Origin of the sequence: Chloroflexus islandicus, assembly GCF_001650695.1 — a bacterium.
Classification (GTDB): Bacteria; Chloroflexota; Chloroflexia; order Chloroflexales; family Chloroflexaceae; genus Chloroflexus; species Chloroflexus islandicus.
This window is the reverse complement of sequence record NZ_LWQS01000038.1, coordinates 1-331,829: the sequence shown is the minus strand read 5'-3', so window position 1 is coordinate 331,829 and position 331,829 is coordinate 1. Positions and strand designations below refer to the sequence as shown.

General features: G+C 60.5%; 259 protein-coding genes, 7 tRNA genes, 1 pseudogene and 1 riboswitch. Of the genes and pseudogenes, 118 read left to right on the top strand and 149 right to left on the bottom strand.

Features of this window, described 5'->3' with window-relative positions:
- The 4 genes and pseudogenes from A6A03_RS05655 to A6A03_RS05640 form a co-directional block, all read right to left on the bottom strand.
- A pseudogene (locus A6A03_RS05655) lies at positions 1 to 406 on the bottom strand (flagellar hook assembly protein FlgD); the annotation flags it as partial.
- A gap of 37 nt (positions 407 to 443) precedes the next feature.
- Positions 444 to 1,880 carry an MFS transporter gene (locus A6A03_RS05650; RefSeq protein ID WP_066784643.1) on the bottom strand — a complete coding sequence of 479 codons (1,437 nt, stop codon included), beginning with the start codon at positions 1,878 to 1,880 and terminating at the stop codon, positions 444 to 446.
- Between the two features lie 147 nt (positions 1,881 to 2,027).
- Positions 2,028 to 2,192 carry a Flp family type IVb pilin gene (locus A6A03_RS05645; RefSeq protein ID WP_066784637.1) on the bottom strand — a complete coding sequence of 55 codons (165 nt, stop codon included), beginning with the start codon at positions 2,190 to 2,192 and terminating at the stop codon, positions 2,028 to 2,030.
- A 360-nt stretch (positions 2,193 to 2,552) separates the two neighbouring features.
- Entirely contained in the window at positions 2,553 to 3,704 is a 1,152-nt protein-coding gene (locus tag A6A03_RS05640) for a sensor histidine kinase (RefSeq protein WP_245668854.1), read from the bottom strand.
- Positions 3,705 to 3,764: 60 nt separating this feature from the next.
- Between A6A03_RS05640 and A6A03_RS05635 the strand changes: the two genes are divergently transcribed.
- The gene (locus A6A03_RS05635) at positions 3,765 to 4,670 is read left to right on the top strand and encodes a LysR family transcriptional regulator (protein ID WP_066784629.1); all 906 of its coding nucleotides are present in this window, start codon (positions 3,765 to 3,767) and stop codon (positions 4,668 to 4,670) included.
- Here the strand turns inward: A6A03_RS05635 and A6A03_RS05630 are convergent.
- The 5 genes from A6A03_RS05630 to A6A03_RS05610 all read right to left on the bottom strand — a co-directional run bounded on the left by A6A03_RS05630 (position 4,648) and on the right by A6A03_RS05610 (position 11,646).
- A complete protein-coding gene (locus A6A03_RS05630) occupies positions 4,648 to 6,891 on the bottom strand; it encodes an ATP-dependent helicase (RefSeq protein ID WP_066784627.1) in 2,244 nt (747 codons plus the stop codon). The genes A6A03_RS05635 and A6A03_RS05630 overlap by 23 nt on opposite strands.
- A 95-nt stretch (positions 6,892 to 6,986) precedes the next feature.
- Positions 6,987 to 7,892, bottom strand: a complete 906-nt coding sequence (locus tag A6A03_RS05625; protein WP_066784625.1) for an MBL fold metallo-hydrolase — start codon at positions 7,890 to 7,892, stop codon at positions 6,987 to 6,989.
- A gap of 103 nt (positions 7,893 to 7,995) precedes the next feature.
- Positions 7,996 to 9,312, bottom strand: a complete 1,317-nt coding sequence (locus A6A03_RS05620) for a PSP1 domain-containing protein (protein ID WP_082908923.1) — start codon at positions 9,310 to 9,312, stop codon at positions 7,996 to 7,998.
- Between the two features lie 32 nt (positions 9,313 to 9,344).
- Positions 9,345 to 10,901: an adenylate/guanylate cyclase domain-containing protein gene (locus tag A6A03_RS05615; protein WP_066784622.1), complete on the bottom strand. Its 1,557-nt coding sequence runs from the start codon at positions 10,899 to 10,901 to the stop codon at positions 9,345 to 9,347.
- 25 nt (positions 10,902 to 10,926) lie between these two features.
- Positions 10,927 to 11,646, bottom strand: a complete 720-nt coding sequence (locus A6A03_RS05610) for a metal-dependent transcriptional regulator (RefSeq protein ID WP_066784618.1) — start codon at positions 11,644 to 11,646, stop codon at positions 10,927 to 10,929.
- Positions 11,647 to 12,174: 528 nt separating this feature from the next.
- On the opposite strand from A6A03_RS05610, the gene rnhA reads away from it, so the two are divergent.
- A complete protein-coding gene (rnhA, locus tag A6A03_RS05605) occupies positions 12,175 to 12,888 on the top strand; it encodes a ribonuclease HI (protein ID WP_066784616.1) in 714 nt (237 codons plus the stop codon).
- Between the two features lie 339 nt (positions 12,889 to 13,227).
- Here rnhA and fabZ read toward each other — a convergent pair whose 3' ends face one another.
- The 5 genes from fabZ to A6A03_RS05580 all read right to left on the bottom strand — a co-directional run bounded on the left by fabZ (position 13,228) and on the right by A6A03_RS05580 (position 17,421).
- Positions 13,228 to 13,650 carry a 3-hydroxyacyl-ACP dehydratase FabZ gene (gene fabZ / locus A6A03_RS05600; protein ID WP_066784610.1) on the bottom strand — a complete coding sequence of 141 codons (423 nt, stop codon included), beginning with the start codon at positions 13,648 to 13,650 and terminating at the stop codon, positions 13,228 to 13,230.
- Between the two features lie 30 nt (positions 13,651 to 13,680).
- A complete protein-coding gene (locus A6A03_RS05595; RefSeq protein ID WP_066784607.1) occupies positions 13,681 to 14,442 on the bottom strand; it encodes a class I SAM-dependent methyltransferase in 762 nt (253 codons plus the stop codon).
- Between the two features lie 24 nt (positions 14,443 to 14,466).
- Positions 14,467 to 14,961, bottom strand: coding sequence for a hypothetical protein (locus tag A6A03_RS05590; protein ID WP_066784604.1), 495 nt, complete (start codon positions 14,959 to 14,961; stop codon positions 14,467 to 14,469).
- A 13-nt stretch (positions 14,962 to 14,974) separates the two neighbouring features.
- Positions 14,975 to 16,033, bottom strand: a complete 1,059-nt coding sequence (locus A6A03_RS05585; RefSeq protein ID WP_066784601.1) for a sortase — start codon at positions 16,031 to 16,033, stop codon at positions 14,975 to 14,977.
- Positions 16,034 to 16,254: 221 nt separating this feature from the next.
- Positions 16,255 to 17,421 carry a M20/M25/M40 family metallo-hydrolase gene (locus A6A03_RS05580; RefSeq protein ID WP_066784598.1) on the bottom strand — a complete coding sequence of 389 codons (1,167 nt, stop codon included), beginning with the start codon at positions 17,419 to 17,421 and terminating at the stop codon, positions 16,255 to 16,257.
- 288 nt (positions 17,422 to 17,709) lie between these two features.
- Between A6A03_RS05580 and asnS the strand changes: the two genes are divergently transcribed.
- Positions 17,710 to 19,032, top strand: a complete 1,323-nt coding sequence (gene asnS, locus A6A03_RS05575) for an asparagine--tRNA ligase (RefSeq protein ID WP_066784596.1) — start codon at positions 17,710 to 17,712, stop codon at positions 19,030 to 19,032.
- Between the two features lie 57 nt (positions 19,033 to 19,089).
- Here asnS and A6A03_RS05570 read toward each other — a convergent pair whose 3' ends face one another.
- The 7 genes from A6A03_RS05570 to A6A03_RS05540 all read right to left on the bottom strand — a co-directional run bounded on the left by A6A03_RS05570 (position 19,090) and on the right by A6A03_RS05540 (position 25,086).
- On the bottom strand, positions 19,090 to 19,527 hold the full coding sequence (locus tag A6A03_RS05570; RefSeq protein WP_066784592.1) for a hypothetical protein: 438 nt from the start codon (positions 19,525 to 19,527) through the stop codon (positions 19,090 to 19,092).
- 112 nt (positions 19,528 to 19,639) lie between these two features.
- On the bottom strand, positions 19,640 to 19,930 hold the full coding sequence (gene gatC / locus A6A03_RS05565) for an Asp-tRNA(Asn)/Glu-tRNA(Gln) amidotransferase subunit GatC (protein ID WP_066784589.1): 291 nt from the start codon (positions 19,928 to 19,930) through the stop codon (positions 19,640 to 19,642).
- 21 nt (positions 19,931 to 19,951) lie between these two features.
- Positions 19,952 to 20,590 carry a CDP-alcohol phosphatidyltransferase family protein gene (locus tag A6A03_RS05560; protein ID WP_066784587.1) on the bottom strand — a complete coding sequence of 213 codons (639 nt, stop codon included), beginning with the start codon at positions 20,588 to 20,590 and terminating at the stop codon, positions 19,952 to 19,954.
- Positions 20,591 to 20,652: 62 nt separating this feature from the next.
- A complete protein-coding gene (locus tag A6A03_RS05555; RefSeq protein WP_066784672.1) occupies positions 20,653 to 21,558 on the bottom strand; it encodes a PfkB family carbohydrate kinase in 906 nt (301 codons plus the stop codon).
- A gap of 7 nt (positions 21,559 to 21,565) precedes the next feature.
- Positions 21,566 to 22,672, bottom strand: a complete 1,107-nt coding sequence (locus tag A6A03_RS05550; protein ID WP_066784585.1) for a ParB/RepB/Spo0J family partition protein — start codon at positions 22,670 to 22,672, stop codon at positions 21,566 to 21,568.
- Positions 22,669 to 23,466 carry a ParA family protein gene (locus A6A03_RS05545; RefSeq protein ID WP_066784581.1) on the bottom strand — a complete coding sequence of 266 codons (798 nt, stop codon included), beginning with the start codon at positions 23,464 to 23,466 and terminating at the stop codon, positions 22,669 to 22,671. Before A6A03_RS05545 ends, A6A03_RS05550 begins: the two co-directional genes overlap by 4 nt.
- Before the next feature lie 225 nt (positions 23,467 to 23,691).
- Entirely contained in the window at positions 23,692 to 25,086 is a 1,395-nt protein-coding gene (locus tag A6A03_RS05540) for a peptidoglycan DD-metalloendopeptidase family protein (RefSeq protein ID WP_066784578.1), read from the bottom strand.
- 167 nt (positions 25,087 to 25,253) lie between these two features.
- Here A6A03_RS05540 and A6A03_RS05535 point away from each other — a divergent pair, with 167 nt between their 5' ends.
- A complete protein-coding gene (locus A6A03_RS05535; RefSeq protein ID WP_066784576.1) occupies positions 25,254 to 25,829 on the top strand; it encodes a bifunctional nuclease family protein in 576 nt (191 codons plus the stop codon).
- A 352-nt stretch (positions 25,830 to 26,181) separates the two neighbouring features.
- Positions 26,182 to 26,793, top strand: coding sequence for a phosphoribosyltransferase family protein (locus tag A6A03_RS05530; RefSeq protein WP_066784574.1), 612 nt, complete (start codon positions 26,182 to 26,184; stop codon positions 26,791 to 26,793).
- On the opposite strand, the gene ruvA is transcribed toward A6A03_RS05530, so the two are convergent.
- Entirely contained in the window at positions 26,790 to 27,377 is a 588-nt protein-coding gene (gene ruvA / locus A6A03_RS05525) for a Holliday junction branch migration protein RuvA (RefSeq protein ID WP_066784570.1), read from the bottom strand. The two genes, A6A03_RS05530 and ruvA, sit on opposite strands and share 4 nt — an antisense overlap.
- A 40-nt stretch (positions 27,378 to 27,417) precedes the next feature.
- On the opposite strand from ruvA, the gene A6A03_RS05520 reads away from it, so the two are divergent.
- A complete protein-coding gene (locus tag A6A03_RS05520) occupies positions 27,418 to 27,864 on the top strand; it encodes a methyltransferase (RefSeq protein WP_156525268.1) in 447 nt (148 codons plus the stop codon).
- Between the two features lie 16 nt (positions 27,865 to 27,880).
- Here the strand turns inward: A6A03_RS05520 and A6A03_RS05515 are convergent, their stop codons facing one another.
- From A6A03_RS05515 to A6A03_RS05505, 3 genes are all read right to left on the bottom strand, one after another.
- Positions 27,881 to 29,152: an MgtC/SapB family protein gene (locus A6A03_RS05515; RefSeq protein WP_066784567.1), complete on the bottom strand. Its 1,272-nt coding sequence runs from the start codon at positions 29,150 to 29,152 to the stop codon at positions 27,881 to 27,883.
- Between the two features lie 15 nt (positions 29,153 to 29,167).
- Positions 29,168 to 29,989, bottom strand: a complete 822-nt coding sequence (locus tag A6A03_RS05510; RefSeq protein WP_066784566.1) for a CPBP family intramembrane glutamic endopeptidase — start codon at positions 29,987 to 29,989, stop codon at positions 29,168 to 29,170.
- Positions 29,990 to 30,180: 191 nt separating this feature from the next.
- Positions 30,181 to 30,963 carry a DUF429 domain-containing protein gene (locus A6A03_RS05505; RefSeq protein WP_066784565.1) on the bottom strand — a complete coding sequence of 261 codons (783 nt, stop codon included), beginning with the start codon at positions 30,961 to 30,963 and terminating at the stop codon, positions 30,181 to 30,183.
- 261 nt (positions 30,964 to 31,224) lie between these two features.
- Here A6A03_RS05505 and A6A03_RS05500 point away from each other — a divergent pair, with 261 nt between their 5' ends.
- Complete coding sequence (locus A6A03_RS05500) at positions 31,225 to 31,677, top strand: chemotaxis protein CheW (RefSeq protein ID WP_066784562.1); 453 nt, start codon at positions 31,225 to 31,227, stop codon at positions 31,675 to 31,677.
- Positions 31,678 to 31,721: 44 nt separating this feature from the next.
- Here the strand turns inward: A6A03_RS05500 and A6A03_RS05495 are convergent, their stop codons facing one another.
- Both A6A03_RS05495 and A6A03_RS05490 read right to left on the bottom strand, forming a co-directional pair.
- On the bottom strand, positions 31,722 to 33,236 hold the full coding sequence (locus A6A03_RS05495) for a phytoene desaturase family protein (RefSeq protein WP_066784559.1): 1,515 nt from the start codon (positions 33,234 to 33,236) through the stop codon (positions 31,722 to 31,724).
- Positions 33,237 to 34,352: 1,116 nt separating this feature from the next.
- Positions 34,353 to 34,781: a YbjN domain-containing protein gene (locus A6A03_RS05490; protein WP_066784556.1), complete on the bottom strand. Its 429-nt coding sequence runs from the start codon at positions 34,779 to 34,781 to the stop codon at positions 34,353 to 34,355.
- A gap of 473 nt (positions 34,782 to 35,254) precedes the next feature.
- Between A6A03_RS05490 and A6A03_RS05485 the strand changes: the two genes are divergently transcribed.
- Positions 35,255 to 36,616 (top strand): TrpB-like pyridoxal phosphate-dependent enzyme, encoded by a 1,362-nt coding sequence (locus tag A6A03_RS05485; RefSeq protein ID WP_066784553.1) that lies wholly within the window; start codon positions 35,255 to 35,257, stop codon positions 36,614 to 36,616.
- A gap of 76 nt (positions 36,617 to 36,692) precedes the next feature.
- On the opposite strand, the gene A6A03_RS05480 is transcribed toward A6A03_RS05485, so the two are convergent.
- Positions 36,693 to 38,639 carry a glucosidase family protein gene (locus A6A03_RS05480; protein ID WP_066784551.1) on the bottom strand — a complete coding sequence of 649 codons (1,947 nt, stop codon included), beginning with the start codon at positions 38,637 to 38,639 and terminating at the stop codon, positions 36,693 to 36,695.
- A gap of 193 nt (positions 38,640 to 38,832) precedes the next feature.
- Between A6A03_RS05480 and trpS the strand changes: the two genes are divergently transcribed.
- The 3 genes from trpS to A6A03_RS05465 all read left to right on the top strand — a co-directional run bounded on the left by trpS (position 38,833) and on the right by A6A03_RS05465 (position 41,982).
- Positions 38,833 to 39,843 carry a tryptophan--tRNA ligase gene (gene trpS, locus A6A03_RS05475; protein ID WP_066784548.1) on the top strand — a complete coding sequence of 337 codons (1,011 nt, stop codon included), beginning with the start codon at positions 38,833 to 38,835 and terminating at the stop codon, positions 39,841 to 39,843.
- Positions 39,844 to 39,908: 65 nt separating this feature from the next.
- Positions 39,909 to 41,429, top strand: coding sequence for an anthranilate synthase component I (trpE, locus tag A6A03_RS05470; RefSeq protein ID WP_066784545.1), 1,521 nt, complete (start codon positions 39,909 to 39,911; stop codon positions 41,427 to 41,429).
- 10 nt (positions 41,430 to 41,439) lie between these two features.
- Positions 41,440 to 41,982 (top strand): methylated-DNA--[protein]-cysteine S-methyltransferase, encoded by a 543-nt coding sequence (locus A6A03_RS05465; RefSeq protein WP_066784543.1) that lies wholly within the window; start codon positions 41,440 to 41,442, stop codon positions 41,980 to 41,982.
- 604 nt (positions 41,983 to 42,586) lie between these two features.
- On the opposite strand, the gene A6A03_RS05460 is transcribed toward A6A03_RS05465, so the two are convergent.
- From A6A03_RS05460 to A6A03_RS05440, 5 genes are all read right to left on the bottom strand, one after another.
- A tRNA-Arg gene (locus A6A03_RS05460) sits at positions 42,587 to 42,663 on the bottom strand.
- 299 nt (positions 42,664 to 42,962) lie between these two features.
- The gene (locus A6A03_RS05455) at positions 42,963 to 43,946 is read right to left on the bottom strand and encodes a class II fructose-bisphosphatase family protein (protein ID WP_245668852.1); all 984 of its coding nucleotides are present in this window, start codon (positions 43,944 to 43,946) and stop codon (positions 42,963 to 42,965) included.
- A gap of 41 nt (positions 43,947 to 43,987) precedes the next feature.
- The gene (locus tag A6A03_RS05450; RefSeq protein WP_066784538.1) at positions 43,988 to 46,099 is read right to left on the bottom strand and encodes a SulP family inorganic anion transporter; all 2,112 of its coding nucleotides are present in this window, start codon (positions 46,097 to 46,099) and stop codon (positions 43,988 to 43,990) included.
- A gap of 76 nt (positions 46,100 to 46,175) precedes the next feature.
- A complete protein-coding gene (locus A6A03_RS05445) occupies positions 46,176 to 46,424 on the bottom strand; it encodes a hypothetical protein (protein WP_066784536.1) in 249 nt (82 codons plus the stop codon).
- Positions 46,425 to 46,609: 185 nt separating this feature from the next.
- Complete coding sequence (locus tag A6A03_RS05440; RefSeq protein ID WP_066784534.1) at positions 46,610 to 48,715, bottom strand: SulP family inorganic anion transporter; 2,106 nt, start codon at positions 48,713 to 48,715, stop codon at positions 46,610 to 46,612.
- A 685-nt stretch (positions 48,716 to 49,400) separates the two neighbouring features.
- Between A6A03_RS05440 and A6A03_RS05435 the strand changes: the two genes are divergently transcribed.
- Both A6A03_RS05435 and A6A03_RS05430 read left to right on the top strand, forming a co-directional pair.
- Positions 49,401 to 50,870 carry a hypothetical protein gene (locus A6A03_RS05435; RefSeq protein ID WP_066784532.1) on the top strand — a complete coding sequence of 490 codons (1,470 nt, stop codon included), beginning with the start codon at positions 49,401 to 49,403 and terminating at the stop codon, positions 50,868 to 50,870.
- A gap of 43 nt (positions 50,871 to 50,913) precedes the next feature.
- On the top strand, positions 50,914 to 52,875 hold the full coding sequence (locus A6A03_RS05430; protein ID WP_066784529.1) for a glycoside hydrolase 5 family protein: 1,962 nt from the start codon (positions 50,914 to 50,916) through the stop codon (positions 52,873 to 52,875).
- Between the two features lie 45 nt (positions 52,876 to 52,920).
- Here A6A03_RS05430 and A6A03_RS05425 read toward each other — a convergent pair whose 3' ends face one another.
- From A6A03_RS05425 to A6A03_RS05375, 11 genes are all read right to left on the bottom strand, one after another.
- A complete protein-coding gene (locus tag A6A03_RS05425) occupies positions 52,921 to 53,187 on the bottom strand; it encodes a GlsB/YeaQ/YmgE family stress response membrane protein (protein WP_066784526.1) in 267 nt (88 codons plus the stop codon).
- Between the two features lie 107 nt (positions 53,188 to 53,294).
- Positions 53,295 to 54,050 carry a phosphoribosylaminoimidazolesuccinocarboxamide synthase gene (locus A6A03_RS05420; RefSeq protein WP_066784523.1) on the bottom strand — a complete coding sequence of 252 codons (756 nt, stop codon included), beginning with the start codon at positions 54,048 to 54,050 and terminating at the stop codon, positions 53,295 to 53,297.
- Between the two features lie 574 nt (positions 54,051 to 54,624).
- Complete coding sequence (gene purM, locus A6A03_RS05415; protein ID WP_066784521.1) at positions 54,625 to 55,659, bottom strand: phosphoribosylformylglycinamidine cyclo-ligase; 1,035 nt, start codon at positions 55,657 to 55,659, stop codon at positions 54,625 to 54,627.
- Positions 55,656 to 56,669, bottom strand: coding sequence for an ATP phosphoribosyltransferase (hisG, locus tag A6A03_RS05410; protein WP_066784518.1), 1,014 nt, complete (start codon positions 56,667 to 56,669; stop codon positions 55,656 to 55,658). Before hisG ends, purM begins: the two co-directional genes overlap by 4 nt.
- The gene (locus A6A03_RS05405; protein WP_066784515.1) at positions 56,666 to 57,352 is read right to left on the bottom strand and encodes a creatininase family protein; all 687 of its coding nucleotides are present in this window, start codon (positions 57,350 to 57,352) and stop codon (positions 56,666 to 56,668) included. Before A6A03_RS05405 ends, hisG begins: the two co-directional genes overlap by 4 nt.
- Positions 57,349 to 58,788 (bottom strand): ATP phosphoribosyltransferase regulatory subunit, encoded by a 1,440-nt coding sequence (gene hisZ, locus A6A03_RS05400; RefSeq protein WP_245668850.1) that lies wholly within the window; start codon positions 58,786 to 58,788, stop codon positions 57,349 to 57,351. The genes A6A03_RS05405 and hisZ overlap by 4 nt, the downstream gene beginning before the upstream one ends.
- A 1,478-nt stretch (positions 58,789 to 60,266) precedes the next feature.
- A complete protein-coding gene (locus tag A6A03_RS05395; RefSeq protein WP_066784511.1) occupies positions 60,267 to 60,626 on the bottom strand; it encodes a response regulator in 360 nt (119 codons plus the stop codon).
- A 96-nt stretch (positions 60,627 to 60,722) separates the two neighbouring features.
- Positions 60,723 to 62,162 carry a sensor histidine kinase gene (locus A6A03_RS05390; protein WP_066784507.1) on the bottom strand — a complete coding sequence of 480 codons (1,440 nt, stop codon included), beginning with the start codon at positions 62,160 to 62,162 and terminating at the stop codon, positions 60,723 to 60,725.
- A gap of 136 nt (positions 62,163 to 62,298) precedes the next feature.
- Positions 62,299 to 63,024: a hypothetical protein gene (locus tag A6A03_RS05385; protein WP_066784505.1), complete on the bottom strand. Its 726-nt coding sequence runs from the start codon at positions 63,022 to 63,024 to the stop codon at positions 62,299 to 62,301.
- A gap of 120 nt (positions 63,025 to 63,144) precedes the next feature.
- Positions 63,145 to 64,785, bottom strand: a complete 1,641-nt coding sequence (locus tag A6A03_RS05380; RefSeq protein WP_066784504.1) for a VWA domain-containing protein — start codon at positions 64,783 to 64,785, stop codon at positions 63,145 to 63,147.
- 42 nt (positions 64,786 to 64,827) lie between these two features.
- Positions 64,828 to 65,937, bottom strand: coding sequence for a substrate-binding domain-containing protein (locus A6A03_RS05375; RefSeq protein WP_066784502.1), 1,110 nt, complete (start codon positions 65,935 to 65,937; stop codon positions 64,828 to 64,830).
- 1,197 nt (positions 65,938 to 67,134) lie between these two features.
- On the opposite strand from A6A03_RS05375, the gene A6A03_RS05370 reads away from it, so the two are divergent.
- The 9 genes from A6A03_RS05370 to A6A03_RS05330 all read left to right on the top strand — a co-directional run bounded on the left by A6A03_RS05370 (position 67,135) and on the right by A6A03_RS05330 (position 77,986).
- Positions 67,135 to 68,055, top strand: a complete 921-nt coding sequence (locus tag A6A03_RS05370) for a carbohydrate ABC transporter permease (RefSeq protein WP_066784495.1) — start codon at positions 67,135 to 67,137, stop codon at positions 68,053 to 68,055.
- A 55-nt stretch (positions 68,056 to 68,110) separates the two neighbouring features.
- Positions 68,111 to 69,001, top strand: coding sequence for a carbohydrate ABC transporter permease (locus A6A03_RS05365; protein ID WP_066784488.1), 891 nt, complete (start codon positions 68,111 to 68,113; stop codon positions 68,999 to 69,001).
- Between the two features lie 161 nt (positions 69,002 to 69,162).
- Positions 69,163 to 70,518 carry an ABC transporter substrate-binding protein gene (locus A6A03_RS05360; protein ID WP_066784485.1) on the top strand — a complete coding sequence of 452 codons (1,356 nt, stop codon included), beginning with the start codon at positions 69,163 to 69,165 and terminating at the stop codon, positions 70,516 to 70,518.
- Positions 70,519 to 70,752: 234 nt separating this feature from the next.
- On the top strand, positions 70,753 to 71,517 hold the full coding sequence (locus tag A6A03_RS05355; protein WP_066784483.1) for a hypothetical protein: 765 nt from the start codon (positions 70,753 to 70,755) through the stop codon (positions 71,515 to 71,517).
- A 97-nt stretch (positions 71,518 to 71,614) separates the two neighbouring features.
- Positions 71,615 to 71,848 (top strand): hypothetical protein, encoded by a 234-nt coding sequence (locus A6A03_RS05350; protein WP_066784480.1) that lies wholly within the window; start codon positions 71,615 to 71,617, stop codon positions 71,846 to 71,848.
- A 117-nt stretch (positions 71,849 to 71,965) separates the two neighbouring features.
- Positions 71,966 to 72,715 carry an E3 ubiquitin ligase family protein gene (locus tag A6A03_RS05345; protein ID WP_066784477.1) on the top strand — a complete coding sequence of 250 codons (750 nt, stop codon included), beginning with the start codon at positions 71,966 to 71,968 and terminating at the stop codon, positions 72,713 to 72,715.
- 274 nt (positions 72,716 to 72,989) lie between these two features.
- Complete coding sequence (locus tag A6A03_RS05340) at positions 72,990 to 75,386, top strand: NHL repeat-containing protein (protein ID WP_066784474.1); 2,397 nt, start codon at positions 72,990 to 72,992, stop codon at positions 75,384 to 75,386.
- A gap of 1,410 nt (positions 75,387 to 76,796) precedes the next feature.
- Positions 76,797 to 77,582 (top strand): hypothetical protein, encoded by a 786-nt coding sequence (locus A6A03_RS05335; RefSeq protein WP_216636339.1) that lies wholly within the window; start codon positions 76,797 to 76,799, stop codon positions 77,580 to 77,582.
- A gap of 128 nt (positions 77,583 to 77,710) precedes the next feature.
- Entirely contained in the window at positions 77,711 to 77,986 is a 276-nt protein-coding gene (locus tag A6A03_RS05330) for a hypothetical protein (RefSeq protein ID WP_066784469.1), read from the top strand.
- A 47-nt stretch (positions 77,987 to 78,033) separates the two neighbouring features.
- Here the strand turns inward: A6A03_RS05330 and A6A03_RS05325 are convergent, their stop codons facing one another.
- A complete protein-coding gene (locus A6A03_RS05325) occupies positions 78,034 to 79,710 on the bottom strand; it encodes a M14 family metallopeptidase (RefSeq protein ID WP_066784467.1) in 1,677 nt (558 codons plus the stop codon).
- A 484-nt stretch (positions 79,711 to 80,194) separates the two neighbouring features.
- Between A6A03_RS05325 and A6A03_RS05320 the strand changes: the two genes are divergently transcribed.
- On the top strand, positions 80,195 to 81,169 hold the full coding sequence (locus A6A03_RS05320) for a PP2C family protein-serine/threonine phosphatase (protein ID WP_245668848.1): 975 nt from the start codon (positions 80,195 to 80,197) through the stop codon (positions 81,167 to 81,169).
- A 13-nt stretch (positions 81,170 to 81,182) separates the two neighbouring features.
- Positions 81,183 to 83,045: a DNA mismatch repair endonuclease MutL gene (gene mutL / locus A6A03_RS05315; RefSeq protein WP_066784461.1), complete on the top strand. Its 1,863-nt coding sequence runs from the start codon at positions 81,183 to 81,185 to the stop codon at positions 83,043 to 83,045.
- Between the two features lie 346 nt (positions 83,046 to 83,391).
- Here mutL and A6A03_RS05310 read toward each other — a convergent pair whose 3' ends face one another.
- The 3 genes from A6A03_RS05310 to csx15 all read right to left on the bottom strand — a co-directional run bounded on the left by A6A03_RS05310 (position 83,392) and on the right by csx15 (position 86,262).
- Entirely contained in the window at positions 83,392 to 84,555 is a 1,164-nt protein-coding gene (locus A6A03_RS05310; RefSeq protein ID WP_066784459.1) for a C45 family autoproteolytic acyltransferase/hydrolase, read from the bottom strand.
- Positions 84,556 to 84,700: 145 nt separating this feature from the next.
- The gene (locus A6A03_RS05305) at positions 84,701 to 85,867 is read right to left on the bottom strand and encodes a cysteine desulfurase family protein (protein WP_066784457.1); all 1,167 of its coding nucleotides are present in this window, start codon (positions 85,865 to 85,867) and stop codon (positions 84,701 to 84,703) included.
- Between the two features lie 8 nt (positions 85,868 to 85,875).
- Entirely contained in the window at positions 85,876 to 86,262 is a 387-nt protein-coding gene (csx15, locus tag A6A03_RS05300; RefSeq protein ID WP_066784453.1) for a CRISPR-associated protein Csx15, read from the bottom strand.
- A gap of 159 nt (positions 86,263 to 86,421) precedes the next feature.
- Between csx15 and A6A03_RS05295 the strand changes: the two genes are divergently transcribed.
- On the top strand, positions 86,422 to 86,835 hold the full coding sequence (locus tag A6A03_RS05295; RefSeq protein WP_066784450.1) for an META domain-containing protein: 414 nt from the start codon (positions 86,422 to 86,424) through the stop codon (positions 86,833 to 86,835).
- 10 nt (positions 86,836 to 86,845) lie between these two features.
- On the opposite strand, the gene A6A03_RS05290 is transcribed toward A6A03_RS05295, so the two are convergent.
- Genes A6A03_RS05290 through A6A03_RS05280 form a run of 3 tightly spaced genes read right to left on the bottom strand, consistent with a single transcriptional unit; the run spans position 86,846 to position 88,487 of the window.
- Positions 86,846 to 87,793 (bottom strand): ABC transporter substrate-binding protein, encoded by a 948-nt coding sequence (locus A6A03_RS05290; protein WP_066784447.1) that lies wholly within the window; start codon positions 87,791 to 87,793, stop codon positions 86,846 to 86,848.
- Between the two features lie 14 nt (positions 87,794 to 87,807).
- Positions 87,808 to 88,194, bottom strand: coding sequence for a hypothetical protein (locus A6A03_RS05285; RefSeq protein ID WP_066784442.1), 387 nt, complete (start codon positions 88,192 to 88,194; stop codon positions 87,808 to 87,810).
- Positions 88,191 to 88,487: a YggT family protein gene (locus A6A03_RS05280; protein WP_066784437.1), complete on the bottom strand. Its 297-nt coding sequence runs from the start codon at positions 88,485 to 88,487 to the stop codon at positions 88,191 to 88,193. The genes A6A03_RS05285 and A6A03_RS05280 overlap by 4 nt, the downstream gene beginning before the upstream one ends.
- 337 nt (positions 88,488 to 88,824) lie before the next feature.
- Between A6A03_RS05280 and A6A03_RS05275 the strand changes: the two genes are divergently transcribed.
- Positions 88,825 to 89,268, top strand: a complete 444-nt coding sequence (locus A6A03_RS05275) for a hypothetical protein (RefSeq protein WP_066784434.1) — start codon at positions 88,825 to 88,827, stop codon at positions 89,266 to 89,268.
- 3 nt (positions 89,269 to 89,271) lie between these two features.
- Here A6A03_RS05275 and A6A03_RS05270 read toward each other — a convergent pair whose 3' ends face one another.
- The 6 genes from A6A03_RS05270 to A6A03_RS05245 all read right to left on the bottom strand — a co-directional run bounded on the left by A6A03_RS05270 (position 89,272) and on the right by A6A03_RS05245 (position 94,386).
- On the bottom strand, positions 89,272 to 89,535 hold the full coding sequence (locus A6A03_RS05270) for a hypothetical protein (protein ID WP_066784420.1): 264 nt from the start codon (positions 89,533 to 89,535) through the stop codon (positions 89,272 to 89,274).
- Positions 89,536 to 89,765: 230 nt separating this feature from the next.
- Positions 89,766 to 90,542: a type I methionyl aminopeptidase gene (map, locus tag A6A03_RS05265; protein WP_066784417.1), complete on the bottom strand. Its 777-nt coding sequence runs from the start codon at positions 90,540 to 90,542 to the stop codon at positions 89,766 to 89,768.
- A gap of 76 nt (positions 90,543 to 90,618) precedes the next feature.
- Positions 90,619 to 91,551: a methylenetetrahydrofolate reductase gene (locus A6A03_RS05260; protein ID WP_066784415.1), complete on the bottom strand. Its 933-nt coding sequence runs from the start codon at positions 91,549 to 91,551 to the stop codon at positions 90,619 to 90,621.
- 3 nt (positions 91,552 to 91,554) lie between these two features.
- The gene (locus A6A03_RS05255) at positions 91,555 to 92,751 is read right to left on the bottom strand and encodes a trans-sulfuration enzyme family protein (RefSeq protein WP_066784413.1); all 1,197 of its coding nucleotides are present in this window, start codon (positions 92,749 to 92,751) and stop codon (positions 91,555 to 91,557) included.
- 74 nt (positions 92,752 to 92,825) lie between these two features.
- A riboswitch (SAM riboswitch) is annotated at positions 92,826 to 92,932 on the bottom strand.
- Between the two features lie 79 nt (positions 92,933 to 93,011).
- On the bottom strand, positions 93,012 to 93,776 hold the full coding sequence (locus tag A6A03_RS05250) for a class I SAM-dependent methyltransferase (protein WP_066784409.1): 765 nt from the start codon (positions 93,774 to 93,776) through the stop codon (positions 93,012 to 93,014).
- 61 nt (positions 93,777 to 93,837) lie between these two features.
- Positions 93,838 to 94,386: a GNAT family N-acetyltransferase gene (locus A6A03_RS05245; protein WP_066784406.1), complete on the bottom strand. Its 549-nt coding sequence runs from the start codon at positions 94,384 to 94,386 to the stop codon at positions 93,838 to 93,840.
- Between the two features lie 217 nt (positions 94,387 to 94,603).
- Between A6A03_RS05245 and A6A03_RS05240 the strand changes: the two genes are divergently transcribed.
- Together A6A03_RS05240 and fabG are read left to right on the top strand one after the other, a co-directional pair.
- Complete coding sequence (locus A6A03_RS05240) at positions 94,604 to 95,791, top strand: acetyl-CoA C-acyltransferase family protein (protein ID WP_066784404.1); 1,188 nt, start codon at positions 94,604 to 94,606, stop codon at positions 95,789 to 95,791.
- Positions 95,792 to 95,885: 94 nt separating this feature from the next.
- Positions 95,886 to 96,629, top strand: a complete 744-nt coding sequence (fabG, locus tag A6A03_RS05235) for a 3-oxoacyl-[acyl-carrier-protein] reductase (protein ID WP_066784403.1) — start codon at positions 95,886 to 95,888, stop codon at positions 96,627 to 96,629.
- An 18-nt stretch (positions 96,630 to 96,647) separates the two neighbouring features.
- Here the strand turns inward: fabG and A6A03_RS05230 are convergent, their stop codons facing one another.
- Positions 96,648 to 96,947 carry a hypothetical protein gene (locus A6A03_RS05230; RefSeq protein WP_066784397.1) on the bottom strand — a complete coding sequence of 100 codons (300 nt, stop codon included), beginning with the start codon at positions 96,945 to 96,947 and terminating at the stop codon, positions 96,648 to 96,650.
- A gap of 108 nt (positions 96,948 to 97,055) precedes the next feature.
- Between A6A03_RS05230 and A6A03_RS05225 the strand changes: the two genes are divergently transcribed.
- On the top strand, positions 97,056 to 100,277 hold the full coding sequence (locus A6A03_RS05225) for an ATP-binding protein (protein ID WP_245668846.1): 3,222 nt from the start codon (positions 97,056 to 97,058) through the stop codon (positions 100,275 to 100,277).
- 130 nt (positions 100,278 to 100,407) lie between these two features.
- Positions 100,408 to 100,806 (top strand): hypothetical protein, encoded by a 399-nt coding sequence (locus A6A03_RS05220; RefSeq protein ID WP_066784390.1) that lies wholly within the window; start codon positions 100,408 to 100,410, stop codon positions 100,804 to 100,806.
- A gap of 4 nt (positions 100,807 to 100,810) precedes the next feature.
- Here the strand turns inward: A6A03_RS05220 and A6A03_RS05215 are convergent, their stop codons facing one another.
- The 21 genes from A6A03_RS05215 to mntA all read right to left on the bottom strand — a co-directional run bounded on the left by A6A03_RS05215 (position 100,811) and on the right by mntA (position 124,023).
- Entirely contained in the window at positions 100,811 to 101,797 is a 987-nt protein-coding gene (locus tag A6A03_RS05215) for a 5-oxoprolinase subunit C family protein (protein WP_066784387.1), read from the bottom strand.
- Between the two features lie 344 nt (positions 101,798 to 102,141).
- Positions 102,142 to 102,888, bottom strand: a complete 747-nt coding sequence (gene pxpB, locus A6A03_RS05210) for a 5-oxoprolinase subunit PxpB (protein ID WP_082908922.1) — start codon at positions 102,886 to 102,888, stop codon at positions 102,142 to 102,144.
- Complete coding sequence (locus tag A6A03_RS05205) at positions 102,885 to 103,646, bottom strand: LamB/YcsF family protein (RefSeq protein ID WP_066784666.1); 762 nt, start codon at positions 103,644 to 103,646, stop codon at positions 102,885 to 102,887. The genes pxpB and A6A03_RS05205 overlap by 4 nt, the downstream gene beginning before the upstream one ends.
- A gap of 25 nt (positions 103,647 to 103,671) precedes the next feature.
- Positions 103,672 to 104,829, bottom strand: coding sequence for an MFS transporter (locus A6A03_RS05200; protein ID WP_245668845.1), 1,158 nt, complete (start codon positions 104,827 to 104,829; stop codon positions 103,672 to 103,674).
- On the bottom strand, positions 104,826 to 106,106 hold the full coding sequence (locus tag A6A03_RS05195) for a glycosyltransferase (protein WP_066784383.1): 1,281 nt from the start codon (positions 106,104 to 106,106) through the stop codon (positions 104,826 to 104,828). Before A6A03_RS05195 ends, A6A03_RS05200 begins: the two co-directional genes overlap by 4 nt.
- Before the next feature lie 292 nt (positions 106,107 to 106,398).
- Positions 106,399 to 107,091 carry a glycosyltransferase family 2 protein gene (locus A6A03_RS05190; protein ID WP_066784381.1) on the bottom strand — a complete coding sequence of 231 codons (693 nt, stop codon included), beginning with the start codon at positions 107,089 to 107,091 and terminating at the stop codon, positions 106,399 to 106,401.
- Between the two features lie 46 nt (positions 107,092 to 107,137).
- A complete protein-coding gene (locus tag A6A03_RS05185; protein ID WP_066784379.1) occupies positions 107,138 to 108,451 on the bottom strand; it encodes a Wzz/FepE/Etk N-terminal domain-containing protein in 1,314 nt (437 codons plus the stop codon).
- 63 nt (positions 108,452 to 108,514) lie between these two features.
- On the bottom strand, positions 108,515 to 109,921 hold the full coding sequence (locus A6A03_RS05180; protein WP_245668843.1) for a glycosyltransferase family 39 protein: 1,407 nt from the start codon (positions 109,919 to 109,921) through the stop codon (positions 108,515 to 108,517).
- 4 nt (positions 109,922 to 109,925) lie between these two features.
- A complete protein-coding gene (locus tag A6A03_RS05175; protein ID WP_066784375.1) occupies positions 109,926 to 111,302 on the bottom strand; it encodes a sugar transferase in 1,377 nt (458 codons plus the stop codon).
- Positions 111,303 to 111,481: 179 nt separating this feature from the next.
- A complete protein-coding gene (locus A6A03_RS05170; RefSeq protein WP_245668840.1) occupies positions 111,482 to 112,093 on the bottom strand; it encodes a WecB/TagA/CpsF family glycosyltransferase in 612 nt (203 codons plus the stop codon).
- A 155-nt stretch (positions 112,094 to 112,248) separates the two neighbouring features.
- Positions 112,249 to 113,346, bottom strand: coding sequence for a glycosyltransferase family 4 protein (locus A6A03_RS05165; RefSeq protein WP_066784370.1), 1,098 nt, complete (start codon positions 113,344 to 113,346; stop codon positions 112,249 to 112,251).
- Positions 113,347 to 113,351: 5 nt separating this feature from the next.
- Complete coding sequence (locus tag A6A03_RS05160) at positions 113,352 to 114,521, bottom strand: glycosyltransferase (protein ID WP_066784368.1); 1,170 nt, start codon at positions 114,519 to 114,521, stop codon at positions 113,352 to 113,354.
- Positions 114,514 to 115,770 carry an O-antigen ligase family protein gene (locus tag A6A03_RS05155; protein ID WP_066784366.1) on the bottom strand — a complete coding sequence of 419 codons (1,257 nt, stop codon included), beginning with the start codon at positions 115,768 to 115,770 and terminating at the stop codon, positions 114,514 to 114,516. The genes A6A03_RS05160 and A6A03_RS05155 overlap by 8 nt, the downstream gene beginning before the upstream one ends.
- A gap of 3 nt (positions 115,771 to 115,773) precedes the next feature.
- Complete coding sequence (locus tag A6A03_RS05150) at positions 115,774 to 116,610, bottom strand: class I SAM-dependent methyltransferase (protein WP_066784363.1); 837 nt, start codon at positions 116,608 to 116,610, stop codon at positions 115,774 to 115,776.
- Positions 116,611 to 116,636: 26 nt separating this feature from the next.
- Positions 116,637 to 118,079 carry a lipopolysaccharide biosynthesis protein gene (locus A6A03_RS05145; RefSeq protein WP_066784357.1) on the bottom strand — a complete coding sequence of 481 codons (1,443 nt, stop codon included), beginning with the start codon at positions 118,077 to 118,079 and terminating at the stop codon, positions 116,637 to 116,639.
- Positions 118,076 to 118,888: a class I SAM-dependent methyltransferase gene (locus A6A03_RS19940; protein ID WP_076798216.1), complete on the bottom strand. Its 813-nt coding sequence runs from the start codon at positions 118,886 to 118,888 to the stop codon at positions 118,076 to 118,078. The genes A6A03_RS05145 and A6A03_RS19940 overlap by 4 nt, the downstream gene beginning before the upstream one ends.
- Positions 118,885 to 120,468 (bottom strand): tetratricopeptide repeat protein, encoded by a 1,584-nt coding sequence (locus A6A03_RS05140; RefSeq protein ID WP_082908920.1) that lies wholly within the window; start codon positions 120,466 to 120,468, stop codon positions 118,885 to 118,887. Before A6A03_RS05140 ends, A6A03_RS19940 begins: the two co-directional genes overlap by 4 nt.
- A 3-nt stretch (positions 120,469 to 120,471) precedes the next feature.
- Positions 120,472 to 121,734 carry a phospholipid carrier-dependent glycosyltransferase gene (locus A6A03_RS05135; protein ID WP_066784354.1) on the bottom strand — a complete coding sequence of 421 codons (1,263 nt, stop codon included), beginning with the start codon at positions 121,732 to 121,734 and terminating at the stop codon, positions 120,472 to 120,474.
- A gap of 2 nt (positions 121,735 to 121,736) precedes the next feature.
- Positions 121,737 to 123,089, bottom strand: a complete 1,353-nt coding sequence (locus A6A03_RS05130; protein WP_066784351.1) for a cytochrome P450 — start codon at positions 123,087 to 123,089, stop codon at positions 121,737 to 121,739.
- Positions 123,090 to 123,209: 120 nt separating this feature from the next.
- Positions 123,210 to 123,623 (bottom strand): type VII toxin-antitoxin system HepT family RNase toxin, encoded by a 414-nt coding sequence (gene hepT / locus A6A03_RS05125; protein WP_066784340.1) that lies wholly within the window; start codon positions 123,621 to 123,623, stop codon positions 123,210 to 123,212.
- Positions 123,598 to 124,023 carry a type VII toxin-antitoxin system MntA family adenylyltransferase antitoxin gene (gene mntA / locus A6A03_RS05120; protein ID WP_066784336.1) on the bottom strand — a complete coding sequence of 142 codons (426 nt, stop codon included), beginning with the start codon at positions 124,021 to 124,023 and terminating at the stop codon, positions 123,598 to 123,600. Before mntA ends, hepT begins: the two co-directional genes overlap by 26 nt.
- A 251-nt stretch (positions 124,024 to 124,274) precedes the next feature.
- Here mntA and A6A03_RS05115 point away from each other — a divergent pair, with 251 nt between their 5' ends.
- The 3 genes from A6A03_RS05115 (at position 124,275) to A6A03_RS05105 (ending at position 128,026) form a co-directional block, all read left to right on the top strand.
- Positions 124,275 to 125,654, top strand: a complete 1,380-nt coding sequence (locus A6A03_RS05115) for a phosphomannomutase/phosphoglucomutase (RefSeq protein ID WP_066784333.1) — start codon at positions 124,275 to 124,277, stop codon at positions 125,652 to 125,654.
- Complete coding sequence (locus A6A03_RS05110; protein WP_066784320.1) at positions 125,651 to 126,763, top strand: phosphohexomutase domain-containing protein; 1,113 nt, start codon at positions 125,651 to 125,653, stop codon at positions 126,761 to 126,763. Before A6A03_RS05115 ends, A6A03_RS05110 begins: the two co-directional genes overlap by 4 nt.
- Before the next feature lie 87 nt (positions 126,764 to 126,850).
- Positions 126,851 to 128,026, top strand: a complete 1,176-nt coding sequence (locus A6A03_RS05105) for a gluconeogenesis factor YvcK family protein (protein WP_066784311.1) — start codon at positions 126,851 to 126,853, stop codon at positions 128,024 to 128,026.
- Between the two features lie 361 nt (positions 128,027 to 128,387).
- Here A6A03_RS05105 and A6A03_RS05100 read toward each other — a convergent pair whose 3' ends face one another.
- From A6A03_RS05100 to A6A03_RS05080, 5 genes are all read right to left on the bottom strand, one after another.
- Positions 128,388 to 130,805, bottom strand: coding sequence for an SGNH/GDSL hydrolase family protein (locus A6A03_RS05100; protein ID WP_066784308.1), 2,418 nt, complete (start codon positions 130,803 to 130,805; stop codon positions 128,388 to 128,390).
- A gap of 55 nt (positions 130,806 to 130,860) precedes the next feature.
- On the bottom strand, positions 130,861 to 132,813 hold the full coding sequence (locus A6A03_RS05095) for a polysaccharide biosynthesis protein (RefSeq protein ID WP_066784305.1): 1,953 nt from the start codon (positions 132,811 to 132,813) through the stop codon (positions 130,861 to 130,863).
- Between the two features lie 183 nt (positions 132,814 to 132,996).
- Positions 132,997 to 134,166: a DegT/DnrJ/EryC1/StrS family aminotransferase gene (locus tag A6A03_RS05090; RefSeq protein WP_066784299.1), complete on the bottom strand. Its 1,170-nt coding sequence runs from the start codon at positions 134,164 to 134,166 to the stop codon at positions 132,997 to 132,999.
- A 43-nt stretch (positions 134,167 to 134,209) separates the two neighbouring features.
- A complete protein-coding gene (locus A6A03_RS05085) occupies positions 134,210 to 134,842 on the bottom strand; it encodes an acetyltransferase (protein ID WP_066784657.1) in 633 nt (210 codons plus the stop codon).
- A gap of 659 nt (positions 134,843 to 135,501) precedes the next feature.
- Positions 135,502 to 136,146 carry a sugar transferase gene (locus A6A03_RS05080; protein WP_066784296.1) on the bottom strand — a complete coding sequence of 215 codons (645 nt, stop codon included), beginning with the start codon at positions 136,144 to 136,146 and terminating at the stop codon, positions 135,502 to 135,504.
- A gap of 220 nt (positions 136,147 to 136,366) precedes the next feature.
- On the opposite strand from A6A03_RS05080, the gene A6A03_RS05075 reads away from it, so the two are divergent.
- The 10 genes from A6A03_RS05075 (at position 136,367) to ptsP (ending at position 143,861) form a co-directional block, all read left to right on the top strand.
- Positions 136,367 to 138,145: a BACON domain-containing protein gene (locus tag A6A03_RS05075; protein WP_066784292.1), complete on the top strand. Its 1,779-nt coding sequence runs from the start codon at positions 136,367 to 136,369 to the stop codon at positions 138,143 to 138,145.
- Positions 138,146 to 138,228: 83 nt separating this feature from the next.
- Positions 138,229 to 138,675 carry a 50S ribosomal protein L9 gene (rplI, locus tag A6A03_RS05070; protein WP_066784287.1) on the top strand — a complete coding sequence of 149 codons (447 nt, stop codon included), beginning with the start codon at positions 138,229 to 138,231 and terminating at the stop codon, positions 138,673 to 138,675.
- 109 nt (positions 138,676 to 138,784) lie between these two features.
- A complete protein-coding gene (dnaB, locus tag A6A03_RS05065) occupies positions 138,785 to 140,137 on the top strand; it encodes a replicative DNA helicase (RefSeq protein WP_066784284.1) in 1,353 nt (450 codons plus the stop codon).
- A 184-nt stretch (positions 140,138 to 140,321) separates the two neighbouring features.
- Positions 140,322 to 140,397: transfer RNA gene (locus A6A03_RS05060), tRNA-Trp, on the top strand.
- 23 nt (positions 140,398 to 140,420) lie between these two features.
- Positions 140,421 to 140,514 (top strand) — tRNA-Ser (locus A6A03_RS05055).
- A gap of 10 nt (positions 140,515 to 140,524) precedes the next feature.
- Positions 140,525 to 140,614: transfer RNA gene (locus A6A03_RS05050), tRNA-Ser, on the top strand.
- 256 nt (positions 140,615 to 140,870) lie between these two features.
- The gene (gene dhaL, locus A6A03_RS05045; protein WP_066784654.1) at positions 140,871 to 141,518 is read left to right on the top strand and encodes a dihydroxyacetone kinase subunit DhaL; all 648 of its coding nucleotides are present in this window, start codon (positions 140,871 to 140,873) and stop codon (positions 141,516 to 141,518) included.
- Positions 141,515 to 141,907 (top strand): dihydroxyacetone kinase phosphoryl donor subunit DhaM, encoded by a 393-nt coding sequence (dhaM, locus tag A6A03_RS05040; RefSeq protein WP_066784279.1) that lies wholly within the window; start codon positions 141,515 to 141,517, stop codon positions 141,905 to 141,907. Before dhaL ends, dhaM begins: the two co-directional genes overlap by 4 nt.
- 4 nt (positions 141,908 to 141,911) lie before the next feature.
- A complete protein-coding gene (locus A6A03_RS05035) occupies positions 141,912 to 142,184 on the top strand; it encodes an HPr family phosphocarrier protein (protein ID WP_066784277.1) in 273 nt (90 codons plus the stop codon).
- A 12-nt stretch (positions 142,185 to 142,196) separates the two neighbouring features.
- Complete coding sequence (ptsP, locus tag A6A03_RS05030; protein WP_066784275.1) at positions 142,197 to 143,861, top strand: phosphoenolpyruvate--protein phosphotransferase; 1,665 nt, start codon at positions 142,197 to 142,199, stop codon at positions 143,859 to 143,861.
- Between the two features lie 28 nt (positions 143,862 to 143,889).
- Here the strand turns inward: ptsP and A6A03_RS05025 are convergent, their stop codons facing one another.
- Together A6A03_RS05025 and A6A03_RS05020 are read right to left on the bottom strand one after the other, a co-directional pair.
- Positions 143,890 to 152,631 carry a Calx-beta domain-containing protein gene (locus A6A03_RS05025; protein ID WP_066784267.1) on the bottom strand — a complete coding sequence of 2,914 codons (8,742 nt, stop codon included), beginning with the start codon at positions 152,629 to 152,631 and terminating at the stop codon, positions 143,890 to 143,892.
- Positions 152,579 to 154,834, bottom strand: a complete 2,256-nt coding sequence (locus A6A03_RS05020) for a sensor histidine kinase (protein WP_066784264.1) — start codon at positions 154,832 to 154,834, stop codon at positions 152,579 to 152,581. The genes A6A03_RS05025 and A6A03_RS05020 overlap by 53 nt, the downstream gene beginning before the upstream one ends.
- Positions 154,835 to 155,211: 377 nt before the next feature.
- On the opposite strand from A6A03_RS05020, the gene A6A03_RS05015 reads away from it, so the two are divergent.
- Together A6A03_RS05015 and A6A03_RS05010 are read left to right on the top strand one after the other, a co-directional pair.
- Positions 155,212 to 155,964, top strand: coding sequence for an MBL fold metallo-hydrolase (locus A6A03_RS05015; protein ID WP_066784262.1), 753 nt, complete (start codon positions 155,212 to 155,214; stop codon positions 155,962 to 155,964).
- A 24-nt stretch (positions 155,965 to 155,988) separates the two neighbouring features.
- A complete protein-coding gene (locus A6A03_RS05010) occupies positions 155,989 to 157,104 on the top strand; it encodes a glycosyltransferase family 4 protein (protein WP_066784259.1) in 1,116 nt (371 codons plus the stop codon).
- Here A6A03_RS05010 and A6A03_RS05005 read toward each other — a convergent pair.
- Positions 157,101 to 158,030 carry an eIF2B alpha/beta/delta subunit family protein gene (locus A6A03_RS05005; protein ID WP_066784257.1) on the bottom strand — a complete coding sequence of 310 codons (930 nt, stop codon included), beginning with the start codon at positions 158,028 to 158,030 and terminating at the stop codon, positions 157,101 to 157,103. The genes A6A03_RS05010 and A6A03_RS05005 overlap by 4 nt on opposite strands.
- A gap of 106 nt (positions 158,031 to 158,136) precedes the next feature.
- Positions 158,137 to 160,542 carry a hybrid sensor histidine kinase/response regulator gene (locus A6A03_RS05000; protein WP_066784253.1) on the bottom strand — a complete coding sequence of 802 codons (2,406 nt, stop codon included), beginning with the start codon at positions 160,540 to 160,542 and terminating at the stop codon, positions 158,137 to 158,139.
- A gap of 127 nt (positions 160,543 to 160,669) precedes the next feature.
- Between A6A03_RS05000 and A6A03_RS04995 the strand changes: the two genes are divergently transcribed.
- From A6A03_RS04995 to A6A03_RS04985, 3 genes are all read left to right on the top strand, one after another.
- Entirely contained in the window at positions 160,670 to 161,650 is a 981-nt protein-coding gene (locus A6A03_RS04995; RefSeq protein ID WP_066784250.1) for a carbohydrate kinase family protein, read from the top strand.
- A gap of 551 nt (positions 161,651 to 162,201) precedes the next feature.
- Positions 162,202 to 163,056, top strand: coding sequence for a BtpA/SgcQ family protein (locus A6A03_RS04990; protein WP_066784247.1), 855 nt, complete (start codon positions 162,202 to 162,204; stop codon positions 163,054 to 163,056).
- Positions 163,057 to 163,482: 426 nt separating this feature from the next.
- Entirely contained in the window at positions 163,483 to 164,262 is a 780-nt protein-coding gene (locus A6A03_RS04985) for a hypothetical protein (RefSeq protein WP_066784244.1), read from the top strand.
- Positions 164,263 to 164,299: 37 nt separating this feature from the next.
- On the opposite strand, the gene A6A03_RS04980 is transcribed toward A6A03_RS04985, so the two are convergent.
- From A6A03_RS04980 to A6A03_RS04970, 3 genes are all read right to left on the bottom strand, one after another.
- Positions 164,300 to 165,913, bottom strand: a complete 1,614-nt coding sequence (locus tag A6A03_RS04980) for a C40 family peptidase (protein ID WP_066784242.1) — start codon at positions 165,911 to 165,913, stop codon at positions 164,300 to 164,302.
- A 452-nt stretch (positions 165,914 to 166,365) separates the two neighbouring features.
- Positions 166,366 to 166,884 (bottom strand): hypothetical protein, encoded by a 519-nt coding sequence (locus A6A03_RS04975; RefSeq protein ID WP_066784239.1) that lies wholly within the window; start codon positions 166,882 to 166,884, stop codon positions 166,366 to 166,368.
- A 62-nt stretch (positions 166,885 to 166,946) separates the two neighbouring features.
- The gene (locus A6A03_RS04970) at positions 166,947 to 169,964 is read right to left on the bottom strand and encodes a hybrid sensor histidine kinase/response regulator (RefSeq protein ID WP_245668839.1); all 3,018 of its coding nucleotides are present in this window, start codon (positions 169,962 to 169,964) and stop codon (positions 166,947 to 166,949) included.
- Positions 169,965 to 170,358: 394 nt separating this feature from the next.
- On the opposite strand from A6A03_RS04970, the gene A6A03_RS04965 reads away from it, so the two are divergent.
- A complete protein-coding gene (locus A6A03_RS04965; protein ID WP_066784234.1) occupies positions 170,359 to 170,739 on the top strand; it encodes a single-stranded DNA-binding protein in 381 nt (126 codons plus the stop codon).
- A gap of 846 nt (positions 170,740 to 171,585) precedes the next feature.
- Here A6A03_RS04965 and cysK read toward each other — a convergent pair.
- Positions 171,586 to 172,515: a cysteine synthase A gene (gene cysK / locus A6A03_RS04960; RefSeq protein ID WP_066784228.1), complete on the bottom strand. Its 930-nt coding sequence runs from the start codon at positions 172,513 to 172,515 to the stop codon at positions 171,586 to 171,588.
- A 169-nt stretch (positions 172,516 to 172,684) separates the two neighbouring features.
- On the opposite strand from cysK, the gene A6A03_RS04955 reads away from it, so the two are divergent.
- Together A6A03_RS04955 and A6A03_RS04950 are read left to right on the top strand one after the other, a co-directional pair.
- Positions 172,685 to 173,248, top strand: a complete 564-nt coding sequence (locus tag A6A03_RS04955) for a hypothetical protein (protein WP_066784226.1) — start codon at positions 172,685 to 172,687, stop codon at positions 173,246 to 173,248.
- A gap of 49 nt (positions 173,249 to 173,297) precedes the next feature.
- A tRNA-Glu gene (locus tag A6A03_RS04950) sits at positions 173,298 to 173,374 on the top strand.
- Positions 173,375 to 173,419: 45 nt separating this feature from the next.
- On the opposite strand, the gene A6A03_RS04945 is transcribed toward A6A03_RS04950, so the two are convergent.
- Positions 173,420 to 174,235 carry an enoyl-CoA hydratase gene (locus tag A6A03_RS04945; RefSeq protein ID WP_066784223.1) on the bottom strand — a complete coding sequence of 272 codons (816 nt, stop codon included), beginning with the start codon at positions 174,233 to 174,235 and terminating at the stop codon, positions 173,420 to 173,422.
- A gap of 333 nt (positions 174,236 to 174,568) precedes the next feature.
- On the opposite strand from A6A03_RS04945, the gene A6A03_RS04940 reads away from it, so the two are divergent.
- The 13 genes from A6A03_RS04940 to A6A03_RS04875 all read left to right on the top strand — a co-directional run bounded on the left by A6A03_RS04940 (position 174,569) and on the right by A6A03_RS04875 (position 187,023).
- Positions 174,569 to 176,164, top strand: coding sequence for a 4-hydroxyphenylacetate 3-hydroxylase N-terminal domain-containing protein (locus tag A6A03_RS04940; protein ID WP_066784221.1), 1,596 nt, complete (start codon positions 174,569 to 174,571; stop codon positions 176,162 to 176,164).
- A 24-nt stretch (positions 176,165 to 176,188) separates the two neighbouring features.
- On the top strand, positions 176,189 to 177,169 hold the full coding sequence (locus A6A03_RS04935; protein ID WP_066784217.1) for a catechol 2,3-dioxygenase: 981 nt from the start codon (positions 176,189 to 176,191) through the stop codon (positions 177,167 to 177,169).
- 534 nt (positions 177,170 to 177,703) lie between these two features.
- Positions 177,704 to 178,510 carry an IclR family transcriptional regulator gene (locus A6A03_RS04930; protein ID WP_066784214.1) on the top strand — a complete coding sequence of 269 codons (807 nt, stop codon included), beginning with the start codon at positions 177,704 to 177,706 and terminating at the stop codon, positions 178,508 to 178,510.
- A complete protein-coding gene (locus A6A03_RS04925; protein WP_066784211.1) occupies positions 178,462 to 179,379 on the top strand; it encodes an acetaldehyde dehydrogenase (acetylating) in 918 nt (305 codons plus the stop codon). The genes A6A03_RS04930 and A6A03_RS04925 overlap by 49 nt, the downstream gene beginning before the upstream one ends.
- Complete coding sequence (gene dmpG, locus A6A03_RS04920; RefSeq protein ID WP_066784208.1) at positions 179,376 to 180,407, top strand: 4-hydroxy-2-oxovalerate aldolase; 1,032 nt, start codon at positions 179,376 to 179,378, stop codon at positions 180,405 to 180,407. Before A6A03_RS04925 ends, dmpG begins: the two co-directional genes overlap by 4 nt.
- Positions 180,404 to 180,907, top strand: coding sequence for a flavin reductase family protein (locus A6A03_RS04915; RefSeq protein WP_066784205.1), 504 nt, complete (start codon positions 180,404 to 180,406; stop codon positions 180,905 to 180,907). The genes dmpG and A6A03_RS04915 overlap by 4 nt, the downstream gene beginning before the upstream one ends.
- A 72-nt stretch (positions 180,908 to 180,979) precedes the next feature.
- Positions 180,980 to 181,816 carry an alpha/beta fold hydrolase gene (locus A6A03_RS04910; protein ID WP_066784202.1) on the top strand — a complete coding sequence of 279 codons (837 nt, stop codon included), beginning with the start codon at positions 180,980 to 180,982 and terminating at the stop codon, positions 181,814 to 181,816.
- Positions 181,809 to 182,054 carry a 2-hydroxymuconate tautomerase family protein gene (locus A6A03_RS04905; RefSeq protein WP_281181259.1) on the top strand — a complete coding sequence of 82 codons (246 nt, stop codon included), beginning with the start codon at positions 181,809 to 181,811 and terminating at the stop codon, positions 182,052 to 182,054. Before A6A03_RS04910 ends, A6A03_RS04905 begins: the two co-directional genes overlap by 8 nt.
- Before the next feature lie 31 nt (positions 182,055 to 182,085).
- A complete protein-coding gene (locus A6A03_RS04900; RefSeq protein ID WP_066784197.1) occupies positions 182,086 to 182,820 on the top strand; it encodes a 2-keto-4-pentenoate hydratase in 735 nt (244 codons plus the stop codon).
- Positions 182,820 to 184,274 carry an aldehyde dehydrogenase gene (locus tag A6A03_RS04895; protein ID WP_066784195.1) on the top strand — a complete coding sequence of 485 codons (1,455 nt, stop codon included), beginning with the start codon at positions 182,820 to 182,822 and terminating at the stop codon, positions 184,272 to 184,274. The genes A6A03_RS04900 and A6A03_RS04895 overlap by 1 nt, the downstream gene beginning before the upstream one ends.
- The gene (locus A6A03_RS04890) at positions 184,256 to 185,062 is read left to right on the top strand and encodes a 2-keto-4-pentenoate hydratase (protein ID WP_066784193.1); all 807 of its coding nucleotides are present in this window, start codon (positions 184,256 to 184,258) and stop codon (positions 185,060 to 185,062) included. The genes A6A03_RS04895 and A6A03_RS04890 overlap by 19 nt, the downstream gene beginning before the upstream one ends.
- Before the next feature lie 334 nt (positions 185,063 to 185,396).
- Positions 185,397 to 185,603 (top strand): tautomerase family protein, encoded by a 207-nt coding sequence (locus A6A03_RS04885; protein ID WP_066784191.1) that lies wholly within the window; start codon positions 185,397 to 185,399, stop codon positions 185,601 to 185,603.
- 484 nt (positions 185,604 to 186,087) lie between these two features.
- On the top strand, positions 186,088 to 187,023 hold the full coding sequence (locus A6A03_RS04875; RefSeq protein WP_066784189.1) for an intradiol ring-cleavage dioxygenase: 936 nt from the start codon (positions 186,088 to 186,090) through the stop codon (positions 187,021 to 187,023).
- A 389-nt stretch (positions 187,024 to 187,412) separates the two neighbouring features.
- Here the strand turns inward: A6A03_RS04875 and A6A03_RS04870 are convergent, their stop codons facing one another.
- From A6A03_RS04870 to A6A03_RS04825, 10 genes are all read right to left on the bottom strand, one after another.
- Positions 187,413 to 188,564 carry a Card1-like endonuclease domain-containing protein gene (locus A6A03_RS04870; protein WP_066784187.1) on the bottom strand — a complete coding sequence of 384 codons (1,152 nt, stop codon included), beginning with the start codon at positions 188,562 to 188,564 and terminating at the stop codon, positions 187,413 to 187,415.
- A 214-nt stretch (positions 188,565 to 188,778) separates the two neighbouring features.
- Positions 188,779 to 189,420 carry a hypothetical protein gene (locus A6A03_RS04865; RefSeq protein WP_066784184.1) on the bottom strand — a complete coding sequence of 214 codons (642 nt, stop codon included), beginning with the start codon at positions 189,418 to 189,420 and terminating at the stop codon, positions 188,779 to 188,781.
- A gap of 168 nt (positions 189,421 to 189,588) precedes the next feature.
- A complete protein-coding gene (locus tag A6A03_RS04860) occupies positions 189,589 to 190,557 on the bottom strand; it encodes an RAMP superfamily CRISPR-associated protein (protein WP_066784182.1) in 969 nt (322 codons plus the stop codon).
- Positions 190,554 to 190,979, bottom strand: coding sequence for a hypothetical protein (locus A6A03_RS04855; RefSeq protein WP_066784181.1), 426 nt, complete (start codon positions 190,977 to 190,979; stop codon positions 190,554 to 190,556). The genes A6A03_RS04860 and A6A03_RS04855 overlap by 4 nt, the downstream gene beginning before the upstream one ends.
- Positions 190,976 to 192,010: an RAMP superfamily CRISPR-associated protein gene (locus tag A6A03_RS04850; protein ID WP_066784179.1), complete on the bottom strand. Its 1,035-nt coding sequence runs from the start codon at positions 192,008 to 192,010 to the stop codon at positions 190,976 to 190,978. The genes A6A03_RS04855 and A6A03_RS04850 overlap by 4 nt, the downstream gene beginning before the upstream one ends.
- The gene (csx7, locus tag A6A03_RS04845; RefSeq protein ID WP_066784178.1) at positions 192,003 to 192,839 is read right to left on the bottom strand and encodes a type III CRISPR-associated RAMP protein Csx7; all 837 of its coding nucleotides are present in this window, start codon (positions 192,837 to 192,839) and stop codon (positions 192,003 to 192,005) included. Before csx7 ends, A6A03_RS04850 begins: the two co-directional genes overlap by 8 nt.
- Entirely contained in the window at positions 192,832 to 193,323 is a 492-nt protein-coding gene (locus tag A6A03_RS04840; protein WP_066784177.1) for a hypothetical protein, read from the bottom strand. The genes csx7 and A6A03_RS04840 overlap by 8 nt, the downstream gene beginning before the upstream one ends.
- 17 nt (positions 193,324 to 193,340) lie before the next feature.
- On the bottom strand, positions 193,341 to 194,525 hold the full coding sequence (csx10, locus tag A6A03_RS04835; RefSeq protein ID WP_066784176.1) for a type III-D CRISPR-associated RAMP protein Csx10: 1,185 nt from the start codon (positions 194,523 to 194,525) through the stop codon (positions 193,341 to 193,343).
- Positions 194,522 to 195,202, bottom strand: coding sequence for an RAMP superfamily CRISPR-associated protein (locus A6A03_RS04830; RefSeq protein ID WP_066784173.1), 681 nt, complete (start codon positions 195,200 to 195,202; stop codon positions 194,522 to 194,524). The genes csx10 and A6A03_RS04830 overlap by 4 nt, the downstream gene beginning before the upstream one ends.
- A 10-nt stretch (positions 195,203 to 195,212) precedes the next feature.
- Positions 195,213 to 197,558, bottom strand: coding sequence for a Cas10/Cmr2 second palm domain-containing protein (locus tag A6A03_RS04825; RefSeq protein WP_172812282.1), 2,346 nt, complete (start codon positions 197,556 to 197,558; stop codon positions 195,213 to 195,215).
- 291 nt (positions 197,559 to 197,849) lie between these two features.
- Between A6A03_RS04825 and A6A03_RS04820 the strand changes: the two genes are divergently transcribed.
- From A6A03_RS04820 to A6A03_RS04810, 3 genes are all read left to right on the top strand, one after another.
- Positions 197,850 to 198,815 carry an AAA family ATPase gene (locus A6A03_RS04820; RefSeq protein WP_066784169.1) on the top strand — a complete coding sequence of 322 codons (966 nt, stop codon included), beginning with the start codon at positions 197,850 to 197,852 and terminating at the stop codon, positions 198,813 to 198,815.
- A 297-nt stretch (positions 198,816 to 199,112) separates the two neighbouring features.
- A complete protein-coding gene (locus A6A03_RS04815; protein ID WP_066784167.1) occupies positions 199,113 to 199,892 on the top strand; it encodes an enoyl-CoA hydratase-related protein in 780 nt (259 codons plus the stop codon).
- Positions 199,893 to 200,189: 297 nt separating this feature from the next.
- Positions 200,190 to 200,819: a GNAT family N-acetyltransferase gene (locus tag A6A03_RS04810; RefSeq protein ID WP_066784164.1), complete on the top strand. Its 630-nt coding sequence runs from the start codon at positions 200,190 to 200,192 to the stop codon at positions 200,817 to 200,819.
- Positions 200,820 to 200,859: 40 nt separating this feature from the next.
- Here the strand turns inward: A6A03_RS04810 and A6A03_RS04805 are convergent, their stop codons facing one another.
- A complete protein-coding gene (locus A6A03_RS04805) occupies positions 200,860 to 201,093 on the bottom strand; it encodes an ATP-binding protein (protein WP_066784161.1) in 234 nt (77 codons plus the stop codon).
- 89 nt (positions 201,094 to 201,182) lie between these two features.
- Between A6A03_RS04805 and A6A03_RS04800 the strand changes: the two genes are divergently transcribed.
- Entirely contained in the window at positions 201,183 to 201,857 is a 675-nt protein-coding gene (locus A6A03_RS04800; RefSeq protein WP_066784159.1) for a Crp/Fnr family transcriptional regulator, read from the top strand.
- A 31-nt stretch (positions 201,858 to 201,888) separates the two neighbouring features.
- Here the strand turns inward: A6A03_RS04800 and A6A03_RS04795 are convergent, their stop codons facing one another.
- Positions 201,889 to 202,644, bottom strand: coding sequence for an HpcH/HpaI aldolase family protein (locus A6A03_RS04795; RefSeq protein ID WP_066784156.1), 756 nt, complete (start codon positions 202,642 to 202,644; stop codon positions 201,889 to 201,891).
- Positions 202,645 to 202,798: 154 nt separating this feature from the next.
- Between A6A03_RS04795 and nirK the strand changes: the two genes are divergently transcribed.
- A complete protein-coding gene (gene nirK, locus A6A03_RS04790; RefSeq protein WP_066784153.1) occupies positions 202,799 to 203,851 on the top strand; it encodes a copper-containing nitrite reductase in 1,053 nt (350 codons plus the stop codon).
- Positions 203,852 to 203,865: 14 nt separating this feature from the next.
- Here the strand turns inward: nirK and A6A03_RS04785 are convergent, their stop codons facing one another.
- Together A6A03_RS04785 and A6A03_RS04780 are read right to left on the bottom strand one after the other, a co-directional pair.
- A complete protein-coding gene (locus A6A03_RS04785; protein ID WP_066784152.1) occupies positions 203,866 to 204,939 on the bottom strand; it encodes a glycosyltransferase family 2 protein in 1,074 nt (357 codons plus the stop codon).
- Positions 204,940 to 205,061: 122 nt separating this feature from the next.
- The gene (locus A6A03_RS04780; protein ID WP_066784151.1) at positions 205,062 to 206,147 is read right to left on the bottom strand and encodes an inositol-3-phosphate synthase; all 1,086 of its coding nucleotides are present in this window, start codon (positions 206,145 to 206,147) and stop codon (positions 205,062 to 205,064) included.
- Positions 206,148 to 206,738: 591 nt separating this feature from the next.
- On the opposite strand from A6A03_RS04780, the gene glnA reads away from it, so the two are divergent.
- Positions 206,739 to 208,160: a type I glutamate--ammonia ligase gene (gene glnA / locus A6A03_RS04775; RefSeq protein WP_066784148.1), complete on the top strand. Its 1,422-nt coding sequence runs from the start codon at positions 206,739 to 206,741 to the stop codon at positions 208,158 to 208,160.
- Between the two features lie 53 nt (positions 208,161 to 208,213).
- Here glnA and A6A03_RS04770 read toward each other — a convergent pair whose 3' ends face one another.
- Together A6A03_RS04770 and A6A03_RS04765 are read right to left on the bottom strand one after the other, a co-directional pair.
- A complete protein-coding gene (locus tag A6A03_RS04770; RefSeq protein ID WP_066784145.1) occupies positions 208,214 to 208,477 on the bottom strand; it encodes a hypothetical protein in 264 nt (87 codons plus the stop codon).
- Positions 208,478 to 208,635: 158 nt separating this feature from the next.
- On the bottom strand, positions 208,636 to 208,923 hold the full coding sequence (locus A6A03_RS04765) for a hypothetical protein (RefSeq protein WP_066784142.1): 288 nt from the start codon (positions 208,921 to 208,923) through the stop codon (positions 208,636 to 208,638).
- 170 nt (positions 208,924 to 209,093) lie between these two features.
- Between A6A03_RS04765 and A6A03_RS04760 the strand changes: the two genes are divergently transcribed.
- A complete protein-coding gene (locus A6A03_RS04760) occupies positions 209,094 to 210,041 on the top strand; it encodes an ABC transporter ATP-binding protein (protein WP_066784140.1) in 948 nt (315 codons plus the stop codon).
- Between the two features lie 5 nt (positions 210,042 to 210,046).
- Positions 210,047 to 212,311, top strand: a complete 2,265-nt coding sequence (locus A6A03_RS04755) for a stage II sporulation protein M (RefSeq protein WP_066784137.1) — start codon at positions 210,047 to 210,049, stop codon at positions 212,309 to 212,311.
- Here A6A03_RS04755 and A6A03_RS04750 read toward each other — a convergent pair.
- Complete coding sequence (locus A6A03_RS04750) at positions 212,295 to 212,780, bottom strand: nitroreductase/quinone reductase family protein (protein WP_066784135.1); 486 nt, start codon at positions 212,778 to 212,780, stop codon at positions 212,295 to 212,297. The two genes, A6A03_RS04755 and A6A03_RS04750, sit on opposite strands and share 17 nt — an antisense overlap.
- 299 nt (positions 212,781 to 213,079) lie before the next feature.
- Between A6A03_RS04750 and A6A03_RS04745 the strand changes: the two genes are divergently transcribed.
- The 3 genes from A6A03_RS04745 (at position 213,080) to A6A03_RS04735 (ending at position 216,593) form a co-directional block, all read left to right on the top strand.
- The gene (locus A6A03_RS04745; RefSeq protein ID WP_066784133.1) at positions 213,080 to 214,339 is read left to right on the top strand and encodes an MFS transporter; all 1,260 of its coding nucleotides are present in this window, start codon (positions 213,080 to 213,082) and stop codon (positions 214,337 to 214,339) included.
- Positions 214,340 to 214,342: 3 nt separating this feature from the next.
- Positions 214,343 to 215,227 carry an alpha/beta fold hydrolase gene (locus tag A6A03_RS04740; RefSeq protein WP_066784130.1) on the top strand — a complete coding sequence of 295 codons (885 nt, stop codon included), beginning with the start codon at positions 214,343 to 214,345 and terminating at the stop codon, positions 215,225 to 215,227.
- Positions 215,228 to 215,609: 382 nt separating this feature from the next.
- The gene (locus tag A6A03_RS04735; RefSeq protein ID WP_066784127.1) at positions 215,610 to 216,593 is read left to right on the top strand and encodes an STAS domain-containing protein; all 984 of its coding nucleotides are present in this window, start codon (positions 215,610 to 215,612) and stop codon (positions 216,591 to 216,593) included.
- A gap of 577 nt (positions 216,594 to 217,170) precedes the next feature.
- Here A6A03_RS04735 and A6A03_RS04730 read toward each other — a convergent pair.
- Complete coding sequence (locus A6A03_RS04730; RefSeq protein ID WP_066784125.1) at positions 217,171 to 218,322, bottom strand: glycosyltransferase; 1,152 nt, start codon at positions 218,320 to 218,322, stop codon at positions 217,171 to 217,173.
- 804 nt (positions 218,323 to 219,126) lie between these two features.
- On the opposite strand from A6A03_RS04730, the gene A6A03_RS04725 reads away from it, so the two are divergent.
- Positions 219,127 to 219,321, top strand: coding sequence for a YgaP family membrane protein (locus tag A6A03_RS04725; RefSeq protein ID WP_066784123.1), 195 nt, complete (start codon positions 219,127 to 219,129; stop codon positions 219,319 to 219,321).
- A gap of 130 nt (positions 219,322 to 219,451) precedes the next feature.
- Here the strand turns inward: A6A03_RS04725 and A6A03_RS20295 are convergent, their stop codons facing one another.
- Positions 219,452 to 219,625, bottom strand: coding sequence for a hypothetical protein (locus A6A03_RS20295; RefSeq protein ID WP_156525265.1), 174 nt, complete (start codon positions 219,623 to 219,625; stop codon positions 219,452 to 219,454).
- A gap of 150 nt (positions 219,626 to 219,775) precedes the next feature.
- Between A6A03_RS20295 and A6A03_RS04720 the strand changes: the two genes are divergently transcribed.
- Together A6A03_RS04720 and A6A03_RS04715 are read left to right on the top strand one after the other, a co-directional pair.
- Positions 219,776 to 220,285 carry a DUF4405 domain-containing protein gene (locus tag A6A03_RS04720; RefSeq protein WP_066784120.1) on the top strand — a complete coding sequence of 170 codons (510 nt, stop codon included), beginning with the start codon at positions 219,776 to 219,778 and terminating at the stop codon, positions 220,283 to 220,285.
- On the top strand, positions 220,282 to 220,632 hold the full coding sequence (locus A6A03_RS04715) for a hypothetical protein (protein ID WP_066784117.1): 351 nt from the start codon (positions 220,282 to 220,284) through the stop codon (positions 220,630 to 220,632). Before A6A03_RS04720 ends, A6A03_RS04715 begins: the two co-directional genes overlap by 4 nt.
- A gap of 25 nt (positions 220,633 to 220,657) precedes the next feature.
- On the opposite strand, the gene A6A03_RS04710 is transcribed toward A6A03_RS04715, so the two are convergent.
- The 3 genes from A6A03_RS04710 to A6A03_RS04700 form a co-directional block, all read right to left on the bottom strand.
- Positions 220,658 to 222,928: a TRAP transporter permease gene (locus tag A6A03_RS04710; RefSeq protein WP_066784114.1), complete on the bottom strand. Its 2,271-nt coding sequence runs from the start codon at positions 222,926 to 222,928 to the stop codon at positions 220,658 to 220,660.
- A gap of 249 nt (positions 222,929 to 223,177) precedes the next feature.
- A complete protein-coding gene (locus A6A03_RS04705) occupies positions 223,178 to 224,191 on the bottom strand; it encodes a TAXI family TRAP transporter solute-binding subunit (RefSeq protein ID WP_066784112.1) in 1,014 nt (337 codons plus the stop codon).
- A gap of 598 nt (positions 224,192 to 224,789) precedes the next feature.
- Entirely contained in the window at positions 224,790 to 225,767 is a 978-nt protein-coding gene (locus tag A6A03_RS04700) for a glycosyltransferase (protein WP_066784110.1), read from the bottom strand.
- 66 nt (positions 225,768 to 225,833) lie between these two features.
- On the opposite strand from A6A03_RS04700, the gene A6A03_RS04695 reads away from it, so the two are divergent.
- Both A6A03_RS04695 and A6A03_RS04690 read left to right on the top strand, forming a co-directional pair.
- Positions 225,834 to 228,740: an insulinase family protein gene (locus A6A03_RS04695; protein WP_066784108.1), complete on the top strand. Its 2,907-nt coding sequence runs from the start codon at positions 225,834 to 225,836 to the stop codon at positions 228,738 to 228,740.
- A gap of 30 nt (positions 228,741 to 228,770) precedes the next feature.
- Complete coding sequence (locus A6A03_RS04690; protein WP_281181258.1) at positions 228,771 to 230,357, top strand: amidase; 1,587 nt, start codon at positions 228,771 to 228,773, stop codon at positions 230,355 to 230,357.
- Between the two features lie 51 nt (positions 230,358 to 230,408).
- Here the strand turns inward: A6A03_RS04690 and purF are convergent, their stop codons facing one another.
- Positions 230,409 to 231,881, bottom strand: coding sequence for an amidophosphoribosyltransferase (purF, locus tag A6A03_RS04685; RefSeq protein ID WP_066784103.1), 1,473 nt, complete (start codon positions 231,879 to 231,881; stop codon positions 230,409 to 230,411).
- A gap of 78 nt (positions 231,882 to 231,959) precedes the next feature.
- Here purF and A6A03_RS04680 point away from each other — a divergent pair, with 78 nt between their 5' ends.
- From A6A03_RS04680 to A6A03_RS04670, 3 genes are read left to right on the top strand one after another with little or no spacing between them, the layout of a single operon-like run.
- Positions 231,960 to 234,284 carry a S8 family serine peptidase gene (locus A6A03_RS04680; RefSeq protein WP_066784101.1) on the top strand — a complete coding sequence of 775 codons (2,325 nt, stop codon included), beginning with the start codon at positions 231,960 to 231,962 and terminating at the stop codon, positions 234,282 to 234,284.
- Between the two features lie 34 nt (positions 234,285 to 234,318).
- Positions 234,319 to 236,355, top strand: coding sequence for a histidine kinase (locus tag A6A03_RS04675; protein WP_066784098.1), 2,037 nt, complete (start codon positions 234,319 to 234,321; stop codon positions 236,353 to 236,355).
- 2 nt (positions 236,356 to 236,357) lie between these two features.
- The gene (locus A6A03_RS04670) at positions 236,358 to 237,026 is read left to right on the top strand and encodes a response regulator (protein WP_066784095.1); all 669 of its coding nucleotides are present in this window, start codon (positions 236,358 to 236,360) and stop codon (positions 237,024 to 237,026) included.
- 777 nt (positions 237,027 to 237,803) lie between these two features.
- On the opposite strand, the gene A6A03_RS04665 is transcribed toward A6A03_RS04670, so the two are convergent.
- Together A6A03_RS04665 and A6A03_RS04660 are read right to left on the bottom strand one after the other, a co-directional pair.
- Positions 237,804 to 241,217 carry a peptidase gene (locus A6A03_RS04665; RefSeq protein WP_245668837.1) on the bottom strand — a complete coding sequence of 1,138 codons (3,414 nt, stop codon included), beginning with the start codon at positions 241,215 to 241,217 and terminating at the stop codon, positions 237,804 to 237,806.
- Positions 241,218 to 241,251: 34 nt separating this feature from the next.
- The gene (locus A6A03_RS04660; RefSeq protein ID WP_066784091.1) at positions 241,252 to 245,463 is read right to left on the bottom strand and encodes an adenylate/guanylate cyclase domain-containing protein; all 4,212 of its coding nucleotides are present in this window, start codon (positions 245,461 to 245,463) and stop codon (positions 241,252 to 241,254) included.
- Between the two features lie 440 nt (positions 245,464 to 245,903).
- On the opposite strand from A6A03_RS04660, the gene nadA reads away from it, so the two are divergent.
- From nadA to nadC, 3 genes are read left to right on the top strand one after another with little or no spacing between them, the layout of a single operon-like run.
- Complete coding sequence (gene nadA, locus A6A03_RS04655) at positions 245,904 to 246,875, top strand: quinolinate synthase NadA (RefSeq protein WP_066784089.1); 972 nt, start codon at positions 245,904 to 245,906, stop codon at positions 246,873 to 246,875.
- A gap of 38 nt (positions 246,876 to 246,913) precedes the next feature.
- A complete protein-coding gene (gene nadB / locus A6A03_RS04650) occupies positions 246,914 to 248,539 on the top strand; it encodes an L-aspartate oxidase (protein ID WP_066784087.1) in 1,626 nt (541 codons plus the stop codon).
- A 39-nt stretch (positions 248,540 to 248,578) separates the two neighbouring features.
- Complete coding sequence (nadC, locus tag A6A03_RS04645) at positions 248,579 to 249,430, top strand: carboxylating nicotinate-nucleotide diphosphorylase (RefSeq protein WP_066784084.1); 852 nt, start codon at positions 248,579 to 248,581, stop codon at positions 249,428 to 249,430.
- 7 nt (positions 249,431 to 249,437) lie between these two features.
- Here nadC and A6A03_RS04640 read toward each other — a convergent pair whose 3' ends face one another.
- The 3 genes from A6A03_RS04640 to A6A03_RS04630 all read right to left on the bottom strand — a co-directional run bounded on the left by A6A03_RS04640 (position 249,438) and on the right by A6A03_RS04630 (position 253,572).
- Positions 249,438 to 250,514, bottom strand: a complete 1,077-nt coding sequence (locus A6A03_RS04640; RefSeq protein WP_066784079.1) for a radical SAM protein — start codon at positions 250,512 to 250,514, stop codon at positions 249,438 to 249,440.
- A 209-nt stretch (positions 250,515 to 250,723) separates the two neighbouring features.
- Positions 250,724 to 252,895 carry an ATP-binding protein gene (locus tag A6A03_RS04635; protein ID WP_245668835.1) on the bottom strand — a complete coding sequence of 724 codons (2,172 nt, stop codon included), beginning with the start codon at positions 252,893 to 252,895 and terminating at the stop codon, positions 250,724 to 250,726.
- Positions 252,892 to 253,572: a response regulator transcription factor gene (locus tag A6A03_RS04630; protein WP_066784076.1), complete on the bottom strand. Its 681-nt coding sequence runs from the start codon at positions 253,570 to 253,572 to the stop codon at positions 252,892 to 252,894. Before A6A03_RS04630 ends, A6A03_RS04635 begins: the two co-directional genes overlap by 4 nt.
- A 597-nt stretch (positions 253,573 to 254,169) precedes the next feature.
- Here A6A03_RS04630 and A6A03_RS04625 point away from each other — a divergent pair.
- From A6A03_RS04625 to A6A03_RS20290, 3 genes are all read left to right on the top strand, one after another.
- Complete coding sequence (locus A6A03_RS04625) at positions 254,170 to 256,626, top strand: CSLREA domain-containing protein (RefSeq protein WP_066784073.1); 2,457 nt, start codon at positions 254,170 to 254,172, stop codon at positions 256,624 to 256,626.
- 141 nt (positions 256,627 to 256,767) lie between these two features.
- Positions 256,768 to 258,105 (top strand): choice-of-anchor Q domain-containing protein, encoded by a 1,338-nt coding sequence (locus A6A03_RS04620; RefSeq protein ID WP_066784071.1) that lies wholly within the window; start codon positions 256,768 to 256,770, stop codon positions 258,103 to 258,105.
- A gap of 299 nt (positions 258,106 to 258,404) precedes the next feature.
- Complete coding sequence (locus tag A6A03_RS20290; protein WP_156525263.1) at positions 258,405 to 258,542, top strand: hypothetical protein; 138 nt, start codon at positions 258,405 to 258,407, stop codon at positions 258,540 to 258,542.
- Positions 258,543 to 258,591: 49 nt separating this feature from the next.
- Here the strand turns inward: A6A03_RS20290 and A6A03_RS04615 are convergent, their stop codons facing one another.
- Entirely contained in the window at positions 258,592 to 260,100 is a 1,509-nt protein-coding gene (locus A6A03_RS04615) for a type III PLP-dependent enzyme domain-containing protein (RefSeq protein ID WP_066784068.1), read from the bottom strand.
- A gap of 1,303 nt (positions 260,101 to 261,403) precedes the next feature.
- Here A6A03_RS04615 and A6A03_RS04610 point away from each other — a divergent pair.
- On the top strand, positions 261,404 to 263,203 hold the full coding sequence (locus A6A03_RS04610) for a peptidoglycan DD-metalloendopeptidase family protein (protein WP_066784065.1): 1,800 nt from the start codon (positions 261,404 to 261,406) through the stop codon (positions 263,201 to 263,203).
- On the opposite strand, the gene A6A03_RS04605 is transcribed toward A6A03_RS04610, so the two are convergent.
- From A6A03_RS04605 to A6A03_RS04575, 7 genes are all read right to left on the bottom strand, one after another.
- Complete coding sequence (locus A6A03_RS04605) at positions 263,190 to 263,969, bottom strand: hypothetical protein (protein WP_066784062.1); 780 nt, start codon at positions 263,967 to 263,969, stop codon at positions 263,190 to 263,192. The two genes, A6A03_RS04610 and A6A03_RS04605, sit on opposite strands and share 14 nt — an antisense overlap.
- On the bottom strand, positions 263,966 to 265,024 hold the full coding sequence (locus A6A03_RS04600; RefSeq protein WP_066784059.1) for an ABC transporter ATP-binding protein: 1,059 nt from the start codon (positions 265,022 to 265,024) through the stop codon (positions 263,966 to 263,968). The genes A6A03_RS04605 and A6A03_RS04600 overlap by 4 nt, the downstream gene beginning before the upstream one ends.
- A 216-nt stretch (positions 265,025 to 265,240) precedes the next feature.
- Positions 265,241 to 266,056 (bottom strand): hypothetical protein, encoded by an 816-nt coding sequence (locus A6A03_RS04595; protein ID WP_066784055.1) that lies wholly within the window; start codon positions 266,054 to 266,056, stop codon positions 265,241 to 265,243.
- A 29-nt stretch (positions 266,057 to 266,085) separates the two neighbouring features.
- A complete protein-coding gene (locus A6A03_RS04590) occupies positions 266,086 to 267,537 on the bottom strand; it encodes a proton-conducting transporter transmembrane domain-containing protein (protein ID WP_066784052.1) in 1,452 nt (483 codons plus the stop codon).
- A gap of 2 nt (positions 267,538 to 267,539) precedes the next feature.
- Complete coding sequence (locus A6A03_RS04585) at positions 267,540 to 268,262, bottom strand: hypothetical protein (protein ID WP_066784050.1); 723 nt, start codon at positions 268,260 to 268,262, stop codon at positions 267,540 to 267,542.
- A gap of 28 nt (positions 268,263 to 268,290) precedes the next feature.
- Positions 268,291 to 269,991 carry a hypothetical protein gene (locus tag A6A03_RS04580; RefSeq protein WP_066784042.1) on the bottom strand — a complete coding sequence of 567 codons (1,701 nt, stop codon included), beginning with the start codon at positions 269,989 to 269,991 and terminating at the stop codon, positions 268,291 to 268,293.
- Between the two features lie 45 nt (positions 269,992 to 270,036).
- Positions 270,037 to 271,122 (bottom strand): NADH-quinone oxidoreductase subunit D-related protein, encoded by a 1,086-nt coding sequence (locus A6A03_RS04575; RefSeq protein ID WP_066784040.1) that lies wholly within the window; start codon positions 271,120 to 271,122, stop codon positions 270,037 to 270,039.
- 239 nt (positions 271,123 to 271,361) lie between these two features.
- On the opposite strand from A6A03_RS04575, the gene A6A03_RS04570 reads away from it, so the two are divergent.
- The gene (locus tag A6A03_RS04570) at positions 271,362 to 271,661 is read left to right on the top strand and encodes a hypothetical protein (protein ID WP_066784038.1); all 300 of its coding nucleotides are present in this window, start codon (positions 271,362 to 271,364) and stop codon (positions 271,659 to 271,661) included.
- A gap of 98 nt (positions 271,662 to 271,759) precedes the next feature.
- Here A6A03_RS04570 and A6A03_RS04565 read toward each other — a convergent pair whose 3' ends face one another.
- From A6A03_RS04565 to A6A03_RS04545, 5 genes are all read right to left on the bottom strand, one after another.
- Entirely contained in the window at positions 271,760 to 272,725 is a 966-nt protein-coding gene (locus A6A03_RS04565; RefSeq protein WP_245668833.1) for an ABC transporter permease, read from the bottom strand.
- Between the two features lie 500 nt (positions 272,726 to 273,225).
- A complete protein-coding gene (locus A6A03_RS04560) occupies positions 273,226 to 275,016 on the bottom strand; it encodes a DUF4097 family beta strand repeat-containing protein (protein ID WP_066784035.1) in 1,791 nt (596 codons plus the stop codon).
- 30 nt (positions 275,017 to 275,046) lie between these two features.
- Positions 275,047 to 275,412: an SHOCT-like domain-containing protein gene (locus A6A03_RS04555; RefSeq protein ID WP_066784033.1), complete on the bottom strand. Its 366-nt coding sequence runs from the start codon at positions 275,410 to 275,412 to the stop codon at positions 275,047 to 275,049.
- On the bottom strand, positions 275,396 to 275,776 hold the full coding sequence (locus A6A03_RS04550; RefSeq protein WP_066784031.1) for a DUF2089 domain-containing protein: 381 nt from the start codon (positions 275,774 to 275,776) through the stop codon (positions 275,396 to 275,398). The genes A6A03_RS04555 and A6A03_RS04550 overlap by 17 nt, the downstream gene beginning before the upstream one ends.
- Positions 275,777 to 276,166: 390 nt before the next feature.
- Positions 276,167 to 276,388, bottom strand: coding sequence for a hypothetical protein (locus A6A03_RS04545; RefSeq protein WP_066784028.1), 222 nt, complete (start codon positions 276,386 to 276,388; stop codon positions 276,167 to 276,169).
- Positions 276,389 to 276,543: 155 nt separating this feature from the next.
- Here A6A03_RS04545 and A6A03_RS04540 point away from each other — a divergent pair, with 155 nt between their 5' ends.
- On the top strand, positions 276,544 to 277,365 hold the full coding sequence (locus A6A03_RS04540) for an ECF transporter S component (RefSeq protein ID WP_066784025.1): 822 nt from the start codon (positions 276,544 to 276,546) through the stop codon (positions 277,363 to 277,365).
- A gap of 580 nt (positions 277,366 to 277,945) precedes the next feature.
- Here the strand turns inward: A6A03_RS04540 and A6A03_RS04530 are convergent.
- A complete protein-coding gene (locus A6A03_RS04530; protein ID WP_066784020.1) occupies positions 277,946 to 279,361 on the bottom strand; it encodes an ammonium transporter in 1,416 nt (471 codons plus the stop codon).
- Between the two features lie 606 nt (positions 279,362 to 279,967).
- On the opposite strand from A6A03_RS04530, the gene A6A03_RS04525 reads away from it, so the two are divergent.
- The 5 genes from A6A03_RS04525 (at position 279,968) to A6A03_RS04505 (ending at position 285,529) form a co-directional block, all read left to right on the top strand.
- Positions 279,968 to 280,306, top strand: coding sequence for a zinc-ribbon domain containing protein (locus tag A6A03_RS04525; RefSeq protein WP_066784013.1), 339 nt, complete (start codon positions 279,968 to 279,970; stop codon positions 280,304 to 280,306).
- 602 nt (positions 280,307 to 280,908) lie between these two features.
- The gene (locus A6A03_RS04520; protein ID WP_066784011.1) at positions 280,909 to 281,553 is read left to right on the top strand and encodes a TetR/AcrR family transcriptional regulator; all 645 of its coding nucleotides are present in this window, start codon (positions 280,909 to 280,911) and stop codon (positions 281,551 to 281,553) included.
- 3 nt (positions 281,554 to 281,556) lie between these two features.
- Positions 281,557 to 283,317: an efflux RND transporter periplasmic adaptor subunit gene (locus tag A6A03_RS04515; RefSeq protein ID WP_066784008.1), complete on the top strand. Its 1,761-nt coding sequence runs from the start codon at positions 281,557 to 281,559 to the stop codon at positions 283,315 to 283,317.
- A 111-nt stretch (positions 283,318 to 283,428) separates the two neighbouring features.
- Positions 283,429 to 284,238 carry an ABC transporter ATP-binding protein gene (locus A6A03_RS04510; RefSeq protein ID WP_066784005.1) on the top strand — a complete coding sequence of 270 codons (810 nt, stop codon included), beginning with the start codon at positions 283,429 to 283,431 and terminating at the stop codon, positions 284,236 to 284,238.
- A gap of 40 nt (positions 284,239 to 284,278) precedes the next feature.
- Positions 284,279 to 285,529 carry an ABC transporter permease gene (locus A6A03_RS04505; RefSeq protein WP_066784002.1) on the top strand — a complete coding sequence of 417 codons (1,251 nt, stop codon included), beginning with the start codon at positions 284,279 to 284,281 and terminating at the stop codon, positions 285,527 to 285,529.
- A gap of 124 nt (positions 285,530 to 285,653) precedes the next feature.
- On the opposite strand, the gene A6A03_RS04500 is transcribed toward A6A03_RS04505, so the two are convergent.
- Both A6A03_RS04500 and A6A03_RS04495 read right to left on the bottom strand, forming a co-directional pair.
- Entirely contained in the window at positions 285,654 to 286,301 is a 648-nt protein-coding gene (locus A6A03_RS04500; protein WP_066784000.1) for an SH3 domain-containing protein, read from the bottom strand.
- 76 nt (positions 286,302 to 286,377) lie between these two features.
- Positions 286,378 to 287,661: an NAD(P)/FAD-dependent oxidoreductase gene (locus A6A03_RS04495; protein WP_066783998.1), complete on the bottom strand. Its 1,284-nt coding sequence runs from the start codon at positions 287,659 to 287,661 to the stop codon at positions 286,378 to 286,380.
- A gap of 644 nt (positions 287,662 to 288,305) precedes the next feature.
- Here A6A03_RS04495 and serC point away from each other — a divergent pair.
- The 4 genes from serC (at position 288,306) to dcd (ending at position 291,566) form a co-directional block, all read left to right on the top strand.
- Positions 288,306 to 289,388, top strand: a complete 1,083-nt coding sequence (gene serC, locus A6A03_RS04490) for a 3-phosphoserine/phosphohydroxythreonine transaminase (RefSeq protein ID WP_066783996.1) — start codon at positions 288,306 to 288,308, stop codon at positions 289,386 to 289,388.
- Positions 289,381 to 289,761, top strand: coding sequence for a VOC family protein (locus A6A03_RS04485; protein WP_066783994.1), 381 nt, complete (start codon positions 289,381 to 289,383; stop codon positions 289,759 to 289,761). The genes serC and A6A03_RS04485 overlap by 8 nt, the downstream gene beginning before the upstream one ends.
- An 18-nt stretch (positions 289,762 to 289,779) precedes the next feature.
- Positions 289,780 to 290,883, top strand: coding sequence for a glycosyltransferase family 4 protein (locus A6A03_RS04480; RefSeq protein WP_066783992.1), 1,104 nt, complete (start codon positions 289,780 to 289,782; stop codon positions 290,881 to 290,883).
- Between the two features lie 122 nt (positions 290,884 to 291,005).
- On the top strand, positions 291,006 to 291,566 hold the full coding sequence (gene dcd, locus A6A03_RS04475) for a dCTP deaminase (protein ID WP_066783983.1): 561 nt from the start codon (positions 291,006 to 291,008) through the stop codon (positions 291,564 to 291,566).
- A 60-nt stretch (positions 291,567 to 291,626) separates the two neighbouring features.
- Here dcd and A6A03_RS04470 read toward each other — a convergent pair whose 3' ends face one another.
- From A6A03_RS04470 to A6A03_RS04460, 3 genes are all read right to left on the bottom strand, one after another.
- Entirely contained in the window at positions 291,627 to 293,297 is a 1,671-nt protein-coding gene (locus A6A03_RS04470; protein ID WP_066783981.1) for a ribonuclease J, read from the bottom strand.
- A gap of 158 nt (positions 293,298 to 293,455) precedes the next feature.
- Positions 293,456 to 294,046 (bottom strand): hypothetical protein, encoded by a 591-nt coding sequence (locus A6A03_RS04465; protein WP_066783977.1) that lies wholly within the window; start codon positions 294,044 to 294,046, stop codon positions 293,456 to 293,458.
- A gap of 37 nt (positions 294,047 to 294,083) precedes the next feature.
- Entirely contained in the window at positions 294,084 to 294,716 is a 633-nt protein-coding gene (locus A6A03_RS04460; RefSeq protein ID WP_066783974.1) for a uracil-DNA glycosylase, read from the bottom strand.
- A 123-nt stretch (positions 294,717 to 294,839) separates the two neighbouring features.
- Between A6A03_RS04460 and A6A03_RS04455 the strand changes: the two genes are divergently transcribed.
- The 7 genes from A6A03_RS04455 (at position 294,840) to A6A03_RS04425 (ending at position 302,789) form a co-directional block, all read left to right on the top strand.
- Positions 294,840 to 295,946 carry a TRM11 family SAM-dependent methyltransferase gene (locus A6A03_RS04455; RefSeq protein WP_066783971.1) on the top strand — a complete coding sequence of 369 codons (1,107 nt, stop codon included), beginning with the start codon at positions 294,840 to 294,842 and terminating at the stop codon, positions 295,944 to 295,946.
- Positions 295,947 to 296,508: 562 nt separating this feature from the next.
- Entirely contained in the window at positions 296,509 to 297,177 is a 669-nt protein-coding gene (locus A6A03_RS04450) for a TIGR04283 family arsenosugar biosynthesis glycosyltransferase (RefSeq protein ID WP_066783968.1), read from the top strand.
- Between the two features lie 331 nt (positions 297,178 to 297,508).
- Positions 297,509 to 298,417 carry an AAA family ATPase gene (locus tag A6A03_RS04445; protein ID WP_066783965.1) on the top strand — a complete coding sequence of 303 codons (909 nt, stop codon included), beginning with the start codon at positions 297,509 to 297,511 and terminating at the stop codon, positions 298,415 to 298,417.
- The gene (locus A6A03_RS04440; RefSeq protein ID WP_066783962.1) at positions 298,414 to 298,794 is read left to right on the top strand and encodes a 5-formyltetrahydrofolate cyclo-ligase; all 381 of its coding nucleotides are present in this window, start codon (positions 298,414 to 298,416) and stop codon (positions 298,792 to 298,794) included. The genes A6A03_RS04445 and A6A03_RS04440 overlap by 4 nt, the downstream gene beginning before the upstream one ends.
- The gene (locus A6A03_RS04435; protein ID WP_066783959.1) at positions 298,791 to 299,831 is read left to right on the top strand and encodes a glycosyltransferase family 4 protein; all 1,041 of its coding nucleotides are present in this window, start codon (positions 298,791 to 298,793) and stop codon (positions 299,829 to 299,831) included. Before A6A03_RS04440 ends, A6A03_RS04435 begins: the two co-directional genes overlap by 4 nt.
- A 1,098-nt stretch (positions 299,832 to 300,929) precedes the next feature.
- The gene (locus A6A03_RS04430; RefSeq protein WP_172812281.1) at positions 300,930 to 302,624 is read left to right on the top strand and encodes an ArnT family glycosyltransferase; all 1,695 of its coding nucleotides are present in this window, start codon (positions 300,930 to 300,932) and stop codon (positions 302,622 to 302,624) included.
- A 74-nt stretch (positions 302,625 to 302,698) separates the two neighbouring features.
- Positions 302,699 to 302,789, top strand: a tRNA-Ser gene (locus tag A6A03_RS04425).
- A 6-nt stretch (positions 302,790 to 302,795) separates the two neighbouring features.
- On the opposite strand, the gene A6A03_RS04420 is transcribed toward A6A03_RS04425, so the two are convergent.
- Positions 302,796 to 303,494: a DUF1294 domain-containing protein gene (locus A6A03_RS04420; RefSeq protein ID WP_156525262.1), complete on the bottom strand. Its 699-nt coding sequence runs from the start codon at positions 303,492 to 303,494 to the stop codon at positions 302,796 to 302,798.
- Positions 303,495 to 304,232: 738 nt separating this feature from the next.
- On the opposite strand from A6A03_RS04420, the gene carB reads away from it, so the two are divergent.
- Positions 304,233 to 307,523 carry a carbamoyl-phosphate synthase large subunit gene (gene carB / locus A6A03_RS04415; RefSeq protein ID WP_066783945.1) on the top strand — a complete coding sequence of 1,097 codons (3,291 nt, stop codon included), beginning with the start codon at positions 304,233 to 304,235 and terminating at the stop codon, positions 307,521 to 307,523.
- Between the two features lie 500 nt (positions 307,524 to 308,023).
- Here carB and A6A03_RS04410 read toward each other — a convergent pair whose 3' ends face one another.
- Both A6A03_RS04410 and A6A03_RS04405 read right to left on the bottom strand, forming a co-directional pair.
- Positions 308,024 to 309,832 carry an ABC transporter ATP-binding protein gene (locus A6A03_RS04410; protein WP_066783942.1) on the bottom strand — a complete coding sequence of 603 codons (1,809 nt, stop codon included), beginning with the start codon at positions 309,830 to 309,832 and terminating at the stop codon, positions 308,024 to 308,026.
- A 38-nt stretch (positions 309,833 to 309,870) separates the two neighbouring features.
- Positions 309,871 to 311,679, bottom strand: a complete 1,809-nt coding sequence (locus A6A03_RS04405) for an ABC transporter ATP-binding protein (RefSeq protein ID WP_066783939.1) — start codon at positions 311,677 to 311,679, stop codon at positions 309,871 to 309,873.
- Positions 311,680 to 311,914: 235 nt separating this feature from the next.
- Between A6A03_RS04405 and A6A03_RS04400 the strand changes: the two genes are divergently transcribed.
- Both A6A03_RS04400 and A6A03_RS04395 read left to right on the top strand, forming a co-directional pair.
- Entirely contained in the window at positions 311,915 to 315,091 is a 3,177-nt protein-coding gene (locus A6A03_RS04400; RefSeq protein ID WP_066783936.1) for a clostripain-related cysteine peptidase, read from the top strand.
- Positions 315,092 to 315,122: 31 nt separating this feature from the next.
- Positions 315,123 to 316,379 (top strand): sensor histidine kinase, encoded by a 1,257-nt coding sequence (locus tag A6A03_RS04395; protein WP_066783928.1) that lies wholly within the window; start codon positions 315,123 to 315,125, stop codon positions 316,377 to 316,379.
- A gap of 778 nt (positions 316,380 to 317,157) precedes the next feature.
- Here A6A03_RS04395 and mvk read toward each other — a convergent pair.
- Entirely contained in the window at positions 317,158 to 318,093 is a 936-nt protein-coding gene (mvk, locus tag A6A03_RS04390; protein WP_066783924.1) for a mevalonate kinase, read from the bottom strand.
- 3 nt (positions 318,094 to 318,096) lie between these two features.
- On the bottom strand, positions 318,097 to 320,679 hold the full coding sequence (gene pheT / locus A6A03_RS04385) for a phenylalanine--tRNA ligase subunit beta (RefSeq protein WP_066783921.1): 2,583 nt from the start codon (positions 320,677 to 320,679) through the stop codon (positions 318,097 to 318,099).
- 168 nt (positions 320,680 to 320,847) lie between these two features.
- Between pheT and A6A03_RS04380 the strand changes: the two genes are divergently transcribed.
- A complete protein-coding gene (locus A6A03_RS04380) occupies positions 320,848 to 321,555 on the top strand; it encodes a hypothetical protein (RefSeq protein WP_066783918.1) in 708 nt (235 codons plus the stop codon).
- A gap of 34 nt (positions 321,556 to 321,589) precedes the next feature.
- Here A6A03_RS04380 and A6A03_RS04375 read toward each other — a convergent pair whose 3' ends face one another.
- Both A6A03_RS04375 and A6A03_RS04370 read right to left on the bottom strand, forming a co-directional pair.
- Entirely contained in the window at positions 321,590 to 322,084 is a 495-nt protein-coding gene (locus tag A6A03_RS04375) for a hypothetical protein (protein WP_066783914.1), read from the bottom strand.
- Positions 321,972 to 322,463, bottom strand: coding sequence for a hypothetical protein (locus tag A6A03_RS04370; RefSeq protein WP_066783912.1), 492 nt, complete (start codon positions 322,461 to 322,463; stop codon positions 321,972 to 321,974). The genes A6A03_RS04375 and A6A03_RS04370 overlap by 113 nt, the downstream gene beginning before the upstream one ends.
- 383 nt (positions 322,464 to 322,846) lie before the next feature.
- Between A6A03_RS04370 and mraZ the strand changes: the two genes are divergently transcribed.
- The 6 genes from mraZ to A6A03_RS04340 all read left to right on the top strand — a co-directional run bounded on the left by mraZ (position 322,847) and on the right by A6A03_RS04340 (position 328,897).
- Positions 322,847 to 323,302 carry a division/cell wall cluster transcriptional repressor MraZ gene (mraZ, locus tag A6A03_RS04365; protein WP_066783910.1) on the top strand — a complete coding sequence of 152 codons (456 nt, stop codon included), beginning with the start codon at positions 322,847 to 322,849 and terminating at the stop codon, positions 323,300 to 323,302.
- A gap of 46 nt (positions 323,303 to 323,348) precedes the next feature.
- Positions 323,349 to 323,540, top strand: coding sequence for a hypothetical protein (locus A6A03_RS04360; RefSeq protein ID WP_066783909.1), 192 nt, complete (start codon positions 323,349 to 323,351; stop codon positions 323,538 to 323,540).
- A gap of 61 nt (positions 323,541 to 323,601) precedes the next feature.
- Entirely contained in the window at positions 323,602 to 324,936 is a 1,335-nt protein-coding gene (locus A6A03_RS04355) for a CHAT domain-containing protein (protein ID WP_066784646.1), read from the top strand.
- A 64-nt stretch (positions 324,937 to 325,000) separates the two neighbouring features.
- The gene (locus tag A6A03_RS04350; RefSeq protein ID WP_066783906.1) at positions 325,001 to 326,920 is read left to right on the top strand and encodes an N-acetylmuramoyl-L-alanine amidase; all 1,920 of its coding nucleotides are present in this window, start codon (positions 325,001 to 325,003) and stop codon (positions 326,918 to 326,920) included.
- A 34-nt stretch (positions 326,921 to 326,954) separates the two neighbouring features.
- Positions 326,955 to 328,055 carry a cell division protein FtsZ gene (locus tag A6A03_RS04345; protein ID WP_066783902.1) on the top strand — a complete coding sequence of 367 codons (1,101 nt, stop codon included), beginning with the start codon at positions 326,955 to 326,957 and terminating at the stop codon, positions 328,053 to 328,055.
- Complete coding sequence (locus A6A03_RS04340; RefSeq protein WP_066783899.1) at positions 328,052 to 328,897, top strand: gasdermin; 846 nt, start codon at positions 328,052 to 328,054, stop codon at positions 328,895 to 328,897. Before A6A03_RS04345 ends, A6A03_RS04340 begins: the two co-directional genes overlap by 4 nt.
- Before the next feature lie 231 nt (positions 328,898 to 329,128).
- Here the strand turns inward: A6A03_RS04340 and A6A03_RS04335 are convergent, their stop codons facing one another.
- Together A6A03_RS04335 and A6A03_RS04330 are read right to left on the bottom strand one after the other, a co-directional pair.
- Positions 329,129 to 330,361 (bottom strand): cysteine desulfurase-like protein, encoded by a 1,233-nt coding sequence (locus A6A03_RS04335; RefSeq protein WP_066783897.1) that lies wholly within the window; start codon positions 330,359 to 330,361, stop codon positions 329,129 to 329,131.
- Between the two features lie 1,267 nt (positions 330,362 to 331,628).
- Positions 331,629 to 331,703, bottom strand: a tRNA-Met gene (locus tag A6A03_RS04330).
- Positions 331,704 to 331,829 lie beyond the last annotated feature (126 nt).

The following is a 331,829-nucleotide window of genomic DNA, read 5'->3' as shown; positions in this document are numbered from 1 at the left end:
GTTCGGCGGTGGCATTGCCGTCGGCGGCGCGCGCCGCCACTACCAGCGTATATTGGCCGGGAGGCAGCAACCGGCGCAGCACCTGTGGATCATCGGTCGGCACACTGCCATCAAACCGCAACACATACGGATCGCTGGCCGCAGCCCGCGGCTGCGCCCGTCGCAGATCGTAGCGCTGGCCGGCAGCATCGAGCACATAAATATCCACCAGCGCCGACCGGCCAATCTCATAGCTGATGGCCAGCGGCGCCCCCGCCCCCGGCTCATATCGCTCGGCGCTCGCCGTCACCTCGCCCAGCAATGGCGCAGCGGCGCATCCGCTCAGGCTAATCAACCCTAGCCAAAGCAACCCCAGACCCACGAATAGCATCAGCGGGCGCGCGAATCGCCACGCAAGAACCTTCATGTGCAACCCTCCACACCTATCAAACATCAGCGCACGTTCAATCAGCCACCGGCCTACCGGCAGCGGCAAACTGGCGTTGCAACGCCCGTCCGCCGGCCAACGAAGGCACGATTGCAATCACCGCCAACAGCGCCGCCACTCGCATCGCCACATCGTAGCCGCCGGCCAAAATCGGCGGCGGTGCGGCGGTAATCGGCGTAATCGGGCCGCCATTCAAGGCAAAAATCTGCGACGCCCAGATCGCGCCGGCCAGCGCGATCCCACCGGTTTGACCCACCGTGCGCACGACCGCTAGCAACCCGCTCGCCACCCCCAACGCCTCCGGCGGGGCATTGCCCAGCACAGTGCTGTTATTCGGGCTTTGAAACAAGCCCACCCCAATCCCCAACAGCACCAAAAACCCCAACATCTGCGGCGGCGGCGTCACTGGCGTACTGGCACTCAACCCCAACAGGGCCACGGCCGTAATCACCAAGCCAACGATTGTCAACAACCGTGGGCCAACCCGATCCGACAACCGTCCGCTGATTGGCGACATCAACGACAAGGCGACCGGCAACGCCACTAACATAAATCCGGTACGTTGCAGATCGAATTGGTAGACCAACTGGAAGAAGAGCGGGGTCAGCAACAGATTAAAGGAGAGACCGAGAAAGAGTACCAGCGACGCCAGCAGATTCAGCGAAAAGGCCAAGCGCCGGAAGATGCGCAGATTGAGCATCGGCTGCGGCGTGCGCCATTCCCAAACGAGGAAGAGGACACCCCCGATAAGGGCCGCAGCAAAGAGACCGATCACCCGCCCATCACTCCACCCCCACAGTGGCCCCTCGGTCAGCCCCAACAACAAGCAAAATAGCGCCAACGCCAACAACCCGGCGCCAACCAGATCGAACCGCTGGCCGGGCCGCGCCGGCTGGTCAGGTGCAATCGAACGTATCGTCAACCACCACCCCAGCGCGCCGATCGGCAGATTCACCAGAAAGATCGCCTCCCAGCCGACATAACGCAGCAGAATGCCGCCCAACGCTGGGCCGATCAAGATGCCGGCGGCGACAAACGACCCAATTGCGCCCAACGCCATCCCGCGCTGGCTCGGCGGAAACGCCGTCACCAACAGCGCCGGCCCCACCGCCTGTACCATTGCCGCGCCAATCCCTTGCAACACCCGGAACCCGATCAGCGCCCAAATCGACGGCGCCGTCGCGCAGAGCAACGAGGCGAAGGTGAAGAGGGTAAACCCGATCAGGTAGATCCGGCGCTTGCCGTACATATCGCCCAAGCGCCCCATAATCAAGAGGGTACAAGCGAGCGTCAGCAGATAACCGAGCACCACCCATTCCACTACATTCAGATTACTCTGAAACGCTTGTACTAGCGTATTAAGGGCAATATTGACAATCGAGCCATCGATGGTCGAAATCAACACCCCACTACCGACCGCCGCCAGCGCCCACCATTTCCGCCGTTCTTCCACCTTGCACCTCGCAGCCGCTACATTGCTACCGCGAGCATTCTACCGCACTATGGCTGCAAAGGTGAAGAGCTTTTAGACCACAACACAAATACGAAACCCAGCCAAGTATGGCTGGGTTTCGTATTTGCTAAACGAACCGAACTGGAATTACGGGCGGGTCTGCAGCGTGTCGTTGATGTCGCGGAAGATGCCGTCGATGCTGCCACCAAGCAGGGTCAGAGCACCGATAACGACGACGGCGATCAGAACGAGGATGAGCGCGTACTCGACCAGACCCTGGCCCTCTTCCTTGGCGAAGAAGCTGCGAAGCATTGTGTTCCTCCTGAAGACTAGTGCGGTTGAACTATATTGTGGAGCAACTCTCCACGGTTGTCAGTATACCCCCTCAGCAATGAAAATCCAATAGCCAGAGAGTACCATTTTATGCCAGTACTACAAGACCTTGGTACCGCATTGGAATGGGACTGGTGTACCATTCAAAAATGAACGTTTTGTTAGATTCAAAATAACAGAGTATTACTATTCTACAGTATGTAGTACTACTTTTACAACTAACGACCACAAGAGTTTAAAAAAAGTTGTAGCCAAAGGGGACGTTTCTACGCCAACCGCTATCCACTCCCCATGTGCGGATAGGGTTAGAAGCGGACGGCGTTCCAGCTCACGGCGCTATTACGGTAATGGGATCGTTGCCGCCACCCGAGTGCCGCGCCCGATCGCGCTCTCGATGCCGAACTCGCCTTGCAGCAAGACCTCGATCTGCTGGCGCATATTGGCTAGACCCATATTCTTGCGCGTGCCGGCGCTGGCAATCGCATCTTGCACGGCAAAGCCGCTGCCGTTGTCTTCAATCAGAATTTGGAGCGTATTATCACTATTGTCGAGCATCACGCGCGCTTGGGTGGCGCCGGAATGGCGCACGACGTTATTGATCGCTTCTTGGATGAAGCGGAAGATCGTTACTTCGTAGTGGCCGGGTAAGCGTTGATCGAGGTTTTGCACCATTAAACTGACATCGATTTTGTGTTTTTCGGAAACTTGGGCCACATACCGGCGTAAAGTCGGCACCAACCCTAGATCATCAAGCGTCATTGGCCGCAAGTCGAAGATGAACTTGCGCGTTTCTTGCAGGGTGTTGTTGACCGCATTCTTCAGCGCCACCAATTCGGCGCGAGCTTGATCGAGATCGCGGTCGAGCAGACGCTGGCAGATTTCGGCCCGCAAGACGAGGTTGCTCATCGCCTGTGCCGGGCCGTCGTGCATTTGCAGCGAAATACGCAACCGCTCACTCTCTTGCGATTGGATGATGTTGGCGATCATCGTCTGCGGGTCAAAGGGCAGATCAGCCACTTTGGCGCTGCGCTCCAACTGCGCGGCTGCCTGTTCGAGCAATTCAACAAATTCGCTCAAGATGCTTTGGCGGTTACGCAACGTTTCACGCCGGGCCTGCAACTGCTCGACCTGCGCGCGCATGGTTTGCAAGCGCATTTGGACTTCGATCAGCGAGGTATAGAAGGTCTTGATATCAGTCTTTTCGTAGCGTTCGAGATTGACATCAAGATCGCGCACGCGATTAGCGATCGAGGTTTCGCGCAACGAGAGCTTGTCAACTTCGGCCATCCCTTGCCGCAGCAACGACTCAACCTCATTGATCTCGCGGCGGGTACGATCGATCTCTTCGCGGTATGTTTGGATAGCTGCGGTGATCTGCTGTTGCACTTCTTCGCCTGCCACGGCTGATTCTCCTGCGATGCCGGCGCCGCCGGCGCGAATCTGCTGTTCAGCATTATAGACGTTGCCGCGCAGTGACGCAACGTGTGCCATTGATACTGGTATTTGGTATCATACCATACAGAGTTCAGCGCCGAACAGAAGGGCACAAGCATGGAACTTCGCCATTTACGGTATTTTGAGGCGGTTGCTCGCCACTCACACGTCACTCGCGCTGCAGCCGAATTGCACATCGCGCAGCCGGCGCTCAGCAAGCAGATTAGCCAGCTTGAACGCGAGCTTGGCATTACGTTGTTCGATCGAGTAGGGCGCAGCCTGCGCCTGACTGAAGCCGGTGAGGCGCTGTTGCCATACGCGCGCGCAATCTTGGCCCAAGTTGAGGAAGCGCGTGCGGCTATGGCCGAACGGGTCGGGCTGAAGGCTGGCCGGGTGTCGATCGGCGCGCCGCCGACCGTTGGCGCGCATCTGCTCCCACCATTATTGGCTGCATTCCACCAACGCTACCCCGGCATTACCCTCCGCTTGCACGAGGCCGGCATTCAATCGCTGCTCGACCTGCTTGAGGCTGGCTTGACCGATTTGGCCGTCGTCGCCTTGCCGGTCAGCGATGAGTTGTTGACGGTGACACCCTTGTTGAATGAGCCGTTGGTGTTGATTGTCAGCCCTACCCACCCGCTGGCCGGACGGAGTGAAGTGACGATGGCTGAGCTCCGCAACGAACGCTGGATCTTGTCGCCAGCAAGTTATGAGTTGCGTGAGGCGACGCTCAAGGCGTGCCGCGAAGCCGGCTTTACACCGCAGACAGTGATGGAGGGGGGTGAAACCGAGACGTTGGTGCGGTTTGTGGCTGCCGGGTTAGGAATTGCGTTAGTACCAGCGCTCGCCGTAGCCGGTTTTCATAACGTGGTGAGTCTCACGATTCGCGATCAGAATCTGACCCGCTCGCTGGGCTTGGTCTGGCGCAGTGATCGCACTGCCTCACCGGCTGCCCGCGCCTTACGCGAATTTCTGGTCAGTGAATTGCAGCAGCGCCCGGTCAGCGATCTGATCCGTCCGTGATTGGTTCGAGACGAGCAAAGCTGGCTAACAAGCGCCGCTCGCGATCGGGAAAGCGCACTGTCACTTCTTCGTCACCCTCGATCAGGCGGCTGCTGACCACAATCCCTTCGCCAAAGGTTGCGTGGCGCACCCGCTGGCCGGGGAAAAAGACGGCCTTGAGCGGGGTTGGTAACGGTGCGCTGCGCCCGCTCTCGCGACGTGCAGGCGGCTGATTGAACGAGCGATCATTGAACATTACCGGCTGTGGCGCAGGAAGCGCCCGGTAGCCGCGCCGCCGCAGCGGTTTGAAGAGCGCCGGCGGAATATCGGCCAGAAACCGCGAGCGCGCGCTCGCCGTCACCCGGCCAAACAAAGCCCGCTGCCCAGCATGGCAGAGGTACAACCGCCGTTGGGCCCGCGTCATGCCAACGTATAGCAACCGCCGCTCTTCTTCGAGCGAGTCGCGGTCGGTCTGCGAGCGGCTGTGCGGCAACAAACCCTCTTCGATGCCGAGCACAAAGACGTAGGGGAATTCCAACCCCTTCGCCTGATGCAAGGTGATGCACGTGACTACATCAGTGTGGCGGTCGAGCGAATCGACATCGGCGATGAGGGCGACGTCTTCCAAAAACGCTGCCAACTGATTCTCGACCGGCAGATTGGCGTAGGCGAGCGCTGCGTTGCGCAACTCTTGCACGTTGCGCCAGCGATCGTCGGCTTCGTCGGCGTCGTACTCGCGTTTCAGCGCTGCCTGCACCTCAACTCGCGCCAGCAGGTAGTCAATCAGATCACCCAGCGCCATCATCTCGCGCAGCCGGTTGAGGTCGGCAATGAGGGTATAGAACTCTAACAAGGCGCTGCGGGCGCGCGCGGCAAAGGGATGGTCGGCGGCGTCGCCGGCCAATTCGCTGAGCGCCTGATAGAGCGGCACCCCCAACTGCCGCGCCCAGACGATCAACTCGCTGACGGTGCGCTCGCCGATGCCGCGGCCCGGCCAGTTGATCACCCGCTGCAAGCTGACGCTATCGTAGGGATTGGCAGCCAAGCGCAAGTAGGCCAGCACATCTTTGACCTCTTTGCGCTCGTAGAAGCGCACCCCGCCTACCACGTGATACGGCAGATGGGCCTGCACCAGCGCCTCTTCCACCAAACGCGACTGGGCATTAGTGCGGTACATAATCGCACAATCGCCGGGCCGCGCCGCGCCTTCGGCGATTAGGCGCAGGATTTCGCCCACCACAAACGACGCCTCATCTTCATCATTGGCCGCTTCGTAGAGAATGACCTGCTCGCCTTTACCGTTGGTCGTCCACAGCCGTTTGGCATATTTGCGCTGCGGACTAGCGTTGATCAGCGCCTGCGCCGCATCGAGGATTGCCTGCGTACTGCGATAGTTTTGTTCGAGCATAATCACCGTGGCATCGGGATAATCGCGCTCGAACTGTAAAATATTGCGAATATCCGCCCCGCGCCACGCATAGATGCTCTGCGCTTCATCGCCGACCACGAACAGATTGCGCTCGCGTTCGGCCAACGCGCGCACCAGCAGATATTGGGCGCGGTTGGTGTCTTGATACTCATCGACCATCAAAAAGCGGTAACGCTGTTGATAATGGGCGAGCACCGCCGGATGCTCGCGGAACAGCCGCACCGTCTCGCCAAGCAGATCGTCAAAGTCGAGCGCATTGCTCTCGCGCAAGAGAGCTTGATAGCGGGCGTAGCAACGGGCAACAACCTCATCGAAATAGCTGCGGGTATGGCGGGCAAACTCTTCCGGGCCAACCAGTTCGTTTTTCGCTTGCGAAATCGCGCCGAGGATAGCGCGCGGCGGGTTCTGCTTTTCGTTGAGGTTGAGTTCGCGCAACACCCGCTTCATCAAGCGTTCTTGATCATCGCTGTCGTAGATGACGAAATCGCGTTCGCGGCCAAGATGGATAATATCGCGCCGCAGCCAGCGGGCGCAGATCGCGTGGAAGGTACCGACGGTCAGGTCAGTGGCAACAGCTTCGCCCAACAAGCCCACCAGCCGCTCACGCATCTCGCGCGCGGCCTTGTTGGTGAAGGTGACAGCCAAAATGTGCAGCGGATCAATGCCGGCTTCCGTGATCAGATAGGCAATGCGGTGGGTTAACACGCGCGTCTTGCCGCTGCCCGGCCCGGCCAACACCAACACCGGCCCCGTGACGGTAGTCACGGCGCGTTGTTGTTGCGGGTTGAGGTTGGCAAGCAGGTCGGTGGCCATAGTTGATTCCGGTGCGCAGCTTGGTTGCAGTATACCATACGAAAGCGGCGCACCGCGGTGCGCCGCCTGACCAGCATAGCAGCCACACAACCGTGCTACGCGGTGGGTGATTGGCGGCGTTTGAGTTCGTAGCGGATCATACCGGCCACGCTCATACGCGACCAACTACGCGCCACCACCCCTGCCGGGCCATCGTCGGGGTAGGGCACCCAGCGCGCCGCCAGTGCATCAACGTCAGGATCGCCATCGGCCAACGCCCGGTCAACCAGATCAAAGAGTTCGGCCAACCGTTCGGCAGCGTAGTTAAGTTGATGATCAACATCGTCGTGCGGGCCGTAGTGCGTCACGTAGATCCGCGGCAGGTTCAGCGCGCGCAACTTGGCGATGGTCGCCTGATGGGTTTCGAGGTTATACGCCGGCACCGGCGTGACCGGGAACACAAGCCCCCAGCGTTCCATCACCAACCCAGCCGCATCGCCGATAAACAGACCGCCGCTCTTCAGATCGCGGTACGAGAGATGGTCGGGCGAGTGGCCGGGAGTAGCGATGGCTTCGAGTACCACATCGCGGCCCAGATCGAGGCGCAAGGTTTCAGCCGGGTGGATCCGCTCGGCAGGGATCGGCAGCAACTCGCCGTGCAGCGGCCATGCCTCTTCACCGACGGCCCGGCGCACGCTCGCCATCAGTTTGGTTGGATTCGCCAGATGCTCAGCCACGCTGCTATTAATGTAGACCGTGGCATTGGGCAGCGCAGCAGCGAGATGGCCAGAGCCGCCGCAGTGATCCATGTGGATATGGGTGCAGAGAATGTGGCGCACCGCTTCACGCGGAATCCCTAGCGCATCAAGGCCGGCCAACGTCTTCGGCGCAGTCAACGCCGTCCCGGTCTCGACCAGCGCAATCTCTTCGCCTCGCACGACGTATGTCACACCCACGCCGGGCAAGCCGAGCAGCTCGTGATCGATCGCCCAAATGTGCTCATCAACCTGAAAGATCTCCATCCCTTCCCTCATTATCTGCAATTGGACACGCAACAAACCGCCTGCCCATTGCAAGGCGGTGAGGAACAGTCAGTGACACGAGCAGCACCGTGGGGCATGCGGGCTATTTGCCGGTATTGCGCCGTCGCCGTCGCCGTTTGCCGGTATCGCCTCCCGGAGTGCCTGCCGGCTCTTGCGGCGCGGGTTTAGCGGCGGCAGGTGGAGTTTTCCCCGACGACTTAGCAGCGGCGGCGGGTGGGGTTTTTCCCGGCGACTTGGCAGCGGCGGCGGGTGGGGTTTTCCCCGGCGACTTAGCAGCGGCGACAGGTGGAGTTTTCCCCGCTGGCTTGGCTGGGGCAGCCGGCGCCTCGTTGGCGGCATTCCCGCCTCGCCGGCGCGCCCGCGACTTTGGCGCTGGTTGCTGCTCTGCGTCACGATTTGATTCTACTGTAGGCGGTAACACCGGCGCAGGCGGCGAGAACGACGGCTCATCGTCTTCCAACAGACTCAGATCATCGTTCCACTCGAACGCATCAACCTCATCGCGCAGCATCCGGCGTTCGCCGCGATCGGGCTTAGCCGGACGCGCCGGCGTAATCCCCTCAGCCGCGCGCGCGCGCGCCAGCGCCGCCACCTGTTCGGTAGCCAGCGTAATCTGCGGCATATCGTAGGTTTCGATCATGCCGCTGCTGGCCAATTGCACCAACACTTGCTGCTTGAGCACGTGCTGGCCAACTACTTCACCCGGCCCATCAGGGGTCATCACCCACGTGCCGCGTTTGGGCAACTGGCTGCGCATCTCCAGATACTGCTCGTGTTCGTATGAGAGACAACAAAGTAGCCGCCCGCAAACCCCGCTAATCTTGCTCGGATTCAGCGGCAGGTCTTGGTCTTTAGCCATCTTAATCGAGACCCGGGCGTAATCGGGCAGGAAAGAGGCGCAGCAGAGAATCCGGCCACAGGGGCCAATGCCGCCAAGCATCTTCGCCTCATCGCGCGGCCCAATCTGGCGCAGCTCGATGCGCGTTTTGAAGGTGCGGGCCAGATCGCGCACCAACTGGCGAAAATCGACCCGCTGATCGGCGGTAAAGTAAAAGGTCAGACGGGAGCCATCGAAGGAGTATTCGGCCTTCACCAACTTCATCGGCAAGCCATGCTCTTGCACCTTTTCGGCGCAACGGGCTAGCGCATCGGCATGATACTGTTGCAACTCGGCCATGCGGGCCAAATCGGCATCTTCGGCGCGCCGCACCACCGGCTTCAATTCGCCGACGATCGCGTCATCGCTCACTTCACGCCGTTCAAACGCCACCCTTGCCAACTCAAGGCCGCGCACCGTCTCAACAATCACCGGATCACCGGTATGGAGTTCGAGATCGCGCGGGTCGAAGTAGTAGATTTTGCCGCTGTCTTTGAACCGAATACCAACAACAATTGGCATATAACGTCTTTCTAAGCCAATCCACCTAGTCCTTACGGCCCAATATAGGCAATCGTCGCCTGCCCGCCGGGCTTAGCGCGCGGGCCGAGCACCTTATACGCACGCACCCGCTGCTGCTTACCCTTCAATTGCAACTCACCCATCTCTTGCAGTTCAAACTGATCGCTCACCAAACGGGCCGTATCTTCGCCGATAAACACGGTGCCCGGCTCGGCAGCCGATTCGAGGCGGGAAGCAGTATTCACGGTATCGCCGATGGCAGTGTATTCAAGACGGTGGCGCGTACCGAAGAAACCGGTATAGGCCGGGCCGGTATTTACCCCGATGCGGATGGTAAACGCCTTATCGGGATCAAGCCGGCTGACCAGCCGCTGTTGGGCTTGCTGCATCTCCACCGCGGCTGACACTGCGCGCAGGGCATGTTGCTCGTCGAACGGCTCGTCAGGCAGGCGCGGCGCGCCGAAGATAGCCATAATGCCATCGCCGATGTATTTATCGACCGTGCCATTGTAACGGAAGATGACCTCGGTCATTTCGTGCAAATACTCGTTGAGCAAATCTTGCACCTCACGCGGCGACAGCCGTTCGGAGAGGGCGGTAAAACCCTTCACATCGGCGAAGAGCACCGTCACCAATTGTTCCTGCGCTTCCCAGAGCTTCCCATGCTGGGCGACATAGCGCGAGAGGGCTTGCGCCACATTGGGCGAGAGGAAGCGTTCGAGATTGTGCCGCACCTGACCCTGCACCCGCAGCTCTTCGGTGAGGCGGGCCCGTTCGATCGCCACCGCCGCCAAATTGGCAATCGCCACCACCATATCGCGGTCACGGGGAGTAAATTGCTCGCGACCGGGCGAGTCGAGCAAAATCACCCCGATAGCGCCACCCTGCGTCAACAACGGCGCGCAGATCGCTGAACGGATATTCGCGGCGATAATACTCTTGGAACCGGCAAACTCCATGCGGGCATCGTGAGTGAGCACCGCTTCGCCGCGATCGATCGCTTTGCGCACAATGCTGCCGGCAATCGCCACATCGCCGGTGCCGGGAGGCAAAATCACACGCGGCACCAGCTCGTCGCCCTTGCGCAGCAGCAAGAAGCCGCGCTGTGCCGGCACCAGCCGGATAATCTCCTCCATCACCAAATCGAGCAGCTCGCGGTAATCGAGCGCCTGATTGACCCGCATGCTCAGTTGGTAAAACGCTTGCAGATCGGCGGGTTGCAACTGCAATTCGTGCGCAGCAACCGCTTGCGACTCTGAGGCGACCGGAAAATAGCGGTTATCATCGAGCACCACGCTCTGGGCAGCGCGATCTTCGTAGAGCAGCTCGAAGGGGCCGACCCCGATCACATCACCGTCGTTCAGTTGCTCTTCCTTCACCCGCAGGCGATTGACCGTCACCCCATTGCGGCTGTTGAGGTCGATCACCCACGCCCGCCGTCCGCGCAACTCAACCCGTGCATGCTTGCGCGACACGATCGCATGGTTCAGCACAATCTCGTTATCGAGCTGGCGGCCAATCGTCAGGCCACGCTCGGTAATCGGGAAGGTGCGCTGCTCACCTTGAATGGTGACTGTGATCCGCGCCATAGATGTGCTCCAGACCTACCGGCGCCTACTCCTCACTAGCAAGATCGCCCCAAATCAACTCGGCGATGTGCGTGGGCACAGTAATCGACAACCCCGGCCGCTGGAGGGTGACGCCGATTGCGGGAACCTTATCGGTGATGGCAAAGGCAGCACCCGGCACTAAGCCATTCGCTTCGAGAAAGGCGACGATCGGCGTCTCTTCTTCGGCTTCTTCCGCAATGCGGCGGATGGTGAACGACTGCCCCGGCTGAGCCGTATCGAGCCGGGTATTGCCGGCGTAGACCTCATTTTGGCCGGGGATCGGATTACCGTGCGGGCAGGTGGTCGCTTGACCAACCAGCGCCATAATCCGCTCTTCCATCACCGGCGAGAGCGCATGTTCGAGCCGGACGGCCTCTTCGTGAATCAGATGCCATGGCAATCCCATAACATCAACGAGGAATCGCTCAAGGATTCGGTGGCGGCGCACCATTGCCTCGGCTAATTGCAACCCGCTGGGAGTGAGCGAAATCTCGCCGTGGGCATTGCGCTCGATAAAGCCTTTTTCGAGCAGGCGCGACACAATATGGGTGACGGTTGGCGGCTGCACCTTCATCCAACGGGCCAGCCGGGCCGCAATCACCGGCTCGTTGCGCGCCGCGAGGTAGTAAATCACCTCAAGGTATTCACGTTCTTTCGCGGTTGGCTCGCCGCCTGAGCTGGTTTGCCGGCGGCGTAACGATGCGACAGACTGGGAATTGCTCATACCTGTTTCCTCGCTGCCCGTAGCGCAGCCGATCGGCGCTTGCGGGTCGTTCCGCCGGCGACCGGGAATCATGTACCGGCTGCTGGATTTGATGCTATCTTTCATTATAGCAGACGCACTTGGCTTACGGCATCCGAAAAGGGAAGTGATCGCCAGACCGGATGCCGCTCAAAATAGTATTCCCCGCCGTAATGGCGGGGAATACGTTTCGGAGAAGGGGGTCACCGGTTCGGTAAAGCCTAGCGGGCCTCACCAGCGGTGACACCCATACGCTTACTACTCATGGGCATCACCTCCTTCATGCCTGATCGGCTGTATGATGTGCGAGTACCGACACTGGTACTATACCCAAGGTTGCGAACAAAGTCAAGGGTTGCGCGCAAGATCTTTGCCCGTCTCCCAGTTCTAGAATCATGCGCTGCCCTACCAAGCGCAGCCATCGCTGTAATATGTTGCAACTCCCGCACCACGATCGTGAAGAGCTGGTATAGTAAGCGGCAACCGGCAAGTGTCACGGTGAGACGCGCTATGAGCCAGAAGCAGCAATACTACCTCGTCGTGCGTGGCCGCCAACCGGGCCTCTACCAGCAATGGCAAGGCGCAGACGGCGCCCAAGCGCAGGTGGACGGGTTTCCCAATGCGTTATACAAGCGTTTTGCCACGCTAGCAGCCGCGCGCGAGTGGGTCGCTACGCTACCGCCGGCAGAACGCGCCCAAGCGCAAGCGTTGCTCCCCGCGGAAGCGGAGACGCCGGTCTCAGCAACCGATACGCCAGCCGGGATAGTTGTGATGTATACCGACGGCAGCGCGATTGGCAATCCGGGGCCGGGCGGGTATGGGGTGGTGTTGCGCTACAACAGCCACTATAAAGAGCTGTCCGGCGGGTTTCGCCACACGACCAACAACCGGATGGAGCTCATGGCGTGCATCGCCGGCCTGCGCGCACTCAAACGACCCATGGCGGTCACTATCCACAGCGACTCGGAGTATGTCGTGCAAGCGATGCAGCAGGGATGGGCGCGGCGCTGGCAGGCAAACAATTGGCTGCGCAACAAGAGCGAGCCGGTCAAGAATGCCGATCTGTGGGCCGAGCTGTTGGCCTTGTGCGATCGCCATCAGGTGACGTTTGTGCGTGTGCCGGGCCATAGTGGCGTGCCGGATAACGAACGCTGCCACGAGCTGGCGCTTGCAGCCGCGCAACAACCTGACCTACCACCCGATGAGGGGTTTGTGGCGGCGTAGGGGCTGGCGGTGAGAGCCAACATGAAGCCGCCAAGCGGGCCAAGACGCAGAGGACGTCAACGCAAAGAACGCAGAGGACGCAAAGAGATTTGAAATGAGTCTGACTCTCGGCGTCCTCGGCGGTAGCAACTGTCGCAAGCGAGAGCCAGCAGCGCCCCCTCTCCCGCCGTCAGGTGGGAGAGGGAGTTGGGGGGTGAGGGTAACCCCAAGCCGCAAAGCAAGCAAAGGCGCAGAGAGTTTTAACGCAAAAGGCGCAAAGTGGTGGTTGGAACTGTTTCGCTATCTCGGCGTCCGCTGCGCTTTCGCTCTTTACTTATCGAGTCACGGCGCGCCGTGACCCTACTGGAGCGCAAAAAGCAATTCGGCTTCGCACGCCAGTTGATCGGCAACAGTGGCGCGGGCCTGACCCTTGCCGATCCCGCGTCGCATCCGTTCGAGCTGCACTTCCAGCCGCAGGGTATCGCCGGGACGCACCACCCGCTTGAAGCGCGCGCCGTCAATCCCAGCAAAGAGCACCAGCTTGCCGGCGTTTTCGGGCAGGCTCAGCGCCGCTACTGCACCGGTTTGGGCCAGCGCCTCTAGGATCAGCACGCCGGGCATAATCGGGTTGCCGGGGAAATGGCCCTGAAAGTAGGGTTCATTCGCTGAGACCAGCTTCTCTCCCACCGCGCGCACCCCCGGTTCCAGATCGACAATCCGATCAACCAGCAGAAACGGATAGCGGTGCGGAATCAGGGCCATAATCTCTTGGATCGACAGCATACGAGCGTGCTCCTTCAGCAACAATGCCGCCTAACGGCGCGGCGAGGCCACCGCAATCAAACGCGGGCTCGCCGCAGTGTACGGTTCCAAATCGTAATTGCCATAGATAGCGCGGAGGGTAAAGCCGGCCCGCGCCAGCAAATGTTCCAGCTCAAAGCGGTAGAGCCAGCGCATTGTGAACTGCATCGTGCGCCGGGTCAATGCGCCGTCAGCCGCCGTTTCGTCGTAGATGAAGGTGACGTGGCTGATCTGTTCGGCGGCATCGCTCTCGATCACAACAAATTTTTGCACATAGCGGCCATCGAGTTCATAGCTGCGTTCGAGCTGCATCCGGCCATCTTCACGGGTTATGGCCAGCGGATCGGGATTAAACAGATCGATGATCAGCGTCCCTTTACGGGTAAGCGCCCGGCGCACCGCCGCTAGTGCTGCAAGCTGATCTTCGATCGTGGTTAAGTGCATGAACGAATTAACCGCTACAAACGCTAATGGAAAATGGTTTTCCGGCAAGACCATGCCGCGCACATCGGCTTCGATCAGCGTCACCCGGTCGGCCAAGCCTTCGGCGGCCAGCCGTTCGCTGGCCAGCGCCAGCATCGCCGGCGAAAGATCAACGCCGGTGAGACGATAACCGGCGCTGGCTAACGGCACCAGCACCCGCCCCGTCCCGCACATCAATTCGAGGATCGGATCGCCGGTGCGGCGCGCCCACTCGCGGTAAAAGGGCACATCATCGTGAAAATGACGAAAATCGGCATCATAATACCGCGCAAAAGGATCGTACAGGTTCATGCGTTTTCTTCAGGCAAAGGCCGGTTACGGATTGGTCAGCAAAAACAGCACCCCAAACACCAAGCCAATGAATACCACCCCAATGATCCCTATCGTCAAAATCCGCGGATCGATAATGGGCTCGAAGCGGGGTGCGCCGGGCAGATTGGTTGACGAAGCCGGCATGCGCGGCGGTTCGGGTGGCGGCGGCGGCGTCCGAAACACGTCGTCAGGGTTTGAGGAAGGTAAGCGAACAACTTCGCCCTGTGCCGATGGGAAGTTGAAAGGGTCATTCGCTTCCGGTATTGACGGCCCGCCACTACCCTCGCTCGACCGGCGCAGTGCGCCAAATATACTGCTGCCAACCGAGATGACCACCATCAACACAATCAGGGCAATAAACAGTTCGGTGGTGCCGATTGGCATGCCGGTCTGTTGGGTCAGCCAACGCGCCAACGGCGGCAGAATAGAAGGCCCCAGAATAAACAGCAGGAACACGAGCCAGCCGATCCAGCCCGATCCACGACGGCGTTGTTCCATAGCTCCCCCTTTCTCACGAGCCGGCGACTGGCGCAGCGCGCACAATCAGGCGATGCGAGTAGACGCCAATCGGCACGCAGGTGATGAGGGTCAAGGTTTCGCTACTGGTAGGCGCCAGCACCCACGTATCTTCCGGCAGGACGGTAACAACCTCGCGCACGACATAGCGGCGGTCGCTACCATTCACCGTAACCAACACCTCGTCGCCAACCGCAATCGCCGGCAGTTGATTAAAGATGATGCCGCGATAGCCCACATGCCCGGCAATAACGATATTGCCGCTCGTGCCGGGATAACCGCTGATTGGCCAGTAGTGGACTGCTGTGTAGCGCGGTACATCCCACACGCCGAACGAAAAGCCGGCGCTGACCACCGCAGTATCAACCCCGATCCGGGGCACGCGCACACGGGTAGGGCGCACGGCGGCCCACGCGGCATCGGCGGTCTTCACCGGCGCAAGAGCCCATTCCGGCGCCGGATGGGCAGCCAACCATGCCCGCCCCAAATGGCCGAGCAACACCTGATAGCGCGGCGGATTTTGAGGGTGCCACTCGAAACGGGCCCGCTCAAAATATTGCACCAGCCGGGGTTGGCCATTCTCATCACTAATCTCAAACGGCTCCGACAGCGGGTAGCCGAAGGTAGGCAAGCCGCCGTTCCGCCACCAAAAGGTGCGGAATGCGCCGCTCAGGCTATGGCCGGTTTCAGGGAAGAAATCGGCATTGGCCGGCGCCGCCGGCAGCGGGGTGAAGGCAGGATGATCAGCATACGCCGCCGCCGCCCACCGCCCCAGATGCCCCACCTGCACCAGCGCCAAATCGGCATGCCACTCGAAGCGGGCCCGCTCGAAATATTGCACCGGACGGCCATCTTCGATGAACACTTCGGTCAACGGGTAGCCAAAGATCGGCAACCCTCCCTGCCGGTCATAAAACTCGCGGAACGCATAAGCCAAGGTATGCCCTGTCTCGCGGAAGAGCACCGGCGTGCCGGCGGCGGTATTGGCAGCCACTGGCAGCGGCCCCAATCCGATCAGCAGTGCGATCAAACAGAGGATGAGTAATCGACGCATAGCTGCATTGTACCGTATTTCTCGCGGAACTTCAGGCTGTGCTAGCAAGCCAGCCGAGTCTGGGAACCCTTTGGCGCATCGCCAGAGCCGGACGGTTGATCTATTCGGCGACATCACCCATCGCCTTCACATCTTGACGAATTTAACCTCGCCTCCCCCTCCTTCAGGCGAAGAAAGGTGAGATGAGCCATTCGCATGTTGCGCTGCCCACGACGAGCGCCTCATCCCTCAATCGTACCAGCAGCCAACGTCAGCAAGAGCAACGCCTGCATCCCCCGGCTCAGGTTAGCCGGCAAGATATACTCGTCGGTGCGGTGGGCATTGCCGCCGTCAGTTAGGCCAACGCACACCGCCGGCATCCCAAGGCTGAGCGGAATGTTGGCGTCGGTGCTGCTCTGCTGGAACGAAATCTGCGCGCCAACCATCTGATACGCGGCCACCGCCGCTTGCACCAGCGGATGCTCACGCGGGATCGCGCCAGACGGGCGATCGCCGACTTTGGTCAATTGCAAATGCACTTCGGGTTGTTCGAGGGCCACTTCTTCCACCAAGCGGTAGACCTCGTTGACCAGATCGGCCAGCGCCGCCGACGACACCGAGCGCAGGTCTATCAGCATACTGGCGTGCTGGGCAATCGTATTGACCGAGGTGCCGCCGCTGATCGTGCCGATATTAAACGTCGTGCGGGGCGACAGGGGCACATTCAGTTCGGTCAAGCGGGCGGCCAGCCGCACCAGCACATGGATTGCGCTCGGCGTGCCGAAATTGCCCCACGAATGGCCCCCCGGCCCCGAGGCTTCGATCCGAAAGCGACGCACCCCGATCGCCTGATGGTGGAGCGAGCCAAAATCGCAACCCTCGATCACCACGACGGCGCCGAGCCGGGTGCGCAGCCGGTCGATCACGGCCCGCATGCCGAGCAAATCACCCAACCCTTCTTCGGCGACGTTCGCAACAAACCAGATATCACTGGCGGTAGGCAGATGAAACCGCTGATAGACTTCCGCCAAGCGCAGCAGACCGGCCAAACCGGCGCTGTTATCACCAATGCCGGGGCCGTACACCCGATCGCCTTCGTAGCGGATCGAGAGATCGGTATCGGCGGGGAAGACGGTATCGAGATGGGCCGAAACCAACAGTGCCGGGCGATCGCGCTGGCCGGGCCGGCGGCCATAGACATTGCCGAGCTCGTCGATTTCGACATCGTGCAAGCCGAGCGCCTGCATCCGTTGGCTTACCAGCGACGAACGCGGACGTTCAGCAAAGGTCGGGGCCGGCACCTGTTGGATCTCGATCGCTGTTGCCAACGTCGAACGATAGTCAGCCAGATCGGCCAACGCGGCGCGCACCGCCGGATGGGTATACCAATGCTGAATCACAGCTTTCATCGCCGCTTCCTTATCATACAGGAACAATGCGCAGATCAGGCGCTGTGCGGCATTCGCCGCGATGAAGCGCCTTTGGCAAGCATTATCCGGTAACGAGCGATTGCTGTCAATTTGCCAGCCGTTCTGAGTCGTGGCATACTGACGCGGTAGACAAGGGAATAGTGAGTTGGGAGTAGGGAGTCAAGGCGACGTAACCATTCACGATCACAAAAGGGCGCACAGGGCGCTCAGACGATCTGTGATTGACAGAGTAACGCCTTGGCAGTAGCGCATCATTAAGGAGCGTCTATGTCGCTGTTGCCGACTGCAACTGTCGCGACCATTGCCCGCCACGCCGGCCAACGGGTGACGCTGGCCGGCTGGGTCTACCACAAGACCGAGAAAGGCAAATTGATTTTTATCTTGCTGCGCGATGGCAGCGGGACGATTCAGTGCGTGACCTTTAAAAAGAATGTGAGTGAAGCGACGTTTGCCACTGCGCAAGCATTAACCCAAGAGAGTTCGTGCCGGATTACCGGCAGCGTGCGCGCCGACGAGCGGGCGCCGGGAGGGTACGAACTTGATGTCGAAGAGATTGAACTCATCGGCCCAAGCCACGACTACCCGATCACCCCCAAAGAGCATGGGGTCGAATTCTTGATGGAACACCGCCATCTCTGGGTGCGCTCTTCCAAGCAGCACGCCATCTTGCGCATCCGGGCCGAAGTCATCGCCGCTGCGCAAGAATGGCTCAACGAGCAAGGCTTCGTCCGCTTCGACACCCCGATCCTCACCGCCACCGCTGCCGAAGGCACGACCAACCTCTTTGCGACCGATTACTTCGACCTTGGCAAAGCCTATCTCGCCCAAACCGGCCAGCTCTACGTTGAAGCCGGCATGATGGCATTTGGCCGGGTGTACTGCTTTGGCCCCACCTTCCGCGCCGAAAAGAGCAAGACCCGCCGGCACTTGACCGAGTTCTGGATGATCGAGCCGGAAGTTGCGTTTGCCGATCACGAAGACAATATGCGGCTGCAAGAGCAATTTGTCAGCGCGATTGTGGCCCGCGTGCTCGATCGCCGGCGCGAAGACCTGAAGGTGCTGGAGCGCGACACCACCGTGCTTGAGCAGGTCGTGCCGCCCTTCCCGCGCATTACCTACGATCAGGCGATTGAATTGATTGCAAGCCATCAGGGAGAAGTTGAGGGCGCTGATCCGCTGCCGTGGGGCGAAGACTTCGGCGCGCCGCACGAGACGCTGATCGCCTCGAAGTTCGACCGGCCAGTCTTCGTCGAGCGTTTCCCATCGGCGGTGAAGGCGTTCTACATGCAACCCGACCCCAACCGGCCTGAAGTGGCGCTCTGCGCCGACTTGCTGGCGCCAGAGGGGTACGGCGAGATCATCGGCGGTTCGCAGCGTATCCACGACCCGGTGCTGCTCGAACAGCGCATCCGCGAGCACGGTTTACGGATCGAAGACTACGAGTGGTACCTTGACCTGCGCCGCTATGGGACAGTACCGCACAGCGGGTTTGGCATGGGGATCGAGCGCGTCGTGGCGTGGATCACCGGCACCCGCCATATCCGCGAGACGATCCCGTTCCCCCGCCAGTTGTACCGGATCTATCCGTAGGAGTGGTAAGGGCGGGTTTGAAACCCGCCCTTACCACTCACTCTATCCATATTCCCCTCACCGCACCAAAGTGCGGCGCACTCGCTCGACAGCTTGCTGGGCAGTGGTCAGATAGGCCGCATAGACACCCGACCGGTTGAGCACCAGCGGCGTTGCGACGCCAACCGCCAGTAACGCCGGCAACCAGAAGAAGACGAAGAATTGGGCCAGCCACGCACAGATGAGGCCACCGCCAACCAGTGTATTGAGCAAAGCAGTACTGCCGCGCTGGGTATAGCCCGTGCCTAACAGTTCGCGCAGATTGGCGATCAGCAACAGCACCCCGGCAAAGGCGCTAAAGTGCATCGTGAGACCGATGTTAAAGAAGCGCAGCAACAAGTAGACCACTAACCCAAAGACGATCAACCCGAAGATGATCACATAGATCGACTTGATCGGGTAGCCGCCAATGATCACATACGATTGGCGCGAGCCATTGCCATTGTTCCCGTACATCGCCGTATCCTTTCACTGCATCAGCACTATGCATCGCTGCCGGTACGACGTTGCCGAATCGCGAAAGGTTGCAGTTCAGCGACGGCTGATGACGCTTACAACCCGCGCTGCGCTACTCTTCAAACACGGCGCGCACGCGGAACATGCCATCTTGCTGATCGGGCGCATTGGCCAACGCCTGCGCTTGAGTCAACATCTCGCCCACCACATCAGGCCGCCAAACCGTCGTCAAACCGGTGACCTGCGCCGTCGGCGGGACATTACTCACATCGACTTCCTGCAACATCGCGATATAGTCAAGGATCGCCGAGAGCTGGGCCCGCATCACCGCAATCTCTTCATCGGACAGGGCAATGCGGGCGAGGCGAGCGACGTGGCGAACTTCGGCTTCTGACAGTGACATAGCAACCTCGTAAGCGGTGAATTAGGCAACTCCTGATTCCTTGCGCAATTTTCGATCACGGGCCGAGCCCACCAGCATCTGGCGTGTATAGAGCAGCCGCTGCACGGCGGTAATATGCGAGGCGACCCCGACAGCGATCACGGCCCATTCAAGGATCGGCAGGTCGGGAAAGAACGGCATGACTACCAAGCCGAACAAGAGCAGACCGAGCTTTTCTTGCCGGCCAGCAAAGCCGACATTGCACGAAGCCAATTTACCGGTCGCTTCTGCGCGGGCACGCACGTAGCTTGCCATCACCATGCCAAAGATCGCAAACAACGCCCACACTGGCGCCACCACGCCAGAGAGCATCAAACCGCCCATCACAAACGCCTCGGCATAGCGATCGGTCACGTGATCAAGCACCGTCCCGTACTCGCTCGCCTTGCCACTGGCGCGCGCCGTCGCACCATCGAGGACATCAGCCAGACCCATCAGCAAGATAGCAACCACTCCCCAGAGGAAGGCGCGTTGCGAGAGGAGATACCCAGCCAAAATACTGAACACGAGGCTCAGATAGGTCAGCATATTGGGATGGATTCCCAGACGGGTACAGAAATGGCCAAGCGGCAAGGAGGCCTGTTCGTAGAACTGGCGAAAGCGGGCAAGCAACGGCATCATTGACGTTCATCCTTTAGCTAGGGCAATGACTGAAGCGTTCATTCCATCAGACCTTGCCATTATCAATGCTGTGATAGCAGAGCGGACGTCCGCCGCTCCACTTCGGCCAGCGTGATCGGCGCATCAGGGCCGGTATGCTCAATCCAGATCGAGGCCGTCGCCGCGCCGGTGCAGCCGGCCCGGAAGAGATCACGCGGATCGGTGAGGTAGGCGTGCAAGAAGCCGGCCATATACGTATCGCCGGCGCCGGTCGGGTCGCGGGCATCGGTTGCGTAAGCCGGGATTGCGATCGAGCGTTCACCATCATCAATCTGCGAACCGGCTTCGGCGATGGTGACAATCGCAATCGCGCAGCCGGTTTCGCGCAACCGCCGCGCCGCCAGCACCGGATCGATCCGCGGATCAATCCCGGTAATGACTTTGGTTTCCACTTCATTGGCCTTGATCACGTGGCACAGCGGCGCGATCGCAGCGAATTCATCCGGTAAAAAGTGCTCGATCCGGCCATCGGCGCCAAACCGGCGCAGCAAACCTTGTGGATCAAGCACGATTGGCGCATCGGTCTGGGAGCGGATGGCTTGGATCAACGCGAGCGGCGTCTCTTGCAAAATCGGGCCTACAATGACTGCTCTAGCAGTGGCGACGGCTGCCGGCACAGCAGTAATCGGTTCAGCCACGCCAAGCACATCGAGCGTGCGATCACCGCGATGATCGTACACCAGCTTAAAGCCGCCGGTCTGGGAAGCTAATTCCACAAACGGCGCAATCCCGTAGCGCACTAGATCAGACTGAAACCGGTCAAGGTAATCAGGCCCCACCCGTCCCACCAGTGCGGTGGCGCGGCCAAGCCGGCTGAGGGCCAGACAGGCGTTGGTCGAACACCCCGACAGCACGCGCCCTTCGGTGCGCACTACTGGCGTGATAATCTCGTCGTACACCGGATTGCCAAAAGCAATAACATCTACCATAGCGTGCTTAGCCATTTCCTAATAATCGATCGTACAATCCTTGCAATTGTTCGTCATCGTACAGGGTAATCGTCACTCTGATAGTGCGCCCGCTGCGTGAAATCTGCACCGGCGTTTGTAACAGCTCTTCAAACATCTGCTGGGCCATCTGATCTTCTGGCGAGCGAGTATCGCTCGCACGTTGGCGCTCCAGCGCAGGCCGCGCTGCCGTGGTCACCGGTGACACGGTGCTCGTAGGCCCTTTCACTGCGGCGATGGCGGCAGCGAGATCGGCTCCGGCAGCCAGCGCCGCGCAAAGCCGTTCACTCTCGGCAGCGCCAAACCGATGAGTGATCACCGCCTCACAAGCAGCCGCTTGGGTGTGGGGATCGGCCAGTTGGAGCAATGCCAGCGCCTGCGCCGGTTCGATCTGTCCGGTACACAACGCGCGCCGGGCCGGCGCCGCTAGACCGGGTTGGCTGGCCAGTTCAGCGAGGCGTTCGACATCACGCACATTCAGATCGCGTTGTTGGATCAATTCAAGTGCGGCTTGTTGGTCGGCGGGATCGTCAAGCCGCAGCAGCGCCCGCCCGTGACCGGCGCTGATTGCGCCATCGAGCAGGGCTTGCCGGGCAGCGGGGGCAAGGCGGAGCAGACGGCGGCTATTGACGATCGCCACCCGGCTTTTGCCGACCCGGCGAGCAATCTCATCATCGCTCAAGCCAAACTCGCGCCGCAAGGTTTCGTAAGCTTGGGCCTCTTCCAGCGGGTTGAGGTCGGCGCGCTGCACATTCTCAACCAACGCCAATTCAAGGAATTGCTGAGGAGTCGCATTCTTGACAATTGCCGGCACGGTGGCCAAGCCGGCCATTCGCGCCGCGCGCAGCCGGCGTTCGCCGGCGATCAGCTCATAGCCGCCAGCCGGGTCTTCGCTAACAATCAGCGGCTGCAACACGCCGTGCTCTTGAATGGAAGCGACGAGTTCAGCGAGGGCAGCTTCATCAAACGATGTGCGCGGCTGGGCGCGATTGGCCCGAATCGCCGCCACCGGCAATTCACGCACGGCAGCCTGCTCCGCCGTAGATGACGGAATGAGCGCATCTAACCCGCTGCCCAAACCACGCTTCCGGCTCATACCAATCGCTCCTCCCGTCCAATCAATTCTTCGGTCAGCAGCGCGTAGGCTTGCGCACCACGACCGTGCGGATCATATTCGTAGGCGATCCGCCCGTGACTCGGCGCTTCGCTCAGGCGCACGCTGCGCGGGATCAAGGTGCGGCAGATGAGGCGAGGAAAGTAGCGCTGCACTTCATCAACCACCTGTTGGGCCAGATTGGTGCGGCCATCGTACATCGTCATCACCACCCCGAGAATGCGCAGGGTCGGATTGAGACTTTCGCGCACCCGTTCCAGCGTGGTCTTAAGCTGCGCCAATCCTTCCAGCGCCAGATATTCACATTGCAGCGGAATGAGCACCGCGTTGGCCGCACAGAGGGCATTAAGGGTAAGCAAACCCAGTGAGGGCGGGCAATCAATCACGATCCAATCATAGCGCGGCAAGAGGGGAACCAAGCCATCGCGGAGCCGCCATTCGCGCCGGTCGAGATCGACCAATTCAATCGCTGCGCCGGCCAATTCTTGATCAGCCGGAATAATCTCAAGCCGATCGCGCCCGCTCGCTATCGGGATCGTCTCTGGCGGCGCGCCCCCTAGCAGCAGATCGTAGGTCGTCACCGTCAATGAAGCTTTGGCAATGCCAAGGCTCGTGGTGGCGTTACCCTGCGGATCAATGTCAACCAGCAGCACGCGCCGCCCGCGCCGGGCCAGTTCACCGGCCAGATTTACGGCAGTGGTGGTCTTGCCAACGCCGCCCTTCTGGTTGGCGATAGCGAGTATCCGCGGTTGTGGGCCTGTTGGTTGCTGTTTCACGTGAAACACCCGCGCTAAGCAGCCAATCCAACCGCTATTGTACCATAGGCAAAGGATAGGATTCGTTATGGCGATATATGGAGGAAGATAGCCGCGAAAAAAAACGCAAAACGCGCAAAAATACCGCTAGCAGGTGAATAACCACCGTGTATCAAGCGGCCGCCCAATAGGACGTTTCTTCAGCCTATTAGCATTATCGTGCGTCTCTTTGGACTATCCCACCCCTCACGGCAAATAACGCAACGGATTCACCGCGCGCCCGTTGACAAGGAGGGTGAAGTGGAGATGGACACCGGTTGAATAACCGCCACCGGCGCGATCGTAGGTGCTGCCCATATAGCCGATCAATTGGCCAGTGCTGACTTCTTGGCCAGCGCGCACCACCGGACGAGCAATCAAGTGGCCATAGATCGTCTCAATCCCGCCGGGATGCCGGATCTTCACGCAATAGCCGTAGCCGCTACACCAGCCCGATTCGTACACCCAACCGCGACTCGCCGCGACAATCGGCGTCCACGCGGCGTTGGCGATGTCAATCCCATTATGGAAACCGCCCCAGCGCGGGCCAAACCCCGATGTCAACACCCCGCGCGCCGGCCACACCCACCGTGGCGGCGGCGGCGGGAAATCGCGCACTTCCGGCAAGGCAGCGACCACTGCCGGATCCAACTCGAGCAAATCACTCCGGATCCAGCCAGTGACATCACCGATCGCGATCTTGACCCAATCGTTGTACCGGCCACGCAGCGCGACTTGCCTTCCGGCGGCTAACTGCACCTGCCGGGGGTGATCCGTGGTCGGCCCAGATCGAACATTTGTTTCATCTGCTAATACGATCCCAACCGGTTCAGCCGTGCGCTGGCCAAATGCCGCCTCCTGCTCCGCCGTCCACGGTAATCGCCCGCCCGGAATGAAGATCTCGCGCCCAACGATCAACTGGCCATCACGCAGCCGATTCGGCGCAAAGGTAATAATCGCCTCCGGCGCGACGCTATACCGTTCCGCCAGCACCGTGAGCGTCTCACCCTCCGCCACTGTATGCGCCGCGCCGGCCAAGCGCGCAATCCGTAACGGCTGGCCCACCCGCAGCGCATCGCCTCGATCAAGCTGATTCGTCCAGACAAGCGTACTGAGCGGGATCTGGTAGCGCGCCGCCACCTCTGCCAGCGTCTCACCCTCGGTAAGAAGGTGGGTCGCCTGATAGGCAGTCGCCACGGGTATGGGTGCGCGCACCGCCGGCGCAATCGGTTCAGGCTCACTCGGCGCTGCCGCGGCATGCCGTACCGCCGGCGCAACAACAACCGCTTGCTCCGCTGGCAGCAACGATGGAACGACTGGCGCCGGCCCAGAATGGCTGATAGGGGTCAACGTCTGGAGGGGGAGCGAACGATCAATAGCCAGTATCAAGATGACAGCCGCCAGCAGTAACAGATGCCCTAGACGGCGTGATGGGCGGAATTGCCAACGCACGACCTGTCGATTGGCGCTGCCCGGTACCGCATCACCCGCATGATCCCGACCTTCACGCAGACGGCGAGCAGTCCTACGCGCCGCAGCCAACCGTCGCTGGCTGCGCACCCACCGCTCATACCATGGAGGTTGCTCGAAGATAACCTGCATTGCGTGTTCTCGCTCACTTCACCGAGAGAGCATACACCGAGCGGAATAGTTTGTCAATCTTGACGGCATCTTTCATCGCATGATAAGATATAACTGCTGATTCTTCCGCTGCCCGATCCGGCCTCCCCCTGTGAACCGGTGAAGGGCGTTTCATGAAAGGCCGGCCGATGATACGAGTCGTCGTCGATAGTATCCGTGTCAGCCTGTTAACGCAGAGCCGGGTCGTCGTCCTCCGCGAAACCGAAGGAAATCGCTATCTGCCTATCTGGATCGGCCAATTTGAGGCCGATGCCATCGCGATGGCTATTCAGGGTCAAGAACCGCAACGGCCGATGACCCACGACCTGCTCAAGGCTGCCATCGGCGAATTGGATGGGGTAGTTCGCCATATTTACATCAATGACATTCGCGATAACACCTTCTTCGCGCGGATTGTGATCGATCAGGCTGGGCGCACGGTCGAGCTTGATGCCCGCCCCAGTGATGCGATTGCGCTCGCCGAACGGGTGCAAGCCCCGATTTTTGTGGCAGACCATGTGCTGGATCAGGCAGGTGTTCTCTTCGATGAGGAAGAACAGGCCGATGAGTCTGCACCCCCAACTGCCAGCCGCAGCGAAGAAACTAAGCCTGAGTCTGCTTCGGAACCTGAGCCAGAACTGAACGAAGATTCGTTGTCGATCTTCCGTAACTTTATCAATACGTTAGACCTCGGCGATCGCGATCGTCCCAGTGATAAATCGTAAGTTCCACAGATAGTCTGCGCAGTGGGGTGGTAAAACCACCCCACTCTTTTTTCCCCAGCTTGTGGATAACTGGCGATATTATGTGGAAAACTCGCCATCCCTGTGGATAACGTGCGGAATACGTCGTTGATAGTGCGTGGACGTTCTGCGGAACAACTGCTTCCTCTCTTCGATTCTTTTCCCCATGTGGATACTCATTCCCATGCTTTCCACATCTCAGTTAGCGCGTTGGGAAGCGGTTAGTCCGATCATTTCCACATCTTCCACAAGACTACGATCATGACGGTTTTCTCTCGAACTGTTTTATCATGTTGATCTCATGGAGTACCGTATTTAGGATTGTGGATGATGTATGACTAGAACCCGCGCAGCACCTTGTGATCCCTTCCCGATCCTCGTCGAGCGGATCGGGCAAGAGGCCGTGATTGTTGATGACCGGATTATCAAGATCGACCATTTTCTGAATCACCGCATCGATACTGATCTTATGCAAGCTATTGGCGCCGAGTTGGCCAACCGGTTAGCGCCATTCCAGCCTGACCTGATCTTGACTGCAGAAGCGAGCGGGATTCCGCCGGCGCTTGCCACCGCCTTTGCCTGCCGTGTCCCGATGGTTTATGCGAAAAAGTATGATCCCGCTGTGCCTGCCCCGGCCTTGACTCGCCGGGTGCCTTCGCCAACCAAAGGTCGCGAGACCCTGTTGGCAATTACGGCTCGCTTTCTGCCCGCCGGTTCACGGGTGGCGATTGTGGACGATTTTTTGGCAAATGGTCGCACGGCGCTGGCGTTGGCGGAAATGGCGCACGAGGCCGGCGCTAACGTTGTGGCGGCGGCGTTTGTGGTTGAGAAGTTGTTCCAACGGGGGCGAGATCCCTTGGTCGCGTTGGGGATCCCGGTGATCACGTTGGCCCAGATCGAGCGGTTTGCCGGCGGCAGACCGGTGATCGCCGGCTGGCCGGGTTAGGCGCTCCCGAAATAACGCAACGCTAACCGTAACCGTTCTTCCAACGCCGGCGGCGCATCGGCCGGCAAAGAGGCGATTGCGGCAGCGGCCTCGGCGGCGCTGTAGCCTAAACTCACCAAAATATCGCTCAGTTCACGGTCGATGGCACTGGTGCTTGGACTACCGGCGCTCGCCAGTTGGCGAAGATCGATCTTGCCGCGTAGTTCAAGCACGATCCGCTCCGCCGTCTTTTTGCCAATGCCCGGCACTCGCGCCAGCCGGGTCAGGTCGCCGCCGGCGATCATACTGCGCACTTCATCCGGGGTGCCGCTTGAGAGCAGGCTCAGCGCCATCTTTGGCCCCACTCCGCTCACCCCGATCAGTTGCTCGAACAGGCTGCGCTGGGCATGGTCGCTGAAGCCGTACAGCGTGAGTGCGTCTTCCCGCACGATCAGGATCGTATACAACAAGATGTCGCTGCCAATCGCGCCGGCGGCTGCCAGCGTGGGGCGTGGCGCATAGATGAGGAAGCCAACGCCGCCAGTTTCGACGATCAGGTGATCGGTGCCAATACTCTGGATTACGCCGCGAATTGATGCAATCATGAGAATAGGCCTTATCTGGTGATACCTCAGGAGGTTGTTGATGATGATTCGGTCGCCGTTACGTTCGTTTGGTTTGGTGTTTGGCCAGTTTGCTAGTTTAGGGGCGATTGCCTTCACTGGCCCGTTGGTTCCTTCGTCCCCGCTCTTGCTAGGGTTGTTAGCCGCTGGATTGGCGCTTGGGTTGTGGGCTTTACTCACCATGCGCCTGCACCGCCTCTCAGTACTGCCCGATCCACTGCCGCGGGTTGAATTGGTGCGCGCCGGCCCGTACCGCGTGATCCGCCACCCAATGTACGCCAGTCTGCTGCTAGCGGCGCTGGCATGGGTATTAGCGTCGCCAGCGTTGTGGCGCTGGGGGTTGTGGTTGCTCTTGCTGGCGGTATTGGTGGCCAAGTTGAGCTATGAAGAACGGATGCTGTCGGCTTCTATCCCCAGTTACCGTGAATACCAGCAGCGATCGTGGCGGTTAGTGCCGCTCGTCTGGTAGCGGGCGTGATGTGATCTTACCACGGCCAAACGAGTGTGACCAGTATCGCCCCACTGATCAAGAGCAACGCTGGCGCAATGGCGCGCCGCAAGTGGGTGCTGCCGCCAACCAGCGCAATCCCGCCTTTGACCACCGTGTTGGTGAGCACCGCGACCCCAATTGCTCTCGCGGCTAGCTCGCTGGCCAATCCGCCGGTAGCGATCGCTAGCTCGCTGAGCGATAACGTGATTGCATCAACATCGACGAGGCCGCCGAAGATGCTGGTGATGAAGAGGCCAGCATCGCCAAATTGAGCCCGCGCGAAATTGGCGCCAGCGAGGATGGCCGCGTAGAGCAGGCTAAACCCAATCGCTGAACGCAATTCCAACGGATTGCCAAAGCTCAGCGGCGCTCCTTCGTGCTGGCGCGCTTGGCGGGCCAGCCACCCTCCCCAGAGCAGGCAGCCGCTGCCGCCAGCCAGCAAGATCGGCCACAAGGCTTGGAGCACCGGCGGCGCGACGGCGCCGGTAAGCAACCCGACCCGCATAAACATCACACCCCACGCGAGCAAAATGGCCAGCGCGTATTCCTGACTCAACTCCGGCGCGATCCGGCTGCGTTGGGTGTTGCTGAGCGTCACAGCGGTAGAAGAGACGATCCCGCCGATCAGGCCGGTAAGCGCGATGCCGCGGGTGGCGCCGATGATTTGGTGGAGCACATACCCGCTAAAGCTCAGCGTTGAGATTAAGACGACGAGGAGCCAGATCTTCTGCGGGTTGATCACGTCGAACGGGGCCGGCCCAATAGGGGTGTTCGGCAACACCGGCAAGACGATCAGGCTGATGGCGGCTAGGGTGAGAGCCGCTTGCATATCTTGCGGGCTGAGCTGGCGCGCCAAGCCGTGCAGGCGCGCTTTGAGCGCCAGCAAGACGGCGATAGCCACGCCGACTGCTGTGGCGACCGTGCCATACCCCCACGCGACCATGCCGCCACAGAGTAGCGTGATGAGCACGGCCATCTCACTGGTCAGGCCGGGCCCGTCGCGGCCATGGCTTAACACATAGGCCGCGATCAATAACCCGCCTACTGCCAATACCAGTGCCGCGAAGATCTCAGGCGCTTGCAGGGTCAACGCGGCCAACCCAGCCGCACATCCGACCACGCCGACGATGGCATACGTGCGCACGCCGGCGAAGAGATCACCGCTCGCGCCGTGGGCATGCTCGCGCTGCAAGCCAATCAGTGCGCCAATCAGCAGGGCAAGGCCGAATTGGGAAAAGAGTTCGGTGCTGGCGGTGTTGTCGAGCATAGTGGTTGCAATGATTTATTGGTGAGCGGCGAAACGGGTTGTTTGGGCCGTGATGACCCCGACGACGATCGCAAGCGCAATGATCATACCCCCAATCGTGATGAGATCAATCTGCATTGATGGCATCACCACCCAGATTGACCAGTTCATGGCGGTGTGCAACAACAGGCAGGCCAGTATGCTGCCGTTGGTGTGCTGGTAGACCCATGTGAAGATGAACGAGGTGAGGATGATCACGATCGCTAGTGCGCTAAAGGTGAGCAAGGTATTGGCCATGAACCGGCCCGGAATGAAGACTGCCGGCGCATGCCACAACCACCACGCTACGCCAACGATCAGGCTCGCAATCGTAGCGCCATAGCGCGCTTGCAAGTGTGGCAAGGCATAGCCGCGCCAGCCAAATTCTTCTTGCAATGGCCCGCTGGTGAAGAGGATGACGAAGAACGCGATCAGCGCAAAGAGCGGGTCGCTGATGACCGAGCGATCGATGGTGCGTCCGCTGATGATAGTCGCGACGATGATCGATCCGCCAAAGATGATCAGCGGCCCCATCAAAATGATGGCCAACCAGCGCCAGCCGAAGCGGAAGTCAAGTCCCCGCCGCAATAACCCTAGCGCGCCGCGCCATCCCTCGTGTTGCCACGTGAGCGCCAGCGCCGCCAACGAGGGGCCAAAGGCGGCTGGATTGAGCGGCCCATTGAGGAAATCAGTGAGTGAAGATGGGAAGGTGACGCCACGGGCAATGAGCGCGGCGGGAATCCAAAAGAGCCACGAGAACCCGTAAGTGACAGCAAAGAACATCCATACCTGCTGCGGCGGATGGTGGTAGGTTGCCATCACGTGCTTCCTTCCCCGGTTTCAGCTTCGTTGCCGGCGACCCAGCTCTTTGTGGGCTGTTGGGTTCTAGCATACTATGCGGGAAGTAGCGCTGCAATCGCTCCGGCGTGCAGAATCCTGCACCCGTATCGATGTTTTTGGAAAATATGGAATGCGGCAGTTATACTGCCGCATTCCATAGTGCGCTGAGGTTAGGCTTGCTCTGCCCAATACGGCGTAAAAATCGCCCCACCCTCCGCCGTGCCGAAGCTGCGGCAGCGCGCCGTGCCCCAACGCTGGCCGTAGAGGGCAATGTACGCGCAGAGCAACGCATCGGCTTCGTCTTCAATCGCCTTCAGCGCGCTCGGGCCAAGTTGGTCGAGGTCTCTGCCCTTCCAGAGGTCATCACTGCCAAGCAGAGGCGGATCACCGCTGGATAATCCACGCAACAAACGCAGGTAGCGGCCCAGTTCGCGCCGGCGCTCGGCTAGCTCGCGGCCGGGCCGTGCTTTGTAGCGCAAGATATGTGGCAAGCGAAATAAGACCACCGTTGCTGGGTGGGGAAAGACTTCGATGATGAACCTCCCGTTCATACTGGCTTCGATGGCCGGCACGTAGCCAAACCCATCCGCAGCTAACATGGCCAATAGCGCCTCGCCGCGCACCCCGCCGTAGCGGCGCAACAAGCGCCGGTTGGCCGGGTGCGGGCCGGCATCGTACCGCCGGAATGCAGCGGCTAGTTCCGCTTCAGCTTCCCGGCGTCCGGTCTCGTTAGGGACGATCAATGGCGCGTCGATCGCAACGATAGCCGGCGCATCGCCGATGGCGGTGCGAATGGCTTGCACGATGGCTTCGTTCGTCACCAGACGGCTGGGCGGTTGCACGAGCCGCGCTCCGGCTGGCGTACCGGTACACACGGCTAACCCGCTTGGATTGCGTTCCGACCACGCTAAATCCAACCCGATATAGACCGTCTGGAAAGGTTTAACGTTCATCGCGCGTTGCCCGATTGTAACTCTGCGCTGCTGTTCTCCACGGTACAGTATGAATAAATCGAGCGAGCTTGAGTCGCGTTTGCCCTAGCCGCGATCGATGTTGGCAATGATCGTATCGTTTCTTCGTCCGCTTGCCGGGCGCAGAGTGAGGCATACAGTTCTGTCCGCAGAGCGCAACCGCAGATGCCCCAACCTATTGGCGCTCTTTTGGGTGTTTGTAGCGATCCTCAACCAGTACCGCTACCCGATGAGGAGGTCTCTATGAGCCTGTTGAAACCGCCCCCCACCGCGATGGTGGTTGTCTGTCGCATTGGCAGCCGGTTTGTGGCTTTGCCGATGCAGACCGTGGTGCATACGTCGCGTCTGAGCGAGTTAGCGCCTCCCGGTGATGCTCCGCTGGTGGTCTGCGGCATTGTGACGCTCCACGGTGCGACGGTGCCGGTGATCGATGGCCGTTCGCTGCTCGGCGAGCCGCCCGGCTATGCGCTCGATAGCCATATTCTGCTCGCTGCGCCGGATATCGACCAACCGCCGGAGATTGGTTTGCTGGTTGATGAGGTGATCAGTTTGCACCGGGTTGGCCCCGATGGTCTCGCGCCGCTCGATCACATCGATGGTATCTCATGCGGTGTGGTGCGCGATTTGCCGCAGCCGGCCCTGTTGTTGGATGTCGATGAGCTGTTTGCGTTGGCTCACGGCAGTGCGCGTGATTGATGCGACTGGGCGGGCCGCACCGCCGTGCGGCCCGCCGATTGACCTTACCGTCCGACTGGCGCTGGTTGCGCCAAAGGCACGTCTTCGCTAATGAAATGCACCGCACTCTTGGCCGCCTCTAAAATCGTCATCAACCCGCTGCCCGGATGCACGGCGCCGCCGATCCAGTAGAGGTTGCGCGCGCCGTCGTGCCGGATGTGGGGCCGGAACGGGCCGAGCTGGCTCCAACTGTGGATCAGGTTGAAGACTGCGCCAAGGTAGGTGTGGTGCTCGTCGCGCCACGTCTCGGCGGTGTAACGCCGCTCAACCACGATGTGGCGTTCGACATCTTCAAAACCGAGTTTGGCCATCTGGCGAATGATCAGGTCGCGGTAGCGCTGCTCGACCGCCGGCCAATCAACCGGGTAGCGCAAATTAGGCACCGGCACCAACACAAACAGCGTGCTGTGGCCGGGAGGTGCGTTGGCTGGATCGACGATCGTTGGGTTGCAGACGTAGAATGATGGGTCGTCTTCATCAAGCACCGCGCTCTTAGCCCAGAGCGGGTCGTTGCGGCGAATGCTTGATGACAGGTAGAGCTGATGGTGCGGCAGATCGTCCCAGCGCCGGTTGACCCCCAAATAGAGCATAAAGGTCGAGCACGAGAACTCCATTGAGTTCAGTTTTTGATCGGTGTACTTGCCTCGCGCATGCGGCGGGATGATATGCGTCAGCGCGTGGCCAAAGTCAGCGTTGACCACCACCGCGTCCGCGCGCACCCGCTCTCCATCGGCCAGCTCGATGCCGGTCGCGGCGCCGCCTTCGACCATCACTTGCTTGACAGGGCGGTTGTAATGAATCGTCACGCCAAGATCGGTCGCCGCTTTGGCCAACCCCGCCGCCAGCGCCCGGAAGCCGCCGATCGGGTGCCAGATGCCTTCGGCGAATTCGAGGAAGGTGACAAGGCTAAAGACGCTCGAACAGGCCGTGGGGTGCATGCCAAGGTATTTCGCTTGGTACGACAGTGCGTACACCACCCGCTCGTCGCGGAAGAAGCGCTTGAAGTGGTCGTAGAGGCTTTCCCAAGGCCGGAAGGCCAGCGCCGCCGCCACTTCGCGCGGCTTAAGGTAGCCGAGCGGCGTCCGCACCGGCGTGCCGAGGTATGGTTCGTAGCCAACCACGTTCTTGCGGATATGCTCGATGTACCACCGCTCGAATTCGGCGGGCAAGGCAGGATCAAAGCGGGCTAGTTGCGCTTTGAAGGCGGCGGTGTTTGAGGTGAGATCAAGGTATTCGCCATCCCAAAACCGGATCCGCGTGTTTGGATCGAGCCGCACGAGCGTCACATAATCGCTAAAGCGCAACCCAGCGCTGCTGAACAGTTCGTCGTAGACCCGCGGCACTTGCAAGATGGTCGGCCCGGTGTCAAAATGATAATCGCCGAGCGAGAAGCCACGCATCCGTCCGCCCGGACGATCAACCGCTTCAAAGATTTCTACCTGATACCCGCGCCCGGCCAGCCGGATAGCGGTCGCTAATCCGCCCGGCCCGGCGCCGACAATCACAATCCGTTGTGACACGCTCTACTCCTCTATCTACGTTCCTGTGCAGAGACCTCCTGTTTGAGTATACACCGCTTTTCTAAGCTGGTCACGCTGAGATTGCAGCGGGGTTCGCTAGGCAACCTGTCTCTCTACTCTCTCCTCCCCATCCGCAACGGCTTAGCGTACAAATTGTGGATAACTGGTGGAATTGTGGATAACATGTGTGGTTCACCGTGCTTGGCGAGACGTTAACACGCATCTAATATTCGATTAATCTGCGGCTAATCTAAGATTGCTATAGTGCATACCGTCAAGCGAAGCGATTTGCGGTGGTCGCCGCAAGACAAAAAAACTCCCAATCTACACACCGCCCTCACTCCCCCTCTCTCCGGCCGCCTACGACAGGTGGCCGTTGTTGATTCATGCGAATATGATCCAACCCATGACTAACCTGAATTTCAAATTCAATCGGCACGCTGTGGATTCGGTGTACATTCCATAGACGCAACATTCAGCGGTCACGGCAGGGGTTGTCAGCTCGCTCTTGATCCCGCCGTCAGGTAGGAGAGTGGGCTAAGGGTGAGGGCCAGCAACCCGCGCAGCGGACTTCGTAAGGATAGCCCGGCCCATTAGGGCCGGGTTCCGGATCAGAGGTTCTCTCCGCCCGTGAACCTTGCTGGGGGAAGGCTGGGGAGCGGGTTGTCCCCTCGCTCGCCCATTGTCATTGCGAGCCAAGCGCAGGGGCAGCGCACCGCTCTGCCCGCGCGCGGCGAAGCAATCCCCCACGAGCACGGAGTGAACCCGTTGCGGCAAAGCGGGAGATTGCTTCGGTCGGGCGGCCCCAGCGTGGTTGCGGGCCGCCCCTCCCTCGCAATGACAGAAGGAATGCGGGTGCTGGGGTACCCTCACTCCAGCCCCGCTCCCACTGGCGCGGGAGAGGGGAGCGAAGTGCCCAGTGTTGAGGCATCACACAGCTATCAACGTTGTGCTCGATTAAATGTTCTGTCTGCCCTTGACCCCGCTGTCAGGTGGGAGAGTGGGGCTTGTGGGCCAGCAACCCGCGCAGCGGGCTGCGTATGAATAGCCCGGCCCATCAGGGCCGGGTGCCGGATGAGAGGTTCTGTCTGCCCCTTAAGGGGAGAACATGGGAGCTTACGCAATCACATCCGTCTCGTCTTTCGCCAATGCGGCCCGCACGTGATCAATGAAGGTGCGGGTGGCAAAGATGATGTTGCGCCGGGTGACTCCACCCGATACAACCAGATAGCCGTCAAAACCGATGTCGCCGTCGCGATCGACATAGGCGCGCACGATGTGCAGCTCGTCGTTGACACGGTTAACGTATAGCAGCCGGTCGGCCAGATCATGCGCCGGACTAGCCCGAAACTGGCTCATAAACCGGATCTGTTCGCCTTCGCGGATTGGGAAGGCCCAGATGCGAAAGCCTTGCCGGATGCACACGTCGCCGTCGCTATCGCGTTCAACCTCAAAATAAGCGTTGTTGTAGAGGTCGAATAACCACTCTTTGCTGATCTGGTTGGGATAGACCAGCTCATCGGGCGCGCTGCCGGCTGTTGACATTGATGTTCCCTTTCTGCGAATGGCTGATGACGCTTTCATTATAGCAGTCGCGCGGCTGATGAACATGGCCAAACCGTTAAGCCTCTGCACCCGCTGCGGTGCAACCATCCTGCATTGACACTCGCCGCCGGGAATGGTATACTGCCGTCACATTCAAATAGCTGACGTTGATCAGGAAGAGTAGCAAGCGTGGCGACAGTCCAGCGAGCCGGTGGTGGTGCGAGATCGGCGAGTTCGGCGCTTGTGAATGGGCCTGTGAGTCGCGCGGCGAACCGGGTTGGCCCCGCAGTAGCCGTTGCCGGAGACGCCACCGTTATCAGGGCGCTAGGTGTGGAACGGCTGAGCCGGCAGCACCTGTAGAGTGCGCCGTTTGCGCGAGCAGCGGCGAACGAGAGTGGCACCGCGGTTTCCCCGTCTCTCGACCAATTTGGTCGAGAGTTTTTTTGTTGGTTTCTTGCTGCGAGGAGGGTTCTGTGGAAACGGTTAAGTATCTGCTCAGCGAAGACCGCCTGCCGGAGTCGTGGTACAACATCGCCGCCGATCTGCCTTCTCTGCCGCCGCCGCCGTTGCATCCGGCGACTGGCCAGCCGATCGGCCCTGCCGATCTCGCGCCGCTCTTCCCGATGGAGCTGATCAAGCAAGAGGTCAGCACCGAGCGCACGATCCCGATTCCCGATGAGGTACGCGCGATTTACCGGCAGTGGCGGCCAACGCCCCTCTTCCGCGCCCGCCGGCTTGAGCGCGCGCTCGATACGCCGGCCCGCATTTACTACAAGTACGAGGGTGTCAGCCCAGCCGGCAGCCATAAGCCGAATACGGCAGTCGCGCAGGCCTACTACAACAAGATCGAAGGTGTGCGCCGGCTCGTGACCGAAACCGGCGCTGGCCAGTGGGGATCGTCGCTCGCCTTCGCCGGCGCGCTCTTCGGCCTTGAGGTCGAGGTGTTTATGGTCAAAGTCAGCTACAACCAGAAGCCCTATCGCCGGGCGCTGATGGAGACTTACGGCGCGCGGGTGATTGCAAGCCCCAGTACCGAGACGGCGTCGGGCCGCGCGATTTTGGCCGAACATCCCGATAGCACCGGCAGCCTTGGCATCGCGATCTCTGAGGCGGTGGAAGTGGCGGCCCAGCGCGATGATACCCGCTACGCGCTCGGCAGCGTGCTCAATCACGTCCTCCTCCACCAGACGGTAATCGGCCAAGAGGCGATGATCCAGATGGAGATGGCCGGCGATTATCCTGATGTGGTGGTGGGATGCACCGGCGGCGGCTCGAACTTCGCCGGCATTGCCTTCCCGTTCATCGGCGCGAAGCTGCGCGGCGAGCGTCCGCTGCGGGTGGTGGCGGTCGAGCCGGCGGCTTGCCCGTCGCTGACCAAGGGCAAGTATGCCTACGATTACGGTGATACGGCCCACCTGACCCCGCTGGTCAAGATGCACACCCTTGGCAGCACCTTCGTGCCTCCCGGCATTCACGCCGGCGGTCTGCGCTACCACGGCATGGCCCCGCTCGTCAGCCATCTGCTAGAGTTGGGTGTGATTGAGGCGATTGCCATCCAGCAGCTCGAAACCTTTGCCGCCGGCGTGCAATTTGCCCGCCTTGAAGGCATCTTGCCCGCGCCTGAAGCCAATCACGCCATCGCCGGCGTGATCCGCGAGGCGCTCCGCTGCAAGGAGGAGGGTAAGAGCGAGGTGATTCTGTTCAATCTGTGCGGTCACGGCCATTTCGACTTGCAGGCCTATATGGATTATCAGGCTGGCAAGTTGCGCGATTACGAGTATTCCGACGCCGAGGTGGCGATGGCGTTGGCCGGCTTGCCGTCGGTGGGTGCGTGAGGGGAGGCACAGGAGGGCCACGTAGGGCCACAGCGCCGCTGTGGCCCTACTGTAGACACAGCGGCATTTGTCGCTACTACCGGCTTAACGTGACGCTCACAGTGGTGACCGGCCCGGCGGCGGCGATGACAGCGTACCGGCTAACACCGATCTGCTCGATCTGCACGGGAACCGGCGCGCCGTTGAGGGTCACGGTTTGCGGCGTCGCTCCTGCCGGCACGAGCAGGCGCAAGCGGAAGCTGTCGCCGCTGCCGGTGGCGGTGAGATCGATCCGGCCCGGCTGGTTGGCTGTTGCCGGCGTGTATTGCCAGCGATAGGCGACATAGCCGTCGCCGGCGGCGTAGCGGGCCACCGCGTAAACATCGCGGATCGCGTAAACTGGATCGGCTGGCCAGCGCGGCGAGATGGTGACGGTGTTGAAGGCGATGTGCCGGTCTTCGATCCCGGCAGCGCCTTCAACCAGCGCGCCGAGCATGGCGCTCGCGCCCCAGCCGTCGGTGGGCAAAAATTCGTTTACCGGGGCGATCCCGCCGGTCGGGTAATACCAGAGGTAGGTCGCGCCGGTGCGTTCGATCAGGTCAATGTAGCGTTGCACGATGTTAAAGCCGTAGGCTTCATAACCGTACCGGAATGCGCCGCGGGCCAGTTCGCCGCCGACCAGCGGCATCACGCCGCCGTTAACGTACTCTCCCGGACGTTCGCCCAACCGGCCATTCATGCCGAATGCGCCTGCCGGGAAGGGCGGGTCGATGCTGTACCATTCGGCGAAGGCGATCCGGTTCGGATCGTTCAAGCGGCGCAGGTATTCGGCGACAATCGCGCGCCCTTGCGTTTCGGTCAAGACGCCGCGATTGAGTGCAATCGCGTTCGAGAGGCTCAGTTGCTCGGCTTCGTTGACGCCGGGTACGTCGTAGGGAATGAGTTTGACATGGTGGGTGTAGAAGCGACCATTCCAACTCAGCGCATTGAGGCGCACCATCAGGTCAGCGGCGATGGTGCGGCGCACGGCGGCCAGATCGGCCTGCCCCGCCGCCTCTTCCATCAGCGCCAGCATATTGAGCGCCGCCGCCAAGCCGGTGTTGTCGCCGTGGAAGATGCCCCACTTGGTCTGGTCGTCGATCCAATGGCGCGGCCCCAGTTCGCCGGTGTTTGGGTTGATCATCGGCGGGCCGTATTCGTAATCCCACGTGTCGATGGTGAATGGGCGCTTGACCAAACCCAGCGCCGGTTCCCAGCGCAGCGGATCGCGTATCGTGTAGTCGATGGCGCGTTGCGCCGCCGGCAGCATGCGCAGCATCCACGCCGTGTCGCCGGTGACTTGCCACGTTTCGTAGATCAACTGCACGAAGAGGTATTCTACGTCGGCCTCGACCGGGGTGCGAAATGCGGCGATGTTCCATTCCGGGCGGGCCAGAAAGTCGGGCAGGCTGCCGTCAGGCGCTTGCACGCGGGCGAACGCTTCCGGCAACGAGCGCAGATCGGTCTCGAAGTAGCGAAACGCACGGTTTTGGTAATAATGGTCGCGCAGCCAGAGCAATGGGCTGTCAGGCGAGCGGTAGCCGGCCACCAGTTGCCCGTCGAGCCGGTAGCTCAGCCGGTCGGCGGCCATAAACTGGCGCACCGTCGGGTACAGCCGGTCGTAACCGGCCACGCCGGTGCGCAGGGTGGTTTCGGCCTCCAGCCGGTAGATGGTGCCGTTAGCCACCATCCGCCCGTCAGCCGTGAAGAGCGCGGCCCAATGGTCGCCCAACCCGCCGCGCGGCGTCACTTCGACCCATCCGTCGCCGTTGGCGATGGTCAGTCCAAACGCGCCGGCGAAGCGACCGCGGCTGTCGAAGATGAGCAAGGTGGCTGGGCCATCATACCCGCTGATGCGCACTGCCACCGGCGCGGACGCTAGTGGCTGCACCACGGGGTTGAGGCTGGTGAAGGTTGCGGACGGCTCGGCCAGCGCCGGCGTGATCGGCGCGCTCAGGCTGGCGAGCAGCCCGATCAGAGCAAACAAGAGGATCAAACGCTTCATTGTGTACCTAAAACGCTGATGAAGGGCAACGATATTCCTAGTATAGCATTGTTGCGGGAACGCTCTGACGAGGCGCAGGCTGCTGGAGAGGAGATGGGGTTGCTCCTCGGCATCCTCTGCGAACTCGGCGGTCAATAGAGCTGGCTTCTTCGTACCACACCTTTGGCGATAGACATTGACAAGAGGGTAGCTTATGGAACGCAAACCACGGGTCTTTTCCGGCATTCAGCCTTCGGGCAATCTGCATATCGGCAACTATTTGGGCGCCATCCAGCAATGGGTGGCCGGGCAGGGCCAAAAGACCAACTTTATCTGTATCGTTGACCTGCACGCGATTACGGTGCCGCAAGAGCCGGCAGCGCTGCGCCAGCAAACCCGCGAACTCGCCGCGCTGTTGCTTGCCTGCGGGATCGATCCGCAGCAGACGACGCTCTTCGTGCAGAGCCACGTGCGCGCCCATGCCGAATGTTCGTGGGTGTTTAGCTGCGTCACGCCGTTGGGTTGGCTCGAACGTATGACCCAATACAAGACCAAAGCCCAAAAGCAAGAGAGCGTGATGACCGGTTTGCTCACCTATCCGGTGCTGATGGCCGCCGACATTCTGCTCTACGACGCCGATGAGGTGCCGGTGGGCGAGGATCAGAAGCAGCATATTGAGCTGACCCGCGATCTGGCCCAGCGCTTCAACCATCTCTACGGCGAGACGTTCGTCATTCCCAAGCCGGTGATCCGCGAGAGCGGCGCCCGGATTATGGGGTTGAACGATCCATCGGCCAAGATGAGCAAATCGGACAACACCCGCGGCCATGCCATCCGCATTGTCGATGACCCCGACGAGATTCGCTGGGCGATTAAGCGGGCCGTCACCGATTCCTACAACGAAATCCGCTTTAGCGATGATCCAGAGCGGGCCGGCGTGAACAATCTCTTGCAAATCTACGAGCTGCTCACCGGGAAGAGCCGGCCTGAGATTGAGGCTCATTTCGCCGGCAAAGGCTATGGCGCGCTGAAAAAGGAGGTTGCCGAAGTCGTGGTCGAGTCGCTCCGCCCCATCCGCGAGCGGTACTACCAGTTGATGAACGATCCGGCTGAGCTGGATCGCATTCTGGCGATTGGTGCCGAACAGGCGCGGGCCGTCGCCGAACCAAAGATGACCCTGATCCTTGAGCGGGTGGGGTTTGTGTTGCCGAATGATCGGAAATAATCCCGCCGGTGGCGGCGCGCAGTGGTGCGCCGTTACGGAAGCGTTAGGATATTAAGGATATCGACATGTATTACCCAACCCTTGACCAGATGTACGACTTGCGCCGGCAGGGCAACCTCTGCCCGATCTACCGCGAGATTATGGCCGATCTGGAAACGCCGGTATCGGCCTATCTCAAGATTGCGCAGAACGGTCTCGGCTTTCTGTTGGAAAGCGTGACCGGCGGGCAGAATGTGGGGCGCTATTCGTTCATCGGCAGCGATCCCTATATGGTGCTGCGCATGCACGACGGCGTGGCGCAGGCGACCCATGGCGGCTACAAGCAGACTCTCTCGTACACCGATCCGCTGATCGTGCTTGAGAGCTACCTCAACGCCTACCGCCCGATCCGCCTGCCCAACCTGCCGATCTTCGTCGGCGGCGCGGTCGGCTATCTCAACTACGAATCGGCCCGCTACTTCGAGCGGCTGCCGGTGCCGCCAGTGCGCCCCTACGACATGCCCGATAGCTGGTGGATGTTTGTCGATACGCTGCTCGCCTTCGACCACGTCCGCCACAAAATCATCGTCATCTCGCACGTCCATCTCGATGTCGAAGATCTGGCCGCCGAGTATCAGCGCGCCGTCCACCGGATCGAGACGTTGATTGCCCGGCTGCAAAAGCCGCTGCCGCCGACCATCGGCTTCAGCCTGCGCAACTACGAGCCGCACAATACGCCGGCGCGCGTCGTGCCGAATCCGGCGGTCTCGAACCGTACCGAAGCCGAGTTTAAGGCGGCAGTGTTGCGGGCCAAAGAGTACATCATGGCCGGCGACATCTTTCAAGTGCAGATTTCCCAACGCTTCAGCAAGGCCACCAGCGCCGACAGCTTCACCATCTATCGCGCCCTGCGCACAATCAACCCGTCGCCGTATATGTTTTACATTCGCACCGGCGAAGGCGATCTAGTCGGCGCGTCCCCCGAAATGCTGGTGCAGGTGCGCGATGGCAAGGTCACGACCCGCCCGATTGCCGGCACGCGCTGGCGCGGGCGTGATGCCGCCGAAGACGAGCGGCTGGCCGCCGAGCTGCTGGCTGACGAAAAAGAGCGCGCCGAGCATCTGATGCTGGTGGATTTGGGCCGGAACGATCTGGGCCGGATCAGCGAACCCGGCACGGTGCAGGTGCCGGTCTTTATGACCATTGAGAAGTATAGCCACGTGCAACATATTGTGTCAGAGGTCACCGGCAGATTACGCGCCGATCTGAAGCCGATCGACGCCTTGCGCGCCTGCTTCCCCGCCGGCACCGTCACCGGCGCGCCCAAGATTCGCTCGATGGAGATCATCGCCGAACTCGAAGGCGAGCAGCGCGGCGTCTATGCCGGCGCGGTCGGCCACCTCGGCTTCAACGGCGACCTTGACACCTGCATCGCCTTGCGCACGTTGATCGTCAAAGATGGCGTTGCCTATGCCCAAGCCGCCGCCGGCGTGGTCGCCGATAGCACGCCCGAATACGAATTCAACGAGAGTTGCAACAAAGCGGCGGCGTCGTTGCGCGCGATCGATCTGGCGGAAGAATTGCAAGCTGGTAGCCCATCATCCTAGCAGGCGAGGCATGCCTCGCCTTGAGCGCGCCGTGATCACGAATAACCCTATCACCGTCGCCTTCGCCGCTAGCCCGCTAGGCCGGGTGCTGGTCGCCGCCACCGCCGCCGGCCTCTGCGCCGTCTACCTCGGCGACGACGACGCCACCCTGCTCGCCGCGCTCCGCGCCGAATATCCGGCAGCGCCAATCAGTGCTGGCGCTGCGCCCGGTGCGGCAGCCGCGGCGATCGCGGCCTATCTGCGCAACGAAGCCGATCTGCCGCCGTTGCCGCTCGATCTGCACGGCACGCCCTTCCAACAGCGGGTATGGCAGGCGCTGCAAGCCATCCCGCGCGGCAGCACCCGCACCTATGGCCAACTGGCCCGCGACCTCGGCCTGCCGGTGACGGCGGCGCGGGCCGTGGGCCGGGCCTGCGCAACTAATCCGCTGGCGATCGTAGTGCCCTGTCACCGCGCCCTCGGCGCTGACGGCAAGCTGCACGGCTTTCGCTGGGGCATCGAGCGTAAACGGGCCTTGTTGGCGCTTGAGGGGGTGTTGTTGCCGGAGGGATAGCATCGTCCTTTGCGGGAAAAATGCCCCCACCCTTTGCCCCTCCCCCGCTGAGGAAGAAAGGAACCCAGTGCCCCTCCCCCAGCGGGGGAGGGGTTGGGGTGGGGGCAATCATAATCCGCTTCCCGGCCCTCCCCCGGCGGGGAAGGAAGGAACCCAGCGCCCCTCCCCCAGCGGGGTTCAAGGGCAGACAGAACCTATAAGCGTGAAGGCGGTTGATAGCTTTGAGATAGGCTATTTCACCCTCACCCCCAGCCCCTCTCCCACTGGCGCGGGAGAGGGGAGTGTAGAGCCGGGCTTCGAGGCACTGCATAGCGATCAACGGCTTTGACCGACCACATGTTCTGTCCGCGCCCCTCAATGTGTGCTGATGTCATAATGCGGACGCGGCGGTGTGTTCGGTTGTCATTGCGAGGGAGTGGCGGCCCCCAGCGTAGCGGGGCCGCCCGACCGAAGCAATCCCCCGCTTCAGCGAGAGCTAATGCCTGATCGCACCGTTGCCGTTGAAGGGGGAGATTGCTTCGGGGGCTGCGCCCCCGCGCAATGACAGGCGGGGAGTGAGGGTTGAATGCGGCCAACATAAAACCCGCCATCTCGGCGGGCTGGCTGGCGACCCCGGCGCGACTCGAACGCGCGACCTTTTCCTCCGCAGGGAAACGCTCTAATCCACTGAGCTACGGGGTCGTATTCATTTCACCCCCGGATTATAGCACAATCTCGGCAATTATGCAAATCGGTCTCGCGCCGGAAGGGGCCGGCAGCATTGAATCATACCGGCTTGGAATGCTCTTCGCGCCCAATGGCCTGTCTCACGAGTAGCGTTGCTCAGCGAACCTCTCGGTTGGATCGTTCGGGTTGGTCATCAGGACACATAAGTCTCCCTTCTCCCGCAGATAGGATAAGCGTACATCTATCGCGCTGTAGTCGGCGAAGGGTGCGCATTGTGTCTCGCCATCGCTGGGCCGGCAACTGCTGTGCTCTCTTTACCCCGTCAACAAATGCTCGGCGAAGATCAAGCGGCGGGTGCGGGTTTCGCAGCGCAGAATCAGCGAGTTAGTCTCGGCTCGATCGCCGGCCAAGCGCACCCCGCGCAACAAGATGCTGTCGGTGATGCCGGTGGCGACAAAAAAGATCTGGTTGCTGCTGACAATATCGTCGCAGGTCAAGATGCGTTTGGTGTCAAGACCGGCGCGGGTAATCGCCTCGCGCTCAGCTTCGCTCTGTGGGGCGAGGCGAGCCAGCATCGCTCCACCGAGCGATTTAATCGCACACGCCGCCAGCACCCCCTCTGGCGCGCCGCCAATCCCCATCAGGAGATCGACATTGGTGCCGGGCATAGTTGCGAGCAGGGCGCCGTAGATGTCGCCATCATCGGCCAGCATGACCCGTGCGCCAGCCGACCGGATCTCTTCGATCAGGTGGGCATGGCGAGGCCGATCAAGCACAAAGACGACCAGATCGCGCACCGTGCGCCGGGTAGCGCGCGCCACGAGCGCCAGCGTCCAACCTGCCGGCGCATCGAGGCATTCCGGCACCAGATAGGGCGCAATCTCAGGCCCGACAATGATCTTTTCCATATATGCGGCTGGATGCGGCGCCCACAATGCGCCGCGGTTCGTTACTGCGGCAAATGAGACCGCTCCGGCGCGTCCTTGCGCTAACTGGCGCCGGCCATCAACTGGATCCACGATCAAATCCGCCGGCGGCCCATTGCCGGTGCCAACCTGTGTGCCGCCGGGCAGCGGCGTGCTGGCCATCGCTCGCACCTCTTCACCCATCGCCAGCCGGCCATCAAGTTCGAGGTTGGCCAGCGCCGCGGCCATTGCGGTGGCCGCCGCCCGATCCGCCTCTTCGATTTCGCCGCGCCCCATCAGCCGGGCCGCGGCAATCGCCGCTGCTTCGGTGGCGCGCACCAGATCAAGGCCAGTGTTGGGGCCGAGCCGTTGTGATAAGGGGATGTCCATCATCGTGTCCTCTGCCATTTCCGGTAGCGACTGTCTAATGTCGATCAAAATTGCTCGACGGCCTCAAGCAAATTGGCCGCTTCCCACGCTAACATGCCACCTTTCAGCACCTGCGGCGGCGGAGTGCGTCCGGCTAGCAATGCTGCCGCTCGCATACTCCGCCTCCCGCTGCGGCAGACTAGCACGATCGGCCCTGCCGGTACGGCGTCGCGCTCGCTGATCAGCCGCGAGAGCGGGATGTTGCGCGCGCCGGGAATGTGGCCGCGCTGGAATTCGCGCGGTTCGCGCACATCGATGATCACGGGCGGCTGTGGGCTATGCAACGCTTCCCACAAAGCGCGGGGGGCAATCTGGGCCGGCGGCTTGCCGTCGAGCAGCGGGATGGTCAAGTGACCCGGCAGCGTCTGTTTGGGTAGCTCTTGGCACTCACGGAAGACGCGGCGGTCGCATTCGTAGATGCAGACGGCGGGGTCAAGCACACGGTGGAAGAGAAATTCGATCGCCTTGTCTTCATCGAGGAAGCGTTCGGGGCCGAGCTGCTCGTAGAAGCCGCTGATCTGCATCCGGTACATCACGCTGGCCCGCACGCGCACGAAGTAGAGGTCGCCGCCGCGCACGCGCAAGACGCGGCGGATAGTTTCGAGCGCGCGCAGACCGCTGACATCACACTGATTGACGCTGTGCATGCGCAAGAGCATAAATCGTGCGCTGCGGTGGCGGTCGAGCAAGCGCAGAAGGTGTTCTTCGACGTGGTTGACCGCGCCGAAGTAGAGGTCGCCTTGCAGATCGACCACGAGCAACTGGGGGCACATCGGGCGGCCTTGGGCGCTTTCCCAATGGCGAAAGCCTTCATCGGGTGTTACGGCTTCCACCCGTGGCATTGCCGTGCGCAGCAGGTAATAGCCAAGCGACATCAACACGCCGATCAAGATGGCGAATTGCAGCGGCAAGGTGAGGGTCAGCGCCAGCGTGACCACCATAATCACCGCTTCGCCGCGCGAGCCGCGCCAAATCCGTACCATGCCGCGGTGATCGATCATCCCCAAGGAGGCGACCATGAGCGTGCCAGCAATCGCCGGACGGGGGATCATCTCGAGCACATCGCTCAGAACCGCCGTTCCCAGCAACACCGTTACCCCTGAAATAACAGCGGTGAGAGCCGTCTTGCCGCCGGCCTGATACGCCAGCGCCGAGCGGTTGAACGAGCCAGAGCAGGGCATGCCGGAGAAGGTTCCGGAGATGATGTTCGCTAACCCCTGCCCGACAAACTCTTGGTTGCTGTCAATGCGCTGGCCGGTGTAGCCGGCAATCGCGCGCCCGATGGCTATCGCTTCGACCAGACCGATAATGGCCAAGGCCAGCGCGCCGTTAGCGAGCTGGCCGATCAAGTTGAGATCGAAGATGGGGAGGTTGGCAAGGGGCGGAAAACCCGGCGGGATGTCACCCATCAGCCGGATACCGTATTGTTCTGCACCCAAGAGCGCCGTCGCAAGAGTGACAATCGCCATGCTCAAGAGTGCAGCCGGTAGTTTGCGGGTGATCCGCGGGATCAGGTAGATCAGCGCAATCGTCGTTGCGCCGGCCGCCAATGACGGCCAATGAATGGCGGTCAGTTGGGCGAAGGTCTCAGCAATAATCGCCGGAATGCCCGCACCGGGCGGGATGGTGATCCGCACGATCGGTCCCACCTGATTGAATAAAATCAGCAGACCGGATCCCGCAGTAAAACCGATAGCCACCGCATCAGAGATAAACGTGACCAGCATGCCCAGCCGGGCAATGCCCATCAGTAACCGGATGATCCCGGCCATAATGGCGATCATGCTTGCCGCCAGCACAAACTCATCGCTACCGATCTGGGCAACCGGCAACAAGACCGAGAGGGTCAAAATCGCGCCGGTGGTGGATGGGCCGCTGTTGAGGTGCGATGACGATCCCCATAACGCGCCGACAATGGTGGCCGTCATCGCGCTATACAGGCCGACGATCGGCGGTAATCCGGCCAGAATGGCGAAGGCTAACCCTTGCGGCAACAACACCAACCCGACGGTCAGGCCGGCGAACAGATCGGCGCGCAGCGCTTCGAGTGGGTAGGTGCGCACCAACCGGATTGGCTGCATGAAGAGGGTGGCAACCGAACGTATGTAGTCAAGCATAGCGTCGTTGTCCGGGCGCGGGCCGCTGGCCCGCTGATCCCATCGTGATTGGGCGCCAATGATGCATCCGGCAATCCTACGCCTCAGGGGCGCGGGCCGCTGGCCCGCAGATTTCATCACGGATATCGTCAAGCATAGCGTCGTTGTCCGGGGCGCGGGCCGCTGGTCCGCAGATTTCATCACAGATATCGTCAAGCATAGCGTCGTTGTCCGGGGCGCGGGTCGCTGGCCCGCAGATTTCATCACGGATATCGTCAAGCATAGCGTCGTTGTCCGGGGCGCGGGCCGCTGGCCCGCAGATTTCATCACAGATATTGTCAAGCATAGCGTCGTTGTCCGGGGCGCGGGCCGCTGGCCCGCTGATCCCATCGTGATCAGGAACTGCTTGTGAATATGGTTATTATCATACCGCGATTTTCGTCACGATGTTGCACCGCTCTGGCATTGCGAAGACCGGGTTTTAGTCCGTCCGCGCCAATCCCCCCTCTCACGTTATCAATGGTCTCTTCGTTACTCCACCGCTTCAAGCAGATTGGCCGCTTCCCACGCCAGCATACCACCCTCCAGCACCTGCGGCGGCGGGGTGCGTCCGGCCAGCAACGCCGCTGCTCTCATACTGCGCCTCCCGCTGCGGCAGACTAGCACGATCGGCCCCGCCGGCACGGCGTCGCGCTCGCTGATCAGCCGTGAGAGCGGGATGTTGCGCGCACCCGGAATGTGGCCGCGCTGGAATTCGCGCGGTTCGCGCACATCGATGACGGTGGGTGGTTGTGGTTCGTGTAACGCTTCCCACAAGGCGCGAGCATTGATCTGGGCCGGTAGCTTGCCGTCGAGCAGCGGGATAGTCAAGTGGTCTGGCAGCGCCTGTTTGGGCAGCTCTTGGCATTCGCGGAAGACGCGGCGGTCGCATTCGTAGATGCAGACGGCGGGGTCGAGCACACGGTGAAAGAGAAATTCGATCGCCTTGTCTTCATCGAGGAAGCGTTCGGGGCCGAGTTGCTCATAGAAGCCGCTGATCTGCATCCGGTACATCACGCTGGCCCGCACGCGCACGAAGTAGAGGTCGCCACCGCGCACGCGCAAAGCGCGGCGGATGGTTTCGAGGGCGCGAATGCCGCTGACATCGCACTGGTTGACGCTGTGCATGCGCAAGAGCATAAACCGCACACCCGGCTGGCGGTCAAGCAGGCGCAGGAGGTGTTCTTCGACGTGGTTGACGGCGCCGAAGTAGAGGTCGCCTTGCAGATCGATGACCAGCAACTGGGGGCACATTGGCTGGCCTTGGGCGCTCTCCCAGTGGCGGAAGCCGGCATCGGGCACGACCGCCTCGACGCGGGGGGTCGCGGTGCGCAGCAGGTAATAGCCGAGCGACATCAACACGCCGATCAAGATGGCGAATTGCAGCGGCAAGGTGAGGGTGAGCACCAGCGTGATCACCATAATCACCCCCTCACTACGCGAGCCGCGCCAGATCCGCGCCATATTGCGCCGGTCAACCATGCTCCACGCGGTTACAGCCAATGCGCCGGCCAGCGCGGCCCGCGGCACTTCGGCCAACAATGGCCCCAGCACCGTGGTGGCGAGAAACACCGTGATGCCTGAAACTACTGCCGTGAGCGCCGTTTTGCCGCCAGACTGAAACGCCAGCGCCGAGCGGTTGAACGAGCTCGAGCAGGGCATGCCGGAAAACATGCCTGACACGATATTCGCCAAGCCTTGGCCGACGAACTCTTGGTTGCTATCAATGCGCTGGCCGGTGTAGCCGGCAATTGCGCGCGCAATTGCTACTGCTTCAACCAACCCAATGATGGCTAAGGCGAGCGCACCGTTGAGTAAGTGCGCGATCAGGTCGAGATCGAAGATCGGCAGTTGGGCGAGCGGCGGGAAACCCGGCGGCACTGGCCCCATGACCCGCACCCCTTGCGATTTCAGATCGAGAAACCAGACCACTGGCGACACCACCACAATGCTGATCAACACTGCCGGAATCTTGCGTGTCAGCCGCGGCACAAGTACGATCAGCGCAATCGTCGCCATGCCAACCGCCAGCGATGGCCAATGGATGGCGTCAAGATGGCCGGAGATCTCGCTGATGGTGGTAAACAGATCGGCGCCGGGAGGGAGATCGATCCGCAAGATGGGACTGATCTGGTTTGAGAGAATGAGAATGCCGGCGCCAGCGGTAAAGCCAACCGAGACCGCATCAGAGACAAAGTTGACCAGTATGCCCAAGCGTGCCACCCCCATGATCAACCGGATGATTCCGGCCATGACTGCAATCAGACTAGCCGCCGTGACGAAGTCGGCGCTGCCGACCGTGACCACAGGCGCCAGTACCGAGAGGGTGATGATGGCGGCGGTGTTGGTTGGGCCGCTGTTGAGATGGCTCGACGACCCCCACAGCGCGCCGGCGATTGTCGCCGTCAACGCACTGTATAGACCGACAATGGGTGGCAATCCGCCTAAAATCGCGAAGGCGAGCGATTGGGGTAACAACACGAGTCCAACGGTCAACCCGGCGAGGAAGTCGGCGCGCAATGTGTCGGGCGTGAAGGAACGCACCAGCCGGATGGGTTGGGTGAACAACGTGGTAGCTGAACGGAAGTAGTCGAGCATGACTTCGGTTGGTGTGACAATATGCAGAACAAACGCGAATCGACAAGAAGGTGCAATACAGCTATACTCGGATAACGTTGCAATTCACGCGATGAGCAATTGGTCTGTACCGCTGCAATGATGCTAAGTTACTTGGCACGGATAGCTGTATCATACCGCGCTTTGCGCGTTGATGTGTCATAGTTTTGTAAGGATCGTGCGCTTTTAGGTGGGATGCTGGCCGGTGTTTTATCCTTTGGAGTGCGGCAGTTTAACTGCCGCACTCCATTTCACACAATGGGCAAGGAGTCTGTACCGTTGCAACGATGCTAGATTACTTGCTACAGATAGCTGTATCATACCGCGCTTTGCGCGTTGATGTGTCATAGTTTTGTAAGGATCGTGCGCTTTTAGGTGGGATGCTAGCCGGCATTTTATCCTTTGGAGTGCGGCAGTTTAACTGCCGCACTCCATGATAAACTGTTACCGTCAGCAAGGAACCGTTGGTATGATTCATATTGGAAACAAACGGTGGCGAGAAACGATCTCAGCCTCCTCCCTGACTCCTCCACTGGTGAACGTACTTGAACGATTTGGGTGGCTCTTGGCCATTACCTATCGAGTGCGACAGTTTGACTGCCGCACTCCATGATAAACTGTTACCGCAGCAAGTAACCGTCGGTGTGATTCATATTGGAAACAAACGGTGGCGAGAAACGAACTCATCCAATCCTCCCCGACTCCTCCGCTGGTGAACGTACTTGAACGATTTGGGTGGCTCTTGGCCATCATCACCGGCTTGGTGTTATTCGCTTTTCTCTACCAGCGCGGCTACGATGACCCATACATCACGTACCGCTACGCGCTCAATCTCGCAACCGGTCACGGCTTTGTCTACAATCCCGGTACAGCTACACTCAGCACCACGGCGCCGCTCTTTGGTCTGATCCTTGCGCCGGTGGCGTTGGTGGGTTGGCCATTACCGCTCGTCGCCAATCTGATCGGCTGCCTCAGCCATGCCGCCGGCGCGCTGGCATTGTGGCACTTGGGCCGGCTGTGGCGCGATGAGTTGGTCGGCGCGGCGGCAGCTTTGCTCTATTTGCTCATGCCGCTCCCACTGACGACCCTCGGGAGCGAGACGTTGCCGGCGATGGCGCTCACGTTGTGGGCGTTTGTAAGTGCGGCCCAAGGCCGGCAATGGCTGACCGGCGCGCTGCTGGGGGCGCTGGTCTGGCTGCGGCCTGATGGCATACTGGCCGGGCCGTTGGCGCTATTGCTGCTGATGATTGATCACGGCAACTGGCGAGATTGGCGGCGGTGGCCATGGGTTGCGGCGCTGGTGTGGGTCGCGATTGTCGCTGCCGGTCTTGGGCTGGCATGGGTGGTCTATGGCGCGCCATTGCCGGTGACGCTCTATGCCAAGCAACAGCAGGCGCTCATCCCCGGCTTTTACGATTTTGTTGATCGGTTGCAGGTCACCCTCAACGGCTATGTGCGCCAACCGTTTTACCAGATCGTGTTTGCGCTGGCCGGGATTGGTCTCTTTGCGACGCTGCGCTCGCCGCGCTGGTTGATCTTGATCGGTTGGGCTGCGCTGTATGGTTTAGCCTATACTGTTTTGCACGTCGCCGGCTATTTCTGGTATGTTGCGCCATTGGTGATCGGTCTGGCCCCGGCGTTTGGGGTTGGGGTGCGAGTGTTGGTTCGCTTGCTTCAGCGCATTGGCGGCAATTGGTTGGCGATCGCCGGAACTGTGCTGGTGTTGGGGGGTATGGTCTTTTGGCTTAGCGGATCGGTCTACCGCATCGGCCAGCAGATCGATCAACGGCTGACGGTGTACCGCGCCGCCGGCGAATGGCTGGCCGCCAATACAGCGCCTGCGGCGAGCGTCGCCACGCTCGAAATCGGCATTATCGGCTATTATGCGCAACGTCCGCTGATCGACTTTGCCGGCCTCTTGCAGCCCGATATTGCGGCTCAATTAGGATCAGGCGGGTTCCCCGCCGCGGCGCAGTACGCGATCGATCGCTATCAACCGCAGTACCTCGTCTTGCAAGAGCAGGTATTGTCACTGTTAGCGGGCCGGCCTGATCTGGTGGAACGTTGTCCGGTCATTGCCGAGATTCCTGATCCGCGTTATGCCGTGCCATTGACGATCCATCAGTGCCAGTGGTAAATCTATGAATCATCCGGCTCATCACATCAATGAAGGCAAATCAATGAAGAAGTGGATCTTGCTCTTGTTGGCGCTGGCGTTGCTCGCCGGGCCGGCGCCGGCGATTGCCCAGCCAACCGAACCGCTCTGTTTTCCTGATGTGCCGTTGATCGATACCTGCTTGCATCCGTCGTTTGTCGCGTATTGGCGCGACAATGGCGGCCTGCCGGTCTTTGGCTATCCGATCAGTCCGCTGGAACAGTTCGTTGGTGATGAAGGCCGCACCTTAACCGTCCAATGGACGGAACGGAATCGGTTAGAGTTGCATCCGGGCAATCCGCCTGCCTATCGCATCCAGATCGGGCGCATGGGGGCTGAAGCATTAGCGCGGGCCGGACGCGATCCGTTTGCCGATCCGCCCGATGCCGGGCCGCAACCCGGTTGTCTCTGGTTCCCCGAAACTGGCCATAATGTCTGTGATCAAGAACCGGGCAATGGTTTTCGCACCTATTGGCAGAATAACGGGCTGCGGATTCCCGGCCTCAGCCGCTATGCCCAATCGCTGGCCCTGTTCGGCTACCCATTAACCGCGCCGCAGATGGAGCGCAACGCCAACGGCGATCTGGTGTTGACGCAGTGGTTTGAGCGGGCGCGTTTCGAGTGGCACCCGCAGAACCCGGCTCGTTCGCGAGTATTGCTCGGTTTGCTGGGGCGTGAACTGTACACTGTGTCCCAACCCTTCCCTGATCTGCGCGGCGGGCGTTCAGTGTTTGGGGTTGAGATCAATCGTGGCTTTGGGCGTGTAACAGCCACGCAACTAGCCGAACTCGGCGCTGATTGGGTGCGCTATAACGGCATTCGCTGGGATGAAGTCGAGCCAACCCCCGGCACGCGCAATTGGGATGCGTTGCGGCAGGTCGAGGCTGACATCCTCGCGATCAATGCTGCTGGTGCGGTGCCGATGGTGGTTGTGCGCAATGCGCCAGTGTGGGCGCAGGCGCAACCCAATAAACCTTGCGGCCCGATCCGCACTGATGCCTTGCCCGCCTTCGCCGCCTTTCTGACCGATGTAGTGGCGCGCTATCGCCAACCCCCCTACAATGTGACTTTTTGGGAGTTGGGCAATGAACCGGATGCGCCGTTTCAACTCGTTGGCGGTGATGAGCCGTTTGGCTGTTGGGCCGATGAGAACGATAACGATGGCTACGGCGGGGCGGCGTATGCAGCGATGCTCAAAGCTGCCTATCCCGCTATCAAGGCTGCCGATCCGCGGGCGCAGGTGATTCTGGGCGGCTTGCTGCTCGACTGCGCGCCTGATCGACCATTGGCCAATGGCCAGCCTTGCCGGGCCGGTCGCTTCTTCGAGGCAATCTTGCGCGCCGGTGGTGGCGCGTATTTCGATATTGTCGCCTACCACGCCTACGGTTATTTTAGCCCCAACCGTGATCCCGACCGCGAGCGTCCGAATTGGAGCGATCGCGGCGGCGCGACACTCGGCAAAGCTGAGTATCTGCGCGCTACATTGGCCCGGTACGGCTATGCCAAGCCATTGATGATGAATGAGGGATCGTTATTATGCTACCGCAGCTCTCCTACTTGCCGGCCCAACGGCTTCGAGGAGGCGAAAGCCGATGCGGTGCTACGGTTGTATGCTCGCACCATCGCCGCTGACCTGTTGATGTCGCACTGGTATACGCTCAACGGCCCCGGCTGGCAAGAGGGTGGCCTGCTCGATAGCCGGCAACAACCAGTGCCGGCCTTTCGCGCCTTCCAATTTGCCCGCCAACAGCTCGGCGCAGCGCGCTATCTGCGTCCGGTGACGATGGCTGGATTAGAGGGGTACCATTTCCGCGCGGCTGAGAGCGAGGTGATTGTGGTCTGGAGCGTTGATGGCGTCGAGCGAACCTATTCCGTGCCGGCTAATGCTCGTGCGATCTATGATGCTACCGGCGTTGTGCTGCCGTTATCGGAAACATTAACGCTAACCACCGCGCCACGGCTGATTGTGATTCCTAGGTCGCAGTAACGGGGCGCGGCGGTACGGCTCACCGCCGCACCGCCGCGTTCACCGTTACCCTACCCGTTTACCAGACAGGATTCGCCCAATAGCCACCAAAATAATTGCGCCGATGGTGGCCACGACGATACTCCCTAGAAAACCGGCGCTGCCGTGGATGCCAAGCAAGCCAAAGACGAAACCTCCTACAAACGCGCCGATCAGGCCTAGGATCAGATTACCGGCCAACCCTTGCGAGCTGCCGGTTACTTTGCCGGCCAGCCAGCCGGCAATCAAGCCGACCACAATCCACGCAATAATGCCGCCGGGATCGAGTATCATCGGTTGCCTCCTTTCCATACGTCCATACGCTGGATTGGCTACAGCGACACTGGCACTATAGCACGTCCCGGCTAGCATGCGCAATTATTTGTTACACGAAATATTCGTTAGCGTCCTTCCTTCGTAACCCACCGTCCGGTCAGTTCGGCCACCAGCGCGTACCGCTCGCGCACATCAGCCAACAACGTTTCATCAACCACCTGCGCATTACGATAGACCTGCTTGTCGAGCATGCGGTTGGGATCGCCCCCCGGCCAGATCCGCCACGAGTCGTTGTCGATCACGTCGGCAACCAGCAGGCTGCCATCACTGGCCCGGCCAAACTCGATTTTGAGATCAACCAGTGTGACATCGAGCGCGGCCCACGCCGTTTCAAGGGTCTGAAAGACCTGCCGGCCTATGTTCGTCATCTGCTCAACTTCGGCGGCAGTAGCGATCCCCTGTGCGACGATCTCTTCCGGCATGATCTGCGGGTCGTGGCGCGCGTCGTCTTTAAGAAAGAATTCAACCAACGGCGGCTCAAATCGCTGTCCCGCCGCTTCGGGATGGCGGCGCAGGTATGATCCCGCCGGTAAGCGGCGCATCACTACTTCCAGCGGGATCATCGCGCAGCGCCGCACGACGGTGAGGGTTGGTTCCGGCGCGGCGATGAAGTGGGTCGCAATCCCAGCCCGGTTCAGCAAGTGAAAGACGTTGGCCGTTGTTTGCCCGGCCAGCGCCCCTTTACCCTCGATCACACTGCGGCGCGCGCCGTCGCCGGCGGTGATGCCGTCTTTGTGGCGCAGAATCGCCAGATCGGGATCGGTGGGGTGGGCGTACACGATCTTCGTTTTGCCTTCGGCCAATACATGTCCGAGTTCCATAGTCTGCTCCTTCCCGTGGGGTGCGGGCCGCTGGCCCGCCGATGAATACTACCCGTAGGGGCGCGGGCCGCTGGCCCGCCGATGAATGCTACCCGTAGAAGTTGAGGGGCTTATAGAACATGTGGTTGAACACAGCCGTCGATCACTGTGCGATGCCTCAAAGCCCGGTGCTACACTCCCCTCTCCCACGCCAGTGGGAGAGGGGCTGGGGGTGAGGGCCAGCAGCCCGCGCAGCGGGCTTCGTAAGCCTAGCCCGGCCCTTCAGGGCCGGGTGCCGGACAGATGTTCTGTCCGCCCTTGAACCCGCGCCAGTGGGAGAGGGGCTGGGGGTGAGGGCGAAACAGTGCATCGTACAGCCATCAACCATGTCTACGCTCATACGTTCTGTTCACCCTTGAACCCGTAGGGACGCGGGCCGCCGGCTCGCTGATGCACGCTGCCCATAGGGGCGCGGGCCGCGGCCCTCACAGCAATCTTCCGCTGATGCGGGAGCAATGGCTGTAGCGGAGCGATATACCGGCAACTAGCGCAAACGCTCCTCTACCAACGCGCTCGTGCCTTTTCCCTGTTTCGGCTATTCCCCTTCATCCACCAGCCGCACCGCTGGCGTGGCCGTCACGTGACCAACCAACCGCGCTTCCGGGGCGGTTGCCAGCGCGGTTGCCACCGCTTCAACCGGCACTATCACCAGCATGCCGAGCCCCATATTGAGCGCGTGGTAGGCTTCTTGTTCGCTGAGGCCGCCAACCTCGACGAGCAATTGGCAAATCGGCGGGATGTCCCACCTGCCGCGCACGATGGCGGCTCCCATGCCTGCCGGCAGCACCCGGGGTAGGTTGTCATAAATGCCGCCGCCGGTGATATGGCAGAGCGCCTTGACCGGCGCCGCTGCGCGCAATGCGGTCACTTCGGGCAGGTAGCAGCGGTGGATCGCCAGCAGCGCCTCGCCGATGGTTTGCCCGCCGAGGATGGCTGGGCGCGCGTGATAACCCTCAGCGGCAAAATGGTGGGCGACGATCCGGCGAGCTAGCGAGTAGCCATTGGTGTGCAGGCCGGTGCTTGGCAGCGCCAGTATCGCATCGCCGGGGGCGACATCGGCCCGTGGCAGCATGGCATCCCGCTCGACGACGCCGACGATGGTGCCGGCCAGATCGAACGCGCCGGGAGCATAGACATCGGGCATCTCGGCGGTTTCGCCGCCAATCAGCGCGCAACCGGCGGCGCGGCATCCGGCGGCGACGCCGCCGACAATCGCTGCCACCTGCACCGGATCGAGCTTCGCCACCGCAATGTAATCGAGGAAGAAGAGCGGGCGCGCGCCCTGCACCAAAATATCGTTAATCGCGTGATTGACTAAATCCTGCCCAACGGTGTCATAGCGGCCAAGCGCAGCGGCCACCAGTGTCTTGGTGCCCACGCCATCGGTGCTGCTGACCAGCACCGGCGCTTGCATCCCGGCCAGCGCCAGCGCCGCATCAAAACACCCGCCAAACGCTCCCATCCCGGCCAGCACTGCCGGCCCGTGGGTGCTGCGCACCGCCGCCGTCATCAGCTCTTTCGCCCGCGTCGCCGCGGCAATATCTACTCCGGCAGCACGATACTGGGTCATAGTCGCTCCTCGCCAAGACGCGCGCTGAGCCGCGCAAACGCCTCACTCTCAGCCCGAAAGACATGTTGCACTTGAACAGTCGTGACGCTGCTGGCGCCGATGCTGCGCAGGTAATCGATCGCCGGCAATAGTTCTTCTTGCGGTACGACCACATTCACCGCGTACCACCCGCTCTCACTGGCAAACTTGCTCCACACCGGCGCGATCGTCGGCCCCTGCAAGCCGGCCAGCTCGTGGCGGGCAGTTACCTTCCGCCCCACCTCTTCCACCGAGGCGCCGGGCAGATTGGCGGTCAGCGAATAGAAGAGGCGGCCACGCCGGCGGGCTTCGATCAATTCGCAAAGCTGGCGCACTAGCTCGAGCCGGGCCGGGTTGCCGCGCAACGAACGGCGCGAGCCGATTAAGACCGCCTGCGAGCGGATGATCGGCCCGCCGACGATCTTCAACTGGTTCTCGCGAATGGCAGTGCCGGTCTCGGTGATGTCGGCGATAATGTCGGCGTAGCCAAGGCTCGGCGCCGCCTCAGTCGCGCCTTGCGACTCGACCAGCTCGAAGATGTTGATGCCATTGGCATAACAAAACCGGCGCACCGTGTTGGGGTACTTGGTGGCGATCCGCAATCGCCGGCCCCGCGCTTGGAATTCGACCGCCAGATCGGCCAAATCGGCCCACGAGGTGACATCGATCCAGCTTTGGGGCACGGCAAAGACCAGCTCAACCCGCCAGAAGCCGAGGTCGTCGATCACGACCAGCACATCATCATCGTCATCGCCGCGCTGTTCGTGCAGCAGATCGTAGCCGGTCACCCCCAAATCAATCGCGCCCTCGGCCACTTTCGTCACAATATCGGCGGGCCGATGCAGCAACACCTCGGTGCCGGGCAAGCCGCGCAACACCGCCGTGTACTGGCGCGGGTTGGCGCGGGTCACGCGCAGACCGCAACTTTCCAGCAACGCAATGGTCGCATCGTAGCCGGAACCTTTAGAAGGGATAGCAAAACGCAGTGTCATAGCGCAGACCTATCATAACGCGCGCGGCGCTGTTGGTAGAGAGCAGTAATCGCGGCTACGTTCCGCCGGGCATAGACATCTTGCACGGCCTTTGCTAGCCGTTCGATCGCCAACGTGAGCGCATGGTTGCCCAGCGAGGGGCTGGCGACATCGCGCACATTGCGCCCGTCATCGGATGCGAGTTGGCTGAGATCGACCAATTCCGGGTGCATCGCCAGCAACAGCGAGGTCTCCCAGAGCGCACCGTGATCCTGCATCGTTTCATCGACTAGCTCGAGCGGCGAGATGGCAAGGGTCAGCAGGTGATGGTGCGACCACGCTTCCTCGGCAGTCTCGATCAGCGCCAGATCGATCATCGTGGTTGCGGGCAAACCGATCACAATCGCGGCTTGAAATCCTTGAGCGGCGACAACAGCCAGCCGTGCGGCCACGACTTGGCGGAATAGCTCAACATTGTCATTGCTATCCCACCACAGCAACGGGTAGAGGACACCACCCACCCGGCGCGCTGCGCCTTCGGCCACCGCTTCAGCAATATAACCGGCGACTCCGTGGGGCAAGTGCGATCCGCGCGATTCTAATGTCGCCCACGGCAACCAGCAGATTGGCTGTTTCGCGATGAGCTGTTGCTGCTGGGCCGGCAATACGTCAACGTAGCGCCCCCACGCTTGCGTAGCGCTCATAACGCCTCCCCCAATGCCGCCAGCGCAATCCGCCGTTCGGTGCGTGCGGCGAGATCGCGCCACACAACGTACTCGCCCTCACGTTCGGCTGCACCTACGATCACGGCGGCGGCAAAACCGCGCCGGGTCGCATCGCGCAGATTGTCTTTCACGCTCCTCCCGCGCACATCGAGCACCACCGCTCTCCCGCCGGCGCGGATGCGCTCGGCGACGGCTAACGCATACGGGTAATCGTCATCGCTCACTGCGGCCACTAACACGGTCGCTGGCAGCATCAATTCCGGCATTGTCGCCGCGGCCAGCACCCGTTCCAACCCATAGGCAAAACCGACTGCCGGGGTTGGTTGTCGCCCGCCGAGGGTACTGACCAGATCGTCGTAGCGCCCGCCGCCGCAGAGCTGGTTCCCGTCACGGTCGTAAATCTCGAAGATGAGGCCGGTGTAGTAGTGCAATCCGCGGCCCAACGCGCCATCGATCACCAGCCGATCGCCCGGCACGCCATGCGCTGCTAGCAGGTCGAGAATGGCTTGCAACTCGCGGAAGGCCGCTGATTCGCTGCCAAGTAAGCTGGCCAGTGCCGGCAGCGCCTGCGCCGGCGAGCCGCTGATCGCAGCGAGTTGGGCCAACTGCGCTAGCGCCGCTTCGACTAATGGCTGCTCATCGGCCCGGCGCAGGGTGCGCAACAGGCGTTGGATCACTTCTGCCGGACTGCGGGTGCCGGTGCGCAGATCAATCCGCATCGCAGACAGCACCCGTTCCAGCCAAATGGCCGCCTGTGCGTCATCGAGGCCGGGAGGCAATTCGAGACCTTCCGGCGGCGTGCCGAGGTTCGCCAATACCCGCTCGCGCACCGGTTCGATCCCCTCGGCCCGCAGCCGCTCAAGGCTCCACACTAACAACCCGCGGGTGCGTTCAGGCAACGCAAACCGCAGCAGCAGCTCGCGCACCAGCCCGATATGGCCAATGCGCACGGTATACCCGCTCACGCCGGCGGCGTCCAAACCGGCGCAGGCCAGTGCAATCACTTCTGCATCGGCGCGCGGTGGCAAGCCGCCGATAATCTCGCCGCCAATCTGCGTAAACTGGCGATAGGTATGGCGTTGGGGCCGCTCGTAGCGAAAGACCGGCCCGGCATAACTGAGGCGCAGCGGCAACGGTTGATCTTGCATCCCGGCCACATACGCCCGCAACACCGATGCAGTCCATTCCGGGCGCAGCGCCAGATCGCGCCCGCCAAAGCTAAACTCATACACCTTGCCGACCAGCTCTTCGCCAAGTTTGCGCAAATAGAGGTCACGGTGCTCGATAATCGGTGCATCGAGCATCTGATAGCCGTAACTGGCTATGGTTCGTTCCAAAATGGCTTGCACATACCGGCTGGCGATGTGCTCAGCCGGGGCGACATCACGCATGCCGCGTACCAGATCGACGGTCACAATACCTCCTGTCGGTTGGTATGCTACCATGCCGTATTGTAACCGATCGGTTACGCGATGGTGTTGTACTGCCGCGTGTGATTGGGAAAACCGCGGCAACTGGCGATGCCTTATCAGGTAAAACCTACTATCGCCGAGCCGGGCACACGCCCCAAGCCGTGCTTACCACCCCGATCCAGCCCGCTCCGCGGGCTTCGTCAAGACAGCCCGGCTCCTGTGACTTGCGGGATGGACAAAACACCGGGTCGATCACCCCCGTTGATCGCGGTGCGATGCCTCAACGCCCGGCTCTCCGCTCCCCATCACCCCTCCCCCAGCGGGGGAGGGGCACAGGGTGAGGGCATCAGCCCACGCAGCGAGTTTCGTACCTCTAGCCCGGCCCTTGAGGGCCGGGTCCCGGATAGAACATCGGGTTAATCACCCCCGTTGATCGCGGTGCGATGCCTCAACGCCCGGCTCTCCGCTACCCTCTCCCGCCGTTAGGTGGGAGAGGGGCTGGGGGTGAGGGCTAGCAGCCCACGCAGCGAGCTTCGTACCTCTAGCCCGGCCCTCAAGGGCCGGGTCCCGGACAGAACATCGGGTTGATCACCCCCGTTGATCGCGGTGCGATGCCTCAACGCCCGGCTCTCCGCTCCCCTCTCCCGCCGTTAGGTGGGAGAGGGGCTGGGGGTGAAGGCTAGCAGCCCGCTATGGGTTTACTCTCGCTGAAGCGGGAGATTGCTTCGCCGCCTCCGGCGGCTCGCAATGACAGGCCCGTCTGTCATTGCGAGGGCGCGGAGCGCCCGAAGCAATCCCCCGCGAGCACGGAAGAAACCCCTTTCCGCTGCGCTGTGCCTCCCTCCCCCGGCGGGTTACGGGGCGGGCAAAACGTTGGTCGAGTACAACCGTGGATTGCTGTGAAACGCCTCAACGCCCGGCTCTCCGCTCCCCTCTCCCACCTAACGGTGGGAGAGGGGCTGGGGGTGAGGGCTAACCAACGTATCGCAACGCCATCAATGACATCTGCGCTCTTATGTTCTGTTCGCCCTTGAACTCGCTGGGGGAGGGGAGGTGATAGCTACCAAGCGCCACAACATGCACAAAACGTTTTTGTGTATTTTGCGTCTTTTTGTGGCTATTCCTTTCCCATCCAGCGGCTCCCCTCTCCCGCGCCAGTGGGAGTGGGGCTGGGTTCTAGACAGATGTTCTGTCCGCCCTTGAACTCGCTGGGGGAGGGGATATGATAGCTACCAAGCGCCACAAGAGGCACAAAACATATTTGTGCCTTTTGCGTCTTTTTGTGGCTATTCCTTTCCCTAGGAGCGGGGCTGGGGGTGAGGGCTAGCAGCCCGCGCAGCGGGCTTCGTAACGCCAGCCCGGCCCTGAAGGGCCGGGCGCAGGAAACGGAATAGACTTACCTAACCCGCAGCGTGGGCTTTGCAACGCTTACTAGGCCTGAAAGGCCGGGCACACGATCGGGCGATCTGGACTGGGCCGATTTACCGCCCAACCAAATCGCGCACCGTACTGAGCAGATTGGTCAAATTACCCGTCTTAGGCACATAGGCGTCAAACCCCTGCGCCACAAATTCGCCCGGCGTCTTTTCGGTGCGCGCGGTGTGCGCAATGATCGGGCACCGCACGCCCTGCGCCCGCAGATCGCGCAATACCATCAAGCCATCGCGATCGGCCATACTAATATCGAGTACGATCACATCAGGCCCAAACTCATGCACCTTCGCCAGCGCCTCAGCGCCGCTGCCGACCGAGAGCACCTCGTGGCGCCCAACATGGCGGAGCACACGCTCGAACATCGAACGGGCCGTATAGACATCATCGACGAGCAGTATTCTGGCCATCGTTCCTTGCTCCTTTGCTCACTTGCACCATTGCCAGCGTGCGATGTTGATCGCGATGAAACGTGGCATTGCCACGTTTCATCGTTGCCGTCATTGTTATCCTCTTTCCGTGCCGGCCCGTGTGCGCGGCAACGAGAAGAAGAAGATGCTGCCCTTGCCCAGTTCGCTTTCCAGCCACATCCGCCCGCCGTGCAGCTCGACCAGCCAGCGGCAGATCGAGAGGCCCAAACCGGTGCCGGCGTGTTGGCGCGTGTCAGCATTTTCAATTTGCTCGAATTGTTGGAAGATTCGCTCTTGATCGCTCGGCGCGATCCCGATGCCGGTGTCACGCACCCAGAGCACGACCTGATCGGTATCGGCCCGCGCTCCGACCGCAATTTCGCCCGAATGGGTAAACTTGCAGGCGTTTGAGACCAGATTCAGCAATATCTGCCGCACCCGCACTTCATCGGCCAGCACCGTCGGCAACGGATCGCGGTACTCGCGGCGCAACTGAATGGGCCGCTCGCCGATCAACGCCTGCGCGGTGCGCATCGTCTCATCGAGCAGCGGCGTCAACGCGAGATTGGTTTTGTTCAGCTCAAGCTTGCCGGCCTCAACTTTCGCCAGATCGAGAATGTCGTTGATCAGGCCGAGCAAATGCTGGCCGCTGCGCCGGATCTCGGCAATATCTTGCAGCACCTGTTCGTCAATGCGCACATCGCCGTACATTTCGGGATGTTCGAGCATCGCGGTGCTAAAGCCGATGATGATATTGAGCGGGGTGCGCAGCTCGTGCGACATTGTGGCCATAAAGTTGGCCTTCGAGCGGTAGGCCGCCTCGGCAGCGGCCCGCGCCTCTTCCAGTTCGAGGGTGGTGCGGTACAGTTGCTCGTTGAGCAAATCGCGTTCGAGCAAGGCCCGTTCGAGATCGGCTTGGGTTGCGCGCAACAACTGTTCGCGCCGTTCGGATTTTTGCGCCGTATCGATCGCCCAACTGATCGTGCCGCGCACCACATACGCCGCCGCCCAACTGAGCGTTGCTGCACCGAGCAATAAGGCAATCAGGAATATGATCTGGCCGATCGCTTCAAACCACGTTGGCCGCGGCTGGCCGGCCAGATCGGCGCCGAGCAGCAAGCCGAGGTAGAGCAAGATCGCCGCTTGCGTCGCTTGAAATGGCGCGCGTGACGAGACCATGATCCCGGCGGCAAAGACCCCTAACACCGAAAGATAGACGAAACTGTTGTTAGTGAAGCCAAACGCCGCGCAACTCAGCACCGGCAATAGCGTCACCGCGCCGACCATCACCACGCTGGCCAGATAGAGGTTGCCGCGCCGTCGCAACCGGTCGCTCACGGCAACGCTGGCGAGCAGCAACAGAATCACAACATACGGCCAGACATTGCCTTGCCAACGATTGAGCAACAAGATACCGGTTGCACCGCCGGCAAGCGTTGCTAAGAGTACCAGCATCGGTGGCAACATATCAGCGACGAGACCTTCATCGGGTGTTGCGACCGGAGTGCGAGCGGGGATGAGGGTGCGCGCAACCATAGGATGGTGTTCCTCTCGCGTGGATTAGATTAGATATTGCTTGCGAATATCATAACATGCCTTGCCGGTTGGGTACATTGAAAGATGATGAAAGGCTGTATGGCATGGCTGGATAGCGGCAGCGCATACGTTGCCGTTACAAGCCGGTCATCGCGGTATCCAACACTTTGCGGAACACCTCCATATCGCTGCGCAGATCGGTGAGGCGTTGCTGGACGGCGCCGCTGGCCGAGGCCATCGCGACCGCATCGGCGGTCTTAAGCCGGACAATCTCGGCTAGGGTGGTGTCAAGGCTGGCGTCAATGTTCGCGAGCTGAGCCTTAATCCGGTTGAGGTAGGTGCTCAAATCTTGAATATGCTGCTGTTGGGCGCGCAACGCTTGCCGCTGCTCTTCGAGTTGCTGACGGGTGAACGGGTCGATCGTGGCGCTGATCTGCCAATCGAGTTGGGTTAGTTGTTGTGACAAACGCTGCCAGTCGTTCGTGGCTAAGAAGCGTTCAATGATCTGCCCCTTGTCAGCCAGCACATACGCTTCGGCCACTAAATCGCGGGTCTGGTTGACAATATTGCCGAGCAGTCCGGCCAGCGGGCCTTGCGCTGCGCCGGCGGCTCGTTCGACCTCGCGCTGCGATCGCTCGATCTCGCCAAGCGCGGCTCGGAGCGCCGGACTGGTGATGCGCGGGCGTGGTGCGGGCGGTGGTGCGGTCAGCAAGGGGTCGCGCGCCGCCAACCACGTGGCAGCAAGGTAGAGGGCGATTCCAAGCGGCAACCACCAGATCGTGAGCGACAAGCCACCGAAGATCGCGGCGACCAGCACGAGCAGATTGAGCGGTTGCAAGGCGGCAGTGCGGAGTGTGTCCATACCATCCTGCCTTTGGCGAGATAGTTTCTTGTGTAATTATATCACGCTGCGACTACCTGCGATGTTCTTTTTATGGAGTGCGGCAGTTTAACTGCCGCACTCCAAACTGTCAACCCGGTCCTAGAAATACCGGCTCAGGTTTTCAAAGATCTGGGCAATATCGCCGGTATCGCCGACCACCACAATCGTGCGGGCAAACTCGGCGATCGAGTCAAGCACCTGCCGGTCGGCATCGCTGCCGTAAGCCACCGGGAAGATGCTGATCCCGCTCTCATCGAAGAGGCGCCGGATCTCATCGAGCGATGCCCGGCTTGAGTTGTCGGCTCCATCCGAGAGCAACACAATCGCGCGAATCCGATCGTCCTCGGCGGGCGGCAGGTTGTCAAGCACCTGCTTCCCCAAAGCCAACGCATCGAACAACGCCGTCCGGCCAGCAGCGCGCATCTCTTGAACAGCGATTTGCAAGTCGATCCGGTTGTCGTTGAGCGGCGCCATCGGTACTACTACGCGGGCCGTCGAGTCGAACGTTACCAACCCAACCCGATCTTCAGGCAGAATCCGCGCGAGGAAGGTCTCGATCCCCGCCTTGACCATTGTCATCTTATCGCCTTCCATCGAGCCAGAGGTGTCAACCACCAGCAAGATGTCGGCCCGCTTGCGGTTGAGCGCCCACGAGTTCTTGACCGCAACGATCACTTCCGCCGGAGGCACGGCCAAGACGGTCTGCACCCCTTGCGGGTCGGCGCCGAAGGCCGGACTGATCGGGTCGGTCAGCGGCACGTTGGGGTTGGCCGGGCGGAAGCCGAACGACATCGCGGCGCGCTGGCTCTCTTCGGTGAGCAGAAATTCGTAGAATCGCTCAGCAGCATCCCGTTCATCGGCAGTGGCGCTGGCCATAATGATGAACGGGTTGTCGTGCCAGAAGGTGCCCTCGGCTGGGTAGATCGCGACCAGCGGTGTCGGCGGCGGGTTGAATTTGTTGAAGTCGATGAGCGTAATCTCTTCCATTGGGAAGGCCGAGATGTAGCTCATGCCAAATTTCTTCATATTTTCGCTGAAGATCAGCGTGTTGTAGCCGTAGTGCTTAATGCTGCGCCCTAATTCGCGGATGAAGCGGGTCGCCGCTTCGCTCTGCACATCGGCCACGGTCAGGCCTTCACGCTTGCCGGTGGCGGCGTAAAACTCGGCGATCAGCGTGCTGAGCGCCGTCGTGCTGATTTCCGGATCGGTATGGCCCCACGAGAAGCGGCCCCATTCCGGGTGGCCGAAGCGGCCCCAACCCTGCGGGTCGTTGGTCAGATCGAGGATATCCTTCCAGCCGATTGGCTTATTCGGCCAACCCATCGCCTCGGCCATCGGCTTCCACATCGCGATCACCACCGGCGTCAGCACCAGCGGCTTGTTGGAAACGGCCACATTCTGGTTGCCGGTCTCTTGCTTGAGCACTTCCAGCCACGTGCTAGCCGATGGGCTCCAGACCGTTACCTTCAGCGTGCCGTTCTTGATCTCGGTGCGGGCCGCGCCCGACGATTTGTTGATCCCCTCGACCTTGACCCGGCGGTCGTTGACCGTGATCCGCTGTTCGTTGAAGCGGGCAATCTGCTCGGTCAGCCATTTATCCTTTTCAGGACTGTAGGCAATGTTAATGGTGATTGCATTCGTATCACCGCTGTCAAACACGGTACTAATGTCACCGCAACCGCTCAGGAGCGTTGTCAGCGCCACGAGCAGCGATAGTAGCTTGAATAGCCTGATTTGCATAGCGTGCTCCTCTCAGATATCCCAATCGTAAGCGCGTTGCTCTCACCTTCCCGTTGCGCTTTGCCATGTCGTTACCAGCGCCGAAACTACCTCTGGCGACGGCGTGGCCAGTTGCGCGGCCAGATCAAGCTGGAAGCCGTAACTGCTGTAGCGGCCAAAGAGCGATGTAGGATCGTTCAGATCAATCGTCACTTGCGGATTGGCCGGGCGAAAGCCGTACTCGCGCATGGCGACGGTCTGTTCGGCGGGGCTAAGCAGGAAATCGCGCAGCAAGCGGGCAGCTTCGCGTTCGGCGTTGTCGACCCAAGGTGCAGTAAGAATAGCGCAGGGATGGTCGCTGACGATCGTCGCGGCGGGGTAGTAGACCCGCACCCGTAACCCGCGGCCTTCGCTCTGCCGGAATGCTTGCAGGGCAAGGTTTTCATACGTAGTGATGATGTCGTAGACGCCGGGCCGGATGACGAAATCGGTGGTGAGGGCGCCAGTGCTGTCGGGCCAGCCGGCCTGCATCCGCCTGTTCAGTTGGCTGAGCCACTCACGAAACCCGGCGTCGCTGGCTTGTTCGATCGTCAGACTGCTGGTTTGGTGATACTGCGCCGCCAGCACGATCAAACTCTGGATTCCGCCGTTGCTCTTGGCCGGCGATGAGATGCCAATTCGCACATTGTTAATCTGATCGGGCAATTGGCGTTGCCAGAGTTGCCATGGGTTGGCGATGCTGGCCGTGCTCGGCGCTTCGCGCATCAAGGCCACCAGCGGGGTAAAAGCTAGCGGTTGGGCCGCCTCGCGCAGCAGATCGGCCCGCCATTGCTGCAATTCGGCGAGTTGTAATTCACTGGCCGGGCTAATGACGGTTGGTTGGTAGCCATCGCGCTCGATGGCTGTGATCAAATCACGGGAACCGGCGACGCGCATGCGCACCTCAACTACCCGCCCGTTGATCGTCGGGTTAGTGCGGGCAAACCGTTCGAGCGCACTGCGTAGCCATGCCTCTTTTTCCGAACTGACGGCAAATTCGACCCGGATCGGCGGCGCGGCGGTGGGTAGCGGCAGCGGCGCCCAGCCGACGGGGCCAAACGCGACGGTAACAATCGCCAGCAAGAGCGTTGCCAGTAGGTAGATGCCTGCTATCGCGCGTGAGATTCTCAACATACCTATCTCGCTTCGTGTGGTAGAGGCTGCTTATATCGTAGCATCTTATCCATACTGGCGTGATTCCAAACCGTGCTGTCTGCACCAAAAGATACGCGCCATTGTGACCGAACGTTGCAAATGAAATGAATGGAGCAGCCTAGGGGTGAGTGTACACTGCCAAGGCGCAAAGCGAGCAAAGGCGCAGAGGATGAAAACGCAAAGGCGCAGTAGAGCCGGACGGCTGTCCGGCTCCGCAGAGAGCGCCAAGGGGTGAGGAATGGGTAGAGACGCCGCGCGTGCGGCGATGCTGTGGGAGCGCCCAGTTGCCCCCCATCCCCGCTGGGTTCAGGGGCGGGCAGAACATTTGATTGATGACAACGGTTGATCGCTGTGCAATGGCGTAAAGCTCCATGCTGCGCTCCCCATCACCCCTCCCCCAGCGGGGGAGGGGCAAGGGGTGGGGGCATCAGCCCGCTGGAGGAGGGAGCAAGTTGCGCCCCCGCTCCCAGCGGGAGAGGGGCAGGGGGTGAGGGTCAACAGCCCGCGCAGCGGGCTTCGTAAGCCTAGCCCGGCCCTGAGATGTTCTGTCCGCCCTTGAACTCCGCTGGGGGCGGGAGCAAGTTGCGCCCCCTCTCCCAGCGGGAGAGGGGGACGGGGGGTGAGGGCCAGCAGCCCGCGCTCTCTGGTTGTCATTGCGAGCCGCCGGAGGCGGCGAAGCAATCTCCCGCTCTTACGGGAGGGGTACGCTTTCCGGTTGGTCTAGCGCGCCGGGAGGCGAAGCGATCGCTTATGCGCACAAGCGGGGATCCGCTCAGCGACCCATGGCGCTGAAGTGGGGGATTGCTTCGGCGCGCGGGCAGAGCCTTGCCCTGCCCGCGCACCTCGCAATGACAACTGAGGAGCGGGAGGGGTGCGCTGCTGCGTTCCGTTCCCATAGCGCCGTGTTTGCCCTCCCGCGGCTCCCCCTCTCCCACCGTACGGCCGGGGGGTGAGGGTCAACAGCCCGCGCTCCTCGGTTGTCATTGCTTCGCCGCCGCAGGCGGCGAAGCAATCTCCCGCTCTTACGGGAGGGGTACGCTTTACCCGTTGGGCTACCTCTGCTTAATAGCATCATGGCAGAAGTTTAACGTTAACTTAATACTTCAATGATGACTGATTAACCTGAACCCTCTACCATAGCGTAGCTATTGGAACGACAGCCGATTGCGAGACGCTATGGCCACGTACACGCCGCATCAAGAGCGCCATCCGAATACGCTACGGCGCGAGCATCGTGAATGGTTGCTCTTCGCCCTCTTTATTGGCCCGAATCTGTTGCTGTTTAGCGTATTCACCTATTGGCCGCTGCTCTACAACGTCTATCTCAGCATGGTGCGCTGGGATTTTCTGCGCCCGACAATGCCGTTTGTCGGTCTGCAAAACTATATCTCTGCCTTCAGCGACCCCCGTTTCTGGAACATCATTTGGCAAACGGCCACCTTTACCGTCTGGTCGGTGGGTCTAACGCTGGTATTGGGGCTGTTGTTGGCGCTGTTGCTCAACCAGTCGCTGCGCTACCGCAACACGGCGCGCGCGATTGTGTTTGCGCCAGTGGTGATGTCGGGCGCTGTGGTGGCAGTGGTCTGGAGCTATATCTTTGACCCGCGCTACGGTTTGATCGACCAACTGCTCGGCTTTATCGGTCTCGACTCGCCGAACTGGCTGGTCGATCCGTTCTGGGCCATGCCGGCGGTGATTATGGTCTATGTGTGGAAGAACATGGGTTACGCGGTGGTGATCTACCTCGCTGGCCTGCAAACCATTCCCCGCGAGTTGTACGACGCGGCGCGGGTTGATGGCGCTGGCGCATGGGAACGCTTCTGGAACGTGACCCTGCCCGGTTTGTCGCCGGTGGCTTTCTTCTTGTCAGTAACCAGCATTTTGACCTGTTTTCAATCCTTCGACCTCATCCGCGTGCTGACCAATGGCGGCCCGGCTGATGTGACGACGACGCTGATCTTCCACCTCTACGAGCTAGGGTTTGTCTCGTATGACGCCGGCAAGGCGGGGGTGGTGGCGATCGTGTTGTTCCTCATCATGCTGGCGCTGACCATCGTACAGATCCGCTATGTCGAGCGGCAAGTGACGTATGGATGATGGTGGGCGGGGATACGGATTCACACGGTTGTGATGATATAGACACGGATTAGGTATGGCGGTGACGAACGACATTGAGCGCACAATCACGCCGGTGGCTGTTCGCCGGCGATCGACGCCGCTCTCGCTGGTGGCGTGGCGGATCGCTGGTTATGTGGCGATGCTGGTGGTGGTGGTCGTGATTGGATTGCCGGTGTATTGGACAGTGATGGCCGCGTTTAAAGAGACGCGCGAAATCTATTCGCTGCCGGTGACTTGGTGGCCGGCGAACCCGACACTGGCCAATTTTCCGGCGGCGTGGCAGGCGGCGCCGTTTGGCCGCTATTACGTGAATAGCTTAATCACCACCTTCTTTGGCGCGGCGGCGGAAGTGATTTTGGCCTTGTTCTCGGCCTACGCATTGGCCTACTTGCGCTTCCCGCGCAAAGATTTGGTCTTTCTGCTGCTGTTGGCGGCGCTGATGGTGCCGGTTGAGATCACGATTGTGCCGAATTATCTGACGGTGGCCCGGCTCGGCTGGATCAATACCTACCAAGGCATTATTGTGCCGGGAGCGGCCATTGCCTACGGCACCTTCTTGCTCCGCCAAGCCTTTCTGGCCGTGCCGCGCGAGATTCTCGAAGCGGCGCGGGTCGATGGTGCGGGTCATTTCCGCATTCTGTTCAGCGTCGTGGCGCCGATTGCCCAGCCGGCGATCGTGACGATGGCGCTGTTGTCGGTGGTGAGCAAGTGGAACGACTTCCTCTGGCCGCTGATTGTTACCAACACCACCGATATGCGCACGCTGCCGATTGGCGTCTTCTGGCTGCGCAATAGCGAGGGCTTGTCCAATTGGGGCGTGGTCATGGCCGGGTCGCTCTTCCTGATTGTGCCGGTGTTGATTGGGTTCTTGCTGGCCCAGCGGGCGATCGTGGAAGGAATGACCGCCGGTGCGGTGAAGGGGTAGGAGGGGCATGACGCTGTAATGCCGGCATGACGGTGTAATGCCGGCATTGCGCGCAATGCCCTCATAGGTCGTGCATCACGGCAGTGGGCCGTATGCAATAGAGTGAACGCTCGACGTTCACGCGGGTTCGTAGGTTCGCAGATGTCACACGAGGAGCGAGCATGAAGCGGACGTTTACCCGGCGCGAGTTGTTGCGCCTGATGATGGCAGGTGGCGGTGCGGCGGTGTTGGCGGCTTGTGGCAACCAGAGCGGGCAGGGCGGGCAGACGGGAACGCAGGCCACCCAAGCTCCGGCAGTGGTTAGCCAACCCGGCTCGAAGGTCAAGATTACCTACTGGGGCTCGTTCAGCGGCAATCTGGGTGAAGCCGAGCAGGCGATGGTCAAGTCGTTTAACGAGTCGCAGAACGAGGTCGAGGTCGAGTATCAGTTCCAAGGCAGCTACGAAGAGACGGCGCAGAAGTTTACGGCAGCATTGCAGGCCAACACCACGCCCGATGTGATCCTGCTCTCGGATGTGTGGTGGTTCGGCTTCTATCTGGCTGGCGCGATCACCGCGCTCGACGATCTGGCCAAGCAGGTCAACCTCGACTTCAACGACTTCGAGCCGGTGTTGCTCAACGAAGGCGTGCGCAAGGGTGTTCACTACTGGATCCCGTTCGCGCGCAGCACGCCGCTCTTCTACTACAACAAGGCGATCTGGGCCGAGGCGGGCCTGCCCGATCGCGCGCCTGAGACGTGGGCCGAGTTTAGCGAGTGGGCGCCGAAGCTGGTCAAGAGCGATGGCAGCCGGGCCGCGTTTGGCCACCCCAACGGCGCCAGCTACATCGCGTGGCTGTTCCAAGGCGTGGTCTGGCAGTTTGGCGGCCAGTACTCGCAGCCCGACTTCACCATGACCATGACCGACCCCAACACGCTGCGGGCGGCCCAGTTCTACCAAGACACCGTGGTCAAGAACAAGTGGGCAGTGCTCAACACCAACCTCAACCAAGACTTCCTCGGCGGTGCGATTGCCTCGATGATGGCCTCGACCGGCGCGCTGGCCGGTATTCAGTCTACTGCCACCTTCCCGGTCGGTGTCGGCTTCCTGCCCAAAGAGACCAACTTCGGCTGCCCGACCGGCGGCGCCGGGTTGGCGATCGTCAGCCGCGCCCCAGCCGAAAAGCAACTGGCGGCGATGAAGTATATCGCGTTTGCCACCAGCACTGCCAACGCCGGCATTTGGGCGCGCAGCACGGGCTACATGCCGGTGCGGATCAGCACCAAGCAGACGCCGGAGATGGTCGAGTTCTTTAAGCAGAACCCCAACTTCAAGACGGCGGTTGATCAGTTGCCCAAGACGCGGGCCCAAGATGCGGCGCGCGTCTTCGTGCGCAACGGCGACCAGATCATCGGCAAGGGCCTTGAGCGGATCATCGTCAACGGCGAAGCGCCGAGCGCGGTCTTCGCCGCGGTGAATGATGAACTGGCGCAGGGCGCTAAGCCGATCCTCGAGGATCTGAAGGCGCGCGAGGGTTAATCGTTTGGCAAGGGCGGGTTGCGAGAGCGTAGCGCTCTATCGCTGCCCGCCCTTGCCTGCGCAATCTTCTGCCGTCACCGCCGCCATCTGTTCGTTCGTAGGCAACCCTTGTGAACACTTTTCTCCGCGAAGAGGAAGTCATGCCAATCGTAAAGGCGTAACAATTCAAAGCAGGTGGGTAAACCCTTGTTGCGCCTTTGCGTCTTCAGCTCATAACAGAATGTTTTGGTCACTATGTTGACCATCGCCAACCCCAAAATCGCCGGGTTCACGCCACGCTGGGCCACCTATCGCGGCTTAACCATCCTCTTCGACAACATCGGGCTGCGCCGTGACGGGCCGTGGTTGCGGCTCGACTGCGCGCTCGACGCCATCCCGGAATATACTCTCTACCGCGGTTTGCGCGCGGCGATGTGTGTTCTCGATCCGGATGCGCTCTTGCGCCGGTACCTGTTTTGCGCGCTGCCGCCGGCGACCTATCACGTGACGCTGTGGGATGGGCCAAACGATGGGAATGTTGATCAAGCACTGCCACAGGCGCGCCAGCGCATGGATGACCTCTTGCTCGATATTCCCGGCGCGCTCAGCCATGGCAATCTGATCAGCGGCACGATCGCCGGCTCGCCGCTCATCCGCCGGCGGGGATGGCAAGTGGGCTTTACCGTCAACCGGCTGGTCATCGTGCAGCAGTCGGCCTTAGTAGCGTTGCTGGCCCCGACGCCGGCTACTCGCGAAGCCTTCGCCATGCTGGTCGAGCTGCGCAGCGCGTGGAATGCCAGCTTTCGCCATCGCTTCGGCATTGCTGCGTATGAGCCGTATCTGCCGCACGTCACGCTTGGCTATTTCGCCGATCCGGCGCTGGCTGCTCAAGCTGAAGCCGAATTGCCGGCGTGGGAGGAGCTGGTCTTGCGCCATACCGGCGGCACGAGCATTACCTTCACCAGCGCCAGCTTGTACGGTATGCTCGACATGGTGACCTTCTTTCGCACCGCGCGGTAGGGGCGGAGCACTGCTCCGCCCCTACCGCTGCCACGCTTGACGCGAGATGCTATACTACAATTGTTGGGGAGGGCTTTCTACCAAAGGAGCTACTACGATGAGTTCGGGCAAGACGCTGGTCGACCTGATTCGGGAAAAGACGGGGGTCAGCGCCGAGCAGGCGCAGCAGGCGGTTGATGTTGTGGTCGGCTTCTTGAAAGACAAGCTGCCCGATCCGATCGCCGCTCAGATTGATCAGGTGCTGAAGGGCGATGTTGGCGCGCTCGCTGAGCAAATCGATGCGGCGAAGACATTGCTCGGCGGGTTGTTGGGCGGCAAGAAGGATAACTAAGTCTGTCCGGGCAGAGCAGCACTCTGCCCAAATCTATGGGCAGAGCAACGCTCTGCCCGCACCTTTTTTCCTTGGGATCATCATCAATCGCAGCGCGCATTCCCCTAAGGAGGAACCATGGTTATCGGCGGCGTCTTATTGCTGGTGCTGGCCGTTATTTTTTTCTTCGTCGCCCGCGCCAATGCCAATAAACTTCACACCCTCAACGCAGTAGAGACCTATGATACTGCGACGCTGGCGGCCATTCACCAGCGCATTACCGCCGCACTGGGTGCAAGCGGCTTTACCCAACCCTGCGAAGTCGAAGGCGTGATCGAGTGCGCGACGCCGCTGGCCGGCCCGATCTCAGGGAAGCCACTGGTCGCCTATACCTACACCGTTAACCGCGAGTACGAAGAACGGGTGACAACGACGACCAATGGCAAGCCAGAGACCCGCGTTGAGCGGCGCAGCGAGCAGATCGAGCAGAATGAACGGCGCGCGCCGTTTCTAGTGCGCGACGAGCGTGGTCACGTGCAGGTGTTGCCCGATGGGGCGACGCTAGAGGTGATCGAAACCGGCAACCGGTTTGTCGAGACGCCCCAGCCGTGGACAGGCGCAACCCGCACGTTAGGCCGGCGCGAATTCGAGCGCGGGTTGGAAGTGGGTGCGCGTGTGTTTGTGCTCGGCACGGCGATCGATCAGGGTGGCCGGCTCGCGATCGCTCGCCATCCCGCGAATAGCAAACAAACCTTTATGATTAGCCGTAAAAGCGAGCAAGAACTGGCCGCGTCGGCGGCAACGTGGGCGCGCAATATGAATTATGCCGCGATCGCCAGCGGGGTCATTGGGGTCGCCCTCGTCGTGTGGGGCATGCTGGCGGGGTAGGGTATCCGCTACATCGTTGCATGGAGGGCAGTTGCGCCAGCGCTGCCCTTCTGAATCCCAGTCGATCTGTACCCGCTCCCTCTCCAGCGATACTGAAGTGATGTAGATTGATCGTGCCAAGATCTGCTAGTGGCAACGATACCATCCTCGCTCGCTTCCGTCACCGGCTAACATCCTGTCTTCCCGCTTGAACCAGCCCCACTAGCCAGAACGGCTCGATAATGGCTTTGGGACGATATGAATGCCAACCGGCAATCGTTGCGAGGGGGAAGGTATGGATAACCGATTCCGGATCATGCTTGTGGTAGCGGGTATGATCGTCATTGCGGCAGCGGGTATTGTCATCGCGTTGCGTGTCAGTCATTTGCCGGCACAACCACCCCTTCCATTAAATACTTCATCGAGTCCGGTTACGCCGGCGGCGCCGGACAGCGCCAACTGGCGCCACCTTGGCAGTGATGCAGGAGTGCCATTTAATGATCTTGTGGCTGCGATCGCCTTTGATGCCGATGATGCCGATGGCAATCTGTACGTTGGCGGCGCGTTCACTGATGTGGCAGGCGTTCCCGAAGCTGATTATCTGGCGGTCTGGAGCCCTGTCACCCAGCAATGGTCGGCGCTCGGCGGCGCGAATGGCTTTGGTGCGCTGAATGCCTTGGTGTCTACCATTGTTGTCACTGGCGATCTGGTCTATGTGGGTGGTTCCTTTACCGACGCTGCCGGTATTGCCGAGGCTGATGGGGTGGCAGTTTGGAATACAACGACCCGGCGCTGGGCTGCGCTTGGTGATAATGGCAAAGGCGATGGTGCGATCCAAGGGACGGTAGCGAGCATCGCGATCGCGGGCCAACGGGTGTATGTAGGCGGCAACTTTCTCGATGCCAGCGGTATTCCTGCTGCCGACTATGTGGCGGTGTGGGATGGCCGGCGCTGGGCTGCGCTCGGTGACAATGGGCAAGGCGATGGCGCATTGGCTAACGCAGTGAGCAGATTGGCGGTTGCTGGCGATATTTTGTATGCTGGCGGTCTCTTCCAAGATGCCGCGAGCATTGCAGCGGCTGACTTTATTGCCGCATGGGATGGCCGGCGCTGGTCAGCGTTAGGCAGCAATGGTCAAGGTGATGGCGCGCTGAACCATCTCGTTGCGGCCATTGTCGTGGCTGGCGATAAGGTCTATGTGGGCGGCTTGTTTACCGATATAGCGGGCATTGCCCATGCGGACTATCTGGCAGTGTGGGACGGCGCACAATGGGCGGCATTGAGCGACCGGAGCGATTTTACCCCGCTAACAGGCGAGGTGTATGCCTTAGCGTTTGATCATCGCGGCAATCTCTATGTCGGCGGCGCATTTACCGATCTCGCTGGCATTGCGGCTGCCGACTATGTAGCAGTGTGGGATGGCGCGGCATGGGCCGCATTGGGCAGCAATGGCCACGGCGATGGCGCCCTGCGCAATATTGTGGTTACTCTCGCGGTGGATCAGAGCAATCAGATATATGTTGGCGGAAATGTTAGCAACGTCGCAGCGATTGATGCTGCCGATTACGTTGCGCTGTGGGATGGTGCGCGCTGGCAAGCGCTTCCTCACGTCGCTGGCGGCGTGTTAACCGCGCCGGTGCGTACCATCACGTTTGCCGACGATAAGGTCTACGTGGCCAGCGGCGGGATCAATTTCGCCGAAGCGGGCGCTGCTCCTTTTGCAGCAATGTGGGATTCAACTCGTCAAGCGTGGTCAGACCTTGATCCGCAAGGCGCTTTTCAACACGGTCTCCAGATCAATGTTCTGCGCCACGACGGCACACGCCTCTACGCCGGCGGCTGGTTTACCGATGCGGCTGGCCCTGCTGCCGACTATATCGCGGTGTGGGACGGTGCGCAATGGTCGGCGTTGGGCGACAATGGCCGCGGCGATGGCGCGCTTACGAATATGGTGACTGTTCTTTTCATTGCTGAAGATGGCAATCTTTACGTTGCTGGATTCTTCCAAGATGCGGCAGGCATTCCTGAAGCTGATAATGTGGCGGTCTGGAATGGCGCTGATTGGCAAGCGTTAGGCAGCGGTGACAGCGCAGTGCGGGGCGCCGTGTGGGCAATGACGGTGATAGATGGCGCCTTATATATCGGCGGTTCATTCACCAGTGCCAGCGACCCAACCATCTCGTTCATCGCAATGTGGGACGGTACCCGTTGGGCGCCGCTGGATGATGGTCGCGGCAGCACGCTCAACGGCGAAGTCACCGCGATGGTGGTTTCTAGCGATAAGCTGTACGTTGGCGGCGCGTTCACCGACGTGGCCGGCATTGCCGAAGCCGACTACGTGGCTGTTTGGAATGTGACCACACGACAATGGTCGGCGCTGGGCAGCAATGGCCGCGGTGACGGTGCGATGGCTGATCGTGTCAACGCGCTGGCGGTAGACAGCAAGGGCAACCTGTATGTGGGCGGCTTTTTCACCGACGTCGCCGGGATGCCAGCCGCTGACAACATTGCAGTGTGGAATGGCGCGCAATGGTCGGCGTTGGGCGACAATGGCCGCGGCGAGAGCGCGTTGAATGGTGAGGTTTTTGCGCTGGCCGTGATGGGCAATGATCTGTACATCGGCGGCAACTTCACCAATGCCGGCCAGAACCCAAGGGCTGACTATATTGTCGTGTATTCTCTGACTGAATGACCCTAAGCGGATGGTTTAGCGCAAATGAAATGTTTTATTTGCGCATGAGGCGACCAACTCTGATCAGGTGCAGCACTAGTGTAGAGAGCGGCAACCAACCTGCCATACTCGCTATCATCGTAGCTATCCTGCACATATCGCATCACCAACGCCCTCAATTCCTCACATCTGTAGCCTGTTCCTCTCGGGGCCGGCGCTCAACCGGTGAAGCGCCTATGGAGGCAGTACCACTGCCGCATTCTAAGGTAGCCATCAGGCGCGCATGATGGTCGATGCCGCGTTATGGAGTGCGGCCGTACCACTGCCGCATGCCAAGATGGCCAGAGTGATCGGGGGTTGGGTCAGAACCAGTGCAACGCTTGTGGAGTGCAGCAGTACCACGGCCGCATTCCAAAGTAACGCGGGCTACCGGCGCTTCGTGCCAGCATGTCATTGCGAGGGCGTGTGGTAGGCGCACAGCGCTGCTGTGCGACCCCGCGCCCGCAGCAATCTCCTCCGTCAGCGAGAGCGATCCCTGCCCGCATTCTTCCCACCCCCCATGCCATTGCGAGGGCGTGTGGTAGGCGCACAGCGCTGCTGTGCGACCCCGCGCCCGCAGCAATCTCCCTCTTCAGCGGGAGCCATGCCTGCCAGCACACCCCTCTCGCTAGAGCAGGGGATTGCTTCGCCTCGCTGCGCTCGGCTCGCAATGACAGTAGGTGAGCGCACCTCCCGCCCCCCAATGTCATTGCGAGGTGCGTGGGCAGCGCAAGGCGCTGCCCGCGCGCCGAAGCAATCTCCTTCTTCAGAGGGAGCCATGCCTGTCCGCATTCTTCCCACCCCCCATGCCATTGCGAGGGGCGTGGTAGGCGCACAGCGCTGCTGTGCGACCCCGCGCCCGCAGCAATCTCCCTCTTCAGCGGGAGCCATGCCTGCCAGCACACCCCTCTCGCTAGAGCAGGGGATTGCTTCGCCTCGCTGCGCTCGGCTCGCAATGACAGTAGGTGAGCGCACCTCCCGCCCCCCAATGTCATTGCGAGGTGCGTGGGCAGCGCAAGGCGCTGCCCGCGCGCCGAAGCAATCTCCTTCTTCAGAGGGAGCGATCCTTGCCCGCATTCTTCCCGCCCCCCCATGTCATTGCGAGGGCGCGAAGCGCCCGAAGCAATCCCCCGCGTCAGCGGAGTCCCTGCCTCATCGCCCCAACTTTCTCGCCAACCATACGCGGGCCAGCGGCCCGCGCCCCGTGTTATCTTGCGTATTATCGACTAAGTGAATCTCATCATGTATTCACTACATAGCTATATTGGTAATGCTGTGGTAATGGGGGGGGTAAAATGACATCCATCGGTGTTTGTTTCAGGGCAAGCAATAACGTTGGCGCAAGCTGCGTTCACGGCGGTCTACTTGTTGAAATGAACTTGTGGAGGTGGAATGATGGATCCGGTACTCTTGGCTTTTTTGACAACATTAGCTATGGTAATGGTTAACCGAGCTGCTGAAATCCCGGTTGAAAAAGCATACGAGGCGCTACCAAGTTTCTTTAGTTTACTTTTCAATGCAATCCGTAAGAAACCTGAACTCCGCAAAGCTGTTGAACAGGTAAGCAAAAATCCAAGTGACCCAATGGCGCAACGCGAGGTTCAGAAACAGTTACAGCGCTTGGTAATTGAAGAACCGGCAATAGCACTCCAGTTGCAGAAATTGGTAAATCTGAATGGGTACCTTGCGCCAATGAACAGTATTACACCTGATCAAATCATAAATGCGCTTGCACCATTGCAAGATCGTAAAACGAAAACTCCTCTACAGATGGATGTGGGTTATAGCCTGTTTGTGTTAGCGATAGATGTTCATTATATGGATCATACACTATTCCCTTATCATAGTGGAATCAACTCTATTCAAGCCCACTCTATCAAATACAAGGCTGTGGTTGCAATGGTAGCGTATGCTGCGTTCGTGTTGATGCGTGATGAAGGTATTGAGGCGGCGCTTGCTGAACTGCCGGATGATCATATTCTCAGGCCGTTCCGTGATTTCTTCCATTCAAGCGATGCACAGCACTTGCGTAACGCCATTAGCACTGGTTCTTACTGGATTCTTCCTCCGTATCTTTCCTTTTTCGATGGCGATTGGGGCGCATTCGTGGAAAGCTCACAATTCTTCGATGTGTGCAATCGTATCCGCCGATTCTACGAACGGTTGCCGCAGTCATAGCGATATTTCCCCCGGCGCGGCTGTCCTCGCACAGCCGCGTCGCGGTGCGCCAGTGGTTGCCGGCGACGGCCCTTGATCTCAGGAGTCATCACCATGCCAACCTTCTTTCGTTATGTCACCCTGAGCACATGGGCGGCTGGTTTACCGATGCTGGCGGTATTGCTGAAGCTGATAGGGTGGCGGTGTGGGATCCGGCGACGCAGAGGTGGGGCGCGTTGGGGAGCAATGGCAGCGGCAATGGCGCGCTGGATAGTACTGTCTCCGCACTAGCGGTTCTTCCTGATGGCAACCTATATGTAGGTGGCAGCTTTATCAACGCCGGTAACAATCCGCTGGCCAATTATGTGGCCTCGTATCAGACTGTGAATGCGTTCCGGGTGTTTGTGCCGGCAATTACCCGCTAACGCATAACGAGCGGCGCGGCAGGAAGCCGCGCCGCTCTCCCGTTCCCCTACTCCCCCATCACTACCGTTGCCCGCGCGACCCCGGCGCGCTGCCCGCGGGCCGTGATGGTGACGTTGCTCCCCGCGGGGGCGCGGATCGTCCACGTTAGGCGGCGGAGGTTGTCGGTGGGGAAGCTGCCGCCCCACAAGGCCCGTTTGTTGGCCCGCCCTTCGAGCTGGCCGATCTCTTGCCGCTGTTCGCCGCTGATGATCGCGCCTCCCTCCGGCAGGCTCACTTCCACCTCGATCGGTTGCACCGCCTTGACCTCTTGGGCTTTGCGGCTGCCATAAGTTGGCAGGTAGCCGCTGTTGGCGACCACCGCTTGCAGGCGGTAAAGACCGTCACCGAGCGGTTCGGCCTGCACGTGGCGCAGTTCGAGCCGCGGGCCGGTCTGGGCAAGCGCGAGCACGAAGCGGGTGTTGGGTTCGAGGGTGCGCAGCAAGAATGGCTCTGGCGGGTTGCCGAAGGTGCGCCGCTCGATCCAGCCGCCAATCTCGACCCGGCCAAGCTGCGGGTGGTCGAATGGTCGCCAGTTGACGAAGCCGGCGCCGCCGAGCTGTTCGTCGTTCCAGCGCAGCAGCTTGAGGTCGTCTTCTTCGGGGTGGTCGCGGAACCACTCGATGAAGTCGCGATCTTTGATCCCCGCTTCGCCGATCATGTCCCACAATTCCACCGTAAAGGCGTAGATGCCGAGCTGCTCGTAGGCCCAGTCGTCGAATGCGCCGCGCATGACCTCGCGCGGGTGGTAGCGGAAGCCGTGGTAGACCGAGACGTGCTTGTAGCCGGTGATCTCTTCGCCGCGCCGCCCCAGCTCTTTGTACGTCCATAGGTCGTCGATCGGCATCTGATCGTCGGGTTTGTCGGAGTAGGGCCGCAAGATTGCGCCCGAATAGGTGTGGTACGAGATGGCGCTGCTGACGTTGAGGTGCGAGGTGAGGAACTCGACCACGGCCCGAATCTCTGGTTCGGAAGCGGGGTAGGGGCCGGCGCCGCGCTGCACCCCTTCCGGCGCCCAAATGTAGGGGAAGTTGCGGTTGAAGTCGAGACCTTGGGCTGGCGGGGCGATCTTGACTTCGTAGCCGTTGTAGTTGCGGATGTAGCCTTCGGTGTAGACCCGGTAGTAGGTGCCGCCGCGCTCGTCGGGGGCGCGCGGACGCATCAGGCGCGGATCGCGCTCGCTCACCTTCCAGCCGCCGTCAGGATCAACCACGCGCATCTGCAAGATCAGGCCGTCGCCGTCGATGTCGGCGGGGTACAACCCGTCGCGATCGTCGGTGAAGGGGTAGCGGCGGGTGCCCGACCGCACATAGACCGGCGAGGTCAGCGCCTGTTCCATGCCGTCGGGGTTGAGGCAGGGCACAATATAGAGCGCGCGCTCATCGAGCAGCGCGGTGATGTTGGGATCGCTGCCGTATTGCGTCAGCGCGGTCTGAATGACGTGCAGCGCACCCATACAGCCGGTGACTTCGGTCGCGTGGATGTTGGCGTCGAGCCAGAACGCCGGCTTTTCGTCGTCGGGGCCAGTGGCTTGATTGGTGAGCGTCATCAGCCAGATCGGGCGGCCTTCGTAGCTGGTGCCGATGCTGCGCAACGAGCAGAGCTGCGGGTATTCGGCGGCCCATGCCTGCAAGGCGGCTTCGACTTCGTGCGGACGGTAGTAGCGGGTGAAATCGATCGTTGGCATCGCGCAAATCCTTGCTCAATCAAAGATTTTACCTCTCTATAGTACCATAGAAACGGTGGCGAGAGATGGGAGGGCGACAGCGCGCTGTCGCCCTCTCTGCGCTTCTGCTAAGAGGTAGATAGAACCTGTGGTCGATGGCAACCGTAAAGCCCGGCACTACGCTCCTCATCACCCCTCCCCCCAGCAGGAGAGGGGCTGGGGGTGGGGGCCGTCAGCCCGCGCAGCGGGTTTCGCACCCCTAGCCCCGGCACTGAAGGGCCGGGCGCCGGATCTGAAACGCTCCTGCCGGTTGCTGGTGTTTTCCCGCAGGGGTGCAGCGGTATTGGGATGGGTAAGCGTATATCGTAGGTATCTCCCTCTGCGTCCTCAGCGCCCTCTGCGGTAAATCTTCACCTCAGCGCCCCCTGCGGTAAACCCAACCCTCCGCAGTAAACTTCACTGCCCGCGCCGTATGGTATACTGCTGGCAAGTCAGCAAGGAGGCAATGGGGTCGCCTATGCGCGTGCGGTACAGTGCCCGGACAGATACCGGCAAACGGCGCGAGATCAACCAAGATGCGTATGGCAGCGCCGAAGTAGGGCAGGGAACGCTGCTCGTCGTTTGTGATGGCATGGGGGGGCACTTGGCCGGCGAGGTCGCCAGCAAGCTGGCGGTCGAGACGATCATCGCCACCTTCCAACCCGGCGACGATCCGGCGGCAGGGTTGCGCCACGCCTTTGTCACTGCGAACCAGCGCGTGTACGATGAAGGCCGCGGCAGTATGGGCACCACCGCTGTTGCCGCCTTCTTCTGGCACAACACGCTCTACGTGGCCAACGTCGGCGACAGCCGGGCCTATCTGGTGCGGGAAGGCCAGATCCGCCAGATTTCCCACGACCATTCGCTGATCGGCGATCAAGTGGCGGCAGGTCTGCTGACCGCCGAAGAGGCCCGCGCTTCCACTATCCGCAACATTATCACCCGCGCCATCGGCCATTTGGGGCACGTCGAGGTCGATCTGTTCCGTGAGCCGCTCTTGCCCGGCGATACGATTGTGCTTTCGACCGACGGCATGCACGGCCTGCTCGCCGACGATGAAATCGCCGCGATCGCCAGTATGCATCCGCTCGATGTGGCGACGCGCCGGTTGGTGGATGAAGCGAATGCGCGTGGCGGGCCGGATAATATTACCGTCGTGATCGCGCAGGTTGACGGCCTCGACCCAACGGTCAGCGAGAGCGATTCTGCCGCAGTCGCGGCCCCGCCGGCGCCAACCGTGGCTGCGCCGCCGGCAGCCAAGCCGCTGTCGCGGGTTGGCCTGACGCTGTCAATCTTTGTGCTCGTGATGTTGCTTGGCTTGAGCCTGTTTGTGACGCTGACCGATCAGCGCACCCCGCCGCCGTTGCTGAGTTCGCCAACGGTTGTGATGACCGCGACGGCGGCGAGTACGGCGACGCCATTGCCGGCGAGTACGCCATAACGGGGCGAGGCCTATGCCCATTCGTCTGCTCGATGAAACCATTGCCGCCCAAATCGCCGCTGGCGAAGTGGTTGAGCGCCCGGCTTCGGTGGTGAAGGAGCTGGTCGAGAATGCGCTCGATGCCGGCGCGCGCCGGATTGTGGTCGAGGCGCGCGGTGGCGGGTTGCGCGAGATCCGCGTCCAAGATGATGGCTGCGGCATTCCAGCGGATGAAGTGGAGCTAGCGTTTGCCCGCCACGCCACCAGCAAGCTCCAATCCGCCGAAGATTTGTGGGCCATCCGCACGCTGGGTTTTCGCGGTGAAGCCTTGCCCAGCATCGCGAGCGTGGCGCAGGTGATCTGTGTCACCCGTGTGGCCGAAGCCGAGTTGGGGGTTGAGCTGCGCATCGCCGGCGGCGAGGTGCAATCGCGCTTGCCCTGCGGCTGTCCGGTTGGCACGACGATCACGGTGCGCAACCTCTTTTACAACACTCCCGTGCGCCGCGAGTATCTCCGTTCCGAAGCGACCGAAACCGGCGCGATCAGCGCGATTGTCCAGCAGTACGCCCTTGCCTACCCCGAAGTGAGCTTCAGCCTCGTGGTTGATGGCCGGGTGATGTTCCAAACCGCCGGCGATGGCGATCTGCGCGCGGTGGCGGTTGAGTTGTACGGTCTGGAGGTGGGGCGCGCTTTGTTGCCGGTGCAGGCCGAAGCCGGCGCCGATGAGTTGTGGGTAGCGGTGCGCGGCCTGATTTCGCCACCCGATCTGACCCGCAGCTCGCGCAGCTATCTGTCGCTGTTCGCCAACCGGCGCGCGTTGCAGCCGCGCGGCGCGCTGGCTGCCGTGGTCGAGAATGCCTACCATACGATGTTGATGAAGGGCCGCTTCCCGATCGCGATTCTCGATCTGCGCGTGCATCCGGCAGCGATTGACGTGAACGTTCACCCGACCAAGAGCGAAGTCAAGTTCCGCTATGCCGCGCACGTCCATAGCGTGTTGGGCCGGGCCATCCGCGATGCGCTGATCAGTGGGGCCGATATTCCAGTCTGGGATGCGCCCGATCCGGCGACGGCCCAGCGCCGGTTCGAGTTGCGCCGGCTCGGCCAAGAGCCGCCGTCGCCGTCACCATCGGCATGGGGAGTTGGCGCCGCGGCGTGGGATCGCGACCGCTCGCGCTGGGATGCCGGTGCGCCAGCGGCCCATCTGGCAACGCCGTTGCCGTTGCCGCCGGCAGCCGAGCCAGTCGCGCCGGAGCCGTCTGCACCGGTTGCGCCGGCAGTGGCTATGCCTAACGCAGCGCCGGCCTCCACGCCCTCGGCGTTGCCGCCGCTGCGAGTGGTGGGGCAGGTTGGCTTAACCTACATCGTCGCCGAGGCGCCGGAGGGGATGTATCTGATTGACCAGCACGCCGCCCACGAACGGATTACCTACGAGAAGTTGATGAACCAATACGCTCAGCGGGCGGTGGAGACGCAGCAGTTGTTGTTGCCGCAAGCGGTTGAGCTGAGTCCGGAAGCGAGTGCGCTGCTGTTGGGCAATGCCGAGAAGCTAGCTGAGTGGGGATTTGCGCTGGAACCGTGGGGTACCGGGGTGCTGGTGCGGGCCATGCCGGCCACCCTCCCGCTCGACGAATTGGCGCAGGCGTTGCATGAGATGGCCGAACGGCTGGCCGGACGCGGCGGCAGCAGTCCGCTCGAATGGCGCGAGGCGATGCTGATCACGCTTGCCTGCCACACCTCGGTGCGCGCCGGCCAGCCGCTCTCGCACGAAGAGATGCGCCAACTGATCCGCCAGCTCGAACAGTGTGCCAGTCCGCGCACCTGCCCCCACGGTCGCCCGACCATGATCCTGATGACACCGGCCCAGCTTGAGCGGCAATTTGGCCGCCGCGTATAATTGTAGAGACGGACGGCCGTCCGTCTCCATAGCCGCAAAGGGCGCAGGGGACGGGTAACGCAAAGACGCCAAGATCGCAAAGGGCGCAGAGGTTTTTTGTTTGGGGGATGATAAGACGCTTGGGGTCGTTTCTAAATGGCCACCGCGTTCTTTTTGTGTTAAACACGAGTTTTTCCCTAAAACCTCAAAGAACGCCGAAAACTAGGCCACAACACCCAACGCACTTATACCCCACCACCCAAAACATCTTTGCGACCTTCGCGCCCTCTGCGTCTTTGCGTTAAAAATCTCCGCGCCCTTTGCGCCTTTGCGTTAAAACCTCTGCGTCTCTGCCTCCTCTGCGTCTTTAGATTGATACCGGCACGAACGGCGCTAAACACGGTACATTCGCCGCCACATGCATCGTCTGCGCCGCCAGATCGATAATCACGCCGCACACGCTCTCGTTGCGGTCAACCGCGGCAATCCGCGGATCAGGGTGACGGCAGATACAGCGCGGCGCACCCTCGTGGTCGCGCAAGATGCGCTGCAACACCGCCAGATCGATCTGGCCGGCAGCGGCCTGCAGCAGCTCCCATGCCCGGCCGTAGCGTTCACGCGAGGTTGAAGTCGGCTCAAGCGCACACTCGCCGGCAGCAGCGCCGGCATCGAGGCAGTGGTTCGCGTGGGCCAGTAACCCCTCGTGCGCCGGTAACTCGGCCACCCCTCCCGGCGTAATTTCCAACGCCATCAACTCGCCGCCGGCGCCGGCCAGCGTAATGCACGACGAACCGCTAGCCGGGATACGCTCGGCCAGTTGGCGCGCCGCCGCCACACTGGTTGTTTGCAGCATCTGGCGCAACAAGATATGCACCGGCATCCCCTGCCGCTGGCCGTCGGCCTGCGAACGCAACAGATTAAGCCCAACCGCGACGCCTGCCCCATTCAACCCAATCTTGGCCACCATCCCCGCCTCGGTCAAGGTCAAGATCGGCGGCTGATCGGGGCTGATAATCCGCAACAGCACGCACGCCTCCCGCTGATCACCCTGCCAATCCCACGTCTGCGCCAGCCAAACCCCGCCGTTAGCGGTGGCCGGCGGCGCGGCAGCGGCAGTGGTGCATTCGCCATCATCGCCAGCGCCGTTGGCGGTGGCCGGTTGCTCAACGTGCTGCGGTACCCCGGCGGCCCGGTTACGGGCCAGCGCCGCTGTTGCCTCCGGGTGATGCACCCCGACCCCTACCCCGGCTAGCAACTCGGTGCGGACATTGAGGGCAATGATTTCAGCGAGGGTGCGTCCGGCGCCGGCAGCGATGCCGCGCATCTCATCGAGCAGGTCGGGGGCAATTTCTTCTAACAGCGGCGCATACGCCAGCGCTTCGTGTTGGGCCGCCGACCAGTCTAAACCGCGCCGGTAGGCAAACAAACGGGCATAGCTGGCAATGCTGTGCCGCACCTGCGCCGCCGTCGCGACCCCGTACTGGCGGCCCCGTTCAAACGGCTCGCCGGTGATGGTGATCTGGGGAAACATGGACAATTCTTCCTCTCGTCATCAATCTACTGCGTCGTCGCACGATCGCTGCCTTCTCAGAGGGGGCAAAGAGCGTATCTGTCGCTGCCCGCTCGCATCCAACCAGCCTATCGTTTTGCATCTGCGCACTGGGGCTGTATATCGTTCACGCACACGGCGCCACGGCGCGCAATTGGGCCACCAGATCGGGCAGGATGTCGAGCAGAGTCTCGATCTGGGATTCGGTGGTCTGCCGGCCCAACGAAAAGCGGATCGAACCGTTCGCTTCATCGGGCGAGAGGCCCATTGCCAAGAGTACGTGCGACGGTTCGAGCGAGCCAGAGGTGCAGGCGCTGCCTGAACTGGCGCAGATGCCGCGCTGGTCGAGCAAGAGCAGCAGGCTTTCGGTTTCGATGCAGGCAAAACCAAGGTTGGCGATCCCCGGCAAGCGGTGGGCACGATCGCCGTTCAGCCACGAGTGCGGGATGCGGGCCAGCACGCCATCGATCAGGCAGTCGCTGAGCGCGCGCAGCCGGGCCGTGTGGCTAGGCCGCTCGCTCTCGGCAATTGTCAGCGCCTTTGCCAACCCCACAATTCCAGCGATATTCTCGGTGCCGGCCCGCCGCCGCCGCTCTTGCGCGCCGCCGTTGATCTGTGGCGCCAACGGCGTACCGCGGCGCAGGTAGAGCAACCCCACTCCCTGCGGCCCGTAAAACTTGTGCGCCGTCAAGCTGAGCAAATCGACGCCGAGCGCATGCACATCGAGCGGCAACTGGCCGGGAGCTTGCACCGCATCGGTATGAAAGAGCACCCCTCGCTCGTGGCAGATGGCAGCCAGCTCGGTGATCGGCTGGATCACACCGGTCTCGTTGTTGGCGTACATTACCGAAACGAGCGCCGTCTCGGGGCGGATGGCTGCGGCCAGATCGACTGGGTTCACCCTCCCGCTGCGATCGACCGGCAGCAGCGTGACGCTGAACCCTTCGTATTCCACCAGATAATCGAGCGCGTGCAGCACGGCGTGGTGCTCGATTGCGCTGCTGATCAGATGGGTCTTGCCCTGCGCGCGCAAGGCCATCGCCACACCCTTTATCGCCAGATTGATGCTCTCGCTGCCGCCGCCGGTAAAGACAATCTCCTTCGGCTGGCAATTCAACACCAGCGCGGTTTGCTCACGCGCATCGTCAAGCGCCTGTAGCGCCGCGCGCCCCACCTGATGAATGCTCGACGCATTCCCGCTCATGCCGGTGAGGAACGGCATCATCGCCTCCAGCACCCGCGGATCGAGCGGCGTGGTGGCGGCGTGATCGAGATAAATCAGGCGATCGTTCATACGTTGCTCTACTGGGCGCGACGCATGCGTGCTTCGTCGCGCAAGACTTGCAGATTAAGGATTTCTGCCACCTCGAATCGCGGCGGCAGCGCGCCCGCTATTGGGCGCAAGCGCAAAATCGGTGGAAAATAGCCCATTCTTCCATGGAGTTCGGCTAATAGGGCTGCGGCAATGAAATTGAGTGATGGTAAATTAATCAGAATCTCTTCTGTTTGCCACTGTGCTGCCGAGAGACCGGCGGCGTCAGCAAGGGCGATAATTTGGGGAATGAATGGCTCTTGTTGGTTGATTTGGCTTGTTATATCAATAATTCTCTCAATATGTCTTTCTGTTAATTTCATGATCTGCTCTTGTTGCGGCGCTGTGATTGGGTGAGCGTAATTTAGTATTATCATCTCAGGCAACCTTTACGAAACAATCTTGCGCTGTCCTATTCTATTGTAACCCAAAGCGCGCCGGTGTGGCGCTGGCCGGTAGCCGGAACTTTTGCCGGCGTGATCCCGTCTGCATACCGGTGTCAATGTTCGTGCGTGATGTTGAAAGGATACTGCGCGATGCCTCTTCTCCGCCCTGCTCTGCTGCTCTTAGTGACGTTGCTGATCGCTGCCTGCGGCAATGCCGCGCCGGCAGCCAACCTCACCAACCGCCAGTGGCAACTGATCGAGATCAACGGCCAGCCGCCGGTCGCTGCCGGCCAGCCACTAACGATCACGTTTGGCCCCGACAACCGCGCCAGCGGGTTTGCCGGCTGCAACGGCTTTAGCGGCAGCTACCGGCTTGACGGCGGAACTATTGCTTTTAGCCAGATAGCCAGCACGTTGATCGCCTGCGCCGATGATGCGATCACCGCGCAAGAGCTGGCTTTCCATCAGGCCTTGGCCGCCGCTGCTCGCTACGAACTCAAGAACAGTGTGCTCTCGTTGCTTGATCGTGATGGCAACGTACTCTTGCGATTTCAGACTCGATAAACTAGTATCATCACTCTATCAGAGCATTGGTAAACAGTTCGCGGTACGTTTCCGGCGCTAACGGGATTGGCTGGCCATTGCGGTCAACAATCAAACCTTGCTGTTCGATCCACGTGACAAATGCCCGCCAGCGCTCACCGTCCATCATTCCCCACCGGCCATCGGCGGTGAGCAAGGCGGGTGCTAATTCGGCCAAACTCTCGGCAACGAACGCTCGCTCGGCCAAGGTTGAATGGTTGGCGGTGGCGATTAGCAGATCAACCGCTTCATCGGGGTGCTCGACGGCAAAGCGATAACCCGCAGCGGTGGCGGCAAGGAAGGCGCGCAGGGCATCACTGTGTTGGCGCACGGCCTCTGGATGGGCAAGGAGGATCGGTGTATATCCATAAGGAATGCCGTAATCGTCGAGCCGGAAAGCGTTGAGCGCGATACCGGCGCGTCTGGCTTGCACCCCTTCCCACGGTAAAAAAACCCATGTGGAATCAGCCACGCCATTCAGCAGAGTCTCCCAAATCCCGAGTTTCGGCGGGAAGATTTCTTCGAATTCACCCTTACCGCCATCGTTGCGAATCATCTGCGCGACGATGGCCCGCTCGAAACGGGCATTGTACGACGCATAGCGATGTCCATCTAGCTTCGCTGGCCGATCGATCCCGCTGCTTGCTAAGGCAACAATCGCGCTCGTATCGCGCTGCGCGATGGCCGCAATCGCGATGAGCGACGGCTTGGCGGGGTGTAGATAGTAGCTCAATGCGCTTTCGGATGGGGCAATGGCTAGCATCGCGTCACCTTGCGCGACTTTTGCCGCCGGCGTAGTCTGATAGTTGTCTTCTTCGGGTGAGCGTAACACTACCTCAAGACCGGCATCCTGATACCACCCCTTGCTGTTCGCCACATAGAAGCCAATGTGGTTCGTATTGGGCGTCCAGTCAAGGGCCAGAGTGATCTGCTGTGCCATACGCCTCCCTCGCCCTACTGTTGCTCTTCAAGGATGATCGTCTTGCCCACTCCCGTCAAGCGGGCAATCAGCCAGCCGATCGTAAAGACTGGAATCGGCTGGGTGAATGGGATTAGCGCCTCGATGGCAGCTTTGTTGCGCAACCCGCGCAAGCCGAGCCGGTCGAGGATGACCCAACTGATCGGCGCTGCCAGCACATCTAACCCTAAATCGAGCAGATCGAGCGCGATCGGCAGCGCGATCGGCAAGTAGTGCATGGTCTCGAAAAAGCCGGCGGTGGGCGGGACATTGAGGCTGCGGAGGCGTTGCCAGATTAACCAGAGTACAATTGCGGCCAGCGTGACGCCAATCAGCATCAAGATGCCCAACCAATACACGATGCTCAAGAGATAATCGGTCACGATGGCCGCATCCTTCCCAGCCACAACCAGCCTAACGCGGTGATGATGATCACGACGAGTAAGGTGGTCAATGTGCTCAACTCCAGTATAGCGCCAAAGCGCGGCTGGCCGCGGTCGAGCACCGCAAACGGCGCCACGAGCGGCCCGGTCAACGCATAGAGCCACGTAATGGCCGGACTATCGGGCCGCGCGGCGAGCAGCTTGAGCACGAGCCGCGCGATCAGCAACCCGCTCAGCGCGCCGCCGAGGAATGCCATCGCATCTTGCCCTCTCAGTTTCTGTCCTAACGGCATAGCAACTCCTTGGAACAAATGGTTGCCGCTCTTCGTCTCTTTCATTGTAAAAGCAAATGTACTGCTGTGTCAGGCATTGCGAGCCGGTGGCGAAGCAATCCCCGGCGCAAGCGTGATTGGCTATGGCAAGAGAACGGCGATCCCTGTATATCTAGTCGTGTCTCGTTAGTCTCATCGCAACGAATCATATCAGAATCGTGGATATTTCTCAGCGAAATATGACTAGAGACCTATGGCGTCGGTAAGAGCAATTTGTTAAACTACAAATTACTCTCAACCTACATTTCGTCGCAGCCGCAGGCAATGGTAGCTCAGCAATCGGCACGGAGAAATCGGGATGATCAAGCCAATGGTGTCAGCCGGCGCAGAGCAGCGTATTGCGATCAAAGGGCTATTCCGCTGGCGACGGTTTAGCCTCTTTACGGTGATGATTGGGATTGAACTTTGTTTGCTGCTGGGTGTGCTCGCTTGGTTGCTGAGCGCAATGCCAGCGCGCACGCCATTGGCTGCCACACCCGATTTGACGCCCCTTACGCGCGAGATTCAGGGCCGGCTGAGCGGCGCGATCGTCGATCCGTTGATTGAGGTCAAGCCGGGGGTGGCGATCCGGGCCAGCAATCTGCGCGGCTTCCGCTACGAAGGCCATATCTATTACTACTACGTCGAAGGGGCGGCCAATTACGATCCGCTCTCGCGCGGCATTGTGCAACCGGATCGGGTCGAAATTATGCTGCGCGATACCAGCGGCGCGCAAACCATCGTCCTCTACCGCGTGCATTGACCGTTACCGGCGGCGGCCCTCTTCCCAGTCGCCCCAGTCGCGTTCTTCCGCTGCCCGAATCGCGCGCCGCTTCAAGGCTCGCCGCGAAATCGGGATGACTTCGTTGAGGGTGGCCCAGAGTTGCTCTTCAAGGTGCGGTTGGGCGGCCAAGGCCGCTTCAATCGCGGCGGCATCGAGGCCGCGGGCGTGCAGCTCGCGTGCAACGGTTTTCGCCCGCTCCTTGTCACCACTCGCTAAGGCCGCGATCAGTTCTTCTTCCAGCGTCATAGCTTTCTCCTCTGGCGAGGGTGTAATGTGCGCAGAGGCCTCAAGGTTGTGTAACGCAAAGACGCCAAGGTTGTTTAGGACATTATCCCAAGCGTTCTCTCGCCTCGTCTACCTAAAGATTCTTTGCGTGCTCTGCGTCCTTCGCGCCTTAGCGTTTATCATCCCTCTGCGTTCTTTGCGCCTTTGCGTTTATCATCCCTCTGCGTCTTTGCTTGCTTTGCGCCTTTATGTTACGCAGTCAAGATAATCGGCCCCTCTTCGGTGATTGCCAGCGTATGCTCAAACTGGGCCGATCGCTTGCCATCGGCGGTGCGCACCGTCCAACCGTCGCGATCGACTTTGGTCGTCGCTTTGCCGGCGTTGATCATCGGCTCGATCGTAAAGACCATACCGGCCACGATTTTGCGGGTCTGGTTGGGATCATCGTAGTGCAAAATGGTCGGCTCTTCGTGCAGATTGCGGCCCAACCCGTGGCCGGTATACTCGCGCACCACCGAAAAGCCGTTGGCTTCGGCATAGCGCTGGATAGCCGCGCCGATCGCGCGCAGCGGGTTGCCCACCCGCGCCTGCTCAATGCCCAATTCGAGGCAGCGGCGAGTGACATCGAGCAACCGCTGCGTCTCGTCATCCACCTCGCCGACGGCAAAGGTCTCGCAAGCATCGCCGATCCAGCCGTTCAAGCGCAAGCCGATGTCAATGCCGACAATATCGCCTTGGCGCAGCCGGTCGCGTTTGCTGGGGATGCCGTGGCAGATCACATCGTTGATCGAGGCGCAGATCGTGCCGGGGAAGGGCGGAATGTAGTTGCGCCGGCCAGCGGGCACATACCCCTTGTACACCGGCTCGGCCCCGTGCGAGCGGATAAACTCCTCGGCAATCGCATCGAGTTCGGCAGTCGTCACGCCGGGACGGATATGTTCGCGCAGCACGTTGAACGTCTGCCGCACCAATTGGCCAGCGGCGCGCAACAGTTCAATTTGAGCGGGAGATTTAAGGATGATCGCCATCGGTTTACTCTCTATCGTTTCAGCAGATGCTACCTATGTTATAGCACAGATCAGACGAGTCCCTTCAGCGACCTCCCTACTCCCTGCTCCCCACTCCCTCCTCAATTGCCGGCGCTGGCGGGCGCGGCAGCAAGCCGGCCTGTTCCACCACCCGCGGAATGGCCCGCGTCCAGTCAACCGACATAATATGCACGCCGGCCACTCCTTCAATGCTCAACAGTTCGTTGACCAACTCGGCGGCTAGCGCAATCCCCTCGGCTTCGCTGTCGGCGGCGCGCTGCATGCGCTCGATCACTGGATCGGGCATCAGCGTGCCGGGCAGGTGATCGCGCAAATAGATCGCCGATTGGGGCCGGCGCAAGATCATCACGCCAGCCAGAATGTAGGCCTGTTGGTGCAAGCCGGCGGCGCGCACGTCGGCCATCCAGTGGCGGAAGCGGTTCACATCGAAGATCAACTGGGTCTGGACAAACTCGGCCCCGGCTTCGATCTTCTTTTCCAGCCGCGCCGCCCGTTCGACGTTCGGGTTGGCCACGCTGCCAATAAAGAAGCGCGGCGCTTCTTTCAACGGCGTACCCGCCTGAAAGGTGGCCTGATCGCGCAAAGTGCGCAGCATGCGGATCAGTTGGAACGAATTGAGATCGAGCACATTCTTGGCGTCGGGATGGTCGCCGATGCGGGGATGATCGCCGGTCATCGCCAGCAAATTGCGCACGCCGAGCGCCGAGGCGCTCAATGCATCGGCTTGCAACGCGATCCGGTTGCGGTGCTGGCAGGTCATCTGCATAATCGGCTCGATGCCGAGTTGCTGCAAGATCACGCTGCCCCCCAACGATGACATACGGGCAATGCCGCGCTGATTATCGGTCAGATTGACCGCATCGACATAATCGCGAATGTTCGTGGCGAGGGTCTCAAGGTGCGCGCGGGCCGCCCCCTTTGGCGGCGCGATCTCGCCGGTAACCACAGTCTGGCCGGCGGCTAGCCGGCGTTGCAGGGTGGAGTGCATAAGCTATTCGTCGGCAAGAGCCTGTTGCAGATCGGCGATCAGGTCGTTCGCATCTTCGATCCCGCACGAGAGCCGGATCAGATTGTCGCGGATGCCCACCGCCAGCCGTTCTTCACTACTCAGTTCATAGTAACTCATGAGCGCCGGTTGTTCAACCAGACTTTCGACCCCGCCAAAGCTGGGGGCGATGTAGGGCAGGTGCAGCCGGTCAACCACGGCCATCGCGCTATGCAGGTCACCGGCCACCTCAAACGAGACCACGCCGCCGAAGCCGCGCATTTGGGCGCGGGCAATGGTGTGATCGGGGTGATCGGGCAAGCCGGGATAATGCACCTTGGTCACACGCGGGTGGCGGGCGAGAAATTCGGCCACTGCCTGCCCATTCTGGTTGTGCCGTTCCATGCGCAAGGCCAAGGTCTTGAGACCGCGGCCCAGCAGGTAGGCCGCGTGCGGATCGCAGATCCCGCCGAGGATGCCTTGCGTCTCGCGCAGTGCGCTAATGATCGGCGGGCGGCCAATAATCACCCCGGCCAGCAGATCGTTGTGACCGGCCAGATACTTGCTGCAACTATGCACCACCAGATCGATCCCGTAGTCGAGCGGGCGCAAGTTGTAGGGGGTGGCGAAGGTGGCGTCGATCACGGTCTTGATCCGGTGTTCGCGGGCAATCGCCGCCACCGCGGCCAGATCGATCACCCGCAAATAGGGGTTAGTCGGCGCTTCGGTGATGATCAAGCGGGTGCGGCCCGGCTCGATCGCGGCAGCGATGGCTGCCGGGCTAGCCGCTGCTACGACGCTGTGGGTCACGCCGAGGCGGGCTAGCATCGTGCGGACAAACTGGCGGGTGCGGCGGTAGCCGTCATCGGTCAAAATCACATGGCTGCCGGCGGGCAGCATCGCTAGCATGACGGTAGTCAGCGCATTCATCCCGGAAGCGCAGAGCAGTGCTGCCGCCGGCGCATCCGGCGACTCGAGGGCGGCGAGGCGGGCCTCGACGGCGCGCACGGTGGGATTGCCGTACCGGCCATACTCTTCACGCTCAAGCTCGCCCGACTGAAAGGCGATCAACTCGGCGCTATCGCGGAAGGTGTAGGTAGCGCTCTGGACAATCGGCGGTGTGATCGAATCGAACGCGCGCCGGCGCGCTTCGCCAGCGTGGACGGCGGCCGTACTGAGGCCGGGAGACTGGTTGGTGGGCATAAAAAAACCTCTCATCGGGGCGACGAGAGATCAGATGACGCGCTTCTGCCGGGGGGCGAGAAGACGCCGCTCTCCTCTCATCTGCCAGCTTCGTGCTGCCGGAGTTGCCACCCGTCAGGCGTTGATCCGCCGGGTTGGCGCGGTTTCATCGGGCCGGTCCCTCCACCGCTCTGGATGAGTGCAGCGTTCTGCAATTGGGAAAAGTATAGCAGGAACGAATGAGGGTTGTCAATCTGTCGGGGCGAGATAGTCTCTCGCCCTCAGCGCGTGCAATAGTAAATCTCGCCGCTCTCGGCGGTCAACCCCATCCGCAGTGCCGCCTCGGGATCGGGAACCATATCAGTTACTGTTGTGACCGATACGGTAAACCCGGCTTCGCGCAACCGATCGATATAATCGCGACCATACTTGCGCACATGATCTTCTTGCCCAAACGCAATCAGTCGTTCCTTGGGGTCAACGATCGTGGGATCTTCAAAGGTTGTTTCAGCCATAATCGGCACCAACAATATCGCCCAGCCGGTTGGCTTGAGTGTCCGCCAAAATTCGCGCATCGCTTTGCGGTCATCAGGCACGTGTTCGAGCACATGGCTGCATAAAATAACATCGAAATATTCATCAGGATATTGAATTTTGGTAATATCCATTTTGACCATGACATGGGGATCGAGTAAATCTGCGGTGAGGTAGCCTTTGCCCAAACGGCGCCGGAATATCGGCTCAAAGCATGGTTCAGGAGCGACATGCAGAACGTTTTTGGGTTGTGCATCAAAAAGATTGGTCTGCTTGGTGAGGTACAACCACAATAAGCGATGACGTTCCAACGAACCGCAATAAATGCACATCGCGCCTTGGCGCTTTGATCTTCCGTAAGGGGCAAATGCGCGCGACTCGCGTTGGTAAACTGGGCAGAAACGACCTTTGCCACGATATTGAACGAGGTTTCTGAACTGCTGGAATCTATTGCGCACACTGCGCAGCGGTCGTTTGATTTCTTCAGGGAGGTTGCGTAGCGGGTTCGGCATAGCGTATTTCAAGAATATAGTGGGGCGGGACGCTATCATGTCTCGCCCCATTATATCACTATCACACCCGCAGGAAGGCTGACATAATCACCACATCATGCAACTCGCCGTTGCGATCGATGGCGTGGCGGGCCAACTGCCCTTCGACAGCGAACCCCAAGCGCGAGAAGATGGCTTGGCCGGCCTTCAGCGCGGCCAGCATCGCGACCGTTACCTTTTGCGCACCCAATTCACGCGCTGCCTCGACGATCGCCTGCGCCATCTGCATCCCCAACCCGCTGCGCCGCCAACCCGGCTTGACGATCAGGCGCAGTTCGGCCACATGGTTCGACCAGCCGGGCACCCGCCGCGCTGAGGTGTAGGCCACAATCGAGCCATCGTCAGCGATGGCCACAATCTGCCGCCAATTCTCGGCGTGCGAGGCATTGGCCAAGCGGGCAATAATTTCGGGATTGGTGAAATCTTCTTCCAGATAAAGCAGATCATCTTTCGGCAGGCTGAGACCGAAATCGGTCAGCGCCGCCCGATCACTTTCGGCCAGCGGGCGAATCGTCACCTGCCGGCCATCTTTGAGTGCTGCATTGCTTATCGCTTCACTGCGTAGGGCCATGCCCAGCCTCCTGCTGTGTGCTGATGAGGGAACAGTTTCGTATGAAGTGTGTGAAATATACCACATGAAGTTACAGGCGGGTTACGCCGTGCAACCTCTTTGGAAAGTGGCAATTCTTCCCACAGCTTGTGTTATCGAAACTGGTATAATTGTAACCGTTCCTTGGATCAGTAGCAACCGGCGGAGTCGCCCGGCGATCCGTCGCAAGGAGGTCGTCATGAGCGAAAAGCGCGAAGTCGTCGTGCTGAGCGGCGTGCGCACGGCTATTGGCACATTCGGCGGCAGTCTCAAAGACACCCCTCCCACCGAACTAGCGGCATTGGTGACGCGCGAAGCGGTTGCGCGCGCCGGTGTGCAACCTGATGAGATCGGGCACGTCGTCTTCGGCCACGTGATCAATACCGAACCGCACGATATGTATATGGCGCGCTATGCCGCGGTGCGCGGCGGCTTGCCGGTCGAAACCCCAGCCTTCACGCTCAACCGGCTCTGCGGGAGCGGGTTGCAGGCGATTGTCTCGGCGGCGCAGTATATTTTGCAGGGTGATGTTGATGCGGCGGTGGCCGGCGGTTCTGAATGTATGAGCCGTGGCCCCTACAGCTTGCCGGCCATGCGCTTTGGCGCGCGGATGAACGACTCGAAAGTGGTTGATATGATGGTCGGTGCGCTGACCGATCCGTTCGACGATTGCCACATGGGCGTGACCGCCGAGAATGTGGCGGCGAAGTGGGGGATTAGCCGCGAAGATCAAGATCAACTAGCTTACGAGAGTCACATGCGCGCTGCCCGCGCGATCGAAGAGGGCCGCTTCGCCGATCAGATTGTGCCAGTCGAGATCAAGGTCAAAGGCGGTACGGCCCAATTCACCGTTGATGAGGGGGTGCGCCGCGATACCACCATTGACAAATTAGCTAAGCTGCGCCCAGTGTTTCAGAAAGATGGCACCGTCACCGCCGGCAACGCTTCCAGCATTAACGATGCCGCCGCAGCAGTGGTGCTGATGGATCGCGCTACAGCGGAACGGCGCGGCTATAAGCCGCTAGCTCGCTTGGTCGGTTACAGCAACGCTGCCGTCGAACCGAAGTATATGGGGATCGGCCCGGTGCCGGCGGTTCGCCGGTTGCTCGAACGCACCGGCCTGCGGATCGACGATATCGACCTCTTCGAGGTCAACGAGGCCTTTGCTGCCCAAGCCTTGGCCGTGATCCGCGATCTGGGCCTGCCGATGGATCGCACCAATCCGAATGGCAGCGGCATTTCGCTTGGCCACCCGATCGGCGCCACCGGCTGCATTCTCACGGTCAAGGCTATCCACGAATTGCACCGCACCGGCGGGCGCTATGCGTTGGTGACGATGTGCATCGGTGGCGGACAGGGTATTGCTGCGATCTTTGAGCGCATGTAGGTGTGCTACAATTGTTGGGTTGTGAGCGAGCACTCTGCAGGGTGGGTGCTCGCTCAAGGAATATAATGTGAAGTGAAGGTGGTAGGAGGCTGGGATGGGCAAATTAGCCGGCCGGGTCGCGATTGTGACCGGCGCTTCGCGCGGGATCGGGCGGGCCATTGCTCTCGCATTGGCCGCTGAGGGCGCTAAGGTGGCGGTAAATTACAACAGTAGTGTGGCTGCTGCGCAGGAGGTGGTTGACACGATCCAAGCGGGTGGCGGCGAGGCGATGCTTGTCCGCGCCAATGTGAGCCAAGCCGACGAGGCGCGCATGATGGTGCAGCAGGTGCTTGATCGCTGGGGGCATGTCGATATTCTGGTCAATAACGCCGGCATTACCCGCGACCGCACTCTGCGCAAGCTCACCGATGATGATTGGAGCGCGGTGATCCAGAATAATCTCAATAGTGTCTATTACTGCACCACGGCCGTCATGCCGCACATGATCGAGCGCAAATACGGGCGGATCATTAATATCAGTTCGTTCGTCGGGCAGGCCGGCAATTTCGGCCAAGCCAACTACGCGGCGTCAAAGGGCGGAATTATCGCGTTTACCAAGACCGCAGCGCTCGAGCTGGCCAAGCACAATATCACCGTCAACGCCCTCGCTCCCGGCTTTACCATCACTGATATGCTGGCCAAAGTGCCCGAACAGGTGCAAGAACAGATCAAGGCCCGCATCCCGATGGGCCGGTTTGGCTTGCCGGAAGAGGTTGCGAAGGCCGTTGTGTTCTTGGCTGCCGATGGCGATTACATCACCGGCCAGCAGATCAACGTGAATGGCGGTGTCTATATGTAGGTGTCGTTGGTACTGTCGCTACGATTTGCGCATGCGTTCGATAATCGACTGAATATCACCGACGTAGCCTTGCCACGCCTGCATCATCTCTTGGCTCAGGCGTTGTTGGGTGCGAATCGCGTCGGCGACGGCTTGTTCGGTTGAATGGCGCAAACTGCGACTGTAGTCCCAGTTTTTTAGCACCATGTCGAAGGCCATATCCGTGCTCGCGGCGAGGAGTTCGTTCCACGCCCGCAACGACTGGAACATCGGATCAGTCAGATCCGGCATTACCGGCCGGTTGGAAGTTGAGTGCTCGCGTTCTTCGTTGTTCGGCATTGTATCTGACCCTGTGTACAATAGGCAATGTTGGTAAGATTAGATGATGGACAGAGCCATGCATCGCGCAACCCAATTTTGGAATGGCGATGAGCCACATTGCCCCTTATGATCCCTGCCGCTCTCATGGTATCACAAGCGGTTACAGGCGAGTATAACGAATATCTCTTACGGCCCCGTCTCTTGCCGCCGCCTGCGCCCTTGCACCGCGTGCGCCGGGTGCGGGTCGAGCAGCGTTTGGCGGTGGCGCTCGATGCGCCGCTCACCATTGTGGTCGCACCTCCCGGTAGCGGCAAGACGGTGGCGTTGGCGACGCTGGCGATGCACGGCGGCTGGCCGGCGGCGTGGTGCCGTGCCGATGCGAGCGATGACCCGCCGCGTCTCTTGCGCCATCTGGCCGCTGCGCTGAGCCGGGTGGCCTCGTTCGATCCGCAGCGACCGCCAGCAACGATCGATGCGTTGATTAATGCCCTGACCGGCGATCTCGATGATGAAACCCTGCTGATTATCGATGATGCCCATCTGATTGATGAGCAGCCTGAGCTGCGTGCGCTGATCGAGCGGTTGATCGCCGCTCAGCCGCCGCGCTTGCATTTGGTGCTGGCTGGCCGGCGCGAACCCGAGTCGCCGCTGATCGCGACCGCCCGGCTGCGCGGTGAGGCGCTGCTGGTTGATGCCGAGGATCTGGCGTTTACCTCTGATGAAGCAGCGACGCTCTGGCAACAGGCTGGGCGAGCGTTGCCGGCTGATTTCGACGAGTTGCTGGCTTTTAGTGCGGGGTGGGCGCTAGCGCTGCGTATTGCGCTCGATGCCGCCGATTGGCGCAGCGCCTTGGGGTTGCGCGAACACGTGACGCCGGCGCTTGACGAATATCTGGAACGTGAGGTGTTGGCGCCGTTGCCCGCACCGTTGCGCCAATGCCTTCAACGTAGCGCTGGTTTGCGTTGGCTTGAACCCGGCATCTGTGCGGCGCTCGATCCGGCCCTGAACGCTCCGGGGTTGTTGGCCGAGCTGCGCCGGCGGCGTCTCTTCGTTGAACCGTTTGGCGAGCATGGCTTGCGCTTCCAACCGATTATCGCTGCTTGGCTGGCGCGTCGCGCCGCGGCTGATCCGGAGTGGTTCGCCCTACACCGGCAGGCGGCCGCCTATTTTCAGCACACTGGCGATCGAGAAAGCGCGCTATACCATCAGATTGCCGCCGGTGATCCGGCTGCTGTTTCCACGTTCCTTCCCCTTGCGCGGACATTGCTCGCCGAGCGGCGGGCAGAGGCGGTGCTGGATTGGATGCGCCGGCTGGCGCTATCGGGCGATGAAGCGCCGGAATTGATCGAGATACAGGCTGCTGCGCTCCATCAACTCAACCGGCTTGAGGCGGCGCTTGCTGCTTATCGGCGGGCTGAACGTGCCTTTGCCGATCAGAACGATCGTCTCGGCCAATCACGCTGTCTGCGTGGCCAAGCGTCGATCTATCTCGATACAGTGCAACCTGCCCCGGCGACCGATCTGCTGCGTCGCGCGCTCAAGCTGCTCCCGCGCCATTGCGGTGAAGAGCGGATCGAGCTGTTGTTGATGCAGGCTGAAAATTGGGCTAATCGGGGCCGGGCTGATATTGGTCTGCGCCTTGAACAAACGGCGCGTAAGCTGGCGGCAGCCCATCACGTCGAGCAGTTGTACGCCGCTCACGCTGAAACCCTGCGGCCACGGCTGTTGCTGCGCGCTGGCCGGTTGCGGGAAGCGCGCCAATTGCTCGAAGAACGGCTCTGGACGGAACAGCCGTTTGCTCGCGCTACCGCTCATCGCGAACCGCTCTTATTGCTGGCGTTGATCAATGCGATGCTCGGCGGCGGTCCGCAAGCATTGGCCTTCGCCCACCGCATGTTGCTCGAGGCTAAACAGAGTGGCAATCTTGTGACCGAAGCACTGGCCGAATTGCGCCTCGGCCATGCCTATCAGTTGATCGCGCGCGGTGACGATAACGCTGCGCGCCAACACTACAGTCGCGGCTTGCGCCTGCTGCAACAAGCAACAGTGCCTCGCACCCGCGCTGAGGGCTACCTTGGCTTGACCTTGCTCCACGGCCATGCCGGTGATTTGGCGCGGGCCGAAGCCGATGCCCGCGAAGGATTATTGCTGGCCGCTTCATCGGGCGATGAATGGGTGGCGGCCTTGATGTTGCTAGCGTTGGGCAGTGTGACGCTGGTTGCCGATGATCCGCGTGGCTATGAATGGCTCGATCAGGCCGAGCAACGCTTCCAAGCCGGCCACGATACCTTCGGTCTGTTCCTCGTCCATCTGTGGCGTGCGTTGGCTGCGTTGCGCGCTGGCCGGGGCGCGACCGTTGATCCGCTGGTCGATCAGGTGATGCGTGAAGCGGTTGAATATGGTTACGAGAATGTCTTAATCGGCCCCAGCCTGTTTGGCCCGCGTGATATTGCCGCACTTGTGCCGCTGTTGCTCCGCGCGCGCGCTATGCCGGCCCACCGCGATACCGCCATCCGCCTGCTCCGGCAGGGTTTTCCCTCGATCGCCGCCGATGATACGGTTGATGATTATCATCCCGGCTTTACCCTGCGCGTGCAGATGCTGGGTGCGTTTCGGGTATGGCGCGGCAATCAAGAGATTCAGGCTCGCGAGTGGCAACGCGAAAAAGCCCGCCAGCTCTTTCAGTTGTTGTTAACAATGCGCGGGAATTGGGTGCAACGCGAGCAAATTTGCGCATGGCTGTGGCCTGACGCCGATCTCGAAGCCGCTGAGCGCCAGTTTAAGGTGACGCTGAATACCCTGAACGCGGCCCTCGAACCCCATCGCCCGCCGCGGGTGCCGCCGTTTTTCATTCGCCGGCAAGGGTTGGCCTATAGCTTTGCCCCTTCGTTCGGCGCATGGATCGATGTTGATGAGTTTGAATTGCGCGCCAGCGGCGCCCAAACTACGACCGATCCCGATTTTGCCCGTCGCAGCGCACAGGCTGCCCTCCAACTCTACCGCGGTGATTACCTCGCCGAGTCGCTCTACGATTCGTGGACGATCGAGGAACGTGAGCGGCTGTTAGCTCGCTATCTTGCGACCGCCGTCTCGTATGCTGAACAACTCAGCGCCGAAGGTCGCCATAACGAGGCGATCCAGATTGCCGAGCAGGTGCTGCGCCGTGACCGTTGCTACGAAGAGGCCTACCAGTTGCTGATGCGCGCCCATGCCCGCGCCGGCAGCCGCTCGCAGGCGATGCGGTCGTATACCCGCTGTGTGCAGGCGTTGCGCGAAGAGTTGGGGATCGAACCGCTGCCCGAAACTGAGGCCCTCTACCGCCGCATTCGCCAAAACGAACCGATTTGACAGCTCTTGTGAAAATTTGTACGATGAACGTGGTGAACCAAGGTTGTTCGGCCCGCTGAGCAGCGGCGTGCGCCGCTGCGCTGGCCGGTTCGTCGTGGCTATCGCTGTTTCATGACAATGGAGCTCCATCATGGATCCGATCTTTCTCGCTGTTCGCCAAACGCACGCCATTTTCGGGCGTGAAGTCTTGTCGGTCTTGATCGTTGCTGCCGCCATCTATCTGGCCGTTACCTACCGGCCTAATGCGCCGCGCAGTCCAGTGGCGCGGATTCTTCCCGTCTTGATCGATATTCAAGCCACGCTTGGGTTGATTTATTGGCTGGTTGGCGTCTTTACCGGGATTGCGTATTTCCTCAGCTTTCCCTTTATTCTCCATCCGTTGCTTGGGTTAGCAACCGCTGTCGTTGGGCATATCCTGTTCGGAGCGCGCACGCCCTTTGCTCGCCTTGGCCGCTGGTCGGCGCCTGCGGCGCTCGGCATTATTCTGGTGATGGTGCTGAGTAATGTGATGATTGCGATGATGGTGTGACGGTTTATCCGATTGCGCCGGCTTGGGCCAATAGCTCGCCGCTCTCGTCATCTTCCGGGCCAGCGGCGAGCCATGCCGCTTGCTCGGCTAACGCCGCATGCGCTGTAACCAGATCGGTCGCCGTAAACGCTAGCCGGTCGCCGGGCAAGAGTTGGGCCGCTAACGGCAGATCGGCCCCGATTACGGTCGCAATCACCGGGTAGCCGCCGGTGGTTTGGGAGTCGGCCAGCAACAGAATTGGCCGGCCATCGGGCGGCAACTGGATCGCTCCCGGCGCCACGCCAAATGAGGGGAGCGAGTGGTGGTGGCTTGGCAATGAAGCGCCGGCTAGCCGGTAGCCTTGCCGGCTGGCTGCCTGATCGACCTGAAACGTTGTCTGCAACAACAGTTCCCACGCCTCTGGCAGCATGTCGTACTGCGGGCCGGGCAAGACGCGCAGGCGCGGTTGGGCGCAGTAGGCTGGCCGGCGCCCAACCGGCCACCAGCGCATGCCATCGGCAGCAGTGAATGAGCGTGGATGCACGGCAATCCGGTCGCCGGCTCGCAAGGCGCGCCCCTGATAACCGCCGAAACCGCTGGCCAGACAGGTGCCCGCGCTGCCAATCGCCCATTCCGCTGCTAATGCACCGCCGATCGCCAGATAGACCCGCCCGCCCCAATCGCCTCGCCTCCCCCGTAACCGCAACACGCCGCCTGCCGGCACGATCGCGCTCCGCCACGGTGCGAGCGGTGCATCATCAAGGTCGGCTTGCAAATCCGCGCCGGCCAGCCCGATCAGCACCGGTGCGCCAAACCGGATCTGCACGCCGCCGGCTGTCAGTTCCAGCGCCGGCGCGTCTGGTTGATTCCCCGCCAGCCGGTTAGCCGCCGCCAGCGCAAACCGATCCATCGCTCCACCCGGCGGTACCCCGTAGCGCCGCGCCGCTGGTCGCCCCCCGTCTTGGATTGTCAATAGCGGCCCGGCCGCGATGATGTCGAGAAACGTAGCCACGTGCGTGTTCGATTCGGATCAATAGGACACGGATTCACACGGGTGGGGACGGATATGCACGGATCAGAAAAAACCGTGTGTATCCGTTCTCCTGCCCCCGATCATAACACCTCTGCGCCCTTCGCGTCTTCATCATAGCCCCCCTCCCAGCCTCCCCTCCCCCAGCGGGGGAGGGGCAAGGGGTGGGGTGCGTTCCCCTCCCCCAGCGGGGGAGGGGCAAGGGGTGGGGTGCATTCCCCTCCCCCAGCGGGGGAGGGGTAAGGGGTGGGGGTGCGTTCCCCTCCCCCAGCGGGGGAGGGGCCACATCCACCCTTTGCGCCTTCTGCACCCTTCGCCCTTTGCGTTCAAACCTCTTTGCGTCCTCTGCGCCCTTTGCGCCTTTGCGTTTCCCCCTCTGCGCCTTGGCCCGCTTTGCGCCTCTGCGTTAATCGTCTTGGCCCGCTTTGCGCCTCTGCGTTGACAAACCGCACCCGATCACCCGGTTGCAACAAGGCCGGCGGATCGGCTGCCGGATCAAATAGTGTAATGTCAGTGCGCCCGATCAGATGCCAGCCGCCGGGCAAGGCAGCCGGGTAGATGCCGGTCATACCGGCGGCAATTGCGACCGAACCTGCCGGCACTGCGACCCGTGGCGTTGCCCGGCGCGGCAGGTGGAGTTCAGGCGGCAGCCAGCCGAGGTAGGGATAGCCCGGCGCAAAACCGATCATCAGCACCCGCTGCTCAGTGGTGGTGTGAAGAGTAATAACATCATGCGGGGTCAGCCCCAATTGCGCGGCTACCTCATCGAGGTCTGGCCCATCGCTGCCGCCGTAGCGCACCGGAATGGTCACATCGCGCCCGGCTGGCAATCCGGTTAATGGTGGGTGTGCAGCGAGCATCTGGAGCCGGACAGTGAGTTGCTCGCGATCCACTGCCAGCGGGTCGAAACAGACCAATAGCGAATCGATCGCGGGCACGAGATCGATCACGCCGGGGAGTGGTTCGCGTTGCAGCGCCGCCATTGCCGCCAGCGGCGCACCCGCCGCGGCCAGCTCTGCCGGCCAGCGCACCAACAGCGCCGCATCGCCCATCAGATCAATCCGCCCGCTCATTGCCCCGGCGCTCGCACGCTGATCCCTGCTGCCGTTAACCCTTGCCGCAGCGCCGCTGCCCGCGCCGCTGCCCCCGGTGTGTCGCCGTGCAAGCAGATCGTATCGGCCCGTAACGGCAATGGTGTGCCGTCTATGGCTATAACCACCCCATCGCGCGCAATGCTGATCGTCTGGGCCACACACGCTGCCGGATCGATGATCAGCGCATCGGGATGCCGCCGGTCGCGCAGCCGGCCATCGGCCTCGTAGGCCCGATCGGCGAAGGCTTCGGCCAGCACCGGCAGCCCTGCCTCAATGCCAGCAGCGATCAGCGCCGATCCGGCCAAGCCGACCAGCGCCACCTCGCGACTAAACGCAACGACGGCGCGAGCAATCGCGGCGGCGACAGCGTGGTCGCGCGCGGCAACATTGTAGAGCGCACCGTGGGGCTTGACGTGGCGCAGTTCTACCTGTTCGGCGCGGGCAATCGCGGCCAGCGCGCCGATTTGGGCCAGCACCCAATCCTCGATCTCGTCCGGCGATAGCGGCAATACGCGCCGGCCAAACCCGTGCAGGTCGGGATAGCTTGGGTGCGCGCCCACCGCTACCCCTAGCTCGCGACAGCGCCGCACTGTGCGCCGCATCACTAGCGGGTCGCCAGCATGCCCGCCGCAGGCGACGTTGGCCGAGCTGACGAAGGGGAGCACCCCCTCGTCATCACCGACCTGAAACGCGCCGTAACTCTCGCCGCAATCGCAATTCAGATCAATTGCAATCATGGTTTTGATACCGTTAGCCATGCCATCATGCCGGCGATTTGGCCATCGCTGGCGGACGGGCCATCCCGTGCCGGGCCACCGCCACCATCACCACCATCAACGTCGCGTCAATCACCACCAGTAGCGCCCCGACCGGCGGGCCAAACCAGCCGATCAATAACCCAAACAGCGCCGGTAGAAACAAACCGCCGCCGGTGCCGATCGTTAATGCCACACTCAACGCCGCGCCGCTTCGCCCGGCAGCGTGGGTGATCATCAGCATCGTGGTCGGGAAGATCGGGCCACAGGCCAGCCCCATGATCGCTACTGCCGTCAGCGCCAACGTTGCCTGTGCCGTGCCCATCACCAAGAGCGCGCCACCGAGACCCAACCCGATCACGCACAACAAGAGCATGCGCAGTGGCCCAAGCCGGTCGCCCCAGAACGCTGCCGCTAAGCGCCCTCCGGTCAACATCCCCCAAAAGAGACTAGTGCTCAACGCTGCCAACGACGCCTCTAAGCCAGCGCCGCGCTCAAGGATCAACGCAATCCACCCACCGATCCCGATTTCGGTGCCGATGTAAGTGAACATCAGCAATCCAAACATCACCGCCGCCAGCCAGCGCGGCGCACCGGCCATCTGCGCTGCCGGCGCTTGGGTGGGTTCTTGCAGCCGGGTAGCCGGCCAAACCAACCCGATCATCAATAGCGCGCCCAGCCAGATCGCTGCCTGTGGCCGGTCGAACATGGCAATCATGAGCGCGACCAACATCGGGCCGCCGATCGAGCCGACGCTGAAAAAGAGATTGAGCGCATTAAGCGCGCCGGCGGCGCCGTGGTACAAGCGGGCAATCAACAGATTACCGCCGGCCAGCATCCCGCCATAGCCAAACCCAGCCAACAAGGTGCCGGCCAACAGGCCAATCAGCAGCGGGCTCAACCCAGCCAGCAACATCCCGCTCCCCATGAGTGCTGCGCCGGTGGCAATCACCGTTCGCATCCCCCACCGCCCGATCGCCGCGCCGACGCCAATCGAGGCGAGTACGCCGCCCAGCGAAAAAGCGGTAAACACCGCGCCTAGATCGGTGACATCTTTGCCAACTTGGGCCGCCAGACCGGGCAAGCTCGGCCCGATCGCCGACAGAATCCAGCCCACGCCCAAATAGAGCATGCCGGCAATGATCAATGCCCACGTTCGTTTCACGATACCCGCACCAATCGCCGCGCCGACCAGATTGCCGCGTTCGCTGCCGTCAGCTCATCGTAGAGCGCGGCAATACGCCGGGCAATCGCCGGCCAGCCATACTCAGCCGCGCGCTGTACTGCCGCCGCCCGCAGCCGCGCGGCCAGCGCTGCGTCGGTCAGAATGCGCTCGATCTGGGCAGCGAGCGCTGCATCATCATCGGGCGGAACCAGCAACCCGCTGCGCCGATCTTCGATCGTCAGCGCCAACCCGCCCACATTTGACGCCACCACCGCCGCCCCGCACGCCAACGCTTCGAGCGCCGCCAAGCCGAACGATTCGTAATGTGAGGGGGCGGCCACCACATCAGCGGCGGTGTAGTAGAGCGGCAACCGCTCTTGCGGTTGTGCGCCGGCAAACTGCACCTGCGCCGCAATCCCTAGCTCGCGCCGCAGCCCATCCAGCCGGCGCTGTTCGCTATTCCACCGCGCTGGCTGCGTTTCATCCTCGCCGCCGACTAGTACCACTTGCAACCGCTCGCGCCAAGCAGGGTGTTGCCTGATCAGCCGCGCCGCGGCCCGGATCAACGCATCCATCCCCTTCAGCGGCTCCATCCGGCCTACACACACCAGCATCATCGCATCGTGCGGCACGCCTAACGCCGCCCGCGCCGCAGCCCGATCACCCGGTTGAAACCGGCGCAGATCCACACCGCACGGGATAACCCTAATCCGGCTGGCATCAGCGCCATAATGCCACACCATCTGCGCCCGGTCGAGCGGCGTGGCCGCAACCACCGCATCCGCCTCGCGCATCAGCCGGCGTTCGATCGCAATCCGCCGGTTGGTTTCGACCTCTTCCTCCGAACGGGCCACGCTATTCTTCATCGCGCCCAAGGTGTGAAACATGTGAACCACCGGTGCTCGCCAGACCCGGCGCAAGCGCAGTGCCGCTTCGCCCGACAACCAATAGTGGCTGTGGATCACATCGTAACTCACATCTTCGCCGTCGGCAAAACAGCGCACCCGGCTCACAAATTCGGGCAAATAGGTCAAGAGCAGATTTTTATCGTACGGCGCCGCCGGCCCCGCATGCAGGCTGATCAAGCGCACCCCGCGCCCCAGTGCCGTGACGGTTGGCGTCTCGCGCTCTTGGCTGCGGGTAAAGATATCGACCAAAACCCCGCGCTGGCCAAGCTCACGGGCCAATTCGCGCACATAGACATTCATCCCGCCGGCCTCTTTGCCTCCCAGCCGCGCCAGCGGGCTACTATGGACACTCAGCATCGCGATTCGCATGCGTTCCTCATGACGAACGAAAAGCGAGCGTGCCGGGATCTTCCCGCGCCGCCCGCCCCTCCGCGGAATGGCGGCAGGCCCACCGCCTGCCTTCCCTGAGTGTTGTATCACAACTTATCTGATTGCACAAGTTTTGCTAGTGAGATGTTCAAAATAGGGAGCAAACCGGTGCTCGTTCCGTGACAAGCTGGTGTATCCGTGTCGTATTAACCGGAAGCAGATACCAGCTTCCACCGTTTGCTGCCCGAACTGCGCCAATCCGTCGAACCCGTGTCAATCTGTGTCCGCGTGATTACACCCACAACCGGTACTTCAACAGGGCAAAGATGGCGTAAAACCCTTGAATCGGCTTCATCTTCTTGCCCTCTTCGTAGGTGCGGCCTAGATAGCTCACCGGCACTTCATAGATCCGGTAGCCGCGGCGCAACACCTTGGCGGCAATTTCCGGCTCGATGCGAAAATCGTTGCTCTCAAGCCGCAAATCACGCAAAATGTCGGTGCGCACCACTTTATAGCAGGTCTCCATGTCAGAGATCCAGCAGTTAAAGAGAAAATTCGTCAAAAAGGTGAGGAACTTGTTGCCGATCGCATTCCAAAAATACATTCCGGTATGGCGGCCAAGAAATCGGCTGCCGAAGACCACATCAACGCGCCGGTTCGCGATCGGTTTTACCAATTCATAGTAATCTTGCGGATCATATTCCAGATCGGCATCTTGGATGATCGTGATCTCGCCGCGGGCATGGGCCAATCCGCTGCGTACCGCCGCCCCCTTGCCACGGTTTTGCGGATGGCGAATGATGGTGAGGTGCGGTCGTGTACGCGCCAGTTCGGCGAGAATCGCCGGCGTTTCATCGGTGGAATGGTCATCCACAATGATGATCTCTTTGTCGAGATCAACAGCTTCAACTTGAGCCAGAATCGTCGGTAGAGTTGCGGCTTCGTTATAGCAGGGAATGATTACAGAAATCAGCGGACGCTTCATCGTTATGTGCTACTCTATGATGCCAAGGCGTGCCGGCGGGCGGTTGTCAATCACCAGCTGGCTTTGGCTGCGGCGGTGTGCTGCGACGAGCACTAGCCATTGCCTCCATCGCTACAATCACCGCAGCGGACAGCACCATCCCGGCTAATGCGGCGATAGCAACTTGCGTGAGGGCTCGCCGGTCAATCACTGGAGTTAGGTTGGTTACGGTGCCTAAATAGCGCACCGATACTTGCGGCGCGGCATCAGCGATCCGCAACTCATCAATTCGCCGTAACAAGACTTCAACCAGATTGAACGCAATATCGCGGTTACGAATCAATTCGCGTTGGCGAGCTAACAATTGCTCATAGCGAGTTTGCGCCGCGATGAGTCGTTCGATCAGCAGCCGGGTGGCGGCGGGATTGAGTTCCTCCAGCTCCACTGCGCTTAATCGTTCCGCTTCGCTGCGTACGGCGCGGGATTCAGTTTCGAGGATGGAAATTAACTTATCGATATCGGTCACTGTCACAGTCGCGTTAGTAGCGAGCGAACTGTCAATTTGGAGAATTGGGCGATCACTGCCCTGATCGCTCAAATTGCGAATGCGGAGCAACAAGGCGGCAATTGCGTCAGCCGTGGCAGGGCCATCGCTGGTTTGGCTGGCCAACCGTTCCCGCAGCAAGCGTGTATCGCGCAGAATCTGTTCAAGGATATTGCTGCGTTGTAAATAAGCGTTAAAACGGGTCGTGCCCGCCGTGCGGGTATTGTTAACCAGATCGGTTAACCGGCGCACCTCTTGCTCGACGACGGTGATCTTTCCCTGCGCAATAAACGCCTCTAACGCGGCTTGCGCCTCTTGGTAGCGTTGCTGCGCTTCAGCCAGTTGTTGCTCAACGAGGGGAAGTGATGCCGTATCGCGAGTGTATGTCTCAGCTACGAAGCGGGCATATGCTTGCGCCCATGCCGTTGCCAATCGCTGCGCTTCCTCACTCGTTTCGGCGCGGGCTGTGATCCGTACCAGATCGCCGTCAGATTCGATTGCGATCTGGCTTATTAACTTGCCGGGTTGGTATGTGATCGCTAGTGCCTGCGCCACCTTTGCTTCCAGCGTCGCATCGCGCGCCAGCCCTAGCAACGCTTCGCGCTGGTTGACCGTTGTGGTAAACAGCATTGAGTCGCGACTGGTAAAACGAGTGTCAAGCGTCACTTGGGCGCTGGCCGGCACAATCAACAGCGAGGCGCTGGCCGTATGGGGCGGTGTGCGGATCACAGCCACCACTCCTGCGATCACTGCTAACACCGCTGCCACGCCGATGATGATCCACCAGCGCCGTAGCAGCGCCCGCAGGTACGGTTTCAGGTCAATCTCGTCTTCCATGCGCCTATCCATCAGGTATCCCTGCCATAGCTGCCCGATTGTAGCAGACAGGTGCTTGCTTCGTCAATTGAGATAGTAAAAGGATACTAACGCCATCAGCGCCGCCACATCAAAGATAGCCAAGACGGCTAGCAAGACGTAAGGCGTGTATGGCCGCCACCGTTCTGACCAGAGGTGTTGCCATCCTAAGGCCACCAACCAGATGGTGGGAACTAGCGCCCAATAGAGATAGCGACCACGCGGGATGTAGGGCTGGCCTTCGAGCAGGAGCGGGTGCAGCCGGCCAAACAGGGCGAACCAAGCTACTGCTACTGCCAGCAGGCAGAGCCAGAGCCATCGCTGTTGCCACAATGGTAGGGTGGCGAATGATGTGAATGCGCCGCGGCACAAGCCGATGATAGCGGCCAGACTCAACCCGGCAAAGAGCCAATCACCCACTGGTGGCCAGACCGGGATATGCCCCCAAGCCAGCCGTACCCAAAAGTGGCTATGCGCTACTTCGAGCGTGCGCTGGTACCACGGCCACGCTCGCCCCCAGTCAGCCCATGATATCAGCCATGGCACCAGCGGTATCCGTAGATAATCACGCTCGATCGCCGCTAGCCATGGCTGTGTCTGCAAACCTTCAGCAGTCAGGGTAAAACTGCTCACTGCTACGATGCCGGCGCCGGCGCTTGCCGCTAGCACATACACCCACCAGCGCAGCGGGCGCCGGTAGGCGACCCAGAACAGTGCCAACCCCAACGGTGCAACAATCGGCAACGCCGTGCGTTTGGTCAGAATGGCGACGGTTGCACCCAAGAGTGCCAGCGCCAAGCCGGCTGGACGCCAGCCGTCACGGAGCATGATGGCCATACCTAAAAACGCCGCCGCTGCCGCGAAATTCATCAGGACATCGCTATTGAACGCACTCATGAGATCAACAAACGCCGGCGTCAATGCCGCCATCGCCGCCAGCACGAGCGCCATCCGCGGTTCATCGGGTACTATAGTCTGTACGGTGCGCCAGATGGCCAATACTGTCAGGGTCATGAGCAATGCGCTCACGATTCGACCGGCGTAGAGCTGCATCTCGACCGGCAAATAGCGAAGCGGGTTGATGATACTGGCCATCACTATGTAGTAGAGCGGCGGATGGTGGCGTTGGTCGGTGGGGATGGCCGGCGGGCGCGGGCTAAGCAGATCGGGCCGGACATTAGGCGGCCAGAACTGGTGGCGGTACATTGAATCAGCCACTTCGCGGGCAATCGCTACGTTATCCGGCGCGCTGATTCCGCCGCGAACAATATAGGCTGCGTACAAGAAATGCCCCGGCTCGTCGTAGTGTTGCCATGGCGGAGCTAGAAAGACATAGATCAGGGAATGCAGCAATACCAACGGCGCCAGCCAGCGGATGATCCGCCATTCAGCAACATAGTGGGAGACCAGATGCCGCCACTGCAGGGCGATGGCTGAAAATACCGGCTTCATTGCCTCAGTACGCGCCATGTCCTTGCCAGACCACGATTAGCGTTTTGGCCAGAATGCGCAAATCCAGCCAGAACGAGTAATTCTGAATATAGTAGAGATCATCTTCGGTGTGCAGATGCAAGGGCTTATCGCTCCGCCCGTTCACCTGCCACCAGCCGGTCATGCCGGGAGGCACCCGGAAACGCTGCCACTGCCACGGCTCGTATTCAGCCACGATATACGGCATCTCTGGGCGCGGCCCGACCAGACTCATCTCGCCGCGCAGGACGTTAAACAATTGCGGTAACTCATCGAGTGACGTGCGGCGCAGCTTCCGGCCCACGCGCGTTACACGCGGATCGTCTTTCTGCTTATGAATCAATTTGTTGGTCGTTTCATCACGCTTGGCGACCTCGTGCCAGCGCCGGTCGGCATCGATGTACATACTGCGAAATTTAAACATCTGAAAGCGACGGCCATGCTCGCCGATCCGCTCTTGCTTGAAAATCGCCGGGCCGGGTGATTCGAGCTTGATCAAGAGCGCGATCAAGAGCATTATCGGCGAGAGCAGCACAATCAGCGTTAGAATGACCGTGATATCAAACAGCCGTTTGACCACACGCTGCGTTGGGGTCAACGCCGACTCACGCAACGAGACGAGCGGTATCCCGCCTACGCTATCGACCGGCGTGCGGGCGAAGGCCAAATCGAGCGCCGTGGGTACCGTATGCAGCATCACCGGTTCGCCAAGCAGTTGCAGCGACAATTCAACGACGCGGTCGTGCTGGGCCGGCGGCAACGCAAAAATCACTTCATCGATGTGATACTGCCGCACCAGTGCCAACAGTTCCGACAGATTACCGAGCCGGGGCACGGTTACCGGCGCGTCGCGTTCATCTGATGCATACCCAACGATTGCCACTCCCGTCCATGGCCGGCGACCGAACTCATCGGACAGCCGGGCAGCCGCGTTTGCGTCGCCGGCTACCAACACTCGCCGCATGCCGCCGCGGGTTTGCCGCCAGCGGGTAAAGGTGCGGAAGCCAAGATGAATGATGCCCAAAACGACCAGATCAATCGCGACAAAGCGGAGGAAATGATCGCGATCGATCACATTGCCATTGATCAAATAGAGCATCCCGGCAAACGACGTTGCCGCTAGCAGTACAGCAAGAAACAGGCGGGTAAAGGCTTCGAGCAGCGTGCGTGTGAAGATAGCGCGTTGCGGGGCTAGGATGATAAAGACCAGCGTCCAGATAATAGCCACACCTGCATAGAGCGGCCACTGGTGTATCGAGATCCCAGAATCAGCCCCAACAACTAACACGAGACAAAGCAGCGTCGCGATCAGATCCCATGCAAGCACGCTTCCGATCAATCGCGCGCGCAGGCGTTCCAGCATGCCGGCTCCTTACGTGAAGGCACGAGCTAGCGTCATGGCGTGGCCGCGCCTTCACTCCATTCCAACCGGTGTAACACCCGTACTGTGGGGTATGCCGATGGATAGTATAGCACGGAGGTGGGGAATGGGGCAAGTAAATGCTAGAACAAGTATTATCTTAGCCCTCACAAAGAGTACTCTTATTTGCCGGCGCCTCTGCCACGCTGGGCCATCTGCCACAGATCGCGCACCATCAGGGGGACTAGCGCCCACGGTTCCAGCAGATAGCGCCGCGCTAACCGGCGCGGCTCGCTGTAGAGCCGGTAGAGCCATTCGAGACCGGTGCGTCCCATCCAGCGCGGTGGAGTTGGGATTGCGCCGGCGACGTAATCGAAGCATGCCCCGGCTGTTAGGATGGCATTCGCGGTCAAGTGTTCAAGGTTCTCGAGAATCCAGTGTTCTTGGCGTGGCATACCCATGCCTACCATCAAGACATGGGGTTGAAAGTTTGCTATTTCGGTTAATACCGCAGTGTTGTCAGCCGGTTGGAAGTACCCGTCACGGGTGGCGATCTGCAAGGCCGGGTAGTGTTGGCGTAACCGTTCAGCGGCCCGCGCCGCTATCCCCGGTTTGCCACCCAAATAAAAGACCCGCCAGCCTCCTGCCGCCGCTGCTGCCATCAACGGATGCACCCAATCGACGTAGGTGACGCGCTGGTCGCGGCGCAATGGATAGCCAAGCACCCGCCCCCAGTAGACCAGCGGCATCCCATCGATGTGAATGATCTGGGCTCGTTCGTAAAATGCGCGCATTTTGGGGTCGCGCTGATATAAGTAAACGCTGTGAAGGTTGTGATGAGCAATGATCCAACGCGCGTGCTGGGCGATCGCAGTGGCGATGGACTGGTTGAGTAAAGGGATCGGCAAAGGATCAACTAAAACATTAAGGAGCGCAAGGCGATCAGTCTTCATCGTTCGGTAAATAAATGGTGTAAATATCCTGCAACCATCTGATCAAGGTCGTACAATGTCGCGCGGTTCCGGGCTCGTTCACCCAATTCAAGCCGTAGGTGTTCATGTTCGGCTAGCGATCGTAGCGTATCGCGCCATTGATCTACATCATCAGTAGGCAAGAATCTACCAGCATCGCCAATGATTTCGCGATTGACATCGAGATCGCTCACGACCACCGGTAAACCCATCATCATCGCTTCGACTGTGGCAAAGCCAAAGGCTTCGTAGCGTGAAGGCAAGGCGAAGATGTCGCTGGCCGCCAGCAGATCGCCAATTCGGTGGGGGGGCAGTTCACCCAATAGGGTAACCCGATCTGTGCAATGTCTGTCGCGGATCTGCTGTTCTAGATCAGCGCGCAGTTCCCCGTCGCCGGCGATGACGAGGTGGCAGCATGCAGGCGATACTTGGCTGAGCGCCTCGATCAATAATGCGTGGTTCTTTTGGTGCGCCAGCCGGCCAACGCTGGTAATGATCGTGCGATCAACTGGCAAGCCGAACGCTTGCCGCGCTGTTGCTTTATCGCACGTCGCGATCGGTTGCCGCAACCCATTGAATACCACCACGCTGCGCTGTAAGTATCGCGATGGGTATGAGCGAAACGATCGCTCAACACTATGTGACACAAAAACATTTCTGGTATATCCGCCCAGCGAACCGATGAGACGATCAAACCAGCGCGCAACTGCCGGGTAGCTCCAGCTCGGATTACGCTGGGTCGCTAACCGGTGCCTGATGCCAGCCAGCCATGCCGTAGCTTGGCCAATGATATTCGCATAGTGGGTGTAGGTGATCACGCCATCCGGTTTGGCTAAGCGTAACCAATGGTACAGTTTTACGACGAGAGCAAGAAAGGCTGGGGCGCTGGCTGGCTTCTCGTCCCACAACCAACGTACAAATGGTCGATCGGTATAGGTTGGCCGTTTTTTGTATAAAAACCAAACTTCGGCCCGAAATCCTTGCTCGATAAGGCGCTCACAGACCTGTATCGCCGCTTTTTGCGCCCCACCTGCCTCCATTTGGGTAATGATATTGACAATAAACTGTTGCGGCATAGTGATTAATGTGCTTGAAGCTGGTGATGTTCCGCGAGTACTTCGTCATACAACGCTTCGAGTTTGGCATTCTGCGTCGTTAAGTTAAATTCCTGCTCAACCCACCGCCGGCCCTGTTCACCCATTCGTTCACGTAAGGCTGGATTGGCTAACAACAGGCCAAGGTAGTGCGCTAACTCTGTCGGGTTGCGTTCGGTGGCAAGAAAGCCGGTCTCACCGTGCCGGATCACTTCAGGGATGCCACCACTGGCAAAACTGACCGGCGGCACCCGCATCGCCATTGCTTCAAGAAAAACGACCCCAAGCGTCTCCGCTTCACCCGATGGCATCGTGATACTGGGCATGCAAAAGGCGTAGGCTCGCTGCAAATAACTGCGCACCGTTGCGCTTGGCTGTGCGCCTAGAAATGTGACCCGATCCCCTAAGTATTGGCGAGCTAGCGCTTCATACCTTGCCCGCATTGGCCCATCGCCGATGACCGTGAGGTGCAGATCAGGAAAGCGCGGCTGTAGTTGTGCTAATGCTTCCAGCAAAAAGGGCAACCCTTTGCGTTCGACCAACCGGCCGACATAGAGAATGTGCCCGGCTTCAGGTGGATGCTGATGCGCCTGAAATTGGCTCAGATCGATACCGTAGCGAATGCATGCCACCTGTTCGGGTTTGAAGCCGTGTTGATTGATCGCGATCTGGCGTAGAAAATGTGATTGTACAATCAATCGGCTCGTGTGCCGGACGAGCTGTTTCCGGCGCAACAGGTAGAGCCGGTGGGCCAGATACGATGAGCGCCAGATAGCAAAATCGCGCAGCGTGACATCAGTGCCATGGGCGCTGACGAGCAAGGGCCGTTGGAACTGCTGGGCAATTGGTAGCGCAATCGCGCCATACGGGACAAAGTGGGCATGGATCAGGGCGGGTCGCTGCGATGCAATCCAACGTTGGATGTCTGGTGGCACTCTGCCCAAAAGTTTCAGTTCAAGTTCGCGCAACCTTCCTCGGAGGCCGCCTTGGTTTAGCAACGAAACTTCAAGGTTGTTGAGGTGAATCCGTGGTTCAGGCGGCAGCTTTGTGCCAAGGATCGCTGGACGATACCGAGTCAGGCCAGCGATTTGATTATACACAAAGGTTTCTGAGATGCTGATTGGCTGATTGCAAAAGACTACGATCGTCTTATCCAAGGCTGGGCCTCGTCGGTTCGCTTAACCGCTTTGCAAAGTATATCCATGAAAAGATAATCCAAAATAGGGCTTTGGCGAGATTTGCTTCGATTAAGACTGCTTCGGAAAGATTATAGATCGCTAAAAAACTGGTGAACAAAAAGATGAAGAGAAATTTTGGTTGAAAAGCCTCTTGTGATACCTTGTAGAACGCATCGCGCCACACCGACGCCACGAGGAAGACGATGGGAATTAAGCCGATGATGCCAATTTCCAGCCATACATCAAGGTAGCCATTATGGGCATGTTCTGCCCACCAAAATCGCATCCGCATGAGCGCAACGTCGAGTGCCATCATGCGGCTTGGATCCACCCAGAAAGCGCCATAGCCATAGCCAAGCAGCGGTTGGCTCCAACCAATCCCAAGAAGCGAGGACCATAATGGCAGGCGACCAGTCAATTCTGGGTCGCGCCCCAATAGATCGGCAATTTCTGGCCAGTAGAAGACAAAGAGCATTCCTGCCGGGATCACAATACTGCTGGTAAGCGCAATTCCCTGTAATTGTTCATCCTTTGAGAGGAAGCGCGCTCCATACGCTGCCATCCCAATAGTGATCAGGGTAACCGTGACCACCAGTGCGGTTACCGAACGCGCCCCCACAATCAGCGCCAGTGCATTTATCGCTAGAACCCCCCAGCCTATCTGCCAAGGCCAGCGCGTTTGCTGCGCCAATACACCAAACACGATCAGCGCCAGTACGGCAATCCGTCCTAACGCATTCTTATGGAACATCACCCCTTGCCACGCACCCGGATGCGGGTGGCCCATCACTGCCCAATCCGCGCCAAGGGCAATACTAAGTACACTTGTGCCAACGATAATGGCCATCGTAACGCCAAGCAGGCGCAGAACTGCGGCAAATGGGTAGCGTACTGCCAACAACAGGCCGTAAAGAGTAGCCAGAAGGAGCGCGAAGCTTCGCCGCAGCGTGAGCGCGGGATCTTGCGACCAGATAACTGAGATCACCGCGATCCCGATGACCAGCCAAAGCAGCCACCCTTGCATGAAGGACTTCCGTATCTGCGGCCAGTGCCATGGCAACAAGATGAGACCGCTATACGAAAGGAGGAGCACAACCTGTTGCACCGAGTCACCCTGACTAGCGCTACCAGTGGTTTGCAGGCGCCACAGCGGCACAAAGGCACCTGAGAGGAGGGTGAGTGCAATCACATGCCAACCCATTTCCAGTTGGCGCAGATATCGTTGCATGGACTATCCGTTGATTGGCTTACGCGCTATGATCAAATAGCCGCAGGCCATCCATTGATTGATCTCTTCCAGCGCATTATTCCGGCGTAGTAAACGGCTCAATTGTTTGCCGGCGCCATAGTGTGAGCCTAGCTGCAACAGGAGGGTACGGAACCTGCGCGAGAGTTTCAGGTACCACCACTGTGGCTGGCAGATCAGCCAGCGCACGGCTGGACGATGGTAGAGGGGCGGGTCAAGTCGCAAGAGTTTACTCACCACATTCATTGCCCGCACAGCAATGTTATGCGTGAGTGCCAGCAGGGTGACAACCACGCCGCCTTTCGGTGTTATTTGCACTAGTTCCAAACCAGCATCGTGGCACAGCGCCGCCAAGCCATGCGAAGTAAACCGCCAATGATCATGCGGCGCTTCATGGATTGGGTAGATGAAGGGTACTGACAAGATCAGGTGGCCGTTAGGTTTGAGTAAACGCGCAATCTCGTGCATGGCTTGAAATGGCTGGCGGGTATGTTCAAGCACTTCCGTGCAAAGAATCGTATCAAATTGCTGATCGGGAAACGGCAATTCTTCGGCAAAACAGATGAGATCGGCAGCATGAGTGCCGTGAGGTGAAAATGCTACTTCTGTGCCAATACTCGCATCGACCAAGCGATCATAGATCAAAGCGTATGGCCGTTTGCCGCAACCGACATCAAGCAGTCGCCCCTTTACATAGCCTCTTGCTGCGAGCAGCGCTTCGAGCAACAATTCATTCACCAGAATCGATAGCGTTTGGTGGTAGTCTATCTCGTATTGATCGCGCGTCGAGTCGTATATTAAGAAGCCTTGTCGTACTCGCATAGGTTACGCCTTCAACCAAACAGCGGTTAGTCACCAGTGACCGGTAGATCGATGAATGAGGGTTGGCGGTGTTGAATATGTTGCCATAACCAGAATCCATAGCCGCTCATCACGAGAATAACCCATCCTAACCGCAGAGCTGCCACCACCGGTTCAGTTGCCGGCCACCATTGCGCACTCAGCCATAACCCGCCATACCCGATCCCGCTCACCCCAATCATACCGCCAATCAGCAGCCACGGATACCTAAGCGGGTACAGCCGGAGCGAATCGAGGGTAATGAGACCTGTCCATACCACGTATGACACCACCGTTGCCCATGCTGCACCGGCGATGCCAAACGCCGGAATCCACCAAAAGCATAGCGCTAAACTGCAACATGCGGCGATCCAGCCAATCACCGGCAGATCGCGCGTGCGATCCTTCAACATAATGCCAACGTTTAACGGGTAGCTTAAGCCGTAGATGATATACGCTAACAAAATAACCGGCACCAGATCCATCGCCGGCCAATAAGCCGGCGGCGCAATTAAGGCATAGAGTAACGGCGTGAGTGCGATCACCGCCAGCGCAAAACTTAACGCCACCCATAAATAGATCAGCAGCGCTTGCGCATATTTTTGCTCTGGGTGGGGCTGGGTGGCGATCTTGAACCGGCGTGGCGCCCAATCGAGTGCAAAGGGTCGCGTAACTAACACATCAAGCACGGTGGCGATTTTGTAGGCAAAGGTATAAATGGCAACGCTTTCGAGTGACAAAACGCCTTGCATGATGTAGCGATCAGCGGCCAGCAAGACATACGCAGCGAAATTAGCCGGTAGGATCGGCAAGCCGTAGCTTACAATCCGGCGAATGAGTGCGCGATCAAGTTGCCATGCAATCCATCGCCACCCTACGATCAAACCCGCCGTTATGAAGCTCACCGTGGCAATCAGCCGTGCTCCAAGCGCGCCGGTGAGGCCAAACCCGCTTTCGACCAACCCAATAGCGAGCAGGGCGAAGAGCGCCATTCGCCCAATCGAGAGGGTAATAAATGTGATCGGTTGTTCACGAATGCGAAACAAGGTCAGGAAAACAGTAAAAATTGCCTCGCTCCAACCGATCGCTAGCACGAGTAAGAGGGTGTGCGGCGCGCCGGGCAAGTCAAAGTCAATCCCACCGGCCACAACACCAGCGCCGCCAGCCACGATCACTATTCCGATCGCGCTGGTCATCATCAGCGTATTTCCTACTAAACGCTTCCGCTGCTGCTCGTTGTCTTGAAACCAGTATTCGCGCATGAGCCCGACTTCAAGCCCGGTCAAGATGAGTAGATTTAATAAAGCGATGGCAATCTCAAAGAGCGACCAAGCGCCATATTCAGCCGGGGTTAGCGTATTGATCAGATATGGAATGACAAGTAACAGCGCTGCGCTGTTGGCGGCGTTGCCGATGGCGTAGATGAGACTGTAGCTAAAAACCTGTTTCATGTTTTACGTGCAAAGAGCCATTTACTATTTGGTACTGACATTCCATATCGAGGGCAGAAGATTTTGCGATCTAGCCATTCCAAAATGTGGGGTAATGTTTTGTCGATGATTGGGTTTTTAATGGCGGATCGTTGAATTTTCCAAATATATGTATAAATATCCCACCAGAAAGAATTGTTTTTAATCGGCGGAGGATGTAATACGGTAAAAATTGGCTCGATATGCAAGATTTGTAATTGGTGTTTTTGTAATATCTGATGGTAGGTGTCGAAGGAGCGCAAATGCACGTGGGTTGCACTGCGGACAGTGCGTTGTGGAAAGATATCGGAGATAATACAACATCCACCTGTTTTGAGGCAAGAAGCCATGGTATGAAGCGCGGCATCAAATCGCTCATCTTCTGTAATATGGAATAAAACGTCGGCTGCAAACACAATGTCAAAACGTTCTTTTATATGGAAATAAGCAAAATTGGCAATATCAGCACAAACAAAATAAAATAGAGGGTAGCGTTGTTTTAATGTTTTAGTGCTGATTGAAGTGATATCTAAACCGAGATATTCTAATACATGTTGTTTTGCAAAATAATTTGTATAAAATCCTGTTCCACATCCAACCTCAAAGACACGAGCGCCAGTTAGTGGTTGCTTGATCTGGGCAAGGCCCTTAGATAATGTTTCCAACCTTCGTTTATAAAGGCTGGCATTATATGCTGGCCCCAAGGCGATGTGTCCAACCCCAGTTAAATCAAACCTTTGGCTTAATCGCGTTTCCCAATAGTTGCGTGGCAGATACGATTGTTTAATCATGGGCAGGCCTTCGTACTGTCTTGTGGTATGCCTTGTTGTTGCGCTTGTATGCATAAAGCGAGTAATGGTTCAGATGCTTGCCGCCAGCGCCAGAATTCGATCAAATTACGCCAAATTTCTGGTCGCGGATCAAGGGCTAACGCGGTCGCAAATGATTGCTCTACCTGATCAACTTGGGTTGGATCAACGAGATAAAGTACTTTGCCGTAGTGAATATGCGCCCATGCGCTGTACGGATTCAAGTTTACCGCTTCAGCAAGGTATGGGAGCGCCTCAGCTAATCGGTTCTGATCCCACAGCGTCAGGCCAAGTTGCTGGTATGCCCCTGACAAACGCCATGTTGACCCCGGATCAGTGATCGGTATGGTAATTGCGCGGCGAAAGGCGTGTTCCGCTTCCTCAGAACGCTGTTCTTGGCGTAGCAAGATGCCCCACGCCAGCCATGCTCGCAACGATAATTCCTCATTCACCCAACCGTGATCAAGCGTGATGCTTTGCTTCAAAGCATTGCGACTATTCGTAGCTAAATGGCGTAGGTACCACATCGCGCTGGCGGTGTCGGCGCCGAGCCATGTGGCCCGCTGATACCAAACGAGGGCATCGGAAAATTGCTGTTGGCGGAAGGCGACGGTACCGGCCTGTAAAAATTGATCAACCGTATAACCGCCACTCCGCCATGCTGCTTGCGCACGCTGCCGGCAATCAACCAATGCACAACGTACCTCATCTGCCGGGATGAGTTGTACGTCGCCCCAGCCAGCCTGAGTATCGTCGCTTGCCAGATCAAGCTCGATCGTCTGCCCGGCCCACCGGCTGAGGTCGAGCGTAGCCGGTTGCCAGCCCGGCGCCATGGCTGGTAATTCGTATGCGCCGATGATCTGAGCGCCTAGCCGGATGCGATAGGTTGTCGCCTGCCCTGTCTGGCTCCCCATCCAAAAGATCAGTGTGGTTGGCGTGATGGGCAACGAGGCGCGCAGGGTGAGACGATCGCCAACGATCACTGAGCGCGTGACCGGCTCATCAGGGTGCCACCAACCGGCAGGCAATAGTGGTGCGGCCAGCGTCCATTGCTGCGCTCGTGGCGCTCGTAGCTCCCAGAAACGTTCCTCAGGCTCGATTGCGGTCAAGGGTGGGGCTAAGCGTTCATACGCTAAGCCTAGTTCAAACCAGCGTAACGGGCTGTCAGGTTGCTGCGCTGCCGCAGCCGAAAACGCAGGAATGGCTAGCTCTGGTTGGTTAGCCAACAATGCGGTGCGTCCAAGCTGGGATTGGATCGTGATATTGTCAGGATCAGCAACTGCCGCCCGTTGCGCCTCTGCCAGCGCCTGTTGGGCAAGGGTGAGCGCCTTTTGGTCAGTTACAGGTGCAATATCGCGCCATGGGTCATGTGCTTCTGATCGCCCTTCGAGCCGTAGCGCTTGCGCGGTAAGCTGTTCAATGCGCTGATACTGCTGGTACTGGAGCGTGATACTGCTGAGCAACCAGAGTGATGCGCCGGTGATCATCAGGAGGGTAGTGATGATGAACACTTTTCCAACATGATAGACATGGGTAATCGTTTGAAAATATACTGATTTCATGTCTTAAGATTTTGTTGCAGTGTTTAAATTTGAATCGAAATCGTTGTGTTTGTTTACGACATGAACGGTTTGATTATTGTATGAAATTATTATTTTTGCAATTAGAAATCCCAGTGCTAATGCATAAAAGGGGACGGCTGGTAGATAGTATCTGTTCCAATTTAATGGCGTCCATAGTATGACGCCCAAAGAAGAAACTAATCCATAGATTAGTAAAGGCCAAGTTGTTTTTATGTCTTTGATCATTAACACTAAACCGAGTATAAATAGCGACAAATTAAACATATTTTGTGGTATACGTTGGTAATAAGCGATTACTTGATCTGAAATAGTCCATAATGCGTCCCGAGTAAAAATGGTTCTTCTATCAGCAAGGGATTGGTTGAACGCCCACATCGCTTTAAGGCCGTTGAGGACATGCGGCCAAAGCTGGGGATTGAGCGCCAAGAAAATAAGTGGCGGAATTATTACGTTTATTGCTAGAAAAAGATATGCTTTGCTGTTTCGATGAATCAAAGTATTGATGATGCCGATAATGATAATCGCTATCAAGACTAAACCTGCATTCAGTTTAGTGGAAACAGCTAGTCCACTGCAGAGTGCCGTGATGAAAAACCAAATAATCGTATATTTGCCGGTATCGCTGATCAAACTTTTGTAAGCGATACTGATCGCCAGCAAGCTAAATAAAATAGCAGGCATATCAAGCATAGCTTGCCTGCCCAATGTAACAACGAGCGGGTGTGAGAGAAAAGCGATACACGCAAAGATGCCGGCAAGTAGGCTCCAACGCGTAGTGATAACCGTCGTTGTGAACAGAATGATCGCAGAGAGAGCGGTTGTGAGGACAATGGCGCTGCGAGCGATTGCTAATTCGTCGCTAGGAGCGGCATTGCCCTCTTTAATGTTCCAAGCGTTTGGTTGCGAAAAATCCCATTTTGGTAGTCCAGAGAAATGACAATGCTGATTGATACAAAGTGACCCGCCAATAATAAGTTTGCCTAAGTTAGGATTGACAGCGCCAAAGCTTCGTAACTCTTTTGTCCACCATTGTTCTCTCGAAAAATCTCTCTCAATAAAAAATTTTTGAACCGTCCATTTGCCTGTCTCGATCCAAAAACCTTCATCCCCATGGTAAGAAGAATAGGATGAGAGATCGCGGGAGAAGATCACAAATGAAATAACCCCAATAACAATTGCTATCAACAACGTGGCTAGTCTTGGGGAAATGTAGTTTTGCAGGCTCATCATAACGGTGCGCAACATCCTTACCCTCCCCCCCTCACCTCAACCCATACCTGCGGCCCCGGTCGCAGCGTTGCTTTCGGCATCGGGCGCACCGGGTAGCCGGGCACGGCGCTGACGTGGAAGCGTTGCAGGATCATCGGCAGCACAATCTGCATCTCCATCAGGGCGAAGTTGTTGCCAATGCATTGGCGCGGGCCGGCGAGGAAGGGGACATAGGCGAACTTGTGGCGCCCTTCCGCCTCTTCGGGCCGGAACCGTTCGGGATCGAAGCTCTCAGGGTTGGGCCAGAAGGCTGGGTGGCGATGGGTGACATACGGGCTAATCGCGACGGTTGCGCCGGCGGGCAGTTCGTATTCCCCGAGCGTGTCGGGCCCGACCAGCACCCGTGTTAGGATCCACGTTGGCGGGTAGAGGCGCAGGGTTTCGTCAATCACCATGCGGCTGTAGGGCAGCTTGGGCAGGTCGGCCGGGGTGGGGTTGCGCCCGCCCAGCACGCTGGCGTATTCGGCCCGCAGTTTGCGTTCGGCGTCGCCGTGGTGAGCCAGCAGGTGCAAGATCCACGACAGGGTGCCGGCGGTCGTTTCGTGCCCGGCGAGGAAGATGGTCATCACCTCGTCGCGAATCTGCTGCGGTGACATCTGTTCGCCGCTCTCGGCGTCGCGCGCTGTCACCAGCATCTCGAGCAGGTCGTCGTGTTCGCCTTGCCGCTGCCGCCGTTCGTCGATCAAGCGGTAAACAGTGCGTTCGAGCAGGTCGAGGTTGCGCCGGTAGGCGAGGTTGCCCGGCGTTGGCCAATTGCGCGGCGGTTGCAAGAGGCGGAATTGCTGGCCAGCCGCCCAGTTGAGCGTGTCGTTGAAGGCTTTGCCGACAGCATGCGCTTCGGTATCGCTTAGCGATGAGCTGAACATGGTGCGCACGATGATCTGCTGGGTCAGCAGCATCATCTCTTCTTGCACCTCGAAGGGTCGCCCGCTGCGCGCATACCCTGCCCAGCGCGCCAGCATGCGCTCGGCCTCTTCCACCATGACATCGGCCATGCGGGCAATGCGCTGGTGATGGAAGGCGGGTTGCATGAGCCGGCGCTGGCGCAGCCAATGCTCGCCATTGCTCGTCACTAAGCCCTGCCCAAGGATTTCATCCATTGTCGGGTAACGCTTGATGTAGTTTTTCCAGTTCTCTTGGGTGATCCGCTTGAGCATGTCGGGGTGGGTGGCCAAGTACATGGTGTGCTTGCCCAACGAGAGCTTGACCAGATCGCCGTAGTGGCGCTGCAAGCGCACCATGAATTCGAGCGGATCGCTCAGCAACCGGTTGCCGACACCGACGACCGGCAGGCCGCGTGGGCCGGGGATGGCGCTAACAGGAGCTGTCATAGGCTTTCGAGATTTGGAAGTTCGGCCACGATCACCGATAGCATACCATAGGACGGGCCGCGCGACAAGCGCCGGTGGAAGTACAGTGATGTATGACGGTGTGGATCGGGTGCGGCAATGTCACAAAAATTGTCCAAATACCTGCTTGAGGCGCGCGATGTCGTCGAGGTGATCGTGTAAGACGCGGTACACAATATCACGGTCGATGCCGAGGTATTCATGCACAAGGATGTTGCGAAAGCCGATCATTTTGATCCATAATTGCTCAGCCGCTTCATCGATATAGCCGGCTTCGCGCAACCGGCGCGGTACGTCGCTGGGCCAATCGACCGTGCCTAACTGGAGACCCGCGATCACGTGATTCCCCATATCAGTCAGCGTTTCAATCGCGAGGTGCAGGAAACGTTCAGCACTGCCGTAACGCTCAGGATTAGCCACAAATTCGTCGCGTGAATACCGTTGCATGCTGTACAGAATGCTCAAATATTCATCGAGCTTCTCAAGTCGTTTATGCAGTACTTCGGGTCTGATCATGCTGCATCCTCGCTTTATACGCTTGGCGTTGCACGTCAAGGTAGGGGCGGAAATCAAGAAATTGGCGGGTGACGAGCGAAAAGAAGGAGCCGTGATCAAAGTCGGATGTCTGATAGATGAGTTTGTTGTGCCGGATCACCTCGTGTCTGAGCACAATGCCGGCGGTATTGAGTACGACCACGTCAACGTTGCAAAAACCAGCTTGGGCTAACGCGGCGAGGAGATCGAGCTTGGAAAAGGTGGGTTCATCTCGCCGGAGCACGAGCGCTAGATCGAGATCGCTTTCGGCATGCGTGCTCCCCGTAGCCGCTGACCCAAAGAGGTAGACGGCTTGGATGGCGGGGAAGCGGGCGAATATGCCAGCCAGATGGTCAAGTGTAGGATGGAGCGGTGCGGTCATAGTGAGCGGCGGAGGTGGTGCTGGTATCAGCGCAAGGGATTCGTTCTGCATCACAGTATAGCACAGGGGCCGTCGCCAACCAGATCTGATCGCAGGCAAGCGAGTGCTTCAACTGCCCGTCCTTGCTCTGACAACGCTGCTAGCCGCGCTATGCATTCTTGACGGATAGGGTGCTTTCGGCTAGGATCGAACTAACCCAATAATTGACTGCGACGTTCGCAGGGAACGTCACCCACCGATTTGAGGCAGGCATGGGCGTATCGCTCAATCACACGATTTTTCGCGCGTATGACATTCGCGGCATCGTCGAGGTTGATCTCGACGAAGGGATTTATGAGGTGCTGGGGCGGGCGGCGGGCACCCTGTTTCGCAACGAAGGTCGCCGGCGGATTGTGGTGGCCCGCGATGCACGGCTGAGTTCGCCCCGCTTTCAGGCGGCGTTGATGGAAGGGTTGCGCGCCACCGGGATGGACGTGCTCGATATTGGCATGGTGGCGACGCCGGTGATGTATTTTGCGGTTGAGGCGTTGGGCGCTGATGCCGGCGCGATTGTGTCGGCCAGCCATAACCCGCCGGAATTCAACGGTCTGAAGCTGCGCCGCGCCGAGCCGCGCTTCGGTTCCGAGCCGCTGCCTTCGGAGGCGATTCAAGCGGTGGGAACAATTGCCGCCAGCGGTCATTTTGCGCAAGGCACTGGCCACTACGAGCAGGTTGACATTGGCCCGGCCTATATCGAGTCGGCCCGGCGCTGGATCGATTTCGGCCACCGGCGGCCCCGCGTAGTGCTCGATGGCGGCAATGGCGTGGCCGGCCCGCTGGCGATGGCGATGTACGAGGCGCTTGGCATCGAAGTGATCCCGCTCTTTATCGAGCCGGATGGCACCTTCCCCAACCACCATCCCGATCCGTTGAAGGTTGAGAACTTGCGTGATTTGCAAGCGGCGGTGCGCGAGCATCGCGCTGATCTCGGCATTGGCCTTGATGGCGATGGCGACCGGCTGGGGGTGGTGGATGAGGCCGGTGAGGTGGTGTTCGCCGATCGCTACCTGATCGCGCTGGCCAAGGCCATGCTGGCTAAGCGCAAAGGCCCGGTGGTCTTTGACGTGAAATGCAGCGCCGTCTTGCCGCAGGCGATCCGCGAGTTGGGTGGCGAGCCGGTGATGTGGAAGACCGGCTATACCAGCTTGTCGGCCAAGATGCGTGAAGTGGATGCGGTGTTGGGCGGCGAGCTGAGCGGCCATACCATCTTTCCCTTCCCCGGACGGTATTTTGATGACGGCGCCTTTGCGGGGGCGATGCTGCTGCACGCCCTCGGCGAGTTGGGGCAAACCCTGCGCGAAGCGCTCGCCCCTTACCCGTTGTTGCCGTCGATTGATGAAGGGCGTATCCCCTTCCCCGAAGAGCGCAAGTTTGCCGTGATCGACTTCCTACGCGAGCGGTTTGCTGGCAAGTACCCGTTGATTGACATTGACGGCGTGCGAGTTGATTTTGGCGATGGCTGGGGGTTGGTGCGGGCTTCCAATACCGAACCGGCCATTACGACGCGCTTCGAGGCGCAGACGTGGGAGCGTGCCTGCGCGATCCGTGATGAGATGCTGAGTGTCGTTGAGGAGTTTCGCACACAGGCATGAGCGTGTATCGACGCCCCTTGCTACAGGCGTGGGAGGCTGCTTACACTGCTGAGCTGACTCTCGATCAATTACGCCGCCGGGCGGCGACCGTTGGCGCAGCGCTGGCCGGCCAGCGCGCGCGCTGTCTGATTGCCTTCGATACCCGCTTTCTCGCCAACCTCTTGGCCCAAACCTTGGCCCACGATCTGGCGGCGCAAGGGGTGACGGTTGTGCTGGCCGATGCGCCGGCGCCGTTGCCGGCGATTCACCATGCGCTTGACCGTAAGCAGGCCGATTGCGCGCTCTATGTGTCGGCGCGCAACCGGCCTTACTATATGGGTGGCTTGATCTTGATTGCCGATGAGAAGAGCGGTCTGAGAATTCATCCTACCTCCGATCCGCTGCCGCCGGTAGCGTTTCCACCCCTCACGCCGCCGCAAACGACAGTTGATCTGCGCGCACCCTACCTCGATGCGCTACGCAACATGATCGATCTCGATGCGATCCGTCGTTTGCCGATGACCTTCTTCATCGATGCGATGGCCGGCACCACCGCCGGCATGGTGACAGCGTTGCTCGGTGAAGGCGGCCAGACCCGGGCAATTGAGATTAACCGCGATCCTGATCCGCTCTTTGCCCGTGGCGCGCCGCAGCCGTTTGAAGCGACCCTCACCCGGTTGCGCAAATTGGTGCGCGAGAGCGATTCGCACCTTGGGTTGGCCCTATCTGGCGATGGCACCTCCCTCGCCGTGGTTGATCCCGCCGGTGAGGTGCTCGATCCGTTTGAGGTGAGCCTGTTGCTGGCCGGCCATCTGGCGGCCCACCATCGCCAGCGCGGCGTGGTGCTCGCGCCACCGCCGGCGCCGCAGAACCCGTTGCGCCTCCAGCCGAAACACCTCGCGGCATGGGAAGATGCGACCGGTCTGAAACTGGAAGTGGTGAGTGATGGCTTGCATCTCGAACGCCAACCGCTGGTGGCGATGACGGCTACCGGTGAAGTGGCGCTCAGTCGCTGGAGCGGCTGTCCAGATGGGTTGCTAGCTGGCCTTTTGTTATGTGAAGCAGTGTCGCGTAGTAATGGTGGCCTGCGCGCGCTCTGCGCGGCGCTGCGCGCGCAGTTTAGCGCCTAGGGTGCGTGGGATGTTGGGCGGCTGGAACAGCCTGCCGCGCCGGCCAATCTCTATGCACAATGCTGACGACAAGCAAGCAAAGACAGCATGAAACAGATCATCAATCGTCTGAGCGCACTGCGCCAGTTGCTCCCCTCGCTCTCGCTCACCTTTGCCGGGATCGTGTTGCTGTCGCTTGGGGTGGCGTATCTCTTCATTCACGCCTATCGTACCGTTGAAGGGCTGCCCGAAGTGGTGTGGTGGCTCACCCTGCAATTTCTGCCGCGCCCATTGCGCGGCATATTGTTGCTTGGCGTGGGCCTGTTTGTGCTGGCCGGCGGCATCTGGCAGTTGAGCGGAGTTGTCGTGATCCCCCGTCCGAGCCAATTACCCGCCGATGGCGAACTGGTGTTAGGCTACGACCGCGCCAAACGACCGCGCCGGATTGCGGTGGTTTCGGGTGGCGCCGGCATGCTGGTGTTATCGAGCTTGAGCGAACAGGTTGATCGCATGACCTGCATCGTGCCGGTCACCGATCCGGTCGAATATTATTACCGGGCATCGGGGTTGCTCAATCAACCAAATGTCTATTACGTGGTGCCAACCCCGGTGCCGCTCGAAGTCATCGCCGAACTTGATGACGGTACGCTAATCGATGTGCGGCATATCTATTTGCATCCCGAATTGGCCGAGCGGCGAGTGCAACACCTGCGTCTGACCCAAGCCGATCCGCCGCCGCTGACGCGAGTGGCGATCGAATCGTTGCACGAGGCGGATGCGATCGTGTTGGGGCCGGGCAGCCTGTTCGAGAGCATTCTGCCCAACTTTCTGTTAGCTGAATTTGCTGAGGCAGTGCGAGCCAGCCCTGCGAAAAAGATTTTCGTCTGCAATCTGATGACCGAGCCGGGCCGCACGACCGGCTTTCGGGTTGCCGACCATATTCGCGCCATCAAAGAATACGCTGGCATTACTCCGGATTACGTGCTGGTCAATGCCCAGCGGATCGATCCTGAAACGACGCGCATCTATGCCGCTGCGAATCAGACGCCGGTCTACCTCGATCCGGGAGATTACGAAGAGCTAGCGGCGCTACCCGGCGATACGCACGGCCAGCGCGGCGTGATCATCGAGGGCAGCATGGTGATTGAAACCGATCTCGCAGCGGCGGTGATCCAATACACCACCTCGCTCGATAATCCCCAGCAGAGCCGGGCCGTGCGGGTGTTGCGCCACGATGGCCAAAAGCTGGCCGCGGCGCTGCTCGAATTGCTGCGCCGGGTGTAACGAGGGCGAAATGAGGTCGAAATTGGTTGCCTCGTGCCCATTTGACCACATCTGTGGCAGGGGTTTGGCGATGGGCAGAATACATGAGCGCAGACACCATTGATGGCGTTGGGATGCGCCGTTTCACCCTCACCCCCCGCCTCTCTCCCACTGGCGCGGGAGAGAGGAGCACAATGCCGAGCTTTAAGGTATCACACAGCGGTCAATGATTGTGATCGGTCAGGTGTTCTATCCCCCTCTTGAATGTGGTAGGGAGCGGTGGACGCAGATGGGGATAGATCGATACCTCGCGCAGGCTGTGGTCAAATAGCGATCGGCAATCACCGTCCTATCCGTGATGATCTGTGTCCTTGCCTCATCATCACCGGTTAACCAGCGGAATGTAGATCGGTACTGGCGTGCTTTGACTCGGAGGCGCGCTTCCCGGTGTCGGGCTGGCGGTTAAGGTAGCCGTTGGGCTGGCAGTCAAGGTAGCCGTTGGGCTGGCAGTCAAGGTAGCCGTTGGGCTGGCGGTTAAGGTAGCCGTTGGGCTGGCGGTTAAGGTAGCCGTTGGGCTGGCGGTTAAGGTAGCCGTTGGGCTGGCGGTCAAGGTGGGTGAAGCAGTGTTTGTCACCGTGGGAATATAGACGGTATTGGTCGGTGTGGGCGAAGGATCAGGCTCGCGGGGCAGATCGGCGCAGAGCACGTTAGCCCACAACTCGGCCATCGCACTGAAACCGGCGGCATTGGGATGGATATTGTCGGCGCTGCCGTTACTGGGGTTCACCGTAATGATTTGGCTCTGATTGGTGGCGAAATAGCTATAAAAATCGGGGCCAAGCCGGATTGGGGCGCTGTCATCAAGTTCATCAACCAGCTCGCCAATGCTCTGATTAAAGGTCTGCGTGGTGGCGCGGCGGGTAGCGGCTTGGGATGCCGTGCCGTCATTCCGCCATGGCAAGCGCGCAACCCAGAGCGCGAGGCTGGGCCGGTCTTGGCGCAAGGCGGTGACAACGGCCCGCAGATCCTCTTTGTACACGCTAGCCGGCATGAGGTTGTTGTAGAGATTGGTGGTTGACACGGCGGTGGCATCGTTCGTACCCACTTGCAACAACACCTGCTCGGCGCCGAGATCGGCGATGTGTTGGCGGTAAATAGCCGCTTTGCCTAACACATTCATATAGCCGTTCACGCCGATCCGGTCTGAACCGGTGGTATTGCCGTAGAGATCGCGCGCTGCGCGGATGCCGCTAAAGCCATCGTTGAGAATGAAGACCGGGCTGTTAAGACATGTGGCCAGCCGATTGTTAAGCTCGATCTGGTAGCCGGCATAGTAGATATTTTGGTAGCTGGCGCTATCGGTCTGGGTATTATCGGATTGCGGATAGTTGCGGCCATCGGTGCTGCGCGGGTAGCCGCTGTCAGGGGCTGGCGGGTTGGTGAAGGGGTAGCCGTCGCTTGATCCGGTGAGGCTTGATCCCGGCGGTAGGCGATAAAAGCCCCACTTGCCGGCAGTGATCGAGTCGCCGATGCTGACGAACACACGACCATACCCCACCGGATTGATGGTGCGGCTGAGCGTTCCCGGCGCGCCGTTCACAAGGATAGTGGCCGTGACGCTATATTCGGCCCGCCGGGGCAGGGTCACTGTTGCCGTGAACCCATCGCCGGCAACGGTGTCATCGCTGGTGTAGGTAAAGCTGGGGCCGCTGACCGTAAAGCGAATCCCATCGAAACCAGCAGGCGGGTCGGTAACGGTTGCCTGTAAGCGTAAGACGGGATCGGTCTGAATGTAAGGAATCTGGAAGACATCTTTGGTTGTCAACGGGCCGGGTGCAGGGGTGGTTCCTGCCGGCAGGTCAGCATCAATGATGAGCATCCCCGTCACCGGATCGAGCGGGCGCGGCGCGCCGTTGGAAGTGAGCATCGCCAGCGCCAGTACCGGTTCAGTTTGTGCTGGGCGAATGGTAAAGGTGCGATTGGCAGCGGAACCGGGCGGGAGCAGGTGGAGATACTGCACGATCAGATCGCCGCTCTCATCGTCATACTCAGCCAGATAATCAACTCCCGGCGCCAGTGTCACCCCGGCGCGCTGCACAAGGGGATCGCCGCCCGTCCAATTGTTCACCCGGAACCGCGGATAGCGCACGACGCCATCCGGCGGCGTAATCGTGAGGGGGCCGGTAGCCGCCAGTCCGGCGTTGCTGCTAGTGGTCACGCCAGCCAATGCCGGTTCAGCCGCCAGTTTGGGCAATTCGTCAACCGCCCATGCGTCGAGGTAGAGTAGCCAGTGTTGGGCAGCCGGCGTGAGCTTCACCGGTTGCAACGCGGCGCCGGCGCTGGCATCAGGAATAAGATGCGGGCCGGTGAGCGTCGCCTTCCCGCCGGTAACATTGATGGCTATTTGTCCGCCGGCCCACACCTCATACGTCATCGCCAAACTACCATACTCATAGCGCACCAAGGCGCGCAGCGGCGACGCGCGCACCAATGCCGGCGGCGCAGATAGCGGCGTACCGGTCGCGGCTTGAACGGTGATCAGCGAGCTGGCTGGAGCAATCAGGTTGCGGTTGCCAGTCGGATCACGGCGCAGATCGCGCCATTCGCTGATGCCCGCTGGCACAAAGACCAGCGCAAACCGTCCGGGCATAGTAATGAGCACGCGGCCATCGGCGGCGATCTGGGCGCTCAACCCGGCAGCCAGCGGCTGGGCTGTCGCCTGCGGCTGGTGATGGCGCGGGAAGATGGCCACACCGATGCAGATGAGCAGCGTGATAATGATGAGACGGCGGACATTCATAGGGTATCACCGGCTGGCAGGGTGTCAGAGTCTCGTCTGCCTACGAACCATCTACCTAATCACTCGCAAGTTGCCGTTTCCACAGCGGCTCTCCCACCGCCTGTTCGCGCGGTTTGGGTTCGGTCATTGGCGCCGGCACCGGTTGCTTGAATGTGGGCACCAGCCGGTGCAACGTGCGCAACACTACTGCGGTATCATCGCGAAATGCAGCGAGTTCGAGAATCCGGATTTGGTCGGCCAACGCCTTTGGCACCAGTTTGGCAGCGTTGTGGGCGATAAAGATCTTCGCATGGCTGGTGCGCTCGTATTCTTCGCCCTCGACAAACAACTCCTCGTAGAGCTTCTCACCGGGGCGCAGACCGGTAAAGACGATATCAATATCACGCCCGACCTGCAATCCCGACAGCTCAATCATATCGCGGGCCAGATCAACGATCCGGATCGGCTCGCCCATATCGAGCACAAACACCTCGCCGCCTTTGCCCAACACTGACGCCTGCAAGGTCAACTGCACCGCTTCGGGAATGGTCATAAAGAAGCGGCGCATGTCGGGATGGGTCACGGTCACTGGCCCGCCGCTCGCGATCTGCTGCTTAAAGGTGAGCACTACCGAGCCGCGTGAACCGAGCACATTGCCGAAGCGCACCGCCACATACGAGCGCCCGCTCTGGCGAGCGGCTTCATGCACCAGCAACTCAGCCACGCGCTTGGTCGCCCCCATGACATTGGTCGGGTTCACCGCCTTATCGCTCGAAATCATCACAAAATGGCTGACATCCACCTGCATTGCCGCGCTGAGCAAGTTGCGGGTGCCGAGCACATTGTTGGTGACCGCTTCAGCGGGATGGAGTTCCATCAGCGGCACATGTTTATGGGCGGCGGCGTGGAACACGATCTCTGGGCGGTACTGCTCAAAGATATACATGATTCGCTCGGCGAAGCGAATATCGGCAATGACGGTCGTCAATTTAGTTGTTGGCGGCGCGATCCGGCGCAGCTCCTGCTCGATGGTGAAGACCGAGTTCTCGCCGTGACCGAGGATGATCAGCTCTTCCGGCTGAGCGCGTAGGATTTGGCGGCAGAGTTCCGAGCCGATTGAACCGCCGCCGCCGGTGACCATCACCCGCTTGCCTTGCAACAGGTTATGCACGGCGGCAATATCGGTTTGCACCGGCGACCGGCGCAAGAGGTCTTCGATTTGCACATTGCGCAATTGGTTGACGCTCACCTTGCCATCGAGCATTTCATAAAGACCGGGCATAATCTTGGTCTTGACGTTGGTGCGTTCGCAGAGTTCGACGATGCTGCGAATATCTTTGCCAGCCGCCGATGGCATCGCAATAATGACGTAATGGGCATTATGCTCGCGAACCAGCCGTGGAATATCGAAGCGATTGCCCAAGACTGGTGCGCCGTAGATGTGCATACCGTGCTTGAGCGGATCGTCGTCAAGGAAACCGACGACTACCATGCCCAATTGGGGATTATCGCGCAGCTCGCGCGCAATCATCGTGCCCGCCGAACCAGCGCCCATAATGAGCACCCGCTGCATCTTGCCGTTTAATTCTCCTTTGCGCTTGCGCTTAAGCGCATCGCGGTGCCAGAGCAAGCGGGCGAGCAAGCGCGGCCCGATGGTTGCCGCTAGCCCGAAGAAGAAGAAAATGATAGGCACCGAACGGGGGACAAGGGCTACGGGCGTAATGCTAGCCACCACAAATGCAACCGGAGTGGTGACGATCATCGCCAGCGATACGGCTGAAATCAGCAGCAACAATTCGTCGATCGAGGCGTAGCGCCAGTAGCGGGAATAGATACCCAACCGTCGGAAGACCAGCAAATGTACTGGCGTCGTAATCACAGTTAGTACGAGCCAGCCAGCTAACGCGGGGCCTGCCGGCACATGATCAAGCCGCACCCAAAAGCTCAAGTATGCTGCCAATGGTAATAGAACGAGATCGAGAAAGAAAAAATAACGATTGCGGATAGGTGATGAGGGAATGAGCTTCAAGCCGGGCTCCTTTCCGGTTGCTGCTACAGGAAAATGCAGCGTTGGTGTGAGGAGGCTGGAAAGGTGAACGCTGCTCATTCGTTGCCGGGCGCTGTTTGCATGCTACGGGTTGTAGGTGAACAAGGGATGTGAACTGCTGCCCCAATGATGAAAATATTGTTAGAATGGGATATATTGTTCCAATTACGCCTGGAGCGCCATCCGTAGGCAGTCTACCACCTCGGCAACCTGCTCTTCGCGCATCACGCTAGAAAACGGCAACGCCAGCGATCGGTCGCCGAGTTGTTCAGTGACCGGAAAATCGCCGCGCTCATAGCCAAACAAATCGCGGTAGAAGGGTTGCAGATGGATTGGCGTAAAATAGGGCCGGCTCGGAATACCGGCGGCGGCTAACCGTTGCATCACGGTATTGCGATCGGCTGGCGGCAGAATCCGCACCACGTAGACAAACCAGCTCATCCGGGTAGTATGCGGGCTGAGCTGAGGCCGTTCGACTAACTCCAGATCGGCCAGTTGTTCGTGATACCATGCGGCCACTTGCGCCCGCCGCGCAATCAACTCTTCGATCCGGTGCAGTTGCACGACGCCGAGCGCTGCGCTCAGTTCGTCGAGCCGGTAGTTGTAGCCGAGGCGGGTGTGGTTGAGCCAAGCATCAAAGACATCGCGTCCCTGATTGCGCAACGAGCGGAAGAGGGCAGCCCAATCATCGTGCCGGGTAACGATCATACCGCCTTCGCCGGTCGTCATCTGTTTGTTGGGATAGAACGCGAAGACCGCCGCATCGCCAAGCGTGCCGGCCATCTGTCCCTTGTAGGTTGAACCGATCGCCTCGCAAGCGTCTTCGATCACGCGCAAGCCGTATTCGGCAGCCACCGTGTTGATGGGATCCATATCGGCAGGCTGGCCGAAAGCGTGGACGGGCATAATTGCTTTGAGTGCGCCGATCGGGCCATGCCGGCGGGGAAGCCAGCGCGCTGCTGCGGCGCCGCCGCGCTTCAGATCGGCGGCGGCTTCAGCAACGAGGGTTGGATCGATGTTGCCAGTGGCCAGATCAACATCGACAAAAACCGGGATCGCCCGTTCGTAGAGGATGCTGTTAGCTGAGGCGATAAATGAGAAGGGGGTGGTGATCACCAGATCGCCATCGCGCGCGCCGGCAGCGATGCAACAGAGGTGTAACCCGCTAGTGCCGGAATTGACCCCGACGGCGTGCGGGAGGCCAACGTACTGGGCCATGGCTTGCTCGAAGGCGACGATCTGGGGCCCGATGCTAAGGTAGTTGGTTTGTAAAACCTGATTGACGGCGGCGATTTCGGCTGCGGTGATGTCGGGTGAAGACATAGGAATGGGCACGGGTGACCTCCTAAATCATTTATGGGACGCACGCCGTGCGTCCTTATAGTGGGCGGGCGGGTACGCCGGCCACCACCGTTTCATCGGCCACATCGCGTTGCACCAACGCGCCAGCACCAGCGACACTCCACGCCCCGACCCGGCGCCGGGGCATCACGATTGCGCCGATCCCGATCAACGCGCCAGCGCCGATGACGACTTCGCCGCCAGTATGGACGCCGGGGGCGAGATGGGCATGATCGCCGATCTGGTTGTGGTGATCAACGGTGCATCCGGTGTTGAGAATCACATTGGCGCCAATGACGCTGCCGGGATTGATGATTGCGCCGGCGCAGATCATCGTGCCGGGACCAATAGTGACACCGGCAGCGATGATTGCCGAGGGATGGATGGCGCTGACTAACTGTTCACCACGCGCTGTCAATTCGATAAAAAGGCGAGCGCGCGTGCGGTTGTCGCCAATGGCGATCACAATCCCGTCGTGCGGTATATCCGCTAGCGCCGTTACCGGCCCTAAGACTGGCAGTCCCAACACTTGTTGGCCGTGCCGGCGCGGGTCGTCGTCGAGATAGCCGATCGGATGGTATTCACCGCCATTGGCTGCTGCCTGCGAGAGGATATCAGCTACTACCTGAGCGTGTCCGCCGGCGCCGATGATGAGAATGCGTTGAGCCATAAGCAAGATAATAGTGATCAGTGCTTGTGTAGTATGGTAACACGCTGGCGGGCCGGTGCGCATGGAGGGCGGGCGGCTCGCCCGCAGCGGCTGGCGGCGGCTTGCGCCCCGTTGCCCTGATGGCGGGCCGGCGGCCCGCGCCCCGTGCTCATGACGACACGCCTGCGTGGAGGGCGGGCGGCTCGCCCGCAGCGGCTGGCGGCGGCTTGCGCCCCGTTGCCCTGATGGCGGGCCGGCGGCTTGCGCCCCGTGCTCATGACGACACGCCCGCGTGGATTGCGGGCGGCTCGCCCGCAGCGACTGGTGGCGGGCCGGCGGCCCGCGCCCCGTGCTCATGACGACACGCCTGCGTGGAGGGCGGGCGGCTCGCCCGCAGCGGCTGGTGGCGGGCCGGCGGCTTGCGCCCCGTGCTCATGACGACACGCCTGCGTGGAGGGCGGGCGGCTCGCCCGCAGCGGCTGGCGGCGGCTTGCACCCCGTTGCCCTGATGGCGGGCCGGCGGCCCGCGCCCCGTGCTCATGACGATACGCCTGCGTGGAGGGCGGGCGGCTCGCCCGCAGCGGCTGGCGGCGGGCCGGCGGCTTGCGCCCCGTGCTCATGACGACACGCCTGCGTGGAGCGCGGGCGGCTCGCCCGCAGCGGCTTGCCCGCGCCCCATCCTAATCACTACTCGCCAGTTGTGGCTGCGCGGGCGGCAATGGCGGCGTTCCCATAAACTCTTCGGCAGTGGCGTGGCCCGGTTGGCTGATCCCTTCGCGTTTGAACACCTTCCAAAGCGTAAGCGCAAGAATCTTCAAATCAAGCCATAGTGACAACTGATCGACGTACTGTGTATCGTAGGCAAACTTTTCCTCCCACGAGAGGGCATTGCGCCCGTTGATCTGCGCTAAACCAGTGATACCCGGCAAGACCTCGTGCCGGCGCCGCTGTTCCGGGGTGTAGCGTTCGAGATACTGCATCAGCAGTGGGCGCGGCCCGACCAGACTCATTTCGCCACGCAGCACGCAGAACAGTTCGGGCAGTTCATCGAGGCTGGTGCTGCGCAAAAACCGGCCAAATGGCGTCAACCGTTGTTCGTCGGGCAACAGCCGGCCCTGCGCATCGCGCGCATCGGTCATGGTACGGAACTTGAGCATCACAAATGGGCGGCCATGCAAGCCGGGCCGGCGCTGGCGGAAGAACACGCCGCGACCGAGCTTGATCCGCACGAACAATGCAATGATCGCCATCACGGGTGCGAGCATGATCAGCGCTGGAATCACAATGATCAGATCGAGCAGACGTTTCCCGTATCGGCGATACATAAGCGGCTCCTTCAACGAGGTTTTTACGGGACGTTGCTATCGTAGCGGGCGAAGATGTCAGTTGGATGACAGGGAGTGGTGTAACTGGTGACGTTCTGTTATATTGAGCGAGTTTTTGGGGAGATGCGCTAAGTTTCTCACTGGTTACAGTTTTCTATTACACTGCTGTTTGGAAGGTTGCACACGTCATTGATCTCCTTGCTATTGATGGGTTCCGGTTATGCGTCACCTCTTATTTTGGCGACCGGTTTTGCTCATTGTCGCCTTGCTCCTTGCAGTTTGGCCAATTGCCGGTTTGGCCGCCCCCGGCCAACCGCCCCGCCTGACCACGTTCGGGATGAATACCTACTTCAGCGGCTTGGAACGGTTGCCGCAGAACCGCAACGATGATCTGGCAGCATTGATCAACGCCACGCGCGAACTTGGCGCCGAGTGGGTGCGCGAAGAGATCAGTTGGGCTAATCTTGAGCCGCGCAAAGGAACCTTTACGTGGGGATTGATGGATGCCGCGCTGGCGCAGGCGGCGAATGGTGGGTTCGGCATTGTCGGGATGCTGCTGACGACGCCGGGGTGGGCGCGGGTCGCTGATTGCGGCAGCCGGATCACGCGCAACGGCGGCTCGCTCGACTACTGGTGCCCGCCAGCTAACCCGCAAGATTTCGCCGATTTTGTCCGCGCGGCGGTCGAACGTTACGATGGCGATGGTTTTAACGACGCTCCCGGTTCGCCAAGGGTGGCGGTGTGGCAGATTTGGAATGAACCGAATCATTGGGAGACTTGGCCGGGTGAAGCAAACGAATACGGCGCGTTGCTGGCGGCGGGGTATGCTGCGGCCAAAGAGGCTGATCCAACAGCGATTGTCGCGACCGGCGGCGTCTACGTGTTTGATGGCTATTGGCGCACGGAAGGCAATCGTGACGGGCTTGAATTTCTCGGTGCGGCGTTTGCGGCGGTTCCTGCTGCCCAAACCAGCTTTGATGCGCTGGCGATTCATCCCTTTATGCCTGATACCGCTCCGGATCGGGTTGGCTTGTACGGCTTGGTCTCACTGTGGGGGCGGATCAGCAATGCCCGTGGCTGGCTCGATTCCCAGCGCGGGCCACATGTGCCGCTCTGGATCAGTGAACTGGGGTGGTCGACCTGCACGTCTACTGAAGCCGTTTGTCGCAGCGAGCAAGAGCAAGCTGATTGGCTGGTGCGCAGCCACGGGATCGCGCTCGCGTTAGGCGTACAACATATTAACTGGTTCCAGCTTGAAGATAAGTTTGATAGCCCAGCCAGTGATTTGTGGGGGAACGCTGCACTGTTGCGCAATCGGAGCCAAGGCTATGCCCGCAAGCCTGCCGCCGACGCATACGCTATGCTCACGGCGCAGCTTGGCAGGGCGCTGTTTATTGGCTTTGGGCCATTACATAGCTATGTCCATCAGAACAACGCCCTTATCCCCGCCGCCCACTACCACCTCCGCTTCCAGACCGCGACCGGCGCGCTGGTTGATCTGTTGTGGACGACCGGCAACGCCGAGACGCGCACCATACCGCTGGAGGCCGGTCGCAGCGCGCAACTGCTCAGCCGTGACGGCGTGGTGCTGCCGCAAACGATCAGTGGCGGGCAGGCCCAAATCCCGCTCAGTGGCACGCCGGTCTATCTGCGCCAAGATACGCCGGCGCAATTGGCAGTTGCGCCGGCAAGTGTGAACATTCCAATGCTAGCGACCGATCCGGCGACGAGCTACGCGCTGGTGGTGCAGAATCTGGGTTCGGCCAGCATCAATTGGACGGCGAGCGGCAGCGCGAGCTGGTTCACGCTCGAAACGACCAGCGGTAGCGGCCATACGAGCATATTGCGCTACCGGGTTAATCCAGCCGGCCTGACGCCGGGCAACTACACCGTCACGCTCACGGTCAACGCCGGCAGCGCCGGCACGCAAAGCATCCCCATCACTTTGCGCGTGGTGACAACGCTCTATCGCACCTATACGCCGGTGATCTATCGTTGACGATCCACGCCGGGTCATGGTAAGATAAAGGCCGTTGCTTATAACCGGTGTAGGTAAAGGAGAGCGCCGTGAGCGCAAAGAAAATGAAAGTATTGCTCGTGCAAGATGTTGATCATCTGGGCAAAGCGGGCGAAATCAAAGATGTGAGCGGCGGTTTTGGCCGTAACTATCTGCTGCCGAAGGGGTTTGCCGTGCTGGCGACCAAGAGCCAGATCAAGCAAGCCGAAGAGCGGTTGGCCGCGCAGCGGCGTAAGGCCGAGGCGGCGCGCAAAGATGCCGAGGCGTTGGCCGCCAAGCTGGCTGAGCTGACGCTGACCTTTGTGGTCAAGGTCGGCGAGCAAGAGCGGCTGTACGGTTCGGTGACCAATGCCGATATTGCCGCCAAGCTGCACGAAGTGGCCGGCATCGAAATCGACCGGCGCAAGATCGCGCTCGAAGATCCGATCAAGCGCACCGGCGAGTATGAGGTTCCGGTCGAACTTGCCAGCGGGGTTTCGGCCACGCTCAAGGTTGTCGTGGTTGGCGAATAACCGTCCGCGCAACGTTCAACAGTACCTCTTGCCAATGTGCCGCACATTGCGGCACATTGGCGTTTTATCCAGATGATGTGGATAACCGGTGGGCAACGGGGGGAAAACGGTGGACAAGCGGGAAGATCGCCTCGAACGCAGCGTACCGTTTGATTTGCAGGCCGAGCGGGCCACGCTCGGCTCGATCTTGCTCGAACGTGACGCCATTATCGCGGTCGCCGGCTGGCTCCCTTCCGAATATTTCTACCTCGAAAAGCATGCGCTGATCTACGAAGCGATGCTGGCGTGCTACAACCGGCGCGAACCCGCCGATCTAGCGACCGTCGCCGCCGAATTGCGCCGGCGCGGCCAGCTTGAGCTGATCGGCGGCATTACTATGTTGAGCGAGCTGGTCACCGAGGTGCCGACCGCCGTTCATATCGAATACTATGCCCGCATCGTCGAGCGCACGGCCCTGCTGCGCCGCTTGATCGAAGCCGGCGGGCGGATTGCGGCCATGGGGTACGACGAAGCGAGCGATCTGGAAGAGACGCTCGACCGGGCCGAAGCCGAGCTGTTCGCTGTCTCGCAACGGCGCAACAATCAGGATTTCGTCCACATTGGCCGCGTGGTCAATACCCTCTTTGCCCAGATCGAGTCGATGCAAGAGCGGCGCGGCGAGGTGATCGGCGTACCAACTGGCTACCACGATCTCGATGAGCTGACCGGCGGCTTGCAACCGAGCGACCTGATCATTCTTGCGGCCCGGCCCAGTGTCGGCAAGACCTCGCTTGCCCTCTCGCTGGCGTATAACGTCGCCTTCCAAGCCAACGGTACGGTAGCCATCTTTAGCCTTGAGATGAGCCGCGAGCAGTTGGTGCAGCGCATGCTGGCTATGCATACCGGCATTGACATGCAGCGGCTGCGCACCGGCAATCTGCGCGGCGAAGAGCTAAGCTTGGCGATCGAGGGGTTAGGCGTGCTGTCTGAGCTGCCGATCTATATCGAAGACACTCCCGGCCTCAGCATTACCGACGTGCGCGCGCGCGCGCGCCGCCTGCACAGCGAAGTAGGCATCACGCTGGTAATGATCGACTATCTGCAACTGATGTCAGGCCGCCGCACCGACAACCGCGTCCAAGAGGTGAGCGATATCAGCCGCGGCCTCAAGGCGCTGGCTCGCGAACTCAACGTGCCGGTGATCGCGCTCTCGCAGCTCTCGCGCGCAGTCGAAGGCCGCCAGAGCCACGTGCCGATGCTCAGCGACCTGCGCGAGTCAGGCTCGATCGAGCAAGATGCCGACATCGTGATGTTCATCTATCGCGAAGAGTTGTACGACAAAGAGACCGACAAGAAGGGGATTGCCGAGATACACATTGCCAAGCACCGTAACGGCCCGCTCGGCATCATCCCGCTCCGCTTTGAGTCGCGCACCACCCGCTTCCAGAACCTCGAACGCTATCATGCGCCAGAGGGGTATTGATGTGGTTGAGCGAACGACATTCCTCACTGCCGCCGCTCGCGGCGGCAAGGCAGCGTGAGCGTGCGGACACTATGGAGTGCGGCAGTCCCACTGCCGTATGTCACGTCGGCAATCTAACGGTGGCGCTTTCCGCCCTTCCCGCTCTTGCCAAAATTGGCCGGATATGGTAGGATATAAGGCGCGAAGGCGGGTAGCTCAATTGGCAGAGCAGTGGCCTCCAAATCCACCGGTTGCAGGTTCAAGTCCTGTCCCGCCTGCCATTTTTTATGCCGGCCAGCCAAGCGGGGGCGTGGCAGAGTCCGGTTTATTGCGTCGGTCTTGAAAACCGAAGGACGTAGCAATGCGTCCCGTGGGTTCGAATCCCACCGCCCCCTCCAGTCGTGTAATGGGGAGGTCGCATAGTGGCCTAGTGCGGCGGTTTGCTAAACCGCTAGGGGGGCAACCCCCTCGAGGGTTCGAATCCCTCCCTCCCCGCCAAGATCGCCCGCAGATCATCTGCGGGCGATTACTATTCATGCCTAGGCGGGATGTTTCAGGATTGCAACAAAAAAGGCGAACTGGCCCGGCCATTCTCCCTTGATCCAACACGCGGCATGGTCTAGCATACAACAGAAGCAGCTCGTTTGCCGACCTACAGCCGCGCTAGCCAACCAGTTTTGGCCGACCAGAGTCGGTTTTGGTTGTACGCACAACCTGTCAATCACTGCATCACGATGATATGAGCGAGGCAACGATGCCAATCACGGTAGAACACGTCACGCATTTTCTCACGGCGGCGGCGGAGCTGATACACGCCCACCGCGATGAGCTGACTTCGCTTGATGCTGCGATCGGCGATGCCGATCACGGCGCGAACCTCGATCGTGGTTTCGCCGCAGTGATTGCCCGCCTGCCGACGGTGGCCGATAAAGATATCGGTACCGTGCTAAAGACCACCGGTATGACCATCGTTTCGACCGTTGGCGGCGCATCGGGGCCGTTGTACGGCACGGCCTTTGTCCGGGCCGGGATGGCGCTGGCCGATCGCCACGAGATGAGCGCCGAAGATGTGGTGTTGGCGCTCGAAGCGGCGTTAGACGGGATTGTGGCGCGGGGTAAGGCCCAACCCGGCGAAAAGACGATGGTTGACGCGCTGGTTCCGGCTCTTGAAGCCTTGCGCGCCGCATTGGCCGCAGGCCGTTCGCTGGGGCGGGCGGTGCAGGCGGCGGCAGCGGCGGCGGAAGCCGGCGCGCAGGCAACGATCCCAATGCTGGCAATGAAGGGGCGCGCTTCATACCTCGGCGAGCGCAGTATTGGCCATCAAGATCCGGGGGCTACCTCAACGGCATATTTGTTGCGGGCGCTAGCGATGACGTGTAGCCGCAATGAGGAGGAGGCATGATTGGACTTCTGATCGTCTCGCATAGCGCGCGACTCGCCGAAGGCGTGCAAGAGTTTGTCGGGCAGATTGGTGGCGACCAGATTCCGATTGTCGCCGCCGGCGGCGCCAGTGATGGTTCGCTGGGTACAAGTGTGGAACGGATCTTGGCCGGCCTCGAACAGTTGCGGGCCGCTGATGGCATTCTAGCGTTGGTTGATCTAGGCAGCGCGGTGATGAGTGTCGAAACGGCGCTCGAACACTTTTCCGGTCCGCCCGTTCAGATTAGCAATGCGCCATTAGTCGAGGGCGCTTATTTGGCGGCGGTTGAGGCCTCGAATGCGGAAGCGACGTTGGCACAAGTGGCGGCGGCGGCATTACAAGCGCGTGAGTTGATGAAAGTCTATGAGTAGCGGTATGACTGAAGTCGTTTTGACGGTCAATAACCCGGTTGGTTTGCATGCCCGTCCGGCGAAGGTGTTTGTTGAGACCGTCCGGGCTTACAAAAGCACGGTGACCATTCAAAATCTGAGCCGGCCCCAAACGAAAGAGGTTCCGGTGACGGCCTTTAATCTCTTGCAGATTGGGGTTCGTCAAGGTCATCAGATTCGCCTGCGCGCCAGTGGCGAGGATGAGGCGGAAGTGATTGCGGCGCTGACCAAGCTGGTTGAAGAGAATTTTGGCGAGTAGCGGCGAGGCGGTATGGGTGTGGTGCTGCAAGGAGCAGGCGGTGCGGCTGGATTGGCGTTCGGGCCGGCCTATCGGTGGCAACGGGCAGCGGTGGCGGTTGACCCGCCGCACGAGCCACCTGATGCAGCGCTCGCCCGGTTCCATGCTGCGCAGCGGGCCGCTGCTAGCCGGTTGCGCGCGCTGGCGGAACGCCAACGGGCTTCTGGTCTCCGTGAGGCCGATCTGTTCGATGCGCAGGCGCTATTGGTGGAAGATGAAACGTTGACTGATGGCGTCACCGCGCTGGTGCTCGAGGGCGAACCGCTGACGCAGGCGATTCAAACCGTTGTCGCCCAAATGCAGGCCGTGCTGGCCGAACTAGATGACCCGTATTTGCGCGAGCGGGCGGCTGATATGGCGGCGGTCGGTCTTGAATTGCTACGCGCGCTGGCCGGCGATCAAGCGTCGCCAACTATTCCGCCCGGTGCAATTATTGTCGCCGATGATTTGACCCCGGCTGAAACGGTTGATTTGCCCCATCACGTAGCGGGGTTTGCCACCGCCGGTGGTGGCCCGACCGGCCATACCATCATTCTGGCCCGCGCGCGTGGGGTGCCGGCGGTCGTTGGGGTAGGCGAGGCGATCTTGCATGTGCCAGATGGAACGAGTCTGTTGGTTGATGGCGATGCGGCGACGGTGTTGATCGATCCTGATGAGGCAGCGTTACAGGCGGCGCAAGAACGCATAGCGGCATTGCAGGCCGCCCGGCAGCGGCGCGCGGCGTTGCGCGATCGGTCCGGCCAGTTGCGCGATGGCCGCCCGGTGGCGTTGTGGGCCAATATTGGCCGTCCGGCTGAGGCCCGGCTGGCGCGGGAGCACGGCGCAGAAGGGGTTGGGTTGTTTCGCACCGAGTTTCTCTTCCTCGATCGAGCAACGCCGCCTGATGAAGATGAGCAATACGCTGCCTATCGGGCGGTGTTGGCTGAATTGCCGGATTGTCCGATTGTGATCCGGACGCTTGATATTGGCGGTGATAAGCCGTTGCCGTACCTGCCGTTACCGCCCGAAGCGAATCCGTTCCTCGGCGTGCGCGGGTTACGGCTCTCGATGCAACGGCCTGATCTCTTCCAAACCCAATTGCGCGCTTTGCTGCGCGTGGCTGTCCATGGTGATATCTGGATTATGCTGCCGATGGTGGCGACACCGGCTGATCTGGCGTGGGCGCGCGCGCAATTGGGGGAAGCAGCAGCGGCGCTCGCCGCCGCAGGGGTTGATCATCGCCCCGATCCGCCGTTGGGGGTGATGATTGAGACGCCGGCAGCGGTAGTGTTGGCCGATCAATTGGCTCGTCAGGCGGCTTTTTTCAGTATTGGCAGTAACGATCTGGCCCAGTATACGCTCGCCGTCGATCGTGGCCATGCCACGCTGGCAGCGCGTTATCGCGCCGATGATCCGGCGGTATGGCGGATGATCGAATTGGCTGCGCGCGCTGCGCGGCAAGCTGGTATTCCGATAGGGATCTGCGGCGAACTGGGGGGCGATCCGAACGCAGCGCCAGCGTTGGCCGGCTTGGGTCTCGACGAGTTAAGTATGGCGCCGGCTAGCATTCCAGCCGTCAAAGAACGATTGGCGCAGATCACGTGGGCCGAGGCGCAAGCTGCTGCTGCGCGGGCGCTAGGCGCAGAGGAGCAGGGGTAGGGGGATTGCGAATCTCTCCCTACCCTCTCTACGGTACTACCCGTACCATAGCAGTGGTTTGCCATAGGTACGGATTGCCGATCTGATCGCTGGCGGCGGCTTGCACCGCGATCGGCGCTGCGCCGACCGGAATCGGGCCAGCGGTAAGCGGAATGCTAAACGTATGGCCTGCTCCGGCGCCAATGTTCCCTACCGTGATGGTCATCGTATTTCCGCTGATGTTGCATACTCCCGGCGCGCTGGCGCATGCTCCGGTGCCAAAGCTAACCCCTACTGGTAATGTAATGACCAGTTGGAGATTACGCGCTGCTCCGGCGGTTGGCCCGCTCGCCTGATTCGTGTAGCTTAGATTCAAGGTAACGTTGCTTCCCGTAGGAACGCTGCTCGCCGCAGGCGTTGCGCTCAGTGCGAGATCAGGCGCTGGCGGTGGCGTTAGATACAACGGCACGCCGGTTTGGCCCTCTTGAATGAAGTGGTTTTCGCCAACAGGGCTATTGGTACAGGTCACAATCCGCCACCAACCCGGTTGCGGATTGGCAATCACATCACCGCCACGGGTCGTAGCCGTGCCATTGTTCCATTGCCCGTCAGCCGAAGCTGTGCCGGCAATGCCGCCGGTTTGACCAGTCGGATCATAGAGCGATCCCGGCGGGTAGTAACGTACCCACGATCGGCCCGGTATGTTGCCTTCCAGATCAAAGTTGTGGAAGATGACGCTGCTCAAACCCGGCGCGACGTATTGGTAGAACGTGGTGCAGACCGGTGTTCCCCCCGGTGGGTGGCGCAGGGTCTGGCGCAAGATGCCCTGCGTAATCTCATCGCCGCTGCCGGGAATGCCATCAAGGTCAACGGTTGGCGGGCCACTGCCGGCCCAACCGCTGCGCACGGCCCAGCCGTTGGTGTCGTTGTCGGGTACGCTGGCGACCAGCAGGTAGATACCGCACGGCGTGGCGCTCGGAATGCCCGGCAGGCCGACCCATGTAGTGGCATCACCGGTGTTGGGCGCGTAATTGGCGCTTGTGACCAATGTTCCAGTGGTAGGCGGATACCCATTGCTGGTTTGCCAGCCCGCCGGCATACGGTAGAGGGCAAACGTGGCGGTTTCGGCAAAGCCACGAATAACGTCGTGCGTATTAGTCGCCGGATTGATCGAGGGACTAAGCAGTTGAATCGCCAGATCGCCGCTTGCCCCGCAAGGCACATCGATCCGCACGATTGAAGCGCCTTCATTAACGCCATAGAAATTCCAATTATAGGCAGTGTAGTTCGGCCCGGCGGTTTGCAGCGCGGCGGGGTTTTGGGTAAGCAACGCCGGCGCGCTGTCGATGATCGTCACCGTGGCTGTCGCTGGATCGCCAAGCACTGCACCAATTGGCCCGCTGAGCGCCACGATAATCGTCTCAAATGGTTCGTCAGCGAAACTGTTATTCCAGAGCGGGATAGTGAAGCTCTGGCTAGTCACTCCCGGTGCAAAGCTGAGCGTACCGCTGATTGGCGCGTAATCGTGACCGGCGTTTGAGCCATCGCCGGGTTGGGCCGTGCCACCCGCCACTGTCGCGTAGGCAACTGTGACAGGCGTGGCCTCAGCGCGGCTAAGCGTCACCGTGACCGTAGCGACGCCATTGCTCTCGTTGACCAAGAAGTCGCTCCTAGCGAATCGCACCGCCGGCGGATCATCGTCGCGGATACTCCCGACTCCCACGCCATCTTCAATCACGACCGTCTCGTCGCTGGCTATGATACTTGGCTGGCCGGGCATAGTTGCCCGCGGGTTGCTTAGGTTGACGGTAAAGAATTCGTCGTCTTCCGGCAAAGTGTCGCCGATAATCCCAACCGGCAGCGTGACTTGCAACTGGCCGGCGGGGATGGTCAGCGTACCGGCAATGGCGTTGTAATCAACTCCAGCGGTAGCAGTACCGTCAATGGTCACATAGTCAACCCGCACATCGCGATCGGAGACGCGGTTGAGGCGGACAACGAAGTTGCCGTTGGCGACGCCGCTGTTGCCTTCGAGCCGGATGACATCGTTGATGCTGATCCGTACCGGTTGGTTGTCGCGATTGATGAAGTTTAGGCTGGTGGTGGGGGTTAGGCCGTTGTAGAACGGATCGGCGCTGATGGCCGGTGCAAATTGTACGGTAAATGGTTGGTGCCCATCGTCGAGCGCGTCATTGACTCCGCTGACGATCAAGATCGCATCGGTATTCCAGTTAGTATCATCAAAGATGATGCTGTTTGGCGTCACGCTGCCCTCAGCCGGATTACTTACTGAGACGTCCAGTTGCACCGGCGCGGTGGGCTGGCTGGCGAGCCGGATTGGGATGGTGACGCTATCGCCATTCTCTGATACAACGAGCGGCGCAAAAGGCGTGGTGACGATGAAGCCGGGCGGATCGTTGTCGAGAATGGTTAACTCAACCTCCGGCCCGATTAGACCGTTGTAGAACGAGTCAGCGCTGGTTGCCGTGTGCGGCAGCAAGATGGTCTGGGTCGCTTCGGCAATGTTGTCGTCAGGCACAAAGACTGTGACAATCTGCGGCGTGTTCCAGTTACCCGGCGTAAAGGTCAGCGTTGCTATTGCCACACCGTTGATCAACGCTGCTCCCTGCCCGTCAATTGTTACCGTCACATTGGCGGTCGGCTGCGTGGCCAACTCGACTGTATAGCTAGTGCTGCCGCCTTCAGTAACAGTCAGTCCAGCGGCGCTGGGAATGATCCCCGGAATATCGTCATCAACCACCGTGACTGGCAGTCCAACGCTGAGGCTATTGTACGTCGAGTCGAGACTGGTTGTAGTATGCAAGACCGTGCGATTGCGCGTTGGTTGCGCAATCTGATCCACATCAGGTTCGAGTACGCTGACTGTCTGCGGCGTGTTCCAGTTGGCCGGGGTGAAGGTGAGAGTTGTGGTTGGGTTGCCGTTGATCAACAGGAAGCCTTGCCCGTCGATAGTTACGGTGACATTCGCAGACGGTTCGCTGGTGAGCGTAATAGTGTAGCTGCCGGGTGAACCTTCGACGATGGTCAAGGTGGCTGGTGTGAAGATAAGACCAGCGTTGTCATTCTCGATAATCGTGACGGTCAGCGGTACTGGCGGTAATGCAGCGTAGATCGGGTCGCCGCCGCCAGCAACGTGAAGCAGCGTGATGTTGTAGCTCGTTCCAATTGGCGCTTCGTCGATCAGATCGTCAATTGCTTGCACGCTGACGGTCTGCGGCGTGTTCCAGTTAGCCGGGGTGAAGGTGAGGGTAAGGGTGGGTTGGCCATTGAGCGTGACTTGCCCTTGCCCGTCAATCGTCACCGTCACATTGGCGGTTGGTTCGCTGGTGAGCGCAACGGTGTAGGTCGCAGCCGGCCCGCCCTCGGCCACCGTGAGCGCAGTGGGGGCGAGAACGATCCCGGCGTTGTCGTTCTCTAGAATGGTGACGGTGAGCGGTGCTGGCGTAAGACCAGCGTAGATCGGATCGCCGCTGCCGGTAACGTGGAGCAAGGTGATGTCGTAGCTCGCTCCCACCGGCGCTTCGTCGATCAGATCGTCAATTGCCTGCACGCTGACCGTTTGCGGCGTGTTCCAGTTGGCCGGTGTGAAGGTGAGGGCGAGGGTAGGTTGGCCGTTGAGCGTGACTTGGCCTTGCCCGTCAATCGTCACCGTGACGTTGGCGGTTGGTTCGCTGGTCAGCACGACGGTGTAGGTTTCAGCCGGCCCGCCCTCGGCCACCGTGAGCGCGGTGGGAGTAAGGGCGATCCCGGCGTCGTCATTGTCGATGATGGTCACGGTGAACGGAGCCGACGGCTGTGCGGCGTAGACCGGATCGCCGCCGCCAAAGGTGTGCAGCAAGATGGCATTATAGCTGGCGCCAGTTGGCGTTTCGTCAATCAGATCATCAATCGCTTGCACGCTGACAGTCTGCGGCGTATCCCAATCAGCCGGGGTGAAGGTGAGCGTGAGGGTGGGCTGGCCGTTGAGCGTGACTTGCCCTTGCCCGTTGATCGTCACTGTCACATTCGCAGTGGGTGCGCTGGTCAGCGCGACGGTGTAGGTTTCAGCCGGCCCGCCCTCGGCCACGGTGAGCGCAGCCGGCGCAAAGACGATCCCGGCGCTCTCGGTTTCGTTGATCGTCAAGGTCAACGGCGCTGGACTGAGCGCGTTGTATATCGGATCAGCCGAACTGGCTGTATGTGGAATCACCACGGCATAGCTATTCCCCACCGGTGACTCGTCGTTGGGATCGTCGATCACGAAGAGCGTCACCGTCTGATCGACGTTCCAATCGGCGGCGGTGAAGGTCAGGGTAAGGGTAGGCTGGCCATTGAGCAACACTTGCCCTAGCCCGTCAATCGTTACCGTCACATCGGCGGCCGGTTCGCTGCCCAAGCGCACGTCGTAGGTGACGGTATCGCCTTCGTTGACCGTCAGGCTGGCCGGGGTGAGCACCACCGCTGCCACGTCGTTTTCGATCACCGTCACCGGCAGATCAACCGGCGGCAGCGCAGCGTAGATCGGGTCAGCGCTTGTCACTACGTGGGCGAGCGTCACCACATAGGTCGTACCACTGAGCGTTTCATCGATCTGATCGTCAATAACAGTCAAGGTGATGAGTTGATCAACGTTCCAATCAGCGGCGGTGAAGGTCAGGGTGAGGGTGGGCTGGCCATTGAGCAACACTTGCCCTAGCCCGTCAATCGTCACCGTCACATAGGCGGCCGGTTCGCTGCCCAAGCGCACGTCGTAGGTGACGGTATCGCCTTCGTTGACCGTCAGGCTGGCCGGGGTGAGCACCACCGCTGCCACGTCGTTTTCGATCACCGTCACCGGCAGATCAACCGGCGGCAGCGCAGCGTAAACGGGATCATCCACGCTGGCCGCAGTATGGGTGAGCGTGACAATATAGGTTGGGCCGGTTGGCGTCTCGTCAATATTGTCATCAATCGCCTGTACATTGACGGTCTGCGGCGTGTTCCAGTTGGCCGTGGTGAAGGTCAGGGTGAGCGCCGGCAAGCCGTTAAGCTCGACTTGGCCCAACCCATCAATAGTTACAGTGACATCGGCCAAGGGTTGCGATGACAGCGCGATGGTGTAACTCTCGGCTGGGCCGCCCTCGGCTACGGTTAGGCTGGCGGGGGTCAGGATCAAGCTGGCGACATCGTTCTCTTGGACGGTGACGCGGAGCAGGCGGTCAGCCAGCCCGTTGTAAACCGGGTCGCCGGCGCTGGCGAGGTCGTGGCGCAGGTCAAGCGCATACGTGCCGGTGAGGGTTTCGACGGTGCTATCGTCAATCGCCTGTACGCTGACGGTCTGCGGCGTGTTCCAGTTGGCCGGCGTAAAGGTCAAGGTGAGAGTGGGTTGGCCGTTGAGCAGCAGTTGGCCGTTGCTGGTGACGAGCGGCGACGCCGCGCTGACGATTTCAGGTGTGATGGTGACGGTGACGTTCGCCAGCGGCTGGGTGGCGAGGCGGGCCGTGTAGTTCACCGCTGGGCCGCCTTCGGCCACGGTCAGGCTGGCGGGGGTGAGGATGAGATCCGCGACATCGTTCTCTTGGACGGTGACGCGGAGCAGGCGGTCAGCCAGTCCGTTGTAGACTGGGTCGCCGGCGCTGGCGAGGTCGTGGCGCAGGTCAAGTTCATACGTGCCAGTGAGAGTCTCGACGATGGGATCGTCAATCGCCTGTACGCTAACGGTCTGCGGCGTGTTCCAGTTACCCGGCGTGAAGGTCAAGGTGAGGGTAGGCTGGCCGTTGAGCAGCAGTTGGCCGGTGCTGGGAACCAGCGGTGACACCGCGCTGACGATTTCAGGCGTGATAGTGACCGAGACGTTGGCCAGCGGCTGAGTGGCGAGGCGGGCCGTATAATTCACCGCTGGGCCGCCTTCGGCCACGGTCAGGCTGGCGGGGGTGAGGATGAGATCTGCGACATCGTTCTCTTGGACGGTGACGCGGAGCAGGCGGTCAGCCAGCCCGTTGTAAACCGGGTCGCCGGCGCTGGCGAGGTCGTGGCGCAGGTCAAGCGCATACGTGCCGGTGAGGGTCTCGACGATGGGATCGTCAATCGCCTGCACGCTAACGGTCTGCGGCGTGTTCCAGTTACCCGGCGTGAAGGTCAAGGTGAGGGTAGGCTGGCCGTTGAGCAGCAGTTGGCCGCTGCTGGTGACAAGCGGCGAGACGGCACTGACGATTTCAGGCGTGATAGTGACCGAGACGTTGGCCAGCGGTTGGGTGGCGAGGCGGGCCGTGTAGTTCACCGCCGGGCCGCCCTCGGCCACGGTCAGGCTGGCGGGGGTCAAGATCAGCGTGGCAACATCATTCTCGATAATCGTCACCGGCAACAACACCGGCGGTAGCGCATTGTAGATTGCGTCGCCGGCGCTACTGGCAGTATGGCGCACATGCACAAGGTATGTCGTGGCCGGATCGAGCGTTTCATCGATCTGGTCGTCAATCACTTGAACGCTAACCGTCTGCGGCGTATTCCAATTCGCCGGGGTAAAGGTGAGAGTCAGGGTTGGCTGGCCATTGAGCAGCACCTGCCCGTTGCTTGTCACCAACGGCGAGATCGGCGCGACAATTTCCGGCGTTAGTTGCACCGTCACTGCCGCTACCGGTTGGCTATTGAGCCGCACCGTATACGTGCCGGTTGCGCCTTCGTTCAGCGTGAGGTTGCTGGGAGACAACACGATCCCGGCCAAATCGTTATCAATCACCGTCACCGCAACAGTTGCGGTCAGACCGTTGTAGAAGAGGTCAGTGCTGCTGGCAGCATGCGCGATCTGGACAACTTCACTTATGCCTTCATCAATTTGATCGTCCACAGCCACAACACTAACCGTTTGCGGCACATTCCAATTGGCCGGGGTGAAGGTCAGCGTGATCGGCGCTGGGATCGGCTGTCCATTCAGCAACACCTGATTAGAGGGAGTAATCGCAAGCACCACATTCGCCGTCGGCTGGGTCGCCAACCGCACTTGATAATTCACTGCCGGGCCGCCTTCAGCGACCGTCAAGCTAAAGGGCAACGTGATAATTCCCGCCGTATCGTTATCAGCAATGCGGACAGCCAAGGTGGGCAAGCTCAAGCCTTGATAAAACGGATCAGCGCTGGTTGACGCATGGGACACCGAACCGGGATGAGGCGTTGGTTCGGCGACCTGATCATCAATCGCTTGCACAATCACGGTCTGCGGTGTCGACCAATTAGCCGGCGTAAACGTCAAGCTCGCCGGATTGGTCGTCACCTGTACGCCGCTCAGCGTGATAGTGACAGGCGCAGTTGGCCGGCTGTTCAGGCGGATCGTATAGGTGCTGTTTGGCCCACCTTCGGCTACATCAACAAGGGACGGCTGCAGGACAATACCGGCTTGATCGTTATCTTGAATGGTCAGCGTATGGGTGCGCGGGGAGCCAAGCGTTGCGTCAACCGGCGCGCTTAAGGTAATAACGACCGTTTCATCATTCTCGGCTTCCGGATCATCAACAATCGGGATCAACAACCGGGCCGCGCGAGCCCCGGCTGGAATCACAATCGTCCCGTCACGGAGGCCGTGATCGGCAAAGGAAGCCGTGCCCGTGACGGTATACGACACACGGGCATCGACAGCCGAAATGCGATTCAGCCGCACCGTCACCGCGACCAATCCAGCCGATTCATTTACAGTGCTGACGGCGCTATCAAAGCTGATCTCGGGTGGCGGGCTGGTATCAATAATCGTCACCGTTGCTGTGTTGGGAATACCGATAAAACCGTTCTCTGGGTTGAACAGGCGCAGCGTAAACGTTTCAGCCGGCTCGTAGAGATCATCGGCAATAATCGCAACAGTAAAGGTTTTTTGCTGTTCACCGACGGCAAAGGTGAGCTGCCCGCTGGCGGCAGTGTAATCAACGCCGGGCAACGCGCTGCCGGCCACTGTTTCGTACCGCACGCGCACCGTCTGTTCAGCCGGCGTGCGGAGTCGCACGGTCACCGTCAAGGCACCGGCATTTTCATTGACGCTGAGGTTCGCATTGGCGAAGAAAAAGATCGACTCACCGGGCCGTGGCGTCGGCGTATTTGTCGGTGTTGGCGTGGCCGTCCGGGTAGGCGTGGCCGTGCGGGTGGGAGTCGCCGTGAGAACAGGGGGATTGGTGGGCGACGGCGTGACCGTGCGGGTAGGAGTCACCGTTGGGGTGGACGTTGCCGTTGGGGTGGACGCCGGCGGCGGTGGCGGTGGTGGCGGCGGCGGCGACGGTATTGTCGTTGTGGTTGGCGTTATGATGGGGGTAGCCGTCTGAACCGGGGTAGCCGTCCGGGTTGGAGTAGCCGTGCGCGTCGGGATACTGGTCGGGGTCGCGGTCGGCGTGCTAGTCGGGGTCGTGGTCGGCGTGCTGGTCGGGGTCGCAGTCGGCGTGCTGGTCGGGGTCGCGGTCGGCGTGTTGGTCGGGGTCGCAGTCGGCACCTCAATCACCACCACCGGGACTTCCGGTTCTGGTTCGGCGCCGGGGGTGGTGATGGGGGTAGGCTCTTCGTTGGGCGAAGCAATCGCTTCGGGATTAAGCGGCGGCAATTGGGGGCCGCCGCTCCACAAACTATAATCCACCCGCCCGCTATTGCTCACGTCGCCGCTAAACCACTCCATGCGCGGAGCTACCTGATTGATCATCAGGCTAATGACGCAGGAGATCAAAAGGAGCAACAGCAACAACGAAGCAAGGATCAGCCATGGCAGCGGACGCCGGAACCGGCGTCCGTCAAGCAGCCGATTCCACGCGGGTTGCTGGTTTTTCAGGGCTGGCGGTATCATTGGCGTAACGTAACGTAAAGAAGAACGTACTGCCTTGCCCCGGTGCGCTCTCGACACCGATCGTTCCGCCCAAGCGCTCGACTAATTGCTTGCAAATCGCTAATCCTAGCCCAATGCCGCGTTCGCTGGAATTAATGCCTTCGCTGGTGCCATCACCTCGAATGAAACGTTCGAAGATCTGCTCGTGCATATGGGGTGGAATGCCACGACCGGTATCGCGTACTTCAATCCGCATCACATTAGGTTGCGGAATGACGCGAATTGTGATGGAGCCTGCATTGGTATAGCGACGGGCATTGTCAAGCAATTGGGTCATGATGGTGCGCACATGATCGAAATCGGCGAGCACGGCGGGCAGCTTCTTAGGAATCTCGATCTCGAGTTGCAACCCTTTGGCTTTAATCTGCGCCTGCACCTGCCAGATCGCATCTTCGATCGGGCGTTGCACCTCGATCGGTTCGAGGGTTGATTTGAGCGAACCAGAATCGAGGTTGGCAATCGTAATCACATTGCTGATCAGGGTTGTCATGTTGTTCGCATGCAGCCGGATCGCTTCGACGAAGGTCTTCTGCTCGTCGTCGAGCGGGCCGGCCAACCCGCGCATCAAGAGATCAGCGTTGCCGCGAATCACGGTCAAAGGCGTGCGCAACTCGTGTGAAATCGTCCCGATAAAATTGGTCTTCGCCCGGTCGACCATCACCTCCTCTGTGAGATCTTGGAGCACGGCGACATAGCCGAGCAATTCGCCATTCTCTTCGCGCACTTCAGCGATCGAAAGACGAACGAAATAGCTGCCGAGCGCATAGAGATCTTGGGCGCGTTGGTCGCCAAAACCGGGAATGCCCTCTTGCAGGGGTTCGAGCGGCAGATCGCTCAGGCGTTTTGGCATTGGCGCTTCTTCACTAATGCCTAGCAACCGGCGGGTGGCGCGGTTGATCGAGCGAATCTCGCCGTGAACATCGGTAAAAATGATGCCATCGGTAATGCTTTCGACAATGGCTGCGCGCTGGCTGGCTTCGGCACGCACTTGTGCCAGCAGCTCGATCAGGTACTCGGTCATGCGGTTGAAATTCTGCGCCAGCACCCCGATCTCATTCTGCGTACTGACCTGCGCCCGTCGTTGCAGGTCGCCACTGACGACTGCATTCGCCGTTTCGGCCAACTCTTCGAGTGGGCGGGTAATGCGCCGCGCCACCCATAAGCCCAGCACCGCGATCCCAAAACCCAAGCCAAAGGTAATCAAGGCGAGGAGCGGGCTTACATTGTTCCACGTTGCCAACACTTCTTCGCGTGCGCGCACCGTCGCCAGAATGCCCGCCCGTCCGCCGCGAATGGTGAAGGGCACATACGCAAACTGGTACTCTCGACCATTGATTTGCTGTACGGTAAAGAGTGATTGCCCGAATGGATCGGGGTTGGCTTTAATCTTCGCCAGCAGATCGGCGCTCAGGGTAGGAGTTTGGCCAAGATTGCCGAAAGAACTTGCGATTACCTTGCCGTCAGGATCGTATAGCACCAGACCATCGAGCCGGGCCTGTTGGACGATAGTGTTGAGGAGGTTATCAAGCCGGATGGCAACTATCAAGCCGCCAACAACGTCATTACCCAGCCGTACCGGCGCAACGGTTGCGAGGTAGAGGGTTTGGGTATTGCTAAACTGGATCAAGCCGGCGTATTTATCGCCACGCGAGTCGGCTTCGCCGTTGAGGATTTTGGCGGTAAACCATGCGCTGCTCAGATCGAATGAGGCATGGGTGATATACGAGCTATCGGTAGCAAGCGGCGGGCGCTCGAAGTCGGCAATGGTGCGCCCATCGCGGCCAAACGCGATCAATCGGTCGAGGCGCACGTCACTGCGCCGGGTGCCTTGGAGGAAGAACGGTTCGAGCGCAATCCGCAACCCTTCGCTATTGTTGTCGTGAAAAGCGTCAGCGACGGCAGGTGCGCCGATGCTGTCATTGCGTTGGGCAAAGGCGACTTCGCGCAAAAAGTCAAGGTTGGCTTGCTCTTGGGCGAGAAAGGCGTCGCTTACCGTGCGGGTGGCGGCGGCGAGCTCGTTGTCAAAGCGATCTTGTTGCTGACGGGCGAGGAAAAACGCGACGATCGACAAGCCAACCACTGCGACAACAATCGCAAGGATGAGGAAGGGGCCGATAATTTGGTACTTGAGCTGCGTCTGCAACTCGCCAATCAGCCGGCGCATGGCATTTAACCTGCGGTGATGGGTGCGGCCGGTCAGCGAACAGCATGGTGATCACGGCATTGCTTCTCTACAGGTTTCGCTGAAAAAGCCGCTACTCATAGATCCTCGCGGCATGAAAGGTTGGCACGATCCACGTCGCTTAACGATAGTATAAAGCAGGTTACGGTTGTTGCGAATGCATTTTTGATGGCAAATGGGTAACATTTTTTTTATATGCGATGCAATTGCATACCAATATGAATGATACGACAGAGGAGCGAGGGCTTTATGATGGACGCTAAAGCGATAGCGTTCGGTGCAGGGCGCTCGCCGAGCAGCCATGTTATAATGCGGTAGTAAGAGCGTATTCATCATGTATTCATCTTGGTACGGGCGATATGCAGTTGCGCTTTCTTGGCACCGGTACATCGATGGGGGTTCCCGTCATTGGCTGCGATTGCCCGATTTGTACCTCGCCTGATCCACGCCACCACCGGCTCCGTACCTCAGCCCTTGTGCGCAGCCATGGCATGGCCCTGTTGATTGATGCTGGGCCTGATTTTCGCACCCAAGCCATCGCTGCCGGTTTGCGCCGGATCGATGCCGTGTTGTTGACCCATGCCCATTTCGATCATGTGGCTGGCCTCGATGATTTGCGCCCGTTTTGTTTGCGGCAGGGGGCGTTGCCCATCTATGGCAGCCCGCAAACCTTAGCCGATGTGCGCCAACGCTTTGCCTACGCCTTTGATGAGACTTCAACCGGTTCGTCACGCCCAGCGATTACGTTGTGCGCTGTCGAGGCCCCGTTTCAGGTTGGCCCACTGCCGATTGTGCCGATTGCCGTGCCCCATGGCACGTGGACGATTACCGCCTATCGGATTGGCCCCCTTGGCTACGTGACTGATGCGAGCGCCGTGCCGCCGGCGGCGATCGAGCGGTTGCGCGGGGTGCAGGTGCTGGTGCTCAATGCGTTGCGCGCTGAACCGCATCCGACCCATCTCTCAATTGCTGAGGCAGGTGAAGTCGCGCGCTTGATAGGCGCGCCGCGCACCTTCTTGGTGCATATGACCCATACGGTCGATTATCGCGCCGATTATGGCTTGCCGCCCGGCGTGACCTTTGCGTATGATGGCTTGGAAGTCGAGATCTGATAGTTGCGCGCCGGTGAAGGCTCCATGATCCGTTTTGCCATCGACGCTCGCCTGAATGCGTATCGGCAAGGAGGGATCGCCCACTACACCCGTAGTCTGGCTGCGGCGATGGCGCCCTTGCTGGCCGCCGGTGAAGAACTGCTCGTGCTCGAACATGTGCGCGCCCGCTCGCCGCTGGTTCCCGGCTTACGGCGCAGCCGGCTGCTGACCCCGCCCCATCATCGTCTTGAGCAAGCCAGTCTGCCGCTTGAAGTGTGGCTGCGCCGGCCTACGGTGCTGCACAGCCCTGATTTTATTCCGCCATTGGTGCGCCCGTGCCCGGCGGTGATCACGATTCACGATCTTGCCTTTCTCTATTTTCCCGATATTCTCGACCAAGCGGCCCGCCGGTATTACGGCCAGATCTATCAGGCGGCAGCCAGCGCCGAAGCGATTATTGCGGTCTCACAGGCGACTCGTGACGATATTGTGGAACGGCTAGGGGTGCCGCCGGAACGGATTACGGTGATCTACGAGGCCGCCGATGCCCATTTTCGCCCGCTGCCCCTTGCTCACGGCGCGACGCGCGTGATCGACGGCCAGACGTTGGCCGCCGATAGCTTTTTGCTCTTTGTGAGTACGATCGAACCACGCAAGAATATCCCGACGTTGTTGCGCGCCTTGCGGATCTGTTGCGACCGCCGGCCGGCGGCTGGTTATCACTTGGTGTTGGCCGGCGGGCGCGGCTGGCTCGACGAGCCGATACTGGCGCTGATTGGCGAGCTTGGGCTTGGTGATCGGGTCACGCGCATCGGCTTTGTCGGCGGCGACGATCTGCGCTGGCTCTACGCCGCCTGCCGCATCTATCTCAATCCATCGCGGTATGAAGGTTTTGGCTTGCCGGCGCTGGAAGCGTTGGCGTGTGGCGCGCCGGCCATTGTGGCCGATACGAGCAGTCTTCCGGAAGTGGTTGGCGATGCTGCATGGCTGGCGCCGCCGCTTGATCCGGTGGCATGGGCCGATCTGATCGAACAGCTTTGGCACGACGAACCAGCCCGCACCGAGCTACGCCGGCGCGGGCCGCTCCAGGCTGCGCGGTTTTCGTGGCAGGCCGCCGCAATGCAGACGCTGGCCCTCTATCGCCAGCTTGCGCAGCGTTAACCGGCCTCATCCATATCGGCGCGCAGCAACGGGTGGAGATGGGTGGCGGCCAGCCACGCTTCGATCCCAACCGGCGGCGAAATGCCTCGCTCGGAAATAATCCCGGTCAGCAGATCGAGTGGTGTGCGATCAGAGTACGCGGTTTGCACCGTGATTCCCGGCGGCGCTTCCGGCCAAAGCTGGTTGGGCGGCAGCGGTTGTTGCGGCGGTAAGCGGTATCCCGGCGGCAACAGCTTTTCACTCGAACAGAGCGTATACATCGGGACGCCACTGGCATGGGCGGCCAACGCTAGCGGGTAGGTGCCGACCCGGTTGATCAGCCCGTCGCCACTGATCAGGTCGGCGCCAACCAGCACGAGATGGCAGTGCGCTACGTGCGCTGCTGCCGACGCATCGGTAATGAGCGTGGTATGGATACCACTGGCCGCCAATTCACCGGCCAGCATCCGGCCTTCACCGGCTGGCCGGCTCTCGGTGCAAATCACACGCGGCCGCCGTCCCGCGCGCTGCGCGTGACGTAGGGCTGCTCGTACCGTCGTGCTCCGCCCAATGGTCAAAATCCGTGCTTCTTCGCTGATTAAGCGCAGCGTCGTCTCTGCAATGGCTGCTTCATGCACATGCAGCCGGCGGCGAAAATCGTTGGTGGTTTCATCGACCAAGCGCTGCGCAGTTTCACTATCGTGAGTCTCTTCGAGTCGCCAAAGGAGACCGTTCACCAAATTCACTAACGGCGCCATGGTCGGATGGCTGCGCATCAATGCTCTGCCAACGGTGAGGATCTCGCGTTGCACGTCAGCTCGGTCTGCCATAGGCCGGCTGCGCACCGCACGCGCCAACACTTCTGCGCATTTTTTGGCGATTTCCACCGCGCCTGAGACCGTATCGGCCGCGATCGCGGCAACGGACTGGGCGATAAATGGATCCATGGTCGTTCCTGTACCGGTATTCAACCCATGGCTCGTTCCATGGCTCGTTGCCGGCCCCGTTGCCGGCTTCCAATGCTACCGGGTATTGATCTTACCATAGCATACGTTACCGGTGTTCAGGCGAATTGATCGTTCGCTGCTGGGGAAGATTGCGCAACAGTTCGGTCAATTGGGGGATGGAAAAGGGTTTGGTCAGCAACCGTCCGTGGAGTTGTTCTTTCTGTTGGGGTTTGAGCGAACTGAGGGTGTCGCCGCTAATGAAGATGATCCGGTCAGCTAATTGGGGATAGGTGCGGCTGATGGCATCATGCAAATCAAACCCGCTCTTCTGGGGCATGCGGAGATCAGTAATGACCAAGTCGTAGTGGTGGGTAGCTAGCTCTTGCAACGCAGTATCGACATCGCCGACGGTGGTCGTCTGATGGCCGAGTTCACCAAGCAGGCGCTGTAGCATCCGGCGCACCGGCTCTTCGTCATCAACTACCAAGACTCGTTGGCAAGGGCCGCTCTCGGCCGGTGTTGCTGGCGACAGCGGTTCGTCAGTCTCGTCGCGTGGTTCAACCAGTGGCAGCCGGATGAAGATGGTCGTGCCAACCCCTTCCCGGCTTTCGGCCCAAATCTGGCCCTGATGCTCTTGAATGATGCCGTAGCAGATCGAGAGACCTAAACCGGTGCCTTGCCCCACCGGCTTGGTCGTAAAGAAGGGATTAAAGATCTTGTCGAGGTGCTGGGCAGGGATGCCTACACCGGTATCGGCGACGCTAATCTCGATCTGCGGCTCAGCACCCGTATTGCACAGCGCGGTGCGAATGGTCAGCGTGCCGGCGCCGCGGTCAGCCATCGCTTGGCGCGCATTGGTGATCAGGTTGAGCAAGACCTGTTGCAATTGGTGTGGATCAGCGATGGTCAGGGGTAAGGATGGGTCGAGTTCGAGTTGGACATTGATGTTATCAACCCGTAATTGATAAACCTGTAGCGCCAGCGCGCTCTGGATCACATCGTTGATCTGCACCACTGAGCGTTCGGGTTTGTGTTCGCGAGCGAACATGAGCAAATTGCGCACAATCCGCCCCGCTCGATCGGCCTGTTGCCGCACCTGTTCCAGATCCACGCGGGTGTCTTCATCGAGCGAGCGATTGCGCAGCAGCAATTGGGCATATCCGGAAATACTGGTGAGCGGGTTATTTAATTCGTGGGCAACACCGGCCACCAATTGGCCTAACGCCGAGAGTTTATCTGACTGGATCAGTTGCTGTTCGAGGCGACGGCGTTCGGTCAGATCGCGCCCGATACAGACGATCATCACCTCGGCATCGACGGCGAGGCGTTGCGCACTCATTTCGACCACGGCCAGATCGTGGGGATGACGCTGCAACGACACGGTAAAGGGCTGCGCTGGTTCGCCCTTGGCGATCCGCTGAAGGGTTTGGGCAATAGCGGGCCATTCTTGGGGCACGCACCAACGTTGCAGCGGTTGGCCGATCAGATCATCTGGGGTTAGACCCAGAATGCGGGCGCCGCTTTGATTGCTGCTGACGATCCGCCACTCGGCATCGAGCATCAGCACCATATCAGAGGCATTGGCGAAGATCGCGCGGTAGCGCGCTTCACTGCTGCGGGCCGCTTGATAGAGCCGGGCATTCTCGATAGCAATCGCGGCGTAATCGGCCAGCGCGGCCAACAGGTATTGATCGCTCTCGCTAAAGGCGCGATTCGTGCGCCGGTTATTGACGACCAATACGCCAATCACCCGATCACCGAGCTGCAATGGCACTTGCAAGGTGGCTTGCACCGTGAACGCCGGCATAATCGCGATCGGTTCGCCAGTGGTGGCGCTACTCAGGCGGATCGGTTTCCCGCTCCGCACCACGTGTTCGACCAACGAGCCGGCCAAGCCGAGCGGTTTGGTCGCTTCACCGGGAGGAGTGCGCCATGCGCGCACTACTAGTTCGTCATTCTGTGTATCGCGCTCGCAGAGCAACCCCTCATCGGCTTGGGTGATATACATCGCCGCTTCGACGATCCGATCGAGCAACTGGCGGTGATCCATCAATGCCGTCACCGATTTGCCAACGCGGGTCAAGACGGTCAGCTCTTGCACCCGTTGCTGCAAGAGCGCCACCAACCGGTCGCGTTCGCGTTGCAAGCGGCGTTCGCGGAGCGCTTGATCGATAGCTTCTCGCGCCTCGGCATCTGAGAACGGCTTGATCAGATAATTGCGCGCGCCGAGCCGAAACGCCTCGACGGCAATCATCTCGGAGCCGTGCGCAGTCATGAGAATAACTGGTATATCAATCCGTTCTTGTGTTAAGATGCGCAGGAAGTCAAGCCCGTTCATGTCGGGCAACTGCAGATCGAGCAAAATGAGATCGGGCTGGCGGGCGCGCAGTCGTTCAAGGCCGGTCTGACCGGTGAGCGCTGTGATAGCGCGGTAGCCCAATTCAGGGAGCACGCTGGTGGCCAACATGCGGCCTATATGCTCATTATCATCAACGATGAGAATCTCTTCCATAGTGGAGAGCCCGATCTGTCTTTAGGAAGAGGAGCCGGCGGGAATTGGGTTGACAGCAGCATTATTCCGGCTCTAGAGTAGAATTGTACACGGAAGCGAAGCTGGCTGCAACATGTAAAGGATGACAATGGAGGCGGAAACGCGGCGAGTAGTGACGGCGCTGGGCGACATCAATGTCGATCTTGGCTTTATGTTGCCGCATTTCCCCCGCGAGAACGATGATAACCCGGTAACAGCGGTGCATTGGGGCGGGGGAGGATCCGGACTCAATATGGCGGTTGCGGTTGGCCGGCTAGGGGCGATCCCGTATGTGATCGGGCGCGTCGGTAACGATCTCGCTGGCTCGTTTGCCTTACAAACAGCCCGCGCGCACGGTGTGCAGGTCAGCGCCGTGCAGATTGATCCGAGCGCGGCAACCGGTCTCTGCGGCATTGTCGTTACTCCGAACGGCCAGCGCAGTTTTCTCAGCTTTCGCGGGGCCAATGTCTACTGTGACGCTTCAACCTTGACCCCTTCGCTCATCCGGTCAAGCCAACTGTTGTTGGTTGGCGCGCATGCGCTGCTCGATGATCCACAGCGTTCGGCAGCTTTGCAAGCAATGGAGATAGCGATCGAGCAGCGATGCATGATCGCGCTCGATCTCTGTTTGCCGGCGGTGCGGGTGGCGCGGCGGCTGATTGTGCGGTTGTTGCCCCAGTTGTGGTTGCTAACGATGAATGAAGATGAACTGCGCGCCTTATTGCCGGGGCAAAGCGTGGCGCAGGCGCTCGATAGCCTGATCGGATCGGGCGTGCGCCATGTCGCCATCAAGCGCGGGGCGCAAGGGTGTAGCGTGGCGAGCGCCGATGGCCGCCGGCTCGATGTCTTGCCGCCGGCGGTGACGGCAGTCGATACTACGGCCTGCGGCGATGCCTTTAGCGCCGCCTATGCGTGGGGGCTCGCGCATGGGCTTGATGTATCGCAAAGCGCCACGCTGGCAAATGTGGTGGGGGCGCTCACGGCGACGCGCCATGGTGCAGTGGAAGCGATTCCATCCGCTGCCGAGATCCGCAGCCGGTTGAGTGCGACAATTGCCGAGCGCCTGTGGCCGGATCGTACCTCAGGCTAAATTGCTGGCGTTGCTGGCTTGAAGGGTAGACAGAACGTATGCGCGCAGAAACGATGGATGGCGTTGCGATGCGCTAGTGTAACCTTATCCCCAGCCCTTTCCCATTGGCGCGGGTTTGCGGGTGGGCAGACCATCTGATCCGGTACCCGGCCCTGAAGGGCCGGGCTAGGCTTACGAAGCCCGCTGCGCGGGCTAATGGCCCTCACCTAGTTCCTTTCTCACTGGCGCGAGAGCGGGGAATGCAGCACTGGGCATTGCGGCATCGTACCGCGATCAACGGTTATGATCGACCACCGGTTCTGTCCGCTTTGCAGCCACGGAGTGCGGGCGGCACGCCCGCAGCGCGACCCACACCCGGACAGATCAACTCGTGGCGGGCCAGCGGCCCGCGCCCCCAATCCCGCTCCTACTGGCGCGAGAGCGGGTAACCCGGCATCGGGCATTGTGGCATTGCTCAGCGATCAACCGTTGTGATCGATTACAATGGTTTGTCCGCCCCTCATATCACGTTGCAAGGGGGTAACTTTCTCGATAGCGCAAAGGAGATAACCATGCCACCACTCTGGAAAGAGCAGCTCGACCGGCTGCGTCTGCGGGATCTACGCGAAATCTTTCGCACCGCTAAACCGGTGATCGGGATGGTGCATTGTTGGCCGTTGCCCGGCGCTCCCGGTTATACCGGCTATGGAATGCAGACGATCATCGATCACGCGATTCGCGACGCTGAGGCGTTGGCTGAAGGCGGGTGCGATGGCTTGATCGTAGAAAATATGTGGGATATTCCCTTTCGGGCTGGCCCGCATGTGCAGCCTGAAAGCATCGCTGCGCAGGCGGTCGTCGCGCATGCGGTGCGGCAGGCGGTGCCGGAGTTGCCGTTGGGGATCAACCTAGTGCATAATGGTGGTGTCGCTTTGCTCGGTATTGCGATTGCCGCTGGCGCCAGCTTCATTCGCGTCTGTATGTTCACTGGCGCCGGCGTCTGGGATGCCGGCAGTTGGGACGAAGGCTGCGCCGCTGATTTGATGCGCCGGCGCAAAGAGCTGCATGCCGAGTCGATCAAGATTTTTGCCGATGTCGATAAAAAGCATTCAGTGCGCTTTCCCGGCATTGATCTCGCCACCCATATCGAGTGGACGCGCTTTTTCGGCGCTGATGCGCTGATCATTTCCGGGCGCATGACCGGCGATGCCCCCGATTTGGCGAAAGTCGAGCAGGCGCGAGCGTTGGCCGGTGATACGCCGATCTTGCTCGGCAGCGGCACCACCGAGCAGAATATCGCCGCGTTTATGCAGGTGGCCGATGGCGTGATTGTAGGCAGCAGCATCAAACAAGACGGTGACATCGCCAATCCGGTCGATCCCAATCGGGTACGGCGGTTTGTGGCCGCGGCACGCAGCGCCGGTTAGCGCACGCAGGCCGGTGCTGCCGGTTCCTGCGGGTTGGTGAAAGGCTGGTTGGTACTTTTGGGTGATATGGCGCTAGTACCAATGCGGTAAAGTGATAGGACTATCACGCTATTGTGGCGATTGCGGGCATGCGGGTATAGTATGAGTGGACGGAAAAAAGCTTGGCATTCTACCTCCCGTCCGGTGACGATCAGACTGTTAGTACGGCGATACGAGGTTACAACTGTCATTCGCCCAGCGTCGCAGCTAACGTCGCAGTTTCATCGCAGCAGACATCGTAGCAGCAATCTTGCCCGCAGTTTACTGGTTCGCCGCGAAGGTTTCACTTTCACAGTACGTTGTTACGCAACTTCACTAACAGTCTGATCACGATCGCACCCCGCTGACAAGCGGGGTGCTCGTTTTATGCCAATGAAAGGATCGCTGATGACAATTGTGCTAGCAGCGACCCATCACGATCCTGATGGGCGCTTATACCAACAGATGGTACGGCTCTTCCCTGCGTTGCAGCGTCAATTTACCGGTATTGCCGTCTTGGTCACGCCAACCAGCGTACCGGTAACGCAGGCGTGGTTAGCACAGGCGGCGATCGCGTTGCGGATCGGGGCGGCAGACGAACCGATCGGCCATCTCCATCTAGGCCGTTGGCGGCGTGGCGCGGTACAACTTGCCTTGAACGCCTTTCCTAACGCTGAATGGCTCCTCTTCTGCGATCTCGACCGGGTCTTGCATTGGATCGAGTACTGGCCAGATGAGCTCGCGGCCACGCTGGCCGAGCTGCCCGCATTCGATCTGACCGTCTTGGGGCGCACGCCACGGGCATTGGCCAGCCATCCGCGCGCACAGGTCGTCACCGAAGCGATGGTGAATGAAGTATTTGCGCGCAAGACTGGCTTAGGGTGGGATATGATGGCGGCAGCGCGCGGTTTGTCGCGGCAGGCAGCGGAACTGATCGTCTCAGCGAGTCGCGATGACAGCATCGGGGCCGATTGCACGTGGTTGTTGCTGGTGCAACGGGCCGGACTCACGATAGGCTATCGCGCTACCGAAGGGTTGGAGTTTGAGACGCTCGACCGTTACCGTGACGAAGTAGCGGCGTTGGGAGGGGCACAGGCGTGGCTCGATCGCTTTGACGCCGATCCGCGAAACTGGTTGATGCGGATTGATCTCGCGCGGACGGTGATTGCGGCGTTAGGAGCGAACTAAAAAGCGGGGCGATGCATTGCATCACCCCGCCGAAGTGTCACCGATACGGGCGGATAGCGCCGGCGAAGCGGCTCGTCCAATACGAACTCCAGATGCTAGAGATCTGAACGCCGTAGGCAGGCGTCATAGCGTGAACCATCTGCCCATTACCGATATAGATAGCAACGTGGGTAATACCGCGACCACCGCCGGTATTGGCGAAGAACATCAGATCGCCGGGGGCTAGATTATTGAGGCTGCTAATCAGCGCCCCATAGCGGGTATTGAACTGGCTCGCCGCCGTGCGAGGCAGACTCACGCCAAACTGGCGATAGACATACCATGTCAACCCGCTACAATCGAAGCCGGTGAGAGGGCTAGCACCGCCCCACACGTAGCGATAGCCGACAAACTGCACTGCATAGCTCGCGACATCGCCGCTGGCAGGGATATTGACTGGGCCGCTGTTGGTAAGACGGGTACGGTTGGGCAGGGCCGGAATATCGTTGGTATAGGGCACGCGCCGGGCGGCCATCGGCGTCACCTGAAGCAGCTCGGCGTAGATCCATGCCTTGGTGCCATTGGCCAGCTCAACCCGATACCAATCTTTGTGCCGGGCCAACAGCTTCACCTCAGTGCCGGCATTCACGGCGCCGATGCGATCGTAGGCTGAACCGGGGCCTTTGCGCAGATTAACCGAATTCTCGAGCACTGCACCGACTAATGGCGGGTTCGGATCAGGAATGGTGGCGGCAACTGGCACGCGCTCGATCACACCGGGCGCAATGTTCAGGAATTCAGCCGTAACCCAGCCGTACAAACCGCCAGCCTCAACGAGGAACCAGCCATTGAATTGCTCGACAAGCGTCAACTCTTGACCGGCAATGAGGCGTTTCATGCTGACATAATTGGTGCCGGGGCCGTCACGCAAGTTGAGACCATCCTCACGCACACTCGCCACCTTGGGCGGCGGTGGTGGCGGGATTGTAGCGTCTGCCACCGGCTTGAGGTTATAGAAGACCGCTTCCGGCACATTCACCAATTCAGCGGCGATCCAGCGCAGGCTTGGATCATCGGCGGTACGGAACTGGAGCCACTCGCCATAGCGACCAACGACTTCGATCGTGGCGCCACTGGTCAGGCGGGCGATGTCATCGTAGGCCAAGCCGGGGCCGTTACGTACCTTAGCCACATCGGCAATAATGGTTGCCGGCACGATCAAGGGTGCGGTCTGTTCGCTGCGCGAGAGCACCGTGAGCGGCACCGGCAGAGCCTCATCGGCCTCAAGGGGCGGATCGCCTACCACTTCGCCGGTGCGAGCAGGATCGAACTTAAGCGGGCCCAGAATGATCAGGGGCACATCACCTTCAGCCACCATCGGCGCAGCGGTGGGTGGCGTAGGAGTTTGCGGGAGAACCGGACGCAGCGGCAATTGGCCGAGGAGCAGAGCGACCGGGAAGAGCAGGGCAACCACAGAGTGGAGCAGATATCGGGAGGGAAGTTGGCGTAGCCAGCGTTGCAGATCTGGCGTCGTACGAGTAAGCGCAGCAATGGTAGCAAATGGTCGCGAGCGTTGCCGGTGCCTACTCCGATGGTGAACAGCGCGTTCACGCAGACGTTGCAGTTCGAGCGGTAGCAGATCACCAGCGCGATCGTGATTCAGCTCAATCATGGAGCGTCTTTCCTCTTTCTGTCTGCCAACCGGCCAGCGAAGTCAATGACTTGAGCCACGCGCGTGGTGGCGCTGGAGGTCGGCAGGTTAGGAAGCGAAGCTGGCTGGTTGGGGGATCGTGTCAGCAATGTATCAGCCTCACTTCAGCTTCTTGCCGGCGTTCACACTGTGATTAAACTAATACATCATCAACAGCGTAGCGTCGCAAAAGTAGAGAAATAGTAATATACTTTTCGCGATTTGTCAATAGGCTACGTACACAGCGGCACCCTGCCTCTCTCTGATGCTGTATTTAATGGTTGCAATATACCGGTTGAAGGTTAAAGTGTTAAACGTTTTTTGTGGATAACCAACGCACTGCGTTATGACGCAAGCGGAATATATCTCATTCTGGTGCGTTTGGAAGGGTGACGGCATTGATCAGTTTTTGTGAGTGAATCTGATAATCGTTATCAGTTTGCTTGCCCGGAGACGACCATTTGCCAGTAGATCAGGGTTGCAGCCAAGCGCTCGCTCAGAGAAGGCGGCCCACCCTCAAGCACTGCCACGGCAAACCCGATCGTTTGGGCCTGTCGAACAAAGGCGAGGCGGTGGGCAGGTGAAGCGGTGATAATCACGCGCCGGTGACCGGCAGCCTGCGCAGTCGGGAGTAACGCCGCCGGTTCGGGCAGGATCTGCAACCGGTCACGAGGCACCCCGCGTTGCGCCAGATCGGCGGTAAGGAGTTCGGCCTGCGGGCCAGCCAGATAGGCGATTGGCGCTGCGCCAGCCTGAAGCAGATTGGCTGCTTGGCTCGTTGTCTCAACATCGAGGGGGGTGATAGCTGCAATAATGAGCGCATCGCCGCTGAGGGGCATGGGTTCGGCCAGCGGTTGGCCAGCGGCCCACATCGTGATGGCAACCAATCCTACCGCACCGATCAGCAGCCAGCGGAGCGCTGCCCCAATTGATTGCAACCAAAAGCGAACCATGCGAGCACCTTCCCTCCCTACCGTTCGACAATGCGGCCCGGATCAAACCCCGCTGCCATGTGCTATCCTGACGCCAACACGCTGGCGATCACGGCTTGTACCTGTTGGATGGTAAACGGTTTGGCCAAAATAGCGTCAATTTGGCGGGAACGCACCTCTGCAGGATCGATCTGCTCGCTCCAGCCAGTGACGAGCACAATCCGCACATTCGGGTCAATCTGCCGGATATGGGCCGCTAGTTCCCAACCCGACATACTGGGCATACCTAGATCGGTGCAAACGATGTGGTAGCGCCCCACCGCGAATTGCGCCAATGCCGCTTCGCCAGAAGCGGCTTCATCAACGTGATGACCAAAGCGTTTGAGGATGCGGACTAAGACCTTCCGCACAGCATCTTCGTCATCAACGACCAAGATACAACAAGTGGGGGGCGTCACCGATGGTTGCGCCGGCTGCTCGACCGGCGGCGGATGCCTTACCGGCAGCCAGATGCGGAAGGTTGCCCCTTTGCCGAGGTCGCTTTCAAGCGTTATGCGACCGCTGTGCTGTTGGACAATGCCGCGCGCCAGTGCCAGCCCCATCCCGGTGCCGCGGGAGCCCTTGGTAGAGAAAAAGGGTGCGAAGATCTGTTCGTGGAGCGCCGGATCGATGCCAATGCCGGTGTCTTGGATTTCGAGCATAACAGCCGCTTCACCCAAGATGTCGCTGGGCGCTGGCGCCGTGCGCACAGTGATGGCGCCACCATTAGGCATAGCGTCGATCGCATTCAAGACCAAATTGATTACCAATTCACGCAGTGCTGCTGCATCACCCGCGATAATCGGCAGCGGCGACGTCTCGGTGCGCACATCGATCGCGATGCCGCGGCTTTGGGCCTCGTCGCGCCAGCGCGGACGGGTCAGGGCCAAACTTTCTGTAACGACTTGATTGAGATCGACCGGGCTATTCGGTGTCGAGCGGCTCGTTTGGGCAAAGCCTTGCAAGCGGCTCACCGTCGTCGCGCCATCGAGAGCCGCGATTTCAATCGCGCGCAACCCTTCACGCAGGCGGGGATCATCAACTTCGGCTAATAAGAGCTGCACATGACCCAGAATGCTGGCTAGCAAATTGTTAAAGTCGTGAGCGACGCCGCTAGAGAGTTCGCCGAGGGCGCGCAACCGGTCACGCTCGATCAACTGCTCGCGTGCGCGTTGCAGTTCGGCATCATGGTTGAGGTTGGCAATCGTGACCCCGATCAGGTGCGCCATTGCTGTCACCAAGTCAAGGTCGCTCTGACCGAAGATGCCTTTGACGGCGCTTTCAATAATAATGATGCCAAACACCTGCTCATCGACCACTATCGGCACAATCATCTCAGCCGCGGTGGCTGGCAGGCTGGGGTGATGGACATACCGTTCATCACGCATCACATCATTGACAATCGCCGGGCGGGCATGGCTGATCACCCAGCCGCTGATGCCGGTTGTGATTGACAGGGGCGGAAAGAGATGCGGTTGCGATTGGCCTTGCATCAGATGGCCATGCGCAGCGTGAACGATGATCTGTTCACCTTCAATAACCCCGATCAAGACCTGATAATAACCAAACGAGCGGTGCAGTAATTGCGACGCTTCGTCGAGCAATTGGTCAACGTTGCGCAGGGTACCGATGCGGGCGCTAAACCGTTGCAAGACTTGAAACTGGCGGGCGCGCTCTTGCGCCTCGCGCAGCAATCGCACATTATTGATGACGGCGGCCACCTGCTCGCCGAACATTTGCGCCGCGCCAACATCTTCGGCAGTAAAGCCGTTGGGTGTCCATTTGTCAATGGTAAGCACGCCGATTGTCGTCTGATCAACCCGCAAGGGCACCCCGATCCACGAGCGGATAATATCGCTGTCGGGCACTTTTTGCCAACCGGGAACGCGCTGCACATCAGGATGGTAGATGGCGGTTCCTAACCGGCGCAGGTCGTTAATGAGCGACCCCGGCCCAGCGTATAGCGTGATCTGATCGGCCTTGCTGCGCAAGCCGCGCTGGGCGATTAGGCGAACATATTCTTCGTCATGGACAACAAAAACGCAGGCCGAGTCGAAATTGACAAAGCGTTGCAGCTCAATAAGGATCTGGTCGAGCACGCTGGCCTGGTCGATCCGCGCGTTGGTAAGGGCAACTAAGTTGCTCAGCGCCTCGGCGCGGGCATGGGCGCGCCGCTCGAACGCGCGCTGGCGGGCGCGCATCATTTGGGAGGCGGCAAAGGCGAGCAGATCGGCATCTTCCTTGCGCCAATACCGTCCGGGGGCATGCACAACCAACCATGCCGGCAGGCCATCGAAGCGGAGATCGACCATGAGCGCACCTTCGTTGCGTAACAGGTCAAGCTCATGCACAGTGACCGCTTGGTCAGCCTGATCAAGCAAGTGCTCGTCTGGGGTAGTCGTGATCAGCCGCGGTTCAGCCCCTAACACATCGGCCAATTCGCGCATAATCAACGATTCAGCCTGATAGATTTCGGCGCTATAGGCCAAAATGCGCTCGCGCGCCGTTGCCCGGCGCAGCATTTGGGCGGCGGTGGCGTTGTCGATCGCGATTGCGGCCAGATCGGCAAAGATGGCGATCGTATCGAGCACCCCGTTGCTGAACGGTTCGCTAATGGTGAAGCGTGACAGACTCAGCGCACCGAAACAGCGGTCACGCACAATCAACGGGATGGCCAAAATCACGTCCGGATGGCGATCGAGTTTCGGCAAATAGCGCGGATCATGAACCGGATTGACCAGATGTAACATCTGCCGGTTGGCGACTGCCCAACCGGCCACCCCTTCACCTACGCGCAAACGAAAAATGCGCTCGTGTTCAGGTCGATCTTCTAATCCCAGAATGGCGGCGCTCGTGAGCCATTCGCCCTGCTCATCAAGCAGCCAGATCGTTACCACATCAGCCCCGCTTAAGGCGCGGGTGGCGATGAGCACTTGCTGTAAAACATCGGGAAGATCGAGCGACGAGAGCACAGCCTTGCTGAGCGCAAGGATCGTTGCAGTAGGTGATAAGGTTTCGGCCTTGCCAGTAGGCGGATCCGGTGGGTGATTCGTAATTGTCATAACCAACATTATACCCGCTGTCCCTTACCTACGGCGGCTGAAATGCACCGCTTCAGCGCAAGATGAGTGATCCGGCGTTGGGGTGGCGGTCATCATCACCGATTGGCGTTTGGCATCCCGGTCGCAATCGTCGGCTGGCGTGCATACGAGTACTGCGGGATGTTGACCTGCTGACCGCAATTGGCGGCAAGACAGCGCGGTTTCGTACTGATCCGTCCGTTTGAACGGGGTGGGTGGCAAGAAGGGATAACCCTCCGCGCGTCGTTGGCGCTGAAGCGTCTCTTGAAACACCAATTTTGACGAATTTTGGCCCAACCGCGCAACTTTTGGCCAGTTGCTGCGGTTTCTTTCATGCAGGGACAATTTTTGGGGGCCAACGAGAAAGGAGCAGGCGATGCGCAGTTTTCGCGGCACGATGAATCGGGTGGAGTTGATCGGGCGGCTGGGGGCGGATCCGGAGGTGCGGCAGGTTGGGAATGGCGTTTCGTTTTGCCGGTTTAATTTGGCGACCAACCGGCCGGGCGCCAATGACGAGCAAGGGAAGCGCACGAGCGAGACCGAATGGACGACGGTCGAGGCGTGGGAGCGGCTGGCCGATGTGTGCGGCAATTACCTGCAAAAGGGGCGGCGGGTGATGGTGATGGGCAGCTTGCGTACCGACAAGTGGCAAGACAGCGAGAGCGGGCAAACCCGGTGGCGCACCTATGTACGGGCCGACGAGGTCATCTTCCTTGACGGCGGGGCGGGCCGGCAAGACGAAGAGGATGAGGAGTAACGAAGGGGCGCAAAGGAGGCAACAACGCAGAGCGTGTTAACGCCAAGGCGCAGAGGACGCAACGGGCGCAAAGGGTAGCGTGAGGGACTACGAGCGGGTGAGGCGCACGGTAGACGCAGCATCGGCAGACGGGCCAAAGGGGGCCAAGGCGCATAGGATGTGGTGAGAGGCGATTCTGCTGAGCCTCGCCATTCCCAACCCTATGTGCCTTGGTTCAAGGTCGGGCAGAACACATAAGGGCAGCTATGGTGGATGGCGTTGGGATGGGCTGGTGGATCCTCGCCCCCAGTTCAAGGGTGGACAGCACATCGGTGCGGTATCCGGCCCTGAAGGGCCGGGCGAGGTTTACGACGCCCGCGGCGCGGGCTGCTGGCCCTCACCCCCAGCCCCGCTCCTAGGGAAAGGAATAGCCGCAAAAAGACGCAAAAGGCACAAAAATGTTTTATGCCTCTTGTGGCGCTTGGTAGCTATCACCTCCCTCAGCGGGTTCAAGGGAGGACAGAACACATGAGCGCAGATATGATTGATGACTTTGCGATGCGCTGGTGGATCCTCACCCCCAGCCCCGCTCCCACTGGCGCGGGAGAGGGGCGCGGCGAGCCGGGCGTTGAGGCATTGCACAGCACATCTGTCCAGAACCCGGCCCTGAAGGGCCGGGCTGGGGTTACGAAGCCCGCTGCGCGGGCTGCTGCCCTCACCCCCAGCCCCGCTCCCACTGGCGCGGGAGAGGGGCGCGGCGAGCCGGGCGTTGAGGCATCGCACAGCGATCAACGGTTATGTTTGACTACACGTTCGGTTCGACCCACAAGTGCTTGGGGCGGTGTATCCCCCTGTGCGACTGAGCGATTACTCCTCGGCGAAGAGCGGGGTCGAGAGATAGCGTTCGCCGTTGGACGGCACGATAAAGACGATCAGCTTCCCAGCGTTTTCCGGGCGGCGGGCAACGCGGAGGGCAGCGGTGGCGGCGGCGCCGCTCGAAATGCCGACCATCAACCCTTCTTCGCGGGCCAGCCGGCGCGCCATTGCAAAGGCATCTTCGTTGCTGACCTGCTGAATCTCATCGAGAATGGAGGTGTTCAACACATCAGGAATAAAACCGGCGCCAATGCCCTGAATCTTGTGCGGGCCGGGCTTGCCGCCCGACAACACCGGCGAGGCTTCCGGTTCGACGGCGACGATCCGCAGGCTGGGCCGGCGCGGCTTGAGCACCTCGCCGATGCCGGTGAGGGTGCCGCCGGTGCCGACGCCGCCGACGATAATGTCAACTTGCCCATCGGTGTCGCGCCAAATCTCTTCGGCAGTGGTAGCACGGTGAATCGCCGGGTTGGCGGGGTTCTTAAACTGCTGGGGCATAAAGCTATTGGGAATCTCGGCTAGCAGCTCCTCGGCGCGGGCGATGGCGCCGCGCATGCCCTCACTGCCCGGCGTCAGCACCAATTCCGCGCCGAAGCCACGCAGCAGCTTGCGCCGTTCGATGCTCATCGTTTCGGGCATAGTGAGGATGAGGCGATAGCCGCGGGCAGCGGCCACCAGCGCCAAGCCGATGCCGGTATTGCCGCTGGTCGGCTCAATCAGCACCGTCTCGCCGGGGCGGATCAGCCCCTCGCGCTCGGCGGCATCGATCATCGCCAACCCAATCCGATCCTTCACCGAGCTGGCCGGATTAAAGAATTCGAGTTTGGCGACCACGGTGGCGCGGGTGTCATTCACGCGGTTGAGGCGCACCAGCGGCGTATTGCCGATCAATTCGGTGATCGAGTTGTAAATGCGGGCCACGGTAGGCTCCTTTGTGTGGTTCAGGCGAATCTCTGCTCATATTGTAATCAAGCTGGCACCAAATGTCAATTTGTTATGCAAGAAAGTCAAGTTTTTCAAGATAGCACTGCTCGGATCAGATCGTGTTATACTAAGCGACGCAAGCAAGCCAACACGGGAGGGAGCAGCTATGCGCGGTCGCTCAGTGCGTCCGGTCGATCGAGCGGGTGGCGGGGAAGAGGCAATCCGGTTAACGCGATGTGCCGGCACATGGCTGGCCGATCCACCCGACGCTGCCGAACAAGCGCGAATTGCAGAGGCGGTGCGGGCCTTAAACGGCCAGCGCGCGGTAGCATTGGCGTTGCACCGGGATCAAGCCGCGCTCGATGCCTACTGCGTCGAGTTATTCCGCGACCCGATGTTTGATCCGCTGCACATCGGGCCAGAGATCATTCAGCGCATCATTGCCAAGCTCGGTGAACCACCAGTGGACGATGAGGCGAACACGGCTGCTTTTTCAGAGTATTTGCAGCGCGCGGTGCTGTTGTTTGCGCTGCCCAACCCGCGCCGCTTGCTAGCGACGCAATTGCGGCGCTACCTGCCGCGCTTTACCGAGGCTGGCGATTGGAAGGCGGCGGTAGCGATTGACTACAGCGCGTTCCGCACCTCGCTCGGCAATGAGGTGACGCCGTTTTTGGCCCAGATGACGCTGGCCGGGTTGGCCGACTACTACGATGAGCTGCCAGAGGCATAAGCGGCGGGTTGCAACAATCACAAAATATGGTATAATGCACGGGCGTTAGGCCCCCATCGTCTAGTGGCCTAGGACATCACCCTTTCAAGGTGGAGATCGCGGGTTCGAATCCCGCTGGGGGCACCAACGAAAGCGCGCCGCACTCACTGCGGCGCGCTTCATGTTTTGACATTAGCTTGACCGATTCTCTGAGTTTGCCCACGCCGGCGCGCGTTTTTCGACGAACGCGGCGACCCCCTCTTGGGCGCAGGGTTCCATCATATTGCAAGCCATCGTCTGGCCGGCGAGTTGGTAGGCTTCTTCCATCGGCAGCTCGATCTGGCGGTAGAAGAGCGACTTGCCGATGGCAATCGACTCTGCCGGCTTGGACAGGATCGCATCAACTAGCCGCTGCACCTCGGCGTCGAGTTCGGCGGGTGGCGCGACCCGATTGACCAATCCCAGCCGTTGGGCGGTCGGGGCATCGATAAACTCGCCGGTGACGAGCATCTCAAAGGCGGCTTTGCGCCCAATGTTGCGCGACAGCGCGACCGATGGCGTCGAACAGAAGAGACCGACGTTAATCCCTGACACCGCAAATTTGGCTTCGGTCGAGGCGACGGCGAGATCGCACATCGCGACTAACTGGCAGCCGGCGGCGGTAGCGATGCCATGCACACGGGCGATAACCGGCTGCGGCATGCGCTGAATGGTCAGCATCATCTGTGAACAGCGGGCGAAGAGGTCTTCGTAGTACTGCTGGTCGGGATGGGCCTGCATCTGCTTGAGATCGTGGCCGGCGCAGAACGCTTTGCCGGCGGCGGCCAGCACCACCACCCGCGCCTGCGGATTGGCGGCGATCGCGTCAAGCTCGGCTTGCAACGCGGCCAGCATCTCGTCGGAAAGAGCGTTGAACTGGCGAGGGCGGTTAAGGGTGAGGCGGGCAATGCCGCGCCCGTCAATGTCGCTCAGGACGTAAGGCTCGACGGCGGTCTCGCTTGGTTGCATGGTCATCTCCTTTGATGTGTTACCGCGGAGGACGCAGAGGATGATGCACCTTTCAGCATCTGCTGCGGTAAGCCGGTATGGGCATGGTTCGGCGCGATGGGATACTCGTATGTTATTGTACACGAAGACGGACTTTGGTGTGCGGCGGGGAATTAGTTCCCGGCGCCGCCAGTCATTTTCCACCATTTCAACCCCCGTTCGGGTATTCCGAATTTGGTTATCGACAACGCTGCTCGCCCCCCCTATAATCACAATCACCGCGGAGACAAAACTAAATCCCAATACCGTGACGCGGCAAGGGCGCTGAGGATTCGTTCACAGGGAGGTGATGGCATGACGGTGTCCGAGACGATGGCGGAGACCACCGTAGCTGGCGCGCGCCCAATGAATGGGCGGGAGTATCTTGAGAGCCTGCGCGACGATCGAGTGGTCTACTTTCAAGGCGAGCGGGTAAAGGATATTACCACGCATCCGGCCTTCCGCAATTCGGCGCGGATGGTGGCGCGGTGGTACGATCGCCTGCACGAGCTGCACCAAGAGGACGTGGCGCGCGGCGGGCCGGAGAACTGGAAGTGGACGATGCCGACCGATACCGGCAGCGGCGGCTGGACCCACCCCTTCTTTGTTGGCTCGCGCACGGTTGCTGATCTGGTGCGGGCGCGCGATACAATTGCCGAGTTGCAGCGGGCGGTCTATGGTTGGATGGGCCGCGCCCCTGATTACAAAGCGGCTTTCACCGGCACGTTGGGCGCGAATGCCGAGTTTTACGCACCCTATCAAGAGAATGCGCGGCGCTGGTACCGCCGGACGCAGGAAGAGCTGATCTACTGGAACCACGCGATTGTCAATCCGCCGATCGACCGCAACCGCCCGCCGGATGAAGTTGGCGACGTGTTTATGCATGTCGAGCGCGAGACCGACGCCGGCCTGATTGTATCGGGGGCGAAGGTGGTGGCAACCGGCAGCGCGCTGACTCACGTTAACTTTATTGCTCACTATGGCCCGCTGCCGATTAAAGAGAAGCGGTTTGCGCTGATCTTCGCAGTGCCGATGAATGCTCCCGGCGTGAAGCTGATTGCGCGCACCTCCTACGAATATAATGCCGCGGTCACGGGCAGCCCCTTCGACTATCCGCTATCGAGCCGGCTGGATGAGAACGACTCGATCCTGATCTTCGACAAGGTGCTGATCCCGTGGGAAAATGTCTTTGTCTACGGCGATATTGAGAAGGTCAATACCTTCTTCCCGCTCTCGGGCTTTGGCCATCGCTTCCCCTTGCATGGCGGCGTGCGCTTTGCCGTCAAGCTCGATTTCATCACCGGCCTGATGCTCAAGGCGGTGGAAGCGACCGGGGTGGGCGAGTTCCGCGGCGTGCAGGCGCGGTTGGGCGAAATTGTCACCTATCGCAACCTCTTCTGGCAGTTGACCGAGGCGATGGTGCGCAACCCGATGCCGTGGGTTGATGGCTACCTCTTGCCCAACCTTGAGGCGGCATTCTCGTATCGGGTGATGGCGCCGGACGCCTACGTCAAGATTAAAGACCTGATCGAGAAGGACGTGGCCAGTGCGCTGATCTATCTGCCATCGCACGCCGCCGATCTCAAGAACCCGGAAGTGCGCGCCTACCTCGATCGGTTTGTGCGCGGCTCAAACGGCTACAGCGCGCTCGATCGCATCAAGCTGATGAAGCTGCTCTGGGATGCGATGGGTACCGAGTTTGGCGGGAGGCACGAGCTGTACGAGCGCAATTACGCCGGCAATCACGAGAACATCCGCATCGAGACGCTGGGTGCGGCGATGGCGATGGGGGTGACGGCGCAGATGAAGGCATTTGCCGAGCGCTGCATGGCCGAATACGACCTCGATGGCTGGACGGCGGCTGATTTGGTGAATCCGGATGATGTCAATGTGGTGATGAACCAGCGCTAACACACGCAAGGAAGGAGGACAACAATGAGCGAGCCGATCTTCGACACCCATCAACTGGCCCATGTTGAGATTTTGACCCCGAAGCCAAATGAGACGCTCTGGTTCTTCCGCGATCTGCTCGGTATGGAGGTGACGACGCAGCAGGGGCAGTCGGTCTACCTGCGGGCCTACGAAGACTGGTACCATCACACGCTCAAGATCACTGAGGCGAAGGAGCCGGGTTTGGGCCATGTGTCGTGGCGGGCCAGCTCGCCGCAGGCACTCGAGCGGCGGGTGAAGGCGATCGAGGCGTCGGGCTTGGGCAAAGGTTGGATGGATGGCGATCTCGGCCATGGCGCGGCTTACCAATTCACCACCCCTGACGGCCACCCGATGGAGATTTTGTGGGAGGTGGAGTACTTCCAGCCGGCGGAAGATCAGAAGTCGCCGCTGCTCAACCGGCCGCAGAAGCGCCCGTTGCGCGGCGTGCCGGTGCGCCGGCTCGATCACGTCAATTTGCTCACCTCGGATGTGACGGTTAACAAGAACTTTATGATGGAGCAGTTGGGCTTCCGGCTGCGCGAGCATATTGTGCTGAACAATGGCATCGAGGCCGGCTGCTGGCTGAGCGTGTCGCCGTTGGTGCATGAGGTGGCGCTGATGCGTGACGGCAAAGGGGCGCGCGGCCGGTTGCACCACGTCTGCTACTGGTACGGCTACCCGCAGAACCTCAACGATCTGGCCGATGTCTTCCGCGAGCAGGGCATCTACATCGAGGCCGGCCCCGGCAAGCACGGTATCAGCCAAGCGATGTTTATGTATGTCTATGAACCGGGCGGCAACCGGGTCGAGCTGTTTGGCGATCCGGGCTATCTGATCTTCGACCCGGCGTGGAAGCCGATCACGTGGACGGAAGAGACGCTGGCGGCGGGGATTGTCTGGTTCGGCGGCAACTTGCCGGGTGAGTTCTTCCTCTACGGCACGCCGGTGGTGCATGAGCACGAGCCGGCGATGGCGGCGGGGTAGGTTGGTAGTCGCGGCCCTTCAGGGCGGGCAGATGCGCCCGGCCCTGAAGGGTTCAAGGGCGGATAGATCACACGAGTGCAGATGTGGTTGATGGCGTTGGGATGTACTGGTGCATCCTCACCCCCAGCCCCTCTCCCGCAACGCGGGTTTAAGGGCGGACAGAACATCTGTCCGGTACCCGGCCCTGAAGGGCCGGGCTAGGGTTACGAAGCCCGCTGCGCGGGCTGCTGGCCCTCACCCCCAGCCCCGCTCCCGCAGCGTGGGAGAGGAGAGCGCAGCGCCGAGCGTGGCGGCATCGCACAGTGATCAACGGATGGTCTGGCCGCTCCTCAACCTCAAGGGCTGGGCGATGGTTACGAAGTCGGTGGCGCGGGTTGGAGAGATGGGAAGGTCGCTGTGTCTGGCCCATGTGCCTAGCCCTACAAGGCGGGGTGAAGGCTACGAAGCCCGCTGCGCGGGCTGGGGTGTGCGGATGAAACGGGCCTGTAGTTGCGCTTGCGATCTGCACTCTAAACCATAGCTAAGGAGGAAGCGATGTTGCAGACTCTGCAAAAGGCGGCGCGCGCGCTCACGCTCTTTACCCCGGCCAACCCGGAATGGAGTGTGGGCGAGATGGCGAAGGCGCTCGAGCTGCCCAAATCGAGCGTCTCGGAGCTGCTCAGCAGTCTGGCCGAGCAGGGTCTGTTGCGCCGGGTTGGCACTGGTCGCTACCGGTTGGGTTGGCGTCTGCTTGAGTTGGGGCAGACGCTGCTCAAGACCACCGAGTTCCGTGACGAAGCGCGGGCGGTGATGCAAGAGATGGTGGCGGCGTGGGGTGAGACAATGCATCTGGCTGTGCTGGAAGCGGGGACGGTGGTTTATCTTGAGAAGTTGCGCGGCCAGCAGGGATTGCAGGTCGAGTTGTCGGGGATTGGGGTGCGGTTGCCGGCTCACTGTTCAGGGGTGGGCAAAGTCTTGCTGGCCCACCAACCATGGAGTGAAGTGCTGCGGGTGGTTGGTGATGAGCAACTGTACCCGTTTACGCCCAATACCATCACCTCGCTTGATGCGTTGGCAGCCGAATTGACGCGGGTGCGGCAGCAGGGGTACGCCTACGATCTCGAAGAGGTATCGATTGGGTTGTGCTGTGTAGCAGCGCCGATTCGCAACTACGAAGGGCAGGTTATCGCCGCGGTGAGCTTTTCGGCGCCGACCCATCGCTTTCGCACCCACCGCGACCAATACACGCGAGCGATTGTTGAGGGCGCGCAGCGCATTTCTGAGCGGCTGGGCTATTATGGAGGAACGTCTGCATGCAAGCCGATAAAGTCAAAGTCGCCATCCTCGGTTCCGGCAATATAGGCGCCGACCTGATGTATAAGCTGCTAAGGCAGCCGGGGCCGATGGAATTGGCGTTGGTGGCCGGGATCGATCCGGCATCGGAAGGATTGGCGCGGGCACGGCAGTTAGGGATTGCAACCAGTGCCAATGGCATTGAGGCCATTCTCGCCGATCCTGAGATTCGGATAGTGTTTGATGCCACCAGCGCCAAAGCGCATGTGCGCCATGCCAAATTATTGCGCGAGAGCGGGCGCATCGCGATTGACCTTACTCCGGCGGCGCGCGGGCCGTATGTGGTGCCGCCGGTCAATCTCGGCGAGCATCTGCGCGCGGCGAATGTCAACTTGATCACCTGCGGCGGGCAGGCCACCATCCCGCTGGTGTATGCGGTGAGCCGGGTGACGCCGGTGCGTTACGCCGAGATGGTGAGCACGGTTGCGAGCCGTTCGGCGGGGCCGGGCACACGCCAGAATATTGATGAGTTTACCTTTACGACGGCGCGCGGGCTTGAGGCGATCGGCGGCGCGCAGGAAGCCAAGGCGATTATTATTCTCAATCCGGCCAATCCGCCAATTTTGATGCGCAACACCATCTATGTGATGCCGGAAGGCGATTTTGATGAAGCCGCCGTCCAAGACTCGGTCGCGCAAATGGTGGCCGATGTCCAACATTACGTCCCCGGCTACCGGCTCAAGAATCTACCGGTTGTCGAGCGGCGGGCGACACCGTGGGGCGAACGGCCAGTGATCATTATGCTGCTCGAAGTGGAGGGCGCTGGCGACTTTCTGCCGCCCTACGCCGGCAATCTCGACATCATGACGGCGGCGGCCCGGCGAGTCGGTGAACTCTTCGCCGCCCATCTCTTGAAAACCATGGAGGTGACGGCATGAAAGCGCCGCGCCTAACCGATACCACCTTGCGCGACGGTTCGCACCCGATGCGCCACCAATTCACCCGCGAGCAAGTAGCGAGCATTGTGCAGGCGCTCGATCGGGCTGGCGTGCCGGTGATCGAGGTCAGCCACGGCGATGGGTTGGCCGGATCGTCGTTGCAATACGGCTTTTCGCACACATCGGAATTTGATCTGATCGAGACGGCGCGCAGCCACGCCGAACGCGCCAAGATCGCTGCGCTCATGCTGCCGGGCATTGGCACGCGCCAAGAGTTGAAAGAGGCGGTCGCGCGCGGGATTCAAGTCGTGCGGATTGCGACCCAATGCACTGAGGCGGATGTTTCCGAACAGCATTTTGGGTTGGCGAAAGAATTGGGCTTAGAGACGGTCGGCTTTCTGATGATGGCCCACATGCGCCCGCCAGAAGCCTTGGCCGAGCAGGCAAAGTTGATGGAGTCGTATGGCGCCGATTGCGTCTATATCGTTGATTCGGCGGGCGCAATGTTGCCGTCTGACGCGGCGGCACGGGTGCGGGCGTTGAAGGAAGCGCTCTCGGTGCAGGTCGGCTTTCACGCTCACAACAACCTTGGCCTAGGGATTGGCAACACACTGGCCGCGCTCGAAGCCGGCGCCGACCAGATCGACGGCTGTCTGCGCGGGTTGGGGGCGGGGGCCGGCAATGCCGCTACCGAGCTGTTGGCAGCCGTGCTCGACCGGTTGGGCTTGAATCCCGGCCTCGATGTCTTTGGCCTGATGGACGCCGCCGAATACATCGTTGCGCCGATCATGCCCTTCCAACCCTTCCCCGATCGCGATGCGATCACGATTGGCTATGCCGGCGTCTACTCAACCTTCTTGTTGCACGCCAAACGGGCCGGCGCGCAGTACGGCGTTGATCCGCGCGAGATACTGGTTGAGCTAGGACGGCGGCAGGCGGTGGCCGGGCAAGAAGACTGGATCATCGACGTGGCGCTTGATTTGAGCCGGCGGCACACTGCCGGCACCCGCAAGGAGTCCCGCCTATGAGCAACCAATCCGCGGCTATGCTGGCCGATCCGGCGCTCGATCCGCGCTTGTTTCGCGCCACAATGGGCTGTTTTGCGACTGGGGTGACCGTTATCACCACTGCCCATAATGAAGTGGTGCATGGCATGACCGCCAACGCCTTTTTGTCGGTCTCGCTTGAGCCGCCGCTAGTGCTAGTGTCGATTGGACGCACGGCGAAAATGCATAGCTTGCTGGCCCCCGGCCGGCGCTACGGCGTGAGCAAGCTGAGCGAAGAGCAAGAGCATCTCAGCCGCCATTTCAGCGGCAAACCAGTGGCCGGCTTGCAGCCGCATTTCGTCTGGCACGCTGGCACACCGCTGATCGCCGAGGCGCTGGCCCATGTGGTGGCGCGGATTGTTGATGCCCATCCCGCCGGCGACCATACGCTCTTTATCGGCTTGGTTGAGTACCTTGCCTACCGCGAAGGTCGTCCGCTACTGTTCTACCGTGGCCAGTACGGCAAGCTGGCAGCGGTGTGAGGCAAATGAGACGCGGATGCACACGGATGGGGGGCGTCGTTGCTAGCTACCGGCTGAAGACAAGGAACGGCGATGGCTGAACAGATCATAACCGGTGCGTATACCACCAACCTCAACCGGCAAGGGCCGGCGGGAGGGCCGGCAATCCTCTTCATTCACGGGTCGGGGCCGGGCGCTAACGGCTGGTCGAATTGGCAACTGGCCTTGCCCGCGCTCGGCGAGCGGTGGGATTGTCTAGCACCCGATTTAGTGGGGTTTGGCGATAGCCAGCATCCCGATCCGCCGCCGAACGACATCCGGCGCTGGATGCGGGTGTGGGTCGATCAGATGCTGGCGCTGCTCGATACGCTGGGCGTAGGGCAGGTTGACCTTGTCGGCAACTCGATGGGCGGCGCGGTCGCGCTGCATCTGCTGCTCGAAGCGCCGCAGCGGTTCCGGCGGGTGGTGTTGATGGGGGCGATTGGCGCACCGTGCCGGCTCACGCCGGAACTCGACCGGTTGTGGGGATTCTACGATGATCCTTCGCCGGCACTGTTGGCCCAAGCGATTCGCTGGTTTGTTTATGACGATGCCTTTGTGCGCGACCGGCTCGACGAGATTGTGCGCATTCGCTATGCGGCTGCAATGCGGGCCGACGTGCGACGGTCGTACACAGCGATGTTTCCGGCGCCGCGCCAAACCCATCTCGACGCGCTGATCGTGCCTGATGCCGCGCTGCGCCGGATCGAGCAGCCGGTATTGTTGATCCATGGCCGTGACGATGCGATCGTGCCGGTTGATACCAGTTACTATCTGCTCAACCGCCTGCCCAACGCCGAATTGCATGTGATCGGGCGGTGCAGCCATTGGACGCAGATTGAGCATAGCCAGCGCTTTCACCAATTGGTGCGCGCATTTTTGGGTGAATAACTGTCAAAGGATTGGTCTCATGCTGCTGTTGCGCATCACGATGCTGGAAGGGCGCAGCGCCGAACAGAAAGCCGAATTGGCGCGCGCGGTATCGGCGGCGGCCGCCGAAGCGTTTGGCGTGCCGCTGGCCGAGGTGAGATTAATCATTCAGGAGATTCCGCCAACCCACTGGACGGTTGGCGGGACGTCGATGGCTGAATTGCGCCGGAACGAACCGGCGAGCGACGGGCAGCGGTAAATGCACAGGCGCCATGTGGTGAGGAATGATTATGGAGCTTACTCGGGCTGAAGATAGTTTGGCGACCACGATCCAGCATGCGCGGCGGTCGCTCCAGCCGGTCGCGAGCCGGGCCGGCGAGTGGGGCGTCGATTTGGCCGGCGCGTACCGTATTCAGCGAATGCGCGTGCCTGATGCACACTGCATTGGCTACAAACTCGGCCTGATCAGTCCGGCCAAGCAGCGCCAGATGGGTCTTGACCAACCGATATATGGCCGGATCAGCCGGGCAATGATCCGCGAGCGGGTGATCAACCTGAATGACTTCGTGCAGCCTCGGCTCGAACCAGAGCTAGCCGTGGTGTTGCGCAGTCCGTTGCCGGCCCACGCCGAACCGGGCATGGCGGCGCGCGCGGTAGGAGGCATCTTTCTTGGGCTTGACATTCTCGATAGCGTATGGGCCGATTACCGCTTTAGCGCCGTTGAAGTGATCGCCGACAACGCCTCGGGCGGCGGTTTTCTGCTCGGTGAGCGGCTGCACGAACCGATGCCGGACGGTGAGCTACGGCTGTACCTCAACGGCGAGCTGCGCGCGGCCGGGCCGGTGGCGGCATTGGGCAACCTTGCCCAGCAGCTCTGCTGGTTGGCGCAGGCGGCTGGCGGCCTTGCCGCCGGGCAGATCATCTTCCTTGGCTCACCGGCGCCGGCGATTCCGGCTGCGGCCGGCGTGCTCGAAGTCGTGCTCGGCGACGACATAGTGCAGGCGCAACTGGAAGGAGCAGGATGATGGACTATCCCTTTTTTCATGTGAGCCACTACATTGACGGCCAATTCGTTGATCGAGGGCCGCGGTTCGATATTCTCTACCCAGCGACCAACCATGTGATCGGGTCGGCGCCGGAGGCAGGAGCGGCTGAAGTTGATGCGGCGGTGCAGGCGGCGGCGCGGGCTTTTCGCCAATGGAGCCGGACGCCGGTGGCAGAGCGGCGATTGATTCTGAAGCGGTTTGCCCAACTGATCCGCGATCATGAAGCGGAGCTGGCTGCGATTGAGACGTGGGATGTTGGGCGACCGATCAGCGAAAATCGGGCCGGCTACATCCCGCGCATTGCCGCCAACATCGAGTTTTTTGCCGATTTTGCCGCCACCCACGGGAGCGAAGCCTACCCGATGGATAACGGCTATATCAATTATGTGCTGCGGCAGCCGGTGGGAGTCGCGGCCTTAATCGCGCCGTGGAATATCCCGCTCTTGCAGGCGACGTGGAAGATGGGGCCGGCGCTAGCGTTTGGCAATACGGTAGTGATGAAGCCGGCTGAGCTGACGCCGATTGGCACATGGCGGCTAGCGCAATTGGCCCATGAGGCCGGCGTACCGCCGGGAGTGATCAACGTCATTCATGGTTTCGGCCCCAATTCAGCCGGTGAATTTCTTACCAAACATCCTGACGTCAAGCTGATCTCATTCACTGGCGAAACCACCACCGGCAAGATCATCATGGCCGCTGCCTCATCCACCCTCAAGCGCGTCTCGTTTGAATTGGGCGGCAAAGGCGCGAATCTCATCTTCGCCGACGCCGATCTCGACCGGGCAGTTGCCATCAGCCTGCGCTCATCCTTCTTCAACCAAGGCGAGTTCTGTCTGGCCGGGCCGCGGCTGCTGGTGCAGCGCCCGATCTACGACGCCTTCCTTGAGCGTTTCCGAGCGGCAGCCGCCAACCTCACCGTTGGCGATCCGTTCGCTGCCAGCACTAAAGTCGGCGCACTGATCTCGCGCGAACATCACGAACGGGTGAGCAGCTACATCGCTATCGCCCGCGATAGCGGCGCGCGCATCATTCAGGGAGGAACGCAGCCCAATTTGCCATCGCCCTTCGATCAGGGCAACTTCTTACAGCCAACGATTATTGTCGATGTCCAGCCCCGCGATCGGGTGTGCCAAGAAGAGATCTTTGGGCCGGTAGTGACGGTTGCGCCGTTCGATGATGAGGAAGAAGCGATTGCAATTGCCAACGGAGTTGGTTACGGCCTCTCAGCAGTTGTGCAGACGCGCGACGTCGGGCGCGCAGTGCGGTTAGGCGCGGCGCTCGAAGCGGGCACGATCTGGATCAACGACTTCTTTGTGCGCGACCTGCGGGTGCCGTTTGGCGGTATGAAAAACAGCGGCATCGGGCGCGAAGGCGGCCACTACAGCCTAGAGTTCTACACGGAGGCGAAGACGATATGCCTGAGCAACCAGTAACTGAAGCCGTCATCGCCGAACTCGCGCAGCGTCTCGACCGGGCGTGGGAAGAGCGCTTCACCATCGCGCCGCTGACCGAAAGCGCCGGGATTAGCGATGCGGCTACCGCCTACCGCATCCAAACCCACTGGACGGAACTGCGCCTTGGGCGGGGCGAGCGGATCATCGGGCGCAAAATTGGCCTCACCAGCAAAGCGGTGCAAGAACAAATGGGAGTCAACGAGCCGGACTACGGTACACTCTGGGCTTCGCGCTATTTTCCGGCCGTTGGCGGGCGGGCCGAAGCGCCCTTCGAGGTCTTCTTGCAGCCGCGGGTCGAGGGTGAAATCGCCTTTCTGATCGGTGAAACGCTCGATTGGCCAGATATTACGCCGCAACAGGTGCTGGCTGCCACCGAAGCGTTGGCGGCTGCGATTGAAATTGTCGATAGCCGGATCGAACGCTGGCGGATCAAACTCGCCGACACCATCGCCGACAACGCCTCGTATGGCGGGCTGACGATCGGCGCGTGGAGCAAAGCGTTGCGCAGCAGTGACCTCCGCACCATTGGCATGGTCATGAGTCACAACGGGCGGCCCGCCGTATTCGGTACCGGTGCGGCGGCGCTCGGCCATCCGGCGCTGGCGGTGGCGTGGCTGGCCAACACATTGCGCAGCTTCGGCATCCCGCTGCGCGCCGGTGATATTGTTATCTCCGGCGCGTTGGCAGCCACTATTCCAGCCCAACGCGGCGATCTCTTTGTGCTCGAAATGCACGGCCAACCGCCGATCAGTTTACGGTTTGTGTGAGTGGATGCCCGGCAAGGGTGTGGCGGAAGACGTGAGGCGCTGGCGGGAACGCAACCGCTTGGTATGGAGTGTGGCAGTGCAACTGCCGCATACCTGCGCGCCGAGCGCGCGGCGGAAGACGTGAGGCGCCGGTGGGAACGCAGCCGCTTTATTATGGAGTGCGGCAGTGCAACTGCCGCATACCTGCGCGCCGAGCGCGCGGTAGAAGATGTGATGGCGCCGGCGGGAACGCAGCCGCTTGGTATGGTATGCGGCAGTGCAACTGCCGCATGTCATATTCGATCTGCGCGCCATAGAGAGCCGCTTAGTGATGGTATATTCACAGGAGTAACCAATGCCGATGCTTGAAGTCTTTTACAGTGGCGACCAACCGCCGAGCCGCGAACAAAAGCGGGCCTTCGCCGCCGCTGCTAGTGATATCTTCCAGCGGGTCATTGGCACCCCGCCGGGACGGCTGCAATTAGTCGTGCGCGTCCTTGACCGTGAAGACACGCTCGCAGTGTTGGCAGATGACGAGGAGACGAGACCGGATCAAGAATAGTTCCTCCTAAAAGCGAATGATAGCGAGGGTGTTGCCTTACGCATGTGCGTCATTGCAATGCCTGCTTCACAAGCGGGCGGCCCGCACTCCGGTGCTGCTGCGGGCGAGCGGCCCGCGCTCCGGTGCTGTTGCGGGCGAGCGGCCCGCGCTCCGGTGCTGTTGCGGGCGAGCGGCCCGCGCTCCGGTGCTGTTGCGGGCGAGCGGCCCGCGCTCCGGTGCTGTTGCGGGCGAGCGGCCCGCACTCCGGTGCTGTTGCGGGCGAGCGGCCCGCGCTCCGGTGCTGTTGCGGGCCAGCGGCCCGCACTCCGGTGCTGTTGCGGGCCAGCGGCCCGCGCTCCGGTGCTGTTGCGGGCCAGCGGCCCGCGCTCCCCGTGCGCTTCATCCCTTCACCACCTCTTCACAACTTCTCATTAATTCCGGCACGGGCATGTGTTATGACTCAGATAGGCGATACTCTAGTATAAAGCACTTTCAGGAGTAGACCATGCCCGCTGATCAGCGCGACCTCTTTGATCTCGGCTTGCAAGCCGATCTGGCCATGATGCAGCAACCGCTGCTCACTCGCCGGCGGCTTCTACGGCTCGGCTTGGTGGGAATCACCACCTTTCTGGCCGGCTGCACACCGATGTCCAATCCGGCAGCAACCCCCACCGCCGCGCCAAGCCCCACCGCTGTCCCCACCACCGCGCCGGCTGCGGCGGCGGCTACTGCGGCGCCAACCACGGCCCCTCCTACTACCATCGCACCCACAGCAGCTCCGACCAGCGTCGCGGTAGCCGAATGCGTCGATGCCATTCCGCGCGAAACCGCCGGCCCCTTCCCCGGCAACGGTGCGCAAGGCGCCAACCTCAACGTGCTCAGCCGGTCGGGAGTGGTGCGGCCCGACATCCGCACCAGTCTCGGCACTGGCAACACCGCTGCCGGCGTGCCATTGCGGCTCGAATTGAAGCTGGTGCGGGCAGGCGGCGACTGCGCGCCACTGGACGGCTACGCGATCTACGTTTGGCACTGTGACGCGCCGGGACGCTACTCGATGTACAGTCCCGGCGTCGAGGGCGAAGACTACTTGCGCGGGGTGCAGGCCGCCGGCGCGGATGGGATCGCTGTGTTTCAGACCATCTTCCCCGGCTGTTACGCCGGGCGCTGGCCACACATCCACTTCGAGATTTACCCCTCGCTTGAGCAAGCCACCAGCGCGCGTAACGTAGTGCATACGTCGCAACTGGCCTTTCCCGCCGATATTAGCCGGCAAGTGTACGCCGATGCCCAATACGGCAACAGCCTGCGCAATCTCGGCCAACTCTCACTCGAACGAGATGGCGTCTTCCGCGACGGCTGGGAGCAGCAGATGGCGACTGTCACCGGCTCGATCAACGACGGGCTGGTGGCGCGGTTGACGATCGGCGTGCCGGGGGTGTGAGGAAGACACTTTGTGGCGGGTGCGGGGGAGCTGCGCAGAGGAATAGCCACAAAAAGACGCAAAAGGCGCAAAAGTTTTTGGTTGGAACGCTGCGTAGTATTTAGAGGGTGATACCCCGTTTTCCCCTGCACCTTTGGCGGGAAAACATTGCACGGAATAGCCGCAAAAAGACGCAAAAGGCACAAAAATCGTTGGTTAGAACGCTGTGTGGTATACAGCAGATGTTTCCCGCAACCCTTGGCGATCTTCGCGTTCTTTGCGTCTTTGCGTTGACCGTCTCTGCGCCTTTGCGGAGCCGGACGTCCGTCCGGCTCTACTGCGTCTTTGCATTGACGCTCTTACTCCCTTATGGTGGGTGAGCGGTTCAAGCGTGAAAAACGGCTTAGCGCCTATGTCCGTGAGTAGGTTGGCCTCTTCGCTTCCTTTGCCAAAATGTCTTTCAAATTCGGCAACTGCTCACCGGTAACGACGACGATCTGGCGGGCTTTGGCTTGGTCGGAAAATGATCGCCAAGCGTCAGGATTAGCGTTTTGGCTGCTGCGGGCCGCAATAAATAGCTTGACGACGAATGAACCGCCGATCAGATCAGTGATCGATTGGAGTTTGTCGAGGTAAATCGTTCTGAAAGGGCTCTGATCGGTTTTGCATTCGGCAATCAACAGCGAAGCCGCAGAAGTGGCGGCAAGATCGAGCTGATTCATCGCAGCTTGTCCGGCGATTGGCATCTCAAGCCCGTACTGGCAATCATCGAAACAGCCAGCTTGGCGCGCCGCATCCCACGCAACAATTTCAAGCCATAGACCATCGACGAATTTCCACAAATCCTGATGTACCTGATGCAGGTTGTATGCACCATGTTGGCGCTGGTATTGATCGATGAAACCGGCATCGCTAAGCAGTGGCAGCCAGTTCTGCATAGCCCGTGTTAGCGATATGCCTTTCAACCAGCGCGGCCCGCTATAGCTAGCATTTGCCTCCACTTTGCGCAACTGCTCACGAAACTCAATCGCCTCATCCGGCGCTTGCGCCATCTGGCGAGAGAGTTCGAGCCACGATTGCGGCGGTGGCGGTGCAGGGTTTGCCTTGCGTTGGTAGATGCGGAGATAGTCGGTGACGGATAGCCGGTATGGATCACCCTGTGGCGGCTGGCCGGCCAGCACAATCACCCGCCGGCTATTGGTATCGAAGTACCACACATCCGCCCCCTTATCACGCCCCACCTCATACGCCCCAATGCTCATAATGGTTGTGGCGCAGGTGACGTTACACACCCAACGCATTTCAGGATGCGAGGCGATGACGTTAGCACAGGCTTGTTTGATTTGATCGAGATCAAAGGCATCAACTGCGGCTGGCGGCAAGATTGTGCTCCCAATATTTTTGAGCGCGGGATACACCATCTCCCACGCTTGGCCGGGTCTGAGCGCCTCGTGCGATGCAATCGGCGCAATAACTTGTGGACGGAGGTGCTGCGCGCTTAAGATATTCGGCGTCTGCCGGCCACCGATCAGGATGAGGAGGGCGGTTGGCTGCTGAGTCATACGCGGTTGCTCCGGGCCGGTTGCAAGGTGGCGATAGGTGGTTGGGCCAGCCGGGTTGGGCTGGATGGTTGGGATGTTTGTGCTAGCGTGGCGTTCGGTTAGGGTTGGAATGCGAGCTACATTGACTATTTGAGACGTGTGAAATCTGCTGACACGCTTGCCGGTAAGTGTTCAATAATTCGCTGATGCCGGCTTTTCACTCAATACTCCCCCTTCACTTTTTTCGTTTTAGGTGAAGGATCATCTTACCGGCTTTCTGCTCGACACTAACTACCTCAACGCGGGCAGAGTCTTTTTGCAGGCGATAGTTTGGCACGCCGGGTTCACGTTTCAAAATAGCTATGACATTAGGATGGCCGAGTACCTCAATCAGGAATATCTCGTCATCGCCATCGATAACTTTACCAGTGAAGATATCTCCTACCTGCTTCGGTGACTTTAGCGCTGCCGATGGCTGGTCATTCTGCGATGATGCCGGTTCAAGGTGATCTACCGGTACCGGTTTGGGCGGCGCAATCGGCGGAACTTCCGCTTCGATCGCTTTGCGCACCGCTTCCGGGACGTTGCGATAGTAGCGCAGCAGCCGCAATGCCCACCCCAGCGTTTGCACCATCTCGTCATAGTCCATCCCCGTGAGGTGGCGTTGGCAGGCGGCGAGGATTTCGCGGTAATAGTCGAGGGTCTGGTTAGAGCGAATAACCACACGTCCATCTTTGACGATGGCATGGAGATAGGTAAAGAAGGCTTTGGGGTCGCGTTTGCTGCGTAGATACGCCAGCGCTTTCTGCGCCTCGTTGGGATCGACGCTGCTGCCGGCAAGATCGGCGGCGAGTTGTTCGGCGGTGGTGAAGATCATGACGAAAATCCTGTTCTTTTAAATGTTCATTTGATGTGTTATTTGGTTTAAGAAGCAGCCTGTTATTTCCACACCATCATCCTCTTCGGTCGCTTCGGTGTTGAGCTGAACCTATGGTCACGCTAACCTAGGCGCTACGTGATCCCGTGCGGAATATTCCGCACGGGATCAATAACTTCTGCTTGGGCAATCCCGATCCTCGCGCGGCCAGCGCAAGACATCGGCGAGCTTGGCGAGTTGCGGTTGCAAGACGAGCTTGGTTCCAGCGGCGATCAGTTCGCCAATCGTTGGCGTGGCGGCGGCAGCATCGTCGCCGCTGTAACGCGCTTTGGGATTGTCGCACTGCAAGACCGGCTGGCTGATTTCGATGGTGCCGAGGCAGGCCGGTTTACCGCCGCCGAGTTTGGGGCAGAAGCTTGGTTGGCCGAGCCCCAGCGCGATCAAGATCACTCCCAATTCTTCTTTGGTGAGGTTGTTAAAGGTCATTCGCAGGCGGAAGGTGCTGCCGGCAGCGCACGCTTCAAGCGGGAGGTTGCCTTTGGCGAGGTTGCCATGCATGTAGAACTTGCGTCCGCGCGCGCGGCGATTCTCATCGAAATAGGTATTGAATGACTCGGCGCGGGGGCGGAAGAGTTGCGGCGACGGGATAATCTCAACCTGCCCTGTCTGGAGGGTTGCGTCGGCAAAGTTCACCGAGCCTAAATACCCCAGCGCGCCAAAGATGCGTCCGGACAGATCAAGTCCACGCTTATCGATAGACCGGGGTGGTAGATATTTGCTCGCCAGTTCGCGAGAGCGGGTGATGGTGACAGCCGAGGGAGTAATCGCTTCCACAATGCTACGGATGCAGCCTTTGAGCGAGGTACCGGGTATTGCCAGCGTGCCGCCGGTGCGGAAGTGAGCTTTGACCAGCGGGTATTGCTTGTTGTTTGGCTGCTGCTCAAGCAAGCCGGAGGCGACATGCACCGGCGATCGAGCCGTGATCACGGCTTCGAGCACGCCGCTCAACGCTTCGGCGCGGTAGCGATGATGACCAGCCGGTGGCTGTAACGGCGGCTGTTGATCAGGCAGAGGGACAAAATCGTACGGTTTGGGTGCAGATGGTTGAAAAGGGCCGCTGCCGAATGATTTCGTCATTTGATTTCTCCCGCTATGTACCGCGTGAACTGTGCTGCGCCGTTGGGGGCATGGTAGGTGTAGTAGACTAGTTGCTGCCGCTTGCCGCTCTGGATCAGTGGCCGTTGCGGATGTTCGCGCACTTCCCAAGCGCTGGCCAGTGTTCGCGCTCCAGGTATCGTAAGCGCTCGTTCGCTCAAAATCAATACATCGAAGGCGTCGCTATCGAGCTGTTTCCAGCGCACTTCAGCTTGCTGGCTGAAGGCATGACCGAAGTCACGGTTCACATCAATCTGCGCCGAACGTTCCAACGCTGTTAAGGCAGGGGCTTGCCACAGATGGGTGCCGCTGAAGTACCAGCAGGGCAAGCCAACCTGCTGCGTGATCAGATCGCGCAGTTGGGCAGCAGTGATCGGCGCGCAACGGTAGATATACCCCTTCATAGCCCTATCTCCCGCCGCCACGCTGGCATGCACGCCTTCCATACCGCCAACACTTGCTCGTTGCCGTTAGCGACCAGCGTTACGCCGAAGAAGTCGTCGGCGCGGTAGGCCAAGCCGGGTGGCAGATCAATCAAATCATCCTCGCGCGGCGGGAGATCGTACGCTTTGAAGCGTTCGTCGCAGAGTGCGCCTAACCCGGCGAGTTTCGTGGCCGGTGCGACGGCTTGACCGCTAAGCAAGCGCAGCGTGCCATCAACCAGTTCGCAGGTCGGGTAGTATAGGCGCAACTCGTCGAAGTTCACCTTAACCCGGCCCAAACCGCGCGATTTGCCAAAACCAATCCCAATCCGGCCTTCGGCCAGATCGCGCAGGGCTAACCCCAGCAGGGCAAGGTGGGCTAAGGTCAGATTCTTGAAGGTGATCTGGGTTTGAAACTTGCCGGCAACCACCGTTTCGTAGTTGAAGGGGCCGTGAGCTACCGACCCATAAATGCGATCGATGGCTACCCCATTCCGCTCTTCAATGGTCACCTCACCCACCGGATAGGCATCAGCGAAGCGCACCCGGCTGGCGAGGCTGGTGTGGCCAAAGATCTGGCTCACAAATGATGAGCGGCGGAAGATGACGGCGGTTTTGTTGGCTAGTTTATCGAGCTTTTCGCGCATTTGTTCAAAGTAGATACCTGATGAGAACGTAATGTCATCTCCACCTTTAACATACTCTTTGTATTTGCCGCGTTCCACCAATGGGTTATCGGCCAACGGCGGAATAAAGTCTTGGTCACTGCGGCGCTGCCGTGCGTGATCATAGCGTTCCGGGCCGTCGAGTGAGCGGCAGATGCGTTCGCATTGGGCGCGCACGACGCCTTTGAGCGATGAGCCGGGCAAGTAGACGTGCCCTTGGCTGCGGACAAACTCCATATCGGGCAGGGTCGGATCGGCGCCGCCGCTCTCGCCGGCTTTGATTAAGATCGGGCCGTCGGGTTCGATGGTCAAGCGGAGGCTGCCTTCAAGGAAGATCGCTTTATGCATGGTTGGTCACCTCCGGTTTGGCGTTGGCCCGGCGTTGCAATTCATCACGAAACGCGCGCTTCCAAGCATCGATAGTAGCGCTATCCGGTGTGTGGGTACGGGTGTCATCGAGAAATGCCAACAAGCTCTCAGCATCGCCGCGGCGTAGTTCGACAAAATCGTAAGACACGTTGTCGAGCCGCACATAACCCAACCCGCGGCTGCGGAAACCTCCCACCTGCATCTCGCCGCGGATCCACGGTTGCAAGCCGAGCACGACCATCCCCAACTGCCAATCGGTGGCGTTCTCCATCACCAACTCGAAATCAAAGCGCATCCCTGCCGGCACCACTTCGTAATCGTACAGCAGTCCTTGCTCGACGGTCTCGGTATCGCGGTTGAGCGCCACCCCATTGCGCACTTCAAACTGACCAAACCAGAGATCGGGATCGATCAGGGCATCCTTGAACAAGATCCGTCCGGCCAGCCATGGCGCGCCAAAAGTGAGTTCGATCATGGTTGATTTGGGCCAGACCTCTTTATCGAGATCAATCTTGTTCTCGCTTGCCAATCGCGCCCATTCGCGCATCTGCTGTTCGATACTATCGAAATCACGCACCTCGTGTTCAGCCACCGTGCGGATCAAGCCCTCAAGGCGGGCGCGAAATGCCCCCTTCAGCGATGCGCCGGGGATAAACGGACGGCCCAAGGCGTCACGCAAGACCGGCAGATCGTTGCCGATCACATCACTCTCGCGTCCGGCGCCGATGCGCAGCGCGGTCAAGGCGGTCAAGACGCCGCGCACTGAGAGCCGGTTGCGCAATGCTTCAAATGAATAGATGTTAGGCATTGGCTAGCTCCTGCAACTGGTTGAACCCGTCCTTTACCTCTTTGCCGTAGTAAAAGGCACGGTTCAGGTAGCCGATGAATAATCGGATAAGCTGAATATATGCTGCGCTGTGCAAGGCATCGGACGGTTCGTTAGGCATGTGAGCGTTCACCTCTTTGGCAACGGTCGCTGCCCACTCTTTAACCTCTTTACGGAGGCGCTTAATCAGGGTATGGCCAAAGCTGTTTTGGCCTTTGCCCCATTTTTCATCTTCGCGCGCGATCTGGTAGCGGATGAAGTTGATCACCACTTCGGGAGAGGAAGTTGTGGTAGCCACATTCAACAGATTGCGCAGTTGGCTTATTTCCATTCCTCTAGAGTCTTTCAGCATGGCTGCGGTTCGAGTGGCAAGATGAACTAATTCATCAAGGCGACGCTCAATCGCCTGCTGCAACAACAGCTCATGGCGGAGGCGCTGGGGATCGAGGGCATTGGCGCTGCTCATCACTTCTCCTTCTTCGCTTACACAAGGTTCAGCAAGTGAAACTCGTCGCAGATCCGCACCTGACCGTACCCTTCTTGACAGCGTTCACCAATGCCGTCGTGTTGGAGGGCAGCGAGTTTCTCAATTTCCTCAGCTTTCAAGGTTTTCGCGGTCGCAAAGACGTATACGCTGCCCATCGACACGGCAATATTGGTTGGTTTGGGCCGATGCCACTGGGTATGATAACCACCCACCGTTTTGGTGGTCGTAAACGAGCGGATCAAGGTGGCATCAATGCCAGTGATCGCCTTCAGTTGAGCGGTGCTAAACTCTTGGGTCGGGATCCAGCCGTCTTCAAGCAAGATAGCGTCTGACAGCAGGTTGACAGTGAAGATATGGCCGTCGATTGTACAAGGTTTGCCACCAAGTTCTTGATACAGTTGAACTTGCTGCTTGAAGCGCTCGGTCATTGCAACTATGCGTTCACGCAGATTCTCACTCGTCTCTGCCGCCGATTGCGCGTGGATCGCCACTGCGCCAAGACCGGTGGTTTGGCGTCCACCGAGATGAGTGATCTGGCGGAGGGCGGCAAGCACCGTATCACGCGCGTCGTCAGGGATCACCAAGCTGCCAAGGAAGCGGGTAGGAACAAGGTTATCCTTGGTGGGGCCGTAGTTATGATCTGAAGGCTGTGACGCAGATTCCCGAAGCATCGTTTCCCGGATGGCCAGCACCGTGTACAGTCGCTCGTCTTGGGCGGTGCCGCGCCGGCGGTTAATGCCGACGCGGGTTTGCATGCGCTGCTGCACCTTGCGAAACGCGATCGCATTATCGCGCAGGGTGTAAAACTTGGCGCCAGCCGCCTCCCATGGCCGCCCGTCAGACGAGGTGGGGGCGTAGATCAGGGCTGCCGGTTGCTGCTGTTCCCAGCAGACGCGCTGGTAAAGCGAGTCGTATACACGCTTGTCCTCGCCTTTCGGTTGGATGGCCGTCGCTGGCAGCGGGCGCACCCATGGATCGCCTTGGTACGCCGGATAGGCATTGTGGCAGCGGATAGCGCGCAGCAAGGGCAGGTTGGCCGGATTCTTGCCGAGAATCTGGCCGAGCGCGCCAAAGATAGCAGCACCGGGAATGTAGTCTAAGCTCCGGTTGAACTGGGCGCCGGGTTTGCGTTCCGGGAAGGCCAGCGGCGCTAGCGCTTCGATCTCAAGCCGCACGATCATGAGTGACCTCCGAGCTGCTGCACCAACGCCTGCAAATCTGCGCGCAATTGCGCTGCTGGACGCTCTTGTTCATCGAGAAAGACTTTTGCCTCAACTGTTGCCCAACCCAAACCGCGCGATTTCGCGCCACCCCAACGAGTGCTGAGATGCGCCGCCATCCAGAGGAGCGCCGCGTGAGACACGTCCGCAATTTGGCCGGTAATGGCGCGCGGCGAATGGAACCGAGTCGTCTCTAGGGCGGTCTCTTGAAACATCAGCAGGTTGTCGGCAGCCGTGCGGCGGGTGCGGTTGATCATCACCGAAGGGCGAATCAGGCTCTGATGTTGGATGTGTTCAGTGCGCAGCGCATCCATCTGCGCCAGATCGCCGATAACGCCGGGTAGATCGGCGAAAAAGAGCGGTGAGCGGGATTCAGGCGTGCCAAAGATGCGTTTAACCAAGGTATCTTTTTCGACGCGGGGATACGCATCAAACGGGCTAGGAATATCTTGCCCCAACCCACGCAGCACTTGCTCGACGGCCCAGCGCAAACGACCTTTCAATTGCGAGCCGGGAATGATCGGACGGCCCCAACCATCGCGGATAATACTCTTATCAGCAATAGTCATTACGCTACCGCCGGCGCCAATGCTAAAGGCTGTGCGGCTGGTAATGGTCAATTCAATGCGTAACTGCATAGCATCTCCATCACTGCTTGGCGGGCACAAACTCATAGGCTTCCAGCAGGTCTGGCCAAATCGTCTCGTAGCGCTGTCCTTTGCTCGTTATACCAATCTGTCGTGACCAAGGCGGGATCATAGGCGATGGAATACACCAAGCCTGATCAATATGCTTCGAGAGTACTTGGCTTAGATCGCCTAGGCGCGAACGGGTGTAGAGATACTCCATTGCACTATCAAAGATGCCAGCGGTGCGGTTGCGCAACAACACCCGCTGGATGCGGTAGAGTTGCGAGCGTGGCGCATTGGCCTGTTTCAGCGCCCGAATCGACGCCAGCAGACCGGCGAATTCGGCCCACGTGTAGGGGCGAGCGGTGAGACGGCGCTGGTTCTTTTCGGTGTCTTGCAACGCCTCAGCGCGGAAGGCATCGACACTATCGCTCACCATCCCGATCGACTTCAGCACCATAAAGTCAATCGCGCCGCCGAAGAAATGACAGGTCGCGTTCCGTTTGGCCAGCTTCTTCGCATTTTTTAGCAAATTTTCTACCAGATCGCGCAGGAAGAAGAAGGGGGTGTTTTCTTGGGCAATCAGCACCCCAGCCGAGAGGCCAACGGCGGGAGAAAAGGTGCGGATTGCTTGTGCAACAGGGTCGTCACCGTGGTACCGGATAAGTTCCTTTTGACTATTGTTCGTTATTTTGCGCGGGATCAGCGATCCAAGCCTTATCGTTAACTCTCGCTCGAAATACTGCGCAATCGTCAGCGCAATATCAAACGCTTTGTCTCCCGGTACAATGATGAAGAGATCATCGCCGCCGATGGCAAGAATCTCAAACGGATGCACATTCTTCACCGGCGTGAGATGCTCAGCCAAAGCAGTAAAAACAGCTTCTCTCGCTACCTCGCTCAACACTTGCGACACTTCGTAGTAGCGCTGAGGGGTGGTCAGCGTGGCCATGAGGCGACCGATATTGTTGCCGTCGGCGTAGATCAGGCCGATGTAGCGCGATGGCGAGGAAGCCGCAGCTATGTCGCCAAGATCAGAGGCTGGCTCAGCATCGGCGTAGTTAGGGTGACGAGCGTAGTTGCTTTGTTGATTCTTGCTCAGGAACTCGCGCCAGCGCGTTTCCCAAGAATTGCTCTTTAAGTCTGTCGGTACTTGCCACGGTTTCAGTGCTTTCGCAAGATCGCCAATATCTGCGCCTTTGACCGTGCGACCAACCGCTAGTTTGCGGGCCGATGCTTCGCTAAGCTGCCGGTCATCATTGCCGATTCGTGCTTTGATCACTGCCGGACGAACATCGCTGCTGTGGCATTTCTCGGCCCACGGTATCAACTCATAATGCGGCAGATAGCGCGGCTTGCCATGCCTAGTCCGTTCATCGCGCCGGCGGTGAAACATTGTTGCCAGCACCGTCACCAGCTCGCCAAAGGTCTTGCGATTGAAAAAGCGCCGCTTGAGGGCAGCTTCACTCTTGTCATTCGCAGCGAAGCCTGAATCGTCAGGGAGATAATAATACTGTTCCAGTTCCGCCCATTTGTTTGCATCTTGGCAGTCGCGAATAAAATCCTCAACCCAATAGAATGAATCTGTCAATTGCTCTGTCGCTTTGTCGAGAGAGGGTCTCTCCTCTGCATCCGTCGCTTCATCAGAGCAAAGTCTCCCCTCTGCCTCCGTCGCTTCGTCCGTGCGCAGTCGCTTATTTGGAGGCGTCGCTTGGTCGCGGAACAGTCTCCCATAGCGCAGTTCGAGCAGGTCGAAGCAAGCGGCGACGGCGACGCTGTTTGCGGTAAGGGTGTGTTCGGCGTAGGCGCATTCTACTTGAGTGGCCAGTTTTTGGCCTAAGTCACAGGGCGCGAAGGCCAAGAACGAGCCGCCGCTGGCATAGATGACATACGGATGCGGTTTGGAGGGATCTCCTTTCGGGAAGGCTTTGTGCCAAATCTGATGCACCTGCTGCTCGCCAACCCAATCGAGCAGCGCGCTAGCGCCGCGAATTTCAGGCAGTTTGGAGGCCTCAAAGACATAGCCCTTGATCTTGGTCGCGCCGCCGTAGACGAGCGCCAAGCGGCGGTGATTGGAATGCGCGTTAAGCTGTCGATTCAGTGCTTGCAGTTGCTCACGCGAGGGTTCGTCTTCAGCCGTGAGCACGCGCTTGACGAGGGCAATCAGATCATCGGAAGGGGGTTGCGGATGCGCAAGGCACTCGGCGATGACACGGTTGTAGTCAGGCGTATCTGACATAAAACCCTCAAGTCTATGTTCAGGAAAATAGTGCTCTTTATCATACCATCTCCGCATGAGTGGCGCAACCTCAATCGTTGGCTTTATTAGCGTTTTCAGAACATCCGTTCCAAAAACTCCTAACACCCATGTGGGTTTCGTGTGGGATAATGTGGGATAGTGTGGGATAACGTGGGATTGCGAGTGTCAAGCGATTTGGCGGGCGGGTGAGATCGGGCCGTTCTCGGATATAATGATCAGCAGGAATGGGACACGGATTCACACAGGTTGTGGGACGGATCGGGCGCATAGGACACGAACGCACCCGGATATGACGGATCGCTAAGGACAATGTTCGATTACATCCGTCAGTTTCTGTGTGACCTTATCGAACCAAGCGCATTCAGATCGAGCAGGTCTGCGGTAAAGAGATAGAACGTGACGTTACCATCAACCTCAACTGACGTGCGCGCGCTGGCCGAGTTTGCCGGGCGGGTGCGCGCGAATGTGGCGCGGGTGATCGTCGGCAAGGACGAGGCGATTGACCTGTTGTTGATCGCGTTGTTGTGCGGCGGGCATGGGTTGATCGAGGATGTTCCCGGGGTGGGGAAGACGATGCTGGCCCGCGCGCTGGCGCTGTCGTTGGGGTTGAGTTTCCGGCGGGTGCAGTGTACGCCGGATCTGTTGCCGAACGATTTGACCGGGGTGAGTGTCTATCGTCCCCAGACCGGCCAGTTTGTCTTTCAACCCGGCCCGCTCTTTAGCCATGTGTTGCTGGTTGATGAGATTAACCGGGCGACGCCGCGTACCCAAAGCGCTTTGCTCGAGGCGATGGGTGAGGGGCAGGTGAGCGTCGATGGCGCGACCCATCTGCTGCCGCAGCCGTTTTTGGTCTTGGCGACCCAGAATCCGATTGAGTTTGAAGGCACCTTTCCCTTGCCGGAGGCGCAGCTTGACCGGTTTTTGGTGCAGGTGCGGCTGGGCTATCCGTCGCCGGCTGAAGAGGTGCAGATGTTAGCGGCGCTGGCCGGTGAACATCCGATTACCCAGCTTGCGGCGGTGGTGGATGGGGCGCAAGTGCCGGCGTTGCAGCGGGCGTTGTATGGGGTGCGGGTGGCGCCGTCGTTGCGCGAGTATTTGGTGCGCGTGGCACAGGCGTTGCGCGCGCATCCCGATTTGGCGCTGGCGATGAGTCCGCGGGCGACGCTGGCTTTGTTTCGGGCCGGGCAGGCGCGGGCGGCGCTGGCCGGGCGCGATTATGTGTTGCCCGATGATTATAAGGCGCTAGCCGGGCCGGTCATTAGCCATCGCTTGCTGGTGCGGCCTGCGGCGGCGTTGCGTGGGCGCACGGCAGCGGATATTTTGGCTGAAGTGTTAGCAAGTGTCGAATTACCGCTAGAGTGAGGCGCAAAGGCGGTAAAACACAAAGGCGCAAAGAATGAAAAACGCAAAGGCGCAAAGGGCGCAGAGGACGCTAAGGTTTTTTGGTGTTTACTCCCAACCGTACTTGCGGCCCATCCTTACAATCATCTTTGCGACCTTTGCGTTTTTTGCGTCTTTGCGTTACATTCTTGCCGTCTTTGCCTCCTTTGCGCCTTTGCGTTACACTCTTGGCGTCTTTGCCTCCTCTGCGTCTTTGCGTTACACTCATTGCGACCTTCGCGTTAAGCCAACCTTTTGCATTCACACAGGAGTATCACTATGGCAGTGCTGACCCTGACCCGCAATGGGCCGGTGGCGACGCTGACCCTGCAACGTCCGGCGGTGCATAATGCGTTTAACCCGGAAGTGATCGCCGGCATCACCGAGGTCTGTCACGAGGTGCGGCATGATCCGGTGGTGCGGGTGCTGGTGGTGCAAGGCGACGGCCCTTCGTTTTGCGCAGGGGCCGATCTGAATTGGATGCGGAATAGTTTGGCGTATTCGCATGAAGAGAATGTCGCCGATGCGACCCGGCTTGATGCGATGTTTACCGCGCTCGATACGCTGCCGCAGGCGGTGGTGGCGCGGGTGCATGGGGCAGCCTTGGGGGGTGGGGTGGGGTTGGTCTGTTGCGCCGATTATGCAGTGGCTGCCGATGAGGCGGTGTTTGGCTTGACCGAAGTGCGGTTGGGGTTGTTGCCGGCAGTGATTGCCCGCTTTGTGGCGGCCCGGATCGGGTTTGGCCATGCCCGTGCCTTGTTCGTGACCGGGAGGCGGATCAAGGCGGCGCAGGCGCTGGCGATTGGGTTGGTGCATGAAGTGGTTTTGCCAGACCAGCTTGATACCGCGGTCGATAACGTCGTGGCTGATCTGCTGCGCTGCGGCCCGCAGGCGATTGCGGCCAGCAAGGAGTTGCTGCGCGCCGTGCGCACTGAGCCGCTGGCCGAGGTGCGCCGGTTGGCGATCGAGGCGATCGCGGCGGCGCGCACCGGCCCGGAGGGGCAGGCCGGCCTGCGGGCCTTTCTCGAACGGCAATCGCCGCCATGGTCGATGGGGTAGGCAAAGGCGCAAAGGGAGCAGAGACGCAAAGAGGGATAAACGCAAAGGCGCAGCGAACGCAGAGGTCGCTAAGGTTTTTTGGTGTTTACCCCAAACCGTACTTGTGGTCTATCCTTATCATCCACTTTGCGCCCTTTGCGCTCTTCGCGTCTTTGTGTTAAGCCCTTTGTGACCTTCGCGTGCTTCGCGTCTTTGCGTTAAGCCCTTTGTGACCTTCGCGTGCTTCGCGTCTTTGCGTTAAACAACCTTTGCGCCTTTGCATTCTCTGCGCCTTTGCCTAGGTTAGAGGTTGATCGTATGCCGGCATTTACTATTCGTCCCGCCACCACGAACGACGTACTGGATATAGCCCGTTTGATTGTCGAGTTGTACCACGCCGAATTGCCCGGCGCGCTGAGTGGCGCGCGCGAGGGGCAAGAGCGGCTGCTGGCGTATACGTTGGAGGCCAATGGTGCGGCTGCTTTTGATCACCGGTATGTGGTGTGCGATGAGCAACAGCGTGTGATCGGCACCGGTATGCTGCAATTCCCCGGCGCGCCGGTGTTCGAGCGCGCGCCGCGCGGCACGCTCGCGGCGGCGCTGCGCGAGATCGGCCTGCTACCGACGCTGCAATTAGCGGCCACCGTCTCTCGCACCCTGTTCGGCGTCTACCGGCACGATGATGCGCAGAGCGCCTTGATCCACAGCGTGGTGGTAGCAGCGGCGGCGCGCGGTCGTGGCGCAGGGCAGCTATTGATAGCCGCGCTGGAAGACCGCATCCGCACTCGTGGCTTGGCTCGCGCCCGGTTGCAGGTGCTAGTGAGCAATACCGGCGCGCAGCGATTCTATCGCCGGTTGGGCTATCGCGAAGTGTGGCGGTTAGACGGCTGGCGCGCCCGGTTGGGTTGGCCCAGCCTTGTGATGGAAAAGGATATTGTTTCCCTGTAGTGGACGCACGGCGCGCGGCCCCCGGCATGCAACCGCAACCCTATGCGGTGCAGAAGGTGATGGTGAACGGTCGCCCAATCGCGCCTTGCGGGCAATAGGTTTCGCAGAGCGGGCAAAAGTTGCAGGCATCAGCATCAACAATTACCGCGCAACCATCGCGCACCGCGACGGCGTGCGTCGGGCAGAGCGCGACGCAGATGCCGCAGCCGTTGCAGCGGTTGCGATCAATTTCGGGCAGCACGGTGACGGCGGATGGATGTGGTTGTACGTTCATACGCTCACCCCTTTTCAGTGCTTCTGCCCGCTACTATAATGGTGTTATCATCGATACGCAGTGACAATCGTCACATGAGCAGGTAGAGATTGAGCAACGAACGAATAGCCCAATTGCGCCGCGTGAGCTTCTGCACTCACCTGCCCGATCATGCCGTGCAGGCGTTAGCGATGATTGCCCAACCGCGCTCGTATCCGGCTGGCGCGGTGATCGTGCTGGCCGGCGAGCCGCCGCAGGCAATGTATACGATCGTCGCTGGGCGAGTGAAATTGACCCGGATTGCGCCCAATGGCCGCGAGCAGATTGTCAATGTGATGGGGGCCGGCCAGCATTGTAATGCGGTGCCGATTTTCGATGAAGGAGCCTGCCCGGTCAATGTCGAAGCGATTACCGATGTTGATCTGCTGGTGTTACCCATTGACCAGATGCGCCGGTTGGTGGCTGAGCATCCGCCGTTAGCGTTGGCATTGTTGCGCGAATTTGCCGGACGGCTGCGCCACATGGTCAATCTGATCGACAATATTGCCCTGCACAGCGTGCAAGGCCGTTTGGCGCAGTTATTGCTCAATCGCGCAACTGCTTCAGAACAGGGTGTATTAATGGCGCCGCTGACCCAAGCCGAAATGGCGGCGATGATCGGCACCGTGCGCGAGATGGTCAGCCGCACCTTGCATCAATTTGAAGGGCAAGGGTTGATCCGGATCGAGCGCGGCGCAATTGCAATTTGTGATCGCGAAGGGTTGGCGGCATGCGCTGAGGCGTGAGGCATCGTAGGGGATTAGCGCCGCTAAGCCCCTACGATGCCCCTACCCCGCGTAACGCGGCGATGGCCCCTTTCATGATTAAATCCCCGTCGTTGACAATGGTAATAAAGTTGAAGCCAAGCGCAGCCAGATCGGCGGCAATATCGGGGTTGGCGTAGATGCCGGTTGCCAACCCGCGTTGCCGGCACACGGCCACGATTTGGCTCAGCGCGGCCCGGAAGGGTGGCGCGTGGAAATCGACCGGCACCGGCAAGCCGAGGCTGAGGCTCAGATCAGCCGGCCCGACGTAGAGGCCATCGATGCCGGGTACGTCAGCAATCGCCTCAAGTTGTTCTAGTGCTTTTGCCGTCTCGATCATCGGCATCAGCACCGGCAGCCGCGCCACCGCAGCCGGTTCGGCGACGCCATGCGCGACCCCTACCCGCACCGGGCCATAACTGCGGATGCCTTCCGGCGGGAAGCGGCAGGCCGCCACTAGTGCCCGCACATCGTCGGGGCCATTGATCAGCGGCGCAATAATCCCGGCTGCGCCGCGATCGAGCGCGCGCATAATCGCAGCCGGTTCGTTCCATGCCAACCGGACAAAGACCGGACAGCGGCGCTGATCGATCGTATGCAGGATGTGCAATGCGGTGGGATCGTCAATCAGCCCATGTTGCAGATCGATGGTGAGCGAGGGAAAGCCGGCGGTCGCAAGCAATTCGGCGCTCCACGGGCTAGGGATGGTCAGCCACGCATTGTAGACGACGGCGCCGCTGGCCCAGTGCTGGCGAAGCGTGTCAATCATATCTCTCTCCGTGCTATTGCCAGAATGCGCTTATGGTAGCACATTCTGGCGATGGGCAGACAACCTGTGACTTCTGTCACATTCTGATGGGCCGGCGCTTGCTACGATAGAGCCAGCCAAAGGAACTGCCTGTTAGCTGCAAAGGAGAGTATGTATGGTACGCCTCTTGACACTCATTGCGCTGGTTGCCTTGTTAGCGGGTTGCGCCGCCGTTTCTGCCCCATCGGGCGCTGGGGTGCAGATGCCGGTCTTGCCGACAGTGGCCCCAGCGATGGAAGTGACCCATGATGTGATGTTGCCGGCCAATGCAGTGCCGGCGCCGGTCGGCGCGCGCCCGGCGCAGACGGTGACGGTTGAATTGACGACGCGCGAGGTGGTGGGGTATCTCGGTGATGGCAGCACATACACCTTTTGGACGTTTGATGGCACGGTTCCCGGCCCAATGATCCGGGTGCGGGCCGGTGATACGGTCGAGCTGGCGTTGACCAATGCGCCTGATAGCATGTTGCCGCATTCGATCGACTTGCACGCGGTCACTGGTCCCGGCGGCGGCGCGGTGGCGACGCAGGTCGCTCCCGGCCAGACCAAGCGGTTCCGCTTCAAGGCGCTCAACCCCGGTGTGTACGTCTATCACTGTGCGACGCCGCACATTCCGTCGCATATCGCCAATGGCATGTATGGCTTGATTGTGGTAGAGCCGGAAGGCGGTTTGCCGCCGGTCGATCGCGAGTTCTACGTGATGCAGGGTGATTTCTACACCCAACAGAACCACGGGACGCAGGGCCATCTGACCTTTAATCCGCTGGCAGTGAAAGATGAAAACCCGACCTACATCGTCTTTAATGGGCGGGCGGCTGGCCTGACTGGCGACAACGCGATGAAGGCGCGGGTTGGCGAGACGGTGCGGTTGTTCGTTGGCGTGGGTGGCCCGAACGTGAGCAGCAACTTCCACGTGATCGGCGAAATCTTCGATACGGTGTACGTCGAAGGTGGCAGTTTGCAGAACCACAACGTACAAACCACCACCATCCCGGCAGGTGGAGCGGTGATCATCGAATTCAAACTAGAAGTGCCGGGTACCTACATCTTGGTCGATCACGCGCTCAGCCGCGCAATCGATAAGGGAGCGATTGCGAAGATTGTGGTTGAAGGCGATCCGAACCCATCCGTTTTCGAGGCGGAAGAGATCAATACCGCCGGGCATTAGCAACTGGCAGCTCGTCAAGGTCGCACTGGCGGTTGAGAGTCTTTGACCACAGTCTCATCAGGCTCGTCGTTGACGGTCACTCCCAGCGCCCGCTCGATCCGGTCGAGGCGGGCGCTGATCGTGCGCCGCCATGCCTCTTGTTCAACCAGATTGACGCGCGTACGGTAGAGAATCTCTTCTTGCAGCCGGCGCACACCGCCGACGCGGTCGGCCAGCAATCCGATCAGAAAGATGATGAGCGCCATCAGGACCAATACGCTGCCTACCAGCAACGACTGGTCATTGGTGGCTGATAAGATGCCCAAACGGCGCCCAATGAACACAAACGCTGCCCACGCCAACAGAATGAAGCCCGGCGTGGCAAAGAAGAGGGCAATGTAGCTAAAGACTTTGAGCGGTTCGTAGGTGGTGTAGGTGCGGGCGATGATCGCCGCCTGCCGCTTGATGAAATTCCAATTGCCGCGGTGCAGGCGCGAGGGGCGCTTGACCGGGTTGGTGGTAATCGGCACCGCGACGATGGTGAGCCGCCGCTTGCCAGCTTGGATCAAGTTTTCTACGGTGTAGGAAAAATCTGACGTGACGAAGGTGCGCAAGGCGGCTTCGCGCGAGAGGGCGCGAAAGCCAGAGACAGTATCGGGGACGTTGGTTTCCGAGGCCCAACGCACCACCGCGCTGCCGACGTGTTGCAACGCCTTTTTCAGCGGCGAAAAGTGCTCGATCTGATGCACCTGCCGGTCGCCGATCACGATATCAGCCTTGCCGGCCAAAATAGGCTCGATCAGACGCGGAATCTCGCTGCCGGGGTATTGGTTGTCAGCGTCAGTATTAACAATAATGTCAGCGCCGAGGCGCAGCGCCGTGTCAACGCCGGTTTGGTAAGCGGTGGCCAACCCCTTGTTGGCGGTGTGGCGCACCACGTGGTCAGCGCCAGCGGCGAGCGCCACCGCCACCGTGTCGTCGGTGCAGCCATCGTCAATAATCAACACCTCAACCTGATCCACGCCGGGGATATGGCGGGGCACGGCGCGAATGACCTCGGCGATCGTATCGCGTTCGTTGAGGGCCGGAATCTGCACAATCAGTTTCATGCCCGTCCTGTTTGGCTAGTGTTGACGCAAAGGCGCAGCGACACGAAGACGCGCAGGATAGAGTTACACGCTCACTTGGCTCACACCCGCAATCCCTTAGCGTCTCTGCGCCTTTGCGTGCCTTACTTCGCGCCAGCCTCGCCGCTGATGAAGCGCTCGGTCAGTTCGCGCGCCTCGTAGTCGGTAAACTGGCGCGGCGGCGTCTTCATAAAGTAGCTGCTCGGCCCGTAGAGCGCGCCGCCGATGCCGCGGTCGAGCGCCAGCTTCGCGCAGCGGATCGCGTCGATCACCACGCCCGCCGAATTGGGCGAATCCCACACTTCCAGCTTCAGTTCGAGGTTCAGCGGCACATCGCCGAAGGTGGTGCCTTCCATGCGAATATAGCACCACTTGCGATCACCCAGCCACGGCACATAGTCGCTCGGCCCGACGTGAACATTCTCTGCCGGCAGCTCGTAGCCCAACTGCGACGTGACCGCATTGGTCTTGCTAATCTTCTTGCTCTCGAGCCGCTCACGTTCGAGCATATTGAGGAAGTCAGTGTTGCCGCCGAAATTCAACTGATAGGTGCGGTCAAGGCGCACGCCACGCTCTTTGAAGAGGGTGGTCAGCACGCGGTGGGTAATGGTCGCGCCGACTTGGCTCTTGATATCATCGCCGATGATCGGCAAGCCCTTCTCTTCAAACCGCCGCCGCCAATACTCTTGGCTGGCGATGAAGACCGGAATGCAGTTGATAAAGGCGCAGCCGGCATCGAGCACCTGCTCGACGTACCACTTCGTCGCCATCTCGCTGCCGACGGGCAAGAAATTGACGACCACATCGGTCTTGGTTTCGCGCAGAATGCGGACAATGTCATCGGTATCACGCTTGGCTTTGCGGATAACCGTGCTGAGATATTTGCCGATGCCGTCGTGGGTCATCCCGCGCGAGACGGGTACCCCCAGCTTGGGCACGTCGGCAAAGCGATAGGTATTATTTGGTTCGGCGAAAATCGCCTCGGCCAGATCGCGATCGACCTTGGTATCGGCAATGTCGAACGCCGCCGAAAACTCAATGTCGCCGATGTGGTAGCCGCCGAGATTGACGTGCATCAAGCCGGGGATGTCATCGCCATCGCGGGCATTGCGGTAGTAATGAACCCCTTGCACCAATGAAGAGGCGCAATTGCCAACGCCAATAATCGCAACGCGGATCTTCTTGCTCACAGCGCTTCTGTCCTTTCACCACTGTATCTTGAGGCAACAGCCGCAGCGTGGCGGCGTGGATCGGCTTGCCATTGTACCCCTCTCGCGCCGCTTTGTAAAATGGGTGCGAGGTATGTGGGTTGTGTGGGAGCGGATCTCGCCGCAATGCGGCGGGACTGCCGCCCAAAGCAAGTTTCTTATCTGGTGAATTGATAACGATGGTCAGAGCTAACCATTAGACAAACTATCCAATCCGATGAGCGCAAGGATTGTACCGTCTCACCGTAGCGCGCGTGGCGGCAACTGATTAGACTACTGATAGGTGCAGATGTTGCACGCTGCCTGTGTAGGCGCAACGGCCAACACCGACGTGGCCCGGTTTGACGATGATCGTTTCGATGCTGCGATGTCGCGTTGCATTGAAGTGAATGCCTCGCCGGGTTTGCCGCCTGCCTCGCGCGCTGCGCTCTGTCTGCCCCCCATGTGACGGAAGCCGACAGGAAGAATACGACGCCGCCGGTCGCCAATGTGCCGCGGCGTCGTTTCCTGTTTCAGGACCATGTTCGTTCTGGCGGACCGCGTTCGTTCTTGTACTGTAAGGAGTAGGTTCTCATGGCAATGGATGCGAAGGGCGTTATCGAGCTGATCAAAGCCAAAGGAATTCAAATTGTTGACACGCGCTTTACCGACCTCTTCGGCGGGTGGCAGCACTACTCGTTGCCGGCCTCGCGGTTGACCGAAGATATGATCCGGGAAGGGTTAGGCTTCGATGGCTCGTCGATCAAGGGCTTTCAGGCGATCAACGAGAGCGATATGTTGATGGTGCCGGATCCCTCAACCGCTTTCATTGATCCGACCCTGAGCGTGCCGACGCTGGTGCTGATCTGTGACATTATCGACCCGATCACGCGCCAGTCCTACAGCCGCGACCCGCGCACCGTGGCGAAGAAGGCTGAGGCGTATCTGAAGTCAACCGGTATTGCCGACACCGCCTACTTTGGGCCGGAAGCGGAATTCTTCCTCTTTAGCGACGTGCGGTTCGGCCAGAGCGCCAATCAGGGGTTCTATTACATTGACAGCCCCGAAGCGGTGTGGAACACGGGGGCTGAAGTGCCGGGGGGCAACAAGGGCTACCGCATCCGCCACAAAGAGGGGTACTTCCCGGTGCCGCCGACCGATACCTTGCAGGACATCCGCTCGGAGATGATCCTGAAGATGATGGAGATCGGGATCGAGATCGAGCTGCACCACCACGAGGTGGCGACCGCTGGCCAGTGCGAGATCGATATGCGCTTCGACTCGCTGGTCAACATGGCCGACAAGGTGCAGAAGTACAAGTACATTGTGCGCAACGTCGCTCGCGCTCACGGCTACAGCGCGACGTTTATGCCCAAGCCGATCTTCGGCGATAACGGTTCGGGTATGCACACCCACCAGAGCTTGTGGAAGGACGGCGAGCCGCTCTTCTTTGACGAGACGCAGTACGCGCTGCTGTCGAAGACGGCGCAATACTACATTGGCGGCATTCTGAAGCACGCACCGGCCTTGCTGGCGATCTGCGCGCCGACCACCAACAGCTACCGGCGGCTAGTGCCCGGCTTCGAGGCCCCGATCAACCTCGTCTACTCAATGCGCAACCGCTCGGCGGCGATCCGCATCCCGACCTACAGCTCATCGCCGAAGGCCCGCCGGATCGAATTCCGCGCGCCGGATGCCATGTGCAACCCCTATCTGGCCTTTGCGGCGATGATGATGGCCGGCCTCGACGGTATCCAGAACAAGATCGAGCCGCCGCCGCCGCTGGATGTGGACATCTACGAGCTGTCGCCGGAAGAGAAGGCCGGCATTCGCGGCACCCCCGGCTCGCTCAACGAGGCGCTCGATGCACTCGAGCAGGATCACGAATTCTTGTTGAAGGGTGGTGTGTTTACCACCGACCTGCTCGAAGCCTACATCGACACCAAGCGCAAAGAGGCGGTCGGATTGGCGTTGCGCCCGCACCCGTATGAGTTCATGATGTATTACGATGCGTGATGTAGGGGCAGAGCGCTGCTCTGCCCCCTAGAGGGCAGAGCAGCGCTCAACCTTTACCGCACCCGCTTGCGTCCGCGCGCGCCGATCAGCAGCAGCGCGGCCAACAGCACCGTCGAGACCCCAATATAGAGAGCGGCGGCGTCGATCGTGATGGCGCCGCTGCGCACAAACGCCCCAAAACCGGGGATCATCCACACCAGCCAGCTACAGACGATAACGGCCCGCTGTTCAATCGCTGACAGCCGCGGCGTTCCCAGCGCCAGCACTGCCGTCGCTGCCCACCCGATCAAGCCAATTAATATTCCTTGCACTTCCATCGCTTCCTCCGCGCTGCTGCATTGCAACCACCGGCCAGCTCCCCACTGAGACTGGCGGCAGCCATCACGTGCGATGGCTTACTGCTTGCATCATAGCAGAGGAATTGGATGATTTCAACAACTGAAACGCTGCATGATTTGTGCAAAACGTCTAAATTTCACAACCGAACGTACCGCATGACGAGCGCAATCACCGTAAGGACTAGCACGAGCGGCAATGAGAACCGGCGCAGCGCAAGCAGGATTGGATCGGCGCGAATCAGGGCTTCGGCATCAGGAAAGAATTGCGCCAAATGAAGCAGCCCCAGCACGATAATAATCAGCGTCAGCACGAGACTGCCGGTCAGCAGCCATGCAAAACAGAGGAGCGCCGTGATGCCGACAATACTCCAATACGTGAGCTGGTTGCCCATATCTGGGCCATTACTGCGCTGTGGTTCGTCCATGCGATGCTCCAAGGTGGTGATGGGGTTTCTATGCAGTATACCTAAGTTACGCCATCCACGGTAGGGACGAACAACCGTATCTGCCTACCGGTTGGTAATGAACCCGGTATACAATACCTACGAGCGTAACCCGCGCCGGAGATTTGTTCACCGTACCAAGTAGGCAGAGCATGATCGAAGCCATCCATCTGAACAAACAATTTGGTGATTTTGTCGCCGTGCGTGATCTCAATCTGGTGGTGGAACCGGGTGAGTTAGTCGCGCTGTTAGGCCCCAATGGCGCCGGTAAGACGACCACCGTGCGCATGCTGGCAGCGATTTTGCCGCCGAGCAGTGGGCAAGCGCGCATCTGCGGCTATGATGTGGTGCGCGATGCGCAACGGGTGCGCGGGATGGTGGGGTTGTTGACCGAGTACCCCGGCCTGTACGGGCGCATGGCAGCGCTGGAGTATCTTGCCTTCTTCGGCGCGCTGCTTGGTCTTGATGCAACCCAGTGTCGCCAGCGCAGCGAAGCCCTCTTGCGCCAATTTGGCCTCTGGGAGGTGCGCGACCGCAACTTAGAGAGTTTTTCCAAGGGCATGCGGCAAAAGATGGCGCTCATCCGTGCGATGATCCACGATCCGCCGGTGCTGTTTCTCGATGAGCCGACGACGGCGATGGATCCGCAGAGCGCGCGCACCGTGCGCGATGCGATCGGCGAGTTGCGCAGCGCCAAGCGCAGTATTTTGCTCACCACCCACAATCTCAGTGAAGCGGAGGAGTTAGCCGATCGGATCGCCATCATCCGCGGCGGTCAGATAATTGCCGCCGGCCCCTTCGCCGAACTCAGCCGCCAGTTGCTCGGCGATCCGGCTTTTGAGTTGACCTTGGCCCGGCCAGTCGATCAAGACCGCGCGCTGGCGATTGTGCGCAATCTGGTGGCGGCAGAGGCGGTTGGCAATGACCGGCTCGTTTGGCAGACCGCTGAGCCGCATGTGCTGAATCCTGCGATTCTGAACCGGCTGATTGAGGCTGGGATTGGGGTGTATAGCCTTTCTGAACAACCGCGCCGGCTCGAAGACCTCTACCTGCGGATTGTGGCTGAGGATGAGGCGGCGCCGGCACTACGCACCCGGTGATAGTGATGAAACGCTTTTCTCTTTCACAGACTGCTACCGTCGATGCACACACGCCCATGTCGCCGGCGTGGTGGGTCATTACCCGCCGCGAGTTGCGCGATAACCTAACTGATTGGCGCCAGCTCATCCCCCTCGCGCTCCTCTCGATGGCGCTGCCGGCGCTGGTGGCAGCGGCGGCGTTGACGCTCATTCGCTTTACTGAACAGGTTAATCTGGCCATTCAGATCATCCCGTTTGCCATTCTGTTGGTGGGCTTTTTGCCGGCTGGTTTCTCGCTGGTGCTTGCGCTTGAGTCGTTTGCCGGCGAACGTGAACGCAATACGCTGGAAACGCTGCTCGCGCTGCCGCTCGGCGATCGCGAATTGTACCTCGCGAAACTGGCAGCGGCGCTGGCATTACCGCTCATTGGCGCGTTGCTGAGCCAACTGGTGTTTGGCGCGATCTTATACGTCTTTGCGTCTGATGTGGCGTTGGTCTCGTTTCAACCGTTGCGGCTGTTGCTGTTGCTGGCGTTGGTCGTTACGATGGCGTTGGTGATGGTGAGCGGTGCAGTGATTATCTCGTCACACGTCACCACGGTGCGCGCGGCAAGTTTGCTCTCGAGCCTGATTTTGGTGCCGCTGGCCTTGATCGTGCAATTAATTGCATTTCTGATCGTGAACGATCGCTGGGATCTGGTCATCGCTATGTGGGTGGGGTTGAGCGCGTTGGTAGTATTGCTGGTGCAAATTGGGATGCGGTCGTTTAGCCGGGAAGAACTGTTGGCCCGTGAACAGATCCGGCGTCCGTGGTTTGGCCAACGAGTGCGCCCGCGCCGGCAAATCGGGTGGTTTAGCGGCGGCCCGATCTGGATCATCGCCCGGCGCGAGTTGATCGAGATCACTCGCGATTGGCGTTCAGTGGGATTGCTGAGTTTTCTAACGATCTTAATGCCTACCGGCTTGATTGCAGCCATCTATGCAATCTATCCCCAGATCGACAACCCGCTGGCGCTGGCGCCGCTTGTGCCGTTTGGCGGCGTGTTGGCCGGCTTTGTGCCGATTAGCTTTGCGCTGGTGGCAGCTCTTGAGTCGTTTGTGGGTGAGCGTGAACGGAATACGTTTGAGTCACTCTGTGCGCTGCCAGTTACTGATCACCAGCTCTTTTGGGGTAAGCTGGTTGGTGCGCTGCTGATCCCGCTTGTGACCGCGCTGGTGACGCAATACCTCTTCTATGGCCTTGTGGCGATCAGCTTCCCTGCGCTGTATGCAGCGGGAATGTCGCCGGCCTTGTTGGGCCAGATGGGGTTGCTCACTATCACGGTGGCGGTGGCATTAGTGACCGGCGCCGTCAGCCTTTCGATTCACGCGGGGAGTGTACGGGAAGCTTCGCTGCTGGCATCGGGGATTTTGCTGCCAACAACCGCCATCTTGCAGGTGCAGGCGCCTTACTTCATTGCCCGCCGGTTCGATGTGATTTGGTTGGCGATGATCGCAATCATCGCCGTGGCAATGGCTTTTCTGCGTAGCGGGTTGCAAACCTTCCAGCGGGCGGCGATCTTCTCGCGTAGCCGGGAAGAGATGAGTTTGCGCCGGGTTTGGGCGGTGTTTCGCCGTTTCTTTAACGAGTACCATCCGGCTGGAACGCCACTCTACGCTTATGCCGGCTTGCCCTTCTCGCCACGGCGATTTTACCGCACTGAGTTGCCGGCGCTGTTGCGTGAGCTGCGCTTGCCGCTGGCGGTCAGCCTGTTGGCGGCGGTGGCCGGCAGCGCCTTTGGCTTTATGCAGGCGCGTTCACTCGTGTTACCGCCAGTTGAACAGATGCTGGATCAGATTGCAGTCAGCGTAGCGCCGTCGCTGTGGTTGGCGCTGCTCATTTTTCTCAATAATCTGCGGGTATCGATCCTCTCTAATCTACTCGCGCCATTTAGTCTCGGCGTGTTTCCCTTCCTCGTGCCGGCAGCAGTCTTCACCCAGATTGGCTATGTCTGCGGGCGGCTGATCGAACGCGGCGGGGTTGGGCCTGATAATCCGTTAACCTTTCTGGTTGCGTATCTGTTGCCGCATGGCATCATCGAGTTGCCCACGTTTTTGCTCAGCGCCGCGTTAGGCTTGCGCATGGGCGCCGCAGTGCTCACCGCGCCGGGAGAATTTACGGTGGGCGAGAACCTGCTTTGGGCGGCGGCGCAGGCGGCGAAAGTGTGGCTGTTGGTCATTGCGCCGTTGGTGTTGGTAGCGGCGCTGATTGAGGGGTTGGTGACGCCCTTGATCATTAGGTGGGCATACTGATATCAAGCACCATGATCGGCACCGTCCGCCCGGCCCGGCGAGCATAGACGGCAAAACCGGGATAGTAGCGCACGGCCCGTTTCCACAGTTCGAGATATTCAATGCCGGTGGCTTCGCGTGCCCAACAAGTGAAGGTGTGACCGTAGATGTTGACCTGCGCCTGCGGATTGGCGCGCAGGTTGTAGTACCAGCCGGGATGGCGATCGCGGCCAAAGTTCGACGCTACCAGCACAACCCGGTTGCCGTCAGGCAAGAACAGCAGCGGGGTGCGCCGTTGCACGCCGCTGCGCGCGCCAGTGGTAATGAGCACTAGCGTAGGATACACGAGCGACACGACCCCCATCCGTCCACCAGTAACCCGTAGAACGAGCCGGTCAAGCGGTTGCACGCAGGTGCGCACGAACCATGCACCGGGGCGGGTGGCGGACAGGCGAGCGATGATCAGTTGGAAACGGCGAAAGAGACGCATAGTGACTCGCTGGGAAAAACAGAGATGGCGGATGTTAGGCGAGCGGTTCGCGCGAACCGTCTCTGTGATGGACCAAGAACTGAAAGTTGAACACGCTACACCATGATGCCATTCGTTAGCGCTTGTGGTGGCTTTTGACAACGATGATTCACTGATACAACAATCGCCATACTAGCATACTGTCTGGCACTTGTCGTTCTCAGATCGATCCGGCGCCGTAATTGCTTGACAAGACAAAAATCTGTTATGATACAAAGCAGTATTGATTTTCGCTGCAACGCATGCACGGAGTGCTGTTCATGTCTGCGATCGCTTTCGACCATGCTGCCGTTACGCGCCGGATTATCGGCGCTTTATTTGTTACGCAGAGTTTAGCATCTGCCGCGGTGATTGCCAACATCGCGGTTAATGCGATTGCCGGCGCGCAACTGAGCGGCAATGACGCGCTGGCCGGCTTGCCGGCGACGCTGATGCTGGCCGGCGCGGCGCTGTCGGCCTACCCGGCCGGCAGGGCGATGCAGCGGTTTGGCCGCCGGCCCGGCCTCATCGCTGGGATGCTGCTGGGTTTGGCAGGGATGGTGGTCGATGGCATCGCCGTGCTGAGCCACTCGTTTTGGCTGTTCTTAGGCGGGCTATTTCTGGTTGGGATGGCGCGCGGGATTATTGATCAGAGCCGTTACGCGGCGGCTGATGCGGTGTTGCCAGACCGGCGCGCGGGTGCGATCAGTACGATCGTTTTTGCCAGCACGATTGGCGCGGTGGGTGGGCCGTTGCTGGTCGGGCCATTGGGTCAATTCGCGGCGGCGAGTGGCTTGCCCGAACTCACCGGGCCGATGTTTGGCGGCGCAGTCCTGTTTGCATTGGCGGCGTTGATGTTATTGCTCTTTTTGCGCCCCGATCCGCGCGTGTTGGCGTTACGGGTGGCGACTCAGGCCGCCGCATCCGCGAATGTACCAGCCGCACCAGCGCGCTCGCTGCGCGCGATCGTGCGCTTGCCGCTGGTACGGGCGGGGTTGGTAAGCATGGTGTTGGGGCAAGTGGTGATGGTGTTGGTGATGAGCGTTACCTCGCTGCACATGAGCCACCATGCCCATGGCCTTGACAGCATTTCGCTGGTGATCGGCGCGCACACCTTCGGCATGTTTGGGTTATCGATGTTCACCGGACGGATCGCCGACCGGCTGGGCCGTCCGCTTACCATCATCCTCGGCGCGCTGATGTTGATTGCGGGGGCGTTGATTTCACCGGCTTCGCTGCTCACGCCGTGGCTGGCCTTGGGGTTGTTTTTGGTCGGGTTGGGGTGGAATTTCTGCTATATTGCCGGATCGTCATTGTTAGCCGACGCCATTACCCCTGCCGAACGCGGATCAGTACAGGGTGCGAGCGATCTGCTCGTCAATTTGGGTTCAGCGTTTGGCAGCCTGAGCAGCGGGTTTATTTTGGCCGGATTCGGCTATCTGATCCTCTGCCTGATTGGCGCGACGCTCAGTTTAGCGCCGCTGAGCGCGGCTATGTGGTGGGGACAGCCGGCGCGACAGTTTGCTACAGGAGTCGATTAATCTATGCCAATAACGTCGTTCCCGACATTCTGGCAGGCTCTGCGCCGTCCACCGGCGCGCCGGATGCTCTGCCAATTGAAATGGATTCATCACGAGCCGGCAAGCCGGCGAAGCCCGCTGTTGTTGTTGCACGGTTTTCCTGACTCTGAACACATGTACGATGCTTATGTCACACCAGCGGAACGCCAGCAAGACTGGTTGCGCGAGCGGAATATTTATGCTATTGCATTGCCCAACCGGCGCACTAATCCAAACTGGCCATCACTGCATGATTTGCGGCACGAGCGCTTGGCGCGTGAAGTAGCGGCGCTGATAGATGTGGTGATTGCAGCAAGCCCGACCGGTAAGGTTGTGATCATGGCGCACGATTGGGGGGCGACCTTTACGTGGGCGCATGTGCGGCAACAGCCTGATTTGCCGATTGAACGCATGGTTGCGTTGTCGGTTGGTTCGTCGTTTCGCTACGATTGGGGGGAGCATGGGGTGAGGGCGCTATGGTGGTTGTATAGCATCCTTTTTGGTTTGCCCTACTACCTGCCGATAGCACGGTTTTTTACAGCCGCGATGTTGATGGCTGGCGGCTATCGTGCGCCAGATGCGCATAATGCCGCTTACGATAGTTACCACTACTGGCATTGGCCGCTAACGCTAGTGCAGACTCCATGGCGGTTAGTCGGATATGGACAGCAGCCGCCATTTACTGATATTCGCTTTCCAGTGCTGTTTATCCGTTCTCCGCTCGACCGGATTGCCTCTACCGCCGGTTTTGAGCAGGCGTTGCGGCAGCGTCCCGATTGTGTTGTGCATCTAACCGGCAATCCACATTGGTTTCCTGAACAACGGCCGGAAGAGGTGCTGGCGTTAGTGCGGACATTCTTGGCTGAATGAGCACGTTTGGGGCGCGATTCAATGATTTGAAATCTTGTTGTGCGCTCGCTGTTGTGTGTTGCGAGCACACATGCTTCATGAGAACGAGCAAAATGGCTCTTTGCGCTGCGTGCAGCGCGATGAATGCGATTTATGAACAAGATGTGACTGATTGCTGCACCGCTCAATCAGTCGCTATGCATTTAGCGCCACTACCCTGACGCTAGCCTGCGCTCTCGTTTCCAAAGTGCTACAATATGGGCAGGGCAAGCTAGCTCTATTTACATAGACGTTTATGTATACATCATCATTATGGAATTGGTTACTAGCAGTTCCTCACCCCGATCCGGAGATTCAACGACGGGGTAAAAACGTCATCTTTATCGGATTGGCATTAGTCTCTATGTCGGTGTTGTCAATTCCGTTGGTTCTCATCCAACCCGATCCTATTCCCCAGTTGGTCGCTAATCTGATCGGTCTTGGGTTCGTAGTGGCCATTGTTGCTGTTGCCCGGGTGGGGCTGGTTAATCAAGCAACTATTGGTTTGATTATCGTACTGGTAGTCAGCTTTGCAGTTATCCCGTTTGGTACCAGCCAGATTGGGCTGGTTCCAATCTTTGCTGTTGTCGCGGTGATCACGGCGGCGGTCATTGGTGAAGAGAAGCACGTCGTATTTGCGGCCATAATGGGTATTGCCGGCATGGTCGGGCAATGGTTCGGGGTCGCGAGTCGACCGCAAGTGGCGCCTTCGGCTGGCGAGATTGTCGTGGTCGGCGTGCTGCTTACCGTCATCTGCGGTCTGATCGCTGGTATTGGCACCCGCAGCGTGCGGCGGGCGATTGAGCTGGCAACCGCAGCGCAGAGTCGGGCTGAGCAGTTGGCGCAACAGTTGGCCCAAGCCAATCAGGCGTTGGAGGATCGGGTGGCCGAGCGCACCGCCGCCTTGCAAGCAGCGTTAGCGGAAAGCGAGCAACGGCAGGCGGCGCTGGCCGCAGCGTTGGCCGAAAATGAGCGGCAGCGGCGCGAGATTCGTGCCTTGAGCGTGCCGATTTTAGCAGTGCGTGATGATATGCTGGTGATGCCATTGATCGGTGCGCTTGATGGTGAGCGATTGGCGCTGGCTCAGCAGCGAGCATTGCAGGCGATCGAGCAGAGCCGGGCGCAATCGCTGTTGGTTGATGTGACAGGGGTGCCCTTTCTGGATCAGGCTGCGGCTGATGGGCTGATCGCGCTGGCGCGGAGCGTTCGTTTGCTTGGAGCGCGACTTACGCTGATCGGTGTGAGTCCCGAAGTGGCGCAGACGATTGTGGGCTTAGGCATTGCTTTGGGCGACATTCGAGTTGCGCGCGATCTGCGCGATGCGGTGATGCGAGGTGTTAGCGGTTGAATGATTACCAGTGTGTTATTGCAAAAGGTGTAGCGCGGGTGACCCGATTGTCATTGCGAAGGTGCGTTAGTGCCCGAAGCGATCTCCTCCTCTAGCGAAGGGAGTGCGTGCAGGCATCATTCCCGTGCTCGCGGGGGATTGCTTCGCCGCCTTCGGCGGCTCGCAATGACAACAGGTCACGTTGCGAGGGGGCGACAGCGTCCGGCCCGGTTGTCATTGCGAGGGGGCGGCAGCGCCCGGCCCGGTTGTCATTGCGAGGGGGGCGGCAGCGCCCGGCCCGGTTGTCATTGCGAGGGGGGGCGGCAGCGCCCGGCCCGGTTGTCATTGCGAGGGGGGCGGCAGCGCCCGGCCCGGTTGTCATTGCGAGGGGGGCGGCAGCGCCCGGCCCGGTTGTCATTGCGAGGGCGCACAGCGCCCGGCCCGGTTGTCATTGCGAGGGCGCACAGCGCCCGAAGCAATCTCCTCCTCTAGCGAAATACATAGCTGAGCGCATGGCTCTCGCGCGGCGCGCCATGATTGTCATCCGCGGGCCAGCGGCCCGCACTCCCAAGGCCAAAGCAAAAACGTTCTGCACAGGTTATCGCTGTACCACCGCTCGATACATCTCTAAATGGGCGGCAGCGATGGCCTGCCAATCAAACCGGCGGGCAACGGTGCGGGCGGCCTCGCTGAGGCGGGTGCGGGCGGCGGGGTTTTCTAACAAGGCGCTGATCGCGGCAGTAAAGGCGTCGGGTTGGGCCGCAGCGAACTGCACGGCGCCGGTGAGGGCGGCGGCGGTGGCCGGCGAAGCGGGCGGGGTGGTGACGATCGCGCAGCCGTGAGCTAGCGCAGCCAGCAAGCTGCCACGCCGTAACGAGGCGCCGTCGCGGAAAGGCAGCGCCACCACATCGCAGGCGCTGAGATAAGCCGAGACCTGCTCGGCGGCGACGTGGCCGGTGAAGATGACCCGATCGTACAGGCCGGCGGTTGTGAGGCGTTGCTGCACCGCGGCGGCGTAGGCGCGATCGGTGGGGGTAGTGGCGGCGCCGCCGATGATCAGCAAGCGCCAATGCGGTTGGCCGGTCACCAGATCGGTCAGCATATCCACCCCCTTGCCCGGCGACAACAGGCCAAAATAGCCGATCAGCGCCTCGCCGGCAGCCACACCTAGCCGCGCCCGCCACGCGGCGCGATCGTAATCGGGCGGTAGGGCCGGTTCGATATTGGCACCAATCGGGATCAGGCGGGGCTGGAGGCCAGCGTTGCGCAGGGTGGCTTCATCTTCGGGGTTGGTAGCGATCACCGCAGTGGCTGCGCGTGCCGGCAGCAGCGTCACCCACTCGCGCACTGGCCCGGCCTTGGGGAAGAGGTACGGCGGCAACAAGTCGTGATAGGTGATGGCGCTCGCGATGCCAGTGCGGCGCAAGAGCAACGGCAGCACATTGACGCCAACCTGCAACTGATACGCGCCGGTCTGGTACTGGATATGGCACCAATCAGGCCGGATGCGGCTCACCAGCCGCGCTAGCCGTCCGGCAGCAACCAGCCGCCAACTGGCCCGGCCTCCCGGCGCCACCAATGCCTCATCGCCATTGGGCATTGCCCGCCAGAGTTGCCAGCGTCCCTTCGTTGCTGTCAGCGTGATCGCTTCGTGCCCGGCGATCGCAAGCGTCTGCGCCAGCCGTTGGGTATAGTCGCCGACACCTCCCGGCTGCGGCGGGTATTCGCCGGTGATAAAGAGAATCCGCATGCCGTTCTTCTCCGTTGCGTGCGCGTACCGGCATACGATACCACAAGATGGGGCTGCATAGCGACGATGGCCCGGTTGTCAGTGCGAGGGGAAGCAGGCAAATCCCCCACCCCAGTCCCCTTCCGGCTAGAACCCAGCCCTTCAGGGCTGGGCTAGGGGTACGAAGCCCGCTGCGCAGGCTGCTGGCCCTCACCCCCAGCCCCTCTCCCACTGGCGCGGGAGAGGGGAGTGGAGAGCTACGCTTTGAGGCATTGCACCGCGAACAACGGTTGTACTCGACCAACGTTCTGTTCGCCCCTTAACCCCGCTAGGGAGGCACCGCGCAGCGGAAAGGGGTTTCTTCTTCGCTCGCGGGGGATTGCTTCGCCGCCTCCGGTGGCTCGCAATGACAGGCCCGTCTGTCATTGCGAGGGCGCGGAGCGCCCGAAGCAATCTCCCGCTTCAGCGAGCGCATCCCCACAGCGGGCTGCTCCCGCGCACGAGGCAAGCGGCCCCAGCCCCCTCCGGCCAGAACCCGGCCCTGAAGGGCCGGGCTAGGGGTACGAAGCCCGCTGCGCGGGCTGCTGGCCAAAAACGCTTTGCGTCCTTTGCGTTCTTTGCGCCTTTGCGTTTTAATCCTCTGCGCCTTTGCGGAGCCGGACAGCCGTCCGGCGCTACTGTGTCTTTGCTCGCGTTGCGTCTGAGCGGCAGTTTGACTGCCGCACTCCAGATTCCCGCCAACGTGACTTTGTCACTGATCGGCGCTGGCCGTTTGGCTATAGTAGTAATAGGCACAACAGGAATAACCTGATGAGGAGGAAGGCAATGACACCGAACATGGGCAATATTGATCGGATCGCGCGGGTGATCGTGGCGTTGCTGCTTGGGTTTATGATCGTCACCCAAGTCTTGACCGGGGCGCTGGCTTGGATCGCCGGGATTGTGGCGATCGTGTTCGTTGCCACTAGCGCGATCGGTTTCTGCCCGTTGTATCTGCCGTTTGGCGTTAAGACCCGCTAGTTGCGCTCCCATCCAGACCGGTGCGAGGCTGCCATCGTCTCGCACCGGTTTGTTTTTGCACCGCAGCGCCTCCGGCGCGCGCTATGCCTCCCTGCCAGTGCGCTGCGTTTAGTGGCTGATAGCGAGGCGATTATCGTTGTCGCTTCACCGAAGCCGCATACAACCCGCCAGACAAGATGCCGAGCAGGGTTGCGATCACACTCACGATGATCGCTGCACTTCCTTCAAAGAGCGTGAGCGCGAAGACGCTCCCTACCAAACAGGCCATGAGGGCCAAAAAGGCCCATCCCTCTAACGTTGACATAACTACTCCTTCCTGAGTGAATGCTCTCATCGATAAGGTCTGCATGTGGTGTTGCCAAGATTTCACCACCTTCCCCAAACCCCTGCACAACTTCTTCACAATTGCGCCTTACAGTAAAAGTGTAAACAGCAATTGTGACAGAGGTGTGACATGAAGCAGACGAATCAAAACTGGCGCAACTTTCTCATCGACGGCGCAATGTTCATCGCCTTTCTCATCGCGACTGCGCCGAGTTTCAGCGGGTTGGCCATCCACGAGTGGTTGAGTTTGGCGTTGGCGGCGGCGCTGATCACCCACGTCCTGCTGCACTGGCAATGGATTATCACCATTGGCAAGCGCCTATTGGCCAAAACGACATGGCGGTCGCGCTTGAACTTTCTGCTCAATGCACTGCTGTTTCTCGCGTTTACCGTTACCGTCGCCAGCGGCGTGTTGATGTCGCGAGAAGCGTTGCCGTTGTTCGGGATTACGATGCCGCGCGATCGCACGCTCGAAATACTCCACCGGCAGGCGTCAGATCTGACGGTGATCATCCTCGGTTTGCACGTCGCGATCCACTGGAGCTGGATTGCCGGTATGTTCCGCCGGCTCTGGCCATCGCGCAAGCCGGCCCGCCAACCCGCTGCAGCAGCGGCGCGGCTAGAGGAGGTGCGGCAATGAAAACGCTCGGACGCATCTTGATCATTGTTGGGGTGGCGGTATTGGTGGCGATGGGGTTTAACTGGCTGCGGGTGAACCATCTGCTGCCGGTGACGCAGGTGGCTGCGCGTGAAGAGGGATTTCGGGCGCGGGAACGTGGTGCGGTGGTCTTTGGCGGCGAGCGGGAAAGCGGCGCGTTTGCCGATCGTGGCGAGCACCATATCAATGAAGCGCCATCACTAGCGAACGCTGGCGATCTGGGTGAGGCGTTGATCAAAATCTGTCTGATCACCATCGTGGTGATGATTATTGACAAGATCATCCGCTTGTTCAAACGCCGCCAACGTTCACCAGCCCCAACAACCTAACTTGACGAGGCGCGGCAATGGCAGGCTATTGCTGCGTCTCGCCGAGCTGCGGCGCCGTTTCCGCCGATTGTGGTTTGCGCAGGAAGCGGATCCGGATTACATGGATGATCAAGCCGGCAATAAAGAGGCTAAAGCCGACCGTATCAGCACCCAAATCGGCGTAGAGCATCGCAAGGCCAGCAATCGCCATAATAATGCGCTCAATGAGATTCGCCTGCTGGAAGAGCCATCCGCCAAATGCAACCGCGAGCGCACCCACCGCCACACAACTAGTCAGGAACGTGATTGCTATTGTGACCCATCCCCCCGCAGCCAGTGTTTCATACCATGCCGGTTGGAAGGCTAACGCCACTTCATTGGCGGCTTGCCCCATCTTGGGCAATAACAGCAACAAGCTAGCGCCGTCTATCGTCAAGGTGAACATAAACGGCACCAGAAACGCCGGCATACAATACTTCCACGCCATAAACATCGTCGGCCATGGTTTGCCGCCGGTAATGGCGGCGGCGGCCATCGGCGCCAGCGCCGTGGGTGGCGAAACGTCGGCCAGCACCGCGTAGTAGAAGATGAACATGTGCGCGGCTGGTTCGGGCACACCCACTTGGCGCAAGGCCGGCACAATCATCACCGCCGCCAGAATGTACGATGCGGTGACTGGAACGGCCAAGCCTAACACCCACACGGCCACCGCCGCAAAGAAGATCGTGAACAAGATATTACCGCCGCCGAGATTCACGATCATACCCGAAATCTTCAACCCCAAACCGGTCAAGGTGACGACCGACACAATAATCCCGGCGCAGGCCGTTGTCGCCGCAATCGAAATCACACTCCGCCCGCCATACTCTAAGGCGCGCAGAATGCGCATATTCTCATCCTCACCCGGTATGTTTTTTACCCGCCGGTAAAGAGCAATCGCGGCGGCAATGCCGATAGTGAGCATCATGCCCCAGAAGATGGCGACCGAAGGGCGCATGCGCGGCAAGACCCCGGTGACTTCTAGCAGCATTAAGACCGCTGCGAGCGCAGCGCCGGCAGCCAGCGCCTTGAGCGAGGTGAGCCGGGTTTCGGGACGCAGGAAGCTGAGCAGGAAGGCGATCACAATTGACCAGTAGACGGCCATAAATGGCGTTAAACCGATGGCCATCAAGATGGCGACGGCAAAGAGGGAAGAGAAGTGATAGCCAAATTTTTTGGTTAAATCCCACAAAGGTTCAGTTTTAATATCAACTGGCCGTGTGTGCAACAACCGTGAATCAGCTTCGATCATCAGAAAGATCGAAAGATAGTAGAGAATGGTTGGCACCATGGCCATAATCAACACATCAAGGTATGAGATGTCGAGGTATTCAGCAATAAGGAAGGCGGCTGCGCCAAGCGTCGGCGGCGAGAGGGTGGCGCCAATGCCAGACGCCGACAACATACCGGCGGCTACCGTCCGGTCGTAGCCGGCTTTGCGCAGCATCGGCCACGACAGCGAGCTGAGGGTGACGGTGGTCGCGACACCGCTGCCTGAGACGGTACCGAGCAAAAAACCGGCAGCGGCGACGGTGCGTCCGGGGCCGGCGCTGCTTTTCGATTTGCCCAACGCGGCAAACGACCAATCAATAAAAAACTTGCCGGCGCCGCTATATTCCAGCACTGCGCCGTAGATGGTGAATAAGACGATAAACGTGGCTGCAACATCGAGCGGAACGCCAAACACCCCTTGCAGGGTCAGATAGTTGGTGCCGATGAGCCTTTGTAGCGAGATGCCGCGGTGGTCGAACGGTTCGGGGACGAGGTAGCCGAACAGTGCATACAAAATCGCGCCAATCGCCACAAGGGTCAACGCTAAGCCGGTGGTGCGCCGGGTGGCTTCGATCACCAACAGCAGCATAATGCCACCCATCACCAATTCGATCGGCGTGGGTTGGGTGACTCGTTGCAATGCCTCGCGAAAATAGAGGCTCAAATAGACCATACTGGCCACGCTCAGCGCAACCAGCACGATGTCATACCACGCGACATTGGTGCGGGATTTGGCCCGAAATGGGTAGTAAAGGAAGGTCAAGACCAAGACCAGCATTAAAAACGTGGCCCGGTAGACCTGTGTCGTGATGATGGCCTGCGTCCAATAGAGGGCATACACTGAAAGCGACGCCGCTATGATCCCCCCAATCCATGCCCATACACCGTTGAGTTTGCGCGTTGCCGACTCGCTCTCGAATTCTTCGATGAGTTGTTCAACTTTTTCGCGGCTAATCTCTTCGGCATCGGGCAAGCCGGCATTGGGCGGATTGGCGGCGGCGCTCATAAGTAGTACCCCTTTGTGACCATATCAAATCGGTAGCCTGAAGTGATCCGTTCAGGCGACGGTGCGCTGGCCGTGCGGCAGCTCCGTTACCGCATTCCAATGCGTGCCAGCGCAATGCTGCACGCATAGCGAACATTGCTTTGCCGGCTAACGGTTGGCTTCCGCGCCGGTTGCGCTCGCAGATCAGTCTTTGGAGTGCGGCAGTTAGACTGCCGCACTTCGTCGAAATCTGAGCAAGGTGACGATGCCTTACTCTTTCCAGACGCCCCGTTCCTTATAGAACTCGATAGCTGCCGGATGGAACGGAATCGACGAGCCGGTAACTGCCGATTCGAGCGACAAGGTGCGGGCAGCCGGATGGATCTGATGCACTTCGGCCAGATTGTCAAAGATCGTCGTCAAAATCCCCTTTACTTGATCTGCCGGCATATCTTCACGCACCACCAACAGATTGGCGACCCCGATCCCCGGTACGTCTTGATCGGTGCCTTTGTAGGTGCCGGCGGGCAATACCGTCGCCGCGTAGATTGGGCCATATTTGTCAACCATCGGCTTCAACAGGGCGCTTGTATCGATGAAGACCACCTTTTCGGTAGTCACCAGATCGGTCACGGCAGCCGTCGGCAACCCGCCGATCCAGAAGAAGGCGTCGATCTTTTGGTCTTTCATCGCGGCCACCGAGTCGGCGACACCCAAATTTTCCGGCGTAATATCGGCGACGGTCAGGCCAGCGGCTTCGAGCAAGCGGATCGCAGCCGTTTCGGTGCTGCTGCCTGCTGAGCCGATCGACACGGGCCGGCCTTTCATATCGGCCACGCTGGTGATGCCAGAGTCAGCGCGGGCCACGACGTGGATGAAGCTCTGATAGAGCACGGCAATCGCTGCCGCCGGCACTTTGCCGGTGTCTTTGTACGCTGCTACGCCGTTGATCGCATCATACGCCGAGTCGGCGGTCGTAAAGCCAATTTGCGCTTCGTCGTTTTGCAACAGCTTGAGATTATCAACCGAACCGCCCGTCTCTTGGGCCGTGGCTTCGGTATTGGGCATCTTTTCGGTCAAAATCCGGGCCAGACCGCCGCCATAAGGAAAGAATACGCCACCGGTGCCGCCAGTGCCAATGATGAGGCGTAGTTTCCCGCCACTTGGTGCGGGGGTGGGTTGGGCCGGCGCTGCGGTGGGTTGGCTGGTTGTGCCGGTGTTTTGCCCGCACGCCGTGAGCGCCAGTGCGAGCGCTAACCAGAGTAGAACCATTCGCTTGACCATGCGCCTCTCCTTTCCGTCTTTGGAACATCTGTTGCTGAAATCCCAGCATAGCCGCCGTGGGGCTGGCTATACAGGTTCGATGTTGGCAAGCTGGTTCGAGGCAGGTTGTAGCCATCATTAGGCGAGGTTAGCTTTGTATCCAGCCTAGCCAAGATGCGCAACCTTTACTCAGCTTGCGCAGCAAGCATGACAGACAGAGCGCCGCCCCGGACGTTGTCTTATGCTGCCCATTTGCTGTAAGACACTCATACGGGTGGCGCGGCAGTCCACTCCTTGACGATGGAAAGTTCATGTCAAGGGGTTGCTTGCCTGCACATGATCAACCGTGAACATCCCTGCCTTACACATTGAGGCGAGGTGTTCTCACCGCTGGCTTAGTGTCAGTAACTAAGCCGGTCTGGCTAATGTACGGCCATCGATCCTTTGCAAAAATAAGGGTTGAAATTGCTTAGTAGTTTACACACCAGTTGCGGAATCGTCAAGATAGGATTGATCTCAACGGATTGAGGCGTTTATCGGTCAAAGCGCACAACTTTGGCGATAATAAAGTTGTTGTAAGAGAAGTTTTGTAAAAAACTTTTTGTTGAACTCTTCGCCGTTACGTTCGTTCCTGCCAGCGCCGCCACACCCCAACCGGGTAGCCAACCATCTTGGCAATGTCACCCGCCAGCCGGATCAGCGGCACCAGCGCCAAGGCGGCCAGCCGTTCGCTGAGCGGTCTGCCGCGCAGCTTGGGCCAGAGCCGGCGGTAGGGGCCGCGGGTATAGGCAGCCACCCCTAGCCCAATCAGCGCCCCAACCGGCGCGCGCAAACGCGGCTGGCTGATCGCCACCCCCAACAGGACGCTGAGCGTCAGGTATACGGCATACCGCAAGGCATGGCGTTGCGGCCACAACCCGGCCCGCCCGTCGCCGCGGGCATAGGTGTAGTATTGGCGGATGAAGGCGGGCAGCGTGGGGCGCGGCGCGAAATGCACCACCGCTTCCGGCACGAAGACGCGGCGGAAACCGGCCCGCTCGACCGCCAGATCAAAGAGCAGGTCTTCGCAGTGGCTGGCCCATTCCGGGAAGCCGCCAACCGCTTCCCACACTGCTTTCCGAAAGGCGATTGATTTGCCGAACGGCAGAAAGGCTGCCGGATCGATCTCGCTGCTGCGGCGATAGTTGGTTTCTCCTAGCGCCAGCGCAAAGAGCGAGCGCGGTGTGGGGTGAAAGAATCCGCCAACGACATCAGCCTCGCCGGCCTCGATGGGGGCGACAATCCGCGCTAGCCAGTGCGGATCGAGGGTGAGACCGGCGTCGGTGCTGGCGATGATCGGGCCGCGCGCGTGGCGAATGGCATTATTGCGGCCCGACGAAATATTGTGCCCGCCGCGCACCAGCTTGATCTGCGGGTAGCGCGCAGCGTAAGCGGCGACGATGGCCGGCGTCATGTCAACGCTCTGGCAATCGTTGATCACAATCTCGTCGGCGGCGCGGGTCTGGGCCAGCATTGAATCAATCAGCGCGGCGATGTTATCGGCTTCATCGCGCACTGTGCAGATGATCGAAACAGTTTGGGGTTCAGTGGTCGCCATGGATGAAAGGCTTCTGGTACAATATTCTCTAAGCACCTGTGCGCTATTGTACCAGACGAGGTTGTCATGACGGATCTGCACGGATTTGAACTGCTGCGCGATGAGTTCATCCCCGAACTCAACACTCGCGCTCGCCTGTATCGCCATCTCAAGACTGGCGCTGAACTGCTCTCGCTCGAAAACGACGACGAGAATAAATGTTTCGGCATTACCTTCCGCACCCCGCCGCGCGACTCAACCGGCATTGCTCACATTCTCGAACACTCGGTGCTCTGCGGGTCGCGCAAGTATCCGGTCAAAGACCCCTTTTTCACGTTGGTGAAGGGATCGGTGCATACCTTCCTCAACGCGATGACCTACCCGGATAAGACGACCTATCCGGTGGCCAGCACCAACCTGAAAGACTTCTACAATCTGGTGGATGTCTATCTCGACGCGGTCTTCTTCCCGCGCATCACGCCCGAAGTGCTCAAGCAAGAGGGGTGGCACTTCGAGCTGCCGGCGCCTGATGCGCCGCTCACTATCAAGGGCGTGGTGTACAACGAGATGAAGGGGGCCTATTCGTCGCCCGATGGCATGCTCTACCGCTATTCGCAGCAGTCGCTCTTCCCCGATACCACCTACGGCCATTCGTCGGGCGGCGACCCGCAGGCGATCCCTGATTTGACCTACGAGGCGTTCAAGCGTTTCCACGAAACGCTCTACCACCCCTCGAACGCGCGCATCTTCTTCTACGGCGACGATCCGCCGGAAGAGCGGCTGCGCAAGCTCGACGAGTACCTGAGCCAGTTTGAGCGGATCGAACCGTCTTCGCAGATCGAGCCGCAGGCCCGCTTTAGCGCGCCGCGCGAGTTTGAGTACACCTTTAGCGCCGATGAAGACAACCAGAAGGGCATGGTGATGCTCAACTGGTTGATTGATGATAATCGCGATCCAACGGTGTTGATGGCCCGCGATTTGCTGAGCTATATTCTGTTGGGGAACGCGGCGGCGCCGTTGCGCAAGGCGCTGATCGATTCGGGGTTGGGCGAAGAGGTGGTCGGCGGTTACGAGAGCGATCTGCTGCAGCAGACCTTTTCGGTTGGCATGAAGGGGATCGATCCCGCGAACGCCGGGCAGATCGAGGATCTGATCCTGCGCACGCTGGCCGAACTCGCCGAACAAGGCATTGATCCGGAGACCGTGGCGGCTGCGTTTAACACCTTCGAGTTCAGCTTGCGCGAGAACAATACTGGCAGCTTCCCGCGCGGCTTGGTGTTGATGCTGCGCGCGTTGGGCACGTGGCTGTACGACGATGATCCGATTGCGCCGCTGCGGTTCGAGGCGCCGCTGGCGGCGGTGCGCACAGCGGTAGCCAACGGCGAGCGGCTCTTCGAGCGCCTGATCCGCGAGTTGCTGCTCGATAATCCGCACCGCACCCGCGTGACCTTGCGCCCCGATCCCGAACACGCTGCCCGCTTGGCCGCCGCCGAGCAGGCCCGGATCGACGCCTTCGCCGCGACCCTCGACGATGCCAAGCGAGCGGCGCTGGTCGCCGAGACGCAGGCGCTGGCCGAGTGGCAGCAGACGCCGGATCCACCCGAAGCGATTGCCGCCATCCCCACCTTGCGCCTTGCCGATCTTGACCGCGCCGTCAAGCGCATTCCGACCGAGATTGACGAGCGCGGTGGGGCGCGGTTGTTGCGCCACAATCTGTTTACCAACGGCATCGTCTATCTCGATCTGGCCTTCGATCTGCGCGCCTTGTCGCCCCACCTCTTGCCCTACGTGCCGCTCTTTGCCCGCGCCTTGACCGAGATGGGCACGGCGACCTCGGATTTTGTGCGCCTGTTGCAGCGGATCGGGCGGGAAACCGGCGGTATCTATGCGGCCACGATGACGGCGACCGACATCGTGAGCACCGCGCCGGTGGGCCGGTTGATCGTGCGCGGCAAGAGCACTGTGGCCCAAACAACCGAGCTGTTGCGGCTGCTGAGCGAGATTCTGCTCACGGTGAATCTCGACAACCGCGAGCGTTTCCGCCAGATCGTGCTGCGCGCGCGCGCCAACAAAGAGTCGTCGCTGGTGCCGGCGGGGAATGCGTATGCGCGCCAGCGTCTCGCTGCCCGTTTTGCACCGGCTGAGTGGGCCGACGAACAGATGGGTGGCGTCTCTGCGATCTTCTTCCTGCGCGAGCTTGAGCAGCGGGTGCAACACGACTGGCCAAGCGTGCTGGCCGATCTCGAGGCGGTGCGGGCGGCGCTGATCAACCGGCGCGGCTTGGTGGCGAATCTCACCCTCGATGCCGATAACCAGCAGGCGGTGTTGCCCATGTTGACTGCCTTCCTCTCTGAACTGCCCGATGCCGCGTACAACCCGGCGCATTGGCCGGTGCGCAGCGTCGCGGGTGGCGAAGGGCTGGTAATTCCGGCGCAGGTGAACTACGTCGCCAAAGGGGTTGATCTGCATGCGCTCGGCATCCGGCCCAGCGGCGCCGCAATGGTGGTGTTGCGCCACCTGCGCATCGACTACCTGCTCGACCGCATCCGCATTCAGGGAGGGGCCTACGGCGCCGGCGGCAACTACGACCGCAGCACCGGCCTGTTCATCACCACGTCGTACCGTGACCCCAACCTCTTGCGCACGCTCGATGTGTACGACGAAATGGCGACCTTCTTGCGCGAAACGGCGCTCGATCCGGCTACGGTCGAACGGGCGATTATCGGCACTATCGGCGATATGGATGCCTACCAGTTGCCGGATGCCAAGGGCTACACGGCGCTGGTACGCTACCTGACCAGCGTGAGCGACGAGTATCGCCAGCAGATTCGCGACGAGGTATTGGCGACCACGCCGGCTGATTTCGTCGCCTTTGCCGAAGCGGCGGCGGCACTGCGCGATCACGGCCAAGTGGCGGTCTTAGGTTCCGCCGAGGCGATTGAGGCGGCCAATCGCGAACGGCCCGGTTTATTGACGCCGGTGAAAATCTTGTAGGAGCAAGCCGCAGTACGGGCATGCCACGGTGTGCCCGTACTGAGCCCGGAGGAGGCCATGACCACCAACGACCCAACCAGCTCGATCGGGGCCATTGCCTACGAAGCCACCATTGCCGAGCTACAGGCGGCAATGGAAAGCGGCGCGATCAGCGCCGAAGTGTTGACCATGGCCTGCCTCGCACGGATCGAAGCCCTCAATCGGGCGGGGCCGTGTCTCAACGCCGTCATTGAGGTCAGCCCGTCGGCGCTCGAAACGGCGATTGCGCTCGATACCGAGCGCGATGCGCGCGGGCCGCGCAGCCCCTTGCATGGCATCCCGATTCTGCTCAAAGACAACATCGACACGCTTGACGATACAGCGACGACCGCCGGGTCGCTGGCGCTGCTCGGCTCGCGTCCGGCGGCGGAAGCAACCGTCGCTGCCCGGTTGCGCGCTGCCGGGGCAGTGATTTTGGGCAAGGCCAACATGAGCGAATGGGCCAACTTCCGTAGCACCTCCTCGTCGAGCGGGTGGAGCGCACGCGGCGGGCAGGCGCGCAATCCGCACGTGTTGGCGCGCAGTCCGTGCGGGTCGAGTTCAGGCTCGGCGATTGCCGTCGCGGCCAGTATGTGCGTCGCTGCCATCGGCACCGAAACTGATGGCTCGATCTCGTGCCCGTCGGCGCTGTGCGGGGTGGTTGGGATCAAACCCACCGTTGGCTTAACCAGCCGGGCCGGTGTGATCCCGATCAGTTTCACCCAAGATACGGTGGGGCCGCATGCCCGTTGCGTCGCCGATGCCGCTACTGTACTCGGCATCATCGCCGGGCCTGATCCGCGCGATCCGGCGACGGCAGCCGCAGCCGGGCATGTGCGGCCTGATTACCGCACCTGCTTGCAAGCCGATGCACTACGCGGGGCGCGGATCGGCGTGTTGCGGAGCGATCGCTTTGCCGGCTTTGGCCGTCACGTCGAACGGGCCTTGGCGGCGGCGGTGACAGCGATGGCTGAGGCCGGCGCACACATTGTTGATCCGGTCAAGTTGCCAGAGGAGTTGCTGGCCTTTAGCGAGGCTGAGTTGACCGTGCTGCTCTACGAGTTCAAAGCGACGCTCAACCGCTATCTCGCCGAGCGGATTCCCGATCCGCACGCAGCTACGCCGGCGCCGCGTTCACTGGCCGAATTGATTGCGTTTAACGAACAGCATGCCGAGCGCGAATTGTTCTTCTTTGGCCAAGAGCTGCTGCTGCAAGCGGCGGCGGTGGGTGATCTTGACGATCCGGCCTACCAACAGGCGTTGGCGTCCAGCCGCGATGAAGCGCGGAAGGCGTTGGATACGGTGCTCTATGAACAGCAGCTTGATGCGCTGATCGCGCCGGCGACCGGGTTGGCATGGCCGATCGATCTGATCGGCGGCGACCGCTACCTTGGCGGCAGCAGTTCGTTGCCGGCGCGGGCCGGCTACCCGATGGTGACGGTGCCGGCTGGGATGGCGTTTGGCTTGCCGGTGGGCATCAACTTCATCGGCGGGGCGTGGTCGGAACCGATGCTAATCCGGTTGGCGTATGCCTTCGAGCAAGCGACTCGTTTTCGCCAACCACCCGCTTACCGCGAACGGATCGTCGGAGATGATTAGGGGCAGGTAGGGGCACGTAGGGGCACAGCGCCGCTGTGCCCCTACGTGCCCTTACCGCACCTCAAACACCTCTTTATCGACCACCTCAATCTCAACCGGATACTGGCCGGTAAAACATCCGGTACAGAAGGTCGCCGGGTCGCGTCCAGTCGAGCGGATCAAGCCTTCCAAGCTCAGGTAGGCCAAGCTATCGGCGCCGAGATGTTGGCGAATGCCCTCGATCGTCAGGCGGTGGGCAATCAGTTCAGGGTAGGTCGCCATATCAACGCCGAGGAAGCATGGGTGGCGGATTGGCGGCGACGAGACGCGCACATGCACCTCGCGCGCGCCGGCCTCGCGCAGCAGGCGCACAATTGGGCCGCTGGTGTTGCCGCGCACGATGCTGTCATCAACCAGCACCACCCGCTTGCCGGCCAGATTGTCGGTCAACGCATTAAACTTGAGCGCGATGCCCAATTTACGTAGCCGGTCATCGGGTTGGATGAAGGTGCGGCCAATGTAGCGGTTCTTAATCAAGCCTTCCGAATAAGGAATGCCCGACTCTTGCGCGTACCCGATCGCTGCCGGCGTCGCGCTGTCGGGCACGGCGATCACCACATCGGCGTCGCACGGCGCTTCACGGGCCAATTCACGGCCTTGCGCCACCCGCATCGCGTGCAGCACCTTACCGTGCAGCATGCTGTCGGGGCGGGCGAAATAGATGTATTCAAACAGACAGGCGGCGGTGTGCAGCGAGGGTTGGCGGGCAATCACCTGCGGCCCATCGAGGGTAATCTTCAGAATCTCACCCGGCTCGATCTCGCGCACAAATTCGGCTCCGATCGTACCGAGCGCACAACTCTCGGAAGCGACCACCCACCCCTGTTCGCCGAGCTGGCCGAGACAGAGCGGGTGCAGGCCCCACGGATCGCGCACCGCGTAGAGCGCATCGCGGGTGAGCACGGTCAAACAGTACGCGCCTTGGGCCCGCACCATAAAGACCTTCAGCTTCTCTTCCCACGTCCGCCCCTCGCCGCCGGCCAGCATCTGGGTGATGACTTCGCTGTCGCTGCTGCTGGTCAGGCCGACGCCGCGCTGCAACAGCTCGCGGCGCAGCGACGCGGCGTTGGTCAGGTTGCCGTTGTGGCCGACGGCCAGCGGCCCCAAGGCGCTTTCGACCACGAAGGGCTGGGCATTCTCTAGCTTTGAGGAGCCGGTGGTGGAATAGCGGGTATGGCCGATCGCCATATAGCCGCTGAGGGGGCGCAACTTTTCTTCATCGAACACTTGCGCAACCAGCCCCATGTTCTTATAGTAACGAATACTGCGACCATTGCTCACCGCAATGCCAGCGCTCTCTTGGCCGCGATGCTGGAGGGCGTAGAGGCCGAAGAAGGTTAGGCGGGCGACATCGGCGTCAGCGGCGACAATGCCGAACACACCGCATTCGTGACCCGGTTTATCATCGGGTGTGGCGGGATCGTCCGTCTCGCCGGCAATGGTATGATTACGATCAGCTACGCCTGAGAGCGATTGATCGTCCATGGAACATCTTCCTCCTGCGCGCAGGGTTGGGGACACGTTGCATCGTTGCTATCTATAGAAAGTATAACACGGATCGTTATGGCATCTTTCGACCAAACCGCGCCGCGCACCGGTCGTTCGTGGGGCATTGGCTGCTTGCTAGCGGCGGTATTGTTGATTGCACTGGGGATTGGCGCGTTTTTGCGGTTGGTGGAAATTGGGGTCAGTCTTTTTGGTGCGGGCGGCATTGGCCGGGTGGTTGTGATTTGGATCAGCCTGATCGGAGGGGCAGTGGCCTTTGCGATCTGGGCCGGGGTGGGGCGGGGCGCGGTGCGGGCGGCGGCGCTGCGCTGGCTGGCGGCGCTGCCGTTGCCGGCCATGCTCGCATTCACGGCCTTGATCCCCTCGGCGGAAAGCCAATGGATCGCGCTGGCCCAGCTTGGGGTGAGCGTGCTCTATGCGCTCGCGGTGACGCTGTTCGTGCGCCGGCCAGTGCAATGGGGGTGGACGCCGGTTGCGGTGAGTACGGGGTTGCTGGCGGGGTTGCCGTGGCTGGCGATTGGCGCCCCCGGTTCGTGGCTCGATGTGGCGGTGGCTCTATTACAGGGAGCAGTGGTAGGTTGGGCCGGCGGGCAGTTGCTGGCATGGCAACCGCCGCAAAGCTGGCAGAGTGCGAGTGTGCCAACCGGGGTATGGTTGGCCGAAGGCGCGGCGCTGGGTCTGCTGCTGTTGATCCTGAGCCGGGCGCTAGGGCCGAACAGTGCGCCATTGCTCTTTCTCTTCGCGGCGCCGGCAGGTGGTTGGCTGTGGCTAGCGTTGGGCCGGCAGGCTGGTCTGAATGCTGCCGCACCGCTCTCGGCTAGCTTTGGTCTGTTCTACTTTGGGTTGCCGTTGGCCTTCACCGATCCCGATGCACTGGTGACGCTGCTGCTCTTCAGCAGCTTTCCCGAAGGGTTTCATCTCGCGTTACTGGCCGCGATCGGGCAGGCGCTGCTGGCCTTGCTGGTGACGCCGCTGGCCCTGTTTGTCACCGACCGGCGAGTCCACGCGGCGGGGGCCGGGTTGGCGGCAGTGGCTGGGTTGGCGTTGCTGATCGGCGGGGGCCGGGCCGCGCCGGCTGGTGATCGCGTATTCGTCGTTTTACGCGAGCAGGCTGATGTGAGCGCATTGGCGACGATCGCCGATTACGATCAGCGGCGCGTAGCGGTGTATCGGCGGTTAACGGCGCATGCCGCGACCACGCAGGCCGATCTGCGGGTGGCGCTCGATCAGCTTGGGGTGCGCTACACACCCTTCTACCTCGTCAATGCGCTTGAGGTCGAGGCCGATCTGCCCTTGCGTCTCTGGTTGCAGAGCCGGCCAGAAGTGGCGGTGGTGATGCCGGCGCCGCACCTGCGGCCATTGCCGTTCTCGCCGTTGCCGGCGACGGGTGATCAACCGCCGCCGGACGAGCCGCCGTGGAATGTGACCATGATCGGTGCGCCGGAGGCGTGGGCATTGGGGGCGCGCGGCGCGGGCATTATCATTGGCCAAGCCGATTCGGGGGTTGAACTTGAGCATCCCGAACTGAGCGATGCGTATGCCGGGCGCACGGCCAATGGCGTCGAGCATGCCTACCATTGGCTCGATCCGTGGACGGGAGCAACTGCGCCGTATGATTTGGGCGGGCATGGCACCCACACCTTGGCGACCGCGCTGGGCAACACAGTTGGCGTAGCTCCTGATGCGCAGTGGATCGGCTGCGTCAATTTGGCCCGCAACCTCGGCAACGCTCCGCGCTATCTCGACTGCATGCAATTTCTGTTTGCGCCCTACCCGCCTGCCGGCGATCCGTTGCGCGACGGTGATCCGACTCGTGGCGCGCATGTCTTCAACAATTCGTGGGGTTGCCCGCAAGACCTCGAAGGCTGCGCGCCGGATGCGCTGCAACCGGCGGTGGCGGCGTTGCGCGCCGCCGGGGTGTTTGTGGTGGCGAGCGCCGGCAATGACGGCCCGGCGTGCAGCTCGCTCAATGCGCCGTTAGCAATTTACGACGACGTGCTGACAGTGGGTGCCGTGGATGCTGACGGCCAACTAGCGCCGTTCAGCAGCGTTGGCCCGGTGCAGAGCGATGGCAGCGGACGGGTCAAGCCTGATCTGGTCGCGCCGGGGGTCGATATTCTCTCAGCGTATCCTAACCAGAGTTATGCGCGGGCCGATGGCACCTCGATGGCCGGGCCGCACGTCGCCGGTGCGGTCGCGTTGCTCTGGTCGGCTAACCCGGCTCTGATCGGGAACATTACTGAAACCGAACGCATCCTGCGCGAAACTGCCCGTCCCTACACCGCTGCAGATGGCGAGCGGTGCGGGGCCGGCAATGTCGCCGGTGCGGGCATACTCGATGTGGCGGCAGCGGTGCGGCGGGCCATCAGCGAGAACCGGTGATCGCGCTGTTCGCTCGATATGATACACTCATACTATGAACCATCGCCTATCGTCACTCACCCAAACGATCATCTCGCGCTATCAACGCGCTGCGCTCGCGTTCCTCATCCTGCTCTCGCTGGTGACGCTGGTGGTGGCGTTGAGCGCAGTGGGTGACGCGGCCTTGCGCGCCGAATGGCCGCGCTTGGCCGGCATGCTGGCCTGTCTGGGCTTCATGCTCGGGGTGGCATGGCTGACGCCGCTGCGGGTCTTGACTGTTTGGGGGCAACTGGCGCTAATTGGGCTCGAACTGGCGGCGGCAGCCGGTGCGCAACTGCTCACGGCGGCGCCATTGATAGATTACATCTACCTCGTGCTGGTCTTGCAGGGCATTATCCTCTTCCGGCCATGGGTGTGGGCGATCATGGCGATTGGGGTGTGGGCGATTTGGGCAATCGTGCGCTACCAGCTCTCGAATGATCTGATCGGGTGGTTGCAAAGCAACTTGGCGATTGCTTTCCCGGCCACTTGCGCGATCATCGCTGCCTTCATCTATGCCCGCCACGTTCATCGTAGCGAGCAGATGCAATCAATGTTGCAGCAGATGCAGCAACGCTATGCCGCCTTTTCGGCTTTGCTGCGCGAGATGCAGCAGCGTGCAGCCAGCGAAGAGCGGCAGCGTTTGTTGCATCTGTTGGCCAGCGAGGTGCAACAGGCACTAGCAAACGCCGAACAGAGCGTCGCGACGGCCTTGGCGCTGGCGCAAACCAACCTTGGCCGGGTGCAGGCTGTGATTGATGTACCGCGAGCAGCGGCGGCGAATGCGATCGAGCGGTTGCGGGCCATAGTGATGGCCCTGCGCTATCAGCCGGGGAGTCACGAGCCGTCGCCGCGCTTGGCGCTGGCCGGTGCCGTTGATGAGACGCTCATCGCGCCGCGCCCAAATCACGTACTGGCGTGGCTGTTGCCGTCGCTCTTCGTCTCGTTGTCATTGGGGCTAGCGTTATTGCAACCTCGGCCCCTTTCAATCAGTGCATTGCTCTGGTTCTTGGCGCTGGGCGGGTTGCTGATTGTGGCCAGTGCTTGCACCCAGCAGGTGCGGCATGCCGTGTTTGTCCAACTGGGATTGGCAGCGCAAACCCTGACCATTACGTTGATGGCAGCGATGACCAATCTGCTGCCGCTGCTCTGGGGGTTGTTGCTGGTGGCATGGCAAATGGCCAGCCGGTTGTCGCTCTTGCAGTGGCTGCTGTTCGCGGCGGTGCTGCCACTCCTCCTTATGGTGGTGGGGTTTTGGCAGCCATTTGTGCTTGACGTAACGACAACTGTAAGCTTACTGATGGCGATGGTGCTGGTAAGTGCGCCGTTGTTGCTGGCCCGCTATCAATTGCGGCGCCGCCAGCAGGTGGAATGGCAAGTCAAGCTGCTCGAAGCCGAGATGCAGCAACAGGCTGATGAGATGCAGGCGATCACTGTGGCTGCCGAGCGGGCGCGGCTGGCGCGCGAAGTGCATGATGATCTGGGATCGAAGCTGGTGCTGATCAATCTAGAATTGCAACTGGCGGCTGAGCTGGCTGCCGAAGATGCAGCGGCTGCCCGCGACCATCTGGCCAATAGCCGCGAGTTGCTGCACAGCGCGTGGCAGAGCCTCTTGGCGGTGGCCGATGCCGAACTCCCGGTACAGGGAGCGACCTTGGCTGCGCATTTGCGCCGGTTAGCAGAGCAATGCGCCCAAAGCACCCGCGCGCGGGTGGCATTAGAGGTGCAGGGGGAGATTGATCATCTGGCGGCGCCGGTGACGCATTGTATCTATCGCGCGGTGCAAGAGGGTCTCACAAATGCCTGTAAACATGCCCGCGCTGACACGATTGCCGTACAGGTCAAGGCCGAAGGCGGCTATGTCGTGGTGACGATCACGAATAATGATCAACCGGATCGCATTCTGCCGCCGATTGATCTGGGCAGTGGCAGTTTTGGCCTGATCGGTTTGCGTGAACGAGCCGAGGCGCTCGGCGGCGGGCTTGAAGCGGGGCCGTTGCCCGATGGCGGCTGGCGGTTGCGGTTGGTGTTGCCGGCGGAAGGCGGAGGCTAACGATGGCGATCCGGGTTTTGATTGTTGATGACCAGCCGCTGATTCGCACCGGTATTGCCGCATTGCTGGCCCGCAAAGCGGATATTGAAGTGGTCGGGCAGGCCGGCAATGGCCGCGAGGCGCTCGAATTGGTCGCGGCGCTCGACCCGGATATTGTGCTGATGGATGTGATGATGCCGGTGATGGATGGGGTCGAAGCGACGCGGCAGCTCGCCGCGCGCGGCCCGCGCCCGGTGGTGATTATGCTCACCACCTTCCACGATGACGAGCGCGTTTTGCAATCGATTGCCGCCGGCGCGCGCGGCTATCTGCTCAAAGATGTCGATCATCGCGCGCTGGCCGAGAGCATTCGCACCGTCGCTGCCGGCGGCGCGCTGATCCACCCGCAGATTACCGCCCAACTCTTGCCCCGCCTAAGCCAATTAGCCACTGCTGCGTCGCCGCCGGCTGAACCGCCTGCCGCTGAACCGGCGATTGGGCTGACTCCGCGTGAGCGCGAGATTCTGCTGCTGCTTGCGCAGGGCTATACCAATCAAGAGATTGGCGAGAAACTCGCCCTCAGCATTGGTACGGTCAAAAACCACTTGAGCGTAATCTTTGCCAAACTCGCGGTGCGCGACCGCACGCAAGCTGCATTATGGGCGCGTGAGCATTTAAGGCTGGGGACATAGACGTACCTTCCTTCCAGCTCGCGGCGCGGGTTTCGTAACGCGAGCCCGGCGCTTGAGGGGCGGAGAGGTGGCCCCACCCCGTGCCCCTCCCCCGCTGGGGGAGGGGTGATGAAGAACTGCGCAAAACGCACACATTTGCCGCGAATGGTTGGCCCGCTGTGCGAGTGGTGAAGGCGATTGCCACTCACCATTAGTCTGCATAGCGGGCTTCGTAATGAGATCCCGGCCCTGAAGGGCCGGGCGCCGGATCGCACGCCCTTTAACCGCCACAGCAGACGGTTGCTTCGGGGCTGCGCCCCTCGCAAGGACAATCGGACATGCCTCCGCTTGCCGTCTGTCATTGCGAGCCGCCGGAGGCGGCGAAGCAATCCCCCGCGAGCACGGGAACGGCCCCTTTCCGCTGACGTTGCGGGACGGACAGCACATGTTGATCGCTGTGCGATGCCTCAACACCCGGCTTTACGCTCCTCTCTCGCGCCAGTTCAGGGGCGGACAGCCCATGTGATCGATTGCAACCGTGGATCGCTGTGCGATGCCTCAAAGCCCCGTGCTGCACTCCCCATGACCCCTCCCCCAGCGGGGGAGGGGTTGGGGGTGGGGGCAAACCAGCGCATCCCAACGCCAGCAACCGTATCTATGCTCATCCGTTCTGTCTGCCCTTGAACCCGCGCCAGTGGGAGAGGGGCTGGGGGTGAGGGCCAGCAGCCCGCGTAGCGGGCTTTGTAACCATAGCCCGGCGCTTGAGGGCCGGGCTATGGTAGCCGGGAGTAGTCTACATTACTTTGCGATCACCGGCACTAGCACCCGATATGTCGGTGGCGCAAACGCGCCTTTCGCAGTGTACATAGCCGTATTGCCGGCATTGTCGATGGCAGTGATAATGATCCGCACATCAGGCCAGTTGCGCGGCACACTTGCCATCCACAGGCGTGGGTTTTCGGCGTCTTTGGTAAAGGTGAGCGGCGTCCACGTGACGTTATCGGCAGCGAGGTAGACACCGGTCACGTTCACTTGCGGGTTGGCGGGGTGGTCGGGATCGCTCACAATCACCTCAATCGGCGTTGAGATGCTCTGCAACCCGGCATCTTGCCCAGCAATGCGCACCCGCTCAATCACCGGCGGATTTTGGTCTTCCAAGGCATCATCGGCGCCATCTGCCGCTGGATCGGTGTAGATCACCTGATACACCAGCCGGGTGTAGGTGCGCAGGGTGCCGGTGACGCCGTTGGTGGCGCGGAATTGGGCAGCCGTGCTAATCAGGGTGTCGCGTTGATCGGCGCCACTGCCAATGCTGCTATGGCCAAAGAAGCGGTCAGGCACCCACACCCCGATCCCGGCGCTGAAGTCAGGTTCAATCGTCGTCGTTATCAATGGCGTGGCGGTCTCGGTTACGATTTGGGTGACGGTGGGGTTGAAGTTCTCGACGGTGTTGTACTGGCCGCCAAGGAAGATGACATCGCGCACGACAAGCGGAGAGGCGTCATCGCTTCCCGACAACGCAGTAATGTCGTAGGTGAAGGCAGGCAAGCTGGGCATGCCGATCAAGTTGTTGTTGAAGACGGTCACAGTTGGGGTGACGTTGAAGGTGCTGGCAAGCAAGAACGTATCGCTGATCGTGAAGTTGCTCGGATTGAGCTGGACAACGCTGCCAGTGCGAGTTGGTTGCAGGTAGTTGGTGTCATAGTTGATGGTGAACGTGATCGTGCGCGTCAACTGGCTGCCAGCAATCGGTGCTGGCGCCGTTCGGTCGCCTGCCGGCAGTTCGGCATTGAGGTCTTCGACCGGCGCAGTCAGCGGGTTGTCAACCAAGATGCGCTTCCACGGCAGGCCGTACAGTGTCGTGATCGCCAGCACTTTGTAGTCGTAGGTGTTGAGACCGATTGACGTGCGCAGATAGCGGAGCTTGGCGTTGACCAGCGCCTCGCCGATGCTGCGCCCGACGTACGTAACCCCATTTTCTGCCATCGGATCGGGCCGGGTCTCGTTCCGCACCAGTTCTTGGGTCAGCAACGCCGCCAACCGCTCGCTGTAATCCACCCCGTCGAGCGTGCCGTAGCCGTAGCCGGTGTTGCCGATCCAGTTGCCGGCGTGGCGGTTGAAGGCTTGGGCGAAGTCAGCGGCGTAGTAGCCAATGGGAAGGTCGAGCGTTTGGTTGATAGCATTGAACGGCACATTGTACCCGCTGTGACAACCAACCGAATAGTAGATGGTGTTGTAGAAGAAGCCGGGGCATCCAATTGGATATACATCACACATCTCTATGAATTCCTCATAGCCGGTGCTCAAAATGCGATCGGCGGGGAAGTGAGGATCGCTGCCGCGCTCGACGGCTGGGATGAGCTGCCAATGGTCGAAGTGGGCGTTGAGTGAGCTGAGTAAAGTGTTGGTGCGGGAAAAGACCGCTAATGGCGTGGTGAAGAAGCCGGTTGCGTTCAGCGGCTGTTCGAGCCAATTGTTCTCGAAGTCGCTGCGACTCCACGTGTTGGTGATGACGGTGCGTTTGGTGACACTGATCGACGTTGCTTGGGTGAGGGTGCGCGTGATGGCGTTTGCGCCGTCGATCAAGAAGTCGTAGCCGGTGATCGAAGCACTGCTCGGGTTGTATTCTTGCCCAGCCAGCAATATGTTGTCTTCATACCATACAGGCCGGTTGCGGCGCAAGAAATCGGCGATCTCAGCCGGTTGTTCGACGAGCCGGCCCACAGCTAGCCGGGGCACAAACAGCGGGAAGCCGTAGAAGCGGTAGGGCCGATCGGCGCCATACGGATCGTCGCTCACCATCATGCGGTTGCGCAACGCCGCGCCGAGCGGGTTGTCGGGCGAGATGAGGCTGGCGCCGTTGCTGCGCGCATCGATCGTCTTCAGATATTCCAGATAATCAGCTTCGTTGGCGATGGTCGTGAGGTCGGGCAGCCGGAAGAAGGGGATGATCTCGTCGCTGCCGACCAGCACAATATTGCGCACGTTGGGGTAGGGCGTCACCGGGTTGGTTTCGTTCCCAAGATTGCTATCATTATTTGCCCGGATGAGATACTCGACCCGGACGTTACTCGAACTGCCATTGCCGGTCGGGTCAATCGCCGCTTCGATCACGTGATCAATGATGCTGGCGATGTAGTTGGCGTAGAGCGGGTTGCGTTGATTGGCCGGTTGCGACCATTCGGTCAGCAATTGGCTAAAAGGTGTTGCCTCGCTGCCGGTGATCACCTCAAGATTGGCCAGATCGATCACGGCCCCTTTTTCTTGGATCAGCGGTTGTTCATTGAGTCCCATGACAAGGGTCTGGGTGAGCGAATATGATTGTTGCAGGGTGGTGGTAATGATATTGATGCTTGTGAGATCGCTCGGATATACCTCCTCCATACGGGCTGAGTTGATGATGTAGAGGGTGGTAACGGCGGGATCCGGCCGGTCAGTGTAAAACTCGACATGCGGGGCCGGGCCGAGCGATTGGAGCGTGCTGCGCTGGAGGGTGACAACCAGCCGGTATGGGAGCGGGCTGATCTGGCCGGCACTCGAGGGAGCGACGGCGACGAAGTACAATCCCGGTTGCCACACAATCGTCTCGATCCGTTCGTCGCGGGTGCCGGGGTTGATGCTGATGGAGGTAATCTGACCGCCGATGGAGGTAATCTGGCCGCCAATGGAGGTAATCTGGCCGCCAATGGAGGTGATCTGACCACCAATGGAAGTGATTTGGCCGCCGATGGAAGTAATCTGACCGCCGATGGAGGTGATCTGGCCGCCGATCTGGGTCACATCCTCCAAGCCGCGTTCGCCATTGTCAAACTCAAAGGTTTCAGTGGCGCCGCCGACGCCGGTCACTGGGTCAACCCCGCCGCCAAAGACCAGATCGTAGTCGGCGCCGAGGTTGGTGAGGTCGATGGTGATCAACGAGCCGGGGGCGTCAATCGTGAAGGCGAAGTAATCGATGTCGCTCGATGACGAAACCGCGCCACTGATCGGCTGTCGCCAGCTATCGGTGCGGCCTACTGCGATTGGCTGCGCATTCGTGCCGGGTGGCAAGATGCGGTTGTTCGGCTCAATCTCATTGATCGCTGGCAATTCTGTGATGCTGGTCAAGTGGATTGGTTCAGCCTCGGCGGCAGTGACCGGGCTCGGTCGTGGTGTTAATGCCAGTGGCGCCAATGCGATACTTACCAGTGTCAGCATGAGTAGGAGGCGGCGCATAGCGATACTCCTTCCGAATGAAGAACCACGATGTTCATGCCGGCAACGCCGCCGCAAGCGCCAGATCGCGCTGGGCATCGAGTTCGGTAAAAATGGCGATCGCTTCCGTGCGAGCAACCGCTGCTGCGGCAAAGTCGTGGCGGGCCAGAGCTAGCCGGGCCTGTTGGTAGCGGACTTTCCCCAACTCGTAGCGATTGTCGAGTTGGGCCAAGGTGGAGCTGCTGCGGGCGAAGAGATCCTCTGCCACATCAAGATCGCCGGATGCCAACGCGATCTCGCCGAGCACCCGATTGGCAATCGCCGAGTCGTCGGCTTGGCCAAGCTCTTCGGCAATGGCCAAGGAACGATTGGCATCGCTACGGGCCCGTTCGCGATCGCCTAAGGCCAATGCCGCCAGTGCGGCTAACCGCAATACTTCGGGCAGGAAACTACGGGCATTGATCGCTTCCAGATCAGCAATAGCAGCATCAAAGAGGGCGAGCGCCTCAGCGGCGCGCCCTTGATTGAGCAACACTTCGCCGCGGTTGTAGCTGGTCACGGCCACGCCAAGCCGCGAACCAAGCCGGGCAAAGAGTTCACTGGCGCGCTGGTACAACGCGCCGGCCCGGTCAAGCTGGTTTCGCCCCACCAGCACGACGGCCAGATTGTTCGCTGTGCGGGCAGTGGCCAGCACATCACCGATATTTTCCGAAATCGCCATGGATTGTTCAAAGACGGCAATCGTCTCGGCCCACCTCCCGGCTTGAGTGTAGACCCGGCCAAGGTCGTTGAGCACATCGCACAAACCGGCCAGCATATTCGCCTGTTCATAGAGGGTGCGCGCTTGGTTGAGCGCCTCGATGGCTTGGGTGCGGTCACCTTGATAGCCGGCAATGTTGCCGATAATCTTGAGGGCGCGGGCTTGATCAGTAGCATTCCCGGTTTGCGCCGCCAAGGTGTACCCGATCCGTGCCCATTCCATTGCGTGGGTGTAATCGCCGGTACGGTACGCGATACCGGCGCCTAAAATGTAGCAGCGCGCCGTTTCCGCCGGTATGCCGCGATGGGTGCGGGCCATCCCCTCGGTCAGCCGGTCGAAGGCGGCTTGATAGCGCGAACGCCGCTCTTCGACCGTGGCAAGCATGCGGTGCATGCGCAACCAGCGTTCACTGACCGGTTCGTCGCCTACCGGTAAGCTGAGCTGCAGCGCCTCGTGGAAATGGTGTTCCGCTTGATCGTATTCGCCCAAGACCAGATGCAATTCGCCGATCGCTTCGTGGATCGCGGCCACTTGATCGATCAACTGGGCCGGCGGTAAGACGGTGCTCAAACGTGGCGCGATATTGAGTGCGGTGGTATAGAGGGCGAGCGCATCGCGGTTGGCGAAGCGCCGGCGGGCTTGCTCGGCGGCTTGCACGTGGTAGCGCAACGCGGGCAGCCACTCTTCGGCTTGCAGAAAGTGCCACGCCAGCACGGCGTATTGCTCTTCGATCTGATTGGCGGCAATCGCTTCGATCCGGCGGGCGACCCGGGCGTGCAACGCCCGGCGGCGGGCGTAGAGGATGCCTTCGTAAGCGACATCCCGCAACAGCGCGTGGCGAAAGATATAGGCCAGAATCCGCTCTTGCTGATCGGCTTGGATGAGTTCTCCTTCGATCAGGCGCTGGATGCTCTCGTCGAGTGCGGGTGGGTTCGAGTAGACGCCTTCTACCACCGGGCGCGGAAAGCGCCGGCCAATCACCGAGGCGACTTGCACTAACTCTTGACGCGGTTCGTCGAGCCGGTCGAGGCGGGCGATCAATAAGCCTTCGATACTGCGTGGCAGCTCGATCTTTTCGATCGGTTGCGTGAGTTGCCATGCGCCGCTTGCCTCGCTGCGCACCAATAAGCGGTCACGCACTAGCGCTCGCACCAATTCCTCAATAAAGAAGGGGTTGCCTTGCGTCCGGTCAAGTAACGGTAAGATGTCGTTGGGTGGCGAACCGCCGAGGAGTGCTGCGAGCAAGGCTTGGCTGTCGCTGGGCGGCAATTCGCCTAACTCGATCCGGACAGTGTTGGGGAGTGTTTCCCACGGTGCGGGCGATGCCATTTCGGGCCGGTAGGTCAGCAGCAACGCCAGCGCTCGTCTAGCGACGGCTTTGCTCAGGCGTTCGAGCACTTCGAGCGAGGGTGAGTCGGCCCAATGGCAATCTTCGAGCACCAACAAGACCGGCTCGCGGGTGGTGGCGGCGAGAAAGATTTCGACAATCAACTCTTGCAGCCGGTCGTGCCGTTGTTGGGGCGATAAGCCGGCGGTGAGCGGTGTGTCGGCCAGCGGCAAACCGAGCGCATCGGCTAGCAGCGGCGTAAAACGGCTGGCATCCGGCACGAGCCGTTCGACACGGGCAACCGTGTCAGCAGCTACTTGGGCCGGCGCGGCGCGCAGGTCAAGCCCTAGCGCATTCATCAATGGCGCGCGAATTGCGGCATAGGCAGTGCGCTGCTCGTAACTTTGGCAATCGCCGAAGAGGATCGTAAACGATGGCACATCCTCGGTCACATGATTGTGTTCGGTAGAAGCGATGACTAGGCGCTGAATCACCTCCTCGGCTAAACGCGATTTGCCAGCGCCGGCTTCGCCAACGATGGCTATCGTCGCTCCTTGCCCCTGTAATGCGGCCCGCGCCGCTGCCATCACCTGCGCTAATTCCGTATCGCGCCCGATCAAGGGGGCGATAGCCAGATGTTCCGGACTGTGACGAGTAGCGACCGTCGCGATCTGGACGACTTTGGCCGGTGTTACCGCTGCGCTCAATCCCTTGAGGTGCAGCGGCGCTCCCGGCTCAAGCACAAATTGGCCTTCGACCGCGGTCTGGGTGCTGGGCGAGAGGTAGATCGCTTCATCGGGGGCAGCCGCCATCAGGCGCGCCGCCAGATTGACCGCCGGCCCCATAACGGTGTATTCATAGCGGGTTGCGCCACCCACCCGTCCGGCAAAGACAGTGCCGGTATTGATGCCGATCTTCTGCGTCAGCGGCGGGACGGCTGCGTCCAATAAGGCTGCGATCTCGGCGTTGGCGTCGTGTAACGCCTCGTGCAACTCGAGCGCGCAGCGCACGGCCCGGGTCGGGTCATCTTCGTGAGCAGTCGGCGCGCCGAACAACGCCATCAACTTGTCGCCATGGGTGTACATATCGACCTTGTTGATGATGCCGTCGTAGCGATGTACGACTGCCTGCGCACGCCGGTAGTAGGCGTTGAAGATGGTGGCGGCTAAGTTGGGATCAGAATCGAGCACCGCAAGGTAGCGGGAAAAATCGTGGACATTGGCAAAGAGCACTGTCACCGGGCGAAACTCACCCAATTCGCCGGCAGCCGGGTCGAGAAAGCGGCGGGGCAGGCGATGCACGAGGTAAGGTTGCAGTGCGGCTAATTGGCGAGCCAAGCGGTTGAGGGTCGCCAGATCATCAGGGCCGTCGAGCGGCAGCGGTGGGGGCGGCGCGATCGTCGCCTGCGCTACTGCCAGCCCGAGGAGACGGTAGAAGCCGTCGCGGCGCACCTCAAGCTGCGGCTGTTCAAGGAGTTGCGCGGTTTGGCCGGTAATCACCACCTCACCCGGCGCGGCGATCTCTTGTGCTAACGCCACCCGGTTCACTTCCGGCCCGGTCACCACCAATTCGATATGGCTCTGATCACCGACTTCGGCGGCAAAGACGCGCCCGGCATGCACCCCAACCCGCAGCCGCAACGTAAAGGTGCCGGCCCGGGTTTCGAGATTGGCGAATTCAGCCATGCGCGTTTGCATCGCCAAGGCCGCCGTACAGGCCGCAGTCGCGTGCTGATCGCCGAGCGTGGCCGCATCGAAAAAGACGGTCAGCGCATCGCCGCCAAACTTGAGCAGCGCCCCGCTCCGCGCTTGGACTTCGTGCAGCAGCGCGGCGAACAGCCGGTTGACGACCGCCGAAACTTCTTCGGCGCCTTGCCGGCCAAGCACCGACAACCGTTCGGAGAGAGCCGTGAAGCCGGACAAATCGGCAAAGAGGAGCGATCCTTCCCAGAAAGCGCCGGTGGTGCGTCCGGGTTGCGGATCGGCGAGTTGGCTCTGCACAATGCGGGCAGGAATGTAGGCGGCATGGGCTGCCAGCCGGGTGCGCAGATCACGCCCAAGGCGCGTGCGCACGGGGGCCGCGAGATCTCCGGTAGTGGTGAGTTCGGCAATCTGCTGATCGTCAAGCTGGGCGATCAGATCACGCCATGCTGTCAGCGAACCGGTCATGACTGCTTCCATGCTCGATCTCGACGATCGGTAAGGTGTTTGCATCTACATCTGTAAACGAGTCGACGCCAAAGATTGTTTCGCGGTTGCGGTGCCAGTCTTGTTGCGATGGAGCGGGTAATGATGCCTACAGGCGTCGTCATACCGTCGTGAGGTTCAGCCAACGCAATGCCATACCTTGCCCTGATGCCCGCAGCGATCCCCTTGCGTCCGCAGGATGGCTCCTCGTTGGTTAACAATATCACCTGATCTCGGTTGCCGTGCATTGATCTCAGCCTGCTTGCATGTTGCTGCGCTCTCATTGTGCAGCGAAAGTAATGAAAAGAGAAGGGGGAAAAAGGGCCTAGTTGGATAAAAAATTTTTTAGTGACCTCTTGACAATATCTCGCGAGAGGTGTATACTCATCGCAATTGTTAAAAGTGTAATAATAACACTAATTGGAGAACGCCCCATGGTCGCCCAGCTCTACGAAACGACCGTCGCAACCGCTGCCGAATTGATAGCCGAGATTAACGACTTGCGCCGCCGGCGCAACGCCATCATTTTGGCTCATAACTACGAATATGGTGAGATTCAGGAGATCGCCGATTACGTTGGCGACTCGCTTGGCATGGCGCAGGCTGCGGCGCGCACCGATGCCGATGTGATCGTAGTCTGCGGCGTCTACTTTATGGCTGAAACGGCGGCCATTCTCAACCCGCAGCGCACGGTGCTGATCCCCGATGCCAATGCTGGTTGTTCATTGGCCGATTCGATTACGGTCGAGCAGTTGCGGGCATGGAAGGCGGCCAATCCCGGCGCGGTGGTGGTGAGCTACGTCAACACCAGCGCCGCCGTTAAGGCCGAGAGCGACTATTGCTGCACGTCGGGCAATGCCGAGCGGGTGATCAATGCGATTCCGGCTGATCAGACCATCCTCTTCTTGCCGGATATGTTCCTCGGCAGCTATCTGCGCCAAAAGACGGGCCGTCCGCTCAAGATTTGGGCTGGCGAATGCCATGTTCACGCGGCGATTCGCCCGGCGATGATCGAGCAGAAGCGGGCGGCGATGCCTGATGCCGAGTTTCTGATTCACCCGGAATGCGGCTGTGTGAGCAGCGCGATGGATGATCTGGCCCGCGGTGCGATTGATAGCCGCGGCACCTATATTCTTTCCACCGAGGGCATGATCGCGCATGCCAATCGCTCGCCGGCCAGCCGGTTTGTGGTGGCGACCGAAATCGGTGTGTTGCATCGCATGCGCAAGGCCCATCCTGACAAACAGTTTATGCCGGTCGATGAGTCGATCAGTTGTCGCTATATGAAGCTGATTACGCTTGAGAAGGTGCGCGATAGTTTGCGCGATCTGCGCGAACCCGTCACCGTGCCGCCGGAGATTGCCGCGCGCGCGCGAGTCGCGATTGACCGGATGTTGGCGTTGTAGTCGTGGCAATGCACCGCATTGTCTCCGGAGGACTCACTATGCAACCTATCTCTGCCCCACGGAGTGCGTTACCATCGCTACCCCCGGCTCGCGAACGGCGCGTTGATGTCTTGGTCATTGGCGCCGGCGCGGCTGGTCTAACCGCCGCATTGGCCGCCGCAGCGCGCGGCGCGCAGGTCTTGGTGTTGGCCCGTGGTTCGTTGCCGGAAAGCAATTCGGCGTGGGCGCAGGGCGGCATCGCCGCGGCGCTCGATCCTTCCGATTCGCCGGGGATTCACGTCGCCGATACGTTGACCGCCGGCGCCGGTTTGTGTGACGTAGCGGCGGTGTCGGTGTTGGCCCACGAAGCGCCGGCGTTGATGCGGGAATTGGCCGAACTCGGCGTTCCCTTCGAGCGTGATGCCGATCGGTTTGCGTTGGGTTTAGAAGGCGGCCATTCGCGCCGGCGCATCGTTCACGTTGGCGATGCCACCGGCTGGGCAGTGACGCAGATGCTGATCGAGCGCGTGCGGGCGATGCCACGCATCACGGTGTGCGAGCAGGCGCAGGCGGTTGATCTGCTCACTGCCGGCGAGCGAGTGGTGGGGGCGTTGGTGCGGTTGGCCAGCGGCGCGTGGTTGCGGGTGCTGGCGGCGGCGACGGTGTTGGCTAGTGGCGGGGCCGGCGCGTTGTATGGCCTGACCAGTAACCAGCCTACCGCTTTGGGGGAAGGGATCGCGATGGCGTATCGCGCCGGTGCGGAAGTGGCCGATTTGGAGTTTGTCCAGTTCCATCCAACCGTCTATCGCACCCGTGACGGGCAGGGATTTTTGATCACCGAAGCGGCTCGCGGCGAAGGTGGTTTGCTCTATACGCCAGCCGGCCGCCGCTTTATGCCGGCCTACGATCCGCGGGCTGAATTGGCTCCGCGCGATGTGGTGACGCGCGGGATTGTCGCGGCGATGCAGGCGGAAGGGTGCGATCATGTGCTGCTCGATCTGACCCATCTGCCGCCTGATCTGATCGAGCATCACTTCCCCACCATCTGCGCCCGTTTGCGAGCCGATGGGATCGATCCGGTGCATGATCCGATCCCGGTGGCGCCGGCGGCCCACTACCTGATGGGGGGGGTGCGCACCGATCTGAACGGTGCGACCAATCTGCCCGGCCTGTTTGCTGCCGGCGAAGTGGCTTGCACCGGCGTGCATGGCGCGAACCGGCTGGCGAGCAATTCACTGCTGGAGTGTTTGGTCTTTGGTCGCCGGGCCGGCGAAGCGGCAGCATCGTACCGTGGTCGCGCCGTACCAGCGCCCGATCCGTTGCCGGTCGCGCCCGCGGCGGTGGCGCCGCCGGCTGATTGGCGTACCGCGCTGGCGACGATCATGCACGCGGCGGGGCCGTTGCGCCACGGTGATAATTTGCGCGCTGCTCTGACCGAACTGGCAGCATGGCCGGTTAGCGCCGATCCTGCCGATGCTGATGCGCTCACGGCGGTCAATGCCGCCCTGACGGCGCGGTTGATCGTCGCTGCGGCCTTGCTGCGCACCGAGAGCCGCGGTGGCCATTTCCGCCTCGATTACCCGCAGAGCGATGAGGCGTGGCGCAAGCATACCATCTTGGGCCGCGACACGTCGCCGGCGTTTGTGGCCGCCATTGCGCCGGCGCCAGCGTTGGCCGCCGATTAAGCGGGTTGTGCCCTCCGCATGATACTTAACGGAGCTTGTATGGAACTCCCGTTGCACGTCATCGATACCATTGTTGCCCATGCCCTCGCCGAAGATATTGGCAGCGGCGATCTGACCACGCTGGCCGCGATTCCGGCGGCAGTACCCATGATCGCTCACGTTGTCACCCGGGAAGCCGGGGTGATTGCTGGCTTGCCGGTGGTCGTCGCTGTTTTCCGCCAGCTCGATCCCAGCGTCAAGGTGCTGCTGCACACCGCGGATGGCGCTGCAGTCGCTGCCGGCGCCACGCTTGCCATCGTAACCGGCCCGGCCCGCAGCATCCTCAGCGGCGAACGGGTGGCGCTCAATCTGGTGCAACGCCTCAGCGGGATCGCAACGCTGACGGCCCAGTATGTGGCGGCGGTGGCCGGCACGCGGGCCCAGATTCTCGATACGCGCAAGACCACACCCGGTTTACGCGCGCTCGAAAAGTATGCCGTGCGCATGGGGGGCGGGCGTAATCACCGGTTTGGCCTGTATGACGGTGCGATGCTCAAAGATAACCATCTGGCCATACTTGCCGCGCAGGGCATTGATCTGGCTGCGGCGATTGCCCGCGTGCGTGCGCAACTGGGGCCGATGGTGCGGCTCGAGGTTGAAGTTGAAAGCGTCGCTGCTGCGATAACCGCTGCTGAAGCTGGAGCCGATCTGATCTTGCTCGATAACATGCCGCTCGACCAGCTCCGCGCAGCGGTGCAGGCGGTGGCCGGTCGCGCGCAGACCGAAGCCAGCGGCGGCGTCAATCTGCAAACGGTGCGGGCGATTGCCGAGACTGGGGTTGATTACATCTCAGTCGGGGCGTTGACTCATTCGGTGCGCGCGCTCGATATTGGGCTCGATTGCGCGGCGTAAGCACAGTTTACTCGTCATCGGCTAGATGCTCGACGCGCAATTGCCAGAGCAACCCGCCTAAAGCCGGGCCAAACCGGTCAATCAGGCGCTGGCGCGTGCGGCCCTCTTGGTAGCGCTGACGGGCAAAGCGCTGGATCTGCTGCTCTTCATCGCCGACGCGCAACGTTTGCATCAGTTTGAAAGAGACATCGTCGAGGCCAAAGGTGGCGGCCACATCCACCAAGCGGGCAATCGACTCGTAGGGTGGTTCCAGCAAGACGGTAGCGTGCGTGTAGATGCCTTGCTCGCGGGCATACGCAATCAACTTGCGGGCCTGTTCACGGCTGCTGGCTGAGTCGAAGACGCTGGTTGCGGCCAGCGTAAACGTGATTGCCTCGCAGCCGGCTTGCGCCAACTGCCGGATCCGATCCTCACGTAGGCGGTCAAGGGCGACGGCAGCTTGCCATTTAATATTGAAATGCGCATTGATCAACTGATCGAGGAACTCATCGAGCCACTGTTCATGAATGGTAAGCTCTGGTTCACAGAACAGAAGATGGCGAATGCCAACTTCTTCGACTAGAGCGCGAATCTCGTGGCAGATCTGGCGGGGCGGGCGCAGTTGCCATTGGTTATGCATCCGCCAACCAATCACCACCGGCGTCTGCACTTCACCACCCGGCGCGCGCAATTCGTAATGTTCGAGCGAGAGCAAATGACGGGCCGGGTATGGCAATTCTTCGCCAGTCTGGGCAGGAAGCGTGTTGACGCCATTCAGCCAAGCTAACAGGCTGGCAGTGGCTGCTAATGCCTCACTGCCGCTGCGATGCGCGAAGAGCGGCAAGATGTCGGGATAGGTTTGGTGGATGTGGGAGACTGCCTGCTCAATCGCATGGCTATCTTCACCGGCGATAATGACACGCTGTGGTTGAAAGGTTTGCAGCCGGCGCTGAATGTCTTCCCAACCGCCCAACGGATCTAGCGCGCGATCGAAGATGCGCACAATTGCGCGCCGCTGTTCGAGCACCGCCGCGGTATACGCCATCGTGAGCGGCGGGAGATGATTGTCATCCTTGGTTGGGAGCGCAATAATTGCGATCTTCACAATGACTCCAGCCGGTGTTGTGCAGTGGTTAACAGACTCCTACATCACGATAGGCTAAGGGATGGGGCGCTAGTATAAGCCGTAACAACTTAACCGATGGTGCGGTGAGCCGTCGCAACGTTGCTCTTTTTTCTGGCGATCTCCTTGTTGCGAAGTGTAGCATAGTTGTGGTCAGATGAATGTGACGACTTTGTCAGAAAGCGTCTTCACTATGCGATAGCCCGATCACCAGTATTGGCGCCAAACGTGCGTTCGTGCTGTAACGGCAATGAGAATGAAAAGCGCGTTCCTTTGCCAACCTCGCTGTACGCAATCCAAATATTACCGCCGTGTGCTTCAACAAATTGCTTACAGATTGCCAACCCTAGTCCTAAATGCGGCCCTTTTGAGCTGCCGTTGCCTTCGCTGTAGAACGATCGAAACACCTTGTCAAATTGTTCGGTCGGGATGCCGATACCGGTATCAGTGACGTGAATATGGATATATGGGTGCTGCAAGTCGGCGCTGACAGTAATCTTCCCGCCGGCAGAGGTCGCTTTCGCTGCGTTTTCGATCAGATTCACTAAGACTTGGCTAATCCGTTCTTCATCAGCCATAATATCAGGCAACTGATCGGGCACATCCCACACCAATTCGAGATCACGCTCTTTGACCTGTTGTTGCTGCTGCATACAGGTGGCAATGATCAGATCAGTCACATTGGTGCGCACCAGATTCAGCTTGAGCTGACCAGTTTCCGATCGGTTCAGGTCGATCAATTCGGCGATCCGTTTGGCGAGCCGGCGGGCGCTACTATCAACTTCTTGCAGAAATTCACGCTGACGTTCATTGAGTTTCCCGACGCTATCACTCTGTTTCAACACGATTTTGAGGTAGCCTTGCAGCGTGTTGAGCGGGTTACGCAATTCGTGGGACACTTTGGCGATAAACTCGCGGCGCTGCTGTTCTTGCGCCTTCTGGCCGGTCACGTCATGCAACACCAGCACAGCAAGGCGCGTATCCGGCGAGGGGCTGACCAGCGTGCCGTGGATCTGATAATACTGCTTGTCATCACCCTCGTCATTATGCACTTCCCGGACGAGCGAATCGCCTGCCTGATGAAGATAGCGCGCGATGTTGGCCAATTGGGCGGCTAGTGTGCCATCGTGGGCCGCGCTTTGCGCCAAGGCCCGGCGCGCGATGGCATTGTCGAGATAGACTGCCCCCTGATCGTCGTAGACTATCAGGCCATCGGCCATCTCGTGCAACACCGTGCTGAGCATCGCCTGCTGCCGGCTCAACTGGACGTGCAGTTCGGCGTTGCGGATAGCGATCATCGCCTGAATGCTGAACGATGTCAGATGGCGTTCTTCGGCGAGCGAAAAAGCCTCTTCTTGGTGGCTGACCACGCTCAACGCGCCGCGCACATGGCTCGGTTGTTCCGGATCGAACAAGGGAACGCTGAGCGCAGCGCGAAATCCATGGCGGGCCAGCACTGCCCATTCTGGTCGCTGCTCGATCTCGTGACGGTCGAGCAAGATGGTGCGTTGGCTCGCAATGACGGCCTGCGCGAGGGTGCTTGCCCAATCGGTGGCATGGCGATCGGCGTGCAGGATGCGGTGTTCGAGATCAGTGCGCTGGATCAGGGTCAAAGCTGCATCATCGATCCGCTGTACGCCTAACATATAAGCCAGCGAGTCGAGAATTTGGCGCAACACATCATCAAGGCTCAGCGAGCTGCTAATCGCGCGCAAACTCTCGCCAAGCGCTTCCATCCGGCGCAACCGATCGCGCAAATCATTGTTCGATGCCTCAAGGCTGGCGACCTGTTGCTTCTGCTCGTGACGCAGGTGCTCGTAACGCGCGCGCCATTCGCGCGCAGCGAGGTTGCGCTGGTTGCCAAACAAGATCAGCGTTGCGATAGTCACGGCACTGATGAGGAAGCTGCCAAATGCGGCGAGGTTGCTAAATATGCCAGAATTGGGCAGTGCCGTTATTGGGATATCAAGCGCGAACAACAGACCAACGCTCCCCGGTATCAGCATTAACCACAATGAGTAGAAGCGATAGCGCCATGCGCGCAGCGCGCTGATCCCCTGAATAACAGTTATGGCAGGAGTTAAGGCGGCGGTGGCGATACACCAGCCGAGCGCAATGGCATCACTGATCGCGGCGACCATCAACAGCCGCCCGGTCAACAGGGGTATGCGACGGATCCAGAACAGCAAGCCGATATTGACAACTGCATAACCGATCAGAACCCAAAGCACCGGTGGCGGTAGGTCAAATTGGGTCAGCGCCCAACTCAATCCTAGTGCCGGCAACGGCAATAGGCGACGAATAATAGTTTGCAGTTGCTCGGTATTAGACCGCATGATGGCCGGTGAGATGCCATGGTTCACGGTTCAAACTTGTAGCCAAGGTTGCGTACCGTAATCACATGGCGGGGATGATCCGGATCCTCTTCTACTTTCGTGCGTAAGCGCCGGATGTATACGGCGACGAGGTTGCTCTCGCCTTCGTAGTCGTAACCCCAGACTTTACTCAAGATTTGGGTCACGTTCAAAATGCGGCCAGCATTTTTCATCAAATAGTAAAGCAGGCGAAATTCAAGTGGGGTCAATTCGACCACACGGCCATCTGCAAAGATAACTTTGTGCTCGACCGGATCAAGGGTAATATTGCCTTGGCTGAGGCGCGTTGACGTATTCAACATATCAGCGTTGCGCCGCCGCAAGACGGCCTCAACGCGGGCTAATAACTCCGATGGCTCAAATGGTTTGACTAAGTAGTCATCACCGCCGATTTGCAGCCCCATCACCCGATCTTGCAGTTGCGATCGCGCCGACAGAAAGATAATCGGCACATCGGAATTGCGCCTGATCTGCCGGCAGACTTCAAAGCCATCGATCTTGGGCATCATGATGTCGAGCAGGATCAGATCGGGATTGTGCTGCTCAATGACTTGCATAATACTGGTGGCGTCGTGCGCGCGGAGAACCCGGTAGCCAGCTTCCTCAAGCAGATACGAGGTTAATTTAGCGCTGGGAATGTCATCATCAACCACCAAAATATTCATGGAACGCTCCCCGTTTGATTCTGATGCGCACACCAATAGGGCCTGCCTATGCAGCTTATTCATTGTACCACTTGCCGATTGCTTTTGGTAGAGTGGTCACATTAAAAACTTGTGTCTGCTCTCGTGTTGCCTTGGGGAGTGCGTCGCCTGTGTCCGATGCCCAACCGTCTAGCTCGAGATGTGGTAGGCCACGGCGCCGCAGAATGCCTCGTTGTCGTTTGTGACCCCTCCGCTCGCTCGGTAGTTTGATGGGAGCGTTGTCTGTTGAACCTCCGCTGTGCTCGCCGCAGCGGGGACGTTTTGAGGACGCTTGATCGTTACTATGCAGATAGTCTCGTTCTGATCGGCAGATTCGTTATTGCGCCATGGTGATCGCATCCCACAAGCTACTGATCCCCGGCTGTTGTTTGCTTGCCGGTGCATCGAGCAGCACAACCAGCCCTAGCCCGGCTTTGCCGCCGGTGCGAAACCGCTCGCGTTGGGTACGATTGCGCTGCCAATATCGAAGTCAAGCGTCATAGGTTCTCTGGGCATAGTTGTGCTGGCGTGTTTCCTAGTCCGGTATGCTGTTCCATCCACACATTCGCGGAGGTCATTATGAAACGGTTGCGTTGGGCCGGCGCGCTCCTGCTGATAGTGATGCTGTTTGCGCGGCAGCACGTTCAACCTGTATACGCGGCAGGGTATGTGGTCAATGCGCTGGCCGATACGATTGCCAACGACAGCGCCTGCACGCTGCGCGAAGCGATTCTAGCGGCGAACAATACCCCTGTTAACGCCAACTGCGGCGCCGGGAGCGCCAGTAATGACACGATCACCTTCAGCGTGAGCGGGACGATCACGCTCGGCGCGCCGCTACCGGCTATTGTGGCAGGGCAGGGAACGCTGACGATCGCCGGCGGCGGAAATATCACCATCAGCGGCAATAATGCGGTGCGGGTGATGATTGTGGACAACGGCGCCGATCTCACCCTGCGCAACCTGACGATTGCACAAGCGAGTGTCGCATTTAGTGGCGGAGGCGTTGCCAACTCCGGGACGTTGACCGTGAACAACGTCACCTTTTCGAATAATAGCGCGTCGGGTGGCGGCGGCATCGCCAATTTCCCCGGTGGTACGCTAATGGTCACCGATAGCGTCTTCTTTGGCAACAGCGCGTTGGGTGGCGGCGGCATCTCCAACGGTGGTATCCTGACCATCAGTAACAGCACGTTTGAGAGCAACAGTTCAACCTTGGACTTTGGCGGCGGCATCCACAATAACGCCGGCGGCACGCTCACGATCACGAACAGCCTGTTTTTGAGCAACAGCGCCGTGACGACTGGCGGCGGCATTTCCAGCAGCGGCACGCTGACGGTCACGCACAGCACGTTCACGAACAACAACGCTGGCTCCTCAGGCGGCGGTATCATCAGTTTTGGCACGTTAACGGTGAATCACAGCGTCTTCGTTGGCAACGAAGCTGCCACTGCCAACGGCGGCGGCATTTCGAGTAGCGGCGTGCTGACGGTCGTGAACAGCACCTTCTCCGCCAACAGTGCTGCTATCGATGGTGGCGGCATTGATAACAGCACTTCTGGCACGCTGACGGTCGTGAACAGCACCTTTTCCGGCAATAGCGCCGCGAATGGCGGCGGCATCTTCATTGGGAGCGGCAGCGCGACGCTCAAGAACACGATCATCGCCAACAGCGCCAGCGGCGGTGATTGCATCGGTGTGCTGAGCGGTACGAACAACAACAATCTCATCGAAAACAATGCTAACGCCTGCGGCTTGACCAACGGCGTGAACGGCAACATCATCGGCCAAGACCCTAACCTCGGCACGCTCATCGGTTCACCTGCCTACTTTCCGCTTAACGCGGGTAGTCCGGCGATCGACGCTGGCGACAATGCCACTTGCGCCGCCGCGCCGGTCAACAATCAGTCGCAAAACGGCCTCCCTCGCCCGCAAGACGGTGACGGGAACAGCACCGCGGTCTGCGACATCGGCGCGTATGAGTTGACCCTTCAACCCGCCAGTTATGTCGTCAATACGCTAAACGACACCACTACCGCCGGCGATGGCTTGTGCTCGCTGCGTGAAGCGATCTTGGCCGCCAACAACGATCCCGCCTACAACAGTTCCAGCGGGTGCGGCCCTGCTAGCAGTCTTGCCGACACCATCACCTTCAGCGTGAGCGGGCCGATCACGCTCACCGCGATGCTGCCGAACATTGTCAGCGGTCAAGGAGCGCTGACGATCAACGGCGGCGGGAATGTCACAATCAGCGGTAATAATGCGGTGCGGGTGATGTGGGTGAATAGCGGCGCCGACCTTACGCTGCGCAAACTGACGATTGCCAACGGGAACATCATTGGCGGCGACGGCGCTGGCGTCGCCAACTTCGGCACGCTCTTCGTGGATGGCGTTACCTTGCGGAATGGCAACGCTGCCGCTGGCGGCGGCATCGCTAATTTTGCTGGTGGTACGTTGTTGGTGAGCGATAGCGCCTTCTCTGGCAATAGCGCCGTGAACGGCGGCGGCGGCATTGCCAACTATGGCGGGGCCACCTTGTCGGTTGCCAACACCACCTTCTCTGCCAACACCGCCAGCGGCGCTAGCGGCGGCGGCGGCATCTGGAACAATGGCACGTTGACGGTGAATAACAGCACCTTTTCCGGCAATAGCGCCACGAATGGCGGCGGCATCCGGATCAACGGCGGCAGCGCGACACTGCGGAATACGATTATTGCCAATAGCGCGAGCGGCGGCGATTGCGTGGGGACGCTGACCGGCGCCAACAACAACAATCTTATCGAAGACAATACCAACGCCTGCGGCCTGACCAACGGCGCGAACGGCAACATTGTCGGGCAGGATCCGCAACTCGGTACGCTAACCGGCTCGCCGGCCTACTTCCCGCTCACTGCGGGCAGTCCGGCGTTCAACGCGGGTAATAACGGCACCTGCGCCGCTACCGACCAGCGCGGCGTCTCCCGTCCGCAGGGTGGTCGATGTGACATCGGCGCGTTCGAGCTGAGTGTGATATTGGTGCCGTTGGTGGTTCGGTAAGAGGCAGGGCCGGTCTCAGACCGGCCCCCGCTGGCGGCGCTTGCGGGCCAAGCTGGGAACGTTACGGTGGTCACCGTTCTGATGAACAAGTGCGGTGGGGCGATGGCTCCAACTAAGATCGGTTCATGCAAGGAGGTTCGTGTGAAACAATGGGGTCTGGTCATCGCTCTGCTGGTGGTAATGCTGTTCGTGCCGCAGCCTGCTCAGCCTGTGTACGCAGCGGGGTATGTGGTCAACTCACGGGAGGATAACACGACGAACGATACCTTCTGCACGCTGCGCGAAGCGATTCTAGCGGCGAACAATACCCCTGCCAACGCTAATTGCGGCGCAGGGAGCGCCGGTAATGACACCATCACCTTCAGCGTGAGCGGGACGATTACGCTGGTCTTGTTTCTGCCGAGCATTGTGAGCGGCGCGGGAACATTGACGATTGATGGCGGCGGGAACATCACTATCAGCGGCAATAATGCGGTGCGGGTGATAATTGTGGACAGCGGCGCCAACCTGACGCTACGCAATTTGACCATTGCCAATGCAAGCACCCCATTGAGCGGCGGCGGCGTGGTTAATAATGGCACATTGACAGTCAGCAACTGCACCTTCTCCGGCAACAATGCCGGCAGCGGCGGCAGCATTGTCAACTTCAGCAGCGGTACGCTCACGGTCGCTGACAGCACCTTCTCCGGCAACAGCGCGACCTTCGGCGGCGGCATTGACAATGCCGGCGGCGCCTTGACCATCGTCAACAGCGTCTTCGTTGGCAATAGCGCCGCCAACAGCGGCGGCGCCATCTACAACAATCCCGGCAGCACACTAACGGTGAATACGAGCGACTTCTCTTCCAACAACGCCACCTACGGCGGCGGGATTGCGAACCATGGCAACCTGACGGTCAATACCACTACCTTCTATCGCAATGTCGCCAATACTAATGGCCAAGGCGGCGGCATCAGAAACCTCGGCACATTAACAGTGACCAACAGCACCTTCGCCAACAACCGCGCCGAAGGTTTTTTAGGCGAGGGAGGCGGTATCTGGAGCAGCGGTACGCTGACAGTCAATAACAGCACCTTCTCCAGCAATCCCGCCAACCCAAACAATGGCGGCGGCAACGTCCGGATCAGCAGCGGTAGTGCAACGATTAGAAATACGATCCTTGCTAATAGCGTGAACGGCGGTGATTGTGAGGGGACATTAAGTAGCGCAAGCACCAACAATATCATGAGCGCGTTCGCCGGTTGCGGTTTGACCAACGGCGTGAACGGCAACATCGTCGGGCAGGATCCGCAACTTGGTACGCTGACCGGCTCGCCGGCCTACTTCCCGCTCACTGCGGGCAGTCCGGCGTTCAATGCAGGTGACAACGCTACCTGCGCCGCTACCGACCAGCGCGGCGTCTCCCGTCCGCAGGGTGGTCGATGTGACATCGGCGCGTTCGAGTTGAGTGTGATATTGGCGCCGTTGGTGACGCGCTAATTGATGGCAGAGGGGCTGGTCTCAGACCTGCGAGGAAGTCTGAGACCGGCCCCTCTATTGTGGGTTGAGGGGCGGACAGCATGTTTGGTCGAGTGCAACCGTTGATCGCTGTGCGATGTCTCAACGCTCGGCTCTCTGCTCCCCTCTCCCGCGCCAGTGGGAGAGGGGCTGGTGGGAGCCAGCAGCCCGCGCAGCGGGCTTCGTAACGATAGCCCGGCCCCTTAGGGCCGGGTTCCGGAAGGTGTGCTGTCTGCCCTTAAACCATTGTGGGGCCGGTCTGAAGGTAGTTCGCGACGAGCATGGGGTGGCGCCAATTGCTGCCGGCGCGCTGGCGAACCCCGCTGCTGGCGGTGTTTGCCGAGCCGATGCGAATGGCGCTAGGTGAAGGCAATGCCGGCAACAATGCATTGCACCGCCAACCCGGTGACGGTGCGTAGATCAGTCGCGAACGTGGGGCGACGCCTTGCGTCGCCCCACACTGATACCTTACACCGACAGCGCCCGCTCGCGCATCCGGCGCCGGGCCGGCAACACCGCCGGACGTACCGGTTGGCGGAACGGCAGCGTCAGCGGGAGGGCGGTCGGTTGTGGCCGGTAGCCCAACAAGCGCATAATGGTGGCCTGATCTTGTTGGGGTGTGATCCGTGAGCTGAGCCGCCCATCGCGCTCTTCGACGATAAACCGGGCCGCTTCGGGGGTCAGGCAGTGGTGCGCGCCGCCGCGCCCCGAAATCATCTGCTGGTAGGCGCCAATGCCGAAGATGGCCAGCACAAGGCCGCCCTCGGTGGCCGGCAGCCACAACGGCGCCTGTTCGGGCCGCGGATAGATGTCGTCGCTGTCGCAGGTGCGGCGACCGGCCAGCCGCACCGGACGCACCGGCTTGTCCCAATCGGTCAGCGGCAAGATCACAAACTCCTGCCCGCTCACAAACAGAGTGTCGGGCAACATGACCATCATAGAGCCATTGACCAGATACCAATCGGGTTGGCCGGCGTGCCCCGCTTTGACCGAGCCAACCTCAACCAGATAGGCGCTGTGGGTGGCAACGGTATAGCGACCAAACTCGCCGATCAGTTCCGGCGCCGGCACGCCATAATCAGCGCAAAGGTCGCGGATCGTCGCCATTAGCCGGCTGAGGAAACGCTGATAATCAAACGTGAAGGTCAACTGGTAGCCAGAGGTGGGCATGCCGCCGCCGAAGTTGAAGTAGCGCAGGGTCGGCACCCGCTGGCGCAACCGGCAGTAGTTCTCGATCGACGCGCGCAGGGTCGTGAGGAAGTGGGCTTCGTCTTCGATCTGGCTGCCGATCATGGCATGGTACAGCACCAGCGTATGGTGGCTATCGGCAATCAATTCCGCCGCCTGCTCGATCTCGGCGGTGGTCAAGCCAAAGCGGTCATTGCCGGGGTGGCGGCCATCGCGGTTGCCGGCGGCGCGCTCGCGCACACCAAACTGGATTGGCGCCGGGGTGGTGATCAGATCGCGCAGCTCATCAAGATCATCGAGCACCGGGATCACCGTCTCGCACCCGTCGAGACGCAGGTTGCGGATCGCATCGCGGTAGGCTGGCTCTTTCGAGCCATTGCAGCAGATCAGCCGGTCTGCCGGCAGAATGCCTTGCCGCCAGAGACCATGGGCAATGATCAGGTCTGCCGTCGCCGAGGTTTCGTAGTGCGCTCCGGCGGCCAGCGCCGTCTGCACTGCTTCGGCGGCGAAATTGGCTTTGGTGGCGTAGGCGTAGTGGAACGCGGCTGGGTATTCGGTCGCGGCGCGCGCTTGCTCGGCCCAGCCGATCATGCGTTGCACTTGGGCAGTAATTTGGGGCGTATAAACCACTTCAAGCGGTGCGCCATGCTGGCGCGCCAGCCGGTTTAAGTTGAGACGATCGCCGAAGTAGAGCTCACCGTCGTAGCGGCTCACGAAATCGGTCAGGCGGCCCTCACCGGCAAAGCCGGTCTGCTGTGCAATCAGGTCGGCAAAGGTTAGCGTCTTCAACTTACCACATTCCTCCGCAATACGAGGCGGGTATGACCCGCAGAGCGAAAACAAGGCAAGACGAGACCTGCCCCGCGTGTAACGGGCCAGATCACAGGCGTGCAATGGCTAGCGCCAACCGATCACGATCGGCGCTGGCGCAGCCATGGAATCAGCGATTCAGCGTTAGGGAAAGAAAAAAGGCCCTGCACCTGATGCAGTGGCCGGGGAAGCGAGAACGCGCAGCGTCACTCGCGCGGCTAGTAGGCAAGGCCTACTTGCGCACGGCTTGCAGGTGTGCAGTTTGGGAAGCGCTGAATCGCGCGTATGTTGTATGCGCCGTCCATACTGCCTCACACTAGCCCACCCGACGCTGTCTTCCACACGAGGCGACGTTCGTCGCCGTGACAGCGATTTCCGCTCGGCGTTCGGTGTTGCGTGTTACGTGTGCCTTCCCAGAACGCGAAACCCGTAACCCGAACGTAACGGGGGGCGCGAATGACATGGTCGATTGGCTCGACCGGATGCGCATTATACAACCGATGGGGGTAGGAGTCAATAGGTGATCGGGGGAGTTGGGCGCGGGATTTTATGTCATTGCTCGTCGCCGGAGGCGGCGAAGCAATCTCCCGCTTCGGCGCAGGGTCAGCAGGGGTACCAACCCCTCCCCCAGCGGGGGAGGGGCAAGGGGTGGGGGCCATTCCGACCGCTCGGCTCGCAATGACATAGGTGAGCGTTCTATGGAGTGCGGCAGTCATACTGCCGCACTCCATAGGAGCGCGGATTGGTCTCGTTGTCAGGGTGAGGGGTTGTCCCCCGGTTGTCATTGCGAGGGAGTGGCGGCCCCCAGCCGGGCTGGGGCCGCCCGACCGAAGCAATCTCCCGCTTCGGCGCAGGGTCAGCAGGGGTACCAACCCCTCCCCCAGCGGGGGAGGGGCAAGGGGTGGGGGCCATTCCGACCGCTCGGCTCGCAATGACAGACGGTAAGCGGGGGTACCGTCCTGACCCTAACCCTCTTCCGAAGGAGGAGGGAGCAGGCAGCGCCCCCTCCCCCAGCGGGGGAGGGGCAAGGGGTGGGGGCCATTCCGACCGCTCGGCTCGCAATGACATAGTGGCTCTACCAAAAAACCACTGCGCCCTCTGCGGTCTTTGCTCCTTTGCGTTAGGGGTCTCTGCGTCTTGGTTTGCTTGGCGGCTTGGCGTTGATTCCCTCATCCCCCGGCCCTCTCTCCCACCTAATGGCGGGAAAGGGGGAGCCGCTGGATGGCGGGCAAGGCTGACCTCACTTGACCATCTCGCCGCCTTCGGCTATCCTGCGTATGCTATGCGTCGTTTGTTACTGTTGGTGATCGTTATCCTCAGTGCATGCGCGGCCCCGCCCCCGCCGCCGGCCACCCCGACCCCGCCGCCTCCGGCGACGCCGGCGGTGAGCGGGCAGATCACCGCTACCGCCACGGTACCGGCGACGCCGGTGCCGAGTGCAACACCGGTTGTTCCTCCGTCCGTAGTTCCTACCGCAACCCCAGCGCCTGCCGTCCATCCCCTCTTTGATCCACAACGCCTGAGTTACGACCATAACTTCAGCGGCCCCGAAATTCAAGCCTTTCTCGAAGCGCGCAACAGTCCGCTCGCCACGATGCGGATGGTTATCGGCGGACGAAGCCATTCCTTTACCGATGTGCTGGTCTCGCTCAGCCATCTCTACAGCGTTAGCCCGCGCTTGCTACTCAGTTTGATGGAGTTGCAAAGCGGGGTGCTGAGCACATCCGCGCCGAGCAGCGAGCAATTGGCTTGGGCGGCTGGGTTTCGCGGTGAGAACGGCAACCGGCGCGGCGTGTTTAACCAGTTGCGCTGGCTAACCCGCGAGTTGCGCGCGGCGTTGCGCGATTACGCTTTGCTTGGGCCTGATGCACTGCCGCCGTTAACCTTCGCCGACGGATCGCAAGCGGTGGCCTCGACTGATCTCAGCCGTTATGTGTTGAGCCGCGCGCTTGCCCCAACGACCACGCCGGGCCGGCTTGACTCGTTGCTCTGGGCCGTTGCCCCTACCTATCAGCGGCTGTTTGACCTCGATCCGCGCCTTGAACCGATCGACTGGCCGGCGCTGTCTGAACCGTTCCTCACCCGTCCTACCGAACGGAATATGCCGGTCACGTCGTTTTTCGATCACGATGCGCCATTTTTGCGCGAGAACGGTTCAGTGCATACCTTCTGGGGGCGGGCCGAAACCGATCGTTCGTTCGCTTACGATGGCCATACCGGTTGGGATTATGCCATGGGGCCGCCCGACCGGGTGCTGGCCGCCGCGCCGGGCCGGGTGGTCTTTGCCGGTTTTTCTGACGATGGCTGCCCGACGCCGGCGGGTGCGGTGATTATTGACCACGGCAACGGTTATCGCACCCTTTACTGGCATCTGGCCCGCGTCAGCGTGACTGCAGGTGAAACGGTTGGCCGCGGTGCAGTGATCGGAATCGCCGGCGATACCGGTTGCGCGCGCGGCGCGCACCTCCATTTGCAAGTGCAATATCTGGGGCGCGATGTCGATCCGTATGGCTGGTGTGGCGCCGATCCCGATCCGTGGGCGGCTAATCCGGTCGGCCAGCGCAGTGTGTGGTTGTGGGCCGATATGCCCTCGCCGTGCGCGTCGCCGCCTCCCGGTGTGATTGTGGTTGACGATACCGATCCGGGTTTTCGCGTGAGTGGCGAATGGCAATCGCTCGCGATGGGGTACGGCGGCGGCTCGCGGTTTGCCCCGTCGCAACTGGCCGCTAGCGCAGCCCGTCCGTGGCGCTTCAGCGATTTCGCTGCGCCACGGCTCGCGATCTGGCAGCCGGCATTGCCGGCTGCCGGCGCCTATCGGGTGCTGGCGTATGTGCCGTTTGCGCTCAATGGCCACGATGATTCCCGCGAGGCCCGCTTCCTGATCCGCCACCGCGATGGCGAAACAGTCGTGACGGTTGATCTGGAAGCTGAGCGCAACTGGTGGGCCGATCTAGGGGTATATGTGTTCGATCCGGCCACCGCGCCGCTAGTGGCAACCGGCACGCTCGCTGGTGATCGGCGACGGGGCATTTGGGCCGACGCGATCGCCTTCGTGCCGGTTGCCGATCCTACGACGCGCTAAACAGCAGATCGCGCTGATTGAAGGCGTAGCGGGCCAAGCCAAGAAACGCCAGCAGCAACGAGCATTGGGCAAGCAGATTTGACCACGCCGCCATCTGTGCGAAAGCCCGGCTGATGCTCAACTGATACCCGTAAAAGACCGGCACTAATGGCCCGCTCAGGATTGTCTGAATGGCGCGCAGCACATCAACCAGCAAGGGATTAATCTCGGTGAGCTGGTTGATGACCGGCCCGCCGATCACGTTGCTCGAGAGGGCGATGGCGACCAAAGCGAGCACGAAGAGCCGCCAGCCGGTTCCCAGCACGAGCGGCGAGAGCAAAATCGTGAGCGCCGCGACCAGTCCAACGTTCAGGACAAGCGGTAGTGTCGCCAGCAGCCAGCCGGTCAGATCGAGATCGGTAGCGCGATTGATCAGGGCCACCAAGATGCAGAGCGTCCCATACATCGCCAGCACAACGGTGACGGCGGCGAAGAATAACCCGATCAGATACGCTCCCCGGCTGACATTATGCGCCAAGACGATGTACCCCTGTGGCCGGTCGCCAAGGCTGATCATATAGCTGGTGGTGACAATCGCCAAAGCCGGGCTAAACAGACCAAGCACCGTAAAGAGATAACCGGCGCTCATCGGGGTTCCGGTCGGGCGCAACAAGACGACATAGCAGGCGACAGCGGCTGCCACCTCCAGCAATACGCGCCCCGATCGCAGGTATTCTAGCAATGTAAACCCGGCGAGCCGGACAGCTTGCTCTATCGATCGCATCATTGGTTGCCATCCCTCTGGCTAGGCGGATGAGTACTGCTGCGCTGTAACAGTCGCTTCAACATCGGGTCAATATCGTCAGTTGGCGGCGGGGGCAACGTTTCGCGCAACACAGTGCGGAGGGGCGTCGTGTTGCCAACCAGCAAATTGTCGACCGGCTCGCCGCGCACGGTGCGCAGATAGATCTGCGCTAACCGGCTCATTTGCGGTTCGAGCGCGTGGATTGGTACATTGGCTTCGATCAGGGTCTGTAATACTTTGGCTTGTAACTCAGGCGTATGCGGACTGATCAACACCGCCTGCTCGGTGCATTGCACTTCGCGCCCGATCATTTCCAGCCGCTGGCGCAACGGCAGATCGAGCGGCCCAGTTTGTACGATAATGCTACCGGCAGATTGCCGTACCTCGGCGACGTTGAGTTCGAGCGCAATCTTGCCATCGGTTAGAATGCCGGCGCGATCGCAGAGATATTCCACTTCGGCCAGCCGGTGGGTGCAGAGCAAGACGGTGTGGCCGCGCTGGCGCACGCCATTGAGCAAGGTCAGCAACTCTTGCTGGCCGTCGAGATCGAGCCCGCTGGTTGGTTCATCGATCAGCAACAGATCGGGATCGGTCAAGAGTGCTTGGGCGATGCCGAAACGCTGGAGCATGCCCTTGGAAAAGGTGCGCAGGTGGCGATCGGCAACTGCGGCGAGCCCGGTCAGTTCGAGCAGTTCGGTAATGCGTTGGCGCAACTGGGTGGCCGGCATTCCGTCGAAGCGACCGAGGAAGGTGAGATATTCGCGCGGAGTGTAGTAGCTGTGATAGCGCTGGCGTTCGGGCACATAGCCGATCAGGCGGCGTTGCGCTTCGAGATTGGCGCTGCCGAGCACGCGGATGCGCCCGCTATCCGGGTGCAAGAAGCCAAGCAGCAGATGGATGAGCGTGGATTTGCCGGCCCCGTTTGGCCCTAACAGACCGTACACTTCACCGGCGACGACACGCAGATTGACGCCGCGCAATACCGAGACATGACCGTAACGTTTGGTAAGACCTTCGACGACGATGACATCGGTCATGATGCCGAACCCCGCTGCTGATGGCTGCAATGAGCTATGTATTCTCTATTATGCGTCAAAATATGCAATGTTGCTGAACCTGATAGCAGGATCGCAGCCGCTGCGCTTGCTCGCCTCGTGGCGAGGATGGCCAGTTTGTTGGGCAGGGAGCCGGTTTCGCTTTACCCTTCCGCCATCGTGCTGGGATGGGATCACGCCGCAGATGGCGGCAGGCATTCAGGCGCTTTGCCCTAATCCTAGCACTGCTACGGCCAATACCGCCAGACTCCCGGCCCAGATGAGCAGCGTGCGGAGCGCTGCTGGCACGCTTAAGCGCGGCAGCCGGCCTTGCAACCATTGGAGCGTAAGGGTTGTGATGGCGCTGCCGCCAATGATGATCAACAGTTCGGCCCACGGCGGCAGCAGTTCGCGCGGTAAGCCTGCCATCCAAACAACGGTCATCAGCGCTGCCGCCACCGTATCGCGCGCGAAGGTCAAGGCTGCCGCCGGACGCGCCGGCAACCCTGCGGTGATCCCTTTCGGCCCTAGCGACGGTTCTGGCCCGAATGGCCCCCAGTTGATCGCTGCTGGCAGGCTCAACAGGCCGGCCAGCCAGACGAGCAGGTGGCCGCTGAGCGTCCAGCCGTTCAAACCGCCTGTGCTGCTCAGGCTGATGGCAGCGACACTCCATACGATGGCCCGTCCCGCCACGCCGATTTGGGCCTCGCGCACGGCGGCGCGCACAAGGTGAGGCGCGCCGGACGACAATGCCGGCCAGAGGGGGAGCCACGCCGCCGCTTCCAGCAATACCCACGCTCCTAACCAACCATACGGCAATGGCGCCGGATGCCACGGCCACGGCAAGCTGGCTAGACCGCCGGCAACGAGTCCCAGCGTGGCTAGCGCCAGCCAGCCAAGCCATTCTGTGGTCAAGAGCAAGCTGCCATTGGCCGGCAATTGGCGGGTGGTGAGCAACCGGTAGCCGATGCCTAGCCCGATAGCCAATACGCCTCCCGGATAGATGATCAGTGCTATCAATCCGGCTATCAGCATCACGGTTGTCGCTTCCTTTCTCTGCTTTGCTAGACAGCGTACAGCGCAGCCAGACTGCGCACTGCCGCTTCGATCGTTGGCAACAGCACATTCGGGAAGAGGCCGATCGCCAACATCACGGCCAGCAAGATACTGATGAGGGCAACGCTGCTCAACGGTTCGCTGGCTGGCTGGAGCGGTGGCAGGCGATCGAGTTCGGTTTCGCCAAGCAATGGCGGTTCCTCAGCCAAGGGAATGTCGCGCGCACCAATCAGATATTGCACGGCCAACTGCACCAGTGTCAGCGCCGCTAAGACCATTGCCGCCAGCACGATCAGCAATTCGCCCCAATGGATCGCTGCGGCTGCTTGTAATACTAAGAGCGAGCTGGTTCCACCCGGAAACGGCAACCACCCGATCAAGGCTAGCCCGCCACCTAAGACGCCAGCGCCTGCCACTGGCCGGCGCCAGAAGAGGTCATTCCGGGATTCTGCGGTCAGGCGCTCGTTGGGATGTTCGAGCAGGGCCAGACTGATCAGAACGGTGGTTACGGCTAACGCCAGATTGATCACACCCACCAGCGCGCCGCTCAGACCGGCTAATGACAGCGAGGCGAAGCCATAGAATATGATACCGCAATTGCTTGCGATCAGATAGGCCATACGCTGGCGCAGCGTGATCGCGGTCAACGCCAGTGCGCCGGCCAAGACGGCGCTGACCGCCGCCCCGATACGCAGCACATCGAGCGCTTGCCCGCCCTCGAAGAGCAGCGTCGGAAAACTTTGTAGCGTCAGCAAAAACACGAGCAAACTAGCCGGCGCCGGTAGGGCAATAATGAGGATGGCCGCCAGCGAGCCAGCGTACGATATCAGATCGACGAGCCACGAGTGGAACGGCGTTAGCGCCATGCGCAACGCAAATCCGGCGGCCAGCAAGGCTAAGATAAACCGGGCCGGCGAAATCCGCCCCGGCAGTTCGCCCGGACGAAAGATATCGGTAAGAACGTAGGCAATGTAGAGCAAGATGCCGGCAACGACCATCAAGACGAGATACTTCAATGCGGTGGCCAGCGTTTGCCGGCTGACCAAGACTCCGGCCCCGGCAGGCAGATCGACGATGGCCAGCACGGTGGTGAGGCCGATGGCCACCAGCACCAAGGCGGTCACAAACGAGTCTTGCATCACCAGAATTGCGACCGTCTGGCCAACGGTGAGCAAGCCGATAGCGCTAAAGTTTTCCCCGTGCGGCACAATGAGCGCTGCGGTCAGGGTAGTGATCGCTACACCGAGAAACAGAAAGAGAAAGATTTGGTTGAGCGGACTGAGGAGCAACGTCACTCCTAAGACCCGCACCGGATCATCAACCCGGACTTGCAAGGCGAGCAGCAATTCAACGATCAGCGTCCCGATGCTCAGCGCAATGGCAGTGCGGGGCAACCGGCGCAACAGAAAGGCGCTAAAGGCCATACTGAGCGGGAAGAAGATGAGTAACAGGTACAGCATGGTTATCCGCGGTAGAGTTCGCTGATCGCGAGCGTTTTCAATCGCCCATAGACGAGCCCAGCGAGGTAGGCGATAGCCAAGGCGAGCAAGATTTGGACAACGCTGAGCAGCAGCAGCGGCATGATCTTTAAGCCGCTCGCCGCCGGCGCGCTCATGACCGCACTGTACAATAGGTCAATCCCGCTGGTGCAGAGGAGCATACCCAAGCCGATTTTTAATACATCGCTGGCCGTGGCCATCGTGAGCACCCCACTGAGCGCGAGCCAGTACCATGCGAAATCGAGACTGGGATTGGGCGCAATCGGGTAGATGATCGGCAGGACGATGCTGGCGACCAAGGCGGCGACTCCCGACCAAAACGGAAAGACATAATCCACCAGCCGCAGCGTTTCGGCGGAGCGTTGGCGGGCTGCGGCGCGCAAGGCGCGGCGGAGCTCGGCTTGCCCAAACTCATCGAGGTCTTCGAGGCCATAATCGCGCGAAAACGTCAGCGCCGTGACCGCAAGAATGAGCGTGGTGCAGACGCCAGTAATGAGTTTGATCAAGGCCAGTGAACTGAGCCCTGCTTGGCCGAGATCGGGTCGCACGAAGGGTTGCTCATTCAGCAAACCGGCTAGCGCCCCATAGTTCAGCAGCAACAAGGCAACCGTCAGCCGCCAGTCGCGCGACAACAAGATGCCGCCTGCTGAGATGCCGAGCAGTATGATCCAGATATCCAACGTCATAGGCCGTCATTCCTTGCCAAGGCGACGTTCATTGCGCCATCAAGATGAGGATGGCCAGTAGCGCGACGATCACGCCAAAGAGATAGTAGCGTTGCTCGAAGATAATCATGCCGGTATGCAACATGCTTGCTACCCGATCGATCCCGCGCCCAAGCACGATCAGCGCGGTGCGTGCATCGGCGGCCTCAGCCAGCCCGCGTAACCCATCACCCATTCCCTGCCATGTGGGGATCACGGCGTTGCCGGTGCTGCGCGGCGGGTCGAGCGGCTTAGCTCGTCGTGCTAATAGCCACCCACCAAGGCCGCTGGCCACAGCGAAGCCAATCAACGGCCACGCAACCGGATCAGCGGGCAGCACTGGCGGGGCAAACGATGACCAGCTCAACCATAGCGGCCATGCCAACCATGGGATCAGGCCGGCCAATACCAGCGGCGCCAGCGTCAAGCCCCCAAGCATGCCTTCCGGCCAATGTTCGCGCGCCGTCGTCTGGCCATGCCAGCACCGGATCAATAGCGGCAACCCGGCTGCCAGACCGATCAGGGCAGCGGCGATGAGCGGCGCGATAGCCCAAACCAGCCGGGTGGCGAGCGCTTCGATCAGCCAGCGCCATCCCCAAAAGCTCCATCCGAGCGGGAGGCCGGTGGCAGTGGCGGTGGCGAGGAGCCAGAGTACGCCGCTCACGGGTAACGCCACCTGCGCTGCTGATCCATCCAGCGCATCGTTGCTCTGGCGTTGGATCATAGCTGCGACCACGATCCCGCCAGCAATGGCATGGAGCTGCAAGGCCAGTACGAGTGCCAGCGCGGCTAAGCCAGCCAGTGGATCGTTGATCGCTGCCGCGCACACGACCACCCCGGCTTGCAGTGCGCCCTGCCACAATACCACCTCACGCCCATTCGTTGCGCGGAGCGCGCCAACTGCGGCGCCGAGCGCGCCAATGGCGCCAGCAGCAGCCAACACCTGCCCTGCCAGCGCCGGCAATGGCGGTAATTGCGGCATAACCCGCACAATGAAACCCAACCCGATCGTTGGTAACACCAGTCCCGCGATGAGCGCGCCAACCATTGCTGGCGCATGGGCAAAGCTCATGCGTGTGCCGGCGAACGGCGGTGCTCCGGCGAAGGCCAGTGCGCCGATCAACGCAAAGAGCACCGGCGCGGTCGCAGGTGTTGTATCAGGGGGCAGCAGCGCCATCATCGCAATGAGACCGCTCACGGCTACGACGGCGACTGCGCCGGCAATGAGGTGCGGGGGAAGTCGCCCCGGCGCTGGCCTCACACCGCTGGCAAGCAACGCGCTGTGGGCGGCCAGCGCAGCCAGCGCCCAACTGAGCGGGGTCAACACGCTGAGCGGCGGTATCGCCAAACTGAGCAGCGCCGCGGCCAGCGCTAATGCGAGCCAGCCAAACAAGACGCCAAAGCCTTTGGCGCCGGGGGGGACAGCGAGTGCTAGCCCTAACAGGCCAATAGTTCCGCCGAACAATAGCCCTCCAGCCAGCGTGCGTTCGCTGAGGTCAACTGGCGCCGGCAAGACCACTGCAATCGCGCCGATGCTGTACAGTGGCGTCGCCGCCGCCGGTTCGAGCGGGTCGATGATAACCCCCACCAAGGCTAGCCCGCTGGCTAGCGTAGTGAGCAACGCTAAGCGCCGGGTAATGCCAGCGCGGCTGAGCAGAAAGCAAGCGGCAGCAACCGCCAGTAAGCTTATCAGTCCGGCAGTAACACCCATGAAGTGTCGCTATCCTCCCCATGTATTGCAGATATTGCAGAAGCGTTATTCGCGACCAATGATAGAGGTCGCTGTCTGCCAGCATGCCGTGCATGGATCGGTTGAGATGGCGATCAAGAGCGCATCGTCAACCGCGGCTTGTTGCAGGAGTGAACGCGCCAGCAAGCGATCAAGCTGCGGCGCAATCCCGATCTGCACCTCGGTGAGGCGTTGGCCATCGCTGCGCACAGTATACCGCAGGGGGCCGCGCGGCGCTTCGACTGTGGCGGTTGCTTCACCTGCCTGCAACTGGATCGGCTCTTGCGTAACGCCAATCGGGAGATTGTGCAACCAACGCGCTGCTAAGCGCAACGCTTCAATTGCTTCCAACAATAAGACGACCGCCCGGGCATACACATCCCCGCCCTCTTCCACTACGAGCGCCGGGGCAAGGACGGTATACCCAGCGTATGGCGCATCGGTGCGCAAATCGGTGGGGATGCCGCTGGCGCGCGCTAAGGGGCCGGCTAGTCCAAACTGTTTGGCGGCGGCAGTGTTCAAGACGCCAATATCAACCATCCGCGCAAAGAGCGTTCGGCGCGGGATCGTCTGCTCGGCCATCGCGATCATCGCTGGCAACAGGTCGTTGACCGCTTGTTCGGCGCTGGCTAAGGCGGCCTCATCCGGCTCTGCTGCTAATCCACCCGGTCGAATCACCGCGGCTTCATAGCGACCGCATAGGTTGAGCAAGATCGAGCGGATCCGGGTTTCGAGCCGGCTCAGTCGCGCGGCATCACGTAAGCCCAAGGCGGTGGCTAGCGCGGCCAACGTATTGATATGCGATGAAGCTCGTTCCAGTTCCGCCAAGACGGCGCGGATGGCTTGCGCCCGCAGCGGCGGGGTCACGTCGCTCAGCGCCTCAATGGCCAAACTTAACGCTAAGGTGTGCGCAACGCTGCAATAGGGACAGGTCTGCGCAGCCGCGCGCATAGCGCTCTCAATCCCGCCCTGCGTGAGCCGGCGAGCATACGCGCCGTCACCGATCATTGGCCGGTATTCGACGTCGATAATGTATTCACCCTGTATCGTCAGCGTGACCTGCTCGCTATGCCACGCGCCTGCAACCGGTTGGAGCGCCAGTTGGTACTTCAATCCGCCTCTCCTCTCTGTCGCGGCGCATTATACCACGCTCCCTTCAACCGGTGCAGCGACGGCTATCCACCACCAATCCACCCGCCGATCCACCCATAGGTTGTAGGGTTGTACGATAAATCATGGTACGGTAGAGATGCGTCGAGCTGACCTCCGGCGCCACGCTTAACACCTGAAGTATGTCAGCGCTCGCGGAAGTTCAGGTGTTTTTGGCGTCTGTTGAGCGAGGAGGAATTACGATGTTCTTCTGTTTGGATCACATCTATCACCCGCCAGCCGGAAATACGGCGATCACATATCAACGTGAAAGCGAAAATCCTGTGGAGTATCGTTTGGTAGTGGCAAATCAAATTCTCTATATTATCTTTGATGGCGGCAAGCGTTGGAGCGGCCATGTTGTACGCCCTTCCGATGGCATAGAAGCTTCATTTAGTAGCCGGAATTGCTTGGAATATGTGATTGAAGGATTGATCGGGCGGCGGGTTTGGCCGCAGTATCGCCAGCAGGTGGTCGCGCTGCTTGACCAGTTTCAGGTCTGAAACGGGCGCCAACGGTTAGCGGTGAGATGATGTTGCCTGAGCGACAGCCTAGCCGGCTGTCGCTGCTGTTTGCGGGGTACCGTATCGCAAGGCTAGTTTCAGGCCGGTTCGCGGTCGTCGCCGAGCCGGATGCGCGGATCGAGCAGCGCATAGATCAAATCGGCGGCGAGATTGGCGAGGGCAAAGATGATGACGGTCATCATCGCAACCGCTTGCAGCAAGAGCAGATCGCGCCGGTCAATGGCGAAGGTTAGCAGCCGGCCAATGCCCGGATAGTTGTAGACGTTCTCGACCACAATCAACCCGCTGATCAGCCAGCCGAGACTGATGGCGATGACCGTGATGGCGGGTGATAGTGCGTTGCGCAAGACATGCCGGCGGAGAATGGCGAGTGGTGATAATCCTTTGAGGGTAGCGGTGCGGACATACTCTTGGCTGAGTTCGGTGATCACGCCGGTGCGGGTGAGGCGCGCGATGTAGGCGAGCAATACGAGCGTAGCGGTGATGGCCGGCAAGGCTAATTGGGGTGCGATCTCAAGCAGGGTAGCGTCGGGCCGGATTGAGGAGTTGGCCGGCAGCCAGCGTAACCGAAAGGCGAAGAGGTCGATCAGCAACAAGCCGGTAACGAATTCGGGCAAGCCAGTGACTGAGAGGAGGCTAACGTTGATGACGGTGTCGTCCGGTTTGCCGGCCCGCCATCCCGCCCACACGCCGAGGCCGATGCCGAGCGGCAAGGCCAGCGCGAGTGTCGCGCCGGCCAGCAGCAGCGAATTGCCGAGCCGTTCAAGGACGAGGGGGCGAATGGGTTGGCGCGTGCTGTACGAGATGCCCCAATCACCGGTCACGAAACCGCGCAGCCAATCGAGGTATTGGATGGGCAACGGGCGATCGAGGCCGAGTTCGGCGCGCAGTGCGGCGAGCGCCGCTTCACCGGCTTCGCGGCCCAGCAGCACGCGCGCAACGTCGCCGGGTAAGAGCCGGCAAATCAAAAAGATGATGAGTGAACTGATAAGAACCGTTACCCCTAGCAAGAGGACACGACGCAGCAAGTAGCGCAATATCATACTTCTCATCTACATGGTTTACAAATCCCCTTCACTGTCTATACACTAGTGTACCCCACTATGCTGCCGTGGTGTTTGTGAGTCTGGTTGTGGCGATGACCCTCACCCCCAACCTCTCTCCCACGCTAGGGGAGAGGGCGCTGCGGTATTGCGCTCCATCTCTGACGTTGCTGAATGCCCCGCAGCGCTCCAATAAGATATCTTGGTGACTTTTGCGTCTTGTTGTGGCTATTCCCTCTCACGCCCCCTCCCCCAGCGGGGGAGGGGGTCAGGGGGTGGGGGCCATCCCTCTAGCGTGGAGCGGGAGGAGGCGGGCCAACGCCACGCAGCTCTCTCATTAGCTCTATTTTGCGCCTTTTGCGTCTTGTTGTGGCTATTTCCTCTCCGCCGCGCGGCGGGAGTGGGCCAACATACAGCCGCAATGGATGGTGTACCGCCGAGGACGCAGGGGAAATGATGCGCGTCCTCCGCGCTCTCTGCAGTACATCACCCGTTGCACCTTAATCATCCAGCGCAGCCAGCAACAGATCGCCTTCGGCGGCGGTGATGCGCCCTTCAGCGACCATCTGCAAGATCGAGGCCCGTTGCTGTTCGCGTTCCGCCTCGCTGAGTGGGGCCGGCGCCGGGCGCAGTTGGATGGTTTGGCCGGTTGCCGGCGGTGGTGGCGGTGGCGGCGCATGGTGGTGCGGCGGGGCCGGCGCATGGTGTGGTGGCGGTGGTGGCGGCGCATGGTGGTGCGGCGGGGCCGGCGCTACCGGCGGCGCGGGTGGCGCCGGCGGTGCGGGTGGTGCTGGTGGCGCGGGGGGCGATGGCGGTTGGATACGGCTAAGCGCGCGTTCAACCGCTTCGAGTGCGCCGCTCAGGCCAGCCGCCGCCGCTTGCCGGGCCTGCTCTTTGATCCGCTCGATCCGGTCGGGGTCGAGCCGCCACTCACGCTGGTTGATCCGCACCCGTACCCGTTCGGGGCCGGCCTCTTCCTTCAATTGGCGCGCCCGCTCGGCGAAACGGTCGGCAGCGGCGCGCGCGCGCTCGGCGGCGTCGGGGTCGCGGCCCGATAGCGCGCTGCGCAATTCGGCGGCTAGCTCGCGGCCCAGTTCGCTCAATTCGCGGCCCAGCTCGCGGCCCAGTTCACCCAACTCTTGCCCCAGTTGCGCGCCGATGCTGCTGAACGACCCCGGTTGGGCGGGGCCTTTGATGACCAAATCGCCTCCCACCACGAGGCGCAGGCTCGCCGCGCCATTGCCGTAGCGCAGTTCGACCTCTTGGCCGGGGAACGATGGCTGTGCGCCAGCCCCGCTCATTTCGCCACCTACCACTGCCGTCAGCGTCAGATCAGGCGTTTCAGGGAGATGGATCGTGGCATCACCACCCACTTGGGCCCGGATAACGCTGCCGGCGTTCAGATTGGCGCGCAACGACAGATCGCCACCCACTGCATTGATACTCAGGTTGCCGCCGGCCTGCTTAATCGTGCAGTCACCGCCGACATTGCCAATCGCCAGATCACCGGTCACGCCGGCCAGCTTGCAGTCGCCGCCGATAGTGCCGATCTGACCGCCGGCCAGCTTGCCCATCTCAACATCGCCAGCGACCGTCTCGATCCGCAATTGATCGATCTGCGCCTCCTCGGTATCGATATCACCGCTTACCGAGAGGCAATGCAACGCGCGCGCCTGCCCGCTCACGGTCAGATCGCCGTTCACCCGCTCGATCCGCAAATGGGCGGCGCCGGTGGCGGCGATCTCGACATCGCCGGTGATCGTGCCGGCCACCAATTGCTCGCTGAGTCCGCTGGCAGTTATATCGCCAGCGAGGCGCTGCACCGCCATGCTTAGCACATTGCGCGCCGTGACATCACCAGCCACACTGGCAAGCTGGGCCACCGGCACATCGGCCAGCGTGACATCGCCATGAATATCAGCCGCCGCCGCCAATTCGGCCACCGCGGTCGCGGTGACATCGCCGGCCAGATAGCCAATGGCGGCATGCTCGGTAATCTGGCGCAACGTCAAGTCGCCGCTCAGCCGATCCACCTTCACCCGGCGCAGGTTCATCACGCGCGCATCGCCATCACATACCGAAATGCGTACTTCAGCGGCGGCGGGCACGGCCAACTGCATATCACTATCGCATGGGCCAATGACCAACCCCGTTTCGCCGGTCTGTACTGCCACCGGCTCATCCGCCTGCCATTCGATCGCTGGCTCATCCCAGCCGCGAATTGTGAGATCACCCTCGACCGGTTGGAGTGTGATCGTGATTGGCCCCTCGACCGGAATCCGTTCTTTCATCGTTGTACTCCTGAGCTATGCACTAGCTCGCTATTCGACTACAATTTCGATCCGTTCACCCTCTTCCAAATCTTGCCATTCGAGCAGCAGACCGGTGGTGCCCCGCTCAACGCTGCGGATCAGCTCTTCGAGGGCGCTGCCGCTCAGTTGGGGCGCCAGCCGCGCGCCAAGCCGCAGACCGACGTTGATCAGGCTGACCGGGATCGCCACCGAGGCTTTGAGACGTTGCGAGGCCAGATCGGTCACGCGCACCCGCACCAAGCGGGCATGGCTGCGTTCGAGCGGGCGCGGGTCGGCGCTCAGGGCATCGAGCAGACGGGCGGCTTCGGCAGCCGAAAGCTGGCCCCGTTCGACCATCTGCAAAATTCGGTGGCGTTCTTCATTTGCGCTGTTCATCGCCAACTCCCTTCAGCAAGCGCAGCGCCTCTTCGACCGAAATCTCGCGGGCAGCGAGGCGGTCGAGAATCTGGCGGCGATCGACGCGCGGTTCGTGTTCGGGCGGGCCGCCGAGCAGAGCGACGATCTCGTCGAGACGGGCGCGGGCGGTGTTGTAGGCAATGTCGAGTTCGGCGGCGAGGCGCTGGATATTGCCGCGATTCTTGACCAGCAGCTCCACGAACGCCAATTGTTCAGGCGAGAGCCGGCCAATCCAGCCGAGGCTGAAACGGCCTTCGATCACGATCCCGCTGCTCGGCGACTCGAGCCGGGTCACGATTAATTCGCCGCCAGTAATGGGATCACGGGTGAGAAGCGGGTGCATAGGAGTCTCCTTAAGTGTCATGCGAATGTTACTGGATGGCTGCCTCCCCGCTTTGGCGTGAGGGGAGGACAGAAATCGCTGGGCGATGCCTCACCGCTCGGCGCTGCGCTCCCCTCTCCCGTAACACGGGAGAGGGGCCGGGGGTGAGGGTGAACCGGCGTATCTCAAGACCATCAACCGTATCTGCGCTCATACGTTCTGGCCGCCCTTGAACCCGCACCAGTGGGAGCGGGGCTGGGGATGAGGGTGAAGGTTCATCGCACCGCCATAACCTGTATCTGTGCTCATACGTTCTGTCCTTCCTTGCACCTCATTGGGCGAGGGCCGGATGCTTTAGCGCGGGCGAGTCAGAAGAGCGATGTTTTGGACGGTGATCACGAGCTGTCTCAATCACTCAAACGCTTTTTGGGCATAGGTAATGCGGCTGGTGCGGCGATCGACGGCGTAGCGCAACAGGCGCTGGCCGATCCGGATCAAGAGCCAGCCGAGCCAGCGCGCCGGGCGGCGGGCGAAGCGCGGGCGCGGGTGTAGCCGGGCTTGGGCGGCCTCGGCGATCCGCTCATTGATTGTGCGCGGCATCAGCGCTTCGTGATGGTAGAGATCGCGCATCATCGTCACACCTCCTAAATTCACCATTTACTTGGTGATAATTGCCAATCTGATTGAAATATTACCAGCTAGGATGGCGATTGTCAATAGATTTCTGGTTAATTTTGGTATTCAATCAAACGTTTCTTGATAAGCCGGGTCGTGGTATGATACCGGCTATGACCGCACGATCGACTCACCACAACCTATGGGCAGCGCGCGCCGGCGATCTTGCGCTGGCGCTGATCTGCCTGCTCGGCGCGATCGCGTTTCTCTACCCCTTTGCCATGGGGCGGGCCGAAACCGGGTTTGGCCAAGCGCATGCCGCTACTGCGCCGATCTTCTTCGCGCTGCTGGGGCCGGCATTATTGGCGCTCCTGATTGCCGAGCTGAGCGCCGGGAGGCTCAATACCCGCATTCTTGCCGTCTTGGGCGTGCTGACCGGGGTGGTGGCGGTGCTGCGTTTGCCGGCAGGGCCGGCGGATTCGCCGACTTTCTTCTTCCTCATCATCCTCGCCGGCTATGTGTACGGCGCGCGCTTCGGCTTTCTGCTCGGCGCGCTGGCGCTGCTGGTGTCGGCCCTACTCACCGGCGGGGTCGGGCCGTGGTTGCCGTTTCAGATGTTTGTCACTGGTTGGATGGGGATGAGTGCCGGTCTGCTCGCGCCGCTGAGCCGGCGTCTGCGACCGGGAGGGTGGGGAGAAATTGGCTTGCTGGCTGGCTTCGGCTACCTGTGGGGATTTCTGTTTGGCGCGCTTATGAACCTCTGGTTCTGGCCGTTTGCGCCTCCCGGCGAACTCGGCTGGATGCCGGGCAGCGGCTTGGTGGCGACGCTGCGCCAGTACGCTATTTTCTACGCCGTGACCTCGCTGGCGTGGGATGCCGTGCGCGCTTTTGGCAACGCGGTCTTGATCGCGCTGTTGGGGCGGCTCGTCCTCAAAGAGCTGCGCCGGTTTCACAACCGGTTTTGGTTTACGGTGGCGGAAGATGCGGCGGCATAGCCGGTCAGGGGTGGATTCACACCCATTGTCAGTACGAGCCGACCGGTAGGTGCAGAGCGCGGCTCTGCCCGTCGCGAGGCGAAGCAATGACAGAGGGGCCGGTCAGTGCGCGCCACCAGCGGGGAGAGCTGGGAGGATCATCCCTTTCCAAAACCTCTGCATCCTCTGCGGTAAAAACCCTCGGTGCCGTTGCGTTAGCCCTCATCCTCCGGCCCCTGCTTCCACCGTACGGCATGAGCAGGGGAGCCGCGTAATAGGCGGGACAGGCATCGTGGAGCGGAAGGCTGTAGCGCCCCTCGCCCGCGCCAGCGGGAGAGGGGTTGGGGGTGAGGGTCACATGGTGTTTACCGCCGAGCGCATCGAGGATGATCCCCATTCCCCCTGCGCTCTCTGCACCCTCTGCGGTAAAAAACCTGCGCTCTCTGCACCCTCTGCGGTAAAAAACCTGCGCTCTCTGCGCCCTCTGCGGTAAAAAACCTGCGCTCTCTGCGCCCTCTGCGGTAAAAAACCTCTGCGCCAAAAACACCCCACCGCTGCATCACGCAGCGGTGGGGGCGCAAGGAGGAGGGGAAATTTTGTGTTACTTGGCCAGCGCGCCGCTCACGCTGCTGCCCGCCGGCGTCCCAGCCAGATCGGGGTACGCCACCATCCCGTGCTCGCCGATATCGAGACCAGCCTCTTCCTCTTCCTTGCTCACGCGCAGACCGATCGTCGCCTTGATAGCGAAGAACATCAGCGCCGCCGTCGCCACCGTCCAGAACCCAATCGCCACCACGCCGACGAACTGCGAGATGAGCAGGGTCAAGCCACCGCCGTAGAACAGACCAGTGGTGCCGGTGTTGCCGGGGATCGAGGCGAAGAGACCAACCGCCAGCGTGCCCCAGATGCCATTGACCAAGTGAACCGGCACAGCCCCAACCGGGTCATCGATCTTCAGCTTCTCGAGCAGTTCCGCCGAGAAGACCACGACCGGGCCGGCGATGAAACCGATGATAATGGACGAGAGCGGATCGACGTAGGCGCAGCCAGCGGTAATCGCCACCAAGCCACCCAGCACGCCGTTGAGGGTCTGGCCCAGATCAGGCTTGCCGTAGCGCAGCCACGCGGTGAAGAGCGCACCCAACGCACCAGCCGCCGCCGCCAAATTGGTCGTCACCGCCACCATCGCCACCGCATCGGCATCACCCTGCGACGCAATCGCCAACTGCGAACCGGGGTTGAAGCCGAACCAGCCCAGCCAGAGGATGAAGGTGCCCAGCGCAGCCAGCGACATGTTGTGACCGGGGATCGCGCGCGGCTTGCCATCGGGGCCGAAGCGGCCAAGGCGGGGGCCAAGGATCATCGCACCCACCAGCGAGGCCCAGCCGCCGACGCTATGCACCACCGTGCTGCCGGCAAAGTCGGTGAAGCCCCAGTTGCCCTCGGTGCTGCCGCTGTAGGTGTTCAGCCAGCCCGCACCGCTCCAGACCCAGTGAACAACAACCGGATAGATGAAGAGCGAGATAATGAAGCTGTAGACCAAGTAAGCCGTGAACTTCGTGCGCTCGGCCATCGCGCCAGCGACAATTGTGGCCGCCGTACCGGCGAAGACCACTTGGAAGAACCAGCTCGCCAGCACCGGTACCTCACCCTCGGCTGTGACATGCGAGAGGAAGAACTGATCGGTACCGATAAAGCCGCCCGCCGAGGTGCCGTAGGCGATGCCCCAACCGACCGCCCAGAAGGTGATCGAGCACATCACGAAGTCCATCAGGTTTTTGAACAAAATGTTCGTCGTGTTCTTCGAGCGGGTGAGGCCGGCGGTCAACATCGCAAAGCCGGCCTGCATAAAGAAGACCAGCGCCGCGGCAACGAGCAAGAAGAAGGTATTCATTGCGACGGCCAGTTCCGCCGTGGTGGGGCCTTCTTGGGCGAAGGCGCGCCCGCTGCCGACCAACCAGAGGCCAAGGCCAAATCCGAGACCGAGACCGATCTTTGTGCGCCATGCAAGCTTCATGAGAGCAGCTCCTTAACCGAATGTTTTAGCGATTGCATGCAGCGCATGGATGAACGTAACCCATGCGTTTAGATAAAATGCACAAACCATCTGCCTCTGCCTCATCGCAGGCCAAACGAGCTCCATCGCGATTGCAAGCGGCGCAATGCCGTTGCTATGAACTTGTGAACATGGAACAATGCGCAGCAATTAATGATGATCCCCTGAACAGCGTCCCTCGTCCATGCGCACGCGGTTCATACTGCAACGCCGCAGATGATGTCCGCGCACCGCGCGCTCACCCCCTTGCAATCATCGCCTCGTGGCGTTCACCAACTTGTGCAATCATTGACGTTGGTATGATAACAGGCCTCTTCTAGCCTGCCAATAGATAGGATTTCCAATATTGATGTGGAAACGATTGGATTGTTTGTACAAACCGCTTGGTGCGCACACGGTTTTGCACAACGGTAAAAATTTGGTATAATCAATATTCAAAGATGGTTCGGATCTGGTACGTGCGAGCGCTCCCCCGCTGAGCATTCCCTCGGTCGAGTTCGGACGCAACGCAGCCCCACGCACCGGCCACCTAAACCCTTCGTTGTTCTGCTAGAGGAGTAGCGAGCCATGAGCTTCGCAGACAAGACCCTGACCTGTCGGGATTGCGGGATGGATTTCGTGTTTACAGCGGGAGAGCAGCAGTTTTACGCTGCCAAAGGCTTTACCAACGAGCCGGTGCGTTGCCCGTCGTGCCGCAAGGCGCGCAAGTCGCAGGTGAGTGAAGCTCCCGAACGGGGCCGTGCCAGCCACGCGGCGCCGGTTGCCCGCGAGCGGGTGAATTATCGGGTGACGTGCGCTAGTTGCGGCCAAGAGACAACCGTTCCGTTCGTGCCCCGCGGTACCAAGCCGGTCTACTGCAGCTCGTGCTTTAACCGGATGCGCGGCGATTCGCGTGCAATGTATTAATCTGTAGCCACCTCACCCCTTGCCCCGCTCCCCACTGCCGGGAGCGGGGTTTTTGCGTTTCCTCTTGCTGGTGAAGACTGCGGCAGCTTAGCTGCCGCACGCTCTATCACGCTACGTTCGGCTAGCCGGGTGTGTCGTTCGCTTCCGCGCTCTCTGCATGTTCGAGGGCGGACAACCGTTGATCGCGGTGCAATGCCTCAACACTTAGCTCTCCGCTCCCCTCTCCCGCGCTAATGGGAGAGGGGCTGGGGGTGAGGGTGAAACGACTCATCGCAAAGCCATCAACCACATCTACGTTCATACGTTCTGCCCGCCCTTGAACGCCAGTGGGAGAGAGACTGGGGGTGAGGGTAAAACAACGCATCCCAAAGCCATCAACTACATCTGCGCTCATGGGTTCTGTCTGTTCTCTGCCCGAGGGAGCGGGGTTTATTTTATCCCTGTCCATTGTCTGATTTGGGATGGACTGCGGCAGCCGGACGGCCTTCCCGGGCAACGTACCCCTGTGTTTGACAAAATATGTTCAAGCTATTGACAAAGGTTTTGCATTCGTGGTATATTACTTACCGGTCGGTAAGAATTAATGAGATTGGTCTTGTGAAATGGCAGAACTCAACCTTGCGCTCGATCCGCGCATCAGTGACAGTCCGACGGCGCTGCGCATTCTTGATATGGCAGCCCAACTCTTTATGCAGCGCGGCTACCGGGCGGTTTCGATTAACGACATTATTCAGGCCGCTGGTGTGACGAAGCCGACCCTCTATTACTACTTCGGCGACAAAGAAGATCTCTTTGTGCAAATGGGTTTGCGCGTGCTCGAGACGATGCGCCAGCCGTTAGCCGAGATCGCCGCTGCTGACCGGCCGTTGGTCGAGCGGTTGCAGGCGATGGCGACGCTGCTGATTACCGGCTACGAGGGTGATATGCGCATGATGCGCCACGAGATGATGGAGCATCTCGGCGAATCGGCCCGCGCTCGTCTGAGCGCCGCGTTCTACCAGCACTTGTTTGCGCCGTTGACAGCGGTGATGCACGAGGCGAGCGCTGCTGGCTTGGTGCGCGCTGATTTGGCCCCAGCGATGCTGGCGATGCTCTTTCTTAGTCTGTGCGAGACCTTTCACGAATTGACGCCGGCCCACCCGATGCTGCGTTGGACTGGCGCCGTTTCACCGGCCCTTTTGGTTGATCTGTTTCTGCACGGCGCCGGCACGCAGGCCGCGCCCAAGTCTTCAACAGGGATGGCATAATTTATGAGTACCTTACCGCAGTCGCGTCCTCGGATCAGATTTCCCCGCCTTTCGTTGCCAGTGTTGATCGCTGCCGGTTTGTTGATCGCGGTGATCGCAACCGTGGTCGTTCGTTTTGTTTCAACCTCTACCGTTGATCCGCTGGCCGGCGTGACGCTTGCCCCCGTCACCCGCGGCGATTTGCGCTTGACCGTCAATGCGACCGGTTCAGTTGAGCCGAATCAGACGGCTGAGCTCAGTTTGACCCTGCCCGGCCGGGTGCAAGAGGTGTTGGTGACGGTTGGCCAAACGGTGGCCGCCGGTGATCCGTTGCTCCGGCTGGACGATCGCCAGCTGCGCGCCGATGTGGCGGCTGCCGAGGCGGCGGTGGCGCTGGCCCAAGCCGATGTGCAAGCCCTGCGCGAGCGGGCCACTCCCGAACAGCGGGCCGAGGCTGCGGCGTTGGTGGCGGCGGCGCAGGCTGGGTTGGCCCAGACGCAGGCCAGCGTGACGCCGGCCGATGTGGCGGCGGCGCAGGCGGCGGTGGCAGAGGCGCGAGCGCGCTTGCAGAAGCTGCTGGAAGGCCCGGCGAGCGAGCAGCGGGTGCGGGCCGAGACGGCGCTCACGCAGGCCCAAGCTGAACTTGATCGCCAGCGCGAGCTGTTGTCGGCGGCGAAGTCGGATGCGCTGGCCCGGGTTGAGGCGCAGGCCAATGTGGTGCGCAACGCGCAGAGCGCCTATAGCGATGCCTATTGGAATTGGGAGCACGTCAAAGCCAAGGGTACCGATCCGCGCACTGGCCGTTCGCTCAACGAGACCGAGCAGCGCGATTTCGAGCGCGCCTTCGAGCGGGCGAAGCTGGCTTTAGCCGATGCGGAAGCGGCGTTGGCGCAGGCTCAGATCGCGTACCAGACCGCCGTGCAGAATGAGATCAGCGGGTTGGCTGCTGCCGAAGCGCGGGTTGCTAGCGCGCAGGCCGATCTCGATGCGCTGCTGGCTGGGCCGGCTGCCGATGCAGTCGCGGCGGCCCGCGCCCAACTGGCCCGCGCCGAAGCTGAACTGGCGCGCTTGACTGGCGCCTCCCGCCAGAATGCGATTGCGGTTCAGCAGGCCCAGTTTGAAGCGGCCCAAGCGCGCTTGGCCCAACTCACCGCCGATCCGCGCGCCAGCGATATTGCCCGCGCCGAAGCGCGCCTCGCCCAAGCGCAGGCCCAGCTCGAAGCCGCCCGTATCCGGCTTGATGAAGCCACCCTGCGCGCGCCGTTCGCTGGTACAGTGGCCGCAATCAATGTCGCTCCCGGCGAGGCGATTAGCGGCCAAACGCCAATCGTGTTGATCGACGTGAGCCGCTACCTTGTGAAGGTAACGGTTGACGAAGTGGATATTGCCCGTGTCGCAATTGGTCAGCCTGTTGAGATTAAGGTTGACGCCCTCAATGCGCCACCCTTCACCGGGCAGGTGGTGAATATCGAACCACTGCCCGCCGGTACCAGCGCCGTCACCGCCTATCGCGTCACGGTGGCTTTCGACCCCGCCGGCCAACCGGTGCGCCCCGGTATGACCACCAGCGCCGCGATTATTGCCGCAACTCGCAGTAATGTGTTGCAAATCCCGGCTACAGCAGTACGCAACATGGGCGCGAAGACGCTGGTTGAAGTGGTGACGACGGATGAGAATGGCCAGCGCAAGCTGACGGAACGCTCGGTGTTGGTAGGCTTGCGCGCTAACGGTATGGTCGAGATTCAGAGCGGTCTGGCCGAAGGCGAGCAGGTTGTCGTGCGCTAGTGACGATGGCCGCGCAGTTGACCCGCACGAAACGAGATGGGTTGTGACGCGAGCGCGAAACCTCGTCACAACCCCGGCATCCAGCAAACACTATTCAGAAGGGAGACTTCTGTGACGACCGAATATGTGAGCCGCCCGATCGTTGAATTACGGAACATTCGCAAGACCTTCCCGACCGGTGATGGCGAGTTCCTCGCTCTTGACGACATTAGCTTGACGATTGCCGAAGGCGAGATGGTTGCGATTATGGGGCCATCGGGCAGCGGCAAGAGCACGCTGATGACGTTGATCGGGTTGCTCGACAGCCCGACCGCTGGCCAATACATCCTCGACGGGATCGATGCCTCATGCTTGACCCGGCACGAGCAAGCGCGCATCCGCAATCGCAAGTTGGGGTTCGTGTTCCAAAACTTCAACCTGTTGCCGCGCCTCACCGCGCAGCAGAATGTTGAATTGCCGCTGGTGTACGGGCGGATCGGCGCCCGCGAGCGAGCCGCGCGCGCACGGGCCGCACTGGAAGCGGTCGGTTTGGGCCACAAGCTCGACAGCCTGCCCAATACGCTGTCGGGTGGGCAGAAGCAGCGGGTCGCGATTGCCCGCGCGCTAGTGCATGACCCGGCGATCATTCTGGCCGATGAACCGACCGGCGCGCTTGATACGCGCACCGGCGCCGAGATCTTGGCTCTGTTCCGCCAATTGAACCGCGATCAGGGGCGCACGATCATCATCGTTACCCACGATCCTGAAATTGGCCGCCACATGGATCGGGTGATCGGCCTGCGCGACGGGCGGCTGGTTGACAACATTCTCAGCGAGTACTACGGCGTCGAGGTGTTGGAAGAGGTTGAGCGCACCCGCGGCCTTGAGCCGGTGCCGGTGCCCGTGATGCGCCGTCCGAACGGCGAAACGCCCACACCGTAACCGCGAACCGTTGCAACGTATCGATAGACAGAGGGAACCTATGTTCACCGAATTGATCGCCATGGCCTTTGATAGCCTGCGCGCCAATAAATTTCGCTCACTGCTCACCATGCTTGGTGTGATCATCGGCGCCGGCACACTGGTCGCGGTGCTCTCGCTCGGCAATGCGCTGCAAGGCCAAGTCTTCGAGCAGTTTGTCGATCTCGGCACCCGCCGGATCGCGGTGACGCCGGGTGATCCGCGGGCGAAGGGTGCGCGTGACGTGCCCGGCTACGGCTTGCTCTCGGTGCAAGATTATCAGGTGCTCGAGACGATGGTCGCCAACCGGCCTGATCTGTTCCGCGCCATCGCGCCGGAGATCACGGTCAGCACGCAGGCTCGCGCCGGCGCGGTCGCCTTGCAGACGCTGCTGGTCGGTACCAGCGCCGATTACCCGCAAGTGCAGCGCACACCGATGTTATATGGCCGCTTCCTCACCCCGGAAGATGAAGCGGAAGGCGCGCGGGTCGGCGTGTTGGGATGGCTGGTGGCGCGCGATCTGTTCGGCGCTGACAAAGCCGCGCTGCGCAATGTGATTGGGCAGACGATTGAGGTCAATGGCCAGCCGATTGAGATTGTCGGCATCATTAACGAAAACGGCGGCCCCTTCTCGACCGATGGCCGCATCTTTACTCCGGTCAGCACGATGCGCTTGCGCCTGATCGGTGATCTCGATCTGCCGGGACGGGGTCTGCGCATGAGCAGCGTTTTGCTCGGCTTGCAGAGCGAGCAGCAGCTTGATGAGGCGGTGGCCTTGATCGAGAGCACCCTGCGCGCGGCGCGCAATGTGCCGGAGGGTGTGATCAATGACTTCAACCTGCAAACGCCGACGCAGGCGCTGAATGTGCTGGCCGGGATTAGCACCGCCATCACCGGGTTTATTGCGGTGGTCGCCGGCATTAGTCTGGTCGTCGGCGGGATTGGGATTATGAACATTATGCTGGTAGCAGTGACCGAACGCACCCGCGAGATCGGCGTGCGCAAGGCGCTGGGGGCCAGCGATGGTGATGTGCTCGGCCAGTTTGTGATGGAAGCGGTGGCGCTCAGTCTGGTCGGTAGCTTGATCGGCGTGATCGGCGCGATCGGCATCGTGTGGCTGATCAGCGCTGCCAGCGGGATCAACACCGGCATTTCGTGGATCGGGATTGCGCTGGCGTTGGGGTTTGCGTCGGCGATCGGGATCGGGTTCGGATATTACCCGGCCCGCCGGGCAGCGTTGTTGCCGCCAATCGAGGCATTACGGTACGAATAACCAACCGTAGAGCCGCACGGCTGTGCGGCTCTACCCATAATTGTGCGGCGCCACCCACGGTCGTGCGACGCCAATCACCTGATCAACGCCTGACCATACGGCCCGGCGTTGATCGGCATTACGATCAATGTTCCGGCGTAGTCACCAATTCGGTGCCGGCTACCCACCCCTCACGGCCATCGGCGGTGCGGATGCGCCACCACGGATAGCCGTCTTTCTCTTGCGGGCCGGCCAGCAAAGTCAACTGCGTGCCGGGGGGCAACCCATCAAGCACGGTTGAGTCAAGGCCGGGAGCATTACGCAGACGCAAGTTCTTGCCGCCGGCCTTTTGCACGTAGGCCACGCCACCTATCTGCAAGCCGCCGGCTGCTGGCGCAGCCGCAGCAGGAGCCGGCGTGCTAGGGCCGATCTTGACTGCGCCGCCACTGCCGAGAGCGCTGGAAATGGCGCTCGCGATGCTGCCGCTCTCTGCCGGAGCACCCGCGCTTTTGCCGCCGGCCGCCGCCGCAGCGCCAGCAGTGGTAGCCGCTGCTAGTTGCTCTTTCAACTGCTTCAGCTCAGCCTCCATCTGCGCCATGCGCGCCTCGGCGGCGGCTAACGCCTTGCGCGCCTTTTCGGCGGCAGCGGCATCTTGTTGCGCCGACTCGAGTTCCTCTTGCAGCCGCTTGATCTCTTGCGCCTGCCGCCCAATCTGATCGCTCATCGAGCGCATCGCTTGGCTGATGCCCTCGTTCGTATCCCCCTCGTTTTTCTTGCCGCCGAAATTGATCATATCCCTCGCTCCTTCCCAGCGACCTCGCTGACCGTATCTACGGTTAGATGCATTATAGATGGTTCAGGCCGATTCGTCACCGGGGAAGATCGGCCCGAATCGCCTCAGCGCAGCGTTCGCCGCTTAGCATAGCCGCGTTAATGCTGCTGGCTTCGGTCAATTCACCGGCCAGATACAGACCGGGCCGGCCAGTGCGGTTGTCGGGCAGGTTGGGATGGAGGCCGGGAGGTTGCGGGAATTGGGCGAAGGGGATGCGATCGACTCGCAAGATGCGGGCATTAGCCAGCGCCGTCGTCGCTGCTGTCTCGTTGACGAAGATGCGATGCAGATCGACCATCGTGCGGGCAACGATGGTGCTGTCGTCAAGGTCGGGTACGCCAAGAATGGCCGCAGCGTATAGATGCCAGCCGGCGGGCGCATACCCCGGCGCGACCGCGCTCATTGGGGCCAGCGTGTTGACAAAGGCGTTCTCGTCGGCGTTGAGCAGCAGCTTTTTGCCGCGGTAGAGCGGATGGCGGACGGCGAGCCAGACGCACGATGAACCGAGGCTGCCTTCCGGTACCGGCAACCCGCTCAGGCGGGCCGTTTCGGGGGCCGGCGTCGCCAACACCACGGCATCGGCGAACAGTTCACTGCCATCGGCCAACTGCACGCCGCGTACCTTGCCGTCACTGCTGATCAAGGCCGTGGCGCGAGTATTGAGCCGCACCTTGCCGGCGGCCACCAACTCGGCGCTGAGCTGTTCGGCGATTGCGCCCATGCCGCAATTTGGCGCCACCGTCTGGCCATCGCTCATCATTTTGAAGTTGAAGCGGAAGCACTTGGCGCTGGTTTGTAGCGAACGGTTGAGGAAGATGCCGCCGAAGAAGGGGCGGAAAAAGCGGTTGATCATCTGGTCGCTAAAACCGAGTGCCTTGAGTTCGGCGAGGGTGGTGCGGTCGGGGCCGGCAAGGATGTCGTCGATGGTTTGTTGGCGCATGCGAATCGCGAGTTGGAGTGTGCGTAGCTTGTCAGCCGGCGAGGCAATGCCGGTTAGGGCGGCGCCAATCAGCGAAGCCGGATCGCGGTCGCGCAATGGGTCAGTCAACACCTCGCGCCGCCCGCGCCACGCCACGATCGCACCGGGATCGAAGGCGCGCAGGTCAAGCGCTGCCATGTTGAGTTGGCGCTGCGCTGCCGGGTAAGCGGTAAAGAGCACCTGAAAGCCGCGATCAAGCACAAAACCGTCTACTCGATCCGAACGCACCCGCCCCCCTAGCCCATCGCTTGCTTCGATCAGCGTTACTTGATAGCCGGCGCGGTGCAGGGTGCGAGCGCAGACTAAACCGGCCACCCCGCCGCCGATGACGAGAATGTGCATAGCGTCTTCCTTCTAGTCACGATATGCGATAGCCATGCTGATACGATTACCCCTCCCCTAGTGGGAGAGGGAATAGCCACGAAGTGACACAAAAGGCACGAAAAAGTTCAGATGGTTGTTGTTGATTCGTACGGTGATCCCTTACCCCCACCCCAACCCTCCCCCGCTGGGGATCAAGGGCGGACAGAACATCGGTCTGGAACCCGGCCCTCAAGGGCCGGGCTAGGGTTACGAAGCCCGCTGCGCGGGCTGATGCCCCCACCCCTTGCCCCTCCCCCGCTGGGGGAGGGGTGATGATGAGCGTAGCACGGAACTTTACGGTATCGCACAGCGATCGACAGTTGTACTCAATCAAACGTTCCGTCCGACCCTCAAACCGCTGAGGGAAGGAAGTTCATAGCCTCCGGCGGAAGATAACCCCCTCCGCGTTCTCTGCGGTAAACCACATCTTTTGCCTCACTGAAAGAATGATGCTTGGGCATCGGTTGCCCCCACCCCAACCCTCCCCCGTTGGGGGAGGGAGGCGTTCTGCCGTGCCTCCTGCGGCCAACCAAGAGAAAGTGCGAACGTACCAAGACCCGTTACCATTTCGAGTATACTATGATCCACGACAAGCCTGCTCGCAAGGGTAAAGGGGGCGACTGATGATTCACAACTTCAATCCCGGCCCGGCGGCGTTGCCGCCCGCGGTGATTGCGCGCGCGCAAGCGGAACTGGCCGATTACCACGGCACGGGGATGTCGATTTTGGAAATGAGCCATCGCAGCAAGGAGTACGAGGCGATCAACGCCACTGCCGAGGCTCATCTCAAGGCGCTGTTAGGGTTAGGCGACGATTACCGCGTGCTCTTTATGCAGGGTGGCGCATCAATGCAGTTTGCGCTCATCCCGCTCAACTTGTTGCCCGCCGGTGGCGTGGCTGAGTATATCGTCACCGGATCGTGGGGCGAAAAGGCTTATGAAGAGGCGCAGCGGCTCGGCAACACCCGCCTGCTGGCAAGCACCGCCGCCGATGGCTACCGCAGCTTGCCCGACGCAGAAGCATTAACGCCTGACCCGCAAGCGGCGTACCTGCACATCACCACCAACGAGACGATTCAGGGAGTGCAGTGGCCGGCTGAATTGCCCGAACTTGGCTCAGCCCCGCTGGTGGCCGATATGAGCAGCGACTTCCTCGCGCGCCCCTTCCCGGCTGAGCGCTTTGCCTTAATGTACGCCGGTGCGCAGAAGAATCTCGGCCCCGCCGGTGTGACGGTGGTGGTCATCCGGCAAGACCTGATCGAGCGCGGGCGCAAGGATCTGCCGGTGATTATGCGCTACGCCACCTTCGCCAAGAACAACTCGCTCTACAACACGCCGCCGGTATTTGCGGTGTATATGGTCAATCTGGTGCTGGAATGGATCAAGGAGCAGGGTGGTCTCGTGGCGATGGCCGAGCGCAACGCGCGCAAGGCGGCGATGGTGTACGAGGCAATTGACTCCAGCAATGGCTTTTATGCCGGCCACGCAGCGCCGGAGGCGCGCTCGCTGATGAATGTCACCTTCCGCTTACCCTCTGCCGAACTCGAAAAGCGGTTCTTGAGCGAAGCGCAGGCCGCCGGGATGGTTGGCTTGGCCGGGCACCGCTCGGTTGGCGGCATCCGCGCCTCCCTTTACAATGCGGTCTCGCCTGAGTCGGCAGCGACGCTAGCGAGCTTTATGCGGGAGTTTGCCCAGCGGTATGGATGAGCAACCCTACGCCGCCGCGATCACCTTTGTGCCGGTCGCCAATCTGCAAGCGAGCGCGGCCTGTTATGGGGCTGCGCTCGGCTTGCCGCTCGTGCTTGATCAAGGCGGCATTCATATCTACCGGGTGGCGCGCGGCGGCTACCTCGGCCTGTGCCAGCAAGCCGCGCCACCCATCGCCGACGATCGTCTGATTTTGACCGTCGTGACCGCTGATGTTGATGCGGTCTACCAGCGGCTGGTCGCTGCCGGCATTGCTACCGACGGCCCGCCGCGCGAGAATCCGCGCTACCGCATTTACCACTTCTTTGCCCGCGATCCGGATGGCTACCGGCTGGAAGTGCAGCGGTTTCTGCACCCGTTCGATGAAGCGTAAGGTAGAACTCGCCGCCCTATGCGCGTTGTCATGCTCTCAAAGGCCGTGGTCGCCGGCGCGTACCAGCGCAAGCTGGAGGAGATCGCGCGGTTGGGGGTGGAGTTGACGGTGATCGCGCCGCCGGGATGGCGCGAGCCGCGGGTGGGGATGATCCCGCTCGAACGGCGCTTTACCGCCGGGTATACCCTCTTGACCTTGCCGATGGTTTGGAATGGCCATCACCACATTCACTTCTACCGCGGTCTGCGCCCGCTCATCCGGCGCCTGCACCCGCAGGTGTTCCACATTGACGAAGAGAGCTTCAATCTCGCCACCTTTCTGGCTATGCGAGAAGGGCTGGCAGTAGGCGCGCGCTGCTGCTTCTACAACTGGGCCAACATCGACCGCCGCTACCCGCCGCCGTTCAGTTGGTTCGAGCGCTACAACCTGCGCCACGCCGCGCATGCCATCGCCGGCAATCAGGAAGCGGCGGCGATCATCCGCCGTCACGGCTACCGCGGCCCGATCAGCGTCATTCCCCAGTTTGGCGTCGATCCTGAGCTGTTTGCGCCGGCGGATGGGCCTCGCCAGCGCGACACCTTCATGATCGGCTACGTAGGCCGGCTGGTGCCGGAAAAGGGGGTAGCCGATCTGGTGGCGGCGCTGGCCGGCTTGCCGGCCCATGCGCGGCTGCGGCTGATCGGCGACGGGGTCGAGCGTCCGCGCCTGTTGCAACTGGCGGCAGAACTGAGACTCAGCGCGCGGGTCGAGGTCTTGCCGGCGGTGAGCAGCACGGCAGTGCCGGCAGCGATGCGCGAGCTGGATGTGCTCGTCTTGCCGTCGCGCACCCAACCCAATTGGAAAGAGCAGTTTGGGCGAGTGCTGATCGAGGCGATGAGCTGCGGTGTGCCGGTGATCGGCTCGACCTGCGGCGAAATTCCGCAGGTGATCGGTGAAGCCGGTCTGGTCTTCCCGGAAGGCGATGTGGCCGCATTGCGCGCGGCGCTCAGCCGCTTGATCGACCAGCCTGAACTGCGTGCCGAGCTTGCCCGGCGCGGCAGGGCGCGTGTGCTGGCCGAGTTTACGCAAGCCGCGATTGCTCGCCGCCACGTTGCGGTCTATCAGGCGATGTTGGAAACGTGACCGGGGAAGGCGCAGCGAGCCCCCTCGTGAAAAGGTGGCTCTTTGCGCGTTCAACCATAACGAAGCGACAAACGGTTGCCCATCTCGACGGCGCACCACCCAACCACAGGAGGAATACCACCATGCCGGTCAAATCCGATCGCTGGATTCGGCGCATGGCGCTCGAACACGGCATGATCGAGCCATTCGTCGATCATCAGGTGCGGCAGGGCGTCATCTCGTATGGCTTGACCTCGTATGGCTACGACATGCGGGTCACTGACCACTTCAAGGTCTTTACCAACGTCTACAATGCGCTGGTCGATCCAAAGAACTTCGATCCGCGCTCGTTCGTTGACATCCGCGCCGAGTATGTCGATATTCCGCCCAACTCGTTTGCGCTGGCCCAATCGTTGGAATATTTTCGCATCCCGCGCACGGTCAGTTGCATCGTGATCGGCAAATCATCGTATGCCCGTTGCGGGATCATCATCAACGTCACCCCGCTCGAACCAGAGTGGGAGGGGCATGTGACGATCGAGATCAGCAACACCACGCCGCTCCCGGCGCGCATCTACGCCAATGAGGGAATTGGGCAAGTGCTGTTTCTCGAGAGCGATGAGCCGTGCGAGGTATCGTACGCCGACAAAAAGGGGAAATATCAAGGTCAGACGGGGATCGTCTTGCCGCGGATCGATCCGTAAGCGGCGCTTGGAGGGGCACAGTAGGGGCACAGCGCCGCTGTGCCCCTACTGTGCCCCTACCTACACCTCCATCACCATCGGCAACACCATCGGTCGCCGGCGCGTCTCGCGGTAGAGGAATTCGCTCACCACATCGCGAATCTTGCGGTTGATATACGCCGCATCAACCGCACCGGCGCCGTTCTTATTCGTCAACGCGGCACGCACCGTCTCTTTGGTCGCCTCGATCAAATCTTGGCTCTGGCGCATATAGACAAAACCGCGCGAGACCACATCTGGCCCGGCGACCAATTCGCCAGTGGCGCTGTCGATGCTCACCACCACGATCAACATGCCGTCTTTGGCCAGCAGTTGGCGGTCACGCACCACCACATTGCCGACATCGCCGACCGTTGTGCCATCGACGTAGATGTAGCCGACCGGCGCTTTGCCGGTGATCTTGCCATAGCCGGGAGAGAACTCCATAATCGAGCCGCCTTCGGCCAACAGCACCCGCTCACTGTCAGGCACTATCCCAATATTGGTTGCCAGCTTGCGATAGAGCATCAAATGCCGGTAGTCGCCGTGGAACGGCACAATATAGCTGGGGCGTAGCAGGGCCAACACTAGCTTCAGCTCCTCTTGCGCAGCGTGGCCCGACACATGGACGCGGGCTTCGGGGCCGTAGATCACATCGGCCCCGAGTTTGAACAGATTATTAATCACCTTATTAACGCTGACCTCGTTGCCGGGGATAGGGGTGGCCGAGAGCACGACCGTATCGCCGGGTTTGATCTTGACGTGCGGGTAGTCGCGGTTGGCCATCCGGTTTAGGGCGGCCATCGGCTCGCCTTGGCTGCCGGTGCAGACGATCGCGATCTGGTCATCGGAGTAAGCCGACATCTCGTGTGGGCGGATGATCGTGCCCTCATCGGCGCGCAAATACCCGAGATCGAACGCAATCCGCGCATTGGTCTCCATGCTGCGACCGGCCAGCATCACCTTGCGCCCGTAGGCTTCCGCCGAATCGATCACTTGCTGCACGCGGCTGATATTCGAGGCAAAGGTGGCAACGATGATCCGGCCGGGAGCGGTGGCAAAGATATTGTCGAACGCCTCGCCGACGGTGGCTTCGCTGGGTGTATAACCCTTTGACTCGACCCGCACGCAGTCAGTCACCAGCACCAGCGGTTTGCGGTTGCCCAACTCGGCGATCTTCTCAAGATCGGTTGGGCGGCCATCAACCGGGGTATGATCCAGCTTCCAGTCGGTCAGATAGACCAGCAGACCAGCGGGAGTCGTAATCGCGAAGCCGACTGCATCAGGGATCGAGTGGGCAATGTGAAACGCTTCCACCGTGAAGCTGCCCAATTGAAACGGCTCGCGTTCGGAAATCTGAACTGTCGTCACCTTATCTTGCAGCCGGTGCTCTTTGAGCCGGTTGCTGAGCAAGCCAAGCGTGAGTTTCGTGCCATACACCGGCGGAAAGCCGAGGTCGGCGATCAAATGCGGCACTGCGCCAATATGGTCTTCGTGACCGTGAGTAATGAGAATAGCTTTGATATGATCCGTCTTCTCGCGCAAATAGGTAATGTCAGGCAAGACGAGATCAACGCCGAGCATATCGGCATCGGGAAACATGACGCCACAGTCGAGAATGACGATATCGTCGCCATACTCAACCACCCACATGTTCCGGCCGACCTCCCCGGCGCCACCGAGTGGAATCACACGGAGACGTTGTTTGGCCATAGGTTTCTGTTAGGGCCGGTGTACTAGCGACCCTTGCTCCTTTCTGATACGCAATATGCAATGTTTGCTGACGGGCGCATCTGCGGTTGCGCCCAAACGAACGGTATAATGACAGGGTTTGGCACAACCCTGTTCAGACCACACCCACATACGCCGTATCATGCTGACGGCGCATGACCAACTGCTAACACGTCAGGCCGCCCTTGCGTGCGGGCCATTGCCTGTTCGATCTGCGCGACCAATTCGTCACGTTGCGCGATATCTGGGCCGATGACCAACCGTTGCCGGCCATGGGCCTGCCGGTGGAGCCAGCGCAAGAGCGGGTTGGCAATCGCTTCCGCCAGATCGCGCCGGCAAGCGATGACGATTGCTTCATCGGCAACTGCGGGTGAGGGCCGGAGCGCAAGTATGTCTTCCCACGGGCACCACAACCGCACACCCATGGCTTCGTAGGTGAGACCATCGTCAGCGGGCGTAAAAGCAGCATCCCATTCCGCGATCAGGTTCCAGATCAGCAGCGGGGTGGCGACAATCAGCACGAACAACAACAGTGCCGGCGCCGCTTGTTCGATCGCGGGTGGTTGTGCGAACAAGCGTTGCAGATCAGACCAGAACGCTGCCGGATGGAGGCTGAGGCGCAGCGTGCTGGCAAAACTCCACAGGGCGAAGACCCAGAGGAGCATTGTAACCGCTATCATCAATAAATTGTTGCGCCGGCCAGCCGGCGAGAGGCGATAGGATCGTGACATTGATTTGGTCACACCACCGGCAATGGGCGGCCAATGGTCAGAAGAGACGGAGCTGCTCGGGCGGCTCATCGGCTGGCGGCGTTGCTGGGGCAGCCGCGCTGCGTTGGCGTTCGGCATCGGCTAAGATGGCAGGCAGGCGACGAAAGTCTTCTTCCAGCAACGGCCGGTTTTGGGGCTGGTGCAAGGCGGCGGCGGGGTGGATCATCGGCACAATCAATCGCCCGTTGACATAACGAGGTTGGCCGTGGATGCGCGAAATCCGCTCGCCGGGCAGAAACAGGCCCATCGAAAAGCGGCCCAGCGTCACAATCACTGCCGGATCAATGGCCGCAATCTGACGCATCAAAAACAGTTTGGTACAAGTCTCAATTTCGTCCGGCTCCGGATCGCGGTTTTGCGGTGGCCGGCACTTCACGACATTCGCGATATAGACTTCATCGCGACGCAACCCGGCCAGCGCCAGCAGGTCGGTCAAGAATTGGCCAGACGGCCCGACAAAGGGACGGCCCTGCCGGTCTTCGTGGTAGCCGGGGCCTTCGCCGATCAACATCACCCGCGCGTTGGCCGGGCCTTCGCCGGGCACGGCGCGCGTGCGCCCGCGATGAAGGTTACAAGCGGTGCAGCGTTGCACCTCTTGGGCAATCGTAAACAAGATATCACTGGCTGTCACACGCCCATCCTTGCATGTTTCAGCTTTACCTTCTTTATTATAGCATACCAATGACAATGACATTCACCCCATCTTATGCTACACTAACCATAACAATGACCGTTTCCAGCAGGAATGCTTCCGATGACCGGACGTTCGCCTTCGGCCCAGTTGCCGCCAGATGCCGAGTCGCCCCAATGGCAGATCAACCGCGAGGCGCTGGCAGCGGCGCTTGATACGCTGCTCGCCGCGCCGGCCCTTGCCGAGCTGCGGGTTGGGGTGGCCGGACTGCGCCAACGTTTGGCCGATCTAGCTGATCCGTTGCATCACGCCGGCGAGTACGCGGTTCGTTTCACGCCAGAGGTGTTGCACGGCGAACTCGATCAGATCGCGGCGGCCCGCACGCTCGAACGCGCTCGCTATTATGTGGCCCGTTTGCGCCGCGCGCTCGAGGCGCAACGGTTTGCGCCAGCCAGCGATATCGATCTGCACCGCTGGAAGGAGTATGACGACATTTTGACCGATAGCCTCTGGTTGATCGAGCGGCGCGACAATTCGGGAGTGCATCGGGCCGATTATTGGGGCAATTTCGTGCCCCAAATCCCTCGCCAGTTCATCCGTCGCTACACGCGCCCCGGCGAGTGGGTGCTCGATCCGTTTGCCGGATCGGGCACGACCCTGATCGAGGCCCGCCGCCTCGGTCGCCATGCGATCGGCGTCGAGCTGCAAGCGCCGATGGTCGCGCGTATTCACGACCTGCTTGCCGGAGAACCGCCGGCCCATTCCACCATTGCCGCCATCGAACAGGGTGATAGTTTGGTGGTGGATTTTCCGGCGTTGTTGGCCCGCTACGGCGCTGCTAGCGTGCAGTTGGTGTTGCTTCACCCGCCCTACCACGACATCATCCGCTTTAGCGACGATCCGCGCGATTTGTCGAATGCGCCGAGCATTGACGCATTTCTGGCCCGCCTGACGCTAGTGGCCGAACGGGTGGCGGCAGTGCTCGACCGGGGTCGCTATTTGGCATTGGTGATCGGCGATACCTACCGCCACGGCGAATGGCATCCGCTCGGCTTCCAAGCGATGGAGGCCATTCGGGCCTGCGGGTTTAGCCTCAAGAGCATTATCGTCAAAAACTTTACCGGCACGCTTGGCAAGCGCGGCAGCGCCGAACTCTGGCGCTACCGGGCCTTAGCCGGCGGTTTCTACGTCTTCAAACACGAATATATCTTTTTGCTGCGCCGGCGGTAATGGGGCACGGTTGGCGGCTATTTGGCCGCCTTCCCGCTGTTGGGGTTTAAAGGTGGATAGAACGTTCGGTTGCGTGCAACGGTTGATCGCTGTGCGATGCCGTAAAGCCCCGTGCTGTGCGCCTCACCACCCCTCCCCCAGCGGGGGAGGGGCAAGGGGTGGGGGCATCAGCTCGCGCAGCGGGCTTCGTACCCCTAGCCCGAACCTTCAGGGCCGGGTTCCAGACAAATGTTCTGTCCGCCCTTGAACTCCCGCCTCGCGGTGGGAGAGGGGGCCGAGGGGTGAGGGACAAAACGCAACGATGCAGGAGAGCCGGACGGCTGTCCGGCTCCGCAAAGGCGCAGAGGGGAAAACGCAAAGGACGCAAAGGACGCAGAGAGGTGCAAAGGGTTGGTAAGAAGAATCATCCCCTGCGCCCTCGGCGCTCAACCCCGTTCCTCGCACCCAGATGAGAAACATAGCCACAAAAACCCGCAAACGACGCAACATGGTTTGTGTCTTTGGTGTTTCTTCGTGGCAATTCCTACGAGGCCTCTGAATAGCGTCCAAGGAGCAGAACCCTATGCCGAACTTCAGCGTCATCATTCCCGTACTCAACGAAGCCGATCACATCACAGCGTGCGTACACGCCGTGCGCCGGCTTGATCCCGCGGTCGAGGTGATTGTGGCCGATGGCGGCAGCCGCGATGAGACACCAGCGCTGGCCCGCGCTGCCGGCGCGCGGGTGGTGCTGGCGCCGCGCGGTCGCGGCCCCCAACTCAACGCCGGCGCGGCCATCGCCACCGGCGATATCTTTGTCTTTTTGCACGCCGATACACGTCTACCAGCCAATGCCTTCCCGCTACTGCGCAACATGTTCGCCGATCCGCAAGTGCAGGTTGCCAAATTTCGCCTCTCGTTCGATGATCCCGACTGGCTGTTAGCGCTGGCCGCCCGCATGATGTGGTTCGACTCGCTCCTCACCAGTTACGGCGACCAATGCATGGTGATGCGGCGCGACCTCTTTCACGCCCTCGGCGGCTTTCCCGACTGGCCGCTGTTTGAGGATGTCGAACTCTTCCGCCGCGCCCGCGCGCGCACCCGCGTGCATGTCGTGCCGGCGCAGGTTGTCACCTCAGCCCGCCGCTTCCGCGCCAACGGCATTCTGCGCCAATTGCTGCACGATTTCTGGTTGTGGCTGCAATACCTCGGCGGCGTTTCGCCCTCCGAAATTGCCCGCCAGTACCGGTAATGCTATGGAATGCGGCAGTATAACTGCCGCATTCCATGCTCTCACAGCCGCGATTGAAATCGCCCGCTAGTATCGGTAAGGCGTGCATCTTATGGAGTGCGGCAGTAGAACTGCCGCATTCCATAGCGCCCGCCAGTATCACCCTATGGAGTGCGGCAGTCCAACTGCCGCATGCCATGCTCCCTAGCAGGGTTTCAAATTGCCCGCCAGTATCACCCTATGGAGTGCGGCCATAGAACTGCCGCATGCCATGCTCCCACAGCCGCAACCCGCATTCCCGCGAGTCGGTGTACAATAAAGAGAGATATCTCACGCCGTGGAGCGCCTATTTATGACGTACACCTCCTTCGCATCGATCGACGAATTGCAGGCGGCTCTCGCTGAATATGCTTACATCGCCGATCGTGCGCTCACCACCGCCATCTTTCTGGCCCTCAAACTCAACAAGCCATTGCTGCTTGAAGGCGAGGCCGGCGTCGGCAAGACCGAGATCGCCAAGACGCTCGCCCGGATGCAAGGGCGCGAGTTGATCCGGCTGCAATGTTATGAAGGGCTTGATGTCAATACGACGATCTACGAATGGAACTACGCCCGCCAGATGTTGCAGATCCGTCTGCTCGAAGCTCAAGGCGCCGCCCAAAACACCACCGCCCAGCAGAGCATTTTCGGCCCGGAGTTTTTGATCAAGCGCCCGCTATTGCAGGCGATCGAGGCCCGTGGCGACCAGCCGCCGATCTTGCTGATCGATGAACTCGATCGTGCCGACGAGGAGTTTGAAGCCTTCCTGCTTGAGCTGCTCTCGGACTGGCAGATTTCGATCCCTGAAATCGGCACCATCCGCGCCGAAACGCCGCCAACCGTGATCATCACCTCGAACCGCACCCGCGAAGTGCATGATGCGCTCAAGCGGCGCTGTCTGTTCTATTGGGTTGATTATCCAACTCTCGACAAAGAGATTCAAATCGTCAAGGCGCGCGTGCCCGGCGCGAGCGAGCGGCTGGCCCGGCAAGTGGTGCTGGTTGTGCAAGAGTTGCGCCGGATGGATCTCTACAAGCTGCCCGGCGTTGCCGAGACGCTCGATTGGGTGACGGCGCTGGTCGCGCTCGATCAGACCGAGTTGACGCCGCAGGCAGTCGAGGATACACTAGGCGCGATTTTGAAGTATCAAGACGACATCGCGCAGGTGCGCGGGCAGCGGCTGAACGAGTTGTTGAAACGGGCGAGCGTGGGTGTGCCATGAGCAGCGAGATTGATGTTGCGGCGACGTTAGCTGCGTTGCGGGCCGAGGTACGCGCGCAACGAGCGGCGCTGCCGGCGGCTGAGCCAACCCCTGCTGAGCGCGAGTTGCAGCGGTTGGTGGAAGAACTCGAATATACCCGCGTGGTCAGTGCGCACTGGCCGCTGGAAGGGCGCAATCTGCTTGAGCAAGCGATCGCCTTGGTCAACAAGGTGGTGCGCCGCTACTTGCGCTGGTACATCAACCCGATTGTCGAGCAGCAGAATGCCTTTAACGATACTGCGACCCTCGCCATTCGCCTGCTAGTCGCCGAGAATGCCGCCTTACGCGCCGAGCTCGCCGAGCTGCGCGCGCAATTGCAACAATCGCCGCCATCATGAGCCGCATTCTGATCTGCGCCACCCAAGTGCCTTTCGTGCGCGGCGGCGCTGAATATCTGGTCGAGAGTCTGCGCGACGAACTTCGCCGTCGCGGCCATACCGTCGATGTGGTGGCCTTGCCGTTTCAGTGGCATCCGGTCGAACGGATCATCGACAGCGCGCTGGCGTGGCGGCTGCTCGATATCAGCCACGTCAACGGCGAACCGGTCGATCTCGTGATCGCCACCAAGTTCCCGTCATACCTCATCCGCCATCCGCGCAAAGTGCTCTGGTTGGTGCATCAGCACCGCCAAGCGTATGACTGGTACGGCACCCCGCTCAGTGATTTCGACGGCTCACCTGCCCATCGCGCCGTGCGCGAGCAGATCTTTCGCATCGACGGGCGCGCGCTCAGCGAATGCCAAGCTCGCTATACCATCTCGCGCAACGTCAGCCGCCGGCTCGAACGATTCAACGGCCTCAGCAGTACGCCGCTCTACCCGCCGAGCCGCTACGCCGGGCAGTTGTGGGCCGGGCCATACCACGACTACATCCTCTCGCCGGCCCGCCTCGACCGGGCCAAGCGGATCGATCTACTGCTAACGGCGCTGGCCCGTACCACCACGCCGGTGCGTGCGATTATTGCCGGCACTGGCCCCGACCGCGACCGCCTCCAACGTCTCGCCGCCGAGCTCGGCCTCGGCGAGCGGGTCACGTTCCGCGGCTTTGTCCCTGATGACGAATTAATCGATCTCTACGCCCATGCCCGCGCCGTGTACTACGCGCCGGTGGATGAAGACTACGGCTTTGCCACGGTGGAAGCCTTCGGCGCTAGCCGGCCCGTGATCACGACTGACGATGCCGGCGGCGTGCTCGAATTTGTCCGCCACGGTGAGAACGGCCTCGTCTCGCCGCCCGACCCGGCGGCGATTGCCGTGCATCTCGACCGGCTGGCCGCCGATCCGGCTGAAGCAGCCCGCTTGGGGAGTGCGGGCCGCCCGCAGGTTGACGCGATCACGTGGGAAAGAGTGGTGCAGGCATTGGTAGGACAAGCGTAACGTCTGCTGCCAGTGCGATCTCCATTGTAAAAACGCCTCTAAAAATATTCATTCAATCATGTTGTGATTCGAATGAGACCGCTGTTCTGTCCTTGAGGTTGTTTAACCACAAGAGCACAGCGGTATATGTATTGACAACCGCATGACCACGCACCGAAGTTGCCTCGAAACGGCATGCTAAGCCGATAGTTCCTTTCCCGAACCGATGGGGACGGTATGCACCGCGCCTATGATGGCTTAGCAAGTTATACCAATGAACCATGCTCGTCTGACGTGGTAAGACACACGAGCGATCTGTCAGAGTAAGCCTGCTCATTCCCGCAATACCGATAGCAAAGTAGTGAAAGTCGCCGTGATGAAACCCGCTAGGGTCAAACCTAGTGTGGGTCGCGCGGTGCAATGCTGCGTGCCTTGGGGAACGAGGCGTGGTGAGAGGGGCGCTTGGAGGCTGAAAGCGTCTAGCCAGCCTCCACGTTGGCGAAAGAGCGTAAAAGCATTTACAAGATTCACTGGCAAGAGGTTTCTTTCTTTGTGAAAGAATGTGTAGAAATTTTGTAATTATTTGATTATGAAGATAATCTTTATTATATGCATTGTTCATGATTGAATCGATTCGATCGGTTTGTTTAATGAAAAAATCTTTTTTAATTAAAAATGTTTTCTTGCGCAACAACTATTTTTGTAATCATTCGTGTGTTTTTAGGTTTTTTAATCAACTTAGTTGTTGCTTTTAATGCCTTTTTGATTCAGCAGCTGTTCTTCTCGTCTTCTGGTTATCATGGACATGATCGTATTTTGATTTTGTCGCTTTTTTCATGGTCGCAAATCATTGTTATTTTGCTATTTTTGAATTGCTTTGGCTTTATAACATATCGTTACGCATTAATAAGTCTATTTTTAATTAGTTCAATTATTCTTTTGTTTGTTAAAATAACTAATAAAAAGTTGCGCTGGGTTTATGGTTGGCATGTTAAGTTAGAGTGGCCTCCGTTTGAACGAAATATATTCCTGCTTGGTATCGGCGCACTCATCGCCCAGACAATCATCAATTTCATCACACCGGCAGCAAACTGGGATTCACTCAATTATCAACTCTATATGCCTGCCCTCTGGTACCAGCAACGCCAGCTAGCAATGGTGTCGCTGCCGTATGGCGATGCTGCCCCGCCGTATTATCCGATGAATGCGAACCTCTTCTACCTATGGCTGATCTTGCCATTTGACACGATCGCCGTGGCTGACATTGGTCAGGCGCCGTTTGCCTTGCTCGCGGCAGTGAGCGTCTATGCCATTGCTCGCCAGCTCGATTTATCCCCGGTAGTTGCCCGCCGTGCTGGTATCCTGACCCTCTTTGTACCAATGGTTTCGGCGACTGCCGGACTGTGGTCAACGAATGATGTGATCTTTGCGGCCATTTGGTTGTTGAGCCTAGCAATGGTGCAACGCGCCGCCCGCACTGCAACCCTGCGCGATCTCGTACTGGCCAGTATTGCGCTTGGTCTCACTATTGGCACGAAGGGGTTTGCGCTTACCTTCGGCATCCTGCTGGCGCCGTGGTTGGCATGGGCATGGTGGCGCTATGGTCGTTCCTCGTGGCAACGCCTTGGGTATGGCGCCATTGCCATGATCATCCCGCTTAGTGTATTAGCCAGCTTCTCGTATGTGCGTAATTGGCTCTTGACTGGCAATCCGCTATATCCGTATCGCTTCATGTTTGGATGGATCGCCTTACCGGGATTGGTTGATCGGCAATGGTTTTATGGCCACCCATTTTTTGAGTTCGATGCCCGTCTGCTCTTTTTTGAGCCGGGCTATGCCAACCTTGGTTTGTTATTGCTGGTGGCAATACCCAGTCTGAGCAAGGTGGTATTTCGACCTCATCCATGGCGACGATCGACGATCATCCTGCTTGGGCTGGCTGCCGGTTATTTTGTGCTCTTCAGCGAACTCTTGCCAATCCGGGCGACCCGGTTTTTACTGCCGGCAATGCTCTTACTCCTGATTGTGGTGGTGATAGGCTTGGAACAGATAGACAAGCATCGCCTGAAAGAGCGATTCTACCTTGCCTACGTGATAATAGGCAGTTTACTGGTGTTTCTGATAACAGTGCATACTATGGGGACAAATCTGTTTGAGGCTGCGCCTACGTCACTCCACATCGACGCTGGTACTTGGCGACCGTTATGGGATGTTATGTGGCACCTCAACTGGCAGACAGAACTGCAATACTTGCTGTTAATTGAGGTAAGTATAGGGGTATTGATAGTGATCGGGCGGGCGTTGGAGCGCTGGGGTTGGCGAAGCCTGCCGTTCATCGGCTTAGCCGTGATCGTGGCATTTGCAACCGGATTAGAACACTATGACCGGCGCGAGTATGACGCATACACGCGCTTGCCTTATGCGAATGTGGGCCAATTGTGGCGTTGGGTGAATGCACATACCACAGGCCAGCGCATTGCGTACCTTGGCGGGAATATCCCGTTGCCGCTGATGGGCCATCATTTAAAGAACGTTGTTACTGCCGTGAATGTTGGCGCCGGTGATTTATTGCACGAAATCGAAGTACCTGTTCCGGCTGATCAACCAATCCGTACCTACCCAGATAACCGTAGCGATGTCCCTGATCAAGCGGTATGGCTGCAACACCTGCGTGATAAACAGATCGATCTGGTCGTCGTCTATGAACTTATTCCGGTAGATTGGCCTGAAGTGCAATGGATGCGGAACAATCCCGATCAGTTCGAGCTATGGTACCGTGGACGCGGTGGATCGGTGTGGCGAGTCCGGCGCTAGCGGTAATGCTGTACCGTTGGCGCTGCCAAAACCTTGCGCCCCCTGCCGCCTTATGGTAATATCGCAGATGGCGCGGGCAGGTCGCATAGTTGGTCTAGTGCGCGGCACTGGAAATGCCGTACAGCGGTAACGCTGTCGTGGGTTCGAATCCCACCCTGCCCGCCACCTCCCTCACAGTGTCACCAGCCCGATCCGCACCACGATATACCCGATCAATCCCAACAGGTGCAGCCCGACAATCAGCCAAAATACCTTCGTATATGACCCTTTGCTGACTTTGTGGCGCACCAGCTCTTGCCCGATCAACGCCCCCGGCCAACCACCGAGCAACTCCCACCGGTGCAGCGTCTTCTCGCGGATGCGCCGCACACCGCGCTGTGCGCGCTGCTTGTCTTCGATATAGAGCATCAACGTTACTACACTGGCTGCTAGATACCAGCCGATAACCCAAACTGGCAGCCCTACCGTGACTGTCGCTAGTCCGAGCAGGGTGATAAAGGCGGCGCACACCAACAGCGCCAGCATCGTGTCAGCCGGATTAATCCGTGGCGGTGCGATCCGCGGCGCCGGCGACTGCGACTCGACGTTAATCGCTTGCAGACGCCCTTGCGCATCTTGGCCAACCTCGAATCTGACCAGTTCGCCAATCTGCGGCAGCCAATCGCGGTGATAGCATTGGTTGATGTGAAAGAAGATGTCGTTGGGGTGGCTCGGCGATTGGATGAAGCCGTACTTTTCTTGCGCTTTCCACGTGACGATGCGGCCAATGTAGCGTTGGTTATTCATAGCAGTGATGGTAGCTAAAACGCTGAAACCGTTATGGGGAAGAGTATCATGCCAAACGCCATCAATCAATAGGAGTGATGTCATTGCGAGGGCGCGTAGGGGCAGCGCGTCGCGCTGCCCGCGCGCCCGCAGCCATCCCCCGCGAGTACGGTACGCATCCACTCATCAGGATCGGTAACCCGTGCCTTTCCTTCGGGCAAATCCGTGACCTTTTGCACCTGCCGCACGGCAGCCATCCCGCTAAAGCGGGGGATTGCTGCGCCGCCTGCGGCGGCGCGCAAGGACAAGCGGGGCGCGAGGGGCCGGGGAGTAAGGGAAGGGCCAAAGCTGCCAAGCGCGTAAAGACGTAGCATGGAGTGCGGCAGTCAACCTGCCGCACTCCACAGCAGCTTGGAAACACCATGTAACTCCCTCACCCACGAGCGTGGGAGAGGGGCGCTGCGGTGTTCCGCTCCCTCTCTGGCTCTGCCGAATGCCACGCAGTCTTCCAATCAGATATCGTTGTACCTTTTGCGTCTTTTTGCGGCTATTTCGTCTGGCTCCCCCGCTCCCGCGGGGGGGGGGGGGGGGGGGGGGGGGGGGGGGGGCCCCCCCCCCCCCGGGGGGGGGGGGGGAGGGGGGGGGGGCCCATCCACCCGCGCCGCGGGCTTTGTAACAGTTTCCAGCTCTCAATGGGCATGGAGTGCGGCAGTCAACCTGCCGCACTCCACAGCCGCTTGTCAACGGTAGGATCGTGAAACCTTCATCAATCGTATTGTATAATCAGGCAGCGCCGTGCGGGGCGCGCTGGTTTGCTCCGCGCCAAAGGAGTCTGAGACGAAGATGCCGAAGCGCACTGATCTCCATACCATTCTTATCATCGGCTCTGGCCCGATTGTGATCGGCCAAGCCTGCGAATTCGACTATTCCGGCACCCAAGCGTGCAAGGCGTTGCGCGAAGAAGGTTACCGGGTCGTGCTGGTCAATTCCAACCCGGCCACCATTATGACCGATCCCGGCCTCGCCGACGCCACCTACATCGAACCGCTGACCGTTCCCAGTCTCGAACGCATCATTGCCCGCGAGCGGCCCGATGCGATTTTACCCACCGTCGGCGGCCAAACTGCGCTCAATTTGGCGGTGGCCCTGCACGAGGCCGGCGTCCTCGCCAAGTATGGCGTCGAGCTGATTGGCGCTTCGGTCGAGGCGGTGCGCATCGCCGAAGATCGCCAGCGCTTCAAGGATAAGATGATCGAGATCGGCTTGCAGGTGCCGCGTTCCGGCACCGCAACTACGCTCGATGAGGCGTTGGCGGTGGTGGCGCAGACCGGCTTCCCGGCCATCATTCGCCCCTCGTTTACCCTTGGCGGCGAGGGTGGCGGCATCGCGTACAACATGGAGGAGTTCCGCACCATCGTCGAACGCGGTCTCGATGCGTCGCCGGTCACACAGGTGTTGATCGAAGAGAGTGTGCTGGGCTGGAAAGAGTTCGAGCTGGAGGTGATGCGCGACCGCAACGATAACGGCGTCATCATCTGCTCGATCGAGAATATTGACCCCATGGGGGTGCATACCGGCGATAGCATTACCGTTGCGCCGGCGATGACGCTCACCGACCGCGAGTACGAGCGGATGCGCGATATGGGCTTGGCGGTGTTGCGCGCCGTCGGCGTCGAAACCGGCGGTTCCAATGTCCAGTTTGCCGTCTCGCCGACCGATGGCCGCATCTACGTGATCGAGATGAACCCGCGCGTGTCGCGTTCGTCGGCGCTGGCCTCGAAGGCGACTGGCTTCCCCATCGCTAAGATCGCCGCCAAGCTGGCCGTTGGCTATACCCTCGACGAGCTGCCCAACGATATTACCCGCGAGACGCCGGCTTCGTTCGAGCCGACCCTCGACTATGTGGTGGTGAAGATTCCGCGCTTTACCTTCGAGAAGTTCCCCCAAGCCGATCAGACGCTCACCACCTCGATGAAGTCGGTGGGTGAGGTGATGGCGATTGGGCGCACCTTCCCCGAAGCCTTCCAAAAGGCGTGGCGCTCGCTTGAGCAGGGCCGGGCCGGTTGGGGGGCCGATGGCCGCGATGCGATCGAGCCGGAACGGCTGCGCGAGCGTTTGATTACGCCGCATCCTGACCGCATGTTTTATGTGCGCTACGCATTGCAGAGCGGGATGTCGGTCGAGCAGATCAGCGCTTTGACCAAGATCGATCCGTGGTTTATTCGCCAGCTCGAACAGATCGTCAATCTCGAAGGCCGCCTGCGCGCCTTTGATCTCAACACCATCCCGCCCGATCTGCTGCGCCAAGCTAAGCGTATGGGTTTCAGCGACGCGCAGCTTGCCCACCTGTTGCGCGTGCCTCCCGGCCCGCAGCGCTGGTCGGCGGAATTGGCCGTGCGCCAACGCCGGCTCGAACTCGGCATTCGCCCCACCTTCCACCGGGTTGACACCTGCGCCGCCGAGTTTCCCGCCTTTACGCCCTACCTCTACTCGTCGTATGAGAGCGAAGACGAGTCTGAGCCGACCGATCGCAAGAAGGTGGTGATCCTCGGTTCCGGCCCCAACCGGATCGGGCAGGGGATCGAGTTTGACTATTGCTGTAGTCACGCCGTGTTTGGTCTGCGCGCACTTGGTTACGAGACCATTATGGTCAACTGCAACCCGGAGACGGTCTCGACCGACTACGACACCGCCGACCGGCTCTATTTCGAGCCGCTCACGCTCGAAGACGTGCTCAACGTGGTTGATGAAGAACGGCCCGATGGGGTGATCATCCAATTCGGAGGCCAGACGCCGCTCAAGTTGGCGCGGGCGCTCGAAGCGGTTGGGGTGCCGATCTGGGGTACGGCTCCCGAAGCGATCGATCTGGCCGAGGATCGCGACCGGTTTGGCGCGTTGTTGAAGGAGCTGAATATTCCCGCTCCCGAACACGGCAGCGCCACTTCGTGGGAAGAGGCGCTGGCAGTGGCCCGCCGGATCGGTTATCCGGTGGTGGTGCGGCCCAGCTACGTGTTGGGCGGGCGGGCGATGGCGATTGTCTACGACGATGCCGCGCTCGAACGCTATATGCGTGACGCGGTCGCCGCGTCGCCGGAGCACCCGGTGTTGATCGATCGCTTCCTCGAAGATGCGTTTGAGATGGATGTCGATGCGGTCTGCGATGGCGAGACGGTCGTGATCGCCGGGATTATGGAGCAGATCGAGCTGGCTGGCGTTCACTCCGGCGATAGCGCCTGCGTCATCCCGACCTATATGGTGGCCGAAGAGCATGTTGAGACGATGCGCCGGTACACCGAGCAACTGGCCCGCGCGTTGGGGGTGGTTGGCCTGATGAATATCCAGTACGCGATGAAAGATGGCGTCGTCTACGTGCTCGAAGTCAACCCGCGCGCCTCGCGCACCGTGCCGTTCGTCGCCAAGGCGACCGGTGTGCCGTGGGCGCAACTGGCGGTGCAGTGCGCCGCCGGCGCACGGCTGCGCGGCGAGGATAGCCGTATCCAGATGGTGCATCCGGCCTTGGCGAATCCGCCCCGCTACCGGCTGGATGTTACCAGCGAGCAACGCTACCACGTCAAGGAAGTGGTGCTGCCGTGGTCGCGCTTCAGCGGCGTGGACACGCTGCTCGGCCCAGAGATGAAGTCAACCGGTGAAGGCATGGGTAGCGGCGCGACCTTCGGCGAGGCGTTCGCCAAGGCGCAGATGGCGTGCAATAGCCACCTGCCCACTAGCGGTAACGCCTTCCTCAGCGTCAACGACCGCGATAAGGCCAATCTGTTGCCGATTGCCCGTGATTTAGCTGCGCTCGGCTTCAAGCTGCTGGCTACCAGCGGTACGGCTGCCTTCCTCCAGCAGCATGGCCTTGACGTGAAGCCGATCTATAAGGTGAACGAAGGCCGGCCCAACGCGGTTGACTACATCAAGAACGGCGAGATAGCGCTGATCGTGAATACGCCGCTTGGCAAGGCCAGCTTCTTCGACGAGGGGGCCATCCGCCGGGCCGCGATTGTGTACGGCGTGCCGACGTTGACGACCCTGTCGGGGGCGGCGGCAGCCGTGCAGGCGATCCAAGCCATGCGCACCGGCCAATGGACGTTGCTGTCGTTGCAGGAACGGTCAGCGCTGGAAAAGGCGTAATGCCCTTGTAGAGCCGGACGGCCGTCCGGCTCCACAGCCGCAGGGTTTGCAAAGACGCCAAGGCGTTACACGCAAAGACGCCAAGACCGCAAAGCGGCGCAGAGGGTTGGAATTGATGATCTCACCCTCCGCATGCCCCCTCCCCCAGCGGGTTTAGAGGAGGATAGAACATCTGTGCGGTACCCGGCCCTCAAGGGCCGGGCTATGGTTACGAAGCCCGCTGCGCGGGCTGCTGGCCCTCACCCCTAGCCCCTCTCCCACCGTTAGGTGGGAGAGGGGCTAGGGGTGAGGGCTTTGAGGCATCGCACAGCGATCAATGGGCGTAACCAAACACATGTTCTGTCCGCCCCCTCCCCCAGCGGGGGAGGGGGATGGGGGTGGGGGCAATCCCTCTCTGCGCCGCTCCCTTCAGAATCTTGGCGCCCTCTGCGTCCTTCGCGCCTTTGCGTTTTATGATCTCTGCGCCTTTGCTTGCTTTGCGCCTCTGCGTTAACCGCCTTCTACCTCCGGCCCGCCGCCTCGATGTATTCAAGGCTCTGGTGGCGGAAGTAGGTGTTGTACAGCTCGGCATAGTGCCCGCCGGCGGCCAACAACTGATCGTGCGTCCCCTGTTCGAGAATCTCGCCGTGCCGCAGCACGATGATCCGGTCAACTTCGCGTACCGTACTCAACCGGTGCGCAATGATGATCGCCGTCCGATCGCGCATCGCCTCGTCGAGACCCTCTTGGATCAAGGCTTCGGTGAGCGGATCAATGCTGGCGGTGGCTTCATCCAAAATCAGGATCGCCGGGTCTTGCAACAACACCCGTGCCAACGCCACCAATTGCCGCTGGCCCATACTCAGACTGCTGCCACGCTCGCCAACCGGCGTGTCGAGACCCGCCGGCAGGGTTGCCAGCCAGTCGCCGTGCCCCACCCGCCGCGCTGCCGCTAGTACCTCCTCGTCGCTCGCGTCTGGGTTCCCGTAGCGGATATTCTCGCGCACCGTCCCGTCGAACAAAAACGGCGTCTGCGTCACCATCCCCAATTGGCTGCGGTAGGCCGCTAGATCAAGCTGGCGAATGTCGTAGCCGTCTATCCGGATCTGCCCGCCTTGAAACTCGTAGAAACGGGCAATCAGCTTGGCAATGCTGCTCTTGCCGGAACCGGTATGGCCAACTAGCGCCACCCGCTCCCCCGGCTTGATGTGCAGATTGAACTGGCGCAACACCGGTTCACCCGGTTTGTACCCAAAATCAACCTGCGCAAAGGTGATCTCGCCGCGCAACCGGCCCGGATCGAGCCGGTCGATCTGCGTCACCCGCGGTTCGGCGTCGATCAGCGCAAACACCCGCTCGCCGGCGGCCAATCCCAGTTGGAACTGGCTCCAGAACGAGGCGATGCTGGTCAGCGGGAACCAAAAGCTCTGCAAGCCTTGGATGAACAGAAACCACGTGCCGGTGGTGAGTTCGCCGGCATAGACCTTCTGCCCGCCGAGATAGACCAGCAGCGCGGTGCCGGTGGCGGCCAGCAGGTTGAGCAGCGGGAAGATGCTGCTGAAGGTGTAGCGCGTGTACAGGTTCACCCGCCGGCTCTTTTGGTTGACATCGAGAAAGTCAGCGTAGACCGCCTGTTCTTGGCGGAAGGTCTTGGCGACCCCGATCCCGCTTACCGTTTCTTGGATATGGTTGCTGACTTCGGCATTCACCCGCCGCGAGGCGGTGATCACCTTGCGCGCAATCGAGCGGAAGGCCAGCGCCGCGCCGATGATCAACGGCGCTAACCCCAACAACACCAACGTCAGCGACCAACTGACGGTGGCGAGATAGCCGACCAGCACCACTACCAGCAACAACCGGCTCAGCAGATCCATGGTCAGCGTCATCACCTGCGCAAAAGCGGCGGTGTCGGAATTGACCCGGCTGACGATCTTGCCCGACGGAAACTCGTCGTAGAAGCTGAGGTCGCGAGCCAGTACAGCATCGGCGGCGTCGCGGCGCAGCGCCAGCACCACTTCACCGATAGCTCGCACCGACATCGTTTGCCGGATCAGGTTAAACACCCACGACAAACAGGCGATCAGGGCCAGCGCGCCGGCCAGCACCGCTGCCTGATTGAGCGAGGTCGCGGTCTGAATCTCGTCAATGCTGTACGAGATAAAGATCGGGATGAGCGCCTCGATCAATGCGGTGGCGCTAATCATCAACGCGGCGGTGATGATCTTGGCGGCTTGCGGGCGAAAATAGCGCAGAATCCGCCGCACCAGTTCGCCGTCGCTATATTTGCGATCGTAGCCTTCGGCATCGAGGCCATCAAACAGAAAACCCATGGCCGTCCTTTCTGCCCATCAGAGCAATCATCACGCCGTCAACGTGCCGCCGGCGCTGGCGTTGGACGCGCCGCCGGCTGCTCGTAGCGGGCAAAGATTCGCCGGTAGTGCGGCGAGGTGCGCAGCAGTTCTTCGTGGGTGCCGGCGGCGACGAGCCTCCCGCTATCGAGCACCAGTATCTGGTCGGCCCAGCGAATCTGCGCCAGCCGGTGGGTGATCAACAACACCGTGCGCCCTTGCTGCGCCTGCCGGATCGCGCGCTGAATCTCATCTTCGGTCGCGCTATCGATCGCACTAGTGCTATCGTCGAGAATGAGAATGCGCGGGTTGGCGAGAAACGCGCGGGCCAGCGCGATCCGCTGCCGTTGCCCGCCCGACAGGGTCACGCCGCGCTCGCCGATCACCGTCTGGTAGCCGTTCGGCAGACGGCTAATGAACTCGTGGGCTTGGGCGGCCCGCGCCGCCGCCTCGATCTGCTCTTGAGTGGCGCCGGGAGCGCCAAAGGCGATATTCTCGCCGATCGTGCGCGAGAAGAGGAAGATATCCTGCTCGATCTTGCCGATCTGCGAGCGCAGCGCATCCAGATTCCACTCGCGCACGTCCACCCCGTCAATCAACACCCGCCCGCTGGTCGCGTCGTAGGTGCGGTTGACGAGCTGGGTCAACGCGCTCTTGCCGCTGCCCGTCTGGCCGACGATTGCCACCGTCTGCCCAGCGGCAATGCGGAACGAAATGTCGCGCAGCACCTGATGCGGCGCTTCGCCGGGGTGAGCGGCAAAGCTAAAGCTCACATTCTCAAACTCGATCTCGCCGCGCACTGGCGCGCGATAGCCGTTCGGGTTTTCGTCGAGGTCAGTCTCGGCGTTGATGATGGCGAGAATGCGGCGCGCGCCGGCCAAGCCGGCCTGAAAGACCGAGAAGGCGAAGAGTGAGATGAAGGTGGGGAAGCGCAAGACATTCATCAACCCGATCACCGCCACCACTTGCCCCAACCCGATGTCGCCGGTGCTGTAGAGCCACAGGGCATGGAAGAACTCCGCACCCAGCGCAATCCCAAACAGCAAGAGCGGCAAATAGCGCGCCTCGATGTCACCTTGCTGCACAAACAGATCGCGAAACCGTTGCGCGTTACGCAGATACTTCGAGCGTTCCAGCGCCTCGCGCGCGCTCGCCTTCACCACCTCGATCCCGCTGATCGTCTCTTCCAAACCGGCATTCATCACCCCATACTGCTCGCGCTGGCGCTGGATCACCGGCATCAGCCGGCGCAGATACCAGCGCGCGGTGACGATATAGCCCGCCACAAAGATCAACGGCACGATGATCAGGCGCGGTTCGGTGAAAAAGATGAAGGTCAGCGGTACGACGATCCCCAACACCGTTTCCGAGATCAAGGTAGCGCCGGGCACGATCATATTCGCCACAAAATTGGCATCATCGGTCGCGCGGGCCATCAAGTCACCCGCGCGCTGGCGATCGTGAAACGCCTTGCTCTTGGCCAGCAAACTCTCGTAAAACTCTTGCCGCACATCGGCTTCGACCCGCGCCGCCACGTTCTCAGCCGATAAGCTGCCGATCAACGCCGTCACGCTATCCGTCACCATCACGGCCAGCACTGCCAGCGCCAACCCGGTCAAGGCAGCGTAATCGGGCGGGCCGCTCAACACATCAGCGGCGCGCCCGATCAACGCTTGCGCCCCTGAATACGCCGCCCATGCGGTGATGAAACACAGATAGAATCCCAACACAAACGGCCAGTAGCGCGTCACATGCGAGAGCAGCCAACGCGCGACGCTGCGCCGGTCGTAAACGTAGGCCGAAGCAACCGTAAATTCACTACGCTGCACGATCGTAGGCTCCTCTCATATCATCGCAACGTGGCAACCATCCGCAATCGTATCGGCACTGCGCCGCCGTGCGGATCGTGGCGAACATAGAACATTATTGCGAGTATACCCCACCTCCCCACCCAACGAGATCAGCCGTAAGGTGTAACCTTTTACCTATGTTCAACGTACAGATCGCGTGCTACAATTCGGTTGTGCTTGCGTTCTGCTACGCGTCATCATGAGGAATCTTGTTATGTCGGCACGTGTGGTAGCGGTAAGCGGCCCGCTGGCTGGCCGGATGTTTCAATTAGGCGAAACATCGCTCACGTTCGGACGTTCGCCTGATAACGCGGTTGTGATCGCCAGCCAGCGCGCTTCGCGCCGGCACGCCGAGATTAGGCGTGAAGGCGGGTCGTATGTGCTGGTTGATCTGGGCAGCTCGAACGGTACGTTGCTCAACGGCCAGCCAGTGCAGCGGCAACTCTTGCGCACCGGCGATACGTTTGCGATCGGTGATGAGGTGTTCCGGTTTGAAGAACTGGCCGGCGCCGCGCTCGAACCGACCTTGCCCGTTGGCTCATCACCGCCGCCACAGCGTCCGCAGTCGCCCCCACCCGCTGCTGGGTGGTCGGGGCAGCCGGCGCCGCCACCGCCTGCCGCTCCCGGTTGGCCGGGGCAACCGGCGCAGCCGCCGCCTGCTGCTGGATGGCCGGGGCAACCGGCGCAGCCGCCACCCGCTGCTGGGTGGCCGGGGCAACCGGCGCAGCCGCCGCCTGCTGCTGGATGGCCGGGGCAGCCGCCGTCTGCTCCCCCACCTGCCGCTGGCGGTTTTCAACTGCCTCCCGTCCCGCCCGCTGCGCAGCCGCCGGCAGCCCAACCCCGGCGCTTCCCGATCTGGCTCGTGCTGATTGGTGTGTTTGCCTGCATCGTGCTCGCGGTTGCTGTTGCTGGCGGTGTGATGCTCTTGAACCGCGGCGGCGGTGGCGGTAATGGTGGCGGCAATAATAACGCCAGTGGCGGCGGGTTCACGACATCTCCTATCGCGCAGCCAACCACGCCGACCCGCGAGCCGCCGCCGAATGCGGCTGAATGGACGGTGCTCGTCTATCTCGATGGCGATAACAATCTCGAGTCTGACGCGATCGATGATTTTGAAGAAATGGCGCGGGTTGGTTCCACCGATCAAGTGCATGTCATCGTGCAACTCGATCGCATCCGCTCGCCAGAATTCTGGGATGACGAACGGTATGGCAATTGGGAAGGTACGTTGCGGTTTCGGGTCGAAGCCGGGATGGAGCCAACCCGTGCCAATGCGCTGGCCGATCTCGGCGAGCGCAATATGGGTGATCCGGCAACGCTGAGTGATTTCTTGATCTGGGGGATTGAAAACTACCCGGCCAAACGTTATGCCATCATTCTCTGGGATCACGGCGCGTCGTGGTTGGGTATTGCCAGTGACGATACTGATGGCGATGCGCTGAATCTGCCTGAGATAAGCTCGGCCTTCGAGACAGCGCTGGCCCGTACCCGGATCGGCGGTTTTGAGTTGATCGGGTTTGATGCCTGCTTGATGGCCCAGATCGACGTATTCCATACCGTTGCGCCATACGGACGGGTGGCCGTCGCTTCCGCCGAACTCGAACCCAACACCGGTTGGGCTTGGGATGCGTGGCTTGAGCAGTTGGTTGCCAACCCGGCCCAAGATGGCTACGCGATTGGGCCGGTGATTGTGCAAACCTATATGGATTCGTTTCGCGGCCAAAGTGCTGACGAAGTGACGCTCTCGGCCTTCGATCTCACGCGCATGAATGAGCTGGTGAGCGGTCTCGACGCGCTAGCGCAAGAATTGCAACGCGGCGTGCAACAAAGCTATACCGCTATCGGCCAAGCTCGTTCATTTGCCAATGTGTACGCGCCATCGTATGCCGAAGAGTTTAATGCGATCGATCTACCACACTTTCTGAACTTGCTCCCCCAACAAGGCGCGACCGGCGCCGTGCGTGATCGGGCTGCGCAACTGTTGCGCGCGATTGAATCGGCCCGGCTAGCCAATGGGGTAGGTTCGTATCACCGCGAGAGCGGCGGTCTCTCGATCTATTTCCCGCAGTTGGTGAGTCTCTACGCTGAGGCATACGAGCGCGCTTCACCAACGCCGCGCGCCACTGCTTGGGAAGAGTTTCTGACCGCGTACTATCAGGCAAGCGGCGCCGCTGTGCAACGGCCAACGATCCGTGATTTGGCCATTAACCGCGATGTGGTCAGTGTCAATGCACCCGCTAGTCTCACCGGTACCTTGGCCGGCAGCGATATTGCCTACGTCTTCCAATTTATCGGCATTCCCAACGATCGGCGCGATACGGTCGATCTGATCTTGGTTGATTTTATTTATCCGCCGGGCGCTGCGCCGGGCAGCCAAGTGCCCAATTGGAGCGATGGCGAGTTTAGCCTGCGCTTGAATTGGGATGCAACCAATTGGTACTTGAGCAACGGGAATGATGCGATTGAGGTCTTGCTAGGCCCAATTAAATATGGCTTTGAGTTTTACGGCGTCGAAGGCATCTATACCTCAACCGCCACCGGCGAGCAAATCAACGCTGGGCTCGTCTTTGCGATCCAAGGCAATGAAGCGCAATTGCTCCGGGTCTGGGGTTTTCCCCGCGCCGCCGGCAAGCAGGAACCGCAACCGTTTGAGTTGACTCCTCGCGCTGGCGATACCTTTACCGCTTACTACCGCTCGTACACTGATACTGGCAGCGGGCTGGAAGCGAATCGGTTTGAGGGCCAGACGATTACGTTTGGTGATGCGCCGCTCAAGGCGGTGCGCGGGCCAACCCTCAGCGGCGATTATGTGATGGGCTTTCTGGTGCGCGATATTGCCGGCAATTATCACTACAGCTATGTTGATGTGGCGGTAGATAATACCAATGTGCCAACCACGCCGGGCGGTGCGGTGACGCCGCCGCCTGCCGGCACCGCCCAAGCCGGTTTCCAACGCTACGAAGGCACACTTGGCTTTGCGATCGATTATCCGCAAAATTGGCGCGCGTTTGATACCGGCAACGACCGGATCATCTTCTCAAATCGCGCGGTTGATGATGGTGTGTATGTGGTGGTTGATGTCTACAAGTTTGTTGACGACGATCCAACCATCGCTACCCGCACCTTGATGGAAGAGCTGAAGAGTGCCGTGAACCAGCAAGGCGAGCTGCGCGTTGATGTCACCGATTTCCAGATAGCTGGCCTGAATGGTTTGAAGCTTGAGTATGCTTATCCGCTCGATCAAGGCGGCAACAGTTATGTCGTCGCTGTGGTCGTGACGAGTCCGAATACGCTGTGGACCTATCTGGTCATGTTTGAAGCGCCGGAAAGCAGCTTCGATAGCCAGCTTGAACTCTTCAATGCCATGCTCAGCAGCCTCGTAATCGGGTAGCAAATGCTACGCAGCGGGGAAGGAACCGACTGTGGGGGGGTGCAATCAACGTGAAGTGGGTGAGCGACCGGCAGCCCAGCTCATCCCAGACATTGCTCAGCTCAAATCGTGTCTGCGGATGGGAGTAGCGGGCGGATATACGCCGGCGGCGCTTATCCAACTGGCGCAGACGTTGAGTTATGCAACGCTCGCAGAGGGTGGGTCAGTGCTCGTTGCTGGCTCAGCCGGCGGTCATTGGGCCGATCTGGCTCTGCAGGACGTGGCGTTGCCGATTCAACGCAGTAATGTGGTGCTCCAAGGTGCGGGAGTGGCGCTGGTTGGGGTTGGGCCGCGCTATGGCTATGCATTGGTCGCTATTCCGATGGAGTCGTTGGAACGCGAAGCTGATCTGCAATTGCATGATGCTCATTGGAGCTGTGCGCCTGAAGATCTGTTGGCCCTAAGCGAGCGGCTCGAAGATTCCATCCCGATGCTGCAACGCGCTGCATTGCAGCGTTTGCAGCCGCCACCGAGCCATGTGCTCTTGCAGATCGCGCATCAGGCGCTCGATTTTGCTGCTCGCCAACACGTGACGTTGGCGCTGGCTAATCGCGCGCTCACCGAACGGCTGCGCAATCACGAAGATCAGACCCGGATGATTGTGCATGATATGCGTGCGCCGCTGCATACGCTGCTGATCAGTCTCAAGGCCTTGCAGCGCCAAGGCTTTGATGCCAATGCGCGCGATGAATTGATCGAGGTGGCGCGGGAGAGCGCCAATTATCTGCTCAGCTTGACCGAAACGGTGCTCGATTCGGCCCGGCTCGAGACGAGCAGTTGGTCGTTGCAGTTGCAGCCGGCTAATCTCGTTGCGCTGATCAAGACCGTGTGTGAGCCGTTTCGTCACTTGGCCCATCCCGATCAGCCGCACGTGCGGGTGGAATTGCCGGTTGAGCTGCCGGTAGTAATGTTGGATCAACACTTGATCGAACGGGTGATTGCCAATCTGGTCTCGAATGCGGTGAAGTTTACGCCGTCAGGCGGTGAAGTGGTGGTGTCCGCTCGCCTGACCAACGATGGCCATAGCGTTGAGTTGCGGGTCAGCGATACTGGTCCGGGTATTCCGCGTGAGGCGCAAGATCGGATCTTCGATCGCTTCTATCAAGCCCGCGAGAATGATCGTCGCCGGGGTACCGGTTTGGGTCTCTATTTCTGCCGGCTCGCGGTTGAGGCGCACGGCGGCAGTATTATGCTTGAGAGCGAAGTGGGGCGCGGCAGCACGTTCATTGTGCAATTGCCGGTGGGGTAGGCGGGGCGCACATTGCGCCACAGGATGGAGTGCGGCAGTTTCACTGCCGCATTGAATATCACTCTCGCCTTTACCTTAAGGGCGGACAGCACGTGTAATTGCGGACAACTGTTGATCGCTGTGCGATGCGTCAACGCTTAGCTCTCCGCTTCCCTCTCCCGCGCCAGTTCCGGACAGATGTTCTGTCCGCCCTTGAACCCGCGCCAGTGGGAGAGGGGCCGGGGGTGAGGGCCAGCAGCCCGCGCAGCGGGCTTCGTAACCCTAGCCCGGCCCTTAAGGGCCGGGTTCCGGACAGATGTTCTGTCCGCCCTTGAACCCGCGCCAGTGGGAGAGGGGCCGGGGGTGAGGGCCAGCAGCCCGCGCAGCGGGCTTCGTAACCCTAGCCCGGCCCTTAAGGGCCGGGTTCCGGACAGATGTTCTGTCCGCCCTTGAACCCGCGCCAGTAGGAGAGGAGCCGGGGGTGAGGGCGAAACAACCCATTCCAAAGCCATCAACGACATCTACGCTCATGTGTTCTGTCCACCCTTTATCACCTTTACCGGTGGGGTAGGCGTGACAAACATTGCGCAAACGTTGGCGTGCGGCAGTGAAACTGCCGCATTGCATATCACTCTCACTCTTGTCAGTGGGTTCGGCTTCACAAACGTTGCGCCACGTTATGGAGTGCGGCAGTGAAACTGCCGCATTGCATATCACTCTCACTCTTGTCAGTGGGTTCGGCTTCACAAGCGTTGCACCACAGTATGGCGTGCGGCAGCCCCACTGCCACACGCTGCTATTATCCCGTCGCCGCAATCGTCGTTACGAGTGCGTTAGCTGCACCCGCGGCGCGCAACGCGCCAGCGATCGTCGCCGCTTGTGCCGGCGTGGTCAACGCCAACATCACGCCACCCCAGCCGGCGCCGGCTAGCTTTGCCCCTAATGCACCGGCAGCGTGCGCTGCCGCAACCAGCCGGTCAAGTTCCGGCGACGAGACGCCGATCTCGCGCAACAGTTCGTGATTGGCGCTGAGGAGCGGCCCTAACCGCACTGCATCACCCGTCGCCAGCGCGGCGCGCGCTTGCTCGACCAACGCGCCTACCTGATCGAACAACGCTTCGTAGCGGGCCGGATCGGCCTGCCACCGCTCGCGCACCGCGCCGACCGGTAAGCGGGTCGGGCTGCGCACGCCGCTGTCGCCAACCACCAGCGTCAGCGGCGCACCGATGGGCAACGGCTCGATCAACGGCGGGAGTGATGGCCGGCGCTGAAACCAGATTGGCTGCTCGAACGCCACCACGGTGTTGTCAATCCCGCTCGGTGTGCCGTGATAGCCGCGTTCGCTCTCGTACACGAGTTCGGAAATGGCTGCCGGCGGCAGGGTTTGGCCGCTGTACGCCAGCAACGCGCGCACAATTGCCGTGGCGATGGCCGCCCCGCTGCCCATGCCGCTCGCGATCGGGATCGCCGAGCGGATGGTAATTTCAATATCAGGCGGGACGCCAAACCGATCGATGACTGCCATCACCAATCCGCTCAGCGGTTCATCGGGCCGCTCGGTAATTCGCCATTGCCCCCCCAGATCGGGCGCGCTGATCAGCGGGCCGCTCCCGCCGGGGAGCGGCGTAACGGTTGCCGTCGCCCGAATGTCGGCCAGCGGCAACGCAATCGCTGGCCGCCCATAGACGACGGCATGTTCGCCGCAGAGAATGAGTTTGGCCGGCGCGGTTGCCATGGCTCAACTGCGAATCGTTGCCCCGAGCTCGCGTTCGAGGTTGCCAATGATCTTCTTGCGAATCTTGGCTAACGTCTCGTCGAGCAGGGTGCGGTCAGGCGCGCGGAAGACAAGGTGATAGGTCAGGCTGCGTTTGCCTTCCCCCACTTGCGGCCCGCTGTAGCGATCAAACAGGGTCAGGCGCTCTAAATACTCGCCGGCGCTGCGCTGGATGACGGCCCGGATCTGCGCTTCGCTGATCGTTTCATCGGCCACAATCGACAGATCTTGCACGCTGGCTGGGAAGCGTGAGATAGGCCGGTAGACCGCTTGCCCAGCGTGGCCGAACAGCGTCTCGAGATCGATCTCGGCCAGCAACACGCGCGGCGCTGCCACTTCGAGCCGCGCGCGCACCTGCGGATGGACTTCGCCGAGCACGCCAACCAGTTGTTGATCGACTGGCCGCCCCCGGCTATCGCGCTTGCGCACCAGCATCAACGCCGCCGAGCGACCGGGGTGGAAGCGTTCGTCATCGGTCAACGGCACAAAGCTGAGTTGCTCGGCCAGCCCTAACCGTTCGCCGAGCAGCTCGACGATCCCCTTCAGATCGTAGAAATCGAGCCACTCGCGGTCGGTGCTGAGCCAGCTTTCCGGCTGGCGCGGGCCGGCCATTGCAATCGCCAGCCGGCGCGGTTCGTCGGGCAGCCAGCGATCATCTTTGCCGGGTTCGGCTTGCGGTAAGTAGACTCGCCCAATCTCAAACACCAGCGAACGCTCGCGCTCGCGCAGGTTCATGGCCAGCGCCGCCGCGATTGAGGGCAACAACGAACGGCGCAGATAGACGTGTTCCGGCGTGCTAGGATTGCTCAGCTTGAGGTACCGCTCGGCGACAGCCTCAGAGGGTTGCACCTGCGCGACCAGCGCCATATCGATCAGCGAATAGGTGATCAGTTCAGTCAAGCCGGCGCCGGCCATCAGATCGCGCACCTGCTCTTCGAGTTCGATCGCCTTGAGCGTCACCGGCGGCGGCAATTCATCGGCCAGCCGGGTGGACGGAATCTGATCGTAGCCGTAGACGCGGGCAATCTCTTCGCACAGATCAGCGGCCATCGTCACATCTTGGCGGAACGACGGCACCTTCACGTGTATCACCGGCTCGGCGGCCAGCATGGCAAAATCGCCGACCGTTGCGCTGCCGCTGATTGTGCATTCAAACCCTAGCCGGCTCAGAATGCCGGCGATGGTGTGGGCATCGAGATGAACGCCGAGCAAGCGGCGCACTTCCGAGGGTGTCAGATCGATCGTCACCGGCTGCCACGGGCGCGAATAGACATCGATGAAATCGGCGGCAATCGTTGCCCCGGCGTACAGGCGCATCAGTTCCAGACAACGGCGCAATGCGATTGGCGGCAACTCGTAATCAACCCCGCGCTCAAAGCGGCGTGACGCTTCGCTGGGCAACTTGAGGCCGCGCGCCGTGCGCCGGATCTGCACCGGCTCCCAGATAGCCGCTTCGAGCAACACGTTGGTCGTGGTCGCGCTCACCTCAGAGCTAGCTCCACCCATCACGCCAGCCACTGCCAGCGGCCCGGTGGCGTCACACACCATCAGCGGCGGGTGGGTCAAGCCGCTATCGGGGCCGGGAGTTAGATCGCGATCCCGATCATCGAGCGTTTTCAGCCGTTCGCCGGGTTGGGCCAAGCGCACGATCAGATGGCGATCGGCTACGCGATCGGCGTCAAAAGCGTGGGTTGGCTGGCCCCACTCGATCATCACGTAGTTGGAAATATCGACGATATTGTTGATCGGGCGCATGCCGGCGTTAATCAAGCGGCGTTGCATCCAGAACGGCGACGGCCCGATCTGTACGCCCTCGGCTAGCCCGACCATAAAGCGTGGGCAGAGATCGGGTTCGTGGACGGTGACATTAGCCCGCCCGCTGATCGACGGGCCGGTAGCGACGACCTGCGGATCGGGCAAGGTCAGCGGCGCGCCGGTCAGCGCGGCGACTTCGCGGGCCACGCCAACGATCGAGAGACAACGGGCGAAGTTGGGGGTCAGGTCAATTTCCAGCACAATCTCGCCCAGATAGTCGCGCAGCGGCATCCCCACCGGCGCATCGTCAGGCAAGATCAAAATCCCCTCGTGATCCTCGCTCAGACCCAGCTCTTTCTCCGAACAGAGCATAGCATCGCTCATCACGCCGCGCACTGGCCGGCCTTTCAGCTTGGTAATCACCCAGCCCTCGGCGTGGCCATCGTACAACTGTGCGCCTTCGCGGGCAAACACCGCTTTCAATGGATGGGTCAAGCGGCCCTGATCGCGATAGGGAAAGAGATTAGGTGCGCCGGTGACCACCGTATGGGGCTGGGCCGCGCCATAATCAACCTCGGCCAGCACCAGCCGGTCGGCGTTCGGATGCGACCGCACCTCTAGCACGTTGGCAACGACAATCAATTCGGGATCCCACGGCAGCGGCGCGCCCTCAACCCCGATCCGGTGGATCTGAGCGACCTCCATGCCGCCGAAGGTCAAGCGCCGGGCCAATTCTTCGACCGGCAGATCGACCGCAACAAATTCACGCAACCATGACAGCGGAACTCTCATAGGCTCCTCGGCATAGCAATCTGGCTGGTGCGATTGTAGCCAGCGCCTTGCAGACTGTCAAATGACGGGGATGGCGCGGGTGATCGCCTGCGCTGGCAACCGCTTTCTTAGTCTGCCAACCGGCATGCTACAATAGCCATGGGTTCGCGCCGATGCAGTAGGATAACCATGACCCAATCTGATTCAAATGAAACGCCTGTAGCCCCGCCGCCAGCGTCGCCAGCGCCGCGCCCGCGCAGTTGTGTGAGCCGGATCATCGGCCTGATTGGCTGGTTATTGACCGTGATCATTGCGGCTGGAGTAGCGTTAGTCGCAGCCGGAGGCATCTTGTTTCTGTTGGGAGTTGATCTGACCACGCCGCAGCAGATCCGGCAAGCGAGCGTTGAGGTACAGCGGTTGCAGGCAGCGGCCACGGCGCAAGCCGATACGGTGGCCCAACTGCAAACGGCGCAGGCGCAAGCGAGCATCGAGCTGGGCAATGCGCGCGAGCGGATCGATGATCTCGAAGCGCAGGCGGGGCGATTGGCAGCAGCGGCGACTGCCCAAGCCGGGCAAGCTGCAACGGCGGTAGTGTTAGGTCAGGCTTTACAAACGGCGGTCGCTGAAGCAGTAGACCTGCAAGATCAGTTGCGCGAGGGGCAGGTTGTGGTGGCGGTCGTGGCAACTATTCAGGCCGAGCAAAATGTGCGGATCCGCGAGATCGAACAGCGTAGCGAGCGATTAATCCGATTTCTTGACCGGCTAAGCGACATTGCCGCCGATACGGTGGATGATGTTGGCGTGCCTACGCCAACCGCAACACCCACTGCAACGCCGTCGCCGCAGACAGCAACGCCAACTGCGACGCCCGTGCCTCCTGTCACGCCAACGCCATAGCAAATGGGTTGCGCTGCGTGATCACAAACAAGGCCTAATCACGTCCGATCGCCGCTTCGGTGAGCAAGCGCACCATTTGTTCGATCGAACGACGAGCGCGGGCGAGTGCAAGCGTCATATCGGCCAGCACGGCCTCGGCCAGCGTAAAATTCGCGAGATAACTCTGCCGTAACGTCTCAAAGAGGTCTTGCGCCTCTTCGAGGCTCTGGGCGGCTCGATCCAACGCCTGTTCGCTATCGTCACGTTGGCGAGCCGCCGTCATCGGCCAGCGTCCATGAATTTCAGCGCCGCGCACGACGGCCAAGTAGCGCCGCATACGTTCAGTGCAAGTCAAGGCATCGTACACGGCACGTTCGGCAGTCACGATCAACACTCGCGCAAGGTGAACATTGCGCCCCAGTTCAGCGCGCACCTCTTCAAGCGTACTCCGGGCCTGTTGGATGTGCTGAACCGCCTCGTCCGCAACGCGGATCAGCTCCACCCTCTCGGTCTCCAATTCGGTTGGCCAGCGGCGTGGTATCGTTGGCATAATCAACAGCGCTCCTTCGTGTTCGGCGCAAGTAATCTTCGGCTTCGCGGCGGCGCAGCGCATTTGCGCCGAGTTGCCAGAGAATGATGGGAATGCCCGCAGCCACAAAGCTACGCCAGACCAAATCTTCATAATTGCGCCAATCGAGGTTGCGTAAACGGCGCGCAGCTAATGCGACCGGCGCAAGGGAAAGAACGACCCCGCCAGCAACCTCTGCCCATAAATGATCAGGCAAGACGGTCGGATAACGGCGCTGGAGCAGTTCGAGCGTAGCAGCGTAGGCAGTTGATAGCCCCATCACCTGCAATGGCAATTGCACTGCCAGATGATCAGCCTCGGTCACCGTGTTGAACGTTGCGTCGTGATTCACTGCTTGCATTGCGGGGTTCCTTTCGGGTTCCTTTCAGGGAATACTATACCACTAATAAACCGTTTTGTCTAGCCTTTCGGGTGCTTGTTAGGTTCTTGTTGGTGTTGCTAGTTGGGTGAGAGCCGTTCCTCCTGTTCAGTTTGTCTCGTCATAACGCCATTTCTACTAGCGACAACGAGCAGGCGATTGCAGGCAAAAAGTCATTGGTACTAGGTTCAGCTTTATAATACTACAGACTGTAGTAATGTCAAGGCCTCGCTGAGAACTTCCCGCGAAAAACTCTAGACGGCTCGAATATTATATGCTATAGTAATTCAGGCAGGTATTTTAAGAACCCAACAAGTACCCGAAAAGGATCCTCCTACCTATCATGTTGACCCTGTGAGGAAGCAATGCTGCTCGGTACATGGCAGGTGTCGCTCGATGAACAAGGCCGCTTGGCCATTCCCGCCCCGATCCGTCCGCTGTTCAACGCTAGCGTGGTTGTGACCCGCGGTTTTGAACGCTGTCTCCAACTGTGCCCCGAACCGTTCTGGCGTGGGTTGGCCCAACGGGTGAGCAATCTGACCCTCAGCGGGGCTGATGAGCGCTGGTTGCGCCGGCTGCTGTTTGCCGATGCCAGTGCCTTGGCGCTCGATGAGCAGGCAACGATCGTCATCTCCGCGCCGCTCCGTGCTTACGCCGGTCTTGATCGCACCGCTGTTCTGGTGGGAATGGATCAGTATTTAGAAGTGTGGACGCCTGAACGCTGGCAAGAATGTGAGTCGACGATTACGGCCTCTGCCGGCCGTTGGTCGCGCCATGATTGGAATGTCGCAGTGGCGCGTAACAGCGCGTTTTCTTTATGATCATTTTTACTACATACTGTAGTAGATTACTGGAAAGGATTGCTCCATGAATAGCGCCCTGACGCTCCAACCGCGCCTCGTGCTCGATCGTCCGTCCGGCAGTGCGCTCATTGCGCGCCAGCGCTTGCGCCAAACCTTGCAGCGCGAGCGGTTGCTGGTGCGCGATCAGGCGGCTGATCAAGCATTGCTGTTCGCTCTGCTGATGACCGAGCTGCCCGCTGCATCTCGTGAAGGATGAGGCGCTCGCTGCCGGCTACGATGGTGTGTTCCTGCTGTTAGCCATACCCATCTGTATCACTATGCGACCAACCTACCAGCCCGTTCTGCTCTCGGTCGATTTTAGTTCGTATCACCGCGGCTTTTTTGTGCGCTGGGAAGCTAATGAGGTGATCGATATCACCCAGAGCCAGATGCCGATGCCGATCGCTGCCCACGATGTGCCGCTTGTGTTGCGCGCCCTTGATGTGTTGCAAGATCCGGCCTATCCGCATCCATGGACATCAGCCCAAGAAGCGGCGTTCACATTTTCTCCGGCGGAACAGGATCGGCTGCGTGAACTCGATTTCTGGGATGACGGCGATCGGGTGCCGTCCGATTTGCCGCGCCGGGTCGGTCGCCGCCTCTTTCGGGCCTTGACCCACGATAAGCGCGGCGCTGAAGCCCTCAAGATTGTGCGTAACTATGCGCTGGCAGTCGATCGGCCGTTGCTGATGGCCTGCCATTTCAATGCCCACGCGCCGGCTGATATTGCCCTCGCCGCGCTCCCGTGGGAGCTGCTGTGGGCCGATGAGCCAACCCCGCTCCTCGCCGAGCGTCGCTTGTCAGCCTCGATCGAACGCCGTCTGAAGCATACCGGCCCGCCGCCGCAACCGGCGCCGGGTAGCGGTGCGCTGCGCATTCTCGCCCTCTCGCCCCAAGCCGGGATTCCGCCCGAATTGCGCCAGCTTGAACGCAGCGCCCGCATGAGTGCGTTGCAACCGTTGCTCGAATTGGGTTTGGCCGAAATGCGTGAGTTGAGCCCGGTTTCACGCCGTGAACTCGAACGAGTGGTGCGCGAGTGGTCGCCCGATGTGATCCATTACTACGGCCACGGCCGCTACGAGCAAGGCGCCGGCGCGCTCTTGCTTGACCGCGAAAGCGGCGGGGAAGAATGGACGCCGCCGGGGGCGTTGGCCGCTGCCGCTGGCGGGGTGCGGATGGTTTTGTTGCATGCGTGCCAAGGGGCAATGGCCACCCCCGGCTCGGCCTTGCTTAGTAGTGTTGCCCCTGCCCTGAGCATTGCTGGGGTGCCGGTGGTGATTGGGATGCAGTTTACGATCCGCGCCGATGCTGCCACCCGGATCGCCAGCATTGTCTACGCCGGGTTGGCGCAGGGGCGGAGTGTGCAAGAGGCGCTGGTCGCCGCCCGGATCGCACTGTATGTCGGCGAGACTGATCAGGTGTCGTGGTTTGTGCCGGCGTTGTACGTGCGTAATCGCACCCTTGGACCCATTTACTTGCGCCCGCCGAGCGATCAGCCGCCGGCGTTGACTCTGGGCAACCGGTCTCCGGCGCGCCAACCATCACCCGTGATCCGCCGGTTGCGCATTCAAGACGAATGGTATCGCCGGCGATACGGCATCGATCCTATGTAGCGCTGTCCCTTGGTGCCGCCGCACAGAGGTGCGGCTCCATCATAACCATCGCATAGGTGTACGTATGTATCAGATCGAATGGGTTGGCATGACCCGCAATCACTTCAAACCGGGCACTCCTGATCGGATCAGGATGGTGGTGCTCCATGCCACTGCCGGTTCGTACCCCGGCGACTTTACGTGGCTCCGGCAGGGCGGTGCTCCCGGTCGTGAGGTGTCAGTCCATTATTACATCAGTAAACGTGGCCAGATTTTCCAACTGGTTGCTGATCAAGACATCGCGTGGCATGCCGGCGTGAGCCGTTGGGAGGTTGATGGCCGCACGGTGTCTGGCTGTAACGATGTGTCGGTGGGGATCGAACTCGAGAATCGCAACGATGGTCGCGATCCCTACCCGCCCGAACAGTACGCTGCTGCGCTCTGGCTGACCCGCGAGCTGGTGCAGAAGTACCAGATTCCGCCCGCCCAAGTGGTGCGCCATCTCGATATCTCCCCCGGCCGCAAGACCGATCCGGCCGGCTTCCCATGGCAACGGTTTCTAGCCGAGGTCTTCGCCGGTTTGCCTGATGCCCCTGCCTTGCCGCCGGGTGAGCGGTTGCGCCAATACATGCTTGATGCCGCATATCGCGCTGCCGGTAGCGGCCTGCCCGTCGAGTGGCCCTTTTTTAGCCACGCCCGCGCCGCCAACCTCGGTATGCCGGTCGCTTCGCTGGTCGCTCGCCCCCTCGCTCCGCGTCCGGCATCCGCGCCCAACGACCGCGAACGCGCGTTGGCTCTGCCTGACGGGACGCGCTATCTGGTCGAAGTCTATGCGCGCGATGCGCTGTTTGTTTCCGTTGGGCCCAATGACTCCCTCCGCCCCGGTGAGAGTGTCAATCGGCTCAATACCGTGCCGGCCAGCCCGCAACGGATGGCGCTGCTTGAGGCAATCTTTCGCGCTGCCGATCCGGTCAATGGCTTTCAACCCGGTTGGGCCTTCCACCAGTATTTTCTCCAGCATCCCGATGAATTGGGGATGCCGATTAGCCATAACCACCGGCTGGCGCTGGCGCCCGGACTGAATTTCGCTTGCCAGCACTTTGCCCTCGATAGCCTTTGCTCGCCGGTGGGCCAGTGGCAGGTGATCTACCGGCTCAGCGAGCTTCGCCGCGTCGCTGCTGGCCAGTTGGCGCCGTCTGGTCTCAGCCGCGAGCGTGCCACTCAATTGGCCCGGCTCTTGCTTGACGATCTCTTTGCCCTCCGCACCGGTTACCGCTACCAACCTGATGCGGCCCTGATCCAGTATGCGTTGGGGGAAGAACTTGGCGCGCCGCTGGGCCAACCTGACGTTGTAGTGATCGATGGCGTGCCGGTGGCGTTGATGCCGTTTGCGCTCGATGTGATAGCTTGTCGCCTGCCGGCCCCGGATTGGCCGCTCGATCGCCCGTTGCCGCCGGCGAGTCCTTTTGGGCGCTTGACGGCCTTGCTTGGCAGCCACCGCCAGCTTGCAACCGGCGTGGTTCGGTTATCGCGGGTTGACGGCCACCGCCTGCCACCGCCGCCGGTTACATCTGCTCCTCTGCTTGGGCCAGTCCGGCAAGGCCAGCCATTGATCGATGTGAGCCTGTTCGCTGGTGATGGTGAACTACGCCGCCGCCCGATTGATACCATTTTGCTGGTGCCAACTCCCGGCCCAACCAGCTTCCAGTTGGTCAATGCGCATGCCAATGCGCGCTGGCACTATTACGTTGATCATACCGGCGCTGTGTTTCGTCTGCGCCACGAACGCTATATTGCCCGTACTGCTCGCGGGGTTGGCTTGCCCGCCGAGCAACTCGATCAACGCGCCGTCGTGATTGCTGTCGAGGGGTCGCTCGAACATGCGCCGCCGCCATTGCGCAGCGCGGTACAGGCGCTGGTGCAGTTACTGCGCCGGCAGTTTCACATTGGCGCTGGCCGGGTGCGGGTGAGCGACTCCATCGCTGAGATTCCGGTGAGCGAGTAGGTGTGATACCAAACCATTATTCGTAGGGGGGCGTATGCAATCAGCAGATGTATCGTTTCAGCCTCGTACCCCGATTACCATCAAGCTGATCGGTTTGGGTGGCTGCGGCGGGAATTTGGTCAGTACCTTACAACTGCCGGCCGCTCAGATTGGCGTGATTGTCGCCAATACCGATCAACAAGATCTGGTTGGAAGAACTACGGTACCCACGCGCATTTTATTGGGGCCGCAGCTTACAGGTGGCAAGGGCGCTGGCGGCCATCCTCAGGTCGGTGCAGAGGCGACGCTCGAAAGCGAACCGGTGTTGGCCCAAGCGCTAGCTGGCGCCGATCTGGTGGTGATTGTCGCCGGTATGGGTGGGGGTACCGGCACCGGCGCCGCGCCAGTGGTTGCCCGTCTTGCCCGCCAACTTGGCGCACTGACCCTCGCTTTTGTCACGATGCCGTTTCAAGTCGAGAAAGGCAAACGTAGTCGCACGGCCGAACAAGGTCTTGCTTCCCTGACCGCGACTGCCGATGCGGTGGTGGTGGTCTCCAATCAGAAGATCCTCCGTTTTGTTCCTCCGCGGGAGACGCTGAGCAATGCGCTCACTTATAGCAATACGATTTTGAGCGCTGCAATCAGTGGTGTCGTCGAGCAGCTCTCCTTGCCGTCCCTGATGCAGCTCGACTTTTCCCACGTTCGCCAAACCCTCAGCAATGCCGGCCAGACGATGCTTGGCATTGGCAGCGCAACTGGTAGTGATGCCGCCCAACGCGCTGTGCAGATGGCACTCAGGTGTGATTTGTTGGAAGGGCATTTGATGAAGGCGCGGCGTCTCTTTGTATCGATCATCGGCGGTAATAATCTCGGTCTGCACGATGTGAACAATGCGATCGCGCAGATTCATCAGACGATTGATAACGAGATGGATTTAGCGATTGGCGTGGTCAGCTCACCGCACCAAGCCAACCCTGATCGCGTGCGTGTGACGCTGATCGCGAGCGAAGTTGATTCATTCCGCCGGCCGGCCGGCGCCAGCGCCAATAAATCCGCTCCGCGCCCGAAACCGCCTGTTCAATCACAGGCCCCTGCGTTGCGTAAGTATGACGATCTTCCGCCCTTTTTGAAGCTTCACCGCCGAGGTAGCGCATGATCTTGCATCTGTGCTCGAATGACCCGCTCGTCGCGCTTGTGCATGACCTGTTCAGCGCTAATCCGGTGCGTGTCCCCGATGCCCGCATTCGCCCGCTCTCAGTCGTTGTACATCGCCATGGGCGCAGTATCTTTCGCGGCTCGCTCTTGCCACTCTTAACCGACTCGAGCCCGCTCAGCGTCCAGCCATCGGTGTCACAACTGATCGACATCAGCGGTCGCCGTTCGCGGCGGGTGAGTCTTGAATTGGGGCTGGCCATTTTGAAAGGTTTTTTACGCGGCTTTGGCATCCCTACCGCCGAGTTGTCCACGACGTTGCAAGGCGCTGCCGCTATCTCCTTCTCATTTCCCACCGCGATGCGTCTTGCCTACGATGTCAATGCTCTCGGCTGCGCGCTAGCCGGTCGCGCAATTGATCGCGCCAATCCGGCGGCAGCGATTCTGTTCGAGCAGACCCCCTATGAGTTGTTGTTGATCGACTCGGTTCTCACCAGTCGCCATATCACGATCACGATTAGCGGCTCAAAAGGGCAGCGGCTGAATGTCGATATTGATGCGTTGCGCCACATGCTGGGCGATCTTGGCGCTCAGGCGAGTGTCAACCACGACTCCGATCTCGAAATTACCCTCGCTAGCCCGCACGATCTGACCTTCGCATTTTCCTGTGTGCGCCTCTTTTTCAATGATGAAGGGTATATCACCACCATGCCGCCCGATCTCGACCGGCGTGTGTTGGGGAGTGAGAGCGGCATCCGAGTGCGGTATAGCCCCGACCGTGTCATGCTCAGCGAGCAGCCGGGGCTGTTAGTGTGGGATCGTGCCGATGCAATGCTCAAAGCCTAATGCTAGGCGGCGCGGGCCGCCAGCCCGCCCCGGGCCGAGATGGCGGAGCGCGTGGAGCGCGGGCCGCTGGCCCGCCCCGGGCCGAGATGGCGGAGCGTGTGGAGCGCGAGCCGCTGGCCCGCCTCGGGCCGAGATGGCGGAGCGCGTGGAGCGCGGGCCGCTGGCCCGCCCCGGGCCGAGATGGCGGAGCGCGTGGAGCGCGGGCCGCTGGCCCGCCACATACCCATCCTGCTACCTTGTGGCCAGCTCGCGCAATACCTCAAGCAAATAATCCAATTCAGCAGCCGTGTTGTAATGCACCAGCCCTACCCGCACCATACCGCCGAGCGGCTCAACCCCCAACCGTTCGCTCAAGTTCAACGCATAATAGTTGCCATCCCAGACGAAGATACCGCGTTCAGCCAGTTGTTCAGCCACCGCTCGCGGCGACAGGTTCGCCAACCGGAACGAGACCGTCGGCGTGCGCCACCCAAACCGTTCCGGCTCGCGAATCCCATAAAACGTGAGGCCGGGAATGGTGAGCAAACCCTCGATCAACTGTACGGCCAAGCTCCGTTCGTAGTCAGCGATTCGGGTCATCGCCGTCACGAGCGCCTCGCGCCGGCTCGCAGCCGGCTGGCCTAAACTGGCCAAGTACTCAATCGCTGCCGTCACGCCGGCCAAGCCTTCGTGGTTCTGGGTGCCGGTCATCCACCGTTCGGGCGTGGTATCAGCCGCCGGGCGCACTTTGTAGGGCTGCAATCGTTGTAGATGCTCACGTTTGCCATAGATGGCCCCTACGTGCGGCCCAAAGAATTTGTAGACGCTACAGGCCAAAAAGTCGCAGTCGAGCGCCTTGACATCGATCGGGCCGTGTGGCGCATAATGCACCGCATCCACAAAGACCAGTGCGCCGGCCTGATGCGCCCATTCGATCACCTGCCGCACGTCGTTGATCGTGCCCACCGCATTTGACGCATAACCAACCGCCACCAGCTTGGTACGCGGCCCGATCTTCGCCGCCATGTCCGCCATGTCGAGCGTACAGTCCTCAATGTCAATATCGACTTCGCGAATCACGACCCCACGCTCGCTCAATGCTCGCCACGGCGCGACATTGGCATCATGATCAAGCCGTGTCACCACGATTTCATCGCCGGGTTGCAGCTCGCGCCCAATTGCCCGGCTGAGCGCAAAGGTCAGCGAGGTCATATTCTGGCCGAAAAACACCTCGTCAGGATCGCAGCCGAGCAGGTCGGCCATCGCAGCATGCGCTGCGGCAATCGTCGCATCGGTGCGTTGGCTGGTGGCGAATGCGCCGTGCGTATTGGCATTGTCACGCGCCAAATAGCCGCTGATCGCGTTGATCACCATCTGCGGCACCTGCGTACCGCCGGGGCCGTCGAAAAAGACTGCTGGCCGTCCGGCAACCTCTTGCGCTAATGCTGGGAAGAGTGGGCGAATAGTGAATGGATCGAAGGACATCGCAATCTCCGTGGCAAATCACTGTTTCAGCAAATAATACCAGATGTCAATGAATAGCCAACAGTCTAACTCTCACCGCAGCTTCCCCGTCTGTGTCTGTCATACCGTAAAGCCCCGTGCTGCACTCCCCGTTACCCCTCCCCCAGCGGGGGAGGGGCAAGGGGTGGGGGCAAATCAGCGCATCCCAACGCCAACAACCGTATTGATGCTCATCCGTTCTGTCCGCCCTTGCAGGAGCAGGGGTGGGGGGATGCGGGCAGTCAACGCTAAGCTGCGAAGGGCGCAAAGGCGCAGAGGATTCACACGCAAAGAGGCAAAGAACGCAAAGGGGTTTTGGCGCTGGTTGTCATTACGCGCCGGGCGGAGGGCGGCGAAGCCATCGCCGCAGTTTCCCCGTCTGTGTCTGTCATACCGTAAAGCCCCGTGCTGCACTCCCCATGACCCCTCCCCCAGCGGGGGAGGGGTTGGGGGTGGGGGCAAACCAGCGCATCCCAACGCCAGCAACCGTATCGATGCTCATCCGTTCTGTCCGCCCTTGCAGGAGCAGGGGCGAGGGGCAGACAGACCGTGTGATCGATTGCAACCGTGGATCGCTGTGTCATACCGTAAAGCCCCGTGCTGCACTCCCCGTTACCCCTCCCCCGCTGGGGGAGGGGCAAGGGGTGGGGGCAAATCAGCGCATCCCAACGCCAACAACCGTATTGATGCTCATCCGTTCTGTCCGCCCTTGAAGGAGCAGGGGTAGGGGGATGCGGGCGGTCAACGCTAAGCTGTGCAGGGCGGAAGACGTGACTGAGCGTAGGGCGCTTGAGCAGGAGATTGCTTCGGGCGCTGCGCGCCCTCGCAATGACATGCTGGTTGCGCAGTGCCAGTCCCGCATATCCAGCGGCTCCCTTCTTCCGCCGTCAGGTGGGAGCAGGGGTTGAGGGGCGGACAGACCATGTGATCGATTGCAACCGTGGATCGCTGTGTGATACCGTAAAGCCCCGTGCTGCACTCCCCGTTACCCCTCCCCCAGCGGGGGAGGGGCAAGGGGAGGGGGCAAACCAGCGCATCCCAACGCCAACAACCGTATCTATGCTCTTCCGTTCTGTCCGCCCTTGAAGGAGCAGGGGCGGGGGATGAGGGCGGTCAACGCTCAGCAAAGATATTTGGGATGAGGAACATCCTCCGCGCCCTCTGCGGTAAACATCATAGTACCCCGCCACTCACTCCGCCCAAAACACATCACCCCCGCTAGCTGCGCTAGCGGGGGTGATGGTGCTGGTGGTAGCGGCGGCAGGATTCGAACCTGCGACCTTCGGGTTATGAGCCCGACGAGCTGCCACTGCTCCACGCCGCGGCAGACAAATGGGGGAACTGCCTCGCGACAGCTCCCCCGCGCATCGGTCGGGTGCGTGGACCTAGGTTCCCAGCGGAGAGCCGCCAGTAGGATCGGCGCTGCGACGTTTCACGACCCGGTTCGGGA

Bases quoted from the DNA above. Each gene is read 5' to 3' on its own strand.
- A6A03_RS04665 (WP_245668837.1), bottom strand. From the start codon at position 241,217: ATGCGCCGCCTCCTACTCATGCTGACACTGGTAAGTATCGCATTGGCG.
- A6A03_RS04715 (WP_066784117.1), top strand. From the start codon at position 220,282: ATGAAAACGCTCGGACGCATCTTGATCATTGTTGGGGTGGCGGTATTG.
- nadC (WP_066784084.1), top strand. From the start codon at position 248,579: ATGGAACTCCCGTTGCACGTCATCGATACCATTGTTGCCCATGCCCTC.
- A6A03_RS05510 (WP_066784566.1), bottom strand. From the start codon at position 29,989: ATGGCAACCTACCACCATCCGCCGCAGCAGGTATGGATGTTCTTTGCT.
- A6A03_RS04410 (WP_066783942.1), bottom strand. From the start codon at position 309,832: ATGGGTTTTCTGTTTGATGGCCTCGATGCCGAAGGCTACGATCGCAAA.
- A6A03_RS05535 (WP_066784576.1), top strand. From the start codon at position 25,254: ATGATACGAGTCGTCGTCGATAGTATCCGTGTCAGCCTGTTAACGCAG.
- A6A03_RS04450 (WP_066783968.1), top strand. From the start codon at position 296,509: ATGCCGAACTTCAGCGTCATCATTCCCGTACTCAACGAAGCCGATCAC.
- purF (WP_066784103.1), bottom strand. From the start codon at position 231,881: ATGGACGATCAATCGCTCTCAGGCGTAGCTGATCGTAATCATACCATT.
- A6A03_RS04495 (WP_066783998.1), bottom strand. From the start codon at position 287,661: ATGCACATTCTCGTCATCGGCGGCGGGGTGGCCGGTTTAGTCTGCGCT.
- A6A03_RS05585 (WP_066784601.1), bottom strand. From the start codon at position 16,033: ATGCGTCGATTACTCATCCTCTGTTTGATCGCACTGCTGATCGGATTG.
- A6A03_RS05440 (WP_066784534.1), bottom strand. From the start codon at position 48,715: ATGCTCGACTACTTCCGTTCAGCTACCACGTTGTTCACCCAACCCATC.
- A6A03_RS04580 (WP_066784042.1), bottom strand. From the start codon at position 269,991: ATGGGTGTTACTGCCGGACTGATAAGCTTACTGGCGGTTGCTGCCGCT.
- A6A03_RS05380 (WP_066784504.1), bottom strand. From the start codon at position 64,785: ATGCAAATCAGGCTATTCAAGCTACTATCGCTGCTCGTGGCGCTGACA.
- A6A03_RS04965 (WP_066784234.1), top strand. From the start codon at position 170,359: ATGCGCAGTTTTCGCGGCACGATGAATCGGGTGGAGTTGATCGGGCGG.
- A6A03_RS04570 (WP_066784038.1), top strand. From the start codon at position 271,362: ATGTTCTTCTGTTTGGATCACATCTATCACCCGCCAGCCGGAAATACG.
- A6A03_RS04440 (WP_066783962.1), top strand. From the start codon at position 298,414: ATGAGCAGCGAGATTGATGTTGCGGCGACGTTAGCTGCGTTGCGGGCC.
- A6A03_RS04740 (WP_066784130.1), top strand. From the start codon at position 214,343: ATGCCAATAACGTCGTTCCCGACATTCTGGCAGGCTCTGCGCCGTCCA.
- mutL (WP_066784461.1), top strand. From the start codon at position 81,183: ATGCCCATTCGTCTGCTCGATGAAACCATTGCCGCCCAAATCGCCGCT.
- A6A03_RS05005 (WP_066784257.1), bottom strand. From the start codon at position 158,030: ATGGATCCATTTATCGCCCAGTCCGTTGCCGCGATCGCGGCCGATACG.
- A6A03_RS05630 (WP_066784627.1), bottom strand. From the start codon at position 6,891: ATGGCCACCGACCTGCTTGCCAACCTCAACCCGCAACAACAACGCGCC.
- A6A03_RS04500 (WP_066784000.1), bottom strand. From the start codon at position 286,301: ATGATCAATTTCGGCGGCAAGAAAAACGAGGGGGATACGAACGAGGGC.
- A6A03_RS04980 (WP_066784242.1), bottom strand. From the start codon at position 165,913: ATGATTGAGCTGAATCACGATCGCGCTGGTGATCTGCTACCGCTCGAA.
- A6A03_RS04890 (WP_066784193.1), top strand. From the start codon at position 184,256: ATGCCTGAGCAACCAGTAACTGAAGCCGTCATCGCCGAACTCGCGCAG.
- A6A03_RS04545 (WP_066784028.1), bottom strand. From the start codon at position 276,388: ATGATGCGCGATCTCTACCATCACGAAGCGCTGATGCCGCGCACAATC.
- A6A03_RS04850 (WP_066784179.1), bottom strand. From the start codon at position 192,010: ATGCATAAAGCGATCTTCCTTGAAGGCAGCCTCCGCTTGACCATCGAA.
- A6A03_RS04985 (WP_066784244.1), top strand. From the start codon at position 163,483: ATGACAATTGTGCTAGCAGCGACCCATCACGATCCTGATGGGCGCTTA.
- csx7 (WP_066784178.1), bottom strand. From the start codon at position 192,839: ATGCCTAACATCTATTCATTTGAAGCATTGCGCAACCGGCTCTCAGTG.
- A6A03_RS04720 (WP_066784120.1), top strand. From the start codon at position 219,776: ATGAAGCAGACGAATCAAAACTGGCGCAACTTTCTCATCGACGGCGCA.
- A6A03_RS05135 (WP_066784354.1), bottom strand. From the start codon at position 121,734: ATGTTGCGCACCGTTATGATGAGCCTGCAAAACTACATTTCCCCAAGA.
- A6A03_RS04565 (WP_245668833.1), bottom strand. From the start codon at position 272,725: ATGATATTGCGCTACTTGCTGCGTCGTGTCCTCTTGCTAGGGGTAACG.
- fabG (WP_066784403.1), top strand. From the start codon at position 95,886: ATGGGCAAATTAGCCGGCCGGGTCGCGATTGTGACCGGCGCTTCGCGC.
- A6A03_RS04340 (WP_066783899.1), top strand. From the start codon at position 328,052: ATGATCTTGCATCTGTGCTCGAATGACCCGCTCGTCGCGCTTGTGCAT.
- A6A03_RS05580 (WP_066784598.1), bottom strand. From the start codon at position 17,421: ATGAAAGCTGTGATTCAGCATTGGTATACCCATCCGGCGGTGCGCGCC.
- A6A03_RS05105 (WP_066784311.1), top strand. From the start codon at position 126,851: ATGAAACAGATCATCAATCGTCTGAGCGCACTGCGCCAGTTGCTCCCC.
- A6A03_RS04975 (WP_066784239.1), bottom strand. From the start codon at position 166,884: ATGGTTCGCTTTTGGTTGCAATCAATTGGGGCAGCGCTCCGCTGGCTG.
- csx15 (WP_066784453.1), bottom strand. From the start codon at position 86,262: ATGATAATACTAAATTACGCTCACCCAATCACAGCGCCGCAACAAGAG.
- A6A03_RS04630 (WP_066784076.1), bottom strand. From the start codon at position 253,572: ATGAATATTTTGGTGGTTGATGATGACATTCCCAGCGCTAAATTAACC.
- A6A03_RS05190 (WP_066784381.1), bottom strand. From the start codon at position 107,091: ATGAAGCGTCCGCTGATTTCTGTAATCATTCCCTGCTATAACGAAGCC.
- A6A03_RS05530 (WP_066784574.1), top strand. From the start codon at position 26,182: ATGACTAGAACCCGCGCAGCACCTTGTGATCCCTTCCCGATCCTCGTC.
- A6A03_RS05000 (WP_066784253.1), bottom strand. From the start codon at position 160,542: ATGGAAGAGATTCTCATCGTTGATGATAATGAGCATATAGGCCGCATG.
- A6A03_RS05080 (WP_066784296.1), bottom strand. From the start codon at position 136,146: ATGTATCGCCGATACGGGAAACGTCTGCTCGATCTGATCATTGTGATT.
- A6A03_RS05360 (WP_066784485.1), top strand. From the start codon at position 69,163: ATGAAGCGGACGTTTACCCGGCGCGAGTTGTTGCGCCTGATGATGGCA.
- serC (WP_066783996.1), top strand. From the start codon at position 288,306: ATGATTCACAACTTCAATCCCGGCCCGGCGGCGTTGCCGCCCGCGGTG.
- A6A03_RS04555 (WP_066784033.1), bottom strand. From the start codon at position 275,412: ATGAACAGCGCAAATGAAGAACGCCACCGAATTTTGCAGATGGTCGAA.
- hisG (WP_066784518.1), bottom strand. From the start codon at position 56,669: ATGACACTGCGTTTTGCTATCCCTTCTAAAGGTTCCGGCTACGATGCG.
- rplI (WP_066784287.1), top strand. From the start codon at position 138,229: ATGAAAGTATTGCTCGTGCAAGATGTTGATCATCTGGGCAAAGCGGGC.
- A6A03_RS05320 (WP_245668848.1), top strand. From the start codon at position 80,195: ATGGGGTCGCCTATGCGCGTGCGGTACAGTGCCCGGACAGATACCGGC.
- A6A03_RS05445 (WP_066784536.1), bottom strand. From the start codon at position 46,424: ATGCTTGACAATATCTGTGATGAAATCTGCGGGCCAGCGGCCCGCGCC.
- A6A03_RS04430 (WP_172812281.1), top strand. From the start codon at position 300,930: ATGCCTGCCCTCTGGTACCAGCAACGCCAGCTAGCAATGGTGTCGCTG.
- A6A03_RS05615 (WP_066784622.1), bottom strand. From the start codon at position 10,901: ATGGCGCGGATCACAGTCACCATTCAAGGTGAGCAGCGCACCTTCCCG.
- A6A03_RS05325 (WP_066784467.1), bottom strand. From the start codon at position 79,710: ATGCCAACGATCGATTTCACCCGCTACTACCGTCCGCACGAAGTCGAA.
- A6A03_RS04610 (WP_066784065.1), top strand. From the start codon at position 261,404: ATGCGTCGTTTGTTACTGTTGGTGATCGTTATCCTCAGTGCATGCGCG.
- A6A03_RS05110 (WP_066784320.1), top strand. From the start codon at position 125,651: ATGAGCGTGTATCGACGCCCCTTGCTACAGGCGTGGGAGGCTGCTTAC.
- A6A03_RS04755 (WP_066784137.1), top strand. From the start codon at position 210,047: ATGAAACGCTTTTCTCTTTCACAGACTGCTACCGTCGATGCACACACG.
- A6A03_RS05260 (WP_066784415.1), bottom strand. From the start codon at position 91,551: ATGCACTCCACCCTGCAACGCCGGCTAGCCGCCGGCCAGACTGTGGTT.
- A6A03_RS05295 (WP_066784450.1), top strand. From the start codon at position 86,422: ATGCCTCTTCTCCGCCCTGCTCTGCTGCTCTTAGTGACGTTGCTGATC.
- A6A03_RS05115 (WP_066784333.1), top strand. From the start codon at position 124,275: ATGGGCGTATCGCTCAATCACACGATTTTTCGCGCGTATGACATTCGC.
- A6A03_RS05305 (WP_066784457.1), bottom strand. From the start codon at position 85,867: ATGAACGATCGCCTGATTTATCTCGATCACGCCGCCACCACGCCGCTC.
- A6A03_RS05150 (WP_066784363.1), bottom strand. From the start codon at position 116,610: ATGCGAGTACGACAAGGCTTCTTAATATACGACTCGACGCGCGATCAA.
- A6A03_RS19940 (WP_076798216.1), bottom strand. From the start codon at position 118,888: ATGATTAAACAATCGTATCTGCCACGCAACTATTGGGAAACGCGATTA.
- A6A03_RS04550 (WP_066784031.1), bottom strand. From the start codon at position 275,776: ATGCACCCGCTTCTCACCCGTGATCCCATTACTGGCGGCGAATTAATC.
- A6A03_RS04875 (WP_066784189.1), top strand. From the start codon at position 186,088: ATGCCCGCTGATCAGCGCGACCTCTTTGATCTCGGCTTGCAAGCCGAT.
- A6A03_RS05385 (WP_066784505.1), bottom strand. From the start codon at position 63,024: ATGGACACACTCCGCACTGCCGCCTTGCAACCGCTCAATCTGCTCGTG.
- asnS (WP_066784596.1), top strand. From the start codon at position 17,710: ATGTCGCTGTTGCCGACTGCAACTGTCGCGACCATTGCCCGCCACGCC.
- purM (WP_066784521.1), bottom strand. From the start codon at position 55,659: ATGACCCAGTATCGTGCTGCCGGAGTAGATATTGCCGCGGCGACGCGG.
- A6A03_RS05555 (WP_066784672.1), bottom strand. From the start codon at position 21,558: ATGGTAGATGTTATTGCTTTTGGCAATCCGGTGTACGACGAGATTATC.
- A6A03_RS04940 (WP_066784221.1), top strand. From the start codon at position 174,569: ATGACGGTGTCCGAGACGATGGCGGAGACCACCGTAGCTGGCGCGCGC.
- A6A03_RS05220 (WP_066784390.1), top strand. From the start codon at position 100,408: ATGGATCCGATCTTTCTCGCTGTTCGCCAAACGCACGCCATTTTCGGG.
- A6A03_RS04350 (WP_066783906.1), top strand. From the start codon at position 325,001: ATGTATCAGATCGAATGGGTTGGCATGACCCGCAATCACTTCAAACCG.
- dhaM (WP_066784279.1), top strand. From the start codon at position 141,515: ATGATTGGACTTCTGATCGTCTCGCATAGCGCGCGACTCGCCGAAGGC.
- A6A03_RS05610 (WP_066784618.1), bottom strand. From the start codon at position 11,646: ATGAGCAATTCCCAGTCTGTCGCATCGTTACGCCGCCGGCAAACCAGC.
- A6A03_RS04695 (WP_066784108.1), top strand. From the start codon at position 225,834: ATGACGGATCTGCACGGATTTGAACTGCTGCGCGATGAGTTCATCCCC.
- A6A03_RS05350 (WP_066784480.1), top strand. From the start codon at position 71,615: ATGAGTTCGGGCAAGACGCTGGTCGACCTGATTCGGGAAAAGACGGGG.
- A6A03_RS04595 (WP_066784055.1), bottom strand. From the start codon at position 266,056: ATGCTGATAGCCGGATTGATAGCACTGATCATCTATCCGGGAGGCGTA.
- A6A03_RS05025 (WP_066784267.1), bottom strand. From the start codon at position 152,631: ATGATACCGCCAGCCCTGAAAAACCAGCAACCCGCGTGGAATCGGCTG.
- A6A03_RS05100 (WP_066784308.1), bottom strand. From the start codon at position 130,805: ATGAATGTCCGCCGTCTCATCATTATCACGCTGCTCATCTGCATCGGT.
- A6A03_RS04900 (WP_066784197.1), top strand. From the start codon at position 182,086: ATGGAGCTTACTCGGGCTGAAGATAGTTTGGCGACCACGATCCAGCAT.
- A6A03_RS04375 (WP_066783914.1), bottom strand. From the start codon at position 322,084: ATGCCAACGATACCACGCCGCTGGCCAACCGAATTGGAGACCGAGAGG.
- A6A03_RS04730 (WP_066784125.1), bottom strand. From the start codon at position 218,322: ATGCGGATTCTCTTTATCACCGGCGAATACCCGCCGCAGCCGGGAGGT.
- hepT (WP_066784340.1), bottom strand. From the start codon at position 123,623: ATGATCAGACCCGAAGTACTGCATAAACGACTTGAGAAGCTCGATGAA.
- A6A03_RS05205 (WP_066784666.1), bottom strand. From the start codon at position 103,646: ATGATTGCAATTGATCTGAATTGCGATTGCGGCGAGAGTTACGGCGCG.
- A6A03_RS05390 (WP_066784507.1), bottom strand. From the start codon at position 62,162: ATGGTTGCGCGCACCCTCATCCCCGCTCGCACTCCGGTCGCAACACCC.
- A6A03_RS05330 (WP_066784469.1), top strand. From the start codon at position 77,711: ATGGGCGGCTGGTTTACCGATGCTGGCGGTATTGCTGAAGCTGATAGG.
- A6A03_RS04805 (WP_066784161.1), bottom strand. From the start codon at position 201,093: ATGAACGTACAACCACATCCATCCGCCGTCACCGTGCTGCCCGAAATT.
- A6A03_RS04970 (WP_245668839.1), bottom strand. From the start codon at position 169,964: ATGACAATTACGAATCACCCACCGGATCCGCCTACTGGCAAGGCCGAA.
- A6A03_RS05310 (WP_066784459.1), bottom strand. From the start codon at position 84,555: ATGTTTCCCCAGATCACCATCACCGGCGAGCCGTTTGAACGGGGCCGC.
- A6A03_RS05620 (WP_082908923.1), bottom strand. From the start codon at position 9,312: ATGCCAATTGTTGTTGGTATTCGGTTCAAAGACAGCGGCAAAATCTAC.
- A6A03_RS05645 (WP_066784637.1), bottom strand. From the start codon at position 2,192: ATGCTTCGCAGCTTCTTCGCCAAGGAAGAGGGCCAGGGTCTGGTCGAG.
- A6A03_RS05185 (WP_066784379.1), bottom strand. From the start codon at position 108,451: ATGGAAGACGAGATTGACCTGAAACCGTACCTGCGGGCGCTGCTACGG.
- A6A03_RS05550 (WP_066784585.1), bottom strand. From the start codon at position 22,672: ATGAGCCGGAAGCGTGGTTTGGGCAGCGGGTTAGATGCGCTCATTCCG.
- A6A03_RS04990 (WP_066784247.1), top strand. From the start codon at position 162,202: ATGCCACCACTCTGGAAAGAGCAGCTCGACCGGCTGCGTCTGCGGGAT.
- dhaL (WP_066784654.1), top strand. From the start codon at position 140,871: ATGCCAATCACGGTAGAACACGTCACGCATTTTCTCACGGCGGCGGCG.
- A6A03_RS04930 (WP_066784214.1), top strand. From the start codon at position 177,704: ATGTTGCAGACTCTGCAAAAGGCGGCGCGCGCGCTCACGCTCTTTACC.
- dcd (WP_066783983.1), top strand. From the start codon at position 291,006: ATGCCGGTCAAATCCGATCGCTGGATTCGGCGCATGGCGCTCGAACAC.
- A6A03_RS04700 (WP_066784110.1), bottom strand. From the start codon at position 225,767: ATGGCGACCACTGAACCCCAAACTGTTTCGATCATCTGCACAGTGCGC.
- A6A03_RS05240 (WP_066784404.1), top strand. From the start codon at position 94,604: ATGAGCGAAAAGCGCGAAGTCGTCGTGCTGAGCGGCGTGCGCACGGCT.
- A6A03_RS05570 (WP_066784592.1), bottom strand. From the start codon at position 19,527: ATGTACGGGAACAATGGCAATGGCTCGCGCCAATCGTATGTGATCATT.
- A6A03_RS05075 (WP_066784292.1), top strand. From the start codon at position 136,367: ATGCGTCACCTCTTATTTTGGCGACCGGTTTTGCTCATTGTCGCCTTG.
- A6A03_RS04370 (WP_066783912.1), bottom strand. From the start codon at position 322,463: ATGCAAGCAGTGAATCACGACGCAACGTTCAACACGGTGACCGAGGCT.
- A6A03_RS05245 (WP_066784406.1), bottom strand. From the start codon at position 94,386: ATGGCCCTACGCAGTGAAGCGATAAGCAATGCAGCACTCAAAGATGGC.
- pheT (WP_066783921.1), bottom strand. From the start codon at position 320,679: ATGAGAGTTCCGCTGTCATGGTTGCGTGAATTTGTTGCGGTCGATCTG.
- nadA (WP_066784089.1), top strand. From the start codon at position 245,904: ATGGTCGCCCAGCTCTACGAAACGACCGTCGCAACCGCTGCCGAATTG.
- dmpG (WP_066784208.1), top strand. From the start codon at position 179,376: ATGAAAGCGCCGCGCCTAACCGATACCACCTTGCGCGACGGTTCGCAC.
- A6A03_RS05420 (WP_066784523.1), bottom strand. From the start codon at position 54,050: ATGGAACTCGGACATGTATTGGCCGAAGGCAAAACGAAGATCGTGTAC.
- pxpB (WP_082908922.1), bottom strand. From the start codon at position 102,888: ATGAGCGGGCGGATTGATCTGATGGGCGATGCGGCGCTGTTGGTGCGC.
- A6A03_RS04870 (WP_066784187.1), bottom strand. From the start codon at position 188,564: ATGACTCAGCAGCCAACCGCCCTCCTCATCCTGATCGGTGGCCGGCAG.
- A6A03_RS04885 (WP_066784191.1), top strand. From the start codon at position 185,397: ATGCCGATGCTTGAAGTCTTTTACAGTGGCGACCAACCGCCGAGCCGC.
- csx10 (WP_066784176.1), bottom strand. From the start codon at position 194,525: ATGATCGTGCGGCTTGAGATCGAAGCGCTAGCGCCGCTGGCCTTCCCG.
- A6A03_RS05015 (WP_066784262.1), top strand. From the start codon at position 155,212: ATGCAGTTGCGCTTTCTTGGCACCGGTACATCGATGGGGGTTCCCGTC.
- A6A03_RS04855 (WP_066784181.1), bottom strand. From the start codon at position 190,979: ATGAAGGGGTATATCTACCGTTGCGCGCCGATCACTGCTGCCCAACTG.
- A6A03_RS04760 (WP_066784140.1), top strand. From the start codon at position 209,094: ATGATCGAAGCCATCCATCTGAACAAACAATTTGGTGATTTTGTCGCC.
- A6A03_RS04840 (WP_066784177.1), bottom strand. From the start codon at position 193,323: ATGAGCAGCGCCAATGCCCTCGATCCCCAGCGCCTCCGCCATGAGCTG.
- A6A03_RS04710 (WP_066784114.1), bottom strand. From the start codon at position 222,928: ATGAGCGCCGCCGCCAATCCGCCCAATGCCGGCTTGCCCGATGCCGAA.
- A6A03_RS04625 (WP_066784073.1), top strand. From the start codon at position 254,170: ATGAAACGGTTGCGTTGGGCCGGCGCGCTCCTGCTGATAGTGATGCTG.
- A6A03_RS05590 (WP_066784604.1), bottom strand. From the start codon at position 14,961: ATGGAACAACGCCGTCGTGGATCGGGCTGGATCGGCTGGCTCGTGTTC.
- A6A03_RS05625 (WP_066784625.1), bottom strand. From the start codon at position 7,892: ATGGAGATCTTTCAGGTTGATGAGCACATTTGGGCGATCGATCACGAG.
- A6A03_RS04750 (WP_066784135.1), bottom strand. From the start codon at position 212,780: ATGCGTCTCTTTCGCCGTTTCCAACTGATCATCGCTCGCCTGTCCGCC.
- A6A03_RS05465 (WP_066784543.1), top strand. From the start codon at position 41,440: ATGCCTCGCCTTGAGCGCGCCGTGATCACGAATAACCCTATCACCGTC.
- A6A03_RS05145 (WP_066784357.1), bottom strand. From the start codon at position 118,079: ATGAAACAGGTTTTTAGCTACAGTCTCATCTACGCCATCGGCAACGCC.
- A6A03_RS05520 (WP_156525268.1), top strand. From the start codon at position 27,418: ATGATGATTCGGTCGCCGTTACGTTCGTTTGGTTTGGTGTTTGGCCAG.
- A6A03_RS04530 (WP_066784020.1), bottom strand. From the start codon at position 279,361: ATGAAGCTTGCATGGCGCACAAAGATCGGTCTCGGTCTCGGATTTGGC.
- A6A03_RS05270 (WP_066784420.1), bottom strand. From the start codon at position 89,535: ATGACGCTGGAAGAAGAACTGATCGCGGCCTTAGCGAGTGGTGACAAG.
- carB (WP_066783945.1), top strand. From the start codon at position 304,233: ATGCCGAAGCGCACTGATCTCCATACCATTCTTATCATCGGCTCTGGC.
- A6A03_RS05290 (WP_066784447.1), bottom strand. From the start codon at position 87,793: ATGGCACAGCAGATCACTCTGGCCCTTGACTGGACGCCCAATACGAAC.
- A6A03_RS04770 (WP_066784145.1), bottom strand. From the start codon at position 208,477: ATGGAAGTGCAAGGAATATTAATTGGCTTGATCGGGTGGGCAGCGACG.
- A6A03_RS04470 (WP_066783981.1), bottom strand. From the start codon at position 293,297: ATGGCCAAACAACGTCTCCGTGTGATTCCACTCGGTGGCGCCGGGGAG.
- A6A03_RS05455 (WP_245668852.1), bottom strand. From the start codon at position 43,946: ATGATGGACATCCCCTTATCACAACGGCTCGGCCCCAACACTGGCCTT.
- A6A03_RS05035 (WP_066784277.1), top strand. From the start codon at position 141,912: ATGACTGAAGTCGTTTTGACGGTCAATAACCCGGTTGGTTTGCATGCC.
- A6A03_RS05340 (WP_066784474.1), top strand. From the start codon at position 72,990: ATGGATAACCGATTCCGGATCATGCTTGTGGTAGCGGGTATGATCGTC.
- A6A03_RS04705 (WP_066784112.1), bottom strand. From the start codon at position 224,191: ATGGTCAAGCGAATGGTTCTACTCTGGTTAGCGCTCGCACTGGCGCTC.
- A6A03_RS04480 (WP_066783992.1), top strand. From the start codon at position 289,780: ATGCGCGTTGTCATGCTCTCAAAGGCCGTGGTCGCCGGCGCGTACCAG.
- A6A03_RS05020 (WP_066784264.1), bottom strand. From the start codon at position 154,834: ATGCGCCGGCTGATTGGCGAGTTGCAGACGCAGCTCAAGTACCAAATT.
- A6A03_RS05540 (WP_066784578.1), bottom strand. From the start codon at position 25,086: ATGCAGGTTATCTTCGAGCAACCTCCATGGTATGAGCGGTGGGTGCGC.
- A6A03_RS05165 (WP_066784370.1), bottom strand. From the start codon at position 113,346: ATGCCGCAACAGTTTATTGTCAATATCATTACCCAAATGGAGGCAGGT.
- A6A03_RS05335 (WP_216636339.1), top strand. From the start codon at position 76,797: ATGATGGATCCGGTACTCTTGGCTTTTTTGACAACATTAGCTATGGTA.
- A6A03_RS04605 (WP_066784062.1), bottom strand. From the start codon at position 263,969: ATGATGCGATCGATAGAGCAAGCTGTCCGGCTCGCCGGGTTTACATTG.
- A6A03_RS04670 (WP_066784095.1), top strand. From the start codon at position 236,358: ATGGCGATCCGGGTTTTGATTGTTGATGACCAGCCGCTGATTCGCACC.
- A6A03_RS04485 (WP_066783994.1), top strand. From the start codon at position 289,381: ATGGATGAGCAACCCTACGCCGCCGCGATCACCTTTGTGCCGGTCGCC.
- A6A03_RS04345 (WP_066783902.1), top strand. From the start codon at position 326,955: ATGCAATCAGCAGATGTATCGTTTCAGCCTCGTACCCCGATTACCATC.
- A6A03_RS04860 (WP_066784182.1), bottom strand. From the start codon at position 190,557: ATGACGAAATCATTCGGCAGCGGCCCTTTTCAACCATCTGCACCCAAA.
- A6A03_RS04505 (WP_066784002.1), top strand. From the start codon at position 284,279: ATGTTCACCGAATTGATCGCCATGGCCTTTGATAGCCTGCGCGCCAAT.
- A6A03_RS05130 (WP_066784351.1), bottom strand. From the start codon at position 123,089: ATGACAGCTCCTGTTAGCGCCATCCCCGGCCCACGCGGCCTGCCGGTC.
- A6A03_RS04925 (WP_066784211.1), top strand. From the start codon at position 178,462: ATGCAAGCCGATAAAGTCAAAGTCGCCATCCTCGGTTCCGGCAATATA.
- A6A03_RS05230 (WP_066784397.1), bottom strand. From the start codon at position 96,947: ATGCCGAACAACGAAGAACGCGAGCACTCAACTTCCAACCGGCCGGTA.
- map (WP_066784417.1), bottom strand. From the start codon at position 90,542: ATGGCGATCATCCTTAAATCTCCCGCTCAAATTGAACTGTTGCGCGCC.
- A6A03_RS05010 (WP_066784259.1), top strand. From the start codon at position 155,989: ATGATCCGTTTTGCCATCGACGCTCGCCTGAATGCGTATCGGCAAGGA.
- A6A03_RS05490 (WP_066784556.1), bottom strand. From the start codon at position 34,781: ATGTCAACAGCCGGCAGCGCGCCCGATGAGCTGGTCTATCCCAACCAG.
- A6A03_RS04745 (WP_066784133.1), top strand. From the start codon at position 213,080: ATGTCTGCGATCGCTTTCGACCATGCTGCCGTTACGCGCCGGATTATC.
- A6A03_RS04865 (WP_066784184.1), bottom strand. From the start codon at position 189,420: ATGATCTTCACCACCGCCGAACAACTCGCCGCCGATCTTGCCGGCAGC.
- A6A03_RS04455 (WP_066783971.1), top strand. From the start codon at position 294,840: ATGACCGGACGTTCGCCTTCGGCCCAGTTGCCGCCAGATGCCGAGTCG.
- mvk (WP_066783924.1), bottom strand. From the start codon at position 318,093: ATGGCAACCGCGCCGGCCAAACTCATTCTCTGCGGCGAACATGCCGTC.
- A6A03_RS05195 (WP_066784383.1), bottom strand. From the start codon at position 106,106: ATGCGAATCGCGATGCTGAGTGTCCATAGTAGCCCGCTGGCGCGGCTG.
- A6A03_RS04465 (WP_066783977.1), bottom strand. From the start codon at position 294,046: ATGTCACGATCCTATCGCCTCTCGCCGGCTGGCCGGCGCAACAATTTA.
- mntA (WP_066784336.1), bottom strand. From the start codon at position 124,023: ATGACCGCACCGCTCCATCCTACACTTGACCATCTGGCTGGCATATTC.
- A6A03_RS05355 (WP_066784483.1), top strand. From the start codon at position 70,753: ATGTTGACCATCGCCAACCCCAAAATCGCCGGGTTCACGCCACGCTGG.
- mraZ (WP_066783910.1), top strand. From the start codon at position 322,847: ATGCTGCTCGGTACATGGCAGGTGTCGCTCGATGAACAAGGCCGCTTG.
- A6A03_RS05085 (WP_066784657.1), bottom strand. From the start codon at position 134,842: ATGGCTCAACGCATTCTCATCATCGGCGCCGGCGGACACGCTCAGGTA.
- A6A03_RS05250 (WP_066784409.1), bottom strand. From the start codon at position 93,776: ATGCCGAACCCGCTACGCAACCTCCCTGAAGAAATCAAACGACCGCTG.
- A6A03_RS04355 (WP_066784646.1), top strand. From the start codon at position 323,602: ATGCGACCAACCTACCAGCCCGTTCTGCTCTCGGTCGATTTTAGTTCG.
- A6A03_RS04935 (WP_066784217.1), top strand. From the start codon at position 176,189: ATGAGCGAGCCGATCTTCGACACCCATCAACTGGCCCATGTTGAGATT.
- A6A03_RS04335 (WP_066783897.1), bottom strand. From the start codon at position 330,361: ATGTCCTTCGATCCATTCACTATTCGCCCACTCTTCCCAGCATTAGCG.
- A6A03_RS20295 (WP_156525265.1), bottom strand. From the start codon at position 219,625: ATGTCAACGTTAGAGGGATGGGCCTTTTTGGCCCTCATGGCCTGTTTG.
- A6A03_RS04810 (WP_066784164.1), top strand. From the start codon at position 200,190: ATGCCGGCATTTACTATTCGTCCCGCCACCACGAACGACGTACTGGAT.
- A6A03_RS04785 (WP_066784152.1), bottom strand. From the start codon at position 204,939: ATGAAACTGATTGTGCAGATTCCGGCCCTCAACGAACGCGATACGATC.
- A6A03_RS04675 (WP_066784098.1), top strand. From the start codon at position 234,319: ATGAACCATCGCCTATCGTCACTCACCCAAACGATCATCTCGCGCTAT.
- A6A03_RS04445 (WP_066783965.1), top strand. From the start codon at position 297,509: ATGACGTACACCTCCTTCGCATCGATCGACGAATTGCAGGCGGCTCTC.
- A6A03_RS04830 (WP_066784173.1), bottom strand. From the start codon at position 195,202: ATGCAGTTACGCATTGAATTGACCATTACCAGCCGCACAGCCTTTAGC.
- A6A03_RS04725 (WP_066784123.1), top strand. From the start codon at position 219,127: ATGACACCGAACATGGGCAATATTGATCGGATCGCGCGGGTGATCGTG.
- A6A03_RS05480 (WP_066784551.1), bottom strand. From the start codon at position 38,639: ATGAAGCGTTTGATCCTCTTGTTTGCTCTGATCGGGCTGCTCGCCAGC.
- A6A03_RS04400 (WP_066783936.1), top strand. From the start codon at position 311,915: ATGTCGGCACGTGTGGTAGCGGTAAGCGGCCCGCTGGCTGGCCGGATG.
- A6A03_RS05430 (WP_066784529.1), top strand. From the start codon at position 50,914: ATGAAGAAGTGGATCTTGCTCTTGTTGGCGCTGGCGTTGCTCGCCGGG.
- fabZ (WP_066784610.1), bottom strand. From the start codon at position 13,650: ATGCTGTCGATCCAAGAGATTATGGCCCTGATTCCGCACCGCTATCCG.
- A6A03_RS04435 (WP_066783959.1), top strand. From the start codon at position 298,791: ATGAGCCGCATTCTGATCTGCGCCACCCAAGTGCCTTTCGTGCGCGGC.
- A6A03_RS04520 (WP_066784011.1), top strand. From the start codon at position 280,909: ATGGCAGAACTCAACCTTGCGCTCGATCCGCGCATCAGTGACAGTCCG.
- A6A03_RS05275 (WP_066784434.1), top strand. From the start codon at position 88,825: ATGATCAAGCCAATGGTGTCAGCCGGCGCAGAGCAGCGTATTGCGATC.
- A6A03_RS05370 (WP_066784495.1), top strand. From the start codon at position 67,135: ATGGCCACGTACACGCCGCATCAAGAGCGCCATCCGAATACGCTACGG.
- A6A03_RS04955 (WP_066784226.1), top strand. From the start codon at position 172,685: ATGCGCGGTCGCTCAGTGCGTCCGGTCGATCGAGCGGGTGGCGGGGAA.
- A6A03_RS04600 (WP_066784059.1), bottom strand. From the start codon at position 265,024: ATGACCGATGTCATCGTCGTCGAAGGTCTTACCAAACGTTACGGTCAT.
- A6A03_RS04420 (WP_156525262.1), bottom strand. From the start codon at position 303,494: ATGACATCACTCCTATTGATTGATGGCGTTTGGCATGATACTCTTCCC.
- gatC (WP_066784589.1), bottom strand. From the start codon at position 19,930: ATGTCACTGTCAGAAGCCGAAGTTCGCCACGTCGCTCGCCTCGCCCGC.
- A6A03_RS05395 (WP_066784511.1), bottom strand. From the start codon at position 60,626: ATGGCCAGAATACTGCTCGTCGATGATGTCTATACGGCCCGTTCGATG.
- A6A03_RS05175 (WP_066784375.1), bottom strand. From the start codon at position 111,302: ATGCTGGAACGCCTGCGCGCGCGATTGATCGGAAGCGTGCTTGCATGG.
- nadB (WP_066784087.1), top strand. From the start codon at position 246,914: ATGCAACCTATCTCTGCCCCACGGAGTGCGTTACCATCGCTACCCCCG.
- A6A03_RS20290 (WP_156525263.1), top strand. From the start codon at position 258,405: ATGGGGTGGCGCCAATTGCTGCCGGCGCGCTGGCGAACCCCGCTGCTG.
- A6A03_RS05560 (WP_066784587.1), bottom strand. From the start codon at position 20,590: ATGATGCCGTTGCTTGCCCGCTTTCGCCAGTTCTACGAACAGGCCTCC.
- trpS (WP_066784548.1), top strand. From the start codon at position 38,833: ATGGAACGCAAACCACGGGTCTTTTCCGGCATTCAGCCTTCGGGCAAT.
- A6A03_RS04515 (WP_066784008.1), top strand. From the start codon at position 281,557: ATGAGTACCTTACCGCAGTCGCGTCCTCGGATCAGATTTCCCCGCCTT.
- A6A03_RS05450 (WP_066784538.1), bottom strand. From the start codon at position 46,099: ATGCTTGACTACATACGTTCGGTTGCCACCCTCTTCATGCAGCCAATC.
- A6A03_RS04585 (WP_066784050.1), bottom strand. From the start codon at position 268,262: ATGACGTTGGATATCTGGATCATACTGCTCGGCATCTCAGCAGGCGGC.
- A6A03_RS05140 (WP_082908920.1), bottom strand. From the start codon at position 120,468: ATGAAATCAGTATATTTTCAAACGATTACCCATGTCTATCATGTTGGA.
- A6A03_RS05635 (WP_066784629.1), top strand. From the start codon at position 3,765: ATGGAACTTCGCCATTTACGGTATTTTGAGGCGGTTGCTCGCCACTCA.
- A6A03_RS05505 (WP_066784565.1), bottom strand. From the start codon at position 30,963: ATGAACGTTAAACCTTTCCAGACGGTCTATATCGGGTTGGATTTAGCG.
- A6A03_RS04735 (WP_066784127.1), top strand. From the start codon at position 215,610: ATGTCGGTGTTGTCAATTCCGTTGGTTCTCATCCAACCCGATCCTATT.
- A6A03_RS04795 (WP_066784156.1), bottom strand. From the start codon at position 202,644: ATGATTGACACGCTTCGCCAGCACTGGGCCAGCGGCGCCGTCGTCTAC.
- A6A03_RS05515 (WP_066784567.1), bottom strand. From the start codon at position 29,152: ATGCTCGACAACACCGCCAGCACCGAACTCTTTTCCCAATTCGGCCTT.
- A6A03_RS04525 (WP_066784013.1), top strand. From the start codon at position 279,968: ATGAGCTTCGCAGACAAGACCCTGACCTGTCGGGATTGCGGGATGGAT.
- A6A03_RS05595 (WP_066784607.1), bottom strand. From the start codon at position 14,442: ATGAACCTGTACGATCCTTTTGCGCGGTATTATGATGCCGATTTTCGT.
- A6A03_RS05425 (WP_066784526.1), bottom strand. From the start codon at position 53,187: ATGATACTCGATCCCGGCGGCATTATTGCGTGGATTGTGGTCGGCTTG.
- ruvA (WP_066784570.1), bottom strand. From the start codon at position 27,377: ATGATTGCATCAATTCGCGGCGTAATCCAGAGTATTGGCACCGATCAC.
- nirK (WP_066784153.1), top strand. From the start codon at position 202,799: ATGGTACGCCTCTTGACACTCATTGCGCTGGTTGCCTTGTTAGCGGGT.
- trpE (WP_066784545.1), top strand. From the start codon at position 39,909: ATGTATTACCCAACCCTTGACCAGATGTACGACTTGCGCCGGCAGGGC.
- glnA (WP_066784148.1), top strand. From the start codon at position 206,739: ATGGCAATGGATGCGAAGGGCGTTATCGAGCTGATCAAAGCCAAAGGA.
- A6A03_RS05640 (WP_245668854.1), bottom strand. From the start codon at position 3,704: ATGGCACACGTTGCGTCACTGCGCGGCAACGTCTATAATGCTGAACAG.
- A6A03_RS05345 (WP_066784477.1), top strand. From the start codon at position 71,966: ATGGTTATCGGCGGCGTCTTATTGCTGGTGCTGGCCGTTATTTTTTTC.
- A6A03_RS04540 (WP_066784025.1), top strand. From the start codon at position 276,544: ATGACCGCACGATCGACTCACCACAACCTATGGGCAGCGCGCGCCGGC.
- A6A03_RS05180 (WP_245668843.1), bottom strand. From the start codon at position 109,921: ATGAAGCCGGTATTTTCAGCCATCGCCCTGCAGTGGCGGCATCTGGTC.
- A6A03_RS04360 (WP_066783909.1), top strand. From the start codon at position 323,349: ATGAATAGCGCCCTGACGCTCCAACCGCGCCTCGTGCTCGATCGTCCG.
- A6A03_RS05365 (WP_066784488.1), top strand. From the start codon at position 68,111: ATGGCGGTGACGAACGACATTGAGCGCACAATCACGCCGGTGGCTGTT.
- A6A03_RS04660 (WP_066784091.1), bottom strand. From the start codon at position 245,463: ATGGAAGCAGTCATGACCGGTTCGCTGACAGCATGGCGTGATCTGATC.
- A6A03_RS04910 (WP_066784202.1), top strand. From the start codon at position 180,980: ATGGCTGAACAGATCATAACCGGTGCGTATACCACCAACCTCAACCGG.
- A6A03_RS05375 (WP_066784502.1), bottom strand. From the start codon at position 65,937: ATGTTGAGAATCTCACGCGCGATAGCAGGCATCTACCTACTGGCAACG.
- A6A03_RS04895 (WP_066784195.1), top strand. From the start codon at position 182,820: ATGGACTATCCCTTTTTTCATGTGAGCCACTACATTGACGGCCAATTC.
- A6A03_RS04680 (WP_066784101.1), top strand. From the start codon at position 231,960: ATGGCATCTTTCGACCAAACCGCGCCGCGCACCGGTCGTTCGTGGGGC.
- A6A03_RS05155 (WP_066784366.1), bottom strand. From the start codon at position 115,770: ATGCAACGATATCTGCGCCAACTGGAAATGGGTTGGCATGTGATTGCA.
- A6A03_RS05255 (WP_066784413.1), bottom strand. From the start codon at position 92,751: ATGCCCACCAACCAGTCTCCCGGCCTCAGTACGGCCGCCGTCCACGCT.
- A6A03_RS04765 (WP_066784142.1), bottom strand. From the start codon at position 208,923: ATGGACGAACCACAGCGCAGTAATGGCCCAGATATGGGCAACCAGCTC.
- A6A03_RS04590 (WP_066784052.1), bottom strand. From the start codon at position 267,537: ATGCTGTACCTGTTACTCATCTTCTTCCCGCTCAGTATGGCCTTTAGC.
- rnhA (WP_066784616.1), top strand. From the start codon at position 12,175: ATGAGCCAGAAGCAGCAATACTACCTCGTCGTGCGTGGCCGCCAACCG.
- A6A03_RS04815 (WP_066784167.1), top strand. From the start codon at position 199,113: ATGGCAGTGCTGACCCTGACCCGCAATGGGCCGGTGGCGACGCTGACC.
- ptsP (WP_066784275.1), top strand. From the start codon at position 142,197: ATGGGTGTGGTGCTGCAAGGAGCAGGCGGTGCGGCTGGATTGGCGTTC.
- A6A03_RS05225 (WP_245668846.1), top strand. From the start codon at position 97,056: ATGATCCCTGCCGCTCTCATGGTATCACAAGCGGTTACAGGCGAGTAT.
- A6A03_RS04995 (WP_066784250.1), top strand. From the start codon at position 160,670: ATGGAGGCGGAAACGCGGCGAGTAGTGACGGCGCTGGGCGACATCAAT.
- A6A03_RS04915 (WP_066784205.1), top strand. From the start codon at position 180,404: ATGAGCAACCAATCCGCGGCTATGCTGGCCGATCCGGCGCTCGATCCG.
- A6A03_RS05170 (WP_245668840.1), bottom strand. From the start codon at position 112,093: ATGCGCGCATTTTACGAACGAGCCCAGATCATTCACATCGATGGGATG.
- A6A03_RS04380 (WP_066783918.1), top strand. From the start codon at position 320,848: ATGACCCAATCTGATTCAAATGAAACGCCTGTAGCCCCGCCGCCAGCG.
- A6A03_RS05280 (WP_066784437.1), bottom strand. From the start codon at position 88,487: ATGCCGTTAGGACAGAAACTGAGAGGGCAAGATGCGATGGCATTCCTC.
- A6A03_RS05405 (WP_066784515.1), bottom strand. From the start codon at position 57,352: ATGAGCGCTACGCAAGCGTGGGGGCGCTACGTTGACGTATTGCCGGCC.
- A6A03_RS04560 (WP_066784035.1), bottom strand. From the start codon at position 275,016: ATGAAAGAACGGATTCCGGTCGAGGGGCCAATCACGATCACACTCCAA.
- A6A03_RS05500 (WP_066784562.1), top strand. From the start codon at position 31,225: ATGAGCCTGTTGAAACCGCCCCCCACCGCGATGGTGGTTGTCTGTCGC.
- A6A03_RS04945 (WP_066784223.1), bottom strand. From the start codon at position 174,235: ATGCAACCAAGCGAGACCGCCGTCGAGCCTTACGTCCTGAGCGACATT.